Here is a 457,483-nt window from a genome sequence, read left to right as displayed (position 1 = left end):
ACTTGTTGAGCGCCACGAGCAGGTAGGGCACGCCGACCTGGCGCGCGAGCAGGACGTGCTCACGCGTCTGGGCCATGGGGCCGTCCGTCGCGGCGACCACCAGGATCGCCCCGTCCATCTGGGCGGCACCGGTGATCATGTTCTTGATGTAGTCGGCGTGACCCGGCGCGTCGACGTGCGCGTAGTGGCGCTTCTCCGTCTGGTACTCGACGTGCGCGATGTTGATCGTGATACCGCGCTGCTTCTCCTCCGGCGCCTTGTCGATCTCGTCGAACGGCGTGAAGGGGTTCAGGTCGGGGTACTTGTCGTGCAGCACCTTCGAGATGGCAGCGGTCAGCGTCGTCTTGCCGTGGTCGACGTGACCGATGGTCCCGATGTTGACGTGCGGCTTGGTCCGCTCGAACTTGGCCTTCGCCACTGGTGTCCTCCTCGGACTGGGTAGTTGTGCCGAACGGTGCAGGTGCCGGATGACGCCTGCGGGGCGTTGCGGTCGCTACAGGTTGATGGTTGTACTGGCGGTTCGACCTGTGGGACTACTCGCCCCGGGTCTTCTTGATGATCTCCTCGGCAACGTTCCGAGGAACCTCGGCGTAGCTGTCGAACTGCATCGAGTACACCGCGCGACCCTGGGTCTTGGACCGCAGGTCACCGACGTACCCGAACATCTCCGACAGCGGGACGAGGGCGCGGACGACCTTCACGCCCGTCGCGTCCTCCATGGACTGGATCATGCCGCGACGGGAGTTGATGTCGCCGATGACCTCACCCATGTAGTCCTCCGGCGTGCGCACCTCGACGGCCATGATGGGCTCGAGGAGGGCGGGGTCCGCCTTCCGGACCGCCTCCTTGAGGATCATGGAGCCGGCGATCTTGAACGCCATCTCGGAGGAGTCGACGTCGTGCGCCGCGCCGTCGAGCAGCGTCGCCTTGATGCCGACCAGCGGGAAGCCGGCGAGGACGCCGAGCTCCATCGCGGACTGCACGCCGGCGTCGACGCTCGGGATGTACTCGCGCGGGACACGCCCACCGGTGACCGAGTTGACGAACTCGTACATGTCGCCGTCCTCGGACTCCAGCGGCTCGAAGGTCATCTGCACCTTCGCGAACTGGCCCGACCCACCGGTCTGCTTCTTGTGCGTGTAGTCGATCTTCTCGACCTTGCGCCGGATGGTCTCGCGGTAGGCGACCTGCGGCTTGCCGACGTTCGCCTCGACCTTGAACTCGCGGCGCATCCGGTCGACCAGGATGTCCAGGTGGAGCTCGCCCATGCCGCCGATGACGGTCTGGCCGGTCTCCTCGTCGAGGCGCACCCGGAACGTCGGGTCCTCCTCGGCGAGCTTCTGGATCGCGACGGAGAGCTTCTCCTGGTCGCCCTTGGTCTTGGGCTCGATCGCCACGTCGATGACCGGCTCGGGGAAGGTCATCGACTCGAGGATGATCTGGTTCTGCGGGTCGCACAGGGTGTCACCCGTGGTGACGTCCTTGAGCCCGATGAACGCGTAGATGTGGCCGGCCGTGGCCTCGTCGACCGGGTTCTCCTTGTTGGCGTGCATCTGGAAGAGCTTCCCGATGCGCTCCTTCTTGCCCTTGGTGGAGTTGACCACCTGGGCACCGGAGGGGACCTTGCCGGAGTAGACGCGGACGTAGGTCAGCTTCCCGAAGAACGGGTGCGTGGCGACCTTGAACGCCAGCGCGGAGAACGGCTCGTCCGCCGAGGGCGCGCGCGTGATGATCTTCTCCGCGTCCTTGACGTCGTGGCCCTCCATCGGGGGCACGTCCAGCGGACCGGGCAGGTAGTCGATCACGGCGTCGAGCATGGGCTGCACGCCCTTGTTCTTGAACGCCGAGCCGCACAGCACGGGGTACGCCTCGCCCGCGATCGTGAGCCGGCGGATGCCGGCCTTGATCTCGTCCTCGGTGAGCTCCTCGCCGCCGAGGTACTTCTCGAGCAGCTCCTCGTCGGCCTCGGCCACGGCCTCGACGAGCTGGGCCCGGTACTCCTCGGTCTTCTCGACGAGATCGGCGGGGATCTCCTCGATCGTGTAGTCCTCACCCATCTTGACGTCACCGCGCCACGTCAGGGCCCGCTTGTAGACGACGTCGACGACGCCGATGAACTCGCTCTCGGCGCCGATCGGGAGCTGGAGCACGAGCGGCTTGGCCTTGAGGCGGTTCACGATCGTGTCGACGGTGAAGTAGAAGTCCGCACCGAGCTTGTCCATCTTGTTGACGAAGCAGATGCGCGGGACGTTGTACTTGTCCGCCTGCCGCCACACCGTCTCGGACTGGGGCTCGACGCCCTCCTTGCCGTCGAACACGGCGACAGCACCGTCGAGCACGCGCAGCGACCGCTCCACCTCGACGGTGAAGTCGACGTGGCCCGGCGTGTCGATGATGTTGATCTGGTTGCTCTGCCAGTAGCAGGTCGTCGCGGCCGACGTGATCGTGATGCCGCGCTCCTGCTCCTGCTCCATCCAGTCCATCGTCGAGGCGCCGTCGTGCGTCTCACCGATCTTGTAGTTGACCCCGGTGTAGAACAGGATCCGCTCGGTGGTCGTCGTCTTACCGGCATCGATGTGCGCCATGATGCCGATGTTGCGGACCTTCTTGAGGTCGGTCAGCACGTCAAGTGCCACGGGTAAGCCCTTCTCGGTACGGGTCAGGAGGCGGCGGCCCCGCTGGGATCACCAGCGGTAGTGGGCGAACGCCTTGTTCGACTCGGCCATCTTGTGCATGTCCTCGCGACGCTTGACCGCGGCACCCAGGCCGTTGCTGGCGTCGAGGATCTCGTTCATGAGGCGCTCGGTCATCGTCTTCTCACGACGAGCCCGCGAGTAGTCGACGAGCCAGCGCAGCGCGAGGGTCGTCGAGCGGACCGGACGGACCTCGACCGGGACCTGGTAGGTGGCGCCGCCGACCCGGCGGGACCGGACCTCGAGCGCCGGACGGACGTTCTCCAGCGCACGCTTGAGGACGACGACGGGGTCGCTGCCCGTCTTCTCGCGCGCACCCTCGAGGGCGCCGTACACGATGGCCTCCGCGACGGACTTCTTGCCGTCGAGCAGGACCTTGTTGATGAGCTGGGTGACGACAGGAGACCCGTAGACCGGGTCGACGATGAGCGGCCGCTTCGGGGCCGGGCCCTTGCGAGGCATCAGCTCTTCTCCTTCTTCGCGCCGTAGCGGCTGCGCGCCTGCTTGCGGTTCTTCACGCCCTGGGTGTCGAGCGCACCGCGGATGATCTTGTAGCGGACACCGGGGAGGTCCTTCACACGGCCGCCGCGGACGAGCACGATCGAGTGCTCCTGGAGGTTGTGGCCGACACCCGGGATGTACGCCGTGACCTCGATCTGGCTCGAGAGCTTCACGCGCGCGACCTTGCGCAGCGCGGAGTTCGGCTTCTTGGGGGTGGTCGTGTAGACGCGCGTGCACACACCGCGTCGCTGGGGGCTGCCCTTGAGGGCCGGCGTCTTGGAAGAGTTCGCCTTGGACGACCTTCCCTTGCGCACGAGCTGCTGGATCGTGGGCACTACGTCTCCGTGTCTCTCGGTACTGCTCGTCTGGTCGGACCGGGAGGGACCCGGTCATGCGGGCCGCACTGCTGCGACCCGGGATCTTTCGTCCCGCACCGACCCCCGCGTCCGGGTGTGTCGGGCCACCTGAGCGCGTCGCCACCCGCCTCCATGATCGGACGGGGGTTCAGCGCGCGGTGGTCCACCGGCCATCGCACCTCCCCCGACCCCGCTGCCCCGGAGGGCACGGGCGGCTCGGTGGCGATGCACGCGCGAGGGCCCGACGGCGCGGGCACAGGGGCCAACGCTACCTGCCGGTCCAGGGAGCGTCAAAGTGACGAGGGGCACGCCCGACCGGGGCCGTGCGACCGGGTCCGCCGGCCGAGGACCGACGACGACGGCCGCCGCCCGCTCGCGCGGGTCGACGGCCGACGTCGTCAGGCTCGACTCAGCGCAGGTCGCCGAAGTCGATGTCCTCGAGCGGGATCGCCTCGCCGGAGCCCATGCCGAGCGGCGGGAAGTCGATCTCGTCGTAGCCGAAGGACGGGTACAGCTCGGCCTTCGCCTCCTCGGTCGGCTCCACCGTGACGTCGACGTAGCGGGGCATGCCCGTGCCGGCGGGGATGAGCTTTCCGATGATGACGTTCTCCTTGAGGCCGAGGAGCGGGTCGCTGCGACCGCTCATCGCCGCCTCGGTGAGGACGCGCGTCGTCTCCTGGAACGAGGCCGCGGACAGCCACGAGTCGGTCGCGAGCGACGCCTTCGTGATGCCCATGAGCTCCGGGCGACCCGCCGCCGGCTGACGCCCCTCGGCGACCGCCTTGCGGTTGGCCTCCTCGAACCGGCCGCGCTCGGCGAGCTCGCCGGGCAGCAGGTCGGTCTCGCCCGAGTCCAGCACGGTCACGCGCCGCAGCATCTGCCGCACGATGACCTCGATGTGCTTGTCGTGGATGTCCACACCCTGCGAGCGGTAGGTCTCCTGGACCTCGTCCACCAGGTGCTTCTGGGTGGCACGCGGGCCGAGGATGCGGAGCACCTTCTTCGGGTCCACCGCCCCCTGGACGAGCTGCGTGCCGACCTCGACGTGGTCGCCGTCGGAGACGAGCAGCCGCGACCGCTTGGAGACCGGGTAGGCGACCTCCTCCGAGCCGTCGTCGGGCGTGAGGACCAGCTTGCGCAGGCGCTCCGTGTCGTCGACGGCGATGCGGCCGGTGTGCTCCGCGATGGGCGCCTCACCCTTGGGGGTGCGGGCCTCGAAGAGCTCCTGGACACGCGGCAGACCCTGCGTGATGTCGTCGGCCGAGGCCACACCACCGGTGTGGAACGTCCGCATCGTCAGCTGGGTGCCGGGCTCGCCGATGGACTGCGCCGAGATGATGCCGACGGCCTCGCCGATGTCGACGAGCTTGCCCGTCGCCAGCGACCGGCCGTAGCACAGGGCGCAGGTGCCGACCCGCGACTCGCACGTCAGGACCGAACGGACCTTGACGTCCGTGACGCCGGCCTCGAGGAAGCGTGCGATGAGGACGTCGCCCGCGTCGTCACCCGCGTTGCCCACCACGGTGCCGTCGCTCGCGACGACGTCCGTGGCGAGGGTCCGCGCGTACACGCTGGTCTCGACCTTCTCGTGCCGGACCAGGGTGCCGTCCGACAGCGTCTCCGCGATGGGCATCGTCAGCCCGCGCTCGGTGCCGCAGTCGTGCTCGCGGATGATGACGTCCTGCGAGACGTCGACGAGACGACGGGTGAGGTACCCGGAGTCGGCGGTCCGCAGCGCGGTGTCCGCCAGGCCCTTCCGCGCGCCGTGCGACGCGATGAAGTACTCCAGGACCGACAGGCCCTCGCGGTAGTTCGACTTGATCGGGCGCGGGATGATCTCGCCCTTCGGGTTGGCCACGAGGCCACGCATGCCCGCGATCTGCCGGACCTGCATCCAGTTGCCTCGGGCCCCGGAGGACACCATGCGGTTGAGGGTGTTGTGCGCGGGGAAGTTGTCCTTCATCACGCTCGCGACCTCGTCCGTCGCCTGGGTCCAGATCTCGATGAGCTCCTGACGGCGCTCGTCGTCGGTGATCAGACCCTTGTCGTACTGGCTCTGGATCTTCGACGCACGGGCCTCGTAGGTGTCGAGGATCTTCTGCTTGTCCGGCGGGGTCGCGACGTCCGAGATGGCGATCGTGACGCCGGAGCGGGTGGCCCAGTGGAACCCGGCCTCCTTGAGCGCGTCCAGGCTCGCGGCGACCTCCACCTTCGGGTACCGCTCGGCCAGGTCGTTGACGATCGACGAGAGCCGCTTCTTGTCGACGACGCCGTTGACGTACGGGTAGTCGACCGGGAGCAGCTCGTTGAACAGCGCACGGCCCAGCGTCGTCTGCAGGACGATCGGCAGGCCCGGCTCCCAGCCCTCGGGCGCGTCGAAGTCGGCCGGCGGCACCAGGTCGGTGAACCGGATGCCGACGACGGCGTTGAGGTCGAGCGAGCCCTGGTCGAACGCCATGATCGCCTCGGAGACCGAGACGAACGCGCGTCCGCCGCCGTGGGCGTCGTCCTTGTCGGCCGTCAGGTGGAACAGGCCGATGATCATGTCCTGCGAGGGCATGGTGACCGGACGGCCGTCCGACGGCTTGAGGATGTTGTTGCTCGACAGCATGAGGATGCGGGCCTCGGCCTGCGCCTCGGTGGACAGCGGCAGGTGCACCGCCATCTGGTCGCCGTCGAAGTCGGCGTTGAACGCGGCGCACACCAGCGGGTGCAGGTGGATCGCCTTGCCCTCGACCAGCTTCGGCTCGAACGCCTGGATGCCGAGACGGTGCAGCGTGGGCGCGCGGTTCAGCAGCACCGGGTGCTCGGTGATGACCTCCTCGAGCACGTCCCACACCTGCGGGCGGGCACGCTCGACCATGCGCTTGGCGCTCTTGATGTTCTGCGCGTGGTTGAGGTCCACGAGCCGCTTCATGACGAACGGCTTGAAGAGCTCGAGCGCCATCTGCTTGGGCAGGCCGCACTGGTGCAGCTTGAGCTCCGGGCCGACGACGATGACCGAACGGCCCGAGTAGTCGACGCGCTTGCCGAGCAGGTTCTGGCGGAACCGGCCCTGCTTGCCCTTGAGCATGTCGGAGATCGACTTCAGCGGGCGGTTGCCCGGGCCGGTCACCGGACGACCGCGGCGGCCGTTGTCGAACAGCGCGTCGACGGCCTCCTGGAGCATCCGCTTCTCGTTGTTGACGATGATCTCCGGCGCGCCCAGGTCCAGCAGCCGCTTGAGGCGGTTGTTCCGGTTGATGACGCGGCGGTACAGGTCGTTGAGGTCGGACGTCGCGAACCGGCCACCGTCGAGCTGCACCATCGGGCGCAGGTCCGGCGGGATGACCGGGACGGCGTCGAGCACCATGCCGAGCGGCGTGTTGCTCGTGGTGAGGAACGCGTTGACGACCTTGAGGCGCTTCAGGGCACGCGTCTTCCGCTGCCCCTTGCCGTTCTTGATGATGTCGCGCAGCGAGTCCGCCTCGGCCTGGAGGTCGAAGTCCTCGAGGCGCTTCTGGATCGCGGCGGCGCCCATCGCGCCCTTGAAGTAGTTGCCGTAGCGGTCGCCGAGCTGGCGGTACAGCATCTCGTCGCCCTCGAGGTCCGCGACCTTGAGGTTCTTGAAACGGTCCCAGACCTGCTCGAGCCGCTCGATCTCGGCGTCCGCGCGCTTGCGGATCTGCGCCATCTCGCGCTCGGCCGAGTCGCGGACCTTGCGGCGCGCGTCGGCCTTGGCACCCTCGGCCTCGAGCTGGGCGAGGTCCTCCTCGAGCCGACGCGCGCGCTTGTCGATGTCGACGTCGCGGCGGGTCGAGATCTCCTTCTTCTCGAGGTCGATCTCGTTCTGCAGGTTCGGCAGGTCCTCCTGCCGGCCCTGCTCGTCCACCTCGGTGATCATGTAGGCGGCGAAGTAGATGACCTTCTCGAGGTCCTTCGGCGCCAGGTCCAGCAGGTAGCCGAGGCGCGAGGGGACACCCTTGAAGAACCAGATGTGGGTGACGGGCGCGGCGAGCTCGATGTGGCCCATCCGCTCACGGCGCACCTTCGAGCGCGTCACCTCGACGCCGCAGCGCTCGCAGATGATGCCCTTGAAGCGCACGCGCTTGTACTTGCCGCAGTAGCACTCCCAGTCCCGGGTGGGACCGAAGATCTTCTCGCAGAAGAGCCCGTCCTTCTCCGGCTTGAGGGTCCGGTAGTTGATGGTCTCGGGCTTCTTGACCTCGCCGTGGGACCACGTGCGGATGTCCTCCGCGGTCGCCAGGCCGATGCGCAGCTCGTCGAAGACGTTGACGTCGAGCAAGGTTCCTACTTCCTTCTCAGTCCGTATTCACCGTGAGTTGGCCGGTGAGTGCCGGTGACCTGCCCCGGGGCCGTGGGGTCCCGGGGCAGGCGAGATCAGATCTCCTCGATGCTGGAGGCGTTCGGGCGGCGGGACAGGTCGATGCCCAGCTCCTCCGCCGCGCGGTACACCTCGTCGTCGTTCTCCTTCATGTCGATGGAGACGCCGTCGGACGACAGCACCTCGACGTTCAGGCAGAGCGACTGCATCTCCTTGAGGAGGACCTTGAACGACTCCGGGATGCCCGAGTCGGGGATGTTCTCGCCCTTGACGATGGCCTCGTAGACCTTGACGCGACCGGGCACGTCGTCGGACTTGATGGTCAGGAGCTCCTGGAGGGTGTACGCGGCGCCGTACGCCTCGAGCGCCCACACCTCCATCTCGCCGAACCGCTGGCCGCCGAACTGCGCCTTACCACCGAGCGGCTGCTGGGTGATCATCGAGTACGGGCCGGTCGAGCGGGCGTGGATCTTGTCGTCGACGAGGTGGTGGAGCTTGAGGATGTACATGTAGCCGACCGCCACCGGGTCCGGGAACGGCTCGCCGGAGCGGCCGTCGAACAGCCGCGCCTTGCCGGTCTCGTCGACCATCCGGTCGCCGTCCCGGTTCGCGTGCGTGCTGCCGAGCAGACCCGTGAGGACCTCCTCCGGCACACCGTCGAACACGGGCGTCGCCACGGGGGTGCCGGGCGCGCTGCGCTCGGCCACCTCGGGCACCCGGTCCCGCCACCGGGCGGACGCGTCGGAGGCGTTCTGGATGTCCCAGCCCTGCTTCGCGACCCACCCGAGGTGCGTCTCGAGCACCTGGCCGACGTTCATGCGGCCGGGCACGCCGAGCGGGTTGAGGACGATGTCCACCGCGGTGCCGTCGGGCAGGAAGGGCATGTCCTCGACCGGGAGGATCTTGGCGATGACGCCCTTGTTGCCGTGGCGGCCGGCGAGCTTGTCGCCGTCGGTGATCTTGCGGCGCTGGGCGATGTACACCCGGACGAGCTCGTTGACACCGGCGGGCAGCTCGTCGCCGTCCTCGCGGCTGAACGTCCGCACCTCGATGACCGTGCCGGACTCGCCGTGGGGCACCTTGAGCGACGTGTCGCGCACCTCGCGCGCCTTCTCGCCGAAGATCGCGCGGAGCAGGCGCTCCTCGGGGGTCAGCTCGGTCTCACCCTTGGGCGTGACCTTGCCGACGAGGACGTCGCCCGCCGCCACCTCGGCACCGATGCGGATGATGCCGCGCTCGTCGAGGTCCGCGAGGACCTCCTCGGAGACGTTCGGGATGTCCCGGGTGATCTCCTCCGGGCCGAGCTTGGTGTCGCGCGCGTCGACCTCGTGCTCCTCGATGTGGATCGAGGACAGGACGTCGTCCTGCACGAGACGCTGGCTGAGGATGATGGCGTCCTCGTAGTTGTGGCCCTCCCACGACATGAACGCCACGAGGAGGTTGCGGCCGAGCGCGAGCTCGCCCTCGTCCGTCGCCGGGCCGTCGGCCAGCACGGAGCCGACCTCCACCCGGGCGCCCTCGTCGACCAGCACGCGCTGGTTGTAGGACGTGCCCTGGTTCGACCGACGGAACTTCGCGACCCGGTAGGTCGACGTCGTCGCGTCGTCGTTCGCCACGGTGATCAGCTCGGCGGACACCTCGGTGACCACGCCCGGCTTGGTCGCCACGATGACGTCACCCGCGTCGACGGCGGCACGGCGCTCCATGCCCGTGCCGACCAGCGGCGCCTCGGAGCGCACCAGCGGCACGGCCTGGCGCTGCATGTTCGCGCCCATGAGCGCGCGGTTCGCGTCGTCGTGCTCGAGGAACGGGATCATCGCGGTGGCGACCGAGACCATCTGCCGCGGCGAGACGTCCATGTAGTCGACCATGTCGCCCGGGACGATCTCGACCTCGCCGCCCTTGACGCGCACGAGGACGCGGTCCTCCGCGAAGTGGCCGTCCTCCGCGAGCGCGGCGTTGGCCTGCGCGATGACGAAGCGGTCCTCGTCGTCGGCGGTGAGGTAGTTGACCTCGTCCGTGACGCGGCCGTTGTCGACCTTGCGGTACGGGGTCTCGACGAAGCCGAACGCGTTGATCCGCCCGTAGGTGGCGAGCGAGCCGATGAGGCCGATGTTCGGGCCCTCAGGGGTCTCGATCGGGCACATGCGGCCGTAGTGCGACGGGTGGACGTCACGGACCTCCATGCCGGCGCGGTCACGGGACAGACCGCCGGGACCCAGGGCCGACAGACGCCGCTTGTGCGTCAGGCCCGCGAGCGGGTTGTTCTGGTCCATGAACTGCGACAGCTGCGAGGTGCCGAAGAACTCCTTGATCGACGCCACGACCGGGCGGATGTTGATCAGGGTCTGCGGCGTGATGGCCTCGACGTCCTGCGTCGTCATCCGCTCGCGCACGACGCGCTCCATCCGCGACAGGCCCGTGCGGACCTGGTTCTGGATGAGCTCGCCGACGGCGCGGATGCGGCGGTTGCCGAAGTGGTCGATGTCGTCCGTCTCGACGCGCACGTCGACGGGCTCGCCGTTGCGGCGGCCGGGGATCGTGGCGACCTCGGCGTGCAGCGCGGCCATGTACTTGATCGTCGCGACGACGTCGGTCACCGAGAGCACGGAGTCGCTCAGCGGCACGTCGATGCCGAGCTTCTTGTTCACCTTGTAGCGGCCGACCTTCGCCAGGTCGTAGCGCTTGGGGTTGAAGTAGAAGTTCTCCAGCAGCGCGCGGCCGGCCTCCACCGTGGGCGGCTCGCCCGGGCGGATCTTCCGGTAGATGTCGAGGAGGGCCTCCTCCTCGGTGTTCACGTGGTCCTTCTCGAGCGTCTCCAGGACGGCCGGGAACTGCGCGAACTCCTCGCGGATCTCGGCCTCGGTCATGCCGAGCGCCTTGAGGAAGACGGTCACCGACTGCTTGCGCTTGCGGTCGACGCGCACGCCGACGGCGTCGCGCTTGTCGATCTCGAACTCGAGCCACGCACCGCGGGACGGGATGATCTTCGAGGTGAAGATGTCCTTGTCCGAGGTCTTGTCCGCCGTGCGCTCGAAGTAGACGCCCGGGGAGCGCACGAGCTGCGAGACGACGACGCGCTCGGTGCCGTTGATGATGAACGTGCCGCGCTCGGTCATGAGCGGGAACTCGCCCATGAACACCGTCTGGCTCTTGATCTCACCGGTCGTGTAGTTGACGAACTCGGCGGTGACGAAGAGCGGCGCCGCGTAGGTGAAGTCCTTCTCCTTGCACTCCTCCGCCGTGTACTTCGGGGGCTCGAAGCGGTGGTCGCGGAACGAGAGCGACATGCTGCCGCCGAAGTCCTCGATCGGGGAGATCTCTTCGAAGATCTCCTCCAGACCGGAGGTCTCGGGCACGTCCTGCCGGCCGGCCTCGAGGGCGGCGGTGACGCGCTGCTTCCACGCCTCGTTGCCCAGCAGCCAGTCGAAGTTCTCGGTCTGCAGGCCCAGGAGGTCGGGGACCTCGAGCGGCTCGTGGATCGTGGCGAAGGAGATACGGCGAGATGCGGTGCGGTTCGCGATAGCGTCGGCGGACGGAGCAGAAGGGGTGCGCGAGGCAGCCAAGAGGGGTCCTTCCCTGCGGATCGTGTGCACACGCGCGGGACCGTGTCCTACCCTCGTCCCGACCGGCCCGCGACAGCGGATCGGCCACCGGGCACAGTTCGGGGCCGAGAGCGGGTTGAGGGAGGGCAGGCACAAGCCAGCGCAAAGCGCTAGCGTAGCCGGACAGGACAGCATTGTCCAACCGCCACGTCAAGCCCCCACGCCCGACGGATGTGACGAGGCCCGCACCCCGTGCTGGGGTGCGGGCCTCGGACGTCGGCCGGAGCCGACCCGCGTCAGGAGCGCAGGGTCACTTGAGGGTGACGGTGGCGCCGGCGCCCTCGAGGGCGGCCTTGGCCTTCTCCGCGGTCTCCTTGTTGACGGCCTCGAGGACCGGCTTCGGGGCACCGTCGACGAGGTCCTTGGCCTCCTTCAGGCCGAGGCTCGTGAGGGCGCGCACCTCCTTGATGACCTGGATCTTCTTGTCGCCGGCGGCCTCGAGGACGACGTCGAAGTCGGTCTTCTCCTCGACCTCCTCGGCGGCGGCGGCGGGGCCGGCGGCGGCCGCGACGGCGACCGGGGCGGCAGCGGTGACCTCGAAGGTCTCCTCGAAGGCCTTCACGAACTCGGAGAGCTCGATGAGCGTGAGCTCCTTGAACGCGTCGAGCAGCTCCTCGGTGCTGAGCTTCGCCATGGTGGCGGTTCCTTCCTGGTTGCCCTGCTCTGCGGAGCAGGTGGGGTGTGGTGTGTCGGGGAGCGGGTGGTGACCCGGGCGGGAGGCCCGAGGGGTCAGGCCGCCTGCTCCTCGTTCGCCCGCTTCTCACGCAGGGCATCGATGACGCGCGCGGCCTGGGCCGTGGACGCCGTGAACATGTAGGCAGCCTGGTAGAGCTTGCCCTTCATCGCGCCGGCCATCTTGGCCAGCAGCACGTCGCGGGACTCGAGGTCCGCGAGCTTGGTGATGTCCTCGGCCGCGAGGGCGCGTCCGTCGAGGACACCGCCCTTGATCACGAGCTGAGGGTTCGCCTTGGCGAAGTCACGCAGACCCTTGGCCGCCTCGACCGGGTCACCGGTCACGAAGGCGACGGCCGAGGGGCCGGCGAGCTGGGCGTCGAGACCCTCGACGCCCGCCTGCTTGGCCGCGATGGCGGACAGCGTGTTCTTCACCACGGCGTAGGTTGCGTTGCCGCTGAGCGCGCGACGCAGCTGCTTGAGCTGCGCGACGGTGAGCCCGCGGTACTCGGTCAGCACGACGGCGTTGGACTCACGGAACTGCTCGGTGAGCTCAGCGACCGCGGCTGCCTTGTCCGGCCTCGCCATGGCAATCCTTCCGGTGGTGGTCCCGCAGTCGGACATCGCCCCGGAGACGAGAAGAGCCCCGCGCAGGCGCGGGGCTCACGGCAGGACGGGCACGACGGCCGTCCGATCGGAAGTCACATCACCTGCGCCGGCCCCCGCTCGAGCGGAGCTTCGGTCGACCACCCGCATGCGGGCAGCCGACGACCTGCGGTCTTGGGCTCGCCCAGAGTACGAGAGACGGCGCCCGGGACCAAATCGGGCCCTGGCGGCCTCCTCACCCGACGACCGACCCATCCGCACCGCCCCCGGCCGCGAACACCGGTCGACGGCGGGACCGGCCCGCCCCTCACCGGAGGTCCTTCCATGAACCGCTCCCCCAACCGCCTCGTCGCCGGCGTCTTCGGCGTCGTCTACCTGCTCGTCGGCGCCGCGGGCTTCGTCGTCACCACGGGCGTCGACCTCGCCGCCACCGACGGGGCGACCCTGATCCTCTTCGAGGTCAACCCCCTCCACAACGTCGTCCACCTCGCCATCGGTGCGGCCCTGCTCGCGTCCTCGGTCCGCTCCGCCGCCGCCGCGACCGTCGCGAACACGGTCGTGGGCGCCGTCTACCTCGTCGTCGGGCTCGTCGGCCTCTTCCTCATCGGGTCGGGCGCGAACATCCTCGCGCTCAACGGTGCCGACAACGTCCTGCACATGGCCAGCGCGCTCCTGCTCCTCGGGGTCGGCCTCGCCGGTGACCGCGAGCGCGCGGGCACGCACGCCGCCGCCACCCGGTGACGCCGTGAGCACCGCGCTCGCCGTCGGCCTGGCGGCCCGTGGCGGCGCGGCGGACGGCGCGCGCACGGATACCGGCGTGACGGCCGACGGCGCCGCGGACCGCTCCCTGCCGGCACCGGCCGTCGGCCTGCTGGGCCTCGGCCGGGTCGGCGCCGGGCTGGTCGCCGTCGCGTCGGGCGCCGAGCACCTGCGGCACGCCGGGGGTGCGGCGTGGGGCGTCACCCTGGTGACGCTGGGCGTGGTCGTCGGGGTGCGCGGCCTGCTGGGCGTGCGCCGGCGCCGCACCCCGGGCCCGCGTGAGGCGGCGCTGCTCGGCGGCGCCGGAGCCGCGTGGGCCGCGGTCGCGACGTCCGGCGCGATGCCGGGCGGTGTGCCGCACGTCGCGGACGGCGCCGACGCCGCACTGGTGGCGCTGCTGCTGGGCAGCGCGGCGGTCGCAGCAGCAGGCGTGCGGTCGGGGCGCCCCGCGTCCCGCGGTCGTCCCGTGCTGCGGCTGGCCGGCTGGGCGGGCGGCGCCGTCGTGGTCGCCGCGATCACGGCCGGCGGCCTCGCGAGCACCGAGGCCGGCCGGCACGCGGTGCCGCACGGCGACCACGGCCTCCAGACGCGCCCGCCGGTGAGCGACGTGCCCGCGAGCGGGCACCCGGGTCACTGACGGACGAGCCGCGCGCGCCGACCCACCGCCGCGCACACGTCCGACCGGGGATGCCGAAGGGCCCGGCAGCACAGCTGCCGGGCCCTCCGCCGTCGAGCGGGAGGGACGTCAGGCGACGTCGTCCTCCTCGGTGAGGTTGCGCGTCTTGTTCTGGTCGAGCGGGATGCTCGGGCCCATCGTCGTCGTCACGAAGGCCTTGGTGATGTACCGGCCCTTCGACGTCGACGGCTTCAGACGCAGGACCTCGTCGAGCGCCGCCGCGTAGTTCTCCACCAGCTGGACGTCCTCGAACGACGCCTTGCCGATGATGAAGTGCAGGTTCGAGTGCTTGTCGACGCGGAACTCGATCTTGCCGCCCTTGATGTCGGTCACGGCCTTCGCGACGTCCATCGTGACCGTGCCGGTCTTCGGGTTCGGCATGAGGCCGCGGGGGCCCAGCACCTTGCCCAGTCGACCGACCTTGCCCATGAGGTCGGGCGTCGCGACCGCGGCGTCGAAGTCGGTGTAGCCGCCGGCCACCTTCTCGATGAGCTCGTCGCCACCGACCTCGTCGGCGCCGGCCGCGCGGGCCTGCTCGGCACGCTCACCGGTCGCGAAGACGAGGACGCGCGCCGTCTTGCCCGTGCCGTGCGGCAGGTTGACGGTGCCGCGGACCATCTGGTCCGCCTTGCGGGGGTCGACACCGAGGCGGAAGGCCACCTCGACCGTCGCGTCGTACTTCGTGGTCGACGTCGACTTCGCCAGGCGGATCGCCTCGAGCGGCGCGTACAGCCGCTCCCGGTCGATCCGCTCCGCGGCGTTGCGGTACGCCTTGCTGCGCTGTGCCATCTGCTTCTCCTCTGCAGGTCGTGGTCACCGGGCCAGCGCCTGGCCCTGCCACTCGGTGTCCGGTGAGGCGGGATGCCTCGTCCTGGACGGTTCTGACGGTCCGACGGTCCAGACCTTCGGTGCTCGCCTTCGGCGGGACCTCGCTGCGCTCGGCCCCACACCTCCGGCTGCGCGCCTCAGCTCTGGACGGTTCTGATGGTCCAGACCTTCGGTGCTCGCCTTCGGCGGGACCTCGCTGCGCTCGGGCCCACCTCCGGCTGCGCGCCTCAGCTCTGGACGGTGATACCCATCGACCGGGCCGTGCCGGCGATGATCTTCATCGCCGCGTCGATGTCGTTCGCGTTGAGGTCCTCGAGCTTCGTCTGCGCGATCTCGCGGACCTGGTCCTGGGTGAGGGACGCGACCTTCGCGGTGTGCGGCGTCGCCGAGCCCTTCGCCACGCCGGCGGCCTTCTTGATCATCTCGGCCGCGGGCGGCGTCTTGGTGATGAACGTGAAGGAACGGTCCTCGTAGACCGTGATCTCGACCGGGATGACGTTCCCACGCTGCGACTCGGTGGCCGCGTTGTAGGCCTTGCAGAACTCCATGATGTTGACGCCGTGCTGACCCAGCGCGGGGCCGATCGGCGGGGCCGGCGTCGCAGCACCAGCGTTGATCTGGAGCTTGATGAGGCCGGAGACCTTCTTCTTGGGGGGCATGACTGCCTTCCGTGTCCGTGGGCCGACGCCGTGGGCGATGACCCGGTTGCAGTGCTGTCGTGCGACCGTCCGGGACGGCTCAGATCTTGGCGACCTGGTTGAACGACAGCTCGACCGGGGTCTCCCGGCCGAAGATGGAGACGAGCACCTTGAGCTTCTGCGACTCGGCGTTGATCTCGGAGATCGTCGCGGGCAGCGTGTCGAAGGGGCCGTCGGTGACGGTGACCGACTCGCCGACCTCGAAGTCGACGGCGATCTGCGGTGCGGCGGCGGCCGACTTCTTCTCCGTCGCGGGGGCGAGGCTCGGGGCCAGCATGCCGAACACCTCCTCGAGCGTGAGCGGGACCGGCTGGTGGGTGTGGCCCACGAAGCCCGTGACGCCCGGCGTGTGGCGCACGGCGCCCCACGACTCGTCGGTGAGGTCCATGCGGACGAGGACGTACCCCGGGATCCGGACGCGGCGCACGATCTTGCGCTGCGCGTTCTTGATCTCGGTGACCTCCTCCATCGGCACCTCGACCTGGAAGATGTAGTCCTCCATGTTGAGGCTCTGGATGCGGTTCTCGAGGTTCGCCTTCACCCGGTTCTCGTAGCCGGCGTAGGAGTGGATGACGAACCACTCGCCGGGCAGGCGGCGCAGCTCGGCCTTGAAGGCGTCGACCGGGTCGACGTCCTCCTCCTCGGCGACGTCGACCGCGACCTCGACCGCGGCGTCGAGGTCGTGCTCCGCCTCGTCGACCGCGGCGTCCGCCTCGACGTCCTCGACGGACTGCACGGCCTCGAGCACCTCGGGGGCCTCGACGTCGGCCTGGGGCTCCAGCGGCTCCTGCGACACGGGTGAACCTGCTTTCTTGCTCGGTGGTGGCGTGGGCGTCGGGGACGGCGGCGCGTCAGCCGCCGAAGATCCAGCCGACGGCGGTCCCGATCCCCAGGTCGAGGACGGTGACGAACGCCATCACCACGATGACGAAGACGAGCACCACGGTCGTGTAGTTGATCAGCTCCGAGCGCGTCGGCCGGACGACCTTCTTCAGCTCGGCGACGACCTGGCGCACGAACAGGGCGATGCGGGCGAAGACGCCGCGCCGCTCCGGCTGCTTGCGCTCCGGCGCGCGGCCGGTCGTGCCCGCGCCGGTGCCGGCGCTGCTGCCCTCGGCACCGGAGGCGGCCGCACGTGCGGATTCGCTCACAGTTCGTCCCTACGTCTCGTCGTGCTGCTGTCGGTGCGACGCGGGATGCGTCGCCGTGCGCCGTCGGCGTGCCCGGTCGTCCCGGACCGGCCGCCGTGACCCGCGACGCGCCGACGCCGGCCGGTACCGCGCCAGGACGGGCTGACGTCCGGAGCGACCTGTCGGCCGATCACGCAGGGCAGGAGGGACTCGAACCCACAACCGCCGGTTTTGGAGACCGGTGCGCTACCAATTGCGCCACTGCCCTTCGGTACTGCTCGTGGAGCTGCCCGTCCGTGCGCCCCGCCCGACGAGTCACGGCTCGCGGGCACGGCCCACTGCGGCGGGCGTCGACCACCAGCCAGCGAGTGTACGTGCTCGCGGCCCGCGGGTCGAACCACTCCCCCGGCCGGGACGGGCGTGGTGCCAGTATGGGGTGCGTGAGCCAGACGCCTGCGACCACCGACGCCCACGACGCCCCCGCCGGGCCTCCCGCCCCCCGCCGCGTCTCTCGACGCATCGGCTCCATCGCCGAGTCCGCGACCCTCGCGGTCGACGCCAAGGCCAAGGCGCTCAAGGCGGCGGGCCGTCCCGTGATCGGGTTCGGCGCGGGCGAGCCCGACTTCCCCACGCCGCAGTACATCGTCGACGCCGCGGTCGAGGCGTGCGCGGTCCCTGCGAACCACCGCTACACCCCGGCGGCCGGCCTGCCGCAGCTGCGCGAGGCGATCGCGGCCAAGACGGCGCGCGACTCCGGCTACGAGGTGGCACCCGGCCAGGTGCTCGTCACGAACGGCGGCAAGCAGGCCGTCTACCAGGCGTTCGCGACGCTCGTGGACCCGGGTGACGAGGTGCTCCTGCCGGCCCCGTACTGGACGACCTACCCCGAGGCGATCCGCCTCGCGGGCGGCGAGCCCGTCGAGGTCTTCGCGGGGACGGAGCAGGAGTACCTCGTGACGGTCGAGCAGCTCGAGGCGGCCCGCACCGAGCGCACCAAGGCCTTGCTCTTCTGCTCCCCGTCGAACCCGACCGGCGCCGTCTACTCGCCCGAGCAGACCGCCGAGATCGGCCGGTGGGCCCTCGAGCACGGCATCTGGGTCATCACCGACGAGATCTACGAGCACCTCGTCTACGACGACGCCGCGTTCACGCCGATCGTCCGCGCGGTCCCCGAGCTCGCCGACACCACGGTCGTGCTCAACGGCGTCGCGAAGACGTACGCGATGACCGGCTGGCGCGTGGGCTGGATGATCGGCCCCGCGGACGTCATCAAGGCGGCCACGAACCTCCAGTCGCACCTGTCGTCGAACGTCGCCAACGTCTCGCAGCGGGCGGCGATCGCCGCGCTCACGGGGGACCTCTCGGCGGTGCACGAGATGCGCACGGCGTTCGACCGCCGCCGCCGGACCATGGTGGAGATGCTCTCGGCGATCGACGGCGTCGTCTGCCCCACCCCCAAGGGCGCCTTCTACGCCTACCCGAGCGTCGAGGGGCTCCTCGGGCGGACGATCCGCGGCGTCACGCCGACGACGTCCGCCGAGCTCGCCGCGCTGATCCTCGACGAGGTCGAGGTCGCCGTGGTGCCGGGCGAGGCGTTCGGCCCCAGCGGGTTCCTCCGCCTCTCCTACGCGCTGGGGGACGACGACCTCGTCGAGGGCGTGCAGCGCCTGCAGACGCTCCTCGGCGAGGCGCGCTAGACGTCGTCGCGACGCGGGGGTCCACCGATCGGTGGACCCCCGGACCCGTCGTCAGGTCCTGCCCACGGGCCCGGTCGGCGCGCCAGGCTGGTGCCATGAGCGCAGCAGCCGTCCACGTCCGGGACCTGAGCAAACACTACGGCACCAAGCGCGCCGTCGACGGCCTGGACCTCACCGTGCACGCCGGCGAGATCTTCGCCGTCCTGGGACCGAACGGGGCGGGGAAGACGACCACCGTGGAGATCCTCGAGGGGCACCGCCGCCGGGACGGCGGCGAGGTGCTGGTCCTCGGCGAGGACCCCGGCACGGCCGGGCGGGCCTGGCGCAGCCGCATCGGTGTCGTCCTGCAGTCCAGCGACGACCACGCCGAGCTCACCGTGCGCGAGCTCGTCCACCACTTCGCCCGGTACTACCCGTCACCGCGCGACCCGGAGGAGGTGATCGCCGCCGTCGGGCTCACCGAGAAGGCCCGCACGCGCACGCGCCAGCTCTCCGGCGGCCAACGACGGCGCCTCGACGTCGCGCTGGGGATCGTCGGCCGGCCCGAGCTGCTCTTCCTCGACGAGCCCACCACGGGGTTCGACCCCGAGGCGCGGCTCGTGTTCTGGGACCTCATCGCGGGCCTGCGGGACGAGGGCACGACGATCCTGCTCACGACCCACTACCTCGACGAGGCCGAGCACCTCGCGGACCGGTGCGCCGTCGTCCGCGACGGCCGGGTGGTCGCACTCGACGTGCCGGCCCGGCTCGGGGACCGTGCGCAGCGCGACGCCGTCGTGCTGTGGTCGGAGGACGGCGTCCGCCGGGAGGAGCGCACCGCCGCGCCGACGGCGTTCGTGGCCGCCCTCGCCGGCAGGCTCGGGGCGGAGGTGCCGGACCTGGAGGTCCGCAGGCCCACCCTCGAGGAGGTCTACCTGGCGCTCATCGGCGAGAGCGGCGGTGTCCCCGTGGCGCTACCTCCCGACGCGGCCGACGACGGCGCCGCGTCCGGGACCGCCGGAGCACACCGGCAGCCCGTCGCCAACCCGTCCGCGCCCACCCTGGAGACGGCACGATGAGCACCTCGACGACGACGCCCGTCACCGGCCCGAGCAGCGCGCGCCCGGGCGCCTCCGCCCGCCGGAGCGGGCGGCTGCCCTCCACGCTCGCCCTCTCGCTCGCCCGCACCCGGACCGAGACCATCGGCTTCTTCCGCGAGCGCGACGCCGTGATCTTCATCTTCGCCTACCCGGTGATCATGCTGGCGATCTTCGCGACCGTCTTCGGCCAGGGCGGGGCGACCGTCGGGCCGGAGCCGGGGGTCCCGTTCGCGCAGTACTTCCTCCCCGGCATGGTCGCCACGGGCGTGCTGCTCTCCAGCTTCCAGAACCTCGCGATCTCGATCGCGGTCGAGCGCGACGAGGGCGGTCTCAAGCGGCTGCGGGGGACGCCGATGCCGCCGGCCGCGTACTTCCTGGGCAAGGTCGGGCTGGTGCTGGCCGTCAGCCTCGTGCAGGTGGCGCTTCTGCTGGTGGTCGCTGCCGGGATGTTCGGCATCGACCTGCCGTCCGACCCGGGCCGGTGGTGGACGTTCGCCTGGGTGTTCACCCTGGGCACCGCGGCGGGCGCGATCTGCGGCGTCGCCTTCTCGTCCCTGCCGCGCAGCGGGCGCTCGGCGTCGGCCGTCGTCACCCCGGTCGTCATCGTGCTGCAGTTCGTCTCCGGCGTGTTCTTCGCGTACGGCGACCTGCCGACGTGGATGCAGCAGGTCGCCTCGGTCTTCCCGCTCAAGTGGATGGCGCAGGGCATGCGCTCGGTGTTCCTGCCGGAGGAGGCTGTGGTCATGGAGCCGGCCGGCAGCTGGGAGCACGCGGGGATCGCCGCCGTCCTCACGGCGTACCTCGTGGTCGGCCTGGTCGTGGGGATCCGCACCTTCCGGTGGCGGCGGCGTGACGACGGCTGACGCCGCCGGGGCCGGGCCCGCCGGACGGGGCACGGCGGACCAGGCCGCGCCCGCGCCGGGGCCCGTCGTCCCGGACGAGCCCCGGTGGCGGTCCGAGCGCACCGAGTTCTGGAAGCGCACGCAGCGCGGGTGGGACCTGGCCTTCTACGCCCTCAGCGCGATCACCGCCGCCGCCCTGCTCACCCAGGAGCGGGCGACGACGACGGAGCTCGTGTGGGGGACCGCGACGGTCGTCGGGCTCGTCGCGGCGTACGTCGCGGTCGGGCGGCGGGCGGCCCGGACCGGGGACCGTGTCCTCGTCGCCGTCTACCTCACCGTCCTCGTCGTGGCCGCCCTCGTGCTCACGGTGACGAACGACGTCGGCAGCCTGCTCCTCTTCGTCGCCTACAGCCAGGTCTGGTACTTCGCCGAGTCCCGCCGGGCGGGCGTCGTCGTCTCCGTCGTCCTGACGATCGGGGTGTTCGGCGCGATCGCCCTGCGCGAGGGCATCACGGACGCCCGGGACATGGGCGTCCTGGCGACCCAGGGCGGCGTCTCGCTCGCCTTCGCGGTGCTGCTCGGCCTGTGGATCACCTACGTCGCGGAGCAGAGCGAGCAGCGCGCCCTCCTGCTCGAGCAGCTCGAGGAGGCGCAGGCGCAGCTCGCGCACGTCCACCACGCCGCCGGTGTCGTGGCCGAGCGCGAGCGCATGGCGCGGGAGATCCACGACACGCTCGCCCAGGGCTTCACGAGCGTGGTCATGCTGACCCAGACCGCCGTGGCCGACATCCGCCGGGACGACCCGGACGCCGCCGTCGCCCGGCTCGAGCTCGCCGAGCGCACCGCGCGGGACAACCTCGCGGAGGCGCGGGCGCTCGTGGCGGCGTTCTCCCCCGTCGCGCTCGACGGGGTCACCGTCGCCGGCGCGCTCGAGCGCCTCGCCCGCCGTTTCGAGGCCGAGACCGGCGTGACCGTCGAGGTGGTCCTGCCCGACGACGAGCTGCCGGTCAGCCGCGAGGCGGAGGTCGTGCTGCTCCGTGCGGCCCAGGAGGCGCTCACGAACGTGCGGCGCCACGCGCAGGCGGAGCGGGTCCGGCTGCGGCTCACCACGGTGCCCGACGACGGCGCCGCAGCTCGCCGCGAGCCCCCGGCCGGCACGGACGACGCCGCCGACGTCCGGCGGGGTGGAACGGTCGAGCTCGAGGTGGTCGACGACGGCCGCGGCATCGCGACAGGGGCGTCCGAGGGCTACGGCCTCAGCGGGATGCGCGCCCGGGTCTCCGCCGGCGGCGGCGAGGTGTCGGTCCGCAACCCCGCCGAGGGCGGCACCGCGGTCACCGTCCGCGTGCCGGGCGCGGTGCGGGGGGGCCCATGAGCATCCGGATCGTCGTCGTCGACGACCATCCCGTCGTGCGCGCCGGGATCGTCGGGCTGCTCGCGGGCGAGCCGGACCTCGTCGTCGTCGGCGAGGCGGCGGACGGGGAGCAGGCGGTGGCCCTGGCCGCGGAGGTCGGGCCCGACGTCGTGCTCATGGACCTCCGCATGCCGGTGCTGGACGGTGCCGGCGCGACGGAGCGCATCCTCCGGGCGCGGTCGGCCACGCGGGTGGTGGTGCTCACCACCTACGAGACGGACGCGGACATCCTGCGCGCGGTGGAGGCGGGTGCGAGCGGCTACCTGCTCAAGGACGCGCCCCGCGAGGAGCTCGTGGCCGCGGTCCGTGCCGCCGCCGACGGCGAGACCGTGCTCGCGCCGTCCGTCGCCCGCCGGCTCGTGCACCAGGTCAGGCACGCGTCGGAGCGGCTGACGCCCCGCGAGCTCGAGGTCCTTCGGGGTGTCGCGCGGGGCCGCACGAACGCGCAGATCGGCACCGACCTGTTCATCACCGAGGCGACGGTGAAGACGCACCTGCTGCGCGTCTTCGCGAAGCTGGGCGTCGACGACCGCACGCGGGCCGTCACGGTGGCCCTCGAGCGCGGGATCCTGCGGTCGCCGTGACGCCGGCACGCCGGGTGCGTACGGTCGACCTCCAGGTCAGGACTCTCATCCGCATCTCATCCCGCACCCCGATACTGGTGCGGTGCGCCGCTCGCACCTGACCGCGCTGGTCACCGCCCTGGGGGTCGTGGCCGGCGCCGCCCTGGGCGCGTACGGCGTCGTCGCGGCGCCTGCCGACCGGCCGCTCGGGGAGCCCGTCACCGTGACACCCCGGGACGACGCGACCGCGGAGCCCGACGCCGCGGCGCCGACCATCCCGAGCGCCGGGCCGACGCCGGGCCCGACGACGCCCGCACCGACCCCGACCGCGAGCCCGGGCGCGCCCGCGGTCGTCGAGCCGGCGCCGGCGGGTCCCCCGCCCGTCGACGACCACGGCGGCGACCGCGGCAGCGACGGCCCCGGCGATGACGAGCCCGACAACCGGGACGACCGTGACGACCGGGGCGGCGGGGGCGACGGTGCTCCGGTCGTCCTGGTCGGCGGAGCGGTCGTCGGACGACGGGGCCGGCGTCGGCTGCTGCGGGACGGGTCCGGCGGCGAACGCGGCGGCGGCGCCGACCCCGAGCGCCCCCAGGGCTCCGGTCACGACGGCGACGGTGCGAGTGTTCATGGTGGTCTCCTCTCGTGGGGACCGACCCGGCGGGGCCCGGTCCTGCTGTGCTGATGCCTCTACTCTCGTGAGCCCGGATGAGAGCACCCAGGGCCTGGGGATGAGAGGTCTCTCACGGGTCGGTCAGGACCCCGCCGAGGGCGCCGACGCCGCACTCGTCGCCGAGACGGGGCTCGCCGGGGAGACGGGCGTCGCCGGAGAGACCGGCGTGGGCGGGGACACCGGCGAGGGCGGGGAGACCGGCGTGGCCGGCGTCATGGGCGTCAGCACGCTCGTGGCCGTGACCGTCGTCGTGGCGGACGGCGTGGGCACCACCGCCGGCGTCGCGGCGGACGTCGTGCCGGGCGTGCTGGTGGCCGAGGGGCCCGAGGTGCTCGCGCCGCCGACGACGGGGTCGCCCACCGCCGTGCTGCCCGGCGGCGAGAAGGGTCCGGCGCCGAGCGCGGCGGTCGCGCCCAGCCCCAGGGCGCCCAGGGCGCCGGTGACGGCTGCGACGGTGCGCGTGTTCATCGTGTCCTCCAGATCATCGGGAGCTCTCGGCCTCGTCGACCCACTGCGCCGCTGCGGCGATGCGACCCTCGGCTTCCGCCTGCCAGCCGTCGCGGGACTCGCGACGGGCACCGGCCACGAGCGAGAGGACGACGGCCGCCGCCCGGGCACGGAGGGCGACGGCGTCGACGTCGCGCTCGAAGGCGGCCGTCCAGCGCGGCAGGGCGGCGGGGACGTGGCGGTGCACGTGCGGGGCGAGCGCGGGCAGGACGCTGAGGTGGCCCAGCAGGCACGCCAGGTCGTCCACGCGGTGGCCGGGGCCGGCGCCGTCGACGTCGAGGACACCGGTGATGCGGTCACCCGACAGCAGCAGGTTCGCGTCGTGCAGGTCCCCGTGGGTGGCCACGACCGGACCGGCGTCGGAGGTGCGCAGCAGCTCGGCGACGCGCCGGCTCACGGTCTCGATCTCGCGCGCGTGGCCCGGCACCGCGGTCGCCGCCGCGTCCGTGTGGTGGCGCAGCCGTTCGGACCAGGCCGCCCGGCGCGGCAGGTCGCGCAGCGCGGCCGGGAACCGGTCGAGCAGCGCGAGGACGTCGTGCGGGTCCACGCCCGCGGCGCCGTCGGCCGCGAGCGCGTCGGTGAGGGGGCGGCCGGGCACCATGCCCAGCCGCAGCACGCCGTCGCCGAGGTCCTGCGCCGGGGCGACCGGCAGCCCGGCCGCGAGGAGCAGGGCGTGCCGGCGCGTCAGGTCACCGGCCGTGTGCGGACGGACGACCTTGAGGTACGCCGTCGTCGTCCCGGTGGAGGCGCGCAGGACGGCCCGGCGCAGCGGGCGGTACGTGACGAGCTCGAGGAGCATCTGCGTGGGCTCGAGGCCCAGGGCCGCGGCGACGAGGGCGTGGTCGGAGGCCGTGGCCAGGCCCGGCAGCACCGGGTCCGCGGGGTGGCGCCACACGGTGACGTCCCGGTCGGCGATGCGCACGGTGGTGCTGCGCGCGGTGCCGGCGGGCACCGGTGCGGTCGTGCCCAGCAGGTACTCCTCCCCGCCGCGGACGGCGTCGCCCTCACCCTGCTCCCACCGCACCGTCCAGCCCACCGTCACGCCGACCCCGGGCCGGTGGTGGACCTGGTGCACGGCCCAGGTGCTGAGGCGGACACCCTCGGCGTCGAGGACCGCTCGCAGGACGTGCTCGGCGTCGGGGCCGGTGAGGAGCGCCTGGTCCGCGCGCTCGCGGCGGGCCGCCGAGACCCCGCCCGGCAGGCCGGGGCCGGTGCGGATCCCCCCCGGGACGGGCGCGACGGCGGTGAGCATGCGAGCCATGCAACCGCAGTGGGCGGTGCCGGCGGTGAGACTTCCATGAGAGATCTCTCATCTTCCGTCCGGCGTCCTGCTCCGCCGTCACGCGAGCGCGTGCGGCACGGCCCGGACGCCGTCGGGCCGGGCGCCTGGCAGACTCGCCGCGTGCGCGACCTGGCCCGGCTCCCCAAGGCGCACCTGCACCTGCACTTCACCGGTTCCATGCGCCCGGCGACGCTCACCGAGCTCGCGACGGCGCACGGGATGCGCCTCCCGGCGGCCCTCACGGATGGCGACCCGCTGCAGGCACCCCACGACGAGCGCGGCTGGTTCCGCTTCCAGCGGCTCTACGACGCGGCGCGCGCCTGCGTCCGCTCCGAGGCGGACATGCGGCGGATCGTCGCCGAGGCCGCCGCCGACGACGCCACGGAGGGCTCGGGCCGGCTGGAGATCCAGGTCGACCCCACGTCCTACGCGCCGTTCGTCGGTGGGATCACGCCGGCGCTCGAGCTGGTGCTGGACGAGGCGCGGGCGGCGTCGGTGCGCACGGGCGTCGAGGTCGCCGTCGTCGTCGCGGCCTCCCGCACGCGTCACCCGCTCGACGCGCGGACGCTCGCGCGCCTGGCCGCCCGGTACGCGGGTGACGGGGCGGGCGACGTCGTCGGGTTCGGGCTGAGCAACGACGAGCGGCGGGGCGACACGGAGGACTTCGCGCCGGCGTTCCGCATCGCCGCCGCCGCGGGTCTCGCGCTCGTGCCGCACGGCGGCGAGCTGCTCGGACCGGACCACGTGCGCGCCGTCGTCGACCACCTGCACCCGGACCGGCTGGGGCACGGGGTCAGGACGGCGGAGGACCCGCGCGTCCTGGCGGAGCTCGTGGAGCGGGGCGTCGCCTTCGAGGTCTGCCCGGCGTCGAACGTCTCCCTCGGGGTGTACGCCGAGCACGGGCACGTGCCGCTGCGCACGCTCGCCGACGCCGGCGCCACGGTCGCCCTCGGCGCGGACGACCCGCTGCTGTTCCGCTCGCGCCTGGTGGCGCAGTACGAGACGGCGCGCCGGGTGCACGGCTTCGACGACGCCGCGCTCGCGGGGCTGGCGCGCGGGTCGGTGCACGCGAGCCGGGCGACCGACGCGACGAAGCGACGTCTGCTCGCGGGCATCGACGCCTGGCTGGCGGACCCGGCCTGACGGGCGCTGCGCCTCCTCCTCGCGTGAGCCTCGGAGCAGGACAGCGGCTCCCTCCGTCACCGCATCGGAGCAGCCCTCTTGACGCCGTCCGCTCCGTGCGTCAATGTATCGATGTATTGATTCATTGACGCGGGCGTCCGCCCACCGTCCTCCTCGTCCGTGCAGGAGTCAGCGTGAGCGCCTCCCTTCTCGTCCTCCTCCCGATCCTCGCGCTCGGCGTCCTCGCCGTCGTCGTCACCGCCGTGGTCCTCCTGGTCACGGCGGACCGCACTCCGGACCCGTCGCGGGCCGCCGCCGGCGCGCGACGGCACGCGGCCGTCGTCAGCGCGCTGGCCTGGGTCGCCCTGCTCCTGGGCCTGCTCGTGGGGCCGTCGCTCGCTGCGGCCGTCGACGGCGTGCAGCAGGGCGTCGCGCTCGGCCTGGTGCCTGGGCTCGCGGGCGTCCTCTTCGTCGCGGTGCACCTCGTCGGTGAGCTGACCTGGCCGCGCCCGACCGGCACCGTCCGGCGCGCCGACCTCGCGCGACGAGGTGTGGGGGACGTCGCTCCGCGGCACCTCCGACGGGTCCTGTGGGCGTGGGCGGCCACCGTCGCGGTCGTCGGCGTGGCCGGGGGCGTCGCCGCGACGGGCGGACGGCAGGTCTCCCGCGTCGTCGACGACGGCGCCATGTCCGCCGGCCCGTTCCCCGGCTGGTTCTACGGGCTGCCGCTCCTGGTGGCCTGCGTCGTCGTGCTCGCCGCGACGGAGGGCGTGCTGCGCGTCGTCGCGAGCCGCTCCGCGGTCGTGGACGCGCAGCCGCGCTGGGACGTGGCACTGCGCCGTCTCTCGGCCCACCGCGTGCTCCGCGGAGCGCAGCTCGTCGTCGGACTGACGGCGGCGGGGATGCTCCTCTTCGCCGGCACGGCGCTGCGCAGCGTGGGCACGGCCGTCGTCGGGGACAGCGGCACGAGCCTCGGCCACATGGCGGCCGGCACCGCTGCGGTCGTGCTGGCCGTCGTCGTCGGGCTGACCGCGGTGGTCGTCGCCGCCCTGCCCGCGGTGCCCGCCGGGCAGCTCGCGACGCCGGCGGAGCCGCGGACCGCACCCCTCCCGCCATGAGCCTGCAGATCGAGGTCGACCTCACCTCGAGCGTCCCGCCGTACGAGCAGGTCCGCCTGCAGGTCGGTGCGCACGTCGCCGCCGGTCGGCTGCGCTCCGGGGACCGCCTGCCGACGATCCGGGCCCTGGCGGCGGACCTCGGCGTCGCGGCGGGCACCGTCGCCCGGGCCTACCGCGAGCTCGAGTCGGCGGGGGTCGTCACGACGCGGCGGCGGACCGGGACGGTCGTGGCGGCGGGTACCGCGGACGTCGCCCGCGAGGTCCGGGACGCGGCGGACCGGCTCGTGGGCGTCGCGCGGGCCGCCGGCCTCACGGACGAGGAGACGCTCGCCGTCGTGCGGGGCGTGCTCCTGGACCGGCCGGGGGCGCGCGACCCGTCCGAGCCCAGCGCCTCGGCCGGGGCCGGCCGCGTCCGCTCCTGACACCCTCGTCCGGTCGCCGGCTCAGAGCGTCGCGCCGACGACGACCGGTTCCGGCTCGAGCTCGACGCCGAACCGCTCCCGCACCCCGTCGCGCACCGTGCGGGCGAGCGCGAGCAGCTCCGTCGTCGTGCCGCCGCCGCGGTGCGTCAGCGCGAGGCTGTGCTTCGTGGACAGGCCCACGGTGCCCGGCAGCCCGAAGCCCTTGCCGAAGCCGGCGTGCTCGATGAGCCACGCGGCGCTCGTCTTGACCAGGGACTCGTCGATGGCGCCGAGGCTGGGCCCGGTGGTGCCCTGCGGCGTCGAGGAGCGCACCGGGTACCGGGGGGCGTCCGCCGGCAGGCCGTCGGCCACCCCGACCGGCACGACGGGGTTCGTGAAGAACGACCCGGCGCTCCAGGTGTCGGGGTCGGCGGCGTCGAGCACCATCCCCTTGCCGCCGCGCAGCTCCAGCACGGCGGAGCGCACGTCCGCCAGCGGGGCACGCTGCCCCACCTCGACACCGAGACGACGCGCGAGCTCGGCGTAGGCGACGGGCGCGGACAGCGTGCCGAGACGCAGCTGGAAGCCCACCTCGAGCACCACCCATCGGGGCGTCGGCGCCCAGCGCGACCACGCGCCGTCGTCGTCGCGCAGGGAGCGCTTGAGCACCGAGGTGCGGTAGCCGAACCCCAGGTCCGGCAGCGCCAGCGTGCGGATGCGGCCGAGCTCACGGTCCCACGTCCGCACGAGCGACACGACGCCCGACACCTCCTGGCCGTAGGCGCCGACGTTCTGCACGGGCGTCGCACCGGTCGAGCCCGGGATGCCCGCGAGCGCCTCGACGCCGACCCAGCCCTCCGCGACGGCGCGGTCGACGACGTCCACCCACGGCGTGCCGGCCGGCACGGTGATGCTCGCGCCCCCGCACGCGCCGGCGTCCTCCACCTCGATGTCGCTGCGCACGTCCCGCACGACGAGCCCCGGGAACCCGTCGTCCGGGACCACGACGTTCGAGCCGCCGCCGAGGACGAGGACGGGCTCACCGGCCGCGTCCGCCTCGCGCACGGCCGCGACGAGCTCCTCCGCCGACGACGCCTCGACGTAGCGGGCGGCCCGGCCACCGAGCCGCAGCGTCGTGAGGTCCGCCAGCCGGGGGCCCGTGCCGGGCCCAGCGCCGCCGCCCACCGGGCCGGCCTCCGTGACGACGCTCTCCGTCAGGGTGGACGCGGTGGCTGCGGTGGGGCGGGGAGTGGTCACCACCCCAGCGTAGGCACGCCGACGACGACGCGCCGCGACCGGTCGGTCCGGCGCCACGGCGCCCGGTCCGTCCGGCGCCACGGTGCGCCGTCCGCCGGGACCGGTCAGGCGCGCCGCTCCCCCAGGCCCGGCTCGACGCCCGGGCCGGCGAACGTGTCGGTGGCGGCCGGCGTCGCCGTCGGCAGGGGTGCGGCGGCCTTCATGACCAGGAGGCCGACGAGGATCGGGATCGTGATCGCCAGCAGCGACTGCCGGTACCCGACGTACTCGGCCAGAAGCCCCAGCAGCGGCGGACCGGCGAGGAACGCGGCGTACCCGACGGTCGACACCACGGCGACGCGCGCGGCCGCGTGGCGGGGGTCGTCCGAGGCGGCGCTCATCCCGACGGGGAAGCCGAGCGCCGCGCCCAGCCCCCACGCCACCACGCCCACGAGCGCGACCGCGAGGTTGTCGACCAGCCCGAAGACCAGCAGGCCGGCGAGCGCGAGCCCGGCCGAGAGCCGCAGCACGGGCACCCGGCCCCAGCGGTCCAGCAGCACGGTGCCGAGCAGCCGCATCCCGGTCATCGCGGTGACGAAGACCGCGAAGCCGAGGGCACCCACCGCGTCCGACGTCCCGAAGCCGTCGACGACGGCGAGGCTCACCCAGTCGTTGGCGGCACCCTCGGTGAGGGCGGCGGCGAGCACCACGAGGCCGATGAGCAGCGTGCGCGGCTCGGTCCACGCCGCGAACGGGCTGCGGCGCGGTGCGGCGCCGTCGGCGCCCGCGTCGTGCTGCTCGTCGTGGGTGCCGGCGGGCAGGAACGCGCGCACGGCCCACAGGACGGCGGCGAGGCTGACGGCCAGCACGACGCCCAGGTGCACGAGCACCGGCAGGCCGAGCCAGGCCGCGACGGCACCCAGTCCCGCTCCCGCCATGGTGCCGAAGGAGAAGCCCGCGTGGAACCGCGGCATGATCGCGCGCCCGAGCCGCTGCTCGACCGCGGCGCCCTCGATGTTCATCGCGGCGTCCCACACCCCGGTGCCCACGCCGAAGAGCACGAGACCGATCCCCGCGAGCCACAGCGAGCCGAGCTGGACGGCGGTCGCGGCGACGAGGAGGCCGGCGACGTTCAGCACGGCGAAGGACGCGACGGTCCGCGGAGCACCGAGACGCTGCACGACCATCCCGGACAGGGGCAGCGCGACGAGCGAGCCGATGGCCCCCACGAGCAGGAGGAGGCCCAGCTGGTTGGGTCGCAGCTCCAGCGCGTCGCGGACGGCGGGCAGCCGCGACGCCCAGCTCGCGAAGTGGAACCCGTTGAGCACGAAGACGACGACGACGGCGACGGTCGCGGCGCGCAAGGGGGTCGACACACGCTCGGTCATCGGCACAGCTCCGGTTCGCGGGAGGAGGGACGGCGGGGGTCGTGCTGGTCGTGGCCGTCGACGACGGCGGTGGCGGTCGCGGCACCGGCGGGCCGTCCGCTCGGCGCGCCCGCGACCGCCGGGACCAGTCGGCGTGCGGGCACGTCGGCGTCCGCCGTCGCTGCGTCGTCGCCGCTCAGCGACGGTACCGCCGTCGCGGCGGTCGAGGGGGTGCGCACGGTGGAGGCGAGGACGACGCTCAGCGCGAGCCCGATGGCGACGAGCAGCAGCGCCCGACGCGCCCCGATCGCCTCGGCGACGGCACCGAGCAGCGGCGGCGCGACAATCGAGGACACCGACGCGAACGCGGAGACGACCGCGACCCGGCCCGCCGCGCGCAGCGGCTCGTGGGACACCGCGGCCATGCCGATGGGCACGACGAGTCCGGCACCCAGACCCCAGCCGACGACGCCCAGGACAGCCAGCGGCAGCGTGGGCGCGAGGCCGAAGAGCAGCAGGCCGACGAAGGCGACGCTGCCCGAGGCGGCCAGCACGGTGACGTGACCGAAGCGCGCGATCGCCCAGGTGCCGGTGAACCGGGCCACGGCCATCGACCCGGTGAACACGCCGAAGACGATGGCGGCCATCGCCTCGGTCTGCCGGAACCCGTCGACGACGGCGATCGCGAGCCAGTTGTTGGCCGAGCCCTCCGACAGCGCCGCCGTCATGACGATGACGCCGACGAGGAGGGTGCGGCGCTCGCGCCAGGCGCCGAGCGCCGCGCGCATGCCGCGCCGGGGAGCCGGGGCGCCGTCGACGCGAGCCGGGTCAGCGGCGGCCGGCAGCACGGCGGCGGGGATGGCGGCGAGGCGCCAGACGAGGGAGAGCGCCGCCATCGCGCCGAACTGCACGAGCAGCGGCAGCTGCACCCACGCGGCGCCGGCGCCGAGCAGGGAGCCGCTCAGGGCACCCACCGAGAAGGCGGCGTGGAACTGCGGCACGACGGTGCGCCCCATGGCGCGTTCGATGACGACCGTCTCGACGTTCATGGGGACGTTGCCGAGCGCGAAGGACGCCGACATGACGAAGACGCCGACGACGAGCACCGGGACGCTGCCGAGCGTCGGCCCGAGGCCCATGAGGAACGTGGCGCCGGAGAACAGCACCGCGGCGGCCGTGAGCGTCCGCCGGCTGCCGAACCGCGTGACGACGCCACCGGCGACGAGCACCGTGACGAGCGACCCGAGGGCGCCGAGGAGCAGCACGAGACCCAGCTCGGACTCGCTGAGCCCCAGCGCGGAGCGGACCGACGGCAGGCGGCTCAGCCAGCTCGAGACGGTCATGCCGAGGAGGAGGTACAGCCCGATGAGGTGACGGCGCGCGCTGAGCGCGGCCGCCGGTGCGGCGGTCACGGGCGTGGGGTCGGTGCGGTTCGGGCGGGCGGGCCGGATGGCGCCGGGGCGGGGCATGGATCCTCGGTCTCGGTCGTGGCGGGGTGCCGCACCCGCCTCGTCCCGGACAGCGCGACGCCCACCGGGCGGCCGGCGGCGGCCGTTCCTGGCGGGCGGGGGGCGCGTCCTCGGGACGGAGGACGGTCGAAACGATTCGATGCAGCCCTTCGAGTGTGCCGCTACGCTGGCGGCTCGTCAACCGTGAACGGCCGAGGGACAGGTGAGATGGCGCACAGCCGACCCACCCTGGCCGACGTCGCGTCGACCGCAGGCGTGTCGGTCTCCACCGCGTCCCTGGCCTTCTCCGGCTCGGGACCCATCGCGGAGGAGACCCGCGCGCGGGTGCTCGCGGCAGCCGAGACGCTCGGCTACAGCGGGCCCAACCCGCTGGGCCGGTCCCTGCGCAGCGGCCGGTCCGGGATCGCCGCGGTGATCGTCGGCGACCAGCTGCGTCGCAGCTTCCGGGACCCCGTCGCGATCCAGGTCCTCGACGGCCTGACCGGCGCCCTGGGCCAGCTCGGGCTCGGCGTCCTGCTCATCCCGGCGATGCCGGACCCCGAACGACCGACCGCCGTCGACCCGCTCGTGGAGAGCGCGGCCATGGACGCGGCCGTCCTCATCTGGGGCTTCCGGACCGACGACCCGGTGCTCGCTGTCCTCCGCCGCCGCGGCGTCCCCGTCGTCGTGGGTGAGGGCCCGTCGACGACGACGGCGCCCGTGGTCGCGATCGACGACCACGGCGGCAGCGCGGCGCTCGGCCGCCACCTGCTGGAGCTCGGTCACGAGCGGGTCGCCGTCGTCAGCCTCCCCTTCGACGGCGTCCGGCGCTGCGGACCGGTGGACGCCGCCCGTCGTGCGCAGCTCGACTGGGCCCCGACCCGACACCGGCTCGAGGGCCTGGAGTCGACCGGCCTGCGGCCCACCGTGATCATGGAAGCGGAGGCCTCCCTCGTCGAGGCCGGGCGGGAGGCGGGCCTGCGGGTGCTCGAGCGGCCGGACCGGCCCACCGCGGTCGTCGCGCAGTCGGACCTGCTCGCCGCCGGCGTGCTCATCGCGGCGCGGGAGCTGGGTCTGCGCGTGCCCCAGGACGTCTCCGTCGCCGGGTTCGACGGGCTCGAGCTGCCCTGGCTCGCCCCGGACGTGCTCACCACCGTGGCGCAGCCCCTGCAGGCGAAGGGCGAGGCGATGGGTCACATGGTCGGCCGGCTGCTGGCCGGGGAGTCGCCCGAGAACGTCGTCTTCGACGTCGAGCTCCGCCTCGGCACGACCACGGCGCCGCCCGCCGGCTGAGTCGTCGCCGACCGCTACAGCCGGACGGTCGCCTGCGCCTTGCCCAGGACGCGGGCGCCCTGGCACGTCACGGTGAGGTCGATCCGCACGGTGCGCGCGTCGGCGTCGACCGCGCCGACGACGCCCTCCACCTCGACCACCGCGGCACCGGGATCCGGGACGGGGACGGGACGGGTGAAGCGCGTGCCGTACTCGACGACGGCGCCCGGGTCGCCCGCCCAGTCCGCCACGAGGTTCACGGCGGTCCCCATGGTGAACATGCCGTGCGCGATGACGCCGGGCAGCCCGACCTCGGTCGCGAACCGCTCGTTCCAGTGGATCGGGTTGAGGTCACCGCTGGCGCCCGCGTAGCGGACGAGGGTGCGCCGGTCGACGTCGACCGCGCGCGTGCCGATCGACTGACCGACCACCAGGGAGGCGAGGTCGGGGCGGGTGCCGCTCATGCGCCCTCTCCCCGGACGGCGAGCGTCGACACGACGGTGGCGACCGCGGCGCCGTCGGCGTCCGCGATCTCGCAGCGCGTCGTGACCATGGCCAGGCCGGCGCGCTCGGTGATCGAGTCGACGTGGAGGGTGGTGACCAGCTCGTCACCGGCGTGGATGGGCCGGTGGTGGACGAAGCGCTCGTCGGCGTGGACCACGCGGGAGAAGTCGATCCCCGCCTCCGGGTCCTGGACGAGCTGCGCCTCCGCCGCCTGGGCGACGACCACCGCGTAGGTCGGCGGCGCGACGACGTCGGGGTGCCCGAGAGCCCGCGCGGCGTCGACGTCGTGGTGCGCCGGGTGGTCGGCGAGCACCGCGGTCGCGAAGGCGCGGACGTGCTCCCGCCCGACCTGGTACGGCGCGGTCGGGGCATAGGAACGACCCGCGAAGGCGGTGTTCACGGCCATGCGCGGGTCGTCCTGAGCTCGGTGAGCCGCTGGGTCAGCGGGTCTCGCGGTGCAGCGTGTGACGGCCGTCCCGCGGGCAGAACTTCTTCATCTCCAGGCGGTCCGGGTCGTTGCGCCGGTTCTTCTTGGTGATGTAGTTCCGCTCCTTGCACTCGGTGCACGCGAGCGTGATCTTCGGACGGACGTCCTGGGACTTGCTGGCCACGGTCTTGCCACCTCTCGCGCCGGCTGCTGCGGCGCCTCGGTCGTTGTGCGCGGGCCGATGATCGGCACGCGACGCTTCCACGGGAGTGGTAGCGGGGGCGGGGATCGAACCCGCGACCTCACGATTATGAGTCGTGCGCTCTGACCTACTGAGCTACCCCGCCGCATCCGGTTACTGCATCGGAGCACGGGGCCGCCTGACGGCACAACCGTCGGACGGCCCCGGGCACCAACAGAGCCCCGAAAGGGAATCGAACCCTTGACCTTCTCCTTACCATGGAGACGCTCTGCCGACTGAGCTATCGGGGCAGCGCGTGCCAGGGTACACGCGCCCGGGGGGTGCAGCGAAATCCCGCCCACGTCCGCGCGACCCATCGGGGAAGGTCCGTGGCGCCAGGTGCCACCGACCTTCCCCGATCCGCCCCGGGGCTCCGGTGCGGTCGGTGTCAGGTCGCCGGGGGCAGTGCCTCTCAGCCTGCCGGGGGCAGGGTGCCGAGGACCATGCCGCCGTCGACGGCGAGCTCCGCGCCGGTGACGAACGAGGCGTCGTCGCTCGCGAGGTAGGCGACCGCCGCCGCGATCTCCTCCGGCTCGCCGATGCGGGGCAGCGCGTAGACGGCGAACGCCGAGTCCTCCGCGCCCGCGGCCATGGGCGTCCGCACGCCCCCGGGGTGGATCGAGTTGACCCGGATCCGGTCGCGGCCGAGGTCCAGGGCCGCCGACTTCGTCAGCCCGCGCAGCCCCCACTTGCTCGACGAGTACGCCCCGAGCGACGCCATGCCCACGAGGCCGGCCGCCGAGGAGATGTTGACGATCGAGCCGCCGCCCTGCTCGCGCATCGTGGGCACGACGGCCTGGATGCCGAGGAACGGTCCGACGAGGTTGACGTCGAGGACGCGCCGCAGGTCCGACTCGGCCGCCACGTCCACGGAGCCGTAGGCGAGGATGCCGGCGTTGTTGACGAGGACCGTCACGGGTCCGTACGCCTCCCCCGCCGCCGAGACGGCCTGCGCCCAGGCCTGCGCGGAGGTGACGTCGAGCGTCACGAACAGGACGTCGGGACCGATGTCGAGCGCCAGCTCCTTGCCCTCCGCCTCGAGGACGTCGCCGATGACGACCTTGGCGCCCTCCGCGACCAGACGGCGCGCCATCGCTGCCCCCATGCCGCGCGCCCCACCGGTGACGATGGCGACCTTGCCCTCGAGCCTGCGCTCCAGCGTGCTGCCGACCTGTCCCATCGAGCACCTCCTCCCCGGCGCCGTCGCCGGTCCCGGGCCGCGGCGTCGTCGTCGGGCGGGTGCCCGACCGCGCGGCCGCTCGTGCCTCCACGCTCGACGACGGGGACGCCCCGGGACAGGTCCGAACGTCCTCCGCGCCGACGGGGGCCGCTCAGCGCACGCGACCCAGGGCGAGGGCGGCGTACAGGAGCGCCGCGACCGACTCGCCGTCCGTGATCGTGCCGTCCCGGACGAGGTCCAGCACGTCGCCCCACGGGACGCGCCGGACCGTCGCGATGCCCTCCTCGGCGCGGGCGTCGTCGTCGGCCGCCGCGGAACGGCGCACACCCCGGGCCAGGAAGACGTGCTCCGGGGCGTGGCAGATCCCGTTGAGGGCCATCATGCTGCCGACCTGCTGCCAGCTGTCCGCCTCGAGGCCGGTCTCCTCCAGCAGCTCCCGCTGGGCCGCGTGCAGGAGGTCCTCACCGTCCGAGCCCCCGGCCGGCACCTCCAGCGAGAGCGACCCGGTCGTGTACCGCGGGACCTCGACGAGCACGACCTCGTCGTCGTCGGTCATGGGGACGACGAAGACCGAGGGCTGCCGGACCTGGAGGACCCCGTAGATCCCGTTCCCGCCGTCGGGTCGGCGGACGGCGTCCTCCCGGACGACCACCCACGGGTTCTCGTAGACGACGGTGGTGCTGCGGGTCTGCCACGGCTGCATGCGCGAAGCCTGCCAGCGACGATGCCGCGCCACGCCGGCGACACCTCGGCCGGGAAGGGCCCGGACGCACGAGACCCCGCCCGGTCGTCCGGGCGGGGTCTCGTGACGGCGTGGCAGGTGAGGGATTCGAACCCCCGTAGCATGACGCGGCTGATTTACAGTCAGCTCCCTTTGGCCGCTCGGGCAACCTGCCGTACGCCTCCGGCCCCGAGCGCCTCCCGTGAGGGGGCGCGCTCGATCGGACCGGCCGCGGATGGAAGGATAGCAAGTCCTGCAGGCCGGTCCGCACACGCAGCAGAGGGAGCACCCATGGCATCGGAGTCGTCGTTCGACGTGGTCAGCAAGGTCGACCGCCAGGAGGTCGACAACGCGCTCAACCAGGCCGCGAAGGAGATCTCGCAGCGCTACGACTTCAAGAACGTCGGCGCCTCCATCGCCTGGAGCGGCGAGAAGATCGTCATGACCGCCAACTCCGAGGAGCGGGTCAAGGCCGTCCTGGACGTCTTCGAGACCAAGCTCGTCAAGCGGGGGATCTCGCTGAAGTCGCTCGACTCGGGCGACCCCAAGCCGTCCGGCAAGGAGTACCGACTCGAGGCCGCGGTCAAGGAGGGCATCGCGACCGACGAGGCGAAGAAGATCACCAAGCTCATCCGCGACGAGGGGCCCAAGGGCGTGAAGGCGCAGATCCAGGGCGAGGAGCTGCGCGTCTCCGCCAAGAGCAGGGACGACCTCCAGGCCGTCATCGCGATGCTCAAGCAGGCCGACCTCGACGTGGCGCTGCAGTTCGTCAACTACCGCTGACGGCCCCGCTCGAGCGGGCGTCCCATCACCAGCGCGGCCACGGTCCGTCAGAACCGGGTGATGCCGCCCTGCTCGTCGGCCATCGCGGTGAGACGGCGGATCCGGTCCGCCATCGGCGGGTGGGTCGCGAACATCGTGGCCATCCCACCCCCGCGGAACGGGTTGGCGATCATGAGGTGGCTGACGTCGACGAGGTCCCGGTTCGCGGGCAGCGGGGCGCGCTGCGTGCCCCGCTTGAGCTTCGCGAGCGCTGAGGCGAGGGCGAGCGGGTCGCCGGTGAGACGAGCCCCGTCCTCGTCGGCGTCGTACTCGCGCGTCCGGCTGATGGCGAGCTGGATGAGCATCGCCGCGAAGGGGGCCAGGAGGGCCATGGCGAGCACGGCGATCGGGTTGCCGCCCCGGTCCCGGTCCCCGCCGAAGAACATGAGGAGCTGGGCGACCGAGGTGATGATGCCCGCGAGCGCCGCGGCGACCGACGAGGTGAGGATGTCGCGGTTGTACACGTGCATGAGCTCGTGGCCGAGGACTCCCCGCAGCTCACGCTCGTCGAGGAGCCGGAGGATCCCCTCGGTGCAGCACACCGCGGCGTTCTTGGGGTTGCGTCCCGTCGCGAACGCGTTCGGGGCCATGGTCGGCGAGACGTACAGGCGCGGCATCGGCTGACGCGCGGCGACCGACAGCTCCCGGACGATCCGGTACATCCCCGGCTGCTCGAGCTCGCTGACCGGCCGCGCCCGCATCGCGCGGATCGCGATCCTGTCGGAGTTCCAGTAGCCGTAGGCCGTGCCGAGCAGCCCGATCCCGGCGAACAGCCAGATCCAGCGTCCGTCGCCGACGAGGCCCCCGAGCAGCAGCACCACGACCCACAGCACACCGAAGAGGCCCGCCGTCTTCAGACCGTTGACGTGACGCCGACCCACGCCTGCCTCCTCCTCGCGCCGTCCGCACGCGGGACCGGTCCCCGTCCGGGTGCCGGCGCACCACGGCGGGCAGGGTCACGCACGCCCACCAGGCACAACGCCGGACGCCGCGCCCCCGTTCCCGGTGGCAGGGCGTCGACGGCGGGGGGACCCGTCGGGTGTCAGGCCTCGCCGCGGATGACGGCGAGCATCTCCTCGCGCGGCACGACCTTGACACGCTGGCGACCGTGCGGCTTGCCGAGCTCCTGCTCGTACGCGTCCAGCAGCATCCAGCCCGACCACTCGACGTGCCCGACGCCCTTGCCGGCGAGGAACGCGGTGACCGCGCCCGGGTCGCGCTCGGGAGCCCGCTCGAGCATGTCGACGTCGGAGACCAGGTGCTTCACCGTCTCCGTGGCGTCGGACTTGGTGTGGCCGATGAGGCCGACCGGGCCGCGCTTGATCCAGCCGGTCGTGTAGACGCCGGGGACCGGCTCGCCGTCGGCCTGCACGACGCGCCCCTCGCGGTTCGCGATGACGCCGGCGGCCTCGTCGAACGGGATGCCCGGCAGCGGCGTCCCGAAGTAGCCCACCGCGCGGTAGACGGCCTGGACCGGCCAGTCGTGCATCTCCCCCGTCCCGGCGACCGTGCCGTCGCCGGTGAGGATGGTGCGCTCGGTCCGCAGCCCCGTCACCCGGCCGTCGCCCAGGACCTCGACGGGCCGGTGGAGGAAGTGCAGGTGGATGCGCCGGCTCGCCGTGAGCTCCTCCGGCTCCCGCAGGGTCCAGTCGGTCAGGGTCTTGACGACCTGCTTGGTCTGGTTCGAGGAGTGGATCTGGGCCATCGAGCCCTCGTCGAACTCGAAGTCCTCGGGGTAGACGACGACGTCGACGTCCGGCACGTGACCCAGCTCGCGCAGCTCGAGCGGGCTGAACTTCACCTGCGCGGGGCCGCGCCGCGCGAAGACATGCACGTCGGTGACCGGGTTGGCGAGGAGCCCCTGGTAGACGTTGTCCGGGACCTCGGTCGCCAGCAGGTCCTGCGGGTGCTTGGCGAGGATCCGCGCCACGTCGAGCGCGACGTTGCCCGCCCCGACGACGGCGATCTGCTCCGCCTCCAGCGGCCAGGTGCGGGGGACGTCGGGGTGCCCGTCGTACCAGGAGACGAAGTCCGCGGCGCCGTACGAGCCGGGCATCTCGATGCCGGGGATGCGCAGGTGGGCGTCCTTGATGGCACCGGTGGAGAAGATCACGGCGTCGTAGAAGCGGCGCAGGTCGTCCAGGTCGACGTCGGTGCCGTAGTCGACGTTGCTGAGCAGCCGGATGTCGCCGCGCTCGAGGATCTTGTGCAGCGCCACGATGATCTGCTTGATCCGCGGGTGGTCCGGGGCGACGCCGTACCGGACGAGGCCGAAGGGCGCGGGGAGGCGCTCGAAGAGGTCGATGGAGACCTCCAGGCCCGACTTGGAGAGGATGTCCGAGGCGTAGATGCCCGCGGGGCCCGCACCGACGACCGCGACGCGCAGGGCGCTGCTGCTGCTCACGTGAGAAGGAGCCTTCCGGGAGGGGGAGCGCGAGACCCGTGGCCCGCGCGGGGACGCTGCGGCCCAGTGTAGGCGGCCCCGACGCACCCCCGGGGGGGTCATGGGACGACCCTCAGCGACGAGAGGCGTAGGTTCAGCGCGTGCCGCACGCCACGACCTCCCGCACCGGCCTGGCCCTTGGTCTCGGCGCCTACGGGCTGTGGGGGCTCCTCCCGGTCTACTTCCCCCTCCTCGAACCCGCCTCGCCGCTGGAGATCATCGCCCACCGCGTGGTCTGGTCCCTCGTCGTGTGCGCGCTGCTCCTGGCCGTCACGCGCGCCTGGCGGACCGTGCGCGCGCTGGACCGGCGCAGCCTCGGCCTCCTCGCCCTCGCGGGCGTGCTCGTCGCGGCCAACTGGACCACCTACGTCGTCGGCGTCCTGTCCGGGCGCACCGTCGACGCGGCGCTCGGCTACTACATCAACCCGCTCGTCACGGTGTCGCTCGCCGTCCTCGTCCTGCGCGAGCGCATGCGGCCCGCGCAGTGGGTCGCGGTCGGGCTCGGCACGGTCGCCGTCGTCGTCATCACCGCCGGGGTCGGCGAGCTCCCCTGGATCGCGCTCGTCCTCGCCGTGTCCTTCGGGCTGTACGGCCTCATCAAGAACCGGGTCGGGCGCAGCGTGCCGGCGGTGACGAGCCTGGCGGTCGAGACGGCCTTCCTCACCCCCGCCGCCCTGGTGTACCTGCTCTGGCTCGGCGCGTCGGGCCAGAGCACCTTCGGCGCGCACGGCACCGGCCACGCGCTCGCGCTCGCGTCGGCCGGGGTGGTCACCGCCGTCCCGCTGCTGCTCTTCGGGGGCGCCGCTCGGCGACTGCCGCTCAGCGTCATCGGGCTGCTGCAGTACCTCGCGCCGACCATGCAGTTCGCCATCGGCGTGCTCGTGTTCGGGGAGGCCATGCCGGCCGCCCGGTGGTGGGGGTTCGGTCTGGTGTGGCTCGCCGTCGTCGTGCTCACCGTCGACGGGCTGCGGCACGGCCGCACGCAGCGGCTGGCCCGGCGGGGCGCGGCGGCGCAGGCGCCGCTCGACGGTCAGACGGCGTCGACGGTGGCGACCGACAAGCCGTAGTCGCCGAAGGCCACCGAGGCACCGGCGGGCAGGCGGACCTGCTGGTCGGCGCCGCAGAGGATCTGCTGGCCGTCCGCGAGCGTCACCACGGTGCCGTTGGTCGAGTGCCGGTCCTTGACCCACAGGCCGTTGCGGTCCACGCCCAGGAGCAGGTGGGTCTTCGACACCGAGCGTCCCGGGTCCGCCACCCGGATGAGACGGCAGCCGTCCTCCCCCGCCCGCGGCGTCGGGTTGCGGCCGACGAGCGCCACACCGCTGAAGGTGACCCGCTGGCCGTCCGTGAGCTCGACCGTGGCCTCGTGGTCCGACGCGGCGAGCTCGGGGACCTTCGCCCGGGCCGGACGCAGGCGCGTCGACTCCACGTCCTCCTCCTCGCGCGACGGCTGGTGCGGGAACGGGACGGAGGTCACCACCTCCGGTGCCGGGACGACGCGGGTCCCCGCGACCAGGCCGCGGCTGAGCGCCGGCGCGTGGAGGGCGGAGGGCCGTGCCGGCACCGCTGCCGGCTCGGCCGACGACGGCGCCCACGGTGCGGTGGGCCGGGCGCTCACGCCCGGGACCTGCTGGACGACCCCCGTGTCCTCGAGCTCGTCGGGCAGCGGCGCCGGCGGCGAGGCGGGCGCCGTCGTCGGTGACCACGGCCGGTCGGTGGCGGACGCCGGAACCGGCGTCCCGACCGGGGTCAGCAGGTGCTGCAGGCGGCGCTCCACCTGGCCGGCGCCCGGCGCCGGGGCGCGTCGCGCGTCGACGACCACCGTCCCCGCCACCTTGTCGTGCCAGCCCTGACGCCGCCCCGACGGGTCGAAGAACGGCGAGAGGTGCACGAGGACCGGTCCGAGCAGCGGCAGCAGGTTCGCGGCGGCGGGCACGAGGAGGCGGAGGAACGCCGGGCCGAGACCGGGAGGGAAGCCCGACCGCTCGCTGAGGACCAGCACGCCCAGGAGCCGCTTGCCGACCGTCCAGCCGCGACGGCCCAGGAGCACCCACTGGGTCACCGTCAGCCCCAGGAGCAGCACCGAGCCGGCGGCGAGCGGGCCGGCGGCGAGCGACGCGTCCGGCTCGCCCCGCCCCGGCAGGACGGCGAGCGCCACCGGCAGCACGACGAGGACGAGGGCCAGCGCACCGTCGACGAGGGCGGCGAGCAGACGTCGCCCCATGCTCGCGGGCGCTCCTACGGCCATCGACATCCGGTCCTTCTCCCCCTGGGTCACGCGTCCCGCGGCGCCGTCGTCCTCGCGGGCTCGGGCCTGCTCGGTGCGGCTGCTGTCGTGTGCCTATCGGCAGGTCCTGCCGCCCTCGTGAGGCTCCCACCTCGATCAGCCTCCGGGCGCTCCGTCCACAGGGCGCGCGCGACGAGCCGCCGTGCGCTCCCGGCGCCGGGCCCGCAACGAGGCGGTGGACCAGCGGGCACGGACGCGATCGCGTGCGGGGACCGCGGCCTGCAGCGAGCGCAGTGCGGCATCCACCTGCTGCCAGTACGCCTCGACCTGCTCCCGCGTCGGCTCGCCCGGCCCGAACACCACGGCGTCGGCACGTGCCGCCAGTCCGGCGACCGGTCCGGCGACCCCCGGACGACGCCGCGACGGCCCCGCCGGTCCGCGCGTCGCACCGACCGGCGTGCGCTGCTCGGGCACGGCCGCCGCGAACGACTCGGCGAGGTGCACGGCGGTCTCCCGCCGCGTCGCACGCCGCGGTGCGGGTCGGCGCAGGTCGTGGGCGTGGTCCAGCAGCTCGTCCCAGCCGCCGACCACCCGCTCGACCGGTCCCCCGGTGGTGCGGCGCCTCCGACGTCGTCGCACCTTGAGCGCGCCGACGAGCAGCAGCGGTCCGAGGAGCACCAGGAGCGGGACGGCGACCACCGCGGCGGCCACGAGGTACGGGCGCAGGTCGTCGACGCCGGTCCGGGGCTCAGGCGGTGCGTCCGTGCGCGGCTGCTCCGTGTCGTCGTCGGGCGGCGTCACCGGGTCCGGCGGCGGCGGGGGCGGCTGCCGGACCTGCGGCTGCGGCTGCGCCTCCTGGTCGGGCGTGTCCTCCCGCGGCGTCTTGCTCTCGTCCGGAGTGGCGTCGAACGCGACCCAGCCGTGTCCCGCGAAGGCGATCTCGACCCACGCCTCGACGTCGTCGCCCGTGAGCGTGACCTCCTCGGCGCCCGCCTGGTCCTCCCCGGGCACGAGGCCGAGGACGACCCGGGAGGGCAGGCCCATCTCGCGGGCCATGAGCGCCATCGCGGACGCGTACTGCTCACCGTCGCCCACCATGAGGTCGCCGGTGAGGAGCGTCGTGAGCCGGTCGGCGCCGTGGCCGGACAGCGACGGGTGGTCGCCGGACTCCACGAGGCCGTGGCTGAACCAGCCGCGCTCGCGCAGGCCGGCGGCGAGCGCCTCGGCCACGAGCGCGGGCGTCGAGGCCGTGCCGGCGATCTCACCGGCCAGGAGCGGCACCGCCTCCGGGACGGCCCGCGGCTCCGGCAGTCGCACCGCCCCGACGGCGGCGCCGCCGAGCTCGTCGGGCGCGAGCGCGGGCGGCACGACGACCTGCGCGGTGAAGCGGGTGCCGTCCGGGACGCCGTCGGTGAGGACGGCGGTGCCGGTGGCGTCGTTGTACCGCAGGTCCGCGGCCCGCTCGAGCGGCTCGGGCCCGGTGAAGTCGATCCGCTCGGCGTAGCCGACGGTGGGCAGCCACACCCCCGGCAGGGTGTGCACCTCGACCTCGACGGTGGCCTGCTCCCCGCGCTCCGTGGCCTGGATGGTCTCGCCGACGCGGCGGAACCGGCCCGACCCCTCGGCGGCCTCGGAACCGGCGACGTCCCACACGACGCCGTCGAAGGCGTCCATCGTCGCGATGCGGACCGCGGCGCCCTCCGGCAGGCCCCGGACCGTGACGAGCTCCGTCTCGCGCCAGTCCTTGACGAAGCGACGGAACGAGGACAGCGGGCTCGCCTGGTCGCGCGGGTCGAACGGCGGCACGATCTCGTCCCGCAGCACGAACCGCGGGCGGTCCTGGCCGACGACCGGGCCGACGACCGCCCCGCCGGCGACCGCCACGGCGACGAGCACCGCTGCCGAGACGACGCGACGCGGCGCGAGGGACCCTCGGCGCCACGCGACCCAGGAGAGCAGGACGAGGGCGAGGGCCGTCCCCGCGAGGACGGGCTGCACCGCCTCCTTCGTCCCGAGCAGCAGCGCGACGAGCAGCGTGACCAGCGGGACGGCGGCGGCACCGGCGCCTGCCCGGGCGTCGAGGCGGCGCGCGAGCGTCACCCCGACGACGGTCCCGCCGTACGCGAGGAGGAAGGGCGCCGCGAGGAGGTTGCCGCTGCCACCCAGCGACGGGTCGAGGGTGAGGACCTCGCGCCACACGGTGATGGCCCCGCGCAGGAGCAGCAGCGCGCCGGCCGGCGTGGGCAGGACGCCCCACAGCGTCGTCGTCGGTGCGGCGAGGGCGGGCCCGACCAGGAGGTACCCGACGACGGCGAGCGCCGCCGTCACCGGGCCGCTCCAGCGCCGCGCGGCCGCGACGACGGCGAGGGCCGTCCCGGCCGCCACGCCGCCGAGCACGGCGGGCAGCGCGGCGCGCCACCCGTAGACCGGCACGAGCGGGAGCAGGACGAGCACCTGCGCCACGGCGAGCACGCCGGCGTCGACGGCGGGCCGGGCCCGCGGCGCGCGCCCCTGGGCCTCCAGCACGACAGCCGGGGCGGTCATGAGCCCACCACCCGGCGCAGGACCCGCGGCAGGTCGGGCAGCGCGCCGAGGCGCGCCACCGAGAGCGTGCCGTTGGTGGCGACGTCGACGTCCGCGCCCTGCTCGCACCGCAGGACGAGGGTGCGCACGCCGACCGGGACGCGTCGGGCGTGGGCGCGCAGCTGCGCGGCGGACGGGACGGATCCCGTCACGAGGACGGCCACGGTGGCGTCACCCGCCTCGCGGGCGACGCGGGACGCGAGGCGGTCGGTCGCGGTGCCGTCCGCGGCCGACTCCAGCCCGGCGCAGTCGTCGAGGAGGACCGGCGGGGAGTCGGTGCGCAGGGAGCCGGCGCCGGCCAGGACGGTCAGCTCGCGCTCGTCGCGCAGCGCCTGGACCCCGAGCGACGCCACCGCCGCCACGGCCAGCTCGAACTCGTCCGCGTCGGCGTAGTCGTCGGTCGCCGTCGCGAGGGCGATCGCGGTGTGCGTGCGGCGGGTGTCCTCGAACTGGCGCACGACGAGCTGGCCCGTGCGGGCCGTCGTGCGCCAGTGGATGTGCCGCCGGTCGTCCCCGGCGACGTAGTCCCGCAAGGCGTGGAAGGACATGTCCGAGTCGGACACCACCCGCGTGGCCTGCCCCTCGAGGTCCCGCAGCAGCCCCGACGACGCCCCGCCGAGGGACACCAGCTCCGGGTGGACGTAGAGGTCGACGGGGTCGGTCCACTCGACCCGCCGGCGGAGCAGGCCCAGGGGGTCGCCGCGCACCGACCGCACGGGGCCCACGACGACGACGGCGCGGCGCGTCGTCGGGATGGCGAAGACCTCCTCGTGCGCGGCGCCCGCACCCAGGGAGGGCAGGGCGAGCTCGGCGACCGCCCTGCCCACGGGCAGCTCGAGGCGGGCGGGCAGGAGTCGCCCGCGCGAGGTGTTCCGCACCTCCAGCCGGCCGACGGCACGCCGGCCCACGGTCACCCGGTGGTCCGACAGCTCGAGGGCGACCGCGTAGGTGGACCGGCCCAGGGTCAGCAGCAGCGACACGACCAGCGCGGAGGCGAGCGTGGCGGCGAGGACGGTGAGCTCCACCCAGCCCAGCCACCAGCCGAGCGCGCCGAGCACCAGCGCCGCGACCAGCGCGGCCCACCCGAGGGCGGACACCACGCCGAACGGCCCGGCGAGCCGCCGGGCCACGCGGCGGGACGTGCCGCGCACGCGGCGGCGGGTCGACGACGGCACGGTCAGACGCGCGCCGCCGGCGGCGGGGTCTCGGCGAGGATGCGGGAGAGGACCTGGCGCGCGGTCACGCCGGCGAACTCCGCCTCGGTGTCGAGGATGACGCGGTGCTCGAGCACCGGCGGCACGAGGAGCTTGACGTCGTCGGGGAGGACGTACGTCCGGCCCTGGGAGGCGGCCCACACCTTGCCGCAGCGGACGAGCGCGAGGGCCCCGCGCACGCTGGCGCCCAGGGCGGTCTGCGCGTCGGTCCGCGTCGCCTCCGTGAGGCGCGCGACGTAGTCCAGCACCGCGGCGTCGGTGTGCACCGTCGACGCGAGCGCGGCCATGTCGCCGACGGCGGCCGTGGTGATCTTCGGGGCCAGGTGCGCCGTGCGGTCGCGCTCCGCCGAGCCGGCGAGGATCTCGAGCGTCGACGCGTGGTCGGGGTACCCGAGCGACGTCTTCATGAGGAAGCGGTCCAGCTGGGCCTCGGGCAGCCGGTAGGTGCCCGCCTGCTCGATCGGGTTCTGCGTCGCGATGACCATGAACGGGCGGCCGACCGGGTGCGAGACCTTGTCCACGGTGACCTTGGACTCCTCCATCACCTCCAGGAGGGCGGACTGCGTCTTCGGCGACGCACGGTTGATCTCGTCCGCGAGGACCACGGAGGCGAACACGGGGCCCTCGTGGAACTCGAAGCGGTGCGTGTTCTGGTCGTAGATCGTCACGCCCGTCACGTCCGAGGGCAGCAGGTCCGGGGTGAACTGGATCCGGCTGTGGGTGCCCTGCACCGTCGCGGCGATCGCCTTGGCCAGGGACGTCTTGCCCGTGCCGGGCGCGTCCTCGAGGAGCAGGTGCCCCTCGGCGAGCATGCAGGTGAGCGCGAGCCTGACGACGTGGTCCTTGCCCAGCACGGCCTGGCCGACGTTCGCCACGAGCGCGTCGAACGTCTCGGCGAACCAGGCGCTCTGCTCGGGTGTCATGGTCACGGGTCGGTGCTCCTACGGGGTCGGGGTGGGCGTCGGGGTGGGGTCGGGCCGGGCGCCGGGGCGGGCGGCTCGACCCTGACCCGGACCTCGCCGCTCTCCGGGCCGGGACCGCGGTCGTTGACGGCGCGCACCACGACCCAGATCTCACCGCCCCGGTTGCGGACCGGGTTGGGGATGTCCTGGGTCGCGGTCGGCTCGCCGGTGCCGATCCAGCCGGACTCGTCGCGGTCGCCGAGGAGCCCGTCGACCGACCAGCCCCAGCGGTACTCGTACCGCACGGGCAGGCCACCGGTGGAGCCGGGCGGCGACCACGTGGCCCGGAACCGCCGGGGGTCGGCCGGCGTCTCGACGGCGATCCTGAGCGAGTCGCCGGGCACCGCCCCGGGCGGCGTCGTGACGGTCGCCGACGCCGGTCCGCTCGGGGACCCGCAGCCCTCGGTGTTGCAGCCGCGGACGACGAAGGAGTGGTCGCCGGCCGGCAGCCCGCCGACACGGCGGTCCCCGGCCAGGCCGGTGAACGCCCCACCGTCCACGGACACCTGGATCTCGCGGTTCCGGCCCCCCGCCCAGTCGGGCTCGTCGAAGCCGAGGCGCACCGCACCGGTCGAGGGCTCGAAGGTGGCGGACAGGTTGCCCGGTGCGCTCGGCACGGTGGCGTGCTCGACGACGAGCGGCGCGGACCACGGCCCGGCACCGGCCTTGTTGAAGGCACGGACCTCGAACCGGTACGTGCCCGGCCCGGCCGGGTCGACGACGTGCCGGTCGCCCCCGGACGGCGTGACCGCTGCCGCACCGTCGACGCGGATCTCGTAGCGGGCGACGGGGTCGCCGTTCGGCGCAGGGGCCGGCCACGTCACCTCGAGCCGGCCGCCGCCGAAGATGCTCTGGTCGAACCGCTGCGCGCTCGGCGCCGGCGCGGCGGGCGGGCCGGCGGGGACCGCGGACGCGGAGGCCGCGCTCCAGTCGCCCGGCTCGGGGGCCCGGTTCACCGCGCGGACGCGGACCGTGTAGGCGGTGCCGTTGGTGAGCCCCGTGAACGTGTGCGTCGTAGCGCTCGTCGTCGCCGAGGCGCTGCCGCCGGGGCTCGGGCTGATCTCGACGTCGTACCGCTGGATCGGCGAGCCCGTGTTCTGCGGGGCGGACCACCGTGCCGTCACGGTGCCGTCGCCCCACTCGAGCGTCGGCGCCCCCGGGGCGGAGGGTCGGGCGTCCGGGCGGGCCGGCTGGGAGGGCGGGCTCGCGTCGGACACCCCGACGGTATTGCGCGCCGTGACGGTGAAGACGTACTCGACGTCGTTGGTCAGCCCGTCCACGGTGCACGTCGTGCCGGCGCACTGCCGGGCCACGCCGCCGGGCTGCCCCGTCAGCTCGTACCCGGTGATGGGCTCGCCGTTGTTGCCGGGCGCGTCCCAGGCCAGGACCACCGTGCGGTCCCGGACCTCGACCACGCGGGGTGCCACCGGGGTCGCCGGGCGCCCGCGGACGGTGACCGTGATCCGGCCCTCGACCTCGCGGTCGGGGTCGCCGGTGACGTCCCGGACCCGGTAGCGCACGACCACCTGCCCGATGAAGCCGTCGGCCGGGCGCACGGTCACCCGGTCGCCGGCCACGACCGCCGTCCCGGAACCCTGCTCCACCACCGCGCCGACGACGGTGAGCCGCTCGGGCGCGAAGGGGTTGGAGGCCCCGGCGAGAGCGTCGACGACCGACGCGCCGCCCTCCACGCCGTCCGGCACCGCGTGGTCCAGGACCCGCGCCAGCGGCCGGGAGCTGGCGACGACGCGGAAGTCGACCTGGCCGGCCACCGGCGCCGCGCCGCCGTAGCCGATCGCGACGCCGACGCCGCCGACCGTGCCCCGGGACGCCGTCGGCGCGGCCCGCACCGTCAGGACGGAGCCCTCGAGCGTCACCGTGAAGCCGTCCCCGGCGGGGCGGGTGAGGCTGTAGGAGTACCTGCTCTGCGGGTCCTCCCCGGCGTCCGGGTCGGCGGCGGTGCCGACGGGCGCGGAGGTGAAGCGCGCGAGGTCGACCTGCGTGGTCTCCCCCGGGCCCACGTCGAGGACCGACGGCGCGAACGTCGGCGGGTGGTCCTCCGCGGCGAGCACGTCGATCGGCAGCGTCATGACGCGTGTGCGCGAGGAGACCGACCCGGCCGACCCGTCGGTCACCTCGAACGTGATCGACGCGGGACCCGCGTAGGACCGCGGGGCGGTGAACAGCAGCGTCCGGTCGTCGGCGACCAGGGGCGAGCCGTCGTGCTTGGTGGCCGAGACCGACGCCACGTCCGCGATCCGCGCGGTGCGGCCGGGGGCGACCTGGACCTGCTCCTCGATCGGGATGCGGAGCTGCTCGCCCGCCACCACCTGGAGCCGGGGCGCCCGCGGCCGCGGGACGGGCGGGAAGTCGCCGAGCGCCGGGACCGTGATGAACGCGGTGGCGCTCACGCCGTCCGCCTGGGGGTTGGTGTTGCGCAGCACGTACGGCAGGGTCTGCGGCGTCGGACCCAGGGTGACCAGCACCCGGCCGCGCTGGGTCACCGTCGCCCGGTCCGCGGCGGAGGGGTGCACCTCCACGGCGAGGTCCGCGAGCGGGCCGCTGGGGTTCTGGGCGAGGGCCAGGACGTCGACCTCGACGGAGGTGCGGTCGATCGTCTGCGTGGCGGGGACGACGACGTCGCGCGCCACGGGCGGCAGGATCGGCGCCTCGCGGTCCACCACGACGCTGAGGACGGCGCTGTCGCTGCCGCCGCGCGTGTTCCGCGCGGTGTAGGTGATCGCGACCGGCCCGGGCTGGTCGGGTGCGGTCACGACGACGCGGCGGTCCACGACCCGTGCCTGCACGCCCTCCGGCTGCACGACGAGCGCGTCGTCCAGGTCGAGCTCGCCGCCGGAGGTGTCCACGTCGTTGGCGAGCACGCGCACCTCGACCGTCTGCCCCGGCCGCACCCGTACGTCGTCGTTGCGGCTCACCACGTCGGTCGATCCGGTGGGACGCGGCACGATGCCGACGCGGATGGTGGCGGTCGCACGCTGGCCGACCCAGTCCTCGACGGCGTAGGTGAAGGTGTCCGTGCCGACCTCCCCGGGCAGCGCCTCGTACTCCAGCCAGCTCGCGCCGCGCTCGACGATGCGCCCCTTGCGGGGGGCGCGCGCCTCGCCGAGGAGCAGGACGCCGTCGCCGTCGGGGTCGATGCCGGTGAGCGGCACGGGGATGCGCACGGTCTGCTCGGCGAACACCCGGGCGGTGAGGTCCTGCGGGCGGGGCGGCGCCTTCGCCTCGGGGTCGGACTCGTGCACGCGCACCGTGACGGTCGCCGCGGTCTCGTTCCGCGCCGGGTCACGGACGGCGAACGTCGCCCGGTACGTGCCCGCGGCGGCGGGCGCCTGGTACCGCAGCACGTCGCCGGAGACGAAGAGCAGCCCCTCGCCGGGACCGAGCGGCTCCACGAGCTCGGGCTGGAGGGCCAGGGGGTCGCCGTCCGGGTCGTAGGCGTCCTCGAGGACGGCGACGGTGACGACGCCGCCCGTGCGGACGGTCGCCTCCACGTGGGGCACGACCGGCGCCTGCTGGCCGGTGGACGCCGGGACTGGCTGCACGACGACCTCGCCCGTGGCCTCCGCCACGCCGTTCGACACCACGTACGAGGCGACGACCGGTTCCGTGAGCGTCCGCAGGGACGTGATCCGCAGCAGCCGGTGGCCGAGCACCGCGATGCGCAGGCCGCTGCCCTCGGGGACCTGGACCGACTGGACGGCCAGCACGCCGCCGGCGGGGTCGACGTCGTTCGCGAGCGGGTCGATGGTGACCTCCCCGCCGGGCGGCAGCAGCGCGCGGTCCAGCACGGCGACGGGGGGCGGGACCTCGTCGGGCCGCTCGCGCACGTCGATCCGTGCCACGCCCTCCGCCTCCTGCGGCGAGACGGCGACGACGAACCGGACGTAGTACGTCCCCGGTCCGGGCGCGGAGAACGTGAAGGTCCCCTCGTCGAGGTCGGTCGTGAGCGTCGCGCCCGGCACGTCGTCGACACCGGCGAGCCGCACCGGCTCGCGGGACGAGCTGCGGACGCTGTCGAGCGGGCGCACGACCACGGGCTCGTCGACGTACGTCACGGCCTGGACGGGGTCGATCACGGGCACGACCGAGCCCTGCGGCCGGACGTCGACCCAGACGACGCCGTCGGTGGCCTCCCGCCCGTCGGACACGGCCACCCGGACCTGGACCCGGCCGAGCGCGCTGCCGTCCGAGGTGAACGTCAGCTCCCCGTCCTGGCGCGTCCGGACGGTCCCCCCGCCGTCGACGACGGCCGCGGTGAGCAGCATCGGGTCGCCGTCCGGGTCCTGGAAGTCGGCGAGGACGTCGTACGTGATCGACCCGCTCTGCTCGACGACGGCGGCACCCTCCCGGACCTGGACCGGTGCGCCGTTCTCGCCGACGGCGCGGACGGTCAGGCGGACCGTCGCCGTGGACGGCGCGCTGGTCCCCCGCCCGTCGTCCACCGTGTACGTGAACTCCGCCGTGCCGCTCGCACCGCCGGCGACCCGCAGCTGCAGGGCGCGGCCCCCGTGGACCGGCTCGAGCACGCCGAAGTCGGGGTCCAGCGCGTCGAACTCGCGCACGGTGAGGATGCCGCAGTCCGACGCGGCGTCGTTGTCGATGACCGTGAGGAGGGTCGTGCGGCCCGGGCGCACGCCGTACTCGTCGTCGGCGGCGGCCGGCGCCGCCGAGTCCTCGCCGCACTCGGTCTGCAGGTTCTGGGTGCTCTCCCTGCTCTCCGACTCCTGGTCGTCCTCCTCGCGCTCCTCCTCCGGCTCGATGTCCTGCCAGTTGGGCTCGCGCACCTGCGGGTCCTGCAGGGGCAGCCACAGCCGGCCACGCAGCACGTCGTTGAGGACGACGACGTCGCGGTTGACGCGGAAGACCAGCTCGTCGGCGGCCGTCATGCCCTCCAGGTCGACAATCTCGGGCGCGGCGCCCTCGCACAGCTGCAGGTAGCTGCCGGTCGCGGAGGCCCAGGCGCCGTGCGCGCACCCCGCGACCCGCACGGGGGCGGCGGCGGCGCCCGAGCCCGCGGTGCGGTGCTCACGGACCTGACCGCCCTCCAGCGGCACCTCGAGCAGGGCCGTGGGGGTCGCCACGAGCACGGTCGACGCCCGAGGTCCGGGCTGCTGCAGGACGAGGTCCGCACCGTGGCCGCCGAGGTCCACGACCGCCGACGGCGTGTGCAGCCGCGTGCCGACGAGGGCGACGAGATCCTGCCCGACCGCGGTGACGTCGTCCGCCGGGACCGCGGGGTCACCGGCGAGGGTCCCGGCGTCCTCGACGCGCGCCTCCTCGTCCGGACCGCCCGGGCCGATCCGGTGCAGCGTGCCGTCGACCTCCGCCGCGAGCACCGTGCCGTCGTCCGCGACGACGGCACGGCCGCCCTCCCCGAGGTCGAGGTCCGGCTCGTCGCGGTCGACGGCCAGGCCACCGACCGTCGACGTCGTGCGGACCCACAGCGAGCCGGCCGCCTCGACGGCCACCGTGCCCGCGGCCATGCCGACCCGCGCCCCGAACGGCACGGCGGTGCGGGTGACGGCGGTGACGCTCGCCGGGTCCACGACCGCCAGCGCACCCGGCTCGGTGAGCACCACGTCGCCACCGTCCTGCAGGACGTCGGTGTCGGGGCTGGTGGAGACGAGGCCCGCGTTGAGCTCCTCCACCTGCGGGTTGTAGCGGCCGACCTTGAGCTGTGCGGCGTTGGTCAGCCACACCGAGCCGTCGTGCAGGTCCACCTGGGAGACCGGCGCGCCGGGGTGGACGATCGCGAGGACCGCGACGACGGCCGGCAGCACGGAGGCGCCGACCGTCGTGCTCCACCGACGGCGGCGTGCCTCGGGCGTGGCCGGTGCGGCGCGGCCCCGCCGACGGCGCGGCTCCGAGCCCACGCCGGGCGTGCGCGCGCCCCTCATCCGCTGACCTCGGCGTCGGCGCCCGACGCCTCGCCACCGGCCGCGCACGCGACCGCGGGCTGCGTGGACGACCGGCCGTCCTGGCGCACGAGCGCGACCTCGACGCAGGTGCCGTCGGGTCCGTCGGGTGACGCGGGCACGGTCACGGAGGGCTCGTCCACGGGCGCCAGCGCGGTGTCACGACCGGGCACCACGACCCCCCACACGTACCGGTCACCCTCCTCCGGCTCGGGGTTCGTCCAGGTGAACACCACCGTCCCGTCGCCCGCGGGCACACCCGTCAGGTCGGCGGGCGCCGGCACCGCGCGGATGACCGGGACGGCCGGGGGGCGGACGGCCGGCGTCGGTCCCGCCGTCGCGGCGTCGTCGTCGGCGGGGGTGAACGCCTGGACGGCCGCGACCGCGAGGACGGCCACCACGGCGGCACCCGCGAGCGCTCCCGCGAGCACCCGGCGCCGACCGCGCGCGGCGGGTGCCTCGGTCGGGTCAGCGCCCGCCCCGTACGCCGGCGCCCCGGCGGACGACGACGCCGCGGCCCGCCAGTGCGCGAGGACCTCCCCGGAGTCCTCACCGGCGGCCGCCGAGGCCCCCGCGAGGCCGCCGGCGTGGGGGGAGCGGTCCGCACCGAACCGGGCTGCGGTGCCGGCGGACGGCACCGACGCCGCCTCCGGGGCGATCGACGGCACGGGACGCAGCCGGGTGGCCTGGCCCGCCTCGCCGTCGGCCGGGGCGTCCTGCTCGTCGTCGTCGGCGACCCCGTCGGGCTCCTCCGGGAGGTCCAGGGGGGTCAGCGGCAGCAGCAGCTCCGCCTCGACCTGCTGGAGCGCTCGGGCGAAGGCGAAGGCGCTGTGGTGGCGGCGGCGCGGGTCCACGTCCATCGCGCGGCGCAGCACCGCCTCGAGGGTCTCCGGGACGTCCCCGCGGCCGGTGGCGACGAGGGCACCGCGCTCGATGCGCGGGATGAGGTCGGCCGCGCCGTTCGGGGCCCCGGGCACCTCGAACGGGGACCGCCGCGCCAGGAGGGAGTAGACCGTCGCGGCGAGGGAGTACACGTCGGCGCGCGCGTCGCCGGCCGGGTGCTCGGCGAGCATCTCCGGCGGGGACCACGGGATCGACATGCCGACGGCGGAGCCGGCCGCCCAGCTCGTCGTCGCGGCGATGCCGAAGTCCGTCAGCGCCGGCCACCCGAAGTCGGTGATGAGGACGTTCGCCGGCTTGATGTCCCGGTGCAGCACGCCCGCGCGGTGCGCCGTCTCGACCGCCGACGCCAGCCGCACCCCGATCCGAAGCACCTCCGCCACGCCGATGCGCTCGGAGCGGTACCGCTGCCCGAGGCCCGGCCTCGCGCAGTACTCCATGACGAGGAACGGGCGGCCGTCCGCGGCGACGTCCGCGTGGTGAATCGTGACGATCGACGGGTGGTGCGACAGGCGCGCCATGGTGTCGGCCTCGGTGCGGAAGCGCGCGCGCACGTCGTCGCCGAGGTGACCGGCCAGGAGCACCTTGACGGCGACGGACCGGCGCGGCATGCGCTGCTCGTAGAGGAAGACGTCCGCGAACCCGCCCATGCCGAGGAGCCGCACCGGGTCGTAACCCGGCAGCGTCGGGGGCGTGGAGGGCTCACGGCGTGCGGTCATGCACCGCGCTCCACGGCGAACGTCACGCCCTCGCCGAGGTCCACCGACACGCCGGGCTCCACCACGGTCGGCTCGCCGGGGTGCAGGCGCTGGGGGCCGTGGCCCTGGCGCAGCAGGAGCACGCCGTTGGTGGACCGCAGGTCGGTGACGAGGACGTCGTCGCCGTCCATCCGCACCTCGGCGTGGGTGCGGGAGATGTCCTGCCGCGGGCTCGCGACGGTGATGAGACGGGGCATCTCGCGGTTCGACACGCGCGACACCTGCGGGGCGCGGCCGAGGAGCACCGGACGGTTGAGGGAGACGACGAGCCCGGACGACAGGCGGATCTTCGCCGGAGCGGGCCGGTTGGGCGCCGGGACGGCCAGCGGGCCGGGGACACCGTCGCCCGCCCACTCCGGCAGCTGCCGACGCAGGGCGACGACGTCGGAGCTGAGGACGGTGGTCCCGTCGTGGTCGGCGTCGTCGGGCGCCCCGGCGGGTCCGGGCACCGCCGCCACGGTCGCGTCGGTCGGGACAGAGCTCGCGTCGTGAGGCGTCGGCTCCGGCGCAGGAGCGGGCGCCGGGGCGGGCACGGGCGCGGGCGCCGGGGCGGGCGCCGGGGCGGGCACCGCGGCGGGCGCCGGGACCACCGCAGGCTCGGGAGCGGCCTCGAGGTCGAGCCGCAGGCCCACGGACGTGTCCGTGCTCGCGTGCAGCACGGTGTGCTCCAGGTCGTCCAGCTCGGCCATGTCGCGCGGGTCCGTCTCGGGCACCTCGGGACGAGAGACGTCCGACCCAGGCCGCACGCCGACCGGCTCCGCGGCGTCCGCACGCACGCCCGTCGGACCTGTCGCAGCCGACCGTGACCCGACGCGTACGGGCTCCGCCGCAGCGGCCCGCGACCCGGCACCGGCCGCGTCCCCTGCGACCGGTGCTGCGACCGGTGCTGCGACCGGTGGTGCGACCGGTGCGGTGGCGCCCCGGCCGACGCGGGCGCGCAGGTCAACGGCGACCGCGCCGGCGTGCACCACGGCGGACAGGACCGGCAGGGTCGCGTCGGCGCCCGCGGCACCGTCGAGGACCCGCGCCACCACGCTGAAGGCGCCGTCCACGACCTCCTCCTGCCAGGTCGCGACCCGGCGGCCGCGCACGGTGCGCGGCTCGTCGGCGTCGACCTGCACCTCGACGTCCCCCCGGACGACCACGTGGACCCGGTCCCGCTCGAGCGAGACGAGGGCGAAGGGCGGCAGGGCGTCCAGCCCGCCCGCGAGCAGGAGCTGCAACTGGGCCGTGAGACCGGCGCCGTCCCGCACCGCCGCCCACAGCGTGGTGACGGTGTCGCGGTCGACGTCGGGGGGCAGGAGGCAGACGTGGCCGTCGGTGACCACGGCGAACCACCCACCGGGCGCGTAACGGGGGACGATCATGCGAGCACCTCCGGTGTGCGGGTCCCCGCGGGTCCCGTCGGGCGGGGGACGGTGTCGCCGTCGACGGCGTCGTCCCAGGTCGTTGCGCCGTCGGCGTCCGGCGCGGCCGTGCGCACGTGGCCCGCGTCCGCCGTGCTCTCGACGTCGGCCGTGCGCTGCGCGCGCGCGACGTCGACGACGACGGCGCTGACGTTGTCCTTGCCGCCGGCCGAGAGGGCTGCGCGGACCAGCTCGTGGGCCGCCTGCTGGGGGTCCTCGCGCTCCAGCAGGATGGACCGCAGCACGGCGTCCGTGAGCTCGCTCGTCAGGCCGTCCGAGCAGATGAGGAGCCGGTCGGTCGGGCCGGCGGGGATGAGCCAGTAGTCCGGCTCGGGCGGGAGCCCGCCGCCGACGGCGCGCGTGATGACGTGGCGCTCAGGGTGGACGGCCGCCTCCGCGGGGCTGAGGTCACCGGCGTCGACGAGGTCCTGCACGACGGAGTGGTCGACGCTGATCTGCTCGAGCTCGCCGGCGGCGAGGCGGTAGACCCGCGAGTCGCCGATGTTGAAGACGAGCCAGTACGCCCCTCCGTCGAGCTCCGCGACCACGACGCCGGCGACCGTCGTCCCCGCCACGCGACCGCCGCCGACGGTCTCCGCCAGGCGTTCCGCGGTGCGGTGGAAGCACGCGTGGACGTCCTCGACGGTGGCCGTGCCGTGGCCGAGCAGCTGGGAGAACTCCTCGACGGCGAGGCGGCTGGCGATGTCCCCCGCCTCGTGGCCGCCCATGCCGTCCGCGACCAGGAAGACCGGGGGGTACGCCAGCAGGGAGTCCTCGTTGAGCGCGCGGACCCGACCACGGTCGGTCGCGGACCCCCACGACGTGCGCACCGCTCCCCCGTCCTGCCGGCCGCGATCTGCGGCCGCCCCCTGTTCATCGGCGCTGGGGCCACCGGTCATGAGCAGTACGCACTCACCCGTTCGGCCCCACGAGTTCACCCGCGCGATCACCCGACCGGGCGCGCAGCGACGTCCTCAGGACGCGCGGTCCACCAGCGCCTCGGCGAAGGACACCAACGAGTCCTTGACCGATCCGGAGGGTAGCCCGTCCAGGGCGGTGATCGCCTCGCCCGCCCACTGCTGGGCGCGCCGGCGCGTCTCGGCCAGCACGGGGTGCGCCCGCAGGCCCTCGACGGCCACGGCCAGCGCCTCGTCGGAGCTGAGGTCCCCGTCGAGCCGCGCCAGGAGCTCGCGGTCCCGTGCCGCCTCCTCGCCGGGGTCGGCGGGGTCGGCCGCGCCGACGCGGGCCCGCAGGAGCAGCACGGGCATGGTGGGCACCCGCTCGCGCAGGTCCGTGCCCGGCGTCTTGCCGGTGCGGGCCCCGTCGGCGCTGAGGTCGATGACGTCGTCGGCGAGCTGGAAGGCCACGCCCACCTTCTCCCCGTACTCGACGAGGGTCGCCACGACGTCGGCGGGGCAGCCGGCGAACATCGCCCCGAAGCGCGCCGACGTCGCGATGAGCGAGGCCGTCTTGTCGGCCAGCACGCGGAGGTAGTGCTCCACGGCGTCGGTGCCGGCGGCGGGGCCGACGGTCTCGTGCAGCTGGCCCAGGCAGAGCCGCTCGAACGTGGCGGCCTGGATGCGCACCGCCTCCGGACCGAGGCCGGCGACGATGCCCGACGCGCGCGCGAACAGCAGGTCGCCGGTGAGGATCGCGACCTGGTTCCCCCAGACCTCGTGGGCGCTCGGCGCCCCGCGCCGCAGCGGCGCGGAGTCCATGACGTCGTCGTGGTACAGCGTCGCCAGGTGCGTCAGCTCCACGACGACGGCGGCGTCGAGCACCTCGGGCCGCTGCCCCTCGCCGAGCTGCGCGGCGAGGAGGGTGAGGAGGGGCCGCAGCCGCTTGCCGCCCGCGTCGATGAGGTGGCGCGACGTCGTGTCCGCGAGCACGTCGGACTGCGTCACGGCGTCGCGCAGACGCTCCTCGACGATCTCCAGCCGACCCGTGAGCAGCTCGGCGAGCTCCGGGTCGGCCAGCGGCAGGGCGGCACCCGTCACGGCAGGAAGACCGCCGCGTCGGCGAAGAACTCCAGCGCGGGGGACGGCAGGACGCCCAGCGCGATGGTGCCGACGACGCCCAGGCCGATCGCGACGGCCGTGAAGCCCTCGGAGCGGACGACGGTCGTCGCGGCGCCCGCGGTCCCCTCCGGCTCGGTGAAGAACATGAGCACGATGAGCCGGACGTAGAAGAAGACCGCGGCCGCGGAGGCGATGACCCCGACGACGGCGAGCCAGGCCAGGTCACCCTCGACGGCGGCGGAGAACACGGCGAACTTGCCCGTGAACCCGCCGGTCAGCGGGATCCCGGCGAAGGACAGCAGGAACAGGGCGAAGGAGCCCGCCAGCAGCGGGTGCCGCCGTCCCAGGCCGGACCACTGCGAGACGTGCGTCGCCTCGGCGACGACGGCACCGCCCTGCGCGGTGTTCACCTCGCGGACGAGAGAGACGATCGCGAAGGCCCCCACGGTCGCCAGGCCGTAGGCCAGGAGGTAGAAGAGGACGGACGAGATGCCGCTCTGGGTGAGCGCGACGACGCCGACGAGGACGAAGCCCGCGTGGGCGATCGAGGAGTAGGCGAGCATCCGCTTGACGTCGGTCTGGACGATCGCGACGACCGTGCCGACGATCATCGTGATGACCGCGACGCCCCACAGGAGCGGCATGATGTCCCACTCCAGCGGCGGGAGGACCACGTAGACGATGCGCAGCATCGCGCCGAACGCCGCGATCTTCGTGCACGCCGCCATGAAGCCGGTGACCGCCGTGGGCGCACCCTGGTAGACGTCCGGGGTCCACGAGTGGAACGGCACCGCGCCGACCTTGAAGAGCAGGCCGACCAGGAGGAGCACGGAGCCGGTCAGCAGCAGCGGGTCGAGCGCGCTCGGCGTCGCGGCGGCGACCGCGATGTCCGCGAGGCGGACCGAGCCGGCGTAGCCGTAGACGAGCGCCGCTCCGAAGAGGAAGAACGCGGAGGCGAAGGCGCCGAGGAGGAAGTACTTCATCCCCGCCTCCTGGCTGAGCAGCCGTCGGCGGCGCGCCATGCCCGACAGGAGGTACAAGGGCAGCGAGAGGACCTCGAGCGCGATGAACAGCGTCAGCAGGTCACCCGCAGCCGGGAAGATCATCATGCCGCCCAGCGCGAAGAGCACGAGCGGGAAGGCCTCGGTCTGGGCCAGGCCCTTGCGCCGCGCGAGCTCCTCGTAGTCCGACCCCGGGACGGCCGCCGCCGACGGGGCGAACGCGTCCTCCCCGGCATCCGTGCGGTCCGCCAGGACGAGCAGGGCGACGAGCCCCACGAGCACGACCACGCCCTGCAGCGCGAGCGTGGGGCCGTCGACGAGGAGGGAGCCCCCGAGCACCTCGATGCCCCCGGCGCCGCGCACGTCGGTCCACAGCGCCGCGATGGACACGAGCGCCCCGGCGAGCGCGACGAGGGCGAGGCCGAGCTGGACCGGGCGGCGGGCCGCGCGGGGCGCGAACGCCTCCACGAGGATGCCGATCACGCCGGCCCCCAGCACGAGGAGGACGGGCACCATCGGTGCCCAGGCGACCTCGGGTGCCTCGAAGGCCGCGTTCACTGGTCGCTCCCGTCGTCCGTGGTGGTGGTACTGCCCGCGTCGGCGCTGCCGGCCGTCGGGGCCGGGTCCTCGGCGCCGACCTGCTCCAGGGACGCCTCGGCCGGCTCGCGGACGAGGTCCAGCGCCGGTGCGGGGTAGAAGCCGAGCACGAGCATCGCGGCGAGGAGCGGGCCGACGACCCACTTCTCCCGCGCCGACAGGTCCGGCGTGACCGCGAGCTCCGGTCGCACGGGCCCGGTGAAGACCCGCTGGTACGTCAGCAGCACGTACAGCGCGGCGAGGACGACGCCGAGGGTCGCGACGATCGCCGCCGCCGGGTACGCGGTGAAGGTGCCGACCAGCACGAGGAACTCGCTGACGAACGTCGACAGGCCCGGCAGGGAGAGCGCCGAGAGGCCGGCGACCAGGAATGTGCCTGCGAGGACGGGGACGACCTTCTGCAGGCCGCCGAAGTCCGCGATGCGCCGGGACCCGCGGCGGGCGACCAGGAAGCCGGCGAGCAGGAACAGCGCCCCGGTCGAGAGCCCGTGGTTGACCATGTAGAACGACGAGCCCTGGATGCTCACCGAGGTGAACGCGAAGATCCCCAGGACGATGAAGCCGAAGTGGCTCACCGAGGTGTAGGCGATGAGGCGCATGAGGTCCTGCTGACCGATCGCCAGGAGCGCGCCGTAGAGCACGGACACGACCGCCAGGACGATGATCACCGGCGCGGCCCACCGGGACGCCTCCGGGAACAGCGGCAGGCAGAGGGTCAGCATGCCGAACGTGCCCACCTTGTCGAGCACGCCGACCAGGAGCGCGGACGTCCCTGCGGGGGCCTGCTCGGCCGCGTCCGGGAGCCACGTGTGGACCGGCCACATGGGCGCCTTGATGGCGAACGCGAGGAAGAACGACAGGAAGATGAGCCGCTCGGTCGTCGTCGACATCTCCGCACCGACGAGGTCGTCCACGAGGAACGAGCCCGTGCCCGCCTGGAGGTACAGCGCGATGACGCCCACGAGCATGACGAGGCCGCCGGCGAGGGAGAAGAGGAGGAACTTCACGGCCGCGTACCGCCGCTGGAGGCCGCCGAACATTCCGATCATGAAGTAGACCGGGATGAGCATGGCCTCGAAGAGGACGTAGAAGAGGAACACGTCGCGGGCGGCGAAGATCGCCACCATGAAGGCCTCGAGCAGCAGGATGAGGGCGACGTAGCTGCGGATGCGCGCCCCGTCGTAGGCCGGTGCGCCGCCGGCGGCCGGAGGCGCCAGGGTCGCCGTCGTCGCGCCGCCTGCCGTCGCGCCGCCTGCCCTGGAACCGGCCGCCGTGGCACCGCCCGCCGTGGCACCGCGCCCTCTCGTTCCCGTCGTCACCGTCGCCGCTCCCACGGAGGCGCCGCGCGCTGCGGCGTCCGCGAGGACCGCCTCGGGATGCTCCCGCCACGCGGCGAGGATCACCAGCGGCACGAGCACCACGGACAGCAGGACGAGGGACAGGCCGACGCCGTCGACCGCGAGGGCCCAGCTGACGCCGAACGCCGGGATCCACGGCACGACGTGCTCGAGCTGGTGCTCGGCGGCGGCGGTGGTGTCGAACTGCAGCGTGGCGAGCACGCCGAGGGCGAGCACGACGAGCGAGACGGCCAGGCCGATCGTGCGGGCGTGCCGCCGCGCGCCCGCGGGCAGCGCCCACAGGACGACGGCGCCGAGGACCGGCAGGACGACCATGGTCGTCAGCCAGGGGAAGCTCTGGTCAAGCATGGGTGGTCTGTTCCCCTCAGATCCGGAAGGCCAGGACGACGGCGGCCAGGACGATCACACCGAGCATCATGGTCGCGGCGTACGACCGGACGAAGCCGGTCTGGACCCGGCGCACCACCTCGCCCGAGCCGGCCACGACACGGGCCAGCCCGGTCGCCGCGCCGTCGACGACCTGCCGGTCGCCGTACACGAGGGACCGGGTCAGGTACTGGCCCGGGCGCATGAGCAGCGCCTCGTTGACGTCGTCCTGGTAGAGGTCCCGGCGAGCCGCGCGGGTGAGCACGGAGCCACGGGGCGGGACGACCGCGACCGGGGCCGCCGAGTACTGGCGCCAGGCGAGGAAGGTGCCCGCGGCCACGAGGACGAGGGTCAGGGTGATGAGCACGGGTACCGGCAGGACGGGGTCGTCGTGCTCGGTGTGCCCGAACACCGGCTCGAGCCAGTACTCGAAGCCACCGAAGTACAGCGCCGCGCCGAGGGCCACCGAGCCGGCGGCCAGCACCCACATCGGCCAGACCATGAGGGCCGGCGACTCGTGCGGGTGGCGGACCGGCGCGTCCGGGTCCGGCGCGCTGCCGTGCCCGTCGTGCCAGCGCCGTCGGCCGTGGAAGGTCATGAAGAACAGGCGCGACATGTAGAAGGCGGTGATCCCGGCGCCCAGCAGCGCCACGCTCCCGAACACCCACGGCTGCCAGCCCTCGGCGCCGTTCGTCGCGAACGCCGACTCGATGACCTTGTCCTTGCTCCAGAAGCCGGAGAACGGCGGGACGCCGAGGATGGCCAGCCAGCCGAGGCCGAAGGTGATCCAGGTCGCCTTCATCGCCGTCGACAGCGCCCCGAAGCGGCGCATGTCGACGTCGTCGTCCATGCCGTGCATGACGGACCCGGCGCCCAGGAACATCCCGGCCTTGAAGAAGCCGTGCGTCACGAGGTGGAAGATCGCGAACGCGTAGCCGATCGGGCCGAGGCCGGCGGCCAGCATCATGTAGCCGATCTGGGACATCGTCGAGGCCGCCAGGGCCTTCTTGATGTCGTCCTTCGCGGTGCCGATGATCGCGCCGAACAGCAGCGTGAAGGCACCGATGATCGCGACGACGAGGAGCGCCGTCGGCGCCCCGGCGTAGATCGGGCCCGAGCGCACGACGAGGTACACACCCGCGGTGACCATGGTCGCCGCGTGGATGAGCGCGGACACCGGCGTCGGGCCGGCCATGGCGTCGCCGAGCCAGGACTGCAGCGGGAACTGCGCGCTCTTGCCGGTGGCGGCGAGCAGCAGCATGAGGCCGGTCGCGGTGAGCAGCCCCTCGCTCGCGCCGCCGACGGAGGCGAAGACCGTCTCGAAGTCGGTCGCGCCGAACGTGGCGAACAGCAGGCCGATCGCGATGATCATGCCCACGTCGCCGACGCGGTTCGCGATGAACGCCTTCTTCGCCGCGACCGCGTTGGGCAGCGTGTGGTTCCAGAACCCGATGAGCAGGTAGGACGCGAGACCCACGCCCTCCCACCCGACGAAGAGCAGCAGGTAGCTGTCCGCCAGGACGAGCAGCAGCATCGCCGCGACGAAGAGGTTGAGGTAGGCGAAGAACCGCCGCCGGTCGCGGTCGTGCTCCATGTACGCCACGGAGTACACGTGGATGAGCGAGCCGACGAACGTCACGAGCATGACGAAGGTCAGCGACAGCGGGTCGAGCCGCAGGCCCGCGTCGAGGCTGAACGCGCCCGCGGGGATCCACGAGAACAGGTGCAGGTCCTGGACCCGCTGCTCCGCCGGCGCGCCGAGCATGGTGACGAGCAGGACGGCGCCCACGACGAAGGAGGCGGAGGAGGCCAGCACGCCGAGCCAGTGGCCCCAGCGGTCGGACCGGCGTCCGGCGAGCAGGAGCACCGCCGCGGAGGCCAGCGGGAGGGCCACCAGCAGCCACGCCAGCCGGAGCACGCCGGTCGCGGCGGTCGCGGCGACCACGCCCTCGGTCGCGGTGGGCAGGGGAAGGCCGCCCGGCAGTCCCGCGGGCATGGCCGTGGGCAGCGCGGTCAGGGCAGCAGCAAGGGTGGTCACCGTCGCTCGCTCCTCAGCTCTTCAAGAGGTTGACGTCGTCGACCGAGGCCGAGCGGCGCGTGCGGTAGATCGCCACGATGATCGCGAGCCCGATGACGACCTCCGCCGCGGCCACGACCATGACGAAGAACGCCACGACCTGCCCGGTGAGGTCCCCGTGCATGCGAGCGAAGGTCACGAAGGCGAGGTTGGCCGAGTTGAGCATGAGCTCGATGCCGAGGAACACGATGATCGCGTTGCGCCGCAGCAGCACCGTGGCGGCGCCGATGGAGAAGATGACGCCCGACAGCGCGAGGTAGTTCACCAGGTTCATCGGATGGGCTCCTCACCCGTGATCGACCGCTCGGGCGGCGTGGACCCCGTACCAGGGACCGGGCCGAGCCCCTCGTCCACGCCCTCGAGGTGACGCGTGGCGGCCGCGGCCGCGCTCGAGTCGAGGCGCACCTCACCCACCGAGCGCTCCTGGCCGCGCACGCGGAGCACGCGCGGCACGGAGGCGTCCAGCGGGCGGCCGTCCGGTCCCAGGGCGGGGACGTCCATCGCGTTGGACCGGGCGTAGACGCCGGGCGCCGGGAGCGGCGTGAGCCGTCCGCCGGAGGCGATCCGCGCCTGGGCGCGCTCGCGCTGCCCCACCTTGCGGGTGATCCGCTCGCGGTGCGTGAGGACGATCGCCCCGACGGCGGCCGTGATGAGGAGGATGCCGACCGCCTGCAGGTTGAAGACGAAGTCGCCGAAGATGACGCGCGCCACGCCCACGGGGTTGGACTCGGCGTTCGCCGCCGCGAGGCCCTGCGGGCGCAGGTCCGCGGCGTTGAGCACGACGCTCACCAGGACGACGGCCAGGCCGATCCCGAGGAGCGCGCCGAGCCAGCGCTGGCCGCGGATGGTCTCCACGACGGAGTCCGACGCGTCGACGCCGACGAGCATGAGCACGAAGAGGAACAGCATCATGACGGCGCCGGTGTACACGACGACCTGCACGACCCCGAGGAACGGTGCCTCCTGCGCCACGTAGATGATCGCGAGGCAGATCATCACGACGACGACGCTCATCGCGGCGTAGACGGTCCGCCGGGAGAACAGCAGGCCGCAGGCGGCCAGCACCATGATCGGTGCCAGCACCCAGAAGAGGACCGCCTCGGCGGTGGTGGTGCTGCCCGTCTCCGCCAGGGCGGTGACCAGCGGCCCGGCGGCGACGCCGCCGAGCGCGAGAGGTGCGCTCATCGTCCGTCCTCGTCCCGTCCGGAGTCCGCGGTGACCCGCAGGTTCTCCAGTGCCGGCTCCTCCGGGCGGAACTGCGCCACCCAGTCGATCTGCTCGGGAACCGGGCCGGTCACCGCCCCGCGGTAGTAGTCGGTGTCCTCGGTGCCCGGCACCATCGGGTGGGGCGCCGGGAGCATGCCGTCGGCCAGGGGCGCGAGCAGGTCCTGCTTCTCGTAGATCATCCCGGCGCGGGACGGACCGGCGAGCTCGTACTCGTTGGTCATCGTCAGGGCACGGGTCGGGCACGCCTCGATGCACATCCCGCAGAAGATGCACCGCAGGTAGTTGATCTGGTAGACGCGGCCGTACCGCTCCCCCGGTGAGAACTGCGCGTCGGGGGTGTTGTCCGCGCCCTCGACGTAGATCGCGTCGGCGGGGCACGCCCACGCGCACAGCTCGCACCCGATGCACTTCTCCAGGCCGTCGGGGTGCCGGTTGAGCTGGTGCCGCCCGTGGTAGCGGGGCTTCGTGGGCGCCTTCTCGAACGGGTACTCCTCGGTGACCGTGGGCTTGAACATGTTCGCGATGGTCACGCCGAAGCCGGCGACGGGGGCCAGGGCCCGCGCGACCGGTCCGCGCTCCGCGATGAGCGGCTCGTAGCCGGGCGCCGTGCCGTGGGCCCCGACCTCGCCGCCGTGCTCACGCCGGGTGAGGTCCTTGTCAGCCACGGCTCTCCTCCTCGGCCTCGGTCGGGTGCTGGTCGGTCGGGTGCTCGGCGGTGCCGGCCGCGGTGAGCGTCCCGGTCGAGGCGGTCGCTCCCGTCCCGGCCGTCGTGGCGTGCTGCGCGGCCAGTCGCGCGCGGCGCGGCGACGGCGGCAGGACCTGACCGGGCATCGGCGGCACAGGGTACCCGCCCGCGTAGGGGTCGAACACCTCCGGCTCCGCCGGCCGCGCGGGTTCCTTCCGCTCCGGGATGAGGAACGTCACCGCGATGACGAGGACGGCCAGGACGCCGAGCCCGATGAGGAGCGTCGTGAGGTCCACGTCCGTGAACTGGCGGACGCCCTGGATGACGGCGACGGCGACGATCCAGGCCAGGGCGACCGGGATGAGGACCTTCCACCCGAAGGACATGAACTGGTCGTAGCGGAACCGCAGGAGCGTGCCGCGGATCCAGACGAACAGGAACATGAAGAACCAGAGCTTGGCCAGGAACCACAGGACCGGCCACCAGCCCTCGTTGAACATGCCGTCGTTGATGGCCGAGATCGGCCACGGGGCGCGCCAGCCGCCGAAGAACAGCGTGGTGGCGATCGCGGAGACGTTGAGCATGTTGATGTACTCCGCGAGGAAGAACCACGCGAACTTCATCGACGAGTACTCGGTCATGAATCCCGAGACGAGCTCGCCCTCGGCCTCCGGGAGGTCGAACGGCAGCCGGTTGACCTCGCCCACCATCGAGATGAAGTAGATGACGAACGCGGGCAGCAGCGGCAGGAACCACCAGATCGTCGTCTGCGACTGGACGATCTGCGACGTCGACATCGAGCCGGCCAGCAGGAACACGCTGACCAGGGACAGACCCATCGCGAGCTCGTAGGAGATGACCTGCGCGGTCGACCGCACCGCACCCAGCAGCGGGTACGTCGAGCCGGACGACCAGCCGCCGAGGACGATCCCGTACACGCCGAACGACGCCGCCGCGAGGATGTACAGCACCGCGACGGGGAAGTCGGTGAGCTGCAACGGCGTGATGACGCCGAACATGTTCACCGCGGGGCCCAGCGGGATGACGGCGAAGATGAGCAGCGACGCGAAGACGGAGATCATCGGCGCCACGATGTAGACGACCTTGTCGGCCGCCTTGACGTTCATGTCCTCCTTGACGAGGAGCTTCATCGCGTCGGCGAGCGACTGCAGCAGGCCGAACGGACCGTGCACGTTCGGCCCGGGCCGCACCTGCATGCGGGCGACGACCTTCCGCTCGAACCAGATCGCGATGAGCACGCTGGTGAGCAGGAAGACGATGATGCCGACCGCCTTGATGAGGACGATCCACCACGTGTCGTTGCTGAAGTCGGCGGGCAGCACCTCGCCGCCGCCGACCAGGCCGAGCACCCCCGGGCCGGTCGGACCGGACCCCATCACGCCGGCGCCGATCACTTGCCCTCCCCGTGGTTCGCCGCGACGGCGAGCGCCGCCGGCTGGACCCGCACGACGGCACCCGCGTCGACGCCGAGCGTCGGGCGGACCGCCGAGCCGGTCGAGTTCTGCGGCAGCCAGACGACGCCGTCGGGCATCGGCGTGACCACCAGCGGCAGGGTGACCTGGCCGTGGTCGGTGCGCACCGTGACGGCGTCGCCCGTGCCGACACCCAGCTCGGCCGCGTGGCCCGCGGACAGGCGCAGCAACGGACGCTGCGCGGTGCCGGCGAGGAAGCGCTCGCCGTCCTGGCAGCGGCCGTTGTCGAGCAGGAGGTGCCACGTCGCGAGGACCGCCTCGCCCGCGCCGAGCCGCGGCGGCTCGGCGTAGGCGACCTCGGGAGCGGCGCCGCGGACCCCGTCCCAGCCACCCAGCTGGTCGACCTCGGCGTGCACCCTGCTCACCGAGCGCAGGCCCAGCAGGACGCCCATCGCGTCCGCCAGCGCGTCCAGCACGCGGTGGTCCGCCATGGCGGTCGACGTGAGGGCCTGGGGGAACGGCCGGGGCCGGCCCTCCCAGTTGAGGAACGTGCCGGCCTTCTCGACCGGGGGCGCGACGGGCAGGACGACGTCGGCCAGGGCCGTCACCGTCGAGGAGCGCACCTCGAGCGAGACCAGGAAGCCCACGGACGCCAGCGCACGGCGCGCGAGCGCCGGGTCCGGCAGGTCGGACGGGTCCACGCCACCGACCAGCAGGCCGCCGAGGACGCCGTCGGCGGCGGCCTCGAGGATGCCGGTCGTGTCGCGGCCGGGCTGCGCGGGCAGTCCCTCGACGTCCCAGGCCGCGGCCAGGTCGACACGCGCCTGGCCGTCCTCCACCAGGCGGCCGCCGGGCAGGAGCCCCGGCAGGGTGCCCATCTCGATCGCGCCGCGCTCACCCGCGCGGCGCGGGATCCACGCCAGGCGGGCGCCCGTGCGGCGCGCCAGGCGCAGCGCCGCGCTCAGCCCGCCGCGCACGCTCGCCAGGCGCTCGCCGACGAGGATGACCGCGTCCGGGCCGAGCGCCGTGGCGGCCTCGCCGAGGACGTCCGGGGCGCCGGTCTCGAGAGCGTCGAGCACCTCGGCCTCGGTGCCCGGGGCGGTCGGCACGAGGGTCCCGCGCAGTCGCTCGACGCCCCGGCTCGCGTAGGGCGCGACGGCGAACACGCGGTTGCGGTGCGCCGTGACCCCCTTGCGCAGGCGCAGGAACACGATCCCGCCCTCGTCCTCCGGCTCGAACGCCACGAGGAGCACCGCGGGCGCCGTCTCGAGGTCGGCGAAGGTGACGGACAGAGGCGTGCCCGCGACGTGGTGGGCGAGGAACGCCTCCTCCTCGCGGGAGTGCGGGCGGGCCCGGTGGTCCACGTCGTTGGTACCGAGGACCACGCGCGCGAACTTGCCGTAGGCGTACGCGTCCTCCATGGTCACGCGACCGCCGGGCAGCACGCCGACGCCGCCGGCGGCCCGCGCCGCGGCGAGGCCCTCGGCGGCCGCCTCGAGCGCCTCGTTCCAGCTGGCCGGGCGCAGGTCGCCGCGCGTCCCGTCGGCGGCCCGGTCGCGGACCATCGGGACCGTGAGGCGGTCGGGCATCCCCTGCCAGGGGAAGGCGAAGCGGTCCTTGTCGGAGATCCACTCCTCGTTGACGGCCGGGTCGTCGGCCGCGAGGCGACGCAGGACCACGCCGCGTCGGTGGTCCACCCGGATCGCCGCGCCGTTGCTGTCGTGCTCCGCCACGCCGGGCGTCGACACGAGGTCGAAGGGCCGGGAGCGGAAGCGGTAGGCCGCGTTCGTCAGCGCGCCGACCGGGCAGATCTGGATGGTGTTGCCCGAGAAGTAGGAGGAGAACGGCCGGCCGGAGGTGTCGACCGTCGCCTGACCGGCCGGTCCGGCGGGGTCCTGGGCGACGACGCCGACGGCGGACCCGACCGGCGAGCCGTCCGGCTGCACGCCCCGGTACACCTCGGGGGCCTGCGCGTCGCCGAAGCCCAACACGCCCGGGTCGAAGACGCCGATCTGCTGGCGGATGCCGCGCATCTGCAGGTCGATGAACGGGTCGCCCGCGATCTCCTCGGAGAACCGGGTGCACCGCTGGCACAGGACGCACCGCTCGCGGTCGAGCAGGATCTCCGTGGAGATCGCGATCGGCTTGGGGAACGTCCGCTTGACGTCGTGGAACCGGCTCGTGGCCCGGCCGTTGCTCATCGCCTGGTTCTGCAGCGGGCACTCCCCGCCCTTGTCGCAGGTCGGGCAGTCGAGCGGGTGGTTGATGAGCAGGAGCTCCATGACGCCGTGCTGCGCCTTGTCCGCGACCGCGGACGTCCGCTGGGTGCGCACGACCATGCCCGGCGTGGCCTCGAGGGTGCAGGAGGCCTGCGGCTTGGGCATCGGCCGGACGTTGCCCTCGCGGTCCGGCGTCGACACCTCGACGAGGCACTGCCGGCACGCGCCGACCGGCGCCAGCAGCGGGTGGTCGCAGAACCGCGGGATCTGGATGCCGATGTCCTCGGCCGCCCGGATCACGAGCGTCCCCTTCGGGACCGACACCTCGACGTCGTCGATGGTGAAGGTCACCTGGTCCGCCGGGGCGACCTCGGAGCCCGAGGGCTTGGGCGTCGTCGTCGTCATGCTCCTGCCGTTCCTGCGGTCGCTCCGGTCAGCGCCGGGGTGCGGCGGGACCGGGGGGTGTACTCGAACAGCGCGGACGCCGCCGGGTCGAACGGGCATGCGCCGCCGTCGATGTGCGCCTCGAACTCGTCGCGGAAGAGCGCGATCCCCGAGGTGATGGTCGACGTCGCGCCGTCGCCCAGGGCGCAGAACGCGCGGCCCAGGATGTTGTCGCAGACGTCGAGCAGGGTGTCGAGGTCCTCGTGCGTCCCGTGGCCGTGCTCGATCCGGGCGAGGACCTGCTTGAGCCAGTACGTGCCCTCGCGGCACGGGGTGCACTTGCCGCACGACTCGTGGGCGTAGAACTCCGCCCACCGCGTGATCGCCCGCACGACGCACGTCGTCTCGTCGAAGATCTGCAGGGCCCGCGTCCCGAGCATCGACCCCGCCGCGCCCACCGACTCGTAGTCGAGGGGCACGTCGAGGTGCTCCGCGGTGAACAGCGGGGTCGAGGAGCCGCCGGGCGTCCAGAACTTCAGCGTGCGGCCGTTGCGCATGCCGCCCGCCATGTCGAGGAGCTCGCGCAGCGTCACGCCGAGCGGGGCCTCGTACTGACCGGGCCGCGTGACGTGGCCGGAGAGGGAGAAGAGCCCGTAGCCCGCGGACTTCTCCGTCCCCATGGCGCGGAACCAGTCGACGCCGCCGGCGACGATCGACGGGACCGAGGCGATGCTCTCGACGTTGTTGACGACCGTCGGCCGCGCGTAGAGGCCGGCGACCGCCGGGAACGGGGGCTTGAGGCGGGGCTGGCCGCGCCGTCCCTCGAGGGAGTCGAGCAGCGCCGTCTCCTCCCCGCAGATGTAGGCGCCGGCGCCGGCGTGGACGGTGAGCTCCAGGTCGTAGCCCGTGCCGAGGACGTCCTTGCCGAGGTAGCCCGCCTCGTACGCCTCCTCCACGGCGCGCAGCAGCCGGCGGTAGACGTGCAGCTCCTCACCGCGCAGGTAGATGAAGGCGTGGTGGCAGCCGATCGCGAACGACGTGATGATCGAGCCCTCCACCAGCAGGTGCGGGCTCGCCATCATGAGCGGCGTGTCCTTGCACGTGCCGGGCTCGGACTCGTCCGCGTTGACGACGAGGTACCGGGGACCGCCGTCGGGCTGCGGGAGGAAGCTCCACTTCAGGCCGGTCGGGAAGCCCGCACCGCCGCGGCCGCGCAGACCCGAGTCCTTGACCATGCTGACGAGGTCGGCCGGGTCGAGGGTGACGGCCTTGCGGAGCGCGTCGTACCCGCCGTGCTGCCGGTAGGTGTCCATCGTCCAGGAGCGCTCCGCGCCCCAGGTCAGGCTGAGGACAGGCGTCAGGGTCGTGGTCATCACGCCTCCTCCGTCGCGTTCGTGTCACGGCCGGTCGCGGTGTCGTGCGAGCCGCCGCTGGGCGGGGCCGCCGGCTGGTCGACGCTCGAGTGCTCGCCGCCGGAGGCAGGAGCGACGGGCTCGTCCTGCGCCGCGGTGTCGGGGCCACCCTCGCGGGCACCCTCGGTGCTCTGGCCGGGGGCCTCCCAGCCCTTCTCCTGAGCCAGGCGCCAGCCGACGAGCGTGGGCTCACCGGCGCCGACGCCCTCGTCGGCGCGACCGTCGGAGAACCCGGCGAGCACGCGCGACATCTGCTTGAACGTGCAGACGGACGACGCCCCGCGGGTCGGCGCGACCTGCTCACCGGCGCGGAGCCGGTCGACGACCGCGCGCGCCGTGTCCGGCGTCTGGTTGTCGAAGAACTCCCAGTTGATCATCACGACGGGGGCGTAGTCGCAGGCGGCGTTGCACTCGACGCGCTCGAGGGTGATCTTCCCGTCCGCGGTCGTCTCGTCGTGCCCGACGCCGAGGTGCTCCGAGAGCTCCTCGTAGATCGCGTCCCCGCCCATGATCGCGCAGAGGGTGTTGGTGCAGACGCCCACGGTGTACTCGCCGTTGGGGTGCCGCTTGTACTGGGAGTAGAACGTCGCCACGGCGGAGACCTCCGCCGTGCTGAGCCCCAGGCTCCGCGCGCAGAACGCGATGCCGTCCGGGGTGACGTACCCGTCCTCGGACTGCACCAGGTGCAGCATCGGCAGGAGCGCGGACATGGGGTCGGGGTACCGCGACTTGGCGATCTCCGCGTCCCGCGTCATCCGCTCGAGCTTGGCGCCCTCGTAGGGCTCGTACGTCGTGGTCGCCATCAGCGGTCCACCCCTCCCAGCACGGGGTCCAGCGCGGCCACCGCGACGACGACGTCGGCCACCTGGCCGCCCTCGCACATGAGCGACACGGCCTGCAGGTTGTTGAACGACGGGTCACGGAAGTGCGCGCGGTAGGGCCGCGTGCCACCGTCGGAGACGAGGTGGACGCCCAGGATCCCGCGCGGGTGCTCCACGGCCTGGAACACCTGGCCGGCCGGCACGCGGAAGCCCTCCGTGACGAGCTTGAAGTGGTGGATGAGGGCCTCCATCGAGGTCCCCATGATCGTCTTGATGTGGTCGAGCGAGTTGCCCATGCCGTCCGAGCCGATGGCCAGCTGGGCCGGCCACGCGATCTTCTTGTCGGCGACCATCACCGGGCCGGGCGCCATCGCCTGGAGCCGCTCGAGGCACTGCTCGACGATCCGCATCGACTGGTAGCACTCCTCGATCCGCAGCACGGTGCGGGAGAAGGAGTCGGCGTCGGTCGAGGTGGGGATGTCGAAGTCGTACGTCTCGTAGCCGCAGTACGGGTCGGCCTTGCGCAGGTCGTAGGGCAGCCCCGCCGAGCGGAGGACGGGCCCGGTGATGCCGAGCGCCATGCACCCGGACAGGGAGAGGTACCCGACGCCGACGGTGCGCCCCTTGTAGATGGGGTTGCCCAGCATGAGGTCCTCGAGCTGGCGGATGTACCCGCGCATGACGCCGAGGGACTCGCGCACGGTGTCGAGGGCGCCCGGCGGGATGTCCTGCACGACGCCGCCGGGGCGGACGTAGGCGTGGTTCATCCGGAGCCCGGTGACCAGCTCGAAGATCTTGAGGATCTCCTCGCGGGCCGTGAAGCCCTGGGTCATGATCGTCGTCGCACCGAGCTCGTTGCCGCCCGTCGCCAGGGCGACGAGGTGGGACGAGATCCGGTTGAGCTCCATCATGAGGACGCGGATGACGGTGGCCCGCTCCGGGACTTCGTCGGCGATGCCCAGGAGCCGCTCGACCGCGAGGCAGTACGCGGTCTCCTGGAAGAAGCTCGCCAGGTAGTCCATGCGCGTGCAGAACGTGGGGCCCTGGGACCAGGTCCGGTACTCCATGTTCTTCTCGATGCCGGTGTGCAGGTAGCCGATGCCGCAGCGGGCCTCGGTCACCGTCTCGCCGTCGATCTCGAGCATGAGCCGCAGGACGCCGTGCGTCGACGGGTGCTGCGGGCCCATGTTGACGACGATGCGCTCCTCGCCGAGCCGCGCCGCCTCCTCCGCGATCTGCGACCAGTCGCCGCCGCCCGACTCGAACGTGGGGACGTCCTCGCCCTCGCCGACGATCGAACCGGTCGCGCGGAACCCCGCGTCGGGGGCGCCTGCCGTGGCGCCGTTGGTGGTGGCAGACATCAGCTGTACGACCTCCGCGTGTCGGGCGGCGGGATGTGCGCGCCCTTGTACTCGACCGGGATGCCACCCAGGGGGTAGTCCTTGCGCTGCGGGTGACCCGGCCAGTCGTCGGGCATCTCGATGCGGGCGAGCCCGGGGTGCCCGTCGAAGACGATCCCGAAGAAGTCCCACGTCTCGCGCTCGTGCCAGTCGTGGCCCGGGTAGACGTCCACGGTCGTGGGGACGTGGGGGTCCGTCTCGCCCACCGCGACCTCGAGGCGCACCCGTCGCGAGTGCGTCACCGAGTACAGGTGGTAGACGGCGTGGAGCTCGCGCCCCTCGTCGTGCGGGTAGTGCACGCCCGAGACGCCCAGCCCGAGCTCGAACCGCAGGTCGGGGTCGTCCCGCAGCGCCCGGCACACCGCGACGAGGTGCTCGCGGCGGACGTAGAGGGTGAGCTCCTCGCGGTCCACGACGACCTTCTCGACCGCGGTGTCGAACGCCGTGCCCGTCTCGCCCAGGACCTCGGCGAGGAGGTCGACGACCTCGTCGAAGTAGCCGCCGTAGGGGCGCTCGCTCGGGCCGGGCATCGCGATGGTGCGGACGAGGCCGCCGAAGCCGCTCGTGTCGCCGCCCTGCGAGGAGCCGAACATGCCGGTCCGCACGTCGATGACCTCGAGCCGGGTGCGCGGCACCGACGGCTCGAGCGCGTTCTCGGCGTGCCCCTGGTGAGCGGCCTCCGTCGGCGTCTGCGGGGTGCCGTCGTCCCGCGAGGTGTCGCTCACCGCAGCAGGCCCTTCATGTCGGAGGTGGGCGTGGCCATCATCGCGGCCTCCTCGGCGGCGCGCGCGGCCTGCTCCCGGTTGGCGCCGAGGGGCTCGTTGCGCACCTGCTCGTGCAGCGTGAGGATCGCGTTGAGCAGCATCTCGGGCCGCGGGGGGCAGCCCGGCAGGTAGACGTCGACCGGGATGATGTGGTCGACGCCCTGGACGATCGCGTAGTTGTTGAACATGCCGCCCGACGAGGCGCACACGCCCATGGAGATGACCCACTTGGGCTCGGCCATCTGGTCGTAGACCTGCCGCACGACGGGGGCCATCTTCTGGCTGACCCGGCCGGCCACGATCATGAGATCGGCCTGACGCGGCGAGGCGCGGAACACCTCCATGCCGAAGCGGGAGATGTCGAAGCGGGGCGTGCCCGTCGCCATCATCTCGATGGCGCAGCAGGCCAGGCCGAACGTCACCGGCCACATCGACGCCTTGCGGGTGAGGCCGACGGCCTTCTCCAGGGTCGTCAGCAGGAACCCGGACGGTGCTGCTTCCTCGATGCCCATGGCGGCCCCTCCTTCCTTGCACTCGATGGTCGGTGATCGCTGCCGGTCATGCCGTGGTCACCGCGTCCTGCCTCGTTGCTCCGACCAGCGCGACGGGGGACGGGCGCACCGCCGGTCCCGCTCGTCCGCGTGTTCAGTCCCAGTCCAGGCCACCGCGGCGCCACTCGTAGACGAAGGGCACGGTGATGAGGGCGAGGAACGTCAGCATGGCGACGACGCCGAAGAGGCCGAGCATCCCGAAGGACACCGCCCACGGGTACATGAAGACGACCTCGATGTCGAAGACGATGAACGTCATCGCCACGAGGTAGTACTTGATCGGGAACCGGCCGCCGCCGACGGCGTGCGGGGTGGGGTCGATGCCGCACTCGTACGCCTCGAGCTTGGCCCGGTTGTACCGCCGCGGCCCCAGGACCCAGCTCGCGCCGACGCCGCCGAGGGCGAGCACGGCACCGATGCCCATGAGGACCAGGATCGGGACGTACGGGTTGCTCATCGAGCCCTCCAGTGGTGCAAGCCGTTCCGGCGCAGCGTCGCGGGACCGTGAACGAGGTGTCCGGCCAACCTACCGCCCGCCGCACGGTGGACCGTGCACGGCGCCGCGGCCTCGACAGAGTGTGGTCGCGTCATGCCGCCGGTGCAATTCTCGACAGCGCGCTGATCACGCGGTCCGACACGTCGCCGCCGCGGGGCTCGTAAACGTCCGCGAGGAGCTTGAGCGTGAAGCGCATGAGTGCGGGGCGCGGCAGGCCGTAGCGGGTGAGGAGCCGCATCGTCCGGGGGTCCTCGATGATCTTCACGAAGACCCGGCCCAGCGTGTAGTAGCCGCCGAGCTGCTCGGCCATCGCCCGGGGGTAGGTGGCCAGCGTCGCCTCGCGGGCCGCGTCCGTGCGACGCGACCGGGCCTGCGCCACGACCTCGGCGGCGGTGCGGGCGGCCTGCATCGCATAGGCGATGCCCTCGCCGTTGAACGGGTTGACCATGCCGCCGGAGTCGCCGACGAGCAGGACCCCGCGTGAGTAGTGGGGCTTGCGGTTGAACGCCATCGGCAGCGCCGCGCTGCGCACGGGGCCGAGGGGCGCGTCGGCGTCGAACCCCCAGACCTCCGGGGCGTTGGCGATCCAGCGGCGCAGGAGCTCCTTGTAGTCGACCTTCGCCGTCGACGCCGTGGAGCTCACCGTCCCGAGGCCGACGTTGGCGGTCCCGTCACCGAGGCCGAAGATCCACCCGTAGCCGGGCAGCAGGTTCGACCGGTTCGGCTCGCCGTCCCACAGCTCGAGGTGGGACTCCATCCAGTCGTCGTGGCTGTTCGGGGTCGCGAAGTACGTGCGCGCCGCGACGCCCATGGGGCGGCGCTGGTCCTTCTCCAGCCCGAGCGCCAGGGCGAAGCGGCTGGAGACGCCGTCGGCCGCGATGACGACGGGCGCCCGGTAGGTCTCCTCGTCCCCGGCCTTGCGGCCCGCCTCGTCCACCGGGCGGGCGACGACGCCGACGACGCGTCCGGTGCGCTCGTCGACGACCGGCCCGGTCACGGAGCGCTGCTCGAGGATCCGGGCGCCGGCCTTGCGGGCGTGGCGGGCCAGGGTGTCGTCGAAGTCCTTGCGCGCCCGGCTGACGCCGTAGTCGGGGAAGGCGTCCAGGTCCGGCCACGGCAGCTCGAGGCGGTGCCCGCCGCCGTAGACGCGCAGGCCCCGGTTGCGGATCCAGCCGTCCTCCTCGCGCATCTCGACGCCCATGGCGACGAGCTCGCGGACCGAGCGTGGCGTGAAGCCGTCACCGCAGACCTTCTCGCGCGGGAACGCGGTCTTCTCGAGGACGAGGACGTCCAGCCCCGCGACCGCCAGGTAGTAGGCGGCGGTCGAGCCGGCGGGGCCGGCGCCGACGACGATGACGTCGGCGTCGTACGAGTCGCGCAGGGGTGGCACCACGCCTGGTCCGTTCTTGTGAAGACGTTCACGAACTGGGGTCCGCCCAGTCTAGACACCGCCACGGCGGCCTCCGGCATCCCGGCTCAGCGCCCGCCCAGCACCCACGCGGCGCTCACCGGGCGCTCACCCGGCACGCACAAGCACCCGCTGGGGCGCCGCCCGGACCGCTCAGGCGAGGGGGCGCGTGGCCCGGTGCATCGCCACGATCCCACCGCTGAGGTCGCGGTACGCGACGTCGCCCCAGCCGGCGTCGCGGACCAGCCGGCCCAGTCCCGCCTGGTCGGGCCACGCCCGGATCGAGTCCGCGAGGTACACGTACGCGTCGGGCTCGCGCGAGACCGCGCGGGCCAGCGGCGGCAGCGCGCGAACCAGGTACTCCAGGTACAGCGTGCGGAACGGGGCCCACGTCGGTGTGGAGAACTCCGTCACGACGAGCCGCCCGCCGGGGCGCGTGACGCGGAGCATCTCCCGCAGGGCCGCGGCCGTGTCCACGACGTTGCGCAGCCCGAAGGAGATGGTCACGGCGTCGAACGACGCGTCGGCGAAGGGCAGGCGCGTCGCGTCGCCCGCGGTGAAGGGCAGGTCCGGACGGCGCCGCTTGCCGACGGTCAGCATCCCGACGGAGAAGTCGCAGGGCACGACGCGGACGCCCGCGGCGGCGAACGGCTCGCTCGACGTGCCGGTGCCCGCCGCGAGGTCCAGCACGCGGTCCCCGAGCCGGGCGTCGACGGCGCGGATCGTCGCCGCACGCCACCGCCGGTCCTGCCCGAGCGAGATGACGTCGTTCGTGAGGTCGTACCGGCGGGCGATCCCGTCGAACATGGCCGCGACCTCGTGGGGACGCTTGTCCAGGCTGGCGCGCATGGCGGCCAGTGTCTCAGGTGCGGCCCGTCTATCAGGTCCGGCCGGGGTCTCAGGTGCGGCTGGTGTCTCAGGTGCGCAGGTCCGCGGTGGTGTGGTGCACGTCTCCCTCGCGCGCCAGCCGCTCGGCCGTCCCGCGAGCGCCCTCTCAGGGCGCACGGCCTAGTCTTGACGGTCGTGAGCACCGTCCCGGCCCCGGACGCGCGGCCGCTGTCGCCGCTGCGGCGCGCGGTCGCGGGTCCCCTCGTGTCCCGCACGGCCGCCGTGGACCCCGGGACGCTGCCGGAGGACCTGCTCGACCTGCTCCCCGACGACGGCGGGCTGGCATGGGTGCGCCGCGGCGACGGCGTCGTCGCGTGGGGCGAGCTGCTGCGGGTCGAGACCGAGGGCACCGACCGCTTCGCCGCCGCGGAGGACGCGTGGCGCACGCTCATGGCGACGGCGGTCGTCCGCGACGAGGTCGGCGTCCCCGGCTCCGGTCCGGTCGCGTTCGGCTCCTTCGCCTTCGCCGCGGGCTCGCCCGCCGGCGGCGTGCTCGTGGTGCCCCGCGTCGTCGTCGGGCGGCGCGGCGGCACGGCGTGGGTCACCACCCTCGACGTCGGTGCGGTGAGCGCCGCGCCGGTCCTGCGGCCCACGGCTCCCCCGGCCGCACCGGGGACCGTCACGTTCGAGGACGGCGCACGCTCGGCCGACGGGTGGCAGGACGCGGTGCGGACCGCCGTCGCGGCGATCCGGGCCGGCAGGCTGGAGAAGGTCGTCCTCGCGCGCGACGTCGTCGCCCGCACGGAGGCGCCGCTGGACCCGCGGTGGGTCCTCGCGCGGCTCGCGGCCGACTACGCCTCGTGCTGGACCTTCGCGGTGGACGGGCTGCTGGGCGCGACGCCCGAGCTGCTCCTGCGCAGCGAGAAGGGCCTCGTCACCTCGCGGGTGCTGGCCGGGACCATCCGGCGGACCGGCGACGACGCCGCGGACATGGCGCGCGCGGCGATCCTCGCGCACTCCTCCAAGGACCTCGAGGAGCACGAGTACGCCGTCGAGTCCCTCACGCGCGCGCTCGAGCCGTTCTGCTCCTCGACCAACGTCCCCGAGACGCCGTTCGTCCTGCACCTGCCCAACGTGCTGCACCTGGCGACCGACGTCACCGGGGTGCTCCGTGCGGAGGGCGACGGGCACACGGGTCAGCACGGGCAGCACGGGACCGCGCCGCACCCCACCAGCCTGGGCCTGGCGGCGGCGCTGCACCCGACGGCGGCCGTCGCCGGGACGCCGACCGAGGCGGCGTGCGCGCTCATCGCGGCGGTCGAGGGGATGGACCGCGCCCGGTACGCCGGGCCCGTCGGCTGGATGGGCGCCGACGGCGACGGGGAATGGGGCATCGCCCTGCGGTCGGCCGAGCTCGACCCCGCCGACCCGAACCGCCTGCGCCTGTTCGCCGGCTGCGGGATCGTCGCGGCCTCCGACGCGGCCTCCGAGCTGGCCGAGTCGGAGGCCAAGCTGGAGCCGATGCGGTCCGCGCTGCGCGCCTGACCGGCTGATCCACAGGCGCCCGGCGCGCCTGACCTTCCCCGCCGGCGGGCCGGTCGATCATGGTGCGGACGAGACACGACGTCGCCGTGCGGATGCGATCGACCGCGCGTACCCTCGCACGCGGGCGACCTCTGGCCCCCCCGACGCGAGGAGGTGGCGATGAGCGGATCCGCCTCCCGCACGCGACCCACCGTCCTGCTCGAGGACGTCCACGGCACCTGGACCGCCGTCGCGGTGGACGAGGCCTGGTCCCAGATGGTCGGCCGCCCCGCGGACCGGCTCCTCGGCAGCGTCGTCGGCGGTCTGCTCGACGACCGGTTCGTGGCCGAGCGGCTCGCGCGCCTGTGCGACCTGGCGGAGCTCACCTCCAGCCGCAAGCAGGTGACGCTGACGACGGCGAAGGAGCTCGTCCTGCACGCCGCCGCCGAACCGGTGGTGGACGACGGGCGCGAGCTCGTGAGGCTCGTCGTGACCCCCGGCGCCCCGGCTGCGTCGGGGAGCGACGACGGGGACCTCGTCGCCGTCTTCGACACGGACCTCCGCTGCATCGAGGCCGACGACGGGGTGCTGCGCGTCATGGGGCTCACGCGCGAGCAGGCCATCGGGCGGACGAACCGGGAGATGGGCTACCCGTACCACATGGCCGACCTGTGGGACGGGCACCACCGGGCGGTCCTGACGACCGGCGTGACCCACGTGCTGGAGCACGAGGTCCCCACGGTCGCCGGTCCCCGGGTGTTCCGGACGGTCATCGAGCCCGTGCGGGGTGCGGACGGCACACCGGTCGCCGTCCGGACGGCCTCCCGCGACCTCAGTCGGGAAGGGCTCGACGCGGCCGCCCCCGGCGTCGAGCCCGACGACGAGACGTCGGCGATGTGCCTGCGCCTGGAGCCGACGCCGGGAGCGGCCGCGACAGCACGTGCCCACGCCCGGGACGGGCTGACCCGGCACGTCCCCGAGCGGCCCGCCGACCCGGTCCTGCTCGTCGTCTCCGAGCTCGTCACCAACGCCGCCCTGCATGCCGGCACGGACCTCGTCCTGCAGGTCTCCCACGTCCCCGGCGGCGCGGTGCGCGTGGAGGTCTGGGACGCGAGCAGCGTCGTGCCCGTGATCGGGCGGCCGGGCACCGTCGGAGGCCGCGGCCTGGCGCTCGTGGAGCTGCTGTCCGCGGCGTGGGGCAGCGAGCCGACCGAGTCGGGCGGCAAGCGCGTGTGGTGCGAGATCGAGGCGCCCCAGCCGCGCGCCGCGGCCGACGACGGCCGCGCGACGGACGCGGCCGGGGCCCACACCCGCGACGACGGCGCCGCGGCCGCCGCCTTCTGGGCCGACGAGGGCACCCCCGCCTGACGGCTCAGGGCCGCTGGCTGACCGCGGACGGAGCCCGGCCCGACGGAGGGGGAGCCGCCGGGCCGGGTGCGTGGGACGAGGGCGTCAGCGTCGAGCCGCTGCCGTGGCGGCGCTCAGCCCTGTCCGAAGAGGCCCGGGGGCAGGTCGCCGGGGTCGAACCCCCGAGGCGCCTGCTGCGGCGCCTGCTGCGGTGCCTCCTGGGCGCGGAGGTCGGGCCGCTCCACCAGGGTGACGTCCACGGCGGAGGTGCTGCCGTCGCGCGCGACGGTCAGCGAGACGTCCTCGCCGACGGCACGCTCGCGGACGAAGGCCGTCAGCGACTCGGCCCCGCGGACCGGGTCACCGTCGATCGCGACGACCACGTCGCCGGCCCGCAGCCCGGCCTGGGCGGCCGGCGTGCCGTCGGTGACCTCCTCGATCACGGCGCCCCGGCGCACCTCGCCGTCGGTCTCGGCCGTGCCGTCGCTCAGGGAGACGCCCAGGAAGGCGTGCGAGGCGGTGCCGTCCTCGACCAGCTCCGCCGCGACCCGCTCGGCGAGCGTCGAGGGGATGGCGAAGCCCAGGCCGATCGACCCGGCGGAGCCGCCGTTGCCGGTCGGCATGCTGGCGATCGAGGAGTTGATGCCGATGACCCGGCCCTGCGCGTCGAACAGCGGGCCACCGGAGTTGCCGGGGTTGATGGCGGCGTCGATCTGGATGGCGTTGGTGACGACGGTGCCCCCGCCGTCGCCGGTCGTCACCGGGCGGTCCAGCGCCGAGACGATGCCGGTCGTGACGGTGCTGTCCAGCCCGAGGGGGTTGCCGACGGCCATGACCGGGGCACCGACCTCGACCGCCTCCGAGTCGCCGAGCTCCGCCGGCTGGAGGTCCTCCGGCGTGTCGACCAGCTGGATGACCGCGACGTCGCGGGTGGGGTCCGTGCCCACGAGCGTCGCCTCGAGGACGCGGCCGTCGGCGAGGCCGACCTGCAGCCCGCCCTCGACGGCCTCACCCACGACGTGGTGGTTGGTGAGGATGCGGCCCTCGGCGTCGATGACGACGCCGGAGCCCTGGCCACCACCCTGCGCGGTCCGCACCTGGATGGCGACGACGCTCGCGCGCACGTCGTCCGCGACGGCCTGCCAGTCCGGCTGCTCGCCGGGCAGGGTCGCAGGGACGGTGCGCGACGCGGGCGCTTCCTCGGCGACCGCGCCGGTGGCCGCCGGCTCGGCGTCGAACGCGCCGGTCGCGCCCGCGGTGAGCAGGCTCGCGGCGACCGCCGCGGCCGTCGCCGTGCCGACCAGCGGGATCCACGGCGTCCGCGCGGCGCCGGCCGGGGCGACCGCGACGGGCGCCGGCTGGGGGTAGTGGTGGGCCGGGCGCGTCTGCTGGTGATGCTGCGGCGCCGGGTGCTGCGGAGCCGGGTGCCCCTGCTGGTGCTGCTGGGCCGGGTGCCGCTGGTCGAACGGGTGCGGCTGGGGTCCGGGGTACTGCCACGGGTTGCTCATGGGTCCTCCTCGTCGGCGTCGGTGACGAGTGAAACCCCCGGACCTCGGGCGGCGCTGGGTACGACCTGGGAGCACCCTGGGAGCGTCGCCACGGGCGGGACGCGGGCGAGGTGCGGGCGGCCTGGGCTCAGGGCCCGCTGACCACGGCTCGGACGGCAGCCGCCACGGCAGCCCCGACGGCGGCCGCGTGCGCGCGCCGCCCGGAGCGGTCGACCGCGACCTCCACGACGCTGCGGCCCCGGACCGGTCGGCCGAGCGCCGCCGCGAGCGCGTCCGGGTCCGTCACGCGTTCGTGCGCCACCCCGTAGCCGGCGCACAGCGCACCGAGGTCGGCGCCGTGGGGTGTGCCGAAGACCCGCTCGAACACGTCCGCCCGCTCGGGCTCGCCGTGCTCGAGCGTCGCGAAGATCGAGCCGCCGTCGTCGTTCGCGACGACGACCTGCAGGTCCGGCTCCCGCTCGAGCGGGCCGACGAGCAGCCCGCCGACGTCGTGCAGGAACGTCAGGTCACCCACGTACGCGCGCACCGGGCGGTCGAGGGCGAGCGCCACACCGGCGGCCGTCGACACCGTCCCGTCGATGCCGGCGAGCCCACGGTTGGCGACGACGAGCGGCGGTTCGGCCCAGTCGGCGACGAGGTCCAGGTCCCGGACGGGGTTGCTGGAGCCGACGACGAGCACGTCGCCGTCGGCGCAGGACGCCGCGACGACCCGTGCCACCGTCGGCCCGCTGACGGCGGCGTCGTCGGGCAGAGGTGTCGCCGCGACCGCACGGGCTGCCGCCGCCCCCGCATCGCGCCAGGCAGCGAGCCAGGCACGCTCCGCGGGGCCCGCGGCGCCCGTCCCGCTGAGCAGCGCCGGCGGCACCTCGGTCGCGACCTGCGTCGCGGCGCGGGGGGCATCGACCCAGTCGGCACCGGCGGGCGCGACCACCAGCGACTCGACGTCCGGGCGGCCCAGCAGCGCCTGCACGGGCCGGGACAGCGTCGGCCGGCCCAGCACGACGACGCGCCGGACGGCGCCGCCGAGCGCGGGCTCGGCGAGCAGGAGGCGGTACACGGGCACGGCGCACGGCCCGCCCCGTGCGCCCGACGACGGCTCCGCGAGCAGCGGCCACCCGTTGGCCTCCGCCACCTGGCGCGCCACGGCACCGGCGCCGTCGCCCGCCACGACGACCGTCGGCACGCCGTCGGCGATCCCACGGGGGGCCGCGCCGCGCTCGACCAGCGGTGCGACCGCGGGCGCGCCGCCGCGAGGGCCGGGTCCCGCTCCGGGTCCCGCTCCGGCACCGTCGACGGACGCCGTCGCGCCGCGTCGCAGCACCTCCGTCAGCCCGTCCGGACCGGGCTCGGGCCACGGCAGCCCCGCGGGCACGAGCGGGTCCCGGTAGGCGAGGTTGACGTGGACGGGCCCCGGGGCCTGCGTCCGCGACCCCGTCGCCGTGGCGACGACGCGCGCGGCCAGGTGCCGCAGGTCGCGGTCCTCCCCCGGCCTGCCCACCGGTGCCGGGACGTCGACCGTGAGACGCACGGGCTCGAGCAGACCGACCTGCTCGGTGGTCTGGTTCGCGCCCGTCCCGCGCAGCTCGTGCGGGCGGTCGGCGGTGAGGAGCAGGAGCGGCAGCCCCGCGTGGTGGGCCTCCAGGACCGCTGGGTGCAGGTTGGCGACCGCGGTCCCGGACGTCGTGACGACGGCGACCGGCCGCGGCCGGCCGGTCAGCGCCGCACCCCTCGCGAGACCGAGCGCCAGGAAGCCCGCGTCACGCTCGTCGATGCGCACGTGCACGTCCAGCGCGGGCGCCCCCGGGTCGCGGCGGTCGTCGCGCCGCGCCGCCTCGGCGACCGCGTACGCCAGCGGCGCGCTGCGCGAGCCGGGCGCGAGGACGACCTCCCGCAGGCCGAGGGCCGCGAGCGCCTGGAGGAGGACCCGGGCCGCGTGCACGGACGGCGCCTCGGCCGTGGGCTCCGCGCGCTCCGTCAGCTCCCCGGACCGGGCGAAGCCTTCGGACCCGTCCGGGCCGAGCCCGCCGCTCATGCGCCCGCCGCCCGCGCCGCCGTGACCGCGCGGACGCGCTCGTGCCAGCGCCGCGCCAGGCCGTCGTCGGCGGCGGTCGCCGCGAGGTGCGCCGCGTCCGGCTGCGGGCGACGGACCGGCAGGGCGCCGTCGACGGGGAGCAACGGGTCGGGGACGACGTCGGCGCTGAGCAGCTGGGCGGTCGCCAGTCCTGCGGCGTACGGCAGGTCCGGGAGCGCGGCGGCGAGCGCGACGCCGGCCGCGAGACCGACGGACGACTCCAGCGCCGAGGACACGACGACGGGCAGCCCGACCTGCTCGGCCAGGCGCAGGCACGCCCGCACCCCACCGAGCGGCTGGACCTTGAGCACGACGACGTCCGCCGCCTCCGCCCGGACGACGGCCAGCGGGTCCTCCGCCCGCCGGACGGACTCGTCGGCGGCGACGGGCACCGGGGTGCGCCGGCGCACCCGAGCCAGCTCCTCCACGGTGCGGCAGGGCTGCTCGGCGTACTCCAGGCCCCCGGCCGCCCGGTCGAGGACGGCGAGCCGCGTGACCGCCTCGTCGACGTCCCACGCGCCGTTCGCGTCGACCCGGATGCGCCCTCCGGGGCCGAGGGCGTCCCGCACGGCCTCGAGCCGCTCGACCTCGTCGTCGACCGTCTGCCCGGGCTCCGCGACCTTCACCTTGGCGGTGCGGCAGCCGCCGGACCGCTCCACGATCGCGCGTGCCGTCGCGCCGTCGACGGCGGGCACCGTGACGTTCACGGGGACGCGGTCGCGGACGGGGGCGGGCCAGCCCTCGTCTGCCGCCTCGCGGGCCGCACGCCACCACGCGCGCGACTCGTCGACGTCGTAGTCCCAGAAGGGGGAGAACTCGCCCCAGCCCGCGTCACCGCGCACGAGCACGCCGTCGCGCGCGGTGAGCCCGCGGAACCGGGTGCGCAGGCCGACGCGGTACACGTGCACGTCAGGCGCTGCGGTCGTCACACCGAGCACCGTAGCCGCCGGCGGCCGCCGGGACCGCGGGACGCCCGGGCGGCGACCGCGGATCTAGGGTGACGCCATGACCGCACTGCCCCGCCCGGTGTCCGCGACGTTCGACCCCCAGCGGTGGCGGGACGTCGCCGGCTTCGAGGGCCTCACCGACCTCACGTACCACCGCGGGGTCGAGCGCGACGCCGCGGGCGCCGTCGTCCGCGACCTGCCCGTCGTCCGGGTCGCCTTCGACCGGCCGGAGGTGCGCAACGCGTTCCGCCCGCACACCGTCGACGAGCTGTACCGGGTCCTGGACCACGCGCGCATGACCTCCGACGTCGGCACGGTGCTGCTCACCGGCAACGGCCCGAGCCCCAAGGACGGCGGCTGGGCCTTCTGCTCGGGCGGCGACCAGCGGATCCGGGGGCGCGACGGGTACCGCTACACCTCCGACGTGAGCGCGGAGACGGCGGACGCCATCGACCCGGCGCGCGCGGGCCGGCTGCACGTCCTCGAGGTCCAGCGCCTCATCCGGACGATGCCCAAGGTGGTCGTGGCCGTCGTCGACGGGTGGGCGGCCGGCGGCGGGCACTCCCTGCACGTCGTCGCCGACCTGTCGATCGCGTGCCGAGAGCACGGCAGGTTCAAGCAGACCGACGCGAACGTCGGCTCGTTCGACGGCGGCTACGGCTCCGCGTACCTGGCGCGGCAGGTCGGTCAGAAGCGTGCGCGGGAGATCTTCTTCCTCGCCCGCGAGTACTCCGCCGACGACGCCGCCGCGTGGGGCGCCGTCAACGAGGTCGCCCCGCACGACGACCTCGAGGAGCTCGCCCTGGAGTACGCCCGCGTCATCGCGACGAAGTCGCCGCAGGCCGTGCGGATGCTCAAGTTCGCGTTCAACCTGGCGGACGACGGCCTCATGGGGCAGCAGGTCTTCGCCGGCGAGGCGACCCGGCTCGCGTACATGACGGACGAGGCCGTCGAGGGCCGCGACGCGTTCCTCGAGCGGCGGGAGCCGGACTGGTCGCGGTTCCCGCACCACTTCTGAGGATCTGTTCCGCGCGGCGTCCGCTGAGAGGCCCGTCCGCCCAGCAGTGGTGCTCCGCCGCGACGACGGCGACGATCACTGGCAGACGCCGTCGGGGACCCGGCGCCCCGACGGACGGAGCAGCTGGTGACGAGGACGCACGACGGCACGACCGACGACCCCTCCACCGCGCCGTCCGACCGCGTCGACGAGCCGGAGACGACCGAGGAGAAGGACCACGCGCTCGACCGCGCGATCATCGAGGGTCGGCCGCGCCTGCACCGCAGCACCCCGGACCTCCTCGCGACCGGCACGGTGGCGGGGATCGAGGTCGCCGTCGGTGTGCTCGCGCTGCTCGTCGTCGTCGAGGCCACGGGGAGCACGCTGCTCGGGGCGCTCGCGTTCTCCATCGGGTTCATCGCCCTGCGGCTGGGTCACAGCGAGCTGTTCACCGAGGGCTTCCACGTGCCCGTCATGGTGGTGGCGGCCGGCGAGGGCACCGTCCCGCAGCTGCTGCGGCTGTGGGTCGGCACTCTGGCGGGGAACCTCCTCGGTGGGTGGGTGGTCGCGTGGCTCATCGCGACAGGCCTGCCGTCGCTGCACCGGACGGCGGGCGAGATGACGGCCGAGCTCGTCGACGTCCCCCTGGACGGTCGCACCATCGCCCTGGCGGTGCTCGCCGGGGCGGCGATCACCCTGCTGACCCGCATGCAGCAGGGCACGGACGACGACGTGGCCCGGATCGTGGCGGCGGTCGGGATCGCCTTCGTCATCGTCGGCACGGGGCTGCTGCACTCGGTGCTCGACACCCTGGTGTTCTTCGTCGCCCTGCACGCCGGGGAGCCGGTGGCCACGTTCGCGACCTGGCTGCCCTGGTTCGGCGTGGTGGTGGCCGGCAACCTGGTCGGCGGGCTGCTGCTGACGACGCTGCTGCGCCTCGTCCGCAGCCGGGAGCGGCTCCTGCAGTGGCGTGCGGCGGCGGACGAGCGCTGACCACGACGCCCGCTCCCGAGCGAGGTCAGTCCGCGCTCACGAGCCAGACGCCGAGGTCGAGGACCTCGCCGAGCGCGAAGAACCCGGCCATGGCGACGCCGAAGAGCAGGAGGACGGCGACCAGGACCGGTGCGACGGTCCGCAGGCGCTCGCGGACCTCCGGCGTGAGCGGGTCGTGGCGGGTGCGCTCGAGCCGGCCGTCCGGGTGGGTCGTGGTCATGCGACCACTCTGCCCGCCGGTCCCCCGGTCGCGGATCCTCCGCGGGACCTGTCATGGCCAGCCGGCCCTCCCCCGCGGGGCGCAGGGTCGACCGGCCACCTCATCCTGAGGTCGTACACCGCGGGTGCGGCGTGCGATGACCGCCGGAGGCGCCGGTCGTCCGGCCCGCTCAGCCGACGGTCAGCGAGCCCTTGCCCGCAGGCACAAGCTCGACCCACGTGTTGCCCGGCGCCAGGAGGACGGGCGAGCCGTCGGCGGCGAAGAGCTGCAGGGGCGCGTCCGCCGCCGCCTTGCGCCAGATCGCGGGCACCGTCCTCCCCCCGGTCGCGACGACCGCCTCCCCCTCGCCGACGAGGCCGTAGGTCGGCACGGGCGCGCCGCCCTGCGCGCCGAACGGGCTGTTCGGGTGCGGCGCGGTCACCGACACGACGTTGACGGCGGAGAGCCGGCCGCCGCTCGCGGACGTCGCCGGGGCGGAGCCCTCCGATCGCAGCCAGGTACCCGACGCGCCGTCCCACGACCAGCTCGGCCGGGACTGCGCCGAGAGGGAGAAGCTCAGCGTCGAGGCCGGCGAGCCGGACGCCGTCGCCGTCGCCAGCTCGGGCCGCAGCGCGAAGGCGAACTGCTCCGCCGGCGGGGCGCTGTGCTCGGCGTCGGCGATCTCGAGCCAGCGGGACATCGTCCCGTAGACGTTGTGCGGGGCGCTGCGGAAGCCCACCCGGTACATGCCCGGCGCGCCCTGGTCGTGGCTGATCGACTGCACGCCGCTGCCGCGCACCTCGGCGAGGATGCCGGGCTGCCCGCCGGAGTAGGCCAGCAGGCCGCGCAGCGGCGCGACGATCAGGGGGTCCATGGGACGGACGGACCGGATCGGCCCGACCTCCTCGGGGACCTGCGAGTGGTAGACGGCGACCAGCCTCGACACCTCGAACTCGACGATCGTCTCCCACACGACGTCCGCCGCCTCCAGGCCGGACTGGGGCCGCGCCACGGTGGTGTTCTCGACCTTGACGGCGACGGCCGGCCGGTTCGCCACCTCCGCCGTCTGGACGCCTGTGAGCGGCCACACCGTCGGCACCACCGGCTCTGGAGCCGCGGCCCGTGACGGCTCCACGGTGGGCGTCACCGTCACCGGCTCGGGCACCTCGGGCTCCGCGACGGGCGCGGCGGACGAGCAGGCTGCCAGCGCCAGGCCCGCCACCGCCAGGAGCGCCGCCGGGAGCGCGCGGTGACGCCACCCCCGTCCGGTGGAGGACGGACCCGGCTGCAGGGCCGACGGGGATGCGGCCGCCGGCGGGCGGGGGGTGGACGTTCTGACCACGCGGGACTCCTTGATCGGGACCCGTCGCGCGGGTCCGCTCCTCCATGCCGGCCGCGGGCCACCGCCCGATGCCGGGAGTCACTGTACGGCCCGCCTACGCTGGGATCGTGGACCCCACGACCCCCGGCGGGCGGCCGGTGCGCACGCTCGTGGTCGGCCCCCTCGACGTCGCCGTGGCGGAGCAGGTGACGGCGGCGGTCCGCGACGCGCTGGCCGGCGGGCCGGCCCTGGCCCCGGTGGCTGCCGGACCCGACCGAGGCGCGCACGCGGGCCCCGATGCGGGCACCGATGCGGGCACGCGGCTGGGCCAGGAAGGGGGCACGGTCGCCTCCGAGGTCGCGCTCGTCGTCCGCACCTCCGGATCCAGCGGCGACCCGCGCGAGGTCCTGCTCGACGACGTCGCGCTCCGGGCGTCGGCGACCGCGACGCACGGGCGCCTCGGCGGGGCCGGGCGCTGGCTCCTGGCCCTCCCCCTCGCGCACGTCGCGGGCCTGCAGGTCGTCGTCCGCTCGGTCGTGGCGGGGTACGAGCCGGTCGTGCTCGCCGGGACGACCGGGTTCGACCCGACCGCCTGGATCCGCGCCGTCCACGCCGCGCCCGACGACGCCCCCCTCCACTCCTCGCTCGTGCCCACCCAGCTGCACCGGCTCGTGGCGGCCCTCGACGACACCGCGCCGCGCGCGGTCCGCGCCCTCACCGACCGCCTCGGCGCGGTCCTGCTCGGGGGGGCGGCCACCCCGGCGGCCCTGCTGGACCGGGCTCGCACGCTCGGACTGCCCGTGGTGACGACGTACGGCATGACCGAGACGTGCGGGGGGTGCGTGTACGACGGCGTCCCGCTCTCCGGCGTGGACGTCCGCCTCGACGACGACGGCGCCGTCGAGCTCGCCGGTCCGGTGCTCGCCCGCGGCTACCGGGCCCGCCATGACCTGGACCGGGCGGCGTTCCGCGTCGACCCCTCCGGGACCCGATGGTTCGCCACGGCCGACCTCGGCACCCTCGACGACGGCGTGCTGCGCGTGCTGGGCCGCCGCGACGACGTCCTCGTCACCGGTGGCGCGAAGGTCGCGCCCGCGGCGGTGGAGGCGGCCGTCGCGGGGCTGCCCGGCGTCGCGGAGGTCTGCGTGGTGGGGGTGCCCGACCCCGAGTGGGGCCAGGCGGTGACCGCGGTCGTGGTCGGCGGCGGCGGGGCGACGCCCGACCTGGCGACGGTCCGGGCGCACGTCACCCGTACCCTGGGGCGGGCCGCAGCCCCGCGGCACCTCGTCGACGTCGCGGCCCTCCCGCTGCGCGGACCGGGGAAGGTGGACCGGGCGGCCGTGGCGCGGCTCGCGGCGGAGCGCCTCGCGGTGCACGGACCGGGCTGAACCCCGCCTCGCCTGCGCGCTGACGAGCACGACCACAGGAGGACGACGCATGGCCACGACCGCCGAGTGGCTCGAGGGCGCGCGGCTGCGCACCCTGCCGGCCGCGATCGCCCCCGTCGCCGTCGGCACGGGAGCGGCCGCCGAGATGGGCGCGGCGCACGCGGGCCGGGCCCTGCTGGCGGCGGGCGTGGCACTGGCCCTCCAGGTCGGCGTGAACTACGCCAACGACTACTCCGACGGCGTCCGCGGCACCGACCTCGACCGGGTCGGACCGATGCGGCTCACCGCCTCCGGCGCGGCGCGACCGTCGCAGGTGCGCACGGCGGCGTTCGTCGCCTTCGGCGTCGCGGCGCTGCTCGGCCTGGCCCTGGTCGCGCTCAGCGGGCACTGGTGGCTCCTCGCCGTCGGCGCCGTCGCCGTCGCTGCCGCGTGGACCTACACCGGCGGCCGCACGCCGTACGGCTACCGCGGCCTGGGCGAGGTCGGGGTGTTCGTGTTCTTCGGCCTCGTCGCGACGCTCGGCACCACCTACACGCAGACCGACGGCGTCTCCTGGGCGGCCGTGGTGGGCGCGGTCGCGATCGGCCTCCTCGCGTGCGCCCTGCTCATGGTGAACAACCTGCGGGACATCCCGACCGACGTCCTCGCGGGCAAACGCACCCTCGCGGTGCGGCTGGGCGACCACCGCGCCCGACGGGTCTACGCCGTGCTCGTCACCCTGCCCATCGGCCTGGGCGCGATCTGCGCGTTCGCGTCGCCGTGGGCCGCCCTCGTGCTGCTGCTGGGCTTCCCGGCCGGCGTGCTGGCGGCCACCGTGCTGCTCGGAGCGAGGGGCATCCTGCTCAAGCCCGTGCTGGCCGGCACCGGCCTGCTGGAGCTCGGTTTCGGCCTCGTGCTGGGCCTCGGACTGGCCATCTGACGGGCTCGGCGCCGCGCGCCACCCTGGACGCAGCCGTCGTCAGCCCCGGCCCTCCTGTCAGCCCCGGCCGTCGTCGTCCTTGCCGGCGCCGGCGTCGCGGCCGGTGCCCCGACCGCTCGGACCGCCGGGGCCGTCGTCGTCGCCCGCGTCGGTCGGCGTGGGCCCGCCGTCGGGGGGCAGCATCGGTCCTGCGGCGCCGGAGGAGCCGGCGGGGCCGCCCTGCTCGCGCCGACGACGCTCGCGCTCCAGCCGCCACAGGAAGTCCGGGTCGTCGTCGGGCGCGACCGGGCCCGGGCGGCGTCGGGGCACGGGGCGCCCGGGACGCGTCGGGGGCGTGGCGGACCGCGTGGGGCCGCCGGCAGCGCGCTGCTGGGAGCGCAGGTAGAGGCTCGTGAGGATCCACGCGACCGGCCCGAGCACGGGGACCAGGACGATGATCAGGCCCCACAGCACGGGGTGCACACCGGCGCGTTCCTCGGGGCGGCTCCGCCAGAGGTCGATCACGGCGTAGATCGCCAGCGCGACGGGTACCACGTACACCAGGACTCGGCCCATGGGACCAGGGTAAGCCGGTGCGGCCGTACGCTTGCTGAGTGCCGGTCGTGACCTACTCCCTGCTCCGCCTGGCGCTCTTCGGAGCCGCCCTCGGCCTGCTGCTCCTCGTGGGTGCGCGGGGCTGGCTCGTCCCGCTCGTGGCGGCGGTCGTCGCGTTCGGGCTGTCGTACGTCGTCTTCGGTCGGCAGCGCGACGCCGCCGGCGCGTGGATGGCCGAGCGAGCGGGGCGTCGTGAGGGCCGTTCGCGCCTCGCCCGGGCGGTCGAGGAGGACGAGGCGGCGGAGGACGCCGTCGCCGAGCGCCTGCGCACCGACCAGGACCGCACGGCCTGAGGCCTCTCCGAGGCCGTGCCACCGTGCCGGGCCACCGCGTCCGGCCACCGCACCGTCGCAGATCTCGACGTCTCGGCGATCCGCGTCGCGGTTCTCGACGTCTCGGCGATCCGCGCGGCCCCCACCGATGCCACCGAGCGAGGCCCCGTCAGCGCCCGCCGGTCAGCCTCCGTCGCACACTTCGACGATTCGGCGATCCCGGTCGCGGACGTCGACGTCTCGGCGATCCGCGACCCACGATGGCGCTCGGTGACGACCCGTCCGCGACCGCTAGCGGCGCCGTGCCGCTCAGGGCTCCGTGGTCCGGGCTCAGAGGCCGCTGTAGGAGTGCAGGCCCTGGAACAGCAGGTTGACGACGGTGAAGTTGAAGATCACGGTCACGTAGCCCACGAGCACGAACCACGCGGCGCGGCGGCCGGACCAGCCCCGGGTCGTGCGGGCGTGCAGGTACGCCGCGTAGACGACCCAGACGACGAAGCTCCAGACCTCCTTGGGGTCCCACCCCCAGTACCGGCCCCAGGCGGCCTCGGCCCAGATCGCGCCGGCGATGATGGTGAACGTCCACAGGACGAAGCCGACGGCGTTGATCCGGAAGGACAGCGCCTCGAGGTCGCGCAGCGACGGCAGGACGTCCAGCCAGCGCCACGACGGCCCGCCCAGCCCGCCGGCGGGGGCGACGTCGGCGGCCAGCCGGGCCTCGCGGGAGTCCTTGAGCAGCTGCAGCGCGCTCGCGGCGAACGCCACAGTGAACAGCCCGGTCGCGATGGTGGCGATGGAGACGTGGATGACCAGCCACGGGCTCTGCAGCGCCGGTTCGACCCCCGCCGCCGGGACGTAGAAGCCGACGAGGGAGACGCCGAGCGCGATGGTCGTCAGGCCGAGGACGATCGCCCCGAGGAACCGCAGGTCGCGCGTGCGGCACAGGACCACGAACGTGCCGACCGCGACGAGCGTGCCGACGAGGGTGAACTCGTACATGTTGGCCCAGGGCACCCGCCCGGCGGCCAGCCCACGGGTGACGGTGCCGACGACGTGCAGCAGGAGCCCGACGACGGTGACGGCCATGCCGATCGATGCCGCCCGCCGGGGCGCGGCCCCGCCGACCGGCGGAGCGGCCCGGCCGGAGCCGCGGGCGTCGGTCACCGTCGGTGCCGCGGTCACGGTGCCGACCGCGCCCCGCGACGACCCGGCGGCGGGGACGGTCCCGCGGGCACCGGTCCGCGCTACGCCTGCCGCGCCCTCGCGCCGCGTCGCGACGACGCGGTCGGCCAGACCCGCCAGGTCGAAGGAGAACGCGAGGAGCGCGACGGCGTACGCCGCTGTCGCGCCCCAGACGATGATGTGGCTGAGCTCGCCGAGAGTCACAGGTCAGGCCTTCCGCTGGCCCCGGCGCGTGCCGGGGCGTCGTCGTCCACGTCGTGCGCCGCGGGCTCGGCCCCGTCCGGGTCACCGGCCCCGCAACGCTCCCCCACCGCCCCCAGGAGACGCTCGAGCTCCCCCTGGAGCCCGACGTCGTCGCTGCGTGCGAGCGCCGCAGCGCTCACCACTGTACGTCCCTCACCTGGAGCGATCCTGAGCCAGAGCCGCCGCCGGGGGGCGAAGAGCGACACCGACAGGCCCGCGAGCGCGAGCAGGGACGAGACGAGGATCCACACGAGCGCGGGGTCGTGCCGCAGGTCCAGGGCGACGAACCGCGGCAGCCCCTCCCACGTGATGGACCCGAGCCCGTCCGGCAGGTCGACCGTCTCGCCCGGCCGGACGAAGAGCGTGACGGGACGGCCCTCCGCGTCGAGCACGTTCGTCATCGCGGAGTCGTCGAGCTCGTAGACGTTCTGCGGCACGCCGTCGTCGAGGCCGAGGTCGCCCGTCCAGACGGTGAGCACCAGCAGCGGTTCGAGCGGCTGCGGGTAGACGGACCGCGCGCCCGCCTCGGTCACCTCGGCGGTCGGCAGGAGATAGCCGACGAGGCCGATCTGCTCCCCGGTGGAGACGTCGGGGACCTTGACCACGCCGCGGGACGTGTAGACGGGGTCCTCCGGCAGGAACGGCACCGCCCCCGCGAACGCCACCTCTCCGTCGGCGTCGCGCACGGTGACGTCCGGCGCGTAGCCGTTGCCCTGGAGGTAGACCTTGGCCTCCCCGACGCCCAGCGGTGAGTTCACCCGGATCTCCGCCTCCCGCGGCGGCGCGCCCGGCTCCGTCACGGTCACCTCGGCCAGGAAGTCCAGGGGCCGCGCCTCGGGCGTGAACCGCGAGGTGAACCGGTCCAGCGTCAGCGTGAACGGCACGAGCGACCGCGGGTCGAACGCCGTGCCCGCCTCGAACGTGTCGTAGTCCGTCACGGAGTTCGCGAAGCCCCGACCCTCGACGACGAGCGCCTGACCCCGGTAGTGCAGCAGCTGGCCGGTCGCGACCGACACGAGGATGCCGACGAGCGCGAGGTGGAACACGAGGTTCCCGGTCTCCCGCAGGTACCCGCGCTCCGCGGAGACGGTCCGCACGCCGCCCGGCTCGACGTCGTCGTCGACACGGAAGCGGGGCACGAGACGGAGCGGGCCGCGCAGCGCCTCACGGGCGACCGCGACGACGTCGTCCGGGGCGGCGGTGACCACCACCTCACCGCGGACGGCGAACCGGTCGAAGCGCCGGGGGGTGCGGGGCGGCCGCGCGCGCACCGCACGCAGGTGCACCCGCGTGCGCGGCAGGATGCACCCGACGAGCGAGACGAACAGCAGCAGGTAGACCGCGGAGAACCACACGGACGCGTAGACGTCGAAGAACCCGAGCCGGTCCAGCCACGGGCCGAGCGTCGGGTTCTCGGCGATGTACCGCGCCACCGCGGGACGGTCGACGGGCTTCTGCGGCAGGACGGAGCCCGGCACGGAGACGATCGCCAGGAGCATGAGGAGCATCAGCGCCACGCGCATGCTCGTGAGCTGTCGCCAGGTCCAGCGCAGCGTCCCGACCAGGCCGAGGGTCGGGAGGGTCGCCGTGGCGGGCCCGTCGCCCGGCGCCGGGTCGGGCGCGCTCATGTGGTCCGCGGGCCGGTGGTCCAGGCGGTCGGCGTCGCGGTCGCGGCCGGCGTCGTCGTCGGGCAGTGCCTCACCGGGGTGGACGCCGCCCTCAGGGCGAGCCTCGTCGTCGGGGCGGGCGTTCGCCGGGGTCACGTCACACCACCGTCTCGAAGCCGCCGATGAGCCCCTGCAGGGAGCTCGTCCACGCCGTCCACAGACCGCTGACCAGCGCGAGGCCGACGAGGACCAGCACGGCGCCGCCGACCTGCTGGATGAGCCGGCGTCGCTCGCGCAGCACGCGGAGGACGCGCGAGGACCGGTCCAGGGCGAGGGCGATGAGGAGGAACGGCAGCCCGAGCCCGAGGCAGTACGCCACCGAGAGGACCGCTCCGCGTCCGGCCGACGCCTCGTCGAGCGCGAGCGTGTAGACCGCGACGAGCGTCGGGCCGATGCACGGGGCCCAGCCGAGGCCGAACACCACGCCGAGCAGGGGCGCGCCCCACAGGCCGGCGGTGGGCGCGAGGTGGAGGCGCCGCTCGCGCTGCGCGAACGGCATCCAGCCGAGGAAGACGAGCCCCATGAGGACGACGACGACGCCCAGCACCCGCGTGATCGGGTCGCTCCACTGGTTGACGAGCGCGCCGAGGGAGCCGGCCAGCACGCCGAACAGCACGAAGACCGCCGTGAACCCCGCCACGAACAGCCCCACGCCCGCGACGACGCGCCCGCGACCCACCCGCACGAGCGTGGCCGTGCCACCGGCCGAGCCCCCACCACGGCCGCCCTGCGCGCCGGCCATCCCCGAGACGTACCCGAGGTAGCCGGGGACGAGCGGCAGGACGCACGGGGAGGCGAAGGAGACGAGGCCGGCGACGAGGGCGAACGGGACCGCGAGCAGCATCGACCCGCTGAGCACCGTGGTCTGGAAGACGTCACCCACGCCCGCGACGACGCCCACCGCGGCTGTGGTCATGCGCCCTCGGCGAGGGTGTCGTCGATGAGCGTCCGCAGCGTGCTCGCGTCCGCGAGCCCGAGGATGCGGGCCGCGACGTTGCCCTCGCGATCCAGCACGACGGTCGTCGGCACGGCCTGCACCGGCACGACGCCCTGGAGGGCGGCGAGCGCCGCCCCGCCGGAGTCGTGCACGGACGGGTACGGCACCTCGAACGTCCGCTCGAAGGCCAGCGCGTTGCCGGCGTCGTCGCGGGAGTTGATCCCCAGGAGGTGCACGCCGTCGTCGGCGTAGTCCTGCGAGATCGCGGCGAGGTCCGGCGCCTCGGCCCGGCACGGCGGGCACGCGGCGTACCAGGTGTTGAGGACGACGACGTCGCCGCGCCACTGCGCGAGGTCCACCGTCTCGCCGTCGTAGGTCGTGCCCGTGAGCTCGAGCGGGCCGGTACGGTCACCGACCGGCCACGTCGTCACCGAGCCGTCACCGGTGACGTAGCCGGCCTGCGTGCCGCTCTCCGTCCAGCCCCCGGTGACGCTCGGCGCGCAGCCCGCGAGCGCGACGACCGCGAGCGCGCCCGCGGCGCAGCGGGCGGCGAGCCGGTGGCGACGGGTCACGGTCACGCCCCCGGGATGATCGGCGCGTCCGGCAGGAGGTCCGCGCACGGCTCGGAGTAGGTCACGCCCGTGAAGCGGTCGTCGTCCCAGTGCAGGGACGTCAGGGAGGCGACCGTGCACTCGCGCTTGCGCGGGTCGTGCCAGAGCCGCTTGCCCTCGAGCGCCTGCCGCGTCACCCAGATCGGCAGCTGGTGGCTGACGACGACGGCCTCGTGGCCCCGGGCGGCGTCGCGCGCCGTCGCGACGGCCTCGAGCATGCGGGAGACCTGACCGCGGTACGGCTCGCCCCAGGAGGGACGGAAGGGGTTCCACAGGAGCGGCCAGTGCGAGGGGCGGCGCAGGGAGCCGTCGCCGACGCCGAACGTCAGGCCCTCGAACCGGTTCTCGGCCTCGAGCAGACGCTCGTCGGTGGCGACCTCGAGCTCGAAGGCGGCCGCGATGGGGGCGGCGGTCTCCTGGGCGCGCTGCAGGGGCGAGGCGACGACGTGGACGACGTCGCGACGCGCCGCCCCGGCGGGACCGGAGCCGACGAGGTGGTCGGCGACGCGGCCGGCCATGGCCCGACCGCGCTCGGAGAGCGCGAAGCCGTCGAGCCGGCCGTAGAGCACGCCGCCGGGGTTGTGCACCTCGCCGTGGCGCAGCAGGTGGACGGTGGTCGTGGGCATGCACCCAGTCTCGCTCATCGCGCGCGTGGGGTCGGACGGCTGTGAGGAGGGTCTCAGTCCTCGCGCGGGCCCTCGGCGATGCGCTCCATGACGCGGCCCAGGACGCGGAACTCCTCCTCGCTGAGGAGGTCCACGAGGTTGGTGCGCACGGCGCCCACGTGGCCTGGCGCGGTGCGGTCCAGGAGGTCGAAGCCTGCCGGCGTGAGCACGCAGTTGATGCCGCGGCCGTCGTCCTCGCACGCGCGCCGCTCGACGAGGCCCCGGCGCTCCATGCGCGACACCGTGTGGGTGAGGCGGCTGCGCGAGTGCATGACGGACGCGGCGAGCTCGGACATCCGGACGGTCCGTCGGGGCGCCTCGGAGAGCCGGACGAGGATCTCGTACTCGCTGAGGGAGATGTCGGCCTCGGCGTCGAGCTGCCGGTTCAGGGCGTCCTGGAGGGCGGCGGTGCCCAGCAGGTACGCGCGCCACCACCGCTGCTGCTCCGTCGTGAGCCAACGGGTGCCCGCTGTACCCGGGTCGTCAGGCGTCACCGCCATGCCGTCCACCTCCTCCGCCGCCGAACCGTAACAGGGGCCGTGCGCCCTGGCAGGGGCCCTGGTTCCTTGCAGGGCCTTGCGCCCTCGCCCTCAGTGTAGTAGAACTATCAACTAGTTAGTTGACGCTTCAACTTGGAGCCGCCGTCGGCGGCGTCCGAACCACCGCCCGAGAGGAACCGCCATGACCGAGACCACCGTCACCACCCTGCCGAACGGCCTGACCGCCGGCACCTGGACGATCGACGCCTCGCACTCCGAGGCGGCCTTCACGGTCCGCCACGCGGGCATCGCCAAGGTCCGCGGCACCGTCGCGATCACCGACGGCACCATCACCGTCGGCGACGACCTCGCCGTCTCCGCCGTCGCCGCCACGCTGGACCCGGCCACCATCGACACGCGCGACGCCAACCGCGACGGCCACCTCAAGAGCGCCGACTTCTTCGAGGTCGAGACCTACCCGACGTGGACCTTCACCTCGACGTCGGTCCGCGCCGCGGGCGACGACTACGTCGTCACCGGCGACCTCACCCTCCACGGCGTCACGAAGTCGGTCGAGCTGAAGACCGAGTTCAACGGCACCGCGACCGACCCGTTCGGCAACCCGCGCGCCGGCTTCTCCGCCGCGACCGAGATCTCCCGCAAGGACTTCGGCCTCACCTGGAACGCGGCCCTCGAGACCGGCGGCGTCCTCGTGTCCGACACGGTCAAGATCGCCCTCGAGATCTCGGCCATCCGCCAGGCCTGAGCACCAGCGCAGCTGAACCGTCGGTCGTCCGCGACCGACTCGCGACGCCGCCGGACCACCACCCCCGGGTCCGGCGGCGTCGTCGTGCCCAGGGCCGGCGACCATGGTCGGGGCGGGGCGGCAGGCGGTCAGCGGGGCGACGTCGTACGGGTCTGCTGGTGGAACGCGAGGATCTGCAGCTCGCGTGCGAGGTCGACCGACCGCACGTCCACCCCGTCCGGCACCCGCAGCACGCGGGCCGCGAAGGTGAGGATGCTCCGCACCCCGGCCGCGACGAGGCGGTCCGCGACCTCCTGCGCCACGGTGGCGGGCGTCGCGAGCACGGCGACGGTGGCACCCTCCCGCACGACGACGTCCTCCAGCCGCTCGGCCGGCTCGACGACGAGGTGCCCCACCCGCGTCCCCACCACCCCCGGGTCCGCGTCGACGAGCGCCGCCACGCGGAACCCCTGTCCCCCGTCGGCCTCGTACGCCTGGACGTAGGCGGCGAACGCCTGCCCGAGGTTGCCGACCCCCACGATGACGACGGCGAGGTCCCGGGTGAGGCCGAGCGCCGACGCGACCTGCGAGCGCAGGTGCGCGACCTCGTAGCCGACGCCGCGGACGCCGTGCGACCCCAGGCACGACAGGTCCCGGCGCAGCTGCGCGGGCCCCACGCCGGCGAGGGCCGCGAGCTCCCCGGACGACGTGCGCGCCGTCCCGCGCGCGGCCAGGTCGTCCAGGGCGCGCAGGTAGATGGGCAGCCGGGCGACCGTGGACGGCGGGACCTGCATCACGCGCGGTGCCCCAGGGCCCGGCGCACCCGCTCGGCGTCGACCCGCCAGAAGCCGACCTGCACGTCGTCGACCGTCACCACGGGGACGTACTCCCCGTAGCGCGCCTGGAGGTCGGGGTCGGTGTCGACGTCGACCTCCAGCCACCCGACGTCGTCGGGGACGACCGCGGCGAGCACCTCGCGCGCCTCGTCGCACAGGTGGCAGCCGGCCCGCCCGTACAGGACGACGCGCCCGTCGTCGGGAGTGGTCACGGCGACCACCCTAAGCCGCGGTCGGACGCCGGGCGGCAGGTCGGACGGCCCACCGACCGGCGGTGGATACAGTGGCCGGGTGGTGCAGCCGACCGAGGAGACCGACCCGCACCCCTACGGCGTCGACGAGCTCGAGCAGGACGTCGAGGAGCACGGTCGCGCCGCGGCCCGCGCGGCCGTCGAGGAGGAGGGTCTGCCGGACCCGGTGCCGCCGGTGGCGGCGTTCTTCGACCTGGACAACACGATCATCCGCGGCGCGAGCGCGTTCCACCTCGCGGTGGGCCTGCGCCGGCGCGGGTTCGTCGCCGTGGAGGACATCGCCAAGGTCGCCCGCCAGCACGCGCGCTACCTGGCGTTCGGCGAGAACCTCAAGGACATCGCCGACATCCGCTCGCGGGCGCTGAGCGTCGTGGCGGGACGGTCCGTCGCGGACATCACCGCCATCGGCGAGGAGGTCTGGGACGAGGTGCTGTCGCTGCGGATCTTCCCCGGTGCGCAGGCGCTCCTGTCCGACCACCTCGCGCGCGGGCACCAGGTGTGGATCATCACCGCCAGCCCCATCGAGATCGGCCGGCTCATCGGCAGCCGTCTCGGGGTGACCGGCGCGCTCGGCACCGTGGCCGAGCACAAGGACGGCATCTACACCGGTCGCCTCATCGGTGACCTCATGCACGGCGCGGCCAAGGCGCGCGCCGTGGAGGAGCTGGCGCGCACCGAGGGCCTGGACCTGGGGCGGTGCTACGCCTACGGCGACTCGACGAACGACCTGCCGATCCTCTCGGCCGTCGGGCACCCGTTCGCGATCAACCCGGACGTGCGGCTGCGGCGCCACGCGGCCGAGCACGGGTGGCCGGTCCACGAGTTCCGCGGCCGGCGCCGCACCGCCGCCCGGCGCGGCGTGCAGACGGCCAGCGTGGCGGGGCTGCTGTGGGTCGCACGGCTCGCCGTCCGGACGGTGCAGAAGCGGCTCGGAGGCTGAGGGGGCGTCGGGCCGGCGCACGCGGTGCGTGGCCGGCCGGTCCGCATCCTCCCGGGCAGGGACGCCGACGACGGCGAGCCGGCCCCCTGCATCGGCGCGACATCGACCCCCGGGCGGGCGAGGACGCTCGACGGACGCGCCCGCCCGGGGGTCTGATCAGGCCTGGACGAGCCGCAGCATCGACCAGGAGACCGGGGGGAGGACGACGCGCGCGGCGGCGGCGTCGACGGTCGCCGACGTGTTCGCGACCGGGGCGAGCGAGGCGTCGTCGTCGGCCGTGGCCCGGGCGTACGGGTCCGGGTTGGCGAGCGTGACCGCCTCGGCCACCCGGAGGTCGCCGAACGCACGCAGGTCAACCTCGAGGGTCGCGTCCTCGGTGAGTGACCGGTTGACGACGAACACCGCGACGTCCCCCGACTCCGCGTCGTGCGTGGCCACCGCGTCCAGGAGGGGCGTCTCGCCGAACTTCGCCGTCTCGTGCGTCGGGGTCCGCAGCCCCACCTCGAGCACCTCCCCGACGGCGTGGCGGGCCGTGAGGGCGAACGGGTGGAAGGTGGTCTGCCGCCACAGTCGACCGCCCGGCTCGGTCATGATCGGAGCGATGACGTTGACGAGCTGGGCGAGGCTCGCCGACTGCACCCGGTCGCTGTGCCGCAGGAGCGAGATGAGCAGGTTCCCGACGACGACGGCGTCCGCCACGTTGTAGTGGTCCTCGAGGAGGGCGGGGGCGACCGGCCAGCTGTCCTTCGGCGGCTCCGACGGTGCCGCGTGCAGGTACCAGACGTTCCACTCGTCGAAGGAGACGTGGATCCGCTTGGTCAGCTTGCGGGCGGCGCGAACGGAGTCGGCCGTGGCGACGACGTCGTCGATGAACGCGTCCATGTTCATGGCCGAGGCGAGGAACGAGGCGAGGTCGCCGTCCTCCTCGAAGTAGTACGCGTGGGCCGAGACGTAGTCGACGTGCTCGTACGCCTCGGTCAGGACGGCGCGCTCCCAGGCCCCGAAGGTCGGCATGGCGGACCCGGAGCTGCCGCAGGCCACGAGCTCGAGGTCGGGCTGGATCATCCGCATCGCGCGGGCGGTCTCCGCGGCGAGCCGGCCGTACTCCTCGGCCGTCTTGTGACCGATCTGCCACGGGCCGTCCATCTCGTTCCCCAGGCACCACATGCGGATGGCGTGCGGCTCCGCGGCGCCGTGCGCCCGGCGCAGGTCGGACCAGTGCGTGCCGCCCGCGACGTTGCAGTACTCGAGAAGGTCCAGGGCCTCCTGGACGCCCCGCGTGCCGAGGTTCACGGCCATCATCGGCTCGACGCCCGCCGTGCGGCACCAACGGACGAACTCGTCGACGCCCACGGTGTTGGGCTCGGTGGAGTGCCACGCGAGGTCCAGGCGAGCGGGCCGCTGGTCGAGCGGGCCGATCCCGTCCTCCCACCGGTAGCCCGACACGAAGTTGCCCCCCGGGTAGCGCACCGTGGTGACGCCGAGCTCCTGGACGGCCTGGACGACGTCCTTGCGGAAGCCGTCCTCGTCGGCCGAGGGGTGCCCCGGGTCGTGGATGCCGGTGTAGACGCAGCGGCCGAGGTGCTCGACGAACGAGCCGAACGTGCGCCGGTGCACCGGCGAGACCACGAACGCGGGGCTCAGGGACAGGGACGCGTGCAGCATGAAGGGAGGCTCCTGATGACGGGTGTCGGGATGGGGACGGTGCGTGGGCGACCAGGTGATGGCGCCCAGGCTGCTACTTGATGGCGCCGAGGGCGAGCCCGCCCTGCCAGTACCGCTGCAGGGCGAGGAATGCGCCGACGAGCGGCAGCACCGACAGGAACGCCCCGGTCACCACGAGGTTCCACAAGGTCTCGCCGCCGGCCCCGCCGCTGGACAGCGCCTGCCAGTTGGCGAGCCCGACCGTGATGGGGAGCAGCTCGGGGCTGCGCACCATCGTCAGCGCGAGGAAGTAGTTGTTCCAGGTGGCGACGACGGACAGCAGCAGGACGGTGACGATGGCCGGGCGGAGGAGCGGCAGTGCGACCTGGAAGAAGAGCCGGAGCTCCCCCGCGCCATCGACGCGTCCGGCGTCGAGCATCTCGTCGGGCACCACGTCCTGCGTGTACACCCGGACCAGGTACACGCCGAGCGGGCTGAGCAGGGACGGCAGGATGACGGCCCACCGGGTGTTGACGAGCTCGAGCTCGGCAAGGAGCACGAACGTCGGGATGACCAGAGCCGTGAGCGGGACCATGACGCTGCCGAGCAGGAGGGCGAACGCCGCGTTGCGCCCCCGGAAGCGGTACTTGGCGAAGCCGTAGCCGGCCAGGAGGGACAGCACGGTGGCCCCGACACCGGCCGCGAGGGCGTAGACGAACGAGTTGCCGAGCCAGGTCCAGTAGATCCCGCCCTGGTAGGTGGTCAGGGTGCGGATGTTGTCGACGAGGGAGAAGTCGTCGGCGAACCACAACGGGCTGCTGCTGCTTGCGAAGAGCCCCGAGTTCGACTTCGTCGCCGCGACGACGAGCCACCACAGCGGGGTGACGAAGTACAGGACGAGTGCGAGGAGGAAGAGGTGTGACCCGAGGCGTCGTCCGCGAGGCCCGCGCGGCGCCGGTGCGGCAGGCCGGCGCCGCAGGCGTCCTGCCCTGGTGGAGGTCGGCGGAGCGCCCGCGGCGCCGCCGGTCGTCTGGAGGCTCATGAGTTCAGTCCGCTCTTCTTCCGGGTGAGGAACAGGAAGAGGTACGAGAAGGCGAAGACGACGACGCCGAGGGCGAACGAGATCGTCGAGGCGTAGTTGAACTGCTGGTACGAGAACGCCAGCCCGTGGGCGTACATGTTCGGCGTGTAGTGCACGGGGATCGCCCCGGCGGCCACGTTGCGCAGGATCGAGGGCTCGGTGAAGAACTGGAGCGTGCCGATGAGCGCGAAGACGACGACCATGACGAGCGCCGCAGAGATCATCGGCACCTTGATGCGGAAGGCGATCTGCCGACCGTTGGCGCCGTCGATGCGCGCCGCCTCGTAGACCGAGGGGTCGATGCCGCGCAGGGCGGCGAAGATGATGATCATGTAGTAGCCGGACCACTGCCAGGTGACGATGTTGATGAGGCTGCCGAACACGGTTCCTGGTGCGAGGAAGTTCGGAGCGTCCGCGCCGAAGAGGTCGAAGAGGTCCGACGCCGGCCCGAACCGCGGGCTGTAGAGGAAGCCCCACATGAGGGCGCCGATCATCCCCGGGACCGCGTAGGGCACGAAGATCATGAGTCGCGAGAAGCGCGAGAGGCGCGTCGCGAGGGTGTCGAGGACCAGTGCAGCCGCGAGGGCCACGGCCAGCTGGATCGGCACCATCACGGCGACGAACAGGCCGACCCGCGCCAGTCCGCCGAGGAAGAGCGGGTCGCTGAAGGCGCGCTGGTAGTTGGTCAGACCCGTGAAGGACTCCCCGGCGGCGAGCGTGTTGGTGTGCAGGCTCATCCAGAACGCGTAGCCCAGCGGGGCCACGAGCAGCACGAGGAAGATCACCGCGAACGGGGCGAGGAAGAACCAGCCCCAGCGCTGGCGGTTGCGTTCGATCCTGCTGCCGCGGGTCGGTGCCGGCGGGCGTCCGGTGCTGACTGCCCCGGGGGGCGTCGACGTCGTCGTCGTCATGGGGAACTCACCTTCCTGTCCGGGTGTCCGGGCTGGGCAGCTGCCCGTGCGCCCGGGCCAGGTTCACGCCTGGCCCGGGCGCGGGGCTGCTACTCCGTCACGGTGAAGCCCTGCGACTCGGCGTAGGTCACGACGTCCTCCTGGATGGCGTTCATCGCCTCCTCGGCGGTAGCCGATCCCTCCACGAGCGCAGTGAGCTGCTGCGTTCCCTGGTCGTAGACGTAGGTGAGGAACGGAGGTGTCGTGAAGCCCTCGTAGCCGGCAGCCGCCTCGAGGAACACGTCCTTGTTGATCTGCTGACCGCCGAAGAAGGGGTACTCGAGATCCGCGAAGTACTCCGACTCCAGGACCGGGATCCACAGCGGGAAGAGCGCGGCCTCCTCGATGCCGATCTTCCACGCCTCCTCCGTGCCGAAGAGCTCCATCGCCACCTGCGCGGCCAGCTCAGGGTTGTCCGCCTGCTCGGAGACGGCGAACGTGGATCCGCCGATGTTGACCTGCCGCGGCAGCTCGCCCTCCCACTGGGGCAACGGCGCTGCACGCCAGACGGCGTCCGCGTCCGCGTCGGACAGGCCGGCCAGGTAACCGGGACCCCATGCTGCGGCGACGTACGAGGCGTACGTGCCGTCCACGAGGCTGGCGTTGTAGTCCGCCGTGAAGGCCTCGTCCGTGGCGAGGAGACCACGATCAACCAGGTCCTCCCAGTACGAGAGCACTTCGATCGCCTCCGGGGTCGCCATGTTGATCTTCATCTCAGTGCTGCCCGAGTCGTACTCGAAGGGCTCCCACCCCTTCTGAGCAGCCATCGCCTGGAAGAAGGCCCACCAGTTCGGCGGGAAGTTGGCGATGTAGCCCTCGTAGCCGGCGTCCTTGAGCTGCTGGGCCGCCGCCGCGAACTCCTCCCAGGTCGTCGGCACGGCGACGCCGTACTGGTCGAAGATGTCCTGCCGGTACAGGAAGCCCATCGGTCCACCGTCGACGGGGATGGCGTAGACCGCATCTCCCTCGCTCACGTCGGACCATGCACCCTCGGTGTACTCCTCCTCGAGCTCCGCCGCGCCGTACGGGGCGAGGTCCACGAGCGCGTCCCGGATGGTGTACTGCGCGAGGAACTCGGCCTCGATCATCATGACGTCAGGGGCTCCCGAGCCCGCCTCGAGCGTGGTGCTGAAGGCCTGGTACGCGTCACCCCCTTGACCCGCGTTCGTCCAGCAGACCTGGACGTCGTCGTGCGTCTCGTTGAAGAGGTCGACCACCTGCTCCATGGCGGGGTACCACGCCCACACCGTGACCACCGGAGCGTCGTCCACCTTGATCGTGTTGGTGCACGAGGCGTCCGATGCGCCCGAGCCGCCACCACCGCCGTCACCACCGTCGCCACCGCCGCAGGCAGCGAGGACGGTGGCTGCGCCGAGGGCGACGGCCGTCGCCGACATGCGCCGGCTGCCCTGTCGCGTGATGTGCATGCGAATCCTCCTTGATCCGTCCCGCTCGCGCGGTGCTTCATCGATGTAAAACCGTACTGTTCATCGATGAAGAACGCGCGTCAAGAGTGGTGACGTGTCTGATACGCGTTCGTGATCCGGCTGCAGGGCCGGGTCGTGACGGGGTCCTGGTCGCGGCCGGCACGCAGGAGCGACGGCCGTGACCGGAGGTGACGGGTGGACCCAGCCGGCCGGTCAGACGGCCTGGACGGGGACCTCCAAGGTCTCCTCCGCGCCGCTGGAGCCCCCCGGGACCAGACGGAACGCGGGTGCGATCCGCTGCGGCTCGCCGGCGGTGCCGCGCCTGCGTTCGTCGAGCAGCCGGACGGCGGCCTCCGGGATCTCGGCCCGGCCCGGGTCGATCGTCGTCAGGGTGGGGTTGGAGAACCGCCCCTCGTCGATCGCGTCGAAACCGACGACGGCGACGTCGTCTGGCACAGCGATGCCGCGGACCTGGAGCTCGTGCATCGCGCCGAGAGCGAGGGAGTCGTTGAACGCGAAGACGGCGTCGAAACGCACGCCGTCGTCCACGAGCCGACCGATGGTGCGGGCGCCGGTCACGTGGTCCCAGCTGCGTGCGGTCGCCACCTCGAGCGCCGGGTCGATCTCGAGGCCCGCCTCGTCCATCGCGGCCCGGTAGCCGAGGAGGCGCAGCGGCGCCGAGCCCACCTCCTGGGTCGGGTTGGGGCCCATCGCGACGATGCGCCGTCGGCCGAGACCGAGCAGGTGCTCCGTCGCCTCCTTGGCGGCGGCCGTGTTCTGCATCGTGACGTGATCGATCTCCGGGTGGAAGATGCGCTCGCCGAGCAGCACCAGCGGGTACGGGAGGCCCAGGAGCGCCGCCTCGTCGCCGGGACCGAGGGCCAGCGGGCTGTAGATGAGCCCGTCCGTGAGGTGCCGCCGCGTGCCGGTGAGGATCTCGAGCTCGAGGTCCCGACGACCACCGTGCTGCTCGATGATCACCGTCACCCCGCGCTCCTCGGCAGCGGCGATGACGGCGCCGGCGAGCTCGGCGAAGTAGGGCACGCGCAGCTCCGGCAGAGCGAGCCCGATGATCCCGCTGCGTCCGGTGCGCAGGCTCCGCGCGGAGGCGTTCATCCGGTAGCCGAGCTCGGCGATCGCGTCGAGCACGCGCGACCGCGTCTCGGGCTTGACGTACGGGTAGCCGTTGACGACGTTGGACACCGTCTTCGCCGAGACGCCGGCGCGCCGCGCCACGTCCTGCATGGTGGCGGCCACGAACACCTCCCGGTCCGGCACCGTCCCGTCCCGGGACGGATCTTCATGATCGCACGAACGTCGGGCGGCGACGTCCCCGCACGGCGTTGCCGTTCCCGGCGGACGCACACGCTGGTCACGGGCGGCGCCCGTTGACGCGACCCTGACACGCGAGGCGGCGCCCCCGCCAGCCGGCGGCAGCGGCGGGCCGGCAGGCGGCAGGCGGCAGGCGGCAGGCGGGCGAAGATCAGGTTCGGCGCGCGCGCTGACGCGGGCATCACCTCCGCGCTCAGCGCATGCCACGCCCAGCACCGTGTGCGAGTCGACGGCAGCGCAGCGCGTCGTCGGTGCCTGCGCGGCCCACGGCTCCGCGCTCGTGTCGGTGCCTCGTTCTAGTGTCGTACGCATGTTCGATGGTGTGGTGGTGGAGCGGTCGGCGGAGGATGACGTCGCCGCGGCGCTGGCGTTCGCGCGGTCGCGGGCGGGCCGGTCGATCCCGGCGCAGGACGTGGCGGTGCGGTGGGCGTTGATCCACCCCCACGCGGCGAGGTTCGCCGCTGCGGTCCCCGGTCCGGGGCTGGCGGGGATGGTGCAGGAGGTCGCGGTCGCCGACGCCCCCAGCGAGGACCTGCTGGAGGTGGTCGCGGCGTGGGACCGGCTGGCCGGGTGGGTGGTGGCCGGTCAGGCCAGGGTGCTGCAGGAGCTGCACCGCCGGGCGGTGGGGTCCACGTGGGCGGTCAAGGGCCTGCGGGACGAGGTCGCCGGGACCCTGGCCGCGTCGGGGCGGGCCGCGCAGGTCCTGCTGGACCGGGCCGTGGAGCTCGGTCACGCCCCGGAGGTCCACGACGCGTTGGCGCTCGGGGTGGTGTCGGTGCGCAAGGCGGACGTGCTGCTGCGCGAGACCGGGTCCCTGACCGGCCAGGAGGCCCGGGCGGTGCACACCGAGGTGCTGGACCGGGCGCACGAGCTGACCGCACCCCAGGTCGGTGCCGCCGCCCGACGGGCGGTGCTGCAGGTGGACCCCGACGCCGCCGAGCACCGCCACCACCAAGCGGTGCGGGACCGGTGCGTGGTGCTCGAACCCGCGCCGGACTGCATGGCCACGCTGCGGGCGTGCCTGCCGGCGGGGGACGCGGTGCGGGTCATGCACGCCCTGGACCCCGTCGCCACCACCGCCGCCCCGGAGGACCCCCGCGGTGTGGACGCGCGCCGCGCGGACGCCCTCGTCGACGTCCTGGGTTCGGTCCTGGACGGTACGACCGACGACCTGGGCGCGCTGCTCACCGGCCGCGGCGGCCCGGGCGCCGACGCACGCGACAGCGCGGGCGCGGGCGCGGGCGGCGGTGCCGGTACCGGTCCCGGCGTGCGGACCTCACGGCGGCGCCGGCGCCGCCCGGTCAAGCTCGCGATCACCGTCACCGCGGACGCGCTGGCCGGGGCGACCTGGACCCCGGCATGGCTGGACCGGTACGGGCCGGTCCTGCCCTCCCTGGCCCGCCACCTGGCCGCGGAGGCGACCTGGCACTTCCAACGCACCGACCCCGCCACCGGGGAGGCCCTGGAACAACCCGGCAGCCGCTACCGCCCCCGGACGCCCTGCGTGAGGCGATCATCGCCCGCGACGTCACCTGCACCTTCCCCGGCTGCCGCACCCCCGCCCACACCTGCGACCTGGACCACACCATCGCCTTCGACGACACCCGCGACGCGGCCGGGCAGACCCGACGGTCCAACCTCGCCGCCCTGTGCCGCCACCACCACCAGCTCAAGACCCACGCCGGATGGACACCCCACCGCGACCCCGCGACCGGAGTCACGACGTGGACCTCACCGACCGGTAAGCCGTACACCCGCAACCCCGTCCCGGCACCGAGCGAGACCGCACCGATCGAACCGGAACCACCACTCCGCACGGGCAGACCGAGCGGCAGACCAGCGCCCGGCACACCTGGCGACGAAACGGCAGCCGTCACGGACGGCAGAGCCGGACGCGAGGGCGAACGGCTACCCGGACGCAGCGGAGGGAACCCCCTGCGCCCCGGCGACACGGCGGAGCAACCGGGCACCGCCCGCAACGGCGACCCGCCGTTCTGAGCGCGCCCAGTGATCGGCTCACACCGTGCGGTCGGCTCCGCGGATGCGTGGGCGTGCCGTCAGGGTGCTCGGCCGGCGTCTCGGACTGGGGGTCCGCACCCGTTCCCACGGTTCGCAGCAGGCCGCTCGAGAGACGACGACAGGCCCGGTCGCGGGGCGACCGGGCCTGGGCGTCAGATGCCGCCTGAGGCGGCTCAGCTCACTTCTTGTTGCGGCGCTGGTGACGCGTCTTGCGCAGCAGCTTGCGGTGCTTCTTCTTGGCCATGCGCTTGCGGCGCTTCTTGATGACGGAGCCCACGGGTCCTCACAGGTTCTAGGTCGGGTCACCGGGGTCCGTCCGAGGCCGCGAGGCCCAGGCACCGCCCCGAGCTCGGGAAAGTCCGTCGCTCACTGTACCGCGTCCAGAGGCTGCGAGTCCTCGGCCGTCGGTCGGCGTCTCAGCGCCCGCGGCTCGGACGAACGTCGGTCCAGTCGCGGCGGCCCGTACGGCAGCCAGGACGAGCAGCGAGCGGCAGACCGGCAGCAGGCCCGGAGCCAGCGGCAGACGGAGACGTGCAGACGTGCAGACGTGCAGACGTGCAGAGCAGGCAGACAGCAGGCCGGCAGGCGCAGTCGGAACCTCAGGAGCTGAGGCGCCCCTCCTGCTGATCGCCGTGGTGCTCCGTCAACGACGCCGCGAGATAGGCCTCGAGCGCGTCCTGCGGGACGCGGAAGGACCGGCCGACCCGCACCGCCGGCAGCTCGCCCCCGTGCACGAGGCGGTACACGGTCATCCGGGACACGCGCATGACGTCGGCGACCTCCGCCACCGTGAGGTACCGCAGGCGAGGCTGCTCCGGCCCACTGGTCATGCTGCCCCGATCTCCTTCACGGCCTGGCTGACACGACCGGTCGGCTGCGTCGCCCGAAGCCTAGGGGCTGCTGGGACGGGTGTGAAAGGGGTGGAACGGGTGACAGGAGTGACCGGCTAGTCGTACAGCGGATCGAGGTCGTGCCACTCGAAAACCGCCCGTCGCGCCGCGAGGATGACCCGGTCGACGTCGTCATGGGGGTCATAGCCCTCGCCCCAGCCCCGTGGCGCGCGCAGCGGCTCACCGTCGCCCATCGTCGCGGGCGTCTCACCGCCGGAGGTGATGAGCCGGACGTGCTCCGCGAAGCCCTCCGGCACAGGTGTCCCGACGTCGATCGGCACGTGCGCGGCGATGGCGAGCAGGTGCGTCCACACACGGGGCACCACCTGCGTCACCGCGTACCCGCCACCGCCGAGCGCGAGCCACCGCCCCGCGCACACGTCGTGCGCCAGCGCGTGGACTCGCTCCATGGCGGCGCGCTGCGCGTCGACGGACACGTCCAGGTGGGTCAACGGGTCCTGGCCGTGCGCGTCGCACCCGTGCTGCGTCACGAGCACCTCCGGGGCGAACGCCCGGGCCACGGTCAGCGCGACGGCGTCCACCGCACGCAGCCACCGGGTGTCGGACGTCCCGGCAGGCACAGCGACGTTCACCACCGTCCCCCGGGCGTGCGGCCCCCCGACGTCCGTCGGGTGGCCCGTCCCGGGGAAGAGCGTGAGCCCGCTCTCGTGCACCGACACCGTGAGCACCCGGGGATCGTCCCAGAACGCTGCCTCGACCCCGTCACCGTGGTGCGCGTCGAGGTCGACGTACGCCACCCTCTGCGCCCCGGCGTCGAGCAGCCGCCGGATGGCGGCGACCGCGTCGTTGTAGATGCAGAAGCCCGCCGCGTTCGTCCGCATCGCGTGGTGCATTCCACCGGCGATGTTCACCGCGTGCAGCGCCTCCCCCGACCACAGCGCGTCCGCCGCCTCGACGGAGCCCGTGACGATCCGCGCCGCCGCCTCGTGCATCCCCGGGAAGCAGGGGTCGTCCGCGGTGCCCAAACCGTGCGACGGGTCGGGCCGCCCGGTGGCGGACGCGCGCTGCACCGCGGCCACGTAGGCGGGGTCGTGCGCCGTCGCAAGCACCTCGTCCGACGCCGGCTCCGCACCGACGAGCGTCACGCCGTCCGCGTCGAGGACGCCCAGCTCCGCCGCCAGGCGGAAGGTCAGGTCCAGACGGACCGGCGTCATCGGGTGCCCGGGGCCGAAGTCGTAGCCGAGGAGCGCCGGGGACCACACGACCCGCGTCAGCATGGTCCACCGTAGCCCGCCGCGAGCGGTGCGCGTGACACGCGTCACGCCCGCAGACCGCGCGCCGCCCGCCCGGCCAGGCGGCCGCCGGTCGAGCGCCTCCACCGGCGGTTGCCGGTCGGGCCGCCGCCCCGTCTCCGGCACGACGGCGTCGTCATCCGCGTCACGTCCCGCGCGGAACCGGCGCGCGGTGCCAGAGTGGGCGGTGCCACAGTGGGCGACGACGACGGCGCCCGGCCGTCACCCGGACGGACGGAGGTGCGCGTGGAGATACCGCAGCCGCTCCTCATCGGGCGCGAGTGGGTGGACGACCTCGCCCGGCACCACCCGGCCCGTCTCGCCCTCTCCGTCTTCGCCGCCGTGGTCGCCCTCTTCACGGGGCTCCTCCTGCTCCCCCAGGCGACCGCCGGCGTGGAGTCCGCCGCGTTCGTCGACGCCCTCTTCACCGCCACGTCGGCGGTGTGCGTGACCGGCCTCACCACGGTCGACACGGCGACCTACTGGTCGGGTTTCGGTCAGGCCGTGATCCTCGTCGCCATCAAGATCGGCGGCCTGGGGATCATGACCCTCGCGTCGCTGCTCGGCATGGCGGTGTCCCGACGCATCGGGCTGACGCAACGCCTGCTCACCGCCTCGGAGACGAAGACGGCGCAGCTGGGCGAGGTCGGTTCGCTCGTGCGCGTCGTCATCATCACCTCGCTGACGCTCGAGGCCGCGATCGCGCTCGTCCTCATCCCCCGCTTCCTCACGCTCGGCGAGTCCCTGGGCGACGCCCTGTGGCACGGCGTCTTCTACGCGGTGTCGGCCTTCAACAACGCCGGCTTCGTGTCCACGCCCGAGGGCCTCATGCCCTACGTCGGGGACTGGTGGATGAACGTGCCGATCATCCTCGGCGTCTTCATCGGGTCGCTCGGCTTCCCGGTCATCCTCAACCTCGCACGCCGCCGCACCGACGTCGGCCGCTGGAGCCTCCACACCAAGCTCACCCTCACCGTCTCGAGCCTGCTGGTCGGCGTCGGGGCCTTGGCGATCGGCTCGTTCGAGTGGCGCAACCCGGACACGTTCGGGCCCCTCGACGTCCCGTCCAAGGTGCTCGCGTCGATCTTCGCCTCGGTCATGCCCCGCTCCGGCGGCTTCAGCACGGTCGAGACCGGCGACATGTACGAGGCGACCTGGCTCCTCACGGACGCCCTCATGTTCGTCGGTGGCGGCAGCGCGTCGACCGCGGGCGGCATCCGCGTGACGACGCTCGCCGTCCTCATGCTCGCGATCCTCGCGGAGGCCCGCGGTGACCACGACCTTGAGGCGTTCGGCCGCCGCATCCCCCGGGACACGCTGCGCCTGTCGATCGCGGTCGCCTTCATCGGTGCCACGACGGTCCTCGTCGCGAGCCTGCTGCTGCTCGAGATCACGCGGCTGCGGCTCGACGTGGTGCTGTTCGAGACGATCTCGGCGTTCGCGACCGTAGGGTTGACGACAGGCATCACCCCGACCCTCCCGGACTCGGGGAAGTACGTCATCACCGCGCTCATGTTCATCGGCAGGACCGGGACCATGACCGTCGCCGCCGCGCTCGCGCTGCGCGACCGTCGCCGCGTCATCCGGTACCCCGAGGAGAGGCCGATCATTGGCTGACGCGTTCGACCACGACCCGCCCAGCGGGCTGGAGGTCCCCCGACCGACAGGCCTCAGCCCGAGCCAGGGCATCGGAGACCGTGCCGCAGGAGTGCTCGCGCGCGGGCGCGGCAAGAACAAGGAGAAGGAGCGCGACGCCGGCGTCCTGCTCATCGGTCTGGGCCGCTTCGGCACAGCGATCGCGCTGACGCTCGAGCGCCTCGGGCACGACGTCCTCGCCGTCGAGCGCGACGCGCAGCTCGTGGAGCAGTACACCGGTCGGTTCCCGCTGGTCCAGGCCGACGCCACCAACCCCGAGGCGCTCCTGCAGCTCGGGGCGCGGGACTTCGGCGTCGCGGTCGTCGGCGTGGGCACGTCGCTGGAGGCCAGCGTCCTCATCGCAGGGAACCTCGTGGACCTCGGCACCCCCCAGATCTGGGCGAAGGCCATCTCCAACGAGCACGCGCGCATCCTGCACCGCATCGGTGCGCACCACGTCGTCCTCCCGGAGGCCGACGCCGGGAACCGCGTGGCCCACCTGGTCTCCGGGAAGCTCCTGGACTACATCGAGGTCGAGGACGGCTTCACCATCGTCAAGATGCGCCCGCCGCGCGAGACGCAGGGCTTCACGATCGGCCAGTCGCAGATCCGCCAGCGGTACGGCGTCACGGTCATCGGCGTGAAGCCCCCCGGTGAGGAGTTCGTCTACGCGACCGAGGACACGCGGATCTCCGCCAACGACCTGCTCGTCGTCTCCGGCCACGCGGAGCTCCTCGAGCGGTTCGCCGCCCGTCCCTGAGCGGTCCCTGCAGCACGAAGGCCCGGCCCCCTCTCGGGGCCGGGCCTTCGTCTGGGTGCGCCCGCTGTGCCGGAGCGCTCCGACGCCTCAGCGGGAGACGGCACCCGCCCGGCGCTTGTTCCACACGTCGAACGCGACCGCGAGGAGCAGGACCAGGCCCTTGACGACCTGCTGCACCGACTGGTCGACGCCCATGAGCTGCATGCCGTTGCTCATGACGGCCATGATCAGACCACCGACCATCGCGCCGGTGACCTTGCCGACGCCACCGGTCACGGCGGCGCCACCGATGAAGCACGCCGCGATCGCATCGAGCTCGAACATGTTGCCCGCAGCGGGCTGCGCCGCGTTGGAGCGGGACGAGAAGACGACGCCCGCGACCGCGGCCAGGAAGCCGATGTTGACAAAGATGAAGAAGTTGACCCACCTCACCTTGACGCCGGACAGCTGGGCCGCCGAGAGGTTGCCGCCGATCGCGTAGACGTGCCGACCGAAGACGGTCCGGCTCGTCACGAGGGAGTACGTCACGATGAGGAAGGCGAGCAGGATCAGCACGTTGGGCAGGCCACGGCTGCTCGCCAGCTGGTACGCGAACCACATGACGACGGCGCCGATGACGACGATCTTCAGCACGAAGAGCGGGAAGGCCTCGACCGTCTGCTGGTAGGCGATCCGACCTCGACGCGCACGCCACTGGCTGAACGCGTACGCCGCGACGGCGATGGCGAAGACCACGAGCGTGAACACGTCGTACCCGGGCCCGCCGAGCAGGCCGTTCTGGAAGCCCGCGGCGATCGTCGTGTAGGGCTGGCCGAACGGCGACAGGGAGATGTTGTCGAGGATCAGCAGCGTGAGGCCGCGGAACAGGAGCATGCCCGCCAGCGTCACGATGAACGCGGGGATCCCGACGAACGCCACCCAGAAGCCCTGCCAGGCCCCGATCACCAGACCGGCGGCGAGCGCCGCGAGCACGCCCATCCACCAGGGAAGGCCGTTCTTGATGACGATCGTCGCGGAGATCGCACCGGTCACGGCGACCACCGAGCCGACCGACAGGTCGATGTGCCCGGCGATGATGACGATCACCATGCCGATCGCCAGGATCAGGATGTAGGAGTACTGGAGGACGAGGTTCGAGAGGTTGTTCGGGTTGAGCAGCAGCCCGTCGGTGATGAATGTGAACAGCGCGATGATCACCACGAAGGCGATGTAGATGCCGCTCTGCCTGATGTTCCGGGTCATGAGCTCCCGGATGCTTGCGATACCGGTCATGGCACCTTGTCCGTTTCCTTCTCCTGGGTCATGAGTTCCATGAGCCGTTCCTGGCTGGCCTGGGCGACCGGCACCTGACCCGTGATGCGCCCGAAGGCGAGGGTGTAGATCCGGTCGCAGATGCCGAGGAGCTCGGGCAGCTCGGAGGAGATGACGACGACCGCCTTCCCCGCTGCGACCAGCCGGTTGATGATGGTGTAGATCTCGTACTTCGCGCCGACGTCGATGCCTCGCGTCGGCTCGTCGAGGATGAGGACGTCCGCGTCGGTGTAGATCCACTTCGACAGGACGACCTTCTGCTGGTTCCCGCCGGAGAGCTTTCCGACGACGGCCAGCACGCTGGGGGTCTTGATGTTGAGGCTCCCCCGGTACTCCTCGGCGACCTTCAGCTCCTCGTTGTCGTTGACCCAGCCGCGGCGGGACATCTTGTGCAGGCCCGCTGCCGAGATGTTGCGCTTGATGTCCTCGATGAGGTTGAGGCCGTACTTCTTCCGGTCCTCGGTGGCGTACGCGATGCCGTGGCCGATCGCCTCGCTCACGGTGCGCGTCTGGATCTCCTGGCCGCGCTTGTACACGCGTCCGGTGATGTTGCGGCCGTAGCTGTGGCCGAAGATGCTCATCGCCAGCTCGGTACGCCCTGCGCCCATGAGCCCCGCGATGCCCACGACCTCGCCGGCGTGGACGGTGAAGCTGGCCCGGTCGACCACGAGGCGGTCCGCCTGCGTGGGGTGGTGCACGGTCCAGTCCTCGACGCGGAGCATCTCCTCACCGACGTGCGGCGTGCGCTCGGGGTACCGGTGCTCGAGGTCGCGGCCGACCATGCCCTTGATGATCCGGTCCTGGTTGGCCGTCGCGTCGGACATGTCGATGGTCTCGATCGTCCGGCCGTCGCGGATGATCGTCGTGCGGTCCGCGATCTCGGCGATCTCGTTGAGCTTGTGCGAGATCATGATCGAGGTGATGCCCTGCTGCTTGAGGCCCCGCAGGAGCTCGAGCAGGTGCTCGGAGTCCGAGTCGTTCAGGGCAGCGGTGGGCTCGTCCAGGATGAGCAGGCTCACGTCCTTGGACAGCGCCTTGGCGATCTCGATGAGCTGCTGCTTGCCGACGCCCAGGAAGCCCACCGGCGTCGTCGGGTTCTCCTTGAGGCCGACGCGGGCGAGCAGCTCCGCCGCCATGTGGTTCGTCTTGTTCCAGTCGATCAGGCCGCCGGCGCCTCGCTGCTCGTTGCCGAGGAAGATGTTCTCCGCCACGGAGGCGTACGGGACCAGCGCCAGCTCCTGGTGGATGATGACGATGCCCTTGTGCTCGCTGTCGTTGATCGAGCCGAAGGAGACCGTCTCCCCGTCGAAGACGATGTCGCCCTCGTACGTGCCGTGCGGGTAGACGCCCGACAGCACCTTCATCAGGGTCGACTTGCCGGCGCCGTTCTCCCCGCAGATGGCGTGGATCTCACCGCGCCGTACCTCCAGCGTGACGTCCTGGAGCGCCTTCACGCCCGGGAACGTCTTGGTGATGGAGCGCATCTCCAAGATGTTCGTGCTCATGCGGCCTCAGTCCTTCGTCTCTCGGTGGCCACGGACGGGTGCGTGCCGGTCCGGCGGGAGCGTCCCGCCGGACCGGCACGGTGTACGTCGTTCAGGTCACTCGGCGACGCCGGACTCGACCTCGGACTCGCTCCAGTAGCCGGAGTCGACCAGGAGCTCGGTGATGTTGTCGGCGTAGACGATGTCCGACTCGAGCAGGTACGACGGGACGACCTTCACGCCGTTGTCGTACGTCTTGGTGTCGTTCGCCTCCGGCTCACCACCCGAGAGGTACGCCTCGGCGGCCACGACGGCCTGGTCGGCGAGCTTGCGGGTGTCCTTGAAGATCGTGGAGAACTGCACGCCGTCGGCGATGAGCTTGACCGAGGCGATCTCCGCGTCCTGACCGGTGACGATCGGCATGCCGGCGTCGATGCCCGGTCCGTAGCCGGCGTTCTGCAGCGCGGTGATGATGCCGCGGGACAGGCCGTCGTACGGGGACAGGACGCCCTGGACCTTGGTGCCGTCGTTGTAGGTCGACGTCAGCAGGTCCTCCATGCGCTTCTGCGCGGTCTCCTGCTGCCACCGCAGCGTGGCGACCTGCTCGATGTCCGTCTGGCCGGACTTCACGACGAGGACACCCTCGTCGATGTACGGCTGCAGGACCGACATGGCGCCGTCGAAGAAGAAGAAGGCGTTGTTGTCGTCGAGAGAGCCGGCGAAGAGCTCGATGTTGAAGGGCCCGGCGGCGTCGGTCTCGTTGCCCTCCTGGTCCATCAGCCCGAGGCCGACCAGGAGCGACGTCGCCTGCTGCACGCCGACCTGGAAGTTGTCGAACGTCACGTAGAAGTCGACGTTCTCGCTGTCCCGGATGAGGCGGTCGTAGGAGATGACCGGGATGCCTGCCGAGGCCGCGGCCTCGAGCTGCCCGGAGATCGCCGTGCCGTCGATCGCGGCGATGATCAGCGCCTCGGCGCCCTTGGTGATCATCTGGTCGATCTGCTGCTGCTGGACCGGGATGTCGTCGCCCGCGAACTGCAGGTCGACGTCGTAGCCGGCCTCCTCCAGGCCTGCCTTGACGGCCTCGCCGTCGGCGATCCAGCGCTCAGACGTCTGGGTCGGCATCGCGACGCCGATGAGGCCACCCTCGCCACCCTCGCCGCCGTCACCGCCCTCGTCGGAGCCGGTGTCCTCGCTACCGGCGTCCGTGCCGGTGTCGGTGCCGGTGTCACCCGCGCCCCCGCCGCCACAGGCGGCCAGGCTCATCGCGAGCGTCAGACCTGCCGCGACCGCGGCGATCTTCCTCGTACGCATGCTCTCTCCTCCTCGAGATCACTGCTGGTGCAGAGCTCAGGTCGTCCGACCGGCCCTGGCGACCTGCCGGCTCTGTCACCGGTCAGGAGTGTTCGTCGTCCTCTGACGTGCTGGTCGTGCCATCGGGGCCCGCCGGGACGACGGCCGATCCGGGCGCCAGCGCCCGGCCCACCGCCGTGCCCTCGGGCGGACTCGCCCGAGCACGTTCACACCTTCGCGGCCCGCACGGGGCGCGTCAACGCCGTGCATCCCAATTCCGATTGCGAATTCATAACGAGTCGGAGCGATCCCACCGACGCCGGACAAAAGTCCCAGATCACGACGATCATGCAGGTCAGCGCGTCGTGGGTGCGCCAGAAGACCGCCGGTGGGGGACGGCGGTACCATGTCGCGCGGCGCGGGACGGCCCGCTTCCCCGCGCATTTCTTGGGAATGTACGAAGCATTCCCGTCCGAGAATTGACTCCCGCTTTTCCTGCCGCTTCTGCGCGCTTGCCCGTGGTCAGTGCCGGGCGGCGCGCGACGGCGACCTCCGTCCTCGCTCGAGCCGTCCACCGACCACGGTCAGAACCCCTGCGCGAGGCGGTGCCACGCCTGGTTCCACCGCAGCTCCTTCGCGAAGCCCCGCGACGTCGTCCCCTCGTCGATGACGACGAGCTCGGTCCGGGCGATGTCCGCGAAGTCCTCGAAGACGTCCACCCCCACCTGCGTGCTGAGCACCGTGTGGTGGGCGGCGCCCGCCATGAGCCAGGCCTCGGCCGACGTCGCGAAGTCCGGCCTCGGCTTCCACACCGCACGCGCCACCGGCAGGTGCGGCAGGTCCGCGTCCGGCGGCACGACCTCGACGGCGTTCGCGACGAGGCGGAACCGCTCGCGCAGGTCGGACATCGCGACGACGACGCCCGGGCCGGCGTCGGTGTCGAACACCAGGCGGACCGGGTCCTCCTTGCCGCCGATGCCCAGGGGGTGGATCTGCAGCGACGGGCGCGACGTCGTCAGGCTCGGGCAGATCTCGAGCATGTGGGCGCCCAGGATCTTCTCGTCGCCGGGGACCAGGTTGTACGTGTAGTCCTCCATGAGCGACGCGCCGCCCGGCAGGCCTTGTCCCATGACCTTCGCCGCGCGGACGAGGATCGCGGTCTTCCAGTCCCCCTCCGCGCCGAAGCCGTAGCCGGCGGCCATGAGCCGCTGCACCGCGAGGCCCGGCAGCTGCCGCAGCGCGCCGAGGTCCTCGAACGTCGTCGTGAACGCCATCGCGCCGATGCCACCAAGCAGCTCCAGCAGCGCGAGCTCCTGCCGGGCGCCGTAACGCAGGGAGTCGTGACGCTCCCCGCCGGCCCGCAGCTCCGGGACGACGTCGTACAGCTCCTCGTACTCGGCGACCAGCACGTCCACCGCTGCGTCGTCGACCGCCTCCACGGCGGCGACCAGCTCGTTGACGCCCCAGGTGTTCACCGAGACCCCGAGCCGCAGCTCCGCCTCGGTCTTGTCGCCCTCGGTCACCGCGACGTTGCGCATGTTGTCGCCGAAGCGGGCGAGGCGCAGCGTCCGCACCGCGTCCCAGCCCGCCGCCGCGCGCACCCAGTCGGCCACCTTCTGCTGCACGACCGGGTGGGACACGTGACCGACGACGGTCTTGCGCGCCACGCCGAGCCGGGTCTGGATGTAGCCGAACTCCCGGTCGCCGTGCGCCGCCTGGTTGAGGTTCATGAAGTCGAAGTCGATCGTCGACCACGGCAGCTCGACGTTCGCCTGCGTGTGCAGGTGGAGCAGGGGCGTCCGCAGCGCGTCCAGCCCGACGATCCACATCTTGGCCGGCGAGAAGGTGTGCATCCAGGCGATGACGCCGATGCACGCCGGGTCGGCATTGGCCTCGAGCGCCATGCGGTGGATCGCCTCGCGGTCCTTGAGCACGGGCTTCCACACGACCTTCGCCGGGACGACGTCGGCGTCGTCGAGCGCCCGCGCGATGGCCTGCGACTGCTCGGCCACCTGACGCAGGGTCTCCTCGCCGTAGAGGTCCTGGCTCCCGGTGAGGAACCACACCTCGCGGTCGGCGTACGGCTTGGTCATGCGAGACCCTCCTCGGTGAGGACGGGCGCGGAGTCACCCTGTCCGTAGACGTGCTGGTAGCGGGCGTACAGCGAGTCGACGTCCCGCTGCGGGATCGGCACGAGCTCGCCGAGCTCACGGGCGACGTGCACGGTCCGAGCGACCTCCTCGACCATGACGGCCGCCTTGACGGCGTCCATGCCGTCGCGGCCGATGGTGAACGGCCCGTGGTTCTGCATGAGGACGGCGCGGCTGCGCGACGTGCGGAGCGTCTCGACGATGCCCCGGCCGATCGAGTCGTCGCCGATGAGCGCGAACGGGCCGACCGGGACCGGCCCGCCGAACTCGTCGGCCATCATCGTGAGCACGCAGGGGATCTCCTCCGCGCGCGCGGACCACGCCGTCGCGTACGTGGAGTGCGTGTGGACGACGCCGCCCACGTGCGGCATGTGCTTGTAGACGTACGCGTGCGCGGCGGTGTCCGACGACGGCGCCCGGTCACCGTCCACCAGGTTCCCGTCCAGGTCGCAGACGACCATGGCCTCGGGAGTCAGCTCGTCGTACGTGACGCCGCTGGGCTTGATGACGAAGAGGTCGGCCGTGGTGAGCCGCTGCGAGACGTTGCCCGCCGTCCACACGACCAGCCCCCAGCGGGGCAGCTCCGCGTGCAGCCGGGCGACGACCTCGCGGACGCGCTCGACCTCCTCGCGCACCGCCACGTCGAAGTGGTCCAGATCCGTCGTCGTCACGCCTGCTCCCCTGTCCTGTCCGTGCTCGTCGCAGCACCCGGCGCGCCCGCCGCCGTGCCGTCCGTGGCGCCCGCCGCCGTGCCGTCCGTGGCGCCCGCCGCCGGCACCGACGCGACCGCGGCGCGCTGCGCCGCGAGCCCGGCGCTGTAGCGCTCGAGGTACACGGCGTAGCCCGCGACGTCGTCGGCGTCCGGCTCGACGACGTCGACCTCGGCGTCCGCGAACACGACGTCGTCGAGGAAGGTCTGCAGGTCCTGCTCCCCCGCCACCTCGAGGTACGCGGCGAGTGCGGCCATGCCCCAGGGCCCGCCCTCCGACGCCGTCCGTGCGACGGCCACGGGCGCGCCGACGGCGGCCGCGAGGAGCCGCTGCGCGACGCCCGCGGTACGGAACAGCCCGCCGTGCGCGAAGAGCGTGTCGAGCTCGACTCCCTCCCCGGCGAGCACGCGCATGCCGAGGCTCAGCGTCCCGAAGACGCCGTACACCTGGGCGCGGACGACGTTCCCGAGGGTCAGCCGGCTGTCGGGCGTGCGCAGGATCAGCGGTCGGCCCTCCGCCAGCCCGGTGATCGGCTCGCCCGCGAGGTAGTTGTAGGCGACGACGCCGCCGGCGTCCGCCTCGCCCGTGAGCGCCTCACGAAGCAGGGCGCCGAAGACCGCGTCGGGCTCCGCCGGGGTGCCCAGCGCCGCGGCGAACTGCCCGAAGACCTCCGCCCAGGCGCCCAGCTCGCTCGCGCCGTTGTTGCAGTGCACCATCGCGACGAGGTCGCCCGCGGGGGTCGTGACGACGTCCAGCTCGTGGTGCACGCGCTCCAACGGGCGCTCGAGGACGACCATCGCGAACACGCTGGTCCCGACGCTCACGTTCCCGGTGCGCGGTGCGACGGCGTTGGTGGCGACCATGCCGGTCCCCGCGTCGCCCTCCGGCGGGCACAGCGCCGCACCGGGCCGCAGCGTCCCGGTCGGGTCCAGCAGCGCCGCGCCCTCCGGGGTCAGGCGGCCCGCCTCCTGGCCGGCGACGAGCACCTCCGGCAGGAGGTCGGTGAGGCGCAGGCCGGGACGGCTGGTGGCGATCCGCTCGTCGGCCGCCGCGAGCATGCGCGCGTCGTAGGTCCGCGTGGCCGGGTCGATGGGGAACATCCCCGACGCGTCTCCCACCCCCAGGACCTTCCGGCCGGTGAGCCTCCAGTGGACGTACCCCGCGAGCGTGGTGAGGAAGTCGACCTGTGCCAGGTGCGGCTCGTCGTCGAGGACCGCCTGGTAGAGGTGCGCGACGGACCAGCGCAGCGGGATGTTGTGGCCCAGGAGCTCGCTCAGCTCCGCGGCGGCCGCGCCCGTGCTCGTGTTCCGCCACGTGCGGAACGGGACGAGCAGCTCGCCGTCGGCGTCGAACGGCAGGTAGCCGTGCATCATCGCGGACACGCCGAGGGCGCCCACATCGGTGAGGCGGGCGCCGTACCGGCGCTCCACGTCGTCCTGCAGCGCGGCGACGCAGCTCTGGAGCCCGGACCAGACGGCCTCGAGGGCGTAGGTCCAGCGCCCGTCGACGAGCTGGTTCTCCCAGTCGTGGCCGCCGGCGGCCAGCGTGGTGCCGTCCCGACCGACCAGCACGGCCTTGATGCGCGTGGAGCCGAGCTCGATGCCGAGGACCGCGCGCCCCGCCGTGACGTCGTCGCGGTGGTCGTGCTCGTCGTGGTCCGGACCCATGCTGCTCCTCGCTCCGCTGCGCGGACCCGCGCCCGGGCCCATCGTCGTCGATGTTAGCGCTAACATGAATCGCGCTGTCAAGGGACCATCGGGGTGACGCCGTGCCGGCCCACCCGGCTCGCAGCCCTGCTCCGACGACGCCCCTGCGGTCTCAGTCGGGTCGGCGGGGAGGAGCGCCCGTGCTGGCACGGACCACCAGACGCGCGTCGACGACGACGGGGTCGACGTCCCCGCCCGCGAGGAGGTCCAGGAGCATCCGCAGGCACCGTCTGCCCAGCTCGCCGAACTCCTGGCGGACCGTCGTCAGCGGCGGGTAGAACTGCGCGGACCCGTCCACGTCGTCGAAGCCGACGACGGAGACGTCGTCGGGCACCCGGGCGCCGGCCTCCGCGAACGCCCGGAGCATGCCGAGCGCGAGCTGGTCGTTGGCGGCGAAGACCGCGGTCGGCAGCCCGTCGCGCAGGAGGTCCCGGCCCACCTCGTAGCCCCGGTCGGCGCTCCAGGAGTCGGCCGGCACAGCCGGCGTGGCGGCGAGCCCGGCGGCCCGCACCTCGTGACGCCACCCCAGCGCGCGCTCGCGGGCGTCGAGCCAGTTGAGGGGTCCCGACACGTGGACGACCTCGCGGTGGCCGAGCTCGACCAGGTGCCGCGTCGCGAGCCGCGCGCCGCCGTACTGGTCGAACGTCACCGCGTGCACGCCGGTACCCGGCGCCTCCTTCGGGCCCACCATGACGACCGGGACCGGGGAGGGGAAGGCGCGCACGGCGCTCACCGCCTCGTCGTGGGCGGCGATGACCACCACGCCGTCGACGCTCTGGGCCATGAAGTGCTCGAGCGCCTCGGTGAGGATCGCCGTGTCCCAGCGCGCGGCGGTGGCCACGCTGACGAAGTACCCCGCGTCGCGCGCCGCGTTCTCCACGGCGATGAGCGTGCTGGTCGGGCCGAAGAGGGCCGAGCCGGACGTGACGACGCCGATCGTCGCGGTGCGCCGGGTCACCAGTGCCCGCGCCGCCGCGTTGCGGCGGTAGCCCAGCTCCTCGATCGCCTCGAGCACGAGTCGCCGCGTCTCGTCGCGGACCGAGGGGTGCGCGTTGAGCACCCGCGACACCGTCTGGTGCGACACCCCGGCACGCGCGGCGACGTCGCTCATCGACGGCTGCCGGCCCTCGACCCGGCGCCGCACCGCCCGCTCCTGCTCCAGCACCCCGTCGCGTCGGACCGGGGTGCGCCCGTCGCTCACCCCTCGAGCTCGGCGCTGAGGGAGCGTGACCGGTCCCGCGCGGCCACGGCCGCGGCGACGACGGCGGCCCGCACGCCACGTGCGTCCAGCTCGCGCAGCCCGGCCGCGGTCGTGCCGCCGGGTGAGGTGACGCGCTCGCGGAGGAGGACCGGGTGGTCGCCCGTGTCGTCCATGAGGGCGACGGCGCCCCGGAACGTCGCCGTCACCAGCTCCAGCGCTCGGTCCCGGGTCAGCCCGAGCAGCACGCCGGCCTCGGCCAGCGCGTCGACGAGGGCGAAGACGTACGCGGGCCCCGAGCCGGAGATCGCCGTGACGGCGTCCATGTCCTTCTCCGCGACGGCCACCACCAGGCCCGTCGCGGCGAGCAGCTCCGTCCCGGTGCGCACGTGGTCGGGTGTGGCCGCGGCGCCCGGGGCGACGGCGGTCGCACCGGCACCCACCAGCGCGGGCGTGTTGGGCATGACGCGCAGCACCGGCGTCCCGGCGGGCAGCTGCCGCTCGTAGAACGACGCGGAGAGGCCGGCGGCGACGCTCATCAGCAGGGCGCCGTCGGCGAGCGCGGGGGCGATCTCCCGGAGCACGCCGCCCACGTCCCCAGGCTTGACCGCGACGACGACCACCTCGGCGTCGCGGACGGCCTCGGCGGCGTCGGCGGTGGTCCGCACCCCGTGAGTCCGCTCGAGCTCCTGGGCGCGCTCGGCGCGCTTCTCGCAGACGGTGACGCCGTCCGCCGGGACACCGGCCCGCACGACGGCGGCCAGCACCGCCTCACCCATGACGCCGCCACCCAGCAGCGCCAGCCTCGACACGTCCGTCATCTCGACTCCCGGTGGTGGTGCGTGGCTCCCGAGCGGTCCGCAGCGCTCATCGTTGGCTCATGGCGGGCTCAGAGGGGGAACGCGGCGTAGACGTCGCGCAGGGCGTCGCCAGGGCCGTCGAGCCGGAGGAGCGCGGTGCCGTTGGTCCACCACAGCGAGCCGGTGCCGTCCGTGCGCGTGAGCTGGAGGAACCGCCCGACCTGCTGGCCGTCGACCTCCACGAAGCCCTGCTCCAGGCGCGGCACCGTCGGGGCGGCCTCCGTCCCCTCCCCACCGGCGTCGGCACCCTCGTCGGCGGCTCCCTCCTCGGCCGCGTCGCCGTCGGCACCGGGCTGCTCGACGGGGACGCCCGCGGCTGCGGCCTCGGCCGCGACGACCTCGTCGAAACGGGCTTCCACCGCCTCGGCGCTGCGCCACTGGCCCGCCGTCGCGACGATCTGCCGGCCGCCGTCCTCGTAGACGAGGCGGTACGCCTCGAGCGCGCCCTCGGCCAGGAGCGCGGGCTCCTCCGAGACCTCGGTGAGCGCGTAGGCGAGGACGACCTGCGGCAGGGCCTGCAGGAACGGGGAGGCGCCCTCGGGGAGCGGCACGGGGTCGATCGTCGGCGTGGGGGGCGGCAGCGTGACCGTCTCCGCCTGCGGCGCGGGCTCCGGGGCCTCGGGCGCCTGCGGGCGGTTCACGAGGAGGAGCACGGCCACCACCACGCCGATCACGACGACGACGGCGGCCAGCACCGCCCACAGCCGTCCGCGTCCCGCCGTGCCCCGCGCGCCGTCGTCGGTCGCACCGTCGCCCGGGGTCGCCCCGTTCCCGGCGCTCCCTGCCCCTGCCGCCCCGTCCGTCGGGGCTCCCGCGGGTCCGCGGGTGTGGTCAGCCATCCTCGTCTCCTGCCCGTGACGTCGCCGAAAGCCTAGGCGCTGAGCGTGGTCGGCTCGTGTCGGCCCGCCGCGCGCCTCCCGGGTTCCCTCCGCCGACCGGGTCCGTTCCAGGCCCGCCCGGGTCACCGACGTGCGCCCCGGCGCGCCTCAGGGCGTGCGGCGCCGCAGGGTGAGGGTGCCGAGGACGAGCGCACCCACGATGAAGGCCACCACCGCGCCGACGGCACCGCGCACGTCCGCGAGGGACGCGCCGGCCGAGAGCTCCTGGAGCGCCTGCATCCCGTAGGTCAGCGGCATCGCCCGGGAGAGGGCCTCCAGGGCCGCGGGCATCTGGTCCCGCGGCAGGAACAGGCCCGCGAGGACGAGCTGCGGGAAGAGCACCAGCGGCATCATCTGGACGGCCTGGAACTCCGTGCGCGCGACCGCGGACGCCGCCAGACCCATCGCCGTGCCGAGCACGGCGTCGAGCACCGCGACGACGACCACGCCGCCGAGGTCGCCCGCGACCTCCATGCCGAGGACCAGCACGGTGAAGGCGGTGAGGACGAGCGCCTGCGCCGCACCGACCAGCGCGAACGCGATCGCGTAGCCGCCGACGACCTCCCCGCGGTGGACGGGCCCGGCCATGAGCCGCTCGAGGGTCCCGGACTGCCGCTCCCGCAGCGTCGCTACGCTCGTGACGAGGAACAGCACCGTGATGGGGAACAGCCCGAGGAGCAGCGGGCCGAAGCGCTCCAGGACACCGGTTCCGGAGAACATCCAGGCGACGAGCGTGAGCACCACGCACGGCAGCCCGACGAGGACGACGATCGTGCGGTGGTCGTGCCCCACCTGGCGCAGGACGCGCGCCGCCGTCGGCAGCAGCACCCTCATCGGGGACCGCCCTCGACGAGGGCGAGGAAGGCGTCCTCCGCCGACGTCGTCCCGGTGGCGGCCAGCAGCTCGGCCGGCGTGCCGTCCGCCAGCAGCCGCCCCTCGCGCAGCAGGAGGAGGCGGTCGCACCGTTCGGCCTCGTCCATGAAGTGGCTGGAGACGAGGAGGGACACGCCGTTCGAGGCGAGGGCGTGGAACAACGCCCACAGGTCCCGCCGGAGCACCGGGTCGAGGCCCACGGTCGGCTCGTCGAGGACGAGCAGGTCGGGCTCGCCCAGCAGCGCGATGGCCAAGGACGTCCGGGCGCGCTCGCCGCCGGAGAGCTGCCCGACCGGGCGACCGGAGAGCCGAGCGAGGTCCACGTCGCTCAGCACGCGGGTCACGCGGTCCTCCCCGACGCCGACGACCCGCGCGAAGTACCGGAGGTTCTCGCGCACCGTGAGGTCGGCGTACACGCTCGGGGACTGGGTGACGTACCCCAGGCGCCGGCGCAGACGCGGGTCGCCGGCCGGGAGACCGAGCACCTCGAGCACCCCGGTGACGTCCTGCTGGACGCCGACGACAGCGCGGATGAGGGACGTCTTGCCGCTGCCGCTGGGCCCGAGCAGCCCGACGACCTGGCCCGCGGGCACGTCGACGTCCAGCCCGTCCACGACGACGACGCCGCGGCGCCCGCCGCGCACGACGCGCAGGCCGCGGGCCCGGACGGCCGGCGTGGTCGGGCGGGTCTCGCTCGCGTGGCGGGCCATGGTGCGACGGTCGTCCTTCCCGTGCCACCGGGGCAAGGGCCGGGGGTCCCTCGGGTGCCAGACTGCGTCGACCACGCGCCGCGGTCCCGCGGCGCGCCGGCACGACCTGGTCGCACCACCTGGGGGACATCACGACTGCGCAGCCGACCCTCACCCACCGGTACGGGGACCACCCGCGCCAGGTCGCGGACCTCTGGCTGCCCTCGGGCGCCGCGCGCGGCGTCGTCGTCCTCGTCCACGGCGGCTTCTGGCGCGCGGCCTACGACCGGTCGCTCCAGGACGCGGTCGTGGAGGACCTCGTGGGCACCGGCTGGGCCGTCTGGAACCTGGAGTACCGGCCGGTCGGCGACGGGGGTGGCTGGCCGCGCACGTTCGAGGACGCCGCGTCGGGGACGGACGCCCTGGCGGACGTCGCCCGTGAGGCCGGTCTGCCGCTGCACCGCGTCGTGGCGATCGGCCACTCCGCCGGCGGCACGCTGGCCGCGTGGCTCGGTGCCCGCCACCTGCTCCCGGCCGGGGCTCCCGGCGCCGACCCGCGGGTGCGACCGACGGCGGTGTGCGCGCAGGCCGGGGTGCTCGACATGGTCACGGCCGCCCGCGAGGACGTCGGTCGCGGCGCCGTCACCGACCTCCTCGGCTCCGGGCCGGACGAGGACCCCGAGCGGTACGCGGTGACGTCCCCCGCGGCGCTCGTCCCGAGCGGGGTCCCGGTGCTCGCGCTGACCGGTGCCGAGGACGACGTCGTGCCGCCGCGCCAGTCCGCCGCGTTCGTCGCCGCCGCCGTCCGGGCCGGCGACGACGCGCGCCTCGAGGTCGTCCCCGGCGAGGGCCACATGGAGCACCTGGACCCGACCGCCGCGTGCTGGGGCGCCGCGCGGCGCTGGCTGGAGGCGCTGCCGGGCTGAGCGGGTGGGGCCGGCGCCGCACGATGGCGGCGGGCCCCCCGGTGCGGCCCGCGGGTTGTGCTGCCGCGCCGTGGCCCGTCGCGTCGCGGCGGCCGTGTCGGTGGTCGTGGCTACGGTTCCCGGCATGACGACGACGGCCCGGAGCGCGCCCGGCTCGGCCGGCGGTGCCCGCGGGAGCCGCACGGCCCGCAGCGCCCGCCCCGACTTCGCGTGCGCGGAGTGCGGCTGGACCACCTCCAAGTGGGTGGGCCGCTGCGGGGAGTGCCAGGCGTGGGGGACGGTCGCCGAGGAGGGCCCGGCCGCCTCGGGGCCGCGGACGTCGGCCACGCCGCCCCGCGGACCGGCGCGGCCCATCGGCGAGATCGACGTGGAGGCCGCTCGCGCGCGCCCCACGGGCGTCGGCGAGGTCGACCGGGTGCTCGGTGGCGGCCTGGTGCCCGGTGCGGTCGTGCTCATGGCCGGGGAGCCCGGCGTCGGCAAGTCGACCCTCCTCCTGGACGTCGCCGGACGCGTCGCCCGGGAGTCGGGGACGGTCCTGTACGTCACGGGCGAGGAGTCCGCGGGGCAGGTGCGTCTGCGCGCGGACCGCATCGGCGCCCTGGCGCCCCGCCTGCTGCTCGCGGCGGAGACCGACCTCGGTGCCGTCCTCGGGCACATCGAGCAGACGGACCCGTCCCTGCTGGTGGTCGACTCCGTCCAGACGATCGCGTCGGCCCAGGTCGACGGCACGCCGGGCGGTGTCAGCCAGGTCCGGGAGGTGGCGTCGGCCCTCATCGCGGCAGCCAAGGAGCGCGACCTGCCCACGCTGCTCGTGGGTCACGTCACCAAGGACGGCGCCGTCGCCGGGCCGCGCACGCTCGAGCACCTCGTCGACGTCGTGTGCCAGTTCGAGGGCGACCGGCACTCGCGCCTGAGGTTCGTGCGCGCGACGAAGAACCGGTACGGGCCGACCGACGAGGTGGGCTGCTTCGACCTGACCGAGCAGGGCATCGTCGAGCTGCCGGACCCCAGCGGCCTCTTCCTCTCCCACGCGGTCCAGCACGTCCCCGGCACCTGCGTGACGGTGACGCTCGACGGGCGCCGACCGCTCGCCACGGAGGTGCAGGCGCTCGTCGTGCCGACGCTCCTCACCAACCCGCGGCGCACGACGAGCGGCATCGACGCCAGCCGGCTGGCGATGGTCCTCGCCGTCCTCCAGCGGCGTGCCGGGGTGCCGCTCGCCGACAAGGACGTGTACGTGTCGACGGTGGGCGGCGCCCGGGTGACCGAGCCGGGTGCGGACCTCGCCCTGGCGCTGGCCACCGCGAGCGGCGGGGAGAACGTGCCGCTGGCCGACCACCTCGTCGCCCTCGGCGAGGTGGGGCTCGCCGGCGAGATCCGGCCCGTCGTCGGCCTGGACCGCCGCCTGGCCGAGGCTCGCCGTCTGGGTTTCACGCGCGCCGTGGTCCCGGTCGGTGCCGTCGACCCGTCGACCGTCCCGGGCCTCACGCTGCTGGAGGCCGGGCACCTCGCGCAGGCGGTGGAGCTCGCGCGCGGGGCGCGGCTGCGACCGGTGTGACGCCGCCGACGTCGATCGCGCCGCGCCTGCGCGGTGCGGCTGCGCCGTCCGGGTCATCCCTGGGGGTGACGGGGGTCATGCTCGCGTACCCTCGTGACGTGGTCACGACCGAGCGCTCCGCCGAGGACACGCTGCGCTCCACCCTCGCGGCCGTCGCGCCCGGGACGGAGCTGCGCGACGGGCTCGAGCGGATCCTGCGCGGACGCACCGGGGCCCTCATCGTCCTGGGACACGACGCGGTCGTGGAGTCGATGTGCTCGGGCGGGTTCGCGCTCGACGTGGAGTTCTCCGCGACCCGGCTGCGGGAGCTCGCCAAGATGGACGGTGCCGTGGTCGTCGACCGCGACGCCACGCGCATCCTGCGCGCCGCCGTGCAGCTGCTGCCGGACCCGACCATCGAGACGACCGAGTCGGGCACCCGGCACCGCACGGCCGAGCGCGTCGCCAAGCAGTCCGGGTTCCCCGTCATCTCCGTGTCGCAGTCGATGCGGATCGTCGCCGTGTACGTCGGGAACTCGCGCTACGTGCTCGAGGGCTCGGACGTCATCCAGTCACGGGCGAACCAGGCCCTCGCCACCCTCGAGCGGTACAAGGCTCGCCTCGACGAGGTGAGCGGCACGTTGTCCGCCCTCGAGATCGAGGACCTCGTCACCGTCCGGGACGTCGCCGCCGTCGTCCAGCGCCTCGAGATGGTGCGCCGCATCTCCGAGGAGATCGCCGGCTACGTCGTCGAGCTCGGCACCGACGGTCGCCTCATGGCCCTGCAGCTCGACGAGCTCGTGGGCGGCATCGGTGCGGACCGGCAGCTCGTCATCCGCGACTACGTCGAGGACGGACGGCCCGGTCGCAGCCTCGCCGACGTGCAGGCGGCCCTCGCGACGCTCGACGCGACGCAGCTGCTGGACCTCACGCACATCGCGCGCGTCCTCGGCCTCATCAGCGTGGAGGACTCCCTCGACGGCGCCGTCGGCCCGCGCGGCTACCGGCTGCTCTCCAAGGTGCCGCGCCTCCCCGGGACCATCGTCGACCGGCTCGTCGGGCACTTCGGCAACCTCCAGAAGCTCCTCGCCGCCGGCATCGACGAGCTCATGGCGGTCGACGGCGTCGGCGAGCAGCGGGCGCGCGCGGTCCGGGAGGGCCTGTCGCGCCTCGCGGAGTCGAGCATCCTCGAGCGCTACGTCTGAGGTCCCGGCTCGAGGAGGTCCGGCCGCGCCGTGGCCGGCTGAGGTCGGAGGTGCGTCGTGGCGACCAGCAAGCCGGTCCATCGCCCCGAGGAGGTCGACGCCTACCTCGCCGCCCTGCCGGCCGACCAGCGCGCGGCGCTCGAGGCGCTCCGCCGGCAGGTCCGCCGGGTGGCGCCCGCGGCGACGGAGCGCGTCGCGTACGGGGTGCCGTCGTTCCACCAGGACGGGCCGCTCGTGTCGCTCGGTGCGTTCCGGCACCACCTCAGCCTCATCAGCCAGAGTCCCGCGCTCATCGAGCGGCTCGCCGACCGGCTCCGCGGGCTCGACGTGAGCGGCAGCACGATCCGCTTCAGGCCGGACGACCCGCTGCCTGAGGACGTCGTCGAGCTGGTCGTCCGCGAGCGCCTCGCGGAGAACGCCGCCCGGCGCGCCGGACGCTGAGCGGCAGCGCCGTCAGCCGAGGTCGAAGACGATCGGTGCGCTCTGCACCCCGGCGACCACGGCGACCGCCGTGTACGTCCCCGCGCGCGGCTCCGGGAGGCCCCCGGTGCACGCCTCATCCGACCGCACCCGCGGCCAGGCCACCGGCATCGCCTCCGCCGCGGCCGGGGCCATGAGCAGCAGGCGCTCGCCCTCGGCCTCCGGGCAGTCGGTGCTGGACCAGATGCGGTCGGGCCCGGAGGTGATGACGAGCGACTGGTTCGCCGCACCGGCGTCCACCGTGCAGGCCGAGTCGCTCACGTTCGTCAGGGTGACCGTGAACGTCGGCGTGGCACCCGCCGGGTACGTCGCGGCGTCGGCCACGAGCGTCGTCGTGAGGCTCTCCGGGGAGCAGGCCGCGGCGGCGTCCGGCTCGGGCTCCGGCTCGGTGGCCGGCTCGTCCTCGGCCGTGCCGTCCTCGTCGGCGACGACGTCGGCCGCTGCCTGCGCCGCCGCGTCACCCGGAGGAGGTCCGGTCACCGCACCGCCCCGGGAGGCGCCGGCCGCGACCGCGAGCGCTGCGACGATGCCGACGACCAGCGCGAGGAGGATCAGCCGACGCACCCAGTACACGCGCGCCGGCTGCGGTCCGACGGGGTGCAGCACGGTGTTCATGGAGGTTCCTCCCGGGCGGGGTCGTGCCGGTCGCCACGGTACGACGGCGCACTGCGCACGCCGGGAAGCCGCGCCGGGGCGCCGTGCCCGGGAGGCACCCGCCCTGCACCTGCCCGTGCATGTCCGGCCCACGGCATGATGTGCCGGTGCTGCACCCGCTCGTCCCCCCGGTCCTCGACTGGTTCGACGGCGCCGCACGCGACCTGCCGTGGCGCGCGCCGGACCGGACGCCGTGGGGCGTGCTCGTCAGCGAGGTCATGCTGCAGCAGACCCCCGTCGTCCGCGTCGAACCGGTGTGGCGGCGGTGGATGGCGCGCTGGCCGACGCCGGCCGACCTGGCGGAGGAGAGCACCGCCGAGGTGCTCCGGGCGTGGGACCGCCTGGGCTACCCGCGTCGGGCGCTGCGCCTCCAGCAGTGCGCGCGGGCGGTCGTCGAGGACCACGGCGGCGAGCTCCCCCGCACCGAGGCGGAGCTGCTCGCCCTGCCGGGCATCGGCACGTACACCGCGGCCGCGGTCATGGCGTTCGCGTACGGCCGTCGCGCCGTCGTCGTGGACACGAACGTGCGCCGCGTGCTCAGCCGGACCCTGGCCGGCGAGGCGCTCCCGCCACCGTCGTTGTCCCGCGCCGAGCTGCGCGACGCCGGGGCGGTCGTCCCCGACGACGACGCCCAGGCCAGCCGGTGGAACGCCGCGGTCATGGAGCTCGGCGCCCTCGTCTGCACCGCCCGCTCCCCCCGGTGCGACGCGTGCCCGGTCGCCGCGCAGTGCGCCTGGCGCCTCGCCGGGCGGCCGGCGGACGCCCTGGCGCACGTGCGGCGACGGCAGCCGTGGCACGGGACGGACCGGCAGGTCCGCGGCCGGATCATGGCCGCGCTGCGGGCCGCCGACCACCCCGTGCCGGACGACGTGCTCGCCGACCTCGTCGCGGGGGGGACAGCAAGGGGCGGGACGCCGGTCGACGACACCCAGCTGCACCGGTGCCTGGCCGGCCTGCTCGACGACGGGCTGGTCGAGGTGGCCGACGGTCACCACCGGCTGCCGCGATGAGCGAGGAGGTGCACGTCCGCGTCCCGGAGGGCCTGCGGCACCTCCCGGACCGCGAGCCGTCGTGGGAGCCGTGGCTGGACCGGCTGCCGCGCCTCGCCGCGGACGTCCTCCGCGAGTGGGAGCTCGACCTCGACGGTCGGCCGACGCACGGCCAGTGCTCGCTCGTCCTCCCGGTGCGCGCGCGACCGACCGGCGAGCCGGCGGCCCTCAAGATCGGGTGGCCGCACGAGGAGTCCCGGTACGAGCACCTGGCGCTGCAGCACTGGCACGGTGCGGCCGCGGTGGAGCTGCTGCGCGCGGACCCGCACCGCGGGGCGCTGCTGCTGGAGCGTGCGGGCCCCGACGACCTCGACGTCCTCGACGACGTCACGGCCTGCGAGACGGTCGGCGGGCTCTACGCGGAGCTCCACCGGCCGGCCGTCCCGCAGCTGGTGCGCCTCAGCGCGCTCGCCGCGGACTGGGCGCGACGCCTGCTGGACCTGCCCCGCGAGGCGCCCGTCCCGCGCCGCCTCGTCGAGCAGGCGGCGAGCCTGGCGCGCGCGTTCGCGAGCGACCCCGCCACGGACACCTCGATCGTCCACGGCGACCTCCACGGCCAGAACGTCCTCGCCTCCGCCCGCGCCACCGGCCCCCGCTGGCTCGTCATCGACCCGAAGCCGCTCGCGGGCGACCCGCACGTCGAGCCGGTCCCGCTCCTGTGGAACCGCTGGGCGGAGGTGCTGGCGACCGGCGACGTGCGGTGGGCGGTCCGCCGCCGTCTCGCCGCGACCGTGGAGGCCGCCGGCCTGGACGCGGACCGAGCGCGCGACTGGGCGGTCGTCCGCTCGATGGTCAACGCGCTCTGGTGCGTCGAGGCGGTCCGTGCGCGGGGCGGGACGCTCGACGAGGGCGCCCGCGACTGGCTGACCCGCGCCGTCACGATCGCCAAGGTGGTCCAGGACTGATCGGCGGGTCGCCGGAGGCGCACGTCCGTGCAGGAGGCGCACGAGCGGCGTCGGGCTCAGCCCAGGTCGAGCAGCATCCGCGTGTTGCCCAGGGTGTTGGGCTTGACCCGAGCCAGGTCGAGGAACTCCGCGACGCCGTCGTCGTGCGAGCGCAGCAGCTGCGCGTAGACGTCGGCGTCGACCGGCGTGCCCTCGATCGGCACGAACCCGTGGGCCGCGAAGAAGTCGACCTCGAACGTCAGGCAGAAGACGCGGCGCAGGCCGAGCTCGCGCGCCCGCCCGAGCAGCGCGTCCAGCAGCACGTGCCCCAGGCCGCGACCGCGGACGTGCGGCGCGACGGCGAGCGTCCGCACCTCGGCGAGGTCCGCCCACATGACGTGCAGCGCACCGCACCCGACGACGCCTCCGGCCCCGTCCTCGACGACCATGAACTCCTGCACGGCCTCGTAGTAGCCGACGAGCTCCTTGGCCAGGAGGATCCGACGCGAGGCGTAGGGCTCGACGAGGTCGCGGATGGCGTTGACGTCACGCGGCAGCGCGGGGCGGATACGGGCGCGCGTCCGCTCCGCCGGCAGGTGGTCGCCGGACGGTGCCGGGTCGGTCGTCACGGGCCGAGAGTAGGCCGTCGGCACGACGTTCGCGGAGACCTTCCCGCGGCACACGCGGCGAGATCTCCGCCGAGACGAGGGACCGGGCGCCGACCGCCGACGGACGGACCGTGCTCACGCCTCGCGGCTGGCCGCCTGGACGAGCGCCGAGGCCGTGAGCTCGTCCACGACGAGGTCCGTGACCACGCCGGCCGCGAGCGCGGCACGGAGCGGGGCGACCTTGTTGTCCCCCGCGACCGCGCACACGCGCCGCGGGATGCGGCGCAGCTCCGTGGGCGTCGGGCCGGTCGCGCGCGCGTTGAGCGGGATGTCGTCGTAGCTGCCGTCGGCGCGCAGGAACACGGTGCACACGTCGCCGACGACGCCCTCGTGGTGCAGGACGTCGACGTCCTCCTCGTCGAGGTAGCCGGCCGAGTAGACGTGGCTGGGCACGCCCCCGTGCAGCGCGCCGACGCCGAACAGCGCGATGTCTGCACGTCGTTGCACGTCCAGGACACGCTTGATCGACCGCTCCCGCCACATCGCGTCCTTGGTCTCGCGGTAGTCGAAGAACGCCGGGACCGGGAAGTGGTGCACGGCCGCGTCGAAGGCCGCGCCGAAGCTCGTGATGAGGTCGCTGGCGTACTCGAAGCCACTGGTCCGCGTGTTGGCGGCACCGTTGAGCTGCACGATCGCGCTGCCCCGCGTGGGCTTCGCGGACAGGTGGCGGCCGACGGCGGCCAGGGTCGTCCCCCAGGCGATGGCCAGCACCATGTCCGAGTCGAACCACGAGCCGATGAGCTTGGCGGTGGTCCGCGCGACCTGGTCGAGGCGCTCCAGCTCGGTGGAGGAGTCCGGGACGGGGACCACGTAGGCCTCGATGCCGAACCGCCGACCGATCGAGCGGCTGAGCCCCGGTGCCTGGGTCCTCGCCGGCCGGATGGTGATCTCGACCAGACCCGTGTCCCTGGCGCGCTTGATCAGCCGCGACACCGTCGAGCGCGACGTCCCCAGGTGCCGGGCGATGACCTCCATCTTGATGTCCTGGAGGTAGTACATCGACGCGGCACGCAGCACGTCCTCCTGCTCCATCCCGACCTCCTCGTCGGCACCCACCGCACCCGTCACAATCCGCCGTCCGACGCAGCCGCCCCTCGCGAAGTCGGACGCACCGGGAGGATCCGGGGTGCACGTATGTGCATCTGGGTTGCGCGTTCGTTCGACGTGGGACAAGCATATGCCTGGCGCATGGTCGTGGGAAAAGGCCCTTCAAGGGTCCTTCGTCCCGGCAGCACCAGGGACGGAGGTCCCAGGTCCCGATCCGCGCGACGGAGGACGGCGACGGCGGCACATGCCCGAGCCGGACGTTCACTGGTCGAGGAGGACAGCGTGAGGACAGTCGCACTGACACCGCAGAAGCGGACGGAAGCCCTGGAGGCGCTCGAGGCGTCGGGCACCGAGGGCAACGAGCTCGACGTCCTCGTCATCGGCGGTGGCGTCACGGGCGCCGGCATCGCGCTGGACGCCGTCAGCCGGGGTCTGCGGGTCGGCATCGTCGAGGCGCAGGACTGGGGCAGCGGCACGTCGAGCCGCTCCAGCAAGCTCGTCCACGGCGGCCTCCGCTACCTGCAGATGCTCGACTTCCACCTCGTCCACGAGGCCCTCACGGAGCGCGACCTCCTCCTCAAGCGCATCGCCCCCCACCTGGTGAAGCCGGTGTCGTTCCTCTACCCGCTGGAGAACGCGTGGTGGGAGCGGGCCTACGTCGGCGCCGGCGTCGCCCTCTACGACACCCTCGCCAGCATCGCGCCGGGGAAGCGGGCCATGCCGTGGCACCGGCACCTCAGCCGCGCCGGCATGGAGCGCATGTTCCCCGACCTCAAGCACGACGCCGCCGTCGGCGCGGTGCGCTACTTCGACGCGAGCGTCGACGACGCGCGGCTGGTCGTGACGCTCATCCGGACGGCCGTCTCCTACGGCGCCTTCGCCGCGAGCCGGACCCAGGTCGTCGAGCTGACCAAGCGCGGGACCGGCGTGGTCAACGGCGCCGTCGTCGCGGACCTGGAGACGGGCCGGGAGATCACCGTCCGGGCCGACCAGGTCATCAACGCCACCGGCGTCTGGACCGAGGAGACCGAGGGCCTCGCCGACACCGAGGGCGGCCTCCACGTGCTGGCCTCGAAGGGCATCCACATCGTGGTGCCGCGCGACCGGATCCGCGGCGAGGTCGGCCTGATCCTCCAGACCGAGAAGAGCGTGCTCTTCGTCATCCCCTGGTCGCGCTACTGGGTGATCGGCACGACCGACACCCCGTGGAAGCAGGAGCTCCAGCACCCCGTCGCGACCGCCGCGGACATCCAGTACGTGCTCGACCACGCCAACGAGGTGCTCGAGCGGCCGCTGACCAAGGACGACATCATCGGGACGTGGGCGGGCCTGCGCCCGCTCCTGCAGCCCGGGACCAAGGAGGGGACGTCGTCGGCGAAGGTGTCCCGCGAGCACACCGTCGCCTCGCCCACCCCCGGCTTCACGGTCATCGCGGGCGGCAAGCTGACGACCTACCGGGTCATGGCGAAGGACGCCGTCGACTTCGCCCTCGGCGAGCGGGCGAAGACGAACCCGTCGATCACGGACCGCATCCCGCTCGTCGGCGCCGAGGGGCACGCGGTGCTGCAGCGCCAGGCCCGCCGGATCGCCGAGAAGTACGGGTGGAGCCGGGCGATGGTCGACCACCTGCTCCACCGCTACGGCTCGATGCTGACCGAGCTCATCGACATGGTCGACGAGCAGCCGGACCTGGCGAAGCCGCTGGTCGGCGCGCCTGCCTACCTCCGGGCCGAGGTTGCCTACGCTGCGACGCATGAGGGTGTCCTGCACCTGGAGGACGTCCTTCTGCTGCGGACGCGACTCGTGTACGAGCAGGCGGACCAGGGCCTCGGCGCGATCGACGAGATCGCCGAGGTCGTCGGGGCGCGCCTGGGCTGGGACGCCGAGACCCGCAAGGCGGAGATCGAGTCCTACCGTGCACGGTGCGAGGCCGAGGCCGCCGCCGCCGCAGAGCAGTCCGACGAGGCCGCCGAGAACGTCCGCCTCCAGGCCGCCGACGTCGCACCGCTGCGACCCCTCGGCGGCAAGGCCGAGCCGGGCGTGAAGCCCGGCTCCCCGGCCGACTCCCCCGCAGCGCAGGGGCCCGCCGGCACCTGACGCTCCCCTTCTCCGCACCGGAGCCGGCTCGTTCCCCGGCCGGCCCGGTGCGGACCCCAGACCCTCCGGCACCCCGGCCGGAGCCAGCTCCGGCACCCCCGGCCGGAGCGCCCGTGACAACGAAGTCTCGACTGAAACGAGGAACTCATGGACGTGACCCTTGGGCAGGTCTTCATCTCGGAGGTGATCGGCACAGGCCTCCTGCTCCTCCTGGGTGCAGGCGTCGTCGCCAACGTCATCCTCCCGGCCAACAAGGGCTTCAACGCCGGCTGGCTCACCATCAACTTCGGGTGGGGCCTTGCCGTCTTCGCCGGTGTGTACGCCGCCTACCGGTCCGGCGCGCACCTCAACCCCGCCGTGACCGTCGGCCTCCTGGCCAACGGCGCGGACGAGTACGCGCCGGGCGTCGAGGTGAGCTTCGTCTCCACGCTGGTGTACTTCGCCGGTGAGATGGTCGGCGCCTTCCTCGGCGCCGTGCTCGCCTTCCTGGCGTACAAGAAGCACTTCGACGAGCCGGCCGACCCGGCCGTCAAGCTCGGCGTCTTCTCGACCGGCCCGGCGATCCGTTCCTACGGCTGGAACGTCGTCACCGAGGTCCTCGGCACGTTCGTGCTGGTCTACATCATCCTCCAGTTCGGCAACACGCCGTCGGAGCTCGGCCCGCTCGCCGTGGCCATGCTCGTCGTCGGTATCGGTGCGAGCCTCGGTGGCCCCACGGGGTACGCCATCAACCCGGCTCGTGACCTCGGCCCGCGTATCGCCCACGCCATCCTCCCGATCAAGGGCAAGGGCTCCAGCGACTGGGGCTACGCGTGGGTGCCGGTCGTCGGCCCGCTCATCGGTGGTGTGCTCGCCGGTCTGCTGGCGTCCGCGCTGGCCTGAGCCGACCTCCGCGGGTGGGGCCGTCGTCCGACGGCGGCCCCACCACGGACCGCAGGACCGGCCTCCCCGCCGACGGCACCGACGCCGTCGTCGGACCGCTCTCAGTGCCGCCCCGGACGGCCTTCCGGGAACCGCAGCAGCAGGAATCCAGCACAGCAGCAACCCCCACGAAGAGGTGAAGGACTGACATGGCTGACTACATCCTCGCGATCGACCAGGGCACCACGTCCACCCGTGCGATCGTGTTCGACCACTCCGGCTCGATCGTCTCCACCGGCCAGAAGGAGCACGAGCAGATCTTCCCGCGCGCCGGCTGGGTCGAGCACGACCCCGAGGAGATCTGGGTCAACACCCGCGAGGTCGTGGGCCTTGCCCTGACCCGCGCCAACCTGACGCACAACGACATCGCGGCGGTCGGCATCACGAACCAGCGCGAGACCGCCGTCGTCTGGGACCGCAAGACCGGCAAGCCGGTCTACAACGCGATCGTGTGGCAGGACACCCGCACGCAGAAGATCGCCGACGACCTGGCCGCCCTGGGTGGGGGCAACGACCGCTACAAGGAGCGCGTCGGCCTCCCGCTGGCCACGTACTTCTCCGGCCCGAAGATCCGCTGGATCCTCGACAACGTCGAGGGTGCCCGTGAGGCCGCCGAGCGTGGCGACCTGGCGTTCGGCAACACCGACTCGTGGGTCGTGTGGAACATGACCGGCGGCGTCGACGGCGGCGTCCACGTCACGGACGTCACCAACGCCTCCCGCACGATGCTCATGAACATCGACTCGCTCACGTGGAACGAGGAGATCGCGGGCGAGATGGGCGTCCCGATGTCCATGCTCCCCGAGATCCGCTCCTCCTCCGAGGTCTACGGAGAGGGCCGTGCCGGTGGCATGGTGCCGGGCGTGCCGATCGCGGGCATCCTGGGCGACCAGCAGGCGGCGACCTTCGGCCAGGCGTGCTTCGAGGTCGGCTCGGCCAAGAACACCTACGGCACGGGCAACTTCATGCTCCTCAACACCGGCACGACGCCGGTGCCGTCGAAGAACGGCCTCCTCACCACGGTCTGCTACAAGATCGGCGACGCGCCCCAGGTGTACGCGCTCGAGGGCGCCATCGCCGTCACCGGCTCGCTGGTGCAGTGGCTGCGCGACAACCTGGGCCTCATCAAGGAGGCGCCGGAGATCGAGCAGCTCGCGGCGACGGTCGAGGACAACGGTGGCACGTACATCGTCCCGGCGTTCTCCGGCCTCTTCGCGCCGTACTGGCGCGGCGACGCCCGCGGCGTCATCGCCGGCCTGACGCGGTACGTCAACAAGGGCCACATCGCCCGCGCCGCCCTGGAGGCCACGGCCTTCCAGACCCGCGAGGTGCTGGACGCCATGAACGCGGACTCGGGCGTGGACCTGACCGAGCTCAAGGTCGACGGCGGCATGATCGCCAACGAGCTGCTCATGCAGTTCCAGGCGGACATCCTCGGCGTGCCGGTCATCCGGCCGAAGGTCGCGGAGACGACGGCGCTCGGCGCCGCCTACGCCGCGGGCATCGCCGTGGGCTTCTGGCAGGGCGAGCAGGACGTCATCGACAACTGGGCCGAGGACAAGCGCTGGGAGCCGAACATGGACTCCGAGGCGCGCGACAAGACCTACCGCAACTGGAAGAAGGCCGTCACCAAGTCCTTCGACTGGGTCGACGCGGACGTCGACTGACCGTCCCGCCCGGGCCGGCACAGCGGCCCGCAGCACGACGGCAGCACCAGGACGGGGCCTCACGCCACAGGCGTGGGGCCCCGTCCCCGTCCCCGACCCCTCAGCCCGCGAGCGCGGCCCGCAGGAACGCGATGTCCTCCGCCTGACGCTCCGCCGGCGTCTCGACGATGACGTCGCACCCCGCCTCGCGCACCACGTGCGCGAGGAGCTCGGGCGGGATGGTGCCGGTGCCGAAGCTCGCGTGCCGGTCCCGGCTCGACGCGAACGGGTCGCGCGAGCTGTTGGCGTGGACGAGGTCGATGCGGCCCGTCACCGCGACGAGGCGCTCGACGACCGTCTCGAGGTCCTCCCCCGCCGCCCAGGCGTGGCAGGTGTCCAGGCAGAAGCCGACGTCGTACCCGCCGATGGCGTCCCACAGGCGGGCGATGCGGTCCAGGTGACGCGCGCACGCGTTCTCGCCTCCCGCGGTGTTCTCGACCAGGACCCGGACCGGGAACGTGGCGCGCTCGAAGGTCTTGCGCCAGTTCTCGACGCCGGTCGCGACGTCGTCGCCGTCGCCGACGTGCCCGCCGTGCACGATGAGACCCGTCGCGCCGAGCCCCGCGGCCGCCGCCGCATGCTGGGCGATCATGTTCCGGCTCGGGATGCGGATCCGGTTGTTCGTCGACGCCACGTTCACCAGGTACGGCGCGTGGACGTAGACGCCGAGACCCGACTCCCGGATCTCCTGCGCGTCGTCGCGGGGCTGTGGCTTCTTCCAGCCCTGGGGGTCGCCGGCGAAGACCTGGACCGCCTCGGCGCCGACGGCGCGTGCCGCGGCCACCGGGTCGTCGTCGCGGACGTGCGCTCCGATGAGCACCATGGGCGGGCCTCCGGTCGGACGAGGGACGTGGACCCCGTCAGGCTAGCCGCGGGCGTGAGGACGCCCGGGACGGGGGCCGCCACCCGGAGCCGTCGGTGGGAGGATCGCCGGGTGACCGGGGTCCTCGGAGCGCTCGGCGCCATGGCGGCGATCGCCGCCGTGGGCTGGCTCCTCGGCCGCACCGGACTCCTCGGGCGCCACGCCGACGAGGCCCTCGCTCGCGTCGTCTTCGTCGTCGCGGCGCCCGCCCTCCTCGTCGTGACGATCGCCCACGCGGACCTGCACCTGCTCCTCTCGCGCGTCGCGCTCGTGACGGCGGCCAGCACCGCGGTGGTGGCGCTGACGGCGGTGCTCGTGCTGCGCGGGGTGTGGCGCCACCCCGTCGACGAGGCGGCCCTGGGCGTCCTGGCCGCGTCCTACCTCAACGCCGCCAACGTCGGCATCCCGGTGGCGGTGTACGTCCTGGGCGACGCCGTCGCCGTCGTGCCGACGCTGCTGTTCCAGCTCCTCGTGCTCGCGCCCATCACGTTCACGATCCTCGAGACCACCCGCGCCCGGGGCGCGCGCCCGGTCGGTCCCGGCAGCGCGACGGCCGACGCTCCGTCGGCCGCCCGGGCCGTCGTCGGGCGCACGGCGCGGAACCCGATCATCATCGCGGCGGTCGTCGGTCTCCTCCTCGCCGCGCTCCCGTGGGACCTGCCGGAGGTCGTCTACGAACCGTTCCGGATCGTCGGCGCCGCTGCCGCACCCCTGGCGCTCCTGGCCTTCGGGATGTCGCTGTCCGCCCCGCGGGTGGAGGAGCACCGGATGCTCACCCGCGAGCTGGCGCTGGTCACGGTGCTGCGGTCGGTCGTGCACCCGGCTCTGGCCTTCGGCCTCGGCACCCTCGTGGGGCTGGAGGGTCCGGCGCTCCTGGCGGTCACGACGATGGCCGCCCTGCCGACGGCCCAGAACGTGCTCGTCTACGCGCTGCACTACGGTGCCGGGCGGACGGTCGCGCGGGACGCCGGGCTGACGACGACCGTGCTGGCCGTGCCCGCGGTGCTCGTCGTGGCCGCCACCCTCGGGTGAGCCCGGCATGACTGGGGAGAGCCCCCGGGCGGGGCTGGGGACGCGGGCGGGCGTGTCAGGTGGCCGCCGTAGGGTGACCCGGTGACCGCCGGGACCTTCGACGACCTGCCGCCGCTCGAGCCGCCGCTCGACGACGAGCCGCCGTTCGACCCCTGGTACGACCAGGCGCCGCCCGACGTTCACGCCGCGCCGCCCGAGGGCGCCGTCGGCCCTCGCGGTCGGCGGACCGGTCGGCATGCCGCGCCCGACGGCGCCCAGGGCACGGCGCCCGTCGGCGCGTCACCGCACCGTGCCGTGCCCGACGACGGCCCGCGGCCCGACCCGCTCGAGGTGCTCAGGACGGTCTTCGGGTACGACTCCTTCCGCGGCGAGCAGGAGGAGATCGTCCGGACCGTCGTCGGCGGCGGGGACGCCGTCGTCCTCATGCCCACGGGCGGCGGGAAGTCGCTGTGCTACCAGATCCCGTCGCTGGTGCGGGCCGGCACGGGCGTCGTCGTCTCACCGCTCATCGCCCTCATGCAGGACCAGGTGGACGCGCTGTCCGCGCTCGGGGTGCGGGCCGGGTTCCTCAACTCGACGCAGGACGGGTACCAGCGGCGCGACGTCGAGCGGGCGCTGCTGGCCGGTGAGCTCGACCTGCTGTACCTCGCACCGGAGCGCCTGCGCGTCCCCGCGACCCTGGAGCTGCTGGACCGGGCGTGCATCGCGCTGTTCGCCATCGACGAGGCGCACTGCGTGTCCCAGTGGGGGCACGACTTCCGGCCGGACTACCTCGGCCTGTCCATGCTCCACGAGCGGTGGCCGGACGTCCCGCGCATCGCCCTCACGGCGACGGCGACGCAGGCCACGCGGGAGGAGATCGCCACGCGCCTCCGGCTGGAGGACGCGCGGCAGTTCGTCGCGAGCTTCGACCGGCCGAACATCCGCTACCGCGTCGTGCCGAAGGCGAACGCGCGGTCGCAGCTCCTGGACCTGCTCCGCGCCGAGCACGCCGGCGACTCCGGGATCGTCTACTGCCTCTCGCGCGCGTCGGTGGAGCAGACGGCGGAGCTCCTCAGCGGCAACGGCATCCCCGCGCTCCCGTACCACGCGGGGCTCGACCGGCGGGTCCGGCAGGAGAACCAGGCGCGGTTCCTGCGGGAGGACGGCCTGGTCATGGTCGCGACGATCGCGTTCGGCATGGGGATCGACAAGCCGGACGTGCGGTTCGTCGCGCACCTGGACCTGCCGAAGTCGGTCGAGGGGTACTACCAGGAGACCGGGCGCGCGGGCCGCGACGGGCTGCCGTCGACGGCGTGGCTGGCGTACGGCCTCCAGGACGTCGTCCAGCAGCGCCGGATGATCGACACCTCCGACGGCGACGCCGCCCACCGGCGTCGCCTCGGTGCGCACCTGGACGCGATGCTCGCCCTGTGCGAGACGGTCTCCTGCCGCCGCGTGCAGATGCTCGCGTACTTCGGCCAGGACGCCGAGCCGTGCGGCAACTGCGACACGTGCCTGGAGCCGCAGGACACGTGGGACGGCACCGTGGCGGTGCAGAAGCTGCTCAGCACCGTCGTCCGGCTGGAGCGGGAGCGCGGGCAGCGGTACGGCGCCGGCCACCTCGTCGACATCCTGCTCGGGCGGGAGACGCCGCGCGTCACGCAGCTCGGGCACGCGGCGCTGAGCACGTTCGGCGTCGGCACGGACCTCAGCGAGAACCAGTGGCGTGGCGTCGTCCGCCAGGTGCTCGCCCAGGGCCTGCTCGGCGTGGACACCGACGGCTACGGCACCCTCCACGTCACCGAGGCGAGCGGCGCCGTCCTGCGCGGGGAGCGGGAGGTGCTGCTGCGGCGCGAGCCCGAGCGGGCCGAACGTGCACGCCGGTCGCGCCCAGGCGCATCAGGGGGCGCGAAGAAGGCGGCGGCTGCCGAGGGACTCGACGACGCCGCACTGCGGACGTTCGAGACCCTGCGCTCGTGGCGCGCCGGGGTCGCCAAGGAGCAGGGCGTGCCCGCCTACGTCGTCTTCCACGACGCGACGCTGCGCGAGATCGCGTCACGCCGCCCGGGCTCGCGGGAGGAGCTGGGCACCGTCGCCGGCGTGGGCGCCGCGAAGCTCGAGCGCTACGCCGACGGCGTCCTGGCGGCCCTCGCGGGCTGAGGAGGTCCGCCAGGACCCTGGTCCCTGGCGGCGTCGGCACGGCGGGCGTTGCGTGGCCCCATGACGACACGCACGCTCGACCGACCCGGCACCGCCCGCACCCTCGCCGCCACGGCAGCCGCCGTCGGCGTCGCGGCCGCCTCCGTGTACCCGCGTGCCCGCCGGTGGGGGCGCACCTTCGGGGCGACGCCCGCCGAGGTGGCCGCGACCCTGGAGGGCGACAGCCTCCTGCCGGATGCCCACGCCGTCGCGACGCGCGCGGTCGACATCGCCGCGCCGCCGTCGGACGTGTGGCCGTGGGTGGCGCAGCTGGGGCAGGGCCGCGCCGGCTTCTACAGCTACGACGTGCTGGAGACCCTCGCCGGGTGCGACATCCGCAGCGCCGACCGGGTCGAGCCGGCGTGGCAGGACGTGCAGGTGGGCGACCCGTTCCCGCTGCACCCGGAGTTCGCGCTGGAGGTCGCGCTCGTGGACCCGCCGCGCGCACTCGTCGCGCTGGGCAAGGCACCCTCGGCGGAGGAGGCGACCGTGCCCTACGACTTCTCCTGGGCCTTCGTCCTGCGCCCCGGAGCCGTCGGCACCCGGCTCCTCGTCCGCGAGCGCTACGTGTACCTGACCCGCTCGGCGCCGGCGCTGGTCGAGGGCTTCTCCTGGGTGAGCCTCCTCATGACCGAGCGCATGCTCCGCGGGATCCGCGACCGTGCCGAGGTGGCGCCGGCGCCCTGACCCCGGTCAGCGGCCCGTGCCGTCGACGGCGTGCTCCTCGATCGCGGCGAGCTCCTCGTCGGTGAGCGGTGGGCCCTGCAACGCGGCGACGTTGTCCTCGAGCTGCCCGACGCTGCTCGCCCCGATGAGCGCGCTGGTGACGCGACGGTCGCGCAGCACCCACTGCAGCGCGAGCTGCGCGAGGCCCTGGCCGCGCTGCTCGGCGATCGCCGCGAGCGCCCGCGCGCGTTCGAGATAGGTCCCGGAGATGCGCTCCGGTGTGAGGAAGTGCCCGACGGCGGCGCGGGAGTCCGCGGGGATCTCGCCGGTCAGGTACCGCCCGGTGAGGAGGCCCTGCTGCAGCGGGCTGAAGACGATCGTCCCGACGCCGAGGTCCTCCACCGCGTCGAGGAGCGTCTCGGTCTCGCCGTCGGCGACCTGCTCGACGTGCCGGTTGAACATCGAGTAGCTGGGCTGGTGGATGAGCAGGGGCGTCCCGAGGTCCGCGAGGATCCGCGCCGCCTCCCGGGTCTGCGACGGGGAGTAGTTCGAGACGCCGGCGTACAGCGCGCGCCCGCTCGTCACCGCTGTGTGCAGCGCGCCCATGGTCTCCTCCAGGGGCGTCGTCGGGTCGAAGCGGTGGCTGTAGAAGATGTCGACGTACTCCAGGCCGAGCCGCGCGAGGGACTGGTCCAGGCTCGACAGCAAGTACTTCCGCGAGCCCCCGTCCCCGTACGGACCGGGCCACATGTCGTAGCCGGCCTTCGTGGAGACGACCAGCTCGTCGCGGTACGGCGCGAGGTCGGTCGCGAGGACGCGGCCCGCGGCCTCCTCCGCTGATCCCGGCGGCGGGCCGTAGTTGTTGGCCAGGTCCAGGTGCGTGAGCCCGAGGTCGAACGCGCGCAGCAGGATCGCCCGTTGCGTCTCGAACGCCTTGGTGTGCCCGAAGTTGTGCCACAGCCCGAGGGCGAGCGCCGGCAGGTCGAGCCCGCTCCGGCCGCAGCGGCGGTACTCCATGGCGTCGTAGCGGTCGTCGGCCGCGGCGTGGGGGGTCACGTGCCCACCGTAGGGCCGCGGACACCGGCCGACGCGGCGTGCCGCACGGGACTACGGTGGCGACGTCCCACCCAGGAGAGTCGAGGTCGCCCCTCCATGACGCGTCGTCAGCTGCCCCGCTGGTCGGAGCTCGCGCCCCTCGCGCGCTTCGAGCGGCTCGACCTCGACCCGACGCGCCGGCGGCTCGCCCGCGCCCACACCGTCGTCGAGCTGCGCCGGGTCGCCCGCCGCCGCGCGCCCCGGTCGGTCTTCGACTACACCGACGGCGCCGCCGAGGCGGAGATCAGCCTGCGCCGCGCGCGCCGGCTCTTCCGGGACCTGGAGCTGCAGCCGTCCGTGCTGCGGGACGTGTCGGCGGTCGACACGACGACGACGGTCCTCGGTGCGCCCGCCGCGGTGCCGTTCGCCTTCGCCCCGACCGGGTTCACGCGGCTCATGCACCACGAGGGCGAGGAGGCCGTCGTCCGCGTCGCGCAGCGCCGGGGCATCCCGTACACGCTGTCGACGATGGGCACCACGTCGATCGAGGACGTCGCGGCCGCCGGACCGGAGGCGCGCAAGTGGTTCCAGCTGTACGTCTGGAAGGACCGCGCGGCCGGCGAGGACCTCATGGCCCGCGCCCGCGCCGCCGGGTACGAGGCGCTCGTGCTCACCGTGGACGTCCCGGTCGCCGGCGCGCGCCTGCGCGACGTGCGCAACGGCTTCTCCATCCCGCCCGCGCTCACCGCGCGCACCGTCGTCGACGCCGCGCTGCACCCGCACTGGTGGGTCGACCTGCTGACGACGGCGCCGCTGGAGTTCGCCTCCCTGTCCAGCTGGGACGGCACGGTCGCCGACCTGCTCGACGAGCTCTTCGACCCGACGATGACCATCGCCGACCTGGAGTGGGTGCGGTCCGCGTGGGACGGCCCGCTCGTCATCAAGGGCGTGCAGACCGTCGACGACGCCCGCCGCGTCACCGACGCCGGGGCGGACGCCGTCGTCCTGTCGAACCACGGCGGGCGGCAGCTCGACCGGGCCCCGGTGCCGCTGCGGCTGCTCCCGGACGTGGTGGAGGCCGTCGGCGACCGCACCGAGGTGTGGCTCGACACGGGGATCCTCAGCGGGGGCGACGTCGTCGCGGCCCTGGCCCTCGGCGCCACGACGACGATGGTCGGGCGCGCCTACCTGTACGGGCTCATGGCCGGCGGCGAGCGCGGCGTCGACCGGGCGGCGCAGATCCTCACGCGCGAGGTGCGGCGCACCATGGCGCTGCTAGGGGTGTCGCGGGTCGACGAGCTCGGGCCGCAGCACGTCCGGCTCCCCTGAGGCGCCGTCCTCCCGCCCTGCCGGGGCTGCGGGCACCACCGGACACCCGCCCCCGGTCAGACCCGGGAGAGGTCGTCGAACTCCGTGACCACGGTCCGCCAGTACTCGCTGCCGTCCCGCGTGCGCGTGACGATGCCGGCGTCGACGAGCTCGCGGCGCAGGCCGACGGGGTCACGCGCGAGCTCGGCGAGGCGCTCGGTCAGCTCGCGCTCGCCCACGGGATCGTGGACGGCCAGCACACGCGCCGCGAGGTAGCGGAAGACGAGGTCCCGGTCCGCCCGTCGGCGCGGCAGCGTCTCGAGCCGGCCGCGGACGAGGAACCGGTCCGGCGGCGGCGCGGGCTGCAGCTCGGGGAGGTCCACCGTTCGAGCGTACGTCGGCGACCGGCCCCGGGCTCGCCCTCTCTCAGCCGTTCGCGGGCGGGCACGGGGGTCACCGGGGGTCAGGCGAACGCGCGGGGATCGACGCGGTCGGGGACCGGCGGTTGCTCCAGACCGGCGGTGGCCAGCCACCGCCACGTGTCGCGCACGGTGTCCTCGATCGGGCGGCTCGGCAGCCCCAGCTCCCGGGCGCGCGCGGTGCCGACCTGCCAGGCGGTCGCGGCGACGTCGTCGGGCAGCCAGAACGGCAGGTCCGTCCAGGGCTCGACCCCCGCCTCGAGCAGCCGCGCCGGCGGCACCGGGACGAGCTCTGCCGCGGGTGCCCCGCTCGCCACGACGGCGTCCCGGCACGCTGCGAGCATCCCGCCGTACGTCGTCATGCCCACCGGTCCGGTGGCGTTGACCGGGCCCGACCAGTCAGCACCCGCCGCCACCACGAGCCAGCCGGCGAGGTCCCGCACGTCCACGAAGGCGACCGGCACGTCGCCCGTCGCCGGGACGACCACGCGGTCCGCCGTCGCGATCCGGTGCAGCCAGCTCGTGAGGCGGAGCGTCCGGTCCCCCGGGCCGACGATGAGGCCCGCCCGCGCCGACAGCAGCCGGTTCCCGAACGCGTCCTCGAGGACGCGCTCGCTCTGGGCCTTCATCGGTCCGTACTCCTCCGGCGAGGCCTCGGACCCGAACGTCGGCGCGCTCTCGTCCGGGACGGGGCCGGGCGGCCAGTCCCGGTACGCGCTGATGCTGCTGACGTAGACGTACCGCGGCACGCCGGCGAGCGCGTCCGCCGCCGCACGGGCCCCGTCCACCGTGTAGCCGCAGCAGTCGACGACGGCGTCCGGCGCGTCGTCGGCGAGCACCGGTGCGAAGGCTTCCGTGAGGGCGGCGACGTCGTCGCGGTCCGCCCGCACGGAGCGCACGGCGGGAGCGTCGGCGCCCGGCTCGGGTCGTCGGCCGCGCGTGACCGCGGTGACGCGATGGCCGGAGGACAGGGCGGCACGGACGACCTCGCCGCTGAGGAACCCGGTGCCGCCGAGGACGAGGAGGTGCATGGGCAGAGCCTGCCCGCGCCGGCCACCGCGGGGAAGGGGATCAGCCGAGGGCGGACGCCGACGCACAGCCGCCTGCGGCGTCGTCGGGTGGCACGATCGTCGTCGTGCTGCGCGTCATGTTCGTCGAGCCCCGCATCGCCGGGAACACCGGCAACGCGATCCGGATGTGCGCCGGGACGGGTGCGGAGCTGCACCTGGTGGAGCCGCTGGGGTTCGACATGTCCGAGGCCCGGCTGCGGCGCGCGGGCCTGGACTACCACGACCTCGCGCACGTCGTCGTGCACCCGGACCTGGACGCCGCGTTCGCGGCCGTCGCGCCGGCACGCGTCATCGCCTTCACCACGCAGGCGGCGACCCGCTCCACGGACGTCCTGTACCGCGACGACGACGTCCTGCTCTTCGGCGCCGAGCCGACCGGGCTCCCCGCCGAGGTGCTGGCGCGCCCCGAGGTCAGCGCGCAGGTCCGCATCCCGATGCTCCCGGGGCGCCGCTCGATGAACCTCTCCAACGCCGCGGCGGTCGCGACCTACGAGGCGTGGCGGCAGCTCGGCTTCCCGGGCGGGGTCTGAAGCCCTCGTCGGCACCCCCCATCGCGGACCGCACCCGCGGTCCGGCGCCGCCGGCTCACTTCCAGCGGCGGCGCGTCCCGGCGAGGAACTGCGTGTAGCCCACGAGCGAGGCCGTCGAGCACAGCACCTGGTACAGCAGCAGGAAGGCGAGGTACCCGCCGCGGTTGCGGCGGACCCGGAGGTCCAGCGGGTCGAACACGTGCCGGGACTGGAACCGGCGCAGCGTGCCGTAGACGAGCAGGGTGACGGGCAGGACGAGCAGCGTCCACGCCGACACGATGAGCGGGTACCCGAGCGCGAAGAGGACGACGCCGGGCAGCCAGATGAGGCCGTAGCCGATGTCGAGGAACGGGATGACCAGGTCCACCCCGGCGACGAGCTTCGTCAGCGTCCGGTCCTGCCGCCACGGCGGCACGGCGCGGATGCCCTCGAGCATCCCGCGGGCCCAGCGGGCGCGCTGCCGGACGAAGTGCCGGGTCTGCGCCGGCACGTCCGTGAAGGCCACGGCGGTCGGCTCGAAGAAGACGCGGTTGCCGCCCTCCATGAGGCGCCACGTGACGACGATGTCCTCGCCGATGGCGTCCGGCCAGCCCCCCACGCGGCGGACGTCGTCGGTGCGGTAGACCGAGAAGGCGCCCTGGGCGACGAGGGTGGACTGGTAGAGGCCCTGCATCCGCTTCACCGCGGTGATCCCGAGGTAGTAGTCCCACTCCTGCATCCGGGTGAGGAGGTTCTCGCGGGAGTTCCGGACGAGGACCGAACCGGCGACGGCGACCGTGTCCGCCGGGGCGGACTCCAGCCGGGACACGAGACGGCGCAGCGCCTCCCGGTGCAGGAGGGTGTCCGCGTCGACGGTGACGACGAGCGGCGTCGTCACCTCCAGGAGCGCGGCGTTGAGCGCGTGCGCCTTGCCGGGCATCGTCTGGTGCACGACCCGCAGCGCGATGCCGAACTCCTCGGCCGCGGCCAGCGCCGCCGCGACCGTGCCGTCGGTGGAGCCGTTGTCCGCGAGGATGACGTCGACGCGGCCCGCGTACTCCACGGCGCCCAGGGACCGGAGGGTGGGGACGATCCCCACCTCCTCGTTGCGCGCCGCGATGACGATCGTCAGGGGCGTCGTGGGGTCCGCCACGCGCAGCGGCGGCTGGCGGTCCATGGCGAGGGAGAAGGCCAGGAACGCGACGATCCCGCCGGGGAGGTACGCGACGAGGACGACGATCACCCACGCCCCCACCGGACCGACGACCGGTGACAGGTCGGCGACCCACGGGCCGGAGAGGACCACGGCGAGCGCCACCCACACGGCGGCGCCGACGGCGGCCAGCGCGAACTTGTGCTGCACGGGGACGTAGCGGTCCCGGCGCTGCTCGACGACCGTCGGGCCGCCGGCGTCCGACGACCGGGCCTCGATGCCGTCTCCCGTGCGCTGCGTGGGCAGCGGCGCGCTGGTGAGGACGTCGTCCGGCAGCAGCGGTGGCGCGGCGAGCAGCGACTCGACGGTAGGGCCGTCCCCAAGGGGATCGGCGAGGGTCGCGCGACGGCGGCGAAGGAGAGGCACATCCCTCATTCGGGTCGCGTCCGCCGCCGGATGAGCGCGGTCACCGTGGTGCGGCGGGTGAAGTTCCGCGCCGGCCGTGGCGAACCGGGACCAACCGGTGCACAGCGGACGACTGCCGGCGGGTGATTCCGGCACACGACGACGCCCGGGCCGCGAGAGGAGCTCTCGCGACCCGGGCGTCGGGTGGGGCGTCGGTGCCGGTCAGGACCGGCGTGGCGTCCCCGGGCTCAGGACTCCGTGCCGGTCTTCGGGGCCTCGTCCGTCGTCGTCAGCGGCGGCATGGCGGAGACCGCCACACCGACGGGCTCGACGTCGGAGACGTCCCCCTCCTTGCCGATGCCGCGGAAGATGAACTCCCCGAGCAGGCCCTCGCCCTGGGCGTCGACCACGACCGTCTGACCCGGACGGAGCTCCCCGAACAGGATCTTCTCGGACAGCGCGTCCTCGATCTCGCGCTGGATCGCGCGACGCAGCGGACGCGCACCGAGCACCGGGTCGTAGCCCTTCTCGGCGAGCAGCCGCTTGGCCGCGGGCGTGAGCTCGATGCCCATGTCCTTGTCCCTGAGGCGTCCTGCGAGGCGGGCGATCATCAGGTCGACGATCTGGATGATCTCGTCCTGCGTCAGCTGCGGGAACACCACCACGTCGTCGACGCGGTTGAGGAACTCGGGCCGGAAGTGCTGCTTGAGCTCGTCGTTGACCTTCGCCTTCATCCGCTCGTAGGACGTCGACAGGTCGCCGCCGGCCTGGAAGCCGGTCTGGACGCCCTTGGCGATGTCCCGCGTGCCGAGGTTGGTGGTCATGATGATGACGGTGTTCTTGAAGTCGACCACCCGGCCCTGCGAGTCGGTCAGGCGACCGTCCTCGAGGATCTGCAGCAGCGAGTTGAAGATGTCCGCGTGGGCCTTCTCGACCTCGTCGAAGAGCACGACCGAGAACGGCCGACGGCGCACCTTCTCCGTGAGCTGGCCACCCTCGTCGTACCCGACGTAGCCGGGGGGCGAGCCGAACAGCCGCGAGACGGTGTGCTTCTCGGAGAACTCGCTCATGTCGAGCTGGATGAGCGCGTCCTCGTCGCCGAAGAGGAACTCCGCGAGCGCCTTGGCGAGCTCCGTCTTCCCGACGCCCGTGGGGCCGGCGAAGATGAACGACCCACCCGGACGCTTCGGGTCCTTGAGCCCCGCCCGCGTGCGGCGGATGGCCTGCGAGAGCGCCTTGATGGCGTCCTGCTGGCCGACGATCCGCTTGTGCAGCTCGTCCTCCATGTGCAGGAGCCGGCTGGACTCCTCCTCGGTGAGCTTGAACACCGGGATGCCGGTGGACAGCGCCAGCACCTCGGCGATGAGCTCCTCGTCGACCTCCGCGACCGTGTCGAGGTCGCCGGACTTCCAGGCCTTCTCCTTGTCGGCCCGCTGGACGCCCAGCTGCTTCTCGACGTCGCGCAGGCGCGCGGCCTTCTCGAAGTCCTGCTCGTCGATCGCCGACTCCTTGTCGCGCCGCGCCTCGGCGATCTTCTCGTCGAGCTCGCGCAGCTCCGGCGGGGCGGTCATCCGGCGGATGCGCAGGCGCGCGCCCGCCTCGTCGATGAGGTCGATCGCCTTGTCCGGCAGGAACCGGTCGTTGACGTAGCGGTCCGCGAGCTGCGCCGCGGCCACGAGGGCGCCGTCGGTGATGGAGACGCGGTGGTGCGCCTCGTAGCGGTCGCGCAGACCCTTGAGGATCTCGATCGCGTGCTTGAGGTTCGGCTCGGCGACCTGGATCGGCTGGAACCGGCGCTCGAGGGCCGCGTCCTTCTCGACGTGCTTGCGGTACTCCTCGAGGGTGGTGGCGCCGATCGTCTGGAGCTCCCCGCGGGCCAGCATCGGCTTGAGGATGCTCGCCGCGTCGATCGCGCCCTCGGCGGCACCCGCCCCGACGAGGGTGTGGATCTCGTCGATGAACAGGATGATGTCGCCGCGCGTGCGGATCTCCTTGAGCACCTTCTTCAGGCGCTCCTCGAAGTCACCGCGGTAGCGCGACCCGGCGACCAGGGCGCCGAGGTCGAGCGTGTAGAGCTGCTTGTCCTTGAGCGTCTCCGGCACGTCCCCGCGGACGATGTCCTGCGCCAGGCCCTCGACGACGGCGGTCTTGCCGACGCCGGGCTCGCCGATGAGGACGGGGTTGTTCTTGGTGCGGCGGGACAGCACCTGCATGACCCGCTCGATCTCCTTCTCGCGCCCGATGACGGGGTCGAGCTTGCCCTCGCGCGCGGCCTGGGTGAGGTTCCGGCCGAACTGGTCGAGGACGGCGGAGCCGGACGGCTGGCCCTCCGCGGGCCCGCCGGACGCCACGGGCTCCTTGCCCTGGTAGCCGGACAGGAGCTGGATGACCTGCTGCCGCACGCGGTTGAGGTCCGCGCCGAGCTTGTTGAGGACCTGCGCGGCGACGCCCTCACCCTCGCGGATGAGGCCGAGCAGGATGTGCTCGGTGCCGATGTAGTTGTGGCCCAGCTGCAGGGCCTCGCGCAGGGACAGCTCGAGGACCTTCTTCGCGCGGGGCGTGAAGGGGATGTGACCCGAGGGGGCCTGCTGGCCCTCGCCGATGATCTCCTGGACCTGCGAGCGGACGGCGTCGAGGGAGATGCCGAGCGACTCCAGGGCCTTGGCGGCGACGCCTTCGCCCTCGTGGATGAGCCCGAGCAGGATGTGCTCGGTCCCGATGTAGTTGTGGTTGAGCATCCTCGCCTCTTCCTGGGCGAGGACCACCACGCGACGGGCACGGTCGGTGAATCTCTCGAACATCTGCGCTCCTTGCCAGGGATGTCGTCCTGCCAGGCTAACGGCGGGGGTAGGGCCGTACTGCCCGTGTTCGCCGCAGGCGTGATCCGATCACGGTGCCCTGCCACCCGCCTGCCGAGGAGCGCCGGCGCGGGGGCGTCCTCAGGCGGAGGCCGCCAGCGCCGCCCGGAACGCCTGCAGCGCCGGCTCGGAGAAGAGGACGAACCGCACCTGGTCGACGTCGGTCCCCACGGCCGGGTGCGACCGGACCGCGTCGACGGCGATCCGCGCCACCTCGGCCACGTCCCACCCGTAGACGCCCGCGCTGACGGCCGGGAACGCCACGGAGCGCGCCCCGACCTGAGCCGCGACGTCCAGCGACCGCCGGAAGCACGACGCGAGCAGCCCGGGGTCCGTCTGGCCCGTGTGCCTGTTCGGACCGACCGTGTGGATCACCCACGTCGCGGGCAGCTCCCCGGCGCCGGTCGCCACCGCGTCGCCGACCGGGAGGCCCTGCGGCAGCACCGCCTTGCGCAGCGCGCGGCACTCCGCGAGCAGCGCGGGGCCGGCGGCAGCGTGGATCGCCCCGTCCACGCCGCCACCGCCCAGCAGCGAGGAGTTCGCCGCGTTGACCACGGCGTCCACCCGCTCGCGCGTGATGTCCCCCAGCACCGCCTCGACCACCATGACGACAGCCTGCGACGTCAGGAGGCGAGCCGCGCGACGAGCTGGGCCCGGTTCGTCACGCCCGTCTTCCGGAACACGCTCGCCAGGTGGTACTCGACCGTCTTGACCGTGACGAAGAGCTCCGCGGCGACCTCCTTGTTGCGCATCCCCCGCGCGACGAGGTGCGCGACCGCCTGCTCCTGCGGCGTCAGCACCGGGTGCCGCCGCTCCCGCACGGCGTGCCCGCCCGCCGCCACGACCTCCCGCTGGGCACGCTCCAGCCACGGGACGGCGCGCAGGTCGGCGAACACCGTCGCGGCGTCGGCGAGCAGGTCGGCCGCACGACGCCGCTCGCCCCGACGGCGCAGGTGCGCGCCGTGGGACAGGCCGAGCAGGGCGCGCTCGAAGACGGCGTCGCTGCCCGCCGCGAGGGCGTGGGCGCGCTCGAACCAGCGCCCCGCGTCGTCGTCGTCCCCGGCGGCGAGGGCGACCAGCGCACGGGCACGGGCGAGACCGAGCCGCAGGGCCGGCGCCGTCGTGCCGTCCTCGATGCCGGCCAGGAGCGCCCGGGCGGCGGCGACGTCGCCGAGGCTCGCCGCGGCCTCCGCGCCGAGGGCCCGCCACGGCTTCGCCCCGACCTCGCGCACGGCGGCGAGCGCCGGGTGCGCCAGGCACGCCTGCGCCGCCGCGAGGGCCCGCGCGTGCTCGCCCCGGGCCACGGCCACGCTCGCCTCGGCCGTGCGCGCCCACATGACGCTCGCCGCGTCGCCGACCGCGCCGGCCAGCTCCAGGGCGACCGCGACGTGCCGGTCGGCGACGTCCCACTCGCCGCGGTGCGCGGCGGGCAGCGCGGCGGTGCCGTGCGGGAGGGCCAGGAACCAGCGCTGGTCGCCGTCGGCCGCGACGGACGCGACCAGCCCGGCGTGCAGGGCGGCGTCGTCCCAGCGGCCGAGCCGGAACTCCCCCTCGGCCAGGTAGTACGTGGCCGCCGCGAACGGCAGGAGCTCGCCGGCCGCGCGCGCCGTGGCCGAGGCGTCGGCCAGCGTCGCGACCGCCGCGGGAAGGTCGTCCGTCCACAGGTGCAGGACGCCGCGGCCCGTCAGGGAGCCGGGCTCGTCGCCGCGCGTGGCCTCCCGGGCCTCGTCGTACCTGCCGAGCGCGGTCAGGGCGACGCCGCGGACCATGGCCGGGGCGACCGCGGCCCGGCCACGGGCGGGAAGGGCGAGGGCGCGCTCGGACCACAGCAGCGCCCCCTCGAGGTCGGCGGAGTTCACCGCGAGCGCCGCGAGCTGCCCGGCGACCGCCCACGCGACGCCGTCCTCACCTCGCCCAGGGTCGCCGTCGGCGCCGGATCGCCAGGCAGCGAGGAGACCGTCCTGCGCGCCCGCGAAGTCGCCGGCGGCCAGACGCAGCGAGGCCTCGACGTACCGTCGACGCGCCGAGTCGGCGAGGCGCGGCAGCTCGGGCAGCAGCGTCGCCGCGCCTCCCGCATCCCCCGCGAGCAGGTGCCCCTCGAGGGCGCGCAGGAGGAGGTCCTCCCGGACGGCGCGGTCGGGTGCGACGGCGGCCGCACGCCGGAACCAGGCCGCCGCGGCCGCCGCGCCGCCCGGCCTCGCGAGGTGCGCCTCGCCGGCGAGCGCCAGCTCGGAGGCGAGGGCACCGTCGTAGCCGACCGCGGCCGACGCACGGTGCCGCAGGGCGTCCTCGCCGTCGAGCACCGCGGCCGCGCGGGCATGGAGCAGGGCGCGTCGGGCGTGCGGCGTCTCGCGCAGCAGTGCCGAGCGCACCAGAGGATGGTCGACGTCGAGCCGGGGCACCACGCCCGCGACGGTGCGGACCAGCCCGCTGCGGAGCGCGTCGTCCAGGGCGGGCCCGGTCGCAGCGCCGTCGTCACGACCCGCGACGGCGAGGACCAGTGGCACCTCCGGGGCCGGACCCAGGAGCGCGACGGCCAGGACGACGTCGGCCGCCTGTGCGGGCAGGGCGGCGAGGCGCGCCGCCGTGCGGTCGGCGACCGCCCGCGGGGCCGGCAGCACGCCGTCGTCGGGCACGACGAGACCGGTGGGGCCCACCTCGTCGAGGAGTGCCCGGACGTGCAGGGGGTTCCCGCCGGTGTGGGAGGCGAGCCGGCGCACGGTCGACGCGGGCAGCACGTGACCGAGGTCGGTGACGAGCTGCGCGACGGCCGCCTCGTCGAGACCCTCGAGGTCCAGTCGCGGCGCCTCGGCCGTCATGACGTCGAGCAGGCCGGTCGGGAGCCGGTCGAGGTGCTCGGGCCGCACCGTCAGCACCGTGAGCACCCGGCCGTGACGCAGGCGACGGACGGCGAAGGTCAGGGCCCGCAGGGACGGCAGGTCCGCCCAGCCGACGTCGTCGACGGCGAGGACGACGGGGGCCTCCTGCTCCAGCTCGTCGACGACGGCGACGAGCCGGGCCCCGACGGCCAGGTCGTCCCCGGTGTGCTCCGCACGGTGCTGCCCGTCCGCGAGGAGCTGGCTCACCACGCCGTGCGCGAGGTCGCGCTCGAACTCGCCGCCCGAGGCGCGGAGCACCGCTGCCCCGGCGTGGGCGGCGAGGAACGAACGGAGCAGCGTCGACTTCCCGACGCCCGCGCCGCCGACGACGAGTGCGCAGGCGGACCGCCCGGCGAGGGCCGCGTCCCAGCGGCGGCCGAGCTCCTCGAGCTCCGCCGCGCGACCGACGACGCCACCTCGGTGCACGCCACCTCCCTGTGGCGTGACACTACCGGGGGCGGACCCCGTGCTCAGGCGCTGCGATCAGCGGTGCGATCAGGGGGTGCGGCGGTCGCGGTCCGCGAGTCGGACGAGCGCCCTGCCCTGGGCGACCGGGGTGAGCAGGAAGGCGAGGCCGAGCGGCGCCAGGCCGGCCAGCTCGGCGGACGTCAGACACTCCGGGAGGTCTGCGAGGGCGTTGAGCGCGCTGCCGTACCAGAGGAGCAGCACCGCGAGCGCGAGCGGCACCAGCCGCCACCGGCGTCGGGTCGCGACGACCGCGAGCGCCGCCGGCACCCACACGACGGTGAAGACGAGGACCACGCCGATGGTGCCCGGCCAGCTGAAGCCGGTCTCGTGGCCCAGGACGACGGAGAAGAGCCGCATCCACAGCCGCGCCGCGGCACCGCCGAGCGTGCCGACGAGGAGCGCGAGCGCGAGTCCGCGGGCGACGACGCGCAGGATCCGCAGCGCGCGCGACGGGTGACGCGAGGTGGTCCCGGCGGGCGGCGCGACCGGTGCGGTGGGTGACGTGGGGACGGTCGAGGGGGTGGTGACCGGGACGGCAGTCATGGTGGGGCTCCGTGGGTGGGGGCTGGGTGCGCCGACGACGCTAGGGACGCCGGAAGCCCCTGCGCCCCAGGGAAAACCCTGGGATGCTCGGGTCGAATCGTTCCATCCATCGAAGGAGCCCTCCCGTGCAGCAGCGCACCATCGGCGACCGGACCGTCAGCGCGATCGGCCTCGGCGGCATGCCGATGTCCATCGAGGGCCGGCCCGACGAGGCCCGCTCGATCGCCACGATCCACGCCGCGCTCGAGGCGGGGGTGACGCTGGTCGACACCGCGGACGCCTACCACCTCGACCCGACCGACGTCGGGCACAACGAGCTCCTCATCGCCAAGGCGCTGCGCCTCGCGGGCTCCGCCGCCGACGACGTCCTCGTGGCCACCAAGGGCGGGCACCGCCGGCCGGGCGACGGCTCCTGGTACGTGCAGGGCGACCCGGCGTACCTGCGGAAGGCGTGCGAGGCCTCGCTCCAGCGGCTCGACGTCGAGGCCATCGGCCTCTACCAGTTCCACCGCCCCGACCCCGCGGTGCCGTACGAGGAGTCGGTCGGCGCGATCCGCGACCTGCTCGACGAGGGCAAGATCGTCATGGCAGGGGTCTCCAACGCGGACCCGGAGCAGATCCGCCTCGCGCAGGAGGTGCTCGGCGGCCGGCTCGTGTCCGTGCAGAACCAGTTCTCCCCGGCGTTCCGCAGCAGCGAGGCCGAGCTCGACCTCTGCGCGGAGCTGGGCATCGCGTTCCTCCCGTGGAGCCCGCTCGGCGGCATCTCCCGGGCCGGGGAGCTGGGCGACCGCCACGCCGCCTTCGCCGAGGTGGCGGCCGAGCGCGGCGTCAGCCCCTACCAGGTCGTGCTGGCCTGGGAGCTGGCCAAGGCGCCCGTCGTCATCCCGATCCCCGGCGCGAGCCGCCCCGAGAGCATCCAGGACTCCGCCCGCGCCGCGGACCTCGAGCTCGGCGCCGAGGAGCTGGCGCGCCTCGACGCCGCCTGAGCACACGAGTCACGCCGGCGTCGGGCCGCTCTCCCCCAGCGCCCGGCGCCGGCGCCCGATCCGCAGCGCGATCCCGGTGTTGAGCGTGCCCACGACCAGCAGCAGCGCCCCGTTCGACCCACCGGGGTCGGTCGCGAGCGTCAGCCCCAGCACCAGCGGCACCACCCCGCAGACCAGGTAGGTCCAGAAGCGCCGACGGGACGGCGGCAGCCGCACGGCCGCACGCAGCTCCGCGAGGTCGAGGCGCGGTGGCGGGCCGGCCGTGATGGCACCGCCCAGGTCCGGCGGAACCGGCGCGGACGGCGGCAGGGCGACGTCGGCCGCGCCTGGCGGCAGGTGCAGCAGGACCTCGCCGTCGTCGGCGTACGGCGGCGCGACCGCCGTCCGCGGCAGCTGGTGCAGCCAGTACCGGTCGACGACCTCCGTCAGCGTCTCCACAGGCACACCGGGGGCGCCGACGAGCAGCACCTCGCGGTCCTCCCGCCAGACGGCTCGGACCCCGGGCACGGCGGCGAGCACGCCCATCGTGCCCGCCACGAGGTGCTCGTACGGGTGCGCGGCGGTGTCGCTGAAGCCCAGCTGGACCAGCCGGCCGAGGTGCTCGTGCCACGGCCCGGGCTCGACCCAGTAGACCGGGTCGCCGTCGAGGACCCCGGAGAGATGTTCCATGCCCGTGCAGTCGACCGGCTCGGGCCGACGATGAGTCTCAGGCCTCGAGGAGGATCGTCACGGGGCCGTCGTTGACGAGCTCCACCTGCATCATCGCGCCGAACCGCCCGGTCTCGACGCGCAGCCCCCGCTCGCGCAGGTCGGCGACGACCGCCTCGACCAGCGGCTCGGCGACGGGCCCCGGTGCCGCGGCGTTCCACGTCGGGCGCCGGCCCTTGCGCGTGTCCGCGTAGAGCGTGAACTGGCTGACCACGAGCACCGGCGCCCCGACGTCCACGGCGGCCTGCTCGTCCCGGAGGATCCGCAGCTCCGCGACCTTCCGCGCGATGAGCGCCGCCTGCGTCGGGCCGTCGTCGTGCGTCGCGCCGACCAGCACGACGAGCCCCGGCTCGTCGATCGCGCCGACCACCTCGCCGTCGACCGTCACCGACGCGCGGGTGACCCGCTGCACCACCGCGCGCATCAGCCGTCCCGTCGCGCGACGACGCCCGCACGGTCGGCTCGGCAGGCCGGGTCGGCGCCGTCGGCCCCGTCCGCCGCCCAGGCCGTCGACCACCGCGTGCGCACCTCGCCGACCGGTGCCCCGTGGCCGAGCACCGGCGTCCGCCCGACCGCCCGGACGGCCGCGACGACGTCGTCGTCCACCCCGTGGCGGCCGTGGACCGCGGAGACCTGCAGCGCCACCTCGAGCGCCGCGGCCATGACGGCGGGGCGACCACGGCCGCCACCGTCGGCGAGCTTCAGCGCGAGGGCGGTGCCGTCGGGCAGCGCGGCCGCGTACACGCCCTCGGCCCCGTCCTTCGCGACGAGCCCGGGGACGGCCTCGCAGAACGCCGTGACGTCCCGCCCGGTGCCCCCCACGAGCCACGGGCGCGTGCGCACGGCGGCCGCGACCCGTCCCTCCGCCGACGACGGCGCGTCCGCCGCCGCCCGCACGAGACGGGCGAAGCCGTGCGCGAGCCCGACGACGGTGGTGGACAGCAGCGGCGCCCCGCAGCCGTCGACGGTGACGTGCTCGACCGGCGCGCCCGTCAGCTCCTCGACGCCCGCACGGATCGCGCGCTGCAGCGGGTGGTCCGCCGCGAGGTACCCGGTGGTGGGCCAGCCGGCCAGTGCGCACGTCACGAGCATCGCCGCGTGCTTGCCCGAGCAGTTCTGCGTCAGGCTCGTCGGCCCGCCGCCCGCCTCGCGCCATCCGGCGGCCGCCGCCGGGTCCAGGGGCAGGTCGGGCGTGTTCTGCAGGTCGGCCTCACCGAGGCCCGCGGACCCCAGCACCCGGCGGACGACGTCGAGGTGGCCCGGCTCGCCGTTGTGGCTCGCGCACGCCAGCGCGAGCCCGTCGTCGTCGACCTCCAGGCCCGCACGCAGCATCGCGACCGCCTGGAGCGGCTTGAGCGAGGACCGTGGCCAGACGACGGCGCCCGGCTCGCCGAGCGCGAACGCGATGCCGCCGTCGGGCGCGACGACCACGACGTGCCCGAGGTGGACCGACTCCACGAGCGGGCCGCGCACCACCTCGGCGAGGAGCTCACCGGGGTGGAACGGGACGGCGTCGGCGACGGTGCCCGCGTGGGGCCCCGCCGTCACCACCCGCCCCGCGAGCCGCCGCCCGACCCGCCCCGGCCCGAGTACGGCGCGATCGCGGGCTTCACGTCGACGAGGTACACCGTCGCCGCGACCGCCGCGATGACGGCGAAGAAGAGGAAGCCCGAGTTGCCGAGGCCCACGAAGGCGATGGCGGTCGCGACGCCGAGCACCGCGAGCCAGAAGTTCTTCGTGCGCTTGCCACCCGCCGTGAAGGCGCTCGCGGGGCGCCGTGCCGCGTCGACGAGGGCGACGACGCACAGACCCAGCACGAGCAGGGACAGCGCGAGGAAGACGATGCTCTGGGCAGAGGAGAGGAGTCCCACGGTCGAAGCGTACGCAACCGCACCGAGGTGCTGCTGCGCGGGGCTAGGAGCCCCGGCGGCAGCAACCGGGTGCCGAGTCCGGTCGTGACGGCCGGTCAGAGCTCCGGCAGGTGCGACCGGGCGTCCGCCGGTGGCACGCCGGCCGCCTCGAGCAGGTCCACCACGACGGACCGCACCAGCAGGACGACGCCCTGGACGTGCCAGTCCTCGGGGGCCAGGGCCCGCGGGTCCGTGCGCTCCGCCGCCGCGTGCAGCCGCGCCCGGAGCGCCGCGGGCACGGCCCCGCCGCCGACGGCGGTCGCGAGCTCACCCGTGGTCCGCGCCACGTCGCTGACGAGCTCGCCGAGCTCGGTGAGGTCGTGGTCGCCGTCGAGGAGCGGTCGGCACCGGCGCACGAGGACCCGGGCGTTGCGCATCGCCCGGTCCGCCCGCACGGCGGCCCCCTCGAGGTCCAGCAGCTCGCTGCGGTGGCGGCGGTGCGCCGGCGACACCCGGGCGCTCGCGCGGGCGTCCGCGGCCACGGACCGCCACTGGTCCAGCGCCGGCTGGGAGGCGCGCCCGCGGACGAGGGCGTCCTCGACCAGCTCGTCGTCCACGGCGAGCAGCCCGCGTCCGAGGTCGCGCAGCACCTGGGCGACCTCCTCCAGCCCCTCCTCCGCGAGGTGCCGCACCCGGCGCCGCGGGTCCTGGGGCCACAGCGCCGTCACGAGCAGCGCGATGCCGCCGCCGACCAGGGCGTCGACCCAGCGGCCCAGCGGTGACCCGGCCTGGGCCGCGGGGAGCGCCACGATGACGATGGCCTGGACGCCGGCCTGCGTGGTCAGGAGCGCTCCCCGGTCGAGCAGCCGCGCGACGAGCGCCGCGAGCGCGAGCACCACGCCGACCTGCGCGGGACCGGACCCGATGACGTTGACGAGGAGGTCGCCGAGGAGCACGCCGACGGCGACGCCGGCCGCCAGCTCGGCGACCCGCCGCGGCTGCCGGTCGACGCTGAACCCCAGCGCGACCCAGGCGGAGACGGGCGCGAAGAACGGGTTGGTGTGCCCGAGGACGTTCGACGCGACGGCCCAGGCGGCCGCGGCCGCGGCGCTCGCCACCAGCACCGGCACCAGCGCACGCCGGACCCGCGCGGATCCCTGCCGCAGGCGCGCCCGCACCAGCAGGCGCAGGGCACGCGAGGAGGTCACCGGGACGTCGTCAGAGCATGCCGCGCGGCCCGCCGAGCCCGCGCGCGACCTCTCCGCGCGCGGCGGGGCGGTCTGCCGAGACGCCCTCGCCGGGGACGACCGGCTCCTGGGCCGCGGAGACGTCGCCGCCGTCGCACGCGACGACGACCTCCGCCTCCGGGTCCGCGCTGCGCTTGACGACCGCGAGCGCCACCGGTCCGAGCTCGTGGTGCCGGGCCACGCTCGTCACGGTCCCGATCGACCGCTCGGCGAGCGACACGTCCGCCCCGACCTCGGGCAGCAGGTGCCCGGAGCCGTCCAGGTGGAGCATGACGAGGCGTCGCGGCGGGCGCCCGAGGTTGTGCACGCGCGCGACCGTCTCCTGCCCCCGGTAGCAGCCCTTGTGCAGGTGGACGGCGGTGCGCAGCCAGTCCAGCTCGTGGGGGATGGTGCGGTGGTCCACCTCGTGGGAGAAGCGGGGTCGCCACGACTCGACCCGGAGCGCCTCGGTCGCCCACGTGCCGGCGAGCCGCCAGCCCGCCGCCTCGCGGGCCGCGACCGCGTCGACGAGCCCGGCGCGGGGCACGAGCACGAGCCGCCACGCGCGGTCCGCCCCCGGGTGCTCGTCCTCCGGGGCGCCGTACCGCGTGCCCCCCGGCAAGGTGCGCGGCCACGGGTCGCGCCACGTGACCGGCTCGCCCTCCGTGCCCTCGGCGTCGACCGGCTCACCGACCGCGGCCCAGTCCGCGGTGACGTCCGTGACCTCGACGCGCATCATGAACCGCATCCGGTCCAGCCAGGCGGCGAGCGCCGGGGCGGTCTCGCTGACGAGCCAGGTCGTCGTCCCGTCGTCGACGACGGCGGCCGCGTGCTCGACGTGCCCGTGGGGGCTGAGGACGAGGGTCTCGGTCGACGTCCGCGGCGCCAGGTCCGTCAGCTGCTGGGACGTGATGCTGTGCAGCCACGACAGCCGGTCCGGGCCGGTCACGGTCACCACGCCCAGGTGCGACTGGTCGACGACGGCGCCGCCGTGCGCCAGCGCACGCTGCTCCGCGGTGGGGTCGCCGTAGTGCCACGCGACGCCGGCGTCGGCGCCGCTCGCCGCGACCGCACCGCGGCGCGCGAGCAGGGGGCTCGGGGACGGGGCGTCGTCGGCGGAGGGGGTGGTCGTCTGGTCGTCCGGAGCCGTCACGGCACCGCCTTCCGTCGGTTCTGGTCCGCCTAGTCCTGCACGCGGGTGAGTCGTGCGGAGGCGTAGGACTGGAGGGGCTCGCCGAACGCGGCGATGTCCCAGGTCCACATGAGCTCGCCGCGGACGAGTCCGAGCAGCCGCGTGGCGGCGCCGATCTCGGCGGCGTCGGGAGTGCGGGCGATGAGGTCGCTCGCGAGGTCGATCCGCCCGTTGCCGGTGACGCCGGCGTAGAGCGTCAGGTGGCCGGCAGGGTCGCTGAGCAGCAGCTCGACGGGGTGCCGGTCCTCCGCCAGGTCCGCCGGGCGCTCGGGAGGTACGCGCCAGTAGCCCGTCTCGGTCGCCCAGACGCGCTGGTCACCGTCCTCGCCGGTGGCGATCCACGTCGTCACGGTCCACCGCAGGTAGGGCCCGCCGTCGTGGTCGACGTGGACCTCCTGCTCGACGGCCGTCTCGGGGATGTTCGGGTACGAGACCGTGCCGGTCCCGCGCCACCGGCCGACGAGCCAGGCGAGCGGGTAGACCTCAGGGGCGAGCCCCTCGGGGATCGTGAACACTCAGCGCTGTCCCTTGTACAGCTTGTAGACGACGTACAGCGAGAACCAGCCGATCGCCGCCGAGGCCACGACCAGCAGTCCGATGAAGAAGATCTCCAGGGCCTCCATGCGGCGATTCTACGGTGCGTACAGTGCGGCCATGCCGACCGCCCCGCGCCCCTCTCAGGCCGCCGAGCCCCTCGGGGGACCGCGGCCCCTCGTGGTCAAGACGACGTCCGGGGCCGACCGGCCGGAGGCGTGCAACCAGGCCCTCACGGTGGGCGCCGCGGCGGTCGCCGCCGGCGCCGACGTCAGCCTGTGGCTCACCGGGGAGGCGGCGTGGCTGGCCCTCCCCGGCCGAGCGGCGGACCTCCGCCTGGAGCACGCGACGCCTGCCGCCGACCTCCTCGAGGTCGTCCTGTCCGGGGGCCGGGTCACCGTGTGCACGCAGTGCGCGCAGCGGCGCGGGATCACGGCCGACGACGTGCTGCCCGGCGTGCGTGTCGCGGGTGCGGCGAGCTTCGTCGAAGAGGTCCTGCGGCCGGGGGCGCAGGCGCTCGTCTACTGACCGCTCGGCGCCGCTCAGCCGACGAGGATCCGGCCGACCACGTAGACGAGGATCCCGCTGACGAGGATCGGCAGGACGATCGCGGCGACGGACGCCGCCGGTCGGCGCAGGCTCGCGACGCCGTCGAGCAGGACGTGGAGGGCCGCCACGAGCAGTCCCGTGGCGAAGCCCAGGGCCAGCCCCGGCACGATCGAGAGCCCCGGCATGACGCTGCCGACCGCAGCGCCCGCGATGACGCCGGCCACGGTCGTCACCAGCACCCCCGTGCGGACGCCGAGGTGCACCGCGGAGACGGCTGCGGACACCGCGAGCGCCGCCGCGCCGGTGATGACGAGCGCCGTGTCGCCCGGGGCGCGGACGGCCGCCACCCACCCGGACGCCGCCGAGACGACCAGGAGCCCGGTGACCGTGCCGGTGACGGACTCCACCAGACGCAGCCGCCCGTCCTGGCGCAGGAGCTCCGCGAGGAACGAGAGCAGCACGCCGAGGGCCACCACCGTCGGGACGAGCCAGAGCAGCGGCGCGCCGGTGCTGACGGTGACCGCGAGGACCGAGCCGAGGCCCACGAGCGCGATGACCACACCGGTGCCCAGGGGGTTCGGCAGGTCCAGCAGCACCGGCCAGCCGACCGCGAAGAAGAGGGTCAGGACGCCCGCCACCGCGACCAGCGGGAGCTGACCGGCGAAGGCCGCGGCCGCGACGCCGGCGGCGAGGCCCGCGGTGAGGACCGCGCGGGTGGACACGTCCATCAGCCGACGGCTCCCCGTCGTCCGGGGACGGTGGGGGCGGGACGGTCGGGCACGGACGAGAGTGTGGCAGATCGACCGGAGCCGGACCGGCTCGCGTGCGCGGCTGCGGTCCGCACGTGGGCACCCGGTCCGCCTCCGGGCGTCGGCGCGCTAGCGTGAGGTCCAGCCGTTCCCAGGAGGCAACACCGGTGGCGGATCTCTTGCTGCTCACACCCAGCGCCGGGGGCTCCGCCCAGGTGCTCCCGGCGCTCGGCCTGCTCGGGCACCGGGTCCGCGTGCTCCCCGTGGAGCCGTCGGCGCTCCTCGACGCGCCCGACGCCGACGTCCTCCTCCTCGACGCGCGCCGCGACCTCGCCGCGGCGCGGTCGACGTGCCGCCTCCTGCGCGCCACCGGGCTCACCGTCCCGCTCGTGCTCGTCCTCACCGAGGGCGGCCTCACCGTGGTCACCGGCGAGTGGGGCGCCGCGGACTTCCTCCTCGCCGACGCCTCCCCCGCGGAGGTCGAGGCGCGGCTGCGGCTCGCCATCGAGCGCAGCGGCGCGGCCGCCGGGCCGGGCGCGGTCGAGGAGATCTCCAGCGGTGACCTGACGATCGACGCCGGCGGCTACACCGCCCGCCTGCGTGGCCGGCCGCTCGACCTCACCTACAAGGAGTTCGAGCTCCTCAAGTACCTCGCCCAGCACCCCGGACGCGTCTTCACCCGTGCGCAGCTGCTGCAGGAGGTCTGGGGCTACGACTACTTCGGGGGCACGCGGACCGTCGACGTCCACGTCCGCCGCCTCCGGGCGAAGCTCGGCCCCGAGTACGAGCAGCTCATCGGGACGGTGCGGAACGTCGGCTACCGCTTCGACCCGCAGCCGCGCCGCGGCGCCGAGGCGCCGGAGGCGGCCGAGGACCCGGCCGCCGACGACGCGCCGTCCGTCCCGGCGGGGCCGGCCGGCAGCTAGGCGCGACGACGGCCCGGCGCCCGCCGGGACGTGCGATCTGATCGAGGTCGTCTAGGCTGCCGGGCGGAGCGCCGGGAAGCCTGGTCGGCACCGCTGCCGCATACCCGGAGGAACCATGGACCGGAACGACGCCCCCGACGACCGCCCCTCGACGCGCGAGGACACCCCACCCACCGGTGCCGGCGCCCCGGCGGAGGACAACCCGGAGCCGACGCTCGCCGGTGGCCTCTTCCGCACCCTCACCCCCGGCGGGCTGCGCAACTTCGCCGACACCCTCCGCAGCGAGACGACGGGCGGGGTGCTCCTGCTCATCGGCACCGTCATCGCCCTGGTGTGGGCCAACTCCGCGGCTGCCGAGAGCTACGAGGGCCTGCGGGACACCGTGGTCGGCCCCGCCGACCTCCTCGGCATCCACCTGGACCTCAGCCTGGCGACGTGGGCGAAGGACGGCCTGCTGGCGATCTTCTTCTTCGTCGTCGGGCTCGAGCTCAAGCGGGAGATCGTCGACGGCGAGCTGCGCCGGCCCGCCACGGCCGCCCTGCCGATCGTCGCCGCCGTCGGCGGCATGGCCGTGCCCGCGCTCATCTACACGGCCGTGAACCTCGGCGCCGACGGCGGCGCGACCCGGGGCTGGGCCATCCCGACGGCGACCGACATCGCCTTCGCCGTGGCCGTGCTCGCGATCTTCGGCAGAGGGCTCCCGGCCGCACTGCGGGCGTTCCTCCTCACGCTGGCCGTCGTGGACGACCTGCTCGCGATCATCGTCATCGCCGTGTTCTACAGCGACTCGATCTCCCCGCTGTGGCTCGTGGGGTCGTTCGGCGCGATCGCGGTGTTCGGCCTGCTCGTCCAGCGACGCATCACGCCGCTGTGGGTGCTGCTGCCCCTGGCGGTCCTCGCCTGGGTCCTCATGCACGAGTCCGGCATCCACGCCACCATCGCCGGCGTGCTGCTCGGGTTCACGGTGCCGGCACTGGCGCGTCCCGGGTCCTCGAGCACGCCGGGCGAGGAGCTCAGCCTCGCCGAGCGCTGGGAGCACCGCTGGCGTCCCGTCTCCGCCGGCTTCGCCGTCCCCGTCTTCGCGTTCTTCGCCGCCGGGGTCGCGCTGGACCCGGAGTCGCTCGCCGCGGCGGCCGTCAGCCCGGTCGCCCAGGGGGTGGTGCTCGGTCTCGTCATCGGCAAGCCGATCGGCATCGTGCTGGCCACCGCGCTCATGTCCAAGGTCACCCGGACCCCGCTCGGCAGCGGGCTCGGCTGGCTCGACATCGTGGCGGCAGGCTGCGTGGCAGGCATCGGGTTCACCGTGTCGCTGCTCATCAGCGAGCTCGCGTTCGCCGGCGCGGAAGGTGCCGAGGTCGCCCGTGCGGCGATCCTCATCGGCTCCACGACGGCGGCCGTCCTGGGCGCCGTCCTGCTCACCGTCCGCGGCCGCTGGCACGTCGCCAAGGCGACGCCGGAGGCGTCGACGGCACGGTAGGTTCGGCCGGTGACCGACTCGTCCGCCGTGCTCGTCGACGGCCCGTGGCGGCACCAGTTCGTCTCGGCGAACGGCGCACGCTTCCACGTCGCCACCTCCGCACCGGAGACCGCCGCCGGGCCGGCCCCCGTCGTCGTGCTGCTGCACGGGATACCCCAGACGTGGTGGGCGTGGCGGCACCAGCTCCCCGCGCTGGCCGCCGCGGGGTACCGCGCCGTCGCCATGGACCTGCGCGGCACCGGGGCGTCGGACAAGCCTCCTCACGGGTACGACGTGCCGACGTTGGCGCGCGACGTCGCCGGTGTGGTGCGCTCCCTCGGCGCCCAGAGCGCCGTCGTCGTCGGGCACGGGGTCGGGGGGACGGTCGCCTGGTCCATGCCGGCGCTGCAGCCCGCCGTCACCCGCGCCGTCGGCGTGCTGTCGGCCCCGCACCCGGCCGCCCTGCACACCGCCGCCGTCGCGCGGCACCTGCTCACCCGCACCACCGCGCGACGCATCGCCCTCGCCCAGCTGCCGTGGTTCCCCGAACGGCGCCTCACCCACGGTGACCTCGTGGCCCGGCTGCTGCGCGAGTGGGGCGCGCCCGGCTGGCCGCCCGACGACGTCGTCGCGCGGTACCGGGAGGCGGCCCGCGTGCCCTTCGCCGCACACAGCGCGATGGAGACCGTGCGCTGGCTCGTGCGGTCGACGCCGCGCGTCGACGGCCAGCGCTTCCTGTCGGCGGTCCGCAGACCCGTCGAGGTCCCCGTCCTGCAGCTCCACGGCACCGCGGACCGCTGCATCCCGCTCGCCGCCGCCCGCACGGCGGTCGGCAACCCCCACACGTTCCGGACCGTCGCCGGCGCGGGGCACTTCCTGCCGGAGGAGGCCCCGGAGGAGACGACCCGGGCGCTCGTCCAGTGGCTGGACGGGCTCAGCGGGGCGGAGGCCCGTCCTTGACGAGGCGCGCCGCCGCCTGCGGGTCGGTCTCCCCCAAGCCGTAGGACGGGCACAGGGCCGCGAGCGGGCACGCGCCGCACGCCGGTCGCCGGGCGTGGCACGTGCGCCGGCCGTGGACGATGAGGCGGTGGGACGCCATCACCCACGCCGACCGCGGCAGCAGGGCGCCGAGCTCGTGCTCCACGGCCACCGGGTCGTCCTCGGCCGTCAGCCCCAGCCGGCGCGCCACCCGACCGACGTGCGTGTCGACGGGCAGCCCGGGGACGCCGAACGCGTTGCCGAGCACGACGTTCGCCGTCTTGCGGCCGACGCCCGGCAGCCGCACGAGCTCTTCCATCCGCGGCGGCACGTCGCCGCCGTGCCGCTCCACCAGCGCCTGCGCGAGCCCGAGGAGCGACTGCGTCTTGGCCCGGAAGAAGCCGGTCGGGCGGACGAGCTCCTCGAGCTCCGCGCGGTCGGCACCGGCGAGGGCCGCGGCGTCCGGGTACCGCGCGAACAGCGCGGGCGTCACCTGGTTCACCCGCACGTCGGTCGTCTGCGCGGACAGGACCGTCGCGACGAGGAGCTCGAACGGCGTCGTGAAGTCGAGCTCGCAGCCGGCGTCGGGGTACCGCTCGGCGAGGAGGCGGTCGGCGCGCCGCGCACGGCGCGTCAGCGCCAGCGGGGAGGGGCGGTCGTCGGTCGAGGCGGGCACGCGGGCAGCGTACGGCGGGGCCCCGACACGGCAGCGGTCCCGCCCGGACACGCTCCGAACCGGTGGGGACAGGGCCCTGTCACCGCCCTGGCGGAGCCCGCCCGTCGGACGTCCCGGAGCAGCAGGGTGAGACGGGTGCACCGAAGGGGTGAAGATCCTGCCCCAACGCTCAAGGAGCGCAGGTCACACGTCGATCACCGTGTCAGAACAGGGCCCGCCCCGGCGCCCCGCTATATGCACGGAGGACCCCATGGCGCTGGCCCAGGTGGACGGCGTCGGACCCGCCGTCCCGACGGTCGACGCACGTGCCGCGCGCCGCACGCTGCGCGCGGAGCGGGCGCAGCTGTCGCACTGGCGTCGGCTCCTGCGCGCGCGGCTCGACCTCGCCGTCGCCGGGTTCGCCCCGCCGGAGCCGCTCGGCGCGTTCACGTGGGAGCTCGTGCCCGACGCCGTCGTCCTGCTGCCCCGGGCGCAGGAGCTCGCCGAGGCGATCCGGATGAGCGACGACGGAGACGTCGTCGACCTGCTCACCACGCTGCGGCGGCTGGACCGCATGCTGTCCCGCTACGCCGACGACCTCGACGTGGCGATCGAGGAGACGACGCAGCTGCTCCTCGCCGAGCAGGCGGCGCAGCCGCTGGGCGCCTCGCCGGTCGGGGACGCTCGCTGACCTGCGCCGGGTGCGGCAGGATGGGCGTGGCCCGCCGGTAGGGCCGGCGGTGACACCCCGACGAAGGACGGAACGCGTGGACGACGACGTGGTGCTCTCGGCACCGCTGTTCGCGGGCATCGAGCCCGAGGCGGCACAGGCCCTGCTGGGATCGATGCGGCTCGTGCGCCTCTCCCGCGGCCAGGCCGCGTTCCACGAGGGCGACCCGGGCGACCGCCTCTACGTCATCGGCGCCGGCAAGGTGAAGCTCGGTCGCCGGTCCAACGACGGCAGGGAGAACCTGCTCGCGGTCCTCGGTCCCGGTGAGATGTTCGGCGAGCTGTCGCTCTTCGACCCCGGCCCCCGCACGGCGACCGCCTCGGCGGTCTCGGAGACGAACCTCTACGAGCTCAGCCACGACGAGCTCATCGCCTGGCTGGAGCGCTACCCGCCCGTCGCCAAGCACCTGCTGGAGGCGCTCGCCCGGCGGCTGCGCCGGACCAACGAGGCGCTGGCGGACCTCGTCTTCTCCGACGTGCCCGGCCGGGTCGCGAAGGCCCTCCTCGACCTCGCCCGCCGCTTCGGCGAGCGGACCGACGACGGCGTCAAGGTGGCCCACGACCTGACGCAGGAGGAGCTCGCGCAGCTCGTCGGCGCGTCGCGGGAGACGGTCAACAAGGCGCTCGCCGACTTCACGACGCGCCGCTGGGTGCGGCGGGAGGGCCGTGCGCTGGTGCTGATCGACATGGAGCGGCTCGAACGGCGAGCCCGCTAGCGCACCTCGACGACGAGCTCGATCTCGACCGGGGAGCCGAGCGGCAGGGCCGCCACGCCGACCGCGCTGCGCGCGTGCACGCCCGCGGGACCGAGGACGTCGCCGAGCAGCTCGCTGGCACCGTTGACGACCTGCGGCTGACCGGTGAAGCCGGGCTCGCTCGCCACGAAGCCCACGACCTTGACGACCCGCACGACCGCGTCGAGGTCCCCGACGAGGTCGGCGACGGCGGCGAGCGCGTTGAGCGCCGCGGTCCGGGCGAGGTCCTTCGCGACGGCCGGGTCGACCGCGTCGGGACCGTCGCCCACGACCCCGGTGACCGGCAGGGCGCCGTCGACGAGCGGCAGCTGCCCCGACGTCCAGACGTGGTCGCCGCTGCGGACCGCCGGCACGTAGGCCGCGACGGGTGCGGCGACCGGGGGCAGGGTCAGGCCCAGCTCGTGCAGCCGCGCTGCGGCCGTGCCGGGCGACGCGCCTGCGGCGTCGCCGTCCGCCGCCACGTCAGCGCTCGCCGGTGGGGCGCTTGAGGTAGGCGACCAGGCCCGTGCCGTCGGGTCCGGGGACGACCTGGACGAGCTCCCAGCCGTCGGCTCCCCACTGGTCGAGGATCTGCTTCGTGGCGTGGATGATCAACGGGACGGTGGAGTACTCCCACGTGGTGGCCATGCGTGGAGCCTAGCCGCGCCGTCTCAGGCGGGGGCACCGTCCGCTGCCGCGACGGGCGCCGCGGTGCGACCCTCTGCGTCGTCGTCGTCCTGGGCCGGGTGGGCCGGCGCACCGGTGGTGAGGCGGCGCACGGAGCGACCGCGCCGGACGAGCGGCGCCACGAGGTCGGGCTCGCTCTCGACGACCGCCCGCCACGACACCACGTCGGGCCGCTCGCGCAGGAGCGCCCTCCGCTCGCGCTCGGTCATGCCGCCCCAGACCCCGAACGGCACCCGGTGGTCGAGCGCGTCGACGAGGCAGTCCACCCGGACCGGGCACTGCCCGCACAGGAGCCGGGCCTGGCGCTGGGCGGCCCCGGAGACGAACAGCGTGTCCGGCTGCTCGTGCCCGCAGCGCCCGTAGGCGGTCCAGTCCTGCTCGAGGAGGTGCGCAGTGTGCCCCATCCGACCACCGTAGGGACGGCGAGAACGCGTCGACAGGGACCTTCGCACCTCGCTGCGACCTGGGCGTGGACCGATGATCCTCACGATTGCTCCACACGTCTCCCAGGCTCTGGTCAGGGCGCTCCCGTACCCTGTCGCTCATGGTGCCGTCCGCCCCGTCCTCGCCCGCGCGCCCAGCGGTCCCCGACTCGTCCGGTACGGCCCGACGTGGTCGGCGGGTCAACGTCTTCCAGGCGCTCGCCCTCCTCCTCGCCTTCCTGCTCACCGCCGGCGTGGGGGGCGTCCTCGCCGCCGGCCTGATCATGCCGGCGGTGGCGACGACGAGCGCCATCACGGACTCCTCCGTCGAGCTCTTCGAGGAGCTGCCGACGGACCTGGAGCCGCAGGAGCTCTCCCAGCAGTCCCGGATCTGGGCGGCGGACGGGACGCTGCTCGCGACGTTCTTCTACCAGAACCGCATCGTGGTGCCGCTCGCGGAGGTGGCGCCCGTCATGCAGCAGGCCGTCATCGCGGTCGAGGACCGCCGCTTCTACGAGCACGCCGGCGTCGACGTCGAGGGCATGGGCCGCGCGCTGCGGACCAACCTCTTCTCCAACGACACGGAGGGCGGCTCCACGCTCACGCAGCAGTACGTCAAGAACGTCCTCATCGACGCGGCGTTCTCCCGCGGGGACATGCAGGCGGTGCAGGACGCGATGGTCTCCAGCGGCAACGCGGGCATCGCGCGCAAGCTCGAGGAGGCGAAGCTCGCGATCGCGCTCGAGAAGCGCATGTCCAAGGACGAGATCCTCGAGGGCTACCTCAACATCGCGCAGTTCGGCCCGTCGGTCTACGGCGTCGAGTCCGCGGCGCGCTACTACTTCTCGGTCTCCGCGAAGGACCTCAACTACCTCCAGGCCGCGACGATCGCCGGCATCACGCAGGCACCCAACGCGAACGACCCGGTGACGGCGCCCGAGAAGGCGCAGGCCCGGCGCGACACCGTCCTGCTGACGATGCTCCAGCAGGAGAAGATCACGCAGGAGGAGTACGACGCCGGGGTGGCGACCCCGCTCCCCGACACGCTCGCGGTCTCGGACCCGGGCAACGGCTGCGTCACCGCCGGCGGTGCCGCGTTCTTCTGCGACTACGTCACGAAGGTCATCGCGCAGTCGCCCGAGTTCGGGGAGACGCCGGAGGACCGGCGCCTGCTGCTCATGCGCGGTGGGCTGGACGTGTACACGACGCTGGACCTCCGGCTGCAGGCGATCGCCGACGAGGAGGTCCGCGCGGCCGTGCCGAACGCCGACCCCAGCGGGCTCGGCCACGCCATCTCCACCATCGAGCCGGGCACCGGCAAGATCCTCGCGATGGCGCAGAACCGCGTGTACAACCCGCGCGAGGCGACGGAGCCCGTGCCGGGCGAGACGGCGGTCAACTACAACGCCGACTTCGCCTACGGCAGCTCCGGGGGCTTCCAGCCGGGCTCGACGTTCAAGCCCTTCGTCCTGACGGAGTGGCTGCGGCAGGGCAAGAGCCTCAACCAGGTCGTCGACGGCGAGCGGCGGGAGTACGACAGCGAGGACTTCACCGCGAGCTGCGACCCGAACCTCTACATCGACGCCGGCTGGCGCCCGAACAACTTCGACGGAGAGGGCCGCGGGCGCATGACCGTCCTGCAGGCCACCGCCAACTCCATCAACACCGCCTACATGTCGATGGTGACCCAGCTGGACCTCTGCTCGATGGTGGAGACCGCGGAGGCCGTGGGCTTCCACCGCGCGAAGGGTGGCGAGCTGCTGCCCGTCCCGTCGATCGCGCTGGGGTCCCAGGAGGTGTCCCCGATGACGATGGCGTCGGCCTTCGCGACCTTCGCCGCCAACGGCGTGCACTGCGAGCCGATCGCGATCACGCGCGTCACGGACCGGGACGGGACCGAGCTGCCGGTGCCGTCGGCGAACTGCCGTCAGGCGATCGACCCGACCGTCGCCGCCACGGTGACCTACGCGCTGCAGGAGGTCATGACCAACGGCTCCGGCAAGGCGGCCCAGCTCTCGGGCCGGCCGTCGGCGGGCAAGACGGGGACGACCAACGAGAACTGGCACACCTGGTTCGTCGGCTTCACGCCCCAGATGGCCAGCGCCGTGTGGCTCGGCAACCCGCGCGGGAACGTGCCGCAGCAGCAGATCGAGATCAACGGCCGCTACTACCGCAGCGTCTTCGGCAGCACGATCTCGGCGCCGACGTGGGACCGCTTCATGACCCGCGCTCACGAGGGGATGCCGGCCATGGGGTTCCCCGAGCCGAACAGCCGGCTCCTCTTCGGCGACCAGGTGGCCGTGCCGAACGTGGCCGGCCGCTCCGCGCAGAACGCCGTCGACACGTTGGAGGCGGCCGGCTTCACCGTCCGCGTCAGCGAGACGCCGGTGGACTCCCCCTACCCGGCCGGGGCCGTGGCGTACACCGACCCGGCGGGCGGCGGGCGCGTCACCGCCGGCAGCACCGTCACCATCCACATCTCGAGCGGACGCAGCGCCGCCCCGGCGCCGGCACCCGCGCCGGCTCCGGCACCCGCGCCACCGCCGGCCCCGGTCGACCCGGGCCAGGGGAACGGGAACGGCAACGGGAACGGCAACGGGAACGGCAACGGGGGCTGAGCCGGTGACCCTCCGCGGCACGCTCGCCGGTCTCGCCCTGGCGGGTGCGGCCGGCCTGGCGTACGCGACGGTGGAGGCACGGCAGTACACCCTGCGCCGCGTCAGCGTCCCCGTGCTGCCGCGGGGGCAACGCCCGCTGCGCGTCCTCCACCTCTCCGACCTGCATCTCACGCCGTCCCAGCGCGACAAGGTGGCCTGGGTCCGCAGCCTCGCGGAGCTCGAGCCGGACCTGGTCGTGGACACCGGCGACAACATGGCGCACCCCGAGGTGCTGCCGACCCTCCTCGAGGCGCTGGACCCGTTCCTCGACGTCCCGGGCGCCTTCGTCATGGGCTCGAACGACTACTACGCGCCCGTGCCGAAGAACCCGGCGCGCTACCTCATGGACGACTCCCGCTCGCGGAAGCCGCCGCCGCGGCCGCTGCCCGCGGACGAGCTCGGCGCGGCCCTCCGGGACGCCGGGTGGAAGGACCTCAGCAACCGGCGCGACGTGGTCACCGCCGACGGCCGTGACCTCGCGCTCGTCGGCGTGGACGACCCGCACCTCCACCGCGACCGGTTCCCCGACGGCCCGGACGCGCACCCCTCCCCGGACCTGCGGCTCGGGGTGGCGCACGCTCCTTACCGGCGCACCCTGGACGCCATGCACGCCGACGGCAACGACCTGGTCCTCGCGGGGCACACCCACGGCGGCCAGCTCTGCCTGCCCGGGTGGGGCGCGCTCACGACGAACAGCGACCTCGACACCCGTCGAGCCAAGGGGCTCCACGGGTGGCCGGGGGCACGTCCGGACGAGCCCCGGGGCGGCGGTTCCACCTGGCTGCACGTCTCCGCCGGGCTCGGCACCTCCCCGTACGCGCCCGTGCGGTTCGCGTGCCGGCCGGAGGCGACGCTGCTCACCCTCGTCGAGCGCTGACCCGGACCGTCGAGCACCTGAGGTGGCCGGGCTGCCGACGAGCGGGGGCGATTACGTCGGGACGCCGGTGCTGGGCTATCCTTCTCGGGTTCCACCGGGGTGTGGCGCAGCTTGGTAGCGCGCTTCGTTCGGGACGAAGAGGTCGTGGGTTCGAATCCCGCCACCCCGACAGGAGCGAAGGCCCCTGACCAGCGCGGAGACGCAGGTCGGGGGCCTTCGTCGTCCCCGCTGCCGCTCCGCTCGCCCGTCCGTGGCGGGGGCTTCCGGAGCCGCGGGTCCAGGCCCTAGATTGACGAAAGCACGCCGGTGACCAGGTCAAACCCGGCAGGCGGCACGTCGGGCGAGGACGCCCGTGGCCATCCCGGTCCCGGGTCCTCGCGGTCGCACGGGGTTCCGGAGGACTGCATGAGCGTCGTACAGGTGGCACTGACCCAGACCCCGTGGACGGGCGACAAGGAGTCGATGATCGCCCTGCACGAGGACTACGCGCGGAAGGCCGCGGCCGACGGTGCGCAGGTCGTCGGGTTCCAGGAGCTCTTCTACGGGCCGTACTTCGGGATCACGCAGGACCCCAAGTACTACGCGTACGCGGAGTCGGTCCCCGGCCCGACCGTGGAGCGGCTGGCGTCCCTCGCGAAGGAGCTCGGCATCGTCATGGTGCTGCCCGTCTACGAGGAGGAGGCCCCCGGCATCCTGTACAACACGGCCGCGGTGGTCGACGCGGACGGCTCGTACCTCGGGAAGTACCGCAAGCACCACCTGCCGCATTTGCCGAAGTTCTGGGAGAAGTTCTACTTCCGCCCCGGCAACCTGGGCTACCCGGTCTTCGACACCGCCGTCGGCAAGGTGGGCGTCAACATCTGCTACGACCGCCACTTCCCCGAGGGCTGGCGGGTGCTCGGCCTGCACGGCGCCGAGATCGTGTTCAACCCGAACGCCAGCGCCCCGGGCATCTCGAACAAGCTGTGGCAGATCGAGCAGCCGGCGGCGGCGATCGCCAACGGGTACTTCGTGGCGACCAACAACCGCGTCGGCGCCGAGACCAACGAGTACGGGGAGGACGCCGTCGCGTTCTACGGCTCGTCGTACGTCGTCGGGCCCGACGGCAACCACGTCGGCGAGGTCGCCAGCTCGACGGAGGCCGGGTACATCGTCCGGGAGGTCGACCTCGACCAGATCCGCACCGTCCGCGAGCGCTGGCAGTTCTACCGGGACCGCCGCCCCGACGCCTACGGGCCGATCACCGCACCGTGAGCACCCCGTCCCGTCGGCAGGAGGCACCGTGAAGACGCTCATCCGAGGGGGCACCGTCGTCAACGCGACCGGTCGCCACGCCGCCGACGTCCTCATCGACGGCGAGACCGTCGCCGCCGTGCTCGCGCCCGGGTCGACGCTGCTCGGCTTCGACGTCGCAGCCCACGTCGACCGCGTCATCGAGGCCACGGGCAAGTACGTCATCCCCGGCGGGATCGACGCGCACACGCACATGGAGCTGCCGTTCGGGGGCACGGCCGCGTCGGACACCTTCGAGACGGGCACCCGGGCGGCTGCCTGGGGCGGCACGACGACGATCGTCGACTTCGCCGTCCAGCGCACCGGGGAGCGCGTGCAGGACGGGCTCGAGGCGTGGCACGCCAAGGCCGCCGGGAACTGCGCCATCGACTACGGGTTCCACCAGATCATCGGCGGCGTGGACGTCGACTCGCTGGCGGCCATGGGCTCCCTCCTGGACGAGGGTGTCAGCAGCTACAAGCTCTTCATGGCCTACCCGGGCGTCTTCTACAGCGACGACGCGCAGATCCTGCGCGCGATGCAGAGGGCCGCCGACCTCGGGCTCCTCACCATGATGCATGCCGAGAACGGGCCTGCGATCGACGTGCTCGTCGAGCAGCTGCTGGCAGCGGGGAAGACCGACCCGTACTTCCACGGGGTCGCGCGCGCGTGGCAGATGGAGGAGGAGGCGACCCACCGGGCGATCATGCTGGCGGACCTCACCGGCGCCCCGCTGTACGTCGTGCACGTCAGCGCCAAGCAGGCCGTCGAGCAGCTCGCCGCGGCGCGGGACCGCGGCCGCAACGTGTTCGGCGAGACGTGCCCGCAGTACCTGTACCTCTCCCTCGAGGAGCAGCTGGGCGCCCCCGGGTTCGAGGGCGCGAAGTGGGTGTGCTCCACGCCGCTGCGGTCCCGCGCCGAGGGCCACCAGGACCACATGTGGCGGGGCCTGCGCACCAACGACCTCCAGATGGTCTCCACCGACCACTGCCCGTTCTGCATGAAGGGGCAGAAGGACCTGGGGCTCGGGGACTTCTCGAAGATCCCGAACGGGATCGGCGGGGTGGAGCACCGGCTGGACCTGCTCTACCAGGGGGTCGTGACCGGACAGCTGACCCTCGAGCGATGGGTCGAGATCTGCTGCACCACCCCGGCGCGCATGTTCGGGATGTACGGCCGCAAGGGCGTCATCGCGCCCGGGGCCGACGGCGACGTCGTCGTCTACGACCCGGACGGCCACACGAGCATCGGGGTGGGCAGGACGCACCACATGAACATGGACCACTCGGCCTGGGAGGGCTTCGAGATCGACGGTCACGTCGACACGGTGCTGTCCCGCGGGGAGGTCGTCGTCGACGACGGCGAGTTCCTCGGTCGCGCCGGCCACGGGCGGTACGTGCGCCGCGAGCTCTCGCAGTACCTGACCTGAGGAGGTCCGATGGACTTCGGCGTGGTCCTGCAGACCAACCCGCCCGCGTCGCGCACCGTGGAGCTCGCGCGGCAGGCGGAGCAGCACGGCTTCAGCCACGTCTGGACCTTCGACTCCCACCTGCTGTGGCAGGAGCCGTTCGTCATCTACTCCGCGATCCTCGCGGCGACGCGCCGCGTCGTCGTCGGGCCGATGGTGACCAACCCGGCCACGCGGGACTGGACCGTCATCGGCTCGCTGTTCGCGACGCTCAACGAGATGTACGGCAACCGGACGATCTGCGGGATCGGGCGGGGCGACTCCGCCGTGCGGACGCTCGGCGGGCGCCCCAGCGACCTCGCGACCCTGCGGGACGCCGTGCACGTCATCCGGGAGCTCGCCAACGACCGGCCGGTGGACGTCGGCGGGCGGACGGTCCGTCTCCCGTGGAGCCACGGCTCCCGGCTGGACGTGTGGGTCGCCGCGTACGGCCCCCGGGCGCTGCAGGTCGCCGGTGAGGTGGGGGACGGCTTCATCCTCCAGCTCGCGGACCCGGACATCGCCGAGTGGATGATCCGGGCTGTCCGCGACTCGGCCGAGAAGGCGGGCCGGGACCCGTCGACCATCGCGTTCTGCGTCGCCGCACCGATGTACGTCGGTGACGGCGACTCGCCCGTCGAGCGCCGGCACATGCGCGAGCAGTGCCGCTGGTTCGGCGGCATGGTGGGCAACCACGTCGCGGAGATCGTCAAGCGGTACGGCGCCGACGGGACCGTCCCCCAGGCGCTCACCGACTACGTCGCCGCCCGGGAGACGTACGACTACAACCAGCACGGGCAGGCCGGGAACACGCACGCGGCGTTCGTCCCGGACGAGATCGTCGAGCGCTTCTGCGTGCTGGGCACCCACCACGAGCACGTCGAGCGGATGCGTGCCCTGCGGGACCTGGGCGTGACGCAGTTCGCGGGCTACCTGCAGCACGACAACAAGGAGGAGACCCTCCGTTCCTACGGCGAGTGGGTCATCCCGACGATGCGGGAGGTCGTCGTCGCGACCTGGTGACGGACCATGGGGGCATGCAGAGCGACGGGACCCTGGTCGACGCACGGGCACGGCGGGTGGTCGCGCGCCTGCGCGCGGCCGGCTGCGTGTCGGCCGAGGAGGAGGCGGAGCTCCTGCTCGCGGAGGCCCCCGACGACGGCGCCCTGGAGCGGCTGCTCGTGCGCCGCGAGGCGGGTGAGCCGCTCGAGCACGTCCTCGGCTGGGCGGAGCTCCTCGGCCTGCGCGTCGCCGTCGGGCCGGGCGTCTTCGTGCCGCGGCGGCGCACCGAGGCCCTCGTGCTCGAGGCGCGGCGTCTCCTGGGCGAGCGGGCCGGCGACGGGCGGCGCGCCGTCGTCGTGGACCTGTGCTGCGGCAGCGGCGCCCTCGGGCTCGCCGTGGCCGCCACGCACGACGTCGAGCTCCACGCCGCGGACGTGGACCCGACCGCCGTCGGGTACGCGCGGGAGAACCTGCGGCGGGTGGGAGGGCACGTCCGCCAGGGCGACCTGTTCGAGGCCCTGCCGCCGGACCTGCGCGGTCGCGTCGACCTGCTCCTCGCGAACGTGCCCTACGTGCCCGCCTCCGCCGTCGCGCTGCTCCCCGCCGAGGCGCGCGACCACGAGCCCCGCGTCGCGCTCGACGGCGGTCCGGACGGGCTCGACGTGCTGCGCCGCGTCGCCGCGGCGGCGACCGACTGGCTGCGCCCGGGGGGCCACCTCCTCACCGAGACGAGCGAGAGCCAGGTCCCCCAGGCGCGGCGGGTCCTCGCCACGCACCGGCTCCGTCCGCGCGTCGTCCGCAGCGAGGACGCCGTCGTCGTCGCGGCGGTCGCGCTACCGTCTCCGGATGCCGATCCCCGAGTTCGTCCTGCGCCTGCGTGAGCAGGTCGGCACCGACCCGCTCTGGCTCCCCGGGGTCTCCGCCGTCGTCCTCGACGATGACGACCGCGTCCTGCTGGGCCGCCGGGCCGACAACGGCCGCTGGGCCGTCGTCAGCGGGATCCTCGAGCCGGGCGAGGAGCCCGCGCCGGCCGCCGCGCGCGAGGTGCTGGAGGAGACGGGCGTGGAGGTGGAGGTCGTCGCGCTGACGGCGGTGTCCGTCAGCGACCGGGTCCTCTACCCCAACGGTGACCGCGCGCAGTACCTCGACCTCTGCTTCTGGTGCCGCGCTGTCGGCGGCGAGGCGCAGGTCGGCGACGACGAGTCCACCGAGGTCGGCTGGTTCCCGCTCGACGCGCTGCCCAAGCCGCTCAACCCGTCGTCGGGCCCGCGGATCGAGCGCACCGTGGCGTTCGTCGAGGCCGTCCGTCGGGGCGAGCGGCCGGAGGCGTGGTTCGCGCGCTGAGCCGGCGACCCCGCGGCCCCGCTCGCCCGACGCCACCGCGTCAGCGCGGCGGCATGCGCAGCGCGCCGTCCATGCGGATGGTCTCGCCGTTGAGGTAGTCGTGCTCGATGACGTCCAGCGCGAGCTGCGCGTACTCCTCGGGCCGGGCGAAGCGGCGCGGGAAGGGCACGGTGTCGAGCAGCCGCTCGCGGAACTCCGCGGTGACCCCCGCCATCATCGGCGTGTCCACGATCCCCGGGGCGATCGTGTTCACCCGGATCCCGTGCAGGGCGAGGTCCCGCGCCGCCGGCAGCGTCAGCGCGACCACGCCGCCCTTGGACGCCGCGTAGGCCGCCTGACCCACCTGGCCGTCGAAGGCCGCGACGGAGGCGGTGTTGACGACGACGCCCCGCTGACCGCCGTCGTCCGGGTCGGTCGCCGCCATCCGCTCGGCGACGGCCGTCATGACCGTGAACGTGCCGACGAGGTTGACGGCGACGACCCGCGCGAACAGCGCCGGGTCGTGCGGACCGCCCTTGCCGAGGACCCGCGCCCCGGGCGCGATCCCGGCACAGCTCACCAGGACGCGCAGCGGACGCTCCTCGCCCACGCGGCCGACGGCGGCGCGGACGTCGTCGGGGTCGGTGACGTCCGCCGGCAGGTACGTGACGTCGTCCAGCCGCTCGCAGCGCTCGATGCTCGCGGGCAGGTCCAGGACGTGCACGGCCGCGCCGCGCTGGGCGAGCAGCGCCGCCGTCGCCGCCCCGAGGCCGGACGCCCCGCCCGTCACGACCGCCGCCACGCCGTCGACCCGCATGTCATCCCCTGTTCCCGGCGTCGCCGTCGACGCCGTCGTCGGGGCGACCCTGCCACGCCGGCGCGGCGCGGGCCAGCGACCCGGGTCAGACGGCGCTGCGGCGCTGGGCCGCCACGACCTCCGCGATCTGCACGGCGTTGAGGGCCGCGCCCTTGCGCAGGTTGTCGTTGCTGATGAACAGCACGAGCCCGCGACCCTCCGGGGCGCTCCGGTCCTGACGGATCCGGCCGACGTAGCTCGGGTCCGCACCGGCCGCCTGCAGCGGCGTCGGGATGTCGGTGAGCTCGACCCCGGGCGCCGCCCCGAGCAGCTCCGTGGCGCGCTCCACGGACAGCGGGCGCTCGAACTCGGCGTTGATCGACAGCGAGTGCCCGCTGAACACGGGGACGCGCACGCACGTGCCGGCGACGAGCAGGTCGGGGATGCCGAGGATCTTGCGGCTCTCGTTGCGGAGCTTCTGCTCCTCGTCGGTCTCCAGCGAGCCGTCGTCGACGATCGACCCGGCCAGCGGGACGACGTTGAACGCGATGGGGCGCTGGTACACGCCGGGCTCGGGCAGCTGGACCGCGCCGCCGTCGCGCGCGAGGCCGGCGATGTCGCCGTCCACGACGCCGCGCACCTGGCCCTCGAGCTCGGCGACGCCCGCGACGCCGCTGCCGGAGACCGCCTGGTAGGTGGACACCACGAGGCGGCGCAGCCCGGCCTCGTCGTGCAGCGGCTTGAGCACCGGCATCGCGGCCATCGTCGTGCAGTTCGGGTTCGCGATGATGCCCTTGACCGCGCCGGCGACGTCGTCCGGGTTCACCTCGCTGACGACCAGCGGCACGTCCGGGTCCTTGCGCCACGCGGACGAGTTGTCGATGACGAGCGCCCCTGCCGCCGCGAAGCGGGGCGCGTGCTCGCGCGAGGGGCCGCCGCCGGCGGAGAACAGCGCGACGTCGATGCCCGAGAGGTCCTCCGAGGCGATGTCCTCGACGACGACGTCCTCGCCCTTCCACGGCAGCGTCGTGCCGGCGGAGCGGGCGGAGGCGAAGAACCGGATGCTCGCGACCGGGAAGTCGCGCTCCTCCAGCAGCTGCCGCATGACGCGGCCGACCTGACCGGTCGCGCCGACGACCGCGACGTTCAGTCCCTGTGCCATGTCAGCGCCCCGTCCCGCCGTAGACCACGGCCTCGCCCTCGGAGGAGTCGAGCCCGAACGCCGTGTGGACGGCGCGCACCGCGTCGTCCAGCTGGTCCGAGCGCGTGATGACCGAGACCCGGATCTCCGAGGTGGAGATCATCTCGATGTTGATGCCGGCGTCGCGCAGCGCCCCGAAGAGCTTCGCCGAGACACCGGGGTGCGACTTCATGCCCGCGCCGACGAGCGACAGCTTGCCGATGGTGTCGTCGTACTGGATCGACTCGAAGCCGACGCTCTCCTGCGCGGCGGCGAGCGCCTCCGTCGCCTGCTGGCCGTCGGCGGCGGGCAGCGTGAAGGAGATGTCCGTCAGTCCCGTCCTCGCCGCCGACACGTTCTGGACGATCATGTCGATGTTGACGTCCGCCGCCGCGACGACCTCGAAGATCTGCGCGGCCGTGCCCGGGACGTCGGGCACACCGACGACGGTGATCTTCGCCTCGCTCCGGTCGTGCGCGACGCCGGAGATGATCGGCTGCTCCATGCTGTCCTCTCCTTCGACGACCTCGTCGGTGACGAGGGTTCCCACGTGACCCGAGAAGGACGAGCGCACGTGGATGGGGACGTGGTTGCGGCGGGCGTACTCGACGCAGCGCAGCACGAGCACCTTCGCGCCGCTGGCCGCCAGGTCGAGCATCTCCTCGTAGGTGACGCGGTCGAGCTTGCGGGCCGCCGGCACGATGCGCGGGTCCGCGGAGAAGACGCCGTCGACGTCGGTGTAGATCTCGCAGACGTCGGCCTTGAGCGCGGCGGCGAGCGCGACGGCCGTCGTGTCCGAGCCGCCGCGGCCCAACGTGGTGACGTCGTTGGTCAGCTCGTTGACGCCCTGGAACCCCGCGACGATCGCCACGGCGCCGCCGTCGATCGCCTGCCGGATCCGGCTGGCGCGGACGTCGATGATGCGAGCACGGCCGTGCACGTCGTCGGTGAGGACGCCGGCCTGCTGGCCGGTGAAGGACTGCGCCTCGACCCCGAGGTTCGCGATCGCCATGGCCAGGAGCGACATGGAGATCCGCTCACCGGCGGTGAGCAGGATGTCCATCTCCCGCGACGGGGGCAGCGGGGTGATCTGGTTGGCGAGGTCGATGAGCTCGTCGGTGGTGTCCCCCATCGCCGAGACGACGACGACGACGTCGTCCCCCGCGCGCTTCGCCTCGGCGATCCGCTTCGCGACGCGCTTGATGCTCGCGGCGTCCGAGACGGACGAGCCGCCGTACTTCTGCACGATGAGGCCCACGGTTGCTCCGTTGGTGGGGTCGGTTCGGGGGGACCGCGAGCGCGACGGCGGGCCCCGGCTCGACGATGGTAAGCGGGTTCACGATCCGGACAGCGGGGGTTTCACGATCCGGATGGCTCTGCTGAGAGGTCGGGCGACGTGCGGGTGCGGGCGGGCGGGCGGGCGGGCGGGCGGGCGGGCGGGCGGGCGAGGTCAGCCGACGAGCACGTCCCACGCCAGGCGCACGATCAGGCCGCCGACGACGACGAGGAACACCACGCGCACGAACGCGCTGCCCCGCGCGATGGCCATCCGCGACCCGAGGTACGCCCCCGCGATGTTGGCGACACCGACGAGCAGGCCCAGGCCCCACAGCGGCGCGCCCTGCGGGACGAACACGAGCAGCGCCCCGAGGTTCGTCATGGCGTTGACGATCTTCGCCTTGGCGGAGGCCTCGAGGAACGCGTACCCCATGAGGGCCACCAGGCCGATGACGAGGAAGGTCCCCGTGCCCGGGCCGACGAGGCCGTCGTAGACGCCGATCGCCGCCCCGAGCAGGGAGGCCGCACCGAGGTGCTGCCGGCCGGACCAGCGCAGCGCCGTCGTCCGCCCGACGGCGGGCCGGGTCACCGTGTAGCCGAACACGGCCACGAGCGCGACGAGGACGACGACGCGGATCGCCTGCGCCGGGAGGAGGACGGCGAGCGCCGCGCCCCCCGCGGCGCCCGCGAGCGCCGCCAGGCCCATCGGGACGGCCGTCCGCAGGTCCGGCCGGACCCGCCGGTAGTACGTCACGGCACTGGTCGAGGTGCCCATGATGCTCGCGACCTTGTTGGTCGCGAGGGCCTGGACGGGGGTGATCCCCGGGACGAGCAGCAGCGCGGGCAGCTGCACGAGGCCACCGCCGCCGACGACGGCGTCCACCCACCCGGCGAGGAACCCGGCGAGCACGAGGAGCACCACGGTCCCGGTGGCGAGCTCGAGGCCTGTGGTGAGCACCTCGACGTCCGCGGGCTGCACGCGGGTTTCCTATCACGAGGCGCGACGGGACGCCGTCGTCCGAGGGCCCGGGACGTCGCCCGCCCGCCGCCGAGCCGTCTCGCGACCCTTCACGCGAGCCTTCACGCCGACCGCCGAACGCTCACCGGATCTGCACGGCGGTTCACCCCCGCGGACCTGGGCCCCTCCCCTAGCGTTCGAGCATGTCGATCGAGGCGCAGGGCGTCCGGCGGTCGTTCGGGGCGGTCCGCGCGGTGGACGGGGTCGACCTCGTCGCGCGGCCGGGCCGCGTGACCGCGCTCATCGGACCCAACGGGTCGGGGAAGACGACGCTGCTCCTCGTCCTGGCCGGGCTGCTCCGGCCGGACGCGGGAACGGTGCGGGTGGGTGGGGTCGACCCGCTCACGGACAGCCGAGGCGCACGGGCCGTGACCGGGTGGATGCCCGACGTCTTCGGCACGTGGGACTCCCTCACCGCCCGCGAGGTGCTGCTCACCTTCGCGGCGGCGTACCGCGTAACCGGTGAGGTCGCCCGCGCCCGGGTCGCGGACCTGCTCACCACGGTGCACCTCGCCGAGTACGCCGACCGCCCCGCGCACGTGCTGTCGCGCGGGCAGAAGCAGCGGCTCGGGCTCGCGCGGGCCCTCGTGCACGACCCGCAGGTGCTGCTCCTCGACGAGCCCGCGTCGGGCCTCGACCCCCGTTCCCGCGTCGACCTGCGTGTGCTGCTGCGCGACCTGGCCAGCCGCGGGAAGACCGTCCTGGTGAGCAGCCACGTCCTCACCGAGCTCGACGAGATGGCCGACGACGCCGTCTTCCTCTCCGCGGGCCGCACCGTCGCGACGCAGTCCGTCCACGACGCCGTGACGACCCGCCGGCCGTGGCGCGTCCGCGCGCTGTCGCAGCGGGGGCTCGTGCACTGGCTCGACGACCGGCGTGTGCCCTGGCGCGCGGAGGAGCCGTTCGCCGCGCCGGCCGAGGGGGCAGGCGGCGTCGTCGTCGATCTCGAGAGCGAGGAGGCGGCGGCCGCCCTGCTGCGCGACGCCGTCGGCGCCGGCGTGCCGGTCACCGCGCTGAGCCCCGCGACCGGCGCGCTGGAGTCGACGTACCTGGCCCTCGAGGAGGAGCGGCGATGAGCACCGAGGTCCAGCCCCGCATCGCGCCCGACGACGGCGCCGCTCCCCCGCCCGTGCGGCACACGGGCACGTGGTCGCTCACGTGGGCCGGCGTGCGCACCGTCGCGACCCTCGAGCTGCGCCAGCGCGTGCGGTCGACGCGGTGGATCGTCTCCCTGGTCGTGTTCGGCGTCGTCGTCGGCGTCGTCACCACCCTGACGTTCTTCGTGGCGCGGCAGATGGTCGACGACATGGGCGCCGACCCCACCGTCGACGCGACCGCCGGGCGCACGATGTTCGGCTTCATCGTGTTCTTCGTGCTGTTCCTCGGGCTGCTGGTCTCCCCGACGCTGTCCGCGACGTCGATCAACGGCGACAGGTCCAACGGGACGCTGGCGACGCTCCAGGTCACGCTGCTGAGCCCCGCGGAGATCGTGCTCGGCAAGCTGCTCGCGTCATGGGTGGCGTCCCTGGCCTTCCTCGCCGTCTCCGTGCCGTTCATCGTGTGGGCGTTCGCGACCGGCGGGACGGCGTTCGTCGGGCTCGTCACGACGGTGCTGCTGCTGGCGGTGGTGCTGGCCGTGGTCTGCGCGATCGGCCTCGGGTTCTCGGCGCTGACCGCGCGCACGGCCGGGTCCGCCGTCCTCACCTACGTGGCGATCGCCGGGCTGACGGTCGTGTCGCTCATCGTGTTCGGGCTCAGCGTGCCGCTGGTCAGCGGCGAGGAGCGGGTGCAGGTCCGGACGGAGCGGTGGGCGCCGGGCCGGGACATCACCTTCGACGAGAACGGCCGGCCGTCGGAGGAGATCCCGTGCGAGCTGGGCGAGGAGGAGCGGTACGTCACGCACACCGAGCGCACGTGGTGGCTGCTCGCGGTCAACCCGTTCGTCGTCGTCGCGGACGCGCTGCCGCCGGCGGCCGACGACACGCAGATCGCCGACCCGATGACGGGGATCCGCTACGGCGTCCGGCTCGCGCGTCTGGGGGCCCAGGAGCCCCTCGACGAGTGCTGGAGCTCGCAGGACTGGCAGGAGCGGGAGCGGGAGAGCCGGGAACGCGCCGACGCCCTCGGTGCCGTGTGGCCGTGGGGGTTGGTGTTCAACCTGCTGCTCGGTGCGGCGGGCGTCGTCCTCGCGGTGCGGCGCCTGACGATCCCGCAGGCGAAGCTGCCGCGCGGCACCCGCGTCGCCTGACGCCGGTCAGGGGTGGAGGGCCTGGAACTCCGCCTCGGCGGCCACCTCGTCGTCCACGTCCAGGCGCAGGTGCGCCAGGATCACCTGGAGCACGCGCAGGACGGCGGAGGCCCGCTCGCCCCAGTTGGCGAGGTAGGAGTACTGCCACCACCACAGGGCCTCGAGCGTCTGCCCCGCGTCGAAGTGCCGGCGGCCCTGGACGAGCGCCCCGGCGATGAGCACGAGGTCCCCGGAGACGGACGAGGAGACGAGCGACTCACCCAGCAGCGGGTCGTCGACCTCGACGTACGCGTCGAGGCCCTCGAAGACGTTCTCCAGGGCGGCGCGCAGCGGGTCGAGGTCGGCGTCGGGGCCGACGTCGGGCTCGAAGCGCTCCGGCGGCACGATGTCGACCATCGCCCCGAGGCGGGCGCCGGCCGCGAGGACGTCCGAGACGGCGAGCAGCAGCAGCGGGATCGCGACCTCGGGGTTCGTGCCGGCGGCCACCTCGGTGACCGTGGTGACGAAGGCCCGCGCCTCCTCCGAGACGGAGGCGGCGACCTCGGCGAGGTCCGGCGGGGCCTCGACCGGAAGGCCGGCGGGGTCGCGCTCGTCAGGGCCGCTCGCCTGCTCAGGGATACCGGGGGTGTCAGGCACTGATCTGCCTCCGTCCTTCGAAGGCCCGCCCGAGCGTGACCTCATCGGCGTACTCCAGGTCTCCGCCCACCGGCAGGCCGGACGCGAGACGGGTGACCCGCAGGCCCATGGGGACCAGCAGGCGCGCGAGGTACGTGGCCGTGGCCTCGCCCTCGACGTTGGGGTCGGTGGCGAGGATCACCTCGGTGACCTGGCCGTCGGCGAGGCGCGTGAGGAGCTCCTTGATGCGCAGGTCGTCGGGGCCGACGTTGTCGATCGGGTTGATGGCCCCGCCGAGCACGTGGTACCTGCCGCGGAACTCCCGGGTGCGCTCGATCGCGACGACGTCCTTGGGCTCCTCGACCACGCAGATGACGGCGAGGGAGCGGCGCGGGTCGCGGCACACGCGGCACATCTCCTCCTGCGCGACGTTGCCGCACACCGAGCAGAACTGGACGCGCGCCTTGACCTCGGTCAGCGCGTCGACGAGCCGGCGGACGTCCGCGGGGTCAGTCGCGAGGAGGTGGAACGCGATGCGCTGCGCGCTCTTGGGCCCGACCCCGGGCAGCCGCCCGAGCTCGTCGATGAGGTCCTGCACCGCGCCTTCGTACACACGGTCAGCCTAGTGCGGACGGCGTCCGGCGGCCCCGTTGCTGAGAGCGCGCCGTCCGGCTGCTCAGCTCTCCTCGGGGACCTCGTCGATGACGGTGCCCCCGAGCATCTGCGCGATGAGGGGTGCACCGACCAGTCCCGTGGAGCTGAGGTCGGGGTCGTCCGGGTCGGTGTCCTCGCCGTCGTCGTAGCGCGGAGCGGTCGCCGACGGCGCCGCGCGTCGTCCACCGGCCCCTGAGGGGCGGCCCGTGCCGGACGCGGGTGAGGACGCCGACGGCGAGCCGCCGCGGGAGCCACCGGTCGTCCTGAGTCCGTACGGATCCGGCACCGGCCCGTCGGGCAACGGCTCCTCGTCGGGCGGGGGGATGTCCCAGGGCGGCGGGGGCTCGTCGTCGGGCGTCACGGCACGGGAGGGTGCTCCCCGGCCTCCCGTGCCACCACGGGAGGTGTCCGTGGCACCCCCAGTGGGATCGGCGGTGCGATCGGCACCGGCACCAGCGGTGCTGCCTGCGCCCGAGGCGCGACCACGCGACGACGTCCCGCCGGCGGCGGAGCCGGCCGACCCAGGACTGGAGTCATCGCGCTGGCCACCGCGCGATGACGGTGCGCCGCCGGGCGCCGGTGCGTCGTCGGGAGCGGCCTGCGGTGCGCGGCGCGGCGCAGGTGGTGCGTCCCAGGACGCCGCCGCCTCCTCGGTGGAGATGGCCCGCCGCCGGTCGTCGCCGGAGGGCCGTGCCGGCGCGGGGCCGGACCCAGCCGGTTCCCCGGCCGGCGCCGCGGGGGGCACGCCGTCACCCGTGATGGTCGTCTCCACCCGGACCTCCAGGCCGAGCGTCTCGTGCAGCGCGCGCTTGACGTGGTCGGAGTGGTTGCCCGTGCGGAACGTGGTGGCGAGCTGCGGGGTGTTGAACGCCAGGGAGAGGCGGCCCTCCGACAGCTCCGCGACGTGCCCGTTCTGGCTGACGAGCACCCACGTGGCCATCCGCAGACCCTTGAGCGTCTGGAGGACCTCCGGCCACCGGCGTCGGACCGTCTCCGCGTCCAGGCCGCTGGTGCCCGCCGCCGCGCTGGGCTGCGGCGCAACCGGCTCCGGCTGCGGCACCCGCTGCGCCTCCGGCTGGGGCGCCGTCTCGCGTTGCGCCTCCGGCCGGGGCGCCGTCCCGCGCTGAGCCTCCGGCTGAGGCGCCGCGTCGGCCTGTGGCGCTGCCGGCGCGCCCGACGGGCGCGCCGGGTCCGACTGCCGCTCGCGCACGGGCTCAGGCACGGACGGTCCGTCCTCGTGCGAACGCGACGGTTCGTCCTCGTGCGAGGGGATCGTCGCCTCGGCCCGGGCGTCGGGCCGCGGGCTGTCGTCCCTCTCGCGCGCCGGTGCATCCGGAACGCCCACCGCCGCCTGAGGCCGGTCCGGCGGGGCCGGAGGTGCCGGAGGTGCCAGGTCGTCCGCCGGTGCGGTGGGTCCCGTCGCCGTGGTGGTGCGTGCCGGCGTCCCCGGGACGGCGGTCGCCGCAGGCCCCGTCGCGGCGGGCGGCGGTGCCGCCGAGGGCGCAGGCGCCACCCGGACGCCCCCGACCACGTCCCGCTCCAGCTTCTCCAGGCGTGCGACGAGACCCCGGGCGCCGTCGTCGACGGCCGGGAGCAGCAGCCGCGCGACGAGGAGCTCGAGGTGCAGCCGCGGCGAGGTCGCCCCGGTCATCTCGGTGAGGGCGTCGTTGACGAGGTCGGCGGACCGGGACAGCTCCGCCGGACCCAGGGTCGCCGCCTGGTCCGCCATGCGCTCCATCTGGTCGGCCGGGACGTCGCGCAGCACCGCACGCGCCGCCTCTCCGGACGCCGCGATGACGATGAGGTCGCGCAGCCGCTCGAGCAGGTCCTCGACGAACCTCCGCGGCTCGTGCCCCGAGGAGATCACCCGGTCCACCACGCGGAACGCGCTCGCCCCGTCGCGCACCGCGATCGCGTCGACGGCGTCGTCGAGGAGCGCGGCGTGCGTGAAGCCGAGCAGCGCCACGGCCCGCTCGTAGTCCAGGCCCCGCTCGTCCGCGCCGGCCACCAGCTGGTCGAGCACCGACATGGAGTCACGCACGGACCCGCCGCCCGCCCGCACGACCAGCGGCAGGACGCCCGGACCGACCGGCACCTGCTCCGCCGCGCACACCTGGTCCAGGTACGGCGTGAGGACGTCCGGCGGGACGAGCCGGAACGGGTAGTGGTGGGTCCGGGAGCGGATGGTCCCGATGACCTTGTCCGGCTCCGTCGTCGCGAAGATGAACTTCACGTGCGGCGGTGGCTCCTCGACGATCTTCAGCAGGGCGTTGAAGCCCTGCGGGGTCACCATGTGCGCCTCGTCGAGGATAAACACCTTGTACCGGTCGCGGGCGGGGGCGAACGCCGCACGCTCGCGCAGGTCCCGCGCGTCGTCGACGCCGTTGTGGCTGGCCGCGTCGATCTCGACGACGTCCAGGCTCCCCGCCCCGCCGCGGGCCAGCTCCACGCACGAGTCGCACTCGCCGCAGGGCGTCGCCGTCGGTCCCTGCGCGCAGTTGAGGCAGCGGGCGAGGATGCGCGCCGACGTCGTCTTACCGCAGCCGCGGGGGCCGCTGAACAGGTACGCATGGGTCACCTTGCCCGTGCGCAGCGCCTGCATGAGCGGCTCGGTGACGTGCTCCTGGCCGATCACCTCGGCGAAGGTGTCCGGCCGGTAGCGGCGGTAGAGGGCGGTCGTCACGGAGGGAACCCTACGCGCCGGCTCCGACACGGGGCATGGGTCTGCACACGTCTTCTACGGCACGGCGAGCGCCACCGCGAAGGCACCGACGACGGCGTAGCCGGCCAGCGACAGACCGGTCCGCACGCGCGGGCTCACCCGGGCGCCGAGCACCGCGCCGGCGCCCGCGAGCGCCAGCTGCCACGCGGCGGACGCCACCCCGATCCCCAGGACGAAGGCCACGGCGGCCGGCGGCGTCCCCAGGCGGTCGGCGAGACCCGCCGCGACCGCCACGAAGTAGACGACGGTCAGCGGGTTGACTGCTGTGAGCCCGACGAACCGGCCGAAGGTCCGCGCAGGAGCGACGGCTGGGACGGCAGTGGGGTCGACGGCCGCGGCGTCGGCGGCGGAGGCACCACGCACGAGACCGAGGACGCCGCGCGCCGCCACGAGCGCCAGGACGGCCGCACCGAGAACCTGGACGGTCCGTGCGTGCACGGCGAGAGCCCCGGCCACGGCGGTCCCTGTGGCGACCGCGACCGCGGCGTAGGTGAGGTCGACCGTGGCGGCGCCCAGACCGCCGGCCGCGGCGGTGCGCCAGCCTGCCGTCATGCCGGTCTGGAGCAGCAGCACGCCGATCGCGCCCAGCGGGATCGCGATGCCCAGCCCGACGACGGCTCCCAGGGCGCTGGCGGTGAGGACGGTGTCCATGGCCCGGAGTGTGCGCCGCGCCCCGGCGGCCGCACCAGCGTGGGACTGCGCAGACGGCACGCGGACTGCGATGATCGCTGTCGTGGACGATGTCGACCGCGCGATCCTCCGGGAGCTCAGCGCAGATGCGCGGCTGCCGTACCGCGACCTCGGCACGCGGGTGGGACTGTCCCCCAACGCGGCGGCAGCCCGGGTCCGCCGCCTGGTGGAGAGCGGCGTCATCGCGCGCTTCACCGTCGAGCTCGGGCCGGGAGCCGGTGGCGAGGACGGTCGGGGCGCGCCGCGCGGCACCGGCATGGAGGTCTTCATCGACGTCCGCCTCAAGGAGGGCGTGACGTGCGACGACTTCGCGCAGACGCACCGGGCGTTCGCGGAGGTCGTCGACGCGGCGCACGTCACCGGGCCGTACGACTACCTGGTGCACGCCGTGGTGCGGGACGCGGCGGGGCTCGACCGGCTCGTCCGGCGCCTGAAGACCGAGGCCGGCGTCGCGCAGACGTCGACCCGCCTCGCGATCCGGACGCCCCCCCGGCGATAGGTCGGGCACGAGCGACGGGCCGGGCATGCGAGGACCCCCCGCACACCCGCCAGAGCCCGCCTGCCCTTGCTGCCTTCCGGCCCTGGGGGAGTTCAGCAGGGTGACGCCGTACGAGGGGTCTGGGGCAAGCCTAACCCAGCCGGACCGACGGCCTGAACGCCTGGCGCGGCACGAGCGCGCCGTCGGGCGGGTTACCGGCGCCGGGCCCGCGGCGACCCTTGACGCGCAAGTCCATACTTGCCTATCGTCGCCGCGTGGGAGACGTGTACCGGGCCATCGCCGACCCGACGCGTCGCGCCCTCCTCGACGAGCTCGTCGAGCGGGACGGCCAGACGCTGTTCGAGCTGTGCAGCCGGCTGGTCACCCGCCACGACGTCGGCTCGTCGCGCCAGGCCGTCTCGCAGCACCTGGACGTGCTCGAGGCGGCCGGGCTGGTCACCCGCAGCAAGCAGGGCCGCACCACGCTCCACCACGTCCACACCGCTCCGCTCGCCGAGGTGGCCGAGCGGTGGCTCCGCACCGACCGGAAGTGAGAACGCCATGCCTCGTATCGCGCTGACCAGCGTCTTCGTGGACGACCAGGAGAAGGCGCTGCGGTTCTACACCGACGTCCTCGGCTTCGAGAAGCGCACCGACGTGCCAGTGGGCGAGTACCGCTGGCTCACGGTGGGCTCCCCGGACCAGCCGGGCGGCACCGAGCTGCTCCTGGAGCCGTCCGCGCACCCGGCGGTGAAGCCGTTCACCGAGGCGCTCGTGGCGGACGGCATCCCGGCCACCCAGTTCGCGGTCGACGACGTCCGCGCGGAGCACGAGCGCCTCGTCGCGCTCGGCGTCCGCTTCACGCAGGAGCCGCTCACGATGGGTCCCGTCACCACGGCCGTGCTGGACGACACCTGCGGCAACCTCATCCAGCTCGCCGAGATGGCGTCGGAGGCCTGAGCCCGGCTCCCGTCCGCCGAGGCCACCGCTCCGAACCCCTGGCACGCCCGCAGGGGCAGACACCGGGCTCGTTCCTGGTGGAGAGTTCAACCAGTGCGACCGCCCGCTCACGCGGCGGTCGCCCGGGCCGCCGGGAGGCATCGTGTTCGACGTCGTCGCAGGGCTGCCGCTGCACCCGCTCGTGGTGCACGCCGCCGTCGTCCTGGTTCCCGTGGCGGCCCTGGTGATCGCCGTGGCCGGGGTGTGGCCGCGCTTCCGCCGCTGGGCCGGCTACCTGCCGGCCGCGCTGGCGCTGGCGGCGCTCGTCGTCGTGCCCGTCGCGACGCAGTCCGGCGAGGCGCTCCAGGAGCGGCTCGGGGACCCCCCGTTCGTCGAGCGGCACGCCGACCTCGGCGAGGCGCTCGTGCCGTGGGTGGTCGCGCTCGCCGTCATCGGCGGGGTCGTCACGGCGGTCGAGGTGCTGCGGCGCCGTGGCACCTCGCTGCACCGCGGCGTCGTCGTCGTGGTGGCCGTGGCGGCCGTGGCCGTCGGTGGGGGCGCGATCGTGCAGACGGTGCTCGTGGGGCACAGCGGCGCGACGGCCGTCTGGAGCGACGTCGGTGGGCTGCCCGCGCCGGGGGAGGACTGAGCGCGGTGACGCTGCCTGCCCTGTGGGACCTGTCGGGCCGGACGGCGCTGGTGACCGGAGCGGGGAGCGCCTCGGGCATCGGCTTCGCGTCCGCCCGGGCTCTGTCCGAGCTCGGCGCGACCGTCGTGCTCACGGCGACGACGGACCGGGTCGAGGACCGGGCGGCGGAGCTGCGCGCCGAGGGCCGTGCCGCCTCCTCGGTCGTGGCGAGGCTCGAGACCGACGACGGCGTCGCCGCCCTCGCCGCGGAGCTCGCGCGGCTTGGGGTGCAGGTCGACGTGCTGGTCAACAACGCCGGCATGGTGGCCGTGACCGACGACGAGATGATCGCGGGGGACGTGACCATGCCGACGGCGGAGTGGGATCGCAGCATCGCGATGAACCTGCGCACCGCCTTCGGTGTCACCCGCGCCCTCGTCCCCGGGATGCGTCGGCGCGGCTGGGGCCGCGTCGTCACCGTCTCCAGCGTGACGGGGCCGGTCATGGCGTCGCGCGGAGACGTGGCGTACGCGGCCGCGAAGGCCGGCCTGGTGGGCCTCACGAGGGCGCTGGCGGTCGACGAGGCGCCGCACGGCATCACCGCGAACGCCGTCGCGCCCGGGTGGATCGCGACGGGGTCGCAGCTCGACAGCGAGGCGCAGGAGGGGCCGCTCGTCCCGATCGGGCGCAGTGGCACGCCGGCGGAGGTCGCCTCGGTGGTGGCATGGCTGGCGTCGCCGGGCGCCGCCTACGTGACCGGCCAGGTCGTCGTCGTCGACGGCGGGAACAGCGTGGCGGAGCAGCGCCTGCCCGGGTGACCGGCGGCGTCGTCGGGCGCCTCGCCGTCACTCCGTGCGACAGAGCCTCTGCCCCGCGGGCTCAGCCCACCGTCGCGAGCAGCGTGAGCACGCGTTGCAGCAGGAGCGCCGCGGCCGACTCGTCGTAGGACGACAGGCTCGAGTCCGCGAAGAGGTGCGCGTCGCCGGGGTAGAGGTAGAGCTCCGCGTCCGACGACGACGCCACGAGCGCCTCCGCGGCCTGGAGGTCGCCCTCATCGACGAACCACGGGTCGCGCTCCATGCCGTGGATCTGGACGGGGACGCCGTCCGGCCACGCGTCCCCGAACTCGCTCACCGGGAGGCAGGAGTGGGCGAAGACGGCGCCGGCCACGCCGGGTCGGGTCTGCGCGAGCATCTGGGCGGGCACCACGCCGAGGGAGAAGCCGATCGGGACGACGGCGCCCGCGACGCCCTCCGCCGCGGCGCGTCCCCGTTCCAGCACGGTCCCGAAGCCGATCTCCTGCGCGTGGGCGACGCCGGCCTCCACCGAGTCGAACGTGCGGCCCTCGAACAGGTCCGGGACGTGCACGGCATGACCCGCCTCGCGGAGACGGTCGGCGAACGCGCGGACTCCCTCGGTCAGCCCGCACGCGTGGTGGAACAGCAGCACCTCGGCCATGGACACCCTCCCCTGTCACGGCGAGCCGGCGGCAACGCCTCAGGCGATCCTGCACCAGGCCACCGACATGCGTCAGGGGTGGGTCGAGCGGCGCCCTGACGCGTCGCCGCGGTGGACGGAGCACGCCGGTCGTCCGGTACCCTCTACACGCCTGGAGGATTCGCCTAGTGGCCTATGGCGCACGCTTGGAAAGCGTGTTGGGGTAACACCCTCGGGGGTTCGAATCCCCCATCCTCCGCTGGCTGAAGGGCTCGTGACCTGCCGAGATGGGGGTGGCGGGCCCTTCGTCGTGCCTGCCGTGGTGCTGGGCAGAGACGAGTCAGCCCAAGCCCTCGAACACGTCGCGCAGTCGCGGTTCCACCGACCCGCGCGGAGGCCACGCGATGGTGTGCGTCTCGTGGGTGCTGCCCCGCAGGAAGCTCGCGTCGGCGACGTGCGGCGGCAGGAGGACGTGCGCCTGACTCCGGTGCTCGCGCAGCCCGGCCAGCAGCCGCCGGCCCACGCTGCCGGTGCGCACGTCGACGTGGATGCGCTCGTCCGGGACGGCGCGTAGGTGGTAGAGCCGCTCGGGATCCCAGACGGGGAAGCCGTTGGCGATGCGCCACTCCTGGTGCCTGGTGAACCAGTACTGACCGATGGCGCTGTGCAGCAGCCGACGCAGGCCCGGCCCGCCGTCGCGGCGGACCTGGTGGAACGCCGCGTCCGTCGCGACCCCGACGGCGACGTGGTCCGGGTGTCCCGTGATCCCGTCCGGCCCGAAGGTGATCACGACGTCGGGTCGTTCCTCGTCCAGGAACCGGGCGACCGCCGCGGTGAGGTCGTCGACGGGAACGGCGGCGACCGTCCCGTCGGGGACGCCGAGCCACTCGTGACGGTCCGGCACGCGACCGACCGCCCGCCACGCGCGCTCGTCCTCGAGGCGACGGAGGGCCCCCAGGCCGTCCGGACCCATGTCGACACCGGGTGCCACCTCGCCGGCGTCCCCGTCCGTCGCATGGAGGACGACCAGCCGGAAGTCGGGGTCGTCGGCGTGCAGGCCCACGGAGCCGTACGTCGTGTAGGTCTCGTCGTCGGGATGAGCGACGCAGACGGCCAGGGTCCGACGGGTCATGGAGGGCACCGTACTGCGGGCCTGCACGACGCCGCCCTGGTCGAACGCCTCCGGGCCGCACGCTGGACCGGGCTCAGGGCGCCCTCGTCAGGTCACCGGGCGCCAGGCTCACGTCGACCCCGACCAGACGGGCGCGGAACCCGTCGTCCTGCACCTCGACGTCGTCGAGCACCATGCCCTCGGGGACACCCTGGATCGTGTGCTCGATCGTCACGGCCTCCCGCACGAGCGCCGCGAGGACCCCGGAGAGGAACGACCCGCCGCCCACGTCGATCGACGTCGGCTCGATCACCAGCCGGCCCTCCACGACCTCGACGGTCCCCCGCGCCGACACGCTCAGACGCCGGCCCAGCAGCTCCGCGCTGCGCGCGACCGTCGCCTCGCCGCGCGGCCCCGCCCCCACCACGACCCCCTCGCCGACCTGCTCCGCCACCAGCTCGAACGGCACCGTCGCGTCGAGGACCATCGACGCCGCCGTCAGCCCCGCCGGGCCGGTCCGGACGTCGACACCGTCGGCCCGCACGTCGCGCAGCAGGCCGTCCGCGGTGGCCAGGGACCCGGCCTCGAGGGTGACGTCGCCCATCCACACCTCCCCCTCCGCCAGGTCCGTCGGGGCGGCGGGGTCCTCGCCCGCTGGCTCCCCCGGCTCCCCGCCGTGGCCACCACCCGCCGTCGGGCGTGGGGACGGGGCGTCCGCCCGCCCGGCCGGCTCGCTCAGGACCACGAACCCGACGACGCCGACGAGGACCAGGACCAGCACGGTGACGGCGGCCCCCACCAGGCCGTCGAGAAGACGCCGCCGCTCCATGCCGGTCAGTCTGTCGCTACCGCCGGGTGGCGGCGCGTCCTCGACCCCGTCAGGGCATCCGGTGACCATCGAGCCAGGACAGCGCGCCCCGCGCCGCGACCACGCCGGTGCTGAACGAGGCCTGGAGCAGGTACCCGCCGGTCGGCGCCTCCCAGTCGAGCATCTCCCCCGCGACGAAGGTGCCGGGGAGCCGGCGGAGCATCAGGGCGTCGTCGACCTCCGACCACGGGATGCCGCCCGCGGTCGAGATGGCCCGCTCGATGGGCATCGTGGCCGTCACCCGCACCGGCACCGCCTTGACCAGCCCCGCCGTCGAGTCGGCGTCACCGGGCAGCACACCGTCGCCCGCCTCACGCAGGAGGGCTGTCGACACCGCGTCGAGCCCGAGCGACCGGCGCAGCCACGTCGAACCCGAGTCCTTCGGTCGGCGACGGCCGAGCCGCGCGGCCACCTGCGCGCCACTGAGGTCGGGGCGGAGGTCCACCTCGAGGACGCACCGCCCGTCCTCGTCGAGGGCCCGACGGATCGCCGCGCCGATCGCGTAGACCGGCCCGCCCTCCAACCCGGTGCGCGTCACCATCGCGTCGCCGCGCGCCTCGTCCACGCGTCCACCACGAGCGCGCACCGCGAGGCCGACCTGCTTGAGCGGCACGCCCTCGAACCGCTCCGCGAACGTCGCGCTCCAGCCGACCCGCACCCCGACGTTCGCCGCCCGCAGGGGCGCCACGGCGACACCGCGCTCGGCGAAGAGCGGGACCCAGCCGCCGTCCGACCCGAGCCGCGGCCACGACGCGCCACCGAGCGCGAAGAGGGTCACGTCGCCGGCGGCCTCGCTCGTCGTCCCGTCGGCGCCGGTGAGGCGCAGTGCGGCGCCGTCGTCCGTCCATCCCGTCCACCGCTGCCGTCGCTCGAAGCTCACGCCGAGCTCGCCGAGGCGGCCGAGCCACGCGCGGACGAGCGGCGTCGCGCGGAAGGACCGCGGGAAGACGCGACCGCTGGACCCGACCACCGTCGGCTCGCCGAGGTCCGCGCACCACTGGCGGAGGTGCTCGGGCCCGAACACCTCCAGCATCGGCGCGAGCCTCTCCGCGGCCGCACCGTACCGGGGCAGCATGCGCTCCAGGTCCTCGCTGTGGGTGATGTTCAGCCCGCCGTGCCCGGCGAGGAGGAGCTTGCGCGGGACCGACGGCATCCGGTCGTAGACCCGCACTGCCACGCCGGCGCGGGCGAGCACCTCCGCCGCGATGAGTCCGGCCGGGCCGCCGCCGACGACGACGGCCGCGCTCATGCCGGGATCCCGACCGTCGAGGGCGAGAGGGAGCACATCGCCGGAACGTATCCCACGGACGGCGTGCGGCCGGCGTGGTGCTCCCCCGGAGCGCGCTGCCCGTACGGATGCGTCCGGGCCGGTGCCTTCGGCGCCGGAGCCGGTCGAAGCCTCGGCGGCGAGTCAGACCCCCGGGTCCGCGAGGCGCGTCAGCACGTCGAGCGTCTCCTCGGCCCAGGCGAGGGTGGCGCGAGCCGCGTGCTCGCCCGCCGACACCGTCATGAGCCAGTACGGCTGCTGGGGGTGCCCGGCGTCGACCTCCGCGCTGCGTCGGGCCTCCGCGAGGCGCACCAGGGTCTCCTCGGCGCGCCGTCGGGCGTCCAGCACCAGGTCGGTGCACGCGGCCGGGCCGAGCACTCCGCCGAAGAACAGGCGCAGGAGCAACCCGTTGCGCGGCGGGGCGGCGACGACCGGCTCCCGCAGCAGCGCCACCAGGTGCTCCCGCCCGGCCGGCGTCAACCGGTGGACCGGCGACCGTGAGCGCGACGACTCCACGACCTCCACGAGCCCGGCCTCCCGGAGTCGCGCGAGGGCCGGGTAGATCTGCCCGAAGGACTCGCTCCAGAACATGCCGAGCTCGCTCACGATCGCCTCCCGGAGCGCGTACCCCGTCATCGGCTCGACGGACAGTGCGGCGAGGACGGCAAGCTCTGTCTGCGACGGCTTTCCCACATGCTTGACTCTATCTGGCAGATACCTCCATATCTGGCAGACATGAGCCAACCGAGCGCCCTGACCGCTGCCGCCGCCGGTCTGGCCGCTGCGCTCCTCATGGGCCTCGTCGTCTTCCAGGTCGCACTCGCCGCGGGCGCGCCGTGGGGGCGCGCCGCCTACGGGGGTGCCGCAGCACGGGTCCCCGGCCGGCTGCGGGCGTCGTCGGCCGTCGCGGCGGTGGTGTGGGCCGGTGTGCTGCTCGTCGTCCTGCGACGTGCCGGCTACGCCGTGTGGGCGCCGCTGCCGGACAGCTGGCTCCCGACCGCCACGGTCCTCGTCGTCGTCCTCCTGGTCGTCGCGTGCGTGCTCAACGCGATCACGCCGTCGCGGCTCGAGCGTGCCATCTGGCTGCCCGTGTCCGTCCTGCTCCTCGCGGCCTGCGGGACGGTGGCTCTGACGGCGTGACGGCCCACCGCCGCCCCGGTCGGACGTAGGCTCGACCCGTGGCGACCTTCTCCTCCCTGACCCGGCATCACGTCCTTCAGGCGATGGAGGACCACGACGCCCGCGGCGCCGAGGACTTCCTCGCCGCGTACGGCTTCGAGCCGCAGACCGAGTACGCGCTCGTGCACGAGGAGCGCCGCTACGACCTGCGTGCCGTCGTCGGGGTCGCGCACCGGTTCGCGACGGGGCGCCTGGCCACCGCGGAGGAGTTCGCCAGCAGCATGGACGGCGTCGTCGGCATCCTGCGGCGCCGTGGCTTCGAGGTGACCGAGCCCGCGTCGGTGATGCGCGCGGCGGCGCGGAAGTCGGTCCGGGCACCGGCCCGGGGGACCCGCGCGCCCGCCACGCGGGCCGCCAGCACGCGGACGACCAGCCGGGCACGGGAGGAGAGGCCGCCGGCGATCTGCCCGACGTGCTCCATGGCCCTCCCCGGGACCGGCATCTGCGACGACTGCGGCTGAGGTCCGGCCCGTGGGCCGCCGCGACGTCGTCAGCCGGCGGCGCGTCCTGGAGGCGCTGCGATCTGCACCTCGTCGTCGCGCACCGGTGACGCGGGTGTCCCGTTGACCGCCACGCACGCGCGCTCCCAGGGCCGCTGACGATCGAAGAACGCCAGCTCCGCCCTCATCCAGTCGTGCCAGAACGCCGTCGCCTCCGCCAGGTCGCCGTTGACACCCTGCTCGACGTCCCGCGCGATACCGCGCTCCTCGGCGAGGCCGAAGTCGGACTGCACCCACACCGTCGCGTCGACGAGGTCGGCATGCTCGGCGTGGCTCGCCCCGGTGCCCTCGACGACGACGAGATCGAGACCGGCCGGCACCTCGATGGCGCCGTCCCGCCCACGGGCCTCCCACTGCGGGGGCCGGAACGACAGCGCACGCCCGTCCCGCAGGGGACGCAGGACGTCGTCGGCGAGCAGGTGGCCCCACTCGTACAGCGGCTCCCACCAGGCGAGGTCGTCCACGTGCACGACGGCGGATCGCGGCACCATCCGGTGCAGCCGCGACGCGAGGGTCGACTTCCCGGACGCACCACGCCCGTCGACCGCGACGACGCGCGGACGGTCCGGCGGGTCGCCGGCCTCGGCGTGGACAAGATCCAGCAGCTCGCGCATCGTCACGGTCCGCCAGGGGCCGAGCTCGGGTTCACCAGGGGGCAGCTTCACGGCGCCCATCTCACCGCACGCCGACCCGTCCGCGCGGCGGATCGGACCTCGCAGACCATCGCGAGCGCGGGCCGTCGTCGGGCGTCGGGATACTGGACCGGTGACGGACGTGCGCTGGCCCTGCGGGACGGGTCTGCTCTACGGCGAGTGCTGCGGGCCGCTCCACGACGGCGGGCGCGCACCCACGGCGGAGCGCCTCATGCGTTCCCGCGCTCCACGAGGTCAGCCGGTTCGTCCGGGAGGACCGGCAGTGGCTGTACGTGGACGGCGCCGTCTCCTGACCCAACCGGTCGCTCACCCGGTCATCGCGGAGGGTTCACCGTGCCTGGCGCGGTGAACCCTCCGCGCTCCTGCCCGCGCGGTGGGGCTGCGCCGGTGCCGCCGCAGGAGGGGCCCGCCCGATGGGCCCGCTCAGAGCGTGATCGCGCCCGTCGCGAGGGCCCACACGCCGACGACGGCGCCGACGACCGACACGGCGAAGATCACCATCTCCGGGCGTGAGAACACCCGCCGGCCCTGCTCGCGACGCGCCATGACGAACAGCACGGTCGCGGGCGCGTAGAGGACGAACGACAGCAGCAGGTACGTCGGTCCCGCGGCCCACAGCAGGAACGCCGTGTACGCGGTCGCCAGCCCCGCGACGACGACGTCGCGCCGCCACACCCGCTCCCCCGTCGCGTACCCCTCGCGCCGCAGGACCAGGCGCAGGCCGTACCCCGCGGCCAGCAGGAACGGCACGAGCACCAGCGCGCTCGTCAGCTCCAGCGCCAGCCCGAACGCGTCCTCCGACGCGAGCGTCACCACGAGCAGCACCTGGACCACGACGGAGGTCAGCGCCAGCGCACCGACCGGCACGTCCTTCCGCTCGCGGGCCAGGAACCGCGGCATGTCCCGATCCTTGGCGGCGACGTACATCACCTCCGCCGCCATGAGCGTCCACGCGAGGTACGCGCCGCCCACGGACACGACCAGTCCGACGGCGACGAGCACCGCACCCCACGGGCCGACGGCGGCTTCGAAGACCCCGGCCATCGACGGCTCGTCGAGCGCCGCGAGCTGCGCGCGCGGCAGGATCCCGTAGGCGACGACCGTCACGGACGCGAAGACCGCCAGGACGCTGAGGAAGCCCAGCAGGGTCGCGCGGCCGACGTCCTCGCGGCGCCGCGCGTGGCGCGAGTAGACGCTCGCCCCCTCGACGCCGAGGAAGACGAAGACGGTCGTGAGCATCGTGGCGCGGACCTGCTCCCACAGCGGCGGCGCACCCGCGCCGCCGGAGAGGTTCTCCGCGAACACCGCCGGGTCGAAGACGAACGCGGTGAGCAGGACGAACGTGAGGATGGGCAGCAGCTTGGCGACGGTGACGACCCGGTTGACCGCCGCGGCCTCCCGCACGCCGCGCCGGACCAGCGCGTAGAACACCCACAGCCCGACCGAGGACAGCACGACGGCGATCACGGTGTCGCCCTCGCCGAGCGCCGGGACGACCGCACCGAGCGTCGACATGATGAGCACCCAGTACGTGACGTTCCCCGCGCAGGCGCTGGCCCAGTACCCGAAGGCCGAGAAGAAGCCGAGGTACTCCCCGAAGCCTGCCTTGGCGTACGAGTAGACGCCGGCGTTGAGCTCCGGGCGGCGGACGGCGAGGTTCTGAAACACCAGGGCGACCATGAGCATGCCGGTGCCGGCGACCGTCCAGGCGACCAGGGCCCCCCAGACGCCGGTCTCCGCGGCGAAGCGTCCCGGCAGCGAGAACACCCCTGCCCCGACCATCGAGCCGACGACGATCGCGGCGAGCGTCGGGACGCCCACCGTGCGCGCGGCGCCGACCGGCGTCGTCTCCGTACTCGTGCTCACCGAGACCTCCACCACATACCTATAAGTAACACCTCAGAAGTATGCAGCCTGCCGGCGACGGAGAGGCACGCCGCAGAGCGCTACCGCCGCCCTCCGTGCGCGAGGCGTGTCCGGCCTCACAGCCCAGCGGCGGTGCGCGCCGCCTGCTCCACGCGTTCCCGGTAGCCCGTCCACCACGACGCGTCGCCGTCGGCCATGTTGTCGTTGTCCGCGCGCAGCCCGACGGCGCCGTCGAGGAGCTCCCGGACGACATCCATCTGACCCGCGTGCCGGTTCGTCTCCGCGAGGACGTGGACGAGGATCCAGTGCAGGCTCACCGACCCGTCCGACCACCACGGCACGCGGCCGGTGTCGTCGAGCGCGAGCTCCTCGATCGTGCGGTCCGCCGCGGCGCACACCCGGCGGTACAGCGCGACGACCTCCTCCCGGCTTTGGTCCGCCGTCGCCCACATGTCGACGTTCGGCGTGGTCTCGTCGTGGAACCAGTCCGGGACGTCGTCCAGCGGCCGGTCGAACGTCAGGCAGAGGTAGCCCCACTCGATCGTCGCCAGGTGCTTCACCAGCCCCAGCAGGTTCGTCGCCGTCGGCGTCATGGGTCGGCGGACGTCGTACTCGGACAGCCCGTCGAGCTTCCACAGCACCGCCTCGCGGACCGACCGCAGGTACCGGTGCAGGTCCGCCTTCGCGTCGTCGCCCGTGCTCGCCATCCGACGCACCCCTCTCAGTCCCCGACCGCGACTGGTCGCGACGGGTCGCGCACCCAGTGCGACCACGAGCCCGCGTACAGCGCCGCGTCCACGCCGACCTCGTGCAGCGCCAGCACGAGCTGCGCCGCCGTCACGCCCGACCCGCAGTACGCGCCGACCGTGCCCGCGGCGGAGAGCGCCGCGCCGAGCACCTCGTGCAGACCCTCGGCCGGCAGGTAGCGCCCGTCCGGACCGAGCAGCGCCGAGGTCGGCACGTTCACCGCCCCCGGGATGTGCCCGGCCACCGGGTCGATCGGCTCGACCTCGCCGCGGAACCGCTCCGCCGCGCGGGCGTCGAGCAGCACCGTGGCGCCGCCTGCCAGGACGTCGTCGGCGTCGAGGACCGGCAGGCGACCCGGGCGGAGGACGACGCCCGCGGCCGGCTCCGGCACGACGTCACCGCTCTTGAGCGACCGCTCGGCCGCGACCCACGCCGGGAGCCCGCCGTCGAGCACCCGGACGCGCTCGTGCCCCGCCCAGCGCAGCACCCACCAGGCGCGCGCCGCGGCGGCGGCCACGCCGCCGTCGTAGACGACGACGGCCCGCTCGGGCGTCAGGCCCAGACGACGGAACGTCGCCTCGAGCGCGTCCGCGGACGGCAGGGGGTGCCGCCCGCCCTCACCGGGCGGCGACGCGAGCTCGCGGTCCAGGTCGAGGAACACCGCCCCGGGCAGGTGGCCCGCCTCGTAGCCGGCCCGGTCCGAGCCGGCGAGGGTCCACCGGACGTCGAGCAGCAGCGGCGGCGGGGCGTCGTCGTCGTCGTCGGCGAGCAGTGCGGCGAGGGCATCGGGTGCGATGAGCGCTGACGTCACCGGACCACTCTGCCACCGGCTCAGCGGAGGGCCGGGGCCTCGAGGAGCCGTCGGGCCGCGACGCCGATCGCCGCGCTGTACGTCGGGTAGGCGAACTCGACCTTCGCGAGCGTCGAGACGTCGACCCCGGCGGCCATCGCCGTCGTCACCGCCTGGATGACCTCGACCGCGTTCTCCCCGACGGCGTGCGCACCGAGCAGGTACTCCCGGCGCCGGTCCGCCACGAGCTTGAGGAAGCCCCGCGGCCGGTCGTCGATGACGGGCCGCTCCAGCTCGTCGTAGGCGACCAGCGTCGTGACGCAGTGCTCGTCCCGCTCGCGCGCCTCCGGCTCGGTGAGGCCGACGTCGGCGTAGTCGGGGTCGGTGAAGCCGCCCGCCGGCAGGAGGTGGTGCGGCGTGCGCACCGTCGTGCCCAGCACGGCGTTGCGCGCCGCCGCCTCCGCCTCGGCGTTCGCCGCCTGGACGAGCATCGCCATCCCGTTGGCGTCGCCGGCGACGTAGACGTGCCCGACGTTCGACGCGAGGTACTCGTCCACCGGGATGCTCCCCCGCTCGGCGCGGACCCCGGCCGCCTCGAGCCCCAGGTCCTCGATCGCCGCCGGCCACCCCGTCGACATGATCACCGCGTCGACGACGACGTCCCGCGCCTCGCCCTCGGCGCGCCACGCCAGCCGGATGCCCTCGCCCGTGCGCTCCAGGCCCTCCACGGTCTCGATGCCCGTCTCGACGCGGACGCCCTGCTCGCGGAACGCCCGCTCGACGTGCGCGGAGACGTCCGGGTCCGTCTGGGCGAGGATGCGCGGCGCCACCTCGAGCAGCGTCACATCGCTGCCGAACGCGTTGAGGACCGTCACCAGCTGCGCACCCGTGTTCCCCGCGCCGACGACGGCGACGCGGCGCGGCAGGTCCGGCAGGTCCAGGACCTCCTCGGGCATCGTCGCCAGCTCGGCGCCGGGCACGGGCAGCCGCCGCGAGTGCCCTCCGACGCAGAGGATCACGGCGTCGGCGCGCACCCGTCGCACGGCGCCGTCGTCGCCCGTGACGTCGAGCTCGTGGGGCGAGACGAAGCGGGCCCGGCCGCGCAGGAGGTCGACGCCCGCACCGTCGAACCGGCCCGCGTCGTCCTTGGTGGCCCGGACGCGGTCGACGGTGTCGCGGACCCGGGCGACCGTCGTCGGCCAGTCGATGCGCTGCTCGGTCACCGAGATGCCGTAGGTGTCGGCGGTCCGCACCTCGCGCATGAGGCGGGCCGTCTTGGCGAGGACGCGCGTCGGGACGCAGCCGGTGTTGACGCACGTGCCGCCCGTGGGCCCGGCCTCCACCACGCCGACCCGGGCGCCGAGCTCGGCCGCGCGCACGGCCGCCGCGGTGCCGGCCGGGCCGGCGCCGACCACGAGGACGTCGAAGGAGTCGATCATGCGCCCACCCTGGCGGTTCCGACGGCCGGGCGCGAGGGCGGCGCGGCCGGGTCGCTCAGCGCGCGCACAACGCGGGGGCTTCGGGCGCCGCGCACGCGCCGCTCGCCCACGGCGGACACCCCGCAGGAACACCGCGGAGCCGCCCTCCGTTGCGGCAGGTGCACGAGCACCCGACCCGAGGAGACCCATGAGCCAGCGCACCGTCGTCATCACCGGCGCCAGCGACGGGATCGGCGCGGCCGCGGCACGTCGGCTGTCCGCCGGGGGCGACCGCGTCGTCGTCGTCGGCCGCTCCGAGGCGAAGACGCGCGCGCTCGCCGACGAGCTGGACGCCCCGCACCACCTCGCGGACTTCGCCGACCTCGACCAGGTGCGCCGCCTGGCCGACGAGCTCCGCGACGCCTACCCGCGCATCGACGTCCTCGCCAACAACGCCGGCGGCGTCATGGGCTCGCGCGAGGTGACGAAGGACGGCCACGAGAAGACGCTCCAGGTCAACCACCTCGGCCCCTTCCTGCTCACCCGGCTGCTGCTGGACCGCCTGCGCGAGAGCCGGGCGACGGTGATCAACACGTCCAGCGCGGCGGCGCGCCTCTTCGGGCGCATCGACCTGCACGACCTCCACAACGAGCGGCGGTACTCGGCGCAGAAGGCCTACGGCGACGGCAAGCTCGCCAACGTCCTGTTCACGCGGGAGCTGCACCGCCGTCACGGGGACACGATCGCGACGGCGGCCTTCCACCCGGGCGTCGTCGCCACGAGCTTCGCGACCGAGTCGCACAGCTTGTTCCGCTTCTTCTACCGCACGCCGCTGCGCCGGTTCTTCATGCTCACGCCCGAGCAGGGCGCGGACACGCTGGTGTGGCTGGCGACGTCCACGCCCCACGAGGACTGGACGCCCGGCGCGTTCTACGAGAAGCGCCGCCCCCAGCAGACCAACCCGCAGGCCGACGACGCCGCCCTGGCCGCGGGTCTGTGGGAGCGCAGCGCGGACCTGGTGGGCGTCGCGCCCTGACGACGCCGGTCCGCCGGGGCGCGGCGGCGGGCGTCAGGCGAGCCAGCCCGTGCGCTTCGGGCGGGCGGCCTTCGCCCACGCGCGGCGGAAGTCGGCACGGGCGCGGGCGGCGCGCTCGCGCTCCAGGCCGTGCAGGAGCCCCCAGGTGAACGCGTTCTCGCCGGCGAGGTGCGCCTCGATGCCGATCTGCCGCAGCGCAGTCCGTGCCACCACGCTGTCCTGGTGCTCGCCGAGCGCGTCCTGGACCGCCTCGACCCGCGCCGCGAACCGTGCGACCTTCCCGCCGAGGGTCGGAGCCACCGCCTCCGCCGCGTAGCGGACGCGGCGCACGCCCTTGCGGGCCTCGTGCAGGGCCACGTCCGCGTCGCCGTCGGGCACGGCCTCGACCCGGGCGGCGGCGTCCCGCCACACCCGCGCGACGGCCCGCGGCAGCACCGAGGCGGCCTTCTTCCGTGCCTTCGGCCGCCACGGCGGCGAGGCGAGGAGCGCGTCGAGGTCGTCGAGGAGCCGCAGGTAGCGGTCGCTGCCCAGGTGCTTGACGACGGCGTCCTGGGCCCGCCGGTGCTCGTCGCGCGCGCCGTCCTGCAGACGCCGCTCGGCCGGGCCGAGCACGAGCGCCACGTCCTGCTCGGCCAGCAGCCCCCCGATGCGGGCCGCGAGCACCTCGCCGTCCCGGGCCCGCGCGAGGGCCTCGCCGAGCACCTCGAGCTCGTCCCGCAGCGGGTCCGTCGCGGCCCGGTCGAGCACCGGCCGGAAGGTCCGGAGCACCGACCGCAGGCGGCGGGCCGCGACCCGCATGCGGTGGACGGCGTCGGGCTCGTCCTCGCGGACCTGCGGGTCGAGCGCGGTGAGTGCCGCCACCTGCTGGGCGACGTGCCGCCAGACGACGTCGCCCGCGCTGCCCTCGGGCAGGCCGCTGCTCGGATCGGCCGCCACGGCGGCGACGTCGGGCATCGCGGAGCGCAGCAGGCGGCCCACCTTGGACGCGTGCTGCGCCGGGACCGCCCCGGCGCTGAGGAGCCGCTCCCGTGCCGCCTCGAGCAGCGCGTCGTCGCCCTCGACGAGCTCGACCTCCCACTCGCGCCAGCCGCTGCCGGCGCCGTCCGCGCGGCCGACCGTGCCGTCGACGGCGTCGTCGGCGACCTCGGCGAGCACCGTCCCGTCGTCGGCGACGAGGCGGTGGACCTCGCGGCGCGTGCGCAGCGTCGCGACGGGCACGAGCGTCCCGGTGCGGACGTGGACCTGGACCTGGCGGCGCAGCTCGGCGGGGACCGTGCGGGTCGACCGCCCCAGGGGGAGCCGGGTCTCCGAGCGGTCACCGTCGGGCAGGGGGCGCTTGAGGTGCCACCCCTCGTCGGGACCGCCGGACCGCCGACGCAGCGTGATCCGGTTCCGCAGCAGACGCAGGTCCGCCGTGTCGAAGTAGACCGCCTCGTGGTCGATGACCTCCGGGCGCACCTCCGCCACGCCGGGCAGACCGCCGAGGGCGGGCAGGTCGACCCCGTCGGGCACGTCGAGCTTGATCTCGCGTTCCACCTGCGTCGTCGCCGCCATGCGCCCCATCGTGTCGGCTGCGGGCGACCGGCGCAGCCCCGCCGGTGCCGCGGGCGAGAGGTGCGGGTCGGTGTCCCCCTGCGCGACCGACCCGCACCCCCGCCCCGACCGGGCAGCGGTCAGGCGACGTGCACCGTGATCCGCTCGACCGCGCCCGTGCGCGCGAAGACGGCGGCGCTGAGGTCGGCCGGGAGCACGCCGTCGGGCGCCTCGACGGCCCGCCCGTCGGCGCGCACCACCTCGACGCGCGCCACGCGGGCCGAGCGCTCGGGACCCGCGTCGTCCCCGCTGCCCGGGCCGACGTGGCGGTAGACCACCGGCACCTGGCAGAACGTGAACGCCAGCGACCCGGCCGGCAGCTCCAGCTCGCGGGGCGTGCCGGCCACGTCGCGGTACCGGTACGTCGTCGGCGTCGCGGTCCACTCCGCCGCGCGCAGCAGCGCCGGCCGCACGACGACGCGCCCGTCCTCGACGCGCAGGCCCAGCTCGCCGAGGCGCGTCAGCACCTCCTCCTTGACCTGGCCCGTCATCCCCGGCTGCCGGGCCCCCCGACCCGCGGGCGTGTGCGAGTACGGGTCGATCGGGAAGGCGCCGTACCGCGCCGGGCCCTTGCAGTAGCCCAGGCCCTGCCGGACGTCCTCGTACGCGGCGGCGAGGTCGGCGACGACGTCGTCCGCGGAGCTCGTCGCGACGGCGCGCTCGTGGTGCTCCTGCACCGCGAGCAGCAGCTTGGAGACCATGTGCCAGTAGATGCTCCCGAGCCCCTCGAACGCGAAGAAGGAGCCGGAGCGCCCGGTGAACTCGGCATGGTGGAAGACCTCCTCGAACACGTCGAGCAGCGCGCCCCGCTCCCGCTCGACCAGCCCCGGGTCCACCGCGCCCGACGACGCCGCCGCGTCCAGCCCGGCGCGGACGTCCCGCTCGTTCCGCACGGCGGGGGCGAAGCGGTAGTCGCCGTGGCGGTCGCGCAGGACGACGGACCGGTCCCCGGCGTCCACCAGCGCCGCGAGCAGCGGCGACGTCGCACGGTGCGCCGGCACGTGGTTCTTGGCGAGGAACGTCGGCAGGTCCCGGTCCGGGTAGAGCATGTAGCTGTGCTGGTCGGCGCGGTAGAGCGCCGAGGAGCGGAGCGCGCCGAGCAGGTCGCGCGCCGCCTCCGGCCCGAGCAGGCCGGAGGAGAGCACGGCGACCTGACCCTCGAGCATGACCTGGAGGCGGCGCACGCCCGCGCCGTCGGCACGCAGGTCGAGCACGTTGTAGGAGTGGAACAGGCCGTCCTCGCGACGGTTCGCGCGCAGGCCGGAGTCGACGTACCGGCGGGCCGTGTCCAGCAGGGACCGCACCTGGTCCCGCTCCAGCGTGACGCGGTGGCCGTCGAACCCGCCGTACACCTGCGACCGGTAGGCGGTCCCTGCGGCGCCGAGCTCGTCCATGACGGTGCGGCGCAGCGCGTCGGTGAAGCCCTCGACGGTCGCGCCGACGTGCCGGGTGAGGGTCTGCAGCACGTCCCGGAAGAGGTCCCCGAGCTCGGTCGTCACGGTCACGTCGCGGTCGAGGAGCCCCTCGACGACGTCGAGGTAGCGCCGCACGTACGCGAGGGTGACCACGGACAGCCCGCGGCCCACGAGCGCGTTGTTGGCGTCGTTCCACTCCGGGCGCTGGGTGTTCATCCAGATGCCGCCCTCGGGCACGAGGTTGACCAGCTTCGCCAGCACGAGCAGCAGCAGCTTCTCCGCGAGCGTCACCCGCACCAGGTCGCCGTCGGGGCCGTGCACGAGGCGGCCGTCGGCGCCCTCGGTCGCCACGCGCCGTGCCACCGCGGCGTGGGCCTCCGCGTCGAAGGTGATCGTCGACGACGGGTCCGCCACCGTCCGCCGGTACGAGGCGATCCGGTAGGGGACGTCGGCGTGCGTGAACAGCGGCGCGTCGACGAGGGCGGGGAGACGCTCGGGGTGGAACCGCAGCGACGTCTCGAGCAGCTTGCACAGGTAGACGACCTGGTGGTCGCTCCAGTAGCCGATGTTCGCCCACGGGTTGTCCGGCTCCGGGACCTCCCAGTCGATGCCCGAGCGGGAGATCCGGTAGGGGTTGTAGCCGTCGGCCGTCGTCGCGTCGAGGAAGACCGTCGTCATCGACTCGACGTACTCGGGGAAGGACCAGGCCAGGGCCTCCCAGTTCTGGAAGATGTCCCGCCAGTTGCCCTGGTAGTCCACGGCGGTCCGGCCCTGGGCGTCGGTCAGCGCGATGCGGAACCTGTTCCAGGGCCGGCTGGGGTCCCCGTGGCGCCGGCTGAACGTCAGCGGCAGGTACTCGGCCGTGAGGCGGCGCAGGTCCGCGTCGCCGCTCGCGGTCGCCCGCTGCAGCAGGTCGCCGATGCTCAGCTGCTCGGGCAGCGCGTGGAGGACGTCGGCGCGGCGGCGGGACGTGCGCGGGCTGCGCTGGTCCACGAAGCGGCGCAGGTCCGCCGCCTCGACGGTGTACCCGTCGACCGGGATGCCGCCGCGCATCATGTTGAACAGCACGTTGGCGGCGTGGTGGGCCGCGGCCAGCTCGTCGCCGCTCACCTGGGCCCCGTCCGCCGTCGCGACGAGGCGCTCGAGCTCCGCGCGGGTGGCGGCGACGTCGTCGGCGAGGCGCGCGGCGACGTCGGTGGCGGCGAGGTCCGCCTGGAGGTCGACGACGGCGGCCGCGTCGAGGTCGACGTCGGCGACGACGGACCAGCGGCGGTCCTGACCCGGCTCGACGAGCACCCGGCTGCGCACGAGGTAGGCGCCGCGCTCGCCGCGGACCTCCGTCTCGGGCGTCACCGCGTCACCGAACGCGAACGCGGTCACCTGGCGGTCCGAGAGCAGGTGGTCGACGTCCTCGAGCCCGACCTGCCACGCGACGTTCGTGTGCAGCGACTCGCTCGGCTCGGCCAGGTCCGTGAGGTGGGAGCTGAGGTAGAGGAGGCCGAGCCCGGTGGCGGGGTCGACCTCGGTGCGCTTGTACGCGTCCAGGAGGCTGCTCAGCTCGTTCTGGACCTGCACGCCGGCGCCGGCCGGCAGCAGGTTCCGGAAGCCGTCGAGCACCTCGACCTCGCGGGGCGCACCCCCCGTCGCGGCGAGCGAGCCGGTGCGGACGACGCCGTAGCGGGCGCTGGTCTGCCATGTCGCGCGGAAGCACAGACCCAGGTCGCCCCGCGCCTCCTCCATGACCAGCGTCGTGCCGAGCACGTCCTTGTAGAGGTCGCGCTCGACGGCCGGGTCCCCCGGCCGCAGCGGCGCGAACGGCTCCCAGACGACGACGCCGTCGTCGGTGGCGACGCGCAGGACCGTCAGCCCACCGGTCGAGCGCGCCCCGTCGGTGACCTTGTCCTCGGTCGTGTACGGGAACAGTGCCCGGTCCGCCTCGACCCGTCCCGCCGTGACGCCCCCGGTGCTCGCGAGGAACACCCACAGGTCGCTCGCGCCGACGAGGGTCATGAAGAAGGCGGGCATCCGGTCCACGTGGCGGATCCGGTAGAACGGGCGGCCATCGAGGTCGACGAGGTCGCCCGTCACGCCGTGGTCGTCGACCGGGGAGCCGCCGGGTGCGGAGGGTGCGGTGGGGCGGGCAGCGGCACCGATGGACATGGGGCTCTCCTCGTGGGCGCCGGGACGTCCGGACGCGTACGGCTCCCCCTGATCGCCGCACCGGCGCGGCGAGAGAGCGCTCTCTCACTCTGCCAGACGGATGGCGGACAGGCAACGGACGACACTCGCGAGCGCGCGCCGCTCTCCCGGCGGCTGTCACCGCGCACGCCGGCGCGACGGAGGGTTCCGTCAGGCGCCGACGAGGTCCCGGCGCGCAAAGGCCGCGAACCCGACGGCGCCGAGCGCCAGGGCGACACCCAGCATCCCCAGGGCGGCAGCCACCCCGAAGGGGTCGACGGGAACGAGCGCGAGGTGGTGGAAGGGCGAGACCGCGACGAGGAGGTCCGGCCACGCGAGGGGCGGCCCGACGAGCTCGAGGACGTAGAGCAGCATCGCGACGGACGCCGTGACACCGACGACGAACCGTGGCGCGAGCCCCTGCAGCGCCACGGCGAGGCCCAGGAAGACGGCGACGACGGGCAGCGGGTTGGCCATGGCGGCGAAGGCGTCCGCGGCGTCGAGCCCGGCGCCCGCCGCGGTCGCCCCGAGCCAGGTCGCGGCGCCGGCCACCGCGCTCAGGACCACGGCGTCGACGACCGCCACGACGACGTGGCCGGCGAGCCAGTGCCACCGCGGGACGGGTCGCACGAGGAGCTGCTCGAGCCGGCCGGAGTCCTCCTCGCTGCGGGCCGCACCGACCCGCCACGCCACGCGCAGGCACAGCGCCAGGCCGGTGATCACGCCCATCATGGACACGAACCCGCCGGTCACGTCCTCGCGTGCGATGCCGAGGACGGCCAGCATCTCGAGGTACGCCGGGTCCTCGTCGAGGTAGCGCTCCAGGCTCGGGAGCATCCAGCCCACCGTCGCACCGACCGCAGTCAGGCCGACCGCCCACCCGGCGAGCGTCGCAGCGGCGGACCTGGCGGCGAAGCGCGTCGGTCCTCCCAGGAACGCCGTCGTCGACCGCTCCCGACGCGCCGCGCGGACGACTCCCGCACCCGTGTCCCGCCGGCCGCGGAGCGCGAGCGCGGCAGAGGCGAGCACGACGGCGGCCCCGAGCGGCACGAGGAGCGCCGTCCACCGCTCGTCGCCGAAGGACTGCAGCCGGTCGTTCCACCCCAGGGGGGTGAACCACGCGAGCCACGCCCGCCCGTTCGCGCTGTTCGCCACCATCCGCAGCAGGAACGCGGCGCCCAACGCGCTCCCGGCGACCGCCAGCACCCGACCGCGGCTGCCGAACACCTGCGACAGGAGCGCCACCAGGCCCACCTGCGTCAGACCGAACCCTGCCAGCAGCGAGCCGAACGCGGTCGCGCCGGCCGCGTCGGTGCCGGCTGCCGCGAAGGCGAGCCCGACGGCGGCTCCCACCAGCACGGTCGCGCCGCCGAGCGCGGCGAGCTGGGCGGCCAGGACCCGGCGCGGGTGCGCGGAGCCGGCGAGCAGCCAGTCGGTGCGACCGGCCTCCTCGTCGCCACGCAGCAGCCGGGCCGTCGCCACGACGGCCCACAGACCGAGGACGACCTGCATGAGCCAGCCGGCATCCCACACGACGAGCGCCCCGATCGACGTGCCGGCCGGCACGCCCGACAGCATGCGCACGGCGGGGTCCTCGCCGAGGCGGGCGACGAGGTCGCGCGAGGCCTGCGTCGGGTAGGTGGCCTCGAAGACCTCGACCTCCAGGACGACGTACGCGACGAGCCCCACGAGGAGTGCGACGACGCCACGCCGCAGGAGGAGCACCCCCAGCCGGGCGACCGCACGCGCGGGCTCGCCGTCGGCCGGTGGCGCGACGGCGCGGTGGCGAGGCTCCATGAGCACGGCACCGACCTCCTGCGCTGGTCAGTAGTAGGTGAGGAAGATCTCCTCGAGGGACGGCTCCTCGGTGCGCAGCCGCGTGACCGGGAGGTGGGCCAGGCGCTCCAGCAGCGGTCCGGGTGGCCCGGTCACGGACAGCCGGACGCCGCCGTCGACCCGCTCGACGTCCGTGACACCGGGCACGTCGGTGAACGCCGGCACCTCGCCGTCGAGCTGCACCTCGACGACGGTCGTGTGCAGCGCCCGGAGGTCGTCCAGGGCGGCCACCTCGACCAGGTGCCCGGCCCGCAGGATGCCGACGCGGTCGCAGAGGTCCTCGACCTCGTCGAGGATGTGCGACGACAGGAAGATCGTCTGACCCCGGGCCGCCGCGTCGCGCGCGACCGCCTGGAACTCCTCCTCCATGAGCGGGTCGAGCCCGGCGGTCGGCTCGTCCAGGAGGAGCACGTCCGGACGGGACTGCAGCGCAGCGACGAGGGCGACCTTCTGGCGGTTCCCGCGCGACAGGGTGCGCACCCGGCGCGACGGGTCGAGCTGCAGGCGCTGCACCAGCTCCTCGCGGAAGGCGAGGTCGACGCGGCCGGACAGCCGCCCCAGCAGGTGCAGGGTCTCCGCCCCGGTGAGCTGCGGCCAGAGCGCGACGTCCCCCGGGACGTACCCGATGTGACGGTGCACGCGAGCGACGTCGGAGACCGGCACACCGAGGATCTCCGCCGACCCCCTGGTCGGCCGCAGGAACGACAGGAGCAGCCGGATCGTCGTCGACTTCCCCGCGCCGTTCGGACCGAGGAAGCCGAAGATCTCACCGCTGCGGATGTCGAGGTCCAGGTCCTCCAGCGCGACCGTGCGCCCGAAGTGCTTGGTCAGGCCTCGGGTCCGGATCGCCGGCGTCGCCAACGCACACCTCCAGGGGCGGACGACTCCAGCATCGGAGGACGCCGCCGCCGCGGCGAGGGTCCGAGGTCCCTCCGTGCCTCAGCGGCGCGCCCACCGCCGCACCACGAGGGCGAGCCCGCCGGCGAAGGACGCGGCCAGGATCCCCAGGTACGGCTCGTAGCCCCGCCGGAGCATGGGCTGCGTGACCCGGGCCGCGCCCGTCACCGCCGCGCCGATCGCCAGCGCCCGCGCCGCGCGCGCGCCGGCCGTGTGCAGCGCGAACGGGATCGCCGGCACGTCGAGGTCCCCCGCAGCCTGCGCGTAGACCTTGATCGGGATGCCGTTGAGGGCCTGGCGCCACACGCCGTGAGCCCCCGCGGCGAGGTGCTCGTGCGCGACCCGGTGCATCGGCGCCGGGGTGAGCGGCGTCGGCATCCGGATGCCCCGGCGCACGAGCGCGCGGTTGGTGAGCGCCCCGGCGACCGAGCCGACGGCGAGCCACCGGGCCGCCGCGAGGACGCGCGGCGGGTTCGCCGCCCCGACGATCGACAGGTACATCTCCGCCGTGATCGGCGAGCTCGTCGCCTCCGCGAAACCCCACACCACGGCGCCGGCCATGCCCGTGGGCCCGTTCATCGCCCGGTGGAACGCGCGCCAGGTCGGGGACGGCTTGTACGACGCCGGACCCATGTCGAGCAGCTCCTGGATCTGGTCGACCACGGGCCTCATGCTGTCGCCCAGCTCCTCGGGCTGGATCGCCCGCCCGAGCCGCACCTCCACCGGGCCGGGGCGGAAGGGGCCGCCCTTGGGCAGCAGGTCGTGCGTGCCGACGACGGCAACGGGGAGGATCGGGACGTCGAACTCCTTGGCCATGCGCAGGGCGCCCTTGCGGAACGTCCCCAGCGCGCCGTCCTTGCTGCGGGTCCCCTCGGGGAACACCAGCAGGCTGGACCCCTGACCGAGCACCTGCTGGGCACCCTCGATGAGCGAGTCGTAGCCGCCCCCGCCCTTGCGCCGCACCGGCACGGCGCCGATCGCGAGCTTCACCACGGCCTTGCGCCAGCGCGTCGTGAACCAGTAGTCCTCCGCCGCGACGACCATCGGCTTGTACGGGGTCGGGAAGGCCGCGATGAGCGCCGGGGTGTCGGCGTGCGAGCTGTGGTTGGCGACGACGACCATCGCCTCGTACGGGGCGCCGCCGGTGACCTTGAACCCGCCGATCGCCTGGAAGAACCAGCGCCAGAACGTCTTGCGCGCGGCCCCGGTGTACGTGAACCCCGGCGGCGTGCCGACCCGGCGGCGGCGCTGGTGCAGCCGCTCCGCCGCCTCCTCCGCGCGCTGCCGCGCGTCCGCGGCGAAGTCGTGCGCGCGCTCCGCTGCCTCCTCGGCGCGCTGCCGCGCCTCCGCGGCGAAGTCGGCGGCGATGCCACCGGCCGCGCGGCGGGTCTGTTCCGCGAGGTCCTCCGCCACGCGGCGCGCCTCCTCGCCCGCCCGACGGCGGGCCACGGTGAGGTCCGCGGCGATCTGCCTCGCGTGCTCGAACCCCTCGTCGGGTCGGTGCGCGTGCTCGACGGCCTCTGCCTCGGGGGCGGGCGCGTCCGCGCGACGCAGCAGGTGACCCACCCGGCGCTCGGGCACCACGGGCACGTCGTCGTCGTGCGGCTCGGCGCTCACGCGAGCACCGCCGCGAGCGGCAGGACGAGCAGCAGCGAGTCGACGCGGTCGAGCAGACCGCCGAACCCGGGCAGCCACGCACCGGCGTCCTTGACCCCCGCCTGACGCTTCACCATCGACTCCACGAGGTCGCCTCCCACGCTCCCGAGCACCACGGCCACGACCAGCCCCGGCGTCACGGATCCCAGCACCCCCAGGACCAGCGTTCCACCGATCGCGGCGCCCGCCAGCCCCCCGACCGTCTTGTTCGGGCTCAAGGGTGACAGGGCATGCCGCGCCCACGCGAACCGTCGCAGGCCCGTCCCGCCGCACCACGCGGCGACGTCGGTCGCGGCGGCGGCGAAGAGGAGCAGGTACGCGTCCCTGCCGACGACCACGAGGTGCGCCAGCGACCAGCAGATCCAGATCGATCCGAACGCCGTGGCGGCCGCGTGCGTCATCCCGTCGCGCACGTCGCCGCGGAGCACCGCCGGGACGGCGCAGAGGAGCGCCACGAGGGGCACGAGCCCGAGCAGGTCCGGGGCGAGCCAGGCCGCGGCCGGGTAGGCCACCGCGAGCACCGACAGCACGGTGCGCTCCGCGCGCGGCAGCCGCGCCATCGCCGCGAACTCCCGGACCGCCTGGAGCGCCAGGGCGGCCGCGAGCAGCGCCGTCGTCGCCGGGCCGACCCAGATCGGGATGCCGACCACGGGCACGATGAGCACCCAGGTGGACCAGCGCTTGCGCAGCTCGGGGCGCCGGGAGAGGAGCACCGGGACGGCGGCGACCGCGAGGATGGCGACGGAGAGGCCGAAGAGGAACACCGCCCGCCCGAGCAGCTCGATCTCGAGCGGTCCCAGCGACACGTCGATCGCGAAGGCCGTGCGGTCCAGGCCGAACCACTCCGCCAGCGGGTCCCAGCCGCCCCCGCCCGTGGCGTCGTCGGACCCCGCGCGCAGCGGGGCCGGTGAGGCCGGCACGACCGGGCCGCTCACAGCTGCTCCCGTGCCGCGCGCAGCCGGAGCGCTGCGGTGAGGACGGAGCCGAGGACGACCACCGCGGCGATGACCGGGATCCACGCCGGGACAGCCGTCGCCAGCACGACGGCGGCGCACCGTTCGGTCTTGCCGAACGGGCCGCCGTTGAGACGGCGTGCCCCGGCGCCCGCCGCGGCGAGCGACGCGAAGGTCGGTGCTGTCGCGGCGAGGGCGGCGAGCACCACCCATGCGAGCGGGGTGAGCGGACCGACCACCAGGACGTCCGCCGGCTCCCGCACGGCGAGCACGGCCAGCCCGGCGAACATGAGCACGTCGCTCGTCCGGTCGCCCAGCTCGTTGAGGACGAAGCCCCAGGGCCAGCTGAGGCCGCGGGCGCGCGCGACGGCGCCGTCGAGGTTCGCGCCGGCGAGCCGCGCCGCGAGCAGCAGGAGCGCGGGCAGCCACCACCCGAGCGCGATCGCGACGGCCGCTGCTGCCGCGGCGAGCACACCCAGCAGCGTGAACGTGTCCGGTGACGTCCCGCGCCGGACGGCGGTGCGCAGCAGCACGTGCAGGCGGCGGGTGTACCAGGGCTTGAGCGCGTACAGGCCCCGCACGGTCCCGCCGTGCCCGGCTGCGCCACCCGCGCGGGCGGCGACGCCCCCTTGGCCCCCACTCGTCACGGTGCAGAACCTAGACCCGCGGGCCCCCGCCCGGGACGGCCCCGCAGGGTGAAGCCGCGGCCGCGGGCCCCGTCACGCCCGGCCATGTCTCCGCCGGCAATGTCCCCGCCGGCCATGTCTCCGCCGGCCATGTCTCCGCCGGCCACGTCATGCGCCGTGCGGGACCAGGCCCGCCGCCGTCTCGCGCTCCAGCGCGTCGTGGAGCCGGAGCACCGCGTACAGGCCGTAGAGGACTCGCCGCAGCTCGACGACGTCGTCCGCGGTCGCCTCGGCGTCCGGCAGTCCGTCGAGCAGGTGCCGCAGGCGCACGACCTCCTGCTCGATCTCCGCGTGCGTGCGGCTCAGCGCTGCCGTCTCGTCGTGCCCGCCGAGCGCCCGGGTCAGCAGGGGCACGAGGACCGCCTCGTCGTGCTGCTCGTGCCGCACCAGGTCCGTCTCGAGCAGCTCCAGCAGGGCGCGGGCGCCGCCGAGGTCCGCCGCGGCGTCATCGGGCTCCTCCAGGGCGTCGGCGACGGCACGCACCTGCTCGACGACGCGCAGGACGGCGTCGTGCTCGGCCCACAGCTCCGTGGCGGCCTGCGTGTCGGCCGGGCTGAGCCGTCGGCGCGAGCGCGGCGGGACGACGGCGCGCAGCGCGACCGCGATCGCCAGCACGTCGATCCCCTCCTGCACCACGGCACCGACCGCCGGCCGCAGCAGGCCCCCCGCCGCCGCCCCCAACGCCACGAGCGACAGCCCCATCCCGACGACGACCGCCTGCAGCGCGATGCGCCGCGCGCGCCGGGCCACGGTGATCGCGTCGGCGAGCGCGTCGACGCGGTCGGTGGTCAGCACCACGTCCGCGGCCTCCGACGACGCCGTGGCACCACGCGCCGCGAGCGCCACACCGACGTCCGCCGCCGCGAGGGCCGGGGCGTCGTTGACCCCGTCCCCCACCATGACGGTCGTGCCGTGGCCCGCCTCGGAGCGGATGACCTGGAGCTTGCCGGCGGGGTCCTGCTCCGCGACGACCTCGTCGACGCCGACGACCCGGCCCACCGCCCGGGCCGTGTCCCACCGGTCACCGGTGAGCAGCACGACCCGGCGCACGCCGGCGGCCCTCAGCACCCGGACGGTCCGTGGTGCGTCCGCGCGGACGGGGTCCACCAGCAGCACCGCACCGGCGGTCCTCCCGTCGACCCCCACGAAGACGGTGAGGGCGCCGTCCAGCGCGGCCCGACGTCGGACGCGGCGGACCCACGCGTCCTGCGCACCCGCGTCGCCGCCCACCCAGCCGGCCCGGCCGACCTGCACCGCCACGCCGTCGACCCGCCCGCGCAGCCCGTGGCCGTGGACCTCCTCGAGCCCGGTCGGCACGGAGAGCGTCAGACCGCGCCGCAAGGCCGCCGCCACGATCGCGCCGGCCAGGACGTGCGGAGACATCTGGTCCAGGGACGCGGCCAGGCGCAGCACCTCGTCGGCGTCGAGCCCCGCGGCGCGCGCGGTCGCGTCGCGGCTCGGGGCGCCCGCCCCACCGGCCGGCGGCACCAGCACGGCGCTCACCACCGGGCGGCCCTGCGTGATCGTCCCCGTCTTGTCGAACAGCACCACCCGGGCGCCCGCGAGGCGCTCCAGCGGACCCCCGCCGCGCACCACGACGCCGAGCCGCGCCGCGCGGGAGATGCCCGACACGACGGCGATCGGGGCCGCGAGCAGCAGGGGGCACGGCGTCGCGACGACGAGCACGGCGACCGCGCGGACCGGGTCCCCGGACAGCAGCCATGCCGCACCGGCGACCGCGAGGGTCAGCGGCACGAAGAGGACCGCCACCCGGTCGGCCGCACGCACGAACGGCGCCGACGACGCCTGCGCGGACTCGACCAGCCGCACGATCCCGGCGTACGTGGAGGCGCCTGCCGTCGCCGTCGCCACGAGCTCCGCCTGGCCGCCCGCGTTGACGACGCCGCTGCGGACGTCCTCACCCGGCGCGCGCTCCACGGGCAGCGGCTCACCGGTCAGTGCGGCCTCGTCGAGCACCGCGGGGGTGAGCAGCCGTCCGTCGACGGGCACCACCTCACCGGCGGCCACGACGACGACGTCGCCGGGCACCACGTCCTCCGCCGGCACGTCCCGCACCGTGCCGCCGGCGCGCAGGCGCGCCCGGCGCGGCGCACGCTGCACCAGCAGCGACAGCTCGCGTCGGGCGCGGGCCGAGGCGCGGGCCTCCAGCGCCTGACCGGACGCGAGCATGACCGCGATGACCGCCCCCGCGAACGGCTCGCCGACGGCCGGGGCGCCCACCAGGGCGAGCACGGCGATGACGTCCACGGTCGGACGGCGCTCGCGCGCTGCGCGTGCCGTGGTGGCTATCGCGAACGCCAGACCGAGCAGGCCCGCCGCGAGCCACAGGATCTCGGCCGCTCCGGCCGCACCGGCCCACCACGCCCCACCACCCGCGGCGAGGAGCGCGCCCGAGACGACGAGCAGGAGCAGGCTCCCCCGCTCCTGCGCGGCTGCGGCGGCCACGCACCCATCGTCCGCCGCGGGCGCGCCGGCGGTAGGGCCGAAGGTCACGCCGGGCGCGGGCCGGCGGTCCACCCCGGCCGACCGCACAGGCCACGGACGATCTCTCCGGTTGCCGACCCCCCTCACCGCTCGTACGTTCGAGGGTACGGGCGCTCCTCCGGCCCCGGGCGGCACCGACCCGGTGACGGACAGGGTGACCAGCGAGGACACAGGTCGGCCAGGGTTCTGCACGAGGGAGGAGTGACGTGATCACCGCGGACGAGATCCAGGCGGTCGCCATGCACGGCGGGCCGGTGACGGGCCCCGACGGCGAACGGCTCGGCACGCTGCGCGACGTCTTCCTCGACGGCTCGACCGGTCGACCCTCCTGGGGCCTGGTCAGCGTGGGCCGTCTCAGCCGGGGGGAGCGGTTCGTCCCCCTGGACGGCGCGGAGCTCGACGGCGACGCCCTGCGGGTGCCCTACGGCCGGGACCTCGTCCAGGCTGCGCCGCGCATCGACGACGACGACGGCCGCCTGTCACCGGAGGACGAGTCGCTCCTCCTGCGTCACTACGGCTTCGACGACACCCCGACCCGACCCTGACCTCAGCCGAACCACCGGACGGAGACTCCCATGAGCACCCACGACGACCGACAGGGCGGGGCGCACGCCGCATCCGGCCCGAGCGACGGCAAACGCAGGACCGACGAGACGCGCCAGGACGGGACGCCGTACGACAGCACGCGGGACACCGCCCGGTACGACGACCAGCACACGGGTCCGCTGCACGGGACCGGGCCGTCCCAGGACCGCGACCACGACGGGGTCCCGGACTCGGTGGACCGGCACGACGACCGCTACGAGGGTCGGGACCGCGACCGTGACAGAGGTGACCGCCACGAGGGTCGGGACCGCGACCACGACGGGGTCCCCGACCGCGTCGACCGGCACGACGACCGCTACGACGAGCGGGACCGCGACCGTGACGGGGTCCCCGACCGCGTCGACCGGCACGACGACCGGACCGACGACCGCGGTCACGGGACCACGGCCGCGGCCGCCGGCGGCGGGGCCGCCGCCGGCGCCCTCTCCGCGCGCAGCTTCGGGCGGGACCGCGAGACCGTCGTCGCCCGCGAGCGCGAGGAGTTCGGCGGGATGAAGTTCGGAGCCGCGTTCTTCGGCTGGCTCACCGCCATGGGCACCGCCGTCATCCTCACCGCGCTGGCGGCGGCGATCGGCACCGCCCTGGGCCTCGGCACCGACACGTCGCCGGAGGAGGCCGTGAACGCCTCCGCGGAGACGGTCGGCTGGGCCGGCGCCGTCGTGCTGCTGGTGATCATCTTAGTGGCGTACTTCGCCGGCGGCTACGTCGCCGGACGCATGGCGCGCTTCGACGGCGCCAAGCAGGGCATCGCCGTGTGGCTGTGGGCGCTCGTCATCGCGATCGCCGTCGCCGTCCTGGGACTGGTCGCCGGTGCCGAGTTCAACGTCCTCGCCGACATGAACGCCTTCCCGCGGATCCCGGTCAACGAGGGCGACCTCACCACCGTCGGCATCGTCGTGGCGCTGATCGTCGCCGTCGCGGCTCTCGCCGGCGCCGTCCTGGGTGGCATCACCGGCATGCGTTACCACCGCCGCGTGGACCGCGTCGGCCTCGGCGCCTGAGAGCACGGGCACCCGCCGTCGTCACCGCGGCGGCGGGTGCCGGGGAATGCTCGTCACCCTCGCTCCGTTGATACCCCCAGGGGTATAGTGCGCGGCACGGAACCGCTGCGCCCCACCGACCGAGAGGAGCACCCATGGCGACCGTCGACCTGACCGCCGAGACCTTCGAGAGCACCATCGAGTCCGACAAGCTGGTCCTCGTGGACTGGTGGGCCGCGTGGTGCGGCCCGTGCCGCATGTTCGCCCCCGTCTACGAGGCCGCGTCCGAGAAGCACCAGGACGTCGTCTTCGGCAAGGTGGACACCGAGGCGGAGCAGATGCTCGCCGCTCAGGCCGGGATCAGCTCGATCCCGACCCTCATGATCTTCCGCGAGGGCATCCTGCTCTTCGCCCAGCCCGGCGCGCTGCCCGGCAACGCGCTCAAGGACCTCATCACGCAGGCACAGGGCCTCGACATGGACGAGGTCCGCGCCGAGCTCGCGAAGGCCGACGCCTGATGGGCTACGCGATCAGCACGGTCCTCGACCGTCCGTTCGACGAGGCGGTCGAGGCCACCCGTGCTGCCCTCAAGGACCAGGGCTTCGGCGTGCTCACCGAGATCGACATGTCGGCGACCCTCAAGGAGAAGCTCGACGTGGAGATCCCGCGCCAGGTGATCCTGGGCGCGTGCAACCCGCCGCTGGCCCACCGGGCCCTGCAGGCGGAGGAGACCATCGGTCTCCTGCTGCCGTGCAACGTCGTCGTTCGCGATTTGGGGGCCGGTCGCACCGGCGTCGACTTCCTGGACCCGCAGATCATGAGCGAGGTCACGGCGAACCCCGGCGTGACCGCGGTCGCCGACGACGCCGCGGCGCGCCTGCGGTCCGCGCGGGAGGCGCTCGAGCAGGTCGGCGCCCGCTGACGTCGAGCACCACGGCCACACCTGCGACACCCACCTCAGCGCCCGCGGCCTCCCCGGCTGCGGGCGCTGCGGCGTCCACGCAGCAGGTCGTCGACGCGCGCCCGACGTCGCGCGGTGCGCAGCCGACGCCACCGGCGCACCTGGCGCCGCAGCCGGCGCACGACGAGACGCCAGCGGGCAGCAGCCTCGACGCGGACCATCGAGGCACGGCCGTCCGGCAGCGCCCGCCGGGGCTGGGCGAAGCGCCGCTCCAGCTCGGCCGCGCGCCGGACGTACTCGGCGTGGTCACCACCCCGGTCGGGGTGGTGCCGGCGGGCGAGCTCGCGGAGGGCTCGACGTCGTGCCGCGTCGGCGTCGGCGCGCGCCTGCCGACCCGACCCTGGCTCGGGCACCCCCGGTCCGTTCAGTGGACGCGGGGGGCGCGGCCTGCGCGCGGGGCGACCTTGAGCCGCACCCGGCACGAGACGTCCGACCGCCCGGTGGTGCGCACGACCTCGTCAGCCACCCGGTCGCACAGCCTGGCGACCTTCTCCAGGTCGGCGTCCCGACGGACCGAGGCCGTGAGGTCGACCACCAGGCGACCGTGCCGCTCGGCGAGCGAGCCCCGTGCCCGGGTCACGTCCGGACCGCTGTCCTGGAGGACGGCCGCAGCTCCCGACGCCAGGGCGGCGCCCTGGACGATCATGGATCCGCCGTGCGGATCGCCGACCAGAGACAGTGCCTCGACGCCGTGCGAGCGGAAGTGGCGCACGAGCCAGACCAGGCCGAGGACGGTGAGCACCGCCCCGCCGACGAGCAGGGCCACCGGCCACCAGTCGGCACCGGTCAGGCTCTCCGGGACGGGCCCGACGAAGAAGCCCCGGGGCGACCACCAGCCGTCGGGCAGCCACCCCTGCGACCAGGCGACGACCCACGCGCCACCGAGCAGCAGGACCAGCGCGATGAGCGTGAGGACGACCCTGTCCAGGGCATACGTGGCCCGGTTCATCGTGTCTCCCTCTCGTGGCGCGGCGTGGCCCGGACGTCGACGCGCGGGCGGCCGTCCAGGGCGGTCAGCCGACGCTCGACGGCGGCCGCGACCTCGCCGCGGACCTCCGGGGTCGTGGTGTCGACATGGACGACGGCGCGCCGTCGTCCGACGGAGGCCCGGGCACCCAGGACGCCGTCGACCTCCTCGGCCGTCCCCGTGACCAGACGGTCCAGGTCACGGTGGCTCATCCACACGCGCGTGCGGGCGTCCAGCTCGACGCCCCGGCGGCGGCCACGGCGGAAGGCCGTCACCAGGAGCCAGAGGCCGAGCAGGGCGAGTGCGGCGGCGACCACCGTGGTGAGCAGGCCGGGCTCGACGACCGCCCTGCGGGACAGGACCCCCTCGAGGAGGGGGCTGCCGTCGATCCAGCCCTGGAGGGCGAGGCCCTCGTGGACGAGGAGGATGCCGAGGGCGACGAGCAGCACGGCGAGCAGCATCCCGATGATGCCGGCACCGGCCGCCTTGCGCGGGACGGGAGGGGACGTCGGAGTCACTGGACCCGCCTCCCCGTGTCCTCGGGCACCCTCGACGAGGGCAGCAACGCCCCCACGACGACGTCGACACGGTCGACGCTCTTGCCGGTCGCCGCGGTCAGGCGCCGACGCACGTCCTCGCGGACGGCAGCGGCGACCTCGTGCGCAGGCGTCTCCCAGCGCACGGCGAGCCGCAGCTTGACGCGAACGCGCTCACCGGCGGACTCCGCCGAGGCGTCCGGCAGGTGCTCGCCCAGGCCGCCCAGCGGCGGACCGCTGGAGTGGCGGACGACGCCGGGCACCTCCAGCGCGAAGCGCGCGGCCAGACGCTCGAGCACGCGGTCCGCGATCTCCGTCCGTCCGCGCCCCTCCAGCGGCTCGACGCGCCCACCGGGAGGCCGGCCGGGCGACGCGGCGGTCGCCCCGGTCGCGGCCGGCAGGCGCAGCGTCGAGTCCGCGTCCTCAGCCACGGCGACCCCGGAACAGGTCCGGGATGTCGACGTCGCCGTCGAGCTGCGCGCCGATCGCCAGCCCGAGGACGCCCAGCACCAGGGCGAGCAGGAAGCCCGACCAGCCGCCGATCAGGAACACGATGGTGACGAGGAGGCCGGTCAGCAGACCGACGACGCTCTTAGGCATGGGAAACCTCCGTCGCTGTGCCCTCAGGGCCGAGTCCCTCAGAGCGGGGGTCGTCGTCCAGGACGACGTCGTCGATGGTGACGTCGACACGTCCGGTCACCAGGGGCGCCAGGGCCGCGCGGACGGCCTGGGCCGCCTCCTCGACCGTCGTGGGCCACACGGCCGCCACGTGGACCTCGACGCCCGCGTCGTGGACGCGGACGCCGTGGACGCGGCGCCCCGGCAGGTGGGTGCCCGCCGCCGACCCTTGATGGAGCCGGACGGACGGGACCCGGCCCAGCGCGTCCGCGACCGCGTCGGCCGCGGGCTGGGCGCCGCGTGCGTCGTCGCTCACCGGACCCGGGGCTCCTGCTCCTGCTTGTCGTCCTCGTCGCTCTCCTCGCCGGGGATGTGGATGTCGCCGACGGCCACGTTCACCTCGGTGACCTCGAGCCCGGTCATGCGCTCGATCGACCGGATGACGTTGCGTCGGACGCCGTCCGCGACGTCCGCGATCGCGTAGCCGTACTCCACGACGACGTCGACGTCCACGGCTGCCTGCCGCTCCCCGACCTCGACCGACACGCCCTGACCGTGGTTCTTGCCACCGATCCGCTCGCGGACGGCGCCCATCGCGCGCGCCGCGCCACCACCCACAGCGAACACCCCGTCGACCTCGCGCGTCGCGATGCCGGCGATCTTGCTGACGACGCCGTCGGCGATGCTCGTGCGACCCTGCTCGGTCACGAGGCCGCCACCGCCGCCCGTGGTCGAGACGTCACTCCCGGCCTGGCTGCGTCCGGGGGTCTTGGGGGTCGTGCTACCCGTGGTCTGCGACATGGCACTTTCCTTCCGGTTGGCGTTCGCTTTTCCGTTGTCAGGCTCACCCGCGGACGCCTCTTCCGCAACCGGAGGCCGCCACGCGTCACGACCGGCATGACAGGCACGGCCGGGACACGCCACTAGACTCGGGGCGTGATATTCAAGGCCGTCGGTGACGGACGTCCGTACCCGGACCACGGCCTGACCACGCCCAAGGAGTGGGCCGAGGTCCCGCCCCGCCAGGTGCGGCTCGACGACCTGGTGACGACCAAGCGGACGCTCGACCTGGTCAACCTGCTGTCGGAGGACTCCACGTTCTACGGCGACCTGTTCGCGCACGTCGTGCAGTACAAGGGGGTCATGTACCTCGAGGACGGGCTCCACCGCGCGGTCCGCGCCGCCCTCCAGCAGCGCCCGATCCTCCACGCGCGCGTCCTGGTGATGGACTGATGGCCACGCCCACGAGCGCCGAGCGAGCCCGCCAGCTGCGCCGCCGCCACCGCCGCGAGCGCCAGGCCGTCGTCTTCGGCGCGATGATCGCCGCGATGGCCGTCGCCGGGCTGGGTGCTGCCGCCGTGTACACCGGCGTCGTGAGCGCCCCGTTCGCGCGCGACTTCACGACCCTCAGCACCCCCGCCCCCACGGTGGCCGCGCCGCCGTGCCCCCCGGAGGGGACCCTGCCCGCGACCTACGCCGAGACGCAGGTGCGGGTCCTCAACGGTGCGGGCACGGCCGGCCTCGCCGGGGAGGTGAGCAACGACCTGGCCGCCCGCGGGTTCGTGGTCGCCGCGACGGACAACTTCCCCGGCGGGTACGCCGGCACGACCCTCATCCGGTTCGGCGAGCAGGGTCTGCGCAGCGCGTACACCCTGGCGGCACAGCTCGAGGCGCCCGTCCTGGAGCTCGACCTCCGTGCGGACCCGACGGTCGACCTCATCCTGGGCGACGCGTTCACGAGCCTGCTCGACCCGACGCTCATCACGCTGGCGCCGGACCAGCCGCTCTCCGCGCCCACGGGGTGCGTCCCGCTGGACCAGGCGCTCCAGACGGCGCCCGAGGGTCCGCCCGCCGAGGGCGAGGCGGCCGAGGCGACGACCGCCGAGGGCGCGGTCGAGGGCGCGGCCGACGCCGGGACCGCCGAGGGCTGAGGGCCCCGTGGCGGTGCGGCGGGCGAGGCCTCGCGACACCGACCGGCTGTACGAGATCTGCCTGCGCACGGGCGACGCCGGGCAGGACGCGACCGAGCACTACGCGGACCCGCAGCTCCTCGGCGACGTCTACGTCGGCCCGTACCTCGCGCTGAGCCCCGAGCTCGCCTTCGTCCTCACCGACGACGACGACGACACGGTGGTCGGCTACGTCGTCGGGGTCGCGGACACCCTGGCGTTCGAGCGTCGGTGCGAGCAGGAGTGGTGGCCCCGGCTGCGCGCCGACGCCGACAGGTGGCGCGACGTGCCCGCCGGGTCACCGGACGCCGAGCTGCTCGCCCTCGTCCGGCACCCCGAGCGCACGCCGCCGTCCATCGCGGCGACGTGGCCGGCGCACCTCCACATCGACCTGCTGCCACGGGCCCAGGGGCGCGGCGGCGGGCGCCGCCTGGTCGAGCACCTGCTGGCCGCCCTACGGGTGCGGGAGGTGCCCGGGGTGATGCTCGGCGTCGACCCGGGCAACCAGCGCGCCCGGGCCTTCTACCGGCACCTCGGCTTCGAGCCGATCCCGCCCGTCCCGGCCGGCAGCCCCGAGGCGATCGACGACCCCGACGCCGCCGCCGGCCACCTCCTGGGCCTCCTGCTCCGCTGACCCGCCCCCCGGACACCTTCACAACGGGGAAGCTCGGTTGCGCATGGCGCAACGGACCTTCCCCGTTCCTGCGGATCGGTGGTGGGGGACGGGTGGGCAGCGGCGGTCAGTGGCCGTCAGTGGCGGGGTGTGCCGGCGCGGTCCAGCTCGTCGCCACCCGGCACGGACGCGGGGCTCGCCGGCTCCTGGCTCGTCCCGCGCCACCGGGCCAGCACGCGCATCACGTGGTAGATGCCGAGGGCGGCGGCCGTGCCGAGCGCGATGCCGGTGAACTCCAGGCCCTCGCGCGGGATCCACGTGTAGTTGGCGATGCCCACGATGATCGCGATGCCGGCCGTCGTGAGGTTGACCGGGTCGGAGAAGTCGACGCGGTTCTGCACCCAGATGCGCGCGCCGAGGATGCCGATCATCCCGTAGAGCAGCGTCGCGGCCCCGCCGAGCACCCCCACGGGCACCGACCCGACGAGCGCCCCGAACTTCGGCGACATGCTCAGCACCAGCGCGGCGCCGGCGGCCACCCAGTAGGCGGCGGTCGAGTAGACCTTCGTCGCCGCCATGACGCCGATGTTCTCCGCGTACGTCGTGGTGCCGGAGCCGCCGCCGAGCCCGGCGAGGGTCGTCGCGGCGCCGTCGGCGGCGAGCGCCCGGCCCATGAGCGGGTCCAGGTCCTGGCCGGTCATCGCGGCGACGGACTTGACGTGCCCGACGTTCTCCGCGACCAGCACGAGCACGACCGGCAGGAAGAGGACCAGGACGCCGAGGTCCAGCGACGGGGCCGTGAAGGACGGCAGGCCCACCCATGCGGCCTCCCGCACCCCGGCGAGGTCGACCTCGCCGCGCAGCAGGGCGAAGAGGTACCCGACGACGACGCCCACGAGGATCGCGAGCCGGCCGAGCATGCCGCGGAACAGCACCGTCGTCAGCACGATCGCGGCCAGGGTCACGAGCGCCGTCAGCGGGGCCCCGCGGAAGCCGGAGAAGGAGCCGTCGGGCTGGGGCAGGCCCCAGGCGACGGGGGCGAGGTTGAGGCCGATGAGCGCGACGATCGTGCCCGTGACGATCGGCGGCATCACCAGGTCGATCCACCGCGCGCCGGCGACGTGCACGACCACGCCGACGACGGCCAGGAGCACCCCGGTGACGAGGACGCCGCCGACGGCCGCCGACTGACCGCCCGTTGCCGTCGCGGCGAGGATCGGGGCGATGAAGGCGAACGACGAGCCGAGGTAGCTCGGCAGGCGGTTGCCGGTGATGAGGAGGAAGAGCGCGGTGCCGGCCGCGGAGAAGAACAGCGTCGTCGAGGCGTCGAAGCCGGTGATGGCCGGCACGAGGATCGTCGCGCCGAACATCGCGACCACGTGCTGCATGCCGATGCCGAGGGTCCGCGGCCACGACAGCCGCTCGTGCGGCGCCACGACCGCGCCGGGCGACACCCGGCGCCCGTCGCCGTGCAGACTCCAGCCGATCCTGCTCATCCGGGACTCCTCCGCGCGCACCCGGCCCCGGCGGGCGCCGCAGGGCCGGGTGAACACTAGCGAGCCACCGGCGCTGCGACGTAGGCCCGTGCCATGCTGGACGGGTTCGTGACGGTCGGGGGCCGACGCCGCCGACGGGAGCACCGCGCGTCCGACGACCCAGCGCATCCAGGAGACACCGTGAGCGACCAGAACCCGGGCCAGCCGTACGGCGGGCAGCCGTCCGACCAGCCCTACGGCTCGCAGCCGCCGGCCGGGGGCCAGCAGCCCTACCAGCAGCCGTACGCGCAGCAGCCCTACGGCGGCCAGTACGGCGGCGGCTACCCGACCGCGCCCAAGACGAACACGATGGCGATCGTGTCCCTGATCAGCTCGATCCTGGGGTTCACGGCCGTCCCGATCCTCGGCAGCATCGTGGGCATCATCACGGGGCACATGGCCGTCCGGCAGATCCGCGAGACCGGCGAGGGCGGCGCGGGCCTGGCGAAGGCGGGCCTCATCATCGGCTACATCACCATCGTCCTGGCGATCCTGGCGGTCATCGCGCTGGTCGCGTTCGTCTCCGTCCTCCCGTGGGACCAGGTCACCACGACGTACTGATCCCCGTGGCCGAGCCCGGGCGCGCGCGCACCGCCACGCCGCCCGGGCGCCGGGGCCGCGTGGCCGTCTGGGTGGCGTTCGCCGCCGTGCACGCGGGCCTCGCCCTCCTCGGCGTCGTCGTCGTCCCGGCGGAGGCGTTCTGGGACGTCGACCTCTACCGCTGGTGGGCGGGCTCGTTCCTCGGCTTCGACGAGCCGCGGCCCGTCCTGGACATGCCGTGGGTCTACCCGCCGGGGGCCCTGGCGCCCGTGCTCCTGCCCGGGCTGGTGACCGTCGTCTCCACCCCCGGGTACGCCCTGGCGTGGTCGACGATGGTGACCGCGCTGGACGCCGTCGTCGTGGCGGCGCTGCTCCGGCGCGGCGCGACGACGGCGGCCCTGTGGTGGCTCGCCTTCCTCGTCGCCCTCGGCCCCGTGGCACTCGGGCGGCTGGACGCCGTCGTCGTCCCGCTGGCCGCGCTGGGGCTGCTCGCCGCCACGGGCGGCAGGACCGCCGGCGCCACCCGGTGGGCCGCCGCCCTGCTCGCCGCCGGGGCGTGGGTCAAGGTGGCGTCGGGGCCTCTCCTCCTGCCGGTCGCGGCGGCCGCGCGGCGGCCGTGGCGCGACGTGGTGCTGCCCGCGGCAGCGGTGAGCGGTGCCGTGGTGGGCACGGTCCTCCTCCTCGGGGGGGCACCCTTCTCCTTCCTCACGACGCAGACCGACCGGGGCATGCAGGCCGAGGCGGTCGCGGCGACGCCGTGGGTGCTCGGTGCGGCGCTGGACGGCCGCACCGGGGTCTCCTACGACGACGACCTCGTCACCTACGAGGTGTCCGCTCCCGCCGCCGCCACCGCCGCCGGCGTGCTGGACGTCGTGCTGCCCGTCGGCCTGGCCGTGGCGGCGGCCGGGCTGGTGGTCGCCCGCCGACGGGGTGCGGCCGCCGCGGTCCTCCTCCCGTCGAGCCTGGCGCTGACGGTCTGGCTCGTCGTCGCCAACAAGGTCGGGTCCCCGCAGTTCGTCGCGTGGCTGGCCGCCCCGGTGGTCGTGGCGCTCGTGGCCGGCGCCGGGCGCGGGGTCGGCCCCGCCTGGCCGCGGGTCGCCGCGGCGCTGACCCTCGTGGTCGCGGCGCTCACCCAGGTCGTCTTCCCGTGGGGCTACTCGGCCTTCGTCGCCGGCGACCCGCTGGTCACCGGCGCGCTCGCGGTCCGCAACGCCGGACTGCACGCGCTGCTCGTCCTGGCCGTGGTGGCGGCAGTGACGGAGGCCGTGCGCGCCGGGACGCCCGCCGCCCCGTCCACCGAGCGCACGCCTGCCTCCTGACCGGGCGGGCGGGCGGGGACCTCAGCGGGCGTGCGGGGCGACCTCGCTCGCCACCAGCTCGAGGTGGTCCAGGTCCTGCAGGTCGAGCACCTGCAGGTACAGCCGCTCGACGCCCATGTCGCGCAGCGCCCCGATGCGGTCGACGGCCTCGGCGACCGTGCCCGCGACGCCGTGCTCGCGGAGCTCGGCCGGTTCGCGCCCGATCGCCTCCGCGCGCCGGGCGAGCTCCGCGTCGTCGCTGCCGACGGCCAGGACGAGCGCGACCGAGTAGACGAGCTCGTCCGCCGGGCGACCGATCTCCTCGCACGCGGCTCGCACGCGGGCGAAGGCCTGGGGGATGTCGGAGATCTCCGGGAACGAGGAGTTGTACTCGGCGGCGAAGCGGGCGGCGAGCGCTGGCGTGCGGCGAGGACCGTTCCCACCGACGATCACCGGGACGCCGGTCGCGCCGTCGCGGCCGCCCTGCTGCGCCGGCTTGGGCAGCGCCGGGGAGTCGGTCAGGGTGTAGTGCCTCCCGCGGTGGTCGAAGCGCTCGCCGACGGGTGTCGACCACAGCCCGGTGACGACCTCGAGCTGCTCGGAGAGCATGCCGAAGCGCCTCCCGGGGAAGGGGATGCCGTAGGCCTCGTGCTCGGCGGCGAACCAGCCTGCGCCGAGGCCGAGCTCGACGCGCCCTCCGGACATCTGGTCCACCTGCGCCACCTGGATCGCGAGCACGCCGGGGTGCCGGAAGGTGGCGGAGGAGACGAGGGTGCCCAGGCGGATGCGCTCCGTCTCGCGGGCGAGGCCGGCGAGGGTCGTCCAGGCGTCGGTGGGGCCGGGCAGGCCGTCGCCCCCCATGGCCAGGTAGTGGTCGGACCGGAAGAAGGCGTCGAACCCGAGGCGCTCGGCGGCCTGCGCGACGCGCAGGACGTCCTCGTAGCTCGCGCCCTGCTGCGGCTCGGTGAAGATCCTCAGGTCCATGCTCGTCCCTGCTGCTCGGTGGTGGTCCGTCGAGACGGTACGACAGAGGACGACGGCGCGGCACCTCGCGGTTCCGGTTGCCGCCCCGCCGGACGGGTGCTCCCATGACTGGGCGCCGCCCCGGACCACGGCAGCGCGGCCACAGCGGCGGGACAGTCCCGCCGCGCGGGCGGCGTCGGCCTCGTGCCGGCGGACCGTCACGCCCCCACGAGACCGGAGAACCACGTGAACGACGCACTCGAGACCGCCTGGACCCAGGTGGTCACCTTCGTGCCGAAGCTGGTCGGCTTCCTCCTCATCCTCATCATCGGCTGGATCATCGCCAAGGTCGTCGCCAAGGCGATCGACAAGGTCCTCGAGCGCGTCGGCTTCGACCGCGCCGTGGAGCGCGGCGGGATCCGCAAGGCCCTGGCGAAGTCCAAGTACGACGCCTCGGACATCGTCAGCAAGATCGTCTACTACGCGCTGCTGCTCTTCGTCCTGCAGATGGCGTTCGGCGTCTTCGGCCGGAACCCGATCAGCGAGCTGCTCCAGGGCGTCATCGCCTTCCTGCCCAAGCTCTTCGTCGCGATCGTCATCGTGGTCGTCGCCGCTGCCATCGCCGCCGCGGTCAAGGAGCTCATCACGAACACCCTCGGTGGCCTGTCGTACGGCAAGGCGCTCGCGAACCTGGCGGCCGTCGCCATCATCGGTCTCGGCGTCATCGCCGCGCTGAACCAGGTCGGCATCGCCGTCACGGTCACCGTGCCGGTCCTCGTCGCGATCCTCGCCACCATCTCGGGCGTCGTCATCGTCGGTGTCGGTGGTGGCCTCATCAAGCCGATGCAGACCCGCTGGGAGCGGTACCTGGCGACCGCCGAGGCGGAGACGAGCCGCGTCAAGGCCGAGGTCGCGAGCAGCCCGAGCGTCGACCAGCAGGCCCGCGCCGCTGCTCAGCCCGTCGCGAGCGACAACGGTCGGGGCGCGAGCGCCGGTCCCGTCGTCTGACCTCTGCGTCCGGCCCGTGAGGGCCGTCGCACGGAGGCCCCGCCGTCCTCGGCGGGGCCTCCGTCGCGTCCGCGGGTGCTCGGCCGCTTCGGCAGTGGTCAGCCGGTCTGGCAGCCGGCGCACCAGTAGAGCTTGCGGCCCGCCATCTCCGCCAGGCCGACCGGCGTCCCGCACCGCAGGCACGGCTCACCCGCGCGGCCGTAGACGGCGTGCCGCAGCGCCGGTTCCGAGACCGCCCGGGCACGTCCGGCCGGCGAGAGGTCCGCGCGCGTCACCATGACCCCCGTCCGCACGCCGTCGTCGAGCAGCGCCACCCAGTCGCGCCACAGCTCCCGTGCGGTGTCCGTCGGCACCCGCGTCCCAGGGGTGTACGGGTCCAGGCGTGCCCGGAACAGCATCTCCGCCCGGTAGATGTTGCCGATGCCGCTCACCACCGCCTGGTCCATGAGCAGCTGCCCCACCGCGACGCGCCGTGCCGTCAGGCGCCGGACGAAGTCGTCCTCGCCCTCGGGGCCGGCCGTCCGTGGGTCCGGTCCGGCGCCGGCGACGACGGCGCGCACCTCGTCCGGGGTGACGACCGTGCACGCCGTCGGGCCGCGCAGGTCGGCGAGGGTGGCGCCCGTGTCGAGGCGGACCCGCACCTGTCCGACCGGTTCCGGGGGCCACGTCAGGGCGTCATCGGCTCCGGGCGGTCCCCCCTGTCCGTTCGCCGGGACGGCGCCCACGGCGCCCGGCACGTCGCGCTCGCCCTCGCCCATCCGGCGGGCGCGCCGCGCGCGCGGGGCACCGAGCGAGGCGGCGCCGACGGCGGCGTCGGCGATCGGGGACACGACGCCGTGGAAGTCCCAGGCGCCGTAGAGGCCGAGGTGGACCCGCAGCCAGCGCAGCGCAGCGGCGCCGAGGACCGCCTCGGTCCCGTGGCCGAAGCCGAGGAAGAGGTGCTTGCCCTGCGCGCGTGCCGCCACCATCTCCAGGCCGTCCAGCAGCGCGGCGCCGTCGGCGAACCGCCCCTGGGGGGACGACACGGCCACGGTGCGACCGACCATGTCGGCGGTGAGCTGCAGCGCGATGCGGTGGACGGTATGACCCTCGGGCACCCGGCGAGGGTACGTGCTGCTCGGCGGGGCGGGTCCCGGACTTCTCATGCAGGCCTCATCCGGGCGACGCACACTGGCCCCGTGCCGTACGACGACCAGAACCCCCGCCCGGCGGTCCCGCCCCGGACGTGACCGCTCCCCTGCCCGCCGCTCCCGCGGGACCTGCCCCGGGGTCCTCCCCGGTGCCCCCGCGCCTGGGACCACGGCGGCTCCTCCCCGTGGCCCCCGCCGCTCCCGCCGGGCCGCCCCGTGCGCCGCAGGGCGCGACGGCGGGCCCGCGCCGGTCGCCGGTGAGCTGCTCACCGCGCCCGTCCGGGTGTCCGCACGCGCGCCGCGGTCCGCCCGGGTCACGACGCGGGCGGAGCACGTCGTGCCCGTGACGACGCCCGGCGACGACGACCTCGTCGACCCGACCCTGCTGCCCGGCGTCGTGCCGCCGCAGGGGCACCCGCCCGCACGCACCCACCCCGGCGTCCGGTCCCGCCGATGCTCCCGCCGACACCCGGCCGGCGCCCCAGCCGGGCGCGACCGTGCCGATGCCGGCGCCGTCCCCCGAGCGGAGACGTCGCGCCGCCACCTCGCCGGGGCCCCTGCCGGGTTCGACGTCCGGGACGGCCACCGCGACGCCCACCCCGCCGCGCCCGGAGCCCGTCGAGGAGCCGGTCCCCCCGGTGCGGCTCGGGGTGCTCGTGTCCCCCCGGGTCGCGGAGCTCCTCGGGGACGGGCTGCTGCACCTCGACACCCAGCTGCGGGACGCCGTCGGCGGTGACGCCTGGGACGTGGCCGTCGTGACGGACCCCGTCGCCGACCGCGGGCCGCACGTCCTGGACACCCTCGAGGCGTCGCGGGACCGGATGCTCGACGAGGACTGGGACCTCGCGGTCGTGCTCACCGCCGTCCCGTTGCTCGACGGGCGACGCGCGGTCGTCACGCAGACGGCCCCCGTCCACGGCGTGGGCCTCGTCAGCGTCCCCGCCCTCGGTGCGGTGCACGTGCGGGCGCGCACCCGCGGCGCCGTCGCGCGCCTCGTCGCGGAGCTCCTCGACGCACCGGTGCCCGCCACGCCCGCGTCGCCGGACGCGGCCGGCGGAGGGGACGACCGGCGGCTCCGCGGCCGGCTGCGCCAGCTCACCGCCGACGACGACGCCGCGGCGCCCGGCGGCGTGCGGCTCGCCGCCCGGGTGCTCGGCAGCAACGTCGGTCTGCTCCTGGCGATGGTGCGGGCGAACCGTCCGTGGCGGCTGCTCGCGCCGTTGTCCCGCGCGCTCACGGCCGCGGGCGCCGCGGCCGTGCTGACGCTCGTGACGACCGACCTGTGGCTGCTGGCCGACGCCTTCGGCGTCGGGCGCCTGCTCCTGCTCGCCGTGCTCTCGGTGGTCGCGGTGAGCGTCGCGCTCATCGTCGGCGCGCACCTGTGGGAGCGTCCGCGCCGGGCGCGGGAACGGCGTCAGGTCACCCTGTTCAACCTGGCGACCGCGGGCACGGTGCTCGTCGGCGTGCTGGTCCTGCACCTCGCCCTGCTGCTGCTCGCGCTGCTCGGAGCGGCGCTGCTCGTCGACGCGGACGTGCTCGCGGGCGTCATCGGGCGCGACCCGGACGGCGGGACCTGGTGGCGGCTCGCGTGGCTGACGGCGAGCCTGGCGACGGTCGCCGGCGCGATCGGTGCGGGCCTGGAGGACGACGACGACGTCCGCGCCGCCGCGTACACGCGGTCGCAGGAGTCGGTGGACGAGGTCGCACCGGAGGCGACCGGCTGACAGCATCGAGCCGTGCAGCACGCCGTCTGCGTCCCCAACTTCGGCCCCGGGATCACCGTGGACCTCCTCGCGGGATGGGCGCGCCTGGCCGAGGAGGCGGGCTGGGACGGGTTCTTCCTGTGGGACCACCTGTTCGCCTTCGACCCCGGGCCCGTCGAGGTCGTCGATCCCTGGATGACGCTGGCCGTCGCCGCCGGGCGGACGCACCGCATCCGGCTCGGGACGCTCGTGACGCCCCTGCCGCGGCGCCGCCCGGTCGAGGTGGCCCGGCAGACCGTCACCCTCGACCACCTCAGCGGGGGGCGCGCGGTGCTCGGCGTCGGCATCGGGGCGTTCCCGTTCGAGTGGGGTCACCTCGGGGAGGAGCCGGACCTGCGGGCACGCGGCCGGATGCTCGACGAGCACCTGGAGCTCCTCGTCCGGCTGTGGAGCGGCGAGCCGGTCGTCCACCGCGGCGAGTTCTACCGCGCGGCGCCGGGCGCCGACGACCCGGCGTGGGCGGCCGAGTGCCACCCCCGCCCGGTCCAGGCCCCGCGCATCCCGGTCTGGGTCGGCGGGACCTGGCCGGGTGGACCGCCCTTCCGCCGCGCGGCCCGGTGGGACGGCGTGGTGCCGATGCGTGCGGACGGTCCGTGGCAGGTCGAGGACACCGCGGCGGTCACGGCCGCCGTCGCCGCGCACCGCGATCCGGGGGCCGGGCCGTTGGACGTCGTGGTGCCGGGTGAGACGGACGGTGCGGACCCGTCTCGGCACGACCTCATGGCGGCGCACGCCGACGCGGGGGCGACGTGGTGGCAGGAGGCGGTGCACCCCTGGCGGTTCGGGTGGCAGGGCGGCCGGCCGCTGCCGCAGCGGCAGATGGAGGAGCGGATCGCCGCCGGGCCCTGACCGGGCCCTGACCGGGGGCGACGTCGCGCGGCGTGGCCGTCAGGCGGTGCCGGGGCCTGGCCCGACCGCGAACCGCAGCGTGAGCATGTCGAGTGATGCTCGTCCCCTCGGCCCGGCGGCGGACGGCGTGCGGCAGGCGCCGCGGCGTGCGGTCGAGGGGGCCGTCACCTGCCGGCCCCGGCGAGCAGCCGCCGCACCGCGAGGCCGCTGCCGACCGCCGCGGCCACCAGGGCGACGCGTCGCGCGCCGGTGCGGGAGCGGCCGTGCCACCCGCCCTCCACGGCGGCGTCGGACCGCACCGGCGACGGCCGGTGGAGGTTCCCGCTCGTCGGCGCGGCGCCGTGCCGGCGGGAGAGGTGCTGGGTGTCGACCTGGCGCGCGATGAGGCGTTCGGCCTTGTCGGGGTGCTTGCGCGCGGTGCGCACGAGGCCGGCTGCCCCGGAGCCGACCGGGACCTCGCGCCGCGGCTTGCGCACGGCCTCGACGACCGCCTCCGCCACGCGCTGGGGAGCGTTCACCGGCGGCATGGCGAGGAGCCTTCGCCCGGTGTGGTTGCCGGCCTGGTGGAAGAAGGGGGTGTCGACCGTCGTCGGCAGGACCGACACGACGTGGATGCCCGTCTGGCCCTCCAGCCGCAGCTCGGACCGCACGCTGCCGGCGAGCGCGAGCACGGCGGCCTTGGCCATCGAGTAGGGCGCGCCGTACGGCTGCGGCACGACCGACAGCACCGAGGCGATGTTGACGATGACGCCCTCCCCGCGGTCGCGCATCAACGGCAGCGCGGCGCGGATGCCGTGCAGGTATCCCATGACGTCGACGTCGAGGACGCGCCGCACGTCCTCCAGCGGCAGCTCCTCGACGGCCCCGTAGACGGAGACGGCGGCGTCGTTGACCCAGACGTCGATGCGACCGAACTCCTCGACGGCGCGGTCGGCGAGCCCGCGGACCTCCTCCTCGTCGGCCACGTCGACGGGGACGACCAGCGCCCGGGCGCCCGCCTTCTCGACGTCCCGGGCCAGGTCCTCCAGCGCGTCCTCGCGGCGGGCGGCCAGCACGACCGCGGCCGCCTTGTGCTGCGCGAACGCGAGGGCGGTCGCCCGCCCGATCCCGCTCGAGGCGCCGGTCACGACGACGACGCGGCCACGGATGCGCATGGGTCCTCCGGTGAGGGGGTGAGGGGGCAGCTGCGCCCTCCACCCTGCGGCAGCCGGGCCGCCCCCGCACTCGCAGGGACGGCCCGGCTGTGGAGCAGGTCAGGGGATGTCGGCCTGCGCCGCCTCGACCGTCAGCTGCTTCGCGTCGTAGTCGGTGAGGAGCCGCTGCTCCTCGAGCGACCGGACGCTGGCACCCACCTGGCGCACGTAGGCGCCGTGGTTCGGGTAGAGCGCGTCGAGCGTCGCCTGGTCGAAGGGGTCCTCCCACCCGGCGATGAAGCAGAACGACGCGCCCGTCGCCGCGCCGTACCAGGTGCTGGTGGGCACGTCGAGGTACGGCGAGCGCCAGCCGCCCTGGACGTTGCCGTGCTCGTCCAGCACGGGTGCACCGTTCTGGACCAGGATCGGGTCGATGCTCGGCGGCGCGACGCCCTCCCGGACCCACAGGTCGAGGTTGTGCAGCGCCGCGTTGAAGAAGATCTCGTTGGGCAGGCGGCTGCGCTCCCCCTCGTTGCACGCCATCGGCGGCACGGACCGGTCCGCGGCGAGGATGTCCTCCGGCGCGGCGGAGTAGTACAGCTCCTCGGGGGTGGCGTGGCCCGCGCCGGCGAGCTCGTAGTGCCGGTACCGGTCACCCGGGGCGTCGCTGTCCGCCCGGCGTGACCCGATGCCGCGGAGGTAGTCCGACTGGGACATGACCCGCATGACCGGGACCCCGACGTCCTGGATCTGCCGGCGGGGGTCGCTCGCCGGCGGCGCCGGCTCGCACTGGTTCATCGGGTAGGCACCCGCGAACGCGCCGCCCGCGACGGCGACGAGGTAGGCGTCGTACGGCTGCTCGCCGGTCTCCGCCACGACGAGCGGCCGCACCGCGTTGATGTAGTTGACGAGGTAGCCGCCGGTCTGGGAGTACCCGAAGCCGTAGGCGAGCTCGACGTCGCTCGCGCCGTCGCCGTAGGTGAGCGGGTTCGTCGCGTCGTCGGCGCGCAGCCACTGGCCGACCTGCGTGTAGATGTCCCACACGAGGCCGTTCTCGGTCTCGCGGGAGCTGTCCGCGGCGACCGTCGCGCAGTTGCGCGGGTCGTCCAGCGTCAGCGGGTTGGCGAAGGAGAGGTCGCCGTAGCGCTCGGGGTCGAAGGTCTGCAGCGCGTCGACGGCGATGGGCTTGGCCGTGATGCCGACCCACGTGTCGCCGTTGTCGATGATCTCCTCGTGCGCGACCGCCCAGCCGATGTTGAGGTCGAACCAGTTGGACGGGTTGAGCATCTCCACGACGACGGCGCCGCTGAAGTGCTGCTCCTTCGCCGGCCGGCGCACCAGCACGCGCGTGGTGTACGGGGCGTCGGGCGTGACCACCTGCGCGGGGCCCTGCTGGGGCCACGTGTAGACGTTCGACAGCCCGCTGACGAGGTACTCCTCCTCGACGTAGCCGAGCTTGCCCAGGTCCTGCGGGACGAGCTGGTGGTCCGCCGCCCCGAACGGGTACGAGTCCTCCGTCACCGGGAGCGGGCCGACGACGCCCGTGAGGCCGAGGTCCGTCAGCGCGTCGCCGATCGCCGTCGGCGCGGTCGCTGCCGGCGCTGCCGCCCGGACGGAGGCCTCACGCTGCGCCGGACGGGCGCCGTCGGCCGCCGTCGCCGCGGCCGCCGGCACGAGCGCCACGACGAGGGCACCGGCGACGACGGCTGCGGTGTGTCTCGGTGTGGACGGTGGTCTGGTCCTCATGGTGCACCTCCGGGCCCGGTACGGGCCGGTCGTCAGGAGCGCCGTGCCGGCCTGCCCTGGCCGGCACCGACGCCGCACCGCGCCGTCGCGGTGTGGCCGTGACGCTAAGGAGCGCCGACGCTCGCCGCATCCGCTCACGGGGGCCTGAGAACATGCGCACGGCGGTGCCCCGCCGACACCCCCGCGAACCCGGGCGAAAGGGCGCGCCGCGGCCCCGCCGCGCACCTCGGTGCACGTGTCCGCACACCGGGGACGACGGGGGCGGGCCACGACCCCGACGACGGCCGTGTCGGTGGTCGATGGTGTGCTGGGACCTGCACCGGACGACCAGGGAGGACGGATCATGGCCACCGCCGCAGAGCTCGACACGACCGCAGTCACGGCACGGCAGGGGCTCGCGGCGGCGGCGCTGGACCTCGCGCGCTCCGGCCCGGTCGCCGTGGTGACGGAGGACGACGACGCGACGGCCCGGGTCACCTCCGAGCTGGTCGGCGCGGCGCACGGCACCCGCGTCGAGGGTGTGCGCACGACGACGTCGCCCGTCGTGCGCAGGGCGGTCCTGGACCGGGTCGCGCTCGGTCAGGTCGACGTCCTGGTCGTGTCGGCCGGTGCCTGGGACCCCGCACGACTCCCCGACCTGCCCGTCGTCGACGCCCGTGCCGCGGCGGCGCCGGTGCCGGGCCGCAGGTACGTCCTGTGCCGGCTCGGGGCGCGCTGAGCCGGACCGCCGGCCGTCGCTCCCGCGGGAGCCGGGCGTCAGCGGGCGGTCGGACGCACGGCCTAGGGTCGTGGTCGTGCGCGCGAGGTGGGGTCTGGGTTCCGTCGTGCGACGCGTCGCCGGCGGCCCGCCGACCGTGCAGACCGCGGTGCGCTCGCGGCCGGGCGAGCTGGAGCCGGCGACCATCCACGCCGTCCTGGAGCTGTCCCTGCGCGTCGGCGAGGCGATGCTCTCCCTCGGCGCCGCGGCCGTCGACGTCACGCTGGCGATCCGGCGCGTCCTCAAGGCCTTCGGGCTGCGCGGCGCCCAGGTGGACCTCACGTTCACGTCGATCACCGTGTCGTACGACCGCGGCATGGAGGGGTACCCCCTGACGATGATGAGGATCGTCGCGGAGCGGATCCCGGACTACGGACGCCTGCAGGACGTGGTGGGGCTGGCGCGCGAGGTCGGCGGCACCGTGGTCCCGCCGGCGGAGGCGCCGGAGCGGGTCGACGCGGCCCACGCCGCCCTCGACGCGATCGTGACGGCTCCGCAGACGTACCGCCGGTGGGTCGTCACGGTCGCGCTGTCCGTGCTGGCCGGCGCGGTCGCGATCCTGCTCGGCGGAGGTCCCCTCGTGGCGCTCGTCGCCGCGGCCACGACCGCCGTCATCGACCGTGTCGTGTGGTTCCTCAGCGTCCGGGGCCTGCCGGCGTTCTTCCTCCAGGCGGTGGGCGCGGCGATCGCGGCGCTGGTGGCCGTCGGCATCTTCCTCGCCCGGCCCGTCCTGCCGTTCGACCCGGCGGTCCTGCCACCGTCCCTCGTCGTCGCCGCCGGGATCGTCGTGCTCCTGGCGGGCCTGTCCCTCGTCGGCGCGGCCGAGGACGCCATCAGCGGCTTCCCGATCACCGCGGGCGCGCGGGCGTTCGAGGTCTTCGTCCTGACGCTGGGGATCGTCGTCGGCATCGGCTTCGTCCTCGACGTCGCCCGCCGCCTCGGCGTGCCGCTCCTCCTGCTGGACCCCCCGCAGAACACGAGCCCGCCGGTGGTGCAGGTCCTCGCAGCCGCCGTCGTGGCGCTCGCCTGGGCCGTCGCCTCCTACGCCCGGCCCCGCGCGGTCCTCATGGCTGCCGGGGTGGGCGGGATCTCGTGGGCGGTGCTGGGCCTCATGACGAGCGTCGGTGTCGGTCCCGCGGTGTCGAGCGCGATCGCGGCGGCCGTCGTCGGGTTCGTCAGCGAGTGGGCCTCCCCGCGGCTGCGCGTGCCGTCCATCGTCACGTCGGTGTGCGGCATCGTGCCGCTGCTGCCGGGGCTGGCGATCTACCGCGGGATGTTCGACCTCGTCACCAGCAGCACGGAGATCGGGCTCCTGCCAGGGGTCGCCGGACTCTTCGGCGCCCTGATGATCGGCCTCGGCATCGCCGCCGGCGTGACGCTCGGCGAGTTCCTCGGAGCGCCGCTGCGGCTCGGCACGCGGGGCGGAGGCCGGTCGCGCTCGGCGGCCGTGCGGGGGGTCACGGGACGCGCGCCCGGGCAGCTCCTGCGGCGCTCGGGCCGCTCGACGCCCTCGGGCAGCCCCGCTGCCGCCCGGTCCGCGCCGACTCACCTCGCGGACAGCTGACGTCCACCCAGATGTGATCTGCGCCTCACCCGCGCGACCTTGTGACCAAGAGTTCCGGGGACGAAGCATGTTGGCGCACCGACCGGTGCGAGTCACCTCACACGGGAGGACCCCCGCATGAGCAACCGCACATCCCGAGCGACGACGCTCGGTGTGCTCACCACCGCCGCCGCCCTGATCGCCGTGGGCGCCGCACCCGCCGCGGCCGGCAGCGCGGACGGCAACGGCCGCACCGGCTACGGCCAGCCGCGGTCGTACGAGCTGACCGTCATGGGCACGAGCGACCTCCACGGCAACGTCCTGAACTGGGACTACTTCGCGAACGCCGAGTACACCGACCGGCCCGGCAACGACGTCGGCCTGGCCAAGATCGCCAGCCTGGTCGAGGACGTCCGCGAGGCGAAGGGCGCGGAGAACACGCTCCTGGTCGACAACGGCGACCTCATCCAGGGCACGCCCCTGGCGTACTACTACGCCAAGGTGGACCCGATCACCGAGGGCGCCCGGCACCCCATGGCGACCGCCATGAACGCCCTGGACTACGACGCCGCCGTCCTGGGCAACCACGAGTTCAACTACGGCCTGCCGCTGCTGCGGGCGTTCGAGGACCAGGTGGACTCCCCGCTGCTGGGCGCGAACGTGCTCGACGCAGCGACCGGCGAGCCGGCGTTCGCGCCGTACACGATCACCACGGTCCGTCCCGACGACCGCGCCAAGCCGATCAAGGTGGGCTTCGTCGGCGTCACCACGCCGGGCAGCGCGATCTGGGACCGGGCCAACGTCGAGGGCCTCCTCGAGTTCGGCGGCGTCGTCGAGCAGGCCGCCCGCTGGGTGCCCGAGGTCCGCCAGGCCGGGGCCGACGTCGTCGTCGTCCTCGCCCACACGGGGGCCGACGGCGGCTCCTCGTACGGTGACGCGCTGCCGTTCCCCGAGAACGCGGCGGTGCAGATGGCCGAGCAGGTGCCCGGCATCGACGCGGTCCTCACCGGCCACGCGCACCGGGAGATCCCCGAGCGCGTCGTCGTCAACCAGCAGACCGGCGAGGAGGTCGTGCTCTCGATGCCCCTGCGCTGGGGCATGCGGCTGTCGGTGTTCGACATCGACCTGTCCTACGAGCGCGGGACGTGGGCCGTCGACTCCGTGAACGCGGAGCTCCTCAACGCCAACACGGTGCCGGAGCACCCGGGGATCGTCGACCTCGTGGCCGACCAGCACGAGACCGTCGTCGACTACGTCAACAGCGTCGTGGGCACGTCGCTCGCGCCCATGTCCGCCGCCACGGCCCGGTACGAGGACACCGCGGCCCTGGACTTCATCAACTACGTCCAGGCGGCCGAGGTGAAGCGGAACCTCACCGGCACGGACGCCGAGCTGCCCGTCCTGTCCATCGCGGCACCGTTCAACGCGCAGGCGGCGATCCCCGCCGGTGACGTCTCGGTCCGCGACATCGCCGGGCTGTACATCTTCGACAACACGCTGCTCGGCGTGCGCATGACCGGCGCGCAGATCGAGGACTACCTCGAGTTCTCGGCGCGGTACTTCCAGCAGGTCAGCAGCGCCGGCCCGCTCGCGCCGTCGCAGGTCACCAACGCGGTGACCCCGACCGCCGGGACCGGCACGCCGGACTACAACTACGACGTCATGGCCGGCCTCGACGCGCCCCTCACCTACCGGATCGACCTGTCGCAGCCGGTGGGGAGCCGCATCGTCGACCTGGCGTACGGCGGGGCGCCGATCGACCCCGCGCAGGAGTTCGTCGTCGCGGTGAACAACTACCGGCAGTCCGGCGGCGGCAACTTCCCGCACGTCAAGGACGCGCCGGTCGTGCACAACGCCCAGCAGGAGATCCGTCAGCTGATGATCGACTGGGTCACGGCGCAGGGCGTCATCGACCCGGCCGTCTTCTCCTCGACCAACCCGGACTGGTGGCTGACGTTCGGCGACCAGCCGCTCGACATCGTCGAGTGACTGGCACCGTGCCGACCTCCGCTCGCTGAGCGGCCCGACGACGGCCGGGTGGGACCCTCGGGATCCCACCCGGCCGTCGTCATGCCCGAGCCGGGCGAGTGCGCTCCAGTGCCGAGAGTCAGCCGCCCGTCACCATGTCCGCGAACGCGGCGGCGATCTTCGCGTGGCCGGCACCGTTGGGGTGCTTGCAGTCGGCGAAGTCACCGGGGCCGAGCATCGAGGTCTCGACGGTGTCGGCGCCGTACTGCGCCGCGGTGTCGCGGATCCGCGTGTTGAGGCCGGCGTCGAGCACTCCGAACGGGCCGGCGCCGCCTTCGAGGACGAAGCCGCCGAGGAACGCGAGGGTCGGGACCGGGATGCTGAACGCCTCCGACAGGCCGCAGTAGGGCAGCGGGTTGTAGTACGCGGTCGTGAGGATGACCACGTCCTCACCCGCGGCGTCGCGCAGCCGGTCCAGCATCACGCCGTAGTTCGCCTCGAAGTCGTCGAGCACGGCATCAGCCAAGGCACCACAGGCCGAGGGCGCACCGAGGCAGGGCCGCAACGTCCCGTCGAGCGCCTCGTTGCCTCCGACGGTCAGGAGGATGACCTCGACGTCGTTGCGGGGGTTGCGGTCCTGGTTGCGCGCCTCCAGGAGTGCAACGGCCCGATCGACCTGGTCCCCGGGCTGGAGCATGAGGTCGGTCGTGACACCCGGCTGACCGGGCAGGGCGGGGCGTGCGTAGCTGAGGTACTGCAGGTGCTTGCACCCTGCCGGCACCGGTTCGCCGAGACCGGGCAGGCAGTCGATCTCCTCCTGGAGGGTGGGCACGATCTGCGCCGCGTACCCCTTCTGCAGCCATTCGCCCATGTCGACGCTGTCGACGGATCCCTGCCCGGCGGCGATCGAGTCGCCGAGCACCAGGTAGACGGGCAGGCCGGGCGGTACCGGAGGAGCCGCGACCGCGGCACCCGCACCGACCGCGGCTGCCACGAGACTCAGTGCTGCTGCGAGAGCGACAGACCGACGTCGGTTCATGACTACCCCCAGAGGAGTGCGGTCGGGCACCTCGACGGTACGACCGCGAGCATGATCCATGTGACCGATTCGTCCGGGCTGTCACGAGCCGGCTGACTCCCGTCCGAGAACGACGACGGCGGCCCGGACAGGTCCGGACCGCCGTCACCGTGCGCGTCGGTCAGCCGTCAGGCGCCCACACCGAAGCCGCGCCCCATGCCGCCCATGCCCCCGCCGTGGTGGCCGCCACCCATACCGCCGTTCTGGCCGCCACCCCTCTCGCCGTGGTGCCCACCGCCGACCGGCGTCCCGCTCTCCACACGCTCGGTGATGCGCTCGGTCAGGCCGGCCTTGAGCTCCGAGGCCTCCTCGGCGTCGATGCGCCCGTCGGCCACGGCGTCGTCGATCCGCGCCTCGGCCGCTGCCACCAGGGCTGCCACCAGGTCGTCGACCGCAACCCCCTGGGCGTCGGCGACGTCCGCGAGGGTGGACCCGTCGGCGAGCGCGTCACGCAGCTCGTCGGTCGTCAGGCCCAGCGCCTCCGCTGCCGCGTCGAGGTTCGCGCCGCGCATGCCGTGACCGGCGCCGCCCCGCGGCCCCATCTCGTCGGCCAGCGCCTCGGCGACCGCGTCCGCCTGGGCGGCGTCGATCGTGCCGTCCGTCACGAGCGACTCCAGCGAGTCACGGATGCGCTCGGCGTGGTGCGCCAGGAACGGGTCCTCGATCGTCTCGTCCGACGGGGCCGCAGTCGCCGGCAGCACGGCCGTGGCGCCGATCGCGACGCCCGCCAGGCCGACGAGGCCGACGGCTCCCGCCGCCACCGTCCTTAGCAGTGCTGTCCTCATCGGCCTCTCCCTACCCTGACCCCGCACCGGCCCGGTCGCCGGCTCCCTCTGGTTCGAGCCTCCTCCCCCGGGCTGGGAGCACCCTGGGAGCCACCTGCCAGTTCGCCGCGTCGGTCGCGACTCGCGTCGACGCCCGCACCGCTCGCGCCGGAACCCTCGCCGGTGGCAGGGTCGACGTGCCCCCACGCCGCCCACCGGAGGAACTCACGCCGTGAAGCCGGAGTACCGCCTGCCCGCCCGCCCCCTCGCGCACCAGGAGGCCGTCGTCAGCGGGGACGGGTGGCGCATCAGCGTCCTCACCGACGGGCTGGTCCGTGTGGAGTGGTCCGACGACGGGCGCTTCGAGGACCGGCCCTCGACGTTCGCGATCCGCCGAGAGCTCCCCGTGCCGGAGTTCCGCGTCCACGACACGGGCACGCACGTCGAGGTCGAGACCGCACGGTTCCGCCTCACGTACGACAAGCGACCGTTCACCACGAGCGGCCTGAGCCTGGCCGTCCTCGGCGGCGTCAGCAGCTACCACTCGATCTGGCGGTACGGGCAGGACGCCGGGGAGCTCGGCGGGCAGTTCGGCCAGAGCAAGGACAACCTCGGCGGTACCGCACGCACGCTCGACGACGTCGACGGCGCGACTCCCCTGGAGCCGGGCGTCGTCTCCCGCCAGGGCTACGCGGTGCTCGACGACTCCTCGTCGTTCCTCTTCGACGACGAGGGCTGGGTCGCCCCGCGCGAGCTGGGCCGCCAGGACCTCTACCTCTTCGCCTACGGCCACGACTACCTCGAGGCGCTCCAGGCGTTCTACGCGGTCAGCGGCCCGACGCCGGTCCTGCCCCGCTGGGCGCTCGGCAACTGGTGGAGCCGCTACCACCGGTACACGGCTGACGCCTACCGCGCCCTCATCGAGCGCTTCCGCGAGGAGGGACTGCCCTTCTCGGTGAGCGTCATCGACATGGACTGGCACCTCGTCGACATCGACCCCGAGCACGGCAGCGGCTGGACCGGCTACACGTGGAACCGCGAGCTGTTCCCGGACCCCGCGGCGTTCCTGGACTGGCTGCATACGCACGGCCTGCGCGTCACCCTCAACGTCCACCCCGCCGACGGCGTCCGGGCGCACGAGGACGCGTACACCGACATGGCGCGCGCGCTCGGCCGTGACCCCGGCGCCGGCGACCCCATCGCCTTCGACGTCACCGACCGCGAGTTCCTCGCGGCCTACTTCGACGTCCTGCACCGCGAGCTGGAGCAGGACGGCGTCGACTTCTGGTGGATCGACTGGCAGTCCGGGCCGCACTCGAAGGTCGCGGGCATCGACCCGCTGTGGATGCTCAACCACTTCCACTACCTCGACAACGCCCGCGACGGCCGCCGAGGCCTCACGTTCTCGCGGTACGCCGGCCCGGGCAGCCACCGCTACCCGGTCGGGTTCTCCGGCGACACGGTCATCTCCTGGGAGTCCCTGGCCTTCCAGCCGCACTTCACCGCCACGGCGAGCAACATCGGCTACGGCTGGTGGAGCCACGACATCGGCGGGCACTTCTTCGGCACCAAGGACGACCAGCTCGCCACCCGCTGGGTCCAGCTCGGCTGCTTCTCGCCGGTCCTGCGCCTGCACTCCGGCGCGAACCCCTTCATCACCAAGGAGCCGTGGACCTTCTCGCCCGAGGCACGGGACGTCCAGACGGCCTTCCTCCGCCTGCGGCACCGGCTCCTGCCGTACCTGCACACGATGAACCACCGCGCGGCCGACGGCGTGCCGCTCGTGCTGCCGATGTACTACGCGCACCCGGAGACCAAGCAGGCGTACGAGGTCCCGGACCAGTTCGCCTTCGGGACCGAGCTCGTCGTCGCCGCCGTGACGCAGCCCGCCGACGACGCCTCGCTGCTCGCCCGCGCCCACGCCTGGCTGCCGCCGGGCCCCTGGGTCGACCTGCTCACCGACGTCGGGTACGACGGCGACCGGCGGGTGGCGCTGCACCGTGACCTGCGGACGATCCCGGTCCTGGCGCGGGCGGGTGCGCTCGTCCCGCTGGACGGCGCGGAGGTGCCGGGCAACGAGCCGGTCAACCCGGAGCACCTCGAGGTGCTCGTCGTCGTCGGGGCGGACGGAGCGTTCGACCTGCTGGAGGACGACGGCGGGACGGGAGAGCCGACGCGGACGGTGCTGCGCTGGGAGCAGGCCGCCGGCCGGTTCACCGCGGAGCCGGCCACGGGGCCGCGGTCGGAGGTGCCCGAGCGGCGCCGGTGGACGGTGACGGTCGTCGCCGCCGCGGACGACCTCGCCGCGGACGCCGTCACGGCCACGGTCGACGGCGCACCGGTGCCCGCCGAGGTGGAGCGCCGCCACGCGGCGCCCCAGCCGGACGGTCCGGGCGCACGCCCGGCGACGCGCCTGTCGGTGACGGTCGAGGACGTCCCGACGACGGCGACGCTCGCCGTCGAGGTCGGGCCGGACCCGCGGCTGCGCCCCAACGACGTCGCCCCGCTCGTCTTCGCGGTGCTCGACCGCGCCGAGATCCCGCACGACGCCAAGGTGCACGCGTACGCCGCCGCGACAGGTGACCGGCCGCTCGCCGTCCGCGTGGCGGACCTGCACGCGCTCGACCTGGACCGGGCCGTCGTCGACGCCGTGACGGAGGTCCTGCTGGCCCGCACGGGCTGACCGGCCGGACCGACGGGGGCCCGACCGGTCAGCCGACGATCACGGATGCACGCCCGTCACGGGTGCACCTGACCGCCCGGGTTGGGCACCGGCGGGCAGGGCAGCGAGGTGCCGGGCGCGAACTGCACCACGCCGGACGCCTCGTACACGACCTCGGGCGAAGCGGCGTTGCAGTGCGCCTGCGCCCATGCCTTGCTGATCGGCCCGGAAACGACCGGGCTCTCGTGCGCCGGCGGCTGGACGATCTGGGTGTGCGCCGACGCGGGGGCGGCGAGTCCCACGGTGAGGCCGACGCCGGCAGCCGCGAGCGCGAGAGCCCTCCGGGCCCGGGGCGAGCGGGTGGTGCGGGTGGTGCTGCGGGTCGTCGTCATCTCGTCCTCCAGGTGGGAACCGGTGGCTCGAACGCTAGGTCGGGCAGGACGCCCGCGGATCTGCGCCGACGCGCAGGCCGGGGCGTCGTCGTCGTCGGTCCTGGCGGCTCACGCGTAGCGGGCGCAGCGCACGGGAGCAAGCCGCGACGGGCGAGCCGGCCGAGCCGGCCGGTTCAGGAGCGGGAGAGGTACCGCACGACGGCGGCGGTGCGAGCCGTCCGGCCGGAGACGCCCGCCTTGAGGTAGACGTTCTGCAGGTGGCGCTCGACCGTCCGCACGCTGAGGTGCAGTGCGGCCGCGATGGTCTCGTTCGTGTCGCCGTGCGCGGCGAGCGCGAGGACCTCCCGCTCCCGGGCCGAGAGGGCCAGCGCCGCCTCGGGCGGCGGGACGAGCTCGTCGCGGTCCGGCGCGAGGAAGTCGACCACCTCGTCGTGGAAGACGCGCCACGCCGGCTCGTCGCCGAGGAGGATGTGGTTGCGGGACTCCAGGGGCACGAGCCTCGCCTCGGGGATCGCCCTCGCGAGCCGTAGGCCCCGGTCGAACGGCGCAGCGCGGTCACCGCGGGCGTGCAGGACGAGCGTCGGCGCCTGGACGAGGGGCAGGTACGGGGTCACGTCCACCGTCGCGCGGGCGACGCGGCTGGCCATCGCGTTGTGCGTGGACGTCGAGACGCGCTGCTGCTCGTCGAGCCAGCCCATCTGCTCCTCGGTCGCCTCCGGGATGAGCATCGAGGTGAAGACACGTCGGAACAGCGGGTCCTTCCTGCCCCACCCCGCACTGATGATCGCCATGAGGGCGGCCTCCGCCTCGGCGTCGTCGCTCGCCGCGAAGCAGCCCGAGCCGATGGGGGCGTACAGGACGAGTCGGCTGACCCGCTCCGGGTGCAGGGCGGCGTACGCGATGGCGACGGGCGCTCCGGCCGACATGCCCATGAGCGCGACGCGCTGGTACGGCACGGCGTCGAGGAGGGTCTCGAGGTCGCCCAGGCGCGCCTGCAGGGAGAAGTCGGTGACGTCCCAGTCCGAGAGGCCGAAGCCCCGCTCGTCGTACCGGATCGTCGTCGCGACCGCGCCGAGCGCGTCGAGGAAGTGTCGCCACACCGGGCTGTGCCAGTCGTGCTGGAGGTGGCTCATCCAGCACGACGCGAGGACGAGCGGCGGCCCGGCGCCGTGCGTGGACCAGGCGAGGCGTGTGCCGTCCGCCGCGCGCGAGAAGCGCAGCTCCTGCTCCCCCGCCCGGACGCGATGACCTTGCACGGTCATCGCCCCACGGTACGCCGGTGACCTCTCACGCAACAGGCCGTGACAAAGCCCGCCTGCGCGCTCAGAGGGCGGCGAGCTCCCGCTGCAGGTCGTCCAGGCCGAGCGACCCGAGCGACAGCGCTGCGGTGTGCCACGCACGCAGGTCGAGCTGCTCGCCCGCCTCCTCCCGACGGCGCCGCGCCGCGTCCCGCCCCGCGAGCCACGCACGCTCGCCGAGCTTGTAGCTGATCGCCTGGCCCGGCCAGCCGAGGTACCGCACGATCTCGCTGGCGACGAAGGCGTCGGGCGACCCGCTGCGCTCCCGGAAGAACTCGAGCCCCAGGTCGTGCGTCCACCGCTCGCCCGGCCGGAACGGGGCGCCGTCGGGGATCCGCAGGCCGAGGTGCATGCCGATGTCGACGACGACGCGCACCGCCCGCATCCGCTGGCCGTCGAGGTAGCCGAGGCGGGCACCGGCGTCCGGGAGGTACCCGAGCTCGTCCATGAGGCGCTCGGCGTACAGCGCCCAGCCCTCGGTCGTCGCCGGGATGGAGCCCACGCTCACCTGGAAGCGCGACAGGTCGGTGGCCCGGCACGCCCACTGACCCAGCTGCAGGTGATGGCCCGGCACGCCCTCGTGGTACCAGGTGCTGATGAGGTCCCACGTCGGGAAGCGGGTCCGGCCGAGCGTCGGCAGCCACGTGCGGCCGGGACGGGAGAAGTCCAGCGACGGCCGCGTGTAGTACGGCGCCGCGGCCGCGCCGGGCGGGGCGATCATCGCCTCGACGCGACGCACGGGCTCGGCCACGTCGACGACGCTGCCGTCCAGCTCCGCGATCGCGCGGTCCATCATCGCCTGGAGCCAGAGGCGGACCTCCTCGACGCCCTCCACGGCCTCGCCGTGCTCGTCGAGGTGCGCGAACGCCTCGGTGACGCTCCCGCCGGGCAGCACGCGCTCCGCCTCACGCGTCATCTCGTCCTCGATCCGCGCGAGCTCCTCCCAGCCCCAGGTGTACGCCTCGTCCGGGTCGAGGTGGGCGCCGAGGTGGCCCCGCGCCGCGAGCACGTACCGGTCCCGCCCGACGCCGTCCGGCCCGCCGTCGACGGCGGGGAGGTAGGTGGTCCGCAGCCAGTCGCGCAGCGCCGCGACGCCGTCCGCGGCCGACGACGCCGCCCGGTCCAGGTCGGTCCGCAGGGCGTCGGGGCCCTGCGCCGTGAAGCTCGCGTGCCATCCCGGTGCGTCGCCGTCGGGCAGCCAGGCGCCGAGCTGCTCGACGACCGCCTCGGCCTGTCGTGGCGCGCTGACCACCCCCGACGCGATCCCCGCCTCCAGGGAGGCGCGGTACGACGCCGCGGACTCCGGGACGCGCGCCATCCGGCGGGCGATGACGGACCAGTCGTCGTCGGTCGCCGTCGGCATGAGCAGGAAGATCGACTGCAGCTGCTGGACGGGCGAGCCGATGGGGCGGAGCGTCGCGAGGTCCTCCCGGGCGTCGTGCAGGAGGAGGGCCGCACCGAGTCGCTCCGCGAGCAGGGTGGCGCATCGACGGTCGTCGTCGCCGCGGACGTGGGCGCCGTCGAGCCGTGCGAGGGCGGCGCGCGCCTCGGTGGCCCGCTCGGCGAGAGCGTCGGGCGACAGGTCCGGCATGCGGTCGTCGCCGGGCCGGATGCCCAGCGCCGTCCCGACGCCCGGGTCGAGGTCCGCGAGCGTCTCGACCCACCGGTCGGCGACCTTCCGGGCGGTGGGCTGCGCGGGGGCGGTCGTGGCGTCAGGGGTGCGGGCGTCATCGTCCATGGCACCGCACGTCAACCGGCGCCCTCGTCGCCGGGCGACCGGACGCCGGCGACGCCATCCGCACCTCCACCACGGCATCGCCCCGGAGAACGGTCCGGTCCGGGCGGGTCAGGCCGTCGTCGTGGGTGCCGGGGTGCGAGGGCGCCTCGGGGTCGGGCAGGAGACCTGCCCGCGCAGGCGGACGACCAGCGCACCCGCCGGGAGGAGGAGGGCCGCCGCGGCGAGGTACGGCTGGACCGGGGCGAACCACGTCAGCGCCCCGGAGTAGCCGAGCGCCAGGAGGGCGATCTTGTTGCAGACGGGGCAGCCCACCGCGAACCACGTGAGGATGCCGCCGGCCAGGGCGGCCCGGCTCGGGGCGGCGGCGTCCGGGGCGTCGTCGGCCGCGTCGGGGCCGGACACCCGCGACGCCGAGGGCCGGACGTAGGTCGCGGCGAGCATGCCGGCGAGCGCCGCCGACGCGATCCACACCGGGTAGTTCCACGCCACGACGGGGATCTCCCGCCCGAACACCGGGTTCGGGATGAGCACGGTGGGGATGCCGAGCAGGAGGGCGAACGCCCCCGCGAGCAGCACCGCCGCACCGACCTGCCGAGGCGTCCAGGCGCGCAGCGCGATCCCGAGCTCCCGGGGCGTGGCCACCACCTCCCGCCGCACCCGGTCGACGACGCCCCGGCTCGCCGGGGTGCCGACGACGCCGCTCACGCCGCCTCGACGGCCAGGCCGGCCTTCTCGGCGGAGGTGGCGTAGGTGTCGTTGACCGCCACGACGCGGCGGCCGGACGCGGCGATGAGCGAGGAGGCGATCGAGGACCGGTACCCGGACGCGCAGTGCACCCAGATCTCGCCGTCGGGCAGCTCGTCCATGCGCTCCAGGAGGTCGTGCAGGGGGATGTGCACCGCCCCGACCAGGTGGCCGTCGCGCCACTCGTTGACCCGGCGCACGTCGAGCACCGTCACCTCGCGGTGGTGACGCACCTGCGCCAGGTCCGCGAAGGTCGCCGTCGACAGGGTGGCGAGGGGCTCGTCGGTCCAGTCCTCCGGACGCCCGGTGGCCTGCGCGGCCGGTCGGTCGATCCCGATGCGCACCAGCTCACGCTGCGCCTCGGCGACCTGCTCGGGCGTCTCGGCGAGCAGCGTCACCGGAGTCCCCCACGGGATGAGCCAGCCGAGGTAGGTCGCGAACTGCCCGTCCAGACCCATGTTCACCGTGCGCGGGACGTGGCCGGCCGCGAACGCGGTGCGGTGGCGCAGGTCGACGAGCCACTCCCCCGCCTCCAGACGGCGCCGCAGCTCGTCCTTGTCGGCGCGCTGCGGCGCGCTGAGGTCCGCGGGGTCCGGGCCGGCGGCGTTCGCGGGGCCCATGTGCACGTAGTACGCCGGGTAGGCGTCCAGGCCGGCGATGACGCCGGCGACGTAGTCCTCCTCGTCCTGGCTGAGCACGGGGTTGACCCGGCGTTCGCGACCGATCGTGGAGGAGTCGGTGGTCTCGCCGGCGGACGTCGCGGCGCAGAACGAGCCGAACCCGTGGGTCGGCATGACGACCGTCTCGTCCGGCAGCGTGGCGAGCGTGCGGGCGGACCGGTACTGGTGGCGGGCGAGCTCGTGCTTGTGCTCCTCACCGAGGAGGTCGGGCCGTCCCGTCGAGCCGAACAACAGCGAGCCGCCGGAGAAGACGACGGGCTCGTCGCCCTCCAGGACGTAGGACAGGTGCGTGTAGGTGTGGCCGGGCGTGTGGACGGCGCGGACGTGCAGCGCGGGGCTCACCTCGACGACGTCGCCGTCGCGGATCTCGTCGCGCTCGTAGGACACGGCGTCGTCGGCGTTGACGTGGTAGCGGGCGCCGACCTGCTGCGCGAGCGCGTAGCCGCCGGTGACGTAGTCGTTGTGGATGTGCGTCTCGAAGACGTCGGTGATGCGGACGCCGTGCTCGTGCACGAGGGCGAGCACCCGGTCGATGTCGCGCTGCGGGTCGACGACGAAGGCGACCTCGCCGTCGTGGACGACGTAGCTGCGGTCGCCGAGGCTCGGGGTGGCGATGGGGATGATCGTGATGGCCATGGCTGGCTCCTCAGGCTGGTCTGCTGGTCGGGTCGGATGCGCTCAGGCGTCGGCGCCGATGACGGTGGGGCGGCCCGAGGCGATCCACGCCTCGGTGCCGCCGCGGACCGAGACCGCGTCGTAGCCGTGCGCGCGCAGCGCGGTGGTGACCTGCAGGCTGCGGTTGCCGCTGCGGCAGATCAGGTAGAGCGGGCGGTCGGTGGGCAGCTCCCCGACACGGGCGGCGAGCTGGGACATCGGGACGAGGACGGCGCCGGGGACGTGTCCGCCGACGTACTCCTGCGGCTCCCGGACGTCCACGACGTACGCGCCGGCCGTTCGGGCGGCAGCGAGCTGCTCGATGCTCACTTCGGACATGGCTGTCGGTCCTCCACGGTGCTCGGGTTGTTCCGACTATACCCCCGGGGGTATGTTCTCCTCAACCCCGAGGATCGTCACGAAGGAGAAGTGCTGTGTGCAGCCCCGCTCGTTGCTCTTCCTGCGGCAAGGTCACCTGGTCCGGTTGCGGCCAGCACGTGGACGCCGTCTTCGCCTCCGTCCCGACGGCGCAGCGGTGCACCTGCCGCTGAGCACACCGCGGCGCGGCCCGGACGTCCGGCGCCTCCTCGCCGGCCTGGGGCTCGCGCCGCTGCTCTTCGTCATCTACCTCGGCCTCGGCGGCGGGCCCGGCGCCGGGCCTGCGTGGATCGCCGTCGTCGGCGTGGTGGCGGTGGCCGGCGCGGCTGTCCTCAGCGACGTCGTGCCCCGAGCGGGTCAGACGGTCCGCGACGCCGTCGGCTGCGGACCGTGCGCGGCGATGCCCGCTCTGACGACCGTGGGCGCCGGCCTGCTCGTCGCCTCCGTCCCCGGCAGCACCTCCATGGCGCTGGCCGCGCTCGCGATCGTCGTCTTCGGCGTGGTCCAGCGCCGCACCGCCCCGGTGGTCGCCTGCTCCACCGGGTGACGCCCGACGGCGGTGCCGGGGCCGGATTGGGACCAGCGCTCGCCACGGGCTATCCTCACCGGCGAGGTAGCGTGTCCGAGCGGCCTAAGGAGCACGCCTCGAAAGCGTGTGTGGGTGAAAGTCCACCGTGGGTTCAAATCCCACCGCTACCGCCATGTGATGTCGCAGGACATCGACGACGCCCGGACCCACGTGATCGTGGGTTCGGGCGTTCTTCACGTGCGGGTGCGGGATGGGGCGCGCGTGCGGGTGCGGGATGGGGCGCGCGTGCGGCGTCACGAGGTCGCGGGTCCCGCGACCTCCAGCTCGAGCCAGCGGGCGAGGTCGGTGATCTCGCCGTCCACCGCGTCGCGCACGTCGGCCCGGAACGGGACGTCCTCGTGCACGGCGTTCAGGTGGAGCACGCCGGCGCGCGGGTCTGCCTTCGCGTCGACCTTGCCGACCAGCCGGTCCCCGTGCAGCACCGGGAGCGCGTAGTAGCCCCAGCGGCGCCTGGCTGCCGGCTTGTACATCTCCAGCCGGTAGTCGAACTCGAAGAGGTCCCCCATGCGCTTCCGGTCGAAGACGAGACGGTCGAACGGGGACAGCAGAGCCGTCCGGCCCTCGAACGGCCCGCTGCCCAGGTACGCCGGATCGACCCGCCAGGTGCCCCGGACGCCCTCGACGACGGCCTCCTCACCCACCTCACCCACGTGCAGCGGCTCGACCGGGTGCTCCGCACCCGTCGACCGCGCGATCCCGAGGGCGCGCAGCCGGCGTCCGTCGCGGAGCCGATGCGCCCCGGGCTCCGGGACCGGCTCCCCGGGAGGGTAGACCCGCTCGGCGAGGTCCCAGAGCCGGTCGCGACCGGACCCGCCGGCAACGGCGACCTCGCCGCGCTCCACGAGGCGGTCGAGCATCATCGTGACGTTCTTCGCGTCGTTCCAGCCGCTCGAGCGCCACGGCCGCACGCACGTGTCGGGCAGCGCGGACGCGGGCAGCGGTCCGTCCGCGCGCAGGCGCTCGAGCACGTCCCGCCGGCAGGCGTCGTTCTCCCGGACCCACCGGTCCAGCCCGGCGCGCCAGTGGGTCGGGTCGTCCGTACCCGGCCACGCGGCCATCTCCGCCCGGTACAGCACCATGTCCGCGGCCGGCCGGTACATGCCCTGCAGCTCGACGACGCTCTGGGAGTCGACGGCGTCCTGGAGCTGGGACGGGTCGTAGGACGAGCCGAGGCGGCTCCACAGCACGAGGTGGGCGCTCGGCGCGACGGCGCTCACCGGGTCCCGCTGGACCATAGTCAGGTGGTCGAGCACCTCGAGCAGGTCCGCCGGACGAGGTTCGGCGAGCATCTGGGCGCGGACGGCGACGCGGCGCGCCTCGGTGCGGGACAGCCTGTGGACGGTCTCCATCTCCCGACTCTAGGAGGGACCACCGACGCGCCCCTGAGCAAGACGGAGCCCTGTCACGACACAGACGTGAGGGGGCCGGTGCGAGGATCAGTACGACCGGTGTCGGTCGTCGGCGGTGCGGACTGGGGGCATGTCATGCGGACGTCGATCGCGGGGACGCCGGCACCCCTTCGGGGGTCGCGGATCTCCGCCCTCGCCCTCCTGCTGGCGGTCGTCCTGGCCGGCTGCGCCGGTCCCGCGGCTCCGCGACCGGGCGGTGCGACGGGCGACGGGTACGGCGGCTTCCCCTCCTGCGCGGACACCGCCACGATCGCCGCGGACCCCGCGCTGTACCGGGACCAGCCGCAGTACGGCAACGCCACCGAGCTGGTCGACGCCGTCCGGGCATGGGCCTCCGAGCGCCCAGGCTTCGAGGAGCTCTGGCTCGACCGTGACCACCACGGCTGGGTGACCGTCGGCTTCCACGGTGCGGACGTCGCCGCCCTCCAGGAGCAGGTCGCCGACGAGTTCCCAGGCGAGGGCGTCGTCGTCGTCGCCGTGCCGTACGCCCTTGCCGACCTCCAGTCGCTGATGGACCGCGTCATGCCCGCGCTCGCGGCGGCCGACGCCACTCCGACCGGGGGGGTCGCCCTGGACGTGCCGAGGGGGCGGCTCTCCGTCCACGGCGTCCCGGCGAGCGCGCAGGCGGAGGACGCGCTCCGGCAGTTCGCCGGCGAGCCGCTCTGCGTCGACGTGGTCGACCCCGCGTCGTTCGTGCCCGAGGGTGATCAGCCGGCATCCGGCGACGGCTGGCGCCTGCTCGGGCACCAGCAGGGGGCCGGCGAGGCGTACCGGACCGGCGTCGCGACCACCGACGACCAGCTCGCGTCGCTGTGGACGGAGGCGGGCCTCGAGGACGGCCCGCCCGACGTCGACTGGCCGTCGGAGGTCGTCGTCTGGTTCGGCGCGGTGTACGGCAGCAGCTGCCCGGTGCGCCTGGACGGCGTCGTCGTGCGGGGTGCGACGGTGCACGGCGAGATCGTCGTGCCGGGCTCCGGCCCGTTCTCCGCCTGCACCGAGGACGCCAACCCGCACTCCTTCGTCGTCGCGATCGACCGGGCGCTGCTGCCGACAGGCCCGTTCGTGGTCCAGCTCGACGCGGACGGCCCGCCGTCGGGCGTGCCGCAGGAACGCACGGTCGTCGACGTCGACCTCTCGACCCCGGGCGCGACCGCCACCGACGGGCAGATCCACCTGGACCCCGACGCCGGCCCGCCGGAGGCAGCGCTCCTGGCGGACGGCGACGCCCGCATCCCGGAGGCGGGCGCTCGCTATGTGTGGCGGCCGCGCCCGGAGTGCCGGGGCGTCGTCGTCGGCCCGTTCGCCGGCACGCTGTGGCGGCTCGCGGACGGCGAGGCGGAGTGGACCGAGCAGGAGGGCCAGGAGCTGCGGGTGTCACCGATCGACGACGACGCGCTCGTCCTCTCCTCCCCCGGGATGGACTACCTCTTCGTCCCGGCCCGCGACGACGTCTGCGACGAGTAGGGAGCACACCCGCAGCGGGTCCCGGACAGCGACCGACCCCCTCGCCGGGGCGGGTCGAGGGGGTCGGTGGCCGGGTCGGTCTGGGCTGGGCGTCAGCTCGCCGTGACCCGCGCCGGGTCCAGGTCCAGGCGCCGCAGCAGCTGGGCGTTGAGCGCGACCACGATGGTCGAGACCGACATGAGGATCGCCCCGACCGCCGGCGAGAGCACGAAGCCTGCCCAGGCCAGGACACCCGCCGCCAGCGGCACGGCGATGAGGTTGTACCCGGTCGCCCAGACGAGGTTCTGCCACATCTTCCGGTAGGACGCCTTGGACAGGGCGATGACCGACACGACCCCGCGCGGGTCGTCCGAGGCCAGCACCACACCCGCGGACTCGATCGCGACGTCCGTGCCGGCGCCGACGGCGATGCCGACGTCGGCCCTGGTCAGCGCGGGTGCGTCGTTGACGCCGTCACCGGCCATCGCGACCTTGCGCCCGCGCGCCTGGAGCTCCGCGACCTTCGCGTCCTTCTGGTCCGGCAGCACCTCGGCGAACACCTCGTCGATGCCGAGCTGCGTGGCGACCGCCTCCGCGACGTGCCGGGCGTCGCCCGTCACCATCGCGACGCGCACGCCGTGGCGGTGCAGGGCGTCCACGGCGGCCTTCGACTCCGGCCGGATGGCATCCGCGACGGCAAGCGCACCGACCACCCGGCCGTCGACGACGACGTGCAGCACGCTCGCCGCCTGCTCCTGCCAGCGCGCCGTCGGGCCGGTGAGGTCCTGCGGCACGGTGGCGTCGAGCTCGGCCAGCAGCGCCGGCCCGCCGACGTGGACGGTGCGCCCGCCGACGACGGCCTGGACGCCCCGGCCCGGCAGGGTCCGGAAGTCGCGCACGGTCGGCCGCTCGCCCGAGTGGGCCGCCACGACGGCGCGCGCGACGGGGTGCTCGCTGTCCGCCTCGACGGCCGCGGCGAGAGCCAGCAGCTCGTCGTCGGTCGTGCCCGCGGTCGCGGCGTGCCCGACCAGCGTCAGCCGGCCCGTCGTCAGGGTGCCGGTCTTGTCGAAGAGCACGGTGTCGACCGTGCGCATCCGCTCCAGGGCGAGCCGGTCCTTGACCAGGACGCCGGCGCGGGCGGCCCGCTCGGTGGAGATGGCGATGACGAGCGGGATGGCCAGGCCGAGGGCGTGGGGGCAGGCGATGACGAGGACCGTGACGGTCCGCTCGACGGCGTCCGGCATGTCACCGAGCAGCGCCCAGACGACGAATGTCACGACGCCGACGCCGAGCGCGAACCAGAACAGGAAGCCCGCGGCGCGGTCGGCGAGCGCCTGCGCGCGGGAGCTCGACGCCTGCGCGTCGGCCACGAGCCGCTGGATGCCCGCGAGCGCGGTGTCCGCACCGATCGCGGTGACCTCGACGCGCAGCGTGGAGTCGGTCGCGACCGTGCCGCCGACGACCTGGTCGCCCGGACCTCGGCGCACCGGGCGGGACTCCCCCGTGATCATGGCCTCGTCCATGTGCGAGCTGCCGTCGACGATGACGCCGTCGGCCGGCACGCGCCCGCCGGCGCGGACGAGGACGACGTCGCCCGTGCGCAGCTCGTCCAGCGGCACCTCGACCGTTCCGTCGTCGGTGATCCTCTCCGCGAGGTCGGGGAGCAGTGCCGCGAGCGCGTCGAGCGCACCGGACGCCGCGCCGAGGGCTCGCATCTCGAGCCAGTGCCCGAGAAGCATGATCACGACGAGGAGCGCGAGCTCCCACCAGAAGTCGAGCGAGTCGGTGAACCCGAGGGTCGTGGCCCACGACGCGACGAACGCGACGGTGATCGCAAGTGCGACCAGCAGCATCATCCCGGGCTTGCGGGCCCGCGCCTCGGTGACGGCACCGGTGAGGAAGGGCCGACCGCCGTAGAGGTACACCACGGTGCCGAGCACCGGTGAGATCCAGGTCGAGCCGGGGAACGACGGCGGCATGTACCCGAGCAGGTCGGCGAACATCTCGCTGAAGAGCACGACGGGGACCGCCAGGACGAGGCTGACCCAGAAGCGCTCCCGGAACTGCGCGGCGTGGTCGCCGTGGCCGGCGTTCCCGTGGCCGGCATGGGCCTGGGCGGCGGACTCCCCGTGCTGCGTCTCCGGCCCACCATGCCCGCTGGCGCTGTGCCCCGCGTGGCCGCTGTGCCCGGTGTGCCCGTGGTGCGCCTGCGCCGCGGGAGCGGCGGCGACCGACGCGTCGTGGTCGTGGTCGTGGTGCATGCTCATCGTCGACTCCTCTCGATACCCCCCTGGGGTACCTTCGCCAACCGTCCCACCCTCCGTCCTGTTCCCGCAAGCGCGTCCTTCATCGAACCTTCATCGGAACGGTCGCCCGGCGGGGCGCCGTCACCCTGCCGGACGACCCGCCGCACCGGGCTCCCCGTTCGGCCTCTCCCGGACGGCGCACGGTCTACCGTCGAACCGACCGGGCAGCGCGGCCTGAAGGAGCGACGATGACCAGCAGACCAGCCGGTGACCCCCTGCCGAGGACGACGGACGACCTCCTGACGCTGGGCGTCGTCGGGAGCTCCCGCAAGCCCGACGAGCGGCGCGTGCCGCTGCACCCGGGCCATCTCGAGCGCATCGACGCGGACCTCCGCGCCCACCTCGTGCTCGAGTCGGGCTACGGCGAGCGCTTCGGGTGGTCCGACGACCAGCTCGCCGCCCTCGTCGGCGCGGTGCGGCCGCGCGACGAGGTCCTCGGCCGCTCGGACGTCGTCCTGCTGCCCAAGCCGCAGGTGGCGGACCTGGCCGACCTGCCCGACGGCGGCGTCCTGTGGGGCTGGCCGCACTGCGTGCAGGACCCCGCCCTGACGCAGCTCGCGATCGACCGGCGCCTGACCCTCATCGCCTTCGAGGCGATGAACCACTGGGCCGCGGACAACGGCTTCAGCCTGCACGTCTTCCACGCGAACAACGAGATCGCCGGCTACGCCTCGGTCCTGCACGCCCTGCAGCTCGCCGGGACGACAGGTGAGTACGGGCGGCGGCTCAGCGCCGTCGTCATCGGCTTCGGCGCGACGGCGCGCGGGGCCGTCACGGCGCTGCTCGGCCAGGGCATCACCGACGTCGTCGTGCTGACGCACCGGCCGATCGCCGCGGTCAACGCACCCATCCATGCCGCGCGGCTGGTCCACCTGGAGGACGAGGACCCGGCGACCCACCTCAGCGACGTCGTCGGCGACCACGGGCGCGTCCCGCTCGCGACCTTCCTCGCGGGGCACGACGTCGTCGTCAACTGCACGCTCCAGGACCCCGAGCGCCCGCACATGTACCTGCGGACCGCCGACCTCGAGCACTTCGCGGCGGGCAGTCTCGTCGTCGACGTGTCCTGCGACACCGGCATGGGGTTCGAGTGGGCGCGGCCCACGTCGTTCGCCGACCCGACGTTCATGGTGGGCGAGCACGTCCTGTACTACGCGGTCGACCACAGCCCGTCCTACCTGTGGAACTCCGCGACGTGGGAGATCAGCGAGGCGCTGCTGCCCTTCCTGCGCGTCGTCATGCAGGGCCCGTGGTCGTGGGAGGCGAACGAGACGATCCGGCGGGCGATCGAGATCCGCGACGGGCACGTGCAGAACCGCACGATCCTGTCCTTCCAGGGCCGCTCCGCCGAGCACCCGCACCCTCGGGTGCCGCCGTACGCGGCCGCGCTGGAGGTCGGGTCGTAGGTCCGGCCACCCGTGTCGGTCGCGGCGGACAGACTGGGGCCATGCGCATCGTCCACCTCACCGACGTCCCCGCCGCCACCTCCGACCGCTTCGTCGCCGAGTCGCTGGTCGAGACCCCGACCTCCAGCCTGCGTGTCATCAGGCTGGCGCCCGGTCAGGACCTGCCGCCCCACCGGCACGGGTCCTCGGACCTGGACCTCCTCGTCGTCGCGGGTGTCGTCACCCTCGACGGCGCCGACGGTCCGGTCCAGCTGGGTGCCGGCGGTGTCGCCGTGCTGACCGGGGACGAGGAGCTCCGCGCGTCCAACCGCGGAGCCGACGACGTCACGCTCGTGGCGTTCCTCTCGCCGCCGTTCCCGCCGCGGCAGGGCTGAGACACCCGGGCACACCCTGGCGGCGCCGCCGGTCGCCAGGAGCTCAGTACGTCGCGAAGTTCTGGGTGAGGTACCAGCCGTGCTCCGGGTGGTGCCCGACACCGACGCCCAGGTGGGTGTAGCCGGGCCGCAGGAGGTTCTCCCGGTGGCCGGCCGAGTCCATCCAGCCCTGGTGGATCCGCTGGGCGACGTCCCCGGGGGAGAGCGTCCCGCCGTCGTCGATCCACGCGACGTTCTCACCGAGCGCGCTCCACCCGCCCGGGACCTGGGCCGCGTAGTCGGGGTTGTGCGCCAGGGACCGGCCCGAGGCGGCCAGCTGCTCGGACCAGGTGCGCGCGACGGCGGCGAGCCCGTCGTGGGCCTGCACCGGCGCGAGCCCGGCGGACCAGCGGGCGTCGTTGGCCATGGCGAGCAGCCGGCTCTCGACGTCGCGCGTCGCTGACGACGGCGCGGGTGGCGCCGGCGCGGGGGCGGGCGGCGCGGGGCGGGGCGGGGCGGGGGCGGGGGCGGGGGGTGCCGGCGGCGGGGCCGGAGGGGGGGCGCGGGCTCCGGGCGGCAGTGGAGCCTCCGGAGCGGGCGCGGGAGCCGCTGCGTCGCCGACCGGCGGCGCGGCGGGGTCCCGGCCATCCGGGACCTGCGCGCCGCGGTCGGCGCCGCTCGGGGCGCGGTCGGTGACGCGGGCGGCGCCGTCGTCGGAGGCCCTCTCGGCGTCGGGGGCGACCGAGGCGGCGTCCGCCGCAGGCGGTGTCACCGTGTCGTCGGCGCCGAGCGTCCCGAGGAGGCCCATGCCGACGACGACGGGGGCAGCGGCAGCCGCCAGCCAGGCGCGTCGCATCGGAGTTCTCACCGGGCCACGGTAGAGCAACCGGCTGACCGCACGAGCATCCTCTTGATACCCTCCCGAGTATGCGTCGTCGCCTCCTCCCCCTCGCCGTCGCTGCACTCCTGGCGGTCGGCGGCCTCACCGCCTGCGGAGCCGAGGACGGCGCGTCGTCGGCTGTCTCGGTCACCGACGTGGGCCCCACCGCCTTCGCCGAGCTCGCGGACGACCCCGACGTCACGGTCCTCGACGTCCGGACGCCGCAGGAGTTCGCGGCCGGGCACCTGCCGGATGCCGTCAACATCGACAGCTCTGCCCCGGACTTCGCCGACGCGGTCGGCCGGCTGCCGAAGGACGGCAGGTACCTCGTGTACTGCCAGACGTCGAACCGGTCCGGCGTCGCGACGGACCGCATGGTCGACCTCGGCTTCACCGACGTCTACGACCTCCAGGGCGGCATCGTCGCGTGGGCGGGCGAGGGTGGCGAGGTCGTCACCGACTGACCCTCCAGCCCCCGCCGCCCGCCGCGCCCCCCGGCACGGCCCGCCTCGCGCCTCCCGCATCGCCGCCTCGCGCCCCCGACGTCCGGACATCGCGCTTCTCGACCATTCGGTCACCCAGGTCGCGGAATGGTCGAGAAAGGCGACGGGGAGCGGCGGGCAGCGGGGATACCGTCCGTCCATGAGCTGGCTCCCCGACGACTTCGAGCCCCCTGCGCGACTGGACCTGGCGACGGGCCACCACCTCCGGCCGATCCGTGCGGCCGACGTCGACATCGACATGGTCGCCGTCATGGGGTCGCAGGAACGGCTGTTCAGCCTCTTCGGCCCCGTCTGGGGCTGGCCGCCCGCGACGATGACGCGCGAGCAGGACCTCGAGGACCTGGAGTACCACGAGGACGAGATGCGGAAGCGCTCGTCCTACAACTACGCCGTGCTGGACGCGGAGGAGACGCAGCTGCTGGGTTGCGTCTACGTCGACCCGCCCGACACGGTTCCCGGAGCCGACGCCGAGATCGCGTGGTGGGTCGTCGACGACGCCGTCGGCACGGACCTGGAGCGCACCCTCGCGGAGGACCTGCCGCGCTGGGTCGCCGACTCGTGGCCGTTCCGCACCCCGACGATCATCGGCCGGGACCTCACCTTCGCCCAGTGGGCCGCGCTGCAGGACCGGCCCGGCGACGGGGCCTGAGGACCGGGCCGACGGCGCCGCGCGGTGCCAGGCGGCCCTCAGCGCCGCCGCCTACCCTGACGCGGTGAGCCACGCCGCCGCGCCGTCCACAGGAGCCGCGCGCCCGGACGTGTCCTCGGTCGGCACCCCGACCGACCGGCCGGCGGCGCGCGCGCTGCCGCGCCAGGTCGCCCCGCGCTTCGTTCCGGCGCCGACGCCCCCGCACGACGCGGAGACCGGGCTGCCGGCCGCGATCGACCTCCTGCGCGGCGCGCGCCTGGCCGTGCTCACCGGCGCGGGGATCTCGACGGACTCCGGGATCCCCGACTACCGCGGCCCCGGTTCCCCGCCGCGTCGGCCGATGACCTACCAGCAGTTCGTCTCCGACCCGGCGTTCCGCCGCACCTACTGGGCGCGCAACCACGTCGGCTGGCGGTACGTGCACCGCACCCGCCCCAATGCCGGGCACGACGCGGTCGCCCGGATGGAGGCCGCGGGCGTCGCCGTCGGTCTCATCACGCAGAACGTGGACCGGCTGCACACGCTCGCCGGGAGCCGAGCCGTCATCGACCTGCACGGCACCTACGCGGAGATCGTCTGCCTCGAGTGCGGCGACCGGACCACGCGCGACGCGTTGGCCCACCGGCTCGAGGCCCTGAACCCTGGCTTCGCGGAGGCGGTCGGCGCCGTGGCGGACGTCGAGATCGCTCCGGACGCGGACGCCGTCATCGAGTCCACCGAGGGCTTCCGCGTCGCCGACTGCGAGCGCTGCGGCGGGACGATCAAGCCCGACATCGTCTACTTCGGGGAGTCCGTGCCGAAGGAGCGCGTCGAGCGCGCCTACGCCCTCGTCGACGAGGCCGACGCCCTCCTCGTCGCGGGATCCTCCCTGGCCGTCATGTCCGGGCTGCGGTTCGTGCGGCACGCCGTGCGGTCCGGGCGGCCCGTGGTCATCGTCAACCGCGGGGCGACGCGCGCCGACGTCGACGCGACCCTGCGCATCCACGCCGGCACGTCGCAGGTCCTCCCCGTGCTCGCGGACCGCCTCGCCCTGCGGTGAACCCTGTGCGGTCGGCGCGTCGAGCTGTCGACGCCCGCGCCGCGAGCCTCGGCCCCGACCCCTGCAGCCGCTCCGTGGAGCCCGTTGCTGTCGCGCGTCGCTCCCAGCAGCGCGACAGTGGGTCGGACAGGCAGTCACCACCGACCTCACCTGGAGACGACGATGACCCGCTCAGCACTCCCCCGCACCGCCCGCACTCGCCGCCTGATGGCCGGAGCGGCCCTCGTGGTGGCCCTGCCCCTCACGATGGCTGCCGGATGCGAGGGCGAGGCGGAGATCGAGGAGCCCGGCCTCGAGCAGGAGGGCGAGATGGAGGAAGGCGGGGACGACTGACGCTCCGTCAGAGGCCGCGCTCCGTCAGAGGCCGCAGTGCGGGGCCTCCCCCGGCGCGAGGGCGGCGACCTCGCCCTCCGGACCCAGGTGGTCCGGGAGGCCGAACCGCCTGAACAGGTCCGTGTCGAACCAGACCGTCACCGCCGACACGCCGTCCGGCGTCACCGTCAGGTGCTGGAGCTGGAAGGCGCGGTGCACGCCGTCGGGGCCGCGCATGTACATGCCGACCGCCGGGGCGCCGTTCGCGCGCGTGAGCAGCAGCCGCATGTCCCCCGCAGCCTGCGCCGGGCACTGGGTCCTGATGAGACGCCCGATGTCCTCCGCCCCGCGGTACCACTCCTCGAACGGGGGCATCTCCCACTCGGCGTCGGCGGTGAGGAGCTGGACGATCCGCTGGACGTCGTAGGCCTCGAACGCCTCGACGTACGCGTCGAGGAGGTGGCGCAGACGTGGGTCGTCGTCGGCCAGCCGCGGCGTCGCGTCCTCGTCCAGCTTGGCGAGGTGCGCCCGCGCGCGCTGCAGGCTGCTGTTGACCGAGGCGACGGACAGGCCGAGGGCCTCGGCGATCTCCGACGCCTGCCAGCACAGCACGTCCTTGAGCAGCAGCGCGGCCCGCTGCTGAGCGGTGAGGTGCTGGAGCGCCGCCACGAAGGCCAGCCGCACGGTGTCCCGCGCCAGCGCGACGTCACCGGGGTCCGCCGGTGCCGCGCCCCAGACGACGGCGTCCGGCAGCGGCTCCAGCCACGACACCTCCGGTCGCGTGCGCAGCTCCGCCGTCGGGTCCCCCGGCGGGGCACCGAGGCCCGTGGGCAGGGGCCGGCGGGACCGTCCCTCCAGGGCCGTCAGGCACGTGTTGGTCGCGATCCGGTACATCCAGGTCCGCACCGACGAGCGGTTCTCGAAGCCGTGGAACGACCGCCACGCGCGCAGGTACGTCTCCTGGACCAGGTCCTCCGCCTCCTGGACGGAGCCCACCATGCGGTAGCAGTGCGCCACCAGCTCCCGACGCAGGGGCTGGACCATCTCGAGGAACGTGTCCTCCGTCACAGTTGTGGTCACCTTCGTGACCGTACCCCCGGCCTCCGACACGGCGGGAGGGGGCGTGCGTGATCGACTTCGCCCACGCAGCGCGCCGCCTCACGGACGGGTCAGAACAAGGGCCACGGCACCGGTGACATCACGGTCTCCGGCGCCGGGAACACGCCGTCGCCGATCAGCCGCTCGCACCGTGCGGTCAGGGCGGAGAGCTCCGTCTCGTCCAGCAGCCCCGACAGCCGCTCCCCCAGGTCCCCGCTGAGCGAGGACCGCACACGCTCGACGCCGGCCGACTCCTCGGGGTCGAGCGGCTCGCCGACCCAGCCCCACAGCACGGTCCGCAGCTTCGGCTCGACGTGGAACGTCACGCCGTGGTCCACGCCGAGGCGGCGCCCGTCCGGCAGGGGGAGCACGTGGCCGCCCTTGCGGTCCGCGTTGTTGACGACGACGTCGAGGACGGCCATGCGGCGCAGCGCCACCGAGTCCTCGTGGACCAGCGCGACGGGCCGCCCCTCGTCGTCGGAACCCTCCAGCACGGTGCGCCAGCCCTGTGCGGGCACGTCCGACGCGGGAAGGAGGTCGACCGGGTCCTGCTCCGCGTCCGGCTCGTGCCAGACCTGCACCATGCCGGGCCCGAGGGGTCCGTCCCGCAGCCACGTGCGGGGCACGATGCCCCAGCCGAGCTTCTCGGAGACCGCGTACGCGGCGACCTCCCGGCGCGCCAGGGTCCCGTCCGGGAAGTCCCACAGCGGCCGTTCGCCGGCCACGGGCTTGTAGACGACGGCGACCTCACCGATGCGGCCGACGAACGTCGCGTTCGACGCGACCGTGATCCGGCCGACGAGCTCGAGCTCGCCGCCGTCGAGGTCGGTCCCGGCCGCCGTCACACGGCCTGGGGGGGCGGGCACACGTGGCCGTCCTCGTCGACCGGCTGCCCGCAGAAGGGGCACGCCGGCCGTCCCGCGCGGACCACCTGACGGGTGCGCTGCACGAACGCGCGCGCCGTCCCGACCGGGATGCGGACGACGAGCTTCTCGGCCGGCTCGTCGTCGTCCGGCTCGGGCTCGTCGCCGTCGTCCTCGTCCGGCAGCACGAGCGGGTGCGCCTCGATGACGACCTGCGCGGTCCGCGGGTCCCAGCTCAGGCGCATCGTCCCGACCCGGAACTCCTCCTCGACCGGCTGGTCCAGGGGGTCGTCGTCGACGAGCTCGGCGGGCGTCTCCGCGGGGACGGTCACGCCGCTGCGGGGGTCGGCGGCCAGTGCGCCCAGCAGCTCGTCGAGCTTGTCCGCCAGCACCGCCGACTGCTCCTTCTCCAGCACGACGCTGGTGGAGCGGGGTCCGGTGCGGGCCTGCAGGTAGAAGGTGCGTTCCCCCGGCCGACCGACGGTGCCGACGACGACACGGTCCGGCCAGTCGAACTCGTGGACGATCGTGGGCCTGTCGGGCATGGTCGCAGTCTACGAGGGCTGACCTGAGGGGCTCCCCGGGGCGCCGTCGTCGACCGCCGGGCCGGGCCCGGCACCGCCCCCGACCGGGGCGTCGCCGACCGGGGCCGCCGCGGCGAGCCACCCGAGGTCGCCGGCGTCGGTGTTGGTGGCGACGACGTCCGGCCGGCTCCTCCCGTACCGGACGACGGACACCGACGCCGGACCGACGGTGAGCCGCTGGAACAAATCCAGGTGCATGCCGAGCGCGTCGGCCAGGACGGCCTTGATGACGTCACCGTGGCTGACCGCCGCCCAGACCGCGGTGGGCCCGTGCTGCGCCTCGAACGCGGCGTCGTGCCGACGCACGGCGGCGACCGCGCGCGCATGCATCGCGGCCAGCGACTCGCCGTCGGGGAACGCGGCCGCCGACGGGTGGCTCTGCACCACGGACCACAGGGCCTCCTTCGCCAGCTCCGCCAGCGACCGTCCCTGCCACCGCCCGTAGTCGCACTCGGTGAGGGCGTCGTCGACCGTCATCGCCGACGCGTCGGTCTGGCGGTCGAGGATCGCCTGCGCGGTCTGGCGGCAGCGCTCCAGCGGGCTCGACACCACGCCGACGAGGGGGATGCCGGTCAGGCGCCCCGCGGTGCGCTCCGCCTGCGTCCGCCCGACGTCGTCCAGCAGCACCCCTGCCGCCCGCCCGGCCAGCACACCGGCGGTGTTCGCGGTCGTGCGTCCGTGCCGGACGAGGAGGACGGTGGCCATCCCCGCAGCCTAGGCACGTGCCCGATGATTTCCGACGGCGGCGCGTGTCAGTACCGGACGAGAGGCTCCGCACCACGGGGCCGAGAGGGAAGGGGCAGAACCGTGAGCCGCATGATCTTCGTCAACCTGCCGGTGAGCGACGTGAAGGTGTCACGTGCCTTCTACACCGGCCTCGGCTTCACCGTGAACGAGCAGTTCTCCGACGAGCAGGTGACGGCGATCGTCGTCTCCGACGAGATCGTCGTCATGCTGCTGGAGCGCCCGCGCTTCCAGGACTTCCTCCAGGGCACCCAGGTCGCCGACGCGCACTCCACGACCGAGGTGCTCAACGCCCTGTCGGCCACCAGCCGGGAGGAGGTGGACCAGTTCGTCGAGCGCGCCGTCGCCCACGGCGGCAAGGCCCGCCGGCCGTACACCGAGGAGGGCATGTACGGGCACAGCGTCACGGACCCGGACGGGCACGTCTGGGAGATCGTCTTCATGGAGGGGATGGGCTGACCCGCCCTCGAGGCGCCGCCGGTTGACCGACGGCTCACCGCACCCGCCGCCGCAAGCGCGGCACCGACGAGAGGAACCCCGTTGCGCAGGCTCGTGCTGCAGACCCAGATCACGCTCGACGGCTTCATGGCCGGCCCCGAGGGCGCGATGGACTGGATGACCTTCCCCTGGACCGACGACATCGGTGCGTACGTCAACGGGATCATGGAGCCGGTCGACACGATCGTGCTGGGACGGCACCTCGCGGAGGGCTTCATCCCGCACTGGGCCGCGGAGCCGGCGGACGAGCCGAGGGAGTCGGTCGACTGGATGAACCGGACGCCACGCGTCGTCGTCTCCCGCACGCTCGCGACCTCACCGTGGGAGAACGCCACCGTCGTCGACTCCCTGGACGCCGTGCGCGCCCTCAAGGAGGCGGACGGCGGTGACCTCATCGCCTACGGCGGCGGTGAGCTGGTCCGCGGACTCCTCGCGGCGGGCCTCGTCGACGACGCCCACCTGTTCCTCAACCCGACGGCGATCGGCCGAGGCATGCCGGTCTTCCCCGAGGGCACCAGCACGCGGTTCCGCGCCGTCGGCTCGACGACGTTCGCGTGCGGCATCACCGCACTGCACCTCCAGCCGGCCGGCGACTGACGCCTGCCCGCACCCGTCCACCGTCGCCCGGCGCCGCCGGGCCCCCACCGAGAGGTGACCACCATGAGCTCCATCGCCCCGTGCCTGTGGTTCGACTCGCAGGCCGAGGAGGCCGCGGCCTTCTACTGCTCGATCTTCCCGAACTCCCGGATCACCAGCACGATCCCCTACCCGGAGGGCGCACCGGGCCCCGCCGGCAGCGTCATGCTCGTCACCTTCGAGCTCGACGGCGTCGAGGTCCAGGCGCTCAACGGCGGGCCGCTCTTCACGTTCTCCGAGGCCGTGTCGCTCGTGGCGACGGTCGAGGACCAGGCGGAGCTCGACCGCGTCTGGGACGCCCTGCTCGCCGACTGCGGCCAGGAGGTCCAGTGCGGCTGGCTCAAGGACAAGTACGGGTTCTCGTGGCAGGTGACCCCGAAGGGTCTCGAGGACATGGCGCAGGACCCGGAGCGCTACGCACGGGCCATGCAGGCGCTGCTGAAGATGGTCAAGATCGACATCGCGGAGCTCGAGGCCGCTGCCGACGCAGCGTGATCCCCGGCCGAACCGAAGGAGCGACATGCCGAGGTACCTGATCTCGTTCCCCGGCGAGGCGATGGACGTCCCCGCGGCCGAGATGCCCGACGTCGACGTGGCGTCCCACGCCGTCGTGCGCGAGGCCCGGGACGCGGGCGTCCTCGTCTTCGCCGGCGGCCTCGACGAGGACGTCGCGCCGGTGACGGTGGCGGCAGAACGGTCGGTCTCCGCGGACACGTACCCGCAGACCAGGGACCTCAGCGGCGGCTTCACCGTCGTCGACGTGGCCACCAGGGAGGCGGCGCTGGAGTGGGCCGCGAAGATCGCCGTCGCCTGCCGCTGCGGTCAGGAGGTCCGCGAGTTCATGGCCGGCTCAGCGCCCTGACCCAGCGTGCCCGGTCGACCGGCGGGCACAGCCCACGCCGGGCTCCGCCCCGGCTCGGCCCGGGTGCTGTCCCGCTCAGCGTTCGGCGAAGAGGTCCTCCAGGAACGCCCCGAGGGCGAGGCCCACGCCCAGGCCGACGCCGGCACCGAACAGCAGCTCGCCCGTGAGCCACCCGACGAGCAGCCCTCCACCGACCGCGACCAGCATGCCGAGCACGAAGCCGCGGCCCTTCCTCAGGGGTCGCCGGGGCTCCTTGGTCGTCATGGTCCGACTCTACGGTGGGGCGGCCGCGCCGGTCGGACCCGACGGCAGCACGACGCACGACGACGGCGCCCCGGCGAGGGGGCGCCGTCGTCGTGGAGCGATGCGGACGAGCCGGCTCGGCGGCGGCCGGTCGGCACCTCCGGCCGAGCCCGGTCAGAAGACGCGGATCGGGACCTCCGCCGGCGCGGCGAGCAGCTCCTCGATCTCGTCGTCGAGCCGGACCAGCGTCACGGACGCGCCCGCCATGTCGAGCGACGTGCAGTACTCGTTGACGTAGCTGCGGCCGACCGTGATGCCCTTCTCGGTCAGCTGGTCGTGCGCCCGCCCGAACAGGATGTACAGCTCGCTGATCGGCGTCCCGCCGAGACCGTTGATCATCAGCGCCACGCGGTCGCCCGAGGAGAACGGCAGGTCGGAGACGCACGCCTCGAGCAGCTCGTCGAGGATCTCGTCCGCCGTGACGAGCTTGCGGCGCTCACGCCCCGGCTCGCCGTGAATGCCGACACCGACCTCCATCTCGTCCTCGCCCAGCTCGAACAGCGGCGAGCCCTTGGCGGGTGGGGTGCAGGCGGTGAGCGCCACACCCATGGACCGGGTGACCGAGTTGACCTTCTCGCCGATGCGGACGACCTCGTCCATGTCGTCGCCGCGCTCGGCAGCCGCCCCGACGGCCTTGATGACGAAGAAGTTCCCCGCCACACCGCGCCGGCCGATCGTGTAGGTCGAGTCCTTCACGGCGACGTCGTCGTCGATGAGCAGGATCCGGGTGTCGATGCCCTCGGCGTCGGCCATCTCCTTGGCCATGTCGAACGCCATCCGGTCGCCCGTGTAGTTGTTGACCAGCAGCAGAACGCCCTTGGGGCTGGCCAGCCGCTTCGCCGTCTCGTACACGTAGTCCATCGGCGGCGCCGCGAACACGTCGCCCGGGCACGCCGCGTCGAGCATGCCCTTGCCGACGATCATGACGTGGGCAGGCTCGTGGCCGGAGCCCGAGCCCTGCACGATGGAGACCTTGTCCTCCCGCGGCGCGTCCGACCGCATGATCAGGTTGTACTCGGGCACGTACGTCAGCGTGTCCGGGTTGGCCAGCGCGATGCCGCGCAGCATCTCCGGGACGAACTGCTTGGGGTCGTTGACGAACTTCTTCATCGAAGCGCCTCTCTCTGCCAGGCCTGGTCGACCTGCTCGACGATCACCGCGAGCGCCATCGCCCCGGCGTCCACGGAACCTCTGCTGCGCTCGCCCGTGTAGGACGCGCGCCCCCGCTTCGCGACCATGTCCTTGGTCGCCTCTGCCGCCTCGCGCGCCGTCGTGGACAGCGCCCCGAGGGTCGTCCGGGCGTCACTGCCCGCCTGCACCTCCTGCTCGAGCCGGTCCGCGAGCGGTACCAGCACGTCCAGGAGCGTCTTGTCGCCCACGTCGGAGTTCCCGCGGGCCTTGATGCCGTCGGCCGCGGCCCGCAGCGCCGCCACCGCCTGCTCGCCGGTGAGCTCCTGCGCGTCGCCGATCGTCGCGCCGGCCCGGAGGAACGCCGTCCCCCAGATCGGTCCGGACGTCCCGCCGATGCGCGAGGAGATGACGATCCCGACCTTCTTGAGGAACGTCCCCGGGTCGGACCGGTCGAGGTCCTCCCACCCCTCGAGCACCTTCTCGAAGCCGCGGGCGAGGGAGTACCCGAAGTCGCCGTCGCCGACGACGGCGTCCAGGTCCCCGAAGTACTTCTCGTTGTCGACGGCGGTCTGGGCGATCGTCCGGACGACCAGCTCCACCTCCTGCTGACCGCTCACGCGGCACCTCCCTCTCCGGGCTCTCCGGGGTCGTTGACGTCTCCTGCGGTCGGGTGGCCCGGCGCCGGCGCGGGCGGGGCCGGGCTGGTGAGGACCGCCTCCAGGTCCGCGAGGGTGACGTGGTGGCCGACCTCCACCGGCACGCGGTCCGCGAGCACCTGGACGGCGTCGCCGTCCGGGTCGCCCAGGTCCGACACCACGAGCGCCGCCTCGGCGAAGTCCTCGTCCTGCGTGTACCCGTTGACGGTGACGACGCAGCGCAGCCCGGCGCGCGTCGCCGCGAGGAGCCCGTTCCGGGAGTCCTCGACCACGACCGTCTCGTCGCGGTCCAGGCCGAGCTCGGCGAGCGCCAGGAGGTAGATGCCCGGGTCGGGCTTCTTCGCCGGCACGACGTCGCCCGCGAACACCGGGACGCGCGCCGCGACCTCCGCCCCGACGGCGTGCTCCAGGACCGCACGGACCGACGGCTCGGCCGACGTCGACGCGACCGCGACGGTCCACCCGGCCTCCAGCGCCTCGGTGATGACGCGCGCGATGCCCGGCCGCGCGGGCACGCTGCCTGAGCCGACGAGCTCCGTGAACGCGGCCGTCTTCGCACGGTGCCACTGGGCGAGGAGGTCCTTCCGCGCGGCGTCGTCGTCGGGGATGCCGGCCTCGGCCACGAACTGCGGGTCCGCGAAGAGGCTCGCCATGCGCTCCTTGCCGCCGCCGATCCTCAGCTTCTCGCCGTACTCCTCCTCGCTCCACCGCACGGGCAGCCCGTGCTGCTCGAACGTCCGGTTGAAGGCGGGCAGGTGTCCGTACCGCTCGGTGTCGCCGAGCACGCCGTCGCAGTCGAAGATCAGCGCCGTCACCAGGCACGCCCCGAGGAGCCGAACAGCTGGATGTGGTGCCGGGCCATCTCCAGGACCGCCGTGCGCTGGTGCTTGAACAGCGACGGCGGGTCCCACTTGCCCTTCTCGCGAGCGCCCTCGAGGTGCTCCAGGGCCGACTTCATGTAGGCCTCCTTGAGCGCGGTCGAGATGTTGACCTTCGCGCAGCCGCGGGCGACGAGGTCGCGGAACTGGTCGTCCGACAGGCCCGTCCCGCCGTGCAGCGCCATGGGGACCCCCGTCGCCTCGACGAGGGCGGTGACGCGCTCGTGGTCCAGGACCGGCGCCGCCTTGTACTGGCCGTGCGCGTTGCCGATCGCCGGGGCGAAGCAGTCGACGCCGGTGCGCCGGATGAAGTCGACGGCGACCTCGAGGCTCTGGATCGTCGGGGCGTCGTCGGAGCCGATGCCGTCCTCGACGCCCTGGATGCCCTCGATCTCCCCCTCGACGTGCGCACCGGTGCGCCGCGCCTCGGCGACGACCTCCGTCGTCTGCCGCAGGTTCTCCGCGACGTCGAGCTCGTGCGCGTCGAACAGCACGGAGTTCCAGCCCCGGGCGAGGCAGTCGGAGATGACGGCGCGGTCCGGGCAGTGGTCCAGGTGCAGCGTCACGGGCACGGGCGCGTCGGCGACCAGCGTGTGCACGATGTCGAAGAGCTGCTTGCTGCCGTACTGCTTCACCGTCTTGACCGAGGTCTGGAGGATCACCGGGGCGTTCTCCTCGACCGCCGCCGCGACCACCGCCTCGATGCTCAGGTCGTCCACGACGTTGATCGCCGCGACCCCGTACCGCTCGGCGAACGCGCGGTCCAGGATCTCCTTCAACGGCACCACAGGCATGGGGCCTCCTCGCTGATCAGCCGGTCGCGTCGGTGCGGCCGGCTGCTGCCAGTCAATCCCGCGGAGGATCGCTCGCGGATGGGGGAGATCCCCCATCTTCAGGCCGCCAGCCACCCCCTCCGCAGCGCGACGACGACGGCGCCCGTGCGGCTCGACGTCCCCGTCTTCCGCAGCACGGCGGCGACGTGCTTCTCCACGGTCTTGGGCGACAGCACCAGGCGCTCCGCCACGGCACGGTCCCCGATGCCCTCGGCGAGCAGGTGCAGGACCTCGCGCTCGCGGGGCGTCAGCGGGGACGCCGGCACGCCGTCGGCCGCCTGCCCCGACCGCTCGGGCACCTGGCCGGAGCCCGAGCCGTCGGCGACGCCGAGCAGCGGGCGGTCGTCACCGGCGAGGGGCAGGTCGTTCGGCCGCAGCCGGGCACGCAGGCCCGAGCGCGACCGCCCCAGCACCGGGTCGCCCGCGCCCGCCGCGACGATCGCCCCGGCCGCCGCCTCCGTGAGCAGCTCCAGCGCGTCCAGCTCCCGGGCGCCGAACCGGCGCCGCTCCCCCGTGAACGCCACGTTGACGCCGATGAGCTCCCCCCGCCACCAGATCGGGACCGCCACCGCGGCGCCGTCCGTCGCGGGGTGACCGGCCGGCAGATGACCGCCGCGCAGCCGGGCGTAGCTGTCGATGACCACGGGACGCCGTCGGCTCACCGCCGCGCCCGTCGCGCCCTCGTCCAGGGGGAAGGCCTGGCCCAGACGGCAGTGCACCCCCCGCTCGGCGAGCTTGCTGTACCGCCCGGCCTCCCAGTCCACGACCGAGATGCTGCCCGCGACCGAGCCGATGGAGTGCGCCGAGTGCTCCAGCAGGGAGTGCAGGAGGGGCGTCAGGCCGTGGGCCGAGTAGACGTCGGCGACCGCGCGGTCGAGGGCGAAGGGCGTGCCCCCCGTGCCGGAGGTGCCCCTGCGGTGCGTCCGGTCAGCGTCGACCCTCACACGTCGGACTGTACGGCCGTGACGGACCGTCGGCGACCGGTTCCGGGCACTCGCCTCAGCGGTCCCGGTGCAGGTCACCCTGGCGGGTGACCGGCGTGCCCGTCGGGCCGTCGGCGCGGTCGGGCGCACCGGCCGCGGCGTCGTCCGCCGCCCCGCGGTGCTCCGCGAAGAAGTCGAGCAGGAGCGCGGAGCACTCCGCCGCCAGCACGTCGCCGACCACCTCGACCCGGTGGTTGAGGCGCCGGTCGCGCACGAGGTCGTGGACGGACCCCGTCGCGCCGGCCTTGGGGTCCCACGCCCCGAGGACGAGTCGCGGCACGCGCGCCAGCACCGTCGCGCCGGCGCACATCGCGCACGGCTCGAGCGTCACCACCAGCGTGCAGTCGTCCAGCCGCCAGCGCCCGAGCGTCCGCGCGGCGTCCCGCAGCGCGAGCACCTCGGCATGGGCGGTCGGGTCGCCGGTCGCCTCGCGCTCGTTGTGCCCGCGCCCGACGACGTCACCCCCGGGCCCGACGACGACGGCGCCCACCGGCACGTCGTCGGAGGCCAGGGCGAGGTGGGCCTGCGCCAGCGCCTCGCGCATCCACGCCTGCTCCCGGTCGCGCACAGGGCGACGGTAGCGCCGGCGTCGGCCGGGTACCGTTCAGCCATGCGCCTGCACGTCGCCGACCACCCCCTCGTCGCCCACAAGCTCACCGTCCTGCGGGACGTGCGGACCCAGTCGCCGACGTTCCGGCTCCTGGTCGACGAGCTCGTGACGCTGCTCGCCTACGAGGCGACGCGGGACGTCCGGACCGACACCGTCGAGGTCGAGACGCCGGTCGCCCGCACCACGGGCACGCACCTCGCCGACCCCCGGCCGCTCGTGGTGCCGATCCTGCGAGCGGGCCTCGGGATGCTCGAGGGCATGACCCGCCTGCTGCCCACGGCCGAGGTCGGCTTCCTGGGGCTCCAGCGCGACGAGGAGACGCTCCAGGCGATCACCTACGCGAACCGTCTGCCGGAGGATCTGTCCGGTCGGCAGTGCTTCGTGCTCGACCCCATGCTGGCGACCGGCGGGACGCTCGTCGCGAGCATCGACTACCTCTTCGAGCGCGGGGCGCGCGACGTCACGTGCATCTGCCTGCTCGCCGCCCCCGAGGGCCTCAAGGTCGTCGAGGAGCACGTCGGCGACCGGGCGGACGTCACCGTCGTCGTCGCCGCGGTGGACGAGCGCCTCAACGAGAAGGCGTACATCGTCCCGGGCCTGGGCGACGCGGGTGACCGCCTGTACGGCCTGGTCTGAGCCTCCGCGTGACCGGGCGGGCGCCCGGAGGCGTCGACGGCCGCCCGTAGACTCGGCTCCCATGGCCAAGGCAGTCGTCCCCGCGCGCGGCATGCGCGACATCCTCCCCAAGGACAAGGCGAAGCGGGACGCCGTCCTCGACACGATCCGCGCGACGTACCGCCGCAACGGCTTCGCCGAGATCGAGACGCCGGCCATCGAGCCCCTGTCGCGCCTGCGCTCGAACCAGGGCGGCGAGAACGAGTCGATGCTCTACGAGATCCTGCGCCGCGGGCTCGACCCGGAGCAGGCGCTCCTGCCCGCGGACGCGACCGACCTGGCGCTGCGGTACGACCTCACCGTCCCGCTCACCCGCTTCTACGCCTCGCACGCCGCCGAGCTGCCGACCGTCTTCCGCGCGCTGCAGATCGGCTCCGTCTGGCGGGCCGAGCGGCCGCAGAAGGGGCGGTACCGGCAGTTCACCCAGTGCGACATCGACATCATCGGCGAACCCGGGATCCTCGCCGAGGTCGACCTCATCGTCTCCACGATGGCGGCGTTCGACGCGCTGGGCATGGGCGCGGACGTGACGCTCCTCGTCAACGACCGGCGCGTGCTCCAGGACCTGCTCGAGGCCGCCGGCGTGGCCCCGGCCGCGGTCCCGGACACCCTCATCGCGCTCGACAAGCTGGACAAGGTCGGCCGTGAGGGCGTCCTCGCGGAGATCGCGCGCAAGGAGCTGGCGCCCGACGACGTCGCCACGCTCCTGCTCGACACCGTCGAGGGGCTGCAGCGCCAGGGCGGCCCCGAGGACGAGCCGCTGCGGACGGGCCGCGTCGTCGTCGGCGGGCGCGAGGTGGGGCTGTACGACCTCCCGGACATCGTGCGCGCGGTCGCGGCGGTGCTGCCCGGGGCGCGCGTCGTGCTCGACGCGACGATGGTGCGCGGGATGGGCTACTACACGGGGCCGATCTTCGAGGTCCGTCACGCGGGGTCGTCGGGGTCCGTCGCGGGCGGCGGGCGGTACGACGGCGTCGTCGGCAAGTGGCTCGGCCGCGACGTGCCCGCGTGCGGCTTCTCGATCGGCTTCGAGCGCATCATCGACCTCCTGCCGGACCCGATGGTGGACGGGCGACGGATCGCGCTCCTGCACGGGCCGCAGGACCCCGCCGAGCTGCTCGGCCTGCGTGCCGACCTCCAGGCCGACGGCGCGGCGGTCACCCTGGTGAAGCCCCCGCGGAAGGTCAGCGGGGCCTTCTTCGACGGCCTCGTCGGCGAGGGGTTCACCCACGTCGCCGACGCCCGGGCCGACGACCCGCGGGCGCTGCGCGAGCTGAGCCGCTCGTAGCGGACGAGCCGGCTCGCCTCGGCGTGTCCGGGATGGGCCCGCTCCGGGTGACCCGCGCGCAGGCGGACGGATGCGGAGGTCTCGACCCCCCGTGACCACGATATGAGACGAAGCGTCAATCGCCCTTGGTGATGGCGCCAGCGGGAGTCACACTCCTGTCATGACCGCAGTGTCGACGACGATGACAGGCGAGACGGCAGCCGCCGTCGGTGTCGTCGCGGTCGGACCTGCGCCCGCCCTGGCGGGCGTCGGCGTCGCCGGCCCGGCGTTCGCGCTCCACGTCACCGTCGACCCGGCGGCGGGACCTGCCGCGACGGCGCTCCTCGCGGACGTGGCGCGGCGCGTCCTCACCGCGGTGGAGGACGCCGGACCGCTGGTCCGGTCGCGATCGCTGCTCGCCCTGACGGCGACAGGACGGCTCAGCAGCGCGGTGGCCCGGGTCGGTGACGAGATCGGCGCCGCTGCTGCCCCGACGGCCGGTCGGACCGTGCGCGCCGCGGTGCGCGAGACCGCCTGGGGCGTGACCAGCCCGGAGGCGATGCCCGCCGTGGAGACGGTGCCGGCAGCTGCGGAGGCCGCCCGACCCGAGGCCGGGGGGCCGGCGCTCGTCCTCGACGTCGACGCGCGCGAGGTGACGCGGGGCGGCGTCGTCGTGCCCCTGACCTACAAGGAGCTGGGCCTGCTCGAGCACCTCCTGCGCAACCCCCACCGGGCGGTGGCGCGGGACGAGCTGCTGCGCGAGGTCTGGCGCAAGAGCGTGACGGCACGCACGACGCGGACCATCGACGTCCACGTCCGACGGCTGCGGGAGAAGCTGGGGGGCTGCCTGCGGATCGTCACCGTCCGGGGTGTGGGGTACCGCTGGGACCCCACACCCGATGTCGTCCTCATCGGCTCGGGGGATGCCGACTGAGGGCCCGCACTGCCGGGTCGCGCGACGCCGGGGGGCACCCTGCGCGGCCCGGCAGTGCACACCGCAGCGCCCGACCTGACGGTGCCCAGCTACCCCCGCGTCCGACCCGCACCCTTCCGTCTGATCCGCACGGCGCGCGGTGCGGATCAGACGGAAGGGTGCGGGTCGGACGGCGCGGTGGACGCGCTCTCGAGGCGGTAGCCGTAGAGGTCGCGCTGGGTCTCGTTGACCCACAGCTCGGTCCCCGAGGGCGTCCGCACCCGCAGCGCACGCCCGTACGCCTCGTCGACCAGGACGACCTCGTGCCCGGCGGCGAGGGCGCGCGCGTGGACGGGTCGCAGGTCGCCGACCTCGAGGGCGACCTCGCACACCGGCTCGCTGTTCACGAGGACGCGGTCGCCGTCGTGGAAGGCCAGGACCCCGCCGGCGACGAGATCCGCCCAGGTGCCCGTCTCGCTGGTGATGCGCCGCAGCCAGCCGACCCGCGCCGCGGAGGCAGCGGCCGCCGTCGTCGCGTCGGTGTAGTGCAGGCCCACGACGCTCAGCGCCTCGGGGTCCACGGGAGCGCCGCCGTCGTCGACCTCCGCGGGGTCGACCTGGACGCGCCCGACGGCAGGCAGGTCGAGCGCGAGGGCCGGGCCGTCCGCGGTCACGAGCTCGCGCACCGGCACCCCCGCGTCGACGACGGCGTCCCGGTAGGCGCCGAGGTCCGCCACCTCCCAGCGCAGCAGCGCCCGCCCGGCGACCCGGTCGCCTGGGTCGGCATGGTGCAGGGCGAGGCGGCCGGAGCCGGCGGCGAGGACCGTCCAGCCATCGGCGTCGACGCCGGTCGCCTCCAGCCCGAGGTCGAGGTAGAAGGCGCGCCACCGGGGGACGTCGGTGACGAAGTGGATCGGGCGGACGACCGGTGACGGGACGGGCGTCGCGGGGCGGGCGTCGGCGGCTGCGGGTGTCGTCATCGGTCGGGCTCCTCGGTCTCCAGGTACGCGGTCAGCACGCGCTCGACGAACGCCGACAACGACAGGCCCTCGTCGATGCACCGGTGCTTGACCGCACGGATGAGGTCGGGCGGGAGGTACACGTTGAACTGCGCCTTCTCGGCCATGGGTCGACCGTACTCACTTGCTAGCAAACAAGCAAGACCGCACCCGCCCCGCCGGGCCCCTTCCCCCCTCCCGTCTGATCCGCCACCCAGCGTCCGATCCGCACGGTGCACCGTGCGGATCGGACCGAGAGTGGCGGATCGAACGGAGGGGGCGTGTCCCCTGGAGCGGGTCGGCGGCGGACCGCGCCGTCCGCCGTCCCGGGGACCGGGAGGGCGCGGCTCGCCGGCCGAACCGTCTCGGGTCACGACTGCGCCGGAAGGGCCACACACCAGATGTGGGTGTCGAACCCGCAACACGCCGCTAGATGTTGTGGCTGGACCCCCGCACCCCGCTAGGGTCGGGCGCACCGACGGTTCACCGGGGATCCACCCCGGTGAGGCAAGAGGGAACCCGGTGCGACTCCGGGACTGCCCCGCAGCGGTGAGTGGGAACGACAGCCGTCAGACGCACTGGGTGCACACCTGGGAAGCGACGGCCGGTAGGTGCGAGCAGGTCCGACGGGACCGGTCCGCGAGCCCACGAGTCCGAAGACCTGCCATCGGTCCGCGCGCCGCCGGTGCGTGGTGGTCGTGGAGCCTCGCGGGAGGGCTGCCCGGCGGTCGGCGCTGCACCGACGCACGCGTGCGTCGGACGGTCCCCCGTCGTCTGCCCACGGGCTCCGGACCTCGGACCCGTCCTGGGAGCACGCGCATGACCCTCACCGACCTCGAACACACCGCACGAGCAACCGCCGGCGGGCGCATCCACGTGACCAAGCGGGACGGGACGCGCGAGCCGTACGACGCGGACCGCATCAACCGGGCGATCGAGCGCGCCACCGCCGGGCTGCCGGACCCGATCAGCATCGTCACGCAGGTCGCGAGCGAGCTGGCCATCACCCTGTTCGACGGCATCACGACCGAGCAGCTCGACGAGGCCGCGATCGCCGTCGCGGTGCAGAACGTCAAGGACGACCCGGACTTCGACGTCGTCGCGTCCCGGCTGCTCCGTAAGGTGATCCACAAGCGGGTGCTCGGCGGGTACGACACGGACCACGAGCTGGCCCTCCTGCACCAGGCGCGCTTCCCCGGGTACGTGCGCGAGGGCGTCGAGCTCGGTCTGCTCGACACGCGCCTCGCCACCCGCTTCGACCTCGACGCGCTCGCCGCCGCGCTGGACCACCGCCACGACGAGCGGCTGCGCTACATCGGCACCGTCACGATGCGGAACCGGTACATGCTCACCGGCCCCGACGGTCGGCCGCTCGAGGTGCCGCAGTGGTTCTGGATGCGCGTCGCCATGGGCCTGTCCCTCACCGAGGACGACCCGACCGCCGCGGCGATCCGCTTCTACGACGCCATCGCGCGCCTGGACTACCTGCCGGCCGGCTCGACGCTCGTGAACGCGGGGACGTCGTACCCGCAGCTGTCCAACTGCTTCGTCATGCAGATGGACGACGACATCGAGCACATCGCCACGTCGATCCGGAACGTCATGTGGCTGACGAAGGGCACGGGCGGGATCGGGCTGTCGGTCACGAAGCTGCGCGCCGAGGGGTCGCGGATCCGGTCCAACAACACGGCGTCGACCGGGCCGATCCCGTTCATGCACACGATCGACTCGACGCTGCGCGCGGTGTCGCGCGGCGGCAAGAAGTTCGGCGCCCTGTGCTTCTACATCGAGAACTGGCACCTGGACTTCCCGCAGTTCCTGGACCTCCGGCAGAACTCCGGCGACCCGTACCGGCGCACCCGCACCGCCAACACCGCGGTGTGGATCAGCGACGAGTTCATGAAGCGCGTGGCCGCCGACGACGACTGGTACCTCTTCGACCCCGCCGACACCCCGGACCTCGTGGAGCTCACGGGCGCGGCGTTCTCGGCGCGCTACGCGCACTACGTCGGGGAGGCGCGGTCCGGGCGGCTGCAGCGGCACCGACGGATCCGCGCACGGGAGCAGTGGACCGCGATGCTGGTGACCTTGCAGTCGACGTCGCACCCGTGGCTGACCTGGAAGGACTCGGTCAACACCCGCGCGCTCAACGACAACACCGGCACGATCCACCTGTCCAACCTCTGCACGGAGATCACGCTGCCGCAGGACCGGGACACGATCGCGGTGTGCAACCTCGCGTCCGTGAACCTCGCGTCCCACCTCGTGCCGACGGCCGGCGACGGCGCGCGCGGGCTCACGATCGACTGGGCCCGGCTCGAGCGCACGACCCGGCTCGCGGTCCGCCAGCTCGACAACCTCGTCGACATCACCCTGTCGTCGGTCCCGGAGTCGGAGCGCGCGAACGAGGCGAACCGCGCCGTCGGGCTCGGGGTCATGGGGTTCACGGACGTCACCGAGCAGCTCGGGCTGGCGTACGACTCCCCCGAGGCGGCCGAGCTCGCCGACCGGCTCCTCGAGCACATCAGCTGGCACGCGATCGACGCCTCGGCGGACCTCGCCCGCGAGCGCGGCGCCTACCCCGCCTTCGCCGGGTCGGGGTGGTCGCACGGCGTCGTCCCGGTCGACACGCTCGACCGGCTCGAGGCGGACCGCGGCGTGCCGGTGACCGTCGACCGCACGACGCGCCTGGACTGGGACGCGCTGCGGGCCAAGGTCGCCGGCGGGATGCGCAACGCCACCCTCATGGCGATCGCGCCGACGGCGTCCATCGGCCTGGTCGCCGGGACGACGCCCGGCCTGGACCCGCAGTTCTCGCAGATCTTCAGCCGGGCGACGTCGTCGGGGAAGTTCCTCGAGGTCAACCGCAACCTCGTCCGCGACCTCCAGGCCCGCGGGCTGTGGGAACAGGTGCGCGACGACCTGCTCGCCGCGCAGGGTGACCTCGCCGCCGTCCCGGGTGTCCCCGACGGGCTCGTGGCCGCGTACCAGACGTCGTTCCAGGTGTCGCCGTACGCGTTCGTCGAGGTCGCGGCGCGGGCCCAGAAGTGGGTCGACCAGGCGATCAGCCGGAACATCTACCTCGCGTCCCGGGACGTCGGGGAGATGTCCGACCTGTACCGCGCGGCGTGGGAGCGGGGCGTCAAGACGACGTACTACCTGCACATGAAGCCGCGGCACACCGCCGAGCAGAGCACCGTCCGGGTCAACAAGGCGGAGTCCCGCGAAGCCGGCTCGGGTCGGACGGCACCGCGAGTCGGCTTCGGCCGGGTCGCCTCCTCGCCCGCCCCGCTTTCGGATCCCTCATCTCGACGAAGCGGCGACGCCCAGCGCGGCACCGTCGAGAACGGCGACGCGGCGCCGGCAACGACGACCCCGCCGATCAGCCCGCCGACGGTCAGCGCGCCCACGGCTCGCCGTGGGTTCGGCTTCGGCAGCGCCCTTGCGACTCCCGCGCCCGTGGTCGAGCCGTCCGCGGCGCCGTCGTCGGCCGTGGGAGCCGAGCTCGACGTCGTCGACGGGGTCTCGTGCCCCGTGGACCCGATGGAGCGCCTCCAGTGCGACTCCTGCCAGTGACCCGCTGACCTCGACCCCGGAAGGACCCACCATGACCACGACCGCCGCACCCTCGATCCTCGGCACCGGCATCTCCGAGGGCCTGCTGCTCAAGCCCGTCCGCTACCCGTGGGCGATGGACCTGTACGACCAGGCCGTCGCGAACACGTGGTTCCCCAACGAGATCCAGCTCGGCGAGGACCTCGCGGACTTCCAGCGCATGACGGACGAGGAGAAGCACGCCGTCACGTTCCTCATGAGCTACTTCAACCCCAGTGAGCTGCTCGTCAACAAGGCGCTCGCGTTCGGCGTGTACCCGTACCTCAACGCCCCCGAGGCGCACCTCTACCTCGCCAAGCAGATGTGGGAGGAGGCCAACCACTGCATGGCCTTCGAGTACGTCCTCGAGACGTTCCCCATCGACCGCACCGAGGCGTACGAGTCGCACGTGACGGTGCCGTCGATGGCCGCCAAGGAGGAGTTCGAGGTCCACTACATCCGTCGGATGACCGAGCAGACCATCGACATCTCGACCACCGACGGCAAGCGCGACTTCGTGCGGAACCTCGTCGCGTACAACGTCGTGCTCGAGGGCATCTGGTTCTACAGCGGGTTCATGGTCGCGCTGAGCTTCCGGCAGCGGAACCTGCTGCGTAACTTCGGCTCGCTCGTCGACTGGATCGTCCGCGACGAGTCGCTGCACCTGAAGTTCGGGATCAACCTGATCCTGACCGTGCTCGAGGAGAACCCGGACCTGCAGACGCCGGAGTTCGCCGAGGAGATCCGGCAGATGGTGCTCGACGCCGTGGAGATGGAGGAGCACTACAACCGGGACCTGCTGCCGCACGGGATCCTCGGCCTCAACGCCGACTACGTGAACCAATACGTCCGCTACCTCGCGGACCGGCGCCTGGAGGAGCTCGGGTTCGAGCCGCACTACCGGGTGAGCAACCCCGCGAAGTGGATGGCGGCGGCGAACGACACGCTCCAGCTCGTGAACTTCTTCGAGGCCACGAACACGAGCTACGAGGTCAACGCCGCGGCGTCGTCGGCCCGTTGAGGGGGGCGGGTCCCGCCCGCCGCCGCCGGGCGTCCGATCCGCCACCCTGCGTCTGATCCGCACGGTGCGATGTGCGGATCAGACGGGTAGTGGCGGATCAGACGGCAGCCCCGACGGGGCGGGCGCCGGCGCGTCCAGGACGTGCCAGATGACGTCGCCGTCGGCGTCGGTCTCGACACGGTGGGGTCGGAAGCCGAGCTTCTCCGCGACCCGCAGCGACGGTGCGTTCCACGACCGGATCGTCGCCCACAGGCGGGCGCGGCCCGTGGCGAAGGCCGCGTCGACGACGGCGCGCGCGGCCTCCGTCGCGTAGCCACGGCCGTGGGCCCACGGCAGCAGCTCGTAGGCGACCTCCGGTTCGGCCACCGTGCTCCGACCGACGACGAGCCCGCAGTAGCCGAGCGGCTCGGCGTCGGTCCGTCGCCGGACCGCGAGCACGCCGATCCCCAGAGAGGCGATCGTCTCCCGCATCGTGGCGATCTTCTCCAGGGCGTCCCCCGTGGTCCACGTCCGCCCGTCGTCCCTGGCGGTGAGGAGCTCGGCCATCCAGGCGGCGTCGTCGTCGGTCTGCGGCGTGAGGACGAGGCGCTCGGTCTCGAGGTGCAGGGCGAGCGGCGCGTACCCCGAGGGCTTCGTCGGGGGACCGGGGTCGACGGCGGTGGGGATCCAGTAGCGGCGCTTGGCCGGGCCGGACGCGAGCGCCCGCACGTCCTCCAGCACGCCGCCGGCGCGCTCGATGACGGCGGCGGAGGCGACGTTGTCGTCGTCGCACGTGACGAGGGCCCGCTCGACGCCCCGCGACGCGAGCAGGCCCAGTCCGTGGTGCAGCATCAGGGTCGCGTAGCCGCGCCGCCGGTACGCCGGCCGGACGGCGTAGCCGATGTGCCCGCCGACCTGCAGCAGGTGATCGTTCAGCCGGTGCCGGACGGACACCCGACCGGCGACCACGCCGTCCACGACCAGCACCAGGAACGTGGCGGGCACGCGCCCGGGCGCGAGGTCGACGCCGTCGCGCTCGCGGGCGATGCGGTCCAGGTGGTGCTGCCAGGGCTCGCCGTCGTGCCGCAACGCGAAGTCGAAGCCGTCCGCGAGCAGCTCGGCGTGCGCGGCCATGACCTGTTCCTCGTCCCGGGGCTCGAGCTGCCGGATGACCGGCTCGGGGGCGGTCGGCGTCATCCCGAGAGCGTGGCAGCCTGCCTCCTCGGCCGCCACGCCATTCCCCTGCGTCCGATCCGCCACCTGCCGTCCGATCCGCACCGTGCGACGTGCGGATCGGACGCACAGTGGCGGATCGGACGGGGGCTGGGCGCTGGGGACGCCGGGGCGGGGGTGCGCGCGGCGGGATGGGGACGCCCGCCCGGCGACCGCGGCGGGTCAGGAGAGGGCGGCCCAGATGAGGAGCATGGTCACCAGGAAACCGACGACGTAGTTCGCGCCGAGGAACTGGCGCCACCCGCGGTTGGCCGTCTCGGCGGTGTCATCGGTGATGCCCCGGAACTGCCACACGATCCCCAGGTACGGCAGCACGAGCAGCGCCGCGAGCGGCCCGGGCCACGGCACCGCCAGCATGAGCAGCCCCCCGACCGCGTAGGCGCCGAACGCGAACCACACCGTCGGCCGGGCGCCGAGCACCGTCGCGATCGACCCGATCCCGGCGGCGCGGTCGGCGACGACGTCCTGCACGGCCCCGAACGCCTGGCTCGCCATCCCCCACAGGAAGAAACCGGCGAGGATGATCCACGCCGCCGTCGAGATGCCCTCGCCCGCCAGCACGAACCCGTACAGCGCCGGCGAGACGAAGTGCGTGCTCGACGTCATCGAGTCCAGCACCGGCCGCTCCTTGAACCGCAGCCGCGGCGCCGAGTACGCGACGACCGCGAACAGCGAGAACGCGAGCACCAGCCACGACAGCGGGTCCCCGATCGCCACGAGGTACGCCACGAACGGGAGCGGCAGCAGCGTCGAGGCCAGCAGCGTCGTCCGGTGCAGGCGCGTGTCGAGCAACGCACCCTCGACCCCGCCCTTGCGCGGGTTCTTGAGGTCCGACTCGTAGTCGAAGACGTCGTTGATCCCGTACATGAGGAGGTTGTAGGGGATGAGGAAGAAGAGCGTCCCGATCACCAGCGCGGCGTCGACCTCGCGTGTGCTCATGACGTACGCGGCCGCGAACGGGTACGCGGTGTTCACCCAGCTCAGCGGTCGCGAGCTGAGCGTCAGCTCGCGCACCACGCCGAGCGGGCCCCGGTGCGCGGTGGTCGTCACGTCGTCTCCGTCCGTCGGGCCGTCTCGCCGATCGTCCCACCGGCCGCCGACGACGACGCCCCGCCCGGCCGGGCGTCCGGCTCACCGACACCCGTGCCGGCACCGTCCGACGCCGCGGCCGTCCGTTCCCGCCGACCTCCCCACGGCGCGACGAGGTGCCACAGCGCCGGCAGCAGGATCACCGCGAGGACGGCGTAGGCGAAGTCCTCGATCGGGGCGACGCCGATCTGCAGGCCGATCCGCTGGGCGTCGTCGTACGCGACCAGCCCCGCCATGATCATGAAGTTGTCGAAGACGGCGGTGAGGACGAGCAGCACGGCCATCGTCCCGGCGAGCGGCTTCCACGCCGGACGCCCGGTCCGCACCCGTGCCACGACGAGCACCGCGACGGCGAGCAGCAGGAACGGGACGTTGAGCAGCGCGTAGGTCATCCGGCACCACCGCTCACGCGACCGCGGGCGCCGTCGTCGGTCGCGCCGAGCACCTGCCGCAGGCCGCCGTACACGTTCATGGTCAGGTACGACAGCAGCACGAGGAAGAACAGCTCCTCCAGCGGCAGCTCGGGCGCGAGCAGCACACCGGTCATGAGCTCCGTCTGCCCCCGGAAGAACACCCCGAGCAGGATCCCGAGCCCGTCCCACAGCAGGAACACGGAGACGCCGAGGAACAGCACCATCGCGGCCCGCGCCGGTGCCACCCAGAAGAACAGCCGGAACCGTCGGTCGAGCACGACCATGCCCGTGATCGAGACGAGCAGGACGGCCAGGTAGGACAGCCCGATCATGCGTCCGTGCTCACCGACGTGCTCACCGACGTGCTCACCGACGCGGTCACCGCCGCGCCGTCGGGCGCAGCGGCTCCCGCAGCGGTCCGGTCGACGTGTCCCCGCGCAGCCGCTTGATGACCAGCTCGGCGCTGATGAGGCACATGGGCAGGCCGATGCCCGGGATCGTCGTGCCGCCCGCGTGGTACAGCCCTGCGACCTTCCGCGACGCGTTGCCGGCGCGGAACATCGCGCTCTGCCGCAGCGTGTGCGCGGGGCCCAGCGCCGTGCCGTGCCACGTGCGCAGGTCCTCGGCGAAGTCCGCCGGGCCGATCGTCCGGCGCACCGTGATCCGCTCGGCCAAGTCGGTCACGGCGGCCCACTGCGCGATCTGCTCGATCGCCGCGTCCGCGGTCGCCTCGACCCACGGGTCCCCCGCGCCGTCGACGCCGCCCCGGCCCAGCCGGACGTCCGCCGGCGCCGGCACGAGCACGAAGAGGTTCTCGTCCCCCTCGGGCGCGACCGTCGGGTCGGTCGCGCTCGGCCGGCACACGTAGATCGACATCGGGCTCGGGAACGGCACGTGCGGCCCCGCGGACGGCGCCCGACGCTCCCCCTTCGGGAAGATCGCGTCGAAGCCGCGCTGCCAGTCCTCGGTGAACAACAGCGAGTGGTGCTGCAGCTCCTCGACGCGCCCCTGGACGCCCAGGTACACGAGCACGGCGCTCGGGCCCGGGAGCCGCCGGTCCCACCAGCGCCGCGAGTGCCCGCGCAGGTGCTCGGGCAGCAGCCGGCTGTCGGTCTGGAACATGTCGACCGCGCTGACGACGACGTCCGCGGGCACGTGCTGCACCCGGCCGTCGGCGTCGCGGTAGTCGACCCCCGTCACGCGTGCCTGCTGACCGAGCCGCCGACCCAGGCGTCGCTCCGCCCCACCGCGCAGGCCGGCGCTCGGGGGCAGGTCGGCCGTCGCGATCCCGACGACGTCGGCGTGCGTGCGCACCTCGACGCCCTGCTTCTCCGCGAGGGCCCGGATCCGGGCGATGAGCTCGGTGAACCCGCCCTGCGGGTAGTACACGGCGTCGGTGAGGTCCAGGTGGCTCATGAGGTGGTACATGCTCGGCGTCAGCCGCGGCGCCGAGCCGAGGAACACCGCCGGGTAGCCCAGCACCTGGCGCAGCCGGGCGTCCTGGAACTGCTCGGCGACGTACTTCTCGAGGTTCTTCGTCAGCAGGGTCGCCAGCCGCGGCAGCCGACGGACGACGTCGCGGTGCAGCAGCGGCAGGAACGACGCGAACGAGGTGTAGAGGAAGTGCCGCAGCGCGACCGCGTACGTGTCCGACGCCGACTCCAGGTACGCGCGGACCCGCGCCCCCGCACCGGGCTCGATCGCCTCGAACGACGCGACGGTGTGCTCGAGGTCCGACCTGATGTCCAGCGGCGGGAACCTGTCGAAGAACACGCGGTAGCCCGGGTCCAGGCCCACGAGGTCGAGCTCCTCCTCGGCGCTCGAGCCGAGCAGCCTGAAGAAGTGGTCGAAGACCTCGGGCATGAGGTACCAGGACGGGCCCGTGTCGAACGTGAACCCGTCGGAGTGCCACACGCCGGCGCGGCCGCCCACGTCGTCGCGCGCCTCGAGGAGCGTCACCGCGTAGCCCTCGGCGCCGAGCAGCGCCGCCGTGCTGAGCCCCGCGATGCCGCCCCCGACGACGACGGCGCGCCGCGACCCCGCGTCCCCGTCCGGCCGGGTCATCGGACCGCTCCGGCGGGACGCCCGCCGGCCCGGGCCAGCAGCGTCGTCGAGACCTGGCCGTGCTCGCGCAGCGCACGGCCCGCGATCCGCACCTTCACGGCAGTCGGCACGCTCGCGCGCGTGGTGAGCAGGTCCTGCGCGGGCGTGGCCTCGAGCCGGCGGGTCAGCTCCGCGAAGAGCTCGCACGCCACGGCCACGGCCGGGCGGACGGAGGGGGGAAGCCGGTGGATGGCGTCGCGGGCGACACGGACGTCCTCGGCGATGTCGGCGAGCACGGCGCTCTTCTGCTCCTCGGTGACGTGGTGCGGGTCCACCGCCACGAAGTAGCTCCGCCCGAGCCGGACCGCGTCGTCGGCCAGGTCACGCAAGAAGTTGATCTTCTGGAAGGCGGCCCCCAACGCCCGGGCGCCGGACGTCAGCTCACGGTACCGAGAGTCACGGACGGACGAGGGCTCCTCGAGCAGGAAGATCCTCAGGCACATGAGCCCGACGACCTCGGCGGAGCCGTAGACGTACCGGGCGAAGCTCGCCTCGTCGTGCCGCGTGGTGTCCAGGTCCATGCGCATCGACGCGTAGAAGGGCGCGGTCAGCTCCGAGCCGAAGCCGGCCTCCCGGGCCGTCCTCGCGAAGGCGTGGACGAGGACGTTGGTGCTGTAGCCGGTGCGCATCGCCAGCTCGGTCTCGGCCTCGAGCGCGTCCAGCCGCATCCGGGCGTCCTCGACGTCCCCGCCGACCTCCTCCGTCGCGCCGTCGACGACCTCGTCGGCGAGCCGGACGAGCGCGTAGACGTCGCGGATCCGGCCGCGCTGCTGGGCGGGCAGGATGCGCGTCGCCAGCCCGAAGCTCGTCGAGTACTCGCGCACCACCAGGTCGGCGGCGCGGTGGGCGACCGCGTCGTACAGGCTCAGCCTGCTGCGCATCGGGCCTCCTCGACGTGCCCGACGACGTCGTCGAGCGCGTCGCGCACCTGGGCCGTGATCCCGCCGACGAAGTCCGTCATCGCCTCCGGCAGCGAGGCCGTGGCGCACCGGACCTCGACCTCCGCCAGGTCCTGACGCACGTGGTCCTCCACGAGGCGTGGCGCCGCCGAGCCCGCGAGCGCGGCGCGCATCGCGTCGGCGGTCCGCCGGTCGAGGTCCGCGCGGCCGAACCCCGCGGCGACGGCGTCCCAGACGGGCATCTGCTGCGCGTGGAGGATGAGCGCCGTGTGCTTGCCCTCGCGCAGGTCGCTGATGTTGCTCTTGCCGATCCGGTCCTCGGGCGCGAACACGCCGAGCAGGTCGTCGACGAGCTGGAACGCGCGGCCCAGGAGCCGCCCGACGTGGTCGAGCTCCATCTGCTCCGCGACGGAGGCGCCGGCGAGGATCGCGCCCGCACGCAGCGGGGCGCGGAAGGAGTACATCGCGGTCTTGGACTCGCAGACGAGGATCGCCTGCTCCAGGTCGGGCACGTGCAGGCCCAGCCCGTACGCCGTGTCCGCGAGCTCGCCGCCCGCGGAGACGAGCAGCGTCTCGTCCAGCAGGTCCAGCAGCTGCTCGACCTGGACGCGCGAGAGGTCCACCCCGCCGATGAGGCGGTGGGCGCGGGTCAGCGCGAGGTCGCCGGCGAGCACGGCGGCCGCCTCGGACCACTGCTGCGCGGGTCCCTCCTCCGAGCCGGTCGCCATGGACACCGCGCGCATCGTGGCCGCGAGGTTCGGCTTGCCGCGCCGCACCGAGTCGTGGTCGATGAGGTCGTCGTGGATGAGGAAGGCGGTGTGGAGCAGCTCGAACCCCGCGGCCACCTCGACCGCGGCGCGGTGCTCCGACCCGCCGAGCGCCTCGTGCGTGCCCAGCACGATCGCCGAGCGGAAGCGCTTGCCGCCGCGCACGCTCCGGGCGATCTCGGACCAGATGAGCTCGTACTCCGTCCCGAACGCGTGCGCGCGGGCGCGCGCGGACTCCAGGACGTCCCGCAGGAGGTGGTCGACGTCGGCGTGCGGCTGGGCGAGGGTCGTGGCCTGCCGCGGCGGGCTGAGCGTCACACGCCCACCCCCTCGCGCAGCAGCGGGACGTCGTCGGCGTGCTGCACGAGCCACGGGCTCAGCGCCCACGGTGCCGAGGCGATCGCGCGCCGCAGGTCCGCGGGCTCCACCCACGCGACCTCCATGACCTCGTCCGGGTGGGGTGCGAGGTCGCCGACGACGCGCGCCGTGAAGACCGGGCACACCTCGTTCTCCACGACACCGGACGCGTCGACGGCGCGGTAGCGGAAGTCCGGCGCGACGACGGCGATGTCCGTCACCTCGGCCCCGAGCTCCTGCGCCGAGCGGCGGCGGATCGCGTCCTCGAAGGACTCCTCCGGCGCGGGGTGGCCGCACACGGAGTTGGTCCACACGCCGGGCCACGTCTTCTTGCTGAGGGCGCGGCGCGTGACGAGGACGCGGCCGTCGTCGTCGAGCAGGTGGCACGAGAACGCCAGGTGCAGCGGGGTGTCGGTGGTGTGGACCGTCGCCTTGTCGGCGGTCCCGGTCCGCGTCCCGTCGTCGTCGAGGAGGACGACGGTCTCACGAGCAGTCATCGAGCGGACCTTCCGGCAGCAGGCGGGCGAATACTCAGCACGCTGAGCATACGGGGGACGTGGGACCTTCGTCCGTGGTGCCGGACCCGGTCGTCGCCCCCTGTGCCGCAGCGCCTGGTGCACCATGGTGATCGAAACGTCACGGTGAGTCGAGGGTCGGCGGATATCACCGGCGGTTGTTCGCAGGAAGAGAAACGTGCATCCAGACCGGCCGAGCCCTGTCCCCCGGAGTGTCGTGAGCCCCTCGCTGTCCGTCGTCATCCCCGTCAAGGACGACGCCGTCGCCCTGCGCCACTGCCTGCGCGCCCTGGCGGAGCAGACCGTCCCGCCGCTGGAGGTCGTCGTCGTCGACAACGGGTGCACGGACGACAGCGTCGCCGTCGCGCTCGAGCACGGTGCCCGCGTCGTCGTCGAGCCGCGGCCCGGCATCCCCGCCGCCGCCTCCGCCGGGTACGACGCCGCGCTCGGGGACGTCATCGTCCGCTGCGACGCGGACACGCGGGCGCCGTCGGACTGGCTCGCCCGGATCACGGCCGCCTTCGCGGCGGAGCCGGACCTCGACGCGCTGACCGGCGACGGCGACTTCTACGACCTGGGTCCGCGCGGTCCCCTCCTCGCCCGGCTGTACCTGGGCGCGTACTACGCCTCGCTCCACGGGGCGCTCGCCCACCCGCCGCTGTGGGGCTCGAACATGGCGCTGCGCCGCACGGTGTGGCTCGTCGTCCGCGACCGGGTCAACCGCTGGGACCCCGAGGTGCACGACGACGCCGACCTCGCCTTCGCGCTGGGGCCCGGCGCGCGCATCCGCCGCGACCGCACGCTGCGGGTGGGCGTGTCCGGCCGGTCGCTGCAGGGCGCGCGTCAGCTGCGGCGGCGGTTCGCGCGCGGCTTCCGCACGGTCTCCGCCCACCGCGCGACGAGCCCGTCCTGGCGCCGCTGGGAGCACCGCCTGCGGCACCGGGACGGCGGGCCGCGCCTGCTGCCCCCCGGGCCGACGGCCTGAGCCGCGCGCATGCGGTCCGACGACGCCGCACGTAGCGTGATCAGGATGCGCACAGTCATCGCCGGTGGACACGGTCAGATCGCCCTTCGCCTCACCCGGCTCCTCGCCGAGCGGGGGGACGAGGCCGTCGGGCTGGTCCGCAACCCCGAGCACACCGCCGACGTCGAGGCCGCGGGCGGCCGGGCGGTGGTCCTCGACCTGGAGCACAGCAGCGCCGGGGAGCTCGCGGCGGTGCTGGACGGAGCCGACGCCGTCGTCTTCGCCGCCGGGTCGGGTCCCGGCTCCTCGCCCGAGCGCAAGGACACGGTGGACCGCGCGGGTGCCGCCCTGCTCGCCGACGCCGCCGAGCAGGCGGGCGTGACCCGGTACGTGCTCGTCTCCTCGGTGGGCGCGGACCGCGCCGACGAGGCCGGGGACGACGCGATGGGCCCCTACCTGCGCGCCAAGGCGGCGAGCGAGGCCGACCTGCGGAGCCGGCCGCTGGACTGGACGATCCTGCGGCCCGGGCGCCTCACCGACGAGCCGGGCACCGGCACCGTCCGCCTGGAGCCCTCGCTCGGAGCGGCTGCCACGGAGGGCTCCGTCACCCGGGACGACGTCGCGCGCACGATCGTCGCCCTGCTCGACGAGGCCGCCGTCGTCGGCCTCACGCTCGAGCTGCTCAACGGCGACGACCTCGTCGACGCGGCCGTCCAGGCCGCCGGTCGCGGCGAGCCGGGCGACGGCTCGGTCGACGCGCTCGAGGGCGAGGCCGGCCGGGTCTGACCCCGGCCGACCCGTCCGTCAGACGGCCTGCGGGCCTGCGCGCTCGACGCGCTCGTTGACGACGAGCGTCGTCGCGGAGGCATCAGCGACGCCCGTCGCAGAGGCGGTGATCGTGACCGTCCGGACGGCCCCGTCCCCCTCGGAGACCACGGCGAGGTCGAGGACCACGGAGGCGCCACCGGCGAGCTCGCCCACCTGGCAGACGATCTGGGCCTTCTCGCCCAAGCCGACCGCGGTGCAGCCGGCGGGCAGCCGCGAGCCGTCCCCGGTGATCCCGCCCGTGAGGTCGACCTCGACCCGGGTGCCGGACGCCGCGCGCTCGCCGGTGTTCCTGACCGTCACCGCGATGGTGCCGCGGTTGTCCGCGAGCCTCGTCGTCGACGGCACGCTCACGGCGAGCTCCGCCGGGCGCGGGGCCGGCACGGCGACCCGCACCTCCCCGGGGAGCGTCCGTCCGGCGACGGACACGCTGACCGGGACGGTCACATCGGTGCCGGCCCCGGCCGTCGGCGCGGTCAGCGCGAGCTCGACGGACACCGTCGCGCCGGGCGCCACGTCGACGATGCGGCACAGACCCGAGTCGCAGGCCGCCCAGCCCTCGCCGGAGACGACGAGCGGTGGCTCCGGCACGGCCACGGACACGAGGACACCGCGGGCCGTGGTCCCCCCGGTGTTGCTCACGCCCACGACGGCGGCGCGCGGCGCCTGCGGCGCGACCGGCTCCGTCGCGGCGTCGGGCAGGGTCAGGGTGGCGTCGAGCACCGCCGGCCGGGACCGCACGACGCCCGGCAGCGGCGTGGTCGCCTCCGGTCGCGGGGTGTGGCCGGGCGCCCAGGTCCGCAGGCCCACCGGCAGGGCCACCTCGCCGTCCAGCGACGCGGGCTCCACCACGAGGCTCGCGCGCAGCGTCGTCGTCGCGCCCGCCGGGAGGTCGTGCACCGTGCACACGCCCAGCCCCTCCGGGTCGGCGGGGTCAGGCGCACACGTCCAGGGCGCCGTCGCGCCCGAGGTCGCACGGGGCAGCGTGAACCCGCCGCCGGACGGCTCGGACGCCTGCGCCTCGAGCGTCCACGACGTGCCGTCCGCGAACTCCAGCTCCGTCCGGACCTCGTCGGCCGGGGCGGTGCCGGTGTTGGTGACCTGCACGGTCACGAGGGTGGCGGACCCCGCCTCGACCTCGAGCGCCCGCGGCGCCTCGACGGACAGGGCGACGAACGGCTCCGGCCCGGTGGGGTCGGTCGGGTCGGTGGGGTCGGTCGGGTCGGTCGGGTCGGTGGGATCGGTCGGGTCGGCCGGTCGGTCGCCCGGCGTGGACCCGCCCGGCGTGGACCCGCCCGGCGTGGATCCGCCGGTCGTCCCCGTCGGCGTGGTCCCGCCGGGCGTGCCGGCAGGCGTCGACCCGCCGGAGGCGGGCGTCGCAGCACCGGGCGTGGTCGCTGTCGTCGACGCCGACCCGGTCGCCTCGGCAGTCGTCGGTGCACCCGTGTCGGGCAGGTCGCCCTCCGGGGCGTCATCAGCCCCGCCGACGTCGTCGCCCGCGTCGCCACCGACCACGTCGTCCGAGGCCCCGCCACCCGTCGTGCCGTCGTCGTCGGCTGCGGTGCCGCCGGCCGGTCCGCCGTCGCCCGCGGCGCCGTCGTCCACGACGGCCGCCTCGTCCGCGACGACCGTGCCGTCGCCGGCAGAGAACTGTCCGGTCGCTCCGGCCACGACCAGGCCGGCCGTCACGACGACGGCGGCCACCGCAGCGGCGACACCCAGCGGCACGGCGGCGAGGAACGCGGCGAGACCGGTCGCGGCGCCCGCACCCGCGCCGACGGTGGAGGTCGCCGCGACGCCGGCGGCCACAGGGACCGCACCGGAGCCGACGAAGGCACCGGTGCCCGTCGTCGTGCCCACCGTCGCGCCTGCCGACGCACCCGCCGACGTGCCCGCCGTCGCGCCCGCGGACGCACCTGCCGACGTGCCCGCCGACGTGCCGACCCCGGAGCCGCCCGCGGCCCCGGCGCCCACCGGCTGGCTCGCGGCCGCGCCGCCACCGGCAGCCCCGGCGGCCGCGCCGGACACCGCCCCGCCGAACCCGACACCCTTCAGCACCGTCCAGGCCACCGCGCCCAGCACCAGCGGGGCGACGACCATCCGCATGCCGTGGTTGACGTCGCCGAGCTCCAGCACCAGGGCGCGGCAGGCCAGGCACTCGTCGAGGTGGGACTCGACGAGCGCCGTCTCGCGCTTGGCCAGGCCGCCGCGGACGAACGAGCCGAGCTTCGCGTTGACGATGCGGCAGGCGTCGTCGAGCGGGGCAGCGAGGTGCTGCTGCAGGTAGGCCTGGCGCAGCCCCTCCCGCGCGCGGTAGGCGAGGGCGGCGACGCCGTTGGCCGTGAGGCCCAGCACCGGCGCGATGTCGGCCGGCGACATCTGCTCTACCTCGGTGTACCAGAGCACCGCCTGCCAGCGCTCGGGCAGGGAGCGGAACGCCTCGGAGACGACGCCGCGCTCGAAGTCGAGCATCGCCGGCTCCTCGGTCGAGGCACCGGGCCCGGCCGCCGACTCGAAGGTCTCCAGGTCGTCCGTCGGCTGCGCACGCCGGCCGGTCTCGACCCGGTGCAGGGCGACCCGCCGCAGCACCGTGAAGAGGTAGGCCCGGAACGCCACGTCGGGGCCGCCACCGGAGCGGATCGCTGCGAACACCCGCGAGAAGGCGTCCGCGACGGCGTCCTCCGCGTCCGCGTGGGAGTTGCTGTACTGCCGGGCGACGGAGCGCGCAGCGGGGACGTGACGCTCGTAGAGCACGCCGAAGGCCGGGCTGTCGCCCGCCCGGACCGCCGTGATGAGCTCGGCGTCACTGGCGAGGTCCCACCCGCTGCCCACAGCGGTCATGACGCCTCCACCTGCTGTCTCGAGCGCCGGCGTCCCAGGTCGCGGCGCCCGTCCTCCAGACCCTTCCGGTGACATCGGCCGTTTCACCCGCTTCCTGAAGGCCGAAGTCGCGTCATGACCTCCGGTTCACCCCCTCTCATCCCCCGTGAGGACGGACATGACGCAGACACCCGCGGTCGCCCTGCGAGAGCAGTGGCGCACCCGGACGGTGGAGCACGTCTGGCTGCGACCCGGCGACTGGTACCACCCCGCCGTCGACGCGCTGACCGAGGCGCTCACGTCCGGCTCCTCGGCGGCCCCGGCCGCGCACCGCCTCGGCGAGATGCGCGGGTCGACCGGCGTGGGCATCGCCGAGACCCTCGACGACTTCGCGGTCCTGTACGAGGTGGTCGGCACGGAGCCGCCCCTGGAGTGCGTCCGGGCCCTGTGCGAGGGCTGGGCCGCCGCGCTGGAGAGCGCCCCGGTGCGCCCCAGCTGCATCGACCCGGCGTCGGGCCTGCCGACCGTGGACTACCTGTCCGTGCGCCTCGCCGAGACGTACGGCGGCGCCCGGCGGCACGCCCACCACGCGTTCGTCACCCACGCGCTCCTGCTCGTCGACGTCGCCGTCGGTGAGGACAACCACCCGTGGCGTCGCGCCGCGCGGTCGGCCGCGATGGGCCGCGCCCTCGGCGCCGCCCTGCCGCAGGGCCACCCCATGGCGGCGCTCGGGGGCGGCGCGTTCGCCATCCTCGTGACCCGCGACTGGGACCTCGGCGCGACCGTCGCGCGGCTGCGCGAGGAGGTCAACGACCACGCCGCGGAGCTGGCGATCGGCGAGCTCCTGCGGCAGCCGCCGCGGATCTGGATCGAGCCGCTGCCGGAGACGCACGAGCGCGCCGTCGACCTGCTGGACCACCTCCGCCGCTGACCGCGCCCCGCGCGCCGTCGTCGTCCGCACCCCGGCACCGGCGTCGTCGGCGCCCCGCCGCGCCGTCGTCGCCGGCCGCGCCAGGCCCCTCCGCCGCTCACGCTTCGTCGTCTGATCCGCCACTTTCCGTTTATCCCGCCAGTCGCACCATGCGGACTGGACGCGGACGTGCGGACTGGACGCGGACGTGCGGACCGGGTGCGGGAAGGCACGGCCGGGGCCCGGGGTTCACGCGTCGTCGGGCGCCGGAGTTGCCCTCCGGGCGGGGGAGCACGTTGGATCGACGTCGTGACGACTCCCGGGACGACCCCCACCACGACGGCCGACGACGACGACGCCCGGCCCGGCGGCCGGGTCGACCCCCACCTCTGGCTGGAGGACGTCGACGGGGAGGACGCGCTCTCCTGGGTGCGCGAGCGCAACGCCGAGGCGCTGGACCGCCTGGGCGGCGGGCTGCACACGACGATCCGCGACGAGATCCTCGAGGTGCTCGACTCCAAGGACAAGATCCCGGCGGTCGGCGAGGCCGGCGGGTACCTCTACAACGTCTGGCAGGACGAGGACCACGAGCGCGGGCTGTGGCGACGCACCACCCTCGACAGCTACCGCACCCCGGAGCCGGAGTGGGAGGTGCTCCTCGACCTCGACGCGCTGTCCGAGGCGGAGGGCGTGGGGTGGGTGTGGCACGGCGCGAGCATCCTGCGGCCGGACTGCCGGCGCGCCCTGGTGGACCTCTCCCGTGGTGGCTCCGACGCCGACGTCACGCGCGAGTTCGACCTCGGGACGCTCACGTTCGTCGACGGCGGCTTCGAGCGGCCCGAGGCGAAGGGCGGCGTGAGCTGGATCGACGCCGGCACCACCTGGCTCACGACCGACACCGGCGAGGGCTCGACGACGACGTCCGGGTACCCGCGGCAGGTGCGGCGCTGGACGCGCGGCACGCCGCTCGAGGAGGCGCCGGTCGTCTTCGAGGCCGAGGTGACGGACCTCGCCGTCTCCGCCCACCACGACCGGACCCCCGGCTTCGAGCGGGACCTCGTCGTGCGCGCGACGGACTTCTACCACCAGCAGGTGTTCCTCGTCGGCGAGGACGACGCGCTCACGCGCATCGAGGTCCCCGACAGCTCCGAGGTCGGGCTGCACCGCGAGTGGCTGCTCGTGGAGCTCCGCGAGGACTGGGAGCTCGGCGGGCGCACGTACGCCGGCGGCTCGCTGCTCGCCGCGCGGCTGCAGCCGTTCCTCGCCGGCGACCGGGACGTCGAGGTGCTGTTCGAGCCGACGCCGACGTCGTCGCTCGCGGCGTCCACGTGGACACGGTCGCACCTCGTCCTCACGATCCTCGAGGACGTCACCGACCGGGTGCAGGTCCTCACGCCGACCGCCGCCGGGTGGCGCCGCGCCGACGTCGCGCCGGCGGACCTGGGTGCCCCGACGCTCGGCACCGTGGTCCTGCGCGCGGTCGACGGCATCGACTCGGAGGACGTGTGGCTCACGGTCACCGGTTTCCTCACGCCCTCGACGTTCGGCCGCGCGACCATCGGGCCTGACGGCGTCGTCGGCGAGCCCGAGCACCTCAAGGCGGCGCCGGCGTTCTTCGACGGCTCGACGCACGAGGTGTCCCAGCACCGCGTGGCGTCCGACGACGGCACAGTGGTCCCGTACTTCCTGGTGCGGCCGCGGGACGCCGTCAGCCCGGTGCCGACCCTGCTGTACGGGTACGGCGGCTTCGAGATCTCGCTGCGCCCGTCCTACTCCGGCGGGCTCGGGCGCGCGTGGCTGGCGCGCGGCGGCGCGTACGCGCTGGCGAACATCCGCGGCGGCGGCGAGTACGGGCCGCGCTGGCACCAGCTCGCGCTGCGCGAGAACCGCCACCGCGCCTACGAGGACTTCGCCGCCGTCGCGCGGGATCTGGTCGACCGCGGCGTCACGACGCCGGACCGGCTGGGCACCCAGGGCGGCAGCAACGGCGGGCTGCTCATGGGCAACATGTACACGCAGTACCCCGAGCTCTTCGGGGCGGTCGTGTGCCAGGTGCCGCTGCTGGACATGCGCCGGTACCACCTGTTGCTGGCGGGCGCGTCGTGGGCGGCGGAGTACGGCGACCCCGACGACCCGGCCGACTGGGAGTTCCTGCAGCGGTGGTCGCCGTACCACCTCGTGGAGCCCGGGCGGGCCTACCCTCCGCTCCTGCTGACGACGTCGACGCGCGACGACCGGGTGCACCCCGGGCACGCGCGCAAGTTCGCCGCGCTCCTGCGCGAGGCCGGCGCCGACGTCACGTCCTACGAGAACATCGAGGGCGGTCACGGCGGCGCGGCGACGAACGCGCAGGCCGCGCACATGAGCGCGCTGGCGTACACGTTCCTCTGGCAGCGGCTCAGCCGCTGAGCCAGCGGCGCGCGGGCGCCGCCCGGTCGCCCGGAGGGATCCTGAGCCAGAGCTCGGGTCCCTCCGGGCGGGGCGCCGTCGTCAGCCGACCGGCGGCGGCTCGGGGAGTGGCAGCGTCCCGGAGTGCACGCCCTTGAGGATCCGGACGCAGTCGGCCCGCTTCGTGGCCGGGTAAACCCCGTAGAAGGAGTACGGGTAGGTGACGACGCCGGCCCACTCGAGGAAGTCGCACTGCGCCAGGTACGCGGGTGTGGTGATCGCGGACGCCGGGACGACGCCCTCGTCGGTCATCCCGGAGGCGACCGTGCTCACGCACGCCTGGAACGAGGAGAGGCCGAAGTCCTCGACGACCGTCTCCCCACCGAAGGAGAACTCGACCGGGATCACGTACTGGTCGAACGTCAGGCCGGTCACCGGGTTGGTCAGCGGCTCGTAGACCGATCTGCAGTACGCCGCCGGGCTGGCACCGGCGGGCTGGTGCGCCGGCGCCGCGGACGCCGGGGCCGCAGTGAGTCCGACCGTCAGCAGGCCGACGAGGAGAAGCACGATGCGTCGCATGGTCACCCCCGTGGGGGACGGAGGCGGGGTCGCTCCCCGCCAAGGGGAACGCCCCCCGCTGGCACACCGTCCTCCGCGAGTCCGTTTGTCGTCAAGTGTCCGTTTCGACCTGATATTGAGGTGCCGACGGTGCCCGGCAGCGGGACGGGGTCGGGCAGAGACCGTGCTGCCGGGCTCGGCCGGTGGACGCGACGACGCCGGCTCAGCCCTCCCGGTACGCGCTCGGGCGCCAGACGACCAGGGCACCGGTGCTGGTGATGCGGGCCGGGCGGTGGCCGCGCGGCACGGCGACGACCTCTCCCTCCGGTCCTGCCGCGAAGACGCGTCGACCCGGGTCGGCGACCGAGCGCAGCAGGTCGACCTGCTGGCGGAGACGCTCGACCTCGGTCTCCAGCGCCAGGATGCGCTTGATGCCCTGGAGGTTGATCCCCTCGTCCTGGGACAGGCGCTGCACCTCGCGGAGCGTCGCGACGTCACGCAGCGAGTAGCGCCGCCCCCGACCGCGGGTCCGCTGCGGGGAGACGAGCCCGAGGCGGTCGTACTGCCGCAGTGTCTGCGGGTGCATGCCCGCGAGCTCGGCGGCGACCGAGATGACGAAGACGGGCACGTCGTCGGGTGCCGGCATCTCCCGCTCCTCCCTCCCCGGTGACCGCCCGGGGTCCCGCCGCGCCATGCGCGGCACCGTCGTCCGTTACAGCGCCGCCCGTGAGCGGAGGTCGGCACGCGGGTCGCCGTCGGCGGTGGCCTCCGCGAACGCCTCGACAGCCCGTCGCGCCTCGGCGGACAGCCGCTGCGGCACGGTGACCTGCACCGTCACGAGCATGTCGCCCGTCCCCTTCGGCGTCGTCACGCCCTTGCCCTTGACGCGCATCGTCCGGCCCGACGGCGTGCCCTCGGGGACCTTGACGCGGACGGTGCCGCCGTCGAGCGTCGGCACCTCGACCTGGGCGCCGAGCGCCGCCTCGGCGAACGTCACCGGCAGCGTCACGCGCACGTCCTTGCCGTCGAGCGCGAAGACGGGGTGCGGCTCGACGCGGACGGCGATGAGGAGGTCGCCCGCAGGCGCACCGCCCTCGCCGGGCCGGCCCTTGCCGCGCAGCCGGATCCTCTGCCCGTCGCGCACACCGGCGGGGATGCGGGCCGTGACCGTGCGCCCCTCGACGGTCAGCGTCACGGTCGAGCCGGACGCGGCCTGCCGGAACGGGAGCGTCGTCGTCGCCTCGAGGTCCACGCCGCGCTGCGGCCCCCGGGCACCGAACCCGCCGCCGCCGAAGAGGTTGCCGAGGATGTCCTCGAACCCGGCCCCGCCACCGGCGCCCGAGCCGGTCTGCTGGTACCGCACGCGCGGCCCCGCGCCCGGCCGCCCTCCTCCGGCGCTGCCCGCGCCCGCGCCGAACAGCCCGCCGAAGAGGTCCTCGAAGCCGGCCGCGCCCGCGCCGCCCGCGGGGCCGCCGGGCCCGGCGGAGAAGCGGGCGCCGCCGCCGGCCATCGCCCGGATGGCGTCGTACTGCTGCCGCTGCTCGGGGTCGGAGAGCACGGCGTACGCCTCGCCGACCTCCTTGAACCGGGCCTCCGCCGCGTCGTCGCCGGGGTTGTGGTCGGGGTGCAGGCGGCGCGCCAGCTTGCGGTACGCCTTCTTGACGGCGGCCGCGTCGGCGTTCTTGGGGACGCCGAGGATGGCGTAGAAGTCCTTCTCGAACCAGTCCTGACCGGTCATCGCCTCCCCCCTTCCTGGGTGTCGTCGCTCATCTCATCCTGTCGTGTCCCGGGCTTGTCGGCCGACGTCCTGCCCGGGGGCTGCCGACCGTCCGACGACGAGCGGGCCCGTCGCCCGGCCGCTCGCCGAGCGGAGGACGACGGGCCCAGGCACGTCGGGCGTCGGGCGTCGGTCAGGCTCCCGGATCGGCGACGGCGACGCGCGCCGCGCGCACGATCCGCTCGCCCACCCGGTGTCCGGGCTGGAGGACCTGCACGACCGTGGGCTCGGTGACGTCCTCGGCGTGGGAGTGCATGAGCGCCTCGTGCACGTTCGGGTCGAACGTCTCGCCGGCGGCGCCGTACCGCTCCCAGCCGAACCGGGCGAGCGTCGCCTCGAGCTTCTCGGCGATCGCCGCGAACGGCCCGCCCTCGAGCTCGCCGTGGGTGCGGGCGAGCTCGATGTCGTCGAGCGTGCCCATGAGCGCCTCGACGACGTCGATGATCGCCTGGTCGCGTGCCACGTCCCGGTCGCGATCCACCCGGCGGCGGTAGTTGACGTACTCGGCCTGGAGCCGCTGCAGGTCCGCGAGCCGCTCGGCCGCGAGGGCCTGCGCCTGCTCGAGGAGCTCCGCGGCGCCGTCCGCCGGGGACGTCGACGACCCGCCCGGCGCGGCGCCGTCGTCGGCCGCGCCCGCCTCCGCGGCGGCGGACTCCGCCGCCGCGTCGGCACGAGCCTGCCCCTGGGTGTCCGGGTCGCGCACCGCACCGGTCTGCGGGTCGATCCGTCGCTTGTCCGTGAACCGCGGCCGGGTGGGGTCGGGCTCGTCGCTCGAGCCCCCGACCGGGGTGTTCGGCTGATCCGTCACTTGCGCTCGTCCTCGTCCACGATCTCCGCGTCGACGACGTCCTCGTCCGAGGAGCCGCCGGCCGGCTGCCCGCCGTCGGGCGCGCCGCCCGGGGCGTCACCCGCGCCGGCCGACGCCGACTGGTCCTGGTCCGCCTTGTACAGCGCCTCGCCGATCTTCTGGCTCACCGCCGTCAGCGCCGCCTGCTTGGACTTCACGGCCTCGACGTCGTCCCCCTCGAGGGCCGTCTTGAGCTCGCCGACGGCGGCCTGGACCTCGGTCTTGACGTCCTCGGGCAGCTTGTCCGCGTTCTCGTTGAGCACCTTCTCCGTCGAGTAGACGAGGCCCTCGGCCTGGTTGCGGGTCTCGGCGTCCTCGCGGCGCTTCTTGTCCTCGGCGGCGTGCTCCTCGGCCTCACGCACCATGCGCTCGATGTCCTCCTTGGGGAGGGCCGAGCCACCGGTGATCGTCATCGACTGCTCCTTGCCCGTGCCGCGGTCCTTGGCGGACACGTGCACGATGCCGTTCGCGTCGATGTCGAAGGTGACCTCGATCTGCGGGACCCCGCGCGGCGCCGGCGCGATGCCGGTCAGCTCGAACGTGCCCAGCGGCTTGTTGTCCCGCGCGAACTCGCGCTCGCCCTGGAACACCTGGATGAGCACGGACGGCTGGTTGTCCTCCGCGGTCGAGAAGATCTCGCTCCGCTTGGTGGGGATGGCCGTGTTGCGCTCGATGAGCTTGGTCATGACGCCGCCCTTGGTCTCGATGCCGAGGCTCAGCGGGGTGACGTCGATGAGCAGCACGTCCTTGCGCTCACCCTTGATGACACCGGCCTGGAGCGCGGCGCCGACGGCGACGACCTCGTCAGGGTTCACGCCCTTGTTGGGCTCCTTGCCGCCGGTGAGCTCGCGCACGACGTCGGCCACGGCCGGCATGCGGGTCGAGCCACCGACGAGGACGACGTGGTCGATGTCGCCCAGCGAGATGCCCGCGTCGCGGATGACCGCCTGGAACGGCTCCTTGGTGCGGTCGATGAGGTCCTGCGTCATCTGCTGGAACTGCGCCCGCGTGAGCTTGGTGTCCAGGTGGACGGGGCCGTTCTCGCTCATGGACAGGTACTGCATGGAGATCGTCGTGCTCGTCGCCGACGACAGCTCCTTCTTCGCCTGCTCGGCGGCCTCGCGGAGGCGCTGCAGGGCGATGCGGTCCTTGGCGAGGTCGACGCCCGCGGTGTTCTTGACCTCCTTGATGAGGTGCTCGACGATCCGCTGGTCCCAGTCGTCACCACCGAGGTGGTTGTCACCGGACGTGGCGCGCACCTGGATGGTGGAGAACTGGTCCTCGTCCTTGCCCACCTCGAGGAGGGACACGTCGAACGTGCCGCCGCCGAGGTCGAACACGAGGATGAGCTCGTCCTCCTTGCCACGCTCCAGCCCGTAGGCGAGGGCGGCCGCGGTCGGCTCGTTGACGATGCGCAGCACGTTGAGACCCGCGATCTGGCCGGCGTCCTTGGTCGCCTGGCGCTGCGCGTCGTTGAAGTACGCGGGGACGGTTACGACGGCGTCGGTCACCGGCTCCCCCAGGTACTCCTCGGCGTCGCGCTTGAGCTTCCCGAGGATGCGCGCGGAGATCTCCTGCGCGGAGTACGACTTGTCGTCGATCTTCTGCGACCAGTCCGTGCCGATGTGGCGCTTGACCGAGGAGATGGTGCGGTCGACGTTCGTGACCGCCTGACGCTTGGCGACCTCGCCGACGAGGACCTCGCCGGTCTTGGAGAACGCGACGACCGACGGGGTGGTGCGTGCGCCCTCGGCGTTCGCGATGACGGTGGGCTCACCGCCCTCCAGGACGGCGACGACGGAGTTGGTGGTGCCGAGGTCGATGCCGACAGCTCGTGCCATGGGTGATGCCTCTCCCTGTAGTGGTGCTGCGTGGGGTGGGCCGCGCGGGCCGCGTGGTGGTGCTTCGCGTCCGCGGGGCCAAGTCTGAGCCTGCTGCGCTCAAGTCTGCGCCCCAGCGAGGACGGATGCAAGCCGATCGGTGCGAACTTGAGCCTGTCACACTCAACTTGCCGCGACCCGGACCCATTCCCCGGGGCTCGCTCGCCCCCGCCTCCGCGCTCGTCCGATCCGCCACCTACCGTCCTGTCCGCCACTCGCGCCGTGCGGATCGGACGGTAGGTGGCGGGCAGGACGTGAGAGCGGGCTACGGCCCCGGGGTACCGAGCGTGGATGTCGCCGTCGACGAGGCGCCAGGAGAAGTCGTTCATCCGGGCGGCGGCACGCGCGTGCCGGGCGAGGATGCTCGCCACAGGCGCCGGGACGTGCGGCCGGGGGCGTGTTCCACCCTGCCGCGGCGTCAGCCTTCGTCCGAGCCCCCTGATCAGCACCACCTCGGCACGGTACAAGCCGTCCGATCCGCCACCTTGCGTTGAGCCCGCACGCTGCACCATGCGGATCGGACGCAGAGATGCGGGTTGGACGGGCGTGGGTCAGCCCCAGCGCAGATAGGGGTCGACCGTCGCCGTGAACGCGGCAGGCGGGAGGAGGCGGCGCAGGCGGGCGGCCAGGGACGAGGTCGCGCGCAGGTCGTCCTTGACGATCCTGACGACGGCGTACCCCTCCTCCTCCATCGCCTCCTGCCGGCGCTTCTCGCGCAGCACCGCCTCCGCCGCCGGTCCGGCGGTGGTGTACTTCGCCACCCCGTCGTACTCACCGATCACCCGCCACTGCTCCCAGCCCAGGTCACCCCACATCACCCCGAGATGCGTCCGCACCGGCACCTGGGTCGCGGGAGGGACGAGTCCGAGGCGGAGGATCGCGAGCCGTGCCAGCGTCTCGCCGGGGGACTCCGCCCCGTCGTCGGCGGCTGCGAGGACCGCCCGGGCTGTCCGGACGCCGCGCGTCCACCGACGTCGCGTCAGCAGCTCCGCGCAGAGGTCCCGGTCGGCGCCGCGGTGCAGGGCGGCGTCCATGACGACCAGCCCGCCGGCGGGTCCGAGCGTCATCGCGCAGTCGACCGCCGTGCGCTCGAGGCCGGTCACGTCAACCCCGGCGCGCACGGTCCGCTCGTCGTCAGCCAGTGGACCGGTGTGCCGGACGACGGTGCGCGACACCCTCCCGTTCGGGCTCCAGCCCTGCGTGAGGTGCACCGCGCCGACCGGTCGCAGCAGGGGCAGGCCCCACAGCAGCGCCGCGGAGGCGTGGCTGATCACGTGATCCGTGGAGAGCCGGGCGGCTGCCGCGGCGACGCGGCCGAGGTCGAGGTGCTGCGCGCGGGCGTGCTCGTCGCCGGACTCCGGCAGGGTGACGTACGCGCCGGGCTGGACGCGCGCCCACCCGCCGTCGCGCACGCGCCCGCGCACGACGCTCGGCGGATGGTCGCAGGCACGGTGGACGGCCGGCAGGACCGGCGGCGCGGATCCGGGGGACGAACTCGGACGGCGGGGCATCCGCAGACTGTGCCCGCCCGACGGTCGACCCCGCCCGCGTCGTCCCCAGGAGTCACCGCCCCGTCCCGTCCCGTCCCGTCCCCAGGTCGCTCCCCGCGCCCCGTCCCGTCCGATCCGCCACTCCTGGTCCGGTCCGCCAGTCCAGCCGTGCGGACAGGACGGGGAGTGGCGGGTTGGACGCGGAGGAGTTCCCGGCGGAAGTCGCGTCATGAGGCGGGCGGGTGACGCTCTCAGTCCGTGACGCTGCCGTCAGGCCGCGCTCACCGGGGAGGCGACATGGGTAGCGACGGACCCGACACGGACGGCACGGTGCGCCGGCGCCTGCCCCTGCTCCCCGTGAACGTCTCGCAGCGGCGGGTGGAGCCGGTCCCCCACGAGGTCGCGCCCGCGCGTCGCTGGGCCGTCGAGCAGGCGGAGGCGTCAGGCCTCGACGACGACGACGCCGCAGCCGTCCTCGAGCTGCTGGCCAGCGAGATCATCACGAACGCGGTCCGCCACGGCGACGGGCCCGTCGTCGTCAACGTCGTCCGCGACGGCAGCGCGCTCCGGGTCGCCGTGACCGACGGGGGCAGCGGGCAGCCCGCGCCGGGGACACCCCAGGACGATGCCGTGACCGGTCGCGGCATGGTCCTGGTCGCGGCGCTCTCGGACGACTGGGGCGTCGAGCACCACCCGTCGGGCGGCACCTGCGTGTGGTTCTCCGTCCAGAGGCAGGCGACCCGGTCCACGACCGTCGCCGCCCGCGTCACGTCGAGCAGCACGACGCCGAGCCTCGCTCCGACCGGCGTGGCGGCGCGGCACGCCATGGCCTGAGCGCCGGGCGGACCGCCTCACAGCCCGCCACGCCGAACCCGGCAGCCGCGGCATGAGGCCGTCCGCGGACGACGCCGCCCCGCGCGGCCGTGTCGCGTGTCGGTGGCGAGGGGCACCATGAGCGACGTGAGCCAGACCGAGACGCCGGAGCCGCCCGCCGGGGGCACCGAGCCGACGCCGCCCGACGCCGACCCGCCCCCCTCCACGCTTCCCGACGCGTTGCCGGAGCTCCTCCTGCCCGACGCCGCCGCCTGGCGCGCGTGGCTGGAGACGCACCACGACTCCTCGCCGGGCGTCTGGCTCGTCCTGACGAAGAAGGGCGGCACGACGACGACGCTCACCTACGCGGACGCCCTCGACGACGCGCTCTGCTTCGGCTGGATCGACGGCCAGGCACGGGCGCGGGACGCGGGGACCCGGTACCAGCGGATGACGCCCCGTCGACGGCGCAGCGTCTGGTCGGCACGCAACGTCGGCCACGTCGCCCGGCTGGAGCAGGACGGCCGGATGCGGGAACCCGGGCGCACGCAGGTCCGCGCGGCGCAGGAGGACGGCCGGTGGGACCGCGCCTACGGGGGCGCGGCGAGCGCCGTCGTGCCGGAGGACCTGGCCGCTGCCGTCGCGGCGGACCCCCGCGCCCAGGCGTGGTTCGACGTGCTGACGTCGACGAACCGCTACGCGCTGATCTACCGGGTGGAGGACGCGAAGCGCCCCGAGACGCGCGAGCGGCGCATCCGCCAGTTCGTCGAGATGCTCGCGAGGGGCGAGACCCCGTACCCCCAGAAGGCGCGGCCCGCCGACGGCCCCGGCCGGCCCGTCACGTCCTGATCGAGACCCACCTCGCGGCGCGGACCACCTCCGCGGCCAGCGCGGCGGCGCGACCGTGCACGGCCGGGTCCTCGGCGGACGTCGGCAGCCGCCCGCCGGCGGCCAGGGCGCGACTGCGCGGCAGGACGACGAGCGCTGTCCCGGGCCGAACGGCCCTCAGACCGGCGAGCAGGTCGGCCGGCGCGGTACCGCGCCCGGCGACGGGCACGGCCACGACGACGGCGCGTCCGGCCGCGTGCGCATCACCGGTGCGTGTGACGAGGTCGCCGAGGGCGTCGTCGGCCGCCGCGATCCCGGCACGCGTCGCCCCGCAGACCACCACCACGACCACATCGGGCCCGTCCGCCGCGCCGGCCGGGATCCCGTCCCGACCCACGTCCCGCACGACGAGGTCCCCGTCCCGCTCCCACTCACGCAGGACGACGGCGAGCAGGGCGGTCACCGTCGTCACCCCGACCCCTCCGGCGACGCCGACCACCGCGACGCCCGTCCCCTCGCGGACCGGCGTGCGCAACCAGCGCGCGGCCTCGGGGGCGGCGAGCACGGCGGTCACTCCCCGTCCTGGACGACGCACACGCCGCCGAGGCGCAGCGCGAGCTCCTGCGCGACGCGGACCCCGACGCGGCCCGCCTCGCCCCAGGGCGCGAGGGCCTCCACCCACCACAGCGGCGGCGTGAGCCCGTCGACGGCGGTCGTCGCCGGCAGCAGACGCCGCAGCTCGGCGGCGTTCTCGACCGCGAGCGGCTGCGACACGGAGAGCACCGCGACGTCACGGCCCTGGCTCCCCTGCCCGACACGGCAGAGCTGGTGCACGGCGCCCTCGCGCATCGTCCGCAGGCCCAGCTCCGGGTCGACGGCCGCGCCCGCCTCCAGGAGGACCTGCAGGTCCGGGGGCCGCGAGCTGACGACGACGATCTCACGTGGCACGGGCTGACCCTTCGCTGACCGGGACGTCCCCGACCGGGACGGCGGGGAGTGCGCGACCTGCACGAGGCGGGGCCGGTCGCCGCGGCGGACGAGCGTGCCCCTGCCCGCGGGCAGGTGCTCGGCGTAGAGGCCGGGGAAGACCTGGCCCTCGCTGCGCTCGCCGGCCATGAGCAGCCCGCTGCCGCCCGTGTCGCGCAGCGCCTGGAGGACAGGGTCGTAGAGCGCTCGGGTGGCACCCGCGACGGGACGGGTCAGCACGACGTTGAGGCGCAGGTCGCGGGCGGCGGCCAGGTACGGCAGCAGCGGGCGGAGCGGGTCGGTACCACCGGAGGCGAGGATGTCGTAGTCGTCCACGACGACGACGACGCGCGGCCCCACCGCGGACAGCGCGGCGCCCGTCGTCGTGCGCCGCTCCAGCTCCGAGGCGATCGCCGTGGCGAGCGCGAGCGCCGGCTTGCCGGTCGTCGCGCGGCCGCCGAGGTAGTCCTCGGGGCAGACGTCGGCGAGGCCCCCGCGGGCGTCGAAGAGCGCCACGACGAGCTCCTCCGGCGTGGACCGGTCCACCAGCCCCTGCACGATGCCGCGGAGCAGCGTCGTCTTGCCGCACCGGGCGTCGCCGAGCACGAGCAGGTGCTGGTCGCGGCCCGCGAGGTCGAGCAACGCCGGTCCCATGGTGTCCTGGCGCAGGCCGATCGGGACCAGCGCGGGCTCCTCGAGCGGGTCGGGCAGCTCCGCCGGGTCGAGCTCCTCCGGCAGCAGCCGGATGGGCGGTGCGGCGGGTCCGCCCCACGCGGCGGCGGACCGTCGCGCCAGGCCCTCCAGCGCGGCACCGACCGACTCCTCGGCCGACGCCGCGGCGTCGTCGGCGCCGATGCCGACGAGCGGGAGGGCGACCTGGGCGAACAGCTCGGCGTCGGTGAGCACGCGGCCCGGCTGGTCGGCGCGCAGCGTGGCGGCGAGCTTGCGCGCGATGGTCGAGTCGGTCGGGTCGTTGAGGCGCAGCTCCACCCGCGTGCCGACGAGCGGCTGGACGGTCATCCGCAGCTCGTTCCACCGGGTCATCGCCGCGACGACGTGGATGCCGAAGCCGCCGCCGCGCTGGAGGAGGTCGGTGAACGGCTCGTCGAGCTCCTCGTGGTCGGTGCGGATCGACCCGACGCCGTCGACGAGGAGGACGACGTCGGCCGCGGCCAGCTCGGGCACCTGCCCGGCGGCGTGCCGCGAGCGGAGCAGCGCGAGGGAGTCGATGCCGTGCTCCGCGAAGACGCGCTCCCGGTGCGCGAGCATCCCGTGCAGCTCCTCCAGGAGGCGCCGCAGGCGGTCCCGGCTGCTGCGGGTCGCCACCCCACCGACGTGCGGGAAGCCCTCGATCCGCGCCAGCCCCCCGCCGGCGAGGTCCATCCCGTAGACGGCGACCTGCTGCGGCGTGTGGGTCAGGGCGAGGGACGCCGTGAGCGTCCACAGCAGCGTCGTCCGGCCCGTCTGCGGGGCGCCGATGATCGCGACGTGCCCGCCCGCGCGGGTCAGGTCGAGGACCCACGGCTCCTGCCGCTGCCGCGCGGGGTCGTCGAGCAGCCCCAGCGGTGGCGCGAGGTGCCGCACGCGGCCCGCGGCGCGCTCGTGCTCGGCGAGGACGTCGCCCAGCGCCACGCGCAGGGCCAGGGGCTCGAGCCACACCGGCCGGGTCGGCGCCGCCGCCGGCGCGAGCTGGGCCACGACCGCGTCGACCGTCGAGGGGCCCGTCGAGGGGCGCACCAGCTCGGGCTCCCCCGACGCACCCGGCCGCTCGAGGCCGTTGGCCGCCAGGACGCCGTGGTGCACCGGCAGGAGGAGTGGCCTGCGCACGTCTACCTGCGCGTCGGGCTCCGGCGCCTCGTCGGTGCGCAGCGGCCCGGAGACGTACCCGGCGCGGAAGCGCTGGTACACCGTCGTGTCGACCTTGAGGTAGCCGTAGCCGGGGACCGCGGGCAGGTGGAAGGCGTCGGGCGTGTCCAGCACGACCGAGCTCTCGGCCTCGGAGAACGTGCGCAGGCCCAGCCGGTAGGAGAGGTACGTGTCGAGCCCGCGCAGGCGCCCCGCCTCGATGCGCTGGCTCGACAGCAGCAGGTGCATCCCGATGGACCGGCCGATGCGGCCGATGGTCAGCAGCAGGTCGACGAAGTCCGGGTCGGCGGTGAGCAGCTCGCCGAACTCGTCGATGACGAGCAGCAGGTGCGGCAGGGGCTCGAGCTCGGGCCGGGCGGCCAGCAGCTCCCGGTAGTGCGTGATCGACGGCGAGCTGCCGGCGTCGCGCAGGACCTGCTGGCGGCGCACGACCTCCCCCGCGATGCTCGCCCGCGCCCGCTCCGTCAGGCCGGCGTCGTCGGCGAGGTTGTCGATGATCCCGGCGACGTGCGGCAGGGCGGCGAAGGGCGCGAACGCGGCGCCGCCCTTGTAGTCGACGAGGATCATCGACAGGTCCTCGGGCGGGTGCGCGATCGCGAGCGCCGCCACGAGCGTGCGGAGCATCTCGCTCTTGCCCGAGCCGGTCGCCCCGACGCACAGCCCGTGCGGACCCATGCCGAGCTGTGCGGACTCCTTGAGGTCCAGCAGCACGGGGGCGCCCGTGTCGTCGACGCCGACGGGCACACGCAGGAAGTCCCGCGACGACCGCGGCTGCCACGTCCGCGCGAGGTCGATCGCGCGCACGTCCGCGACGCCGAGCAGGTCCGTGATGCCGACCGCGGAGCCGGCCGCGTCCTCCCCGACCTCCGTGGCGCTGAGCCGCAGCGGGGCGAGCGCGCGCGCCAGGCCGACGGCGAGCGTCGTCGGGACGTCGTCGAGCGTCCCGCTCACGGGCTCCGTGGCGTCGCTCGCCCGGTCCACCGACCGGGCGCCCGGACCGGCTGCCCGCAGGTCCTCGACGACGACGGCGCCCGCCGTGTCGACCGTGACGCGCACGGCCACGTCGGAGGGCTCGTCCAGCCGGTCGGCGAGCACGTGGACGACCGTCACGCCGAGATCGGCCGCGCCGACGGCGACGTCGGGCAGCGGGAGTGCACCGGCCACCCCACCGTGCTCGTCCGCGAGGACCAGGAGCCGCGGACCGAGCACGGCGGTCCCCGCGCCCATCCCGCGGCGCGAGCGCGCCGCCGCCTGTGCCCGGTCGACGAGGTCGGGGCCGACGAGCCGCACGAGGTGCGCCAGGTCCGGCGCCACCCGACGCGCGGCCGCGGGCCCGTCGAACAGGGCGTCGTCGACGAGGTGCGGGAGCGCGCCGAGCCACGCCCAGTCCGCGGCCCGCGCCGTGGGGTAGGCGGCCGCCAGGCGGACGTCGTCGGGGGCGTGCAGGGCGACCACCTGCGTCGTCATCGCCCGCACCACCGCGAGCGCCTGCTCCCGCGGCCCGATGACGGCGACCTCCCCGGCCCGGTCCAGGGGAACCGTCACCGGCAGCTGCTGCACCGTGGCGAACCGCCGCCGGACCGCGCGCGCCTCCGCGGCCATCGCAGGGTCGAACGGCTGGGTCGGGTTGGGGTCCGCGGGGAGCCGCAGGTCGAACCAGGGCCGGCGGCCGACGCCGACCCTGGCCTCCAGGAAGTCGGGGTCGGTCCGGCGCCGCTCCCAGCGGCGGGCGGGGTCGCGCACGACGTCCAGCAGCGCACCGGGGTCCGGGTGCACCGCGCGCGCGGCGTCCCGGGCGGCCTGCTCCTCCTCGCGGAGCTCCGCGCGCACCGTCTCCAGGTGGTCCAGGTACCGCTCGCGCTGGGTGCGGCGCTGCCGGGCCGCCGCGCCGCGCTGGCTCAGCGCCATGCCCAGCCCGCCCACGAGGGCGATGACGAGGATGAGCACCGCGACCATGACGAACAGCGGGTTGTTCCGCAGGACGAGCATCATCGTCATCGAGCCGAGGGCGCCGACCACCGGGAACAAGGCCTGCAGCGGGGCACCCCCGCCGCCCTCGGACATCTGGGGCGGCGGCGCCAGGTCGACGGGGCCGGGGGCGCGCAGGGGGCGGACCACCCGCGCCGGGCGGTGGACGACGCGCAGGGTCATCGCGCACCCCCCTGGACGAGGAGCTCACCGACGAGGCGCGCCGGCCCGAGCTGCGCAGGCTGGGCGACCGGCCCGGCACGACGGCGGGGCGGGGCGTCGGTCAGGGACGCGTGCGCGACGACGTGCACGGGGACCGCGAGGCCCACGTCGGTGAGGACCCGGCGTGCCAGGCGGTCCGTGGGCCCGGCGGTCCCGCCGACGTCGACGAGCACCAGGGCGACCGCGGTGCGCGGCGCCGCCTCGAGCAGGCGGGCGACGGCACCGAGCCCCCGCTCGGCCGGCGCCCGGTCGGCCCGGGCGACGACGGCGACGACGTGGTGCGACGCGGCGATCTCCGTCAGGTCGGTCGGGTCCGTGCGGACGCCCCAGTCGGTGAGGACGACGTCGAAGAAGCGCCCGATCGGGTCGACGGCCGTCCGCCAGCCGGCCGGTGTGACGGGACCGGCCGGCGCCCCCGGCCCGTCGGTCCCGGAGCCCAGCACGTGCAGGCCGCTCGCCGCGGTGGGGACGGCGCGCCGCGCCTGCGCCGCGGTCACCACGCCGGCCGTCCGGCCGATGCACTGCGCCAGCGCCAGGGGGTCGGCGAGCCCGGCACGACGGGCCAGCTCGCCGTCACCCTGCGCGGCGTCGACGACGAGCACGCCGCCCGAGCGACGCCGAGCAAGAGCGGTCGCAGCGCGCGCGACCGTGGTCGTCGCCCCGGCACCGCCGTGCGCCTGCACGACCGCGAGCCGGCGGCTCGTCGAGACCCGCCGGCGCAGCAGGTCGTCCACCTCGGCGAGCTCCCGGGCCCACGCCGTCGGCCCGAGGAGGCGCTGCGCCCCGCGGTCCGCGACGGCCCGGAGCGCGGCGGACCGCATCAGAAGACCTCGAGCAGGACGCCGAACACGCCGAACACGCCGAGCAGCAGCGGCACGACCGCCAGCACGGCGACGACCTCGACCCGATCGCCCAGGCGACGCAGCCGCGCCCGCTGCTGGCCCGAGGGCGTCAGCCCGGCGCCCACCGCTGCGGTGAGGCCTCCGATCGCGGCGACGACGGCGACGAGGGCCGGGGCGTCGTCGAGCCGGCCCAGCAGGAACGCCGCGGCGGCCACGACGACGGCGGCCCACAGGGCGCCGGCCTGGCCGCGCAGCGGCAGGCCGCGGGTGCGCAGTGCGGCGACCACGAGGACGACGACGCCCAGGGCGGCCGGCGCTCCGCCGTCGCCGTGCCGCAGGAGCGCGCCGGCGGAGGGCGCGAGGGCCACGGCGACCGCGAGCGCGCTCCAGCTCAGCGCGCGGTAGGCCTCGTCGAGCGTCCGGCGCACGCGGTCCCTCGGGGGTGTCGGGGCACCGTCCGTGACGGCGTCGTCGAGCCCCGTGAGCCCCGTCGCGCCGAGGGCGTACCCCGGCAGCAGCCCCGCGACGACGACGGCGCCGACCGCGACCACCGCGTCGACCTGGACCGAGGGCAGGGCGGCGCCGAGCAGCAGGTGCGTGCCGCTGAGCAGCACCCCGACCGCCGCCCCGGCGAGCGCCCCCCGGTGGGACCGTCCCACCCCGACGGCGAGGCCGAGCGCCACCCACGCGAGGAGCGCGAGCGCCCAGGCGGCGTCCGGCAGGTCGAGCAGACCGGTGGCGACGGCGGCGAGCCCGAGCGGCACGGCCAGGCCGAGCGCCGTCGTCGTCAGCACCAGGGCCGCCCACGTGCGCCCGAGCCGGCCGAGGGAGGTGGCGGCGAGCACGGCGACGAGGAGGAGCCCGCCGACGAGGGCCGCCGCGGCCGAGGCGGGCAGCGCGGTGAGCAGCGCCGCGCCGAGCAGACCGGCGGCGACCGCCGTCGTCGTCGCGGCCGTCGCGTGCCGGCTCACGGTGTCCCAGCGGTCCCTGCGCGCGGCGAGCTGCTCGGCGGTGGCGTCGGTGACGTCGGCGACCTCGGGCGGTGGCGGTGCCTCGGCGGCACGGACCACCCTCAGCACCTCGCCGTCGCGCAGGTCCTGGGCGAGGCAGTCCTGGGCGAGGTCGACCTGGTCCCCGGTCACCCGGACGAGGCTGACGGAGCCGGTGGCGCCGTCGGGCTGCTCGTCGAGCAGCTCCAGGAGCGGGGGCAGCATCGCGGCGAAGCCCTCGTCGGAGGGCACCACGACCTCGGCCCGACGCGCGGAGCCGACGAGCGTCAGGCGGGTCCAGCGGCTCACGGCGCGACCTCCGTCGCGGTCGTGGCGCCCGGCGCCGTGCCGGGAGCCGTCGCACCGGGAGCCGTCGCACCGGGCCGTGCGGCGCCGGCGTTCGCCTGGAAGAAGGAGTACCCGGCGCACCCCGCGCACACGACTGCGGCGACGACGACGCTCCCCACGAGGCGCTTGACGTTGTCGGTGGTGCTGCGGCGGGCGCGCAGCTCGCCGTGGACGAACGCGGCGCGCAGCCGGGCACGGTGGACCCGCACCGACTCGAGGAGGACGGCGTCGTCGACGCGGTCCTGGTCCATGCGCTGCTGGTTCGTGCGCTGCTGGTTCGTGCGCTGCTCGGTCACGCGCGGCTCAGCCACCCAGCACCCCCTCCCACGGCCCGCCGGCCCGGCCGAGCACCGCACGCACGCGGTCCCGGCCCAGCGCATCGAGGACGGCGTCGAGCGCCGGCCAGCCGGGCTCGGTGAACGTGCCGAGCGGGAAGTACAGGCCCGGCACCCGCGGCCGCCCGACGACGCGCGCCCCGAGACGGTCGCCGAGGTCCCGGACGTCGAGGCCGAGGTCGCGCACGCCGGGCGGTCCGACGAGCATCCCGAGCGGCGTGGGGGGTGCCTCGAGGACGGACGGGAACGTGAGGTCCTGGCGCCCCGTGCGGGCGAGGACGAGCCCGAACAGCGGCAGCTGCTGCGCGCCGACGGCCGCCATGACCTGCGGCAGGCGGTCGACGACGGCGCGCGCCTCGTCGCTGCCCGGCGCACCCACGGCGACGACGAGCTGGGTGGTCTCCTCGAGCCCGTGCTCGGTCCTGGCCGTCCTGATCGTGCCGACCACGGGCCGCTCCGGGGACCCGGCCACCATGACGGTCGTCTCGCGCGGCATCCGGCCCCGGGCGAGCTCCGTCAGCCGCGTCCGGTCCCAGCCGACGACGGCAGGCTCGTGCGCCCCCCAGCCCAGCGGCGGCGCGCCCGTCAGCTCCTGGCTGAGGAGCTCGGCGGTGCCCCCGAGCACCGTGGTGGGAGCGGCCTGGTGACGGACCGACTGGGAGAGGAGGAGCTGCACGGCCTCGGCGCGCTGCGGACGCAGGAAGCGCACCGCGACGTCGTCGGCGGACGCCACCCGATCGCCGGAGACGGCGTCGGCGACGCGGGCCAGGCGTCGGCCGTCGAAGCCGTCGCGCAGGGTGCCGTCGGTCCCACGCACCACCCAGCGCCCGCCGGCGTCGCGCAGGGCCTCACGCATCGGGTAGGTCAGACGTGTCACCTCGTCGCTGACGAGCACGACCGGCCGCCGCGCAGCGCTCGCCTGGAGGAGGAGGTCCGCCCGCGCCTCGCTGAGGTAGGCGACCTCGGCACGCGTCTCCGTCATGACGACGTGGCCGTCGGAGGCGTCGACGGCCGGGTGGGCCGCGCTCGCGGTGGTGCTCATGCGGGGCCGCCCGACACGGGGGACGCGACCTCGAGGACGAAGCTGCGACGGCCCAGGTGCACCTGCTGCCCGGGGAGGACCTGCTCCTCGACGTCCTGCCCGACCGTCCGGCGCCCGGTCGCGTGCTCCACCGCGGTGCCGTTCGTGGACCCGCGGTCCACGACCCAGCCGACCTGCCCGTCCCAGCGCAGGCGGGCGTGGGTCTTGGACACCGAGCGCGCGAAGTCGTCCATCGACACGAGGACCTCGACCTCCTCGTCGGGGCGCGGCTGCGGGCGCCGTCCGAGGAGGGCGACGGACCGGACCTCGACGCGCTGCCCGTCGTCCAGCACGATGACGGCCGGCGGTGCGGACGGGCGCGGCGCGGGGGCGGCGACCTGGGCCGGGACCGGCGCGGCGGCCGTCCGCGGAGGCGCGAAGCCACCCTCGGCGACGCGGGCGAGGCGTTGCAGCGTGGGCTCCGCGACCGTCGCGGTCGGGTCCCGGCCGGCGCGGACGTCGAGCACCGTCACGCTCGCCCACCGGTCCACGGGTGCGCCGCGCCGGCCCGGCGGGAGCCCGGTGAAGCGGTCGACGGCGCGCAGCCCGAGCGCGAGCTTGCCGGCGGTGCGACCGGTCCTCGCCTGCACCGCCCAGACCGCCGCGGCGTGGACCGCCACGACGGCGACGCCACCCACCGCCACCGCCGCAGGCGGTGCCCCCGCTGCGGCCAGCAGGACCGCTGCGGCGCCGAGGAGCAGCAGACCGATCAGGACGTCCACGACGACCGCCGCCGCACGCGCCGCCGTCGTCGCGGGCACCGCACCCGCCAGCAGGAGGGGCAGGTCGAGGCGGTCCGAGCCGTCCGGGGAGGGGGTGTGCCGCAGACCGCACCGGGGGCACACCTCGCCGGCAGCCGCGACGGTCGCCGAGCACGCGGCGCAGGTCACCGTCCCCCTCGGCATGCTCGAAGCCCCCTCCGCGTCGGCGTGCTGCCACTGCCCCGGGATCCTAGCCGCGCCGCGCCACGGCGACGGCGGGCGCCCGTCCGACGGCTGCCATACTTTCGGCCGTCGCCGCCGCGACGGACGTCAGCGTTCCCCGGGGGAGGACCATGAGCAGCGCCCCACCACCCTTCGCCGGCACCTCGCCGTACCCGGCGCCGGGCAGCGAGCCGGCGCCGAGGGTGCGCCGCGGCGTGCTCGCCACCTGGCTGCAGCGCGTGGGCGCCCACCTCGTCGACGTGCTCGTGGCGCTGGCGCCGTGGCTGGTGGCCGGACCCTTCGCCTACCTCACCGCCGAGCGGGGCGTGGACGTCTTCGGCGAGCCGTCGATCATGACGACGACGGCCGGTGACTGGGCGGTCCTCGCCGCGCTCGCGGTGCAGGTCGCGCTGTGGATCGCCAACCGGTGGGTGCTGCAGGGACGGACCGGCCGGTCGGTGGGCAAGCGCGTGCTCGGCCTGCGCCTCGCGGACCAGCGGACCGGGGTCGTGCCGGGGACAGGTCGGACGATCGGCCGCGAGATCGCCCACGTGCTCGACTGGCCCGGGCCGCTCGGCTTCCTCTGGCCGCTGTGGGACCGGCTCACCCAGACCTTCGCGGACAAGGTGAGCAGCACCGTCGTCGTGCGCGAGCGCTGAGGGTCAGCCGCGCGCCCACGCCGCGGGGACCAGCTGGGTCGGGGTCACGTCCTGCAGGGCCGCGGTCGGCACCGTCGCCTCGTAGACCGCCGCATCGACCTTCTCCAGACGCAGGCCCTCGGCGAGGTCGGCGTCGTGGCCGGTGTAGCTGACCCGGGAGGCGGCCTCGCCCTCCGGCGCTGTCCACTGGTCGACCACACGGACCGGCAGGCCGTTCCAGCGGGCGGTGACCATGAGCTCGAACAGCTCGGTCACCTCTGCCGCCGGTACCACCCGACGCCACCGCCCGGCGGGCGTCTGCTCGAACCCGGGCTCGTCCGGCGGGGTGGCCTCGGCGACGACGACGACCCCGTCCTCGAGCGGGTCGGCGCTGAGGTAGGTGCCGTGCCACTGCGCCATGGGCCCGACGAAGCGGGACACCCGCGGTCCGGGTGGGGTGACCGGCACGACGTCGGACCGCCACCCGTGGCCGACGTCGACGTACGTCGCCAGCGTGGTCTCGCGCCCGTCGGCGCCGATGCGGACGAGCTGCGACCCGGCCGGGACCCGCGAGTGCACCACCCAGGACAGGGGGACGACCGCGTCGCGGACGGCGACGAAGCCCAGACCCGTGAACGGCGGCCGGTCGACGAACGGCCCGCCCGTCCTCGCCCGCGTCTCCGTGTCCGTGCCGCCGACGGCATCCTCGAAGCGCAGCTGCGGGGTGGCGGGGAACCGCAGCACGTCCACGTGCGGCGCGTCGGGTCGGTGGGGCGATCCCGGGAAGCCCAGGGCGTGCGCCTCGAACAGCTGCGAGGGTGACGTGGCGAAGGCGACGTCGGCCGCTCGCACGACGAAGCCGGCGACGCGGTCGTACCCGCCCTCGACGTAGGCCCGGGACATCTGCGGCGTCACGGCCTTCTGCATGGTCGTGGTCACGGCGGCTCCCCCTGCGTCTGGTCGGTCGTGCGAGCGGCGCCCATCCTGCCCGACTGCGGCACCGGCCCCGCTGCGCTCTCGCGCGTCCCTGAGGGCAGGAGGGAGGACCGGCTCAGCTCCGGACGGGCTCGTCCGACTCGATCACCCGGACGTCCGCCAGCTCGGTGAAGGGGACGTCGGCGGTGAAGCCCTCGTGCTGACTCCCCTGCATCCCCATGAGCTGGGCGAGACGGGGGTCGCGGTCGTAGTGGACCCGCACCGTGTCGGGGTCGATCACCTCGAAGCGGACCGGCTCGCCGAACCACGTGGCCGCCAGACGACGGGAGAAGTACCTCTCGACAGCGTCGGGTGCGACCTTCACCCACAGGTTCCGGGCCTCCGCCGGGCTGCGACGGATCTCGGCCGCGGACCGGAAGACCTCCCAGTCGGCGCGGTCCATCTGCAGGAGGTACCCGTGCTCGTGGTCCGTCCCGAAGCGAGCGCGGTACTCGGTCCCGTCCACGACGGCGAACCACCCCGACGGCGGGAGCGCCGCCGGTGACAGCTCGGGCGTCATGCGGACCGGGCCATGTCCACGGAGGTCACGACACCCTCACCCATCCGGCGTCGTCCCGGATGACGGCGACGAGCCGCTGGGTGCCGTCGGCGAGGACCTCCCACATCTCGGTGCCCGAGTCCATGAGGACAGGGTTCTCGATCCGGTACTCCGGGATCAACGCGTCCGACTTGAGGAACCCGTTCCCCGTGTACGGGTCGTGCCAGGCGTCGGTCGCCCCGGTCCCACCCATCTCCGAGAAGCGCGACACCACGGCGTGGTCCCCGGTCGCGCGCGTGCGGACCAGGTAGACCGACTCGTCGTGCGGCAGGAACGTGACGTCGTCGTAGTCGAGGCGCAGTCCCTCCTGCAGCTGCCGGACCGTCGTCAGCGCGGCGGTGTCCTCGACACGCGTGATGGAGCCGCCCAGGCTCAGCGCTCGTTCCGTGGAGGCCGTGGAGGGGTCGAGCATGAGGCGGACCTGCTCCGGCGTCAGGACCTTCTGGACCACGTCACCGGCCGTCGGCGGCGGGAGGGCGTCGGCGATCTCCCGCAGCGCGCCGATCTGCGCCGGGCTCAGGTCGCGGACCGACGTCATGACGACCTCGACGAGCTCCGCCCGCGTCCACGGCTCGATCCCGTGACGCGCGAACAGGTCGGGGTCGGCGAGCATCGCGTCGATCGTGCGGGCCGCCGTGTGGCTGGTGTCCAGCTGCTCGGGCGCGAACGCGACGCGGTGCTCCGAGCCGTCGGCCAGCCCGTACTCGCGCGCGGGGACGTCGGAGGCCGGCGCGTCACCCGGCTGACCCCCGACGGGGTCGGCCACCGTCCCGCCTCCGGGCACGTCCGGGGTGTCCGTGGTGCCAGGTCCACCGAGGAGGTCGTCCGCGCCCGCTCCGGGGCTCGCTCCGCCGGGCCAGCCGGTGCCCGTCGGCGTGCCGCCACCGCCGCCCGAGGACGGCGTCTCCGGCCAGCCGGTCCCGCCGGGCGCCGTCGTCCCCGGCGTCGCACCACCCGAGGAGGGTGCTCCGGGCGTCGGGTCGGTGACCACGGAACCACCGGCGGGTGCGCCCCCGCCGGTCGTGGAGGGGCTCGTGGTCGGCGGCTGGTGCAGGCTGTCCGCGCCCTGGCCCAGCCCGCCCGGCGCGTCGGCTGCCGAGCCGCCGACGAAAGCCGGCTCCGGCTGGGGTGCCGGCACCGTGGCCGGCTCGGCGCGGACGGGCTCGGCGACGTCCGGGTCCCGCACCGGCGGCAGGTCCCCGCCCAGCCCGTCGAGGTCGTCCAGTGCCGTGACGGCGTCGTCCAGGACGGCGACCGGGACGTCCAGGTCGGCTCGCACCGCGGGGACCACGGGAACGTCCGGGACGCGCAGCGAGTCGCCCAGCCCCTGGGTCACCACCCGCATGTCGGCGAGCATGTCGCCGATCTTCGGCAGTGCGGCGCGCCCGCCCATCAGTCCCAGGGCGACCGGGTCGACGAAGTCCACGACGCGCGCGCCGCGGGCCAGCAGCGTCGCGGTCCGGCCGGCCGTGCCGGCCGCGGTGCCCGCAGTCTTGGTCCCGGAGACCGCCGCACCGGCCGGGACGAAGATCGTCGCGATGTTGAACACCGCGCCGCCCGCCGCCCGCGCCGGGTCCTCGTCCCACGTGTCGTACGCGATGAGGCCCTTGCCGAGCGCCGTCCAGGCATCGCCCGCGTTGCCCCAGGACCACTCCCCGCCGGCATACCCGATGAGGGAGCCCATGCCGACCCAGGACGTCTTCATCGTCTCCCAGGACCAGCCGGTCCCGTCGATCCCCACCAGCATCCCGAGGCCGGTGACCGTGCCCCACAGCCCGTCGACGACCACGCCGTCCCACACGAACCGCTTCACACCCACCGCGGCGGACTTGGGGCAGTGGTCCTTGCGCTGGACCTCGCTGCCCCAGGGCATCGCCGCGTCCGTCGGGATCTCACCGACCCCGTACCCCCGCGCGTCGCCCTCCGAGGTCGCCGCCCGCCATGCCGGCGCCCCGTACAGCGAGCGGATCGCGTTCGCGCAGCGCCGTTCCGCCTCCCACAGCTGCACCTGGAGCCCGTTCACCCGGCCCACCAGCGCGGTGTTCCGGTCGACCAGGTCCTGGTCGTACTCCCACTCCGCGTTCGAGGCGATCTCGCCCCGGAACGCCCACGCGTCCGACCGCACCGCCGCGAGCGACGCCTTGATGGGGCGGATCTCCTCTGCGTACGCCGTCAGGGCAGCCGCCACGGACTCCACGTCGTCACCGAACCGGCGGGCGTTGGTCTCCACCGGGTCCATGACCGAGAACAGGCGCGGCGCCTCCGGGGCCTCGTAGTGCAACGACAACCCGCGCCAGTCGTCGAGCACGTCCGCGCCCGCGTCGCGCACCGCAGCGCCGTCGCGTGCCAGAGCGCGCGCAGCGGCCTGGACCGCGTCCGGGTCGAGCTCGTCACCGGGGATCGCCGACGGGTTGATCCCCGAGGCATAGCACTGCTCCGTCACTGCGCCACCACCGGGCCGCGGGCGCCCCTGGGGCGCACCTGACCCGTCCCCGCGACCTGCGCCGCCGCAGCCTGGTGCTCAGCCGCCATCTGCTCGTCCCCCTGCACGTACGCGGTCGTCGCCGCGGCCGCCCCCGTCACGGAGGCGTTGATCCGGTTCCCGATGGACTCCAGCGTCGTGGCGTGGTGCTCGAAGAAGCCGATGAGCGCGTCCGCGATGATCGGGTTCTGCCCCGTCCCCGCGACCGCCTGCTCCGCCTTCGCCGGCAGGCCCACGACGGCGGCGTCCAGCACCGCCGCCGTGGCACCCACACGCTTGAGGACGTCCTCCACCCCCTGCGGGGTGATCCGCCACCCGCTCACCGGCTCAGCCGATCGCGTCGACGGCCGCCTGCGCCCGCCGCAGCGTGTCCTGCGCCGTCGCGTCGTTCTTCTCCAGCGACCCGCGCAGCGTCCGGATGATCGTCCGGACCTCCGCGGCGACCCGGTTCCACCGGGCCTCCTTCGCCGCGTACTCCTCGGACACGCCCGTCGCGAGGTAGTCGGCCATCGCCGACTTCACGTCCCGGTCGCGCTGGTCGATCAGCGCCTCGAGGCGCGCGGCGACCGCGTTGAAGTTGTCCTGCGCCGCGGCCGACGCCGCCAGCTCGAAGTCGCGCCGGTCGATGCTGTTGCCCGTTGCCATGTCTGCCCCCTCAGCCCTTCGCCGAACCGAAACGGGCCGCGTCGAACGAGGACGCGCCCTCGCTCGCCCGCGTCTCGTCCGCCATCTGCGCATCGCCCTCGACGAACGAGCGGTCCATGCCGGAGATGCCGGTGAGCACCGCGTTGAGCGCACCGTTGAGCTCGATCGCGATGCGGTCCGTCTCGCCCTTGAACGTGTCGAACGCCGCGCGTCCCGCGCCGTTGAACTTCCCCTGCAGCGGCTCGGCCGCCGCCGCGAGCTCCTTCACGAGCGCGCCCAGGTCCTCGCTGGAGGAGGACGTCTTCTTGGTCAGCGTCGACAGGACGTCGGACCCCATGGCGAACTTCACGCGGTACCCCCTTGATGGTTCAGCGGGGGGTGCCCCACGACGCCCCCGGGGACGCATCCTGGCAAAGAACCGCCCGGATGCCTACCGCTCTCCACCGATCCTGTGCATGAACGCGCGAGGATCACCCGTGAGTGGGAAACCCCAGGTTGATCCCGCCGTGGCTCGGGTCGAGCCACCGCGTGGTCACGACCTTGCCGCGCGTGAAGAAGTGGACGCCCTCGGCACCGTGGGCGTGGGAGTCGCCGAAGAGGCTGCTCTTCCAGCCGCCGAACGAGTAGTAGGCCATCGGGACGGGGATCGGGACGTTGATGCCCACCATGCCGACCTCGACCTCGTACTCGAAGCGCCGCGCCGCGCCGCCGTCGTTCGTGAAGATCGCCGTGCCGTTGCCGTACGGGTTGTCGTTGATGAGGCGCAGGCCCTCCTCGTACCCGGGCACGCGCACGACGGACAGCACCGGTCCGAAGATCTCCTCGCGGTAGATCGACATCTCCGGTGTGACGCGGTCGAACAGCGTCGGGCCGAGCCAGTAGCCGTGCGCGTCGCCCTCAGGCACGACGTCGCGACCGTCGACGACGAGGTCCGCGCCTTCGGTCACGCCCGCGTCCACGTGGCCGCGCACCTTGTCGCGGTGCTGGGCCGTGACGAGCGGGCCCATGTCGCAGCCTCGGCGACCGTCGCCGGTGCTCAGACCGGCCATCCGCTCGGCGATCTTGGCGACCAGCTCGTCGGCGACGGACTCGACCGCCACGAGGGCGGAGATGGCCATGCAGCGCTCCCCCGCGGAGCCGAAGCCGGCGTTCACCGCGGCGTCCGCGGCGAGGTCGAGGTCGGCGTCCGGCAGCACGAGCATGTGGTTCTTCGCGCCGCCGAGCGCCTGGACGCGCTTGCCGTGCGCCGTGCCCGTCTCGTACACGTACCGCGCGATGGGCGTGGAGCCCACGAACGACACCGCCTTGACGTCGGGGTGCGTGAGCAGCCCGTCCACCGCCTCCTTGTCACCGTGCAGGACGGTCAGCACGCCGTCGGGCAGCCCCGCCTCCTTCCACCACGCCGCCATGAGGTTCGCGGCGGACGGGTCCTTCTCCGAGGGCTTGAGGACGACGGCGTTGCCCGCGCCGATGGCCACCGGGACGAACCACAGCGGCACCATCGCCGGGAAGTTGAACGGCGAGATGACGGCGACGACGCCGAGCGGCTGGCGGACCGAGTGCACGTCGACCCCGGTCGAGACACCCTCCGAGTGCCCGCCCTTGAGCAGGTGCGGGATGCCGCACGCGAACTCGACCACCTCGAGGCCGCGCGTCACCTCGCCGACCGCGTCGGAGAGCACCTTCCCGTGCTCGGCCGTGATCACCGCGGCCAGCTCCTCCTTGCGCGCGTCGAGGATCTGGCGGAAGGAGAAGAGCACGCGCGTCCGCTGCGTCAGGGACGCGCGGTGCCAGCCGTCGGCGGCCTTGACGGCCGAGGCCACCGCCTCGTCGACGACGCCGGCGTCGGCGAGGAGGACGTCCGCCGTCTGCCGTCCCGTCGCGGGGTCGTGCACGGGCGCCGTTCGTCCGGCCGGCCCTGACCACTCGTCGCCATTGATCCAGTGGGAGATGCGCTCCATGGCGACGAGTATGAAACGTCCCTGGATGTCCTGGCTACGGTATCCGTTGGCCAATCCCGGTCGAAACGCTGGCCGACCGACGACCCCGAACGGCCCGGCGAGCCCTCTCGACCCGCCGCCCCCACCCCGCACCATGCTCGTCCGCCGAGTGAGCGGGTGGCCCGCGAGCTAGAGGGCTGGGACCCGCTGTCTCGCGTGTGACCCGCTGACTCGCGTGCCTGTCTGTGCCGACGACGGCACCCCGGGGCACCCCGCCGTAGGGCTCGTCCACAGGCGTCGGCGGCTGCGCCCGCGGACGGGCGCCCAGGTCCGGGAGGGTCTCCGCATGGCCCGTCGCCCCGGCTCACCCACCCTCGCTCCCCTGGACGTGGACCGGCTGCCGCGGATCCATCGCAGCTCCGCCCATCTTGCCGGGGCACCGATGACGATGGTCCGCACCGGGCAGTGGTACCGCGTCCGCCGAGGCGCCTTCGTGGACGCCGACTCCGTGCCGGACGAGCCGTACGCACGCCGGCGGGCGATGGCGCTCGCCGCGACGGTCGCCGTCGGCCGGGACCTCACAGAGCATCGCGTCGTGTCACACCGCTCCGCGGCGCTCCTGTGGGGCCTGCGCCTGGTCGCCCTCCCGACCGCCGTCCACACCACCGGCACCGTGCCCCCGTGCGACGACCACGCGGACGACGTCGTCCGGCACGTCAGCACGGTCCCCGACGACGACAGGACCGAGATCGGCGGTATCCCCGTGACGAGCCTCGCCCGCACGGTGCGCGACTGCCTGCTGACGGCCGACGACGGCGCCTCCGCGCTCGTCGTGCTCGACGCAGGGCTCCGCGCGGGCCTGGCTCCGGACGAGGTGGCAGGCCAGGTGGCGCGAGCGGCACGTCGGCGGGGTGTGCGGCTGGCCCGCGCCGTGGTGCCGTTCGGTGACGACGGGGCCGAGTCCGTCGGTGAGAGCCTCGCCCGCGCCGCGCTCCTGGCGCTCGGCCTGCCTTCTCCGCTCACCCAGGTGCGCGTCCGGACGGCCGAAGGTGACTACTGGTCGGACCTCGGCTGGCCCGAGTGGCGCACCCTCGTCGAGTACGACGGCCAGGTGAAGTACACGGCTGACCAGGGCGTCCAGGCGCTCCTGACGGAGAAGAGGCGCGAGGACCTGTTGCGGGGAGAGGGCTGGACCGTCCTCCGACTGGACCGTCGCGATCTCCGCAGCGACGCCCTCCTCCTGGAGCGTCTCCGGCGCGTCCTCCCACCCGGTGCCACCGCCGGCCTGGACCCCCGGCCGTGGTTCCACCGGCGGAGCCCTCGGCTCGCCAGATAGCGGGTTCGACGCGAGTCAGCGGGTTGGATCCCCCTATCTCGCGTGGCAGCCACTAACTCGACGACGGGCGACGGGAGGTGAGGGGGTGGGGAGGTGAGGGGGGTTGGGGTGGGAGCGGTCAGGCGTCGAGGTGGCGGACCAGGTCCTCGGCCGCGCCCGTGTAGGTCGCGGGCGTCATCGCCGACAGGCGCGCCGCGACGTCGTCGGGCAGGCCGAGGCCCGCGACGAACGCGCGGAGGTCCTCGCCGGTGATCCGGCGCCCGCGCGTCAGCTCCTTGAGCCGCTCGTACGGCTGGTCCATCCCGGGCACCCCGGCGATGCCCGCCGCGCGCATCGCCGACTGCACGGCCTCGCCGAGCACCTCCCAGTTGGCGTCGAGGTCGCGCTGCATCGCTGCGGGGTCGGCGTCGAGCCCGGCGAGCCCGCGCCGCACGTTGTCGATCGCGAGCAGGGAGTGCCCGAACGCGGGACCGATGTTCCGCTGCGTCGTGGAGTCCGTCAGGTCGCGCTGCAGCCGGGAGGTCACCAGCGTGGCCCCGAGGGTGTCGAGCAGCGCGCAGGAGATCTCGAGGTTCGCCTCCGCGTTCTCGAACCGGATCGGGTTGACCTTGTGCGGCATGGTCGAGGACCCGACCGTGCCCTGGCCGCGGACCTGCGCGAAGTACCCGAGCGAGATGTACGTCCACACGTCCGTGGCGAGGTTGTGCAGCACCCGGTTGAACCGCGCGACGTCGGCGTAGAGCTCGGCCTGCCAGTCGTGGGACTCGATCTGCGTGGTCAGCGGGTTCCACGTCAGCCCGAGGTGCTCGACGAACGTCCGCGACACCGCGACCCAGTCCGCGCCCGGCACCGCCGCCAGGTGCGCCCCGTACGTCCCCGTCGCCCCGTTGATCTTGCCCAGGTACTCCGCACCCTCGATCCGGCGCACCTGCCGCTGCAGCCGGTGCGCCAGGACGGCGAGCTCCTTGCCGAGGGTGGTCGGCGTCGCGGGCTGGCCGTGCGTGCGGGCGAGCATCGGCACCCCCGCGTGCTCGCGCGCCATGGTCGCGAGGTCGCCGACGACGCCGCGCGCCGCCGGCAGCCACACGTCGCGCACGGCGCCCTGGACCAGGAGCGCGTAGGAGAGGTTGTTGACGTCCTCGCTCGTGCACGCGAAGTGCACGAGCTCGGTGACGTCCGGCAGGACCGTGTCCTCGCCGAGCAGGTCCGGCGCCAGCTCGAGGCGGCGCTTGAGGAAGTACTCGACGGCCTTGACGTCGTGGACCGTCACCCGCTCGGTCTCGGCGAGCTCCGCGACCGACTCGGCGTCGAACGTCCGCACGACGTCACGCAGGTACTCGCGCTCCTCGCTGGACAGCGTCGGGGCGCCGGGCACGACGTGGTGCGACGTGAGGTGGATGAGCCACTCGACCTCGACGTGCACGCGCGCCCGGTTGAGCGCCGCCTCGGACAGGTGGTCGACCAGGGGAGCCACCGCACCGCGGTAGCGCCCGTCGAGGGGCCCCAGGGCGATCGCCGGCGTCACGTCGGCGAGGTGCACGCGCTCGTCCCGGGCGGTCGGAGCGCCCGTGGCGCCGGTGCCGGCGTCGGTGGTGGCGGCGGAGTCGGGCGTGGTGTCGGGCTGGCTCTGCGACATGCCGCCGATCCTCCCACCAGGGCGGCGGCCGACGGCGGCGCGTCCGTCCTGCGGCTGTCCCGTCGGCGCGCCCGGGCTCGGCCTCCGCCCTAGGGTCGATCGCGTGGTGACGCGGGTCGGGGCGTACGCGGTGGTCGTGCACGAGGGAGGTCTGCTGCTCGCGCAGCTGACCGCCCGGGAGGGGCGGCGGTGGACCTTGCCCGGGGGCGGTCTCGACCACGGCGAGGCGCCCGAGGACGCCGCGCGGCGCGAGGTGCTCGAGGAGACCGGGTACACCGTCGCCCTCGACGGGCTGCTCGGGGTCGACTCGCTCCTCGTACCGGCCGAGCGGCGCCTCGACGGCGAGCGCGAGGACCTGCACGCGGTCCGACTGGTGTACCGGGCGCACGTCGTCGGCGGGGAGCTGCGGCACGAGGTCGACGGGAGCACGGAGCGGGCCGCGTGGATCCCCCTCGCCGGGCTGGCCGACGTGCCGCGCGTCGAGCTCGTGGACCGGGCGCTGGCGATGGCTGGACCGCTGCCGCGATGACCTGCACCGGTCGCGGGCCGGGGCGGGGACCCACCACCGTCCCGGCACGACGACGGCGCGGGCTCAGGTAGCCCGCACCGGAGACGGGGTTCGTCGTCGCCGATCCGACGATCGAGCCCGCCACGCTCGCGGTGCTCGCCGAGGGGTTGCGCTGCAGGACCAGCGCCGCGGCCCCCGCGACGTGGGGCGCGGCCATCGACGTGCCGGAGATCGTGCTCGTCGCGGTGCGAGACGTCCGCCACGCCGACGTGATGCCCTGCCCCGGCGCGAAGAGGTCGAGGCACCGGCCGTGGTTCGAGAAGGACGCGCGGGCGTCGCTGCTCGCCGTCGCACCGACCGTGATCGCCGCGGACGCTGCACGGCGAGCCGACCGGGCCTGCCGGCGCACGGAGCCGTGTCGGACGCGTCGTGGATGATGGCGGGGTGCAGGGGACACCGGGGGCGTGGACCGGCGGCGGACCCGCCGTCAGCACGTCGCCGCGCCTGGAGCGCTCCGGCGCCCCGCCGTGGCGCGCGCTCGCCGTCGTCGTCCTCCTCGGCGTCGCGGTGCTGGCGTCCGCGCTGGCGGGGCCCTGGTCCCCCCAGCTCGCCGACGGCGGTCAGGTCACCGTCGACCGGCAGGCGCCTCCCCCGGTGATCCCGACCACCGAGCCGCCCGCCGAGGTGGTGCAGGAGCCCGCCGCCGAGCCGGCCGAACCGCCGGACGTGCCCTGGCTGCGGCCGCTGCTCGTCACGGCGACCCTGCTCGGCATCGCGCTGCTGCTCCTGCACCTCGTGCGCCGCTTCCTGCGTGCCGCCGAGGACCCCGGCACCGAGGAGGCACCCGAGCGGCCGGGAGCCGGCGCCCCCGGCCGCGACGTCCGGCCCCCCGACGTCGCCGCGCTCCGCGAGGGGGTCGCGGCAGCCGCCGCACACCTGCGCTCGACCGCGCGCCCCGTCGACGCGGTCGTCGCCGCCTGGGTCCGGCTCGAGGAGGCGGCCGCGGCGTCGGGGCTCCCGCGCGACCCGGCGTCCACGCCGACGGAGTTCACCCTCGCCGTGCTGGACCGGACGCGAGCCGATCGAGACGCGACGCGCACCCTGCTCGACCTGTACCTCCGTGCGCGCTTCGGGGAGGAGCACCTCACCGCCGACGACGTCGCCGCCGCGCGCCGCGCGGTCGACCTCCTGGCCGCCGCGTTCACGCCCGACGCGGAGCCACCGGGATGACCGGGGAGCAGGCGCACCGGGTCCGGCTGCCGCTGCGCCGGGGGCGGAGGGGCGAGCGATGAGCAGCGCCGGGCGCGCACGGTTGCGCGTCGCCGAGCGCCTCGCGCTGCCCCTGACGACGGGCACGGCCGTCCTGGTCGTCTGCCTGGTCATGCGGATGGCTCCGGGAGACGCCGCCGCGGCCGCCGTCGGCACCGTCGGGATCACGCTCGCGCTCCGGATGCTCGACAAGGGCGACGAGCACGCCTTCCCGCCCGGCTCGACGCGGGACACCGAGGGGAGCCGACGCGACGTGGCGCACCTGACGTGGTCCTTCGTCGGACGGGACGGGCGGGTCTCCGAGGCGGCGGTCCGGCGGCTGCGCGCGGACGCCCGACGACGCCTCGCCCGCGCGGGCGTGACCGTGCCGCCGGGAGTCCTCGGCTCCCCACCGGACGAGGCGGCCCACGCCGACGCCACGGCCACTCAGGCCGTGGCCGACGCCCGCGCGCTCCTCGGCGAGCCCGCGTGGACGGTGCTCACCGACACGGGAGGGTGGCTGCCGACGCTGGCCGAGGTGGAGCAGTGCGTCGAGGCGATCGAGCGCCTCGCCCCTGCAGGACGCGTCCCGCCCGGGACGACATCCCCTGACGGAAGGACGACGACGTGACCGAACCGACCCCCGAGTCGCGGACCGGCACGCCGCCACCGGCCGGGATGACCCCCGGCGACGTCGCGCGCGCGTGCAAGGCGGTGCTCGCGGAGGTGGGCACCGTCGTCGTCGGCATGCACGACGCCCTGCGGGTGGCGCTGGCCGCGGTGCTCGCCAGCGGGCACGTCCTGTTCGAGGACGTGCCCGGGCTCGGCAAGACCCTCGCCGCGCGCAGCCTCGCCACCGCGCTCGGCCTGGAGTTCCGCCGCATCCAGTGCACGCCGGACCTCCTGCCCGCCGACATCACCGGCTCCTCGGCGTGGGACCCCGCGACGTCGTCGTTCGTGTTCCGGCCCGGGCCCGTGTTCACCGGGCTGCTCCTCGCGGACGAGATCAACCGGACGTCACCGAAGACCCAGTCCGCGCTGCTCGAGGCCATGGCCGAGCGGCAGGTGACGGTCGACGGCCGGACCTACCCGATGCAGCGCCCGTTCCACGTCATGGCGACGTCGAACCCGGTCGAGTACGAGGGCACGTACCCCCTGCCCGAGGCGCAGCTGGACCGCTTCATGGTGCGGATCGGCGTCGGCTACCCGGACGCCGACGCCGAGGTCGACGTGCTGCAGCGACGCCTCGACCGGCGCCGCGAGGAGGCGACCGTGCGGCAGGTCGTCGACGCGCGCACCCTGCTGGCGATGCAGGCCGGCGTGGAGGGGGTGCGGGTCGACCGCGACGTCGTCCGCTACTGCGTCGACCTGGCCGCCGCGACGCGCCGTCACGACGCGGTGGAGGTCGGCGCCTCGCCCCGGGGGTCGCAGGCGCTGCTGCTCGCCGCCCGCTCGCTCGCGATCATCGAGGCGCGGCGCTTCGTCGCCCCGGAGGACGTCAAGGCGGTCGCCGTGCCGGCGCTGGCACACCGGCTGACGCTCACGCCGGCGGCGTGGGCGTCCGGCGTCGGGGCGGAGACGGTCGTGCGCGACGTCCTCGCCGGCGTACCGGGACCGACGACCGTGCCCACGGGCGGCTGAGGGGGCCCGCGACGTGACGACGGGGACGGCGTGGGCCGTGGGCGTGCGGCTGGTGTGGGGCGTCGCCGTCGGTGTCCTGCTGCTCGTCGCCGGCGCGCTCGGCGGGCGTCCGGACGTCGCGCTCCTCGGCGTCCCCCCGCTCCTCGCCGGGCTGTGGGCCGCGCTGTCCCGGCCCCGCGGGGAGGTGTGGGCGGACGTGGCCCCGCTGCCGTCGGGCGCCGGCACGCTGCGCGCCGCCGTCCGTCTCGTGGCACCGCCCGGTACCGAGGCGGTGCGGCTGCGGGCCCGCCGGGTCGGGCACCGCGACGTCGAGGCGCTGGTCGCCGTCCCGCTGACGCGGAGCGTGCCGGTGCGTGCCACCTCCGTGCGCACCGGGCCGCAGGAGCTCGCCCGGGTCGACGTGCAGGGGCTCGGCCTCGGCGGCGACCTCACCGCGCCGGTCTCCAGCACCGGAAGGGCCACCGTCACCGTCCTGCCCCGCGCGGGGACCCTCGCCGCCCTCCCCCTGCCGTTGCGCCTGCGTGGCCTCACCGGCCAGCACGGCTCGCGGCGACCGGGTGACGGCGGTGACCTGCGCGACGTGCACCCGTGGCAGCCCGGCGACTCCCTGCGCCGCGTGGACTGGCGGGCGACGGCGCGACGGTCGCCGCGGGGCGAGGAGCTCTACACCCGCCGCACCTTCGCGCTGGCCGAGGCGCACGTGACCCTCGTGGTCGACTCGCGCGACGACGTCGGTCCGGATCCCGCGACGTGGAGCGGAGCACGCCCCGTCCGGCCGGACGACGCGACCTCGCTGGACGTGGCGAGGTCCGCCGCGGCGACCGTCGCCCAGGCCTACCTCGGAGCCGGGGACCGTGTGGGGCTGGAGGACCTGGGCGTCCGCCGCCGCACGCTGCGGGCCGGCGGCGGACGCCGCCAGCTCGACCGTGTGCTCCACGGCCTGGCGGTGCTACGCCCCCAGGGGGACCCGGCGCCGCGGGTGCGGGCGCCGCAGCTCCCGTCGGGCACGCTCGTGTGGGTGTTCTCCACGTTCCTGGACGAGGAGGGGGCGCGCGCGGCCGCGCACTGGCGCCGGTCCGGGCACCGGGTGGTCGCCATGGACGTCCTGCCCGCCGTCCGGCGGCGGCACCTCGACACCCGCACCCGGCTCGCGCTCCGGCTCGTCCTGCTCGAGCGGGCGGACCGGCTCGCGGACCTGGTGGCAGCGGGTGTGGAGGTCATGGCGTGGACCGACGACGACGCCTCCGCCCGCCTGCAGCTCCTGGCTCGCCGGTCGCACCGGCGTCCCGGCGTGGGGGTCGGACGGTGAGCCGGGCGGACGAGGACGACCTGCGGCTCCGGCTGGAGCTGCGGCCGAGCGTGCCGGGCTGGGTGGTCCGCGTCGCGGCGGGTGTCACCGTCCTCGGCCTCCTCCTGCTCGACCGCGCGCTCGCGGCGCTCGGCGGGACGGCGGCAGCCGGTGGCCTCGCCGGGTCGGGTCTCGTGGAGCTCCTCCTTCTCGCCGCCGCCGTCGTGGCGGTCTGGCGGCCCACGCTGCCCACCGCGCCCCTCGTGCTCGCGCTGCTCGGACTGCTCGTCCTGTCCGGTCCGGACCTGCTCGACTCCGCTGCGCTCGGTCTCGTCCGCCTCGTGGTCCTGCTCGTCGGCACGCACGTGCTCGCCCGCCTCACGGGCTTGGCCGCGCACACGGGATGGTCCGCGCGGGTCGAGACGGCCGTCGTGGTCCGGTGGCTGGCACCCGTCGTACCGGTGCAGGCGGCTGTCCTCGGCCTGGTCGGCGTCGTGCTGGCGGCCCGCCTCGTGGCGGGCACGGCGCCCTCGGGCGCGCTGCGCCTGGTCGCGGTGGTCGCCGTCGTCGTCGCCGCCCTGGCTGTGGCGCCGTCGGAGTGGTTCCGGCGCCTGCGCCCCTGACTCGGGCGACGACCAGGCACACCCGGCGCGGCGACCCGGGCGCGCCGGGTGCCCGACCGACGGCGGGCCGGTACGGTCGGCGGCCGCAGCCGTCCACAGTCCGCGCGGTCGCCCCCCGTGCTGACGGCCCCCGGCCTCCTAGCGTCCGCCACGACGGGGAGGTCGCATGGGGGGACTGACGCCCGCAGCCGCACGCGAGCTGCGGCTGCTGGAGGAGAGGATCGTCGTGGCGCGACGCGGTGCGACGGGCGGCCGGCGCGACGTGGGTCGCCCGAGCCGGGGACGCGTACCGGCAGGAGATCGACGGGCATCTGATGCGCCTCGACCGGATGCTCGCGGAGCTGGACCACGTCCGGCGCGCGGTGCTGCAGCACACCGGCGCCGCCGACGCCGCCGACGGCACGCCCCGGTGCGCACCATGACTGCCGCACCTGCCTTCGCAGCGCCCGCCCTCGCCGCACCGGGCCCGCCGCAGCTCCCGGACGCGGCGCCACGGACCTGGGACCACGCCGTGTCCGTCCAGGGCGGACCGCGCGGGGAGATGGCCGAGCTGGCCGAGCTCGTCGCAGCGGCCGTCGCCCTCGACGACGCCGCCGAGGCCCTGCGCCGTGCGACGGCGGCGGCATCCCGCCTCGCGGCCATGATCGAGGCGACGTGGGAGCGGTCGCCGGGGACGGCACCCCGCGCGGCCTCGGCCTGCGGGCGGCTGATCACACCGGCGTCGGGCCTGCCGGGGTGCGCCCACGACGTCGGCCGGACCGCCGCCGACGTGCGGACCGCCGTGCGCGGCTACGTGACCGCGGACGGCGCCGCCGAGCGGCTCGTCCGTGCGGCCCAGGTCGCAGGCGGCTTCGCGGTGGGCAGCGCCGGCCCGGCAGGGTGGCTCCTCGCGACCGGCGCCGCCGCCGTCGGCACCGTGGCAGTCGCGCAGCGGGTGGTCATGCTCCGGCTGCTGCGTCGCACCCCCGGCCCGTCCGGCCTCCTGCTCAACGCCCTCAGCTCGTGGACCGGTGAGGTGGAGGGGCCGGCCGGGCTCCTGGGTTGGCTGGTGGTCGGCGACGGCCCGGCACCGGACGTGGACCCCCGCGACGCCCGCGTCCTGGAGTCCCTCCTGCCCTTCGTCGGCGGGTTCGTGCGGGGTGCGCTGCCGGGCCGGGGCCCTGCCGTCCGGGCCCCGGGCGGAGCCGGGCGGGCGTCGATCGCGGTCTCCACGGCAGCGGAGCTCGGTCTCTGGCTCCGGAGGATCCGCCACCTCGCAGGAGTCACGCCCAGCCGGCTCGTGGTGGCGCGCAGCCTCGATCGCCCGCCGGCCGCGTCGCAGGCCGCTCCCCGGGGCGTCGCGGACCTCGTGGGCGGGATCGGGCGCACCTACCCCCGGCGACCGGGCGGACCGGGCGCGGCGGACGCCGGAACGGTCGAGGTCAAGGAGCTCCGGCGCCCGGACGGCACGCGGACCTGGGTGGTCACGCTGCCCGGCACCCAGGAGTGGGGACCGCTCCAGCGGCCGAACCCCTTCGACCTCACCTCCAACCTCGCCCTGATGGAGCGGGCCGCCGACGACGTGACGGCCGCGGCCGTGCGGGCCATGGAGCTCGCCGGGATCCCCCCGGGTGAGCCGGTCGTCCTCGCCGGGCACTCGCAGGGCGGCATCGCCGCTGCGTCCATGGCCGCAGATCCCGCCCTGCAGGAGCGCTTCGACGTCAAGGCGGTCGTCACGGTCGGGTCACCCGTGGGGCACATCGCGCTGCCGCCGGACGTCGTCGGCGCTCACGTCGAGATCGCGACCGACCTCGTCCCCGCTCTCGACGCGACACCGAACCCCGACGGCCCCCACCGCACGACGGTCCGCGTGGACGCCGGACGCGCACCGGACGCGGCGGTGCGCGCCGCGGCGCTCACACCCCTCGGCTCGCACGACGTCGGCACGTACGCGGCCGTCGCAGCGGGGCTCGAGGTTGTCGACGACCCGCGGTGGAGAGCCGGCAGCGCGCCGATCGAGGAGCTCCTCGCCGGCACGACGACGGTCACGACGACCTGGTACGCCGCTGCGCGCGTCCCCGCCCCGGGTGCAGGCGTCGCGCCGGCGGTCCCGTCGGGCGCGGCTCCGGCCGGCATCGCACCGGCCGCGGCTCTCAGCCCTTGCGCTTGCGCGCCCCCGGCACCACGAGGCTGAGCAGGAAGCTCACGACGGCGACGATGAGTCCGGCGAGCAGGGCCGTCCAGAACCCGTCGACCCGCAGGCCGTAGTCCGTGAGCCCCGACAGCCACCCGGTGAGCAGGATCATCAGGGCGTTGACCACCAACGTGAACAGCCCGAGCGTGAGGATGTAGAGCGGGAGGGACAGGAAGGACACGACGGGGCGGACGACCGCGTTGACGAGGCCGAAGACCAGCGCGACGGCGAGGAACACGAGCACCCGGGTCGTCGTGTCGTCCCCGCCGACGACGTCCAGGCCGTCCAGCAGGACGGTCGCGAGCCAGATGGCCGCCGCGTTGATGACGACCCGCACGAGGAAGCTCATGACGTCATGCTTCCACGATCACCGTCGGGCGGGCACCGGATGCGCAGTGGCATCCTGAGCCGGTGACCAGCGCTGCTCCCTCCCCCGCGACCGTCCGCTTCCGCGCCGTCGTCGACCGGATCCCCGCCTACGTCCCCGGCGCCAGGACGGTGGACCCGGACGCGCACAAGCTGTCGTCGAACGAGAACCCGTACCCGCCGCTGCCGTCCGTGCGGGCGGCGGTCGAGCGCGCGGCCGGGGAGATGCACCGCTACCCCGACATGTTCGCGACCGCGCTCGGGGAGGCCCTGGCGGCACGGCACGGCGTCGAGCCGTCGGCGGTCGTGGCCGGCACCGGGTCCGTCGCCGTGCTCGGCCACGTCCTCCAGGCGTTCTGCGACGCAGGGGACGAGGTGGTCCACGCCTGGCGGTCGTTCGAGGCCTACCCGATCCTCGTCCAGCTGCAGGGAGCGGTCAGCGTGCCGGTCCCGGTCGATGCCGAGGGCCGCCACGACCTGACCGCCATCGCGGCCGCCATCACGGACCGGACCCGCGTGGTGCTGCTGTGCTCACCCAACAACCCGACCGGGCCGGCCCTCGGCCACACGGAGGTCATGGAGCTCCTCGCCTCGGTGCCGGCGCACGTCGTCGTCGTCCTGGACGAGGCGTACGTCGAGTTCGTCCGCCTCGCCGACCCGCTCGACAGCCGCGCGGCGCTCGAGGCGCACCCGAACGTCGTCGTCCTCCGCACGTTCTCCAAGGCCTACGGCCTGGCGGCGCTGCGCGTGGGGTACGCGGTCGCGCGGCCGGACGTGGCGCGGGGGATCCGGACCGCCGCGACGCCGTTCGGCGTCAACCACCTCGCCCAGGTCGCGGCGCTGGCCAGCCTGGAGCCGGCGGCCGAGGCGGAGCTCCTCGAGCGGGTCGACGCGATCGTCGTCGAGCGCGACCGTGTCCGCGCGGCCCTATTGGACCAGGGCTGGGCGGTCCCCGACGCGCAGGGGAACTTCGTCTGGCTCGCGACCGCGGACCGCACCGCCGACCTGGCCGTGGACGCCGCCGCGCAGGGACTGCTGCTGCGGCCCTTCGCCGGGGAGGGCCTGCGCGTGAGCATCGGGACACCGGCGGCGAACGACAGGCTGCTCGCGGTCGCTGCCGGCTGGCGCTGAGGCGCTCCTCGGCCGGCGCGCGTGCGGGGCGCCCGTTGGAGGGTGCCCACAAGTGCTGCGGGGAGAGTCTTGTTCGTCCTCGCCACGCGAACCTACGGAGCCGTAGCCTACGCTGGCGTAACCAGGCCTGGCCGCCGCCCGAGAGGACCCCCTGCGTGACGCCGACCGACCTCCCCCAGCCCGAGCTCGTCCAGCTGCTGACGCCCGCCGGGGAGCGCGTGGAGCACCCCGCCTACTCCCCGCGCGTCGCCCACCTCGACGCCGACGCGCTGCGCGGTCTGTACCGCGACATGGTGCTCGTCCGGCGCTTCGACACCGAGGCCACCGCGCTCCAGCGCCAGGGCGAGCTCGGGCTGTACGCGCCGCTGCTCGGCCAGGAGGCGGCGCAGGTCGGCTCCGGCCGTGCCCTCGCGCCGCAGGACTACGTCTTCCCCTCCTACCGCGAGCACGGCGTCGCCCACACGCGAGGGCTGGACCTCACCGACGTCCTCAAGCAGTTCCGCGGCATCGACCACGGCGGCTGGGACCCCCGCGTCCACAACTTCCACCTCTACACGCTGGTCATCGGCTCGCACACGCTGCACGCGACCGGGTACGCGATGGGGGTGCAGCGCGACGGCCTCGTCGGCACCGGCGACCCCGCGCGCGACACCGCCGTCGTCGCCTACTTCGGGGACGGCGCGACCTCCCAGGGCGACACCAACGAGGCGCTCGTGTTCGCGGCCGTCAACAACGCGCCTGTGGTGCTCTTCTGCCAGAACAACCAGTGGGCGATCTCCGAGCCGACCGACCGCCAGACGCGCGTGCCGCTCGTCGAGCGCGGCCGAGGGTTCGGCGTGCCGAGCGTGCGCGTCGACGGCAACGACGTGCTGGCCGTCCACGCGGTGACCCTCGAGGCCCTGGAGCGCGCGCGCTCCGGCGGGGGACCCACCTTCGTCGAGGCGTACACGTACCGGATGGGCGCCCACACGACCTCCGACGACCCGACGCGCTACCGCTCGTCCGCCGAGGAGGAGGAGTGGCGCGCGAAGGACCCGATCGACCGCCTGCGCACGCACCTCGCGTCCCGCGGCGAGCTGCCGGAGGCGTTCCTCGAGTCGGTCAACGCCGACGCCGACGCGCTCGGCCGCCACGTCCGGGCCACGGTCCACGCCATGCGACCGCCGGCGAAGGACACGATGTTCGACCACGTCTACGGGAGCCGGAACACCGTCGTCGACACCGAGCGCGCCTGGTTCACCGAGTACGAGTCCGCGTTCGACGACGCGACCACGGGAGGTGCCCGATGAGCACGGAGCGCGTGACCCTGGGCAAGGCCCTCAACCTCGGCATGCGCCGGGCCCTCGAGGACGACCCGAGCGTGCTGCTCATGGGCGAGGACATCGGCACGCTGGGCGGCGTCTTCCGCGTGACGGACGGGCTGCAGAAGGACTTCGGCCCCGACCGCGTCGTCGACACCCCGCTCGCGGAGTCCGGGATCGTCGGCACGGCGATCGGGCTGGCGCTGCGCGGCTACCGCCCCGTGTGCGAGATCCAGTTCGACGGGTTCGTCTTCCCCGCGTTCGACCAGATCACGACGATGCTGGCGAAGATGCACTACCGGTCGCGCGGGCAGCTGTCCCTGCCCGTCGTCATCCGGATCCCCTACGGCGGCGGCATCGGCGCGGTCGAGCACCACTCCGAGTCCCCCGAGGTCCTCTTCGCCCACACCGCCGGGCTGCGGGTCGTGTCCCCGGCGACGCCCGGGGACGCGTTCACGATGATCCAGGAGGCCATCGCCTCGCCGGACCCTGTGATCTTCCTCGAGCCGAAGGCGCGCTACTGGGACAAGGCCGACGTCGACCTCGGCCGCACCACGGGCTCGGGCCTGGACCGCGCCCGCGTGGTGCGGCAGGGCACCGACGTCACCCTCGTCGCGCACGGCCCGTCCGTGACGACGGCGCTGCGTGCCGCGGACGCCGCCGCGCAGGACGGCCGAAGTGTCGAGGTCGTCGACCTGCGCACCATCTCGCCCCTGGACACGGCCACCGTGGCCGAGTCCGTGCGGCGCACCGGCCGCTGCGTCGTCGTGCACGAGGCGCCGACCCTCTACGGCACGGGCGGCGAGGTCGCCGCGCGGATCAGCGAGGAGTGCTTCTACCACCTCGAGGCGCCCGTGCTGCGCGTCGGCGGCTTCCACACCCCGTACCCGGTCTCCCGGCTCGAGCACGACTACCTGCCGAGCGTCGAGCGCGTGCTCGAGGCCGTCGAGCGGTCGCTCGCCCACTGAGCCCTGCCGGCGCCGGGCTCGCGCGACGCCCGGCCCCCGACCTACCCGCACCAGCGCCCGGCCATCCGGGCCCGACCGAGGAGCCAGCCGCGTGCCGAGGTTCGAGCAGTTCCGCCTCCCCGACGCCGGGGAGGGCCTCACCGAGGCGGAGGTCGTCCTGTGGCACGTCGCCGTCGGTGACCGCGTCGAGGTGAACCAGCCCCTCGTCGAGATCGAGACGGCCAAGTCGCTCGTCGAGCTGCCCAGCCCTTTCGAGGGCCTGGTCACCGAGATCCTCGTGCAGCCCGGCACGACCGTCGACGTCGGCACGCCCATCATCACCGTGGACACCGACGCCGACGGCGCCCCGGCCGACGACGCCGCGCCGGCCGCGGCGGTGGGCACGACGGCCCCGGACGCTGCGACGACCACCGCGACGGCACAGGTCGACGGCGGCCCGGTCGGCGGGTCCACGACCGCGGACGGCGGGGCGGAGACCGAGGGCAGCGGAGCGGTCCTCGTCGGGTACGGCGTCGCGAGCCACGGGACCCTGCGCCGCCGGCGCGGGACGGACCCCGCCGCCGCGGACTCGACCGGTACGACCGGCCCGACCGGCACGCCCAGCCCTGCCGGCTCGGCCCCCGCCGCCGGTGCGGGCCGAGCCGCTGCGGCGTCGTCGTCGGCGCGGGTGCTCGCCAAGCCCCCCGTGCGGCGCCTGGCGAAGGACCTCGGCGTGGACCTCTCGACGGTCCCGGCGTCGGGTCCGGGCGGGATCGTGACGCGCGAGGACGTCCTCTCGCGGGCGGAGGCGAACAAGGGCCGGGAGCTCACGGACTACCCGACGGACGAGCCGTGGCTCGCGTCCGGCACCGTCTCCCCCGACGGGCGCAGCACCCGCGTCCCCGTCCGGTCCGTGCGCCGGCGGACCGCCGAGGCGATGGTGTCGAGCGCGTTCACCGCCCCCCACGTGTCCGTGTTCCACACGGTCGACGTGACGCGCACGATGCGGCTCGTCGCCCAGCTGCGCGAGGACCGCGAGTTCGCGGACGTGCGGGTGACGCCGCTGCTCGTCGCCGCCAAGGCGCTGCTCATCGCGGTGCGACGCCACCCGGAGGTCAACGCCAGCTGGGTCGACGAGACGCAGGAGATCGTCTACAAGCACTACGTCAACCTCGGCATCGCGGCGCAGACCCCGCGCGGGCTGGTCGTCCCCAACATCAAGGACGCGCACCGCCTCAGCCTGCACGACCTGGCCGTCGCGCTCGCCGAGCTCACCGCCACCGCCCGGGCCGGGCGGACCACGCCGACCGACATGTCCGACGGAACCATCACCATCACGAACGTCGGCGTCTTCGGCATCGACACCGGGACCCCGATCCTCAACCCCGGCGAGTCCGCGATCCTCGCGGTGGGCGCCATCCGCGAGCAGCCATGGGTCCACAAGGGGAAGATCAAGAAGCGGCACGTCACGCAGCTGGCGCTGTCCTTCGACCACCGGCTGGTCGACGGCGGGCTCGGGTCCCGCCTGCTCGCGGACGTCGCCGCGGTCCTCCAGGACCCCGCGAAGGGCCTGGTCTGGGGCTGACCGCCGGGGCCGTCTCCACGACGGCCGCAGGGCCGTCACGACAACGGCCGCGGGGCCGCCCCGCACCGCCGTCCCGGGGATCCCCTCGCGGCCTCTTGTCCGGTGCCCGGGACCGGAGTAGACCGGAGAGGACGCCGACCTGGCGCCGCGGCACCCCGCGGAGGGGCGCCGGTCCGCGGCTGCAGAAGGGTGGGGACATGACCGGCCGCGTCGTCCACTTCGAGCTCCCGTTCGACGAGTCGCAGCGCGCACGGGCGTTCTACACGCAGGTCTTCGGCTGGGACTTCGCCCCGTGGGAGGGCGACCCCGGCTACCTCATGGTGTCCACCGGGCCGACGCCGCAGGACGGCCCACCCACCGAGGCGGGGTTCATCAACGGCGGCCTCGTCGAGCGCGAGGAGTCCGTCGGCCGGGTGCCGGTCGTGGTCATCGACGTCGAGGACATCGACGCGACGCTGGCCCGGGTCGAGGCGCAGGGAGGACGACCGCTGCGCGAGAAGCTCCCCGTGGGCGAGATGGGGTACAGCGCGTACTTCGAGGACAGCGAGGGCAACGTCGTCGGGCTCTGGGAGACGGCCTCCGGCGGCTGACCGCTCGGCGCCGCGGGTGCCCCCGGATGCCGACGCCGTCCCGCCGTGCTCGACTCGTGGTGGACCTGCTCTCCACCGTCTGGAGCCACCATGCGCCGTCCCGCCACGCTCGCCGCCGCCTTCGTGCTGTCCGCCTTCGCCGTCACCGGCTGCGCGACCGGCGACGAGCAGCCGGAGCAGGCGACCGACCGGGACCTCGAGGTCGAGGACCTCACGCCGGCGGCCTCGCCGGAGCCCTTCGACGCGGGTGCGGAGGAGGCGCCCACCCGCTGCTCCGACCTGTCCCCCGCGCCCGACGGGCGGTACCCGGTGGGCGAGGCCGGCACCGTCACGGTGACGGTGGCCGACGACGGCGAGGCGCTCGTGCTCGAGGACGTCGAGGCCGCCGAGGGCTGGGAGCACGAGGTCGCGCAGGAGGACGACGTCGCCATCGACGTCCGCTTCACGCCGGACGACGCCGAGTCCGCGCGCGTCGCCCTCGTCGCGGTGCTGGGCAACGACGCCGCGGGCACCGACATGCAGCCCGAGATCCTCGTCCAGTACTGCGACGCGGTGCCGTGAGCCGCGGCTGAGAGGCCTGGTCCGCGGCCGTCCGGGCCGTCAGCCCGCGCCCGTACCCTGGGACGGTGCCCGCAGCAGCCTCGTCGACCCGGTCACCGGCGAGCGGTCCGGCGCCGGCGTCGGCCGCCTCGACGCCGACCGCCCGCGCCGGCCTCGTCGTCGGTGCGGTGCTCGCTGTCGCCACGGCCCTGCTCGCGGCGCTGGTCGTCGGCATCACGGCGCCGAGCGGCCTCGCCGACCCCGGTGCCGTCGTGCGCTGGGCGACGCCGGCGGTCACGGCGGTGGGCGAGCTGGCCGGCGCCGTCGTCGTCGGCGGTCTGCTGCTGGCGGCCGCCGTGCTGCCGCGCGGGACGGGCCGGGTCGCGTCGGAGGGGCGGGCGTGGTCGGCGGTGACGCTCGTCGCCGCCGTCGCCGCGGGGGTGTGGACGATCGCGGCGGTCGGCACGCTCGTGCTCGGCTACGCGACGGTGAGCGGCACCCCGCCGTCGTCCGCCGGCTTCGGCTCGGAGCTCGGCCTCTTCGTGACGCAGGTACCGCTCGGCCGGACGCTCGTCGCGCTCGTCGTCGTGGCCGCGCTCGTCTGCGTGCTCGCGCTCCTGGTGACGACGCCCCGCGGCGCGCTGCTCACGGGCCTCGCCGCCCTGGCCGCGCTGGCGCTGCAGTCGCAGACGGGCCACGCGGCGGGCGACACCAACCACGACCTCGCCGTCACCTCGATGTTCCTGCACCTGACGGGCGCGGCGGTGTGGATCGGCGGGCTCGCGGCCCTCGCCCTCGTGGCGCACCGCCTGGGCGACGACCTGGGCCCGGCCGTCGCGCGCTTCTCGCCGGTCGCCGGCTGGGCGTACCTGGCGGTCGCCGTGTCGGGCACCGTCAACGGGGCGCTGCGCCTCGACGGCCCCGACGCCCTCCTCGGCACCGGGTACGGCCGGCTCCTCCTCGCCAAGGTGCTGCTCTTCGCGCTCCTCGGGCTCGCCGGGCTCGCCCACCGCCGTGCCGTGCTGCCCCGCCTGACCCCGACGGCGTCCGGGCGCGCGCCGGCGCTGTTCTGGCGGCTGGTGGCCGTGGAGCTGGCCGTCATGGGCGCCGTGTCCGGGCTGGCCGCCGTCCTCGGTGACACCCCGCCGCCCGTCCCGCAGGCCCCCACCGGCGAGCTGACGCCCGCGGAGATCGTCACGGGCCACCCGCTGCCGCCGCGGCCCACCACCGAGCTGTGGCTGACGACGTTCCGGTGGGACCTCCTCGTCGCGTTCGGCTGCGCGGCCGCGCTCGTCGTCTACGTGCGCTGGGTGGTGCGGCTGCGCGGACGGGGCGACCGGTGGCCGGTGACCCGGACGCTCAGCGCCGTCGCCGGCCTGACGCTGCTCGCCTGGGTGACGTCGGGAGGGCCGGCCGTCTACGGCCACGTGCTGTTCAGCGCCCACATGATCCAGCACATGATCATGGTGATGGTGGTGCCGATCTTCCTCGCGCTCGCCGCGCCCGTGACCCTCGCCTCGCGGGCGCTGCCGGTCCGCAAGGACGGCTCACGCGGTCCGCGGGAGTGGCTGCTCGGCACCGTGCACTCGCGGTGGGCGTCGTTCTTCGCCAACCCGCTGGTGGCTGCGGTGAACTTCGCCGGCTCGATGGTCGTCTTCTACTACACGCCCGCCTTCGAGTACGCGCTGACCACCACCATCGGCCACCTGCTCATGGTCGTGCACTTCACGCTCGCCGGGTACCTCTTCGTCAACGCGCTCGTGGGCGTCGACCCGGGTCCCTCCCGGCCGGCGTACCCGATCCGGCTCGTGCTCCTGTTCGGCACGATGGTGTTCCACGCCTTCTTCGGCGTCGCCCTCGTGACGCAGGAGACGTTGCTGGTGCCCGAGTGGTTCGGGCTTCTCGGTCGTCCGTGGGGCCCGTCCGCGCTGGAGGACCAGCGCGACGGCGGGGCGATCGCGTGGGGCATCAGCGAGGTCCCGATGCTGACCCTGGCCTTCGCGATCGCCGTCCAGTGGACCCGCGACGACGAGCGCACCGCGCGCCGTCAGGACCGCGCCGCGGAGCGGGACGGAGACAAGGAGCTCACGGACTACAACGCCATGCTGGCGCGGATGGCGGAACGCGACGGCGCCCGGTGACCGTGGCCCGGCGCACCAGCCGGCGGCGACCGACCCGGCGCTGACCTGGGTCGGTCCCGCTCCGGGCCCCCGTGGCAATCACCCGCTCTCGACAGGCGGGATCCGTCGACCGGCGACATGATCGTGCCTATCGGACGACCGCGTCCGGACAAGGAGGCACGAAGATGGGAATCGGATCGGGGATCTTCCTCATCGTCGTCGGCGCGATCCTGGCGTTCGCGATCGCTCCCGACACGTGGGACGTGGTGAACCTCAACATCGTCGGCTACATCATGATCGCCGGTGGCATCCTGGCCCTCATCCTGGGCCTCGTCCACAACCAGCAGCGCACCCACACGGCGCACCGCGTCGAGCGGTACGACGAGCGCACCCCGCCGCCGGCCTACTGAGCCGGGCACCGACCAGCGCGCCAGCCCCTCGCACGGCCTGCGTGCGCACGAACCGCGCGGGACCCCTCCGGTCCCGCGCGGTTCGCGTCTGCGCGCTGCCGTGACGGCGCGCGCTCAGCCTCAGGTGTCGAGCAGGCCGCGGATGATGCTGTCGCCGGAGTGCGACGGGTCGCCGTCGTAGGGCTCGTCGGAGACGTCGACCACCGGGAACTCGGACAGGTCCAGGCTGGCCGGCACGACGAACCGTCCCTCGCCGCCCTCGAGGATGCCGAGGCTGACCAGCCGGCTGACCTCGCGGTCGATGAGCCAGACCTCGCGGTAGCCCTCGAGATCCTCCCCGCCCTCCAGCGTGACGACGAGCTCCCGGGTCCCGTCCGGCGTCTTCTCGACGACGGCGGCTCCCCCGGCGTCCCAGCCGGGCAGCGGCTCGAGCTGTCCCTGCGCGACGACGACGCCCTCGGGCCCGTCCTGCGAGCCCGCGCCGGCCACGAGCGCCCCGCCGACACCGCCGACGGCGAGACCGGTGGCCGCAGCGACCCCGAGCCAGGGACCACCCCGACCGGAGAGCGCCCCGGCTCGACGGGCGCGCCGCGAACGGCGGGCAGCCAGCTCGTCGTCGGCGTCCGGGAGCGCGGCAGGACGGTTCGCGGAGACGTCGGGGTCCAGACCGGGGCTCAGCGACAGCGCGCCGCGGATGCCCTCCCAGACCTGCGGCGGGGGCATGACGAGGGCGTCGACCGGTGTGACGCTCCGGGCCGTGCTCACCGTGGCGGCCAGGGACGCCACGTCCTGCGCGCACTGGGGGCAGGAGGCGAGGTGGGACCGGGCGTCGTCGTCGGCCGCCGGCTCGCCGAGGGCGACCAGCGCGATGACCTCAGGGTCGACGTGCTGCACCATCCACCTCCAGTCGGTCTCTCAGACGCAGCAGGCTGCGTCGGATGTGGCTCTTGACGGTTCCGAGCGGGATCTCCAGCCGGCGGGAGATCTGGTCGTGGGTGAGGTCCTCGTAGAACGCGAGGGCCATGATCGTGCGCTGCGGCTCGCCGAGCCGGCTGAGCTCGTCCGCGACGGTCAGCCGGTCGGCGACCTGCGCCGTCTCGGCTTCCGCGACGGTCTCGACGGTGGCGACCGCGGCGAGCTGGTCGCGACGCTCCCGGGCGCGCCGTCCGTGCACGTCGGCGATGGCGTTCCGGGCGATCCCGGTCAGCCAGCCCGGCAGCGCCCGGGTCGGGTCGTAGCCGGAACGGCCGCGCCAGGCGTTGACGAAGACCTGCTGGGTGACGTCCTGGGCGTCCGTCTCGTCCCGCAGCGAGCGCAGCGCGAGGGTGTGGACGAAGGCCGACCACCGCCGGTACGCCTCCGCGAGCCCGACCTCGTCCCCCGCTGCGAACGCGCGGGCGACCTCGACGTCGTCCCACGTGGACGGCGCACGGACGAGGTGCACCTGCGTCGCGGTCAGCGGCTTTCCCCTCGCGATGCGCGGCACCCGCAGTGCCGCGACGGTCCCCGCGCTCATCACACCCTCGGCTCGGCCGTGACGATGACGTTGTCCGAGTAGCTGCGAGCGCCTCGGTCGAAACTACCACCGCAGGTGATCAGGACCAGGCGCTGGCCGCCGCCCCGCACGAAGACGTCATCCCACTGCACGCTCGGCTTGGGCGTCCGGCGGACCTCCGTCACCGTGAACCCGCGGGTGCTGCCGTCGGCGAGGGTGACGTCGACCGGGTCGCCGACCGCCACCTCCTGGAGCCGGGCGAACGGCCCGACGTCGGCGGAGACGATCGAGTCGACGTGGGCCGCGATGACCGCGGTGCCCTCGTCGTCGGCGGGCGAGGCGCCGTAGCGGTACCAGCCGCCGATCTCCGCCCGCGGCGGGATCTCCATCTGGCCGTCGTCCTCCACCCCGACCGGCTCCACGGGCAGCGTCACGTCGATGCTCGGGATCGCCACCCCGACCGGCTCCACCACGGTCTCCACCTCGACCGAGGCCAGGTCGGCGCTGCGCACCGGGACCTCGGGGAGCGGACGCGCGGCGGCGTCGGGCGTGGGCGTCGGCGCGGGGCTGACCGCGGGCGGTGCGGACGCCACCACCGGGTCCTCCTCGCCGCCCGTCGCGCAGCCTGCGAGCAGGAGCACCACGGCAGCGGCCCCGGCGATCACGCGGATGACCCGGTGGTGGCGGGGGCTGTGGACCGGCATCGGGGTCTTCCTCCTCGTGGACGGACGGGTGGAGCGGGTGGTCGGGCGGAGCTGTGGTGACCCGTCGTCGGAGTATCGATGCACGGGCCGAGGTGCGCGCCTAGACGAAGGGCTCCCCGCACGCGCCGACGGGCCCGCCGTGAGACGGGCCCGCGACGCGGACGGTGGACCAGGGGACCCAGGGGTGTCCGGTCCGAGCCGGGGGCGCGGTCCCAGGAAGGGGACGGGACCGCACCCCCGGCCGTGCGGGTCAGTCGTTCTTCACCGACACCGTCTGACGACGGACGGCGAAGGCGACACCCGCGGCCGCCAGCAGCGCCGCGCCGACCACCCAGGGGGTCGACGACTGCTGAGCGGCGAGACCCAGCTCCCCGGAGGGGACGCCCGACGGGGCCGAGTGCAGACCGTCGATCGTCTGGACCGCGAGGTCGAGGTTGCCGTCAGCGGCGCTGCCCCACGCGTAGACGATGGTGTTGACGCCCTCCTGGACGTTGACGTCGGCCGGGCCGATGGCCGGCGCGGTCGTACCGGCCAGCGCGACGGCCGCGGAGACGGTGCCCGCCGGGAGGTTGAGGATGCCCTCGTTCGGGTTGGTGACGTCCTCGAGCACCGGGGAGCCGCCCGCGAGGATGTCCACGGCCGGGGCCGCGGCGGTGTGGCGGACCGTCAGGCGACCCTCGCCCGCGGCGGTGTTCGAGATGTCGTTGGTGAAGAGGGTCGCCTTCGGGGCGCCGGCCTCGTCGAGGTGCGCGACGGCGGTGTAGTTCATGCCGGCTGCGAGGGGCAGGTCCACGGGGCCGATCGCCGGGGCGCTGTCGTCCGCGGCGTCGGCCGCGGTGATCGCCACCGTGTAGGTGCCGGCGGGCAGCGCGAGCGGGCCGGCGAGGTCACCGGGCTCGAAGTCGTCGAGCGTGAGGTCACCGTTGACGTACACGTCCACGGTCAGGCCGGGGACACCGTGCAGGACGGACAGCTGGGCCTCGTGGCCGTCGGCGGCCGCGGGGACGGCGCCCGTGAGGGCGAGTGCGAAGCCGGCTGCCGTGCCGGCGATGAGGCGCTTCCGCATGGGGTTCCTCCTGGGTCAGGCCCTGGTGGGGGTCTGGGGACGTGCTGACACCCCTACTACCGCCGAGGGTTCGCGCCCGGATGCAGGAAGTTTCAACTTTCTTCGCACGCCCGGTCAGGACGGCCGGTCACCGGGGGCTGCCGGGGTCACTGCGGTGAGTGCGCCGCGTCGCGCGCGGGAGATGTCCCGCGATGACGGCGAGGGCGTCCGGTCGCGGGTCAGCCGGCCAGGTCCCCCACGTCGCCCAGCTCGTCGAGGGCCGCCGCGCCGTCGAGGCGGTGGGTCGGCGCGGCGTCGCGCGCCGGCTTCGACGGTGTGCCGTGCACGACGACGTCGGCGACCGCGGCGGTGACGTTGTCGCGGGCGTCCGCCTCCTCGGCCGCGCGGACGAGCGCGTCGACGGCCTCCTGCGGGGTCGCCGCGGCGGCCAGCAGCTCGAGGCACCGCTCCTCGGCGACGTGGTCGGTGAGGCCGTCGCTGGCCAGCAGCCACCGATCGCCCGGACGCGCCTCGATCTCGCGCAGCTGCAGCCCAGGAGGGTCCTCCGGCGACCCCGTCAGCGACCGCAGGATGACGTTCCGGTTGGGGTGGTCCACCGCCTGCGACTCGTCGATCTCCCCGGAGTCGACGAGGAGCTGCACGAGCGAGTGGTCGCGCGAGACCCGGCGCGCGGTGCCGTCGCGGAGCAGGTAGGCGCGCGAGTCGCCGATGTGGAGCAGCCGGACCGTGCCCTCGCCGCACACCACGGCCGTGAAGGTGGTGCCCATGCCGGCCAGGGACGGGTCGCGGTCGGCGCGGCGGAGCAGGGCCTCGTTCGCGGTGGCCACGTGCTCGGCGAGGTCGGAGATGGAGGCGCTGCGGACGTCGTCCACGGCCTCGAGGTCCGAGAGGAAGCGCCGGACGACCGTCCACGACGCGACGTCGCCGCCGACGTGCCCGCCCACGCCGTCCGCGACCACGGCGACCGCGTCGGTGCAGCCGGCGGAGTCCTGGTTCGACCGGCGGTGGTTGCCCGTGACGGACCGGACGGCGGTCTCGAACGCCGGCTGCGTCGGCCCCTGCTCCCCCGTGTTCACCGGGGCACCGTACCCCCGCTCGCGGCCGCACGCGGTCCGGGAGGTCCGGCGGCGGCCTGGCCACCTGGTTCTCGAGGCCGGAGGACGCCGCACCTCCCCGGCGCGGGCGGTCCACGGGCTCGTGCCCGTGTCGGTGGCCCGGTGCAGACTCGGGACAGCCGCGGCGGGGGCCACGGCGGGAGGGGGCCGTCGTGGCACACACGTCAGGGATGGACATCGAGGAGGCGCGCAGGGCCAAGGCCGAGCTGGCCGGGTTCCTGCGGGACACGCAGGCGCGCCGCCCCAGCGCACAGGCGCTGGACGCGCCCCTGGTGTCGCTGGGTCTGGCCCCGCGGCCCGACGGCGGGCACGCCGTCGCCCTGCGCTACCGGCTGGGGGTGCCGACGGCGCGCATGCTCGCGCGGCGCGCGGTCGAGCACGCGGGCCCGTCGGTCGACGTGCGTCGCACGGGCAGGATCCGGGCGGTGCCCACGACGGGCCCGCGGCCGCCCGTGGTGACCGCGCGGGCGGTCGGCGAGACCGGCCGCGTCCGGCCGCTGCGTCCGGGAGTCTCGGTGGCGCACGTCGACGTCACGGCGGGCACCCTCGGCGCCTTCGTCACCGTGGACGGGCGCCTCCACGCGCTGTCCAACCACCACGTGCTGGTCGGCTCGCCAGCGGCCCGCGAAGGCGACGCCGTGCTGCAGCCCGGTCCGGCCGACGGCGGCCGCGACCCCGAGGACCGCATCGGTTCCCTGGCGCGCTTCGTCCCCCTGGACGGCGCCACGACGGCGTTCGTCGACGCGGCGGTGGCGGCGCTCGAGGACGATGAGGTCGAGGTCACCTATCCGTCCGGTCCGGTGACGGGGACGGCGCGCGTCGTCGGGGCGGAGGAGGTCGAGAAGATCGGTCGGACGACCGGGACGACCCGGGGCCGGGTGACCGCCTTCGAGCTGGACGACGTGGTCGTCGGGTACGGGCCCGAGGTCGGCGACGTGTCCTTCGACGACCAGATAGAGGTCGAGGGGCTGGCGCGGGGACCCTTCTCGCGCGGCGGGGACAGCGGATCCCTGGTGTACGTCCCCGCGACGGGGCAGGCCGTCGGGCTCCTCTTTGCCGGGAGCGAGACGGGCGGCGAGAATGGGGCCGGGCTGACCTACCTCAACCCGATCGACACGGTGCTGGAGGCGCTGGGCGCCGAGCTCCGCACCTGACCAGCGACCCCGCGCGGCGCCCGGGGGTGAGCGATGGCCGACCTGGAGCAGGCCCGAGCCGCCAAGGCGCGCCTCCGCACGGAGCTCCTCGGCCACCACGGCGTCCGGGGCATCGGTCTGGTCCGCGTGCGACACGGGTACGCGGTGCGCGTCAGCCTCGACTCCGCGGACGACGACGACCTCCCGCCGGACGTCGACGGCGTGCCGGTGCGGGTCGCCGTCGTCGGGGCGATCACTCCGCAGCACTGACGCGCGACCCCTGACCGGCCGGTGACCCGCAGGGCGCGGCGCCGGGCCGGCCACGACCGACCGGCCACGACCGACGTCCGGACGCACGGAAGGACCCGGAGGTCGGTCGTGTTCACTACCTCCGTGACCACGACTGCACCGCGCCTGCCCAAGGTCCGCGCCTCAGAGCTCGTCGGCCGGGGCTGGCTGAACACCGGGGGCCAGGACGTCACGCTCGCGGACCTCCGCGGCAAGATCGTCCTGCTGGACTTCTGGACCTTCTGCTGCATCAACTGCCTGCACGTCCTGGACGAGCTGCGGGAGCTGGAGGAGCAGTACCGGGACGTCCTCGTCGTCATCGGGGTGCACTCCCCCAAGTTCGTCCACGAGGCGGACCCGGTCGCCCTCGCCGCGGCCGTCGACCGGTACGAGGTGCACCACCCGGTCCTCGACGACCCCGAGCTGACCACCTGGTCCGCCTACAGCGCACGGGCCTGGCCGACGCTCGTCGTCGTCGACCCCGAGGGCTACATCGTCAGCCACATGGCCGGCGAGGGGCACCGCCACAACGTCGAGGTGCTCGTGCGGGAGCTCGTCGCGGAGCACGCGGCCAAGGGCACGCTGCACCGCGGCGACGGTCCGTACGTGCCGCCCGCCGTCGAGTCGCGCACGCTCCGCTTCCCCGCCAAGGCCGTCCGCCTGCCCGGGGGCACCCTCCTCGTCGCCGACGCCGGACACCACAGCCTCGCCGAGCTGGCGGCCGACGGGGAGACGCTCGTGCGCCGCATCGGGTCCGGCGAGCGCGGGCTCGTCGACGGTGGACCCGACGAGGCGCGGTTCAGCGAGCCGAACGGCCTCTGCCTGGTCCCGGACGAGCTGCGGGGACGCCTCGGCTACGACGTCCTGGTCGCGGACACGGTCAACCACGCCCTGCGCGGCGTCCGCCTCGACGACGGCGCCGTGCGCACCGTCGCCGGCAACGGCCGGCAGTACATGGTCGGGGCGTCGGACAACGTCCTGCCGGACGTGGCCGGGGACGCGCTCGCCGCCGCACCCGCGGACGCCCTCGCTGCCGGCACCGCCTTCGCGTCGGCGCTCGCCGTGACCCTCGGCACCGCGGCCGAGGCGCCCGTCGGCGCGCCGCTCGTGCTGCGCCAGAAGCTCTCCTCACCGTGGGACGTCGCGTGGTCGCCGGACCTCGGCGCGTTCGTCGTCGCCATGGCCGGCAACCACACGATCTGGGGGTTCGACGACGAGCAGGGCTCGATCGAGCGCCTGGCCGGGACGATGAACGAGGGCCTCGTCGACGGCCCCGCGGACGAGGCGTGGTTCGCGCAGACGTCCGGCCTTGCGGTCGGCCCCGACGGGCGGATCTGGCTCGCGGACTCGGAGGTGTCGGCGCTGCGCTGGCTCGCGCCGAGGGCGGGCGACGGAGGTGCGGTGACGGCGCACACCGCCGTCGGCGCGGGGCTGTTCGACTTCGGCCACCGCGACGGTCCCGCGGACCAGGCGCTCCTGCAGCACCCGCTCGGCGTCGCCGTCCTCCCCGACGGCTCGGTCGCGATCGCGGACACCTACAACGGCGCGGTCCGCCGCTGGGCCCCCGCGGCAGACGGCGACGGGCCGGGAGAGGTCACCACCCTCGCGCGCGACCTCGCGGAGCCCTCCGGCCTCCTCGTCGACGTCCACGACGACGGCGGCATCGACCTGCTCGTCGTCGAGTCCGCCGCCCACCGCCTCACGCGGCTGCGCCTGCCGGCGCGGCTGGCGGGCGAGATCCTCGACGCCGGCGCCCACCGCACGCAGCGTCCCGTGAGCGAGATCGCCGCGGGCGAGGTGCGGCTGGACGTGGTCTTCACGCCCGCGACGGGCCAGAAGTACGACGACCGGTTCGGACCGTCGACCCGCCTGCAGGTCTCGGCCAGCCCGCCGGAGCTGCTGCTGGACGGCGCCGGCGACGACGTCCCGCTGGAACGGGTGCTGCGGATCAACCCCGCGGTCGCCGAGGGGGTCCTCCACGTGACCGCGCAGGCCGCGTCGTGCGACGCGGACCCCGCGATCGAGTTCCCCGCCTGCCACCTCAACCAGCAGGACTGGGGCGTGCCGGTCCGGGTCGTCGACGGCGGCCCGGGCGTGCTCACCCTCCCCCTGCACGGCTGATCCGGGCGGCTCAGTCGGCGATCGTCGCCCGTCTCCGGACCGCCTCGCGGACCGCGTAGACCGCCGCGACCAGGGCGACGAACGCCGTCGTCGCGAACGCCTGCGTGCGTGCGGCCGCGTCGGAGAGCATGAGGAGGACGAACCCCACGAGCAGCGCGACGGTCACCCACGACAGCCACGGGTGACCCCACATCCGGACGGTCATCTCACGCCCCTCCGCCTCGAGCCGCGGGCGCAGCCGGATCTGAGCCACGGCGATCACGAGCCAGACCGCGATGAGCGACGCGCCCACGGCGCTGAGGAGGATGCCGAGGAGCCCCTGCGGCAGCCACCAGTTGAGCAGCACGCTGACGAGGGCGAACCCGGTGGACACGAGGACCGACGTCACGGGCACACCCGCCCGCGACACACGCAGGAGGGCGGGCGGCCCGTCGCCGCGCTCGGCGAGCGAGTACGCCATGCGGGACGTGCCGTAGAGGTTCGCGTTGAACGCCGACATGAGCGCGACGACCACCACCACCTCCATGATCGTCGGCAGGGCCGGGATGCCGGCCAGCCCGAGCACGGCGACGAACGGACCGGCCACGAGCTCCTCGGACGTCCACGGCAGGACGGTCACCATGATGGCGACGGACCCGATGTAGAAGAGCAGGATGCGCCAGACGATCGTCCGAGCCGCGCGGGCGATGCTGCGCTGGGGGTCGTCGGACTCCGCCGCCGCGATGGTGATGATCTCGATCCCGCCGAACGCGAAGACCACCACGAGCAGCCCCGCCGCGATGCCCGCGAGGCCCTCGGGCGCGAAGCCGCCGTCGCCGAGCAGGTGCGTCAGGCCCGCCGGCTCGCGGTCGGGGAGCAGCCCGGCGACGAGCAGGGTGCCGACGACGAGGAAGACGACGATCACCGCCACCTTGAGCGCTGCGAACCAGTACTCGAACTCGCCGAAGCTCCGCACCCCGCGCAGGTTCACCGCGGCGAACGCGGCGATCAGGACCACCGCCACGAGCCACTCCGGCACCGCCGGGAGCCAGCTGTGCACGATCGCCGACGACGCGGTGATCTCGACGCCGAGCACCATGATCAGTGTGAACCAGTAGACCCAGCCGACCGTGAACCCCGCCCAGCGCCCGATGCCCGCCTCGGCGTACGTGGAGAACGAGCCGCTGGACGGCAGCGCCGACGCCATCTCGGCGAGCATGCGCATGACGAGCACGACGATGAGCCCGGCCACCATGTACGACAGCAGGATGGCCGGTCCCGCGATGCTGATGCCCGCGCCGGTGCCGATGAAGAGGCCGGCGCCGATGGCCGAGCCCAGGCCCATCATCGTCAGGTGCCGGACGCGCAGCCCGTGCGCGAGGTGGGGCTCCCCGACCGGCACGTCGAGCGTCACGCCGGGCGCAGGTCCCCCCGCGCCGGCGGGTCCGAGGTGGGAGGGGCGGTGCTCAGTCACACCGCGCAGTGTCCCGCAGCATCGCCATGGCGTGCTCCGTCGTCGCGGTCAGCACGTCCGGCGCGTCTCCCCCGAAGACCTTCTTCTCCGCCCGCACCCCGTCCGGCGTCGCGACGGCGAACCACACGGTGCCGGCCGGCTGCCCCTCGTCCGGCTCGGGCCCGCCCACGCCGGTGACCGCGACGACGAGGTCGGCGCCGAGCAGCCGGGCAGTCGACGTGGCCATGGTCCGGGCGCACTCCTCGGTCACGACGGGACCCTCCGGGACCCCGAGGAGGTCGAACTTCACCTGCGGCGTGTACGCGACGACGGCGCCGCGCAGCCACTCCTGCGCGGACGGGGCCGCCGCCAGGACGCTCGCGATCGTGCCTCCGGTGAGCGACTCGGCCGTGCCGACGGTCCAGCCGCGGCGCTCCAAAAGGTCGGGCAGGTCGGCGGCGAGCCGCTGGGCGGCGTCGGCGGTGGTCGTCACCGCGGTGCGGAGGTCGGACATGCGTCCCAGGGTGCACGCGCACCCGGATCCCGGCACCCGGGCGGGCGAGGGCGGTGCCCGCGGGCGGGCGCCGCGTCAGCCGGTCGCGCCCTCCGGCACGGGCGCGGCCACCGGCAGCGTCGCCGTCGTCGTGGTCACGTCGGCACCGACGGCGCGCAGCACGAAGGTCTCGGTGGCGCCGATGGCGGCGGACCGGCCCGGCCCGTCCTCCTCGGGGACCGACCGGCTCGACAGGCACGCGTGCACCAGGGGCACGGTGGTCTCGAGCGGCTGCTGCGCGAACACGCCGGACTCCATGCCGGCGGTGAGGATGCCGCGCAGGATCGCCTCGACCGGGACGGCGTGCTCCCGCAGGCGCCTCTGCATGTCCGGGGACAGGAGCGTGCGCAGCTCGGAGCCCCCCGGAGCGAGGTGGAAGACGCGCTTGAGCTCGGCCTGCTGACGGATGTACGTGCGCAGCTGCAGGACGGGGTCGTCCAGGCCGTCGAGAGCGCGCTCCAGCGCCGCGACCCACTGGTCGGTCTCGTGCGTGATGAACTCCAGGAGGAGCGACTCCTTGTCCGGCACGTGGTTGTACACGGCCGTCCGTCCCACGCCTGCCGCCGCCGCGACCTCCGCGAGGGTCACCGAGTCGAAGCCGCGCTCGGACATCAGCGTCGCGAGCGCCGCGAACAGCTTGTTGCGGGTCTGCTCGCGGTGCTCGCTGAGCGAACCGCCGATGATCTTCGGCACCGGACCATTCTCCCACCTGCCTGCCTGCCGGCCGGCGCGGTGGGGGCCGGGACCGGGGCCTATCGTCTCGACATGACGATCGATCCGGACACGAAGGACTGGACCTGGGTGCTGGAACGGCCCTGCCCCGAGTGCGCCTTCGTGGCGTCGGCGGTGACGGGACCGCAGATCCCGCGGATCACCCGGGAGTGCGCGGCGGCGTGGGACGGCGTCCTGCACCGGGAGGACGTGCGGGACCGGCCCGCCCCGCAGGTGTGGTCGCCGCTCGAGTACGCGTGCCACGTGCGTGACGTGTGCCGGGTCATGGACCGGCGGGCCCGGCTCATGCTGTCCGAGGACGTCCCGACCTTCCCCGACTGGGACCAGGACGAGACCGCGCTGCGCGAGCGCTACGAGGAGCAGCAGCCCGCCGTGGTCGGGCAGGGTCTGCAGTCGGCGGCCGAGGCGATCGCCGCCCGCTACGAGGCCGTGCCCGACGGCGCCTGGGACCGTCGCGGGATGCGCAGCAACGGCTCCGCGTTCACCGTCCTGACCCTGGGCCGCTACTTCCTGCACGACGTCGTCCACCACCTGCACGACGTCGGCGCGTAGGCGTCACCCGAACGGCCGACGACGACGACCGTCCGTGCACATCCTGTGTCCACAGACCTGTGCACGACGCGCTGGTCCAAGCACAGATTTCTGTGGACAGACCTGTGGACGGACGGTGGATGAAAAGTGCCCCGTACGACCTCTTGCCGGGTGTCCCGGACAGGTCTAGAACTGAGCCATCGGCAGGACGACGACGCCGGATCGGACGGGGAGACCCGCTCCGATCGAGCCTCCGGGGCGACCCGGGGAACGATGGACCAGGGCGACCTGGACCGTCGGCGACGGGGTCGATCGACCTGCCGGTACCGATCGGAGAACGGCAGACCTTCCCACCCGGGCGACCGGGCGGGAGCTGGGACCTCGCAAGACAGACCAGCACCGCGGACGGCGACGCGGAGGGTGTGACGCGATCCGGACGGTGGACCGCTGCCGGCCGCAGAGGTCGCAGATCCGTTCCGGGGACCTCGGGAGACCGGGGCGTCGGACCGGGGCGTCCGGGGAACCGGACGTCCTGGAGACGGACCTGTGGCCGACCTCGGCCGGATCGCCCCGCCGCGGCGGGCGGCTCGTCAGGCGACTAACGGGCCGGGAGCAGCAGTCCCAGCGAGGCCCCTCGGACGCCTATTCCGAGGGGCCTTCGCTGCTGCTCGGGACCAGGGTAGGCAACGCCCAGCGCGCGCCGACGTCCCGACACGCGGTGCGGGACGGGCGCTCGACAGCTCGGGCGCTCAGGCGCCCGGCCGCTCAGACGTCGTCGGGCGTCTCGTCCACGAGGTCGGCGAACTCGGGGTTGTCCTCGACGAAGGACCGGATGAACGGGCACTCCGGCACGATGCGCAGCCCGCGCCGGCGGACGTCCTCGAGGGCGCCGCGGGCCAGCGTCGACCCGTGCCCCTGGTCGCGCTGGTCACGGTCGACGACCGTGTGGTCCATGACCACCCTGCCGCCCTCCCAGCGGTAGGAGGCGAAGCCGACGACCTCCTCCCCGTCACGCAGCTCGTAGCGGGAGGCGGTCTCGTCGTGGGTCACGGTCACGTCGCTCATCGCCCGAGAATAGGCGCGCGGGTCCCGGTGTTGCCCCTCGTATGACGAACCTCGAGGCCCGACCCGTCGAGGTGCTCTGCGACGACCGGCCGGCGGCCGGCACGGCGGTCGAGCCCGGGAGCATCGAGGTGCTCGAGGCGCGCGACGTGCCGCTCGGGGGCCCCCGTGCGATGACCGTGTGCCGGACGCTGCCCCAGCGCCGGCGCTCGTTCATCGGGGCGTGGTGCTTCATCGACCACTACGGCCCGGACGACGTGTCCGTCACCGGCGGCATGCGCGTCCCGCCGCACCCGCACACCGGGCTGCAGACGGTGAGCTGGCTGTTCTCCGGCGAGGTGGAGCACCGGGACAGCCTCGGCACCCACGCGTTCGTCCGGCCGGGGCAGCTCAACCTCATGACCGCCGGCCACGGCATCAGCCACTCCGAGGACTCGACCGCCGCGACGACCGTCCTGCACGGCGTGCAGCTGTGGACGGTCCTGCCGGAGGAGTCACGCGACACGGACCCGGCGTTCGAGCACCACGTGCCCGACCCCGTCGCGCTCCCCGATGGGGAGCTGCGCGTCTTCCTCGGCTCGCTCGGGGGCGCCTCCTCGCCGGTCCGGACCTTCTCCCCGCTCCTCGGTGCCGAGCTCGTGCTGCGCGCCGGCGCGACGCAGACCGTCGACGTCGACCCGGCCTTCGAGCACGGCGTCCTCGTCGACACGGGCGCCGCTGCGGTCCGCACGGACCGCGCGGACACGCACGGCGCGCCCGCCGTGGGGGCGTCGTCGGGGGAGCTGCTCTACGTCGCACCCGGCGCACGTTCCGTGACCGTGCATGCCTCCGACGACGGCGACCTGCGGGTGCTCGTCCTCGGCGGCCTGCCGCTCGGGGAGCAGGTCGTCATGTGGTGGAACTTCATCGGGCGCGACCACGACGAGGTCGCGCGGGCGCGCGCCCAGTGGCAGGCCCAGATCGGCGCCGACGACGCCGCGGTGGACGCGGGCGGGGACCCGGCCGCGGGTGAGACCCGCCGGGCCGACCTGGCGTCGGCGGAGGGCGTGCCCGACGGCGTGTCGACCCGCGCTGCCGGACCGCGCGCGCGCTTCGGCGTCGTCCAGGGCCACCCGCACGCGCCGCTGCCCGCGCCACCGATGCCGCACCAGCGGCTCAAGCCGCGAGGCTGAGGGCCACCGCGGCGGGACGGGTCCGTGGCGGTCGCGACCCCCGGGGGATCGGCGCCGCCGGGGCCCGGGGGTGTCGGCTCGGGTGGTGCCCGGACACAAAGGTGGACCCGCTGCGCAGGGGGGGAGCAGCGGGTCCGTGTTAACGGTAACACCGGGCGCCGGGCGCGCGTGCGCCCTTTCGGGTGAATTCGGCCCCATACCCCCAGGCGTATAACGTTTACCCTGCCTGACCTGCAAGGTTGCATGCCACGCAGGGCGTCGTCGGGCCGCTGCGGGCGCCGGTCACGGGCGCGGCGCGTACATGATGACCGCGACGCCGAGGAGGCAGACGGCGGCGCCGGCGAGATCCCACCGGTCCGGCCGGAACCCGTCGACGACGACGCCCCAGGCGAGCGAGCCCGCCACGAAGACGCCCCCGTACGCCGCCAGGACGCGGCCGAAGCTCGCCTCGGGCTGGAACGTGACCAGCAGGCCGTAGGTGCCGAGGGCGAGCACGCCGGCGCCCACCCACAGCAGACCGCGCTCCTCGCGGACGCCCTGCCACACGAGCCACGCGCCCCCGATCTCCGCCAGCGCGGCCAGGACGAAGAGGGCGACGGAGCGCGCGAGCATCATGCGCGCCATCATCACAGCGCCGGACCGGAGGGCGGTGGACCGCTCAGGGGCGCAGCCGGACCTCCCCGACACCGACGTCCAGGCTGACCGACCCGTCCCGCACCGAGAACGCGCGGACCTCGATGCCGTCGGCCCGTTGGCGCACCGCGTCCTGGAGACGCAGCGCGACCGACGGCGGGTCGCCGCGCCGGACCTCGACGAGCTCGCCGACGCCGCGCCGGCGCAGCTGCGCGGTGACCGTGTCGGTGAGGACGTTGAGCAGCGTGTGGAGCGGCAGGGCGCGCGCCCGTGACGTCACGGCGAAGGTGGCGACGCCGTCGTCGTAGCCGGTGAAGCGGGCCACCACGTCGACCGCTCCGAGGAGCGACGCGGCCAGCCGCAGCGCGCCCGGCAGCTCGGGCATCCGGCCGAGGTCGACGGTGACGTGGACGTCCGACCCGACGGCGTCGAGGGATCGGACGAAGGGCGGCAGCGGCTCGGTGGCGGTGGCGAGCGCCACCGCCTCGCGGACGGTCAGGGAGACGTGCACGGCGGTCCTCCTCGCTGAAGGGTCCGGCCTGGGTGGACCGGACGGCACCAGGAGCGGAGAGCCCTACGGTCGCACGCGCCGGGCGCTCGCGTGGTGGTCGCTCGCGTGGCTGTCGCGGCGCGGCGGTCGCTCTCGCGAGGCGGCACGGTGCCGTCGGGGCGCAGGCGCCCACCCTGGGCATGAAGACGCCCCGCTGCTCAGGGGGGGCGGCAGCGGGGCGTCTGGTTGAACTGTAAACGGCCTTCGGGCGGACACGCAAGACCCTGGTCGGGACGGTCCCGACCGTCCGCACGCCCGCGCAGAACGGTCAGGCCGACTCGCGCACCACGAGCTCGACGGGGAGGACCACCCGGTCCTCGGTGACGTCCGGCACCTCGGGCGCGTCCCGCAGCTCCAGGTCCGGCCGGGCCCGGCTCAGCAGCATCCGCGCCATCGTCCTGCCCTGGAGGACGGTCTGCTGGCGCGCCGTCGTCAGCGGTGGCTCGGTGGCGGCGGCGAGGGGGATGTCGTCGAAGCCGACGACGGCGACGTCGTCGGGCACTCGTCGCCCGGCGAGGCGCAGCGCTCGCAGCGCACCCAGGGCCATGAGGTCCGACGCGACGAACAGGCCGTCCAGGTCCGGCACCCGAGCGAGGAGCCGCTGCGTGGCCGCCTCGCCGCCGGCCTGCGTGAAGTCGCCGTGCTCGACCCGCTCCGCGGGGAGGTCGCCCCCGAGGGCCGAGCGCACGCCGACGAGACGATCGACACCCGCTGCCATGTCCGCCGGGCCGGCGACCGTGCCGATGCGCCGGCAGCCGCGCGCCAGGAGGTGCTCCGTCGCGACCCGCGCGCCGCCCACGTTGTCGTTGTCGACGGACGGCACGGCGAGGTCCGGCTGCATCGGCCGGCCACCGATGACCAGAGGCACACCGGCCTCGACCATCGCCGCCGGGATGGGGTCGTAGGAGCTGTGCTCCGAGACGAGGAGGACGCCGTCCAGCGGGGCGGTCCGCAGGTAGCGCTCGATGCGTCCCAGGTCCTCGACCGTCTGGGCCATGAGCAGCACGACCTGGACGCCCGCGCTCATGAGCTCGGTGCTCACGCCACGGACGATCCCGCTGAAGAAGGGGTCCCCGAACACCCGCGGGTCGGGCTCGGCGGCGACCAGCGCCACCGCGTCGGCGCGCTGGGTGACGAGCGAGCGCGCGGCCTGGTTGGGGACGTACCCGAGCTCGGCGATCGCCCTCTCGACGCGCTCCCGCAGGTCCGGGGCGACCGACGACCAGCCGTTGACGACGCGCGACACGGTGGCGCGGGACACTCCCGCGGCAGCCGCCACGCTCTCGAGGTTCGCTCGACCGGACCGGGACCTCGTCGTCACGTCTCCCCTTGCCGGTCGTCAGGAGCGCGCCGGTGCACCACCGGCCCACCGGCGCGCGAGGCGCCGTGGGCCGATGCTAGCGGCGCCGGGAGCGCTCCCGCGGCCTCCTGCCGACGGCGGCCCGCCCGGCTCGTCGGCGCGGCCGGCCGTCGGTGCCCGCGCGTCAGGCCGCGGCGCGCTCCTGCAGCGTCACGCTGTTCCGCCACGGGTCGGTGGTGCGCACGACGGCGCCGTCGTCGGCCACCTGGACCCCGCGGCGGCGCAGCCGGGTGACGGCGGCGTCGAGGTCTGCCCGCGTCGGGACGGTGATGGTGACGTCGCCCAGACCGAGGGTCGACGCGCGCGGTCCAGCGCCCGCCGAGTTCCACGTGTTCATCGCGAGGTGGTGGTGGTAGCCGCCGACGGCGACGAAGAGCGCGCCGGGCATCTCGGCGGCCACGTCGAACCCGAGGGTCTCGACGTAGAAGTCGCGGGCGGTGGCGAGGTCGCCCACCTGGAGGTGGACGTGACCGACCTTCGCGGCGGCGTCCGTGAGCCCCGTGACGGCGGCCTCGTCGACGTGCGCGCGGAGGTACTCCTGCGGGTCGAGCCACAGCGAGTCCATGAGGACCCGGCTGCCGGGGCCGCGGGTCCACGTCTCGCGCGGGCGGTCGCGGTAGAGCTCGATGCCGTTGCCCTCGGGGTCCGTGAAGTAGAACGCCTCGGACACGAGGTGGTCGGCGCTGCCGACGTAGGTCGAGCGCGGGTGCCTCGCGGCGGTGAGGACCGTCGCGGCGAGGTCCCGCTGGTCGTCGAACAGCACCGCGGTGTGGAACAGGCCCGCCTGGCGGCGCGACGGCTGCGGCAGCCCGGGTGTGTGGCGCAGGACGAGGACGGGCCGCCCGCGGCGGCCGAGCACGACCTCACCCCGGCCGGACGTCTCGCCACCCTGCTCCTCCGCGTGGCCCTCCCGGCGGGCCGCACGGCCCTCCGCGAGCGTCACGAGACCGAGCGCGTCGCGGTAGTAGTCCGTCATCGCGCCCAGGTCCCCGACGTGGAGCGTCACCGCGTCGACGTCGGCGGCCTGGGTCAGCCGGTCCTCGACGGGTCGGGGGTCCGCCGCGACGTCCCCGGCGGGACGGGCGTCCTCGGACGGGCGGTCGGCGGTGGTCTCCAGCACGGCAGGCTCCTCGGGTTTGGTTGAAGCGACAACCAAACTGTAGGCACGAGGGGGCACATCGGTCAATGCCTGGAGGGGGCGGGTCAATGCCTGGAGGGGTGTGAGGGCGGAAGGATGCGCGCCCGTCAGCGCAGGACGTCGGACTCGGGCGGCCGGGCACGGCGTCGACGAGGGACGTGCGGCGCGCGCTCGTCCCGGGCCAGCTGCAGGATCGCGGCCACGCAGACCAGGCCGGAGACGACGGTCAGGACGAGCCACGCCAGCTCCCCGCCGCCCGCGATCCCGGCGCCGCCTCCGTCGGACAGGTCACGCCCGACGGAGGCGACCGCCGTCACTACTGCAGCGCACCACAGGACCGCCCAGGGGTGGCGTCGGAGGATGCCTGTGCGCATCCTCCGACGCTATCCGGCACCCCGACCGGTGCTGTGGGCCGTTCTGCCGTGAGGGGCGTGCTCAGAACCAGTGCCTTCGGCCGCCGACGGAGCGACCCATGGCTCCGAGGATCCAGAAGATGAGCCCGATGACGAGCACGATCCATCCGATCGTCACGAGGATCGCGATGTCGAGCACGTAGCCGAGCACCAGAAGGATGATGCCGAGGATGACCACGGAGGACCTCCCTGTCCGGGGAGCCGGTGGACCGACTCCTGCCCCGATGGTCCCGTGATCACGGTCCGTGCGCACGGCGAACCGCAGGGTTCACCCGTCAGGGGAGCACGCCCTGGGCGACCGCGCGGTCCAGCGCGTCGCCGGTCGCCGCGCGTCCGAGCTCGATCATCTCGGCCGCCCGGTGGAACTCCAGGGTGCTGCAGCTGTTCTTCGGGATGGTCACGAGGACGTCCGGCGGGTAGCCGGCGAGCCGGTAGCTCGCCACGACGCTCTGCATGGCGTCGAGGGACAGCTCGACCACGTCGAGGGTCCGCAGCCCCGGCGGCAGCTGCTCGAACATGCGGTCGGCCAGCTCGGCCGCCGCGTCGGCAGCGCTGCCAGCTCGTGCGCTGACCGCGCGGGCCCGGGCCGTGCCGAGGAAGCGGACGACGGCGCGGCGCAGGTCGGTGTCGACGAGGCGCGACGCGGTGCGGCGGAGCCGGTCGCTCCACTCCGCCACGGGCTGCTCGGCGGCCGACTCCTGAGTCGGGACCTTGCCGTTGTGGACGGGCAGCTCGCCGGACACCGACACTGCGATCGTGACGTCCGCCTGCGAGGCCGCCGTCGCCGACAGCGGGATCGGGTTCATGAGGGCGCCGTCGGCGAGCAGCCGTCCGTTGATCATCACGGGGGTGATGACCGTCGGCAGGGCGATAGACGCCCGGATCGCCGCGTCGACGGGTCCGCGCTGGAACCAGACCTCCTTGCGCGCGAGGAGGTCGGTGGCGACCGCGGTGAAGGAGATCGGCAGGTCCTCGATCGACGCACCGTCCAGCAGCTCGCTCACCTTCGCGAGGATCTTCTCCGCACGGATCATCCCCGGCGCACCCAGGGACGGGTCGAGCAGCCGCAGCACCTCCCGCTGCGTGAGGCTGCGCGCCCACTCGGTGTACGGCTCGAGGGCGCCGGCCGCGTGGACCCCGCCCACGAGCGCGCCCATGGACGCCCCGGCGATGTCCACGACCTCGTACCCACGCTCGCGAATCACCTCGATCGCGCCGATGTGGGCGTAGCCGCGGGCGCCCCCGCTGCCGAGCGCGAGGGCGACACGCAGGGGACTGTCCATGTCGCCCATCGTGGCAGGCGGGCTCATCGGTCCGGGGGCGTCCGGTGCGCGCGTCGGCCCGCCGGAGGAGCCACGCCGAGGACTCGTCGGCCGCCGCGCCGTGACGAGGGCGTGGCCTAGTGATGGAGGGAGGGAGGGAGCGGGTGACGGGAATCGAACCCGCGCTATCAGCTTGGGAAGCTGAAGTTCTGCCACTGAACTACACCCGCGCAGCACCCGAGAGGGGTGCGACGGCGACGACTATACCCGCCGCGGTGGCCTCGCCCGTGCCCCAGCCGCGGCACGGTGCCGGAGTTATCCACAGCCGCCCTCCACACCTGTGTGAACACTGCACAGGTACCACTCAGGAACGTGTGGACAAGCCGCCGAAGGTCCTTGTGGTCCGCGCGGTGTGGGGCACCCCGCCTCCGCTACCGTGACCCCGTGCTGCTCTCCGACCGCGACATCCGCGCCGAGCTCGACTCCGGTCGCATCAGCCTGGACCCGTACGAGCCGGGCATGATCCAGCCGTCCAGCATCGACGTGCGCCTCGACCGCTTCTTCCGGCTCTTCGACAACCACAAGTACCCGGTCATCGACCCCTCGCAGGACCAGCCGGACCTCACCCGCCTCGTGGAGACCGAGCCCGACGAGCCGTTCGTGCTGCACCCGGGCGAGTTCGTCCTGGGCTCCACCTACGAGTCGGTGGCGCTCCCGGACGACGTCGCCGCGCGCCTGGAGGGCAAGTCCTCCCTGGGCCGCCTGGGCCTGCTCACGCACTCCACCGCCGGGTTCATCGACCCCGGCTTCACCGGTCACGTGACGCTCGAGCTCTCCAACGTCGCGACCCTGCCGATCCAGCTCTGGCCGGGCATGAAGATCGGCCAGCTCTGCTTCTTCCGCCTCTCCTCCCCGGCCGAGAACCCCTACGGGTCGACCGTCTACGGATCCCGCTACCAGGGCCAGCGCGGCCCGACGGCATCGCGGTCCTTCCAGAACTTCCACCGCACCCAGGTCTAAGGGCACGGTCCGTCGGGCGGGCCTCGCGGCCCCGTCCCCGGCGCCGCGGACCCGGGCGCGACTGACGTCGGCAGCACAGGCGTCCTACCCTCGCTGGCATGGCACTCCCGTCGCTGACCGCGGACGACCCCGAGGTCCTCAGCCACCACCTGCTCGTCCTGCCCGGCGACGTCGGCCATGACGAGGTCGAGGTGCTGGCCGCGAGCCGTTTCCCGCACGCGCACCAGGAGACGCCACCCACCCTCACGCCGCCGCGCCCCGTCGGGGCCCGCGGTCTTCGCACGTCCCAGCCCCCGCCGGGCGTCCTGCGGCTGTCCCGGCACAGCACGCTGGTGGGGCCGTTCACGCTCGACCCACCGACCGCGTCCGCGCTCGGCGTCCCGACGTCGGCAGGGCTCGCCTACCGCCTGCACGCACCGGTCGAGCGGGGCACCCCGCCGCTGCAGGAGGGTGGTGACCGTGACGGGCTGCGACGGGCGTTCCCCGACGGTCTGCCGATCCGGGACGAGGAGCGGACGCTCGGGTGGCTCCTCGCCGCCGCCCGCCGCCTCGGTGGTGCGGTGCGGACGGCCACCGCCACGATCCTGGTCCCGGACCCGGCCGCTGCCGTCGACCTCACGGTGTGGACGGACATCTGGCTCGAGCCGGACGCGGCGGTGACCGTCATGCGCCGCGCCGCTCCGCGGGCCTACGTCAACCTGCCGACGACACGGTGGGGCGGTCCACCGCCGGGCACCGGGGAGCGTCCGGTGCGCGGCGCCGACGCGCTGGACGACGCGCAGCGCCGGGCCCTGCACGCCGCGGCCGACGAGCGGGACATGGCCACGCTCACCGCACCCCCGCCCATGACCTCCTACGGGTGCCTCGCCGACCTCGAGCTCGACGGGATGCTCGCCCTGGAGGTCGCCGGCGAGACGCAGCTGCCCCCGGCCATCGCCGCGGTCCCCTGGGCGGCGCGGGGCGCCGTCGCCTACCGGGTGCGGTGGGAGCCGCCGGAGATCGAGGAGCTGCACGCGGAGCGTCCGTCGATCCAGCACCGGGTGGCCCGCGGCCGTGCGCTGCCGCTCGTCGTCGCGCTGACCCGGGCCGTGCATGCCGCCGTCGGCGGGGAGATCACGGACGAGATGGACTTCGTGGTCGACCCGGCCGACCTCTGACGGCGGGGTGCCGGGCGCGGCCCGCCGGCCCTGGACGGGCTCGGCGGGCCGCCGACCGCCGGCGCGCTCAGGAGCCCCTGAGCGCCTCGCGGAGCTTCACGCGCCCCCCGGTCCGCAGCAGCGACCGCTCGTAGACCTTCGCCCCGAGCGCGACGACCGCGACCGCCGCCGCCGCGAGCAGCGCCAGGGCCACGAGGGGCTCCCACCAGGCCGCCTCGCCGAGGAACAGCCGGACCGGCATCCCCACCGGTGCGCTGAACGGCACGTAGGACATGACGCGGAGGACGACCGGGTTGTCGTTGAAGAAGACCACGAGGAAGTACGGGGTCATCGTCAGGTAGATGACCGGCGTCATGACGGAGCCGATGTCCTCCATGCGCGACACGAGCGACGCGGCCGCGGCGAACATCGCCGCGAGCAGGACAAACCCCACGAGGAAGAACAGAACGAACCAGACGACGGGCGCCCCGATGAGGGCGAGGAGGTCGTCCTGCCCCGTGACGACGAGCGCGATGACGGCGACCGCGGCGATGGCCGCCGTCTGCCCGAACGCCAGCACGCTGTTCCCGAGGATCTTCCCCGCGAGCAGCGACCGGGCGGAGACCGTGGCGAGGAGGATCTCCACGATCCGGCTCTGCTTCTCGGTCACGGTGTTCTGCGCGATCATCGACCCGAAGCCGGCCGCGGACAGGAGGAACACCAGCCCGAACCCGAAGCTGACGAGGTAGCGCACGCCCTCGTCCATGTCGGGCTCCTCGAGCAGCTCGACGTCCGGCGCGACCGACAGGGCGCTGACCACCTCGAGAGGCGCTGAGTCGAGCGCGAGCACGCGCACGCCGACCGGGCTGTCCTCGGCCGGCAGCACGGCGGCCCGGACGTCGCCGTCCTCGACCAGCCGACGCGCCTCCGCCTCGTCCGCGACGTCGACCGCCTCGAAGCCCTCCTGCTCCTCGAACGCGTCCGCCGTGGCGCCGACGACGGCGACCCGGGTGTCGCCGTCCCGGCCGGCGAGGACCGAGCCGATGATGATCGACGCCAGGACGCCGACCAGCAGGATGGCGGTCGAGACGAGGAACGACTTCGTCCGCACGACCGTCGTGATCTCGCGCTCGGCCACCAGCAGGGCGGCCCGCGCCGTCGCGGGCGCCGTGGGCCGAGCCCCGCGGCCGGCCGGCGCGCCCCGGCTGGTCCCGCGGCCCACGACGGCGCCGCCCGGGCGGGTCCCCCGCGTGTCGACCTGGGTGCTCATCGCGTCGCCTCCGTCGGTTCCTCGTCCTTGACGACCTCGCGGAAGATCTCCGCCAGCGTGGAGCGCACCGGCCCGAACGACGCCACGGGCGCCTGCTCGAGGGCGCGCCGCAGCACCTGCTGGGCCGCGGCGTCGTCGTCGGCCTCGAAGACGGCCCAGCCGCCGTCGAAGTGCTGCACGCGCACACCGGGCATCGCGCGCAGCCAGCCGACGTCACCCGTCGAGTCGATCTCCCAGCGCGCGTGGCCGTGGGCCGCGCGCAGCTCCTCGCGGCCGCCCGCGGCGCGGATCCGGCCCTGCGCGATGACGACGAGGTCGTCGCACAGCCGCTCGACCAGGTCCAGCTGGTGGGAGCTGAAGAGCACCGGCGCGCCCTGGGCGGCGTGCTCGGCCAGCACCCCGACGACGACGTCGACGGCCATCGGGTCCAGCCCGGAGAACGGCTCGTCCAGGACGAGGACCTCCGGCTCGTGCACGAGCGCGGCGGCGATCTGCGCGCGCTGCTGGTTGCCGAGCGACAGGTCGTCGAGCTGGTCCGTCATCCGCTCGCCGAGGCCGAGGCGCTCGAGGAGCTCCGTGGCCCGGCGCGTGGCCGCCCCCCGGTCGACGCCGTGCAGCCGGGCGAGGTAGGTGATCTGGTCCAGCACCCGCATCTTCGGGTAGAGGCCGCGCTCCTCCGGCATGTAGCCGAAGAAGCGGCGCTCGGCGGCGTCGAGGTCGGCGCCGTCGAGGGTCACCCGGCCGGAGTCCGCCGCGAGGACGCCGAGGATGATGCGCATCGTCGTCGTCTTGCCCGCGCCGTTGCCACCGACGAAGCCGGTGAGCCGGCCACGACCCACGTCGAAGGTGACGTCGTCGAGCACCAGCCGGTCGCCGAACGACCGGTTGACGTGGTGCACCTGGAGCATGGCCGTCCTTCCTGTCGGTCCGACGACGGCGTGCGCCGCGGACGCCTCCCCCTGACGTCTCCCAACCTAGGGACGCGCCGCGGGGAGCGGATCCGGCGGAGGTCGGAACCGTGGCTCAGCCCCGGGACGGACGCAGGGGCGTCCCGTCGGCCTCACTGCTCCTGCGTGCGCACCACACCGTGCTCGTAGGCGAAGACGACCGCCTGCACGCGGTCGCGCAGGTGGAGCTTCATGAGGACGTTCGACACGTGCGTCTTGACCGTCGCGCGACCCAGGACCAGCTCGGCGGCGATCTCGTCGTTCGCCAGCCCCCTCGCGACGAGGCGCAGCACCTCGACCTCGCGGTCGGTCAGCGCGGCGACGGCCGCCGGCAGCGCTCCGTCGGCAGGAGGGGGCGGCCGGTCCGCACCGTCGAGGGCACGGGCGATGACGGCGCGCGTGACCTCGGGCGCGAGCAGCCCGTCGCCGGCACCCACCGACCGCACCGCCTCCACGAGCTGCTCCGGCCGGCTGTTCTTCAGCAGGAACCCGCTCGCACCCGCGCGCAGCGCCTCCAGCAGGTAGTCGTCGCGGTTGAAGGTCGTGAGCATGAGCACGGCCGAGCGGATCTGCGGGTCGGAGGTGAGCAGCCGCGTCGCCTCGAGACCGTCCATGCCCGGCATCTGCACGTCCATGCAGATGACGTCCGGGTCCAGGCGGGCCGCCTGCGCGATCGCCTCGCGGCCGTCCCGCGCCTCGCCGACGACCTCCAGGTCGGGCTGCGCATCGAGGATCGTGCGGATGCCGGCCCGCAGGAGCGCCTGGTCGTCGACGAGCAGCACCGTCACCGGGCGGCTCACCGCCCCGTCACGGCCGACGACGGCGCCCGTCGTGCCCGCCGTCATGCGTGCTGCTCCACCGCGGCGTCCGCCGTCCGGGTCACGGTCCCGTCCGGCGCGGGCGAATGCGCGCCCAGGGCCGGCGCGAGCGGCACGTGGGCGCGGACGAGGAAGCCCCCGCGGGGACGCGGACCGGCGTGCAGCGTGCCGCCGTCGGCGGTGACGCGCTCCCGCATCCCGACCAGGCCCAGGCCGGAGCCGGTGGCCGCACCGGAGCGGGCGCCCACGCCGTCGTCCGCGACCTCGATCTCGACGCCGTCCGGGAGGTACCGCAGACGGACGTCGGCCTGCGCCGTCGGCCCCGCGTGCTTGCGGGTGTTCGTCAGGGCCTCCTGCGCGATCCGGTACAGGTTGAGCGACACCAGCGGGGGCAGCGGCCGCGCGTCGCCGACGACCTGGAACGTCGTCGGCAGGCCGGCCGCCACGGCCTCCTCGACGAGCTGGGGCAGCCGCTCGACGTCGAGCGACCCGACGGCGTCGTGGCCCTCCGCGGCGCCGGCGTCGCGCAGGGTGCCGAGGATCCCCTGCAGCTCGCCGACCGCCTGCCGCGCCGCCTCCTCGACGTGCTCCAGCGCCTGCGACGCGCGGGACGCGTCGGCCGGGAGGAGGGTCCGGGCGGCGGACGCCTGGACGCCCATGAGGGAGACGTGGTGCGCGACGGCGTCGTGGAGCTCGCGGGCGAGCCGCAGCCGCTCGAGGGCGACGGCCTGCGTGGCGACCGTCCTGCGCTCCGCCTCCAGCTCGCGCGTCCGCGCCTCCACCCGCGCCCGCTCCCGGGCCGCGTTCCACGCGTTCTGCCCGAACCAGTACGCGGCGGCGAAGTACGCGACGTTGGTGAGCAGCTGGATGAGGAGGAACGCGACGAGCGGGGACAGCACGCCGACGCGGGACAGGTCGGGCAGCGCGTCGGGGTCCGTGGTGGACAGGAACAGCGCGACGACGAGCCAGACGAACATCGCGACGATGACCAGGGCCCGGACCTGGTTCGCACGACGGCGGTCCGCAGCCCAGGCACCCACCGTGTACAGCGCGAGGAAGAGCGCGATGTTGGCGACGAGGGTCTCGGGGACCCTCGTGCTCTGCAGCAGGATGAACGCCGCGGCGACGACGAGGAGGACGAGCCCGGGCCGACGGCGACGCACCGCCAGCGGGAGCGTCACGCCCGCGAGGCAGAGGACGGAGAGCCAGGCCGGCGCCGGGTCCTCGTACAGGCCGGCGACCTGCCACAGCGCGAACGACAGCATCGAGGAGACGAAGAGCGCCACCGCCAGCAGGCCGTCGTTGCGGAGCCCCTCGGCGTCCGGGGCCCCCCGGCTCCAGTCGGCGGCGTCCGGGTCGACGGGCGTCACGACGGCGGCCTCGGTCCGGCCCTGGGTCTCCTGCCGCCCCGCACGCACGCGGCCACGCTAGCCGGTCGCACCGACGCCGCGGCTCCGTCCCGCGACGGGTCCCGGGTCCGGCCCCGGCTCCGTCCCGCGACGGAGGGAGTCCTGGGGCACCCTGCGCCCGTAGCGCTGTCGATCATGGCCGTCTAGGCGCATCATCGGAGCATGCGGCGCACGGCGGAGTTCGACGCCTTCGGGCCGTGGATCGACGAGGTCCACACGCCCGAGGAGGTGCCGCGCCTCTTCCGCGACCGGCCTGTCGACCTGCAGCGCGCCGACCTGGTGCTCAAGGTGCCACGTCCCATCTCGCGCCGTGACGCGAACCCCGACATGGACCTGTACGACCACCTCGTCGTGGCGGACCAGGGCGGCCTCGAGGTGCGGACCCGCGAGGGGTCGACGTACCGGCAGCGCCGCGTGGCCTACGAGGACGTCGCGGTCGCGCACAGCAGCGTGGACCTGCTGGACGGGCGGTTCCACGTCCTCGACACCGGCCACGAGGCCGCGGACCGGCTCGGGTTCCGCTACAACAGCGTGTCGCACGAGCTCGTCGAGCGCCTCGTGCACGTCCTGCGCACGAACGTCCGTCGCCGGCTCGGGAGCCACGACGTCGAGGTGCCGCGCCACCCCCTGCAGCTCGGGCTGCGGGACCTCGGTGACGAGGAGATCGCCCTGGTGACCGAGCAGCGCGACATCGCCGAGCACGAGCGGGACATCGTCCCGGTCGCTGCGCACGGCCGGCGCGTCGTCCCGCGCCGCGGCGGCGCGCTGCACGGCGTCCTGGACACCGTGCGCCCGGTGACGCTGCAGGGCGCGGTCGTCTGCGCGGCGCCGTCGGAGGTCCACCTCGTGCACCGCCGCGACTGGTTCGGCGCGGGACGGCGACCGGTGTCGTCCGTGGCGCACACGCTGTGGGTGCTGCCGCACGTGGCGCGGGTCGCCGTGCACCCGTCCGAGCGCTACGACGGCGTCGAGGTCGTCACCGTGACCAGTGGCAGGGCGACCGTCGAGGTGCCGTTCCCGGAGGGCTCGGAGAGCGTGACGGCGCTGCGCGAGGCGCTGACGGCTCGCTCGCGACACTGACCGCAGGACGTCCCCGCCCGTCCTAGCGCTCCGCCTGCGCCCGGCGGACCGCCGGGAGCAGCAGCTGCGCGACGTCGACCACCTCGACCGCGTCCTCGCCCGCCGCGGCGCCCCGGCCGTTGGCGGCGACGCCGTCGCTCAGCATGATCGTGCAGAAGGGGCAGCCGGTCGCGATCGTCCGCGCGCCGGTGCCGAGGGCCTCGGCGGCCCGGTCCGTGCTGATCCGGGTGCCGGTCGTCTCCTCCATCCACACCCGCGCCCCGCCGCCGCCGCAGCAGAACGAGCGGTCGTGCGACCGCGGCATCTCGGCGAGCGCGAGCCCGGGCACGGCGGCGACGAGCTCGCGTGGTGGCGTGTACACCTGGTTGTGCCGGCCGAGGTAGCAGGGGTCGTGGTAGGTCACGGTCCGCGCCGGGTGCGGCCCGTCGCCCGTCCCCGCAGCGTCCCGCTGCCTCCCGGGCTCGCGGACGTCCTCGACCACGGTGAGGCGCCCGTCGGCCAGCAGCCGCTCGAGGAGCTCGGTGTGGTGCACGACCTCGAACCGGCCGCCGAGCTGCGGGTACTCGTTCGCGATGGTGTTGAAGCAGTGCGCGCACGTGACGACGATCTGCTGCGCCTTGGCCTCGGTGAGCGCCTCGACGTTCGCCTGCGCGAGCATCTGGAAGAGCATCTCGTTGCCCGCCCGCCGGGCCGGGTCGCCGGTGCACTGCTCGCCGTCCCCGAGGACGGCGAAGGAGACGCCGGCGGTGTCGAGCAGCTCCGCGACGGCCCGCGTGGTGCGCTTGGCGCGGTCCTCGTAGGCGCCGGCACAGCCCACCCAGAAGAGGTACTCGACCTCGGACGCGTCCTCGACGTCGACGCCGACGACCGGCACGGGGAAGGGCAGGTCCTTGGCCCACGCCAGGCGCTGCCGCGCGGGCAGGCCCCACGGGTTGGCCTGCTTCTCGAGCTTGGCGAACATCGGCCCCAGCTCGTCGGGGAACGCGGACTCCATGAGCACCTGGTTGCGGCGCATGTCGACGATGTGGTCGACGTGCTCGATGTCGACCGGGCACTGCTGCACGCACGCGCCGCACGTCGTGCAGTCCCACAGGGCCTGCGGGTCGACGACGTCGCCGACGAGGGACAGCACGTCGAGGTCCGCGTGCGCGACCTGTCCGGTGCCCTCCGGACGGCCCCGCGCCGGTAGGCCGGGCACCGCGGTATGCCCCGTGGTCGCCGAGCGCCCGGACGGCTCCGTCGACGCGTTCGCCGCCACCGTGAGGTACGGGGCCGTCGCGTACGCGTGGTCGCGCAGGGCGAGGACGACGAGCTTGGGCGACAGCGGCTTGCCCGTGTTCCACGCAGGGCACTGCTCCTGGCACCGCCCGCACTCGGTGCACGTGGAGAAGTCCAGCAGCCCCTTCCAGGAGAAGTCCTCGATGCGGCCCACGCCGAGCGTCGCGTCGTCCGGCAGGTCCTCCAGAGCCGCGAAGTCGACGGGTCGGCCGCCCGCACGCACCGGCGGCAGCGGTCCGAGCGCGGGCGACCCGTCCGTCTCCCGCCGCGCCCAGACGTTGACCACGGCGAGGAACCGGTGCCACGAGACACCCATCGCGGGCCGCATCCCGACGACGACCATCCACAGCATCGACGTGACGATCTTCAGCAGTGCCACCACGACGACCGCGCGCTCGATGCCGACCGGACCGAGGCCGACGAACCACTGACCGAACCACGCGGTCAGCGGGAAGTGCCAGCCCGCGGCCGCCGGGTCGACCACCGTGAGCGGACCGGAGCCGTCGGAGACGGGCGGCGCCACCGCGAGCGCGTACTCCAGCCCCCGCAGCAGCAGCACGCACACGACGACGGCGGCGATGATCGCCTCGACGAAGTACGCCTGGCCCCAGTTCGACCCGAAGAACCGCGACGCGCGGCGACCCTGAGGACCACCCGGCCCCGCGGCGTCGTCGGCGGGCGGGAGGTCCTGCTCACGGCGCGCGCCGGAGACCCGCGTCCCGGCCGCCTCCGCGCGGCGCGGGTGCTCGCGCTGCCGCACCACGACGAGCGCGACGATCCCGAGCAGCCCCAGCCACGCGAACGCCTCGACGAGCCACTCGAAGGGCGGCCAGTGCCCGACGAGCGGGAGCGCGAACGAGGGCTCGACGATCTGCCCGTACCCCGTGACGAGCGTGAGGAAGAGGACGGGGAAGCTCACCATGACGACCCAGTGCGCCGCGCGGACCAGCGGCCGGTGCTGGAACCGGCCGTGCCCGAGCACCTCCCTGACCACGAGCCACGTCCGCCGTCCCGGGTGGGTGGTGCGGTCGGGCGCGGGCCCGCCACGGCCCACGGTGCGGACGATCGCCCGGACCCCGAGCGAGAACACGACGACGCCGACGACGGTCGCCGCGACCGCGACGATCAGGGCGATGATCTGCAGGCCGTCCACGCAGGACACCGTAGACCCGGGCCCGGACGCGGCAGGTGCCTCCCCTGACCTCGGCCGGCCCGCGGCGCGTCAGGGGGTCGCGGGGCGACCGAAGAGGAAGCCCTGCGCGTGCCCGATGCCCAGGTGCAGCAGGGCGTCGCGCTCCTCCTCGGTCTCGACGCCCTCCGCGACGACGACGGCCCCCAGACGCCTCCCGAAGGTGCCGAGCGCCTGGACCAGCGCCTGCCGCACGGGGTCCTCGTCGATGCCCCGGACGAGGGACATGTCGATCTTGATCATGTCGGGGTGCATGCGGACGACGTGCGCCATGCTCGCGTACCCGGCGCCGACGTCGTCGACGGCGACGCGCAGCCCGCGCCGGCGGTGCGGGGCGAGCGCGCGGTCCAGCTCCCCGTAGGACTCCACGGCTGCGTGCTCCGTCACCTCGACGACGACGTCGTGCGGGTCGACGCCCGCCAGGAGCCGGTCGAGGGCGCCCGCGACGATGACGTCGGGCGAGAGGTTGACGGCGACGGGCGGGGCACCGTCCGCCGTCAGCTCCAGCGCGGAGGCGGCCGCCGCGACCTCGAGCTCGTGCCCCAGTCCGACGGCGGACGCGGTGGCGAACCACTGGGCGGGGCTGCGGCTCGTGTCGTCGAAGCGGGACAGCGCCTCCCTCACGTCGGTCCGTCCGGTGGCGAGCTCGACGACGGGCTGGAGCACGACGTGCCGTCCGCGTCCGCGACACAGGTCGGCCACCTCCGCGTGCAGCGCCCGACGACGACGCTGCGCGGCCGTCGTGCTCAGGGCGCGACGGTGCACGTCCTGGATGACGTCGGCGATGAGGCGCGCCGTCGCGACGTCGTCCGCGCTGAGGTCCGGCTGCGCGGACGAGCTCGTCGCGCAGACCATGCCCTCGACCGTCCCGTCGGCGCCGACGAGCGGCACCCCGAGGTAGGCACCGATGCGCAGCTCCTGGGTCACGGGCAGCAGCACGGCCTCCGGGTCCAGATGCGTGTCCGGGATGACCGACGGCATCACGCCGGCCAGCACGCGCGCGCAGTACCCGCCGGACAGGGGCAGCTCGGTGCCCGGCAGCGGCCCGTGGACCCCCGGCGCGACGTCGACGAACCGCAGGACCTGCGTCGCACCGTGGAACTCGCTGGTCCAGGCCACCTCCATCCCCGCCGTGCGGCGCAGCAGGTGCAGGAGGCGCTGCACGACCCGCGCCTCGCCGTCGGCGGCCCCGAGCTCGACGGCCGTCGCGGTCGGTGCGCCGGCGAGGGCCGCGGCACGGCGGCGACCCTTGACGTGCAGCATCGCGGCGTCGGCGAGATCCACCACCTCGTCGGCGGAGCGGTCCTTCGGGCCGGCGACGTGGAGCCCGACGCTCAGCTCCACCGTGAGCAGGCTGCCGGCGACCTCCACGGGTGCGGCCATCGCGCCCTCGATGCGGCCGACCACCTCCTCCCCGGCGCGCTCGCGCTCGGCTGCGGGCTCCTGCTCCCCGTTCGGGCACACGACGACGAACTCGTCGCCGGACCACCGGCCGACGGTGTCGCCCTCCCGCACGCACGACCGCAGCCGCCGGCCGACCTCCACGAGCACGGCGTCGCCCGCGGCGTGACCGAGGCGGTCGTTGATCTCCTTGAAGTGGTCCACGTCGCAGAACAGGATCGCGACGCCTGCGCCCGTCCGCCGCGCGACGGCCAACGCCTGCGTGAGCCGGTCCGCCACCAGGGTGCGGTTCGGCAGGCCGGTGAGGACGTCGTGCGTGGCCATGTGCCGCGCGGCGTCCTCCATCTCCTTGCGTGCGGTGATGTCCGTGTAGCTGAGGACGACCCCCGGGCGGTCCCCGGCCGTGTACCGGACGGCCTGCTCGGTGAACCACAGGGTCCCCGCCGGTGCGCGGCAGCTGACGTCCATCGTGAACTCCGGGATGGCGCCCTCGAGGACCTGCCGGACGCCCTCGGCCGCCAGCGCGGCGTCCGCGGCCGCGCGGGGGTCCCCGCTGCTCATCGCGCGGTCGCACACCTCGAAGAAGTTCACGTCCTCGGAGCAGCAGCCGCACCCGCCGCGGTCGGCGAACCGACGCCAGGCGTCGTTGACCGACACGATCGTGCCGTCGCCGTCGAGCACGGCGAGCTGAGCCGGGAGGGAGTTGATCACCGCCCGTTGGAGCTGTGGAGCCACGTGCCCACCGCCTCCCGCCGCCGCCCGCCCACGTCGAGACCACCACCTCCCGTGGACGATGCTCCTGCTCCGCACCGCCGCACAAGGGCCGACCGCATGACCTGCGGATAGAATGGGCCCGCTCGTGACGGCGCGCGTCCTTCCTCGACGCGCCGGACCCCTCCGTGACGGCGCCCACAGATGCCGTGAGGACGAGTCCCCCAGCGCGGCACCTGCGACCACTGACCACCGCCCTCGACCGGACGGAGGCCACATGCTGCTGCTGCTCGTCGTGCACCTCGCCATGGCGCTCGCGGCTCCCCTCCTCGCGTCCTGGCTCGGGCGGCGGGCCTTCTTCGTGCTGGCGCTGGCGCCGGCGTCGGCGGCGGTGTGGGCCCTGGCCCAGACGCCCGCCGTCCTCAGCGGTGAGGGCCCGGCGGAGGTCGTGGCGTGGGTGCCGGCGCTCAGCATCGAGCTCGCCTTCCGCCTCGACACGCTGGGCTGGCTCATGACGCTGCTCGTCGGCGGGGTCGGCGCGCTGGTCCTCGTCTACTGCGCCGCCTACTTCTCCGCGAGCGCCGCGGGGCTCGGCCGCTTCGGCGGGGTGCTCGTGGCCTTCGCCGGCGCGATGCTCGGGCTGGTCACCACCGACGACCTGCTGCTGCTGTATGTCTTCTGGGAGCTGACGACGGTCTTCTCCTACCTGCTCATCGGCCACTACTCGGACCGCAAGGCCTCCCGCCGGGCCGCCATGCAGGCGATCATCCTCACCACGTTCGGCGGGCTGGCGATGCTCGTCGGGCTGGTCCTCCTGGGCGAGTCGGTCGGGTCCTACCGGCTCTCGGACGTCCTGGCCGACCCGCCGGCCGGCACCGTCGCCTCGGTCGCCGTCGTCCTCCTCCTGCTCGGCGCGCTGAGCAAGTCGGCGCTCGTGCCCCTGCACTTCTGGCTCCCGGCCGCGATGGCGGCACCGACCCCGGTGAGCGCCTACCTCCACGCCGCCGCGATGGTGAAGGCGGGCGTGTACCTCGTCGCCCGGTTCGCCCCAGGGTTCGCGGACGTGCCGGTGTGGAAAGGCGTCGTGGCAGCGGCCGGGACCTGGACCCTCGTCCACGGCGGCTACCGCGCGCTGCGCCAGTACGACCTCAAGCTGGTCCTGGCGTTCGGCACCGTGAGCCAGCTGGGCCTGCTCGTGCTCCTCGTCGGCCTCCCGGGGAAGGCGACGGCGCTCGCCGGCCTCGCCATGCTCGGGGCGCACGCGATGTTCAAGGCGTCCCTCTTCCTCGTCGTCGGCATCGTCGACGCCGCGACCGGGACGCGGGACCTGCGGCGCCTCACCGGGGTCGGCCGCGCCCTCCCCGTCACCGCGACCGCCGCCGCCCTGGCCACGCTGTCCATGATCGGCATGTTCCCCTTCGCCGGCTTCGTCGCGAAGGAGGCGGCACTCGAGGCGCTGCTGGCGGACGCGGGCACACCCACCGGGCTGCTCGTCGTCGTCGGCATGGTGGTCGGGTCGGCGTTGACCGTCGCCTACGGCGCGCGCTTCTGGTGGGGGGCCTTCGCGGACAAGCCACTGCCCAGCACCGACGACGACGGCGCGCCCGTCGAGGCGCCGCACGTGTCCCGCCCGTCCGTCGTCCTCGTCGGCCCCGCCGCCGTGCTCGCCGCACTCGGTCTGGTGCTCGGCGTGCTGCCGGGCCTCGGCGAGCGACTGCTCTCCGGTCACGCGGCGGCGTACGACGGCGAGGCCGGCCACCTGGTCCTCTGGGCCGGGTTCAAGCCGGCGTTCTGGCTGACAGTCCTCATCCTCGGGGCCGGGGCCCTGCTCTTCCTGGCGCGCACCCGGGTGGAACGGGCGCAGTCCCGGGTGCACGTGCCGGTCGACGCGGACCGCGCGTACCGACGACTCATGCGGCGCCTGGACGAGGTGGCCGCGGACGTCACGGCCCTCACGCAGCGTGGTTCGCTCCCCGTGTACCTGGGCGTGATCCTCCTGGTCATGGTCGCGATGCAGACCGTCGCGCTGACGCAGACGGGCCTGCCGGGCGTCGACGAGCTGCGCCTGTACGACCGCCCCGCCCAGGTCGTCGTCGGCGGCCTCGCGGTGGCTGGGGCGCTGCTGGCCGCGAACGCCCGACGGCGGCTCAAGGCCGTCGTCCTCGCGGGCGTGAGCGGCTACGGCATCGCCGCGCTGTTCATGCTGCACGGCGCGCCGGACCTCGCGCTGACGCAGGTCCTCGTCGAGACGGTGACGCTGGTCGTCTTCGTGCTGGTCCTGCGGCGCCTGCCGGCCTACTTCTCCGTGCGGCCCCTGGCGGCCAGCCGCTGGCTGCGCATCGCCGTTGGCGTGGCGTCGGGCCTGGTGGTCGGGGCGCTGGCACTGGTGGTGCCGACCGCGCGGGTGCACGCGCCGGTCTCCGCGGACTTCCCCGAGGAGGCGTACGTCTTCGGCGGTGGCCGGAACATCGTCAACGTCACCCTCGTGGACATCCGGGCGTGGGACACGACCGGTGAGATCGCCGTGCTGCTCGTGGCGGCCACGGGCGTGGCGTCGTTGATCTTCCTGAGCACCCGCAGCGGGTCGATCTTCCGGTCGAGCTCCGCGCGCGGCACCGGTTACGTGTGGGACTCCGTGCCGCAGCCGGCGGTGATCCGCCGCCTCGCCTCCCAGGCGCAGGCCCAGCACGCGGAACGCTCCGGCTCGCCGGGGCGCAACCGCGAGTGGCTCGGCGCCGGCAGCACGCTGGCACCGCAGCGGCGCTCGGTGATGTTCGAGATCATCACCCGGCTGCTCTTCCACTCCATGGTGCTCGTGGGCCTGTACCTGCTGTTCGCCGGCCACAACACGCCCGGCGGCGGCTTCGCCGGCGGGCTCGTCGTCGGCATCGCGCTCATCGTCCGGTACCTGGCGGGCGGACGGTACGAGCTGGGCGACGCCGCTCCGGTGCACCCCGGCCTGCTCCTGGGGCTGGGCCTCTTCCTCTCGGCGGGCGTGGGCCTCGTGGCGGTGCTCGCGGGCGGCTCGCTGCTCCAGAGCGTGATCATCGAGTTCACGCTCCCGGTCCTCGGCCCGATCAAGCTCGTGACGTCCGTGTTCTTCGACATCGGCGTGTTCCTGCTCGTCCTCGGCGTGGTCCTCGACGTGCTCCGCAGCCTCGGGGCGGAGATCGACCGGCACACGGAGGAGGGCGCGCCCGACTCCGCCGACCCGGAGACGGCAGATCCCGACGTCACCGACCGGGACGGGGGAGCCGGGAACCGTCCCCGTGCCGACGCACGCGCGCCGAGGCCGGGGACGTCGATGTCGGAGCCGCTCGACGGCAGCCTCGCCGGCCGCATCTCGCGTGAGGACGCCGGACGATGATCGACACCTCCCCCAACCTCACGCTCGTGATCGTGGCGGCCGCCCTGACCGCCGTCGGCGTCTATTTGCTCCTGGAACGCTCGCTCACGCGCGTGCTGCTCGGCGTGATCTTCGTGAGCAACGCCGTCAACGTCGTGCTGCTCATTGCGGGTGGCCGCGCGGGCGGGGCGCCCATCGTCGACTACACCGACGAGGACTCGATGAGCGACCCGTTGCCGCAGGCGCTCATCCTCACGGCCATCGTCATCACGCTCGGCATGACGGCGTTCCTGCTCGCCATGGCGTACCGCTCGTGGCAGCTCAACAAGCACGACGAGGTGCAGGACGACCTCGAGGACCGCCGGGTCGCCGAGCGCGCCGCCCGCGACGAGGCGGCGTACCGCAGCGACGACGACGCCTCGACCACCCTGGAGCAGGACGCCGCCGAGGTGTACGACGAGACGGGGGGCGCAGGGCCGTCGGGGAGCGGGTCGTCGACAGGCACACCGTCGTCCGCGCCCGGTTCCGAACCCGTCCCGACCCCCGAGGGCGGTGACGCCCGGTGAACGGCCTCAGCCTGTCCGACCTGACCTGGGCCGTGCCCCTGCCCGTCGTCCTGCCGCTCGCCGCCGCGGGTCTGGCCCTGGTGCTGTGGCGCAACGCCCGGGCACAGGGCGTCATCAGCGTGGTCGCGCTGAGCCTCGTGCTCGTCACGTCCGTGGCGCTGCTCGTGGCCGCGGACAGCGGGCCGCTCGTCCTGGACATCGGGAGCTGGGCGGCACCGGTCGGCATCGACCTCGTCGCCGACCGCCTCTCGACGCTCATGCTGACGGTCTCGTCGGCGGTGACGCTGTGCGTCCTGCTCTACTCCCTCGCGCAGGGCCTGGCGGACAACAACGCCGAGACCCCCGTCGCGATCTTCCACCCCACGTACCTCGTGCTGACCGCCGGCGTCGCGAACGCGTTCCTCACCGGCGACCTGTTCAACCTCTTCGTCGGCTTCGAGATGCTGCTCGTCGCGTCGTACGTGCTCATCACCCTCGGTGGCACCGGCGAGCGCATCCGCGCCGGCACGATCTACGTCGTCGTCTCGCTGCTCTCGTCGTTGCTGTTCCTCCTTGCCGTCGCGCTGGTCTACGCGGCCACCGGCACGGTGAACATGGCGCAGCTGGCCATGCGTCTGGACGAGATCGACCCCGACGTCGCCTTCGCCCTGCAGCTCCTGCTGCTGCTCGCCTTCGGGATCAAGGCGGCGATCTTCCCGCTGTTCGCGTGGCTGCCCGACTCCTACCCGACGGCGCCCGCACCGGTGACCGCGGTGTTCGCCGGCCTGCTGACGAAGGTCGGCGTCTACGCGATCATCCGGACGCAGACGCTGCTGTTCCCCGACGGTCGGGCCGACGACCTGCTGCTGTGGGCGGCGCTCGCGACGATGATCGTGGGCATCCTCGGCGCCGTGGCGCAGAACGACGTCAAGCGGATGATCTCCTTCACGCTCGTCAGCCACATCGGGTACATGGTCTTCGGCATCGCCCTGTCCACCGAGGCCGGGCTGTCCGCCGCGGTGTTCTACGTCGCGCACCACATCACCGTGCAGACGACGCTGTTCCTCGTCGTCGGCCTCATGGAACGTCGTGGCGGCTCCACGTCGCTCGACGCCCTCGGCGGTCTGGCGCGGCTCGCGCCGCTGCTGGCCGTGATGTTCTTCCTGCCGGCCATGAACCTCGCCGGGATCCCGCCGCTGTCCGGCTTCCTCGGCAAGGCCGGGCTGATCCAGGCCGGTGTCCAGGTCGGCACGCCGCTGGCGTACGCGCTCGTCGCGGGCGGGATCACCACATCCCTGCTGACCCTGTACGCGATCGTGAAGGCGTGGAACAAGGCCTTCTGGCAGCCCGCGCCGGAGGATGTCGCCGAGGTGACCCTGCCGCGGGGGATGGTCGGCTCCGCGGCGGCGCTCGTCGTCGGCGGTGTGGCGCTGACCGTCGTCGCAGGTCCGCTGTACGACTACACGGAGCGAGCGGCGGCGACGCTGCGCGACCGGGACCAGTACGTGACCGCCGTCCTGCCGGGAGGCCGCGGCGAGGGCCGCTCGGCGGACGTCACCGACGAGGCGAGGCGCGAGGGCGGGACCGACCCCGTCGAGGAGGGCGCGGACCTCGAGGACGTCGGCCCCGGCGGCGGGGAGCGGCAGATCGCCCCGGACGAGACCGGCGGCGAGGGAAGCGGCACAGACGAAGGAGGGGAGCCATGAGCCTGCACCCGCGCCGCCGTGCGCTGCGCGTCCGCGGCTGGACGGCCGTCTGGCTCGCCGTCGCGTGGGCCCTCCTGTGGGGGAACTTCGCGATCGGCACCCTGCTCGTCGGGCTCGTCGTCGGCCTCGCCGTCGTCGCCGTCCTGCCGATGCCGGCCATCGACTTCCACGGTCGTGTCCACGTGGGGCCCCTGCTCTACCTGGTCGCGCGCTTCGTGGCCGACCTGACGGTCGCGAGCATCCAGGTCGCCTGGCAGGCCCTGAACCCGCGTCGGACGCCGCGCAGCGCGGTGCTCGCCGTCCCGCTGCGGAGCCACTCGGACCTCTACCTGACGCTCACGGCGGTGCTCACGTCGCTGGTCCCCGGCTCGGTGATCGTCGAGGCGCACCGGGTCTCCGGCACGCTGTACGTGCACGTCCTCGACGTCGCGACGAGCGGCGGGGTGGAGGAGGCGCGGAGCCACGTGCTGGACCTGGAGGCCCGCATCCTGCGCGCGCTGGGGTCGGACGAGGAGCTCGCCGAGGCGGGGCTGGTCCGGAGCCGGCGCGAGGCCCGCCGCAGCGAGCGGGAGGTGGCGCCGTGATCCTGCCCGTCGTCGCCGTCTGCGTCGTGCTCCTCGCAGCAGCGGGGGTGCTGGCCCTCGTCCGAGCGGAGCGCGGACCGAGCATGCTCGACCGCAGCGTGGCGCTGGACATCCTCACCAGCACGCTCGTCGGTGCCGTCGCCCTGGAAGCGGCCTGGGCCCGGCGCACCGACGGGTTGCCGATGCTCGTCGCCCTGGCGCTCGTCGGGTTCGTCGGCTCGGTGACGATCGCGCGCTTCGCGTCGGTCGAACCCGAGGGCGAGGGTCGCGTGCTCACGCGCGAGGAGCTGGCCGCGCTGGAGACGGAGCGCACCCGGCGGACCGACGAGGACCTGCGGGGCGTCGACGAGGAGCACCACGGCGGGGCGGCGGCCGGGGAGGTCAAGGAATGAGCGGCGACACGATGACCACCGTGCTCGACGTCCTGGCGTCGCTCTGCCTGCTGGGGGGTTCCGCGCTGACGTTCGCTGCGGCGGTCGGGCTCGTGCGCTTCCCGGACCTGCTGGCCCGCACGCACGTGGCCGCGAAGCCGCAGGTGCTCGGCCTCATCCTCATGATCGTCGGGCTGTCCCTGCGCCTCCGCACCGCACAGGCGCTGTGGGTGCTCGTGCTCGTGGCGAGCTTCCAGATGCTCACGTCACCGGTGGCCGCACACATGGTGTCCCGTGCCGGGTTCCGGACGGGGAAGGTGCGCCACGACCTGCTCGTCGTCGACGAGCTCTCCCGGGACATGGAGGCTGCGGAGGCCGAGGCCCGCGGCGAGCCACGCCGTCCGACGGACTGACGCGCGGCGCCGCGGCCTCCGTCACTTGATGAAGCGCGCCGCCCCGCGGGTCGCGAGCACGCGAGCGAGCGCCACGACCGCGCCCGTCACCGTGGCGGCAGCGGCGATCTCGCCGAACCGCTGGTCCCCCTCGTCCTCCGGCTTCGGGGGCCGGTGCCCGAAAGCCTTCGTCCAGACCTGGTTGATCACCTGCTGAGCGGCCCATGCCGCTCCGAGCGCGACGACGAGGCCGAGGATCTTGGCCATCATGTCTTCCTTGGACTGCGTCAGCTCGGGCACGAGCCACCTCCTTGATCGACGGATGCAGGCCTCACGCTAACGGGGCCGGGCCGGTGGCGCAGCGTCGGCACCGGCGCGCTGTCCAGGGTCCCGCGCGCCTCCGTCCATCGGCTCTCCGACACCCGCGGCGGCGGCCCCGCACGTCTTCCTGCCGCTTCCGTGCCGCGCCTCAGACGCTCCGCGTCCAGAGGTAGAGCTGCTCGCCGCGCTCGGTCGCTCGCACAGCCAGGTCGACGATCGCCGAGACCACCTCCTGCAGGTCGCTGGTCGAGGCGTCGATCTCCGCGTCGTCCGCCCACCCGCGGGCGATGTCGCCGACGACGTCCTCGTCCTCGCTCTCCCGCACCGCCGCGAGGACCTCGGTGAGGAAGGCGGGCAGGCCGTAGAGGTTGTCGTGGGCCAGGTCGATCTCGGCGACCTCCACGTCCCCCGAGCCGTACCGGACCTCGCGCGCCGTCACCTCGCCGAGGATCTCCAGGTCGAGCGCCCCGATCTGGGTGAGCTCGATGTGCGGCACGGCACCCGAGGGGATCTCACCGGCATCGAGCACGTCGGCCCGCTCCAGCGCGGCGGCGTGGGTCGCTACGAACAGCTCGCCCAGGACACCCATGTCTCCTCCTTCGTCGGGCCGGCGCTCGGAGTCACCGGTGCGTGCCCAGTCTGTCGCCCCGGACCGTCGCACAGGCCGTGCACGCGCGCGTGTCCAGCGCAGCGGTCGCGGCGGGCGTCGGCCTTCGGTGATCGAGGTGTGCGCGTCACCAGCCTCCGCGTGACGCGCTGGTGCGATCCGCGCCGTGTCCGCCGGGCGGTGATCCGGGGAGTGTCCGGGGAGCCCTGCTCCCTGCAGGGCGGGCGGGTCGTGACCCCGGCAGCGCCGGGGGATCCGTCATCCGGGCTGTGTCGCGCGAGCCGTCATGACCGCCGTGCCGGGCGGTCGGTCCGGTCAGAACGGTGGGACGTCGTCGGGAGGCGCCGGCGCTCGAGGTGCCCCGGAGCGTCCCGGTGAGGGGAGCAGGGACGACCCCGCGGTGCCGCCGGGAGGAGGTTCGGGCACTCCGGGCGGTCGGTCCGGGCCCTGCAGGTACACGTGACCGGACGGCGTGTGCACGACGAACGAACCCGGTCGCGGCTGCGCGAGTCGGAACCCGCCGTGGGTCTTGAAGAGGTGATGCGTCGCGCAGAGCGGACCGAGGTTGTCTGCCGCCGTCCCACCCGGCGAGGGGGTGCCGTCGACACCGGGCGGCGGTTCGCCGTCGGACGCGACGGGCCGTCCACCCTCGCGCGGAAAGGGCTCGGTGTGATCCGTCTGGCAGCGACGCGCAGGCACGCCGCAGGTGGGGAAGACGCAGCTGCGGTTGCGTTCGCGGACGAGCTCCACCATGTCGGCCGGTGGCGCGTACCTGGTCTTCCCGACGTCGAGCACCGTGCCGGACGGCTCGTCGACGAGCAGTCGGCGCCAGGTCCCGTCGACGGCGAGCCGGCGTGCGACGTCGGCGCTGACGGGACCGTATCCGGCGAGCTCCCCGGGTCGATCATCGAGGCCGAGGAGCGTGCCGTATCCGACGGTGACGTGCACGCGGACGGGCGGACCCGCACGGCGCCCCAGCACCATGAACGGGGAGCTCGCGGCCTGGTCGGGCTGTCCCGGACCAGGCGGTGTCGCTCCGCCACCAGGCGGTGTCGCTCGGCCACCAGGCAGCGAGCCCCCGCGAGGGGACTCCCCGGCCGGTGTCGACGGGGGGAGGCCGATGTATCCCGCGGTCCACGCGACCTCGCCCATCGCATCGAGCGCGTCGGCACGGAGCTGGTCGACACCCCGGCCGTCGCCGTCGCGGCGTGCCGCCTCCGCCGCCGCCTGCAGGCAGGCGTCCAGCCGCACGGCCGCCTCGACCGTGAGGGTCGCCGTCATGCTCGCCATGCCGTCCGGCAGGGCTCGGGGTCGCGTGACGCACCGGCGGGCGCGGGCGTGCTCGTGACGGTCCGCCGCGTCCTCCGGGTCGATCTCCTCGAGGATGCGTGCGATGTCGCGGCGCAGCTGGGTCGGCGTCCTGCCGGCGGCCGTGGGAAGCACCCGGTCCTCCACCTCGAGTGCGACGACAGGCGCGACGTGCTCCAGTGACTCGACGACCACCCGAGCCCTGGGCCAGTCCAGGTGTCCCGCCGCGAGCGCGTCACCGGTGCTGTGGTGCACGCTGCGCAAGGCCTGCCCCATGCCGACCAGGGTGGATGCGGCCCTCCGCGAGACACCCAGCCGGAGAGAGAGCTCGCTCGGGGCACCGTCGGCCTCTGCCGGACGCCCCACCTCGCGGGGCCAGGAGGGGTTCATCTCGGGCCGGTCGGCGAGGCGTGCGGCCGCGGCGGCGGCACCTGCTCGCGCCCAGGACACGACACGCTCGTACGCCGCCACCACCTCCACGAGGGACCCGGCATCCCAGGCCCACGCCTCGAGCTCGCCCAGGCTGTCGACCAGCTCCGGCCCGCCCCGCACCTCCGCGAGCAGGCTTCCGACCGGTCCGACGGCGTCCGTGAGCTCCTGGTACGACGACACCCAGGGCCGACGCAGGTCCGACCCGGGCGGGAGCTCACCGCTCCCCGCCGCCGCGTCGTCGTCAAGCCCCGTATCGAACATGTGTTCGACGATAGACCAAGGGTCCGACACGAACGCCGAGATCCCCCTGTCCGCACCGGCGCCACCGCCGGACTGCACGCCCGGGCGCCACCCCGGCTCCGGCCCGGCATGCCACCGCCGCGGCGAGTCGTGTCGGAGACGCCGGTACGATCGTCCTGAACGACAGGGGAGCGTCGTCCGGCCCGCCGGACGCAGGACGCTGAGAGTGCGGACCACCGCAGACCCTCGAACCTGATCCGGTTCACACCGGCGTAGGGAGTCGGGAATCTCAGGGCACACCCGTCGTGCACGGGTCCCTCGTGCACACGGGCGGGCCCACCCCTCCTGGAACGACGAGGAGGAGACATGGCGAGGAGCCTCGCCCGCAGCACCCGGACCAGCACCACAGGCACCACCAGCACCACCACCCGCAACGCCGGCCCGAGCGCGATCGCACACCGCACCCCACCGCGCGTCGCCGTCGGCGCGACCGCCCTGGCCCTGGCGCTCACCGCGTGCACAGCCGTCGGCGGATCCGGCGACGGCGGTTCGGGCGACGCCCCCGCGGACGACCCCGCGGCCACCGACGACGCGTCCGGCGCCGCCGGGGACGCGGGCACCGTCGTCCTGGTCACCCACGACTCGTTCGCGCTGAGCGAGGAGCTCATCACCCAGTTCGAGGCGGACACGGGTCTCACCCTCGAGCAGCGCGCCCCCGGCGACGGCGGCGCGCTCGTCAACCAGCTGATCCTCACCAAGGACGCCCCGCTGGGCGACGTCGTCTTCGGGATCGACAACTCGTTCGCCTCCCGGGCGATCGCCGAGGGCGTCCTCGAGCCCTACAGCTCCCCGGCCGCCGGCGAGGACGTCGCGCGCTACGCCGTCGACGACGAGGGGCACCTCACCGCGATCGACGTCGGCGACGTGTGCGTCAACGTCGACCGGGAGTGGTTCGCCGAGGCGGGCATCCCCGAGCCCGAGACGCTCGAGGACCTCACCGACCCGCAGTACCGGGACCTGCTCGTCGTCACGAACCCCGCGACGAGCTCACCCGGGCTCGCGTTCCTCCTGGCGACGGTCGGCGCGTTCGGCGAGGACGGCTGGGTCGACTACTGGGCCGCGCTGCGCGACAACGGGGTGAAGGTCGCCGCCGGCTGGTCCGACGCCTACTACGTCGACTTCACCGGCCCCTCGAGCGAGGGCGGCGACCGCCCGCTCGTGCTGTCCTACGCCTCCTCGCCGCCGTACGAGGTCCCCGAGGGCGTGACCGACCCGGCCGAGGCGCCGACCCGGGCCCTCCTCGACACGTGCTTCCGGCAGGTGGAGTACGCCGGTGTCCTCGCGGGCGCGGAGAACCCGGAGGGCGCGCGCCAGGTGATCGACTGGCTGCTGAGCCCCGAGGTCCAGGCCGACATCCCCGAGCAGATGTACGTCTACCCGGTGGACTCGTCGGTGGAGCTGCCCGAGAGCTGGTCCACGTTCGCGCCGCCCGCCGAGGACCCGTTCGAGGTCGACCCGGAGACGATCACGGAGAACCGCGACGCGTGGATCCGGACCTGGACCGACACCGTGATCGGCTGAGATCTCCTCACCCCGACCCGCTGAGAGGTCACCCGTGCCCCCCACGACGACGACGCCCCGGCCGGCCCGGCCGTCCGGTGTCGTCGCCCCCCGCCTCGCGTACCGCCCCGGCGGCGCGCGGCGGGGGGCCGTGCGCCGTGGGGCGGTGTGGGCGGTGGTCACCGCCGTCCCGCTCGTGTTCCTCGCCGTGTTCTTCGCGTACCCGGTCGCCTCGATCGTCGTGCGCGGGTTCGCGCCCGACGGCGTCCTGGACCTCACGGCGTTCGGTGACGTCCTCGGCCGCCCGCGCACCTGGCGGATCATCGGTCTGACGGTCGCCCAGGCGACCGTCGCCACCGCGATCGCCGTCGTGCTCGGGATCCCCGGCGCCTACCTGCTGTACCGGTGCGACTTCCCCGGTCGGACCGCGCTGCGCGCCTTCGTCGTCGTCCCCTTCGTGCTGCCGACGGTCGTCGTCGGCGTCGCCTTCCGGTCCGTCCTGGCCGACCACGGCCCCCTCGGGTTCCTCGGCTGGGACGGCACCTTCGCCGCCGTCGTCGCGGCGCTCGTGTTCTTCAACTACGCCGTCGTGGTGCGCACGGTCGGCGGGTTCTGGGCCTCGCTGGACCCCCGCGCGGAGCAGGCGGCCCGCGCCCTGGGAGCGCCGCCGTGGCGCGCGTTCGCCGCGGTCACCCTGCCCGCACTGACCCCGGCGATCGCCTCCGCCGCGGCCATCGTCTTCCTCTTCTGCGCGACCGCGTTCGGCGTGGTCCTCGTCCTCGGCGGGACGGGGTACGGGACGGTCGAGACCGAGATCTGGGTCCAGACGACCCAGTTCCTCGACCTGCCGGCGGCCGCCGTCCTGTCCGTCGTGCAGCTCGCGGTCGTCGCGGTCGCGCTCGCCGCCGCCGGACGCGCGCGGGACCGTCGCGAGCGCGCCCTCCAGCTGCGTGCCGGCGAAGCGGTCCACGCCCAGCGCCTCGCGCTGCACGGGCCGGGGCGGCGCGCCGGGGACGTCGTCGCGGTGGTGACCACGGCGGCCGTCGGCGTCCTCCTCCTCGCGCTGCCGCTCGGCACGGTCCTCGTCCGGTCCTTCCGGACGCGGGAGGGCTGGGGGCTGGGCAACTACGCCGCGCTCGCGACCACCGGTGGCCCGAACGCCCTCAGCGTGACCGTCTGGGACGCCACGGTGACCTCGCTGCGCGTGGCCGTGGACGCCACCCTGCTCGCCGTCCTGGTGGGCGGGCTGGTGGCGCTCGTCGTGTCCCGGCGTCCCCGGTCGCGCACCGGACGGCGCGCGGTCCGGGCCCTCGACGCCGTGTTCATGCTGCCGCTCGGGGTGTCCGCCGTCACGGTCGGCTTCGGGTTCCTCGTCGCGCTGCAGCGACCGTTCGGGCTCGAGCTCAACCTCCGCGACTCCCTCGTCCTCATCCCCGTCGCGCAGGCCGTCGTCGCGGTGCCACTCGTGGTGCGTACGGTGCTGCCCGTGCTCCGCGCCATCGACACCCGGCTGCACGAGGCTGCGGCCGTGCTCGGTGCGGCGCCCGGGCAGGTCCTGCGCCTCGTCGACTGGCCGCTCGCGGCCCGCTCCCTCGGGCTCGCCGTCGGGCTGGCCTTCGCCGTGAGCCTCGGGGAGTTCGGCGCGACCGCGTTCCTCGCCCGGCCCGACCAGCCGACCCTGCCCGTGGTCATCTTCCGGCTCATCGGCCGCCCGGGTGCGGACAACCTCGGCATGGCGCTGGCCGCGTCCGTCGTCCTCGCGGTCCTCACCGCGACGGTCATGCTGCTCACCGAACGACTGCGCGCCGGTGGCCGCACGGCCGCGGCGGGGGAGTTCTGATGGCGCACGCCGGCGGCCCGCGCGCAGCGACGCCCGCCCGGACGGCTCGGGGCGGCTCGGGCGGGCTCGAGGTGCGCGACGTCGTCGTCCTCTACCGCGACGACGACGGGACGACCAAGGCCGCCGTCGACGGGCTCGACCTCGACGTCGCGCCCGGGGAGGTCGTCGCCCTGCTGGGCCCGTCCGGCAGCGGCAAGTCGAGCCTGCTGCGGGCCGTGGCGGGGCTCGAGCCCGTCGCACGCGGATCCATCACCTGGGGCGGGACCGATCTCGCCGGCGTGCCCGTGCACCAGCGGGGCATCGGGCTGATGTTCCAGGACGGTCAGCTGTTCCCGCACCGGGACGTCGCCGCCAACGTCGCGTTCGGCCTGCAGATGCAGCGGGTGCCCCGCCCGGACCGCGCGCGGCGGGTCGCGGAGCTCCTCGAGCTCGTCGGTCTCGACGGCTTCGGAGAGCGCGACGTGAGCAGCCTCTCCGGCGGGGAGCGGCAGCGCGTCGCGCTGGCCCGGTCGCTGGCGCCCCGCCCCCGGCTGGTGCTCCTCGACGAGCCCCTCTCGGCGCTGGACCGCGCCCTGCGCGAGCGCCTGGCCGACGACGTCCGCACCGCGCTGCACGCCACCGGGACGACGGCGCTCTTCGTCACGCACGACCACGACGAGGCCTTCGCCGTCGCGGACCGCATCGCGGTCATGGACGTCGGCAGGCTGCTGCAGGTCGATCCTCCGGCGCGCCTGTGGCACCGGCCCGCCTCGCGCCGGGTCGCGCAGTTCCTGGGCTACGAGGCCTTCGTCGCCGCCGAGACGCCCGCGGGCCGGCTGCTGCTCGGCGAGGGACGGGTGGACGGCGCGGCGACCCTGCTGGCGGTCGGCCCGGGCTCGCTCGTGCCCGCCGACGACGACCCCGCGGAGGCGGGTGGGACGTCCGCGGGCACGCCCGCCGGCACGCTCACCGGCACGGTGGTCCAGTCGGGCTTCCGGCGCGGCGTCGTGGAGATGGTCGTGGACGTCCCCGACGTCGGGCGCGTGACCGTCGTCGTCCCGAGCAGCGGCGTCCAGCACGGGTCCCCCGGGCCGGGCACGACCGTGGCGCTTCGCCCACGCCCGGAGGCGATCGCCGTCGTCGACGGCTGACCGCTCCCGCCCGGGGGCATGCCCGCCCGGAGGCATGCCCGCCCGGTGGCCGCGGACGCCCACCCCGGCACGATGGCGCAGATGCTCCGCGTCCTGCACGACGAGCACGGCGGCGTCGGCGCGGTCCTCACGGACGCCGCCCTCACCGGCGCCGGCCTCACCGACGCCGGCCTCACCGAGCGGACGACGGCGCGGCTGCGCGAGCGCCTCCCGGCGCCGACCCGAGCCGCTTCTGCCACTCCCCCGCCACCCCTGCCGGCCGGAAGCCCAGCGCCACGTTGATCCCGAGCATGAACGCGTTCTCCTCGGCGTTCCACGTGTGCACGCGACCGGCCCCGGGCCGCACGGCCGGCAGGCGCCGCAGCAGGTCCGTCTTCATGAGCATCCCTAGCCGGTGCCCCCGGTGCTCGGCCACGACGATCGTGTCCTCCTGGAAGACCGGCCCCGGCCGGTCCAGCTGGAACTGCACCATCGTGAAACCCGCCAGTGCCCCGCTGTGCACGTGCTCGGCGGCGACCAGGAGGTACCCGTGCCCGGAGGCGGCGATGTCCGCCTCGTACCGACGCAGCCGCGCGGCGTCCCACGGGTCCTCCTCGAGGTCCAGGCCCGCCTGCGGCTCGTCCGTCGACATCCGCGTCTCCAGGTGCGCCCAGCCGTCGACCCAGCGGTCCGGTGCGTGGTCCTGCCACGAGACGAGGCGGTAGTCCTCGCCCGCCCGGGCCGCGGCGGCGTCGTGCAGGGCGGGCAGCCGGTCCGGGGCGACGGGGAGGTCCAGCACCGAGTACCGGGCCGCCTGCTCCAGCGCGTACCCGTGCCGCAGGCACAGGGCGGCGCCGGGGTCGTCGGCGGCGATCCGCCCCGCGCCGCTCGCCGGCTCCAGCACGCCCGGCCGGTCCGGAGCCGGCTCGCTGCCGTGCTCGCTCTCGAGGATGACGGTCGTCCGGCGGTCGGCGAGCGCGAGCTCCTCTGCCGCCAGGAGCAGGGCGGTCCCGGCGCCCCGACGTCGGGCGGACGGTCGGACCGTCACCGAGACGTGAGCGACGTGCTGGTTGCTGTGCCGCGGGAGGACGACCGAGGCGCTCCCGACGACGTCGGCGGCGGTCGGGTGGGTGATGCCGGTGGGCACGGCGACGAGGCGGAGGCGGCGGGCGTACTCCTGCTCCTGCAGCCTCGCCCACAGGTACTGCGCCGTGAAGGCGAGGTCCTCGTGGCCGTAGGTGTCGACGTCGACCTCCCGCGAGACGACCTCCGCGCCGTGCAGCGCCCACGCGTCCGGGTGGTCCAGGGCGTCGGGAACCGGGGCGGGCAGCACCTGCCAGGTCGACGGCGCGGCGGGGGCGCTCGTGGCGGGGGACGTCTGCGTCATGGGCTCACTGTCCGCCCGTCGCCGCCGGCCTGGCGAGCGGAATTCGCCGTTCCGGGGGCGCGACGCACCGCGCGGTGCCATGATCGGCCAGCGAGGAAGGGGTCGACATGACACAGGGACCGGACGACGACGTCACCGTCGAGGACACCGACCAGAGGGGCGACCGCGAGGGCGCCCAGCACACCGACGACGCGGGTCGCACGGCCGGCGGTGCGGACGCCGACGGCGGCGCGGACCCCGGCACGGACGCGGACGACACGGGCCATGCCGACGACGCTGCCCAGGGCAGCGCGGCGGAGCGGCTGCTCGTGGAGATGGTCCTCGCCGCCCCCGCCGACGTCGCGTGGGCCGCGCTGCGCGACCCGGACACGATCCGGCGCTGGTTCGGCTGGGACGACGACGGGCTCGGCGCCGAGATCCACGAGATCTTCGCCGAGCAGGCGACCGCCGACGACGACGCCCGCACCCTCACGTGGTCCGACGGCGACCGGATCACCGTGCAGGAGGAGGCGCCGGGGCAGAGCCGGCTGCGCCTGGTCCGCCGGGGGCATGGGGCGTGGGACGGCGTGCACGACGTCATCGACGAGGGCTGGATCACCTTCACCCAGCAGCTCCGCTTCCTCCTCGAGCGGCACCGGGACGACGAGCGCCGGACGGTGCTGGCCGCCGGCCTCGACCTCGGGGCCGACGACGACGCCCTGCTGGACCGGCTCGGCCTGCGGTCGCTCGGCGACGACGCCGTCGGCTCCCGCTACTCCGTCACCCGGCCCGACGGCTCCACGATCACCGGCGAGGTGTTCTTCCAGACGGACCTGCAGATCGGGCTCACCGTCGAGGAGGAGGACGACGCGCTGCTGGTCGTCTCCCGCACGCCGCCGGCGAGCGCACCGCCGCACGGGACGGTGACCTTCCTGCTCAGCCTGTTCGGCGAGACGGCCACCGACGAGGAGCGGCGCGCGGCAGCCGAGCAGCGGTGGCGGTCCTGGTGGGACGGGTCACCGGCCGGCGACGGCCCGGGCGACCCGGACGCGGGCTAGGAGGCGGCGGGCTCGTCCCCGGCAGGGGACTCGGCGACGTCCGCGGCGCCGTCGGACGCCCGCGGACCGACACCCCCGGCCACCTGGAGGCCGAAGAGCGCCTCGAGCCCGTCCCGGTACTCCTCGTGGCGACCGAGTCGCGCGTGCTCGCGCGCCCGCACGGCCGGGACGTGCAGCACCGACGCCGCGAACCGGCGCAGGGAGCGCTCGACCGCGGCCGCCGTCTCGGGGTCCCCGGCACGGACGCGGTGCAGCTCCGCCGCCATCGCCTGCTCGACGTGGCGTCGCAGGGCGACGACCGCCGGCACGAGCGTCTGCTCGGCGAGCGTCGCCTCGAACTCGGCGGCGTGCTCGTCGACGATCCGCCGCCCGCGCACGACCTCCCGGGAGACGGCGGCGGGCGCGTTCGCCTGGATCGTGGCGAGGTCGACCAGCCGCACGCCGGGCACCGTGGCGACCGCGGGGTCGACGTCGTGGGCGAGCGCGAGGTCGACGAGGACCCGCGGGCGGGCCGGTGCCTCGGCCGCGTGGGCACCGCCCTCGCGCGGCTGGGCACCGCTCGTCCCCTCACGCACGTGCGCCTCGCGCGCCGCCTTGACGAGGGGGACGTCGACGACCGGGCCGAGCGCCCCCGAGCAGGAGACGACGACGTCCGCCTCCGCGAGGGCCGCGGGGAGGCCGCCGACCTCGACAGCCCGGGCGCCGCGGTCGGTCGCGAAGCCGTGGGCGCGCCCCGACGGGGAGTACACGGCGACGTCGTGGACCCCGCGGGTGCGCAGGGCCGTGAGGCTCGCGCCCGCGTAGGAGCCGGTCCCGATGAGCAGCACGGACGACCGACGCAGGTCCACGTCCTGCGCGACGAGGTCGAGCGCGACGCCGACCACCGACCGGCCCGTCCCGCCCAGCCCGGTACGCGAGCCGACGGCCCTCGACGTGCGCGAGGCGGACTGGAACAGGCGCTCGAGCGTGGAGGACGTCGTGCCGAGGGCGCGCGCGGTCTGCAGCGCGCGGCGCACCTGCCCGGCCACCTCGCGTTCCCCGACGACCATGGAGTCCAGACCCGAGGCGACCGCGAAGAGGTGACGGCTCACCGCCGGGCCGACGGCGAGCTGGAGCGACTCGGCCACCGCGTCGGGGTCCAGCCCGGACGTGCGGGCGACGACGGTCATGACGTCCCGGGCGGCGTCGGCGATCGCGGCCCGGTGGGCGCGGTCGGCGAGCGACTCCGCCTCCGGCGCGGGTCGAGCCGCGCCGACCGCCGGCGGGGCCGGGATGACCGCGGAGGGCCCGGTGCCGTCGGCTGCCGGCTCGGCGGCCGGGTCGCCGGGCCGTCCGGCGGTGAGGGGCTCGACTGCGCGCAGGGTGACCGGGGCGCCGTCGTCGGCGGGGCGGGGGATGTCCGTGTCGAGGTACAGCTCGAACCGGTTGCAGGTCGCCAGGACGACGCAACCGGTGATCGCGGGGCTGTCCGCCACGACGCTGGTCCCGACGGAGTGCGCGCCGGAGCTCAGCTGCTCCAGGACGTCGAGATCGAGGTCGCGATGACTCGCCGAGAGGCTCAGGAGGACCACAACGCCCTCGATTCAACCAGCCCCCCGAATGGTTGGCACAATCGCAGGGTGAATCTGCCAGGAAGTCATCCCATGGTCGACGGTCGGACGTCGCATTCCGCCGTCGTCCGGGCCTTTTCCGGGCAGCGCCCCGAGGACCCTGCCACCCGCCCGGTGTGGTTCATGCGGCAGGCCGGCCGGTCGCTGCCGGAGTACCGCGCGACGCGCGCCGGGGTCGCCATGCTCGACGCGTGCCTGGACCCCGGGCTGGCGAGCGAGATCACGCTCCAGCCGGTCCGCCGGCACGGCGTCGACGCGGGGATCTTCTTCAGCGACATCGTCGTCCCCCTGCTGCTGGCAGGGGTCGGCGTCGACATCGTCCCCGGCACCGGACCGGTGTTCGAGCACCCGGTGCGGACCGCCGACGACGTCGCCCGCCTCCCCCCGCTGGACCCGGCGGCGCTCGCGCCGGTCACGGAGGGCGTCGCGCTGACGGTCGCCCAGCTGGGGGCCACCCCCCTGCTCGGGTTCGCCGGGGCGCCGTTCACCCTGGCGACCTACCTGGTCGAGGGCGGGCCGTCCAAGGACCAGCTCCGAGCCCGCACGCTCATGCACGCCGAGCCGGCCACATGGCAGGCGCTCATGGACTGGTGCGCCGACGTGACCGGTGCGTTCCTGCGCGCCCAGGTGCTCGCGGGCACGAGCGCGGTCCAGCTCTTCGACTCGTGGGCGGGGGCGCTGTCGCTCGCCGACTACGAGGCCCGGGTCGCCCCGGCGTCGCGGCGCGCCCTGTCGCACGTGGCCGACCTCGACGTCCCGGTCGTGCACTTCGGGACGGGCACCGGGGAGCTGCTCACGGCGATGCGCGACGTGGGGGCCGACGTCGTCGGCGTCGACCACCGGGTCCCGCTGGACGGGGCGAACCGTCGCCTCGGCGGCCGGACGCCGCTGCAGGGCAACATCGACCCGGCCTACCTCGGCGCGCCGTGGCCGGTGCTGGAGGCCCACGTGCGCGACGTCGTCCGCCGCGGCGGCGAGGCCCCGGCGCACGTGCTCAACCTGGGCCACGGCGTCCCGCCGGGCACCGACCCCGACGTGCTGACGCGGATCGTGCGGGTGGCGCACGGGGAGGACGTCGCCGCGTGACCGCGGACGGCTCGCCGGAGACGCCCGCGCAGGACGGTGCGCCGGACGTCGTCGTCGTCGGTGCGGGCGTGGCCGGGCTCGTCGTCGCGCGGGACCTCGCTGCCCGGGGACGGCGCGTCGTCCTGCTCGAGCGGTCGCCGCAGCCCGGGGGGTGCGTGGCGTCCGCCCAGGTCGCGGGCCTGACCGTGGACGTGGGAGCGGAGTCGTTCGCGACGCGGTCGAGCGTCGTGCCCGACCTCCTCGCCGAGGTGGGCCTCGCCGGCGACGTCGTCGCGCCGTCGTCCGCCGGGGCGTGGCTGCAGCTGCCCGACCGGGCGGTTCCCCTGCCGCGCGTCGGCATGCTCGGCATCCCGGGGTCGCCGTGGGCCGCGGACGTCCGGGCGGTCGTGGGTGTCGTCGGTGCGCTGCGGGCGTCGCTGGACCGCCTGCTGCCGGCGGGCGCCGGCCTCGGTCCCTCGGCGACCGACGGCGACGCGGCCGTCGACGGGCCGACGACGAGCCTCGGGCGCCTGGTGCGGGCGCGTCAGGGTCGGCGGGTGCTGGACCGGCTCGTCACGCCGGTCGTCGCGGGCGTGCACGCCACCCACCCCGACGACGCCGACCTCGACGTCGTCCTGCCCGGGCTGCGGGAGCGCCTGGCCCGGCACGGGTCCCTCGGCGCGGCGGTGACGGCGATGCGCGCCGCGGCACCGGCCGGCTCGGCCGTCGCGGGCCTGCGCGGCGGGATGCACCGCCTCGTCGAGGCCCTCGTCGCTGACGTCGTCGGACGCGGCGTCGAGCTCCGGACGGGGGTCGAGGTCACGGCCCTGACCTGGGACGACGCAGAATGGCGGCTCTCTGTCCGCGAGGCCACCGACCGGGCCGCGGGACCGGATCCGACTCCTGGCGTTGAGGCTTCTATCACCGCCGCGGACGGCCCCGACCTCCTCGCGCCCCAGGTCGTGCTGGCCGTCCCGGGGCCCGTGGCACTGCGGCTCCTCGGCGACCTGGTGCCCGAGGCGGCCGACGTGGCCGGACCGGGTGTCGCTGCGGACACGGGGGTCGAGCTCGTCACGCTGGTGCTCGACGCTCCCGCCCTCGACGCCGCACCGCGCGGCACGGGCGTGCTCGTCGCACCGGACGCGACCGGCGTCCGCGCGAAGGCGCTCACGCACGCGACCGCCAAGTGGGCGTGGCTCGCGGAGGCCGCCGGTGCGGGGCGGCACGTCGTCCGGCTGTCCTACGGGGGCGCCCGGCGTTCGGGGTCGCTCGACGAGGACGCCCCCCTCGCGACGGCGCTCACCGACGCGTCGGCGCTGCTCGGCGTGCGGCTCGGGGCGGACCAGCTCGTGGGCTGGACGCGGACCCCGTGGCCGGCCGGGCTGCCGCAGGTGCGGCCCGGTCACCGCGACCGGGTGGCGGCCGTGCGCCGGGCGCTCGACGAGCGTCCGGGGCTCGCCGCCTGCGGCGCGTGGCTCGCGGGGACGGGTCTGGTCGCCGTCGTCGCCGACGCCCGCGCCCTCGCCGCCCGTCTCTGACGGCACGGCCGCAGATCGTGGAGAGCTCCCCGCGCCCGACGCGGTGATCTCTCCGCGCAGGCGGCGGCGGACGTCACGGGGCGTCGACAGGGATTCCCGAGGCCCGGTCGTGACGAGCTGTCAGAACATTCTCGGAAAGGGAGTGATCCGCGCCACAGGAATGCGCGCCACGACATGACGACATGTCACATCGGAATCGCACGCCCGCCGGCCAGCGATTTCTCAGCAGCGGATTTCCGCATCGGCACCGCACGGCGCAGACTTGGCCCTCATGACCACCGGTGAGCCCCACGGGACCGCGCCCGACCCTGCCGCCGACCAGCACGCCGGCCCGCCGACGGCCTCCGGCCCCTGGACCCTCTGGACGGTCCTGCGCCGGCCCGCGACGCCCGCGACACCCGGGCCGGGACCCTCGCTGGCGACCGCCGTGGCGGAGCCGGGCGAGGGCGTCGTCGTCCGGGGCTTCTACGACGTCTCCGGCCTCCGGGCCGACGCCGACGTCATGGTCTGGATCCACGGCGACAGCGCGGAGGCACTCCAGGCCGAGCAGCGGCGACTGCGCCGCACCGCCGAGCTCAGCCCGCTGGTGCCCGCCTGGGCCGCGATGGGCGTCCACCGGCCCGCCGAGTTCAGCCGCGACCACGAGCCCGCCTACATGCGCGACAAGGCTCCCCTGCCGTGGCTGACCGTCTACCCGTTCGTGCGCTCGTACGAGTGGTACCTGCTGCCCGCCGACGAGCGACGCGCGATGCTCGGGGAGCACGGTCGCAAGGGCCGGGAGTTCCCCGAGGTGCTGTCGAACACCGTCGCCTCCTTCTCCCTGGGCGACTACGAGTGGATCCTGGCCCTCGAGGCGGACGAGCTCGTGGAGCTGGTCGACCTCATGCGCCGGCTGCGGGACACCGAGGCCCGCCGCCACGTGCGTGAGGAGATCCCGTTCTTCACGGGCCGGCGCATCGAGGCCGACGAGGTTGCGGAGGTCCTGCTGTGACGACGACGAACGAGACCGCCGGGCCGGGTCCGGCCGCCGGCACCGGCGCCGTGCCCGGCGCGCACCCGGAGACCCTGCCCGAGCGTGACCCGCAGTCGCCGGTGGCCTACGACGCGGTCCTGCTCGTCTCCTTCGGCGGGCCGGAGGGCCAGGACGACGTCCTGCCGTTCCTGCGCAACGTCACCCGCGGCCGGGGCATCCCGGACGAGCGCCTCGAGGAGGTCGCGCACCACTACCGCCACTTCGGCGGCGTGAGCCCGATCAACGACCAGAACCGCGCGCTCCAGGCCGCCCTGCAGGACGAGCTGCGCTCGCGTGGCGTCGACCTGCCGGTGCTGTGGGGCAACCGCAACTGGGACCCGTACCTCGCCGACGCCCTCCGGGACGCGCACGCCGCGGGCCACCGGAGGATCCTGGCCGTCGTCACGTCCGCGTACTCCTCGTACTCCGGCTGCCGCCAGTACCGCGAGGACCTCGCCGGCGCGCTCGAGGAGACCGGCCTGGCCGGCGAGCTGCAGATCGACAAGGTGCGCAACTACTTCGACCACCCGGGCTTCGTCACGCCCTTCGTCGAGGGCGTCCGCGAGGCGCTGCAGCGCACGCACGAGCAGCTCGGGCCCGACGGGGACATCACGCGCGACGCGCACGTCCTCTTCGTCACGCACTCCATCCCGACGTCGACCGCGGTCACCTCCGGCCCGCCGGACGCCGAGCTGGGCGAGGAGGGCGCCTACGGGGCCCAGCACCGCGCCGTCGCCGACGTGATCATGGCGAGCGCCGGCGCGATGAGCGACGTGGGCACGGGCGGCGCGGCGGCCCAGTTCGCCGCCGTGCCGTGGAGCCTCGTCTACCAGTCCCGCTCCGGGGCGCCGACGACGCCCTGGCTCGAGCCCGACATCAACGACGCCATCGAGGCGCTCGCGGGGCAGGGCACGAAGGCTGTCGTCATCGTCCCCATCGGCTTCGTGTCCGACCACATGGAGGTCATGTGGGACCTGGACGAGGAGGCCATGGAGACCGCCCGGCAGCACGGCATGCACGCCGAGCGCGTCCCGACGCCCGGGGTGCACCCGGAGTTCGTGCGCGGGCTCGTCGACCTCGTGCAGGAGCGGCTCGCGTCCCCGTCGAACCCTGAGGGCGGCACGCCGTGCTCGCGGCCGGCGCTGACGCCGCTCGGTCCCTGGTACGACGTCTGCCGCCCGGGCTGCTGCGCCAACCCGCGCGCGGTCAAGCCCGCCGTCGCAGGATTGGCTCCCTGAGGAGCACCGACGACGACGGGAGAGCTGACGCGATGACCAGCACGCCGGACCCGTCCCGCGCGGGCGGCACCGTGCGGATCGGCACGCGCGGGAGCGCCCTGGCGCTCACGCAGACCGGGCACGTCGCGGACGCGCTCGTGGGGACCGGCGTGCTCGGGGTCAGGCCGGTCGAGCTCACCCGCGTCCGGACCGAGGGCGACGTCACCCGCGCCTCGCTCGCGACCCTCGGCGGCACGGGCGTCTTCGTCGCCGCGCTGCGCGACGCCCTGCTGGCGGGCACCTGCGACGTGGCCGTCCACTCGCTCAAGGACCTGCCGACGGCGCCCGCGGAGGGCCTCGTCGTCGCCGCCGTCCCGATCCGCGCGAACCACCGCGACGCGCTCTGCGCCCGCGACGGCCTGACCCTCGAGACGCTGCCGCGCGGTGCGCGCGTCGGCACGGGCTCGCCGCGGCGCGCCGCGCAGCTCCGGGCCGCCCGACCGGACCTGGACGTCGTGGACATCCGCGGCAACGTCGACACGCGGCTCGGCCGCGTGCCGGGGCTGGGCGAGCGTGCCGACGCCCCCGGCGACCTCGACGCCGTCGTCCTCGCCGCCGCGGGGCTCGCCCGGCTGGGGCGCCTCGACGCGGCCACCGAGCTCTTCGAGGGCGAGGTCATGGCGCCGGCGCCGGGCCAGGGTGCCCTGGCCGTCGAGTGCCGCGCCGAGGTCCTCGGTGACGGTCCCGGCGCCGACCCCGAGCTCGCCGCCGCACTCGCCGCCCTCGACCACCTGCCGACCCGCGTCGCGGTCACCGCCGAGCGTGAGCTGCTCAGCGCGCTGGAGGCCGGCTGCGCCGCACCGATCGGCGCGCTCGGGCACGTCGACCCGGACGGTCACCTGACCCTGGACGCCGTGGTCACGAGCGTCGACGGAACCGGGACGCTGCGGGCGTCGGCCTCCGTCCGGCTGCCCGACACCCCCGCCCTGGGGATCCCGGCGCACCCGGTGACCGTCTTCCGGCCCCCGCACGACGACACCCCGCCGCCCACCGCCGACGAGCTCGTCGCAGCGGCCCGTCGCCTCGGCCGCTCCGTCGCGGAGCAGATGCTCGCCGACGGCGCCGCGGACCTCGCCCCGCTCGGGCCGGACGGCCGCCGGTGACCCCAGCCGCGGCTGCCGGTCGCCTGCCGGGGTGGCGCGTGCTCGTCCCGCACGGCGGCGACTGGGGCGACCGCGTCGGCGCGCTGCTGGCCGCGGAGGGCGCGGAGGCCGTCGTCGTGCCCCTCATCGTGTTCGCCCCGCCGGAGGACGTCGGGGCGCTGGATTCGGCCGTCGAGCGCCTGGCCGGCGGCGGCTACGACTGGACGACCGTCACGTCGGGGACGACCGTCACCGCGCTGGCGGAGCGCGTCCGCGCGCTGCACGGGCCGCAGGCGCGCCTCGCCGACGGCCTCGGCGACACGCGCGTCGCCGCGGTCGGCCCGGGGACGGCGCGGGTGCTCGCCGACCACGGCGTCGTGCCGGACCTCCTGCCGACCGGCGAGCGCTCCGCCGCCGGCCTCGTCGCGGCGATGACCGCCCTGCCCGACGACGGCGCACGGCACGTCCTCGTGCCGCGGTCCGACCTGGCCGAGCCGACCGTCGTCGAGGGGCTGCGGGCGGCCGGGTGGGCGGTCGACGACGTCGTCGCGTACCGCACGGCGCCCGGACCGCCCCCCGACGACGACGTCCGGACGGCGTGGCGGTCGGGCGCGGTCGACGCCGTCCTCCTCAGCTCCGCGAGCACCGCCCGCAACCTCGTCGACCTGCTGGGCCCGCCGCCGTCGTCGGTGGTGGTCTGCTGCATCGGGTCGCGGACGACGGCGGCCGCCCGCGCCCTCGGCCTGCGCGTCGACGTCGTGCCCCGTGCCGCGTCGGCGGAGGAGCTCGTCGACGCGCTCGCCGCCCACGCCGACCGTCCCGCCCCTTCCCTGGACCGGAGCCCCCTGTGAGCCGCTTCCCCGCCGTCCGGCCGCGTCGGCTGCGGCGAACGCCCGCGCTGCGCCGGCTCGTCGCCGAGACGCACCTCGTGCCCGCGCAGCTCGTGCTGCCGCTGTTCGTCAAGGAGGGCGCGGCCGAGCCGGTGCCGATCGGGTCCATGCCGGGCCAGGTCCAGCACAGCCGCGACAGCCTGCGCCGGGCGGTGTCCGACGCGGCCGCCGCGGGGATCGGGGGCGTCATGCTCTTCGGCGTCCCCGCCGAGCGGGACGCGACCGGCTCGACGGCGTGCCGGCCCGAGGGGATCCTCAACGTCGCCCTCGCGGACGCGGTCGCCGAGGCGGGTGACGCGCTCGTCGTCATGGGCGACCTGTGCCTGGACGAGTTCACCGACCACGGCCACTGCGGCGTCCTCGACGACCGGCCCGGACGGACGGGCGAGGTGGACAACGACGCGACGCTCGAGCACTACCGCGCCATGGCCGTCGCGCAGGCCGAGGCGGGCGCCCACCTGCTCGGCCTCAGCGGGATGATGGACGGGCAGACGGCGGCCGTGCGTGACGCGCTCGACGCCGCCGGTCACGACCACGTCGCGCTGCTCGCGTACGCGGCGAAGTACGCCTCGGCCTTCTACGGACCCTTCCGCGAGGCCGTCGACTCCCAGCTCACCGGCGACCGGCGCGCCTACCAGCTCGACCCGGCCAACCGTCGCGAGGGCCTGCGCGAGGCGGTGCTCGACGTCGAGGAGGGCGCCGACGTCGTCATGGTGAAGCCCGCCGGCTCCTACCTCGACGTGCTCGCCGACGTCGCGGCGACGAGCGAGGTGCCGGTGTGGGCGTACCAGGTGTCGGGCGAGTACGCGATGATCGAGGCCGCCGCCGCGCAGGGATGGCTGGACCGGCGACGGACCGTCGCCGAGTCGGTGCTGGCGATCCGCCGGGCCGGGGCCGACGCGATCCTGACCTACTGGGCCCTCGAGCTCGCCGGCTGGCTGCGGGAGGAGATCTGATGGGGACGAGCACGCAGGACGGGCAGGGCACGCCGATCACGCTGCGGTCCACCGGCCGCGGGAGCACCGCCCGGTCCGCCGAGGCGTTCCTCGCCGCGCAGTCGGTCATGCCGGGCGGCGTCAGCTCGCCGGTCCGCGCCTTCCGCTCGGTCGGCGGCACGCCCCGGTTCATGGCCTCGGCGCGCGGAGCGTACACCTACGACGTCGACGGCAACGAGTACGTCGACCTCGTCGGCTCCTGGGGGCCGATGGTCCTCGGGCACGCCCACCCCGCCGTCGTCTGGGCCGTGCAGCAGGCCGCGTCGCAGGGGCTGAGCTTCGGTGCCCCGACCGAGCGGGAGACGCAGCTGGCGCTGGAGATCCAGCGTCGCGTGCCCGCGGTGGAGCGCCTGCGCTTCGTCTCGACGGGCACCGAGGCCGCGATGACGGCGCTCCGCCTCGCGCGCGGGGTCACGGGACGCCCGCTCGTCGTCAAGTTCGCGGGCTGCTACCACGGCCACCTCGACGCGCTGCTCGCGCAGGCCGGATCGGGCGTCGCGACGCTCGCGCTCCCGGGGTCCGCGGGCGTGACCGAGGCCACCGCCGCGGAGACGCTGGTCCTGCCCTACAACGACGTCGCCGCGGTCGAGTCCGCGTTCGCCTCCCACGGCGACCGGATCGCCGCCGTCGTCACCGAGGCGGCGCCGGCGAACATGGGCGTCGTGCCGCCGCTGCCGGGGTTCAACGCGGCGCTGCGGCGGGTCACCCGCGAGCACGGCGCGATGCTCGTGCTGGACGAGGTGCTCACGGGCTTCCGGGCGTCGTCGTCGGGGTGGTGGGGCCTGGAGAGCGCGGTCGAGGGCTGGGACCCGGACCTGCTGCTGTTCGGCAAGGTCGTCGGCGGCGGGCTGCCCGTCGCGGCGGTCGGGGGCCGCCAGGACGTCATGGAGCACCTCGCGCCGCTCGGGCCCGTCTACCAGGCGGGCACGCTGAGCGGGAACCCGGTCGCGACCGCCGCGGGCCTCGCCACGCTCCAGGCCGCCGACGACGCCGTGTACGCGCAGATCACGCACGCCGCGCACGTCGTCGCGGACGCGCTGGCCGCGGCGCTGACCGCCGAGGGGGTGGCGCACTCGATCCAGTGGGCGGGGACGCTGTTCAGCCCGGCGTTCGTCGACCCCGCCGACGGCCCCGTCACGGACTACGCGCGAGCGCAGGCCCAGGACACCTGGCGCTACCCGGCGCTCTTCCACGCGCTGCTGGACCAGGGCGTCCACGCGCCACCCAGCGTGTACGAGGCGTGGTTCCTCTCCGCCGCCCACGACGACACCGCGCTCGGCCGGGTCGTGGAGGCGCTGCCCGCGGCAGCGCGTGCGGCTGCGGCGGCGGCGCCGGCCTGAGGCCTCAGCGCGCGGCGCAGGTGACGCAGGTCCGCGCCGTGGGGCGCGCCTCGAGCCGGCCCGCCGGGATCGCCTCCCCGCACCGCTCGCACGTGCCGTAGGTGCCGTCCGCCAGGCGGGCCTCGGCGGCGTCGACCTCGGCGAGCTCCGCCGCCGCCTGCCGCGCGAGTGCGTCGATCTGGGAGCGCTCGAACGCGATGGTGGCGCCCTCGGGGTCGTGCTCGTCGTCGAGGTTCGAGCCGGCCGACGCGGCCACGACCTCGTCGAACCGCCCGGTCAGGGCGGCGAGCCGCTGGGCCGCCGCGACGCGACGCTCGGCGAGCGCGGAGCGGACCGTGGCGAGGGCGTCGTCGTCCATCGCGCCATGATCGCGGCGGTCGCCCGGGACGGCCACCCGGTGAACCGGAGCGGACGACCCGGTGGCGCGCCGGGGCCCTGCGGTAGAATTCCTCCCATGACTCAGCAGGGGGATGTCCAGGTGCCGTCGCGGCACGTCCGAACCGGGTACGAGCGGGTGACGCTCGAGACCACCACACCGTGGACCTCCGGGCCCACCGAGGCCCTCGCCGGCTGGGCGCTCGTGCTCGGCGGTCCGCTCACGGCGCTCGTCTGGGTCGCCACGCGCGCGGAGGCGGTCGACGCCGACGCGCTCGACCCGTCGTCGTGGATCGCCGCGCTCGGGCCCACGCTGACGACCGTCGTGCTCGCCGTGCTGCTCGCGCTGCTCGCGGTCGGCTCGGTCCTCACCGGCCTGGGGCTGCTGCGCCGGGGTCGGCGAGGCATCGACCTCCGGGTCGCCGCGGCGACCTTCCTGCCGGTCGCCCTGGGGGCCGTCGTGGCCGACCGCACCGCCCTGGCCCTCGTCGCCCTGGCCGCGCTCGGCGCGCTCGTCCTGGCCTCCCGCGGCGTGCGCCGCCGCTGACGGGACGGCGCCGGCCGCCTCACGCCCTCTCGCGTCACGCCGGGGAGGGCGCGCCCAGCACCGCCCAGCCGTGCGGCGCGAGGCCGACGACGGCGCCGCTGCCCGGCTCGTGCAGGTCGGCTGACCCGGCGAGCACCTCCGTCGCACCCGGCGACTCGAGCGTCACGGGGGCGTCCTCGAGGCTCAGGGCGACCAGCACGACGCCGTCGGCCGCGTGCGCGCGGTAGACGAGTCGCGTGTTGGTGCACGTGAGCACCTCGACCCGGGCCCGGTGCAGCCACGGGTTCCGCCGCCGCACGCCGACGAGGTCCTGGTGCAGCCGGTAGACGTCCCAGCCGCCGGGGACGAGCTCCCCCGGCTCCGGCGGGAAGGCGGGGCGGACGGCGTCGTCGCCGCCCTCCCGCTCCTCCTTGACGCCCGTGAGCCCTTGCTCGTCGCCCGCGTAGATCGTCGGTGAGCCGCCGACCGTCAGGAGCACTGCGAGCGCGTGCGCCAGGTGGCGGGTGTCGCTCAGGCGGCTGGCGATCCGTGTGACGTCGTGGTTGCCGACGAAGGTGACGGGCACGAACGTGTCGAGGAGCTCGTCGTGGCGCGACAGGGTCCACGTCAGCTCGAAGAAGTTCCCGTCGTTTAGCGAGGACCAGATCGACTTCCACAGCTCGTACTGCGTCACGGCGTCGACGCCGGACTCCCCGACGAACGCGGCGTAGTCCCCGTGGAGCACCTCACCGAAGACGAACGCGTCCGGGTGGGCGGCCCGCACCTCCGGCAGGACGCGCCCCCAGAACGACGGCGGGACGGCGTACGCAGCGTCGAGCCGCCAGCCGTCGACACCGCGGTCGAGCCAGTAGGTCATGACCTCCGCGACGTACCGGGCCACCTCGGGCTCGTCGTGGTTGAGCGCCACGAGCGCGTGGTGGCCCTCGAAGTCGTCGTACTCCGGCTCGGAGCCGGGGCCGGGCTCGGCCGGCCAGCGCAGCCGGAACCACGACTCGGTGTCGGCGCCCGGCCCCTGCCACAGCACCTGCTGGAACCGGGCGAACCCCCGGCCGACGTGGTTGAACACCCCGTCGAGCGTGACGCGCAGGCCGCGTGCGTGCGCCGCGTCGACGAAGGCGACGAGCTCCTCCTCCGTGCCCAGCCGCGGGTCGACGCGCAGGTGGTCGACGGTGTCGTAGCCGTGGGTCGCAGACGCGAACACCGGGCCCAGCGCGATGCCGTTGAGGCCGAGCTCCACGACGTAGTCCAGCCACCGGGTGAGGTGCTCGAAGCGGTGGACCGGCGCGACGTCGTCGGCCAGCGCGTGCTTCTCCGCGCCGGTGAAGCCCAGCGGGTACACGTGCCACCACATCGCGTGCTCGACCCAGTCCGGCACGTCATGTCCCCTCGTCGGCTGTCTGGCCGGTGCGGCGTGCCCGGGAAGGCCGCTCGTACCTCGATCAGCCACCGTAACGACGACGGCGACGCCGGGCGCGGCGGGCGCTGGCCGGTCGGTGCCCCGGAATACCGTAGGGGGGTATGGTGTTCCCACGGACGAGAGCACCGGGCCGCGGGCCCGCACGCACGACGAGGAGCCACCATGCCGGGCTACACCGGGACGAAGGACGACTACCTCAAGCGCCTGCGCCGGGTCGAGGGGCAGGTCCGCGGGATCGCGCGCATGGTGGACGAGGACGCCTACTGCATCGACATCCTCACGCAGGTCTCCGCGGTGACGAAGGCACTGGAGGCCGTGAGCCTCGGGCTGCTCGAGGACCACCTCGCCCACTGCGTCGTCGAGGCGGCGAAGGAGTCCGACGAGGCCGGCGCCGCGAAGGTCCGCGAGGCGTCCGACGCCATCGCCCGGCTCGTCCGCAGCTGACCAGCACCACCCCACCACCCGGCGGAACCGCCGGACCACCCACACGAAGGGACGCACCATGAGCACCCAGACCGTCGACGTCAACGTCCAGGGCATGACCTGCGGGCACTGCGTCCGCTCCGTCCAGGAGGAGATCCGCGAGATCCCCGGCGTCACCGACGTCGAGGTCGAGCTCGTCTCGGGCGGCACCTCCACCGTGAAGGTCACCTCGACCGAGCCGGTCTCCACCGAGGCGCTCGAGGAGGCCGTCAAGGAGGCGGGCTACTCCGTCGCCCCGCCGCGCTCGCTGCTCTGAGCACCCCCACCGACGGCGGCGCCGGCCACCCGCACGGGGCGGCCGGGCGCCGCCGTCCCCCGCACGACAGGACGTGAGGTCATGACGCAGGACACCACCCGCACCCCGCCCACCGGCGCCGGCAGCACCGGCACGCCCGGCCCGCTCGAGCAGGCGGCCGGCGGACCCGTCGCCGTGCTCGACCTCGCCGTCGGCGGCATGACGTGCGCCTCCTGCGTGGCCCGCGTGGAGAAGAAGATCGGCAAGATCCCGGGTGCGGAGGCGGTCGTCAACCTCGCGACGGAGACGGCGCGCGTGGAGCTGACCGACGACGTCGACACCGGCGCCGTCGTCAAGGCCGTCGAGGCCGCCGGCTACACCGCGACGGTCCTCAAGGACAGCCGCACGGCCGAGCGGGACGCGGCGCGGCGCGCCGCTGCGGCCCACGACGTGCACGACCACGCCCTCAGCGGCCACGCCATGCCCGAGGGCCAGGACATGAGCCCGGACGAGGACACGTCCGCGCCGACCGAGGACCGCGGCGCCTACCTGCGCAAGCGCCTGCTCGTCGCGGCCGTCCTCACCGTGCCGATCACGCTGCTGTCGATGGTCCCGCCGCTGCAGTTCCCCGGGTGGCAGTGGGTCGTCACCGCGCTCGCCCTGCCCGTCGTGACGTGGGCGTCGTGGCCGTTCCACCGGGCCGCGGCCCGGGCGGCGCGCTACGGCTCCTCGACGATGGACACCCTGGTCTCCAGCGGCATCATCGCCGCCAGCGCGTGGTCGATCTGGGCCGTGACGCTCGGTGGCGCCGGCGAGATCGGCATGCGGATGGAGCCCACGCTCGTCCCCCGCATGGCGATCGGCGAGATGCACATGCCGGAGCTCTACTTCGAGGTGGCCGCGGTCGTCGCGACGTTCCTCCTGCTGGGGCGGTACTGGGAGCACAAGTCGCGTCGGCAGGCCGGGGACGCGCTGCGCTCCCTGCTGTCCATGGGCGCGACCGAGGCGGCGCTCCTGGAGGACGACGCGAACGGGCGCCGCACCGAGCGGCTCGTGCCGGTGGACCGGCTCGCCGTCGGCGACCTGTTCGCCGTGCGTCCGGGCGAGAAGGTCGCCACGGACGGCGTCGTCCTCGAGGGCACCAGCGCGGTGGACACGTCGCTGCTGACGGGCGAGCCCGTGCCGGTCGACGTGGAGCCCGGCTCCCAGGTGACCGGCGCGACGATCAACACGTCGGGCTACCTCGTCGTGCGGGCGACCCGCGTCGGCGAGGAGACGATGCTGGCCCAGATCGGGCGGCTCGTGACGCAGGCGCAGACGGGCAAGGCCCCCGTGCAGCGCCTCGCCGACCGGATCAGCGCGGTGTTCGTGCCGGTCGTCATGGTGATCGCGCTCGCCACGCTCGTCGTCTGGCTGCTCGCCGGCGGCGGCGCCCAGGCCGCGTTCACCGCCGCGGTCGCCGTGCTGATCATCGCGTGCCCGTGCGCGCTCGGCCTGGCGACGCCGACGGCGCTCCTCGTGGGCACCGGCCGGGGCGCCCAGCTCGGCATCCTCATCAAGGGCCCGGAGATCCTGGAGTCGACGCGGCGCGTCGACACCGTGGTGCTCGACAAGACCGGCACGGTCACGCAGGGCCGCATGGAGCTCGTCGAGACGCTGCCCGCCCCGGGTGTCGAGGTCGGCGAGGTGCTCCGGTTCGCCGGGGCGGTGGAGGGCCGCAGCGAGCACCCGATCGCCCGCGCCATCGCGGCCGGGGCGCGCTCCTCCCTGGCGCCGGTGGGAGCACCGGGCACCGTCGAGGTGGGCGCCGACGGCGTCGCGATCGGTGAGGACCAGGTGACCGAGTTCGCCAACGAGCCGGGCCGCGGCGTCGCCGGGGTCGTGCGCACCGCGCACAGCGGCATCGGCCTCGCGCGGCGCGTGCTCGTCGGGCGGCCCTCGTGGCTGCGCGAGCAGGGCGTCGACACGTCCGCGCTCGACCCCGCGTTCACGGCCGCGGAGTCCGACGGCGCGACGGCGGTCATGGCCGCCTGGAACGGGGCGGCGCGCGGCGTGCTCGTGCTCCGCGACCCGGTCAAGCCCACGTCGGTGCAGGCCGTCGCCGAGCTGCGCGGGCTCGGTTTGCGTCCCGTGCTCCTCACCGGCGACAACGCCGGCGCTGCGCGGGTCGTGGCCGGTCAGGTCGGCATCGACGAGGTCATCGCCGAGGTGCTGCCGGCGGACAAGGTCGACGTCGTCGCCCGGCTGCAGTCCGAGGGCCGGGTCGTCGCGATGGTCGGCGACGGCGTCAACGACGCCGCGGCGCTGGCGCAGGCCGACCTGGGCCTGGCCATGGGCACCGGCACGGACGTCGCGATGCAGGCGGCGGACATCACCCTCGTCCGCGGCGACCTGCTCGCGTCGGCGCAGGCCATCCGGCTGTCGCGCCGCACCCTGCGGATCATCAAGCAGAACCTCGTATGGGCGTTCGGCTACAACGTCGCGGCGATCCCGCTCGCGGCGCTGGGCCTGCTCAACCCGATGATCGCCGGCGCGGCGATGGCCGCCAGCTCGGTCATGGTCGTGGGCAACAGCCTCCGCCTGCGCCGCGCCGGCTGAGGCCGCCGCACCGAACCCGCCGTCGGCCGGCGTCGACCCAGGCACCGTCGGTGGGGAAGGCCCGTTGCACCCTCCGCAACGGGCCTTCCCCGGTGCCGCCGGACGTCGGTCAGGGCGCTCCCCGTCAACGCCCTGCCGACGTCCAGCCGGCGCTCAGACACCGCGTCTACCGTGGATCTCCCGACGACACCCCCGGAGGACCCTGCATGAGCTCGCGCTCCGAGGTCGGCACGGTCGACGACGACGCCACGGCCGTACCGGCGTCCACGACGACCGCTGCGCCGGCCGCTGCGTCCGCCACCGCCTCGGCCCCCACTGCGCCCAGTGCGCCCACCGGGCTCCCTGGGCCCACGGTGGGCCGCTCCCGCCGCCGCCTGGCCGCCGAGGTGTGGATCGTCCTGGGGCTGTCGCTCGGGCAGTCCGCGCTGTACGCGGTCGTCCGGCTCTACGCGCGGTACACCGCCGAGGTGCCGCTGGCGCAGCAGTCCGCGACGCTCAACCCCACGCGGTCACCCCGGCCGTACCTCGACCTCACCTACCAGCTCATGGCGATCGGCTTCGCGCTGGTCCCCGTGGTCCTCGCGCTGTACCTCCTGTCGTCGCACGGGCGCTCCGCGCTCCGGCGCATCGGCCTCGACGCCGCGCGTCCGGGACGGGACTTCCCCGTCGGGCTCGGCCTGGCCGCCGTCGTCGGCATCCCCGGGCTGGGCGTCTACGTGGCCGGGCGCGCGCTCGGGGTCACGGTCGAGATCCAGGCGGCGGGCCTGGAGGCGTACTGGTGGACCGTGCCGGTGCTCGTCCTCTCCGCCCTGCAGAACTCGCTGCTGGAGGAGGTCGTCGCCGTCGGCTACCTCGTCGAACGGCTGGAGGAGCTCCGCTGGGGCGTGCCCGCGGTCATCGCCGCGAGCGCGCTGCTGCGCGGCGCGTACCACCTCTACCAGGGGCCGGGGATGGCCGCGGGGAACGTCGTCATGGGCGTGCTCTTCGGCTGGTACTACGTCCGACGGCGCCGGGTCATGCCGCTCGTCGTCGCGCACACCGCGCTCGACGTCGTCGCGTTCGTCGGCTATGCGGCCCTGCCGGAGGACGTGCTCACCGCCCTGCGCATCGGCTGATCGGGCGAGCCGCGCGCGGCGTGGTCGGGGTTCCCCGGAGCGCGCAGACCCCGACCCTAGACTCGCGAGCATGGCCACCTCCACGCTTCGTGGGCGACTCGGTCGCCCCCGGGTGGAGCCGAACGTCGACATCGTCGACACCCCGACCGCGCGCGTCCACCACCCCGCGGACCTCGTCGGCCTGATCCTGTCCGCGCTCGGCGTCGCCGCCGTCCTGCTCCTCGCGGTGTACGCGCAGGGCACCACGGAGGGCCTCCAGGAGGACGTGCAGGGCTTCGACACGGTCCTGCGCCGCATCCTCTTCCTGCCGGTCGCGGTCCTCGAGGGCCTCATCACCCTGGTCGCCCCCGTCGCGGTCCTCACGGAGCTCGCGCTGCGCCGGCTCCCGCGCCAGGCGTTCGAGGCGATCGGCGCCGCCGTCGTCGGGACGCTGCTCGCCCTGCTGACCGCCTGGCTCGTCACCACCCTCGGGTCCGGCGAGCTGCGGTTCGCGCTGAGCGTCGTCTCGCGCGGGGAGCGCGTCGTGACGATCCCCGCCCTCCTCGCCGGCACGACGGCGCTGCTCACCGCCGCGGGGGCGCGCTCCCGGCGCCGCACGCTGCCGGCCTCCTGGAACCTGCTCTGGATCGGCCTCGGGGTGGCGCTCGTGACGGGTCTCGTCACCCTCCCCGGGGCGCTGCTCACCGTGCTCCTCGGCCGGTTCACGGGCCTCGGGATCCGGTTCCTGTCCGGCGTGCAGTCGGAGCGGGCGTACGGCCCCGCGCTCGTCGCCGGGGTGCAGCGCGCGGGGTTCCAGCCGGCGCGGCTCGTGCGCGTCCGGGACGTCGCGTCCGACCTGCCCCAGCAGGACTCCGTCACCCAGGACCTGGCCGCCACCGTCGCGCTGACCCGCACCAGCGACAACCGGGTCTACGCCATGACGACGGCCGAGGGGACCCGCCTGGACGTCGTCGTCCTCGACGGCGACCGGCAGGTCGTCGGCCTGCTCACCCGTCTGTGGCGGTCGCTGCGGCTGCGCGGGCTCGAGGGCCGCGGCGTCGTCTCGCTCCGCCAGGCGGCCGAGCGGACCGCCCTGGTGTCGCACGCCGCCTACGCGGCCGGGGTGTGCACGCCCCAGCTGCTCGGGATCGCGGAGTCCGACGACTCGATGCTGCTCGTGCAGGACCACGCCCGCAACGCCGTGCCGCTGTCCGGGCTGCCGGTGGAGGCCCTCAGCGACGACGTGCTGGATGCCGTCTGGGAGCAGCTGCGCATCGCCCACGCCGCCGGCGTCGCACACCGCTCGCTCACGGCCGACGTCGTCCTCGTCGACGTCACCGGGCAGGCCTGCCCGCGGCGCCACCAGCACCTGCACGAGTCGCATCCCGTGGCGCTGCTCACGGGCTGGGAGTCCGGCGACGTGGCCTGCTCGGACCTCGCGCGCCGGATCGACGTCAGCCAGGTGCTCGCCCTGCTCGCGGTCCGGGTGGGTGCGGAGCGTGCCGTGGAGTCCGCGGCACGCGTCCTCCCGGACGCCGAGCTCGCCACCATCGGGCCGCTCCTTCAGACGATCGCCCTGCCCCCCACGACGCGCGTGGAGGCGCGGCTGCACCGCGGGCTGCTCCAGGAGGTCCGCGAGGCGCTGCTCGCGCGGCTGCCCGAGGCCGACGTCGAGCCGGAGCGGCTCGTGCGGTTCGGCGCCCGGACCGTTCTCACCATCTCGCTGTCGATCGCCGCGGCGATCATCGTCCTCACCACGATCCAGATCGAGGAGATCACCGCCGCGTTCCAGCGTGCGGAGCCGTGGTGGGCGGGGGTGGCGTTCGCGCTGGGCCTGCTCTCCTTCGTCGGCGCGGCGCTCGCGCTCGTCGCGTTCGCCCCGGTGCGGCTGCCGGTGTGGCGGACGACCCTCGTCCAGACCGCGGCGGCGTTCGTGTCCCTGCTCGCCCCCGCGGGCATCGGCCCGGCGGCGCTCAACCTGCGCTTCCTCGCCCGGCGCGGCGTCTCCTACCCGCTCGCGGTCGCCTCCGTCGGGCTCGTGCAGCTGTCGCAGTTCGTCACGACCATCGTGCTGCTCCTCGTCCTCTCGCTGGTCAGCGGCCAGGGCAGCGCCCTGCAGCAGCTGCCGCCGACGACGGTCCTCCTCGCGCTCCTCATCGTCGTCGGCACGCTCGCGGCCGCGCTCGTCGTGCCCCAGGTCCGGCTCTGGGCGGCGCGCCGGCTCGCGCCGGTGTGGCGGCAGACGTGGCCGCGCCTGGTGCAGATGCTCGGGCAGCCCCGGCGCTTCGCCGTCGCCGTCGGCGGCAACCTCCTCATGACGATCAGCTACCTCGGCGCGTTCTGGGCCAGCCTGGCGGCGTTCGGCCAGAGCCTGTCGCTCATCGACCTCGCGCTCATCTACCTCGTCGCGAACGCGGCCGGTGCGGTCGTCCCGTCACCGGGCGGGCTCGGCACCGTCGAGCTGGCGCTCACCGCTGCGCTGACCGGTGTCGGCAACATCTCCCCCGGCGTCGCGGCGTCCGTCGTCTTCCTCTTCCGCGCCCTGACGTTCTGGGGCCGGATCCCGCTGGGCTGGGTCGCGATGCGGGTCCTGCAGCGGCGCGGCGACCTCTGACGCGGGCCGTCGGACCGCAGCCGCCGGCCGACCGCGCTGTCAGCCGGCGCGCTCGTACGCCTCGCGCAGCCATGCCCTGACCTGGGCGTCGACGTCCTCCGGGCCGGAGACCTGCAGGTGGTGGACCCAGTGCAGCCGGGTCGTGCGCACGACCTCCTTCCACCGCGCGGACGGGTCCTCGCGCCCGAGGGAGACCGACAGGACGACGTCGGCCGCGGGATGCCGCAACCAGCGGCCGGGGCACCACAGCCACGCGAACGCCCGCCGACGGCGGTACGCGACCTGCGTCCGGGTGGGGTGGACCTCGACGGGCCCCAGCTCCCGCAGCGCCGCGAGGACCGCCTCGTGCACGGCGGTCCCCCGGCGCCCGCCCGACAGCGCGGCCTCCACCGACCAGCGCGCCGGGTCGCCGGCCGGGCGGAACGGCTCGTGAGCCATGCCCCTACCGTGCCACCGCGGCGTCGTCGGCGTCGTCAGGGCCGGTGGCCGCCCCACCACAGCGACGTCCACGAGCCGTCGTCGCCCCACGTGCAGCGGATGCCGACGGGGTGCCACGACCAGTCGACGTCGACCGTCGACGGCGCGTCCTCCTGGTCGCGGTGGACAGCCACCTCCTCCGCGCAGACCTCCTGGGCGCGGGCCCAGGTGACGCCGAGGTAGCCGCCCGTCGTCAGCAGCAGGAGGACGGCGACCATGGACAGCGCCACCGGGCCGGTGCGCGCGGGACGGCCCGCGGCGAGCGGCTCGGAGGGCTGGCCCAGGAACCGGGCCGGTCCGTCACGCCTGGTCTCGGCGTCCGGGAGGAGGTGGGGCGAGCCCGACGTGCCGCCCTGCCCGACGGCCGCGCCGCCGTCGGCGGTCCTGGCGCTCCCCACGATGTCCCCCTCCGGACCGGCGGCCCCTGCGTCACCCACGCACGATCGCCTACGACCATGATCCTTGGGACAGGAGGTCCCGACAAAGCGGGACCGCGGGTGATCCACCGGGTGAAACCACTGGTCACCGGCGCGTCGAGCCGTGCGCCGCGAGCCGTGACGGCGGTTCGGCGTCCGTGCGCCCGGCTTGCACGAGGCAGACCGGTCCGGCTCCTGGAACCTCATCGGGTTCCGGGACGTCGAACAGGGTGTGGTCGTCGGCGAGAGCACCGATCCCCTTCCGGTGGTCCGGGACGGCGACACGCTCCGGCTGGCCTGACCCGGCCCGACCGGCCGGCCCGACGGGCCGGCCACCGTCGGCAGGGCCCGGCCGCTGGGCCGGCACGGAGGGGCGGTGGGCATCCCTGCACCCCCGCCCCTCCGTTGCCCCGCACCTCCCCCACCCACGCGCCCCCTCCGTTCCTCGAGTTCGCGGGTCCGCCGCGAGATCGCGGGGCGGGACCCTCGATCTCGCGTGGGACCCGCGATCTCGGCGCGCACCGGGTCTAGCGTCGACGGCATGGAGCAGCCCGACTTCTCGCTCGCCGGCCAGGTCGCCCTCGTGACCGGCGCGTCGCGTGGCATCGGCCACGACCTCGTCCTCGCGCTCGCCGCCGCCGGTGCCACCGTCGGCGCCGCGGCCAGGTCGCCGGAGCACGTCGCCGGCCTCCTCGACGACGTCGCCGCCGCCGGTGGGCGCGCCTTCGCCGTGCCGCTCGACGTCACGGACCTGCCGTCGGTCGAGCCCGCGGTGCAGCAGCTCGTGCGGGAGCACGGCCGGCTCGACGTCCTCGTCAACAACGCGGGCCTCGGCGCCAACCACGACGCGCTGGACGTCACCGAGGCCGACTGGGACGCCATGATGGACGTCAACCTCAAGGGCCTGTTCTTCGTCACGCAGGCCGCCGGCCGCGTCATGGTCGCCCGGGGTTACGGCCGGGTCGTCAACCTCGGCAGCCAGGCCGGCCTCGTCGGCATCCGGCGGCACGCCGTCTACTCGGCGAGCAAGGGCGGGGTGCAGATGCTCACCAAGGTGCTGGCGCTCGAGTGGGCGCCGCACGGCGTCACCGTCAACACCGTCGCCCCCACCTTCGTGCGCACCCCCGGCACCGCCGAGCGCCTCGACCACCCGGAGTTCGCGGCCGACGTCCTCGCCCGCATCCCCGTCGGTCGTTTCGGCACGACGACGGACGTGGCCGGCGCCGTCCTCTACCTCGCCTCGCCGGCCGCCGGCCTCGTCACGGGCACCACCCTGACGGTCGACGGCGGCTGGACCGCCCAGTGACCGACGCGCCCCGGCACTCAGTGCCGACCCTCACGCCGGCGCCGTCCCCCGGGACAGCCGCTCCCCGTCGAGGAGGTCCCTCCGGAGGCGCCGTCTCGACGTGGAGGGGCACTCCGGGGGCCGTGCACCCCTGAGCGCGGCCTGACGTCGGCCTGCGCGGGGGTGCGCACCCGCGCCTACGCTCACGCCATGACGTCCGTGCTGTGGCTGCGGCGGGACCTGCGCCTCCACGACCACCCCGCGCTCGCCGAGGCCGCCGCCGCCGGCCCCGTCCTCCCGCTCTTCGTCGCGGACCCGACCCTCCTGGCGTCGTCGGGCGCCCCACGGCTCGCCGCGCTCCACGACGCGCTCACCGCGCTGCGACCCACCTACGACGACGCCCTCGTCGTCCGCTACGGGCGGCCCGAGGAGGTCGTGCCCGCCGTCGTCCGCGAGGTCGGGGCGACGAGCGTCCACGTCACGGCGGAGCCGACCCCCTACGGCCGACGGCGGGACGCGCGCGTCGCCCGGGCGCTCGCGGCGCTCGACGACGACGGCGTCGTGCTCGACGAGACCGGCAGCCCCTACGCCGTCACCCCCGGCCGCGTGCTCAAGGACGACGGCGAGCCGTACAAGGTGTTCACCCCGTTCTCCAAGGCCTGGAAGGAGCACGGCTGGCGCCGCCCGGCGGACATCCCGCGCGACCTGCGGTGGCTGACCGGCGTGGACAGCGAGGCGGTGCCCGGAGCGGGCGCCGCGGCCGCCGTCGGGCACATGGACCTGCCGGACGTGACGGAGGCAGCGGCTCGCGAGCGCTGGCACGACTTCCTCGACGGGGACCTCGAGCGCTACGCCGAGGACCGCAACCGCCCCGACCTGCGCGCGACGTCGGAGCTGTCCGTGCACCTCAAGTACGGCACCGTCCACCCCCGCACGTTGCTTGCGGACGTCGCCGCGCACCCCGCGGCGCGGTCCAAGGGCGCGCAGCACTTCGTCTCCGAGCTCGCGTGGCGGGAGTTCTACGCCGACGTGCTGTGGCACCACCCCGGCTCCGCGTGGGCGGACCTCCGCCCCGGGCTGAGCCGCATCGCCTACGAGGACCCCGACGGCGCCGCGGCGGAGCGCTTCGCCGCGTGGTGCGAGGGGCGGACCGGCTTCCCGTTCGTCGACGCCGGGATGCGGCAGCTGCACCGCGAGGGGTGGATCCACAACCGGGTGCGGATGGTCGTGGCGAGCTTCCTCGTCAAGGACCTGCACGTCTGGTGGCCGCACGGCGCGCGGTACTTCATGGCGCACCTGCGCGACGGCGACATCGCGTCCAACAGCCACGGCTGGCAGTGGGTGGCCGGCACGGGGACCGATGCGGCGCCGTACTTCCGGGTCTTCAACCCCGTCGCGCAGGGGATGCGGTTCGACCCGAACGGGGACTACGTGCGCCGCTACGTGCCGGAGCTGGCGCACGTCCCCGGGGCCGCGGTGCACGAGCCGTGGACGGTCCTCGACGGCCTCGCGCATGGCTACCCGGAGCGGGTCGTCGACCACCGCGTCGAGCGCGAGGAAGCCCTCCGCCGCTACGAGGCCGCCCGGGCCTGACCCCCACTCCCGTCCAGACCGCCACATCGCGTCCTGTCCGCATGCTGCGCCATGCGATCCGGACGCAGACGTGCGGATCGGACGGGCGCTGGGGCGAAGGGGGCGGCGGCGGAGAGGGCGGGCGGAGGGTTGGAGCGGGAGGCCTTTCCGGGGGCGGCCGGGGTCGGTAGCGTGCCGGGCACCACGATCATCAGGGGGCACCATGGGTTCGGGCGGCTGGTTCGCGTACGCGCCCCGCAGCGGTGTCGCCGCTGCGGGCGTCGCGGGCGACGGGCGCACCCCCGACGGCGACCTCCGGCCCGAGCTCGCGGACGTCGGGCGCCTGCTGCGCCGGGGCGTCCGCGGCGTCGTCGGGGTGGCGCGGGCCGGCGAGGTGCCCACCCTCACGTCGATCCTGCTCGAGCACCTCGGCCCCGGCGTGGACGCGCTCGACGTGGTCGAGGAGGCGTGGGCCGGGTACGAGCACGTCAACGTCCAGGCGGGGCTCGACGCCTGGTTGGCCGCGTCGGGCGCTCAGGTCGAGGTCGTGGGGATCGTCGGCTTCCAGCACCGGCCGTTCGGGCTGGGCGACCTGCTCACCGGCGTCCACGGTCACGACCCGTTCGGACCCCGGCCGGGCAACGTGGCCCGCACCAACCTGCCCAGCGGGCCCGACGGCGCCGTCCGCGCCTGCGTCCGGTGCGGGCTCTACCTCCTCGACGACGGCACGAGCCGCAGCGTCGTGCTGCTGCGCGGCGCCGAGCCGGAGACCGGCATCGACCAGGTGACGGTCCAGGTCGTCAGCACGGGCGACGGCCTCGCGGCCCACACGGCGGCGCAGGTCCGCGAGGCGGCGCTGCGCGAGAACGTCTTCCGCGGACAGGTGCTCAGCTTCGGCGGGGAGATGTTCGGCCGCGGCCGCACGGTGCTCGCGTTCCACCGCCGGCCGGAGCTGGCGGCCGACCAGCTCGTCCTCCCGAGCACGACCCTCGCCGCCGTCGAGCGACAGGTCGTCGGCGTCGCGGCGCACAAGGAGCGGCTGCTCGCCGCCCGGCAGCACCTCAAGCGGGGCCTCCTCCTCTACGGCCCGCCGGGCGTCGGCAAGACGCACACGGTCCGCTACCTCACCGCGAGCCTCACCGGCACGACCGTCATCCAGCTCACGGGCAACGCACTCCACCTCATCGGCGAGGCGTGCTCGGTCGCGCGCGCCCTCCAGCCGTCGATGGTCGTCGTCGAGGACGTGGACCTCATCGCCGAGGACCGTGGCATGCACCCCGGCCACCACCCGCTCCTCTTCCAGCTGCTCAACGAGATGGACGGTCTCGCGGAGGACGCCGACGTCATCTTCGTCCTCACCACCAACCGCGCCGACCTCCTGGAGCCCGCGCTGGCGGCGCGGCCCGGGCGGGTGGACCAGGCCATCGCGCTCGACCTGCCGGACGAGCACGGCCGTCGGGCGCTCTTCGAGCTGTACCGCGGTGGCCTCGAGGTGGAGCCCGGAGCCGCCGACGACGCCGTCGCGCGCAGCGAGGGCGTCACCGCGTCGTTCCTCAAGGAGCTGCTGCGTCGGGCGGCGCTCGTCGCCGGCGACCGGCTGCCGCGGGTGAGTCGGTCGGACGTCGACGAGGCCCTCGAGGAGCTCCTCGACACGCGCAACGCGATGACCAGGGTGCTGCTCGGCGGCACGCCCCACCCCGACGGCGACGCCGCTGACCCCGACCAGCCCTGACCGCACCCCGCCGTCCGATCCGCCACCCTGCGTCCGATCCGCACGGTGCGAGTGGCGGATCAGACGGAGGGTGGCGGGATGAACGGCAGTGGGGGTCTCAGCGGGGCCAGGCGGCAGCGATGGCCGCGTAGCTGGCGATGCGGCGGTCGCGGTCCAGGCCGGGGGTGACGACGACGACCTCGTCGGCCTCGGCGTCGGCCTGGAGCGCACGCAGCCTCGCGACGACCTCCTCCGGGGCACCGGTGACCATGCGGTCGTCGCCCTGGGCGCGCAGCACCTCCCGGGAGCGGCGGAACGTCTCGGACTCGGCGTACGCGCGCACCTCCTCCGGGCGCAAGGGCTCGCGGATCCCGCGGGCGAGGTTCTGCATGGTCAGCGCCCAGCCGGCCTCGAACTCCAGGACGGCGGCGTCGTCGTCGGACGCGAAGGCGAGGACGGAGACCGCCGACCACGGCGAGCCGCCGTCGGGCCCGGCCTCGAAGGTGCGCCGGTACTCCCGCAGCACCTGCGTCGCGATCTCCGGGCTCATGTGGTGCGCGAACACCGCGCGCAGGCCGTTGACCGCCGCGAACCGGGGACCGTACGGGCTGGAGCCGAGCACGAACACCTCGGGCCGCTCGTCGACGACCGGTGCGGCCACGAGCTCGCCGTACGGGTGCCCGCCGGGGAAGCCGCCGTCACCCAGGAACGCCAGGAGCTCGGCGACCTGCCCGGGGAAGTCCTGACCGACGTCGACCTGCTGGCCCCGCCGTAGGACGTGCGCGGTGAGCGGGTCCGTGCCCGGCGCGCGTCCGAGACCCAGGTCGACGCGGCCCGGGTAGAGGCCGAGCAGGGTCCGGAAGGTCTCCGCGACCTTGAACGGCGCGTGGTTGGGCAGCATGATCCCGGCCGCGCCGACGCGGATCGTCGTCGTCCGCGCGCCCAGCGCCGCGAGGAGGATCTCCGGCGCGCTGCACGCCAGCGAGCGCATGTTGTGGTGCTCCGAGACCCAGTAGCGGCCGTACCCGGCGGCCTCGACGGCCTGCGCGACGCGGACGGCGCCCTCCAGGGCCTGGTGCGCGGACTCGCCGTGCTCGATGCCGACGAAGTCGAGGACGGCGAGCGGGAGGGTGACGTCGGGCCGGGGCGGGGTGGTGGTCATCGTCAGCGGCAACGGACCTCACCCGCGGCTCATTCCGCACCGAGCACGGGCCGGCTCGGCGACACCAGGGGCGAGCCGCGTCAGACGAGGCTGACCAGGTCGGCGATGGACGGGACGACCTGGCTCGGGCGGAACGGGAAGCGGTCCACGTCCTCCGCGCGGGTGGACCCGGTGAGCACGAGGAAGGTCCGCAGGCCCGCCTCGATGCCCGCCACGACGTCGGTGTCCATGCGGTCGCCGACCATCGCCGTGGTCTCGGAGTGCGCCTCGATCCGGTTGAGCGCCGACCGGAACATCATCGGGTTCGGCTTCCCGACGAAGTAGGGCTCGCGTCCCGTGGCGCGCGTGATGAGCGCTGCCACGGCGCCGGTCGCGGGCAGCGGGCCGTCGACGCTCGGGCCGGTCGGGTCGGGGTTCGTCGCGATGAACCGGGCGCCGCCCTCGATGAGCCGGATGGCGCGGGTGATCGCCTCGAACGAGTAGGTCCGGGTCTCGCCGAGCACGACGTAGTCGGGGTCGCTGTCGGTCATCGTGTAGCCGACGTCGTGCAGCGCCGTCGTCAGGCCCGCCTCCCCGATCGCGTACGCGCGGCCGCCGGGGACCTGCTGCTGGAGGAACTGGGCCGTCGCGAGCGCCGACGTCCAGATCGCCTCCTCCGGCACGTCGATGCCGGACGCCGCGAGCCGGGCCCGCAGGTCGCGTGCCGTGAAGATCGAGTTGTTCGTCAGCACGAGGAACGGGCGCTCCGAGCGCTTGAGGGCGGCGATGAAGTCCGCCGCCCCGGGCAGGGCGTGCCCTTCGTGCACGAGCACCCCGTCCATGTCGGTCAGCCAGCACTCGATCGGTTGCTCCACGGTGGTCATGGTCGAAGCGTGCCACCGTCGGGCGTGCGCGCTCCACCAGTCGGAAGGGCGGTGCCGTCCCGGCAGGGGCCGGGGCACACTGCGCTCGAGCGCGCGGGGGGCGCGCGAGCCCTCCGAGGAGGTCACGTGGCCACCGCCCGGCCGACGACGGCGCCCGTCCGCGCCCCCGCCGACGTGCGTCTCGGTGCCCTGCTCGTCCTGGCCTCGGCCGTCGGCTTCGGCGCCATGGCGATCTTCGCGCGCGCGGCGTACGACGGCGGCGGCGAGGTGCTGGCCGTCGTGTGGCTGCGGTTCGTCCTGGCCGCGGTCGTGCTGCTCGTCGTGCTCCGGGTGCGGCGCCTCCGCCTGCCGCGGGGCCGGACGCTGCTCGCCCTCGCGGCGCTCGGGGGCCTGGGGTACGTCGGGCAGTCGATGAGCTACTTCACGGCGCTGACCTTCGCCCCCGCGGGCGTCGTCGCGCTGCTGCTGTACCTGTACCCGGTGTTCGTCACGGTGCTGGCGACCGCCACCGGCCGGGACCGGTGGACCCGGGGCCGCGTGGCGGCCCTGGGACTCGCCACGGTCGGCACGGCGCTGACGATCGGCCCGACCGCCGTCGCCTGGGACCCGCGCACCGCCGTGGGCATGGGCCTGGCGGTGCTGGCCGCGGTCATCTACTCCGGCTACATCCTGCTCAGCGAGGTCCCGACGTCCCGCGCCGGCGCCCTGCCCTCCACGACCGTGGTGGTCCTGGCGGCGGCTCTCGTGCTCACCGTCCCGACGCTCGCGACCGGCGCCGCGCTGCCGACGACGACGAGCGGCTGGCTCGCCGTCGTCGGCATCGCGGTCGTCAGCACCGTGCTCGCGATCATCGCGTTCTTCGCCGGGCTCGCGCGGCTGGGGCCGAGCAGCGCCGCGACGCTGTCGACCCTCGAGCCCGTCGTCACGGTCGTCCTCGCCTCGCTCGTGCTGGCCGAGGCCTTCACCGGTCTGCAGGTGCTCGGGGGGACGCTCATCCTCGTCGCCGTCGTCCTGCTCGTCCGGGCGCACCCGACGACGGCGCCCTGACCTCCGTCGGGCTCGGACGTCCGGACGCGGCGACCGCGCGACAGCTACCCGGTCGGACTCCCGCGGGCCTGGGCCCCGTCAGGCCCGGAGCGTGGACTCCTTGTGGGCGGCGCGGGCACCGGTCTTGTCCGACTCCATGATCCAGTACGGCTCGTCGGCGGAGGCCTTGAACGTCTGGCCCTCGAACGTGAACTCCTCGGTGCGCCGCTCGACCGTCCGGCCGTGGGTCTCCCCCTGCGACGTGTTCCACCGGACCTGCTGGCCTTCTCTCATCCCGCGACGCTAGGTCGGGGAAGGCCCGACGTCGAGCGCTCCGGCGGCGAGGGCCCTCAGCCGTCGATGCGGACGGCGTCCGGGTGCCCGACAACGAGGCCGTCGTCGTCGAGCACCAGCTGCGCCTCGAAGCCGTCGCCGAGGTGCAGGACGCGCGCCGCACCGTCCTCGGTGGCCGTCAGGGAGCGGAGGACCTGCGTCGAGGGCTCCACCGTCAGGTGCGGGACGTCGACCCACGCCGCGGTGAGCGTCCGCTCGAGCTCGTGGCCGCGGCGCGACGCGTCGAGGAAGCCGCCGCGGAGCACCGGCATCGTGCTGGTGAGGGGGCAGAGCGCCAGCCCGACGTCCGCGGCGCCGTCGAGCTCGTCGAGCTCCAGGTCCTCGAACCACCAGTCGCCGGGCTCGTACACGGTGCGCCGGGCGCTCCAGCGCCCGGAGGCGTCCCGGCGCAGGTCGAGCTCGCGCCGGGTGCCGGACGCCTCGACGACCACCTCGAGGCGCGTCGTCTGCCAGTCGTGGTCGGTCGCCAGCCTGTAGCGCAGCAGGTGCGCGTCCCCGGTGCTGGTGCCGTGCGCGGTGAGCCGGTCCGCGTGCAGCGTCACCACCGCGACGTCGACCCGGTGCGGCTCCGAACCGCGCCACGTCACCAGTCGTCGTCTGCCCCGGTGCCCGTCCTCGGGCTCGCCCCTGCTCGTCACGGGTCCCACGCTGCCACGAGCAGCCGACACGCCGCCGCTGCCGGACGGGTGGCGCACCGCAGTTCACCCGCCTGCCGACGTGACGCGCGGCACAGGCGCCGGCCGAGCGGACGGGAAGCGGGCGCCGGGGAAAAGCGTTCTCGTCGTGTCGGTGGCCGGGGGCAGACTGCTGACGGCGTCGGCGTGGATGCCTGGGACGTGCCGACTGCTGACCGCTGTGAACGGAGACCTGTGACCGAGATCGCCCAGAACCCCGCGCCCGTCGACGGCGCGCTGCCCGTCGAGGCCGCGCGCCCCGTCGGCGCCGACGGCACCGACGGCACCGGGGGGCGAGCCGAGGGCCTGGACCGACCTGACGGCACGGAGCCCCGCACCGCCGAGATGACGCCACGGGAGCGCCTCGCCGTCGTCCTCCTGCTCTTCTCCGCGTTCGTCGTCATCCTCAACGAGACGACGATGAGCGTCGCCCTGCCGCCGCTCATGGCGGACCTCGGGATCAGTGCCGGGACGGCGCAGTGGGTGACGACCGCCTTCCTGCTGACCATGGCCGTCGTCATCCCCATGACCGGCTTCGTCCTGCAGCGGATCAGCACCCGCGCGGTCTTCCTCACCGCCATGGGCCTCTTCAGCGCCGGCACGCTCCTCTCGGCGCTCGCACCGGTCTTCGCCGTGCTCATCGCCGGCCGCGTCGTCCAGGCGACCGGCACCGCGCTGATGATGCCGCTGCTCATGACGACCGTCATGAGTGTCACGCCCCCGGCGCGGCGGGGCCGCACGATGGGCAACATCTCCGTCGTCATCTCCGTGGCACCCGCCCTCGGGCCCACGTTGAGCGGCGCCGTGCTCGCGGTCCTGCCGTGGCGGGGCCTGTTCTGGCTCATGCTGCCGATCGCCCTCGGAGCGCTCACGCTCGGCGCCCTGCGGCTGCCCAACCTCACCGAGCCCCGCGCCGCGCGCGTCGACCTGCTGTCGGTCGTCGTCTCGGTGTTCGCCTTCGGAGGGCTGGTGTACGGCCTGAGCCAGCTCGGCGAGTCCGCCGGCGAGGGCACCGCGGTCGTGGCCTGGGGGTCGATCGTCGTCGGCCTGGGATCGCTCAGCTTCTTCATCGCACGCCAGCTGCGGCTCCAGGCGACGGACAGCGCGCTGCTGGACCTGCGCACGTTCACGGCCCCGACGTTCCGCGTGGCCGTCGCGCTCATGGGCGTGAGCATGATGGCGCTGTTCGGCACGATCATCCTGCTGCCCCTGTACGCCCAGGACGTCCTGGGCCTCGAGCCCCTCCAGGCCGGGCTGCTCGTCCTGCCCGGCGGCCTCCTCATGGGCGTCGCCGCACCCTTCGTGGGCCGGGCGTTCGACCGCGTGGGGCCGCGGCCGCTCCTCGTCCCCGGCACCGCCCTGGTGGCCACGGCGACCTGGGGCCTCGCGACCCTGAGCGCCGACAGCGCACCGTGGCTGCTCCTGGTGTGCCACGTCGTCATGAGCGGTGGGCTCGCCCTGATCTTCACGCCGCTGTTCACGTCGGCGCTCGGCTCCCTCAGCCCGCGCCTCTACCCGCACGGCAGCGCGGTCATCGGCACGGTGCAGCAGGTCGCCGGCGCCGCGGGGATCGCACTCTTCGTCACCGTCATGACGCTGCAGTCGGTGCGTCTCGCCGACGGCGGGGCGGCGGTCGTCGCGGCGACCGCCGGGGGGATCCACACGGCGTTCCTCGTGGGAGCCGTGATCGCGACGCTCGCGATCCCCGCCGCGCTGGCGTTCCGCGCACCACGGGCGACTGCGGTGCCGGTGACGACGGGGCACTGAGGACGCCGCGACCGTCCCGACCTACGCTGACCGCGTGCATCGGCGCGGGATCCCGGGGTGCCGGCGCGGGCGGGGCGGGGCCCCTCGCGCGCTGCGCGGTCGTGCGGGTCGGGCAGTCACCCTCGGGCTGCTCACGGTGCTCACCCTCGCGGGGTGCGGCGCCACCGGCGAGCCGGCGTCGACCGCGGAGGCGCGCGACCAGGTGGCCGGGTCACAGGCGCCGAGCAGGTCCGCCGCGCCGGAGCCCTCCGCCGTCGCGTCTGCGCCGTCCGGCGCCGCGACGGGGTCCGCCCTCGCCGGCCCTCTCGAGCCTGACGCCCTCACGGCGGAGATCCGGCAGAGCCGGTCCGACTGGGGCGTACGGCGCGTTCAGGTCCGGCTCCGCAACAAGACGGACGCGCCCGTCGACGTCGCAACGGCCGCCCTGACGACCTCCATCGCCGCAGGGCGCGTGACGTCGGACCCCACACGAGGCCGGCCCGTGCCACCCGGCCGCTACCGCGACTTCCCGGTGAACCTCGGTGCGCCGGTGTGCCCGGCCGGCGAGGCGCCGTCGTCGTCGGTGGTGGTGCGCACGGCCGACGGGCAGGAGGTGGCGCTGTCGCCCGAGGACCCGCAGGGGCACCTGGCCCGGATCAACCGCGAGGACTGCGCGGAGCGGCAGGTCCGCGACGCCGTCCGGCTCGAGCTGGGACCCGACGTCACCGCCGAGGAGCGCGACGGCCGCCTGGTCGGCGCGCTGACCATCACGGCGACCGTCACGGACGCGCAGGCCGAGGTGTCGATCACGCGCGTGGACGGGACGGTGCTCCTCTCGCCGCTCGACGCGACCGCCTGGTCGCCGACGGCGCTCACCACCCTTTGCACCGCGCCCACGACGGTCGTCCTGGAGTTCCTGCCCGGTCGCTGCGACCCGCACGCCGTGGCGGAGGACAAGCGCGGCACCTTCGTGCCGGTCCACGTCACGCTCGACGGCGAGCCGCAACCGGTCGTCCACCTCACGGCTCCGGACCCGTTGCGCGGGCAGATCTACGACCACATCGCCGCCGCGTGCGGGTGGTGACGCCCAAGCCGCGCACCTGCGCATGACGACGCGCGGGCGAGGGCGGTGCGCCCGGCTGACGTTCAGGCTCTACCTATTGACATTCGATAGATGGCTGTCGACACTCGATCCATGATGCTGACCCGCGGGGCCGTCGGGCTCCTCCGAGTGCTCCTCGTGCTGCTGTTCCTCGCCACCGTCGTCGGCCAGACCCTCTCGATACCGGGCGAGCTCTCCTCGCTGGCCCAGGCCGACGCGCCCGCGATCGCGCGCCTGCGCTGGCCGCTCACCGTCGCGGCCGTCGTGGGGATGGTCTGCGTCCAGGTCGTCATCGTGTGCACGTGGCGGCTGCTGGGCATGGTCCGGACCGACCGCATCTTCAGCCGCGACGCGTTCGCCTGGGTGGACGCGATCCTGTGGGCGCTGGCCGTGGCGTGGCTGCTCCTCGCCGCCGGAGCGGGCGCCCTCGTCCTCACGATCTACGTCACGCCCGAGATCCGGGACCCGGGCATCCCGATGATGCTCGGCGGGATGGTGCTCGTCGCCACCGTGGTCGTCCTGCTCATGGTGGTCATGCGGGCGCTGCTCCGGAGTGCGACCGCCCTCCGTGATGACATGGACGCGGTGATCTGATGGCCATCGTCGTGCGGATCGACGTCGAGCTGGCCCGCCGCAAGATGAGCGTCGGGGAGTTCGCCGAACGGGTCGGGCTGACCCCCGCGAACGTGGCCGTCCTCAAGAACGGGCGCGCCAAGGCCGTGCGCTTCAGCACCCTCGACGCGATGTGCCGCGTCCTGGACTGCCAGCCGGGCGACCTCCTGGAGTGGGTCGACGAGGAGCCGTCGTGACGGAGGCGGCGGAGGCCGCCGCCTCCTCGCCGTGGGCACTCCTGCTCGTGTACGCCTTCACCGCCGTCGACGGGTTCTTCCCCCCGGTGCCCAGCGAGTCGGCCGTCATCGCGGTCGCCGCGCTCGCCGGTCCCGGCGACGGAGCCCGCATCGCCCTCCTCTGGCTCCTGGCGGCGGCCGGCGCCTACACCGGGGACCAGGCCGCCTACTCGCTCGGCCGGCGTGTGCTGACCTCACGTCGCCGACGCCTCGCGGGGCGACCCCGGGCGCTGCATGCCCTGGAGCGTGCGGAGCGCGCCGTCGTGGACCGCGACGTCGCCGTCGTCCTCGTCGCGCGGTTCGTCCCGGGCGGCCGCGTCGCGGTCAACATGACGGCCGGCGCGGTGGGCCTCCCGCGGGGGCGGTTCAGCGCGCTCGCCGGCCTCGCGGCCGTCCTGTGGTCGGCGTACTCGGTGGGCCTCGGCCTGGGCGCCGCCCGGCTGCTGGGGGCGGACCCGCTCGTCGCCGCCGCCCTCGGCGTCGCCCTCGGGGCACTCGTCGGTGTGGTGGTGGAGCGCGTGGTGCGATGGCGCCGTCGGCGCAGAGCCGTGCGCGCCGTCATCGAAGACGTGAGGGTCGGACAGCCGGTCTAGGTCACGGGAACGTCACGAAAGCGTCAAGGGTTGGTCGAGGCGGGCCCGAGCGGTCGCCTCCCTCTCCGGCCTCTGCACACGGTGGGGACGTCCAGATCCGAGGGACCCGGTCCCGGACGGGACCGCCCCCCGACATGAGGAGAACCCCATCATGCGACGACATCGCACCTCCACGCAGATTCGACGGGGCGCCGGCCTCCCGATCGCCCTCGCGGGTGCCCTCACCCTCACGGGGTGCGCGGACAGCGCCGGGCCGGAGGAGGGGACCACCGCCGAGGACGTGGCGGACGCGGAGCCGGACGCCGGCGGCGGCGTCCTGCTCGGCCGCGACGTCACGATCAGCGCCGCGGCCGACGAGGTGATCGGAGAGGGTGCCGTCGTGCTCGACGCCGGCGACGCGACGGACGAGCTGCTCGTCCTGGCGGCCGACGGGACGTTCGAGGCGCTCGAGTCGGCCGAGGACGTCGTCGACGAGGAGCGCGTGCTCCAGGTCCAGGGCACGGTCCGCCGGCTCGACGTCGCGGCCCTGGAGGAGGAGCTCGGGCTCGACTGGGACGACGAGGAGATCGCGGACTGGGAGGGCGAGGCCGTCCTCGTCGCGGACCGCCTGGACACGCTGGCCGGTGAGTCCCTCACCTTCGCCGGCGACGTCACCGAGCTGCTCGGCACCACGGCGTTCCGCGTCGCCGGCAGCGGGTGGGACGTGGTGGTCCTGGACGCCGAGCAGGCCCAGGTCGAGGTCGGTGACTACGTGCAGGTCAGCGGCACGGTGCGGCGGTTCGAGCTGAGCGCGGTCGAGGCCGAGTACGGCGCGGAGCTGGAGGAGGCCGTCTACGAGCCGTACGTCGGCGACCTCGTCCTCGTGGCGGACACCGTCACCGTGACCGAGCCCGCCGGCCCGCCCGCGGGCGCCTGAGCGCGCCCAGCAGCACGTCACCGCACGACCCGAGGGAGCACACCATGCGACACCACCGCACGACCACCAGCAGCAGCACCCGCCGCGTCGCCATCGGCGCGCCGCTGGCCCTGGCCGGCGCCCTGGGCCTGACGGCCTGCGCGGACGCCGAAGAGACCCCGAACCCCGAGGAGGGCTCGACCGCCGAGGAGGTCGCGGAGGCAGGGCCCGCGGGGCCGCCCCGCCTCCTCGGGCGGGACATCACGGTCAGCGGCCGCGCGGCGGACGTGCTCGGGGACGGGGCGCTCCTCCTGGAGGGCACCGAGCTGGCCCCCGATGACGTCCTCGTCCTCGCCGGGGACGGCCTCTTCGACACGTCCGTGTCCGTCGACGACCAGATCGTCGAGTCCGAGACCATCCTGCGGGTGCACGGCACCGTGCACGTCCTGCAGATCCCCGACCTGAGCGAGGACCTGGGGGTGGAGTGGGACGAGGCCGACCTCGAGGAGTACGAGGGTCAGACCGTCCTCGTCGCGGAGGACGTCGAGACGTTCACGGATGACCCGCTCACGCTGGGCGGCACGGTTGCGAACGTGTTCGAGGGCGCCGCCGGGTTCCGGCTCAGCATCGCCGGCTGGAACGTCGTCGTCCTGGACGCCGCTCTGGCCGACGTCGAGGAGGGTCAGTACGTCGAGGTGACGGGCGTCGTGGAGGAGCTCGACATCGCCGAGCTCGAGGAGAAGTACGGCGTCGACCTGGAGGACCGGCTCTACGAGGACTACGTCGGCGACCACGTGCTCGTCGCGCAGGAGGTCACGGCCACCGAGCCGGCGGGCGCGTCCGCCTGAGCCGCAGGGCGCCGTCGGCGAGCCGCCCGCCGACGGCGCCTCAGCGTGCGTAGTGCCGGGGCCGCCGCAGGCCGACGCCGAGTGCCGTCCCGCGGTCCCCGCGGGCGCCGTCCACCTGCGGCTGGGTGAGGAAGAGCGCGCCCGTGAGGTCGGCGCCGGAGAGGTCAGCACCGCGCAGGTCCGTACCGAGGAGGTCCGCCGTGCGCAGGTCGGCCCCACGCAGGTCGGCACCCAGCAGGAGGGCGCCCCGCAGGTCCGCGGCGCGCAGGTCGGCACCGCGAAGCCGCGCACCGACGAGGTCGGCGTGCTGACCGGCACGCCCAGCGCGCCGTCGGCGCGAGGGGACCGCGCCCGCCCGCACGGCCGCGCTCACCTCGCCGAGCAGCGGCCCGACCCGGGCCCGCCACACCCCGATGTCGATGCCCGTGCCGGCGGCCGCCCGGGTGTCGGCCGTCCCGGCGACGCCGGCCGCACCAGCGGCCGCCGCCAGCGCCGCGTCGACCTCGGACCCGAGCGCGGTCGTGAGGTCGTCGGCCCTGGTGCGGAGGGCATCGTCGTCGGTACGGGCCGCGGCCTCGGCGAGATGTCGCAGGACCTCGTGCGCCTGCTGGACGACCGGGAACACCGCGAACATCGCGGCCGTCGTCGTCGGGGCATCGCGCCGGCCCCCGGCGAACGCGGCGGTGACGGCCTGGCCGGCGCCGAAGCACTCGTACACCGTGCAGCCGACCCAGCCCTCGTCACGCAGGCGGTCGTGGATGCCGCAGGAGTGGTCGGCCAGCAGGTTGCGGCACGGGTCGCCGGCTGCCTTGTCGACGGGGAAGTCCGCGGAGCGCCGGAAGGGCAGGGCGACGCAGCAGAGCGCGACGCACCGCGTGCAGTCGGACGCGAGCTCCCGCACAGCACCGCTCACCCCAGGTCCGCCTCCTCCAGCACGCGCGCGAGGCCGGGCGGAGCGAAGCCCGTCGACGTCGCCGCCGTCACCTCCCCCGAGCAGGCCCGGACGTCCGTCCGGTCGTCCCACTGCTCCGGACCCGTCACCGTCCCGGCGTACCAGGACAGCGCGGCCCCGAGGTCCACCTCCTTCCCCAGCACCTCGGACGCGCACGCGGCGAGGCGCTGGCGGGCGGCGCCCAGCTCGCCGCGGCCGACGTCGTGCTGGAGGAACCACACCCCCTCGACCGCGTCGTTCTCGCGGTCGCACCCGGTGGCCGCGTCCTCGGCGGCACGCAGGGCGGTTCGCGACCCGGAGATCTCGCGAGCGAAGTCGCTCCTCCCGTAGGTCTCGCCGGCCGGGACGACCCGGAAGCCCGCGCCCTCCTGGCACCGCACCCACGCCTCGAGCGCCTCGTCCATCTCCTCGGCGTCCACGACGCGGTCCGCGAGGACCCGCCGCTCGGTCTGCGACAGGTCGGCCATGAGCGCCCGCGCGGCGCTGTCGTCGCGCCAGGCGGAGACCATCTGCGTCGCCACGAGCGCCACGACGACCACCGTCCCGCCGAGGACGAACCACGCCCAGCGGGCCGAGCGGACGTCGTCGCGGTCACGGGGGACAGGGGGGACGTCGTCATGGCGGTCACGGCCGTCGGCCGCGCGGCCGTCGCGTGCCGCACCGTGGCGTCGACCCACCGGACGGCCCGCGCCGCCGTCGTCCGCCCCTACGTCTCGCACCATCCCGCACCCACCGTGAGCCGATCGTCCCGACCGGCACACGCTACGCCGCAGCCGGCGTCGGTCCGCACGGCCCGCCCGGCACCGGCCCTTGGTCCCGTGCGGGGACGTCGTCGTCGGCCGATCCTGGCCAGGTGGGTACGGTCCTCCTCCTCACGCTGCTGACCACGACGTTCTTCGTCCTCGGCCGGCAGGCGCAGCCCCGCCGCGAGCGCCGGCCGCTGCGCGACCTCGGCGTGCGGGACGTGGCGTGGACGGCCGTCGCCGGCGTGCTGGTGCTGGAGCACCTGCACGAGGTGTGGGTCACCCGCGGTGGACCTGGAACGGGGCGAAGCTCTGCGTCGTCGGCATGACCTCGACCACGTTGACGTTGACGTGCGCCGGCTGCGCCGTCACCCACGCGACCGTCTCCGCGATGTCCTCGGCCGTCAGCGGCTGCATGTCGCGGTAGGTCGCCTCGACGCGTGACGCGTCGCCGCCGAACCGGATGCTGGAGAACTCCGTCCCGGCGACCATCCCGGCCTCGATCGTGGTCACGCGCACGCCGGTGCCGTGCAGGTCGGACCGCAGCGCCAGGGCGAGCTGGTGCGCGAAGGCCTTCGAGCCGCCGTAGACGTGCCCGCCCGGGTAGGGGTACGTGCCGGCGACCGACCCGATGACGACGACGTGCCCCCGCCCGCGCGCCACCATCCCCGGCAGCACGGCGTGCACGGTGGCCGCGAGCCCGCGCACGTTGGTGTCGATCATCTGCTCCCAGTCCGCCCACGAGGCCTCCTGCGCGGGGCCCATGCCGAGCGCCAGTCCGGCGTTGCCGACGACGACGTCGAGCTCGGCCAGGTCCTCCGGCAGCCCGTCGACGACGGCGTGCACCGCGCGGGCGTCCCGGACGTCGAGCTCGACGGGGTGCACGGCGTCACCGAGCTCGGCCCGCAGGGCGTCGAGGCGCTCGACGCGGCGTGCCGCCGCCACGACCCGGTACCCGTCGGCCACGAGCCGGCGGGTGATCGCGGCGCCGAACCCGGCGCTGGCACCGGTGACGAGCGCGACGGGCGCCGTGCCGGAGGAGGGGGCGGGCTGCTCGACGGTCATGCGGCAAGTCTGGCAGCCGGCGCACCCGCGCTCCGGCGGACCCGGACGGTGAGCCGGTGGCACCGCGGAGACGTACCCGCGTCGGGCGCGGGAGACTCGCCACGCAGTCCGCGTCGGGCGGGCCCGGCGGGCTCCCGGTGGCTCGTCAGTCGGCAGGGACCTCGGTGACCAGGCCCTCCTCGACGTGCCAGCGCCGCGTCAGCCGCACCGTCTCGAGCATCCGGCGGTCGTGCGTCACGAGCAGGATGGTCCCGTCGAAGGACTCCAGCGCCTGCTCGAGCTGCTCGATCGCCGGCAGGTCGAGGTGGTTCGTCGGCTCGTCGAGCACGAGCAGGTTGACGCCGCGCGCCTGGAGCAGGGCCAGGGCCGCGCGCGTCCGCTCGCCCGGCGACAGCGAGCCCGCCGGCCGGTCGACGTGGTGCACCCCGAGGCCGAACTTCGCCAGGAGGGTCCGGACGTCCGCCGTCGGCCAGTCCGGCACCTCGTCGGCGAAGGCCCGGCCCAGCGACGCGTCGCCCTCGAACGCCGCCCGCGCCTGGTCGACCTCGCCGACGAGCACGCCCGACCCGCGCTCCGCCGCGCCGGCCGTGGGCGCCACCCGGCCGAGCAGCAGCGCGAGCAGCGTCGACTTGCCCGCGCCGTTCGGCCCGGTCACCGCGACCCGGTCCTGCCAGTCCAGCTGCAGGTCGACCGGTCCGAGCCGGAACCCACCCCGTTCGACGACGGCGCCGCGCGACACCGCCACGACGGACCCGGACCGGGGCGCGGCGGCGATGGACATCTGCAGCTGCCACTCCTTGCGCGGCTCGTCCACGGTCTCGAGCCGCTCGAGCGCCCGCTCGCTCTGCCGCGCCTTGGCGGCCTGCTTCTCCGACGTCTGCCCGCGGAAGTGCTTGATGAACTTGTCGTTGTCGGTCGCCTTGCGGCGCGCGTTGCGCACGCCCTTCGCCATCCACGCGCGCTGCATGCGGGCCCGTGCCTGGAGCGTGTCCCGGCGCGCCTCGTACTCCTCGTACGCCTCCCGCGCCCGCCGCCGGGTGACCGAGCGCTCCTCGAGGTAGGCGTCGTAGGAGCCGCCGTAGACGACGACGCGCTGCAGGCTGCGGTCGATCTCCACCACGGTCGTGACCGTGCGGCTGAGGAACTCCCGGTCGTGGCTCACGACGACGACCGGCGCCTCCGCGTCGTGGACGAACCGCTCGAGGAGGTCCAGGCCGTGGGCGTCGAGGTCGTTGGTCGGCTCGTCCAGCAGGTACAGGTCGAAGCGCGACAGCAGCAGCGCGGCCAGCCCGACGCGTGCCGCCTCACCACCCGACAGCGCCGTCATGGGCAGGTCGAGGTCCACCGTGAGCCCCAGGTCGTCGGCGACGGTGCCGAGACGGGCGTCCAGGTCCGCCCCGCCGAGGGCCAGCCACGCCTCCAGCGCGTCCGCGTAGGCGTCGTCGGCGCCGGGTGCACCGCTCGCGAGCCCGTCGGCGGCCGCGTCCATCGCCTCCTGCGCCGGCGCGACGCCGGTCCGGCGCGCGAGGTGGTCGCGCACCGTCTCGCCCGGCACGCGTTCGACCTCCTGCGCGAGCAGGCCGAGACGGGCGTGCGGCGGCGAGACGGAGACGGCGCCGTCGTCGGGGGCCCGCAGGCCGGCGAGGATGTGCAGGAGCGTGGACTTCCCGGCGCCGTTGGGCCCGACGAGCCCGACGACGTCGCCGGGCGCGACGACGAGGTCGACACCGGTGAACAGCGCCCGCTGACCGAAGCCCGCACCGACACCCTTGGCCTGGACAGTGGCTGACATGGTCACCATCCTCCCGCTCTCCGGAGGCCGCCCCCACCTCTTTCCCCGGGCGGGCGAGCGCGGTGGTGCCCGGAGGAGGCCGTCCGGCTCAGCCGTCGCCGCACCGGGACGCCGTGACGGTGAACGTGGGGTCGCGGTGGATCTGCCGCGTCGGGCCGACGAGACGCTCGAGCACCGACCGGTACCGCAGGTGCGAGTTCCACACGGCCCACAGCTCCCCGCGGGGGCACAGCACGCGACCGGCCTCCGCGAACAGGTGCTGCGCGACGCCGGTGTGGACGGCGGCGCCCGTGTGGAAGGGCGGGTTGAGCACGACGAGGTCGACGGAGCCGTCCGCGAGCGCGGACAGCCCGTGGTCCTGCCGGACGGTCACCCGGTCGGCCAACCCGTTGGCCGCCGCGGTCGCCCGGGCGGACGCGACGGCCACGGCGGAGACGTCGGTCGCCAGGACCTGCGCGTCGGGGTGGGTCCGGGCGAGCACGGCGGCCACGACCCCCGTCCCGCACCCGAGGTCGACGGCCGACGACGCGTCGGGCACCGCCCCGGCGAGGAACGGGACCAGCGCCCGCGTGCCGCGGTCCACCCGGGCACCGGCGAACGCACCGGGGTACGCGCACACGGTGAGGTCCAGGTCCCGGTGGTGGACGCGCGTGGGGCTGCCCCACCGCTCGCCGGGTGCCGGCGCCGCGGCGCCGTCGTCCGGACGGCGGGGCCCGCGCGCCACGAGCACGCGCGACTTCTGCCGCGCCAGCCGCGCCTGGACCTCGCCGAAGTGCCGCCCCAGGACGTCGTTCATCCCGTGCGACATGTGCTTGACCCGCCCGCCCGCCAGCACCACGACGTCGGGCGCGGCGTGCGCGGCCACCAACGAGGCGACGTCGTCGAGCGCCTCGAGGGAGCGCGGCAGCTGGAGCAGGACGACCCGCGCCGCGCGGACGAGGTCGGGCGTCAACGGCAGCGACCGCCAGGTGGCCGGCACACCGGTGCGCTCGGCGTTCGCCGCGAGCGCGAGCTCCCCGGTCAGCTCGTCCTGGTGGACGCGCACGTCGACGGCGCCGTGGAGCGCGACGGCCCCGAGGGTCAGGGCCCCGTACCGGTCCCCGACGACGACGACGCCGCCCGGTCCCGCCGCTGCCAGCTCCTGGGCCGCCTCGTCGAGGAGCAGCCGGTCCGTCGCGTCCACCGCGACGAGGTCCGGTGCCTCGGCGTCGGGCTCCCGGCGCAGCACGTCGAAGGAGAAGGCAGGAGCGGCAGGCACGGCGGGGTCACGGTCGGCGGGGGTCGTCACCGTCCGAGGGTAGGCGTCCGGGTCCGTGCCGGACCGCGCGCACCCCGGACCGCGATCAGCACCGCGGTGCCCGCGACGACTACGCTTCCCGCACCGACGACGAGGGGGGCTCATGCCCGAACGCGGAGTCCTCCTCCCCGAGGACGTGCTCGGGACCGCCGACGCGCCGGGTCGCCTCCCCCACCTGCTCGGTGCGCCCGCGGTCCGCGCCGCCGGGACGGGCACGTTCGCGTGGGACCTCCCGTCGGCCACCGTCGCGGTCGACCGCCCGTTCGCGACGCTCCTCGGCCTCCCCGACGTCGCACCGGACGACGGCGAGGCCGTGCTGCTCCCGGTCGAGGAGCTCGCCGCCCGACTCCATCCGCACGACCGCGCGCGGATCGCGCAGGCGCTCCGCGGTTCCGACGGCGCCGCCGACGTCACCGTCGAGTACCGCGCGCTGGACTCCGCCGACGAGGCCCGGTGGCTGCTGACCCACGCCCGCCTCGTCCGCGACGGCGGGGGCGAGGTGGTGGGCGCCGTCGGCTCGGCCATCGACACGACGAGCCTCGGCCAGGGCGAGGCCCGCACCACCCGACTGCTCGAGACGATGCCGACGGCGCTGTTCCTGCTCGACCCGCAGTGGCGCTTCAAGTTCGTCAACACCGAGGCCGAGCGGCTCCTGGGCCGTTCCCGGCAGGAGGTGCTCGGCCAGGAGATGTGGGCGTTGTACCCCGAGGCGGTCGGCAGCCTCTGGGAGGACCGGTACCGGGACGCGGTGGCGACCGGGCAGCCCGTCGTCTTCGACGTGCACCAGCCGGGGCCGCCCGAGCGGTGGCTCGAGGTGCGCGCGTGGCCGGGACCCGACGGGCTCGCCGTCTACCTGCTGGACGCCACCGCGGCGCGTCGGGCGTCGCACGCGCTCCAGCACGCGGCGCGGCGCGGCTCCCTGCTCGCCGAGATCACCACGGCGCTCGCGGGGAGCGCGGACACCGAGGACGCCGTACGGGCGCTCGCGGACCGCGTGGTCCCCGAGCTCGCCGACTGGGCCATCGTCACCCTCGTCCACGACGACCACAGCGGCCGCGTCCCGACGCTGCGGGACGTGGCGACCCGGCACGTGGACCCCGCGCGACAGCCCCTCGCCGAGCGCTACGCCGCGACCCGCGTCGACCAGCTCGCGTCCGGGTCGTTCCTGGAGCAGGTCCTGTCGAGCGGCGAGGTGGTGCACGTCGACGCGGACGCGACGGCCCGGGTCCGGACGCTGCTGCGGCCCGGTGAGGCGCGGGACGTCCTCGACGCGCTCGCGCCGCAGACCGGGGCGCTGCTGCCCCTGCGGGCGCGCGGGCGGACGCTCGGCCTGCTCACCCTGTACAGCCACGAGGGGCGCCGCGCCCTGCACACCGAGGAGCTGCGGCTCGCGGAGGAGATCGCGGGGCGCGCCGGCCTGGCGCTGGAGAACGCCCGGCTGCGGGAGCGTCAGGTGCGGCTCGCCGAACGCCTGCAGCGCTCGTTGCTCACCGAGCCGGTCGGCGCGGAGGACCTGCGGATCGCCGTCCGGTACGTGCCGTCGGCCGAGGCGGCGCAGGTCGGCGGCGACTGGTACGACGCGTTCCGCGACGCCGACGGCTCGACCCTGGTCGTCATCGGGGACGTCGTCGTGCACGACAACGAGGCCGTGGCGGCGATGGGTCAGCTGCGCTCGCTGCTGCGGGGCATCGCGGTCTCCGCGGGCACGGCGACGTCCACGCCCGCGGAGCTCCTGCGGCGGCTCGACCGGGCGATCGCGCTGCTCCAGGCCAACACGATGGCCTCCCTCGTGGTGGCCCGCCTGGAGCCGGCCGACGACGGCGGGCAGCTGCTCCACTGGTCGAACGCCGGCCACCCGCCGCCGATCCTGCTGGGGCCCGACGGCGCCGCGTCGCTCCTCGTCGCCGACCGGCGGGACCTGTTCGTCGGGGTGACCGTCGAGGCCGCCCGCACCGACTCGTCGGTCCACCTCGAGCCCGGCACGACCGTCCTGCTCTACACGGACGGGCTCGTCGAGCGCCGCGACCGCCCCGCGCGGGACGGCGTGCTCGACCTCCAGGCCACGCTGGTCGACCTCGGCCAGCCCGACCTGGAGGACCTCTGCGACGCGGTGCTCGCGCGCATGGTGCCCGACCGGGCGCACGACGACGTCGCCCTCCTCGCCCTCCAGGTCGTCGCCTCCGGTGCCGAACCGACCGCGCCCTCCGCGCCGGACGGGGGGACGGCTGCGACACTCGGGGGGTGGCGACCCGGCTCGACAGGCGAGAGGGCGGGCGCAGCCATGCGTGAGGACGCCCCGCGCCGGCTCACCGTCGACCCCGGCGCCCCGCTCGCCGAGGCGCGCACGTGGGCGGCCGACCGCGCGGCGGCCCTGGGCGCAGCGCCGGACCAGCTCACCGTCGTCACCTTGCTGACCAGCGAGGTCGTCTCCAACGCCACGCGGCACGGCGCGGGGGGCGCGGAGCTGGACGTGACCGTCGTCGACGGCGGCGTGCGCGTGACGGTGACGGACGAGGGCGACGGGCTCCCGCAGGTGCTCCACCCCGACGCGGGGACCCCTGGCGGTCGCGGTGTGTGGCTGGTCTCCGAGCTCGCCCGCGCGTGGGGCGTGGAGCTCATGCCGGGCGGCGGCAAGGCGGTGTGGTTCGAGGTCGAGCTGCCCGGCGGACCGGCCGCGGGCGTCGCCGTGTCGTCGCCCGCCGCGGCAGCCCCCGGCGAGCCGGACCGTCAGCTCGGTGACGGGGCGCATCCCGGTGACGACCCGGACGGGCCGGCGGGAGCCGACGTCCCGGACGACGTCGCGGTCCTCGTGCTCGCGGGGCACGTGGACGCGGACTCCCGCGACGAGCTCCTCGCCCGGGTGAGCGCAACCCTGGCGACCGGGCGCCCCGTCGTCGTGCGCTGCCACGACCTCGACTTCGTGGACTCGACCGGGCTGGCGGCCCTGAGCAAGCTCGCCATCGCCGCGCCGGAGCCGCCTCGCGTGCTCGGCGCGCCGGCCCAGCTGCGGCGGATGCTGCGCCTGACCGGGCTCGAGGCCCTCGTCCGGCTGGACTGACCCGAGAGAACGCTCTCTCAGCACGTGAGACCGCTCTCTGAGACCGGTTCCATTTTCGTCGACGGGGCGCAATACTGCGTTGACCCGTCCCCCTCGGGCCCGCGCGACGCCGCGCGGCAGGCGACTCCAAAGGTGGAGCAACGTGGCACGACGAAGGTGGATCGCAGCGGGACTCGTCCCCGTCACCGGACTGTCCCTGGCCCTCTCGGCACCGGCCGCCGCGGCGACGGTCTCCGTCCTCGCGGACTTCGAGGGCCTCACGAACGAGCAGCTCGGCGGCGCCGGGTTCTACACGTACGGCGGGAACGGTGGTGGCGCCGGCTTCGGCGTGGAGACCGTCGCGCCGGGGGACGCGCTCGCGCGCCCCGGGCAGACCGAGCCGACGACGGTCCTGTCCGTCGGCGCCGACGTGCCGGCCGGCTTCGCCGGATGGGGGCAGAACTTCGCCTCCCCGCAGGACGCCTCCGCGTTCGACGGCCTCCAGCTGTGGATGCACGGCACCGGCAGCGGCGCGGTGTTCCAGTCCGAGCTGATCGACGGCACGGACGGCGAGCGCTTCGACCACCAGCTGACCGACGACTGGACCGGGTGGCGCCTGGTCCAGATCCCGTTCACGGCGTACACCTACGCCACGGACTTCAACGAGGCCGACGCCGACCGGACGCTCAGCACCACCGCTCTGCCGGGCTTCATCTTCCCCGTGGTCTCGACATCGGGCCCGGTGACCTGGAAGGTCGACGACGTCGCCTGGTACGCCGGTGCCGACGTCGCCCCCGTGGTCCGGTTCGCGGCGGCGACGAGTGGCGTGACGGAGGGCGGCACCGCGACCGTCGAGGTGCGCCTCAGCGTCGCCGCGACCGAGGACGTCACGGTCGACTGGACGACCGCGGACGGCACCGCGACGGCCGGGCAGGACTACACCGCCGCCGCGGGCACCGTGACGGTCCCTGCCGGCGCCACGACCGCGTCAGTGCAGGTCGCGACCCTCCAGGACACGGACGTCGAGGGCAACGAGAGCCTCACGCTCACGCTGTCGAACCCGTCGGGCGGGTCCGCCACTCTGGGCACGGCGACCCACACCCTGACCCTCCGCGACGACGACGCCGCCGAGGCCCAGCCGGTCTGGGACAACACCCGGCTCGTCGAGGGCTTCGACACCGCGGGACCGCTGCCCGTGACGCCCGACGGCGTCACCGGCGGGTACGAGTTCTTCGCCGACCCGACCGCGACCGTGTCCGGCGCGGCGGAGCTCCCGCCGTCGCCGGCCCCCGGCAGCGACGCCGGGGACACGGCCCTGCGCCTGACCATGCAGGCGCCGTCCTTCGCGGGCGTCACCCAGAAGCTGGGCGAGCCGGGCGGCGCGTGGACCCCGCAGGACTGGAGCCGCTACGACGGCCTGTCCTTCTGGTTCTACGGCACCAACAGCGGCCGGTCGCTCTTCGTGGATCTGCTGGACAACCGCAACCCGGGCTCCACCACCGATGACGCCGAGCGGCACAGCGTCGTCTTCACCGACGACACGGTCGGCTGGACGTACGTCGAGCTCCCGTTCAGCACCTTCACGCGCAAGGAGATCGGCAACGGCGCACCCAACGACGGCCTCAACCTGACGGCCGTCCACGGCTGGGCGATCGGCGCGACCGCCGTGCCGAACGAGACCACCTGGTACCTCGAGGACGTCTCCCTCACCGTCCCCGAGACGGTCATCGACGAGTTCGAGTACGAGGGCGGCCTGCCCTCCGGCACGGACGCGAACGGCCTCGGCCTGGGCTTCCAGACCTACTCCGGCAACGGCGGCGCCGTGACCGCGGAGGTCGTCACCGACGAGCGCACGGCCGCGCGGCCGGGCGCCGAGGACGGCAACAGCGCCCTCGGCCTCACGCTCGACGTCCCCGCCGGCAGCTGGGCGGGCGTGTCCCACGCGTTCGCGTCCGACGGCGTCTGGACGCCCCAGGACTGGAGCGACTCGGAGGGCCTGAACTTCTGGCTGCTCGGCCAGGGCACGGGCGACCAGGTCTACGTCGACGTCATCGAGAACCGCGGCGAGGGCTCGACCCGCGACGACGCCGAGCGCTACAGCGCGACGGTCACGGACGACGTCGTCGGCTGGCGGTTCGTCGAGCTCGAGTGGGCCGACTTCTCGCGCAAGGACATCGGCAACGGTGCCCCGAACGACGGCTTCACGCTGGACGAGGTCCACGGCTACGCGATCGGCGTCGCGCAGACGACCGGCTCGCAGCAGTACCTCGTCGACCGGGTCGCCCGATGGGGCGCGAGCCTCGCCGACGTGCCGCTGCTCGTCGGCTTCGACCGCGGTGTCTACCAGGCCGCGGAGGGCGCACCCCAGACGGTCACCGTCACGCTCGGTCGCCCGGCGCAGGAGACCGTCACGGTCGACTACGCCACGCTGGACAGCACGGACCGCACGCGGACCGAGGACGTCCCGGCCGCGCTCGGCCGCGACTACGTCGCCACGAGCGGCACCCTCGAGTTCGCCCCCGGCGAGACGGAGAAGACCTTCTCGGTCGAGCTGCCCGACGACGACAAGGCCGAGCTCGACAAGACCGTCCAGGTGGCGCTCTCGGGCGTGACCGGCCCGGGCGAGCTCAGCCCGTTCGCGCGGTTCGCCAGCATCACCATCGAGGACGACGACGTCCGCGACCCCGCGCTGATCGAGGACTTCGAGGACGAGGCGGGCCTGTGGCGCGCCGAGGGCTCGGTCCTCGACACGATCCGCGTGCCCGCCGACGGCGCCCTGGCCTACCCGGGCCAGGCGGCCGACGAGGGCGTCGCCCGCATCACCGTCGAGGAGCCGGGCGCGACCGTGCGCCGCGACTTCGCCCAGCCGCAGGACTGGTCGGGCAGCGACGGCCTGACGTTCTGGTACCGGGGCACGGGCAGCGGGGAGCCGGTCACGGTGGACCTGCGCGACGACGACGCCCCGGACCCCGGCCCCGAGGGCTGGACCGAGCGCGTCTACTTCGACGACTTCGACGCCCCCGCCGGCACGCCGGTGGACCCGACGTCGTGGTCGAACGAGACCGGCGGCTGGGGCTGGGGCAACCAGGAGTCGCAGTTCTACACGCCGGGTGACGAGAACGTGTGGCAGGACGGCGAGGGCAACCTCGAGATCCAGCTGCGCGAGAACACCGACGAGTCCCTGTGGTGCTCCTCGAGCAACGTGGCGTGCGACTACACGTCGGCGCGCATCTCGACCATGGACAAGCAGGAGTTCCTGCACGGCCGGATCGAGGCCCGGGTCAAGGTCCCGGGCGGCGAGGGCCTGTGGCCGGCGTTCTGGACGCTCGGCAACGACTTCCTCGACGTGGGATGGCCGCAGACCGGCGAGATCGACATCATGGAGCACGTCGAGGGCGACAACGGCATGCCGAACGAGGCGTTCGGCACGATCCACGGCCCCGGGTACTCCGGCGGCCAGTCGATCGACGGCCGGGTCTACCTGCCGGAGGGCACGTCCTTCGCGGACGACTTCCACACCTTCACGGTCGAGTGGGAGCCCTACAAGATCACCTGGTTCATGGACGGCGAGCAGTTCCACCAGGTGACCCCGGCGGACCTGCCCGCCGGGTCGGAGTGGGTGTTCGAGCACCCGTTCTTCCTCATCGCGAACCTGGCGATCGGGGGCAACTTCGGCGGCACCATCGCCGACGACCTCCAGCTGCCCGCGTCCTACCTCATCGACTACATCTCGGTGGAGCAGGCACCGGACACCGCTGAGCGCTTCGAGGCGACCTTCGTCGACGACGAGGCCGGCTGGCAGCAGATCAGCATCCCGTTCGCCGACTTCGAGCGGTCCGCGGACCAGCCCGAGGGCGCGCCGGACAACGGCCTGACCCTGACGGCGGTGCACGGCTACGGCCTGGACCTCGGCGACTCGGTCGCGGCCGGCGACGAGGTGCTGCTCGACCGGGTCACGCTGGGCGTGGTCGACGGCGGCTCGGAGGAGCCGGAGCCGTCCGGTCCCCCGTGGGGACCGGGTGGGATCTTCGGCCCGGGCGGGCCGTTCGGGCCCGGCGGTCCCTTCGGCCCGGGCGGGCCGGGTGAGCCGGCCGGTCCGGGCGGCCGGTTCGGCCCGGGCGGGCCGACGGCGGGTGAGCGCACCGACACCGGCGCCACCACGCCGGGACGTCCGACGGGCGGGGCGCCGCTGAGGCGCTGATGCCCTGCTGACGGACGGCTGACGGACAGCTGACCGACGGCGCGCCGTCGTCGTCCCACGGAGCCCCGCGTCCGGACCTCGCGTCCGGCGCGGGGCTCCGCTGCGTCCGGGACCGTCACGGTCCCTGTCGCGGGGAGCCCCGCCTCCGGCATCCGGACCACGACCTCCCCGCGCACCCCGGACCAGCGGTTCGTGATCGCGCTCCCGCAGGGCATCCTGTGTCGGTGCCCGCGACGACGCTCCCCGCCACCGAGGCCCCGCCCGCGCTCTCGTGGAAGCTCGCGCCGGCCGCCGGTGTCTCGGCGTCCGCGGTCCTGCTGTTCGGGGTGCACCTGCGACCGCTCGGGTACGTCGTCCTCGTGCTCAGCCTCGCCGCGGCCTGGCTCGTCGACCGACCGCTCGCGAAGGACCTGGTCCTCATCGGCCTCGGGGTCGCGATCGTCAGCACGACGTCGATGGCGGCCGACGTCTCGTGGCCGCGGTTCTTCGCGATCGGCACGGCGCTGACGCTCGCCGTGCTCGTGCCGTTCCTCGTGGACCGGTTCGTCTACCGGCGTCGCGCCATCCGGTTCCCGTGGCGCACGGGCAACCGCTGGCCGCGCAGCGAGAAGGCCTACATCGTCGCCGTGCCGCTGCTCGGCTGGGCGATCCTGCCGTTCTACTTCATCAGCTCGGGCGCGTACCGGAACTGGCCGGACATCACCTCACCGAGCGAGCTGGGCCGGTTCTTCGTCGGCGTCAACGCCGTCGGCACGTGGGACGAGCTGTTCTTCATCTGCCTGTGCTTCGCCCTGCTGCTGCGGCACTTCCGCCCCTGGCAGGCCAACCTGCTGCAGACGGCGATCTTCGTGTCGTTCCTGTGGGAGCTCGGCTACCGCGAGTGGGGGCCGTTGCTGACGATCCCGTTCGCCCTCCTCCAGGGCCTCATCTTCACGCGCACGCGGTCGCTGACCCTCGTGCTGGTCGTGCACCTGCTGTTCGACGCGATCGTCTTCATGGCGATCGTGCACGCGAACAACCCCCACCTCTTCCCGATCTTCGTCTACTGACCCGCGTGGCCGGTCGCGGACCCGCACGTCACCACGGCAGGTAGTAGGTGAGCAGGTCCGCCGTCATGGGCGGGAAGAGCGCCTCGAAGAGCTCGACGTCGCGTCCCGGGTAGACGTCGGGGCGGCGACGGGCGAGCCCGTGCATCCCGAGCGGACCCAGCAGCAGGTCGGCGAGGTGGGTCGGGGCGACCCCCGCGGCGCCGTGCGCACCGGGGTCTTGCATCGGGCCGCCGACGGCGACCGGGCCCAGCGCGCCGTCGTCGGCGACGGTCATGCGGTAGTGCCGGCCGAACGTCGACAGGACCACCTCGCGACGCTGCAGGCCCGCCGCGCGCAGCCGTGCGCCGAGCAGCGGGCGCAGCGCGTCGAGGAGGCGCTCGGGGTGGTCGAGGCGGACGTAGTACTGCTCGGCCGTCTCCCCCGGGGGCGCGAGCAGGGACCCCCACGCCCGGCCGGTCACGGCGAGCGGGCGGTGCACCACGTGCAGCGTCGCACCCGGGAAGCGGCCGACGGCGGCGCGCAGCAGGAGGTGGGCGGCGGCCGGGTCGGCCGCGGCCGGCTCCGCGACGAGCACGTCCTCGGCGCCCTCCTCGGCGGCTCCGGTGCGCACCGTGCCGACGACGACGCCGTCGCGCTCGACCACCCATGTCGTGGACGCGTCGTGCTCGAGGAGCCACCGACGCCGGGCCGACGGGTGGGGCACGGCGACGTCGTACGCCGACTGCGCGGCGTCCTGGAGGGCCGCGAGCGCGGGCAGGTCGGCGCGCGTCGCACCGCGCAGGGCGAGCGCCCCCGCAGCCGTCGGGGGGTCCGCGAGCGCGCGGGCCCGGGGGATGTCGATGACGTACTCGTAGCCGAAGAGCCGGTAGAAGTACGGGATCCCGATCATGACCTGGAGCAGGTGGCCGCGGGCGGCGGAGCGCTCGTGCGCCCACCCCATGAGTGCCCGGACCAGGCCCCGGCCCTCGTACGCGCGGTCCGTCGCGACGAGCTCGACCTGACCGGCCGGCACGACGACGTCCCCGATGCGCACCGTCTCGTCCAGCAGGAGGGCGGTCGAGACGACCCGGTCCCCGTCGACGACCACGGCGCACGCGTCCCACCCGAGATCCGGTCCTCCACGGCCAGCCGGTGGTCGAGGGCGTCGACGTCCTCCCCGCGGTCGGCCAGCAGCGCACCGATCTGGTCGAGGTCGGCGGGGCGGGCGGTCCGGAGGACGAGCCCGTCAGGAACGGTGGGCGACGACGGCATCCTCCGAGGCTCCTCCGGTGGGCGCCCAGGATCCAGCCGATTCCCGCGACGTCGGGCTCCCGACGGCGGGCGCGTCACGAGCCCGGCCGGGCGGTCGGAACCGACGACGGCACGCGATCCGACCGGTCGGCGGCATCCGTGCCTACGGTGAGGGCATGAGCCACGTCACCGTCAGCGCCCCGGAGCCCGCCACCACACCCCGTCGCATCGCGATCACCGGCGGCTACGTCGTCCCGGTGAGCGGGCCGCCCGTCGAGAACGGGACGGTCCTCGTCGAGGGGGGCCGCATCGTCGCCGTCGGCGCCGATGTCACCGTCCCGGACGGCACGCACCGGGTGGACGCGACCGGACGCTGGGTGCTCCCCGGCTTCGTCGAGGCGCACGGGCACGTCGGGATCTGGGAGGAGGGCGAGGGCGTCGCCGGCGACGACGTCAACGAGCTGACCGACCCGGACCGCGCCGCCGTCCGCGCGATCGACGGGATCAACATCGACGACGAGGGGTTCCGCGACGCCCTCGCGGGCGGCGTGACGGCCATCGTGGTCAAGCCGGGCTCCGGCAACCCCATCGGCGGGCAGAGCGTCGCGATCAAGAGCTGGGGCGGTCGCACGGTGGACGAGCAGGTCATCCGCGCCGCGGTCAGCGTGAAGTCGGCGCTGGGAGAGAACCCGAAGCGCGTCTACAGGGACCGCAAGCAGCTGCCGTCGACCCGCCTGGGCGTGTCGCTCGTGATCCGGGAGGCGTTCACCAAGGCGCAGCACTACCGCGCCGCGCGGGAGGCCGCCGAGCGCAAGGGTGAGCCGTTCGCGCGGGACCTGGGCCTGGAGACGCTCGTCCGGGTGCTCGACGGGGAGCTGCTGTGGGACCAGCACTGCCACCGGCACGACGACATCGCCACCGCGATCCGCCTCGCCGAGGAGTTCGGGTGCCGGCTCGTCGTCAACCACGGCACGGAGGGTCACAAGATCGCGGACGTCCTGGCCGAGAAGGACATCCCCGTGGTGTTCGGGCCGATGTTCACGAGCCGGTCGAAGGTGGAGCTGCGGGACCGGGCCATCGCGCACCTGGCGCGCCTGGTCGAGGCCGGCGTGCGCGTCGCGATCACGACAGACCATCCCGTCGTGCCCATCAACTTCCTCGTGCACCAGGCCACGCTGGCCGTGAAGGAGGGCCTGCCCGCCGAGGTCGCTCTCCAGGCGCTGACGGTGAACCCGGCGCAGATGATGGGGCTCGGCGACCGGGTGGGTGCGCTGCGGCCCGGCCTGGACGCCGACGTCGTCGTGTGGTCCGGTGACCCGCTGGACGTCGCCTCGCGGGCGGAGCAGGTCTTCATCGACGGGGTGTCGGTGTACTCCTGGGACGGCGCGGCGGGCGTCGGGCGGGTCGTCGAGCGGGCGGAGCGCCTGCGGCGAGGGTGAGCGTCGGGATCAGGGGCAGTCGCGCAGGGCCGACGCGGGGAACTCCGGGATCGGCCGCGCCTGCGCCTCCTCGGGCGTGGAGGCGATCCCGTTCTCGGCGATGTCCTGGATGAGCCACTCCATCTCGTCGATCTCGCGCCGCTGCGCCTCGCTGATCGCGACCGCCAGCTCGCAGACGCGGACGTCCTCGATCTGTGCGCGCTCCGAGCGGGTGATGGCCAGGGAGTGGTGCGGGATCATCCCGCTCATGAAGGCGGAGTCGCCGACCGTCGCCTGGCTCCGGTCCAGTGCCGCGCCGCCCCCGAGCAGCACGAGGCTGGCGACGACGACGGCGATGTTCGCCTTCGTGCTCTTGTACATGGTCAGCATCCACGCGAGCATCACCAGCCCCATGGCGCCGCCCATGGTGATCGCCATGAAGACGCGGCTCTGGCTGAAGCGGATGTGGCTCCACTCCCACGAGCCGACGAACATCACGAAGTACATGACCACCATGCCGGTGAGGATCATGGCGGCGAAGCGCAGGTACATGCCCGCCATGTGGCCGTCGTGCGTGACGTGACGGCCCTCGGGCTCCGCTGTCGACACCGGTCCGCTCCTTCCTGGCCTGCACTGTGGACGTTCTTGACGCTAGGCAGATCAGCCCGTGACCGCACCCTGGGTGCCCAACGGCGCCCATGAAGACCTGAAGACGATGTTCGGCTCAGCCGACGAGGGGGGCGATGAGCTCCCGCACGCGGGCGGCCGTCGGTACCCGGCCGGAGACGACGACCTCCTCGTCCACGACGAGCGCGGGCGTCCGCATCACGCCGTAGCCGACGATGGTCGGGTAGTCCGTCACCTTCTCGATGCGCGCGTCGAGGCCCAGGGAGTCGACGGCCTCGCGGGTCACGCGCTCCAGGGCCGCGCAGTTGGCGCAGCCGGGGCCGAGGATCTTGATGTTCACGGTGCTCTCCTCGCGGTGGGGGTGCTGGGGGCGGCGGGCCGGTGGGGGGCGCGCGTCACAGGACGGCGTTGAAGAGGTAGCCGACGGCGACGATCCCGGTCCCGACGACGGCGACGAACGCCGCGATGAGCTGCGGCCGGAGGACGCGGCGCAGCAGGACGAGCTCGGGGAGGCTCAGCGCGACGACCGCCATCATGAAGGCCAGCAGCGTCCCCATCGGCAGACCCTTGTCGTACAGGGCCTGCACGAGCGGCATGACGCCGGCGGCGTTCGAGTACAGCGGGATGCCGATGGCGACGGCGAGGACGACGGCGAGCGGGTTGTCCGCGCCCGCGTACCGGGCGAAGAAGTCCTCCGGCGCCCAGCCGTGGATGGCGGCGCCGATCCCGATGCCGACGAGGAGGAACGGCCAGATCTTCCGCAGGATCGTCAGCACCTCCTCGACGCCCATCTGGATGCGGTCGTCCCAGTCGAGCCCGGCCGTGGAGTCCACGAGCCGACCGCCGAGGCGGGTCTCGAACACGAAGGGCTCCACCCATCGCTCCGGCCGGAGCCGTCCGAGCAGGAAGCCGGCGACCACGGCGATCGTCAGGCCGGCGGCCAGGTAGAGCAGGGCGGCGCCGGGGCCGAAGAGCCCGAGCAGGAGGACGACGGCCACCTCGTTCACCAGCGGGCTGGCGATGAGGAAGCTGAGCGTCACCCCGACGGGGACGCCGGCGGCGACGAAGCCGATGAAGGCCGGGACGGCGCTGCACGAGCAGAACGGCGTGACGACGCCGAGCCCGGCCGCCATGACGTTGCCGACACCCTCGCGCTTCCCGCCGAGCAGGGCGCGCGTGCGCTCCACGCTCATGAACGAGCGCAGCACCGTGACCACGAAGATGATCCCCACCAGCAGCAGCGCGATCTTCACGGTGTCGTAGAGGAAGAAGTGCACGCCGGACCCGAGCCGGCTGCCCAGGTCGAGCCCGACGACGTCGCCGACGACCCAGTCCCACAGCGGGCGGTTGACCCGGTACAGCGCGAGCCATACCGCAGCCGCGGCGGCGAGGCTCACCCAGCGCCGCGTGGGCGTGCGGGCGCGCAGGTGCTCGGCGACGGTCACGGTCGGCTCGAGGATCCGCCGCTCGAGGATCCGCCGCTCGCGGCGGCCGCGCCGGGGACCGGGAGCGCGGCGACGAGGCGGGCGCGGGCGTCGTCGGCGAGGGCGTAGTCGACCCAGCGGCCGCGGCGCGACGCGCTCACCAGGCCCGACGTGCGCAGGACCTTGAGGTGGTAGCTGAGGAGGTTCCCCGGGACGGGCACCCGCTCCTTGATGTCGCACACGCACAGGGGGCCGTCCGTGAGGACGGTCACGACCGCCCAGCGGACAGGGTCGGCGACCGCCTGGAGGAGCGTGAGAGCGTCGTCGTCGGACGCCGACCGGGTCGCAGGTCCGGCCGGTGACCCGGTCGATTCAACGACCGATGATCCAGCCATGCTTGAGACGTTAGGTGCCCGGCGGGGCGCAGCCCTGGGACGAACGTCCGCACGCCGGTGTGGGTGGTCGGCGAGCCGGACGGCGGCCACCCACCTACGCTCGATCAAGGTCCGCGGCGACCGGGAGCGGGAGAGAGCGCATGGCTGAGGCCACCGACAGCTCGACCACGGCGCGGGCGAGCGCGCCGGTGCCGGCCCTCGACGTCCCCGGGCGGGCCGGCGCCACGGCCCCGACCCAGCGGCTGACGGGCATCGACGCGGCGCGGGGTCTGGCGCTCATCGGCATGATCGTCGTCAACGTCGGGCCGGTCGAGGCGGATGGCCTGCTGCACCGCCTGTACCTCCTGCCGTACGGGCGCGCCTCCGTGCTCTTCGTCGTCATCGCCGGGATCGGGATGGGCCTGATGCTGCGACCGCGACCGGGCGCAGGGCGGCAGTGGCGCGTGGTGGTGTGGCGTGCGGCCGTCCTCCTCCTCGGCGGGCTCGCCCTCCAGCGACTGACCGACGACGTGTCGGTGATCCTGCCGGTGTACGGCGTGCTGTTCCTCCTCGCGCTCCTGGTCCACCGGGCGCCCCGGGCCGTGCTGCTCGGTCTCGCGCTGGCGATGACGGTGGTGGGACCCGTCCTCTACGTCTCGCACCTCATGGCCGCGGGCCGCGACCACCACTCGGGTCCGCCGCTCGAGCTGGGCAACCCGGTCGCCGAGGTGCTGCACGGCCTCGTCCTCTCGGGGCGCTACCCGCTGGTGACGTGGTGCGTCCCGTTCCTGGTCGGTCTGTGGTTCTCCCGCCTCGACCTGCGCGACCGAGGGGTGCTCGCGCGCCTGGTGGTGTGGGGCACGGTGGCCGCGGTCGTGGCCTTCGGCCTCAGCCTCGTGTCCATGAGCATCCTGGATCGCGACGGCGACGTCGGCGCCGCGCGGCTGCTCACCGGGGCAGCCCACGGTCAGATGCCGTTGTGGCTCGTCAGCAGCGTCGGTGGTGCGCTCGCCGTCGTCGCCGGCCTCGTGCTCCTCGGCGCCCGCGGTGCCCGGGTCGCGGGTCCGCTCGTGGCCGCGGGGCGACTGGCCCTGACCCTCTACGTGCTCCACGTCCTCGTTCTGGCACTGCTCACGCCCGCCGACGGCTTCACCCTCGCCCGCGGTGCGGCCGTGAGCGCACTCATGATCGCGTCCTTCCTCGGGCTGGCCGTGGTGTGGCGCCGTGTCACCGAGGTCGGGCCGCTCGAGTGGGTCCTGCGGGCCTCGTGGCTGCGCACCGCCGCCTGAGAGCCCGTCCACCGCCATCGTCTCTGCAGCCTGTTCGAGGAGCCCTTCGCCGATGATCCGAGGTCGACGCCGTCACACCGCGTCCGCGACGAGCACGCGCCCGGCGAGGCGCGACGCGCTGCGGCGCTGGGCCGCGGGTGGTGCGCTGCTGCTCGTGGCCGGCTGCACGACGCCGGAGCGGGCCCCGGAGGAGCCGCCGGTCGGCACGTCGCCGTCACCGGTCGAGGACGCGCCGACGCCGACGCCGACCCCCACTCCCGAGCCGGCCGCCCTCGGTGCCTACGGCGTCAGCTCGGGTCATCCGCTGGCGACCCGCGCCGGGATGGAGGCCCTGGAGCAGGGCGGGACCGCGGTGGACGCCGCCGTCGCCGCGGCCTTCGCGGACGCGGTGATGCAGCCGGCGTCGTCGGGCATCGGCGGTGGCGGGGCGTCGATCGTCGTCGCCGACGGCCAGGCCCTGAACTACGACTACCGGGAGGTCGTCGACGTCACGGGCACCGTCCCGGCGAGCGGCACCGGGATCCCGGGATTCGTGGCCGGCATGGCACGGCTGCACGAGCAGCACGGGACGCTGGAGTGGGCTGCCCTCCTGGAGCCTGCCATCCGGATCGCGGAGGCCGGCGGGCCCGTCTCGGGCTACCTGGCCGGGACGATCGGCGGTGAGCCGGGACGGGCGGTGACATCCGGGCTGCCGCACTTCAACCGCCCCGACGGGTCCCCCCTGCGGGAGGGCGACACGCTCGTGCAGGCGGAGCTCGCCTCGACCATGCGGACGCTCGCCACGGAAGGACCCGACGCGTTCTACACCGGGTCGCTCGTGCCCGCGCTCTCGGCGGTCGAGGGCATCGACCCGCAGTCCCTCTCGGCGTACGCCGTCCAGGAGTCGGCACCGGCACGGGGGCCGGTCGGGGACTACACGATGCTCTCGGGCGCTCCGGCGCTCCCGGGAGCCGCGATCATCCAGATGCTCCAGATCGCGGAGGCCTCAGGCATCGGTGGTGTCGACCCCGCGTCTGCGGACTTCGTGGAGCTGCAGTCGCGAGCGTGGCAGGTCGCGGAGGAGTCGGTGCAGCGGTCGTTCGGCGACCCCGCGTTCGTGGACGTCCCCGTCGAGCAGCTCACCGACCCGCAGGCGAACGCCGCGATCGCCGCGGGACTGGGCGACGCGGCCCGGACGGCCACCGGCGTGCCCTACGAGGGTGCCGCGAACACGACACACATCTCGGTGGTCGACGCCGACGGGATGGCCGTGTCCATGACCAACACGATCACCAACTACTGGGGCTCGGGGCAGTACGTCGCGGGCTTCTTCATGAACGACCAGCTGGAACGGTTCAGCGACATCGGCGCGACCGACGCGAACACCCCCGCGCCCGGGCGACGGTCGGTCACGTGGAGCTCGCCGTCGATGCTCCTCGACGGGCAGGACCGTCCGGCGCTCGTCATCGGCACGCCGGGAGGCGGTCAGATCCCGAACACCACGGCGCAGGTCGTGTCGCTCTGGGCGCTGCACGGGCAGGACCTGGAGGAGGCCGTGCCCGCCGAGCGGTTCATGCTGACCGGTGGGCAGATGCGACTGGAGTCCGACCGCCTCCGCGCGGAGCTCGAGGCCCGCGGCTACGCGGTCCGGGTGACGCCCCCCGGGAGCCGGGCGAGCTACGGATCGGTCCAGGCGCTCGAGGTCGACTGGGAGGCACGCACCGTCCACGGGGTGGCGGACACGAGGCGATCCGCCGGTGTCGAGACAGCCGTCGGCGACCCGCGTCCCTAGCCCGCCCGACGCGCCGTCGTGCCGCTCGTCCTAGTCCTCCCACACGGTCGCACGCGCCGCGAACTCCTCCTCCGGCGAGTGGAGCGGGATGACGCAGAGCAGGTGACCGCCCGGGGCCCGGAGCGTGCGGCACTCGAGCCACGCGGCGATCTCGACCGCCCCGAGGACCGTCAGCCGGGCGGTCTCCGCGGCGACGTCGTCGGTCTCGATGTCGACGTGGAACCGTGGGGCGTCGTCGTGGATCTCCTGGACCGCGGTGACGAGGCCCGGCAGGGCGCCGACGAGCGTCGTGTACTGCTCCTCCCCCGGGACGGGCCTCGCCTCGACGCCGAGGGCGCGTGACCAGAACGCGCGGGCGGCGTCGACGTCGGGCGACGGCACGTCGATGAGGATCGTGGACAGCCGGCTGCGGTGCACCGTTCCTCCTTGGGTCACATGCCTTCGGGCGCCATGTCGACGAACCGGGCGTAGTGGCCCTGGAACGCGACGACGATGTTGTCCGTCGGCCCGTTGCGGTGCTTGGCGACGATGATGTCGGCCTCGCCGGCGCGCGGCGACTCCTTCTCGTAGGCGTCCTCGCGGTGCAGCAGGATGATGACGTCCGCGTCCTGCTCGATCGCGCCGGACTCGCGCAGGTCGCTCATCTGCGGCCGCTTGTCCGTGCGCTGCTCCGCGCCGCGGTTCAGCTGTGAGATCGCGATGACCGGGACCTCGAGCTCCTTGGCGAGGAGCTTCAGCGCACGCGAGAACTCCGAGACCTCCTGCTGGCGGGACTCGACGCGCTTGCCGGAGCTCATGAGCTGCAGGTAGTCGATGACGACGAGCTTGAGGTCGTGCCGCTGCTTGAGCCGCCGGCACTTCGCGCGGATCTCCATGAGCGACATGTTCGGCGAGTCGTCGATGAACAGCGGCGCCTGGGAGACCTTGCCCATCGTCGAGGCCAGGCGCTGCCAGTCCTCGTCGCGCATGGTGCCCTTGCGCATGTTCTGCAGGGGTACGCGGCCCTCGGCGGAGAGCAGACGCATCGTGATCTCGTTGCGGCTCATCTCGAGGGAGAAGATCACCGACGCCATGTTGTGCCGGATGGCCGCGGACCGGAGGACGTCCAGCCCCATCGTCGACTTGCCCATCGCCGGTCGTGCGGCGATGACGACCATCTGCCCGGGGTGCAGGCCGTTCGTCAGGCGGTCGAGGTCCGAGAAGCCGGTCGGCACGCCGACCATGCCCTCGCCGCGGTTGCTCGCGGCCTCGATCTCCTCCATCGCCCCGTTGATGATCTCGGAGAGCGGCAGGTAGTCCTCGCTCGTGCGGTTCTCCGAGACGGCGTAGATCTCCGCCTGGGCGTTGTTGACGAGCTCCTCGACGTCCCCGCCGTCGGCCGCGTAGCCGAGCTGGACGATGCGCGTGCCGGCCTCGACCAGGCGACGCAGCACCGCCCGCTCCCGCACGATGCGGGCGTAGTAGCCGGCATTGGCCGCGGTGGGCACCATCGAGATGAGCGTGTGGAGGTAGGGGGCCCCGCCGACGCGGCCGATCTCGCCGCGCTTGGTCAGCTCCGCCGCCACCGTGACGGCGTCCGCCGGCTCACCCCGGCCGTAGAGGTCGAGGATCGCGTCGTAGACCATCTCGTGGGAGGGACGGTAGAAGTCCGTGCCCTTGACCTCTTCGACGACGTCGGCGATCGCGTCCTTGGAGAGCATCATGCCGCCGAGCACCGACTGCTCGGCCACGATGTCCTGGGGCGGGGTCCGGTCGTAGTGCTCCCGCCGGGGTGCCCCGAGACTCGTCTCGAGCTCGTCGATGCTCAACCGCTGCCCACCTCCACTGCGTCCCCGGCGACCGCCGCCCGTCGCGACGGACGTCGGTCGTGCGTCCGTTCCTGGTCCCCGTCCTACCGCGGAGCACCGACACGGCCCGCGTCCGAGGACGACGCCGTTCGGTGGCACGCCGGACCAGTCACCGGTCGCCGCGCGTGACGTTAGGCCCGGTCCCGGCGCGCCTCCAAGTGGTGGGACCTCCGTCCTGTGCACCGGCCTGGGGACAAGCCCCGGGTGCCTGTGGACCCTGTCCGACTCGTCTGTGCACAGGCGGTGGACAGACCTGTGGACATCGTGGGACGACCGGTGGGAGACGGCGCGGACCTGCACCGATGCCCCGGGCGGCCTGTGGACCGGAACTGGTCCGCCAGGCGACCACCAGGTGGACAGCAGTCGCACCCGGTGTGGACGTCAGGCGCCCCACTCGTGCCGCACGCGCAGGGCCGTCGCGAAGGACGGCACCACCGGCAGCAGCGGGAGCACCGCCGCCTGGTACGCGTGGTACGCGTCCGGCTTGCCCGGCCACACCTCGCCGGACACCCGGTTGTCGGTGTCGAGCTCGTGGTGCCACGACCCGCGCTCGTGGTCGACGAGGTAGCGGTCGACGTACGCCCACCAGGTCGCGGCGTCGTCGGCCCAGCGCTGGTCACCGGTGACCTGGTGCAGGACGTACGCCGTGCTCACGGCCTCGGCAGCGACCCAGTGCATCCGGGCCCGCACCACCGGCCGGCCGGACCAGTCGGTCGTGTAGACGAAGCCGTCCGCACCGTCCACCGACCAGCCGTCCGCGACAGCGCGCTCGGTCAGCGCCACGGCGGCCTCCACGAGCCCCTCGGGGGCGCCGTCCCCCAGCGAACGGTCCAGGGCCACGAGCAGCCGCGCCCACTCCAGCCCGTGGCCGACCGTCGCGCCGTACGGGCGGAAGGGATCCGCCGGCCGGTCCCGGTGGTGCTCGAGCAGCGGTGTCCAGTCCGCGTCGAAGTGCTCGGGGATGCGCCAGTCGTTCTCCCGCGCCCAGCCGACGACGTGCGCCCCGATCCGCGCCGCCCGGCGGTGCCACAGCTGCTCACCGGTGACGTCCCCGGCCGCGAGGTACGCCTCGACCGTGTGCATGTTGGCGTTGACGCCCCGGTACGTGTCGAGCGTCGTCCACGCCGCGTCCCACTCCTCCACCGCGAGTCCCGCGGCGTCGTCCCAGAACCGCTGCTCGTGGACCGCCAGGGCGTCCGCCAGCAGCTTCTCCGCGCCGTCGACCCCGGCCGCCGCGGCCGAGCTCGCGGCGAGCACCACGAAGGCGTGGCCGTAGGCCTGCTTGCGGTCGTCGACCCTGGCGTCCGGGTGCACGGCCGCGAACCAGCCGCCGTGCTCGTCGTCGTGCAGCGCGGCGCGAAGAGCCGACACCCCGTGCGCGGCGAGCCGCAGCAGCTCCGGGCGCGACGGGCCGCCGTCGGCCGGGGGCTCGTCCGCGAGCGCACCCAGGCTGAAGACGTGCGTCATGCGGCACGTGATCCACAGCTCGACCGGGCGCGTGCGGTCGATCCGGCCGCCCTCGTCGAGGTAGCCGAACCCGTCCGCGTGCTCCGCGCCGGCCGCGAACCGCAGCAGGTCCGCGCGCTGGGCGGCGAGGTGGTCGGTGTCACCGGGACGGGTCATGTCGGCTCCTCCTGCCGGCACGGAGGTGCGCCGGGCGTTGGTGGGACGGTCGCCACGGTAGGGCTTCCCGGCTGCCTCGCGGGGCGCACGCGGACCCGCGAGGCGCCCGCCGGGCACGCGGGCGTACCGTCGTGCCCCGTGGGCGGACGGCAGGCGCAGGAGCGACGCGCGACCTCGTGGCGGGCCCGGCTCCGCCCGGTCGACCGCCAGATCCTCGCCCTGGCGCTCCCCTCGCTCGGCGCCCTCGTCGCCGAACCGCTCTTCGTCCTCGTCGACTCGGTCGTCGTCGGGCGCCTGGGCACCGCCCCGCTCGCGGGGCTCGCGCTCGCCGGGACCGTCCTGACGACCGCCGTCGGGCTGTGCGTCTTCCTCGCGTACACGACCACGGCGAGCGTCGCACGCTCCCTGGGCGCCGGGGACCGCGCACGGGCGCTGCGGCTCGGGGTCGACGGCCTGTGGATCGCGGCGGGCCTGGGCGCCGTCCTCGCCGCTGCGCTGCTCGCCACGGCACCGTGGCTGCTGGCCGGGCTGGGCGCACCCGCGGAGGTCCTCCCGCACGCGGTCGCCTACCTGCGCTGGTCCGCGCCCGGGCTGCCGGGGATGCTCGTCGTCCTCGCGGCGACCGGGGTCCTGCGCGGCATGCTCGACACGCGGACGCCGCTGTGGGTCGCTGCCGGCGGGGCGGTGCTCAACGCGGTGCTCTCGGTGGTGCTCGTCCTCGTCGTCGGCATGGGTGTCGCGGGCTCGGGCCTGGGCACGGCGGTGACGCAGCTGCTCATGGCCACGGTGCTGGGGGCCGTCGTCGTGCGGGGGGCGCGACGCGAGGGCATCGGGCTGGGCCCGTCCGGGGCAGGCGTGCTGCACGGGGCACGCGCCGGCGTCCCCCTGCTCCTGCGGACGCTCTCCCTGCGGGCGGCGCTGCTCCTGGCCGCGTGGGTCGCCGCGGGGCTGGGGACCGTGTCGCTCGCCGGTCACCAGGTCGTCATGGCGGTGTGGGGCCTCATCGCCTTCGCGCTCGACGCGCTCGCCATCGCCGCACAGGCGCTCGTCGGGCGCGGTCTCGGTGCAGGCGACGTCGTCGGCACGCGGGCGGTGCTGCGCCGGACCCTGCAGTGGGGGACGGGCGCGGGCGTGGCCATCGGCCTGCTCCTGGCCCCGCTGGCCTGGTGGCTCGGGCCGCTCTTCACCGACGACGACGCCGTCCGACGCGCCGTCGCCCTCGCCCTGTGGATCGTCGCGGTGACGCTGCCCGTCGCCGGGTGGGTCTTCGTCCTCGACGGCGTGCTCATCGGCGCGGGTGACGGCCGCTACCTCGCCCTGGTCGGCCTGGCGACGCTCCTCGTGTACGCCCCGGCCGCGGTCGCGGTCCGCACGTGGGCCGACGACGGCGCCGTCGGTCTCGCCTGGTCCTGGGTGGCGTTCGCCGGCCTCTTCATGCTCGCGCGCGCCGTCACGACCGGTCTTCGGGCACGGGGGACGGCGTGGATGGTGACCGGGGGCTGAGCGGCCGTCCGCGAGCCGGACGTCGCGGCGGCGCGCTGACCTGCGGGTCCTCGGCCGGGGTTGCCGATGCTGCCGATCTTGTTTCACTGGAGGGATGCCTCATCCCCGCCCCACCGGGCTCCGCCCCGGACGCCGGGCGCTGCGCCTGCTCCGTCACCCGCGCACGACCCTGGCCGGGAAGACCGCCCTCGCGGCCCTGGTCGCGTGGCTCGTCGCCCTGCAGGTCCCCGGCGCCGCGGACTACACGTTCTACGCACCGTTCGGTGCGGTCGCCACGATGCACCCGGCGGTGTCCCGCTCCGCGGCGGAGGCGATGCGGGGCCTGACGGCGATCGTGCTCGGCGGTGCGCTCGGCCTGCTGGGCGACCAGCTCCTCGGGCCCCACGGCATCACCCTGGCGCTGCTCGTCGGTGCGGGGATCCTCGTCGGCGGCCTGCCGTGGCTCGGTGAGAGCCGGTCGTACGTGCCCCTGGCCGCGGTGTTCGTGCTGCTGGTCGGCCAGGGGGACGAGGTGTCGTACGCGGCGTCGTACGCCGGGCTCTTCCTGCTCGGTGGTGTCGTCTCCATCGCGGTCAACGCAGCCCTGCCGACGCTGCCGCTCGGCCCCGCCGACGAGGTCGTCCGGGCGCTGCGCGCGGAGGTGGTGGCGCACCTGCGGTTCGTCGCCCTGCACCTGGACGACGACGACTGCGAGGCACCGCTCACCGAGCACGGTCCCGGGCGCGCGGAGCTGCGTCGCCGCCTCAGCCGGGCGGGCGCCGTCGTCGGGGAGTTCGACGAGGCCGCCGTGGGGAACCTGCGCGCCCGCCGCCACCCGGAGCTCGTCTCGAGCCGCAGCGAGGAGTACCGGGCCCTGGAGCGGGCGGTCCTGCTCATCGACGACCTCTACGGGCTGTCCGCCGACCAGCCGTGGGGGACGCCGGTCGGCGGGGTCTCGCGCGAGCTGCGCGCCCCCATCGCGGCGGCGCTGCGCGAGCTCGCCGACGCGATCCGGGAGATCGCGCTGGACGACAGGGAACCGGGCCGCCGTGCACGGGTCGACGACGCGGTGCAGCGCCTCGTCGTGGCGCTGGCCCGGCACGAGGAGCGCCACGGTGCGGACGCGGAGGCGCTCGTGGTCGCCACCGTGGTCACGACGCTGCGACGCACCCTGTCGGCACTGACGCCCGAGGGCGTCCGCCTCTCGACCGGCCCGCTGCCGAAGCCGGGGGTGTCGACCGCGCCGTCGGCCTGACGCGCCGTCGGCTCGACGCGCCGTCGGCCGGGGCCTGGGACGGCGAGAGCCCGGCCCCCGTGACGGGGACCGGGCTCTCGTGCCGCGCGCAGCGTCAGGCCGAGGGGACGACCTCGACGTCGACCTGCGCGGCGACGTCCTCGTGCAGGCGGACCTGCACCTGGTACTCGCCCAACGACTTGATCGGCTGACCGATCTCGATCTTCCGCTTGTCGACCGACGGGCCGCCGGCGGCGGTGATCGCCTCGGCGATGTCCGTCGTCGTCACCGCGCCGAAGAGGCGGCCGGACGCGCCGGCCTTGGCCGTCACGACGACCGCCTTCGACTGCAGGCTGTCGCGCACCGCGCGGGCGTCGTCGAGCGACGCGATCTCGCGGCTCTTGCGGGCCTTGCGGATCTGGTCGATCTGCTTCTGGGCACCCTTGCTCCACGCCGTGGCCAGGCCACGCGGCAGGAGGTAGTTGCGGGCGTACCCGTCCTTGACCTCCACCACGTCACCCGGGGCGCCGAGTCCGGTCACCTCGTGCGTGAGGATGAGCTTCGCCATGAGTCCAGCCCCTTTCTCAGCGAGCCGAGCTCGAGTACGGCAGCAGAGCCATCTCGCGGGCGTTCTTGACGGCCCGGGCGATGGCGCGCTGCTCCTGGACGGAGACACCGGTCACACGGCGCGCGCGGATCTTGCCGCGGTCCGAGATGAACTTCCGCAGCAGCGCGGTGTCCTTGTAGTCGACGACGTCGATCTTCGCCGCCTTGAGGGGGTTCTGCTTCTTCTTGGGCTTACGGACGACGGGCTTCGCCATCGTGTGCTCCTCGGGGTTCTTCGTGGCCGGACCGCCGGGCGGTCATGGCCGAGGGATCAGAAGGGGGGCTCGTCGTTGAACGAGCCACCACCGCTTGCGGACGGTCCGGACGTGGCCCACGGGTCGTTGTCGAACCCGCCGCCCCCGCCCTGGTTGCCACCGCTGCTGTAGCCGTTGCCGCCACCGAAGCCGCCACCACCGCCACCGCCGCCCGAGCGCTGCGCCCGGGTGACCTTGGCCGACGCGTACCGCATGGAGGGGCCGACCTCGTCGACCTGGAGCTCCACGACGGTGCGCTTCTCGCCCTCACGGGTCTCGTAGGAGCGCTGCACCAGACGACCCTGGGCGATGACGCGCATGCCCTTGGTCAGCGACTCCGCGACGTTCTCCGCCGCCTCGCGCCAGATCGAGCAGCGCATGAACAGCGTGTCGCCGTCCTTCCACTCGTTGCTCTGGCGGTCGAAGGCACGCGGCGTGGACGCGATCGTGAAGTTCGCGACCGCGGCGCCGGAGGGGGTGAAGCGGAGCTCGGGGTCCCCGGTCAGGTTCCCGACCACCGTGATGACGGTGTCACCAGCCATTGCCTGCTCCTAGCGGTTGGTCGACTCGCGGGTGGGTCGATCTGGGTGTTCGGCGACGACGGCCTGACGGCTGCCGGGTCAGTGAGCGTCCGGGCGCATGACCTTCGTGCGCAGGACGGCCTCGTTGAGACCCAGCTGACGGTCCAGCTCCTGAGCCGTCTCGGGGGTCGCGGTGAAGTTCACGACGGCGTAGATGCCCTCGGCCTTCTTGTTGATCTCGTAGGCCAGACGGCGCCGGCCCCAGATGTCCACGGTGTCGACGGTGCCGCCGGCGGTCTTGACGACCCCGAGGTACTTGTCGAGGGACGGGGCGACGGTGCGCTCCTCGATGTCAGGGTCGAGGATGACCATCATCTCGTAACGACGCATGCGAGAACCCACCTCCTGTGGTCTCAGCGGCCACGGTCTTTCCGTGGCAGGAGGGTTGTGCGTCAGCTGCGCCGGGCCCGGTCCGTGGACCGGGAGGTGGTGATGGCACCCCTCGTCCCGTGCAGCAGCGGCCCATGCTACCGGCTGACGCCGACGCGACGGACCGCGGCCGCCACGGCTGTGGACGGCCGCGGTCGCGTCGGTGCTACGGCGTCGCGGTCACGGCTCGGGCAGGCCGGGTGGGAGGACCTGGCCCTCACCCGTTCCCTCGTCCTGTCCGGGCGGCGCCACCGGAGCGGTGGGCGCCGGCGTCGGTGCGGGCGTCGGTACCGGCGGTTCCGTGGGCTCCGGCTCCGGCTCCGGCGGCGGACCCGTCGACACGTCGATCGACACGGCGCTGCCCGGCTGCGCCTGGCCACCCGCCGGGTTCTGCGCGATCACCTGACCGGCCGGCTCGGCCGCCTCGACGTCGCGCGAGCTCACCGAGAAGCCGGCGGCGGTGAGGGTCGCCCGCGCCTGCTCCGCGTTCTGGCCCACGACGTTCGGCACGTCGACGAGCCCGGTGCCCTCGGACACGACGACCGTGACCGTCGAGCCCTCCTCGGCCTCGCCCCGCGGGCTCTGGCTGATGACGATGCCCTCGGGGACCGAGGGGTCCGTCGAGCGCTGCACCGCGGCCCCGAAGCCCGCCGCCCGCAGCTGGGCGACCGCCTCGGCCTCGGGCAGGCCCACGACCGACGGCACCGCGATGATCGGCGGGAGGTTCGGCTCGCCGATGTCCGCGCGCTCGGGGAACGGGAGCACCTCGGTGCCCTCGAGCGCCCGCGTCATGTGCTCGGTCCAGAGACGGATCGGGTAGGAGCCGCCGGTGATCTGGCTGTTCGCGAACTCCCCGAACGGCGTGATCGTCTCCGCGGAGACGCCGTCCTCCCCGACCTGGTACATCGCGACCGCCGTCGTCAGCTGCGGGGTGAACCCGACGAACCACGCGGACCGGTTCTCGTTCGAGGTGCCGGTCTTGCCCGCGGCGGGGCGCCCGATCTGCTGCGCGTAGCGGCCGGTGCCGCGGTCGGCGGCGACCACCTGCTGGAGGGCGAAGGTCGTGTCCGCCATGACGTCCTCGGCGAAGACGCGCTCGCCCTTCTGGGCGCCCTCGTACACGACGCCCCCGTCCAGGTACTCCATCGAGCGCACGATGAAGGGCTCGGTCCTGACCCCCTGGGCGGCGAAGGTGTTGAACGCCTGCGCCATGTCGATGGGGTTCACCGAGGGCGTGCCGAGCACGTTGGACGGCACCGGCGGGAGGAGGTCGACGGCGTCCTCGTCCACGCCGGCGCGGACGGCGACGTCGACGGTGCGCGCAGGTCCGGCCTCGACGCCCTCCTCGACGTTCATCTGCGCGTACACGGTGTTGACCGAGCTGGCCGTCGCGCGGACGAGGTCGACCTCGCCGAAGCTGTCGTCGCCGAAGTTGCGCACCGGCTCCGGGAAGCCCTCGACCGTGAGCCCGTTGTCCCCGTTGTACCGGGAGCGCAGCGAGCCGCCGTTCTCGAGGTAGCCGACGAGCGTGAACGGCTTGAACGTCGAGCCGGCCTGGGCGATGTCCTGGGTCACCGCGTTGCGCGACACGGTGACGAAGTCGGGCCCGCCGTACAGCGCCTTGATCGCCCCGTCGGCGGGGTCGAGCGTCACCATCGCGACGCGGAGGTTCGCCGGCCGGTCCTCGGGCAGCGACGTGGCGGCCGCCTCGATGGAGTCCTGCATCGGGAC

Annotated in this window: 425 protein-coding genes, 8 tRNA genes, 1 other RNA gene, 1 pseudogene and 2 riboswitches (2 of these 437 only partly in view); of the genes and pseudogenes, 176 read left to right on the top strand and 259 right to left on the bottom strand. The window is 74.5% G+C overall.

Annotated features, from left to right (window positions below; genetic code table 11):
- The 8 genes from tuf to rplJ all read right to left on the bottom strand — a co-directional run.
- Window positions 1-418, bottom strand: the start of a protein-coding gene (tuf, locus tag LG379_RS02405; RefSeq protein ID WP_225752988.1) for an elongation factor Tu. It extends 773 nt beyond the left edge of the window; 418 of the gene's 1,191 nt are visible here — the first part of the coding sequence; its start codon is at window positions 416-418; its stop codon lies beyond the left edge, outside the window.
- A 115-nt stretch (window positions 419-533) separates the two neighbouring features.
- A complete protein-coding gene (gene fusA / locus LG379_RS02400; protein ID WP_225752987.1) occupies window positions 534-2,636 on the bottom strand; it encodes an elongation factor G in 2,103 nt (700 codons plus the stop codon).
- A 48-nt stretch (window positions 2,637-2,684) separates the two neighbouring features.
- Window positions 2,685-3,155: a 30S ribosomal protein S7 gene (gene rpsG / locus LG379_RS02395; RefSeq protein WP_225752986.1), complete on the bottom strand. Its 471-nt coding sequence runs from the start codon at window positions 3,153-3,155 to the stop codon at window positions 2,685-2,687.
- Window positions 3,155-3,529 (bottom strand): 30S ribosomal protein S12, encoded by a 375-nt coding sequence (gene rpsL, locus LG379_RS02390; RefSeq protein WP_034223461.1) that lies wholly within the window; start codon window positions 3,527-3,529, stop codon window positions 3,155-3,157. The genes rpsG and rpsL overlap by 1 nt, the downstream gene beginning before the upstream one ends.
- A 430-nt stretch (window positions 3,530-3,959) precedes the next feature.
- Window positions 3,960-7,835, bottom strand: a complete 3,876-nt coding sequence (locus LG379_RS02385) for a DNA-directed RNA polymerase subunit beta' (protein ID WP_225752985.1) — start codon at window positions 7,833-7,835, stop codon at window positions 3,960-3,962.
- 95 nt (window positions 7,836-7,930) lie between these two features.
- Window positions 7,931-11,440 carry a DNA-directed RNA polymerase subunit beta gene (gene rpoB / locus LG379_RS02380; RefSeq protein WP_225752984.1) on the bottom strand — a complete coding sequence of 1,170 codons (3,510 nt, stop codon included), beginning with the start codon at window positions 11,438-11,440 and terminating at the stop codon, window positions 7,931-7,933.
- 289 nt (window positions 11,441-11,729) lie between these two features.
- The gene (gene rplL, locus LG379_RS02375) at window positions 11,730-12,113 is read right to left on the bottom strand and encodes a 50S ribosomal protein L7/L12 (protein ID WP_225752983.1); all 384 of its coding nucleotides are present in this window, start codon (window positions 12,111-12,113) and stop codon (window positions 11,730-11,732) included.
- Between the two features lie 95 nt (window positions 12,114-12,208).
- On the bottom strand, window positions 12,209-12,739 hold the full coding sequence (rplJ, locus tag LG379_RS02370; RefSeq protein ID WP_225752982.1) for a 50S ribosomal protein L10: 531 nt from the start codon (window positions 12,737-12,739) through the stop codon (window positions 12,209-12,211).
- Window positions 12,740-13,081: 342 nt separating this feature from the next.
- Between rplJ and LG379_RS02365 the strand changes: the two genes are divergently transcribed.
- A complete protein-coding gene (locus tag LG379_RS02365) occupies window positions 13,082-13,498 on the top strand; it encodes a DUF4383 domain-containing protein (protein WP_225752981.1) in 417 nt (138 codons plus the stop codon).
- 4 nt (window positions 13,499-13,502) lie between these two features.
- Window positions 13,503-14,153, top strand: coding sequence for a hypothetical protein (locus tag LG379_RS02360; RefSeq protein ID WP_225752980.1), 651 nt, complete (start codon window positions 13,503-13,505; stop codon window positions 14,151-14,153).
- Window positions 14,154-14,261: 108 nt separating this feature from the next.
- Here the strand turns inward: LG379_RS02360 and rplA are convergent, their stop codons facing one another.
- The 5 genes from rplA to LG379_RS02335 all read right to left on the bottom strand — a co-directional run bounded on the left by rplA (window position 14,262) and on the right by LG379_RS02335 (window position 17,116).
- Window positions 14,262-14,981, bottom strand: coding sequence for a 50S ribosomal protein L1 (gene rplA, locus LG379_RS02355; protein ID WP_225752979.1), 720 nt, complete (start codon window positions 14,979-14,981; stop codon window positions 14,262-14,264).
- 266 nt (window positions 14,982-15,247) lie between these two features.
- Window positions 15,248-15,679 (bottom strand): 50S ribosomal protein L11, encoded by a 432-nt coding sequence (gene rplK / locus LG379_RS02350; RefSeq protein ID WP_225752978.1) that lies wholly within the window; start codon window positions 15,677-15,679, stop codon window positions 15,248-15,250.
- A gap of 79 nt (window positions 15,680-15,758) precedes the next feature.
- Window positions 15,759-16,514, bottom strand: a complete 756-nt coding sequence (nusG, locus tag LG379_RS02345; RefSeq protein WP_225752977.1) for a transcription termination/antitermination protein NusG — start codon at window positions 16,512-16,514, stop codon at window positions 15,759-15,761.
- 55 nt (window positions 16,515-16,569) lie between these two features.
- A complete protein-coding gene (gene secE, locus LG379_RS02340; RefSeq protein ID WP_225752976.1) occupies window positions 16,570-16,869 on the bottom strand; it encodes a preprotein translocase subunit SecE in 300 nt (99 codons plus the stop codon).
- 174 nt (window positions 16,870-17,043) lie between these two features.
- Window positions 17,044-17,116, bottom strand: a tRNA-Trp gene (locus tag LG379_RS02335).
- Between the two features lie 250 nt (window positions 17,117-17,366).
- Between LG379_RS02335 and LG379_RS02330 the strand changes: the two genes are divergently transcribed.
- From LG379_RS02330 to LG379_RS02305, 6 genes are all read left to right on the top strand, one after another.
- On the top strand, window positions 17,367-18,545 hold the full coding sequence (locus LG379_RS02330) for a pyridoxal phosphate-dependent aminotransferase (RefSeq protein WP_225753338.1): 1,179 nt from the start codon (window positions 17,367-17,369) through the stop codon (window positions 18,543-18,545).
- 95 nt (window positions 18,546-18,640) lie between these two features.
- Window positions 18,641-19,603 (top strand): ABC transporter ATP-binding protein, encoded by a 963-nt coding sequence (locus tag LG379_RS02325; RefSeq protein WP_225752975.1) that lies wholly within the window; start codon window positions 18,641-18,643, stop codon window positions 19,601-19,603.
- Window positions 19,600-20,487: an ABC transporter permease gene (locus LG379_RS02320; protein ID WP_225752974.1), complete on the top strand. Its 888-nt coding sequence runs from the start codon at window positions 19,600-19,602 to the stop codon at window positions 20,485-20,487. The genes LG379_RS02325 and LG379_RS02320 overlap by 4 nt, the downstream gene beginning before the upstream one ends.
- A complete protein-coding gene (locus LG379_RS02315) occupies window positions 20,474-21,841 on the top strand; it encodes a sensor histidine kinase (protein ID WP_225752973.1) in 1,368 nt (455 codons plus the stop codon). Before LG379_RS02320 ends, LG379_RS02315 begins: the two co-directional genes overlap by 14 nt.
- Complete coding sequence (locus LG379_RS02310; RefSeq protein WP_225752972.1) at window positions 21,838-22,464, top strand: response regulator transcription factor; 627 nt, start codon at window positions 21,838-21,840, stop codon at window positions 22,462-22,464. Before LG379_RS02315 ends, LG379_RS02310 begins: the two co-directional genes overlap by 4 nt.
- A gap of 82 nt (window positions 22,465-22,546) precedes the next feature.
- Complete coding sequence (locus LG379_RS02305; protein WP_225752971.1) at window positions 22,547-23,128, top strand: hypothetical protein; 582 nt, start codon at window positions 22,547-22,549, stop codon at window positions 23,126-23,128.
- Between the two features lie 69 nt (window positions 23,129-23,197).
- Here the strand turns inward: LG379_RS02305 and LG379_RS02300 are convergent, their stop codons facing one another.
- Together LG379_RS02300 and LG379_RS02295 are read right to left on the bottom strand one after the other, a co-directional pair.
- The gene (locus LG379_RS02300) at window positions 23,198-23,584 is read right to left on the bottom strand and encodes a hypothetical protein (protein ID WP_225752970.1); all 387 of its coding nucleotides are present in this window, start codon (window positions 23,582-23,584) and stop codon (window positions 23,198-23,200) included.
- A 13-nt stretch (window positions 23,585-23,597) separates the two neighbouring features.
- Window positions 23,598-24,875: an aminoglycoside phosphotransferase family protein gene (locus tag LG379_RS02295; protein WP_225752969.1), complete on the bottom strand. Its 1,278-nt coding sequence runs from the start codon at window positions 24,873-24,875 to the stop codon at window positions 23,598-23,600.
- Between the two features lie 150 nt (window positions 24,876-25,025).
- Here LG379_RS02295 and LG379_RS02290 point away from each other — a divergent pair, with 150 nt between their 5' ends.
- The 3 genes from LG379_RS02290 (at window position 25,026) to LG379_RS02280 (ending at window position 27,567) form a co-directional block, all read left to right on the top strand.
- Window positions 25,026-26,048 carry an adenosine deaminase gene (locus LG379_RS02290; protein WP_225752968.1) on the top strand — a complete coding sequence of 341 codons (1,023 nt, stop codon included), beginning with the start codon at window positions 25,026-25,028 and terminating at the stop codon, window positions 26,046-26,048.
- A 173-nt stretch (window positions 26,049-26,221) separates the two neighbouring features.
- Window positions 26,222-27,145, top strand: coding sequence for a hypothetical protein (locus LG379_RS02285; protein ID WP_225752967.1), 924 nt, complete (start codon window positions 26,222-26,224; stop codon window positions 27,143-27,145).
- Window positions 27,142-27,567, top strand: coding sequence for a GntR family transcriptional regulator (locus tag LG379_RS02280; protein ID WP_225752966.1), 426 nt, complete (start codon window positions 27,142-27,144; stop codon window positions 27,565-27,567). The genes LG379_RS02285 and LG379_RS02280 overlap by 4 nt, the downstream gene beginning before the upstream one ends.
- Before the next feature lie 21 nt (window positions 27,568-27,588).
- Here LG379_RS02280 and LG379_RS02275 read toward each other — a convergent pair whose 3' ends face one another.
- The 3 genes from LG379_RS02275 to LG379_RS02265 all read right to left on the bottom strand — a co-directional run bounded on the left by LG379_RS02275 (window position 27,589) and on the right by LG379_RS02265 (window position 31,618).
- Window positions 27,589-28,731 (bottom strand): UDP-N-acetylmuramate dehydrogenase, encoded by a 1,143-nt coding sequence (locus LG379_RS02275; RefSeq protein ID WP_225753337.1) that lies wholly within the window; start codon window positions 28,729-28,731, stop codon window positions 27,589-27,591.
- 176 nt (window positions 28,732-28,907) lie between these two features.
- A complete protein-coding gene (locus tag LG379_RS02270; RefSeq protein WP_225752965.1) occupies window positions 28,908-30,170 on the bottom strand; it encodes an MFS transporter in 1,263 nt (420 codons plus the stop codon).
- Window positions 30,167-31,618: an MFS transporter gene (locus LG379_RS02265; RefSeq protein WP_225752964.1), complete on the bottom strand. Its 1,452-nt coding sequence runs from the start codon at window positions 31,616-31,618 to the stop codon at window positions 30,167-30,169. The genes LG379_RS02270 and LG379_RS02265 overlap by 4 nt, the downstream gene beginning before the upstream one ends.
- A gap of 207 nt (window positions 31,619-31,825) precedes the next feature.
- Here LG379_RS02265 and LG379_RS02260 point away from each other — a divergent pair, with 207 nt between their 5' ends.
- Window positions 31,826-32,890, top strand: a complete 1,065-nt coding sequence (locus tag LG379_RS02260; RefSeq protein ID WP_225752963.1) for a LacI family DNA-binding transcriptional regulator — start codon at window positions 31,826-31,828, stop codon at window positions 32,888-32,890.
- A gap of 14 nt (window positions 32,891-32,904) precedes the next feature.
- On the opposite strand, the gene LG379_RS02255 is transcribed toward LG379_RS02260, so the two are convergent.
- From LG379_RS02255 to LG379_RS02220, 8 genes are all read right to left on the bottom strand, one after another.
- The gene (locus LG379_RS02255) at window positions 32,905-33,333 is read right to left on the bottom strand and encodes a MaoC family dehydratase (RefSeq protein WP_225752962.1); all 429 of its coding nucleotides are present in this window, start codon (window positions 33,331-33,333) and stop codon (window positions 32,905-32,907) included.
- On the bottom strand, window positions 33,330-33,779 hold the full coding sequence (locus LG379_RS02250; protein WP_225752961.1) for a MaoC family dehydratase N-terminal domain-containing protein: 450 nt from the start codon (window positions 33,777-33,779) through the stop codon (window positions 33,330-33,332). Before LG379_RS02250 ends, LG379_RS02255 begins: the two co-directional genes overlap by 4 nt.
- Before the next feature lie 34 nt (window positions 33,780-33,813).
- Window positions 33,814-33,984 (bottom strand): 50S ribosomal protein L33, encoded by a 171-nt coding sequence (gene rpmG / locus LG379_RS02245; RefSeq protein ID WP_225752960.1) that lies wholly within the window; start codon window positions 33,982-33,984, stop codon window positions 33,814-33,816.
- Between the two features lie 86 nt (window positions 33,985-34,070).
- A tRNA-Met gene (locus tag LG379_RS02240) sits at window positions 34,071-34,147 on the bottom strand.
- 72 nt (window positions 34,148-34,219) lie between these two features.
- Window positions 34,220-34,292: transfer RNA gene (locus LG379_RS02235), tRNA-Thr, on the bottom strand.
- A gap of 161 nt (window positions 34,293-34,453) precedes the next feature.
- Window positions 34,454-35,221 carry a glucose 1-dehydrogenase gene (locus LG379_RS02230; RefSeq protein WP_225752959.1) on the bottom strand — a complete coding sequence of 256 codons (768 nt, stop codon included), beginning with the start codon at window positions 35,219-35,221 and terminating at the stop codon, window positions 34,454-34,456.
- Between the two features lie 151 nt (window positions 35,222-35,372).
- A complete protein-coding gene (locus LG379_RS02225; RefSeq protein WP_225752958.1) occupies window positions 35,373-35,924 on the bottom strand; it encodes an NUDIX hydrolase in 552 nt (183 codons plus the stop codon).
- A 111-nt stretch (window positions 35,925-36,035) separates the two neighbouring features.
- A tRNA-Tyr gene (locus tag LG379_RS02220) sits at window positions 36,036-36,117 on the bottom strand.
- 116 nt (window positions 36,118-36,233) lie between these two features.
- On the opposite strand from LG379_RS02220, the gene LG379_RS02215 reads away from it, so the two are divergent.
- Entirely contained in the window at window positions 36,234-36,725 is a 492-nt protein-coding gene (locus tag LG379_RS02215) for a YajQ family cyclic di-GMP-binding protein (protein WP_225752957.1), read from the top strand.
- A 47-nt stretch (window positions 36,726-36,772) separates the two neighbouring features.
- Here LG379_RS02215 and htpX read toward each other — a convergent pair whose 3' ends face one another.
- Both htpX and LG379_RS02205 read right to left on the bottom strand, forming a co-directional pair.
- Window positions 36,773-37,645, bottom strand: coding sequence for a zinc metalloprotease HtpX (gene htpX / locus LG379_RS02210; RefSeq protein ID WP_225752956.1), 873 nt, complete (start codon window positions 37,643-37,645; stop codon window positions 36,773-36,775).
- A gap of 161 nt (window positions 37,646-37,806) precedes the next feature.
- Window positions 37,807-39,168, bottom strand: a complete 1,362-nt coding sequence (locus LG379_RS02205; RefSeq protein ID WP_225752955.1) for an FAD-dependent oxidoreductase — start codon at window positions 39,166-39,168, stop codon at window positions 37,807-37,809.
- A gap of 140 nt (window positions 39,169-39,308) precedes the next feature.
- Between LG379_RS02205 and rarD the strand changes: the two genes are divergently transcribed.
- Entirely contained in the window at window positions 39,309-40,274 is a 966-nt protein-coding gene (rarD, locus tag LG379_RS02200) for an EamA family transporter RarD (RefSeq protein WP_225752954.1), read from the top strand.
- Here rarD and LG379_RS02195 read toward each other — a convergent pair.
- The 25 genes from LG379_RS02195 to LG379_RS02075 form a co-directional block, all read right to left on the bottom strand.
- Complete coding sequence (locus LG379_RS02195; protein ID WP_225752953.1) at window positions 40,238-41,455, bottom strand: RDD family protein; 1,218 nt, start codon at window positions 41,453-41,455, stop codon at window positions 40,238-40,240. The genes rarD and LG379_RS02195 overlap by 37 nt on opposite strands.
- 135 nt (window positions 41,456-41,590) lie before the next feature.
- Window positions 41,591-43,978, bottom strand: coding sequence for a transglutaminase-like domain-containing protein (locus tag LG379_RS02190; RefSeq protein WP_225752952.1), 2,388 nt, complete (start codon window positions 43,976-43,978; stop codon window positions 41,591-41,593).
- Window positions 43,975-45,168, bottom strand: coding sequence for a DUF58 domain-containing protein (locus tag LG379_RS02185; RefSeq protein ID WP_225752951.1), 1,194 nt, complete (start codon window positions 45,166-45,168; stop codon window positions 43,975-43,977). Before LG379_RS02185 ends, LG379_RS02190 begins: the two co-directional genes overlap by 4 nt.
- A 26-nt stretch (window positions 45,169-45,194) precedes the next feature.
- Window positions 45,195-46,154 (bottom strand): MoxR family ATPase, encoded by a 960-nt coding sequence (locus LG379_RS02180; RefSeq protein ID WP_225753336.1) that lies wholly within the window; start codon window positions 46,152-46,154, stop codon window positions 45,195-45,197.
- Between the two features lie 2 nt (window positions 46,155-46,156).
- Window positions 46,157-52,111, bottom strand: a complete 5,955-nt coding sequence (locus LG379_RS02175) for an Ig-like domain-containing protein (protein WP_225752950.1) — start codon at window positions 52,109-52,111, stop codon at window positions 46,157-46,159.
- On the bottom strand, window positions 52,108-53,748 hold the full coding sequence (locus LG379_RS02170) for a serine/threonine-protein kinase (RefSeq protein ID WP_225752949.1): 1,641 nt from the start codon (window positions 53,746-53,748) through the stop codon (window positions 52,108-52,110). The genes LG379_RS02175 and LG379_RS02170 overlap by 4 nt, the downstream gene beginning before the upstream one ends.
- On the bottom strand, window positions 53,745-55,154 hold the full coding sequence (locus LG379_RS02165; protein ID WP_225752948.1) for an FHA domain-containing protein: 1,410 nt from the start codon (window positions 55,152-55,154) through the stop codon (window positions 53,745-53,747). Before LG379_RS02165 ends, LG379_RS02170 begins: the two co-directional genes overlap by 4 nt.
- A complete protein-coding gene (locus LG379_RS02160; protein ID WP_225752947.1) occupies window positions 55,151-56,023 on the bottom strand; it encodes a PP2C family serine/threonine-protein phosphatase in 873 nt (290 codons plus the stop codon). Before LG379_RS02160 ends, LG379_RS02165 begins: the two co-directional genes overlap by 4 nt.
- Window positions 56,024-56,167: 144 nt before the next feature.
- The gene (locus LG379_RS02155; protein WP_225752946.1) at window positions 56,168-57,190 is read right to left on the bottom strand and encodes a polyprenyl synthetase family protein; all 1,023 of its coding nucleotides are present in this window, start codon (window positions 57,188-57,190) and stop codon (window positions 56,168-56,170) included.
- Entirely contained in the window at window positions 57,187-58,728 is a 1,542-nt protein-coding gene (nuoN, locus tag LG379_RS02150; protein ID WP_255632882.1) for an NADH-quinone oxidoreductase subunit NuoN, read from the bottom strand. The genes LG379_RS02155 and nuoN overlap by 4 nt, the downstream gene beginning before the upstream one ends.
- A 38-nt stretch (window positions 58,729-58,766) precedes the next feature.
- Entirely contained in the window at window positions 58,767-60,515 is a 1,749-nt protein-coding gene (locus LG379_RS02145; protein ID WP_225752944.1) for an NADH-quinone oxidoreductase subunit M, read from the bottom strand.
- A 16-nt stretch (window positions 60,516-60,531) separates the two neighbouring features.
- A complete protein-coding gene (gene nuoL / locus LG379_RS02140) occupies window positions 60,532-62,529 on the bottom strand; it encodes an NADH-quinone oxidoreductase subunit L (RefSeq protein ID WP_225753335.1) in 1,998 nt (665 codons plus the stop codon).
- A 55-nt stretch (window positions 62,530-62,584) separates the two neighbouring features.
- On the bottom strand, window positions 62,585-62,884 hold the full coding sequence (gene nuoK / locus LG379_RS02135) for an NADH-quinone oxidoreductase subunit NuoK (RefSeq protein WP_225752943.1): 300 nt from the start codon (window positions 62,882-62,884) through the stop codon (window positions 62,585-62,587).
- A complete protein-coding gene (locus tag LG379_RS02130) occupies window positions 62,881-63,795 on the bottom strand; it encodes an NADH-quinone oxidoreductase subunit J (RefSeq protein ID WP_225752942.1) in 915 nt (304 codons plus the stop codon). Before LG379_RS02130 ends, nuoK begins: the two co-directional genes overlap by 4 nt.
- Window positions 63,792-64,502, bottom strand: coding sequence for an NADH-quinone oxidoreductase subunit NuoI (gene nuoI / locus LG379_RS02125; RefSeq protein WP_370634411.1), 711 nt, complete (start codon window positions 64,500-64,502; stop codon window positions 63,792-63,794). Before nuoI ends, LG379_RS02130 begins: the two co-directional genes overlap by 4 nt.
- Entirely contained in the window at window positions 64,495-65,919 is a 1,425-nt protein-coding gene (gene nuoH, locus LG379_RS02120; RefSeq protein ID WP_225753333.1) for an NADH-quinone oxidoreductase subunit NuoH, read from the bottom strand. Before nuoH ends, nuoI begins: the two co-directional genes overlap by 8 nt.
- Window positions 65,920-65,933: 14 nt before the next feature.
- The gene (locus LG379_RS02115; protein WP_225752941.1) at window positions 65,934-68,579 is read right to left on the bottom strand and encodes an NADH-quinone oxidoreductase subunit G; all 2,646 of its coding nucleotides are present in this window, start codon (window positions 68,577-68,579) and stop codon (window positions 65,934-65,936) included.
- The gene (nuoF, locus tag LG379_RS02110; protein WP_225752940.1) at window positions 68,576-69,931 is read right to left on the bottom strand and encodes an NADH-quinone oxidoreductase subunit NuoF; all 1,356 of its coding nucleotides are present in this window, start codon (window positions 69,929-69,931) and stop codon (window positions 68,576-68,578) included. The genes LG379_RS02115 and nuoF overlap by 4 nt, the downstream gene beginning before the upstream one ends.
- The gene (gene nuoE, locus LG379_RS02105; RefSeq protein ID WP_225752939.1) at window positions 69,931-70,773 is read right to left on the bottom strand and encodes an NADH-quinone oxidoreductase subunit NuoE; all 843 of its coding nucleotides are present in this window, start codon (window positions 70,771-70,773) and stop codon (window positions 69,931-69,933) included. The genes nuoF and nuoE overlap by 1 nt, the downstream gene beginning before the upstream one ends.
- Window positions 70,773-72,152: an NADH-quinone oxidoreductase subunit D gene (locus LG379_RS02100; RefSeq protein WP_225752938.1), complete on the bottom strand. Its 1,380-nt coding sequence runs from the start codon at window positions 72,150-72,152 to the stop codon at window positions 70,773-70,775. The genes nuoE and LG379_RS02100 overlap by 1 nt, the downstream gene beginning before the upstream one ends.
- Entirely contained in the window at window positions 72,152-72,916 is a 765-nt protein-coding gene (locus LG379_RS02095; protein WP_225752937.1) for an NADH-quinone oxidoreductase subunit C, read from the bottom strand. Before LG379_RS02095 ends, LG379_RS02100 begins: the two co-directional genes overlap by 1 nt.
- Window positions 72,913-73,467, bottom strand: a complete 555-nt coding sequence (locus LG379_RS02090; protein WP_225752936.1) for an NADH-quinone oxidoreductase subunit B family protein — start codon at window positions 73,465-73,467, stop codon at window positions 72,913-72,915. Before LG379_RS02090 ends, LG379_RS02095 begins: the two co-directional genes overlap by 4 nt.
- A 133-nt stretch (window positions 73,468-73,600) precedes the next feature.
- Entirely contained in the window at window positions 73,601-73,963 is a 363-nt protein-coding gene (locus LG379_RS02085; RefSeq protein WP_225752935.1) for an NADH-quinone oxidoreductase subunit A, read from the bottom strand.
- A 130-nt stretch (window positions 73,964-74,093) separates the two neighbouring features.
- Window positions 74,094-75,395 carry a geranylgeranyl reductase family protein gene (locus LG379_RS02080; protein WP_225752934.1) on the bottom strand — a complete coding sequence of 434 codons (1,302 nt, stop codon included), beginning with the start codon at window positions 75,393-75,395 and terminating at the stop codon, window positions 74,094-74,096.
- 168 nt (window positions 75,396-75,563) lie between these two features.
- Window positions 75,564-76,259: a demethylmenaquinone methyltransferase gene (locus tag LG379_RS02075; protein WP_225752933.1), complete on the bottom strand. Its 696-nt coding sequence runs from the start codon at window positions 76,257-76,259 to the stop codon at window positions 75,564-75,566.
- 174 nt (window positions 76,260-76,433) lie between these two features.
- On the opposite strand from LG379_RS02075, the gene LG379_RS02070 reads away from it, so the two are divergent.
- Complete coding sequence (locus tag LG379_RS02070) at window positions 76,434-77,783, top strand: isochorismate synthase MenF (RefSeq protein ID WP_370634410.1); 1,350 nt, start codon at window positions 76,434-76,436, stop codon at window positions 77,781-77,783.
- Between the two features lie 159 nt (window positions 77,784-77,942).
- On the top strand, window positions 77,943-79,130 hold the full coding sequence (locus tag LG379_RS02065; RefSeq protein ID WP_225752932.1) for a PAS domain-containing protein: 1,188 nt from the start codon (window positions 77,943-77,945) through the stop codon (window positions 79,128-79,130).
- 113 nt (window positions 79,131-79,243) lie between these two features.
- Here LG379_RS02065 and LG379_RS02060 read toward each other — a convergent pair whose 3' ends face one another.
- The 3 genes from LG379_RS02060 to LG379_RS02050 form a co-directional block, all read right to left on the bottom strand.
- Window positions 79,244-80,617, bottom strand: coding sequence for a S1C family serine protease (locus tag LG379_RS02060; RefSeq protein ID WP_225752931.1), 1,374 nt, complete (start codon window positions 80,615-80,617; stop codon window positions 79,244-79,246).
- A 127-nt stretch (window positions 80,618-80,744) separates the two neighbouring features.
- Window positions 80,745-82,649, bottom strand: a complete 1,905-nt coding sequence (gene menD, locus LG379_RS02055) for a 2-succinyl-5-enolpyruvyl-6-hydroxy-3-cyclohexene-1-carboxylic-acid synthase (RefSeq protein WP_225752930.1) — start codon at window positions 82,647-82,649, stop codon at window positions 80,745-80,747.
- A complete protein-coding gene (locus LG379_RS02050) occupies window positions 82,646-83,617 on the bottom strand; it encodes an o-succinylbenzoate synthase (RefSeq protein WP_225752929.1) in 972 nt (323 codons plus the stop codon). The genes menD and LG379_RS02050 overlap by 4 nt, the downstream gene beginning before the upstream one ends.
- Window positions 83,618-83,693: 76 nt before the next feature.
- Here LG379_RS02050 and LG379_RS02045 point away from each other — a divergent pair, with 76 nt between their 5' ends.
- Window positions 83,694-84,653 carry a 1,4-dihydroxy-2-naphthoyl-CoA synthase gene (locus tag LG379_RS02045; RefSeq protein ID WP_225752928.1) on the top strand — a complete coding sequence of 320 codons (960 nt, stop codon included), beginning with the start codon at window positions 83,694-83,696 and terminating at the stop codon, window positions 84,651-84,653.
- 126 nt (window positions 84,654-84,779) lie between these two features.
- Window positions 84,780-85,625, top strand: coding sequence for a formate/nitrite transporter family protein (locus LG379_RS02040; protein WP_225752927.1), 846 nt, complete (start codon window positions 84,780-84,782; stop codon window positions 85,623-85,625).
- A 25-nt stretch (window positions 85,626-85,650) separates the two neighbouring features.
- Here the strand turns inward: LG379_RS02040 and LG379_RS02035 are convergent, their stop codons facing one another.
- Together LG379_RS02035 and LG379_RS02030 are read right to left on the bottom strand one after the other, a co-directional pair.
- Complete coding sequence (locus LG379_RS02035) at window positions 85,651-85,845, bottom strand: hypothetical protein (protein WP_225752926.1); 195 nt, start codon at window positions 85,843-85,845, stop codon at window positions 85,651-85,653.
- Between the two features lie 169 nt (window positions 85,846-86,014).
- Window positions 86,015-87,166: a DUF3048 domain-containing protein gene (locus tag LG379_RS02030; protein ID WP_225752925.1), complete on the bottom strand. Its 1,152-nt coding sequence runs from the start codon at window positions 87,164-87,166 to the stop codon at window positions 86,015-86,017.
- Between the two features lie 107 nt (window positions 87,167-87,273).
- On the opposite strand from LG379_RS02030, the gene menE reads away from it, so the two are divergent.
- Both menE and LG379_RS02020 read left to right on the top strand, forming a co-directional pair.
- Complete coding sequence (gene menE / locus LG379_RS02025; protein WP_225752924.1) at window positions 87,274-88,533, top strand: o-succinylbenzoate--CoA ligase; 1,260 nt, start codon at window positions 87,274-87,276, stop codon at window positions 88,531-88,533.
- 49 nt (window positions 88,534-88,582) lie between these two features.
- Complete coding sequence (locus LG379_RS02020) at window positions 88,583-89,452, top strand: 1,4-dihydroxy-2-naphthoate polyprenyltransferase (RefSeq protein ID WP_225752923.1); 870 nt, start codon at window positions 88,583-88,585, stop codon at window positions 89,450-89,452.
- Window positions 89,453-89,509: 57 nt separating this feature from the next.
- On the opposite strand, the gene LG379_RS02015 is transcribed toward LG379_RS02020, so the two are convergent.
- A complete protein-coding gene (locus LG379_RS02015) occupies window positions 89,510-90,007 on the bottom strand; it encodes a PLD nuclease N-terminal domain-containing protein (RefSeq protein WP_225752922.1) in 498 nt (165 codons plus the stop codon).
- Between the two features lie 38 nt (window positions 90,008-90,045).
- On the opposite strand from LG379_RS02015, the gene LG379_RS02010 reads away from it, so the two are divergent.
- Window positions 90,046-90,339, top strand: coding sequence for a DUF4229 domain-containing protein (locus LG379_RS02010; RefSeq protein WP_225752921.1), 294 nt, complete (start codon window positions 90,046-90,048; stop codon window positions 90,337-90,339).
- A gap of 309 nt (window positions 90,340-90,648) precedes the next feature.
- On the opposite strand, the gene ccsB is transcribed toward LG379_RS02010, so the two are convergent.
- From ccsB to LG379_RS01980, 6 genes are all read right to left on the bottom strand, one after another.
- Entirely contained in the window at window positions 90,649-91,704 is a 1,056-nt protein-coding gene (ccsB, locus tag LG379_RS02005; RefSeq protein ID WP_225752920.1) for a c-type cytochrome biogenesis protein CcsB, read from the bottom strand.
- On the bottom strand, window positions 91,701-93,371 hold the full coding sequence (locus LG379_RS02000) for a cytochrome c biogenesis protein ResB (protein ID WP_225753331.1): 1,671 nt from the start codon (window positions 93,369-93,371) through the stop codon (window positions 91,701-91,703). The genes ccsB and LG379_RS02000 overlap by 4 nt, the downstream gene beginning before the upstream one ends.
- 136 nt (window positions 93,372-93,507) lie before the next feature.
- Window positions 93,508-94,326: a cytochrome c biogenesis CcdA family protein gene (locus LG379_RS01995; RefSeq protein ID WP_225752919.1), complete on the bottom strand. Its 819-nt coding sequence runs from the start codon at window positions 94,324-94,326 to the stop codon at window positions 93,508-93,510.
- Window positions 94,323-94,925, bottom strand: coding sequence for a TlpA disulfide reductase family protein (locus tag LG379_RS01990; RefSeq protein WP_225752918.1), 603 nt, complete (start codon window positions 94,923-94,925; stop codon window positions 94,323-94,325). The genes LG379_RS01995 and LG379_RS01990 overlap by 4 nt, the downstream gene beginning before the upstream one ends.
- Window positions 94,922-95,584 (bottom strand): histidine phosphatase family protein, encoded by a 663-nt coding sequence (locus LG379_RS01985; protein WP_225752917.1) that lies wholly within the window; start codon window positions 95,582-95,584, stop codon window positions 94,922-94,924. Before LG379_RS01985 ends, LG379_RS01990 begins: the two co-directional genes overlap by 4 nt.
- Before the next feature lie 53 nt (window positions 95,585-95,637).
- Window positions 95,638-96,123 (bottom strand): MarR family winged helix-turn-helix transcriptional regulator, encoded by a 486-nt coding sequence (locus LG379_RS01980; protein WP_225752916.1) that lies wholly within the window; start codon window positions 96,121-96,123, stop codon window positions 95,638-95,640.
- 181 nt (window positions 96,124-96,304) lie between these two features.
- Between LG379_RS01980 and LG379_RS01975 the strand changes: the two genes are divergently transcribed.
- Window positions 96,305-96,868 (top strand): YceI family protein, encoded by a 564-nt coding sequence (locus LG379_RS01975; protein WP_225752915.1) that lies wholly within the window; start codon window positions 96,305-96,307, stop codon window positions 96,866-96,868.
- A gap of 128 nt (window positions 96,869-96,996) precedes the next feature.
- Here the strand turns inward: LG379_RS01975 and LG379_RS01970 are convergent, their stop codons facing one another.
- Together LG379_RS01970 and LG379_RS01965 are read right to left on the bottom strand one after the other, a co-directional pair.
- Window positions 96,997-97,641: a redox-sensing transcriptional repressor Rex gene (locus LG379_RS01970; RefSeq protein WP_225753330.1), complete on the bottom strand. Its 645-nt coding sequence runs from the start codon at window positions 97,639-97,641 to the stop codon at window positions 96,997-96,999.
- Entirely contained in the window at window positions 97,641-97,895 is a 255-nt protein-coding gene (locus LG379_RS01965; RefSeq protein ID WP_225752914.1) for a glutaredoxin family protein, read from the bottom strand. The genes LG379_RS01970 and LG379_RS01965 overlap by 1 nt, the downstream gene beginning before the upstream one ends.
- Before the next feature lie 79 nt (window positions 97,896-97,974).
- Between LG379_RS01965 and LG379_RS01960 the strand changes: the two genes are divergently transcribed.
- A complete protein-coding gene (locus tag LG379_RS01960; RefSeq protein ID WP_370634409.1) occupies window positions 97,975-98,874 on the top strand; it encodes an HAD family hydrolase in 900 nt (299 codons plus the stop codon).
- Between the two features lie 156 nt (window positions 98,875-99,030).
- Here LG379_RS01960 and LG379_RS01955 read toward each other — a convergent pair whose 3' ends face one another.
- The 5 genes from LG379_RS01955 to LG379_RS01935 all read right to left on the bottom strand — a co-directional run bounded on the left by LG379_RS01955 (window position 99,031) and on the right by LG379_RS01935 (window position 105,233).
- Window positions 99,031-100,539, bottom strand: a complete 1,509-nt coding sequence (locus tag LG379_RS01955) for an alpha-N-arabinofuranosidase (protein ID WP_225752913.1) — start codon at window positions 100,537-100,539, stop codon at window positions 99,031-99,033.
- A 73-nt stretch (window positions 100,540-100,612) separates the two neighbouring features.
- A complete protein-coding gene (locus LG379_RS01950) occupies window positions 100,613-101,560 on the bottom strand; it encodes a carbohydrate ABC transporter permease (RefSeq protein ID WP_225752912.1) in 948 nt (315 codons plus the stop codon).
- Entirely contained in the window at window positions 101,557-102,510 is a 954-nt protein-coding gene (locus tag LG379_RS01945) for a carbohydrate ABC transporter permease (RefSeq protein WP_225752911.1), read from the bottom strand. Before LG379_RS01945 ends, LG379_RS01950 begins: the two co-directional genes overlap by 4 nt.
- A gap of 89 nt (window positions 102,511-102,599) precedes the next feature.
- A complete protein-coding gene (locus LG379_RS01940) occupies window positions 102,600-103,976 on the bottom strand; it encodes an ABC transporter substrate-binding protein (RefSeq protein ID WP_225752910.1) in 1,377 nt (458 codons plus the stop codon).
- 213 nt (window positions 103,977-104,189) lie between these two features.
- On the bottom strand, window positions 104,190-105,233 hold the full coding sequence (locus LG379_RS01935; protein WP_225752909.1) for a LacI family DNA-binding transcriptional regulator: 1,044 nt from the start codon (window positions 105,231-105,233) through the stop codon (window positions 104,190-104,192).
- Window positions 105,234-105,618: 385 nt separating this feature from the next.
- On the opposite strand from LG379_RS01935, the gene LG379_RS16895 reads away from it, so the two are divergent.
- Window positions 105,619-107,319, top strand: coding sequence for a hypothetical protein (locus LG379_RS16895; protein ID WP_255632878.1), 1,701 nt, complete (start codon window positions 105,619-105,621; stop codon window positions 107,317-107,319).
- A 186-nt stretch (window positions 107,320-107,505) separates the two neighbouring features.
- Here the strand turns inward: LG379_RS16895 and LG379_RS01925 are convergent, their stop codons facing one another.
- The 3 genes from LG379_RS01925 to LG379_RS01915 all read right to left on the bottom strand — a co-directional run bounded on the left by LG379_RS01925 (window position 107,506) and on the right by LG379_RS01915 (window position 109,455).
- A complete protein-coding gene (locus LG379_RS01925; protein WP_003792170.1) occupies window positions 107,506-107,604 on the bottom strand; it encodes a 30S ribosomal protein bS22 in 99 nt (32 codons plus the stop codon).
- A gap of 322 nt (window positions 107,605-107,926) precedes the next feature.
- Window positions 107,927-108,157 carry a helix-turn-helix domain-containing protein gene (locus LG379_RS01920; protein ID WP_225752908.1) on the bottom strand — a complete coding sequence of 77 codons (231 nt, stop codon included), beginning with the start codon at window positions 108,155-108,157 and terminating at the stop codon, window positions 107,927-107,929.
- A 116-nt stretch (window positions 108,158-108,273) separates the two neighbouring features.
- Window positions 108,274-109,455 (bottom strand): acetoin utilization protein AcuC, encoded by a 1,182-nt coding sequence (locus LG379_RS01915; RefSeq protein WP_225752907.1) that lies wholly within the window; start codon window positions 109,453-109,455, stop codon window positions 108,274-108,276.
- A gap of 261 nt (window positions 109,456-109,716) precedes the next feature.
- Here LG379_RS01915 and LG379_RS01910 point away from each other — a divergent pair, with 261 nt between their 5' ends.
- Both LG379_RS01910 and LG379_RS01905 read left to right on the top strand, forming a co-directional pair.
- Complete coding sequence (locus LG379_RS01910; RefSeq protein WP_225752906.1) at window positions 109,717-111,087, top strand: TrkH family potassium uptake protein; 1,371 nt, start codon at window positions 109,717-109,719, stop codon at window positions 111,085-111,087.
- Between the two features lie 91 nt (window positions 111,088-111,178).
- Window positions 111,179-111,865, top strand: a complete 687-nt coding sequence (locus LG379_RS01905; RefSeq protein WP_225753328.1) for a TrkA family potassium uptake protein — start codon at window positions 111,179-111,181, stop codon at window positions 111,863-111,865.
- An 87-nt stretch (window positions 111,866-111,952) separates the two neighbouring features.
- On the opposite strand, the gene mmsB is transcribed toward LG379_RS01905, so the two are convergent.
- The 11 genes from mmsB to LG379_RS01850 form a co-directional block, all read right to left on the bottom strand.
- Window positions 111,953-113,137: a multiple monosaccharide ABC transporter permease gene (gene mmsB / locus LG379_RS01900; RefSeq protein WP_225752905.1), complete on the bottom strand. Its 1,185-nt coding sequence runs from the start codon at window positions 113,135-113,137 to the stop codon at window positions 111,953-111,955.
- Window positions 113,134-114,681 (bottom strand): multiple monosaccharide ABC transporter ATP-binding protein, encoded by a 1,548-nt coding sequence (mmsA, locus tag LG379_RS01895; protein ID WP_225752904.1) that lies wholly within the window; start codon window positions 114,679-114,681, stop codon window positions 113,134-113,136. Before mmsA ends, mmsB begins: the two co-directional genes overlap by 4 nt.
- Window positions 114,682-114,777: 96 nt before the next feature.
- Window positions 114,778-115,974, bottom strand: a complete 1,197-nt coding sequence (chvE, locus tag LG379_RS01890) for a multiple monosaccharide ABC transporter substrate-binding protein (protein ID WP_225752903.1) — start codon at window positions 115,972-115,974, stop codon at window positions 114,778-114,780.
- A gap of 563 nt (window positions 115,975-116,537) precedes the next feature.
- Window positions 116,538-118,046 (bottom strand): L-arabinose isomerase, encoded by a 1,509-nt coding sequence (araA, locus tag LG379_RS01885; RefSeq protein ID WP_225752902.1) that lies wholly within the window; start codon window positions 118,044-118,046, stop codon window positions 116,538-116,540.
- The gene (locus LG379_RS01880) at window positions 118,043-118,774 is read right to left on the bottom strand and encodes an L-ribulose-5-phosphate 4-epimerase (RefSeq protein WP_225752901.1); all 732 of its coding nucleotides are present in this window, start codon (window positions 118,772-118,774) and stop codon (window positions 118,043-118,045) included. The genes araA and LG379_RS01880 overlap by 4 nt, the downstream gene beginning before the upstream one ends.
- Window positions 118,771-120,480, bottom strand: coding sequence for a xylulokinase (locus LG379_RS01875; protein WP_225752900.1), 1,710 nt, complete (start codon window positions 120,478-120,480; stop codon window positions 118,771-118,773). The genes LG379_RS01880 and LG379_RS01875 overlap by 4 nt, the downstream gene beginning before the upstream one ends.
- A 151-nt stretch (window positions 120,481-120,631) precedes the next feature.
- Window positions 120,632-121,720, bottom strand: a complete 1,089-nt coding sequence (locus tag LG379_RS01870) for a LacI family DNA-binding transcriptional regulator (RefSeq protein WP_370634408.1) — start codon at window positions 121,718-121,720, stop codon at window positions 120,632-120,634.
- Window positions 121,717-122,538, bottom strand: a complete 822-nt coding sequence (gene proC / locus LG379_RS01865) for a pyrroline-5-carboxylate reductase (protein WP_225752899.1) — start codon at window positions 122,536-122,538, stop codon at window positions 121,717-121,719. The genes LG379_RS01870 and proC overlap by 4 nt, the downstream gene beginning before the upstream one ends.
- A gap of 68 nt (window positions 122,539-122,606) precedes the next feature.
- Entirely contained in the window at window positions 122,607-123,416 is an 810-nt protein-coding gene (locus LG379_RS01860) for a hypothetical protein (RefSeq protein WP_225752898.1), read from the bottom strand.
- 147 nt (window positions 123,417-123,563) lie between these two features.
- Window positions 123,564-124,289 (bottom strand): ABC transporter permease, encoded by a 726-nt coding sequence (locus LG379_RS01855; protein WP_225752897.1) that lies wholly within the window; start codon window positions 124,287-124,289, stop codon window positions 123,564-123,566.
- On the bottom strand, window positions 124,286-125,038 hold the full coding sequence (locus LG379_RS01850; protein ID WP_225752896.1) for an ABC transporter ATP-binding protein: 753 nt from the start codon (window positions 125,036-125,038) through the stop codon (window positions 124,286-124,288). Before LG379_RS01850 ends, LG379_RS01855 begins: the two co-directional genes overlap by 4 nt.
- Window positions 125,039-125,100: 62 nt before the next feature.
- On the opposite strand from LG379_RS01850, the gene LG379_RS01845 reads away from it, so the two are divergent.
- From LG379_RS01845 to LG379_RS01830, 4 genes are all read left to right on the top strand, one after another.
- Complete coding sequence (locus LG379_RS01845; RefSeq protein ID WP_370634424.1) at window positions 125,101-125,943, top strand: alpha/beta hydrolase family protein; 843 nt, start codon at window positions 125,101-125,103, stop codon at window positions 125,941-125,943.
- Between the two features lie 124 nt (window positions 125,944-126,067).
- On the top strand, window positions 126,068-127,501 hold the full coding sequence (gene radA / locus LG379_RS01840) for a DNA repair protein RadA (RefSeq protein WP_225752895.1): 1,434 nt from the start codon (window positions 126,068-126,070) through the stop codon (window positions 127,499-127,501).
- A gap of 98 nt (window positions 127,502-127,599) precedes the next feature.
- Window positions 127,600-128,685 (top strand): DNA integrity scanning diadenylate cyclase DisA, encoded by a 1,086-nt coding sequence (gene disA, locus LG379_RS01835; RefSeq protein ID WP_225752894.1) that lies wholly within the window; start codon window positions 127,600-127,602, stop codon window positions 128,683-128,685.
- A 57-nt stretch (window positions 128,686-128,742) separates the two neighbouring features.
- A complete protein-coding gene (locus LG379_RS01830; protein ID WP_225752893.1) occupies window positions 128,743-129,126 on the top strand; it encodes an iron chaperone in 384 nt (127 codons plus the stop codon).
- A gap of 12 nt (window positions 129,127-129,138) precedes the next feature.
- Here the strand turns inward: LG379_RS01830 and LG379_RS01825 are convergent, their stop codons facing one another.
- Complete coding sequence (locus LG379_RS01825) at window positions 129,139-129,780, bottom strand: hypothetical protein (RefSeq protein WP_225752892.1); 642 nt, start codon at window positions 129,778-129,780, stop codon at window positions 129,139-129,141.
- Between the two features lie 119 nt (window positions 129,781-129,899).
- Between LG379_RS01825 and LG379_RS01820 the strand changes: the two genes are divergently transcribed.
- Window positions 129,900-130,829: an A/G-specific adenine glycosylase gene (locus LG379_RS01820; RefSeq protein WP_225752891.1), complete on the top strand. Its 930-nt coding sequence runs from the start codon at window positions 129,900-129,902 to the stop codon at window positions 130,827-130,829.
- Window positions 130,826-131,773 carry an aminoglycoside phosphotransferase family protein gene (locus LG379_RS01815; protein WP_225752890.1) on the top strand — a complete coding sequence of 316 codons (948 nt, stop codon included), beginning with the start codon at window positions 130,826-130,828 and terminating at the stop codon, window positions 131,771-131,773. Before LG379_RS01820 ends, LG379_RS01815 begins: the two co-directional genes overlap by 4 nt.
- A 56-nt stretch (window positions 131,774-131,829) precedes the next feature.
- On the opposite strand, the gene LG379_RS01810 is transcribed toward LG379_RS01815, so the two are convergent.
- Together LG379_RS01810 and LG379_RS01805 are read right to left on the bottom strand one after the other, a co-directional pair.
- Entirely contained in the window at window positions 131,830-132,381 is a 552-nt protein-coding gene (locus LG379_RS01810; protein ID WP_225752889.1) for an amino-acid N-acetyltransferase, read from the bottom strand.
- A gap of 114 nt (window positions 132,382-132,495) precedes the next feature.
- Entirely contained in the window at window positions 132,496-133,452 is a 957-nt protein-coding gene (locus LG379_RS01805) for a sugar-binding transcriptional regulator (protein ID WP_225752888.1), read from the bottom strand.
- 297 nt (window positions 133,453-133,749) lie between these two features.
- Here LG379_RS01805 and LG379_RS01800 point away from each other — a divergent pair, with 297 nt between their 5' ends.
- From LG379_RS01800 to glpK, 3 genes are all read left to right on the top strand, one after another.
- On the top strand, window positions 133,750-135,564 hold the full coding sequence (locus LG379_RS01800) for a glycerol-3-phosphate dehydrogenase/oxidase (RefSeq protein WP_225752887.1): 1,815 nt from the start codon (window positions 133,750-133,752) through the stop codon (window positions 135,562-135,564).
- Window positions 135,565-135,711: 147 nt separating this feature from the next.
- A complete protein-coding gene (locus LG379_RS01795) occupies window positions 135,712-136,446 on the top strand; it encodes an MIP/aquaporin family protein (RefSeq protein WP_225752886.1) in 735 nt (244 codons plus the stop codon).
- Between the two features lie 188 nt (window positions 136,447-136,634).
- Entirely contained in the window at window positions 136,635-138,152 is a 1,518-nt protein-coding gene (gene glpK, locus LG379_RS01790; protein ID WP_225752885.1) for a glycerol kinase GlpK, read from the top strand.
- Window positions 138,153-138,252: 100 nt separating this feature from the next.
- Here glpK and LG379_RS01785 read toward each other — a convergent pair whose 3' ends face one another.
- Window positions 138,253-139,014 (bottom strand): deoxyribonuclease IV, encoded by a 762-nt coding sequence (locus LG379_RS01785; RefSeq protein ID WP_225752884.1) that lies wholly within the window; start codon window positions 139,012-139,014, stop codon window positions 138,253-138,255.
- A 111-nt stretch (window positions 139,015-139,125) separates the two neighbouring features.
- Between LG379_RS01785 and LG379_RS01780 the strand changes: the two genes are divergently transcribed.
- The 3 genes from LG379_RS01780 to LG379_RS01770 all read left to right on the top strand — a co-directional run bounded on the left by LG379_RS01780 (window position 139,126) and on the right by LG379_RS01770 (window position 142,953).
- Window positions 139,126-140,085: an AEC family transporter gene (locus tag LG379_RS01780; protein WP_225752883.1), complete on the top strand. Its 960-nt coding sequence runs from the start codon at window positions 139,126-139,128 to the stop codon at window positions 140,083-140,085.
- Window positions 140,086-140,166: 81 nt separating this feature from the next.
- Entirely contained in the window at window positions 140,167-142,227 is a 2,061-nt protein-coding gene (gene recQ, locus LG379_RS01775) for a DNA helicase RecQ (RefSeq protein ID WP_225752882.1), read from the top strand.
- A gap of 60 nt (window positions 142,228-142,287) precedes the next feature.
- Window positions 142,288-142,953, top strand: coding sequence for an SRPBCC family protein (locus tag LG379_RS01770; protein ID WP_225752881.1), 666 nt, complete (start codon window positions 142,288-142,290; stop codon window positions 142,951-142,953).
- Window positions 142,954-142,959: 6 nt separating this feature from the next.
- Here LG379_RS01770 and mgrA read toward each other — a convergent pair whose 3' ends face one another.
- Complete coding sequence (gene mgrA / locus LG379_RS01765) at window positions 142,960-143,988, bottom strand: L-glyceraldehyde 3-phosphate reductase (protein ID WP_225752880.1); 1,029 nt, start codon at window positions 143,986-143,988, stop codon at window positions 142,960-142,962.
- A 96-nt stretch (window positions 143,989-144,084) separates the two neighbouring features.
- Here mgrA and LG379_RS01760 point away from each other — a divergent pair, with 96 nt between their 5' ends.
- Complete coding sequence (locus tag LG379_RS01760; RefSeq protein ID WP_225752879.1) at window positions 144,085-145,296, top strand: alpha-hydroxy acid oxidase; 1,212 nt, start codon at window positions 144,085-144,087, stop codon at window positions 145,294-145,296.
- 56 nt (window positions 145,297-145,352) lie between these two features.
- On the opposite strand, the gene LG379_RS01755 is transcribed toward LG379_RS01760, so the two are convergent.
- Together LG379_RS01755 and LG379_RS01750 are read right to left on the bottom strand one after the other, a co-directional pair.
- Entirely contained in the window at window positions 145,353-145,658 is a 306-nt protein-coding gene (locus tag LG379_RS01755; RefSeq protein WP_225752878.1) for a DUF2087 domain-containing protein, read from the bottom strand.
- 80 nt (window positions 145,659-145,738) lie between these two features.
- Window positions 145,739-146,725 (bottom strand): NAD-dependent epimerase/dehydratase family protein, encoded by a 987-nt coding sequence (locus tag LG379_RS01750; RefSeq protein ID WP_225752877.1) that lies wholly within the window; start codon window positions 146,723-146,725, stop codon window positions 145,739-145,741.
- Window positions 146,726-146,829: 104 nt separating this feature from the next.
- Between LG379_RS01750 and LG379_RS01745 the strand changes: the two genes are divergently transcribed.
- Window positions 146,830-147,294 (top strand): tRNA (cytidine(34)-2'-O)-methyltransferase, encoded by a 465-nt coding sequence (locus LG379_RS01745; protein WP_225752876.1) that lies wholly within the window; start codon window positions 146,830-146,832, stop codon window positions 147,292-147,294.
- A 55-nt stretch (window positions 147,295-147,349) separates the two neighbouring features.
- Here LG379_RS01745 and LG379_RS01740 read toward each other — a convergent pair whose 3' ends face one another.
- The 5 genes from LG379_RS01740 to LG379_RS01720 form a co-directional block, all read right to left on the bottom strand.
- Window positions 147,350-148,852 carry a glycosyltransferase family 2 protein gene (locus tag LG379_RS01740; protein ID WP_225752875.1) on the bottom strand — a complete coding sequence of 501 codons (1,503 nt, stop codon included), beginning with the start codon at window positions 148,850-148,852 and terminating at the stop codon, window positions 147,350-147,352.
- A 227-nt stretch (window positions 148,853-149,079) separates the two neighbouring features.
- The gene (locus LG379_RS01735; RefSeq protein WP_225752874.1) at window positions 149,080-151,632 is read right to left on the bottom strand and encodes an ATP-dependent Clp protease ATP-binding subunit; all 2,553 of its coding nucleotides are present in this window, start codon (window positions 151,630-151,632) and stop codon (window positions 149,080-149,082) included.
- A gap of 138 nt (window positions 151,633-151,770) precedes the next feature.
- A complete protein-coding gene (locus LG379_RS01730; RefSeq protein ID WP_225752873.1) occupies window positions 151,771-152,295 on the bottom strand; it encodes an O-acetyl-ADP-ribose deacetylase in 525 nt (174 codons plus the stop codon).
- Between the two features lie 17 nt (window positions 152,296-152,312).
- A complete protein-coding gene (locus LG379_RS01725) occupies window positions 152,313-154,994 on the bottom strand; it encodes a LuxR family transcriptional regulator (protein WP_225752872.1) in 2,682 nt (893 codons plus the stop codon).
- Between the two features lie 69 nt (window positions 154,995-155,063).
- Window positions 155,064-155,579 carry a hypothetical protein gene (locus LG379_RS01720; protein WP_225752871.1) on the bottom strand — a complete coding sequence of 172 codons (516 nt, stop codon included), beginning with the start codon at window positions 155,577-155,579 and terminating at the stop codon, window positions 155,064-155,066.
- A gap of 125 nt (window positions 155,580-155,704) precedes the next feature.
- Between LG379_RS01720 and LG379_RS01715 the strand changes: the two genes are divergently transcribed.
- Window positions 155,705-156,565 (top strand): aldo/keto reductase, encoded by an 861-nt coding sequence (locus LG379_RS01715; protein ID WP_225752870.1) that lies wholly within the window; start codon window positions 155,705-155,707, stop codon window positions 156,563-156,565.
- Window positions 156,566-156,574: 9 nt separating this feature from the next.
- On the opposite strand, the gene LG379_RS01710 is transcribed toward LG379_RS01715, so the two are convergent.
- From LG379_RS01710 to LG379_RS01680, 7 genes are all read right to left on the bottom strand, one after another.
- On the bottom strand, window positions 156,575-157,234 hold the full coding sequence (locus tag LG379_RS01710) for a hypothetical protein (RefSeq protein WP_225752869.1): 660 nt from the start codon (window positions 157,232-157,234) through the stop codon (window positions 156,575-156,577).
- Window positions 157,235-157,271: 37 nt separating this feature from the next.
- The gene (dtd, locus tag LG379_RS01705; protein WP_225752868.1) at window positions 157,272-157,697 is read right to left on the bottom strand and encodes a D-aminoacyl-tRNA deacylase; all 426 of its coding nucleotides are present in this window, start codon (window positions 157,695-157,697) and stop codon (window positions 157,272-157,274) included.
- On the bottom strand, window positions 157,697-158,821 hold the full coding sequence (locus LG379_RS01700) for an asparaginase (RefSeq protein WP_225752867.1): 1,125 nt from the start codon (window positions 158,819-158,821) through the stop codon (window positions 157,697-157,699). The genes dtd and LG379_RS01700 overlap by 1 nt, the downstream gene beginning before the upstream one ends.
- On the bottom strand, window positions 158,818-159,144 hold the full coding sequence (locus LG379_RS01695; protein WP_225752866.1) for a DUF2516 family protein: 327 nt from the start codon (window positions 159,142-159,144) through the stop codon (window positions 158,818-158,820). The genes LG379_RS01700 and LG379_RS01695 overlap by 4 nt, the downstream gene beginning before the upstream one ends.
- A gap of 95 nt (window positions 159,145-159,239) precedes the next feature.
- On the bottom strand, window positions 159,240-160,331 hold the full coding sequence (locus LG379_RS01690; RefSeq protein WP_225752865.1) for an aromatic acid exporter family protein: 1,092 nt from the start codon (window positions 160,329-160,331) through the stop codon (window positions 159,240-159,242).
- A gap of 10 nt (window positions 160,332-160,341) precedes the next feature.
- A complete protein-coding gene (locus LG379_RS01685) occupies window positions 160,342-161,502 on the bottom strand; it encodes a folate-binding protein YgfZ (protein WP_225752864.1) in 1,161 nt (386 codons plus the stop codon).
- A gap of 29 nt (window positions 161,503-161,531) precedes the next feature.
- Window positions 161,532-162,056: an FABP family protein gene (locus LG379_RS01680; RefSeq protein WP_225752863.1), complete on the bottom strand. Its 525-nt coding sequence runs from the start codon at window positions 162,054-162,056 to the stop codon at window positions 161,532-161,534.
- Between the two features lie 139 nt (window positions 162,057-162,195).
- On the opposite strand from LG379_RS01680, the gene LG379_RS01675 reads away from it, so the two are divergent.
- Complete coding sequence (locus LG379_RS01675) at window positions 162,196-162,603, top strand: DsrE family protein (protein WP_225752862.1); 408 nt, start codon at window positions 162,196-162,198, stop codon at window positions 162,601-162,603.
- A gap of 14 nt (window positions 162,604-162,617) precedes the next feature.
- Here the strand turns inward: LG379_RS01675 and LG379_RS01670 are convergent, their stop codons facing one another.
- On the bottom strand, window positions 162,618-163,352 hold the full coding sequence (locus tag LG379_RS01670; RefSeq protein ID WP_225752861.1) for a hypothetical protein: 735 nt from the start codon (window positions 163,350-163,352) through the stop codon (window positions 162,618-162,620).
- Between the two features lie 188 nt (window positions 163,353-163,540).
- Between LG379_RS01670 and LG379_RS01665 the strand changes: the two genes are divergently transcribed.
- The 3 genes from LG379_RS01665 (at window position 163,541) to LG379_RS01655 (ending at window position 166,715) form a co-directional block, all read left to right on the top strand.
- Complete coding sequence (locus LG379_RS01665) at window positions 163,541-164,299, top strand: response regulator transcription factor (RefSeq protein ID WP_225752860.1); 759 nt, start codon at window positions 163,541-163,543, stop codon at window positions 164,297-164,299.
- A gap of 115 nt (window positions 164,300-164,414) precedes the next feature.
- On the top strand, window positions 164,415-165,776 hold the full coding sequence (gene nhaA / locus LG379_RS01660; protein WP_225752859.1) for a Na+/H+ antiporter NhaA: 1,362 nt from the start codon (window positions 164,415-164,417) through the stop codon (window positions 165,774-165,776).
- 9 nt (window positions 165,777-165,785) lie between these two features.
- Window positions 165,786-166,715: an alpha/beta fold hydrolase gene (locus LG379_RS01655; protein ID WP_225752858.1), complete on the top strand. Its 930-nt coding sequence runs from the start codon at window positions 165,786-165,788 to the stop codon at window positions 166,713-166,715.
- On the opposite strand, the gene nth is transcribed toward LG379_RS01655, so the two are convergent.
- Window positions 166,690-167,409, bottom strand: a complete 720-nt coding sequence (nth, locus tag LG379_RS01650) for an endonuclease III (RefSeq protein WP_225752857.1) — start codon at window positions 167,407-167,409, stop codon at window positions 166,690-166,692. The two genes, LG379_RS01655 and nth, sit on opposite strands and share 26 nt — an antisense overlap.
- A 250-nt stretch (window positions 167,410-167,659) precedes the next feature.
- Between nth and LG379_RS01645 the strand changes: the two genes are divergently transcribed.
- Together LG379_RS01645 and LG379_RS01640 are read left to right on the top strand one after the other, a co-directional pair.
- Window positions 167,660-168,079 (top strand): hypothetical protein, encoded by a 420-nt coding sequence (locus LG379_RS01645; RefSeq protein WP_225752856.1) that lies wholly within the window; start codon window positions 167,660-167,662, stop codon window positions 168,077-168,079.
- A 76-nt stretch (window positions 168,080-168,155) separates the two neighbouring features.
- Window positions 168,156-168,833 carry a Crp/Fnr family transcriptional regulator gene (locus LG379_RS01640; RefSeq protein WP_225752855.1) on the top strand — a complete coding sequence of 226 codons (678 nt, stop codon included), beginning with the start codon at window positions 168,156-168,158 and terminating at the stop codon, window positions 168,831-168,833.
- On the opposite strand, the gene LG379_RS01635 is transcribed toward LG379_RS01640, so the two are convergent.
- From LG379_RS01635 to LG379_RS01625, 3 genes are read right to left on the bottom strand one after another with little or no spacing between them, the layout of a single operon-like run.
- Entirely contained in the window at window positions 168,830-169,333 is a 504-nt protein-coding gene (locus tag LG379_RS01635; protein ID WP_225752854.1) for a RidA family protein, read from the bottom strand. The two genes, LG379_RS01640 and LG379_RS01635, sit on opposite strands and share 4 nt — an antisense overlap.
- A 1-nt stretch (window position 169,334) precedes the next feature.
- Window positions 169,335-169,499 carry a DUF4177 domain-containing protein gene (locus LG379_RS01630; protein ID WP_225752853.1) on the bottom strand — a complete coding sequence of 55 codons (165 nt, stop codon included), beginning with the start codon at window positions 169,497-169,499 and terminating at the stop codon, window positions 169,335-169,337.
- 23 nt (window positions 169,500-169,522) lie between these two features.
- Complete coding sequence (locus tag LG379_RS01625) at window positions 169,523-169,942, bottom strand: WhiB family transcriptional regulator (protein WP_225752852.1); 420 nt, start codon at window positions 169,940-169,942, stop codon at window positions 169,523-169,525.
- A 140-nt stretch (window positions 169,943-170,082) separates the two neighbouring features.
- On the opposite strand from LG379_RS01625, the gene LG379_RS01620 reads away from it, so the two are divergent.
- The 8 genes from LG379_RS01620 to LG379_RS01585 all read left to right on the top strand — a co-directional run bounded on the left by LG379_RS01620 (window position 170,083) and on the right by LG379_RS01585 (window position 178,559).
- Window positions 170,083-172,578, top strand: a complete 2,496-nt coding sequence (locus LG379_RS01620; RefSeq protein WP_225752851.1) for a transglycosylase domain-containing protein — start codon at window positions 170,083-170,085, stop codon at window positions 172,576-172,578.
- 4 nt (window positions 172,579-172,582) lie between these two features.
- Entirely contained in the window at window positions 172,583-173,494 is a 912-nt protein-coding gene (locus LG379_RS01615) for a metallophosphoesterase (RefSeq protein WP_225752850.1), read from the top strand.
- 95 nt (window positions 173,495-173,589) lie between these two features.
- Window positions 173,590-173,663: transfer RNA gene (locus LG379_RS01610), tRNA-Pro, on the top strand.
- Window positions 173,664-173,899: 236 nt separating this feature from the next.
- Window positions 173,900-174,748 (top strand): nitrilase-related carbon-nitrogen hydrolase, encoded by an 849-nt coding sequence (locus tag LG379_RS01605; RefSeq protein ID WP_225752849.1) that lies wholly within the window; start codon window positions 173,900-173,902, stop codon window positions 174,746-174,748.
- 28 nt (window positions 174,749-174,776) lie between these two features.
- On the top strand, window positions 174,777-176,195 hold the full coding sequence (hydA, locus tag LG379_RS01600) for a dihydropyrimidinase (RefSeq protein WP_225752848.1): 1,419 nt from the start codon (window positions 174,777-174,779) through the stop codon (window positions 176,193-176,195).
- Between the two features lie 9 nt (window positions 176,196-176,204).
- Window positions 176,205-177,236 carry a TIGR03842 family LLM class F420-dependent oxidoreductase gene (locus tag LG379_RS01595; protein WP_225752847.1) on the top strand — a complete coding sequence of 344 codons (1,032 nt, stop codon included), beginning with the start codon at window positions 176,205-176,207 and terminating at the stop codon, window positions 177,234-177,236.
- Window positions 177,237-177,250: 14 nt separating this feature from the next.
- Window positions 177,251-178,096 (top strand): putative protein N(5)-glutamine methyltransferase, encoded by an 846-nt coding sequence (locus LG379_RS01590; RefSeq protein WP_225752846.1) that lies wholly within the window; start codon window positions 177,251-177,253, stop codon window positions 178,094-178,096.
- On the top strand, window positions 178,062-178,559 hold the full coding sequence (locus tag LG379_RS01585) for an NUDIX domain-containing protein (RefSeq protein WP_225752845.1): 498 nt from the start codon (window positions 178,062-178,064) through the stop codon (window positions 178,557-178,559). The genes LG379_RS01590 and LG379_RS01585 overlap by 35 nt, the downstream gene beginning before the upstream one ends.
- A 40-nt stretch (window positions 178,560-178,599) precedes the next feature.
- Here the strand turns inward: LG379_RS01585 and LG379_RS01580 are convergent, their stop codons facing one another.
- The 4 genes from LG379_RS01580 to LG379_RS01565 all read right to left on the bottom strand — a co-directional run bounded on the left by LG379_RS01580 (window position 178,600) and on the right by LG379_RS01565 (window position 182,771).
- Complete coding sequence (locus LG379_RS01580; RefSeq protein WP_225752844.1) at window positions 178,600-179,355, bottom strand: SDR family NAD(P)-dependent oxidoreductase; 756 nt, start codon at window positions 179,353-179,355, stop codon at window positions 178,600-178,602.
- A gap of 85 nt (window positions 179,356-179,440) precedes the next feature.
- Window positions 179,441-180,496: an aspartate-semialdehyde dehydrogenase gene (locus LG379_RS01575; protein ID WP_225752843.1), complete on the bottom strand. Its 1,056-nt coding sequence runs from the start codon at window positions 180,494-180,496 to the stop codon at window positions 179,441-179,443.
- A gap of 1 nt (window position 180,497) precedes the next feature.
- Window positions 180,498-181,772 (bottom strand): aspartate kinase, encoded by a 1,275-nt coding sequence (locus LG379_RS01570; protein WP_225752842.1) that lies wholly within the window; start codon window positions 181,770-181,772, stop codon window positions 180,498-180,500.
- 192 nt (window positions 181,773-181,964) lie between these two features.
- On the bottom strand, window positions 181,965-182,771 hold the full coding sequence (locus tag LG379_RS01565) for a TSUP family transporter (protein WP_225752841.1): 807 nt from the start codon (window positions 182,769-182,771) through the stop codon (window positions 181,965-181,967).
- A 182-nt stretch (window positions 182,772-182,953) separates the two neighbouring features.
- Here LG379_RS01565 and LG379_RS01560 point away from each other — a divergent pair, with 182 nt between their 5' ends.
- Complete coding sequence (locus LG379_RS01560) at window positions 182,954-183,886, top strand: ABC transporter ATP-binding protein (protein ID WP_225752840.1); 933 nt, start codon at window positions 182,954-182,956, stop codon at window positions 183,884-183,886.
- A complete protein-coding gene (locus LG379_RS01555; RefSeq protein WP_225752839.1) occupies window positions 183,883-185,058 on the top strand; it encodes an ABC transporter permease in 1,176 nt (391 codons plus the stop codon). Before LG379_RS01560 ends, LG379_RS01555 begins: the two co-directional genes overlap by 4 nt.
- 6 nt (window positions 185,059-185,064) lie before the next feature.
- Here the strand turns inward: LG379_RS01555 and LG379_RS01550 are convergent, their stop codons facing one another.
- The 4 genes from LG379_RS01550 to LG379_RS01535 all read right to left on the bottom strand — a co-directional run bounded on the left by LG379_RS01550 (window position 185,065) and on the right by LG379_RS01535 (window position 189,700).
- Entirely contained in the window at window positions 185,065-185,694 is a 630-nt protein-coding gene (locus tag LG379_RS01550; protein WP_225752838.1) for a DUF5063 domain-containing protein, read from the bottom strand.
- Entirely contained in the window at window positions 185,687-186,286 is a 600-nt protein-coding gene (recR, locus tag LG379_RS01545) for a recombination mediator RecR (protein WP_225752837.1), read from the bottom strand. The genes LG379_RS01550 and recR overlap by 8 nt, the downstream gene beginning before the upstream one ends.
- 63 nt (window positions 186,287-186,349) lie before the next feature.
- Window positions 186,350-189,010, bottom strand: a complete 2,661-nt coding sequence (locus LG379_RS01540; RefSeq protein ID WP_225752836.1) for a DNA polymerase III subunit gamma and tau — start codon at window positions 189,008-189,010, stop codon at window positions 186,350-186,352.
- Window positions 189,011-189,064: 54 nt separating this feature from the next.
- Complete coding sequence (locus LG379_RS01535; RefSeq protein WP_225752835.1) at window positions 189,065-189,700, bottom strand: LysE family transporter; 636 nt, start codon at window positions 189,698-189,700, stop codon at window positions 189,065-189,067.
- Window positions 189,701-189,782: 82 nt separating this feature from the next.
- Between LG379_RS01535 and LG379_RS01530 the strand changes: the two genes are divergently transcribed.
- Window positions 189,783-190,238, top strand: coding sequence for an Lrp/AsnC family transcriptional regulator (locus LG379_RS01530; RefSeq protein WP_225752834.1), 456 nt, complete (start codon window positions 189,783-189,785; stop codon window positions 190,236-190,238).
- Between the two features lie 26 nt (window positions 190,239-190,264).
- Here LG379_RS01530 and ffs read toward each other — a convergent pair.
- An RNA gene (ffs, locus tag LG379_RS01525) (signal recognition particle sRNA small type) lies at window positions 190,265-190,361 on the bottom strand.
- A 131-nt stretch (window positions 190,362-190,492) separates the two neighbouring features.
- Here ffs and LG379_RS01520 point away from each other — a divergent pair.
- The 4 genes from LG379_RS01520 to LG379_RS01505 all read left to right on the top strand — a co-directional run bounded on the left by LG379_RS01520 (window position 190,493) and on the right by LG379_RS01505 (window position 192,602).
- Window positions 190,493-190,771, top strand: coding sequence for a helix-turn-helix transcriptional regulator (locus LG379_RS01520; protein WP_225752833.1), 279 nt, complete (start codon window positions 190,493-190,495; stop codon window positions 190,769-190,771).
- Between the two features lie 7 nt (window positions 190,772-190,778).
- The gene (locus tag LG379_RS01515) at window positions 190,779-191,177 is read left to right on the top strand and encodes a VOC family protein (RefSeq protein WP_225752832.1); all 399 of its coding nucleotides are present in this window, start codon (window positions 190,779-190,781) and stop codon (window positions 191,175-191,177) included.
- Window positions 191,178-191,319: 142 nt separating this feature from the next.
- Entirely contained in the window at window positions 191,320-191,805 is a 486-nt protein-coding gene (locus tag LG379_RS01510; RefSeq protein ID WP_225752831.1) for a DUF2231 domain-containing protein, read from the top strand.
- A 5-nt stretch (window positions 191,806-191,810) separates the two neighbouring features.
- Window positions 191,811-192,602 (top strand): SDR family NAD(P)-dependent oxidoreductase, encoded by a 792-nt coding sequence (locus LG379_RS01505; RefSeq protein ID WP_225752830.1) that lies wholly within the window; start codon window positions 191,811-191,813, stop codon window positions 192,600-192,602.
- Between the two features lie 61 nt (window positions 192,603-192,663).
- On the opposite strand, the gene LG379_RS01500 is transcribed toward LG379_RS01505, so the two are convergent.
- Window positions 192,664-193,242, bottom strand: coding sequence for a dienelactone hydrolase family protein (locus LG379_RS01500; RefSeq protein ID WP_225752829.1), 579 nt, complete (start codon window positions 193,240-193,242; stop codon window positions 192,664-192,666).
- A gap of 153 nt (window positions 193,243-193,395) precedes the next feature.
- Here LG379_RS01500 and LG379_RS01495 point away from each other — a divergent pair.
- Window positions 193,396-193,480, top strand: a tRNA-Ser gene (locus LG379_RS01495).
- Between the two features lie 81 nt (window positions 193,481-193,561).
- Here the strand turns inward: LG379_RS01495 and LG379_RS01490 are convergent.
- The 4 genes from LG379_RS01490 to LG379_RS01475 all read right to left on the bottom strand — a co-directional run bounded on the left by LG379_RS01490 (window position 193,562) and on the right by LG379_RS01475 (window position 197,160).
- Entirely contained in the window at window positions 193,562-194,353 is a 792-nt protein-coding gene (locus LG379_RS01490; RefSeq protein WP_225752828.1) for a PIG-L deacetylase family protein, read from the bottom strand.
- 73 nt (window positions 194,354-194,426) lie between these two features.
- Complete coding sequence (locus LG379_RS01485) at window positions 194,427-195,161, bottom strand: LmeA family phospholipid-binding protein (RefSeq protein WP_225752827.1); 735 nt, start codon at window positions 195,159-195,161, stop codon at window positions 194,427-194,429.
- Window positions 195,162-195,210: 49 nt separating this feature from the next.
- A complete protein-coding gene (locus tag LG379_RS01480) occupies window positions 195,211-196,449 on the bottom strand; it encodes a TIGR03862 family flavoprotein (RefSeq protein ID WP_225752826.1) in 1,239 nt (412 codons plus the stop codon).
- 162 nt (window positions 196,450-196,611) lie between these two features.
- On the bottom strand, window positions 196,612-197,160 hold the full coding sequence (locus tag LG379_RS01475; protein ID WP_225752825.1) for a PadR family transcriptional regulator: 549 nt from the start codon (window positions 197,158-197,160) through the stop codon (window positions 196,612-196,614).
- 42 nt (window positions 197,161-197,202) lie between these two features.
- On the opposite strand from LG379_RS01475, the gene LG379_RS01470 reads away from it, so the two are divergent.
- Together LG379_RS01470 and LG379_RS01465 are read left to right on the top strand one after the other, a co-directional pair.
- Window positions 197,203-197,607 carry a hypothetical protein gene (locus LG379_RS01470; protein ID WP_225752824.1) on the top strand — a complete coding sequence of 135 codons (405 nt, stop codon included), beginning with the start codon at window positions 197,203-197,205 and terminating at the stop codon, window positions 197,605-197,607.
- A 38-nt stretch (window positions 197,608-197,645) separates the two neighbouring features.
- Window positions 197,646-198,107 carry a hypothetical protein gene (locus LG379_RS01465; RefSeq protein WP_225752823.1) on the top strand — a complete coding sequence of 154 codons (462 nt, stop codon included), beginning with the start codon at window positions 197,646-197,648 and terminating at the stop codon, window positions 198,105-198,107.
- Window positions 198,108-198,136: 29 nt separating this feature from the next.
- On the opposite strand, the gene LG379_RS01460 is transcribed toward LG379_RS01465, so the two are convergent.
- The 5 genes from LG379_RS01460 to LG379_RS01430 all read right to left on the bottom strand — a co-directional run bounded on the left by LG379_RS01460 (window position 198,137) and on the right by LG379_RS01430 (window position 203,641).
- The gene (locus tag LG379_RS01460) at window positions 198,137-198,811 is read right to left on the bottom strand and encodes a uridine kinase (protein WP_225752822.1); all 675 of its coding nucleotides are present in this window, start codon (window positions 198,809-198,811) and stop codon (window positions 198,137-198,139) included.
- A gap of 411 nt (window positions 198,812-199,222) precedes the next feature.
- A complete protein-coding gene (locus LG379_RS01445) occupies window positions 199,223-200,665 on the bottom strand; it encodes a basic amino acid/polyamine antiporter (RefSeq protein ID WP_225752821.1) in 1,443 nt (480 codons plus the stop codon).
- Between the two features lie 116 nt (window positions 200,666-200,781).
- Window positions 200,782-201,372 carry a DinB family protein gene (locus LG379_RS01440; RefSeq protein WP_225752820.1) on the bottom strand — a complete coding sequence of 197 codons (591 nt, stop codon included), beginning with the start codon at window positions 201,370-201,372 and terminating at the stop codon, window positions 200,782-200,784.
- A 14-nt stretch (window positions 201,373-201,386) separates the two neighbouring features.
- Window positions 201,387-202,223 (bottom strand): sulfurtransferase, encoded by an 837-nt coding sequence (locus LG379_RS01435; RefSeq protein WP_225752819.1) that lies wholly within the window; start codon window positions 202,221-202,223, stop codon window positions 201,387-201,389.
- A 20-nt stretch (window positions 202,224-202,243) separates the two neighbouring features.
- A complete protein-coding gene (locus tag LG379_RS01430) occupies window positions 202,244-203,641 on the bottom strand; it encodes an NAD(P)/FAD-dependent oxidoreductase (RefSeq protein WP_225752818.1) in 1,398 nt (465 codons plus the stop codon).
- Window positions 203,642-203,828: 187 nt separating this feature from the next.
- Between LG379_RS01430 and LG379_RS01425 the strand changes: the two genes are divergently transcribed.
- Window positions 203,829-204,656: an SDR family NAD(P)-dependent oxidoreductase gene (locus tag LG379_RS01425; protein ID WP_225752817.1), complete on the top strand. Its 828-nt coding sequence runs from the start codon at window positions 203,829-203,831 to the stop codon at window positions 204,654-204,656.
- A gap of 33 nt (window positions 204,657-204,689) precedes the next feature.
- Here LG379_RS01425 and LG379_RS01420 read toward each other — a convergent pair whose 3' ends face one another.
- The 8 genes from LG379_RS01420 to LG379_RS01385 all read right to left on the bottom strand — a co-directional run bounded on the left by LG379_RS01420 (window position 204,690) and on the right by LG379_RS01385 (window position 218,336).
- Entirely contained in the window at window positions 204,690-206,210 is a 1,521-nt protein-coding gene (locus LG379_RS01420) for a CYTH and CHAD domain-containing protein (protein ID WP_225752816.1), read from the bottom strand.
- Between the two features lie 119 nt (window positions 206,211-206,329).
- Entirely contained in the window at window positions 206,330-209,824 is a 3,495-nt protein-coding gene (locus LG379_RS01415; RefSeq protein WP_225752815.1) for a hypothetical protein, read from the bottom strand.
- 189 nt (window positions 209,825-210,013) lie between these two features.
- A complete protein-coding gene (locus tag LG379_RS01410; RefSeq protein WP_225752814.1) occupies window positions 210,014-211,645 on the bottom strand; it encodes a hypothetical protein in 1,632 nt (543 codons plus the stop codon).
- Window positions 211,646-211,666: 21 nt separating this feature from the next.
- A complete protein-coding gene (locus tag LG379_RS01405; protein WP_225752813.1) occupies window positions 211,667-212,539 on the bottom strand; it encodes an ABC transporter ATP-binding protein in 873 nt (290 codons plus the stop codon).
- A 78-nt stretch (window positions 212,540-212,617) separates the two neighbouring features.
- A complete protein-coding gene (locus LG379_RS01400) occupies window positions 212,618-214,192 on the bottom strand; it encodes a 1-acyl-sn-glycerol-3-phosphate acyltransferase (RefSeq protein WP_225752812.1) in 1,575 nt (524 codons plus the stop codon).
- Entirely contained in the window at window positions 214,189-215,166 is a 978-nt protein-coding gene (locus tag LG379_RS01395; RefSeq protein ID WP_225752811.1) for a phosphatidate cytidylyltransferase, read from the bottom strand. Before LG379_RS01395 ends, LG379_RS01400 begins: the two co-directional genes overlap by 4 nt.
- Window positions 215,163-215,831 (bottom strand): CDP-alcohol phosphatidyltransferase family protein, encoded by a 669-nt coding sequence (locus tag LG379_RS01390; protein ID WP_225752810.1) that lies wholly within the window; start codon window positions 215,829-215,831, stop codon window positions 215,163-215,165. Before LG379_RS01390 ends, LG379_RS01395 begins: the two co-directional genes overlap by 4 nt.
- A 147-nt stretch (window positions 215,832-215,978) precedes the next feature.
- On the bottom strand, window positions 215,979-218,336 hold the full coding sequence (locus LG379_RS01385) for a heavy metal translocating P-type ATPase (RefSeq protein WP_225752809.1): 2,358 nt from the start codon (window positions 218,334-218,336) through the stop codon (window positions 215,979-215,981).
- A gap of 245 nt (window positions 218,337-218,581) precedes the next feature.
- Here LG379_RS01385 and LG379_RS01380 point away from each other — a divergent pair, with 245 nt between their 5' ends.
- The 4 genes from LG379_RS01380 (at window position 218,582) to LG379_RS01365 (ending at window position 220,883) form a co-directional block, all read left to right on the top strand.
- Window positions 218,582-218,920, top strand: a complete 339-nt coding sequence (locus LG379_RS01380; protein ID WP_225752808.1) for a PRC-barrel domain-containing protein — start codon at window positions 218,582-218,584, stop codon at window positions 218,918-218,920.
- Window positions 218,921-218,950: 30 nt separating this feature from the next.
- The gene (locus LG379_RS17020; protein ID WP_370634407.1) at window positions 218,951-219,982 is read left to right on the top strand and encodes a TIGR04086 family membrane protein; all 1,032 of its coding nucleotides are present in this window, start codon (window positions 218,951-218,953) and stop codon (window positions 219,980-219,982) included.
- A gap of 134 nt (window positions 219,983-220,116) precedes the next feature.
- Window positions 220,117-220,479, top strand: coding sequence for a thioredoxin (gene trxA, locus LG379_RS01370; protein ID WP_225752807.1), 363 nt, complete (start codon window positions 220,117-220,119; stop codon window positions 220,477-220,479).
- The gene (locus LG379_RS01365; RefSeq protein WP_225752806.1) at window positions 220,479-220,883 is read left to right on the top strand and encodes a DUF302 domain-containing protein; all 405 of its coding nucleotides are present in this window, start codon (window positions 220,479-220,481) and stop codon (window positions 220,881-220,883) included. The genes trxA and LG379_RS01365 overlap by 1 nt, the downstream gene beginning before the upstream one ends.
- Before the next feature lie 35 nt (window positions 220,884-220,918).
- On the opposite strand, the gene LG379_RS01360 is transcribed toward LG379_RS01365, so the two are convergent.
- Genes LG379_RS01360 through LG379_RS01330 form a run of 7 tightly spaced genes read right to left on the bottom strand, consistent with a single transcriptional unit; the run spans window position 220,919 to window position 223,844 of the window.
- On the bottom strand, window positions 220,919-221,275 hold the full coding sequence (locus tag LG379_RS01360) for a hypothetical protein (RefSeq protein WP_225752805.1): 357 nt from the start codon (window positions 221,273-221,275) through the stop codon (window positions 220,919-220,921).
- 11 nt (window positions 221,276-221,286) lie between these two features.
- On the bottom strand, window positions 221,287-221,871 hold the full coding sequence (locus LG379_RS01355; RefSeq protein ID WP_225752804.1) for a hypothetical protein: 585 nt from the start codon (window positions 221,869-221,871) through the stop codon (window positions 221,287-221,289).
- Window positions 221,868-222,407, bottom strand: a complete 540-nt coding sequence (locus LG379_RS01350) for a DUF6286 domain-containing protein (RefSeq protein WP_225752803.1) — start codon at window positions 222,405-222,407, stop codon at window positions 221,868-221,870. Before LG379_RS01350 ends, LG379_RS01355 begins: the two co-directional genes overlap by 4 nt.
- Window positions 222,404-222,856, bottom strand: a complete 453-nt coding sequence (locus LG379_RS01345; RefSeq protein ID WP_225752802.1) for an Asp23/Gls24 family envelope stress response protein — start codon at window positions 222,854-222,856, stop codon at window positions 222,404-222,406. Before LG379_RS01345 ends, LG379_RS01350 begins: the two co-directional genes overlap by 4 nt.
- The gene (locus tag LG379_RS01340; RefSeq protein ID WP_225752801.1) at window positions 222,849-223,025 is read right to left on the bottom strand and encodes a DUF2273 domain-containing protein; all 177 of its coding nucleotides are present in this window, start codon (window positions 223,023-223,025) and stop codon (window positions 222,849-222,851) included. The genes LG379_RS01345 and LG379_RS01340 overlap by 8 nt, the downstream gene beginning before the upstream one ends.
- Window positions 223,018-223,359 carry a hypothetical protein gene (locus LG379_RS01335; protein ID WP_225752800.1) on the bottom strand — a complete coding sequence of 114 codons (342 nt, stop codon included), beginning with the start codon at window positions 223,357-223,359 and terminating at the stop codon, window positions 223,018-223,020. Before LG379_RS01335 ends, LG379_RS01340 begins: the two co-directional genes overlap by 8 nt.
- Complete coding sequence (locus tag LG379_RS01330) at window positions 223,356-223,844, bottom strand: Asp23/Gls24 family envelope stress response protein (protein WP_225752799.1); 489 nt, start codon at window positions 223,842-223,844, stop codon at window positions 223,356-223,358. The genes LG379_RS01335 and LG379_RS01330 overlap by 4 nt, the downstream gene beginning before the upstream one ends.
- A gap of 135 nt (window positions 223,845-223,979) precedes the next feature.
- Between LG379_RS01330 and LG379_RS01325 the strand changes: the two genes are divergently transcribed.
- The 3 genes from LG379_RS01325 to LG379_RS01315 are packed head-to-tail and all read left to right on the top strand — an operon-like array spanning window position 223,980 to window position 225,626.
- A complete protein-coding gene (locus LG379_RS01325; protein ID WP_225752798.1) occupies window positions 223,980-224,276 on the top strand; it encodes a type II toxin-antitoxin system VapB family antitoxin in 297 nt (98 codons plus the stop codon).
- On the top strand, window positions 224,276-224,974 hold the full coding sequence (locus LG379_RS01320; protein WP_225752797.1) for a LytR C-terminal domain-containing protein: 699 nt from the start codon (window positions 224,276-224,278) through the stop codon (window positions 224,972-224,974). Before LG379_RS01325 ends, LG379_RS01320 begins: the two co-directional genes overlap by 1 nt.
- Window positions 224,975-224,981: 7 nt before the next feature.
- On the top strand, window positions 224,982-225,626 hold the full coding sequence (locus tag LG379_RS01315; RefSeq protein ID WP_225752796.1) for an N-acetyltransferase: 645 nt from the start codon (window positions 224,982-224,984) through the stop codon (window positions 225,624-225,626).
- Window positions 225,627-225,742: 116 nt separating this feature from the next.
- Here LG379_RS01315 and LG379_RS01310 read toward each other — a convergent pair whose 3' ends face one another.
- A complete protein-coding gene (locus tag LG379_RS01310) occupies window positions 225,743-227,101 on the bottom strand; it encodes a uracil-xanthine permease family protein (protein WP_225752795.1) in 1,359 nt (452 codons plus the stop codon).
- Between the two features lie 180 nt (window positions 227,102-227,281).
- Between LG379_RS01310 and LG379_RS01305 the strand changes: the two genes are divergently transcribed.
- A complete protein-coding gene (locus tag LG379_RS01305) occupies window positions 227,282-227,701 on the top strand; it encodes a DUF4190 domain-containing protein (RefSeq protein ID WP_225752794.1) in 420 nt (139 codons plus the stop codon).
- Window positions 227,674-228,999, top strand: a complete 1,326-nt coding sequence (locus LG379_RS01300) for a glycosyltransferase 87 family protein (RefSeq protein WP_225752793.1) — start codon at window positions 227,674-227,676, stop codon at window positions 228,997-228,999. Before LG379_RS01305 ends, LG379_RS01300 begins: the two co-directional genes overlap by 28 nt.
- A 21-nt stretch (window positions 229,000-229,020) precedes the next feature.
- Here the strand turns inward: LG379_RS01300 and LG379_RS01295 are convergent, their stop codons facing one another.
- Window positions 229,021-229,962 (bottom strand): LLM class F420-dependent oxidoreductase, encoded by a 942-nt coding sequence (locus tag LG379_RS01295; RefSeq protein WP_225752792.1) that lies wholly within the window; start codon window positions 229,960-229,962, stop codon window positions 229,021-229,023.
- Window positions 229,963-230,187: 225 nt separating this feature from the next.
- On the opposite strand from LG379_RS01295, the gene LG379_RS01290 reads away from it, so the two are divergent.
- A complete protein-coding gene (locus LG379_RS01290; RefSeq protein WP_225752791.1) occupies window positions 230,188-230,949 on the top strand; it encodes a hypothetical protein in 762 nt (253 codons plus the stop codon).
- Window positions 230,950-231,047: 98 nt separating this feature from the next.
- Here the strand turns inward: LG379_RS01290 and LG379_RS01285 are convergent, their stop codons facing one another.
- Entirely contained in the window at window positions 231,048-232,046 is a 999-nt protein-coding gene (locus LG379_RS01285) for an Fpg/Nei family DNA glycosylase (RefSeq protein WP_225752790.1), read from the bottom strand.
- A gap of 671 nt (window positions 232,047-232,717) precedes the next feature.
- On the opposite strand from LG379_RS01285, the gene LG379_RS01280 reads away from it, so the two are divergent.
- Both LG379_RS01280 and LG379_RS01275 read left to right on the top strand, forming a co-directional pair.
- Window positions 232,718-233,803, top strand: coding sequence for a hypothetical protein (locus LG379_RS01280; protein ID WP_225752789.1), 1,086 nt, complete (start codon window positions 232,718-232,720; stop codon window positions 233,801-233,803).
- A gap of 12 nt (window positions 233,804-233,815) precedes the next feature.
- The gene (locus tag LG379_RS01275; RefSeq protein WP_225752788.1) at window positions 233,816-234,691 is read left to right on the top strand and encodes an LLM class flavin-dependent oxidoreductase; all 876 of its coding nucleotides are present in this window, start codon (window positions 233,816-233,818) and stop codon (window positions 234,689-234,691) included.
- 164 nt (window positions 234,692-234,855) lie between these two features.
- On the opposite strand, the gene LG379_RS01270 is transcribed toward LG379_RS01275, so the two are convergent.
- Together LG379_RS01270 and LG379_RS01265 are read right to left on the bottom strand one after the other, a co-directional pair.
- Window positions 234,856-235,845: an SDR family oxidoreductase gene (locus LG379_RS01270; protein ID WP_225752787.1), complete on the bottom strand. Its 990-nt coding sequence runs from the start codon at window positions 235,843-235,845 to the stop codon at window positions 234,856-234,858.
- Between the two features lie 99 nt (window positions 235,846-235,944).
- Window positions 235,945-237,570, bottom strand: coding sequence for an alpha/beta hydrolase domain-containing protein (locus LG379_RS01265; protein WP_225752786.1), 1,626 nt, complete (start codon window positions 237,568-237,570; stop codon window positions 235,945-235,947).
- A 343-nt stretch (window positions 237,571-237,913) separates the two neighbouring features.
- Here LG379_RS01265 and LG379_RS01260 point away from each other — a divergent pair, with 343 nt between their 5' ends.
- From LG379_RS01260 to LG379_RS01250, 3 genes are all read left to right on the top strand, one after another.
- Window positions 237,914-238,288 carry a hypothetical protein gene (locus LG379_RS01260; RefSeq protein WP_225752785.1) on the top strand — a complete coding sequence of 125 codons (375 nt, stop codon included), beginning with the start codon at window positions 237,914-237,916 and terminating at the stop codon, window positions 238,286-238,288.
- A gap of 76 nt (window positions 238,289-238,364) precedes the next feature.
- Window positions 238,365-239,891: a threonine/serine exporter ThrE family protein gene (locus LG379_RS01255; protein ID WP_225752784.1), complete on the top strand. Its 1,527-nt coding sequence runs from the start codon at window positions 238,365-238,367 to the stop codon at window positions 239,889-239,891.
- A 117-nt stretch (window positions 239,892-240,008) separates the two neighbouring features.
- Window positions 240,009-241,859, top strand: coding sequence for a bifunctional UDP-sugar hydrolase/5'-nucleotidase (locus LG379_RS01250; RefSeq protein ID WP_225752783.1), 1,851 nt, complete (start codon window positions 240,009-240,011; stop codon window positions 241,857-241,859).
- A gap of 118 nt (window positions 241,860-241,977) precedes the next feature.
- Here LG379_RS01250 and LG379_RS01245 read toward each other — a convergent pair whose 3' ends face one another.
- The gene (locus tag LG379_RS01245) at window positions 241,978-242,832 is read right to left on the bottom strand and encodes an SGNH/GDSL hydrolase family protein (RefSeq protein WP_225752782.1); all 855 of its coding nucleotides are present in this window, start codon (window positions 242,830-242,832) and stop codon (window positions 241,978-241,980) included.
- Window positions 242,833-243,044: 212 nt separating this feature from the next.
- Complete coding sequence (locus LG379_RS01240; protein ID WP_225752781.1) at window positions 243,045-243,701, bottom strand: hypothetical protein; 657 nt, start codon at window positions 243,699-243,701, stop codon at window positions 243,045-243,047.
- A gap of 211 nt (window positions 243,702-243,912) precedes the next feature.
- Between LG379_RS01240 and LG379_RS01235 the strand changes: the two genes are divergently transcribed.
- Complete coding sequence (locus LG379_RS01235) at window positions 243,913-246,363, top strand: glycoside hydrolase family 31 protein (RefSeq protein WP_225752780.1); 2,451 nt, start codon at window positions 243,913-243,915, stop codon at window positions 246,361-246,363.
- Between the two features lie 56 nt (window positions 246,364-246,419).
- Here LG379_RS01235 and LG379_RS01230 read toward each other — a convergent pair whose 3' ends face one another.
- The 6 genes from LG379_RS01230 to LG379_RS01205 form a co-directional block, all read right to left on the bottom strand.
- Complete coding sequence (locus LG379_RS01230) at window positions 246,420-246,734, bottom strand: hypothetical protein (RefSeq protein ID WP_225752779.1); 315 nt, start codon at window positions 246,732-246,734, stop codon at window positions 246,420-246,422.
- A 173-nt stretch (window positions 246,735-246,907) separates the two neighbouring features.
- Window positions 246,908-247,996: an alpha/beta fold hydrolase gene (locus tag LG379_RS01225; RefSeq protein WP_225752778.1), complete on the bottom strand. Its 1,089-nt coding sequence runs from the start codon at window positions 247,994-247,996 to the stop codon at window positions 246,908-246,910.
- A gap of 61 nt (window positions 247,997-248,057) precedes the next feature.
- Window positions 248,058-249,770 (bottom strand): DUF885 domain-containing protein, encoded by a 1,713-nt coding sequence (locus LG379_RS01220; protein WP_225752777.1) that lies wholly within the window; start codon window positions 249,768-249,770, stop codon window positions 248,058-248,060.
- Window positions 249,771-249,878: 108 nt separating this feature from the next.
- A complete protein-coding gene (locus LG379_RS01215) occupies window positions 249,879-250,475 on the bottom strand; it encodes a hypothetical protein (protein ID WP_225752776.1) in 597 nt (198 codons plus the stop codon).
- Window positions 250,472-251,830, bottom strand: a complete 1,359-nt coding sequence (locus tag LG379_RS01210) for a rhodanese-like domain-containing protein (protein WP_225752775.1) — start codon at window positions 251,828-251,830, stop codon at window positions 250,472-250,474. The genes LG379_RS01215 and LG379_RS01210 overlap by 4 nt, the downstream gene beginning before the upstream one ends.
- 42 nt (window positions 251,831-251,872) lie before the next feature.
- Entirely contained in the window at window positions 251,873-252,187 is a 315-nt protein-coding gene (locus tag LG379_RS01205) for a rhodanese-like domain-containing protein (RefSeq protein WP_225752774.1), read from the bottom strand.
- A gap of 196 nt (window positions 252,188-252,383) precedes the next feature.
- On the opposite strand from LG379_RS01205, the gene LG379_RS01200 reads away from it, so the two are divergent.
- The gene (locus tag LG379_RS01200; RefSeq protein WP_225752773.1) at window positions 252,384-252,773 is read left to right on the top strand and encodes a hypothetical protein; all 390 of its coding nucleotides are present in this window, start codon (window positions 252,384-252,386) and stop codon (window positions 252,771-252,773) included.
- Between the two features lie 65 nt (window positions 252,774-252,838).
- A tRNA-Ser gene (locus LG379_RS01195) sits at window positions 252,839-252,928 on the top strand.
- A gap of 120 nt (window positions 252,929-253,048) precedes the next feature.
- Here the strand turns inward: LG379_RS01195 and LG379_RS01190 are convergent.
- Window positions 253,049-254,164: a DNA glycosylase AlkZ-like family protein gene (locus LG379_RS01190; protein ID WP_225752772.1), complete on the bottom strand. Its 1,116-nt coding sequence runs from the start codon at window positions 254,162-254,164 to the stop codon at window positions 253,049-253,051.
- Between the two features lie 99 nt (window positions 254,165-254,263).
- On the opposite strand from LG379_RS01190, the gene LG379_RS01185 reads away from it, so the two are divergent.
- The gene (locus LG379_RS01185; protein WP_225752771.1) at window positions 254,264-255,688 is read left to right on the top strand and encodes a hypothetical protein; all 1,425 of its coding nucleotides are present in this window, start codon (window positions 254,264-254,266) and stop codon (window positions 255,686-255,688) included.
- A 92-nt stretch (window positions 255,689-255,780) separates the two neighbouring features.
- Here the strand turns inward: LG379_RS01185 and LG379_RS01180 are convergent, their stop codons facing one another.
- Window positions 255,781-257,934, bottom strand: coding sequence for a copper-translocating P-type ATPase (locus tag LG379_RS01180; protein ID WP_225752770.1), 2,154 nt, complete (start codon window positions 257,932-257,934; stop codon window positions 255,781-255,783).
- A 227-nt stretch (window positions 257,935-258,161) separates the two neighbouring features.
- On the opposite strand from LG379_RS01180, the gene LG379_RS01175 reads away from it, so the two are divergent.
- Together LG379_RS01175 and LG379_RS01170 are read left to right on the top strand one after the other, a co-directional pair.
- Window positions 258,162-259,379 (top strand): N(5)-(carboxyethyl)ornithine synthase, encoded by a 1,218-nt coding sequence (locus tag LG379_RS01175; protein WP_225752769.1) that lies wholly within the window; start codon window positions 258,162-258,164, stop codon window positions 259,377-259,379.
- A gap of 41 nt (window positions 259,380-259,420) precedes the next feature.
- Entirely contained in the window at window positions 259,421-259,753 is a 333-nt protein-coding gene (locus tag LG379_RS01170; protein ID WP_225752768.1) for a cupin domain-containing protein, read from the top strand.
- A 43-nt stretch (window positions 259,754-259,796) separates the two neighbouring features.
- Here LG379_RS01170 and LG379_RS01165 read toward each other — a convergent pair whose 3' ends face one another.
- Entirely contained in the window at window positions 259,797-260,600 is an 804-nt protein-coding gene (locus tag LG379_RS01165; protein WP_225752767.1) for a CAP domain-containing protein, read from the bottom strand.
- 59 nt (window positions 260,601-260,659) lie between these two features.
- Between LG379_RS01165 and LG379_RS01160 the strand changes: the two genes are divergently transcribed.
- The 4 genes from LG379_RS01160 (at window position 260,660) to LG379_RS01145 (ending at window position 263,136) form a co-directional block, all read left to right on the top strand.
- Window positions 260,660-261,076: a rhodanese-like domain-containing protein gene (locus LG379_RS01160; RefSeq protein ID WP_225752766.1), complete on the top strand. Its 417-nt coding sequence runs from the start codon at window positions 260,660-260,662 to the stop codon at window positions 261,074-261,076.
- Window positions 261,077-261,254: 178 nt separating this feature from the next.
- Window positions 261,255-261,764, top strand: a complete 510-nt coding sequence (locus LG379_RS01155; protein WP_225752765.1) for a GNAT family N-acetyltransferase — start codon at window positions 261,255-261,257, stop codon at window positions 261,762-261,764.
- Window positions 261,765-261,984: 220 nt separating this feature from the next.
- A complete protein-coding gene (locus tag LG379_RS01150; protein ID WP_225753325.1) occupies window positions 261,985-262,803 on the top strand; it encodes an NAD-dependent protein deacetylase in 819 nt (272 codons plus the stop codon).
- A gap of 162 nt (window positions 262,804-262,965) precedes the next feature.
- Window positions 262,966-263,136, top strand: coding sequence for a hypothetical protein (locus LG379_RS01145; protein WP_225752764.1), 171 nt, complete (start codon window positions 262,966-262,968; stop codon window positions 263,134-263,136).
- Window positions 263,137-263,160: 24 nt separating this feature from the next.
- Here LG379_RS01145 and LG379_RS01140 read toward each other — a convergent pair whose 3' ends face one another.
- The 4 genes from LG379_RS01140 to LG379_RS01125 all read right to left on the bottom strand — a co-directional run bounded on the left by LG379_RS01140 (window position 263,161) and on the right by LG379_RS01125 (window position 266,365).
- Complete coding sequence (locus LG379_RS01140; RefSeq protein ID WP_225752763.1) at window positions 263,161-264,195, bottom strand: sigma-70 family RNA polymerase sigma factor; 1,035 nt, start codon at window positions 264,193-264,195, stop codon at window positions 263,161-263,163.
- 89 nt (window positions 264,196-264,284) lie between these two features.
- Entirely contained in the window at window positions 264,285-265,079 is a 795-nt protein-coding gene (locus tag LG379_RS01135; RefSeq protein ID WP_225752762.1) for an SCO1664 family protein, read from the bottom strand.
- Window positions 265,055-265,621 (bottom strand): DUF3090 domain-containing protein, encoded by a 567-nt coding sequence (locus LG379_RS01130; protein WP_225752761.1) that lies wholly within the window; start codon window positions 265,619-265,621, stop codon window positions 265,055-265,057. The genes LG379_RS01135 and LG379_RS01130 overlap by 25 nt, the downstream gene beginning before the upstream one ends.
- 9 nt (window positions 265,622-265,630) lie before the next feature.
- The gene (locus LG379_RS01125; protein ID WP_225752760.1) at window positions 265,631-266,365 is read right to left on the bottom strand and encodes an MSMEG_4193 family putative phosphomutase; all 735 of its coding nucleotides are present in this window, start codon (window positions 266,363-266,365) and stop codon (window positions 265,631-265,633) included.
- A 111-nt stretch (window positions 266,366-266,476) separates the two neighbouring features.
- Here LG379_RS01125 and LG379_RS01120 point away from each other — a divergent pair, with 111 nt between their 5' ends.
- From LG379_RS01120 to LG379_RS01105, 4 genes are all read left to right on the top strand, one after another.
- Window positions 266,477-266,863, top strand: a complete 387-nt coding sequence (locus LG379_RS01120; RefSeq protein WP_225753324.1) for a VOC family protein — start codon at window positions 266,477-266,479, stop codon at window positions 266,861-266,863.
- Window positions 266,864-266,944: 81 nt separating this feature from the next.
- On the top strand, window positions 266,945-267,499 hold the full coding sequence (locus LG379_RS01115) for a dihydrofolate reductase family protein (RefSeq protein WP_225752759.1): 555 nt from the start codon (window positions 266,945-266,947) through the stop codon (window positions 267,497-267,499).
- Between the two features lie 63 nt (window positions 267,500-267,562).
- Window positions 267,563-268,033 carry a VOC family protein gene (locus LG379_RS01110; RefSeq protein WP_225752758.1) on the top strand — a complete coding sequence of 157 codons (471 nt, stop codon included), beginning with the start codon at window positions 267,563-267,565 and terminating at the stop codon, window positions 268,031-268,033.
- Between the two features lie 25 nt (window positions 268,034-268,058).
- Window positions 268,059-268,400, top strand: coding sequence for a YciI family protein (locus LG379_RS01105; RefSeq protein ID WP_225752757.1), 342 nt, complete (start codon window positions 268,059-268,061; stop codon window positions 268,398-268,400).
- 75 nt (window positions 268,401-268,475) lie between these two features.
- Here the strand turns inward: LG379_RS01105 and LG379_RS01100 are convergent, their stop codons facing one another.
- The 7 genes from LG379_RS01100 to tadA all read right to left on the bottom strand — a co-directional run bounded on the left by LG379_RS01100 (window position 268,476) and on the right by tadA (window position 273,752).
- Window positions 268,476-268,664: a hypothetical protein gene (locus LG379_RS01100; RefSeq protein ID WP_225752756.1), complete on the bottom strand. Its 189-nt coding sequence runs from the start codon at window positions 268,662-268,664 to the stop codon at window positions 268,476-268,478.
- A 153-nt stretch (window positions 268,665-268,817) separates the two neighbouring features.
- Complete coding sequence (dhaK, locus tag LG379_RS01095) at window positions 268,818-269,813, bottom strand: dihydroxyacetone kinase subunit DhaK (RefSeq protein ID WP_225752755.1); 996 nt, start codon at window positions 269,811-269,813, stop codon at window positions 268,818-268,820.
- A complete protein-coding gene (gene dhaL / locus LG379_RS01090) occupies window positions 269,810-270,451 on the bottom strand; it encodes a dihydroxyacetone kinase subunit DhaL (protein WP_225752754.1) in 642 nt (213 codons plus the stop codon). The genes dhaK and dhaL overlap by 4 nt, the downstream gene beginning before the upstream one ends.
- Window positions 270,448-271,305: an HAD-IA family hydrolase gene (locus LG379_RS01085; protein WP_225752753.1), complete on the bottom strand. Its 858-nt coding sequence runs from the start codon at window positions 271,303-271,305 to the stop codon at window positions 270,448-270,450. The genes dhaL and LG379_RS01085 overlap by 4 nt, the downstream gene beginning before the upstream one ends.
- The gene (locus LG379_RS01080; RefSeq protein ID WP_225752752.1) at window positions 271,302-272,162 is read right to left on the bottom strand and encodes a class II fructose-bisphosphate aldolase; all 861 of its coding nucleotides are present in this window, start codon (window positions 272,160-272,162) and stop codon (window positions 271,302-271,304) included. The genes LG379_RS01085 and LG379_RS01080 overlap by 4 nt, the downstream gene beginning before the upstream one ends.
- A 98-nt stretch (window positions 272,163-272,260) precedes the next feature.
- Entirely contained in the window at window positions 272,261-273,145 is an 885-nt protein-coding gene (locus LG379_RS01075; RefSeq protein ID WP_225752751.1) for a LuxR C-terminal-related transcriptional regulator, read from the bottom strand.
- A gap of 55 nt (window positions 273,146-273,200) precedes the next feature.
- Window positions 273,201-273,752, bottom strand: a complete 552-nt coding sequence (gene tadA, locus LG379_RS01070) for a tRNA adenosine(34) deaminase TadA (RefSeq protein ID WP_255632877.1) — start codon at window positions 273,750-273,752, stop codon at window positions 273,201-273,203.
- A 42-nt stretch (window positions 273,753-273,794) separates the two neighbouring features.
- Between tadA and upp the strand changes: the two genes are divergently transcribed.
- The 3 genes from upp to LG379_RS01055 all read left to right on the top strand — a co-directional run bounded on the left by upp (window position 273,795) and on the right by LG379_RS01055 (window position 276,670).
- The gene (gene upp / locus LG379_RS01065; protein WP_225752750.1) at window positions 273,795-274,430 is read left to right on the top strand and encodes a uracil phosphoribosyltransferase; all 636 of its coding nucleotides are present in this window, start codon (window positions 273,795-273,797) and stop codon (window positions 274,428-274,430) included.
- A gap of 61 nt (window positions 274,431-274,491) precedes the next feature.
- Window positions 274,492-275,757 (top strand): HisS family protein, encoded by a 1,266-nt coding sequence (locus LG379_RS01060; protein WP_225752749.1) that lies wholly within the window; start codon window positions 274,492-274,494, stop codon window positions 275,755-275,757.
- Window positions 275,758-275,917: 160 nt separating this feature from the next.
- Window positions 275,918-276,670 carry a winged helix-turn-helix domain-containing protein gene (locus LG379_RS01055; RefSeq protein WP_225752748.1) on the top strand — a complete coding sequence of 251 codons (753 nt, stop codon included), beginning with the start codon at window positions 275,918-275,920 and terminating at the stop codon, window positions 276,668-276,670.
- Between the two features lie 146 nt (window positions 276,671-276,816).
- On the opposite strand, the gene LG379_RS01050 is transcribed toward LG379_RS01055, so the two are convergent.
- Both LG379_RS01050 and LG379_RS01045 read right to left on the bottom strand, forming a co-directional pair.
- Window positions 276,817-277,629, bottom strand: a complete 813-nt coding sequence (locus tag LG379_RS01050) for a hypothetical protein (RefSeq protein ID WP_225752747.1) — start codon at window positions 277,627-277,629, stop codon at window positions 276,817-276,819.
- A complete protein-coding gene (locus LG379_RS01045; protein WP_225752746.1) occupies window positions 277,626-277,775 on the bottom strand; it encodes a CopG family transcriptional regulator in 150 nt (49 codons plus the stop codon). The genes LG379_RS01050 and LG379_RS01045 overlap by 4 nt, the downstream gene beginning before the upstream one ends.
- A 349-nt stretch (window positions 277,776-278,124) precedes the next feature.
- Window positions 278,125-278,319: riboswitch (cobalamin riboswitch) on the top strand.
- A 147-nt stretch (window positions 278,320-278,466) separates the two neighbouring features.
- On the opposite strand from LG379_RS01045, the gene LG379_RS01040 reads away from it, so the two are divergent.
- Window positions 278,467-281,223 carry a ribonucleoside-diphosphate reductase subunit alpha gene (locus tag LG379_RS01040; RefSeq protein ID WP_225752745.1) on the top strand — a complete coding sequence of 919 codons (2,757 nt, stop codon included), beginning with the start codon at window positions 278,467-278,469 and terminating at the stop codon, window positions 281,221-281,223.
- Between the two features lie 31 nt (window positions 281,224-281,254).
- Window positions 281,255-282,262, top strand: coding sequence for a ribonucleotide-diphosphate reductase subunit beta (locus LG379_RS01035; RefSeq protein WP_225752744.1), 1,008 nt, complete (start codon window positions 281,255-281,257; stop codon window positions 282,260-282,262).
- A gap of 78 nt (window positions 282,263-282,340) precedes the next feature.
- On the opposite strand, the gene LG379_RS01030 is transcribed toward LG379_RS01035, so the two are convergent.
- From LG379_RS01030 to idi, 8 genes are all read right to left on the bottom strand, one after another.
- Window positions 282,341-283,438, bottom strand: coding sequence for a GNAT family N-acetyltransferase (locus LG379_RS01030; protein WP_225752743.1), 1,098 nt, complete (start codon window positions 283,436-283,438; stop codon window positions 282,341-282,343).
- A gap of 198 nt (window positions 283,439-283,636) precedes the next feature.
- Complete coding sequence (locus tag LG379_RS01025; RefSeq protein WP_225752742.1) at window positions 283,637-284,524, bottom strand: prenyltransferase; 888 nt, start codon at window positions 284,522-284,524, stop codon at window positions 283,637-283,639.
- Window positions 284,521-284,955: a lycopene cyclase domain-containing protein gene (locus LG379_RS01020; protein WP_225752741.1), complete on the bottom strand. Its 435-nt coding sequence runs from the start codon at window positions 284,953-284,955 to the stop codon at window positions 284,521-284,523. Before LG379_RS01020 ends, LG379_RS01025 begins: the two co-directional genes overlap by 4 nt.
- Window positions 284,952-285,308, bottom strand: coding sequence for a lycopene cyclase domain-containing protein (locus tag LG379_RS01015; protein ID WP_225752740.1), 357 nt, complete (start codon window positions 285,306-285,308; stop codon window positions 284,952-284,954). The genes LG379_RS01020 and LG379_RS01015 overlap by 4 nt, the downstream gene beginning before the upstream one ends.
- Window positions 285,309-285,354: 46 nt before the next feature.
- Window positions 285,355-287,040 (bottom strand): phytoene desaturase family protein, encoded by a 1,686-nt coding sequence (crtI, locus tag LG379_RS01010; protein WP_225752739.1) that lies wholly within the window; start codon window positions 287,038-287,040, stop codon window positions 285,355-285,357.
- Entirely contained in the window at window positions 287,037-287,960 is a 924-nt protein-coding gene (locus tag LG379_RS01005) for a squalene/phytoene synthase family protein (protein ID WP_225752738.1), read from the bottom strand. Before LG379_RS01005 ends, crtI begins: the two co-directional genes overlap by 4 nt.
- On the bottom strand, window positions 287,945-289,063 hold the full coding sequence (locus tag LG379_RS01000) for a polyprenyl synthetase family protein (RefSeq protein ID WP_225752737.1): 1,119 nt from the start codon (window positions 289,061-289,063) through the stop codon (window positions 287,945-287,947). The genes LG379_RS01005 and LG379_RS01000 overlap by 16 nt, the downstream gene beginning before the upstream one ends.
- A complete protein-coding gene (gene idi / locus LG379_RS00995; RefSeq protein WP_225752736.1) occupies window positions 289,060-289,599 on the bottom strand; it encodes an isopentenyl-diphosphate Delta-isomerase in 540 nt (179 codons plus the stop codon). The genes LG379_RS01000 and idi overlap by 4 nt, the downstream gene beginning before the upstream one ends.
- A gap of 235 nt (window positions 289,600-289,834) precedes the next feature.
- On the opposite strand from idi, the gene LG379_RS00990 reads away from it, so the two are divergent.
- Window positions 289,835-290,602, top strand: coding sequence for a glycosyltransferase family 2 protein (locus LG379_RS00990; RefSeq protein ID WP_225752735.1), 768 nt, complete (start codon window positions 289,835-289,837; stop codon window positions 290,600-290,602).
- A 45-nt stretch (window positions 290,603-290,647) separates the two neighbouring features.
- Window positions 290,648-291,367, top strand: coding sequence for an SDR family oxidoreductase (locus tag LG379_RS00985; RefSeq protein WP_225752734.1), 720 nt, complete (start codon window positions 290,648-290,650; stop codon window positions 291,365-291,367).
- Window positions 291,368-291,385: 18 nt separating this feature from the next.
- On the opposite strand, the gene LG379_RS00980 is transcribed toward LG379_RS00985, so the two are convergent.
- Window positions 291,386-294,247, bottom strand: coding sequence for a sigma-70 family RNA polymerase sigma factor (locus LG379_RS00980; RefSeq protein ID WP_225752733.1), 2,862 nt, complete (start codon window positions 294,245-294,247; stop codon window positions 291,386-291,388).
- Window positions 294,248-294,404: 157 nt separating this feature from the next.
- On the opposite strand from LG379_RS00980, the gene LG379_RS00975 reads away from it, so the two are divergent.
- Both LG379_RS00975 and LG379_RS00970 read left to right on the top strand, forming a co-directional pair.
- Window positions 294,405-295,157: a hypothetical protein gene (locus LG379_RS00975; protein ID WP_225752732.1), complete on the top strand. Its 753-nt coding sequence runs from the start codon at window positions 294,405-294,407 to the stop codon at window positions 295,155-295,157.
- Between the two features lie 288 nt (window positions 295,158-295,445).
- Window positions 295,446-297,545 carry a prolyl oligopeptidase family protein gene (locus LG379_RS00970; RefSeq protein ID WP_225752731.1) on the top strand — a complete coding sequence of 700 codons (2,100 nt, stop codon included), beginning with the start codon at window positions 295,446-295,448 and terminating at the stop codon, window positions 297,543-297,545.
- Window positions 297,546-297,626: 81 nt separating this feature from the next.
- Here the strand turns inward: LG379_RS00970 and LG379_RS00965 are convergent, their stop codons facing one another.
- The 6 genes from LG379_RS00965 to LG379_RS00940 all read right to left on the bottom strand — a co-directional run bounded on the left by LG379_RS00965 (window position 297,627) and on the right by LG379_RS00940 (window position 304,097).
- A complete protein-coding gene (locus LG379_RS00965; RefSeq protein WP_225752730.1) occupies window positions 297,627-298,091 on the bottom strand; it encodes a hypothetical protein in 465 nt (154 codons plus the stop codon).
- A gap of 214 nt (window positions 298,092-298,305) precedes the next feature.
- Window positions 298,306-298,728: a heat shock protein transcriptional repressor HspR gene (locus LG379_RS00960; RefSeq protein ID WP_225752729.1), complete on the bottom strand. Its 423-nt coding sequence runs from the start codon at window positions 298,726-298,728 to the stop codon at window positions 298,306-298,308.
- 66 nt (window positions 298,729-298,794) lie between these two features.
- Window positions 298,795-299,820, bottom strand: coding sequence for a DnaJ C-terminal domain-containing protein (locus LG379_RS00955; RefSeq protein ID WP_225752728.1), 1,026 nt, complete (start codon window positions 299,818-299,820; stop codon window positions 298,795-298,797).
- Between the two features lie 172 nt (window positions 299,821-299,992).
- On the bottom strand, window positions 299,993-300,667 hold the full coding sequence (grpE, locus tag LG379_RS00950; protein ID WP_225752727.1) for a nucleotide exchange factor GrpE: 675 nt from the start codon (window positions 300,665-300,667) through the stop codon (window positions 299,993-299,995).
- Window positions 300,664-302,547: a molecular chaperone DnaK gene (dnaK, locus tag LG379_RS00945; protein ID WP_225752726.1), complete on the bottom strand. Its 1,884-nt coding sequence runs from the start codon at window positions 302,545-302,547 to the stop codon at window positions 300,664-300,666. The genes grpE and dnaK overlap by 4 nt, the downstream gene beginning before the upstream one ends.
- 590 nt (window positions 302,548-303,137) lie before the next feature.
- The gene (locus LG379_RS00940) at window positions 303,138-304,097 is read right to left on the bottom strand and encodes a hypothetical protein (protein ID WP_225752725.1); all 960 of its coding nucleotides are present in this window, start codon (window positions 304,095-304,097) and stop codon (window positions 303,138-303,140) included.
- Between the two features lie 276 nt (window positions 304,098-304,373).
- Between LG379_RS00940 and LG379_RS00935 the strand changes: the two genes are divergently transcribed.
- Window positions 304,374-304,910 (top strand): ATP-binding protein, encoded by a 537-nt coding sequence (locus LG379_RS00935; protein ID WP_225752724.1) that lies wholly within the window; start codon window positions 304,374-304,376, stop codon window positions 304,908-304,910.
- Window positions 304,911-305,129: 219 nt separating this feature from the next.
- Complete coding sequence (locus tag LG379_RS00930) at window positions 305,130-305,738, top strand: YdeI family protein (protein ID WP_225753322.1); 609 nt, start codon at window positions 305,130-305,132, stop codon at window positions 305,736-305,738.
- Here the strand turns inward: LG379_RS00930 and LG379_RS00925 are convergent.
- The 7 genes from LG379_RS00925 to LG379_RS00895 are packed head-to-tail and all read right to left on the bottom strand — an operon-like array spanning window position 305,728 to window position 315,239.
- Entirely contained in the window at window positions 305,728-306,291 is a 564-nt protein-coding gene (locus LG379_RS00925) for a hypothetical protein (RefSeq protein ID WP_225752723.1), read from the bottom strand. The genes LG379_RS00930 and LG379_RS00925 overlap by 11 nt on opposite strands.
- The gene (gene eccCa / locus LG379_RS00920; protein WP_225752722.1) at window positions 306,288-310,700 is read right to left on the bottom strand and encodes a type VII secretion protein EccCa; all 4,413 of its coding nucleotides are present in this window, start codon (window positions 310,698-310,700) and stop codon (window positions 306,288-306,290) included. The genes LG379_RS00925 and eccCa overlap by 4 nt, the downstream gene beginning before the upstream one ends.
- A complete protein-coding gene (locus tag LG379_RS00915; protein WP_225752721.1) occupies window positions 310,697-311,560 on the bottom strand; it encodes a hypothetical protein in 864 nt (287 codons plus the stop codon). The genes eccCa and LG379_RS00915 overlap by 4 nt, the downstream gene beginning before the upstream one ends.
- On the bottom strand, window positions 311,560-312,879 hold the full coding sequence (locus LG379_RS00910) for an EsaB/YukD family protein (protein ID WP_225752720.1): 1,320 nt from the start codon (window positions 312,877-312,879) through the stop codon (window positions 311,560-311,562). The genes LG379_RS00915 and LG379_RS00910 overlap by 1 nt, the downstream gene beginning before the upstream one ends.
- On the bottom strand, window positions 312,876-313,229 hold the full coding sequence (locus tag LG379_RS00905) for a hypothetical protein (protein ID WP_225752719.1): 354 nt from the start codon (window positions 313,227-313,229) through the stop codon (window positions 312,876-312,878). Before LG379_RS00905 ends, LG379_RS00910 begins: the two co-directional genes overlap by 4 nt.
- Complete coding sequence (locus tag LG379_RS00900) at window positions 313,222-314,295, bottom strand: DUF6177 family protein (RefSeq protein WP_225752718.1); 1,074 nt, start codon at window positions 314,293-314,295, stop codon at window positions 313,222-313,224. The genes LG379_RS00905 and LG379_RS00900 overlap by 8 nt, the downstream gene beginning before the upstream one ends.
- Window positions 314,292-315,239, bottom strand: a complete 948-nt coding sequence (locus LG379_RS00895; RefSeq protein ID WP_225752717.1) for an FHA domain-containing protein — start codon at window positions 315,237-315,239, stop codon at window positions 314,292-314,294. Before LG379_RS00895 ends, LG379_RS00900 begins: the two co-directional genes overlap by 4 nt.
- Window positions 315,240-315,388: 149 nt before the next feature.
- On the opposite strand from LG379_RS00895, the gene LG379_RS00890 reads away from it, so the two are divergent.
- Complete coding sequence (locus LG379_RS00890; protein WP_225752716.1) at window positions 315,389-315,916, top strand: RDD family protein; 528 nt, start codon at window positions 315,389-315,391, stop codon at window positions 315,914-315,916.
- Window positions 315,917-315,919: 3 nt separating this feature from the next.
- On the opposite strand, the gene LG379_RS00885 is transcribed toward LG379_RS00890, so the two are convergent.
- The 7 genes from LG379_RS00885 to LG379_RS00855 form a co-directional block, all read right to left on the bottom strand.
- The gene (locus LG379_RS00885; protein WP_225752715.1) at window positions 315,920-316,834 is read right to left on the bottom strand and encodes a hypothetical protein; all 915 of its coding nucleotides are present in this window, start codon (window positions 316,832-316,834) and stop codon (window positions 315,920-315,922) included.
- Window positions 316,835-316,946: 112 nt separating this feature from the next.
- Window positions 316,947-317,390: a hypothetical protein gene (locus LG379_RS00880; protein WP_225752714.1), complete on the bottom strand. Its 444-nt coding sequence runs from the start codon at window positions 317,388-317,390 to the stop codon at window positions 316,947-316,949.
- 25 nt (window positions 317,391-317,415) lie between these two features.
- Complete coding sequence (locus LG379_RS00875; protein WP_225752713.1) at window positions 317,416-319,872, bottom strand: hypothetical protein; 2,457 nt, start codon at window positions 319,870-319,872, stop codon at window positions 317,416-317,418.
- The gene (locus tag LG379_RS00870) at window positions 319,869-320,234 is read right to left on the bottom strand and encodes a DUF6507 family protein (protein ID WP_225752712.1); all 366 of its coding nucleotides are present in this window, start codon (window positions 320,232-320,234) and stop codon (window positions 319,869-319,871) included. Before LG379_RS00870 ends, LG379_RS00875 begins: the two co-directional genes overlap by 4 nt.
- Window positions 320,235-320,238: 4 nt before the next feature.
- Complete coding sequence (locus tag LG379_RS00865; RefSeq protein WP_225752711.1) at window positions 320,239-320,556, bottom strand: pore-forming ESAT-6 family protein; 318 nt, start codon at window positions 320,554-320,556, stop codon at window positions 320,239-320,241.
- A gap of 10 nt (window positions 320,557-320,566) precedes the next feature.
- Complete coding sequence (locus LG379_RS00860; RefSeq protein ID WP_225752710.1) at window positions 320,567-320,905, bottom strand: hypothetical protein; 339 nt, start codon at window positions 320,903-320,905, stop codon at window positions 320,567-320,569.
- A 121-nt stretch (window positions 320,906-321,026) separates the two neighbouring features.
- Window positions 321,027-322,517: a CoA-acylating methylmalonate-semialdehyde dehydrogenase gene (locus LG379_RS00855; RefSeq protein ID WP_225752709.1), complete on the bottom strand. Its 1,491-nt coding sequence runs from the start codon at window positions 322,515-322,517 to the stop codon at window positions 321,027-321,029.
- A gap of 325 nt (window positions 322,518-322,842) precedes the next feature.
- Here LG379_RS00855 and LG379_RS00850 point away from each other — a divergent pair, with 325 nt between their 5' ends.
- Window positions 322,843-323,832 carry a hypothetical protein gene (locus LG379_RS00850; RefSeq protein ID WP_225752708.1) on the top strand — a complete coding sequence of 330 codons (990 nt, stop codon included), beginning with the start codon at window positions 322,843-322,845 and terminating at the stop codon, window positions 323,830-323,832.
- 118 nt (window positions 323,833-323,950) lie between these two features.
- On the opposite strand, the gene purB is transcribed toward LG379_RS00850, so the two are convergent.
- Entirely contained in the window at window positions 323,951-325,468 is a 1,518-nt protein-coding gene (gene purB / locus LG379_RS00845) for an adenylosuccinate lyase (protein ID WP_225752707.1), read from the bottom strand.
- Between the two features lie 103 nt (window positions 325,469-325,571).
- On the opposite strand from purB, the gene LG379_RS00840 reads away from it, so the two are divergent.
- Window positions 325,572-325,997, top strand: coding sequence for an NUDIX hydrolase (locus LG379_RS00840; protein ID WP_225752706.1), 426 nt, complete (start codon window positions 325,572-325,574; stop codon window positions 325,995-325,997).
- A 100-nt stretch (window positions 325,998-326,097) separates the two neighbouring features.
- Here LG379_RS00840 and LG379_RS00835 read toward each other — a convergent pair.
- Window positions 326,098-326,385, bottom strand: a pseudogene (locus LG379_RS00835) (S8 family serine peptidase); the annotation flags it as partial.
- Between the two features lie 35 nt (window positions 326,386-326,420).
- On the opposite strand from LG379_RS00835, the gene LG379_RS00830 reads away from it, so the two are divergent.
- From LG379_RS00830 to LG379_RS00800, 7 genes are all read left to right on the top strand, one after another.
- Window positions 326,421-327,206, top strand: a complete 786-nt coding sequence (locus LG379_RS00830; RefSeq protein ID WP_225752705.1) for a DUF4129 domain-containing protein — start codon at window positions 326,421-326,423, stop codon at window positions 327,204-327,206.
- A 58-nt stretch (window positions 327,207-327,264) separates the two neighbouring features.
- On the top strand, window positions 327,265-327,855 hold the full coding sequence (locus LG379_RS00825) for a hypothetical protein (protein WP_225752704.1): 591 nt from the start codon (window positions 327,265-327,267) through the stop codon (window positions 327,853-327,855).
- 47 nt (window positions 327,856-327,902) lie between these two features.
- Window positions 327,903-328,865, top strand: coding sequence for a MoxR family ATPase (locus LG379_RS00820; protein WP_225753321.1), 963 nt, complete (start codon window positions 327,903-327,905; stop codon window positions 328,863-328,865).
- A 13-nt stretch (window positions 328,866-328,878) separates the two neighbouring features.
- The gene (locus LG379_RS00815; protein WP_225752703.1) at window positions 328,879-330,174 is read left to right on the top strand and encodes a DUF58 domain-containing protein; all 1,296 of its coding nucleotides are present in this window, start codon (window positions 328,879-328,881) and stop codon (window positions 330,172-330,174) included.
- Entirely contained in the window at window positions 330,171-330,776 is a 606-nt protein-coding gene (locus LG379_RS00810; RefSeq protein ID WP_225752702.1) for a hypothetical protein, read from the top strand. The genes LG379_RS00815 and LG379_RS00810 overlap by 4 nt, the downstream gene beginning before the upstream one ends.
- A gap of 239 nt (window positions 330,777-331,015) precedes the next feature.
- A complete protein-coding gene (locus LG379_RS00805) occupies window positions 331,016-331,198 on the top strand; it encodes a hypothetical protein (protein ID WP_225752701.1) in 183 nt (60 codons plus the stop codon).
- A complete protein-coding gene (locus LG379_RS00800) occupies window positions 331,195-332,949 on the top strand; it encodes a hypothetical protein (protein WP_225752700.1) in 1,755 nt (584 codons plus the stop codon). Before LG379_RS00805 ends, LG379_RS00800 begins: the two co-directional genes overlap by 4 nt.
- Here the strand turns inward: LG379_RS00800 and LG379_RS00795 are convergent.
- On the bottom strand, window positions 332,909-333,298 hold the full coding sequence (locus LG379_RS00795) for a phage holin family protein (protein ID WP_225752699.1): 390 nt from the start codon (window positions 333,296-333,298) through the stop codon (window positions 332,909-332,911). The genes LG379_RS00800 and LG379_RS00795 overlap by 41 nt on opposite strands.
- A 62-nt stretch (window positions 333,299-333,360) precedes the next feature.
- Between LG379_RS00795 and LG379_RS00790 the strand changes: the two genes are divergently transcribed.
- From LG379_RS00790 to LG379_RS00755, 8 genes are all read left to right on the top strand, one after another.
- The gene (locus LG379_RS00790) at window positions 333,361-334,446 is read left to right on the top strand and encodes a histidinol-phosphate transaminase (protein WP_225752698.1); all 1,086 of its coding nucleotides are present in this window, start codon (window positions 333,361-333,363) and stop codon (window positions 334,444-334,446) included.
- A gap of 155 nt (window positions 334,447-334,601) precedes the next feature.
- Window positions 334,602-335,735 carry a pyruvate dehydrogenase (acetyl-transferring) E1 component subunit alpha gene (gene pdhA, locus LG379_RS00785; protein WP_225752697.1) on the top strand — a complete coding sequence of 378 codons (1,134 nt, stop codon included), beginning with the start codon at window positions 334,602-334,604 and terminating at the stop codon, window positions 335,733-335,735.
- Window positions 335,732-336,715, top strand: a complete 984-nt coding sequence (locus tag LG379_RS00780) for an alpha-ketoacid dehydrogenase subunit beta (protein WP_225752696.1) — start codon at window positions 335,732-335,734, stop codon at window positions 336,713-336,715. Before pdhA ends, LG379_RS00780 begins: the two co-directional genes overlap by 4 nt.
- A 91-nt stretch (window positions 336,716-336,806) precedes the next feature.
- Window positions 336,807-338,279: a dihydrolipoamide acetyltransferase family protein gene (locus LG379_RS00775; protein ID WP_225752695.1), complete on the top strand. Its 1,473-nt coding sequence runs from the start codon at window positions 336,807-336,809 to the stop codon at window positions 338,277-338,279.
- Window positions 338,280-338,476: 197 nt separating this feature from the next.
- Complete coding sequence (locus LG379_RS00770) at window positions 338,477-338,869, top strand: VOC family protein (RefSeq protein ID WP_225752694.1); 393 nt, start codon at window positions 338,477-338,479, stop codon at window positions 338,867-338,869.
- A gap of 90 nt (window positions 338,870-338,959) precedes the next feature.
- Window positions 338,960-339,430, top strand: coding sequence for a hypothetical protein (locus LG379_RS00765; RefSeq protein ID WP_225752693.1), 471 nt, complete (start codon window positions 338,960-338,962; stop codon window positions 339,428-339,430).
- Window positions 339,431-339,495: 65 nt separating this feature from the next.
- Window positions 339,496-341,550, top strand: a complete 2,055-nt coding sequence (locus tag LG379_RS00760; protein WP_225752692.1) for a cytochrome c oxidase assembly protein — start codon at window positions 339,496-339,498, stop codon at window positions 341,548-341,550.
- Between the two features lie 164 nt (window positions 341,551-341,714).
- Complete coding sequence (locus tag LG379_RS00755) at window positions 341,715-341,939, top strand: DUF6458 family protein (protein ID WP_034228308.1); 225 nt, start codon at window positions 341,715-341,717, stop codon at window positions 341,937-341,939.
- 120 nt (window positions 341,940-342,059) lie between these two features.
- Here LG379_RS00755 and LG379_RS00750 read toward each other — a convergent pair whose 3' ends face one another.
- From LG379_RS00750 to LG379_RS00730, 5 genes are all read right to left on the bottom strand, one after another.
- Window positions 342,060-342,836 (bottom strand): anti-sigma factor, encoded by a 777-nt coding sequence (locus tag LG379_RS00750; protein ID WP_225752691.1) that lies wholly within the window; start codon window positions 342,834-342,836, stop codon window positions 342,060-342,062.
- Window positions 342,814-343,455, bottom strand: a complete 642-nt coding sequence (locus tag LG379_RS00745) for an RNA polymerase sigma factor (protein ID WP_225752690.1) — start codon at window positions 343,453-343,455, stop codon at window positions 342,814-342,816. The genes LG379_RS00750 and LG379_RS00745 overlap by 23 nt, the downstream gene beginning before the upstream one ends.
- Window positions 343,455-344,138 carry a class F sortase gene (locus LG379_RS00740; RefSeq protein WP_225752689.1) on the bottom strand — a complete coding sequence of 228 codons (684 nt, stop codon included), beginning with the start codon at window positions 344,136-344,138 and terminating at the stop codon, window positions 343,455-343,457. Before LG379_RS00740 ends, LG379_RS00745 begins: the two co-directional genes overlap by 1 nt.
- 250 nt (window positions 344,139-344,388) lie before the next feature.
- A complete protein-coding gene (locus tag LG379_RS00735) occupies window positions 344,389-345,204 on the bottom strand; it encodes a DUF4397 domain-containing protein (RefSeq protein ID WP_225752688.1) in 816 nt (271 codons plus the stop codon).
- Between the two features lie 218 nt (window positions 345,205-345,422).
- On the bottom strand, window positions 345,423-346,280 hold the full coding sequence (locus LG379_RS00730; protein ID WP_225752687.1) for a PP2C family serine/threonine-protein phosphatase: 858 nt from the start codon (window positions 346,278-346,280) through the stop codon (window positions 345,423-345,425).
- Window positions 346,281-346,471: 191 nt separating this feature from the next.
- On the opposite strand from LG379_RS00730, the gene LG379_RS00725 reads away from it, so the two are divergent.
- The 3 genes from LG379_RS00725 (at window position 346,472) to LG379_RS00715 (ending at window position 349,861) form a co-directional block, all read left to right on the top strand.
- The gene (locus LG379_RS00725) at window positions 346,472-347,473 is read left to right on the top strand and encodes a hypothetical protein (RefSeq protein WP_225752686.1); all 1,002 of its coding nucleotides are present in this window, start codon (window positions 346,472-346,474) and stop codon (window positions 347,471-347,473) included.
- A 33-nt stretch (window positions 347,474-347,506) separates the two neighbouring features.
- Entirely contained in the window at window positions 347,507-347,722 is a 216-nt protein-coding gene (locus LG379_RS00720; protein ID WP_225752685.1) for a hypothetical protein, read from the top strand.
- 123 nt (window positions 347,723-347,845) lie between these two features.
- Window positions 347,846-349,861: an NHL domain-containing thioredoxin family protein gene (locus LG379_RS00715; protein ID WP_225752684.1), complete on the top strand. Its 2,016-nt coding sequence runs from the start codon at window positions 347,846-347,848 to the stop codon at window positions 349,859-349,861.
- A 10-nt stretch (window positions 349,862-349,871) separates the two neighbouring features.
- Here the strand turns inward: LG379_RS00715 and LG379_RS00710 are convergent, their stop codons facing one another.
- The 3 genes from LG379_RS00710 to LG379_RS00700 all read right to left on the bottom strand — a co-directional run bounded on the left by LG379_RS00710 (window position 349,872) and on the right by LG379_RS00700 (window position 352,539).
- Complete coding sequence (locus LG379_RS00710) at window positions 349,872-351,314, bottom strand: amino acid permease (protein ID WP_225752683.1); 1,443 nt, start codon at window positions 351,312-351,314, stop codon at window positions 349,872-349,874.
- Window positions 351,307-351,807, bottom strand: coding sequence for a CinA family protein (locus LG379_RS00705; protein ID WP_225752682.1), 501 nt, complete (start codon window positions 351,805-351,807; stop codon window positions 351,307-351,309). Before LG379_RS00705 ends, LG379_RS00710 begins: the two co-directional genes overlap by 8 nt.
- A 75-nt stretch (window positions 351,808-351,882) precedes the next feature.
- Window positions 351,883-352,539, bottom strand: coding sequence for a TetR/AcrR family transcriptional regulator (locus LG379_RS00700; protein WP_225752681.1), 657 nt, complete (start codon window positions 352,537-352,539; stop codon window positions 351,883-351,885).
- Window positions 352,540-352,611: 72 nt separating this feature from the next.
- Between LG379_RS00700 and LG379_RS00695 the strand changes: the two genes are divergently transcribed.
- Window positions 352,612-353,130 (top strand): DinB family protein, encoded by a 519-nt coding sequence (locus LG379_RS00695; RefSeq protein WP_225752680.1) that lies wholly within the window; start codon window positions 352,612-352,614, stop codon window positions 353,128-353,130.
- Window positions 353,131-353,874: 744 nt separating this feature from the next.
- Here the strand turns inward: LG379_RS00695 and LG379_RS00690 are convergent.
- Window positions 353,875-354,174, bottom strand: a complete 300-nt coding sequence (locus LG379_RS00690; RefSeq protein ID WP_225752679.1) for a GNAT family N-acetyltransferase — start codon at window positions 354,172-354,174, stop codon at window positions 353,875-353,877.
- A gap of 41 nt (window positions 354,175-354,215) precedes the next feature.
- Here LG379_RS00690 and LG379_RS00685 point away from each other — a divergent pair, with 41 nt between their 5' ends.
- Window positions 354,216-355,343: a pirin family protein gene (locus LG379_RS00685; RefSeq protein WP_225752678.1), complete on the top strand. Its 1,128-nt coding sequence runs from the start codon at window positions 354,216-354,218 to the stop codon at window positions 355,341-355,343.
- A gap of 282 nt (window positions 355,344-355,625) precedes the next feature.
- Here the strand turns inward: LG379_RS00685 and LG379_RS00680 are convergent, their stop codons facing one another.
- From LG379_RS00680 to LG379_RS00645, 8 genes are all read right to left on the bottom strand, one after another.
- A complete protein-coding gene (locus tag LG379_RS00680; protein WP_225752677.1) occupies window positions 355,626-355,958 on the bottom strand; it encodes a YnfA family protein in 333 nt (110 codons plus the stop codon).
- A 43-nt stretch (window positions 355,959-356,001) separates the two neighbouring features.
- Window positions 356,002-356,487, bottom strand: coding sequence for a hypothetical protein (locus LG379_RS00675; protein WP_225752676.1), 486 nt, complete (start codon window positions 356,485-356,487; stop codon window positions 356,002-356,004).
- Window positions 356,488-356,794: 307 nt separating this feature from the next.
- Entirely contained in the window at window positions 356,795-357,847 is a 1,053-nt protein-coding gene (locus LG379_RS00670) for a LacI family DNA-binding transcriptional regulator (RefSeq protein ID WP_225752675.1), read from the bottom strand.
- Window positions 357,848-358,010: 163 nt separating this feature from the next.
- On the bottom strand, window positions 358,011-359,003 hold the full coding sequence (locus LG379_RS00665) for a VOC family protein (RefSeq protein ID WP_370634423.1): 993 nt from the start codon (window positions 359,001-359,003) through the stop codon (window positions 358,011-358,013).
- Window positions 359,004-359,131: 128 nt separating this feature from the next.
- Window positions 359,132-359,398: a hypothetical protein gene (locus LG379_RS00660; protein WP_225752674.1), complete on the bottom strand. Its 267-nt coding sequence runs from the start codon at window positions 359,396-359,398 to the stop codon at window positions 359,132-359,134.
- Between the two features lie 61 nt (window positions 359,399-359,459).
- Complete coding sequence (locus LG379_RS00655; RefSeq protein WP_225752673.1) at window positions 359,460-359,615, bottom strand: DUF6131 family protein; 156 nt, start codon at window positions 359,613-359,615, stop codon at window positions 359,460-359,462.
- Window positions 359,616-359,712: 97 nt separating this feature from the next.
- Window positions 359,713-360,720 (bottom strand): patatin-like phospholipase family protein, encoded by a 1,008-nt coding sequence (locus LG379_RS00650; protein WP_225752672.1) that lies wholly within the window; start codon window positions 360,718-360,720, stop codon window positions 359,713-359,715.
- 138 nt (window positions 360,721-360,858) lie between these two features.
- Window positions 360,859-360,929: transfer RNA gene (locus LG379_RS00645), tRNA-Gly, on the bottom strand.
- A gap of 214 nt (window positions 360,930-361,143) precedes the next feature.
- Between LG379_RS00645 and dcd the strand changes: the two genes are divergently transcribed.
- Together dcd and LG379_RS00635 are read left to right on the top strand one after the other, a co-directional pair.
- Entirely contained in the window at window positions 361,144-361,719 is a 576-nt protein-coding gene (dcd, locus tag LG379_RS00640) for a dCTP deaminase (protein ID WP_225752671.1), read from the top strand.
- Between the two features lie 98 nt (window positions 361,720-361,817).
- A complete protein-coding gene (locus tag LG379_RS00635) occupies window positions 361,818-362,876 on the top strand; it encodes a hypothetical protein (RefSeq protein WP_225752670.1) in 1,059 nt (352 codons plus the stop codon).
- Between the two features lie 67 nt (window positions 362,877-362,943).
- On the opposite strand, the gene LG379_RS00630 is transcribed toward LG379_RS00635, so the two are convergent.
- The 4 genes from LG379_RS00630 to LG379_RS00615 form a co-directional block, all read right to left on the bottom strand.
- A complete protein-coding gene (locus LG379_RS00630; protein ID WP_225752669.1) occupies window positions 362,944-364,125 on the bottom strand; it encodes an ABC transporter permease in 1,182 nt (393 codons plus the stop codon).
- The gene (locus tag LG379_RS00625; protein ID WP_225752668.1) at window positions 364,122-365,033 is read right to left on the bottom strand and encodes an ABC transporter ATP-binding protein; all 912 of its coding nucleotides are present in this window, start codon (window positions 365,031-365,033) and stop codon (window positions 364,122-364,124) included. The genes LG379_RS00630 and LG379_RS00625 overlap by 4 nt, the downstream gene beginning before the upstream one ends.
- A gap of 152 nt (window positions 365,034-365,185) precedes the next feature.
- Entirely contained in the window at window positions 365,186-365,917 is a 732-nt protein-coding gene (locus LG379_RS00620; RefSeq protein ID WP_225752667.1) for a response regulator transcription factor, read from the bottom strand.
- Window positions 365,914-367,308 (bottom strand): sensor histidine kinase, encoded by a 1,395-nt coding sequence (locus LG379_RS00615; RefSeq protein WP_225752666.1) that lies wholly within the window; start codon window positions 367,306-367,308, stop codon window positions 365,914-365,916. The genes LG379_RS00620 and LG379_RS00615 overlap by 4 nt, the downstream gene beginning before the upstream one ends.
- A 153-nt stretch (window positions 367,309-367,461) precedes the next feature.
- On the opposite strand from LG379_RS00615, the gene LG379_RS00610 reads away from it, so the two are divergent.
- Window positions 367,462-368,379: a hypothetical protein gene (locus LG379_RS00610; protein ID WP_225752665.1), complete on the top strand. Its 918-nt coding sequence runs from the start codon at window positions 367,462-367,464 to the stop codon at window positions 368,377-368,379.
- A gap of 22 nt (window positions 368,380-368,401) precedes the next feature.
- On the opposite strand, the gene LG379_RS00605 is transcribed toward LG379_RS00610, so the two are convergent.
- The gene (locus LG379_RS00605) at window positions 368,402-370,810 is read right to left on the bottom strand and encodes a (Fe-S)-binding protein (protein WP_225752664.1); all 2,409 of its coding nucleotides are present in this window, start codon (window positions 370,808-370,810) and stop codon (window positions 368,402-368,404) included.
- Window positions 370,811-370,879: 69 nt separating this feature from the next.
- The gene (locus LG379_RS16970; protein ID WP_304522412.1) at window positions 370,880-372,982 is read right to left on the bottom strand and encodes an EAL domain-containing protein; all 2,103 of its coding nucleotides are present in this window, start codon (window positions 372,980-372,982) and stop codon (window positions 370,880-370,882) included.
- 253 nt (window positions 372,983-373,235) lie between these two features.
- Here LG379_RS16970 and LG379_RS00585 point away from each other — a divergent pair, with 253 nt between their 5' ends.
- Genes LG379_RS00585 through mnhG form a run of 6 tightly spaced genes read left to right on the top strand, consistent with a single transcriptional unit; the run spans window position 373,236 to window position 379,923 of the window.
- Entirely contained in the window at window positions 373,236-376,325 is a 3,090-nt protein-coding gene (locus LG379_RS00585) for a Na+/H+ antiporter subunit A (RefSeq protein WP_225752663.1), read from the top strand.
- Complete coding sequence (locus tag LG379_RS00580) at window positions 376,322-376,870, top strand: Na(+)/H(+) antiporter subunit C (protein WP_225752662.1); 549 nt, start codon at window positions 376,322-376,324, stop codon at window positions 376,868-376,870. The genes LG379_RS00585 and LG379_RS00580 overlap by 4 nt, the downstream gene beginning before the upstream one ends.
- Before the next feature lie 11 nt (window positions 376,871-376,881).
- Window positions 376,882-378,555 carry a Na+/H+ antiporter subunit D gene (locus LG379_RS00575; protein ID WP_225753318.1) on the top strand — a complete coding sequence of 558 codons (1,674 nt, stop codon included), beginning with the start codon at window positions 376,882-376,884 and terminating at the stop codon, window positions 378,553-378,555.
- Window positions 378,552-379,139, top strand: a complete 588-nt coding sequence (locus LG379_RS00570; protein ID WP_225752661.1) for a Na+/H+ antiporter subunit E — start codon at window positions 378,552-378,554, stop codon at window positions 379,137-379,139. Before LG379_RS00575 ends, LG379_RS00570 begins: the two co-directional genes overlap by 4 nt.
- The gene (locus tag LG379_RS00565) at window positions 379,136-379,531 is read left to right on the top strand and encodes a monovalent cation/H+ antiporter complex subunit F (protein ID WP_225752660.1); all 396 of its coding nucleotides are present in this window, start codon (window positions 379,136-379,138) and stop codon (window positions 379,529-379,531) included. The genes LG379_RS00570 and LG379_RS00565 overlap by 4 nt, the downstream gene beginning before the upstream one ends.
- Window positions 379,528-379,923, top strand: coding sequence for a monovalent cation/H(+) antiporter subunit G (mnhG, locus tag LG379_RS00560; RefSeq protein WP_225752659.1), 396 nt, complete (start codon window positions 379,528-379,530; stop codon window positions 379,921-379,923). Before LG379_RS00565 ends, mnhG begins: the two co-directional genes overlap by 4 nt.
- Window positions 379,924-379,944: 21 nt before the next feature.
- On the opposite strand, the gene LG379_RS00555 is transcribed toward mnhG, so the two are convergent.
- The 3 genes from LG379_RS00555 to LG379_RS00545 form a co-directional block, all read right to left on the bottom strand.
- Window positions 379,945-380,202: a DUF4235 domain-containing protein gene (locus LG379_RS00555; RefSeq protein ID WP_225752658.1), complete on the bottom strand. Its 258-nt coding sequence runs from the start codon at window positions 380,200-380,202 to the stop codon at window positions 379,945-379,947.
- A gap of 169 nt (window positions 380,203-380,371) precedes the next feature.
- Window positions 380,372-380,812 (bottom strand): hypothetical protein, encoded by a 441-nt coding sequence (locus LG379_RS00550; RefSeq protein ID WP_225752657.1) that lies wholly within the window; start codon window positions 380,810-380,812, stop codon window positions 380,372-380,374.
- Between the two features lie 333 nt (window positions 380,813-381,145).
- Window positions 381,146-382,831: a DUF222 domain-containing protein gene (locus tag LG379_RS00545; RefSeq protein ID WP_225752656.1), complete on the bottom strand. Its 1,686-nt coding sequence runs from the start codon at window positions 382,829-382,831 to the stop codon at window positions 381,146-381,148.
- A gap of 154 nt (window positions 382,832-382,985) precedes the next feature.
- A riboswitch (TPP riboswitch) is annotated at window positions 382,986-383,106 on the top strand.
- Window positions 383,107-383,176: 70 nt separating this feature from the next.
- Between LG379_RS00545 and LG379_RS00540 the strand changes: the two genes are divergently transcribed.
- The 3 genes from LG379_RS00540 to LG379_RS00530 are packed head-to-tail and all read left to right on the top strand — an operon-like array spanning window position 383,177 to window position 387,340.
- Entirely contained in the window at window positions 383,177-384,391 is a 1,215-nt protein-coding gene (locus tag LG379_RS00540) for a thiamine ABC transporter substrate binding subunit (protein ID WP_225752655.1), read from the top strand.
- A 34-nt stretch (window positions 384,392-384,425) separates the two neighbouring features.
- Window positions 384,426-386,210: an ABC transporter permease gene (locus tag LG379_RS00535; RefSeq protein ID WP_370634405.1), complete on the top strand. Its 1,785-nt coding sequence runs from the start codon at window positions 384,426-384,428 to the stop codon at window positions 386,208-386,210.
- Window positions 386,210-387,340 (top strand): ABC transporter ATP-binding protein, encoded by a 1,131-nt coding sequence (locus tag LG379_RS00530; protein WP_225752654.1) that lies wholly within the window; start codon window positions 386,210-386,212, stop codon window positions 387,338-387,340. The genes LG379_RS00535 and LG379_RS00530 overlap by 1 nt, the downstream gene beginning before the upstream one ends.
- A 172-nt stretch (window positions 387,341-387,512) precedes the next feature.
- Here LG379_RS00530 and LG379_RS00525 read toward each other — a convergent pair whose 3' ends face one another.
- Window positions 387,513-388,706, bottom strand: a complete 1,194-nt coding sequence (locus LG379_RS00525; protein ID WP_225752653.1) for a GNAT family N-acetyltransferase — start codon at window positions 388,704-388,706, stop codon at window positions 387,513-387,515.
- A gap of 107 nt (window positions 388,707-388,813) precedes the next feature.
- Between LG379_RS00525 and LG379_RS00520 the strand changes: the two genes are divergently transcribed.
- Window positions 388,814-389,743 (top strand): hypothetical protein, encoded by a 930-nt coding sequence (locus LG379_RS00520; protein ID WP_225752652.1) that lies wholly within the window; start codon window positions 388,814-388,816, stop codon window positions 389,741-389,743.
- Here the strand turns inward: LG379_RS00520 and LG379_RS00515 are convergent.
- Window positions 389,740-391,314: a glutamyl-tRNA reductase gene (locus LG379_RS00515; RefSeq protein ID WP_225752651.1), complete on the bottom strand. Its 1,575-nt coding sequence runs from the start codon at window positions 391,312-391,314 to the stop codon at window positions 389,740-389,742. The two genes, LG379_RS00520 and LG379_RS00515, sit on opposite strands and share 4 nt — an antisense overlap.
- Before the next feature lie 72 nt (window positions 391,315-391,386).
- On the opposite strand from LG379_RS00515, the gene hemE reads away from it, so the two are divergent.
- The 8 genes from hemE (at window position 391,387) to hemL (ending at window position 400,552) form a co-directional block, all read left to right on the top strand.
- Entirely contained in the window at window positions 391,387-392,439 is a 1,053-nt protein-coding gene (gene hemE, locus LG379_RS00510) for a uroporphyrinogen decarboxylase (protein ID WP_225752650.1), read from the top strand.
- Window positions 392,436-393,956, top strand: coding sequence for an NAD(P)/FAD-dependent oxidoreductase (locus LG379_RS00505; protein WP_225752649.1), 1,521 nt, complete (start codon window positions 392,436-392,438; stop codon window positions 393,954-393,956). Before hemE ends, LG379_RS00505 begins: the two co-directional genes overlap by 4 nt.
- A gap of 271 nt (window positions 393,957-394,227) precedes the next feature.
- Entirely contained in the window at window positions 394,228-394,947 is a 720-nt protein-coding gene (gene hemQ, locus LG379_RS00500) for a hydrogen peroxide-dependent heme synthase (RefSeq protein WP_225752648.1), read from the top strand.
- Window positions 394,944-396,206 carry a ferrochelatase gene (locus LG379_RS00495; protein ID WP_370634404.1) on the top strand — a complete coding sequence of 421 codons (1,263 nt, stop codon included), beginning with the start codon at window positions 394,944-394,946 and terminating at the stop codon, window positions 396,204-396,206. Before hemQ ends, LG379_RS00495 begins: the two co-directional genes overlap by 4 nt.
- Window positions 396,207-396,238: 32 nt before the next feature.
- A complete protein-coding gene (gene hemC / locus LG379_RS00490) occupies window positions 396,239-397,348 on the top strand; it encodes a hydroxymethylbilane synthase (RefSeq protein WP_225752647.1) in 1,110 nt (369 codons plus the stop codon).
- A complete protein-coding gene (locus tag LG379_RS00485) occupies window positions 397,345-398,178 on the top strand; it encodes a uroporphyrinogen-III synthase (protein ID WP_225752646.1) in 834 nt (277 codons plus the stop codon). The genes hemC and LG379_RS00485 overlap by 4 nt, the downstream gene beginning before the upstream one ends.
- Window positions 398,175-399,173, top strand: coding sequence for a porphobilinogen synthase (gene hemB / locus LG379_RS00480; RefSeq protein WP_225752645.1), 999 nt, complete (start codon window positions 398,175-398,177; stop codon window positions 399,171-399,173). Before LG379_RS00485 ends, hemB begins: the two co-directional genes overlap by 4 nt.
- Window positions 399,173-400,552: a glutamate-1-semialdehyde 2,1-aminomutase gene (gene hemL, locus LG379_RS00475; RefSeq protein ID WP_225752644.1), complete on the top strand. Its 1,380-nt coding sequence runs from the start codon at window positions 399,173-399,175 to the stop codon at window positions 400,550-400,552. The genes hemB and hemL overlap by 1 nt, the downstream gene beginning before the upstream one ends.
- Window positions 400,553-400,556: 4 nt before the next feature.
- On the opposite strand, the gene LG379_RS00470 is transcribed toward hemL, so the two are convergent.
- On the bottom strand, window positions 400,557-400,910 hold the full coding sequence (locus LG379_RS00470; protein ID WP_225752643.1) for a TraR/DksA C4-type zinc finger protein: 354 nt from the start codon (window positions 400,908-400,910) through the stop codon (window positions 400,557-400,559).
- Window positions 400,911-401,006: 96 nt separating this feature from the next.
- Here LG379_RS00470 and LG379_RS00465 point away from each other — a divergent pair, with 96 nt between their 5' ends.
- A complete protein-coding gene (locus LG379_RS00465; protein WP_225752642.1) occupies window positions 401,007-401,474 on the top strand; it encodes a hypothetical protein in 468 nt (155 codons plus the stop codon).
- 34 nt (window positions 401,475-401,508) lie between these two features.
- Here LG379_RS00465 and LG379_RS00460 read toward each other — a convergent pair whose 3' ends face one another.
- Window positions 401,509-402,849, bottom strand: a complete 1,341-nt coding sequence (locus tag LG379_RS00460; protein WP_225752641.1) for an alpha-amylase family protein — start codon at window positions 402,847-402,849, stop codon at window positions 401,509-401,511.
- 204 nt (window positions 402,850-403,053) lie between these two features.
- Between LG379_RS00460 and LG379_RS00455 the strand changes: the two genes are divergently transcribed.
- The 5 genes from LG379_RS00455 to LG379_RS00435 all read left to right on the top strand — a co-directional run bounded on the left by LG379_RS00455 (window position 403,054) and on the right by LG379_RS00435 (window position 409,915).
- Window positions 403,054-403,335 (top strand): metal-sensitive transcriptional regulator, encoded by a 282-nt coding sequence (locus tag LG379_RS00455; RefSeq protein ID WP_225752640.1) that lies wholly within the window; start codon window positions 403,054-403,056, stop codon window positions 403,333-403,335.
- A 58-nt stretch (window positions 403,336-403,393) separates the two neighbouring features.
- Window positions 403,394-403,630 carry a heavy-metal-associated domain-containing protein gene (locus tag LG379_RS00450; RefSeq protein ID WP_225752639.1) on the top strand — a complete coding sequence of 79 codons (237 nt, stop codon included), beginning with the start codon at window positions 403,394-403,396 and terminating at the stop codon, window positions 403,628-403,630.
- An 81-nt stretch (window positions 403,631-403,711) separates the two neighbouring features.
- Entirely contained in the window at window positions 403,712-406,207 is a 2,496-nt protein-coding gene (locus LG379_RS00445; RefSeq protein ID WP_225752638.1) for a cation-translocating P-type ATPase, read from the top strand.
- 206 nt (window positions 406,208-406,413) lie between these two features.
- Window positions 406,414-407,322: a CPBP family intramembrane glutamic endopeptidase gene (locus LG379_RS00440; protein ID WP_225752637.1), complete on the top strand. Its 909-nt coding sequence runs from the start codon at window positions 406,414-406,416 to the stop codon at window positions 407,320-407,322.
- A 70-nt stretch (window positions 407,323-407,392) separates the two neighbouring features.
- Window positions 407,393-409,915 carry a lysylphosphatidylglycerol synthase transmembrane domain-containing protein gene (locus LG379_RS00435; RefSeq protein ID WP_225752636.1) on the top strand — a complete coding sequence of 841 codons (2,523 nt, stop codon included), beginning with the start codon at window positions 407,393-407,395 and terminating at the stop codon, window positions 409,913-409,915.
- Window positions 409,916-409,954: 39 nt separating this feature from the next.
- Here LG379_RS00435 and LG379_RS00430 read toward each other — a convergent pair whose 3' ends face one another.
- Both LG379_RS00430 and LG379_RS00425 read right to left on the bottom strand, forming a co-directional pair.
- On the bottom strand, window positions 409,955-410,353 hold the full coding sequence (locus LG379_RS00430) for a DUF5655 domain-containing protein (RefSeq protein ID WP_225752635.1): 399 nt from the start codon (window positions 410,351-410,353) through the stop codon (window positions 409,955-409,957).
- A gap of 35 nt (window positions 410,354-410,388) precedes the next feature.
- Window positions 410,389-410,829, bottom strand: coding sequence for a hypothetical protein (locus tag LG379_RS00425; RefSeq protein WP_225752634.1), 441 nt, complete (start codon window positions 410,827-410,829; stop codon window positions 410,389-410,391).
- Window positions 410,830-411,349: 520 nt separating this feature from the next.
- Here LG379_RS00425 and LG379_RS00420 point away from each other — a divergent pair.
- From LG379_RS00420 to LG379_RS00410, 3 genes are all read left to right on the top strand, one after another.
- Window positions 411,350-412,114: an SDR family NAD(P)-dependent oxidoreductase gene (locus tag LG379_RS00420; protein ID WP_225752633.1), complete on the top strand. Its 765-nt coding sequence runs from the start codon at window positions 411,350-411,352 to the stop codon at window positions 412,112-412,114.
- Window positions 412,115-412,303: 189 nt separating this feature from the next.
- Window positions 412,304-413,686: a deoxyribodipyrimidine photo-lyase gene (locus LG379_RS00415; RefSeq protein WP_225752632.1), complete on the top strand. Its 1,383-nt coding sequence runs from the start codon at window positions 412,304-412,306 to the stop codon at window positions 413,684-413,686.
- Window positions 413,687-413,888: 202 nt separating this feature from the next.
- Window positions 413,889-415,397: an ATP-binding protein gene (locus LG379_RS00410; RefSeq protein WP_225752631.1), complete on the top strand. Its 1,509-nt coding sequence runs from the start codon at window positions 413,889-413,891 to the stop codon at window positions 415,395-415,397.
- Between the two features lie 97 nt (window positions 415,398-415,494).
- On the opposite strand, the gene LG379_RS00405 is transcribed toward LG379_RS00410, so the two are convergent.
- Together LG379_RS00405 and LG379_RS00400 are read right to left on the bottom strand one after the other, a co-directional pair.
- Window positions 415,495-416,538 (bottom strand): LLM class flavin-dependent oxidoreductase, encoded by a 1,044-nt coding sequence (locus LG379_RS00405; RefSeq protein WP_225752630.1) that lies wholly within the window; start codon window positions 416,536-416,538, stop codon window positions 415,495-415,497.
- 80 nt (window positions 416,539-416,618) lie between these two features.
- The gene (locus LG379_RS00400; protein ID WP_225752629.1) at window positions 416,619-417,401 is read right to left on the bottom strand and encodes an HAD-IIA family hydrolase; all 783 of its coding nucleotides are present in this window, start codon (window positions 417,399-417,401) and stop codon (window positions 416,619-416,621) included.
- 126 nt (window positions 417,402-417,527) lie between these two features.
- On the opposite strand from LG379_RS00400, the gene LG379_RS00395 reads away from it, so the two are divergent.
- Window positions 417,528-418,448: a DMT family transporter gene (locus tag LG379_RS00395; RefSeq protein WP_225752628.1), complete on the top strand. Its 921-nt coding sequence runs from the start codon at window positions 417,528-417,530 to the stop codon at window positions 418,446-418,448.
- A 78-nt stretch (window positions 418,449-418,526) separates the two neighbouring features.
- On the opposite strand, the gene LG379_RS00390 is transcribed toward LG379_RS00395, so the two are convergent.
- Both LG379_RS00390 and LG379_RS00385 read right to left on the bottom strand, forming a co-directional pair.
- Window positions 418,527-418,721, bottom strand: coding sequence for a DUF2945 domain-containing protein (locus tag LG379_RS00390; protein ID WP_225752627.1), 195 nt, complete (start codon window positions 418,719-418,721; stop codon window positions 418,527-418,529).
- A gap of 56 nt (window positions 418,722-418,777) precedes the next feature.
- On the bottom strand, window positions 418,778-419,419 hold the full coding sequence (locus LG379_RS00385; RefSeq protein ID WP_225752626.1) for a putative glycolipid-binding domain-containing protein: 642 nt from the start codon (window positions 419,417-419,419) through the stop codon (window positions 418,778-418,780).
- Window positions 419,420-419,800: 381 nt separating this feature from the next.
- Between LG379_RS00385 and LG379_RS00380 the strand changes: the two genes are divergently transcribed.
- The 7 genes from LG379_RS00380 (at window position 419,801) to LG379_RS00350 (ending at window position 425,487) form a co-directional block, all read left to right on the top strand.
- Window positions 419,801-421,222, top strand: coding sequence for a DHA2 family efflux MFS transporter permease subunit (locus tag LG379_RS00380; RefSeq protein ID WP_225753315.1), 1,422 nt, complete (start codon window positions 419,801-419,803; stop codon window positions 421,220-421,222).
- A 34-nt stretch (window positions 421,223-421,256) separates the two neighbouring features.
- Complete coding sequence (locus LG379_RS00375) at window positions 421,257-422,285, top strand: hypothetical protein (RefSeq protein WP_225752625.1); 1,029 nt, start codon at window positions 421,257-421,259, stop codon at window positions 422,283-422,285.
- A 111-nt stretch (window positions 422,286-422,396) separates the two neighbouring features.
- Window positions 422,397-422,897 carry a DUF2975 domain-containing protein gene (locus tag LG379_RS00370; protein ID WP_225752624.1) on the top strand — a complete coding sequence of 167 codons (501 nt, stop codon included), beginning with the start codon at window positions 422,397-422,399 and terminating at the stop codon, window positions 422,895-422,897.
- Window positions 422,897-423,112: a helix-turn-helix transcriptional regulator gene (locus LG379_RS00365; RefSeq protein ID WP_225752623.1), complete on the top strand. Its 216-nt coding sequence runs from the start codon at window positions 422,897-422,899 to the stop codon at window positions 423,110-423,112. Before LG379_RS00370 ends, LG379_RS00365 begins: the two co-directional genes overlap by 1 nt.
- Window positions 423,109-423,744: a DedA family protein gene (locus LG379_RS00360; RefSeq protein WP_225752622.1), complete on the top strand. Its 636-nt coding sequence runs from the start codon at window positions 423,109-423,111 to the stop codon at window positions 423,742-423,744. The genes LG379_RS00365 and LG379_RS00360 overlap by 4 nt, the downstream gene beginning before the upstream one ends.
- 151 nt (window positions 423,745-423,895) lie before the next feature.
- The gene (locus tag LG379_RS00355; protein ID WP_225752621.1) at window positions 423,896-424,660 is read left to right on the top strand and encodes a hypothetical protein; all 765 of its coding nucleotides are present in this window, start codon (window positions 423,896-423,898) and stop codon (window positions 424,658-424,660) included.
- A gap of 44 nt (window positions 424,661-424,704) precedes the next feature.
- A complete protein-coding gene (locus tag LG379_RS00350; RefSeq protein WP_225752620.1) occupies window positions 424,705-425,487 on the top strand; it encodes a hypothetical protein in 783 nt (260 codons plus the stop codon).
- A 40-nt stretch (window positions 425,488-425,527) separates the two neighbouring features.
- On the opposite strand, the gene LG379_RS00345 is transcribed toward LG379_RS00350, so the two are convergent.
- On the bottom strand, window positions 425,528-426,400 hold the full coding sequence (locus LG379_RS00345) for a pentapeptide repeat-containing protein (RefSeq protein ID WP_225752619.1): 873 nt from the start codon (window positions 426,398-426,400) through the stop codon (window positions 425,528-425,530).
- Window positions 426,397-427,161, bottom strand: a complete 765-nt coding sequence (locus LG379_RS00340; RefSeq protein WP_225752618.1) for a hypothetical protein — start codon at window positions 427,159-427,161, stop codon at window positions 426,397-426,399. Before LG379_RS00340 ends, LG379_RS00345 begins: the two co-directional genes overlap by 4 nt.
- Before the next feature lie 131 nt (window positions 427,162-427,292).
- Between LG379_RS00340 and LG379_RS00335 the strand changes: the two genes are divergently transcribed.
- Window positions 427,293-427,511: a hypothetical protein gene (locus LG379_RS00335; protein ID WP_225752617.1), complete on the top strand. Its 219-nt coding sequence runs from the start codon at window positions 427,293-427,295 to the stop codon at window positions 427,509-427,511.
- On the opposite strand, the gene LG379_RS00330 is transcribed toward LG379_RS00335, so the two are convergent.
- The 3 genes from LG379_RS00330 to LG379_RS00320 all read right to left on the bottom strand — a co-directional run bounded on the left by LG379_RS00330 (window position 427,462) and on the right by LG379_RS00320 (window position 431,327).
- The gene (locus tag LG379_RS00330; RefSeq protein WP_225752616.1) at window positions 427,462-428,247 is read right to left on the bottom strand and encodes an SDR family NAD(P)-dependent oxidoreductase; all 786 of its coding nucleotides are present in this window, start codon (window positions 428,245-428,247) and stop codon (window positions 427,462-427,464) included. The two genes, LG379_RS00335 and LG379_RS00330, sit on opposite strands and share 50 nt — an antisense overlap.
- A gap of 145 nt (window positions 428,248-428,392) precedes the next feature.
- The gene (locus tag LG379_RS00325; protein ID WP_225752615.1) at window positions 428,393-430,039 is read right to left on the bottom strand and encodes an ABC-F family ATP-binding cassette domain-containing protein; all 1,647 of its coding nucleotides are present in this window, start codon (window positions 430,037-430,039) and stop codon (window positions 428,393-428,395) included.
- Between the two features lie 88 nt (window positions 430,040-430,127).
- Complete coding sequence (locus LG379_RS00320; RefSeq protein ID WP_225752614.1) at window positions 430,128-431,327, bottom strand: class I SAM-dependent methyltransferase; 1,200 nt, start codon at window positions 431,325-431,327, stop codon at window positions 430,128-430,130.
- 112 nt (window positions 431,328-431,439) lie between these two features.
- Here LG379_RS00320 and LG379_RS00315 point away from each other — a divergent pair, with 112 nt between their 5' ends.
- The 3 genes from LG379_RS00315 to LG379_RS00305 all read left to right on the top strand — a co-directional run bounded on the left by LG379_RS00315 (window position 431,440) and on the right by LG379_RS00305 (window position 439,623).
- Window positions 431,440-434,394: a SpoIIE family protein phosphatase gene (locus tag LG379_RS00315; RefSeq protein WP_225752613.1), complete on the top strand. Its 2,955-nt coding sequence runs from the start codon at window positions 431,440-431,442 to the stop codon at window positions 434,392-434,394.
- Between the two features lie 142 nt (window positions 434,395-434,536).
- Window positions 434,537-438,574: a carbohydrate binding domain-containing protein gene (locus LG379_RS00310; RefSeq protein ID WP_225752612.1), complete on the top strand. Its 4,038-nt coding sequence runs from the start codon at window positions 434,537-434,539 to the stop codon at window positions 438,572-438,574.
- Window positions 438,575-438,798: 224 nt separating this feature from the next.
- Window positions 438,799-439,623, top strand: a complete 825-nt coding sequence (locus LG379_RS00305) for a type II CAAX prenyl endopeptidase Rce1 family protein (RefSeq protein WP_370634403.1) — start codon at window positions 438,799-438,801, stop codon at window positions 439,621-439,623.
- A gap of 28 nt (window positions 439,624-439,651) precedes the next feature.
- On the opposite strand, the gene LG379_RS00300 is transcribed toward LG379_RS00305, so the two are convergent.
- Window positions 439,652-440,710, bottom strand: a complete 1,059-nt coding sequence (locus tag LG379_RS00300) for a GNAT family N-acetyltransferase (RefSeq protein WP_225752610.1) — start codon at window positions 440,708-440,710, stop codon at window positions 439,652-439,654.
- A gap of 319 nt (window positions 440,711-441,029) precedes the next feature.
- Between LG379_RS00300 and LG379_RS00295 the strand changes: the two genes are divergently transcribed.
- Window positions 441,030-442,292 (top strand): amidohydrolase, encoded by a 1,263-nt coding sequence (locus LG379_RS00295; RefSeq protein WP_225752609.1) that lies wholly within the window; start codon window positions 441,030-441,032, stop codon window positions 442,290-442,292.
- Window positions 442,293-442,301: 9 nt separating this feature from the next.
- On the opposite strand, the gene LG379_RS00290 is transcribed toward LG379_RS00295, so the two are convergent.
- From LG379_RS00290 to LG379_RS00275, 4 genes are all read right to left on the bottom strand, one after another.
- On the bottom strand, window positions 442,302-442,880 hold the full coding sequence (locus tag LG379_RS00290) for a DUF305 domain-containing protein (RefSeq protein ID WP_225752608.1): 579 nt from the start codon (window positions 442,878-442,880) through the stop codon (window positions 442,302-442,304).
- 115 nt (window positions 442,881-442,995) lie between these two features.
- Entirely contained in the window at window positions 442,996-443,238 is a 243-nt protein-coding gene (locus LG379_RS00285) for a thioredoxin family protein (protein WP_225752607.1), read from the bottom strand.
- Window positions 443,239-443,293: 55 nt separating this feature from the next.
- Complete coding sequence (locus LG379_RS00280; protein ID WP_225752606.1) at window positions 443,294-444,343, bottom strand: permease; 1,050 nt, start codon at window positions 444,341-444,343, stop codon at window positions 443,294-443,296.
- Window positions 444,340-444,717: a helix-turn-helix transcriptional regulator gene (locus tag LG379_RS00275; RefSeq protein WP_225752605.1), complete on the bottom strand. Its 378-nt coding sequence runs from the start codon at window positions 444,715-444,717 to the stop codon at window positions 444,340-444,342. Before LG379_RS00275 ends, LG379_RS00280 begins: the two co-directional genes overlap by 4 nt.
- Window positions 444,718-444,857: 140 nt before the next feature.
- Here LG379_RS00275 and LG379_RS00270 point away from each other — a divergent pair, with 140 nt between their 5' ends.
- Together LG379_RS00270 and LG379_RS00265 are read left to right on the top strand one after the other, a co-directional pair.
- Window positions 444,858-445,985 carry a DUF418 domain-containing protein gene (locus LG379_RS00270; protein WP_225752604.1) on the top strand — a complete coding sequence of 376 codons (1,128 nt, stop codon included), beginning with the start codon at window positions 444,858-444,860 and terminating at the stop codon, window positions 445,983-445,985.
- A 52-nt stretch (window positions 445,986-446,037) separates the two neighbouring features.
- Window positions 446,038-447,756: a gamma-glutamyltransferase gene (locus LG379_RS00265; RefSeq protein WP_225752603.1), complete on the top strand. Its 1,719-nt coding sequence runs from the start codon at window positions 446,038-446,040 to the stop codon at window positions 447,754-447,756.
- 30 nt (window positions 447,757-447,786) lie between these two features.
- Here the strand turns inward: LG379_RS00265 and LG379_RS00260 are convergent, their stop codons facing one another.
- The 3 genes from LG379_RS00260 to LG379_RS00250 all read right to left on the bottom strand — a co-directional run bounded on the left by LG379_RS00260 (window position 447,787) and on the right by LG379_RS00250 (window position 451,226).
- Complete coding sequence (locus tag LG379_RS00260; RefSeq protein ID WP_225752602.1) at window positions 447,787-448,173, bottom strand: VOC family protein; 387 nt, start codon at window positions 448,171-448,173, stop codon at window positions 447,787-447,789.
- Between the two features lie 14 nt (window positions 448,174-448,187).
- Window positions 448,188-449,564: a replicative DNA helicase gene (gene dnaB, locus LG379_RS00255; RefSeq protein WP_225752601.1), complete on the bottom strand. Its 1,377-nt coding sequence runs from the start codon at window positions 449,562-449,564 to the stop codon at window positions 448,188-448,190.
- Between the two features lie 420 nt (window positions 449,565-449,984).
- Window positions 449,985-451,226 carry an AGE family epimerase/isomerase gene (locus LG379_RS00250; protein WP_225752600.1) on the bottom strand — a complete coding sequence of 414 codons (1,242 nt, stop codon included), beginning with the start codon at window positions 451,224-451,226 and terminating at the stop codon, window positions 449,985-449,987.
- A 138-nt stretch (window positions 451,227-451,364) separates the two neighbouring features.
- Here LG379_RS00250 and LG379_RS00245 point away from each other — a divergent pair, with 138 nt between their 5' ends.
- Together LG379_RS00245 and LG379_RS00240 are read left to right on the top strand one after the other, a co-directional pair.
- Window positions 451,365-452,729, top strand: a complete 1,365-nt coding sequence (locus LG379_RS00245; protein ID WP_225752599.1) for an MATE family efflux transporter — start codon at window positions 451,365-451,367, stop codon at window positions 452,727-452,729.
- 94 nt (window positions 452,730-452,823) lie between these two features.
- A complete protein-coding gene (locus LG379_RS00240; protein ID WP_225752598.1) occupies window positions 452,824-453,963 on the top strand; it encodes an aromatic acid exporter family protein in 1,140 nt (379 codons plus the stop codon).
- Between the two features lie 94 nt (window positions 453,964-454,057).
- Here the strand turns inward: LG379_RS00240 and rplI are convergent, their stop codons facing one another.
- The 5 genes from rplI to LG379_RS00215 form a co-directional block, all read right to left on the bottom strand.
- Window positions 454,058-454,510, bottom strand: a complete 453-nt coding sequence (gene rplI / locus LG379_RS00235) for a 50S ribosomal protein L9 (RefSeq protein ID WP_225752597.1) — start codon at window positions 454,508-454,510, stop codon at window positions 454,058-454,060.
- A 16-nt stretch (window positions 454,511-454,526) separates the two neighbouring features.
- Window positions 454,527-454,763: a 30S ribosomal protein S18 gene (rpsR, locus tag LG379_RS00230; RefSeq protein ID WP_225752596.1), complete on the bottom strand. Its 237-nt coding sequence runs from the start codon at window positions 454,761-454,763 to the stop codon at window positions 454,527-454,529.
- Between the two features lie 56 nt (window positions 454,764-454,819).
- Window positions 454,820-455,344, bottom strand: coding sequence for a single-stranded DNA-binding protein (locus tag LG379_RS00225; RefSeq protein WP_225752595.1), 525 nt, complete (start codon window positions 455,342-455,344; stop codon window positions 454,820-454,822).
- 78 nt (window positions 455,345-455,422) lie between these two features.
- Window positions 455,423-455,713: a 30S ribosomal protein S6 gene (gene rpsF / locus LG379_RS00220; protein ID WP_225752594.1), complete on the bottom strand. Its 291-nt coding sequence runs from the start codon at window positions 455,711-455,713 to the stop codon at window positions 455,423-455,425.
- 219 nt (window positions 455,714-455,932) lie between these two features.
- Window positions 455,933-457,483, bottom strand: partial view of a transglycosylase domain-containing protein gene (locus LG379_RS00215; RefSeq protein WP_225752593.1) — the 3' portion only. It continues 1,161 nt past the right edge of the window; 1,551 of the gene's 2,712 nt are visible here — the last part of the coding sequence; its start codon lies beyond the right edge, outside the window; it ends in the stop codon at window positions 455,933-455,935.

Source organism: Actinotalea sp. Marseille-Q4924, from assembly GCF_916618755.1.
GTDB lineage: Bacteria > Actinomycetota > Actinomycetes > Actinomycetales > Cellulomonadaceae > Actinotalea.
This window is presented reverse-complemented; position numbering and strand designations above follow the sequence as displayed.

Coding starts and splice junctions, on each gene's coding strand:
- rpsG (WP_225752986.1), bottom strand. CDS start 3,155: ATGCCTCGCAAGGGCCCGGCCCCGAAGCGGCCGCTCATCGTCGACCCG.
- rplL (WP_225752983.1), bottom strand. CDS start 12,113: ATGGCGAAGCTCAGCACCGAGGAGCTGCTCGACGCGTTCAAGGAGCTC.
- rplJ (WP_225752982.1), bottom strand. CDS start 12,739: ATGGCGAGGCCGGACAAGGCAGCCGCGGTCGCTGAGCTCACCGAGCAG.
- LG379_RS02365 (WP_225752981.1), top strand. CDS start 13,082: ATGAACCGCTCCCCCAACCGCCTCGTCGCCGGCGTCTTCGGCGTCGTC.
- rplA (WP_225752979.1), bottom strand. CDS start 14,981: ATGGCACAGCGCAGCAAGGCGTACCGCAACGCCGCGGAGCGGATCGAC.
- rplK (WP_225752978.1), bottom strand. CDS start 15,679: ATGCCCCCCAAGAAGAAGGTCTCCGGCCTCATCAAGCTCCAGATCAAC.
- LG379_RS02325 (WP_225752975.1), top strand. CDS start 18,641: ATGAGCGCAGCAGCCGTCCACGTCCGGGACCTGAGCAAACACTACGGC.
- LG379_RS02320 (WP_225752974.1), top strand. CDS start 19,600: ATGAGCACCTCGACGACGACGCCCGTCACCGGCCCGAGCAGCGCGCGC.
- LG379_RS02310 (WP_225752972.1), top strand. CDS start 21,838: ATGAGCATCCGGATCGTCGTCGTCGACGACCATCCCGTCGTGCGCGCC.
- LG379_RS02300 (WP_225752970.1), bottom strand. CDS start 23,584: ATGAACACGCGCACCGTCGCAGCCGTCACCGGCGCCCTGGGCGCCCTG.
- LG379_RS02295 (WP_225752969.1), bottom strand. CDS start 24,875: ATGCTCACCGCCGTCGCGCCCGTCCCGGGGGGGATCCGCACCGGCCCC.
- LG379_RS02280 (WP_225752966.1), top strand. CDS start 27,142: ATGAGCCTGCAGATCGAGGTCGACCTCACCTCGAGCGTCCCGCCGTAC.
- LG379_RS02270 (WP_225752965.1), bottom strand. CDS start 30,170: ATGACCGAGCGTGTGTCGACCCCCTTGCGCGCCGCGACCGTCGCCGTC.
- LG379_RS02265 (WP_225752964.1), bottom strand. CDS start 31,618: ATGCCCCGCCCCGGCGCCATCCGGCCCGCCCGCCCGAACCGCACCGAC.
- LG379_RS02260 (WP_225752963.1), top strand. CDS start 31,826: ATGGCGCACAGCCGACCCACCCTGGCCGACGTCGCGTCGACCGCAGGC.
- LG379_RS02255 (WP_225752962.1), bottom strand. CDS start 33,333: ATGAGCGGCACCCGCCCCGACCTCGCCTCCCTGGTGGTCGGTCAGTCG.
- LG379_RS02250 (WP_225752961.1), bottom strand. CDS start 33,779: ATGGCCGTGAACACCGCCTTCGCGGGTCGTTCCTATGCCCCGACCGCG.
- LG379_RS02230 (WP_225752959.1), bottom strand. CDS start 35,221: ATGGGACAGGTCGGCAGCACGCTGGAGCGCAGGCTCGAGGGCAAGGTC.
- LG379_RS02225 (WP_225752958.1), bottom strand. CDS start 35,924: ATGCAGCCGTGGCAGACCCGCAGCACCACCGTCGTCTACGAGAACCCG.
- LG379_RS02215 (WP_225752957.1), top strand. CDS start 36,234: ATGGCATCGGAGTCGTCGTTCGACGTGGTCAGCAAGGTCGACCGCCAG.
- LG379_RS02195 (WP_225752953.1), bottom strand. CDS start 41,455: ATGGCCGTAGGAGCGCCCGCGAGCATGGGGCGACGTCTGCTCGCCGCC.
- LG379_RS02190 (WP_225752952.1), bottom strand. CDS start 43,978: ATGACCGCCCCGGCTGTCGTGCTGGAGGCCCAGGGGCGCGCGCCGCGG.
- LG379_RS02180 (WP_225753336.1), bottom strand. CDS start 46,154: ATGACACCCGAGCAGAGCGCCTGGTTCGCCGAGACGTTCGACGCGCTC.
- LG379_RS02175 (WP_225752950.1), bottom strand. CDS start 52,111: ATGAGGGGCGCGCGCACGCCCGGCGTGGGCTCGGAGCCGCGCCGTCGG.
- LG379_RS02170 (WP_225752949.1), bottom strand. CDS start 53,748: ATGACCGCACGCCGTGAGCCCTCCACGCCCCCGACGCTGCCGGGTTAC.
- LG379_RS02165 (WP_225752948.1), bottom strand. CDS start 55,154: ATGATCGTCCCCCGTTACGCGCCCGGTGGGTGGTTCGCCGTGGTCACC.
- nuoN (WP_255632882.1), bottom strand. CDS start 58,728: ATGGTGCCCGTCCTCCTCGTGCTGGGGGCCGGCGTGATCGGCATCCTC.
- LG379_RS02145 (WP_225752944.1), bottom strand. CDS start 60,515: ATGCTTGACCAGAGCTTCCCCTGGCTGACGACCATGGTCGTCCTGCCG.
- nuoL (WP_225753335.1), bottom strand. CDS start 62,529: ATGCCCGCGGGACTGCCGGGCGGCCTTCCCCTGCCCACCGCGACCGAG.
- nuoK (WP_225752943.1), bottom strand. CDS start 62,884: ATGAACCTGGTGAACTACCTCGCGCTGTCGGGCGTCATCTTCTCCATC.
- LG379_RS02130 (WP_225752942.1), bottom strand. CDS start 63,795: ATGAGCGCACCTCTCGCGCTCGGCGGCGTCGCCGCCGGGCCGCTGGTC.
- nuoH (WP_225753333.1), bottom strand. CDS start 65,919: ATGGGGTCCGGTCCGACCGGCCCGGGGGTGCTCGGCCTGGTCGGCGGC.
- LG379_RS02115 (WP_225752941.1), bottom strand. CDS start 68,579: ATGACGACGACGACGCCCAAGCCCTCGGGCTCCGAGGTCGCCCCGGCG.
- nuoF (WP_225752940.1), bottom strand. CDS start 69,931: ATGACCACGACCCTGACGCCTGTCCTCAGCCTGACCTGGGGCGCGGAG.
- nuoE (WP_225752939.1), bottom strand. CDS start 70,773: ATGGCGACCACGACGTACGAGCCCTACGAGGGCGCCAAGCTCGAGCGG.
- LG379_RS02100 (WP_225752938.1), bottom strand. CDS start 72,152: ATGTCTGCCACCACCAACGGCGCCACGGCAGGCGCCCCCGACGCGGGG.
- LG379_RS02090 (WP_225752936.1), bottom strand. CDS start 73,467: ATGGGCATCGAGGAAGCAGCACCGTCCGGGTTCCTGCTGACGACCCTG.
- LG379_RS02085 (WP_225752935.1), bottom strand. CDS start 73,963: ATGAGCAACCCGTACGTCCCGATCCTGGTCCTCATGGGCATCGGTGCC.
- LG379_RS02075 (WP_225752933.1), bottom strand. CDS start 76,259: ATGCGCGCCAGCCTGGACAAGCGTCCCCACGAGGTCGCGGCCATGTTC.
- LG379_RS02065 (WP_225752932.1), top strand. CDS start 77,943: ATGAGCGGATCCGCCTCCCGCACGCGACCCACCGTCCTGCTCGAGGAC.
- LG379_RS02060 (WP_225752931.1), bottom strand. CDS start 80,617: ATGAGCAACCCGTGGCAGTACCCCGGACCCCAGCCGCACCCGTTCGAC.
- menD (WP_225752930.1), bottom strand. CDS start 82,649: ATGAGCGGCGGGCTCGGCCCGGACGGGTCCGAAGGCTTCGCCCGGTCC.
- LG379_RS02045 (WP_225752928.1), top strand. CDS start 83,694: ATGACCGCACTGCCCCGCCCGGTGTCCGCGACGTTCGACCCCCAGCGG.
- LG379_RS02035 (WP_225752926.1), bottom strand. CDS start 85,845: ATGACCACGACCCACCCGGACGGCCGGCTCGAGCGCACCCGCCACGAC.
- LG379_RS02020 (WP_225752923.1), top strand. CDS start 88,583: ATGGCCACGACCGCCGAGTGGCTCGAGGGCGCGCGGCTGCGCACCCTG.
- LG379_RS02015 (WP_225752922.1), bottom strand. CDS start 90,007: ATGGGCCGAGTCCTGGTGTACGTGGTACCCGTCGCGCTGGCGATCTAC.
- LG379_RS02000 (WP_225753331.1), bottom strand. CDS start 93,371: ATGAGCGCGCCCGACCCGGCGCCGGGCGACGGGCCCGCCACGGCGACC.
- LG379_RS01995 (WP_225752919.1), bottom strand. CDS start 94,326: ATGACCACAGCCGCGGTGGGCGTCGTCGCGGGCGTGGGTGACGTCTTC.
- LG379_RS01985 (WP_225752917.1), bottom strand. CDS start 95,584: ATGCCCACGACCACCGTCCACCTGCTGCGCCACGGCGAGGTGCACAAC.
- LG379_RS01980 (WP_225752916.1), bottom strand. CDS start 96,123: ATGGCGGTGACGCCTGACGACCCGGGTACAGCGGGCACCCGTTGGCTC.
- LG379_RS01975 (WP_225752915.1), top strand. CDS start 96,305: ATGACCGAGACCACCGTCACCACCCTGCCGAACGGCCTGACCGCCGGC.
- LG379_RS01970 (WP_225753330.1), bottom strand. CDS start 97,641: ATGCAGGTCCCGCCGTCCACGGTCGCCCGGCTGCCCATCTACCTGCGC.
- LG379_RS01955 (WP_225752913.1), bottom strand. CDS start 100,539: ATGCTGCACGCGTCCCTGTCCCTGAGCCCCGCGTTCGTGGTCTCGCCG.
- LG379_RS01950 (WP_225752912.1), bottom strand. CDS start 101,560: ATGAGCCTCCAGACGACCGGCGGCGCCGCGGGCGCTCCGCCGACCTCC.
- LG379_RS01945 (WP_225752911.1), bottom strand. CDS start 102,510: ATGACGACGACGACGTCGACGCCCCCCGGGGCAGTCAGCACCGGACGC.
- LG379_RS01940 (WP_225752910.1), bottom strand. CDS start 103,976: ATGCACATCACGCGACAGGGCAGCCGGCGCATGTCGGCGACGGCCGTC.
- LG379_RS16895 (WP_255632878.1), top strand. CDS start 105,619: ATGTTCGATGGTGTGGTGGTGGAGCGGTCGGCGGAGGATGACGTCGCC.
- LG379_RS01920 (WP_225752908.1), bottom strand. CDS start 108,157: ATGACCAGTGGGCCGGAGCAGCCTCGCCTGCGGTACCTCACGGTGGCG.
- LG379_RS01915 (WP_225752907.1), bottom strand. CDS start 109,455: ATGCTGACGCGGGTCGTGTGGTCCCCGGCGCTCCTCGGCTACGACTTC.
- mmsB (WP_225752905.1), bottom strand. CDS start 113,137: ATGACCGGTATCGCAAGCATCCGGGAGCTCATGACCCGGAACATCAGG.
- mmsA (WP_225752904.1), bottom strand. CDS start 114,681: ATGAGCACGAACATCTTGGAGATGCGCTCCATCACCAAGACGTTCCCG.
- chvE (WP_225752903.1), bottom strand. CDS start 115,974: ATGCGTACGAGGAAGATCGCCGCGGTCGCGGCAGGTCTGACGCTCGCG.
- araA (WP_225752902.1), bottom strand. CDS start 118,046: ATGACCAAGCCGTACGCCGACCGCGAGGTGTGGTTCCTCACCGGGAGC.
- LG379_RS01875 (WP_225752900.1), bottom strand. CDS start 120,480: ATGGGTCCGGACCACGACGAGCACGACCACCGCGACGACGTCACGGCG.
- proC (WP_225752899.1), bottom strand. CDS start 122,538: ATGACGGACGTGTCGAGGCTGGCGCTGCTGGGTGGCGGCGTCATGGGT.
- LG379_RS01860 (WP_225752898.1), bottom strand. CDS start 123,416: ATGGCTGACCACACCCGCGGACCCGCGGGAGCCCCGACGGACGGGGCG.
- LG379_RS01855 (WP_225752897.1), bottom strand. CDS start 124,289: ATGAGGGTGCTGCTGCCGACGGCGGCGCGCGTCCTGCGCCAGGTGGGG.
- LG379_RS01850 (WP_225752896.1), bottom strand. CDS start 125,038: ATGGCCCGCCACGCGAGCGAGACCCGCCCGACCACGCCGGCCGTCCGG.
- radA (WP_225752895.1), top strand. CDS start 126,068: ATGACGACGACGGCCCGGAGCGCGCCCGGCTCGGCCGGCGGTGCCCGC.
- LG379_RS01825 (WP_225752892.1), bottom strand. CDS start 129,780: ATGAACACCGTGCTGCACCCCGTCGGACCGCAGCCGGCGCGCGTGTAC.
- LG379_RS01820 (WP_225752891.1), top strand. CDS start 129,900: ATGTCCGGCCCACGGCATGATGTGCCGGTGCTGCACCCGCTCGTCCCC.
- LG379_RS01815 (WP_225752890.1), top strand. CDS start 130,826: ATGAGCGAGGAGGTGCACGTCCGCGTCCCGGAGGGCCTGCGGCACCTC.
- LG379_RS01805 (WP_225752888.1), bottom strand. CDS start 133,452: ATGGAGCAGGAGGACGTGCTGCGTGCCGCGTCGATGTACTACCTCCAG.
- LG379_RS01795 (WP_225752886.1), top strand. CDS start 135,712: ATGGACGTGACCCTTGGGCAGGTCTTCATCTCGGAGGTGATCGGCACA.
- glpK (WP_225752885.1), top strand. CDS start 136,635: ATGGCTGACTACATCCTCGCGATCGACCAGGGCACCACGTCCACCCGT.
- LG379_RS01785 (WP_225752884.1), bottom strand. CDS start 139,014: ATGGTGCTCATCGGAGCGCACGTCCGCGACGACGACCCGGTGGCCGCG.
- LG379_RS01770 (WP_225752881.1), top strand. CDS start 142,288: ATGACGACACGCACGCTCGACCGACCCGGCACCGCCCGCACCCTCGCC.
- LG379_RS01760 (WP_225752879.1), top strand. CDS start 144,085: ATGACGCGTCGTCAGCTGCCCCGCTGGTCGGAGCTCGCGCCCCTCGCG.
- LG379_RS01750 (WP_225752877.1), bottom strand. CDS start 146,725: ATGCACCTCCTCGTCCTCGGCGGCACCGGGTTCCTCAGCGGCGAGGTC.
- LG379_RS01735 (WP_225752874.1), bottom strand. CDS start 151,632: ATGTTCGAGAGATTCACCGACCGTGCCCGTCGCGTGGTGGTCCTCGCC.
- LG379_RS01730 (WP_225752873.1), bottom strand. CDS start 152,295: ATGGTGGTCGAGGCGGTGCTGGGGGACATCACGCGCGAGCGGGTGGAC.
- LG379_RS01720 (WP_225752871.1), bottom strand. CDS start 155,579: ATGACTGCCGTCCCGGTCACCACCCCCTCGACCGTCCCCACGTCACCC.
- LG379_RS01710 (WP_225752869.1), bottom strand. CDS start 157,234: ATGGAACATCTCTCCGGGGTCCTCGACGGCGACCCGGTCTACTGGGTC.
- dtd (WP_225752868.1), bottom strand. CDS start 157,697: ATGCGCGCGGTGGTGCAGCGGGTCACCCGCGCGTCGGTGACGGTCGAC.
- LG379_RS01675 (WP_225752862.1), top strand. CDS start 162,196: ATGCCGACCGCCCCGCGCCCCTCTCAGGCCGCCGAGCCCCTCGGGGGA.
- LG379_RS01670 (WP_225752861.1), bottom strand. CDS start 163,352: ATGGACGTGTCCACCCGCGCGGTCCTCACCGCGGGCCTCGCCGCCGGC.
- nhaA (WP_225752859.1), top strand. CDS start 164,415: ATGGACCGGAACGACGCCCCCGACGACCGCCCCTCGACGCGCGAGGAC.
- LG379_RS01645 (WP_225752856.1), top strand. CDS start 167,660: ATGGCGCTGGCCCAGGTGGACGGCGTCGGACCCGCCGTCCCGACGGTC.
- LG379_RS01630 (WP_225752853.1), bottom strand. CDS start 169,499: ATGGCCACCACGTGGGAGTACTCCACCGTCCCGTTGATCATCCACGCC.
- LG379_RS01625 (WP_225752852.1), bottom strand. CDS start 169,942: ATGGGGCACACTGCGCACCTCCTCGAGCAGGACTGGACCGCCTACGGG.
- LG379_RS01620 (WP_225752851.1), top strand. CDS start 170,083: ATGGTGCCGTCCGCCCCGTCCTCGCCCGCGCGCCCAGCGGTCCCCGAC.
- LG379_RS01605 (WP_225752849.1), top strand. CDS start 173,900: ATGAGCGTCGTACAGGTGGCACTGACCCAGACCCCGTGGACGGGCGAC.
- LG379_RS01595 (WP_225752847.1), top strand. CDS start 176,205: ATGGACTTCGGCGTGGTCCTGCAGACCAACCCGCCCGCGTCGCGCACC.
- LG379_RS01590 (WP_225752846.1), top strand. CDS start 177,251: ATGCAGAGCGACGGGACCCTGGTCGACGCACGGGCACGGCGGGTGGTC.
- LG379_RS01585 (WP_225752845.1), top strand. CDS start 178,062: ATGCCGATCCCCGAGTTCGTCCTGCGCCTGCGTGAGCAGGTCGGCACC.
- LG379_RS01580 (WP_225752844.1), bottom strand. CDS start 179,355: ATGCGGGTCGACGGCGTGGCGGCGGTCGTGACGGGCGGGGCGTCCGGC.
- LG379_RS01575 (WP_225752843.1), bottom strand. CDS start 180,496: ATGGCACAGGGACTGAACGTCGCGGTCGTCGGCGCGACCGGTCAGGTC.
- LG379_RS01560 (WP_225752840.1), top strand. CDS start 182,954: ATGTCGATCGAGGCGCAGGGCGTCCGGCGGTCGTTCGGGGCGGTCCGC.
- LG379_RS01555 (WP_225752839.1), top strand. CDS start 183,883: ATGAGCACCGAGGTCCAGCCCCGCATCGCGCCCGACGACGGCGCCGCT.
- LG379_RS01535 (WP_225752835.1), bottom strand. CDS start 189,700: ATGGACACCGTCCTCACCGCCAGCGCCCTGGGAGCCGTCGTCGGGCTG.
- LG379_RS01515 (WP_225752832.1), top strand. CDS start 190,779: ATGCCTCGTATCGCGCTGACCAGCGTCTTCGTGGACGACCAGGAGAAG.
- LG379_RS01500 (WP_225752829.1), bottom strand. CDS start 193,242: ATGGCCGAGGTGCTGCTGTTCCACCACGCGTGCGGGCTGACCGAGGGA.
- LG379_RS01490 (WP_225752828.1), bottom strand. CDS start 194,353: ATGACCCGTCGGACCCTGGCCGTCTGCGTCGCTCATCCCGACGACGAG.
- LG379_RS01485 (WP_225752827.1), bottom strand. CDS start 195,161: ATGGAGCGGCGGCGTCTTCTCGACGGCCTGGTGGGGGCCGCCGTCACC.
- LG379_RS01480 (WP_225752826.1), bottom strand. CDS start 196,449: ATGAGCGCGGCCGTCGTCGTCGGCGGCGGCCCGGCCGGACTCATCGCG.
- LG379_RS01470 (WP_225752824.1), top strand. CDS start 197,203: ATGAGCCAACCGAGCGCCCTGACCGCTGCCGCCGCCGGTCTGGCCGCT.
- LG379_RS01440 (WP_225752820.1), bottom strand. CDS start 201,372: ATGGCGAGCACGGGCGACGACGCGAAGGCGGACCTGCACCGGTACCTG.
- LG379_RS01430 (WP_225752818.1), bottom strand. CDS start 203,641: ATGATCGACTCCTTCGACGTCCTCGTGGTCGGCGCCGGCCCGGCCGGC.
- LG379_RS01425 (WP_225752817.1), top strand. CDS start 203,829: ATGAGCCAGCGCACCGTCGTCATCACCGGCGCCAGCGACGGGATCGGC.
- LG379_RS01420 (WP_225752816.1), bottom strand. CDS start 206,210: ATGGCGGCGACGACGCAGGTGGAACGCGAGATCAAGCTCGACGTGCCC.
- LG379_RS01415 (WP_225752815.1), bottom strand. CDS start 209,824: ATGTCCATCGGTGCCGCTGCCCGCCCCACCGCACCCTCCGCACCCGGC.
- LG379_RS17020 (WP_370634407.1), top strand. CDS start 218,951: ATGAGCACCCACGACGACCGACAGGGCGGGGCGCACGCCGCATCCGGC.
- trxA (WP_225752807.1), top strand. CDS start 220,117: ATGGCGACCGTCGACCTGACCGCCGAGACCTTCGAGAGCACCATCGAG.
- LG379_RS01365 (WP_225752806.1), top strand. CDS start 220,479: ATGGGCTACGCGATCAGCACGGTCCTCGACCGTCCGTTCGACGAGGCG.
- LG379_RS01355 (WP_225752804.1), bottom strand. CDS start 221,871: ATGAACCGGGCCACGTATGCCCTGGACAGGGTCGTCCTCACGCTCATC.
- LG379_RS01340 (WP_225752801.1), bottom strand. CDS start 223,025: ATGCCTAAGAGCGTCGTCGGTCTGCTGACCGGCCTCCTCGTCACCATC.
- LG379_RS01330 (WP_225752799.1), bottom strand. CDS start 223,844: ATGTCGCAGACCACGGGTAGCACGACCCCCAAGACCCCCGGACGCAGC.
- LG379_RS01320 (WP_225752797.1), top strand. CDS start 224,276: ATGGCCACGCCCACGAGCGCCGAGCGAGCCCGCCAGCTGCGCCGCCGC.
- LG379_RS01310 (WP_225752795.1), bottom strand. CDS start 227,101: ATGAGCAGGATCGGCTGGAGTCTGCACGGCGACGGGCGCCGGGTGTCG.
- LG379_RS01295 (WP_225752792.1), bottom strand. CDS start 229,962: ATGGACCTGAGGATCTTCACCGAGCCGCAGCAGGGCGCGAGCTACGAG.
- LG379_RS01270 (WP_225752787.1), bottom strand. CDS start 235,845: ATGCGCATCCGTGGCCGCGTCGTCGTCGTGACCGGCGCCTCGAGCGGG.
- LG379_RS01265 (WP_225752786.1), bottom strand. CDS start 237,570: ATGAGGACCAGACCACCGTCCACACCGAGACACACCGCAGCCGTCGTC.
- LG379_RS01260 (WP_225752785.1), top strand. CDS start 237,914: ATGGCCACCGCCGCAGAGCTCGACACGACCGCAGTCACGGCACGGCAG.
- LG379_RS01250 (WP_225752783.1), top strand. CDS start 240,009: ATGAGCAACCGCACATCCCGAGCGACGACGCTCGGTGTGCTCACCACC.
- LG379_RS01240 (WP_225752781.1), bottom strand. CDS start 243,701: ATGAGGACAGCACTGCTAAGGACGGTGGCGGCGGGAGCCGTCGGCCTC.
- LG379_RS01230 (WP_225752779.1), bottom strand. CDS start 246,734: ATGACGACGACCCGCAGCACCACCCGCACCACCCGCTCGCCCCGGGCC.
- LG379_RS01225 (WP_225752778.1), bottom strand. CDS start 247,996: ATGACCGTGCAAGGTCATCGCGTCCGGGCGGGGGAGCAGGAGCTGCGC.
- LG379_RS01220 (WP_225752777.1), bottom strand. CDS start 249,770: ATGGACGATGACGCCCGCACCCCTGACGCCACGACCGCCCCCGCGCAG.
- LG379_RS01210 (WP_225752775.1), bottom strand. CDS start 251,830: ATGGCCATCACGATCATCCCCATCGCCACCCCGAGCCTCGGCGACCGC.
- LG379_RS01205 (WP_225752774.1), bottom strand. CDS start 252,187: ATGTCCGAAGTGAGCATCGAGCAGCTCGCTGCCGCCCGAACGGCCGGC.
- LG379_RS01190 (WP_225752772.1), bottom strand. CDS start 254,164: ATGGAGACCGTCCACAGGCTGTCCCGCACCGAGGCGCGCCGCGTCGCC.
- LG379_RS01180 (WP_225752770.1), bottom strand. CDS start 257,934: ATGAGCATGCACCACGACCACGACCACGACGCGTCGGTCGCCGCCGCT.
- LG379_RS01175 (WP_225752769.1), top strand. CDS start 258,162: ATGACCAGCAGACCAGCCGGTGACCCCCTGCCGAGGACGACGGACGAC.
- LG379_RS01170 (WP_225752768.1), top strand. CDS start 259,421: ATGCGCATCGTCCACCTCACCGACGTCCCCGCCGCCACCTCCGACCGC.
- LG379_RS01160 (WP_225752766.1), top strand. CDS start 260,660: ATGCGTCGTCGCCTCCTCCCCCTCGCCGTCGCTGCACTCCTGGCGGTC.
- LG379_RS01155 (WP_225752765.1), top strand. CDS start 261,255: ATGAGCTGGCTCCCCGACGACTTCGAGCCCCCTGCGCGACTGGACCTG.
- LG379_RS01145 (WP_225752764.1), top strand. CDS start 262,966: ATGACCCGCTCAGCACTCCCCCGCACCGCCCGCACTCGCCGCCTGATG.
- LG379_RS01130 (WP_225752761.1), bottom strand. CDS start 265,621: ATGCCCGACAGGCCCACGATCGTCCACGAGTTCGACTGGCCGGACCGT.
- LG379_RS01125 (WP_225752760.1), bottom strand. CDS start 266,365: ATGGCCACCGTCCTCCTCGTCCGGCACGGACGCACGACCGCGAACACC.
- LG379_RS01120 (WP_225753324.1), top strand. CDS start 266,477: ATGATCTTCGTCAACCTGCCGGTGAGCGACGTGAAGGTGTCACGTGCC.
- LG379_RS01110 (WP_225752758.1), top strand. CDS start 267,563: ATGAGCTCCATCGCCCCGTGCCTGTGGTTCGACTCGCAGGCCGAGGAG.
- LG379_RS01105 (WP_225752757.1), top strand. CDS start 268,059: ATGCCGAGGTACCTGATCTCGTTCCCCGGCGAGGCGATGGACGTCCCC.
- LG379_RS01100 (WP_225752756.1), bottom strand. CDS start 268,664: ATGACGACCAAGGAGCCCCGGCGACCCCTGAGGAAGGGCCGCGGCTTC.
- dhaK (WP_225752755.1), bottom strand. CDS start 269,813: ATGAAGAAGTTCGTCAACGACCCCAAGCAGTTCGTCCCGGAGATGCTG.
- LG379_RS01080 (WP_225752752.1), bottom strand. CDS start 272,162: ATGCCTGTGGTGCCGTTGAAGGAGATCCTGGACCGCGCGTTCGCCGAG.
- upp (WP_225752750.1), top strand. CDS start 273,795: ATGCGCCTGCACGTCGCCGACCACCCCCTCGTCGCCCACAAGCTCACC.
- LG379_RS01060 (WP_225752749.1), top strand. CDS start 274,492: ATGGCCAAGGCAGTCGTCCCCGCGCGCGGCATGCGCGACATCCTCCCC.
- LG379_RS01055 (WP_225752748.1), top strand. CDS start 275,918: ATGACCGCAGTGTCGACGACGATGACAGGCGAGACGGCAGCCGCCGTC.
- LG379_RS01050 (WP_225752747.1), bottom strand. CDS start 277,629: ATGACGACACCCGCAGCCGCCGACGCCCGCCCCGCGACGCCCGTCCCG.
- LG379_RS01045 (WP_225752746.1), bottom strand. CDS start 277,775: ATGGCCGAGAAGGCGCAGTTCAACGTGTACCTCCCGCCCGACCTCATC.
- LG379_RS01040 (WP_225752745.1), top strand. CDS start 278,467: ATGACCCTCACCGACCTCGAACACACCGCACGAGCAACCGCCGGCGGG.
- LG379_RS01035 (WP_225752744.1), top strand. CDS start 281,255: ATGACCACGACCGCCGCACCCTCGATCCTCGGCACCGGCATCTCCGAG.
- LG379_RS01030 (WP_225752743.1), bottom strand. CDS start 283,438: ATGACGCCGACCGCCCCCGAGCCGGTCATCCGGCAGCTCGAGCCCCGG.
- LG379_RS01020 (WP_225752741.1), bottom strand. CDS start 284,955: ATGACCTACGCGCTGCTCAACGTCCCGTTCCTGCTGCTCGCCGTCGCG.
- LG379_RS01015 (WP_225752740.1), bottom strand. CDS start 285,308: ATGATCGGGCTGTCCTACCTGGCCGTCCTGCTCGTCTCGATCACGGGC.
- crtI (WP_225752739.1), bottom strand. CDS start 287,040: ATGACCCGGCCGGACGGGGACGCGGGGTCGCGGCGCGCCGTCGTCGTC.
- LG379_RS01005 (WP_225752738.1), bottom strand. CDS start 287,960: ATGCGCAGCAGGCTGAGCCTGTACGACGCGGTCGCCCACCGCGCCGCC.
- idi (WP_225752736.1), bottom strand. CDS start 289,599: ATGACTGCTCGTGAGACCGTCGTCCTCCTCGACGACGACGGGACGCGG.
- LG379_RS00985 (WP_225752734.1), top strand. CDS start 290,648: ATGCGCACAGTCATCGCCGGTGGACACGGTCAGATCGCCCTTCGCCTC.
- LG379_RS00980 (WP_225752733.1), bottom strand. CDS start 294,247: ATGACCGCTGTGGGCAGCGGGTGGGACCTCGCCAGTGACGCCGAGCTC.
- LG379_RS00975 (WP_225752732.1), top strand. CDS start 294,405: ATGACGCAGACACCCGCGGTCGCCCTGCGAGAGCAGTGGCGCACCCGG.
- LG379_RS00960 (WP_225752729.1), bottom strand. CDS start 298,728: ATGCCGGCACCCGACGACGTGCCCGTCTTCGTCATCTCGGTCGCCGCC.
- LG379_RS00955 (WP_225752728.1), bottom strand. CDS start 299,820: ATGACCGGTCAGGACTGGTTCGAGAAGGACTTCTACGCCATCCTCGGC.
- dnaK (WP_225752726.1), bottom strand. CDS start 302,547: ATGGCACGAGCTGTCGGCATCGACCTCGGCACCACCAACTCCGTCGTC.
- LG379_RS00940 (WP_225752725.1), bottom strand. CDS start 304,097: ATGCCCCGCCGTCCGAGTTCGTCCCCCGGATCCGCGCCGCCGGTCCTG.
- LG379_RS00935 (WP_225752724.1), top strand. CDS start 304,374: ATGGGTAGCGACGGACCCGACACGGACGGCACGGTGCGCCGGCGCCTG.
- eccCa (WP_225752722.1), bottom strand. CDS start 310,700: ATGACCCTGCGCGTCGTCCACCGCCCGGCGCGGGTGGTCCGCCCCCTG.
- LG379_RS00915 (WP_225752721.1), bottom strand. CDS start 311,560: ATGCGGTCCGCCGCGCTCCGGGCCGTCGCGGACCGCGGGGCGCAGCGC.
- LG379_RS00900 (WP_225752718.1), bottom strand. CDS start 314,295: ATGAGCACCACCGCGAGCGCGGCCCACCCGGCCGTCGACGCCTCCGAC.
- LG379_RS00895 (WP_225752717.1), bottom strand. CDS start 315,239: ATGCCGAGGGGGACGGTGACCTGCGCCGCGTGCTCGGCGACCGTCGCG.
- LG379_RS00890 (WP_225752716.1), top strand. CDS start 315,389: ATGAGCAGCGCCCCACCACCCTTCGCCGGCACCTCGCCGTACCCGGCG.
- LG379_RS00880 (WP_225752714.1), bottom strand. CDS start 317,390: ATGACGCCCGAGCTGTCACCGGCGGCGCTCCCGCCGTCGGGGTGGTTC.
- LG379_RS00865 (WP_225752711.1), bottom strand. CDS start 320,556: ATGGCAACGGGCAACAGCATCGACCGGCGCGACTTCGAGCTGGCGGCG.
- LG379_RS00855 (WP_225752709.1), bottom strand. CDS start 322,517: ATGGAGCGCATCTCCCACTGGATCAATGGCGACGAGTGGTCAGGGCCG.
- LG379_RS00850 (WP_225752708.1), top strand. CDS start 322,843: ATGGCCCGTCGCCCCGGCTCACCCACCCTCGCTCCCCTGGACGTGGAC.
- purB (WP_225752707.1), bottom strand. CDS start 325,468: ATGTCGCAGAGCCAGCCCGACACCACGCCCGACTCCGCCGCCACCACC.
- LG379_RS00825 (WP_225752704.1), top strand. CDS start 327,265: ATGAGCAGCGCCGGGCGCGCACGGTTGCGCGTCGCCGAGCGCCTCGCG.
- LG379_RS00820 (WP_225753321.1), top strand. CDS start 327,903: ATGACCCCCGGCGACGTCGCGCGCGCGTGCAAGGCGGTGCTCGCGGAG.
- LG379_RS00800 (WP_225752700.1), top strand. CDS start 331,195: ATGACTGCCGCACCTGCCTTCGCAGCGCCCGCCCTCGCCGCACCGGGC.
- LG379_RS00795 (WP_225752699.1), bottom strand. CDS start 333,298: ATGAGCTTCCTCGTGCGGGTCGTCATCAACGCGGCGGCCATCTGGCTC.
- LG379_RS00780 (WP_225752696.1), top strand. CDS start 335,732: ATGAGCACGGAGCGCGTGACCCTGGGCAAGGCCCTCAACCTCGGCATG.
- LG379_RS00770 (WP_225752694.1), top strand. CDS start 338,477: ATGACCGGCCGCGTCGTCCACTTCGAGCTCCCGTTCGACGAGTCGCAG.
- LG379_RS00765 (WP_225752693.1), top strand. CDS start 338,960: ATGCGCCGTCCCGCCACGCTCGCCGCCGCCTTCGTGCTGTCCGCCTTC.
- LG379_RS00755 (WP_034228308.1), top strand. CDS start 341,715: ATGGGAATCGGATCGGGGATCTTCCTCATCGTCGTCGGCGCGATCCTG.
- LG379_RS00750 (WP_225752691.1), bottom strand. CDS start 342,836: ATGGTGCAGCACGTCGACCCTGAGGTCATCGCGCTGGTCGCCCTCGGC.
- LG379_RS00745 (WP_225752690.1), bottom strand. CDS start 343,455: ATGAGCGCGGGGACCGTCGCGGCACTGCGGGTGCCGCGCATCGCGAGG.
- LG379_RS00740 (WP_225752689.1), bottom strand. CDS start 344,138: ATGCCGGTCCACAGCCCCCGCCACCACCGGGTCATCCGCGTGATCGCC.
- LG379_RS00735 (WP_225752688.1), bottom strand. CDS start 345,204: ATGCGGAAGCGCCTCATCGCCGGCACGGCAGCCGGCTTCGCACTCGCC.
- LG379_RS00720 (WP_225752685.1), top strand. CDS start 347,507: ATGGCCGACCTGGAGCAGGCCCGAGCCGCCAAGGCGCGCCTCCGCACG.
- LG379_RS00705 (WP_225752682.1), bottom strand. CDS start 351,807: ATGTCCGACCTCCGCACCGCGGTGACGACCACCGCCGACGCCGCCCAG.
- LG379_RS00695 (WP_225752680.1), top strand. CDS start 352,612: ATGACGATCGATCCGGACACGAAGGACTGGACCTGGGTGCTGGAACGG.
- LG379_RS00690 (WP_225752679.1), bottom strand. CDS start 354,174: ATGAGCGACGTGACCGTGACCCACGACGAGACCGCCTCCCGCTACGAG.
- LG379_RS00685 (WP_225752678.1), top strand. CDS start 354,216: ATGACGAACCTCGAGGCCCGACCCGTCGAGGTGCTCTGCGACGACCGG.
- LG379_RS00680 (WP_225752677.1), bottom strand. CDS start 355,958: ATGATGCTCGCGCGCTCCGTCGCCCTCTTCGTCCTGGCCGCGCTGGCG.
- LG379_RS00660 (WP_225752674.1), bottom strand. CDS start 359,398: ATGCGCACAGGCATCCTCCGACGCCACCCCTGGGCGGTCCTGTGGTGC.
- LG379_RS00650 (WP_225752672.1), bottom strand. CDS start 360,720: ATGGACAGTCCCCTGCGTGTCGCCCTCGCGCTCGGCAGCGGGGGCGCC.
- LG379_RS00635 (WP_225752670.1), top strand. CDS start 361,818: ATGGCACTCCCGTCGCTGACCGCGGACGACCCCGAGGTCCTCAGCCAC.
- LG379_RS00630 (WP_225752669.1), bottom strand. CDS start 364,125: ATGAGCACCCAGGTCGACACGCGGGGGACCCGCCCGGGCGGCGCCGTC.
- LG379_RS00625 (WP_225752668.1), bottom strand. CDS start 365,033: ATGCTCCAGGTGCACCACGTCAACCGGTCGTTCGGCGACCGGCTGGTG.
- LG379_RS00620 (WP_225752667.1), bottom strand. CDS start 365,917: ATGACGGCGGGCACGACGGGCGCCGTCGTCGGCCGTGACGGGGCGGTG.
- LG379_RS00610 (WP_225752665.1), top strand. CDS start 367,462: ATGCGGCGCACGGCGGAGTTCGACGCCTTCGGGCCGTGGATCGACGAG.
- LG379_RS00585 (WP_225752663.1), top strand. CDS start 373,236: ATGCTGCTGCTGCTCGTCGTGCACCTCGCCATGGCGCTCGCGGCTCCC.
- LG379_RS00580 (WP_225752662.1), top strand. CDS start 376,322: ATGATCGACACCTCCCCCAACCTCACGCTCGTGATCGTGGCGGCCGCC.
- LG379_RS00570 (WP_225752661.1), top strand. CDS start 378,552: ATGAGCCTGCACCCGCGCCGCCGTGCGCTGCGCGTCCGCGGCTGGACG.
- mnhG (WP_225752659.1), top strand. CDS start 379,528: ATGAGCGGCGACACGATGACCACCGTGCTCGACGTCCTGGCGTCGCTC.
- LG379_RS00550 (WP_225752657.1), bottom strand. CDS start 380,812: ATGGGTGTCCTGGGCGAGCTGTTCGTAGCGACCCACGCCGCCGCGCTG.
- LG379_RS00545 (WP_225752656.1), bottom strand. CDS start 382,831: ATGTTCGATACGGGGCTTGACGACGACGCGGCGGCGGGGAGCGGTGAG.
- LG379_RS00540 (WP_225752655.1), top strand. CDS start 383,177: ATGGCGAGGAGCCTCGCCCGCAGCACCCGGACCAGCACCACAGGCACC.
- LG379_RS00530 (WP_225752654.1), top strand. CDS start 386,210: ATGGCGCACGCCGGCGGCCCGCGCGCAGCGACGCCCGCCCGGACGGCT.
- LG379_RS00525 (WP_225752653.1), bottom strand. CDS start 388,706: ATGACGCAGACGTCCCCCGCCACGAGCGCCCCCGCCGCGCCGTCGACC.
- LG379_RS00520 (WP_225752652.1), top strand. CDS start 388,814: ATGACACAGGGACCGGACGACGACGTCACCGTCGAGGACACCGACCAG.
- hemE (WP_225752650.1), top strand. CDS start 391,387: ATGGTCGACGGTCGGACGTCGCATTCCGCCGTCGTCCGGGCCTTTTCC.
- hemQ (WP_225752648.1), top strand. CDS start 394,228: ATGACCACCGGTGAGCCCCACGGGACCGCGCCCGACCCTGCCGCCGAC.
- hemC (WP_225752647.1), top strand. CDS start 396,239: ATGACCAGCACGCCGGACCCGTCCCGCGCGGGCGGCACCGTGCGGATC.
- hemL (WP_225752644.1), top strand. CDS start 399,173: ATGGGGACGAGCACGCAGGACGGGCAGGGCACGCCGATCACGCTGCGG.
- LG379_RS00470 (WP_225752643.1), bottom strand. CDS start 400,910: ATGGACGACGACGCCCTCGCCACGGTCCGCTCCGCGCTCGCCGAGCGT.
- LG379_RS00465 (WP_225752642.1), top strand. CDS start 401,007: ATGACTCAGCAGGGGGATGTCCAGGTGCCGTCGCGGCACGTCCGAACC.
- LG379_RS00455 (WP_225752640.1), top strand. CDS start 403,054: ATGCCGGGCTACACCGGGACGAAGGACGACTACCTCAAGCGCCTGCGC.
- LG379_RS00450 (WP_225752639.1), top strand. CDS start 403,394: ATGAGCACCCAGACCGTCGACGTCAACGTCCAGGGCATGACCTGCGGG.
- LG379_RS00445 (WP_225752638.1), top strand. CDS start 403,712: ATGACGCAGGACACCACCCGCACCCCGCCCACCGGCGCCGGCAGCACC.
- LG379_RS00440 (WP_225752637.1), top strand. CDS start 406,414: ATGAGCTCGCGCTCCGAGGTCGGCACGGTCGACGACGACGCCACGGCC.
- LG379_RS00435 (WP_225752636.1), top strand. CDS start 407,393: ATGGCCACCTCCACGCTTCGTGGGCGACTCGGTCGCCCCCGGGTGGAG.
- LG379_RS00430 (WP_225752635.1), bottom strand. CDS start 410,353: ATGGCTCACGAGCCGTTCCGCCCGGCCGGCGACCCGGCGCGCTGGTCG.
- LG379_RS00420 (WP_225752633.1), top strand. CDS start 411,350: ATGGAGCAGCCCGACTTCTCGCTCGCCGGCCAGGTCGCCCTCGTGACC.
- LG379_RS00415 (WP_225752632.1), top strand. CDS start 412,304: ATGACGTCCGTGCTGTGGCTGCGGCGGGACCTGCGCCTCCACGACCAC.
- LG379_RS00410 (WP_225752631.1), top strand. CDS start 413,889: ATGGGTTCGGGCGGCTGGTTCGCGTACGCGCCCCGCAGCGGTGTCGCC.
- LG379_RS00405 (WP_225752630.1), bottom strand. CDS start 416,538: ATGACCACCACCCCGCCCCGGCCCGACGTCACCCTCCCGCTCGCCGTC.
- LG379_RS00400 (WP_225752629.1), bottom strand. CDS start 417,401: ATGACCACCGTGGAGCAACCGATCGAGTGCTGGCTGACCGACATGGAC.
- LG379_RS00390 (WP_225752627.1), bottom strand. CDS start 418,721: ATGAGAGAAGGCCAGCAGGTCCGGTGGAACACGTCGCAGGGGGAGACC.
- LG379_RS00380 (WP_225753315.1), top strand. CDS start 419,801: ATGACGCCACGGGAGCGCCTCGCCGTCGTCCTCCTGCTCTTCTCCGCG.
- LG379_RS00370 (WP_225752624.1), top strand. CDS start 422,397: ATGATGCTGACCCGCGGGGCCGTCGGGCTCCTCCGAGTGCTCCTCGTG.
- LG379_RS00365 (WP_225752623.1), top strand. CDS start 422,897: ATGGCCATCGTCGTGCGGATCGACGTCGAGCTGGCCCGCCGCAAGATG.
- LG379_RS00355 (WP_225752621.1), top strand. CDS start 423,896: ATGCGACGACATCGCACCTCCACGCAGATTCGACGGGGCGCCGGCCTC.
- LG379_RS00350 (WP_225752620.1), top strand. CDS start 424,705: ATGCGACACCACCGCACGACCACCAGCAGCAGCACCCGCCGCGTCGCC.
- LG379_RS00340 (WP_225752618.1), bottom strand. CDS start 427,161: ATGGTGCGAGACGTAGGGGCGGACGACGGCGGCGCGGGCCGTCCGGTG.
- LG379_RS00330 (WP_225752616.1), bottom strand. CDS start 428,247: ATGACCGTCGAGCAGCCCGCCCCCTCCTCCGGCACGGCGCCCGTCGCG.
- LG379_RS00325 (WP_225752615.1), bottom strand. CDS start 430,039: ATGTCAGCCACTGTCCAGGCCAAGGGTGTCGGTGCGGGCTTCGGTCAG.
- LG379_RS00315 (WP_225752613.1), top strand. CDS start 431,440: ATGCCCGAACGCGGAGTCCTCCTCCCCGAGGACGTGCTCGGGACCGCC.
- LG379_RS00295 (WP_225752609.1), top strand. CDS start 441,030: ATGAGCCACGTCACCGTCAGCGCCCCGGAGCCCGCCACCACACCCCGT.
- LG379_RS00275 (WP_225752605.1), bottom strand. CDS start 444,717: ATGGCTGGATCATCGGTCGTTGAATCGACCGGGTCACCGGCCGGACCT.
- LG379_RS00270 (WP_225752604.1), top strand. CDS start 444,858: ATGGCTGAGGCCACCGACAGCTCGACCACGGCGCGGGCGAGCGCGCCG.
- LG379_RS00265 (WP_225752603.1), top strand. CDS start 446,038: ATGATCCGAGGTCGACGCCGTCACACCGCGTCCGCGACGAGCACGCGC.
- LG379_RS00250 (WP_225752600.1), bottom strand. CDS start 451,226: ATGACCCGTCCCGGTGACACCGACCACCTCGCCGCCCAGCGCGCGGAC.
- LG379_RS00240 (WP_225752598.1), top strand. CDS start 452,824: ATGCCTCATCCCCGCCCCACCGGGCTCCGCCCCGGACGCCGGGCGCTG.
- rplI (WP_225752597.1), bottom strand. CDS start 454,510: ATGGCGAAGCTCATCCTCACGCACGAGGTGACCGGACTCGGCGCCCCG.
- rpsR (WP_225752596.1), bottom strand. CDS start 454,763: ATGGCGAAGCCCGTCGTCCGTAAGCCCAAGAAGAAGCAGAACCCCCTC.
- LG379_RS00225 (WP_225752595.1), bottom strand. CDS start 455,344: ATGGCTGGTGACACCGTCATCACGGTGGTCGGGAACCTGACCGGGGAC.
- rpsF (WP_225752594.1), bottom strand. CDS start 455,713: ATGCGTCGTTACGAGATGATGGTCATCCTCGACCCTGACATCGAGGAG.